We start from the raw sequence: 367,705 nt of genomic DNA on the forward strand, positions 1-367,705 counted from the left end.
CCTGCGTGGGCGAGAACAATCGCGTCAAACTCACCGGCGTTCAGCTTTGCCAATCGTGTTTGGACGTTGCCGCGGATCGGAGAAATTTGCAGGTCAGGACGAAGATACATCAGTTGTGCGAGCCGTCGCGTGCTGCCGGTCCCGATGCGAGCTCCTTGCGGGAGCAGCGGCAGCGGCGATTCAATGATTTCGGAATCTGTGTTTTCGGGCAGCGAACGATCGTCTGGAAAAACCAGCCCATCCAAGACGGATTCGCGAGGTGGAACCGCGGCCAACAAGAAACGATCGTCCGGTTCTGTTGGCAGGTCTTTTAGCGAGTGCACCGCAACGTCCGCCTCACCGTCGACGAGGGCCTGCTGAATTCTTTTGGTGAATAATCCCACCTGACGGGTGGCGTCGATCGGACGCATGTCCGTGTCGCCTTTGCTGACCAGCGGCACAATATCGGTTGAAATCCCGAGCTTTTTCAGGCTTTCGGCGACATGCTCTGCTTGCCACATGGCCAGCGGACTCTCCCGCGTCGCGATTCGCAGGCGGGGTGATTCGTGTGATGAGGAGGATGCCACGGGTGCGGATGATTCAGAGGAAGGGTGGACGGACCGGCCGAAAATGCGAAAATCTTGGCGGAAATTCTCCCGCTGTCTCGTTACGCTAGGGTTGTCGATTTTAGGCGGGAAATGGCGATTCCGGAACCAAGTGGGGCGGGGCTTGGGAGCGGTCTCGGCTAGAAATCACGGTGTCGATGTGTCCGATCGGCGGCTTGGGCCGTTGTTCTCTTGTCCCCATCGATGCATCCGACCCTGGCTCGTCTTGCGAGGGGCGGATGGATCGCATTCCTTTTCCTTCGTCCGCTCTTGTCCAATTCTTCTGACGAATCGAAAGCGATTGGCCAACCCGCCAATCCACCACGAGGTCTCTCCGACGGGTCTTTGGACCGGAGCGGGGATGGCGATAGTTCGTGGGCAGAAGTGTTGGATCCTTCGCTGTCGGAAGTTCGTGGCGATCTGACCCGCGACCATTCTCATGCTGAGGTCGAGTTTGATTTTGACGGCGAGCAACCGTCCATCCCCGAGATTGTCGGCGGTTACAAAGTCGGACGACCCATCGGCCGCGGAGGAATGGGCGAGGTCTTTTTGGCCGAGCACCGATCGATGGGACGCGTGGTGGCACTCAAAATCCTGCCCACACGATGGTTGGACCGCGCGGAATCCGTGAATCGGTTTTACGAGGAAGTCCGTGCGGCGTCGCGATTGATGCATCCCAACATCGTGACCGCATTTGACGCTGGTGAAGCGGACGGGATTCACTTCTTGGCGATGGAATACGTCGAGGGCCGAACGCTTTCACAGTGGGTCAATGAACAAGGCCCCATGTCCATTGGTGACGCCGCGTCGGCGATTCGTCAGGCAGCCTTTGCGTTGCACCATGCTCACGCGGCGGGCATCGTTCACCGGGACGTGAAGCCGGGGAATTTGATGCGAGCCAACGATGGGACGATCAAACTGTTGGATCTGGGGTTGGCCCGTTTCTCGGCGGATTGGTACCCGTCCCCGAAAGAGATCGCACCTCGAGAAGTCGAACTGCGTGACGGACAAGGCTCGCACAGCAATTCCCACTCGACCGAAGCCAAGAACCGACCGCTCCTGGGGACACTGTCGTTCATTTCACCCGAGCAATTGGAGGACGCGAATTCCGCAGATTCGCGAAGTGATCAATACTCGTTGGGAGCGACTTTGTTCTACCTGTTGCTGGGGCATCCGCCGTTCACGGGGGATTTGGTGGAACAGGTTTACGGGCACCGTCATGGTGAAGTACCCGATTTGATGACGCTTCGAAACGACGTCGATTTGAAATTGGCCGACATCGTTCGTCGAATGCTCGCCAAAGATCCGGCCGAACGATACGGGTCGATGGACGAAGTCGCTCGGGCGATGGCACCCTACGACAACGATCGTTCCACGCCCGCTTGGGTGCTGGACTTCGCGCGTCGAGAAACGGGTGAGGACCACACGACGGTCGGCGGCGAAAGCACGCGTCGCGGTCTTCTCAGCGTTGTGGGGATCGAGCTGGGGATGACTCACGCCGCGACCGCCATCACCCAGTCCGACGGAACCATGGTGTCGGGGTGGCCTGGCATCTCTGAGTCTGGACCACGGGCGTTGTGTCGGATCGCCGCTGCCGAAAAGACGGATCGAGAAACAGGTCAATCGGTCGTGTTGTTTGGCGATGCCGCCTATGAACGGCGAGAGCGACATCCGCAGCGGGTCGCACACTGTCAAATGATGTACTTCGGTCGCGAAGACATGATGCGACGGATTGGTGGACGGTTGTGTCCACCTGAGGTGACCATGGGTTTGTGCATGCGTCGATTGCTCGGCAACACGCTGACTCAAATGGACACACCCGATTCCGCGGACGGCGATTCGTCTGCTGCAATGCAGCTGGGGACCAGTTGGCGGCGTCACGAACGTTGGCCTGATGCCGTCGCGATCACGGTGCCGTCCAGCTACGACCAATTGCACCGCCGAGCGATCTATCAATCGGCTCAATTGGCCGGCTTGCCCGCGGTTCGCTTGATTGAACGCAGCATTGCCGTGACACGTTTCGCCATGACCGAGCCACCGCGTACCAGCCACGCGGAGGTGCCGTTGTCGCCGATCGACCCTCAGTCCTCGGCACCAATTTTGTACGTGGGTTTGACAGGGCAGTCGTTGGATGTTTCGATCCTGCAAGTGTACGGGGGCCAGATCCGTCAAATTTCCACGGCCGGGCATTGGTGTCACAGCACGATGGCGTGGGCTCGTCGATTGGTGGAGATGATTTCTAATCGGTTGCCGACGACTCCGCCGCGAATTCAGGGGGTGCCGGCCAATCGAAAGGAACTGATTCATCTGACGCGAATTCAGATGGCCGGTGAGCGAGCGATGAATCAGTTGCTGCTGATGCCCGAGACGAAGGTCGATATTGCACACGAAAACCATGTTGATTCCGTGACGATCAGTCGCGACGAATGGTTAGGCAACTGTGAGGACTTGATCGAGTCCATCGAAGAAAACATTCGATTGGCATGTCAACGAGCCGGCATCCTGCCAACCGATCTGCGTCATTGTTTGGCCATGGGGCCGTTGTTGCGTTTGCCCGTCATTCGTGATCGCGTTCTGATCGGTACCGCTCCCAATGCGGGCGTGGCGTTTTTCGATCAAGTCGACGCGGCTCATGGCGCCGCCGCATGCGTCGCATCGGAATTGCCCGGGCAACTGTGCAGCGAGCCGCCCGCGAAAAGTGTGGCGGGGCACTCAATCGGATTTGTGGTCGCCGACCGAGATGGCAAACGGCGAATTCTTCCTATCATTCCGCGAGGAACTCCAACGCCAGCCCGAACCAACCGTCAACTCAACGGAACCGCGCGCGACAATCGGATGACGTTGTCGTTGGTTGAATCGTCCGGCAAGAACGGTGAGAACTGGCAAACGCTGGGCCGGCACATCATTGAGGTCTCGCCGGATGAAGTGAATCCAATGCGACGCCTGGGTTTCGAATTGGATATCAACGGATTGCTATCCGTTCACCTGGAACGCCCGGATTTGGGACGCACCGTGATGCTGCCGCCGCTGCCGGTGAACGCGATGGAGGAAGCGCAGTGGCAGGATTGGCGAGAATGGATCGAGGCGACCTTGTAGCCTCCGCCACAACAAACGTTGCTGATCATCGTGATGAGAATCGCCGGTGGTTCATGAACCAATTGGAACCAGCCGATTTAGCAATTCGCGGTTCTGTTTGCGAACCTTGTCACAATGATCGATCAAAGCCGCGGGCGATTCGTGCTGAGTCAACCGAGCGAGTTGTTCCAATTCCAGCGTCGCATCGGCATCGTCCAGTTCGTGCGGAAGTTCGTGGCGAGCAACCGTGTTGAGCAACCGCAGTTTGTCTTCGATGACGCGAAGAAAACGATAGTTGTCGATCAACGTTTGGATTGTCTCGGATGGGGATTCCTCGAATTTGCGAAGCTCCTCCAAACACTGAATCGTGTTGGAGTGCGGCTGGAACTCTGCGTCTTTGGCATGTTGCATGATTCCGGATGCGGCCACTAATTCCACATCCAACAAACCACCCGCTCCTCGTTTCAGGTTGCTGGGGCCCGCCGTGGATTCGTTGTTGTCACGCCAGTCTCGGAGGGACGCGAACATGCTCTCACGCCAACTGACACTTTGGATTGCCCGCTGCAACGCCTTGCCAACCATTTCGCGGGCTTCACGCGAACCGGAAATCGGACGTGATTTGCAGAGCGTGACCAATTGCCAAAGAGGAGCCGTGCGTTGGCGGAACGGTTTTAGGAATTGATCGCACGACATGGCGAGGACCGATTCATCCGCACCGCCCGCGAACGGCAGGTCCATTTCGTACAGCCGTCCTTCTGGCGTTTGGTCCATCCGGCGAAGGATGTTTTGTGCAAGTTGGTTGAAGAATTGTCGGTTCGACAACGTTGACCGTGGCCCACCAACACGTCGCTTTGTATCGCCCTCAGAGGTGTAGACAAACGTCAGGTCCAAGTCGCTGTGATAATTCAATTCACCGCCAGCGAATCGTCCCAGCGCCACCGCAACCAATTCGGCCGGGTTTCCTTCGGCATCCATCGGATCGCCATAACGCTGAGCGAGCAACTCTTGTTCACGTTCCATGACCCGCCTCAAGGAGGCTTCCGCCGTGTCGGTCAATGAAAGACTGATGGAGTCGATCGATTCCTTGCCAAGCAAATCGCGAACGCCGATCATGAGATGAGCGCTGGCCTTCACGTGACGCAGGACCTCCACAATCTCTTCGACGCCGTCGCAAAGATGCAACGTCTGCGCGTCCAGACGTTCTTTGGTTGGCAATCGGTCCATGACCAACGAATCAATCAGCTCATCAATCATGCCTGGGTGATCGATCAGGATGTTGGTCAGGTAGGGTGCCAGTGAGCACATTGAAATCGTCAGGCTCAACGTGGCGTCGTTGGTGCGCAAAAGTTCCCACAGCGTTGCTTTGGCACCAATGGAATCCGTGACCGCCACCAATCTGGCCAAAGTGGAATCAGGGTCGGGCGATGCCGAGATTTCTTGCAGAACGCGTGGAGCTACCGCGGCAAAGAAATGCCGACAGCGGCGTGGCGACAAAAACGAAACCGTTTCTTGACTGAGCGCGATCACGTTGGAGATCGCTTGAGGCACATTCGTGAACTGGTAGCGCGCGATCGTTTCTTGGAACACATCCATGTCGGGATCTGGATCCAAGATCAGCTCGGTGATCAGGGCGAAATCTTGCTGTAGTTCGTCTGGTGATTCGCTCGCCTCTTCGCCATCGCTGTCCGACGCTGGGAATTCGCTGGGCGGTTCTTCATCGACCATCAAGTGATTGATGATCTTGCGGTTCACGTCGAAGGTTTCTTGCAGCATCTTTTCGAATTTGGCTGCATCGCCCGTCGATTGGTTGCCCACGGCGTCTTGGTTTTCGGTTCGGACGCCCAATCGCCATGCCAAGCGAGCGCGAACGTCTGGATCGTCAGGCAAGTGCGAGATGCGATGGTCAAAGAGAACCGCCAACAGGTGCTCGAGTCGACAAAGTTTCGCGTGGTTGTTCGACAGAATCGACGCTTCTTGGGAGGTCAAACAACCATGTCGTGAAAGTTCGTTGATGGCGGGCAGCGTGCCAGTCACGCGGACGTCGGGCAGATCGCTGCCGTGTAGCAGTTGCAAGAACTGAATGGTGAATTCAATGTCCCGTCGTCCACCGGGGACATCCGCGATGGGCGTGCTGTCGGAGGCAGCGGTGGCATGAGCACGCTTTTCGAGTTTGCGACGCAGCACTCGGATGTCGGCGATTTCGCTGCGAGTCAGCAAATGATGATAGACCCAAGGTTCAATTCGTTGCAGAAACGTCTTGGAGAGAGACTCGTCGCCGGCGGCATGACGAGCTTTGACAAACGCCAAACGCTGCCAAGTTCGACCGTTTCGTTCGTAGTGGGTGGCCGCTTCGCTGATGCCAAAGAAATCGAGATCTCGCGAAGGTTCGATGGCGGTCCGACGACCCAGTGCTGATTGCTTGCGAGTCGATTGAACGCCCAGTCGTTGGGTGTCAGAAAACGACACTTCGTGACGGGTGGGTTGATGATCGAAACGCAGCGTGAATGGGATGACTTGGCTGCCGTGAGATTGCAGGATCTCGACCAAGTTCACCGCGACTTGGCGATGAAACTCAACGTGGCTGGCGTTCTTGCGATCGATTTGGTCGCAAAGAAGTAGCAAGTCCAGTTGCGATTCGTATCCAATTTCTTGGCCGCCGTAGTTGCCCAGAGCGATGATCGAAAAGGTGGGCTGGCTACCATCGATTCGCTGGGGGATCGGTCGCTTACCGCTGACATGCCCGATCGCGAATCCAAGGGCGGCTTCCAGGATCGCATCGGTGACAAAACTGATCTGCGATTGGACTTTGTCAGGACTGAGTCCTCGGACAAATTCGCCGTAGGCAATTCGCAAAATTTCGCGACTGGCAAATCGGCGGATCGCAAAGGACGCCCGGCGTGGCGATTGGATGGAGGCCATTTCGCCGGTCAATTCATCGACTAAAACGGATCGCTGAGCGGGAGAACCGTCGCTGGCCCGGATGAGGTCGAAGCTTTCCGGATCGTTGATCAACAACTTGGCGATGGCGGGACTGGTGCTCAGAACCTGCAGCAACGCGGGCAACATCATCGGATCTCGCTCGAACAGGGCGAGCAACGCCATCGGGCTCCGCGAAACGCGAATGAATTGGCTCAGCCGATCGATGGATTCGTCGGGCGTGTCCGTCAGATGCAAGTGTTCCGCCAGGGTGGACCAGAGCGTTTGCAGCAGGTCGTCCGAAATGCCGCATTCCACAATCGCGGCCAGCGATCGAGCGACGCGTTCCGGATCGGTGACATGTTCCGGGCTCAGCGGCGCGTAGTCAGCCCAATCACTCATCCAATCCATCCATTCGCATTCGAGATACCTCCACGGAACTTCGCGGCAACGAGTTGCGTCTCAATCAATGGACCGCCTGCGCGATTGAACGCTTCGTTTTGACGCGATTGGCGAGTTTAAACGGTGGGTGGGGATCGTTGTAGCGGACGGTGGGGCACTCCGAGTCACCGAGACAAAGTGGCGTTTGCAAGGTTGGACAGGGCGGGTGGATTGAGTTCCCCGCGAATGTCCGTTTGTGGACCGAATCTCGGAGCAAAATGATGACATGGATTTCTGAATCTTCAGTGCCCACGCTCAGATGTAACCTAGGTTTGGATATGCGAGGCGGGGGAACGTCGTGCATCCAATGACCACGGTGTTGAGGCATGTGGCGGTTTTTCATCGAGTGTTGCGCAAACGCAACATCGGTGTTGTCTGCAACCCACATGTCACGTCGCAAGCTCATCCTCCCCGCGGGCGGTCTGTCCGCCTAAACTCTTCTGCGACAACGGTTTGCTATGATTTATGCGTTGCCTCAACAGGCGACTGGCACCGACGGTGCTTGGTCTCTTTCACCCAATCGTGTTGATGTTGTTTCGGGTGTCGAGGAGACCTTGATGGGAAAGAAGCTCAGCCGCCGTAGCTTGCAGGACGACGCCTTTGATGCGGAAGATTCGGTCAGTCGCCGATCACGCACCATGGGACAAGAATTCTCGGATTCTATCTCCGAGGAGATCGAGGTCGGTGCGACGGGGGATGACGACGCGATTGCACGCCGAGACGAATTCCCCACCGATCCGACCGAAGATCCGGTGCGGATGTATCTGATGCAGATGGGGCAAATCCCACTGCTCTCGCGAGACCAAGAAGTCGCAGCGGCGAAGCAGATCGAAGCGACACGCGATCGATACCGGCACTGCATGATGGCCACCGACTTCATGCTGCAGTCCGCGTTGAAATTGCTGCAACAAGTCCGCGACAAGCAATTGCGTTTGGACCGCACGATCGAAGTCAGCGTGACCAATGCGGCTGAGAAAAAGGCGATCATGAAACGGATCGTTCCAAACACACGCACACTGGATTATCTGCTGCGTCAAAACCGTAGCGATTACATGGTCGCCATCAATTCGTCGATGCCGATGCGTCGTCGTCGTGCGGCGTGGCGAAATCTGGTCATCCGTCGCAACAAAGCGGTTCGTTTGGTCGAGGAGATGAACCTCCGCACCAACAAGCTGCAACCAATTTTCGAAAAGCTGCGTCGCAGTTGCGAACGCATGCAGGAGATCAAAGCGATCTTGGCCGACGAACAACGCGTGACCATGCCAGGCATGCCAACGGTCGACGAGCTGCGATCAGAACTCCGCAGCTTGATGCGTCTGACCTACGAAACACCTCGCACGCTGGCTCGGCGAGTGGAACGTTGCGATACGTTCCGCGATGACTACGACGCGGCGAAACGTGTTCTGTCCGCTGGTAACTTGCGTTTGGTTGTTTCGATTGCCAAAAAGTACCGCAATCGTGGTTTGTCATTCTTGGATTTGATCCAAGAAGGCAATACCGGTTTGATGCGTGCTGTCGACAAATTCGAGCATGCTCGAGGTTACAAGTTCAGCACCTACGCAACATGGTGGATTCGTCAAGCGATCACCCGAGCGATCGCGGATCAAAGCCGAACGATTCGCGTGCCGGTTCACATGATCGACACGATGAACAAGATTCGTCAGATCACTCGCGATTTGGTGCAAGAACACGGACGCGAACCCACCGCAGAAGAAGTTTCCAAACGCAGCGGGTTGTCGCTGGACGACACGCGAGTGATCCTGAAGATGAGCCGTCAGCCGTTGTCGTTGGATCAGCCGGTGGGCGATCACGACGACAGTGCGTTTGGCGAGTTCCTGCAAGATCACCGCGACGATGATCCATTGGTGGAAACCAACCGCGAAGCTCTCAAGCATCAAATCGATTTGGCGATGGAAACGCTGAACTATCGTGAACGAGAGATTTTGCGTCTGCGATACGGTCTGGCCGATGGCTACACCTACACGTTGGAAGAAGTCGGTCGCATCTTCCAGGTGACTCGCGAACGTGTTCGTCAGATCGAAAGCAAAGCCGTTCGAAAGCTTCAGCAACCTTACCGAGCGAAGTCGCTGGTGAGCTTTCTGGACGGTGCCGAAGTTTCGCTGTTTGAAGGCAGCGAAGCGATCTGACTCGGATCAGTTCTTGAATAGTTCAATCGAGTCACCGCAATGGGCGGTGGCTTGATAGGCCAGCACGGCGTTGAGCAATTCAATCGCCATGCGTGATTCCAGCGTGACTCCCGCGCGGACGCCAACGCAGGGATCGTGTCGGCCCTTGGCCAATTCGAACTCGATGTCATCGAGTTGCTTATTGACCGATTGCTGAGGCAAATTGATTGTCGAGGTGGGCTTGAATCCAACGCGAGCAACGAGCGGACTGCCCGTGGTGATTCCACCGATCAAGCCGCCGTGCGTGTTGGATTGATAGCCATCGTGACGGATTGGATCGTTGTTTTCGCTGCCGGTCCGTGGAATGACATCGGTTCCGGAGCCAATCTCGCAGGACTGCACTGCATTGAGTCCGCCGAGGGCGCCCATTAGACGCACCTTCAAACTTTGGTACAGCGGTTGACCCAATAACGGTGGGACTCCGACGGCAACCACTTCGACCGCGGCGCCGAGCGAGTCGCCTCGTTTACGAGTTTCCTTGATCAACTCGGCGGCTTCGTTGGCAAAGTCCGAATCGATGGAAGCGATCTCGGCACTGGCAAGTTGGGTCTCGATCGAATCGATGTTGTCCTGGCTCAGCGTATCGCTCAGTTTTTGCTTGGCTTTGAGCGAACCCACTTGGCAAATCGACGAGACGAATCGCGTCCCAAAGCACTCATGCAGGATCGATCGTGCGACACTGCCCCCAATCACATCGGTGATGGTGGAGCGATAGCTCGAGCGTCCTCCGCCACGAACATCAACGTAGCCCTTGGACTGATGGAATTTCACCAAGTCCGTGTGCCCGGGACGGACTTCACCGGTCGGGCCACTGAACTGTGTGTAGTCGCCCGACTTCTTGCTGGTCGACAGGACGATCGCGGCGACGGGTTCACCGGTGGTGAAGCCGTCCTCGTAGCCCTCGGTTGCGAACGATTGGCCGTCGACGTCCACGGACAAGGTGGATCCCGTCAGCAGGGTTTCCGTATCGTCACGATAAAGACCGGACAGGAACACGACCTTGTCCTTCTCGTTGCGAGGAGTGCCGTGTTTGTTGCCGCCCGGGCGTCGACGATCGAGGTACTGCTGAACCTCGGATCGACGGATGCGATATCCCGGCGGGCAACCATGAATGATGGTTGTGACCGCTGGACCGTGGCTTTCACCCGCACCCGCGACTGCGAAGTGAGGTCCGCCTAGGATTTCCATTGCAAACCGGCTCCGCTCAGCCGCGCGGCGGTTTCGGCCATCAATGCGTCTTCCGCCGCTTCGTCTTCCGCAATGTAGGTCACGCTGAAACGGAGGAACGAACCAGCGTCGTCCCAAGGCACGGTGACGATCCCGAGTTCTTCGATCAGGTAACGAGTTGCGTCTTCGGCGGCAGCGAAAGTTTCGCCACCAGCGGTTCCTGACGGCGACTTGGTGTACAGGAAGTACGTGCCGCCGGGCATCTCGGCTTCGAAGCCGCATTCGCGAAGCACTTTTACCAGCTTCTCCATGCGGCGACGATACTTCGTGCGAATGGCTTCTGGAATGCTGTCGTCGTCCAATGCCGCGGCGGCAGCTTTTTGGGTCGCGATGAACTGGCCGCTGTCACTGTTGTCTTTGACATCCGAGAACGCTTTGACTACCAGAGGATGACCGGCGACGAAGCCCATTCGCCATCCGATCATGTCGTAGCCTTTGCTCATCGAGTGAACTTCGACGCCGACGTCCATGGCACCGGGAACTTCCAGGAAGCTGAAGGGTTTGCCATCGAAGGTCAGCATGATGTGAGCGGCGTCGTTGACAACGACAAACTCTTTTTCCTTCGCCAAGGCGACGACCTTTTCGAAGAACTCCTTGGGAGCCGTTCCGCCGGTCGGCGAATTGGGATAGTTCAAGATCATCAATTTGGTGCGACGATAAATGTCGTCTGGGATCGCATCCAAATCGGGCAAGAAGTTGTTCTCGGCCAACAAGGGCAAGCGATAGACTTCGCCGCCGTAGTAACGCGTGTGAGTTCCCGCGACGGGATAACCCGGCACGGTCATCATCGTGACGTCGCCTGGATTGATGAAGCAGGCGGGCAGCATTGCGTAGGCTGGTTTGCTGCCGATGCAGTGGTTGATCTGCGTTTCGGGATCCAGCGTGACACCGAATTGACGCTGCATGAATCGAGCGGCTGCTTCTTTGTATTCCGCCACGCCGTTGTCCGCGTAGCCGCGATTTTCGACTTGGTTGATTTCGGTTCCCATGACCTCACGAACCGACGCGGGGGCCATCGAATCGTTCTCGCCAATGCCGAAGTCCAACAATTGACGATCGGGGTGATCGGAGAGGGCTTTGCGTTTGGCGCGTTTGATCTTTTCGAACTTGTAGATCTCGGTGCTCTTGCCGTAGTTCGCCCCGCCAATTCGCTCGGCAAATAGCGATTGAATGTACGGGTCGGAGGTCTGAGCGGTTTCGGAAGCGGCGGCAGCGGATGACATGTGCGACCCATCGAGATCGTTCGGGGAATGAAATGAGCGAGCCAAATGTTTTAGCTGCGACGATCCTTTTCGTCGAGGTCGTGGGGCGTCGCGGCATCGGAGTCGTGACCGGGATGAATATTCTGGTGGCACAATCGGCAACGTGCCGAAGGAGCGATACAATCGGCAGCGAAGTCGCTCAATCCAAACCGCCGAATGATTCGTTGATTGAATTCGTCGGCGGTTGAGGCTTCGACCAGCCGCCAGCCGAATTCGTTGACCACCGGCTCCGATCCCTTCCGACACGCACTCCACGATGTCTGAGCATTCATTCTCCAGCCGTGAACAAGCCTTCCCGTCCCCGGATTCCGGTGCGGACTTGGGGGGCGGCCGCGCGAATCGCTCACGAGAGGAGGCTCGGCACGAAGCGGAAATGAGGGAGGTCCGGGGCCAGTACGAAGAATTGGCGGAACTGGCCGGTTCCCTGGCTCACGAAATCAAGAATCCGCTGTCGATCATTCACATGAACATCGATCTGCTCAGCGAAGATTTGATGGAGATCGAGTCACCGTCGAGCCGTCGATGTCAGAACCGAGTCGATATGGTTCGCAATCAGTGCGAACGCATGGAAGGGTTGCTGCGGGACTTTCTGAGATTTGCTCGATTGCGGCACATCGATTTGGTGCCTGGAAGCCTGAATGATCAGGTGCAGCAGGTGCTCAACGCCTATCAGGCACAAGCGGATTCACAGGACGTCGAGCTGCAGCGATATCTGGATCCTGACCTGCCCTCCATTCGGCTGCACAGCGATTCGCTGCAATCCGCGCTGATGAATTTGGTGAAAAACGCGTTGGAGGCCATGCCCGACGGCGGCCAACTTTGGGCCAGAACCTATAGCACCCGAGGCGGTGTGAATTTGGATTTGATCGACACCGGAACCGGCGTCGACGACAACACCGTCCTGCACATGTTCGAACCGTTTTACAGCACCAAGGACGGCGGATCGGGTTTAGGGCTTCCGACCGCTCGGAAAATCATTGAAGCGCACGGTGCACGCATCACGGTCCAAAGCGAAATCGGACGCGGTACGAAATTCAGCCTCCAGTTCCCGGTGCCTGCCCGCCTGGGCTGAGCTAATTTCAGTCTTAGAGAGCCGCTTCAATTTTCAGGTGCAATAAGCGGCGGTCGTTGGGTGCAAACAACCATTGCCGTTGGGGGACGGGCGGCAAGCTGCGGAACGGAGGAGCAGCCAACCCCAATGAAGTCGACCAAGCGGGCCACTCGGCGGATCGGTCCACGCTGAAGGACCGATCGACGCGAAACATTCTTTTCATTTCCTCATCGTGAGACTCTGTGATGTCGGCTCGTTCACTTTGGATGATGACGTTTTGGGTGTTGGCCTTTGGAACTACCGTGGGCCTTCCAGGCGACGTCTCAACCGTCAATGCGGCGGAGGACACGGAAACGCCGGCTCAGCCATACGTCTTGCAAATGATTCGTGATGATTCGGTTCATGCAGAGCTGCAGCTGTCGACGGAACAGGTCGATCAAGTCTACGAGGCATTGGCCGAGGTCGATCCCCGTTGGTGGGTCAATCGGATCGCCCCGCAGCCTCGACAGCAAAACGAAATTCGCGAACTGACGTCGCTGCTGAAACAGCGTTTGTCTGGCATTCTCAACGCGGATCAAATGAAGCGGTTGAATCAACTGGAAAAGCAGGCCGCGGGAACTCGATTCGTAGTTTTGCCCGACGCTGCCGAAACGCTCGGCCTCAGCGAAACTCAAGTGACGCGACTGAAAGAAACCTTCGCAAAAACCGATGAGGAAGTCGCGAAGTTGCAGAAGCAAGTCGCCAGCAAAGAAATTGAAGCCAGCGATGCAGCGAAGGACGTGGCTGCAATTCAGTCGCGTGAGCGTCAAAGTTTGGTGAGCCAACTGTCACGCGACCAACAGGTGAAAGTCGGTTCGATGTTGGGGAAGACCTTTGACTTTTCCAAGGTGAAACGCACCTATCCGCGAGCACCTGAGTTTGTCTTGGAAGGTGCCCAGTGGATCCAGGGCGAGCCGGTGCGGATGGAAGACCTGCGGGGCAAAGTTGTGGCGGTGTACTTCTACGCTTTTCAGTGCATCAATTGCCAACGCAACTTCCCGCACTACGAAGGGTGGCATCAAGATTTGGCCGACGAGGGATTGGTGGTGATCGGAATTCAGACTCCAGAAACCCCGGCGGAACGAAGCTTGGACCGCGTGACAGAAGCCGCCAAGAAGGACGGATTCGAGTACCGCGTTTTGTTTGATGAAAAGTCCGGTAACTGGCGTTCTTGGGGCAACACCATGTGGCCAACGACTTACCTGGTCGACAAAGACGGTTTCATCCGCCGTTGGTGGCAGGGCGAAATGAATTGGCAAGGAACGCCTGGCGAGCAACAGATGCGGGAAACCATTCAGCAATTGCTGGCGGAGTGATCTCAATCCAGTTTTTATTGCTGAGCTGAAAGCTGCCGAAACGTTGGGAGCAATCTGAGTCTGGGCCGCCTGCTGATAGGCGAACGGAACGTTGACGACAGGCGGTTGCACGAAACGCGTGGGCTTATCAATCTGATGTGCCGCGTTCCGATGTCCCGTTTGAGACGCCGTTTCACGGCCCGCAACCTCCCCGCCCATAGCCCTTCAGTGATCCAGCATGGAACAGTCTTTTCTCGCCTACCTTCGCGGACGCACCCGTCAACTTCCGCAAGTGGCCGTGGGCATTGGTGATGACGCGGCGGTCATCGATTGGCCGGAACCGTCCGTTTCTAACGGGCTGCAGCAGATCGCCTGCACGGATCAAATCATTGACGGTGTCGACTTCCGTTCGGATGAACAATCGCTGGTGGACATCGGTTTCAAATCCATGGCGATCAACCTGAGCGACATCGCCGCGATGGGGGCTCGACCCGCTTCGGCTCTCGTCACGTTGGCATTGCCCAGCGACAACGCGACCGAGATTGCTGGTGAAGTTTATGAAGGCATTTTGGAAGCCGCCCAACGCTATCAAGTTGCGGTTGCGGGCGGAGATCTGTCGACCTACGACGGTCCGCTATCGATCAGCATTACGATCCTGGGATGGGCCGAGCAACCTTGGTTGCGCAGCGGAGCTGAGGAAGGTGATGCGTTGTTCGTCACTGGGGCACTCGGGGGAAGTTTGCTTGGCCGCCACTTGCGTCCGGAACCTCGCGTGGAACTCGCGGCAAAACTCAATGAGACAGTGAAGGTGCATGCTGCGATCGATGTCAGTGACGGATTCAGTTTGGACCTGGATCGAATGCTGGCCGCCAGCCGCATGGGAGCGGAGCTCAGTTTGGAGTCGCTACCGATTTCGGACGCTGCTCACGAATTTGCAAAAACGAGCGGACGCACGCCGTTGCAGCACGCATGGAGCGATGGCGAAGACTTTGAGTTGATCTTCTGCGTTTCTTCGGAAGACGCCGAAGTGATTGAAAAGACGGATTGGGGCGTGCCCGTGACCCGCGTCGGCAAAGTTGTCGGACGCACGGGGCTGTGGAAACGGGTCGAAACCAGCAAGTTCGAACGAGTGTTTCCTCAAGGCTTTGTCCACGGTGAAACGGACACGGCCGCCGCAGAGTGAGCGAAGTCAACGCGGGGTGAGCAGAGCCAGCTTGAGCCAAACGATCGGGGAATCATGAACGAAAACGAATCCGCTGCTGAAGACACGTTCCTTTTCGCGATGGGCGAATTTGAGGCGTCTTTTCCGAGGGGCTATCGCTATGCAAAGAACCACATGTGGGCCGCCCCGTCTCCTGATCAATCCGCGGTGGACGATTCAAAAAAATGTGTCTGGAGATTCGGTTTGTCCGCTTACGCGGTGCGGCTGTTGCAGGATGTTTATTTTCTAGACTGGATCGTCGAGCCTGGAACGTTGCTTCAACACCGCAAGACCATCGGATCAATTGAGAGCAAGAAAGCCGAAAGCGATTTGTTCTCACCGATTGAGGGTGAGTTGCTGTGTATCAACGAAGCTGCGATGGATGAGCCGTCCGTGATCAACGCATCGCCGTATCAGGACGGGTGGCTATTTGAGATCCTCGGTGCAACCACCGACGAACATCTGCTCGCGTCGGAGGCGTACGCCGATCATTTGAATGAAGCGTGGGAAGTGGCTCAGCGAACCATCAAGGGCCAAGCCAATCACTGATCAGAACGATTGGTCAAAATTATTGATTTGAACCGCTGATCAAAACCGCAGTTCAGTTCGCTGGACGAACAAAGACTTTCAGCGATTTCGCTTCGTACTGTGACGCGTTGCTGGTGAAGGTCCAATCTTTGTGCTCGCCCGAATGATTGCCGATCCCTAGGTCGGCACCGGTTCCGCTCTTCCAGTTGTTGATTGCGAAAATTGTTTGTTTGGCGTCAACATGGTGTACTTGCATGCATCCGTAGCCTTCCGTCGGCGGCCCGGGTTGATCTCCGAAATCAAACGCGGTTCCCGAGGCACCGGGCACTTTGTCGCCGTTGCTTGGGCTGTAGTTGTTGGGCCAAAACTCAATGCGGCCGGAGGTGAGGTTTTCGCCAGACTTCACGGAGTCGTCACTGCAACGCACATTCATGCCGGAGACGGATTGATGGAAAGCGGCCTCGGAGGTGACCGTTGGGACACCGATTTTCTGAACGTCGTCCGTGAAAGCATCCATGCTGACAAACACGGAACGAGTCTCGCCATTGGGCGATTCCAAAGTGACGAGATAGGCAATTCGGTTGAAGTCACCAACGGACGACGATTGATCGACTTCGTACTGAATGTTGGATGCAAGTTTGCCCAGGTCCAACTCGTAGACCAGATCGTACTGATTCAGTTCGGGGATGGTTTGCGCGAACGAGGGAACCTCTCCCATTCGGAACGCGGAAACGGGCAAGCCCGACTGGCCTTGCAAATTGGGTTCGGCGGTCTTGTCCCACGCGAATCGCATGGCGACGGGATGAGCCACCTTAGGCGACGACAACACGATGTCATTGCCATCGATGACGGCATCCGCTTTTTGAAAACCGCCGGACTCGGGGCCAATCAATTCAAACCAATCCGGCGTGTTGCCATCGCGGGTTTTCAGCGCGCCGCCGGTGTTTCGGAAACTCAGTCGCAGTTTTTCACCCTCGATGTTCATCGCGTCCGCTTCCGGGCTGTTTGCCTCGATGGCTTCGCGTCCGTAATCGTATTTCAAAGCGAGGTTAGCCAACCGAAGACCGACATCTTGTTTGTTTGGCGGGTGAATGTCACCGACCGTCGCGATGTCATTGGTCACGACCATCGCGGTGTTGGGAATCTCCTGAGCCATCGCTTGAGCTTCCCAAAATTTCGCGAGGATCGTGCCTGACTCATTCCCATACTGATAGGGAGCGATCTGCACGAAATAGAACGGGAAGTCACCCTGGTTCCAAAGTTGCCGCCAACCGCCGATCAACGCTTGCATTTTGGTTTTGTAGAGCATGCCTTCGCGATGATTGGCCTCGCCCTGATACCAGATCGCACCTCGGATCGGCATCCGCAACAGAGGATGAATCATGCCGTTGTACAGCGTGGTTGGTTGGCCGCGATCCGTGAACGGAGTGAGTGAATTCGGGTAATTCGGGGCCGGTTCGAGGTGCGACTTGCTGGCGAGAGCTTGTTCGGCTTTGGCGACCCACGCCTTGCTGCGTTGCAGGTACCGAGAAAGGGTTGCTTGGTAGATTTCCGTACCGGGAGTCCGTTCGATGATGGACTTCGAGATGTCGGACAGCTCGGGCAAACCTTCAAACCCAACCGGTGGCGTCCAGGGCTCGATCCGAGTCCCGCCCCATGAGGAATTGACCAATCCGATAGGGACCCCAAGTTCCTTGTGCAGTCGACGAGCCATGAAGTAGCCCGCGGCGGTGAATTGGCCGGCGGTTTCAGGTGAGCACACCTGCCAGGGTGCATCAGCGTCCGATTGAGGTTGGGGAGATGCCGTTCGAGGAACCTTCATGTGACGGATCATCGGGTAATTCGCGGCCGCGATTTCGGCCTCCGCGTTGACGCTGGATAGCACTCGCCATTCCATATTGGATTGCCCCGAGCACAACCACACCTCACCGACCAACACGTCGTTCAAGGTGATTTGATTCTTGCCACGAATGTGGATGGCGAGTGGAGTTTCGCTCGCGTCACGCGAGGGCAGTTCGACAAGCCAGTTACCATTTTTGTCCGCAACGGTCTTGGCTGAGTCATCACCGATTTGGACCTCCACGGCTTCGGCTGGCTCCGCCCAACCCCACATGCGAATGGGTTTCTGCTGCTGGACGACCATGTGATCTGTTAGGAATCCCGGAAGTTTGACATCGGCTTGCAAGGACGGCGCTAGGCTCAAGCTCAAAACCAAACTAACGAGGAAGAAAAGCCTTTGCGGGATGGTTCGGCGTCGTGGACGAGACGGTGAAGATTGAGTGTTCAACATGGTGTATACGTCAGGCAGGAGAGCTGGGACGGAGGGAAATGGGGAAAGAAAATGGGAGGGAGTAGGCGAGTATGATCAGGTTGGGGGCGGATCCGGCTGCTGCCAGGTGCTCATTCCGCCGTCGACCAACAGAGTTTGTCCATGAACGTGTTCCGCAACGTCGCTGATCAGAAAAATCGCGGCTCCGACACAGGCATCCGGGGAAGGCACCTGGCCGTTGGGTGTGTGGGCCTGCATCCAGGATTCGACTTTGCGGTCTTGGTTCACGATGTCGGTGAGCGGAGTGCGAACCAGACCGGGGGCCATCGAGTTCACGCGAATTCCGAGCGGCGCAAGCGAAACGCAGAGTGATCGAACCATCGCCGCGACAGCCCCTTTGGACGTGTCATAGGCGGTGTGATCAGGTTCCGCCAAAAATCCATTGATCGAACCGGTGAACAGCACTCGGCCGGCGTTGGAATCCGCCACCCAACGTTTCGCGAAAGCTTGGGTCAGAAAGTATCCCGCGGAGACGTTCAAGTTCATGGTCTTCTCGTAACGCTCCGCCGTCATTTCCAAGTATGGCACGTCGATGAATGTTCCAGCGTTGTTGATCAACGTGTCGCATCCCGGCAGGACTGCATCGATTTGCCTCATTAAATCGTCGAGCCAAATCGTGGGCGGTTCAGAGAGGTCCGCCAGCAACAGCTCCGCCCGCCGCCCAGTCTGTCGACAGGCGTCCAGGGTGGCTTCTGCCGCGGCATCTCGACGAAGACCAATCAGGACGACATCGGCACCAGCAAGTGTCACGCCTCGCGCGATCGCCGCACCGACGCCCTGCGTCCCCCCGGTGAGCACGATCCGCCTGCCATCCAAACGGAAACCATCGGGACGGAAGGCGAATGGATCCGCTGGGGGCTGAGTTGGGTCCGAAGGCATGGACAACCTGAGGCGAGACGAAACGGGCAAAGAAACAAGCAGCGACGGGGTGACGCTGCAAGACGGGAGATCACGCTTCGCTCAAAACGACGGCTGGGTATCCGCGTAGTCAGCAAAGTGTTGCTCCGACTTTTCGCGATCGAAGCCGCCGTCGTGAAGGACGATTCGGAAATGCAGGTCCATGTGTTCTCCGTCAGCGATCTTCACCCCGTCATACTCAGGCTGGCCAAAGTGGTGACGCCCAAATGGGTTGGCGGCGAACAGACCGTAGGTGCGGACGTGCCAGTAGCATTCCTGCAGTTGGTTCTCGGGATGATAGAAGATCGTGATGCCGGCGTTGGGCCACGTCGAAGGATCATCCGAGTCCGATTGCATGATGGGGCCGCTGTAGTCGACCCAAGAAGAAACTTTGCCCCAGGCCTCGCCGTCTTTAAGTCCTTCCGCGTTTTGTCCCGTGCCGCCAAGCTTGGAGTCGACCTTCATCGTGCCCGCGACTCGAACGCCCAGCGTGCCTTCTTTTGTGTCACCAAAGACGACGTCACCGTCGGTCGCTTTTAAACGCACGTCCAAATCGATGACCGTGTCGCCATGTGATTGCGAGAACGTCCAACGACGTTGGTCGCTGAGAACGCGTTTGCCTTCGGGATGGTTCCAATCGTTCTCGGTGGTGATGACGACTCCATTCTGAGTTTGGCTTTTCGTCATCGAGGTCTGCACGACGTAGCCGGTGTGCGGGGTTGGCTTGTCGAGCCAGAAGTCCAGGTCGTTCACGATCCCGTGTGTGAACCATACCGAACGATGGTGATGGTGGTCATCTTTTTCGTACTTTCCTTTCTCTTGCATCGGGTAGTCGCGGGTGAGCGGCAAGCCGGATGGCGAGAGCAAGGGGTAGAGGCCTGGCGTGCCTTCGAGACTTGCGTGGTGGCGTGCGATCAATTTTCCACCGTGAGATATCTCCACATCCATTTGTTGGGAGGCTTTATCATCGGAGGCGACTTCCCGAGCGTCCCAGGCCGATTGGGTTGCGGCGGCGTTTGGTGAATCAGCTGAAACCGTTTGCAGGCTGATCGTTGCAAACGACAGCGCGGCCATCAGGCAGGCAAGCCCACGCGAACCCACTGAGGTTCGGATTTGTGAATCGGATGAAACGATTGGAAGGAAAGCCTTCAGCGAAGGGCGAAGACGTTGTGGCTCAGATTGAGTGCTGGCGGGGCCAAATGGGTTCATTGTCACGTTGTGTGCGTTTGTTTGGAGTGCGTCGTCGGACTGTAGGGGCATGTTGTACCAACCTTCCCCCGATGTGGTGGCGTTGTTTTCCACGTCGTTGGAAGTCGATGGATTATGATAGAGAGGGACGGGGCCGGATGCCATCTTTTCTGATTTCAGGGTTGTGCGGAGCCAATGTGATGAGCCACCGACGTGGTTGGAATTTGCTAATCGCTTTCATCGGCGTGCTGTGGTTGGGGGCGTCGCCCGCTTTGGCTCAACGAGCCAACAAGCGGAATGTGAAACAAGCGTCCGCCGCAACCAAGATCCGGTTGCCGGAAAGCGTTCGCACCAAACAGCGTGTCGACATGGACGTGGCACCCGTTCGCGAATCGAGTCGTGAGGAGATTCGATACGCGGCGAACGAACTCGACACCCTGATCGAACGTGAGTTGTTGGCCGAAGGCATTGCACCCAAGGAACTGGCGAGCGACGAGGTGTTCCTTCGCCGGGTTTACTTGGACGTGGCAGGCCGAATTCCGACGTTGGAAGAGGCTCAGCAATTTCTCGAGTCGACCTCAAAGACACGCCGCGAGGAATTGATCGATCGGTTGTTGTCCAGTCCTGATTACGTCAGCCATTCTTACAACTGGTGGGCCGACACGTTGCGGTTGGTGGATCGACCACAACCGAACTTGGTCGCGGATCCATACAACGGATACGTCAAACAGAGCATCGCTGAAAACAAACCGTACGACAAATGGGTCTACGAGATGCTGACGGCCAGCGGCAAAGTTTGGGACAACCCCGCGACAGGGTTTCAGTTTCGTGACGACGGCATGCCGCTTCCCTACATCGACAACACGGTGCGAGTCTTCCTGGGCACGCAAATTGGCTGTGCTCAATGTCACGACCATCCATTCGACGAGTGGTCGCAGTATCAGTTTTATCAGCTCGCTGCTTTCACCGCGGGCACCAGCACTCGCATGCGAAAAGGCGACCCCGGTTACGAGAAAACCAATCCGGCCAATGCCCTGATCAATCAAGGCAAGGAACACTTTGACAAAGGACGCGTTCCCGGCGAGTTTCAACGGTTGACGCGGGCCAACACCTACGTGGTCAGTGAGAAGCCTCGCAAGTTGCGTTTGCCCCACGACTATGCCTACCGCAATGCCAAGCCCAAAGACATCGTTGAGCCAGCGGTTTTATGGGGCGAAGTCCCTTCGTCCGCCAAAAACGCGACGCCGCGAGAACAATTTGCCGCGTGGGTCACCAGCCCAGAAAACCCACGGTTCAGCAAAACCATCGTCAACCGAGTTTGGAAACGTTTGATGGGCGTCGGGTTCGTTGAACCGATCGACGATTTTCGCGACGAGAATGTGTGCGTCAATGAAGCGGCCATGGATCACCTTTGCCGAGAATTGGTCCGTCGTGGATTTGATTTGAAAGAGCTGACTCGAATGGTTCTTTACAGCCAAACGTATCAACGTCAGGCGACGGACTATGACATCACCAGCGGCGAGTTTTATTACTTCCCTGGACCAACCGTTCGTCGGATGACCGCGGAACAGGTTTGGGATTCCATTTTGACTTTGGCGGTGAACAACCCTTGGCCGTTCCAACGTCCCACCGCGGAAGAGATGCGTCCGGTAATGGATCTGGATTTTTCCAAGGTAGACTTCGACGAGGTGAAGAAACGTTCGGAGCGATTCAAGGAGACTTACTTCGCTTCGGTTTACAAGCGTGGGCTGAACCAGCACGCCTATCAGCGAAACATTCTTTGCCGTGCCAGTGAGTTGCCATCGCCGCTGCCCAACGATCATTTCCTGCGGCAATTCGGCCAGGGCGACCGCGAGGTCATCAATGGTTCGCAGGACGAGGCGACCGTGCCACAAATTTTGGCAATGTTCAATGGTCCGATCACGCATGTGATGTTGGAACCCGGATCGGCGCTCGTGGACAATGTCTTGAAAGTTAGCAACACCAAGAAACGCATCGACGCGATTTTCCTGAGTGTGTTGACTCGCAAACCATCCGCGGACGATCGAATCATTGCTTCTCGAGAGTTGTCCAGCCGGAATCTCTCCGGTGTTGGGTACGGCAACATCATTTGGGCGCTGCTGAACACTCGCGAATTTTTATTCATTCAATGAGCGAAAGCTTGCACGCAATCCATGTCTCCCGAATTTCCCAAATTTCGCGACTAGCCGATTGCTCGAGCCGCTGGCGATCGCAATCACCAGTTTTTGATTGACCTTCATCATCCACCTCCATTCTTTTCACCCGCGTATCCCCACCGCGAGATCGAATCATGGCCGGAATCGAATTCACTCTGGAAGACCGCCGTCGCTTCATCAGTCGATTGGCAAAGCAAACATTGGGCGTGTCCTTCGCTGGGGGCGTTTTGGGCGGTCCATGGTGGGATGAATTGTCTCCATCGGCGCGGGCCCATGCCGCGTCGGCTTCATCGAAGAAAGCCAAGCACATCATCTATCTGTTCATGGATGGTGCCATGTCTCACCTGGACACCTTTGATCCCAAGGTGGGTGTGGAGGAAGCGGGTGAGACCAAACCGATCGCCACCCGTGTGCCTGGCATTCACTTTGGCGACCGATTTCCAAAGCTCGCCTATCTCGCCGGCGCGATCGCGACCGTACGCTCGTTGTCAACGGAAACCGGTGCGCACGAGCAGGGGCGGTATCTGATGCGAACCGCCTACAAACAAATCAATTCAATTCAGCATCCCGGGATGGGGGCTTGGATGGTTGATCAGCAAGGACGAACGAACCAGGAACTGCCTGGTAATTTCTTGATCGGCAGTGGTAACCGGCATCCGGGAGCCGGATTCTTGCCTCCCGCTTTGTCACCGGTCCCAATCGCCAATGTCAATTCAGGTTTGCAGAACATCAAGTTACCAAAGTACCTCGATGAGAAGTTGTTCTACCGGCGATTGGCGTTGGCAAACCGCTTTGACAAATCGTTCCAATCAAGCCGTAAGAACAACGATGTCGAGGCTTACAACCAACTGTATCTTGAGACGCGAAAGTTGATGGGCAGTGAGCACCTCAAGGTGTTCGATCTGAACGAGGAAGACGGCAAAGTCCGAGACGCGTACGGCAGGAACTCATTCGGACAGGGATGCTTGCTCGCACGTCGATTGGTTGAGTCGGGAGCCCGTTTTGTCGAGGTCAACTTTGGTGGCTGGGACATGCACCAGGACCTCTACAATCGATTGGATGAGAAAGCGAGCCAAGTCGACGATGGGATGGGAGCCCTCCTGCGGGATCTGCATTCCAAAGGACTGCTGGATGAAACCTTGGTTGTTTTGACCACGGAATTCGGTCGCAAACCAAAGCTGAATGCGAACGCGGGACGTGACCATCATCCGGGCGTGTTCTGCAGCTTGTTGGCGGGGGCCGGGATTCGAGGCGGTCAGGTGTTGGGGGCGTCAGACAAACACGGCAGTTATGTCGACGATTACCAAGTGAGTGTTTCTGCATTCAATAAAACCATCGCAGCGGCGGCAGGATTGCCGCTGGATGAGGAGTTCTATGCACCCAACGGGCGTCCCTTTAAGATCGGCGGCGATGACGATCCCATCCCCGAACTGCTCGCCTGAAACCGAACGCTTTGACCGAATCTTCCCATCTGGTTTCGTATCGTCGTGCCGTGATGGCGTTGGTTATCGTCAACGTGTTGTGGGGTTCATCGTTTCCTTTTATCAAGACGTTGAACCTGCTGACGGATCAGCATTTTGGCGTGGACGAAGCGACCGCGTCCGCGTCGCTACGTGGGGCCGCGTCCGCATGGATGATCGGGTTGCGTTTTGCGGTCGCCCTCGTCTTGTTCGCGATGATTCGCCGCGACGTGATCCGGCGTTTGCGAAAACCTGAGCTTCTCGCGGGAACGGTGATCGGTGTTTTCTTCTGCATCGGGATGGTGTTGCAAGTGTCCGGACTGTCAACGATCCCGGCATCTCGGAGCGGGTTTCTGACCAGTCTGGCTGTCGTCTGGACGCCCATTTTAGCAACGGTGTTTGAAAGACAACGACCCCGCGCGGTCGTTCTCTTAGGCGGCGCGATTTCGCTGGTGGGCGTTTCGATTCTGACCGGCTTGCTCGGTTGGTCCGGTGGCGCTCCACGGTTTGCTTCGGACGGATTCAGTCACTGGAAAACGGGCGACACGTTGACGCTATTAGCGGTCTTGTTCTTCAGTGCACAGATCGTCGCGGTGGATTGGTTTGGCAAGCGTTTGGATTCCCTCGCGTTCACGCCGTCCATGTTCGGGACCACCGCGGCATTGTCGTTAATGTTTTTCGTCTTCCTTCAACCGAACATTCCAGAGTTGGGCGAGGCAAGTTCCGCTGGCGAAGGCTGGGTTTCGTTGACGACCCAGTTGCCATTTTGGGGACTGATTCTGCTGCTGTCGATCTTTCCTTCGCTGATCGCGTTCTCACTGATGAATCGGTATCAGCCGAGCGTGACGCCAACGCAGGCTTCTGTGCTCTACACCTTGGAGCCTTTGATGGCTTCCGCGTGGGCGATGTTCGTTCCCGCGTTGCTCAGTCGTTGGTGTGGCGTCGACTATCAGAACGAACACCTCACGCCGCAGTTGTTGTGCGGCGGTGCGGTGCTGCTGCTCGCGAATTTTGTGGCGCTGTGGCCGACAAAAACTTCGCGTTCGACGGGGGAAGCGTCTGCCTAAGAACCAATTAGTTCGGCAGGCAATACCAGTTCATCACCGAGTGATGTTTGCAAAATTTGTAGTTGATCAAACAAGTCCTTCACGATGGCAGCCATGGCGGGGTTCGCAGCGAGGTCGTGTTGTTCGAGTGGGTCATTTAGCATGTCAAAAAGTTGAACGGTCTTGGCTTTGGGAAACACAATCAACTTGTATTGCTCGGTCCGGATGCTCCGTTGCAGATCCAGGTAAGCACCGTAGATCGTTGGGTAAGCCGAACGTGCTCCATTCATCAATGGGAGCACGCTGTGGAAATCGATATGAGCGGGTTTTTCGATCTGTGCAAGCTCCAAAGTGGTCGGCATGACGTCTTGCAAATAAACAGGCTCTTTCACTCGACCGCCTGCCTGCACCCCGGGGCCTTTGACCAGAAACGGCACTCGAACGCTGTGGTCGTATGGGTTTTGCTTTCCAAGTAATCCATGTTGGCCAACCGCCAAGCCATGATCGGCGGTGAAGAAAATCCAGGTGTTGTCGGCTTCGCCTGATTGGTCGACGGCGTCCAGGATTCGTCCAATCATCGCATCCATGTGTGTCAACAAAGCGTAATATTCGCGGCGATGAACACGCACCGCGAATTCCGTGCGTGGAAAGGGCGCGAGTCGCTCGTCTCGCAACGAACGTCCGCAGCCAATTTCTTCGGCATAGGGGTGCAAAGGCTGGTAATTCTGCGGGACCAAGATCTGTTCCGCCGGGTACTTGTCCAGGAATTCCTGAGGAGCTTGGCGAGGATCATGTGTGGCGTTGAATGCGAGATACATGAACGTGGGCTCGTCATGTTCCGCGGCATCAGCGAAGAAATCGTCCGCATGATTCGCGACGACTTCGCTCCAGTGAGTACCGCCTTCCCAAAAACCTCCCCATTTCGGATCCGATGGGGACCATGGATCGGGCTGGCCTTCGATGGGACGGTTGTAACCTTCAGGAAAGTCTTTTGGCATGCCCGGCCGAACGTCACGCACGACGTCAAACGATTTCTGTGCGTTGGCCCGGCAGTGCCATTTGCCGGTCATGTACGTTCGATAGCCGGCGGCCTTCAGCATCTCGCCCCACCAGCGGCCTTCCTCACGTTCTCTTTCTGACTGTTGATAGATCTCTTTCGCCTGCCAGACGAAACGTCCTGAGTTCAGCATGGTGCGACTGGCCAAACAAACCGCACCGCTCCACGAACCCATGTTGTAGGCGTGCGAAAACGAGGTGCCCTCGCGTGCCAAGCGGTCCAGATTTGGCGTTTCCACCTCCTCATTGCCCAATTCTGCGATGGAATCAAAGCACAGGTCATCAGCAAAGATGAAGATGATATTGGGCCGGTCGTCAGCCGTCAGTTGTGGCGAACCGAAGACACAAAAAAGCGTGCCCAAGAAAAGGCACGCTAGCGAACGCAAGGAAGGCATGGGCGTGGGGAGCTAGGTGGGATGTGGGATGGGAAAGTTCCCAGTCTAGCTGAACGCCTTTGCTTTGGGTGGTTCTATGGAGTTCAGCTCGCACCCAATTCCACATCGATTTTGGCATCACGGGCTGCGTCACGAAGCTTGCTCAGTGCTCGAGCCTCAAGCTGCCGCACTCGTTCCTTTGTCACGCCCATTTCCTCACCGACTTCCTTCAGAGTCAGCGGCTCGACGCCACGTTGCAGTCCGAAGCGGGCGCTGATGATCTTTTGCTCCCGCTCGTCCAATCGATCCAGGATTCGTGCCAGCTCACGCTGACGTTGTAGCTGGACCGTTTCCTCCAAGTACGGATCCAAACGCTCGTCTTGGTGGGCGACGAACATCTCGTCCGGAGTCGCTCGGAAGCGATCGCGGTGTTTGAATTCGTTCGGAATGGTCCGAGCGAAGTTTTTCATGATCGCCCACGATGCATACGTGCTGAACTTGTTTCCGCGGGAGTAATCAAACTTCTCCACGGCACGGATCAACGACATGTTGCCGTCACTGATCAGCGAAAAGAAATCTTCCGCCGAAGCCACATGGCGTTTCGCGATCGAGACCACGAGACGCAGGTTGGCCTGGACGATCTTATTCTTGACCTTCACCGCCTCTTCGTAGAGCGATTGGATTTGGTCCATGACACCAGCGTCCATCTTGTCCGCATCGGTCAACGACTGACGCAGCTTGTTGGCTCGGTGCTTCAGGTAATTCATCTTGCGGAACAAATGGCCTTCTTGTTCCCGCGTCAGCAACGGAACGTCGTAGAGCGCGGCCAAGTAGCTGGGGAGTTCCGACGGTGCACGAACTTTGCGAGCGTTTTCCGACGCGGGCATTTCAGCCAGGTATTCGCTTTCACGCGAGGTGTCTTCAAAGTCCTCGTTGTAGATGTACTCCAAAGGCATCTCCAGCAACTGCTGCATTCGAACTTCGTTCAAGATGCGCTGAATGCTAGTGCGAGTGCGTTTGAATCGTTTGCACAGTTGTGGGATGGTCGCGCCGTGAATTTGCAATTGGTGGATGACGCGTTTGTCTTCGTCGCTGAGCGTTTCGCGATGGTGAGGAAATATCGCCAACTGGCGATTTCGCGAATCGAAATTCTTCAGCGTGTACCGAACCGTTTCGGGGGATCGGTGCATGATTGAGGCGATTTGCTGGATCACTTCAGCGAAGGTGGCACCACCTTCCACCAATTGACGGGCACGTTCGACCATCTCGGTCTTTTCGCCGTCGGTCAGTTGGCTGAAGCGTTCGCCGCGACGGACCTTTTCGCGGTTGTTGGCGATGAAGCGGTCGACGCTGCTGTTGAGGAAGCCGACACGTTTCCGTTTGCCGAACAGGAACTTCCGACTGACCAAACCCGCATCGCGCCAACGGCTGATGGTCTTGGTGGAAACGTGAAAATTACGGCTCAAATCGGCCACGGTGTGAACATGCTCACCGGCTTCGTCGGCCCGAATGTCCGCCGCGTCCGAGAGGTCTTCGATCAACAGACGCAGATCATGAGCCAGGTCGGCCGAGGCGATCGTTTGGCGAAGCGAGGATTCGGGGCGGTAATTGGTGATGCGGAACGTAACGTAATCCAAGGAATAATCGCGATCGGGTTGAATCTCCGACAGCAATTTTTCGGCCAACAAGGACTGCTCGATCTTCTTGGCACGGGGGCTGAACCGAGCCAATTGGTCGCGAAGTTCTTTGATAGCAATGTTGCGATAAGACGAATGCATGTTCTTGGTTTCCCAATACAGAACTGTCCGTGCCGTTGTCCTTGCGACCCCGGCGGGTCGTCAGCACGTCAATTCAATTTGCCCGGGGGCCACCTTATCCGTAAGGCGATCAGTCAGATCGGGCAGAGAGATTTCGTTTCCGTGATCAGCCGTGACGCTGGACGAAAATCCTCCTCTTTCTCACCACCCGCTCATCCGACGCGACTCCGTGCCACGTCAGTTGAGGTGCAACGTGCTTCGACGACTCCTGGAAATTCACTCGTCGCTGAAATTCGAGGCACCTCGTGGGCTGCCATGATTAGAGCGTTTGTTCTTGACGAGAGTTCACCAAGACCAACGTGGGACGCGAATTTGACGAGTTTTTTCGTCAGATGCATTCCGCCAAGTTTCCCCCGTCGACCTAAATCAACGAGAGCAACGTGTGCGGTCTGCGTGGCGACCTTGCCCGAATCAGGACAAGGAAGCAGTAGTGAAATTTCCGGACCAAAAAGTCGCCGGGAAAACGAAAAATCAATTTGACTTTGCAAGTGTCTTGCAAAACGCGGTGTTTTTGCTTGCACAAAAATTCGAGACCAACTGGAAGTGTCCTCGTCGCTGCCAAAAATGTGCAAACTTTACAATCACTTTGAAACTTTGGCAGTCTCACATTGAGAATCGAGTCCGCTGGCGTCAAAACCGGTCAACCGGAACAACCGGATGAGCCGAATGAACGAGATGGGACCACTCTCGCCGAGTGATCGCACCATTTCGACTCTGACCATTGCTGGACTGAACATGACGAATTCGACTCCCGATCATGATCTTTCGAATTCCTGTCTCGGAAGCCGCCGCGCTTTCTTCGCTCGAATGCTCGCCACCGGGGCCGCCGTTGCGGCGGGGCCAGTGGCACTGGACAGATCAGTTCACGCCGCGAGGCCGGGACAACAAGACGCGATTCTGCGTCCCAATCTGGATCGGGATTTGTTCCGAGTCCGCATGGAAATGGATGTCAAAGGCAATGTGAACCTGACCAAGGATCCGTTGCTGGCTCAAACGGCCGACAAACCGACCAAGCAGCAGTTGCCGATCACCGCCAAGGTGGCGTTGGACTTCGAAGAACGCTATCTGCGTCCGGAACAAGTCGATCGCGAATCACCCATCATCGCGGTGGAACGACATTACCACACCGCCGAAGGTGTCAGCCGATTGAGTCGCTTGGATCAACGCACTGAGTTGCGTGGTGGCTTGGGGACGATCGTCGCACGTCGCGATCAATTGCCCGAGGCGATTTACGCGACGGATGATTACCTGACGCACGATGAGTTGGACCTGTTGCGAACGCCACTCGCCAGCGTTGTCGTGGACCGATTGGTTCCGACGCAAACGCTTCGTCTGAATGAAAAGGTGGAACTCGACAAGGACGTCCTGGCCTCCGCGTTCAATCTCAGCGGCGTTGCTCAAAGCGACGTGGAGATCAGCTTGGTCTCCAACGATTCGAAGAATGCGAAGTTGCAGTTTCAGGGCAAAATCGACGGCTTTGCCAACGGTGTCCCGACACAACTGCGAGTGCTGGGCAAGCTGACCTATCAACACTCCGAACGTGCGGTGACTTGGGCGGCCGTCGCGATTCACGAGACCCGTGAAATCGGAATGGCAGAGCCTGGGTTTGATGTCACCGCCACGATTCGAATGATCCGCAAACCGCTTCCGTCGGTTCAGTTTCTGTCGAAGAACGCCGTCGCCGTGGATTTCGATGCACCACCGCCGGCTGATCGGCTGCTGATGGCCATCGATTGCGAGAAAATTGGTGTTTCAGCGCTACTGGATCGTCGCTGGAAGATCATGCAGGACGGCGCCGGCCAAGCGGTTTTGCGAATGATTGAAAACGAACAGAGCATTGCGCAGTGCAATCTGCGGTCGCTTCCGAAGTATCCCGCCGGAAACCAATTGTCGCTGGAGGCCTTCGAAGCTGACGTGCAAAGGACGCTGGGCAAGCAGTTTGGCCAGCTCGTTCGATCCGAGGAGCAGCTATCCGATTCCGGTTTGCGCGTTTTGCACGTGAATGCCACTGGTGAGGTGCAGGGAATCCCCATCCAGTGGATCGTGATGCATTTCAGCGACGAGACCGGCCGCCGAATCCAGGCCACACTGACGATGGACAGCGAAAGCGTGAACAAATTGGACGGTTCCGACGTTCAATTGGCAGCCTCGCTGCAGTGGGATCGTCCCGGAGCATTGGATTCCGAAGAAGCCACAGAAAAATTGGGCCGCGAGGGAACGGAAACAGCTTCCTCGGGCAAGCAGCAATTAAGATTAAGTCCGGCTGCATCGTCTGGACCGGGCAACAATGGTCCTGAGCATATCATCTCAGCCAGTGATCTCCCCTCGTCCAAACGTTAACAACGGCTTTTCATGTTGACCTTTGCCACCGCTTCCGCATCCAGCGCCGGTTCCGCCAAACGCTTTCAATGCGTTTGTGGCGCCGAACGAGCCTGGGTTTCCTTGGGTGATCGCGTGCACCGCCGACTTTCCGCCCTCGTTGTGGCATCGATGGTCGTTTGGGGGGCGAGCATTTTCTGCCCCAGCCCTGTTTTCTCGCAAGAATCCGATGCGGATCCCTCGACGCAAGTTCAGACCGAGTTTGCACCGGGAGTGGTGACCGTCATTCCACCCGCTCCCGACCCGAAGGAAACCTTCGACGGACCGCTCACGCTGCAGTCGTTGGCTGACAGTCACCCGGAAATCAGCTGGCAAACCGACGATCATCCCGACGGGGAGCCGCATTTCGATCCTCGTTCAAGAACGCTGGCCGAAATGGCCAAGCAAGTGATTTTGCGTCGCGAAATTTATTGCTTTGAGTTTTCGTTCAAACCTTTGCGTCAAATGTACTTGGACGTTCCTCGTCCTGACGGTCGGATGCAGCGGAAGTTGGTACACTACATGGTGTATCGAGTTCGCTATCGGGGGGGCGATTTACGTCCCGCATTTGATGATCCCAAGAATCCGATTTACCAACGAATCGAATCGGTCAGCTACAGCTCACGCCGATTCTTCCCGATGTTGGTCCTGAAGGATCATGAATCTGACCGCAAATACGTCGATCAGATCCTGCCGATTGCAAAAGAGCGAATCGCGGTCCGTGAGCAAATCACGGCTCCGCTGCACAATTCGGTGGACATCAGCACCGTGAAAATCCCTCGGACCACGGACGAGAACGCTCCGGGAGTCTGGGGCGTGGCGACTTGGGTGGATGTGGAACCCGGTTTGGATTTCTTCTCAATCGACGTGTTCGGATTGACGAATGCATTCCAGCAAGACGGCGAAGGCGACGAGGCTCCGTATCGGCGCAAGGCTCTGACGCTGAATTTCTATCGTCCCGGCGACGCGATGGACCAAACCGAGGACCGAGTACGCTTTGGCGTGCCGGCCTATTCGGATCCGGAAGAACAAAAATACACCCTGGATCAGTATGGGCTGGAACAACGACTTGATTACAAGTGGTCGTTCCGCTAATCTCTCGCCCTCTCAAAAATCCACATACACTTTTCACTGATCAAAACGCAGAACTTCGATGGCACATAAAAAGGGTCAGGGCAGCAGCCGCAACGGTCGTGACAGCAACGCGCAGCGTCGTGGTGTCAAGAAATATGGTGGTGAAGCTGTGGTCGCCGGCAACATCTTGGTTCGTCAGGTTGGAACCAAATTCCATCCCGGCGCCGGTGTCGGCATGGGCAACGACTACACGTTGTTCGCATTGGTCGACGGCAAAGTCCGCTTCGATCGCAAAGGTCGTCGCGTCAACATCGACGTTGCCTGAACTGAAGCTCGGCAGAAAATTCTTCCTTGAGCACATTTGATGTTGCGGGTCTGAACCCGCCACAAGCCGAGGCGGTCCAGACTTTGTCAGGGCCACTGTTGGTGCTCGCGGGTGCTGGCACGGGCAAAACCCGTGTGGTGACATTCCGCATCGCGAACCTGATCAAGCACGGCACCCAGCCCGACCGCATTCTGGCGGTGACGTTTACCAACAAAGCCGCCGGCGAAATGCAGGAGCGGGTCGGTGAACTGCTGGGCCACAAAAAGCAAAAACGTAGACGCGGCGAGAAAGCCCCGCCCAAGCCTGCGATCAGCACGTTCCATGCTCAATGCGTGAGAATCCTGCGTGAACACGCTCCGGCCATTGGGTTTCCCGCCACCTTCGCGATCTACGACCGCAGCGATCAAGAATCACTTGCGCGAGCGGTGCTGCGTGAACTGCGTTTGCCCACCGCGGCTCTCAAGCCCAGCGACATGTTGTCGATCATCAGCGGTTGGAAGAACGCCTCGGTCAAACCGGATCAGGCGCTGAGCATCGCCAGCAGTGACAAAGAGCATTTCGCGGCCTCCGGTTATCGGCGGTATCAAAACGGTTTGCGGGCTCGTGGGGCAATGGATTTCGATGATCTGCTGCTGCACACGGAAACGCTCTTCAACGAACACGCCGACATCCGAGATCGCGAAGCCAGCCGCTACGATCACGTCTTGGTCGATGAATACCAAGACACCAATGGTAGCCAGTACCGCATCACCAAACACCTGACGCAGGCTCACCGAAATTTGTGCGTGGTCGGCGACGATGATCAGTCGATCTACGCTTGGCGTGGGGCCGACGTGACTCACATTTTGAGCTTCAGCCAAGACTGGCCCGACGCGAAAGTGGTTTGGTTGGAGGATAACTATCGCAGTACCGGCGCCATTTTGGAGATGGCAAACACGTTGATCGATTTCAACACGGTACGTCACGACAAAGTTCTGAAGCCGTACCGTCCGGCGGGCAAGCGACCTCGCATTGTTCAGCACAAAGATGAACAGGCCGAGGCGGAGACCGTGGTCCGTGAGATCAAGCACCTGATTGAAAACGAGCACATCCAACCCAAAGACATCTCAATTCTGTTCCGCACGAACGAGCAGCCTCGTTTGTTCGAAACCGAATTGCGGAAGCATGATGTTCCCTATGTGATGTTGGGAAGCCAGTCGTTCTTTGATCGTCGCGAAGTTCGTGACATCGTGGCTTACCTGAAATGGATCAATCAGCCGGACGATGAGATTTCTTTGTTGCGTGTGATCAACACGCCGGCACGTGGATTGAGCAACAAGTCCATTCGCATGCTGATTGATCGCGCCGTCTCCAAGGGCGTTCCGATTTGGCAGGTCATGAACGACCCGGAATCCGTCGCGGATATGACGCCCGCCGCACTTCGGGGCATCGATCAGTTGAAGGAACTGCTCAGCGATGTGCGTCTGCGGATGGAAAACGAAACGTTACGAGAAGGTTTGGAAACGCTGCTGCAGCGGACGGCCTACGCGGACGAGATCGCTCGATTGTATGACCAGCCGGACGAACGCGAATCTCGGATGGCGTCGATCGGCGAAGTCAGCAACGCAATCGCGGCGTACGAAGACAAGCATGAGGAACCGGATTTGTCAGGCTTTCTGTCCGACATTGCGTTGGCCGGGAAAGAGATGGGCAGCGAAAAAGACAAGCTGGCCATGAAGAACGCGGTTTGGTTGTTGACCATGCACGCCGCAAAAGGGTTGGAGTTCCCCGTCGTTTACATGGTCGGAATGGAAGACGGCATTCTGCCTCACAGCCGAACGTTGAAGATGGGCGTCGATGAAGACATCGCGGAAGAACGCCGGTTGTGTTACGTCGGGATCACGCGGGCGCAGGACCAACTGACAATGTCACTGGCGCTGACTCGTCGAAAATGGGGCAAGCCTCGTCCGACCAAACCCAGCATGTTCCTCTACGAGATCACGGGCCAGGCGGACAATCCCAACAAGTATCGCAAACGCAAACATGGGGCTTCGCGGTCGGCTCGCTAACCCGAAGTTGCTTCAGACGCAATCGCATCATTGCTTCGGTTGCCACGGTTGCTTGCCATCTTTCTCACGAAGAAATTTCGCGTCGACATCAACATACCAATCATGCAGACGCGATCGCATCTCGGTGACCCGCTCAGGGTGCTTGGCAGCAAGGTCGTTTCGTTCGCCAATGTCCTGGGCAAGGTTGTAAAGGTGCACTCGCCCGTCTTCGTACCGCTCGACCAATTTCCAGTCGCCTTCACGGATGGCGCCTCCGGGAAAGCCGCCTTGATTGCTGTAGTGAGGGTAGTGCCAGAAAAGCGATTGGCGATCGAGTGGTTGGCCATTCAGAAGCGGCCGGAGCGATTGCCCGTCGACGACTCGGTCGCTCGGCAAGTCTTGACCGCACAGGTCCAGGATCGTCGGGTAGAAATCGATGCTGCAGACGGGCGTGTCGTTGGTGGAACCGGACTCTGTGACACCGGGTGCCCGAATCAAAAAGGCCTCTCGGATTCCACCTTCGTAAACCCATCCTTTGCCACCGCGAAGCGGCAGATTGGAGGTGGGTGACCCTTCCGACGTGCTGAGTCCACCGTTGTCGGAGGTCAGGATGACAATCGTGTTGGACCGTAACTGAAGCGATTCGATTTGGTCCAGGACTTTGCCAACCGCTTGGTCCATGGCTTCGACCATCGCCGCGTACACCGCGTGATTCTGCAGCGTGCGGACTCGTCGCGTGGAAGATTTTGCGGATGGAAAAACCTGCTCTTCTTCGCCAAAGGCTTCTCGATCTGCGATACCAAGTCGCTCAGCTTTGGCTAGATACTTCTTGACTAAGTCCGGTCGTCCCATCAAGGGTGTGTGAACGCTGTAGAAAGACAGGTACGCCAGGAAGGGTTGGTCTTGATGGTCCGCGATGAATGCGGCAGCTTCTGTCGCCAGTCGATCGGGCAGATGCTCGCCTTCCCCATGATCTTCCAAGCGAGGGTTTTTGAACGGCGAGAAGTATCGATTGCCACTGTACGGCCCGCCCGCATTGTGTCCGCCTCGGTTGATGTCGAAGCCTTGGTTCTCGGGCCAGTATTCTTCCGATGGACCGAGGTGCCATTTGCCGGCGAAGAACGTCGCGTAGCCAGCGTCCTTCAATGCTTCGGCGAGTGTGACTTCTTCCAGCGGCATTCGGTTGTTCAGCGGTGCAGGACGAAAACGTCCGGCCCGCGTGCCTGTGAAGAAGTTGGTGGCATCGACCCGAGAGGGGTATTTGCCCGTCAGAATGCTGTATCGCGTCGGGCTGCAAACGGGATTGGCCGCATAGCCGTTGGTGAACCGCATGCCCGATTGGGCGAGTTCGTCAATTCGCGGCGTTTCGTAAAACGTGTCCGGGTTGTTGGCACCGATGTCCATGAAGCCCAAGTCATCAACCAAGAAAAAGACAACGTTGGGTGGACGTCGATCCTCGGCACGAGAGACCTGCGGTAAAAAGGCTGTCGCAATCAAACATGCGATTGAAACGATTGCGGCGAGGTTGGACAGCTTTTGCGAGAGCAGCGGACGATTCATTGCGGCGGGTTGGTTGATGGCAGGATGAGGTGGCCAGAATATTGGCCGGAGGGTTCATCCCAGTCTAGCTCGAGCAACGTCCCGAAGGGGTTGGTCAAAGCTTCTGAAGAGCCAACTGCACCATTTTCTGAGTGTGCCCCGTGAGCTTTGCGTGCCCCGGGCACCAGCCTTCTAGGAAGCGAACGAAGTCCGCCCATGCGAATGGGTAAAGACTTCGCCACTCGGCTTCTAATGAAGTTAGGTGAACCGAGGAACCTTCCCGTCTCGTCATCGCTTGCCGCAGCGACTGAAAGTAGGAATCCAGGTACTCGTCTTCATGGCGTTCGCACTCGTCTTCGCTGATGCAACTGCTGAAGAAGTATGCGACATCCTTCATGCCACATCCGCGACCGACATACTGGAAGTCGACCATCGCGGGAGCAAGGTTCGGTTCGTGGCGGAAACACATGTTCGCCACCTTGGCATCGCCATGAACGAGTGTTTGATAGCGGGCGTTACGGAGTCGTTCATCGATCTCAGACGCGGCAAGCTTCAGGTCACCGTGTGGCATCGCGTCCAACTCGTCCGGTCGCGTGTCCAGATGCCAGTAGGTGCCCACCGGCCACAGTCCCTTCGCAATCGAGCTTGTTGCTTGATCGGCCTCGTGCAAAAAGACTGCGTGAAAAGAAGCCAGCCACGCCAACCCTTGTTTGACTTGATGAGGGTTGAGCCACCGATGGCGAATGGGGAAGCCGCTCGCATCCAGGTCTTCCAGAATCAAAACTTGTTTGGACGCGTCGCTGGCGGTCGCGAGACAACGGGCGACCCGGCAATATTCGTCGCAGCGATCTGCAAACGTGGCGTAGAATGCCTGCTCGACTTCATACGAGCGAAGCTTACGGCGATGCGATAGCGATGTGTTCCAGCCTCGCGGATGTTGACCGTGTTCGCTTGATTGATCTGGAGGAGAAATCTCTTTTACAATCACGCTCGAGTGTCGACAGCCTCGAAGCTGGACTCGCACAATTTGTCCGTAGCCACTCCACAGCGATTGGACGATTTGGGCACTTTCGATCGAAGAAGCACCGAGAGTTGATCGAATCCAATCGCTGAGGTCAGGCGTCAAAATCAAAGCTGTTCCAAGACAGTGGTGGCGGTGGTGCGGCCGCGATGAGTTCGACTGATGTTGACGAAGTCGATCTTGCCATCTTCACCCACGACGATCGTTGTGGGGTAAGCCGTTTCGCGGGGGGCATCCCAGCGGAGCCCGTACGCTTCCGTGAAGGAATAATCCGGGTCCAATAGCATGGTGAATGGCTTGGGAAGCGACGACCCCTGCAGGAAGTCTTTCGCATGAGCGTGCAACTGTGCCGCCGGTCCGGGGTAAATCAGCAACACCTTCGCATTGTGTTCTTGGAACTGTCGTGCATGCTTCACCAAATCTGCGACTTGGCCCACGCACGCCGGGCACTGCTTGCCAGGAAACCCACGCAGAACCGCAATGACCACGGGGCCTTCGCCGGTTAGCTCACCGAGTCGGACCAAGTCGGAACTCTGTCCGGCGACGGCTTCGAGGGTAAAGTCTTTGGCTGGTTGGCCGACCGTGGGTTCTGGCGTCGATCGTGTGGGGCGAGCGTCGTTGGCACCGGTCGGTTGTGGTGAGATCAATGCTGCCAGCAGGAGTGCCGGTACCATTGATACGACAACAAGAGTCTTGAAATTCATGGTGGTTCTCGAATTCGGGGCTGAAATTCAATGGGCGTGAACAAACGTTGCAGTGAGCGTTGCGCAGTTGCCCCGTGAGTCGTCGCCGTCTCGGTTCGAGAATGGGCATCGGTCACGGTCAGGCGTTCAAACAGCGAGCGAATACGACGCCCGCAGCGGTTGGGGGAGTTCGCTTGAGGGCTGCGCGGATTCACTGCATTTGATTTGCTTGAATGTTCATTTTGAGCATCGGTCCGCCGTCTTGGATCGCTTGAGGGCCAATCGTCAATTGTCCGGTGGGTCGCTAGATTGTGGACATGAATACCGATGCTCCCCGACTCAATCGCGAAAACTCTCCCAGTCCCGACCTGTGTCGATCGGCGGTTCGGTGTTTTGACGAGCTTTGGGACGCTGCGCCTCGCATGAATTGCGATCGCGTCACGATCGGTGGGGCTCGCGTGTTGGATGCAGGGGTGAATTGCCTGGGGTCGCTCGAAGCGGGAATTGGATTGGCTCGGCTTTGCATGGGCGACTTCGCCGACATTTCTTACTCAGCGAAAGATTCCAACGATGTGGTCGACCTGAGCGTTTCTGTGCGGACTGACCATCCGGTGAAGGCTTGTTTGGCGGGGCAGTACGCCGGTTGGCCCGTGTCGGTGGATGACTTCTTTGCCATGGCCAGCGGCCCCATGCGGATGTTGCGTGGGAAAGAAGCGATGCTGGAACACCTGGAGCTCGCACGCCCCGCGACGGAGGACGATTTCGCTGTGGGAGTTTTGGAGGCTGATCGGTTGCCGACCGAGGACGTGATTCAAACGATTGCGAATGAATGCGGCGTCACGACCCATCGTTTGTGTTTGGCGATCGCACCCAGCACCAGTTTGGCAGGCAGTGCTCAGGTGGTGGCTCGTAGCGTCGAAACTGCGCTTCATAAGCTGCATGCGTTGGATTTCGATGTGACCGCGGTGGTATCAGCACATGGCAATGCGCCGCTGCCTCCGCCCGCGAAAGATGGCGACACCATCCAAGGCATCGGTCGAACCAACGATGCGATGCTGTATGGCGCTCGCGTCACATTGTGGGTCGATGCGGATGACGATGCGATTGCCGATGTGGCGGCAAAGGTGCCAAGCGAATCTTCTGATGATCACGGCAAACCCTTTGCTCAGATCTTCAAGCAATACGACTACGACTTCTACAAAGTCGACCCCATGCTGTTCAGCCCGGCTGTGGTGACGATGCATTCGCTCCGCAGTGGCAAATCATGGCGTCATGGTCGATTGATGCCTGATGTCTTGCGAGAATCCTTCTCGCTATGAGTCGACCGAGAATATTGGTTCTCGGAGGCAGAGACGCTGCTCGGCAACCGGCAATCAGCCGATCCAATGAAACGTCGTTCAAGCTGGGATGGCATTTGTCTCAGCTGAGCGAAGCCGCGACTCGGCATGACGCGGAAATTTTGTTTGCCGACTACGAGTCCTTGCGTGGTCACATCGCCGCCTCCAATGACCAGGCGAATCATCTGAGCACGGGCCAAGCTGGGCATGCGACGGCTTGGTGTTATCGCGGCGATGGAGAAACGGCAGGCGAAGTCTCCCTCTCGCAATTCGACGCTATCCTGACGCGAACGATGCCGGCTGGATCGTTGGAACAGGTGACGTTTCGATTGGCGGTGCTGCACGATCTGGTGTCGGCGAAAACTGGGCCTCGTGTGATCAATTCTCCGCGAGGTTTGGAACTTGCCATCGACAAATTTGCCACGTTGACACTCGCTCGCCGATTGGAACTGCCGACGCCAAGGACCCAGGTGGTGCAGTCGCGAACGGCGGCGATGGAGGCGTTTGAACAACTAGGGGGCGACGTGGTCGTCAAACCGATCTTCGGTGGCGAAGGGCGGGGTGTGATGCGTCTGCGGGATACCGAGTTGGCTTGGACGGTGTTCTCGACGCTGACTCAGATGGATGCGGTTTGTTATCTGCAGGAGTTTGTTGGGCCCGGCGGAGTGGATCTGCGGGTATTGATCGTCGGTGATCATGCTCATGCCGTTCGTCGCACCAGCGAAAACGATTTCCGGACCAACGTTCGCGGTGGAGGCCAGAGTACAAGAGTGGAGTTGTTGCCGAAGTGGGAGTCCGCGTCGCGTTTGTTGTGTCGCGACATGGGACTGACGTTTGCAGCCGTCGATTGGATCGAGTCGGCGACGGGCGAGTTGCAATTGATCGAAGTCAACGGTATCCCCGGTTGGAAAGGGGCTCAGAAGGTCGTCCCGGTTCGCATCGCGGATCAAATCATTGAGGAATTGGTGAAGCAGTCATGAGTGAAGGTCCCTGCAACCGAGAGTCCACGCGTCTGCGCGCGGAAACCGATCGGGCATCAGGCAATGTCGCTTCGCGGTTGACCGCGGTTGCGAAGATTTTGCCGGGAGCGATCGCCATCGCGGAACCGGCCGGACCGATCAAGCGAGACGGATCCGATCGCGATTATCAACTGGTGACCTTCAAAACGCTCGACGAACGCAGCACTCAAATCGCTCGTGGTCTGCTGGCGAGCGGCATTCAGCCCGGAATGCGTTTGGTGAGCTTGGTCCCGTTTGGAGCTCAGTTCATCGAGTTGGTCTTTGCGATGATGAAAGCCGGCGTGGTCGTGGTGTTGATCGACCCAGGCATGGATCGCAAACACCTGATCGGTTGCCTTCAAGAAGTGAACCCCGATGGTTTCATGGGCATCCCCAAGGCTCAAGCCATTCGGACGATCTTGCGTGGCAAATTTCCAAACGCCAAGCACAACGTGACGGTCGGGCGTCGGTGGTTTTGGGGAGGCAAGACACTGCGGCAGATTCTGGAGCTGGGGGAACGTCACGGCGATCAGGTGCTGCCTGATGTGCAGACCGCTGATCCCGCGGCGGTCATCTTTACCACCGGTAGCACGGGGCCGCCCAAAGGAGTTGCCTACACGCATCAAACGTTCCACGCCCAAATTGACCGCATTCGCGATCGCTATGAAATCCGTCAAGGCTCTCGCGACTTGGCCTGTTTTCCATTGTTTGGATTGTTCGATGCTGTGATGGGAGTGACGACCATCATTCCCGACATGGATCCCACTCGACCCGCCGACGTGGATCCGCGAAAGTTGATTCAGGCTGCACGACAATGGGAGGTGGATCAGGCGTTTGGTTCACCGGCTCTTTGGAAAACCGTCACCCGCTGGTGTGAGGCCAATGCGGTGGGGAGACCGTTTCCAACCCTGCAACGGGTCTTGTCAGCGGGAGCCCCCGTGCCCGCGGCGACGCTGCAATCATTGCGTCAGTTCGTTCACGAAGACGCTCGTGTCGAAACACCTTACGGCGCAACCGAGGCTTTGCCGATTGCTTCGATCGAATCGCGAGTGGTGATCACAGAAACGGGACCGGCGGCTGCCAAAGGCAAAGGCGTCTGCGTGGGATCAAGGTTCGAAGGCGTGGACTGGAAGATCATCGCGATCGAAGATGGCCCCATCGGCGACATGGAGCAAACGCAAGAATTGCCTCGCGGAAAGATTGGCGAGTTGATCGTTCGAGGACCGATGGTGACGCGACAATACGTGACACGAACGGATCAGAATGCGGCGCACAAGATTTTCGATTCAGCGAATGGAGTGGAAAGCTTTTGGCATCGCATGGGCGACGTTGGCTACCTCGATTCGCAAGATCGTTTTTGGTTCTGTGGACGGAAGGCTCACCGGGTGGTCACCTCTGACCGAACGTTTTTCACGATCCCTTGTGAGTCCGTGTTCAATGTTGATGATCAAGTCGAAAAGTGTGCGTTGGTCGGTGTCGGTCCCGCGGGAAATCAGCAGCCCGTCCTGGTCGTGCAGCCGGTGGATCTGACGGTGGCCGACGATGAACAACGGTCGCAGATATTAGAACAGCGTTTACGTGATCGGGCGGCTCGCAATCCACTGACTCAGCGGCTAGACCGGTTTGTCATTCGAAATCGGCCTTTGCCAGTCGATATTCGTCATAACAGTAAGATCTTCCGCGAAAAACTGGCGGCGGAGCTCGAGGCGACCGGTTGAATCGCCGGATTCGCGAAGTAGGCGGAAGTAAACTGTCCAGCCAGTTCCCTCGTCCGTCCTGATCGATTGAGACCTTCAGATGATTCGCAAATTTTTCTTCGCGACCGCTTTGCTCGCTTGTGGCGTCTACAGTGCCGGAACCACTGTTTCAGCCAATGACGAACCCGCAGGCAATGGCAAGTCGACCCCAGCAGAACTGCGTGCCCTGCGAGCCATGGTGGGGGAATGGGACGTGTCGGTTGAAGTCTGGCCCAATGGAAAGGACAAACCGTCGATCCAATTTGCCGGCACCGAGACCAATCGGCCATTTGGCCAGCATTGGATCGCCTCCGATTTGGTCACCACGTATCAAGATCGAGAGGTGCGAGTGCACAGCATCATTGGTTACGACCTCGACCAGAAATCACTGGTGGGAACAATCGTCGACCACGGACCCTACGCTGCGACCATGAAGGGTGAGCTAGATGCCGACACCAAGACCATTCACTGGACGACTCATGCCAAAACGCCCGACGGAAAACCCATATTGCAGAAAACATCGGTGACTCAAATGACCGGGAAACAACGTGTGCTAACCATGATGGTTCCCGGCAAAACCGAAGGCGAAATGACCGAGGTGATGAAGATCGAATACACCAAGAAAGCCGAATGAGGTTCGTCCGTGCGAGCCTCACGTCATTGGTTTCGAATGAAAAGCGTTGCGATGACGAGGGTGAGGTGACCGATCCGCTGTTTACTCAGCCATTCATATCGGCCGCTTGATAAGGGAGTTGTTTCGTCAGTTGCGAGGTTCATCGGAAGTCGTCGCCTGAATTGCACGGAGCATGCCTTGTGCTTTTGTCCATGTTTCGTCCAGCTCATTCTGCGGGTCACTTCGTGAGGTGATTCCGCCACCCACGGGAAAGTGCCATTGGCCTTCTCGTTGAGTGACCGTGCGGATGAGTATGTTGAAGTCTGCGTTGCCGGTCACGCTGATGTAGCCCATGCTGCCGCAGTAGGCTCCGCGGGGTTGTCCTTCCAAACGAGCGATCGTTTTCATCGCTTCGATTTTGGGTGCACCGGTGATGCTGCCGCCGGGGAAGCAGGCCGCCAGCAGTTCGCTGATGGCAACGCCGTTTCGCAGTTGTCCCTCGACGGTCGAGACCAAATGCTGAACACTTTGGTAGCGTTCGAGTTCGCAAAGACCGGTGACGCGAACGCTGGAATCTTCGCAAACAATCGAGAGATCGTTGCGCATCAAGTCAACGATCATGATGTTCTCTGCTCGGTCTTTCGCACTGCCTCCGAGAACCTGAGCCAAACGTTCGTCTTCGATGTCGTCGCCGGTTCGAGGCACGGTGCCTTTGATCGGCCGGGTCACCACTTTCCGGTCGCGAACCTGCAGGAAGCCTTCGGGAGAAGAACTGAGGATCTGCTCGCATCCCAGGTCCAAGAAGCATGCGTAAGGCGCGGGATTGGTCTGGCGTAGTCGCTGATAAAGTTCGGCTGCCGAGCAGGTCGCAGGATGTGTCAAAGCCTGAGACAGATTCACTTGGAATGAGTCACCCGCACGAATTCGAGCGATGATCTCCGCCACGGCATTGCGGTAGCCTTCTTCGGTGAAATTGCTTTTCAGTGTTGGAGAGGGACAGGATTTGCTTGCTTCCTGCGATGGCATCAGCGAGCTTGCTGACGTTAACGATGCTCTTGATCGCGGTTCTTGGTCAGGTTTCTGCTCAAGCCATTGCCGAATGGTATGAGCGCGTTGTTTTGCACGGCCAAGATTCGATTCCAATTTTGCGTTCAAACCGTTGCAGATGAGCAATGTCTGTCCGGTGACGTGATCGACAGCGATCGTCCAGTCGTAGATGCCAATCGCCATGCCGGTGGTGGGATGCTCGGCCGAAAAGTCGGCTGGCATGCGGACGCTCGGTTCCAGCCACCAAGCGGCTTCGTAGCCGATCAGGCCCGCCAGCCCGCCGCAAAACGGCGGGAGTTCGATGGACTGCGTCTGCGCTAATTCAGCATTCGCGACTATTCCGTGGCTGGGCAGACGCGAACACCACCGGTGCAGTTCTGGCCATGAATCGGTTTGGTCGATGGTCTTGTGAAGCCAGCCGACTGGATCCGCGGTGAAAAACGAATAGCGCCCACGATTGTGTTGGCGGTCCGAAACCGAGTCAAACCAAAGTCGATGTTTCATGCCGGCAAGGCGATGAAAGCAATCTTCTAACTCAAGGGTCCGCCCGAGCGATTCAATCCACAAGTCGCACGATGCAGATGTCCGCGGCGCTGATCCGCGTTCGGCTGGTTCATGGGGCGAGGTGGCGGAAGTGTTCGAGTCGGTCACGACGTGGTGCTGGTCTGGTCAGGAAATGGATGGAGTGGACGTGGTGCGCCGGCGGGCTGTTCCGTTGCGACTCCATCGTTTCTCGGTCGATGAAGGTCGCCACAGTATACGCCCGGGCACAAAAAAAGCCTCGGCGAGTGGGACTCGCCGAGGCTCGTTGATTCAATTCTCGGTGGACTAGGATTCGTCCGACTGAGACTTGTCGTCGCCACCGGATGCCGGAACCGTTTCCTCTTCGGACTTCGATTCCGCCCAACCGCGGCTTTCGCCTTCGAAGTTCAGACGTGTGATCTTGCCACTGTCGTCCTTGTGAACGTCGATGACGATGGTGTCTTTGCCCTCGAATGCACCACGCAGCAATTCCTCGCCGAGTGGATCTTCGATGCGTTGCTCGATGGCACGACGCAACGGACGAGCACCGTAGTCCAGGTTGCTTCCCTTTTTGATCAGGAATTCCTTGGCTTCGTCGCTCAGGTCGATGGCCAAACCACGTTCCAACAAGCGTTCGCGAACTTTCGACAGTTCGAAGTCGATCACACCCTTCAAGTCCTTGGTCGTCAGGTGACGGAAGATGATTGTGTCATCCAAACGGTTCAGGAACTCAGGTCGGAAGACGCGTTCGATCTGATCCATCACACGAGACTTCATCGAGTCGTAACTCGCGTCGCCATCGGGTTTCTGGAAACCGAATGCCGATTCGTTCTTGATCGCTTCCGCACCAGCGTTGGTGGTCATGATCAAGATCGTGTTGCGGAAGTCCACGTTGCGACCGAACGAGTCCGTCAAACGTCCTTCTTCCATGACTTGAAGCAGCATGTTGAAGACATCTGGGTGAGCCTTTTCGATTTCGTCGAACAGGACCACCGCGTAAGGACGACGGCGAATCTTTTCGGTCAGCTGACCACCTTCTTCGTAACCCACAAATCCGGGAGGCGCACCGATCAGACGGCTGACGTTGTGCTTCTCCATGTACTCAGACATGTCGATGTGCACCAGTGCATCCGAATCGCCGAACATGTATTCCGCGAGCGCCTTGGCAAGCAACGTTTTACCGACACCAGTTGGGCCAGCGAAGATGAACGATCCGGTTGGACGTTTGGGATCTTTCAGACCCGAACGACTACGACGGACTGCTTTCGCGACGGCCGTGACCGCTTGGTCTTGGCTGACAACGCGTTTGTGCAGTTCTTCTTCCATCTTCAACAGGCGCAGCGAGTCTTCCGTCGACAATCGAGTCAATGGAATGCCGGTCATCTTGCTGACGACTTCCGCGATGATTTCTTCATCGACGACGCCATCGGTTTGCTGACTCTTTTCACGCCATTCTTGGGTGATCTGCTCTTTCTTCTTGCGAAGCTTTTCAGCTTGATCCCGCAGGTTGGCGGCCTTTTCGAAGTCTTGGTTGGCAACCGCGTCTTCTTTGTCCTTGTTCAGCGTTTCGACTTGCTCGTCGATTTCTTTCAAGTCTGGTGGACGAGTCATGGTGCGAAGACGGACACGAGCACCCGCTTCATCAATCACGTCGATCGCCTTGTCTGGCAAGCAACGTGCGGTGATGTAGCGTTCGCTCATCTCGACCGCGGCGACCACAGCATCGTCGGTGAACTGCACGCGGTGGTGTTCTTCGTAGCGTTCTCGCAAACCTTTGAGGATCTCGATCGTTTCTTCTTTGCCGGTCGGTTCGACCATGATCTCCTGGAAACGACGAGCGAGAGCGTTGTCCTTCTCGATGTACTTGCGGTACTCGTCGAGCGTTGTCGCACCGATGCACTGGATCTCACCACGAGCCAAGGCTGGCTTGAGCACGTTGGCCGCGTCGATGGCGCCTTCTGCTCCACCGGCACCGACCAGGGTGTGAAGTTCGTCGATGAAGAGAATGGTGTTCTTCACGCGACGCACTTCCGTCATGACGGCTTTGATGCGTTCTTCGAACTGACCGCGATACTTGGTACCGGCGACCATCATCGCCAAGTCCAGCACGACGATGCGTTTCTCAGCCAGGATCTCCGGCACTTCTCCGCCGATCACACGCTGTGCAAAGCCTTCGATGATGGCGGTTTTCCCGACACCGGCTTCGCCGAGCAATACAGGGTTGTTCTTGGTACGACGGCACAGAATTTGGATAGCACGTTCGATTTCTCGTTCGCGACCGATGACCGGGTCCAACTCGCCTTTCTTGGCCAGTTCTGTCAAATCGCGACCGAAGCTGTCCAAGGCGGGAGTCTTGCTCTTGCCGCTTTTGCTGCTGCCGCTTCCGCCACTGCTGCCTTCCCCGTCGCCGCCGCGTCCACCGCGTTCGCCGACTTCGGCACCTTCCAATCCGTGGCCGAGCAAGTTCAGAACTTCCTCGCGAACGTCTTCCAGCTTCAATCCCAAGTTCATCAGGACCTGAGCCGCGACGCCTTCTTGTTCACGCAGCAATCCGAGCAGGATGTGCTCGGTGCCCACGTAACTGTGGTTCAGGTTGCGTGCTTCTTCCATCGAGTATTCGATGACTTTTTTCGCACGCGGGGTTTGGGGCAGTTTTCCCACGGTCACCATCTCAGGCCCGCTCTGCACCAACTTCTCCACTTCGAGGCGGATTTTTCGCAGATCCACCTCCAGGTTTTTCAACACGTTGGCAGCCACGCCGCTGCCCTCTTTCACCAAACCCAACAAAATGTGCTCGGTGCCGATGTATTCGTGATTGAATCGCTGAGCCTCTTGGTTAGCCAATTGCATGACTTTCCTGGCTCGGTCAGTAAACCGTTCGTACATATTCTCCGTCCCTTAAACCAGACCGACTGTCAAACTGGCGAATCTTTCGACCCGATGTTTCCTTACGCAAACCGTACGCCACAAGTCACCCACAAGACTGCGAAAGGTGACTCTCGCGGCCTCTAAAACCAATCAATTGCAGGGAAAATCGTTTTGCAAGCAAATCGCGAAAACGAGCTTCGACGCACAACCGGCCGGTTCCCCATACCGTGATTTCTTCATCCTACCGTTTTGTTGCATCAACGGGGATAGGACTTCAGTGGTCATCTTGTACGTTGTGACCGCTGCAATGGTTTCAAAACAACGCCTCGGGTGACAGTGCTCGATCTACGCTGTTGTCGTTGCCCGATACTCCCTGTCCGATTGTGTGAATTGAATGACCTATGCCGGACGGTGTATCCGGCGGTCAATCACACCGAGGCTCACTTTGGCACCCCGTGGCTCACTTTGGTGAACGGTTCAGCGATGAGTCGAAGCGACCGGTTCTGCCCGAATCCACCCAGTCGAAAACGCGAAGGAATTCTGAGTGACGAGTTTGCTGCCAATTGTGAATGAAGGCCTACCCACCGGAGTGGTGCCCACGTTTGCTTCTCGAATCGACGGCGGCATGCTGCGACGCAATCGGTTGGATCAGTTGCAGATCAATCTTGGCAAACTTTGCAATCAAACCTGCACGCACTGTCATGTCGACGCAGGCCCGACCAAGAAACGCGAGAACATGGATGCTCATACGGCGGATCGGTTGTTGGAGTTGGTCGAAGGTTGTTCGAACCTGACCACCGTTGATCTGACTGGCGGTGCACCGGAGATGAATCCCAATTTTCGACGCATGGCCAAGACATTTCGCGAATCGGGTTTGCGAGTGATCGATCGTTGCAACCTGACGATCCTGAGTCAGCCTGGATATGAATGGGTAGCTCCGTTCTTGGCGGAACACGAAATGGATGTCGTGGCATCGTTGCCGTGTTACTTGGAAGACAATGTCGACGGGCAGCGAGGCGATGGGGTGTTCGGCCGAAGCATCGAAGGTTTGTTGCGACTGAATCAGCTGGGTTACCGCCAAGGCAGTTCCACGCACCGCTTGGATCTTGTGTACAACCCCACCGGACCGTCTTTGCCACCGGATCAGATGAAACTGGAAGCCGATTACCGACGTGAATTGGCGGCGCGGTATGGCATCGAGTTCGGCAATTTGCTGACGATCACCAACATTCCCATTCGCCGCTATGCTCAGTTCCTACAGAAACGCGGCCTGCTGGACGACTACCTGAAACTTTTGTCTGAAAACTTCAATGCCCGAGCCGCCGCGCAAGTCATGTGTCGCTCGTTGGTGTCGATCAGCTGGGACGGTCAAATCTTTGATTGTGATTTCAATCAGATGATCGAGCTGTCCAATCAACCACGTTCGATCTGGTCGATTGATTCGTTGGACGAACTGCTGGACCAACGCATTGCTCTGGCGGATCATTGTTATGGCTGCACCGCCGGCAGCGGCAGTGGTTGTGGCGGTGCGTTGTTGGATTGATCGTCGAGCTGGCTTCGCGTTCGCTTTCCATCGATGGTCGACGCTGCCGGAACCTTGTTTTGAATCACTTCTCGTTCTTTCTTCACCTTTGATCATTTAGAAACATGTCCTCATTGAACGTCGAAGCCGCTGTCCGCGAGCGTTACGCGCAAGCCGCCCAAGAACGAGAAGCAGAACTGTGTTGCCCGGTCGATTACGACGCGAAATATTTGAAGGTGATTCCTCAGGAAGTGATCGACCGCGACTACGGCTGTGGTGATCCGTCAAAACATGTTCGACCGGGCGAGACTGTGTTGGATTTGGGCAGCGGCGGTGGCAAAATCTGTTTCATTGCATCGCAGGTGGTGGGAGCCGAAGGACGGGTCATCGGCGTCGACATGAACGACGACATGTTGCAATTGGCTCGTGCGTCGCAACCCAAAGTGGCTGAAGCAATCGGCTACGACAACGTTTCGTTCCGCAAAGGCAAAATCCAAGACCTCGCAATCGATCGCGATCAAGTTCAGCGTTACCTCGCCGAGCGTCCGGTCAGTGACGACGCCAGCTTGCGTGCGTTGGAGGCTTACCTTGCCGAGCAACGGCGCGAGTCGCCCATGATCGATGACGAGTCGATCGACGTGGTCGTGAGCAATTGCGTGCTGAACTTGGTCGACGCGGATGAAAAGGAACTGTTGTTCGATGAAATCTTTCGAGTCTTGCGGCCCGGCGGCCGCGCGGTCATCAGCGATATCGTTTGTGACGAGGAAGTGCCGGAAGAAATGCAAGCGGATCCGGAACTCTGGAGCGGTTGTATCTCTGGTGCGTATCAGCAAGCCGCTTTCTTGCAGGCATTTGAATCCGCCGGATTTGAGGACATCCAAATCGCTGCGTTGCAGTTGGAGCCTTGGCGGGTCGTCGAAGGCATCGCGTTTCGTTCGATGACCGTGATCGCAACTCGCCCCGAGGAGGAACTAGTGGAAGGTCAGGATTTGAATGGCGCAGGAACCATCGACGGTTGCCAACGGGTCTATCGTGGGCCGTTCAAATACGTCTGCGATGACGCGGGGCGGATGTACACGCGTGGCGAGGTTTGCACCGATGATTTGGCGGCAGCTGCCTCGCGAGAAACCATCGCCGATCATTTCGCCGTTTACACCAGCGATGCAAACGCAAAGCCCAAAAACTTCGCCCTGCCAACGGCAAGCGACTGTTGCTCCGGCGACAGCTGTTGCTGAGCCATCATTTGCCTAGCAGTATCTAAACTCCTTCCAATCTCAGTTTGGTGGGGGCCTCCTGCCACCCAAGTGCTCGCGTTGGGTTAGACTAGCCTTCGGTTCGCGGGGTGTTGAATGCCGACGTTGAAGACGAATCTTCGACGTCAGTGACAGAACAACACCGCCGCATGGGCACATCGAACGCAGGCGGGATTGTTTGGCATGTCGGAAGTGGAGTTGGTAACAAGCAGCAAGACAAAGAGTCGACTTCTGTTGAAAATCTTGTTGGGCATCTTCTTGCTGTGTGCGGTCGTGGTCGCCGGCATCGGTCTGTTTCTCTATCAAGCGGAGCAGAGCCGACTGGCTGAATCAGCGGCATCGTCAGCCAACATGGTCGAGCGGATGAAACTGCAAGCCGAGCTGATGAAGTATCGGGACAGTACCAAGTTGACTCAGCGCGAGCTGGAGTCGGAAGAAATGGTGGCGTGCTTGGAGCGAGTGCCAATTGATCGAGCGACTCAAAAGACGCGGCTCCGCGATGCGGTGAAGGCTCGTGCCAAAGTTGACCCGCACCTGAAGACGGCGTTGCTCGATGTATTCAACGCGCCGCTCGTTGGTGATCAACCGCCTGTCCAGTACTCGGACTTGGTCGATGAGTTCATGGCGGATGTCGACTTGATGTTGACGCGGTTTTCGAAACGCAACCAACGTCTTGAAGACGTATCGGGCATTCGAGCGGCACTTCGTCAGTGTTTGTCGGACGCGTATCGTTTTGACCCTCCTCCGGAGGATGATCTCGAGAGGGTGAAAGCGGCGGAAGCTGATGGGGATCCAATTGTCTTGTTCACGCTGTTCAAGGCAGATCCCAGCATATCCGAAGAGGATCAGTGGAAACGCGTGACAACCGCGTCGGATCGCATCGCCGAATCGCCTGACTCGTTTGATCCAATCTTCGCCGCATTCGTCCACACCGATGCGTTGCGTTTCCACGCCAAGGACAAAAAATCGGATGGGTACGATGCGGCTGTTCGGCGGTTTCTTTCCTCATGGCCCGCGGCGTGGCAGGAAGCGTCCAAAAGAGAACCGAATACCGGACGTGATCACACCTGTCTGACGTTGTTGTCACTCTCGCTGGAACATTTGAATGCGGCGGCTCAAGTGGATTTGGTCAAGGGATTGGTCAATGCTGATGAGCCGAGCGTTCCCGCGTATGCGGTTCATCTGGTCGTTGGAGACCTGTTTCGTGAAGTCGCGTTTGATCATCGTGGCACGAAGTTCGTCTCAGAGACGGATGCTTCGGCGATGGAGTTGTTTGACAAATTTGCGACCATCGCTTCGTCGCATTTCGTCGAGGCTTATTTGATGCGACCGGAGTTGGCGTTGTTGGCTCGTCGGCCTTTGAATATACAAATGGCGAATGGCAGCACACCGTTGTCGGTGCATCATTGGTTCAGGTTGTCACTGAGTGGGCACATTGATCATCAAAGCGTCTACGGCACTTACAGTTTGGCGCTGATGCCTCGTTGGGGCGGAAGCGAAGAACTGCAAAAACGTTTCGCAATGAAATGTCTGGAGACGAAGACCGAAGACGGGATCGTCGGCATGCAGTCCGGTCGTATCATGGAAGATTATCTCACCAGGCACACAGCGGATGTCACGATGGTGGACGACCCGGCCAATGTGATGTGGGCAAAACGATCCATCGATGCTTGGAGGACACATCTTCAGTGCAACCGAAAGTTTCGATGCGGCATACTGAGTGCCGAGTTTGCCATGCGAATTCTGTGGGAAGCGGGCCAGTTCAAAGAGGTCGCTGAGTTCTTGGAGGTGCTGGGCGATCGCAGCCAAGACATCAATTGGGGAAAACTCAACATGGATGAGGCGGAGGTGCGTTTCATTTGCCAGATGGCCGATGGGCCGGCCTACCTGTTGTGGATGCCGATCCACCTGCAACTGGTCTTCAACAGTGAGCGATTGAATGACAGAAACACTTCGGCCTTGCATGCGAATTTGGATGAACTGCAGACCGTTTGGCTCGACAACTCAGACTTCTTGGCATCGCGATTTCCTGGACTGTCAGACGAAGAACTTGCGTCAAAGCGGGCATACGCCAAACGTGTTTTGGATCATCGACGGACGCAGCTGAATTTGTTGGAACGCTTTCATCGAGGCGAATTGATACATTTTACCACCGAAGAACTGGCCGCCAGCTTCACTCCAATCGGTAAGCCACAAAGCGTCGAACTACGATCCAGTGCGCAGTGCCAACGAGAAGCTGCTCAGCTCGCACTCGACATTGAAGGCGTAGTGCGGAATCAATCAGTCCAAGCCGACACGGTCGATACGCCGATCGATGAGCGAAACGAGTCGTTGGATGACATCGCTAATGTCCCCGGCGGATTTCGCGTGGCGACGGACTGGTTGGATTACACATTTGTTCTTCGGAACCAAATTCGTTACCCATTGCCTGCGCGCTACGAGATCACAGCGACGTTCATTGAAGCACCCAATTCGCCGCATGGGGTCAGCTTGCTGTGTGGTCCGGATGGAAGGAGCGGGCTGTTCAATGAGCTTCGTGGCACGCAGATTCGTTTCTCACCAGGTGGCAAATTTCTGCTGACAGACGAGCTGCCTGAAAAGTGGGGGCAAACTCCTATCTTTCGTCAATGGATTTTGAAGGAGGCCAAGCAACGAACACGGCACCTGCGATTGGACATCGGTCGTCGCGGTTACCGAATTCTTGTTGATGGGGAGCAACTCCACGAGCGGGAAACGCCTCTTCGCACAGAAGGGCTGTTCCAGGTCGGGTGTGCTAGTTCACGCCGCTTTGACCAAACACCAGGCATCCCAATGGTGTTCAATGTCTACGACTTCCGAGTTCAAAGGTTGGAGGAAGCCCCGTTTGAAGAACCATCGTATGACGACTTGGATGGCTTGGATGGCTTGGATGGCGAAGCGGAAACGAACGGTTTCCTTTGATCGATCACGATTCGGAGGATCGACATTTTCAAGCGTTCCGCCGTTTGCTTTGCAGTGTCGCTTCTTTCTCAGCCTGAGGTGCGGCAGGCACCCAACCATTGCTCCATCGAGATATGCTGGGGCGAGGTGTTGTTCGTATCGGGATTGGTGCCTCTGCCTCGATTTGTACGGGAGATTGTTTTGATGGACTGGCATCAATGGTGTACCGTGAAGTCTCGGTCTTTTCTTCACGCGAGCACCCTCTTCGATTTGCTTGCGAGCCAACCCATCACCATTGCAGGATCTTTCGTTGACGGGCGAACTTTCGACTGACGGCGGCCTTGCAAAGGAGCAGATGGGGGGGTCGAGAAACTCACGCCGCCGCTGGGGGATGCGGATCGCGGCGGTGTTTATAGCTTGCTTGCCGGTCTTGATGCTGGAGTTTGGCCTTCGCTTCTTCAGCGAAACGGGCTCTCGAGCCATCGACTACGATCCCTACGTCGGACTGCATCAGCTTCGGCCATTGTTTGTGCTAAACGAAGGTTCCAATCGATGGGAAATACCACCGGAGCGTTACAACTTCTTTCGGCCTGATTCTTTCCCAGCGACGAAAGCCTCCGGAACGCGGCGTGTTTTTGTTTTAGGTGGCTCGACCGTTCAAGGAAAACCTTTCGCGACGGAAACGGCCTTCTCGACTTGGTTGCGATTGAGGTTGCAATCCGCTGATCCGCAGTCGAACTACGAAGTCATCAATTGCGGTGGAACCTCCTACGCCAGTTACCGCGTGTCTAAGATCCTGGATGAAGTCTTGGAGTACGAACCCGATGCAGTTGTGCTGTACACCGGGCACAACGAATTCTTAGAGGACCGCACCTATGCGCACGTTCGCGACATGAACGCGGTCAGTCGCTGGGCGACAGGCATCGGCTCGAAACTGCATTCGGTTCGTTGGGTACAGTCGTTGTTTGAAGCGTCCTACGAACGGACGGAGTTGGCCGCGAGCGTGGAGACAATTTTGGACCAACCTGGTGGATTGAACAGCTATCAGCGTGACCCCCAATGGCAAAGCGGTGTCGAAAAACACTTTGCTAACACGCTGGAAAAGATCGCCGAACAAACGCGAAAGACTGATTTGCCTTTGATCATGTGCGTTCCCGCATCCGATTTGGTCAACACGCCACCCTTCAAGATACAAACGCGATCGGATTGGACCGAGGACGAAGAAAGTCGTTTTCGCACGGCATGGTCCATCGCCAGGGATTCGGATCAGAATCCACCTCGCCGCATCGATGCTCTTCGCGAATGTTTGTCAATGGATCCATTCCATGCGGGAGCGAACTATGCCTTGGGGCGGCTTCTTTATGATCGGGGCGACGTCGTGCAGGCACGGCAATATCTGACCGCAGCTCGTGACCACGATGTTTGCCCATTGCGAGCAACGAGTGCGATCGTTCAGGCGACCAAGGAGATCGCCGCACGCTATCGGATTCCGCTCGTTGAGACGCCAACATTGCTGGACGAACGAGATTTTCGTGGCGTGTTGATTGCCGACCAAGTTCCCGACCCGAGTCGTTTTGTCGATCACGTGCATCCCAGTATTGCGGGACATCAAAAGATCGGTGCCGCGTTGACGCAGCAGTTTGAAAAGCTCGGTTGGGTGGAACTGACCGAGCAAAGCTCGGTGCGATACGAGAACGCCGTCAAAGAACATCTGAGCAAGCTCGACCAGGACTACTACGTTCGTGGCAAACAGCGTTTGGAAGGGTTACGGTTGTGGACGATGGGACGGGCTGGGCAGCTCGCAACGGAGATGGCTGATGACCGATCCAGCCTGCGAGAAGAACTGCAACAACCCTGATTCATCAATTGGCCTATGCAACCACGATCAGTAGCCGGAGCTGCCGGTCGCGGTGATTTCAATCGCAGGCAAGCCAAGTTGCTCCCGTGCCTCGCCCAGCATCTCGGCCGTGCGACTGGCTCCGCAGCGACTCGCCCCGATGGCTCGCACTTCCAGCAAAGTCTTTAGATCGCGAACGCCGCCGGCCGCTTTGACTTGGACGTTTTCACCGGCGTGTTGACGCATCAATCGAAGGTCATCCATGGTGGCACCACCTGTGCCGTAGCCGGTGGAGGTTTTGACCCAGTCCACTTTGAGCTCAGTGCAGATCTCGCAGAGCTTGATTTTGTGTTCGTCTTGCAGGTAGCAGTTCTCAAAAATGACTTTGATCTTCTGGCCGGCCGCGTGAGTCAGTTCCGTTGCGGTGGCGATTTCGTTTTGAACGTAATCCCAGTTGCCGCTGAGGACTTGTGAGATGTTGACCACGTAGTCGAGTTCTTCGCAGCCGTCTTCGATGGCCTTCTCTGCTTCGGCTTTTTTGATTGCGCTGGTATGGCCGCCATGTGGAAAGCCGATTGTGGTGGACGCTTTGACGCCGGTCCCCGCCAACTGTTCGGCACAGCGTTTGAGGTAGTACGGCAGAATGCAGACGCTGGCGACTTCATAGGCAATCGCCAAATCGATTCCGGTTTCCAAGTCTTTCTCGGTCAATGTCGGCGGCAGCAAAGAATGGTCCACCATTTTGGAAACGTCGTGGTATTCGAATTCGGCCATGGTTGTGATTCCGGAGTAAAGTCTCGGTGAGGTGGTGTGCTGGGTGGACAAGCTTAGCGGGAGTCAAGGAAGGTCACAATTGATCCGGCGATGAGTGTCGAAACTGGGTGAACCGGGGGAATATCAAACGCAGCGGGGCTGCTACGATGCATCGTGCTCAGCAACCGGTCGTGAGGTTGTTCTTTGAGCGTCTTTCTACGGTCACTAGGTGAACTCATTCATGCCACTTCATCCCCAAGCTCAGGCCCACGTCGAGATGTTGCGTGAGTTGAACCCGCCTCGCTGGGAAGATTTGGGGGTGCAGAAGGCGCGACGTGGTTTCTCGGCTCTCAAGGAGAGTTTCGGTCCTGGACCAGAAATGCATTCCGTCGAGGACAAACGATTGTGCGGCTTGGATCCTGATGGAGTCTCGTTGGAGGTGCCCGTTCGAATATATCGTCCCACCAACTCCGGTGCTCCACAGCCCGTTGCGATGTTTTTTCACGGTGGCGGATGGGTTCTGGGAGACATCGAGAGTCACGACACAACGTGCCGTCGATTGGCCGCGGCGTCGAATGCCGTGGTGGTGTCGGTGGACTACCGACGCTCGCCCGAAACTCCGTTTCCCGGGCCATTGCATGATTGTTATGTTGCGACGATGGCGGTCGCGAAAGCGGGGGCTGATTTGCGTGTGGATGCCGATCGGATGGTCGTTGTCGGTGACAGTGCGGGTGGCAACTTAGCCGCGTCGGTGGGACTGCTCGCTCAGCATGCTGCGAGCGTGAATTTGAAATACGCGATGTTGTTGTATCCCGTGGTCACGCCGCACTTCGATTCGGCTTCTTACGAAGCGTTTGAATCTGGTTTTGGGTTGACCAAACGGACGATGAAGTGGTTTTGGTCGAATTATCTCGGGCGAGACGTGGAAGAGAAGTCTGAGCACGCGGAGCCGCTGGCGGATCTCTTGCGAGCCGACTTTTCCGGGTTTCCAGCGACGCATGTTTTGGTTGCCGGTTATGACGTCCTACGGGATGAGGGGCTGGCGTTGGCGGATCGAATGGAAGCCGCTGGTGTATCGGTGACTCGTGAAAATGCGGACGACATGTTGCACGGGTATCTGCATTTCGCGGGACAGTTCGAAACGGGGGTGTCCGGTATGCGTGCTTTGGGGCAGCGGATGGCGGAAGCGTTGAGCAGCGTTTGAATTGATACATCTCTTTTTGACGCATAGCGACCTTGCTGCCAGCCGATGACGGAATTTCAGTACGCAGGGCGTCCGGCAGTTGGTCGATCGGAACGTGCGCGGTAGGCTGCGCAGCGTTCGTTCCTAATGCCGCCGGTGACCGATTTGCCGATGGCGACTTTGCGTTTGGAGAATGCAATGATGTTGGCCGCGTCGCTGACGGAGATGCCCACCGCGTCCGCACCCGCTTGGGTCATGATTTTGTTCGCCGCGGTGATGATGGCGACTTATGTGGGGGTTGCAATTGAGCGATTTCACAAAACCGTTGCCGCGTTGTGTGGTGCCGCGGTTCTGGTGATCCTCAGTGTTGCGCTGGGCTTGTTTGAGTACCCGCGAGTCTACAACTTCCTCAAAGAAGACCTGAACATCTTCGGCGTTATCATCGGGACGGGAATTCTGGTGGATGTTGTCGGAAAGAGCGGCCTGTTTCACTTCATCAGCATGTGGATCGTTCGATTGACGGGAGGCCAGGCGACGCGGTTGTTCATGACGTTGTGCGTGGTGACGTTTTTGTTCGTCAGCGTCCTGACGATTGTTCCCGCGATGCTGATCTTGAGTTCCCTGGTGTTGGTGATTTGTCGATCGCTGGGGTACAAGCCGATGCCGTTGTTGCTTTCCGTGGCCATCTGTGCCAACAGCGGTGCGATTGCGACGTTTGCCAGTGGGTTGCCCAACATCATGATCGGGACGGCTGCCGGTATTCCCTACGTCGACTTTTTGCGAGTCTCGTTGCCGTTCGCGGTTGTCAGTCTGCTGGTTGCAATCGCCGGGCTGCGGTGGTTCTTTCGAAATGATTTGCCGTGGAAACAATCTGAGGAAGACAAGGTCGCCTTGAAGCAACAAATCGAAGGCTTTGACCCTTGGGCGTTGGTCGAAGATCGCGGCGTGCTTCTGCGAAGCTCCATCATTCTGCTAAGCACCGTGGTCGGATTTGCCTTGGCTCAGCCGTTGGGCGTGGGCATGGACTTTGTTGCGATGGTTGGTGCGACCGCGGCGTTGCTGTTCTCAGGCAAAGGCGTCGAAGATGCGATCGGCAAGGTGAACTGGACGGTGATCCTGTTTTTCATGGGGCTGTTTGTCATCATCGGCTGCGTGAAGCACACCGGTGCACTGAAGTGGGTGGCACAGCAAGTCGTGGTGGTGTCCGACAATCGAATTGAATTGTTGGTCCCACTGATGGGCAGCTTTTCGGCGGTCGCCAGTTCCATCGTGGACAATATTCCGGTGGCGGCTACGTTGATTCCGATTGTTCAGGACGTCTCGGGTGGTGATACAGGCGTGCCCGCCGAGCCGCTTTGGTGGACGTTGGTGATCTGTTGCAATCTGGGTGGCAACGGCACACCGATCGGATCGATTTCTTGCGTGATCGCGATTTACGCCTTGAAGAAAGAAGCCGGCATTCACGTCGGTTGGGGCACGTTCCTGAAGCTTGGCGGTTCGATCATGTTGTTCCAGGTTGCGGGTGCGATTGCCTATATCATGTGGATGCACCACCAGGGTTTCATCCCGGACATCGCGGCGGTTCCCAGTCTGCCCACGCATTGAATCTTCTCCGGCAAACACTCTTCTCTCGTAAGTGACGATAACCATGGATCAATCACCCGATTTGGATCGTGATGTCGACGATTCGATGCGTATGTTCGAGCGTGCCAAGGTCGGATCGGCAACGCCGCTGACGCCGATTCGCCCCGCTCGGTTGATGTTGGTGTTGGATGGGTCCCCGCAAGACGCCACGTCCATCGCAATGGCGGCATATTTTCGCGAAACCTACAACACCGAAACGTTTGTGCTCGACGCAAGAGATTCGGCTGAGCCCAAAGACACGGGGACCGAAGACGCTATCCAAGCGGCACGTCAGATGAGCGGTGCCAGGGCGATTGCTCGAGGTGAGGGCGAGGCGTTCGAGGCGATCTTGAACGCGCTGAAGACGCATGACGTCAACTTGTTGATTGTGCCCTGCCCTTTCGGTCGATCGTTCGAGCGTGTTGGCACCGACAGCGTCGGGACGGTGATGGACGTTTTACTCTCGCGTTGTCCCGTTCCCATTTTGGTGACTCGTCGAGAGGACCAAGAATTCAGGCAGTGCAGCCAACGTATTCTGTTGATGGCGGGCAGCGAGTGCGATGTCGAAAGTCGTGCCGCGGCGTGGGCATTCGGTTTGGCGGCTCCGGATGCCGTGATTTCGCTGAATTTGGTCGTCGAAAAAGAGCACTTTGAAAACGTGCGAAGCATCCTTGAGTCTTTAAGACCTGAGGAGTCGTTTGATGTTCAGAAGCTCAGCGATGCGTTGGCTCAATCGCACGCTCAGTTGCATTCGGCGATGAACGCCACGGCGCGGGAGATGAAGTTAAGCTATTCGTTGGTGCCGCAGGCGGGCGAGGTGGCGCCTCCCAATCCGTTGTCTGATTCCACCCAGCAATTGTTGGTGCTTCCGTTGGAGGTCGACGATCGGTTCATCCAAGGCTTCGTCCACGACCGCCTGCGCCGCAGTCCGCACCCGCTGCTGATCGTTCCCGGGCATGTTTTGCCGGAGTAGGTTGCGAGTTTGCGGTGTTGGTTGAGACTCTTAAACAAGCGGCTCCTCGCTCAACTATCGTAACTCCCCTCGCTCCGTTTCGGAGAGAGACGCCACTGAAAAAGACGCGAAGACCGAGCTGCTCGCCCCCTCACCCCCGACCCCTCTCCCCCACGAAGCGTTGGGGAGAGGGGAGCCTAGATCTAGCGTTGCTATCGGAGAGAAACTCTCTCGCTAAATGGAAGCTCCATTCACCTCAATCCCCCTGGATCCAGGTACGAGCATCTTCGATGTCAGTGTGGTCGAAGTACTTGACCGTGGCTTTGGTGAAGGGTTTGCAGAACGTCGCCATGCCGGCTTCCCATTTGCTTTCACCGACCAGAGCCAGCTTTTCCAGGTCGTGAAAATGCTTGACGGCAAATTTGGTGTCGGCCCAGAGGGCACCTGCGTCCCATCCGTGAAAGTCTTGCAGCACGACCATCATGCGGACTTTGCCCCAGCGTTCGATTTGCGCGTCAACCACGGGAACAAAATGCTCGTAGGCTTCGGCGGTGAGCTTTCCCGAAAGAATCAGCTCAATGATTTTGCCGTCAGCGACTTCGGTGATTTCGTAGGACACGATGTTTCTCCGCTAGTGAATGGAATTCTGGCGTTCCACTTCATTCTAGCGAAGGCCAGAGATGCACCAGGACATCGCACGTATCTTTGGCAACAGAGTAGAACAGTTTTCCTCAACTGTTTGCGTGCCAGCTTCAGAATCGTCGAGCAGCATGGTACGAACGTCGAGATCTGTGAACGCTTGGGGCTGCTCGGGAGGTTGAGTTGCAAGGCGGAACAATGGAGGACAATTGTTCTGCTCTGGCCAACCCGAAATTGCTCCGCTTCTGAGCGAGCTTGGTGAGTGGTGTCGCGGTCGACGCAGCCGCGCACGAAAAAAGCCTGGAGCGAATGGTTCCGTTCCAGGCTTTCGAATCGAGCGTCGTTCATTTGCGTTCAGATGAGCCAAACGCGAGTTGAATCAGACTGCGGCGCCGAGGGTGGCTCGCAGTTTGGCTCCGTTGCCGGCTTGGCCGAAGGCGGTCATGCGAGCGACGCAGACGTCCTTCATCGCGGCGCGGGCTGGTTTCAGGTAAGCACGTGGGTCGAAGGCGGCTTTGTCTTCGGTTAAGACTTTGCGGATCGCACCGGTGATCGCCATGCGGCAGTCGGTGTCGACGTTGATCTTGCGGACACCGCTCTTGATACCTCGCTGAATCTCTTCCACGGGTACGCCGTAGGTTTGTTTCATCTCACCGCCGTACTGGTTGATGATGTCTTGCAATTCTTGTGGCACGCTGCTGCTGCCGTGCATGACCAAGTGCGTGTTGGGGATCTTGGCGTGGATGGCTTCGATGCGATCCATGGCCAAGACTTCACCGGTTGGCTTGCTGGTGAACTTGTAAGCACCGTGGCTGGTTCCGATGGCAACGGCCAACGCGTCGACGCCGGTTTCTTCCACGAAGCGGAGGGCTTCATCGGGGTCGGTCAACAATTGATCGTGAGTCAGGGTTCCGACCGCGCCATGGCCGTCTTCTTGTTCGCCACCACCATCTTCGAGCGATCCCAAGCACCCCAGTTCGCCTTCCACGCTGACGCCGCGAGCGTGCGCCATTTTGACGACTTCGGCGGTGACCTTCACGTTGTAGTCGTAGTCTGCAGGGGTTTGGCCGTCGGCCTCCAGCGAGCCGTCCATCATGACGCTGGTGAAGCCGTTTTCGATCGCCGACAAGCAAGTGTCAGGGCTGTTGCCGTGATCCTGGTGCATCACGATCGGAATTTGTGGGTACAGTTCTGTTGCGGCGACCATCAGGTGACGCAGGTAAGCGTCTTGGGTGTAGGCACGAGCACCACGCGAAGCTTGGATGATTACCGGGGAATCCGTTTCCTCAGCGGCTTCCATGATCGCCTGGATTTGTTCCATGTTGTTGACGTTGAACGCCGCGACGCCGTAATCGTTTTCGGCGGCGTGATCCAGGACAACGCGAAGGGGGACGAGTGGCATGGCGTTCAGTTCCTAAGAAGGTCGTGTGTCTATGGTGGGAAAGAACGCAATTATCTCGGCGAATCCCCATTTCGCAAGGGCATGAAAAAACCGCTGGCTCGCATGCGAACCAACGGTTTCAAAGTCGATTGAGTTTGATCTGTTGCGGTTACTTGGCAGCCGCAAAACGCTCTGCAACGGCGTCCCAGTTCACAACGTTCCAGAACGCCGCGATGTAGTCAGGGCGACGGTTTTGGTAGTGCAGGTAGTAAGCGTGCTCCCACACGTCCAATCCGAGGATCGGGGTGCCGCCGATTCCGGCAACCGCTTCGCCCATCAACGGGCTGTCTTGATTGGCGGTGCTGCCAACGTGCAGCTTGCCGTCGGCGACGTACAACCAAGCCCAACCGCTACCGAAGCGGGTGGCACCGGCTGCTGCGAATTGTTCTTTGAAAGCGTCGAACGATCCAAAGGCGGAGTCGATCGCCGCGGCCAATTCACCGCTTGGTGCGCCGCCTTTTCCAGGACCCAAAACGGTCCAGAACAGCGAGTGGTTGGCGTGTCCGCCACCGTTGTTGCGGACCGCACCGCGTTTATCTTCGGGAACCGCCGAAAGGTCGGAGATGACCTCTTCGACCGACTTCGATGCCAAGTCCGTGCCAGCCAAAGCGTCGTTGGCTTTGGTCACGTAGGCGTTGTGGTGTTTTGAGTGGTGGATTTCCATCGTCCGCGCGTCGAAGTGCGGCTCGAGGGCGTCGTAAGCGTACGGCAAGTCGGGCAGTGTGAAAGCCATCGTGCTCGTGGGGGTTGGTGTTGCGGATGAAAGTTCGTCGTTGGCGATAGCGTAGCAAGCTGTCGAGGGACGGGCGAGCGGGTCAGCCGGTCGAGGTTTCGGGTTCCAGGACAAATCGATAGCCGGCGTCGCGAACGGTGAGCAAATGCACCGGTTCCGCCGGCGAAGGCTCGATCGCTTTGCGAAGTCGCGCGATGAATTGGTCAACGGCGCGTGTTTGCAGATTGCCCGACATCTCCCACACTTGCGTTAGCAATTCCGAACGGTTGATCACGCGTTCGGGGTTCTCGACGAAGTACCGCAGCAAACGCAATTCTTTGGGCGTCATCTTGATTGGCTCCCCGTCGACGCTGACTTGGTGCGTGCGGAAATCGGCTTCGACTCGGCCGAACGAGATCGCGTCAACTGATTCGGGTTGCGGAGCTGGACGGGGACTGGAGGGACCAGGTGAAGATTGCAACAAGTTCTTTACGCGGCTGATCAGCTCTGACAAATCAAACGGTTTGCTCATGTACTGATTCGCACCAACGTCGAATCCGCGGGCGCGATCTTCGGACAGCGTGCGGGCGGAAAGCATCAGCACGGGAGTTGTCACGCCCGATTCACGCAGTTGCTCACAAACCGTGTAACCGCTCATCCCCGGCAGCATCAGATCCAAGATGATCAAATCGATGGTGCTGCCGGAATGCTCGATCAACTGAAGTGCGGACGGACCATCCTCGACCAACGAGACTCGGTAACCTTCCGCCTCGAGGTTGTACTTGATCCCAACACCCAAGTGCCGTTCATCTTCAACAACTAAAATGTGGGCTCGCATCGAATACCTCCGAAGCGGTGCGGGGATCGGATCCATTTCGACCGTGTCGATCGGGCGCAATCAAACGAACCGGGCCAAACGAACGGTGCCAATCGACAGGGCAAAAAAACGAGCGGGTCAACTCAAACCGGGGCAACTCAAACACAGGGATGTAACAAACGGTCGCGCGGAAACGCGGAGTGTCGTGACGACGAGTGACCGTGTGGACAAAAAGTGTTTGCCGATTGTCTTTCCGAGGCTGTCGTTGCGTGTTCCGCCGTTCTGTTGCAGCCCGGGGCACACAGAACGTCGACTCAGGTCAGCTTCTATTTTTCCCAATCGGACAGGTCTTGGGAACCGGCGAAGCGAATGACGCCCCCGGCTGATTGTCGCTCGGATGACGCAGGGCTACACTACAACAGTCACCCCAAAGGCATCCCTCCCACTCGCATTTTGTATCGATAGATCGCCCATGAGCTCCTCGTCCAGCCTGGAAATTCAACGAGCCGAAACCGTCCGAATGCAAATCGGAGATCGAAATCTCGAACTGCCATTGGTGGAAGGAACCGAACAGGAACAAGCGATCGACATCAGTCGATTGCGTGCCGAGACCGGCGTGATCACGCTCGACGAAGGCTTCGTCAACACCGGCAGCACTCGCAGTGCGATCACGTTCCTAGATGGTGAAAAGGGAATCCTTCGCTATCGCGGATACCCGATCGAACAGCTAGCGAAGACATGTGACTTCGTCGAAGTTGCGTACTTGCTGATCTTTGGTGAATTGCCGACCGCGGACGAGATCAACACGTTCCGATCCGGCATTCGCGAACACACGATGATCCATGAGGACATGCGATCGTTCTACAACGGTTTTCCGCGTGACGCTCACCCAATGGCGATCCTCAGCAGCGTGGTTGGGGCGCTGTCCACGTTCTACCAAGACTCATTGGATCCCAACGATCCACGCCAAGTCGAGATCTCGCTTTATCGATTGATCGCAAAGCTGCCGACCATTGCGGCGTACAGCTACAAAAAGTCGATGGGCCAACCGTTCATGTATCCCAAGAACGAGTTGGAATACTGCGAGAACTTCTTGTACATGATGTTTGCGACGCCCGCGTCGGATTACTTGGTCGATCCCGACTTCGCGGAAGCATTGAATTTGTTGTTCATCGTGCATGCCGATCACGAGCAGAACTGCAGCACCTCCACCGTTCGGATGGTCGGCAGCAGCAACGCGAACTTGTTCGCTTCGATCTCCGCCGGCATCGGAGCCCTTTGGGGGCCACTTCACGGTGGTGCCAACGAGGCTTGCGTGAACATGTTGGAACGCATCGCTGCCGATGGTGGTAACGTCCAGAAGTACGTCGATATGGCGAAGGATAAAACGAACGATTTCCGGATCATGGGCTTTGGACACCGCGTTTATAAAAACTCCGATCCGCGTGCCACGATCATCCGAGCCAGTTGCGACAAGTTGCTCGCCAAACTGAACCTGGACGATCCGTTGTTCGAGGTCGCTCAGAAGTTGGAAGAGGTCGCTCTGAAAGACGAGTACTTCATCGAACGCAAGTTGTATCCCAACGTCGATTTCTACTCGGGCGTGATTTACCGAGCCCTTGGAATCCCCGTGCAGATGTTCACGGTGTTGTTCGCGATCGGGCGTTTGCCAGGCTGGATGGCTCACTGGCGTGAGATGCAATCCAACCCCGCATCGCGGATCAATCGTCCACGTCAGGTTTACACCGGAGCCACCGAACGCGACGTGGTGGCATTGGACCAACGTTGATTCACAGCGTCCGCTGAGCCAACAACGTCGTGATCAGCAGCGACCGTCGGAGACGGTCCAGTGAGCCGCAAGCCATCGTCGCCATTCGCTTCACGACAGCCGCGTAAAATTGACATCCATCGCGGTGTGAAGATCGGTGGTCAGGCGAAGGCGATGTCGCGCGTGTAGAGATCCAGCATTTGCCCCTGCACTTTGACGGCACGAAGCAGCGTCCAGAGCTGGTCAGGTGTGAATTCCACCGGGCCATCGTTCAGCAGCGAATCCAGTTCGCGTGAGACTGCGGTGTGTTGATCCGTGGCTGCGTCAAATCGGAAACTGACGTTCTGCCAAACGGCGTGCAAAGCCTTGGGATCTTCCAACCGCGAAGGGTCTTCTTCTTGGTTGAGAATCATCAAACACAGGCGCGCGACGTCCGTGGGCGACAGTTCAGGTCGCAGCTGGGAGATTTTCTCGGCGAGTTCGTGACACTTCATAATGAAGCCTACGTCACCTGAACAAACGAACCGAAGTTTTTTTCCAGAATTTGCGTGCGATCGAGCTCGTTATGGCCCCCACGCCGCAATCGGCCCGCAGTGGTCCGTTTGGAAACGAACGCTTCAGTCCAACGGTGTGGTATCGGGCTCGATCTTCAAACCTTCCAACACCTCGTTGAGTTTCGCTTCCAACTCGTCCAGTTGGGCGAGCACGTCGTCCTGGCGTCGTTCCAGTTCCTGCAGCAGATTGCCCGGGGCTTCTTCAGTCGATTCGGAGAGCGATACAGGCAACATCAATCACGATCCATGTACGAACGAGCTTCTTGCGAACACTCGCGAGAATGGGGCACGGCCTTCCGCGATCCTTCGCGTGCGTGCTGCTCCCGGCTGTTGGTGATCGATCGGCTGATGGTGGCCCGAATTTCTAGTGTCGCTCCGGTCGTGACGGTCGGTCCGGTGAAGCAAGCGGTGATGGTCCGACGAGGTGTTCCGGATTGGTAAACCTTGCCGCTTGCTGAGTTTTGTTTGAGTCGCTCGCCGCAATGTTGGACGGGCGTGATCGGCGAATGTGTACGGGCGATTCGGAGACGACTTCGCCGCTTTTTTACGCTCTGGCGATGAATCGTTCGTTTTTGATATGCGTCAGAATGGCGCCGGCTTCGTTGGTTGGTGTGGCACAACGTTCTTTCGGATCAAACGCGTGAAACCGCTTTGCTTTCTCCTTGCCGAGCATCGAACAAGATGCAGTCGAAGGAAGCGAGCTCGCGGTCCATCCATTTGGATCCCACTCAATCATTCAGTTCGCGATTGGCTTTCGCTCGGACTGTTGCTGCTGTGTTTCACGACCGTGGGTTCGTCGTTGGGATGTCGTGGCATCGGTCGTTTTGGCGAAAGTCGACAATCGATCGCGGCACGGCGACTGTCACGTCAGGGCGTGAAAGCGATGCGGCAGGGCGATTGGACCGTGGCGGAGACGCTATTCACCGAAGCCCTTGATGTTTCCAACAGCAACGATGCGGCTCATCGCGGCATGGCGGAATCGCTTTGGAAGAAAGGCCAACGCGACGAAGCGATCGAGCATCTCGAAAAGGCGGTTCAGCTATCGGCCGGAGACCCCAAGCACATGCAGCGGCTCGGTCGCATGTACTTGGAAGTTGGCCGAGTCGATGAGGCGTCACGCCAATGCCAGATCGCCTTGGATTCAGATCGTGATTGGGCCGCTCTGTGGGCGTTGTGGGGTGACTGCAAAGCGTCTCGCAATGAAATTGACGAGGCACTGGCGGCCTACCACCGAGCATTATCGTTGCAGCCGGATTACCCATATGTCCAAATGCGGACGGCGGAGATCTATCACCAACAGCAACGATACGACCGTTTGCTCGCGACGCTGGATCGTCTGCGTGAAGACACGGATTTCGTCGGCGATGTGGAAGAGATGATCCGCCCCGGTGCGGCTGATCTGCTCCGTGGAATTGCCATGCGTGAATTGGGACGTACGGAGGAGTCCGTTCAGTTTTTCTTGGCGTCCACAAGAAAGAATCCAGTGGATGCGACCGCTCGATTGCAGTTGGCTTCCATCGCCATGGAAGCAGGACAGCCCGATGTCGCTCAAACTTGGCTCGCCCAGGCCATGCAGTTGGATCCTTCGGCCACTCGTGAAGCGGGATGGAACCTGGATCCAGCGGCGCAAGGCGTGATCGGTTCCGCGGTCCGGTCCGACGGTTTGTCGACGCCAATGATGCCGCCGCAAGTGGCAACGCAACCGCGTGCGTCCACGCCCTGGCGACAGTGATGAATCAATCTTGAGCAGCGAATCAGTCTTGCTGGGCCGCTCGCACCAAGCGATCTTGAATGGCGATCAGCAGGTTGCGGTTGGTGTCCTGCGGCCAACGATCGAGCATCAGCTCATCCACCTCGATCGCATCAAATCCCGCGGCGTCGGCTTCTCTTAAAACGCTGTACAACCTCGCTGCGATCGTGTGCGGGTCCCCTGTTTCGGACAGATCCCACACGGCGGCATAGCCTTCGACGTGATGGTGCAACGTTCGCAGCCGAAGACGCAACACCCGGCCATCGGTGGAAGACCGGTTCGCGGTTTCTTTCACCAATCGCAGTGGCGTCGTTGGTGAGTAGTGTTTGCGAAGCATTCCCGGCGAGGCGAGAGGAGCCGGTGTCGAGCGAGATTTGGCGAGCGTTGCATTAGATCGTGTGGCTACGTCTTTGCTCGATTGCACAGGCTCCTGCAGAGCATCTTGCAAACGCTCGACGGACAGCATGCCCTCCCGAAGAATCCTCGGCGGTGAATGCGGATTCGCGATCGAGAGAACGGTGGATTCCAATCCGACTCGACATGGTCCGCCGTCCAGCACCATTTCGACAGCGGATTCTAAACCTTGGATCACATGTTCCGGACGAGTCGGGCTGATGTAGTTCGAAACATTGGCACTGGGCGCCGCGATGGGAAGCCCGACGGCTTTCAGCAATTCGAGAGCAACAGGATGCTCCGGAACACGAACCGCGACGGTGTCGCCACCGGCGGTGACTTCGTTGATGACCCGCGGGGAACGTGGCAACACCAAGGTCAGCGGTCCCGGCCACAATTGGCTGGCTCGTTCAAGTCGTGTTTGGGTGATCGAATTGTCGAGCTGGACCAGCGGCAAGACCGCGTCGAGTCCATCCACATGCAGGATCAGCGGATTATTCGCAGGCCGATTTTTCGCGGCGAAGATTTTGTTGACGCAAGCAGATTGATCGCCACGAGCCGCCAGACCGTAGACCGTTTCCGTCGGCAGCCCGATCAGCTTGCCATCACGCAGGTGACGACTGGCGAGCTGGATCGCCTCGGGTGAGGCGGGGTGGATTTTCGGATGCGAGGAATTGGGACTCATGGCCAATGAGTCTGATTCATCGCGATGGATTCGCAAGCACCCATGCAAAGGCTCTGCAAGCGATGCCTAACCCTGCCCGGATTCAAACGAGTCCTCGACATCGCGGTAGGTCTTCATCATCTCATCGAGCTGAGTGTGCAAGCGGCTCAAATCACGACTGTTGCTGATCGATTCTTCCAGCAGCGGCCGCATCCATTCTTGCATCAGGTGGAATTGGCCTTTGACCAAATCCGCGAGGACGCGAGGCACCTTGTGCTGCACCAAGATCTTTTGATCCGGCGGCGATGCGGCCTGCTGACGCGAAATGGTTTCTAACTGAGTGGCGGTGGTCTCCAATCGATTCGACATCAACTCGCCCATCGCCAGCAGCGTTTGCCGCAGGTTGTCGACCCGAGAATCCATGCGTTCTTCGGCGGAGTGATCCTCCATGGCGATCGCTTTGGCAATCACTTGGCGAATGGATTCCAGGCCGTCTCGCATGGATGCCAACTGACGCAGCACCTGAGTCGCTTGGTCCTCGCCGTCCATCCCGGCCATGCGGACGCTTTCCACGAACGCGTACTTGATGGCGTCCCAACGTTGTTTTTCCTCCGGAGTCAGGATCCCCATCAGTTCCTTGAACTTCAGGACGTTGGATTCATTGTCGGTGGTCAGTGTTTGAGCGTCTTGCTCGTAGTTGCTGACGATCAATGATTGCAGTTCGGCATCGTTCATCACCGGTGCGACTCGCTCGGCGATGCGGTTCATGTTGCGGTAACTTCCTTGCAGCTTGAACGGAGGCTCTGTGCGATATTCATCCGCCTGAGCGGCAGAGCGAATGTAAGCCCGGTTCACCCGAAGCACGACATCACGAACGCGAAGGAGTTTGCGAGTGACCTCGAACATGTCACGGATCTGGTCCAGACTGAACGAGGCTTCCAGTTCGATGCCTTCGACAGAATCGCGGGTTGCTGCTGCGATGATGGTCCGTGCATCGGCGGGCGAAGCGTTGGCGAGCGGTGCCAGCGTGACATTGCTGGTCAAGCAGTTTTCGAGGTAACTCATCTCGAACGCTTCGGCCGATTCGCCGATGATCTCGCCCAAGTTGTATACGTCGGCCCGGTTGGACAGCATGTCGGGAATCTGGAACCGTTCACCGGATTCCGTGTAGGGGTTCCCCGCCATCACCACGGCGACGCGACGACCGCGAAGATCGTAGGTGCGCGTTTTTCCGTTTCGAACGCCTTCAATTCGGCGGGTGGCATCGCACAAAGAGATGAACTTTTGGAGCAGCTCGGGATGGGTGTGCTGAATGTCATCCAAGTACAGCATGACGTTGTCACCCATTTCGAGTGCCAAATTCAGCCGCATGACTTCTTCGCGAGCGGCTGCGTTGGGCGCTTCCGCCGGATCCAACGATGTCACACCGTGCCCAATCGCCGGACCATTGATCTTCATGAAGACCAACCCAAGCCGGCTGGCGATGTACTCCATCAAAGTGGTTTTGCCGTAACCGGGCGGCGAGATCAGCAACAGCAATCCCATGCGATCGGTTCGTTTGTCTTCGCCGACCGTCCCCATTTGTTTGGCAAGATTGTCACCAATCAGCGGCAAGTAGACTTGGTCGAGCAATTGGTTGCGGACGAAACTGCTCAGCACGCGAGGTTTGAACTCGTCCAAACGCATCGAGTCACGAGCTTCCTGCACGCATTCTGATTTGGCGACGTGCAACGAACGGAAACGAGGCACCACGTTTTCTCGGTAGTGACGCAGACGCGTCACAAAATCGTGATAGTGCAGCGTCATCGTTTCTCGTTCGATGCGCGGATGACTGCCGGCCAGTCCCGTCAGTTCCCGAGTCACTGACGCGGGAATGACTTGCTTTCCTGGCAATCGGTTGGTGCTGGTTTCTTTCGCTTCCAACACCGATTGATAGATCAACCAAGCCAATTCGTCTCGATACCATTTGGGTGAATCGCCCGCGTCCTTTTCCGATTGGTCCTTTCGTTTTTGTAAAAAAGCATCCGCCCAGTTGCGTGCCAGCACAAACGCGTGGGTCGGCGAGGATGTGGTCGGCTTGAGGCCGCCCAGGACCCATCGTTTCTGATCCGATTCGGGCAACGAATCAACAAAGTCTTTGCGCAGGGAATCGGCTTGTTCACTCACCGCGAATTTGGTGGGGGCCGTTACCAATTGTTGGAACAGATATCCCGCGATGCGTTCGGCGGTGATGTCGGTGGAAAATAGCGGCTGCCAATCATCTTGCTGCTGACGAGCCAATTCGGCGAGATGATTGCGGAATTCGATGGCAGGCTCCGCGTCCGGAAACGCAAACGCCAGTTTTGCGAATCCTGCAATCCATTGTTCCATCTGCTTGCGCTGTTTTGCGTCCAGGAAACATCGCCACCAAACTTGCGCGGCCGTTCGCAGTGACGGCGAATGGCGAAGCAGTCCAATGGATCGGTCAAGGTCGACCAGTCCGCGAAGAATGATGGCCGTGTCGTTGTCGTGAACACCTTTGGCGTAGCCCTCATCGAACCGACCCGCCATTTGCTCGGCAACCCAAGCGGGAGTGAGTTGATCCAGCTCTGCGATGGTGTCCATCTGACCGGATTCAAACAGGTCCATCGCCAAGTACTCAGCGCGGTAGACCACGTTGTTTTCGCTGACCAGCGATTGATTCCAAAGGTCTCGCGAAGATTCCAGGCGTTCGTCGCGAATGGGATCGAAATACTGGGTGCCGGTCAGGTGCAGACACAATTCTTCGCCGCGTAGCACCGTTGTCAGGTCCAACGGTTGCGTGTTCACCGCGAATTTGCGTTCGCCCAGCCGGATGACGTCGCCGCCGTCTTCATACAGATCTTGGCGATCTTTCAAACCACGAAGAGCGTCCTCGCGAAGGGTTTTGAGTCGACTTTGCAGATCGCCGACGCGAACGGCGTCACCCAGTTCATCCAGTTCGTCGATCAGGCTGCGGATTTTTCCGACCATCAAATCGCCCGCGAAGTAGGCGGCAATTTGATCGATCGATTCCATGTTCGAAACGCGGTGTTGGATGCCGCTTAAAATCCGGTCGGCGGCAGAACTCAACGCTTCGGCCCGTCGGTTCCGTTTCTCGACCAACGCCACTTTGCGAGATTCAAACGCGGCGTAAACCTCTTCGCGACGAGCCGCCAGTGTTTCGATGAATTCATCGAACTCGGCGAAGCGACCTTCCAGTTCCTCGAGCTGAACCATCACTTTGGTGAGGTACTCATCGCATCGATTTGGCGTGTCGCAGACGTCGAGGTAACCGGTGGTGGTTTGTTCCAATAGCTTCAACTGCGATGCAAATTCAGCTCGTCCTTCGACACCGATCAGCTCTTGTTTGCGGTTCTTTAGCGCACTGCGAACACGATTCACATTCGCGAATACGTCGCCGATCGAATCGATGATGGAGGTTCGTTTGGTCGCGTCGTCGATTTGCAGGTTGCTGACGGTTTCGGTCAGCAATTCCAAGTCCGCCGCGGCTTGGTCGATCTCTTCTTCGAGCTCTTTGGCCTGCGTGACACCCTTGATCTCCGGCACGCGTTGTTGCGTTTTCGCCACGCGGTCTCGGTACGGTTGCAGGGCGTCTTCGCCGAGCAAAAACTCCACGCAACGCCGGCTCAGGCGTTCGGATTGTTCCTCCGTGGTGGCTTCCAACTCTTCAACGATGCTCAGGTCGACAAATCGAAGTTCACGCAGCGCGATCGCTCGGCCTCGCTGAACACGCAATTGAGCCAGTGAGCTGACGAACTGATCAATCGAAGCGAACCGTGAACGCTCGATCTCTTTGAGAACCTGTTGGGTCTCGGTTTGGACCTGGCGAGTTTGTTTGACGGTGGCTTGCCGAACACGAACGACCTTTTCGTATTCCTCGATGGCCGCACCCGCCGCTTCGCGAATTTTGCGAAGGGGGTCGGCGAGGTGATGCGTTTCTTCGTTGTCGATCCAGAAGTAACTGTCGAGAACATCACCAGCTTTCTTTGACAGGTCGACGTACAAGTCGTTGTAGCTGTCGTCCTTGTCGATCAGTTGCAAGATCTCGCTGCACTCGGCCATCCCGCGAACGAGGTCTTTGTTCCCGATTTTGAACAGCAGCGAATCCGGTTGATTGTCCGGCAGGTAGTTTTCACTGGTGAACGGCGTTTGCCAAAGCTGGATCGCATGATGCTTCTGCGGCGTGTCTTGGCCCTTGAAGCAAACCATCTCGCCGGCTTCGAAAAATGTTTGTCCGTGGCACACCAAAGGCGTGTCGACGGATTGGCGAATTTGGTTGTAGCGAAGCTGGATGTACGTTCCGTCTTCCACGTTTGAAAACAGGTACAGGCTGTCTTCACCGTTGGGTGACACGATCGTTCGTTCGTAACGCATGTCGACCAAGCCATGGTCAAAGCGTTTGAACTCACCCGATTGCAGGTAGTACCCTCCGGGAAAGATCAGTCCTTGGTCACCCGGCAACATCACGCAGGCATGTTGAATCTCATCCAAGCGGAGTGCTTGGTTGATCTTGCCGTTGAAGATGATGTATCGGAACTGATTCTCTTGGTACGGTTTGATCTTCAGCAGCACCAAATGGCCGACGATCGCGTAGTGAATCTCGGCGTCGTCTAGTTTTTGGTCTGCGTTGTCGACCGGTTCGGCGTAGATGCCCTCCCCGCTGCTGGTGTTGTTTTCGACCTTGATGGTCAGGTCGCCACCGACCGTTTCGACAAAAACGCGATCATCGATCGAGATATGCGGGTGTTCGCCATAGTGGTGCATGTCCCGCGTGGTGCGAACCCAGCGAAATTCGTGCTGGTCCGGCAACCGCACTTCATGATCGCTTCGGTTGTCGATGTATTGAAGCCCTTGTTCGCTGCGTCGCCATTTGAACGACTTGATGTCGCGAGCGGTTTTGCCGACGCGAAACACCATGTGCAGGATGGGACCACTGACGAAGAACCGCAGGAACGTCGTGTCTTTATAGAACCGATACAGCTCGTGGAAATCGTTCACGAAACGGTCATCTTGGATTCGTTCCAAGGATCGTTCGTGAAATTCTGTGTTTTTGAGTTGATAAACCGAGAACACATCGGGCAATTCGATTTCCGTCTTCAGACCGAATTGGACGTTGTATCCAAAGAGAAATTCATCACCCATCGAGACGATGTCACGCGGCACACAGTTGTGTTCCGTCGTGACACGCTGAGTCGCGATCAGGCGAGTTTCGATGTTCCCAAAGACTTCTCCGCGATCTTCATTCAGCCGCGACAGGCGATCTCGCAGATCGGTTGCCGCGGTTCGAAGACGATTGCGAAGCACCTCGTAGGTGCCGCCGGACAACTGCGCCGCTGCATCTTGCGAGGACTGTGCTTCGGCACCGCGGTCGACGACCGATGGATCGGTCGCCGAATTCGAACGCGAAGCCGCTTCGGAGGAAGCGTCCGCAGCCACGATCAGGCCTTCTTACCGTTGGAAGGAACTTTCTTTCCGGGAACCGTGTCCGGCGAACCGGCCAACAGACGACTGACTTTCTGATCCGCGACGTTTGCCGTGCCAGCCATGCTGAGCAGACTGGTCAGTTGAGTCCGGACATCATCGGTCGAGGTCATGCCCATCAATTTCGCAATCAAAGCGGCAATGGACAGGTCCTTCACCCCATCCGTGTCCAAACCGAACTGAGCGATCAGTTCCTTGATTTGGTCACGGAAGTATTCCGCGTTGCCATCGAAGAATGTGTTCTTGATGTCCGTTGCGACTTGGCTGTTGTAGACAAATCGATCGATCGCTTTGCCGCCTTTGACCGCGGAAGTGATCTGGTCGAAGAATTCTCCATCGCCACCGACAATGTCGATGCGAGCCGCTTGCAAAGCTTCGCCGATCACACCGGCTTGGCTTTCGGCGATGCCGCGTTGAGCATTGATCGCCGCGATTTCGACTTCCTTTTCCTTCTCCAGTTGGAGCTTGAATTCTTCGTGTTCTTTGCCAACACCATCCAGTTTCTTCATCGCTTCGGCCTTCTCGGTGATACCGGTTGCCTCGGCGGTGTATTTTTCGCGTGACACCTTGGCCTCGGCCAAGCCTTCCTTTTCGAGCGAGACCGCTTTGGCTTCCTGCACCTGAGCTTCGGCCAATCCAGCCGCAGCGGCTTGAGCGGCTTCGGCTTCCGCCAGCATCTTGGTCGCAGCGGTTTCTTTCTCGGCTGCGTCGCGTTTGGCTTCGGCTTCGATGCGGATCTTTTCGGCCAGCAATTCGCTGCTCTCTTTTTCCGTCTGAGCCAGCTTGGTTTGGCGAATCAGTTCTTCTTCGGCCTTCATCTGAGCGGCCGTGATTTGCACCGTTTTTTGACGTTCGGCTTTCGCATGTTCTTCGGTGTCTTTGATCCGTTCTTGTTCTTCGACCACCGCACGTTCGACCGCGACACGTTCGCGAATGACTTCTTGGATGTTGCGTTTTTCGACTTCGATTGCTTTCTCTTTTTCAACGTCGGCAACACCCACGACACGCATGCGTTCGGTGGCTTCCAAATCGCGATCTCGATTGACGCGTTCCAGTTCGACCGCATCCGTTTTCTCTTTGTTGCGCATCGCAACCAAGATCTGACGGGCTTTGTTTTCTTCGGCGATCCCGATCTCTTCTTCGGTTTGAATGCGGGCTCGTTCCGACTCCAAGCGTTGTTCTTCTTTGACCTTTGCCGCGGAAGCCTGTTCACGAGACGTGATCTCGGCGATTTCGCGTTGTTGTTTTTCAACGGCTTCGACGCGTTGACGCTCCAGTTCGAGGATCGTTTCCTCGGCCTCGACGTCTTGTTTCTTCAGCGTCTTTTCTTTGTCACGGGTGAACTGGTTTTCCTTGATCTTTTCGGTCGCGGTCAATTCGGTGATCTTCTTGATGCCTTCCGCGTCCAAAATGTTGGTCGGGCTGAGCATCTCGAGCGGTGTTTGTTCGAGGTAGTCGATTGCCGCGTCATCCAGACGGTAACCGTTCAGATCGGTCCCGATGACTTTTAGAATTTCTTCTTTGAACTTGTCGCGTTGGTCATAGAGGTCGACAAAGTCGAACTGCTTCCCGACCGTCTTCAACGCTTCACTGAATTTCGCGTCGAACAATTCGCGAAGCGTTTCAAGTTCGCTACAGCGTTTGGCCCCGATGGATTGTGCGACCTCTTTCATCTCTTCGGGACTCTTATCGACCCGGACGAAGAACGCCACCTTGATGTCCGCTCGGATGTTGTCGCGGCAGATCAGGCCTTCGCTACCCTGTCTCTGGATCTCAAAGCTTTTCAGCGTGAGGTCCATGAACTCGTGTTGTTGGACGAGCGGGATGATCAGCATGCCTTCGCCGGTGACCGCGCGGACGCCGCCCGCACCCGATTTCACGATGGCACGATCGGGGCCGACCTTGATGTAGTAACTCTTGAAGAGGATGGCGACCAACAATCCGACCAGGAACAGGCCTCCAACCAGGATGATCGCCGCATCCTTGCCGACGGAGTCTGTGATAAGTGCAGCCAACATCATGAAGGTTCTTTCGTCTGAGTGACCTTGGGGAAGGATCGTGCGACGTTCCGCGAGCAGATCGTCGTCGTGTTTGCTGGGCCAGCGGGACTGTGAGAGTCTGCCGGTTTTGATTGGACAGGCGTGGTTTGCCGCCTCTTTCAGGGCATTGAATGCCGTCGGAGGGGGCGCGTGGATCTAGATTTTCGGGGGATCATCCGCCCGAACGAGATAAGTCTTGTTGGCTCGATCATAATTCAAGACCACCACGCGTCCTCCTTTGGGGATGATTTCGCCCTCCGTTCGGACGGAAATCAGCAGGGGAGCAGCGTCTGTAGCGAATTTAGCGCGGCCAAAGTCCGAATCAGCTTGGCGGGTTTCGATCACGGCGGTTCCGCCCACCAACGTCGACGCATGAAATTCGGTCGGCGGCACCAGCATCCGGTGCATCGGCCAGGTGAAAATCTTAGTCGCAATGACGCCCAGGACGCCGTTTCGAATTGTCAGCAACGCACTGGTCAGAATGGTGGGCTCATAGCGGCGGATGTCGAACTGAAACCACATCACGAAACTAATGACCCAGAACAGCACGCTGAACACAGACAACCAAACCACCAAGGGAACTCGGTCCAAGTTCATGACCTTCAGCGTGGCCGCGCCGGTTCCACCCAGCCAGTCGCTGTGCATGGGCTCCCCGGTGACTTCGCCCGCCAGATCCGGCGAAAGGTCCGCACCCAAATCAGACGCATCAATCTCCGGCACATCCAAGTCGAGGTCGGCGTCCATCCCAAGGTCCACGACGCCAAGCAAGGCGATGACCACGTAGAACAAAAACAACGCGGCCAGAACCGTTGCCGGCCACATCGGGCCGACAAGTATCGAGTCCAGTCGATCTGTCCAAATGGTCGCCAACATGCATCTGTCTCCAGAAAAATCCTCTCGGGGGATCGCGGGATTCGATCATATCAGTTGGCACAAAGCGAAGTCGGATGGGGCGCATTTTGCCGGTCGGGATTTCTAACAATCGAGCATCTTGCCGGCGTGCAATCCGCCGAAAATCGATCTGTTTTGGTCGGGGTAAAAGCAGTAAAAGCTGACCTGCGGCTCCGTCTCCTATTTTGTCTGGTTGTTGATTTCGATCGCTGTTGAATGAACGTTGTTGACCGTGAACTCGCTGCTGTTTCTCCCGAGAACGCGGGCAAAGCTGACGGACGAAATCTGGCTCGAAGCTTGGGTGATGCTGCTTGTTTTGGCGGAATGGTTGGTTGCGGCGAGACCTACTTTTCCGCGTTTGCTTTAGCCATCGGTTTGGGCGAGACGGCATCTGGGTTGGTGGCCAGTATTCCGTTGTTGGTTGGTGGCGTCATTCAGCTGATATCACCGAAGGCGATCGGTTGGATCGGCGGGTACCGCCGTTGGATTGTGCTGGGTGCGTCGCTGCAAGCGTGCGCGTTTTTGCCACTGGCCTATGCCGCGTGGACGGAACGACTTTCGATCACCGCCTTTTTGTTGATCGCATCGGTTTATTGGACCGCTGGGCTATCGACCGGCCCAGCGTGGAACACTTGGATTGAAGACATCGTTCCCGCGGCGGGACGGGCCAAGTTTTTCTCCAAGCGTTCACGACTACAGCAGGTTTGCACCTTTGCCGCGTTGATGGTCGCGGGCATCGTGTTGCAGTGGACCTCCAGTCAAAACGTTGCTCTGGTCGGTTTCGCGGCGTTGTTCTTCATGGCGGCGTTCTTTCGATTGTTGTCGGCGAACTTCTTGCATCGCACACGCCAGTCCAAGCCAGCCACGAATCATGAAGTGACTCGGTCCATTGAGAGGCCATCCCACACGATGGAACCAAATGATGAGGCGGCGAACACTCAGCCAACACTTTCAAACACCGAAGAGGTGAACTTCCGATCGGCCATCAGCTTGCTCTCGTACTTGGTGGTGATGCAGGTCTTCATCCAGCTCAGCGGTCCCTATTTCGTGCCGTACATGTTGGGGCAGTTGAACATGGGATATCTCACCTATGTCGGTTTGATTGCGTTGGCCTTTCTTAGCAAGGTGATTTCGTTTGCCTACTGGGGACGAGTGGCCGAAGAATCTGGTGCGTCCAAAGTTCTTTGGTTCGGCGGAATTGGTTTGATTCCGCTATCCGCTTTGTGGATCGTATCCACCAACCTGTTGTGGTTGGCCGTCATTCAGGTGCTGAGCGGGATCGCTTGGGCGGCTTACGAACTCGGGTTCTTTCTGATGTTTTTTGAAACGCTTCCCGCGAAACATCGAACCAAACTGCTGACCTACCATAACTTTGCGAACACTCTGGCGATCAGCATAGGAGCATTGGCGGGTGCCGCGGCGTTGGCACATTTCGGAACCGAGTCCACGACCTACTACTATCTCTTTGGTATGTCTTCGATTGGACGCATGCTGTGTTTGGGATTGTTAGTCGGATTGGTGCTGCCCAAACATTCGCTCAAGACGATCGGGATTCGTATCCTCGCCATTCGTCCGGGGGCGGGAAGCGTGACCGCACCGGTGATCGCTAGCGCGGAAGAGTGATTTCTCGCGTCGCTGCGGATCTGAAACGAAAACGGGAGAGCACAGTGGCTCTCCCGCATGAGTTTTCGTTTGGATGGAAGCGTTGGGTATGGCTACTTGGTCGCTGCTTCAAAGGTTCCTTTGGGGGTGACCAAAGTCGCCGACGATCCAAGCTCAAATTCTTCCACTCGCAAGTCGCGATCGCGATAGGTTTTGGAATCGACGAAGCCATAGAACGATGGAACGTACGGGTCGACGTATGAAACGTCCGCTGATTTTGGAACTTCCATGTCGCACAAAAAGTAGCACGCGTTCACGATCATGCGACGCAAGTCTTCGCTGCGGAAATCGACCGCCGCGCCGGCGGTGGTTCCCAAACATTGGCCCTGCTTTCCGGAAGGAGCTTGGTAGGGTTTCAGCCAAGCCAACGGCATCATCGGAGCATTCTTGGCATCGACCGGTGGAGCGGCCGGATCCAAGTGCTGCAGAACCATTCCGCGTAGCAACACGGTGGCGGTGGATTCGTCCAAATTGACGACCCCGTAAATATCCGACGGCGTGTAGATGTCCGCGACATCGTTCAACACAGGATGGTTGGCGTTGTCTTCCACGATCACACCGCGGCCGCCTTCGACCTTGTGTTTGCCGTGGTGCGAGTGCCAGTTTTCACCGACCACGTTGATGCCGAAGTTGGCCCAGTCGTATTCGCCATAGTTGCCGCTCTTGAATGCGTGCGTCGCGGTGCGGTACGCGATGATGGGCTTGCCAGCTTGGATGTGTTTCAGAATCGGATCGAGTTGTTCATCGGGAAGCACGCGCCAGCGTGTTGCGATGACCATCAGGTCCGCATCCAGCAATGCGTCCGTGCCCGGAATGTTGTCGATCTGGTAAGGGTTGATGCCACCGGTTTCGCGATCGATGGCAAACAGAACGGTGCATTTGAATCCATGATGTTGGCTCAGGATTTTGCCGAGCATCGGGCACGATTCTTCCGTCCGATACTCCTCATCGCCAGAGATGAGGACGATGTGCTTGCCGTTGGCGGTTCCTTCTGCGGGCTCGAAGACCAAACGGTCTTTGGCATCGGCGAGGGAGGCGAAACTGAACACGAGACCGAGGGCGAACGCGGACACCGCGGTTCCAAAACAACGTGGCTTCATAGCAGGCTAGACTCAGGGATGGGGCGAGATGGAAACAGGAGGAATCCACATCATATCCCAAGGTCATCTCACCTGGGCAGACAACCGTCACGTCGGCATCACCAAAACCGCGAGAGGACTTTGTCTATAGAAAGCCCGCGTGATCTGACACCGCGGATGTCGGAATCATCGCAGCGCGTGTCGCGGATCGCTGCGTCGCGCCTGTTTGCGATATTCTTCCGCGGCGGCCTCGGGGTAGACCGTGTTGATCATTCCGCCGGAGCTCAATTCGTAACCGGCCAAGCGACCGATTCGGGGAGCCAATTCCAAGCTCCAGTGATGCACTTTGGAGGAACACCGATTCGATGGCGGTGCCGTGTGCAGCATCATGTTGTAGGCCACGCCGGGAATGATGGCTTCGAGCCAACGTACACAACGCAGAACCAACCGAGCGACTTCTTCGTTCATTGCCCCGGACAAATCTTCGAAGCAACCAAGGTGTTGGCGCGAAGTGATGCGAACCAAGTAAGGGAACCGGCTGGCGTGCGGGCAATACGCCACCAACGAATCGGATTGGTGAATGACGCGTTCTTTGTGATCCAGTTCCGCCTGCAGAAGATCGCACTGCAAGCAACGACCAAAGCGATCGTGGTGACGAGCCATCCGGTCATGAATCTCACGAACGGATTGTGGCAGGTGGTTGGAGGCAATCAGCTGGCTATGGCTGTGTTGCAACGAAGCACCAGCATCGCGTCCGACATTCTTGAACAAGCTGATGAACTGAATGCCAGGTTGTTGACGCCAATGACGCATGCGAGCCGCGTAAGCGGAGAAGGCCAATGCGATCTCGGCCAAATTCAGCTCGCTCAAAGAACGCGTGTGGCGAGCGGCTTCGATGATGACCTCGTGGCCACCGCAGGCGACTTCCTCGATGAACAGCGGATTCGCGGTGTTGCCAGCGGTTTGGTTGGAAACACGACAATCCGTGGTCGCCGGTGGCTCATCGTTTTGTCGGGACCGTGAGTTTGGTTTGATGGCTGGAAACAGATTAGGAACGACGCGAACGGTCCAATCGGCTTCCTGTGGAACGGCTTCTTCGTCGTCGGAAAGTTTGGCGGACCAAACGGACGCCGGTGTTTTATGCTCGTTGCCGTGACAGAAGGGGCAATCGAGGGATGAAATCGGAGACGACGATTGCGACTTGAATTGATCCGGTCGGCGTGCTCGTCCGGGAGCAAAAATCGTCCAGTTTCCAGAGATCGGGTCCCGTCGCGATTGGCCCGTTTGGATGTGTGTTTCGTTGGGAAAGTCGACGTGGGCACTGTCGAAACGTGGCTGGTCGAGAATTTCGGCTTCGACCAAACGATCGACCGTTTCTCCGACTCGCTGCGAGGTCGCGTCGCGATTGCTCGATCGTTGAGCGGACTGCAAAGCCTCGTTGGTCGTTCGAAGATCCGACACGCTTTGCGTATCGAGGTGGCTTTGATCCTGAGCCCGCGGATTGACGCGGGTGCGAGAGGTTTCGTTCAAACGAGTGGATGAGCGGTCGACCGGGACTCCTGATGGTTGTGTCTTCATCGGATCGACTCTCGCACGCGGGACGGCAAAGCAGAGAGGGTTCACGATCCCCGCTCTGGTTGCTCTTCCTGCAATGTAGCAGTCCCCACCGTAGATGCACCCCCATTCTGAACGTCGGCCGATGATTTCGACGCGTTCAAATCAGCGAGATGATCGTCTTCGTCGATTTAGGGAAACTGTGCGGGCGTAAAGTTCGATGTACTGGTCAGCACTCTTCCTCCAAGACCAGTCCTGCCGCATTCCGACCCCGACAAGATTTTTCCATTTTTCTGGCGAGTGATATCGCAACTGGAGGGCACGATTGATCGCGTGATCTAACGCACCGGGGCTGTTGTCGTTGAGATGAAAACCAGTCGCTGAACCGGATTCCAAATTTTCAGCCTTGGCGTCGACAATGGTGTCCGCCAGTCCACCGGTTTGCGTTACCACGCAAGGCGTCCCGTAACGCAAGCTGTATAGCTGATTGAGTCCGCAGGGTTCATAGTGACTGGGCATGATGAACATGTCACTGGACGCTTCGATGCGATGCGCCAGGGCGTCGCTGAATCCGATGTAGGCAGCAAGTTGCTCGGGATATTCTTCTGACAGCTCGCGGAGTTGAGCTTCGATTTTGGGATCGCCGCTCCCTAGAACGACCCATTGGGTTGGACGGGACTCGGTCAAGTGCTCACGAAGAACCGGCAAGATCAGGTCCCAACCTTTTTGTTCTGCCAAGCGTCCGATCAGTCCAAGCAATGGAACCTCGGGATCTTGTGGCAATCCAACTTCGGCTTGCAACGCGAGCTTGTTGTCGATCTTGGCTTCGGCCCAGGTATTCGCGTTGTAATTCCGTTTGAGATGTGGATCGGTTTCGGGATTCCAGATGTTCGTATCAATGCCATTGATGATTCCCGCGACCGGTTGCTTGATGCCTTGCAAAATCGCATCCAAGCCGCATCCGTATTCCAGCGTTTGAATCTCCAGTGCATACGTCGGGCTGACGGTCGACACCACGTCCGACGTAATGACACCGGTCTTCAGAAAATTGAGTTGGTTGTAGTACTCAAACGAATCGGGACGGAAGTGGTCCCAGCTCAAACCAGTCCAAGGGAACGCATCGAAACCGAAGTTGCCTTGATACGCCATGTTGTGAATGGAAAGCATGGTCGCCACGGTGGGCAGCTTGGACGAATCGTCTGAACGAGCTTTCAACAAAGCGGGAACTAACGCCGATTGCCAATCGTTGCAGTGAACGAGATCAACGGGCCAACCAAGACGCGACATGGCGATGATGGCGGCGCGGCAATAGAAGATGAATCGTTCGGCGTTGTCGTGATAATCGCCATTGGCGTCACCGTACAACGAAGGCCGGCGGAAGTACTGCGGTTGGTCGATGAAGTAGACCGGTACCTTGGCCGCGTCCTCCGGATCGTTGGGATCCGATGGAAGGTGACTTCGTAGTAGTCGACAGCCGATCAGTTTTTGATCCGACATCGGGACAGCAAAGCTGATGTCGGTGGTCTCGATGGGTTGCGACGAGTGATCGATTGACGAAAAAGCGGGCATGATGACCGCGCACCGATGCCCCTGAGCTGCAACCACCTTGGGCAGTGTGCCGCAAACATCGGCGAGACCGCCTGTTTTGGCGAAGGGAACGGCTTCGGTCGTCAGGTAGACGATATTCAAGGCAACGGTGGGGATCTACAAGGTTGCGGAGTCAGAAAACTGGGGCGAGCATCGAGTTTCGCGAAAAGGAATCCGGTGTCGACGTGCCTGACAGAATAAACTAGGTCAAACTTCCATGTGATGCCGGCAACGCCGGTCTGTGAATACTTCTTCTCGTCGTCATGCCGCTGCAACTTGTTGATTTTTGGAAACGGATGGTCCAAAGCGGGCTGGCCGATACATCGAAACCGCCCGTGTGGGCGGCTGAATATGCGGACGACCATGCTGGAGAACCTCCCGCAGACGTCGGTGAATTGGCGAAATGGCTGGTCCAAACGGGACGAGGCCACAAATACCCCATCACGGAAATCCTGCAGCATTCGTCGTGGGAATCGGAATATCCCTCCACACCGATCCTCCGAATCGCCCCGCTGACGCTAATCGCAGACGATTTGACGTGCCCATTTCCATTTCGAGATTGGCAATCGGTGGAACGAGAGCCCCTTGGCGATCAGGAAGCACCGACCACCGGAGTCCTCCGACAATTGGACCCGTCGAAGCTGAGTGCGGACGCGGCGGCTCGTTTGCGTTCCCACGCAACGGTGTCGGACGAATCGTTGCAGTCACTGGAAATCCTGCCGCTACGAAACGGTCCGTTGGGACAACCCGTTGTCAGCCGCCGAGACTTCGCGGGTGTCTTGAGCGTGCTTCCGCCGGGCAAGGCTTTGTCCTTGAGGTCCAAGCCACGAACGGTCGCGCGAACCGTCGAAATTTTGCGTCCGCTCTGTCGAGCTTTGTCAGCGTTGCATGCGGCGGGTTTGGTTCACGGCGAACTTGGCTTTGACCGCATTTGGATGGATGCGTCCAAACGTTGGACCTTGTTGCGAAACCCATTCGCTGGACTGCCAAGCTTCCTCAGCGAAACAGCAACGCTGAGTGGAACTCGCTGGTTGCAGCAGTCCGACGATGCGCAGCAGTTCTGGTCACCGGAACATCTTCGCGGACGGGAGAAGCATGTGGCCGCGGTCGCCGATGATATCTACGCGATGGGATGTCTTGGCTACGCTCTTCGCTATGGACGCCACGCATTTGAAAGCACTTCGCGTGAACGACTGCCAAGCGAACTGACCGATGCGGTTTCGCAAGGAGCCAGCGGCGATCCGTTATGTCGGGTGTTGGCCGCGGCGTTGGCGAGTGACCCTTCCGCACGATTCGCAACCGTCGAGCAATTGATCAACGCATTGGAGGTTGCATCCAAAGCGACTCCCGTCCAGGCGACACCCGCGATCAAGAGCGATCCTGTCGCGATGCAGAAGAAAGTCATCGCAGAAACGAAGTCAGTAGCCGCGAAGCAGTCCCCCGAATCGGCCGGTGAGAAGAAAACCACGCAACCGACGAAGCAAGCAAGTTCTACTACGCCAGCAACAACGCGTGAATCAGCCAAGCCAAACGCGACAGCGGCCTCCGCGTCGACGTCAGCAGGTTCATCCGGTCCGACGAAGATTGCTGACAAGAAAATTGCTGACAAAAAGGTTGCCAACAAAGCAGCGCTGGCCGGTGAAACTAAGCCCAAATCGGAATCAAATACCGAGCCGAAAGCGAAGCCAGATTCAAGCCGAGTCGAGCAACCCAAACCGGCAAGCCAACCTGTTGCGTTGAATGAAGAGACGACTTCGGACGACGCGAAAAAACTTGGCGGGACCAGCCCACCGACGCCGGAACCCGAACCCACGACGCTCCCATCACCGGTCGAGGACGCATCGGTTAAAGGTGCATCGGTCAAGGATGCTGCAGTCAAAGATGCATCGGTCGAGCCGAGCGCAGTGGAGCCGTCTCCGCAAACGGCCGAACCAGAAACGCCGGAATCCAATGACTCGCCTCGACAGGTTTCTCCGGCGGTTGTTCCCGCTCGTCGAAGACGCAAACGCAAGAATCAAAAAGCGTGGTACGCCATCTACGCGTTGTGTTTGCCCGTCCTGATGCTGGTGATTGCTTTGGCGGTTCGGGACAAGAATCCACCGCCCGTGGCCAAACGCATTCGTCCGCCGGCACCGCAATTCATTCCTCGTGTTTCCAGCGACACCGACAAGCCGAAACCTGTTCAGCCGACGCCCCGGCCGTCTCGTCCTCAACCCACCGGGATCCAAGTGGTCGACAACGACCAAATGCTGTGGGCCCCTCCTGATTTGAGTGGCGGAGACGGGCAAGTCAATCGTGCCACCGCATTGTTGCCTCCTGGACCAGCCGCCGTGGTCACAATCGACTGGACGCAGTTGCAACGGTTGGGATTGATGGAGTTGTTCGAGCCCGAGACCAAAGCATGGCTGGAAACTTTGAACCAATGGTCCGGAGTCGCTGAACAATCCATCTCGCATGTCGCGCTCGCTTGGTTCCCCGGGGCAGAGGGCGTGCCGGAGGTGGCCGCTGCGATCCGATTGAAAGACCCAAAGTCGCTCGAAGAGTTGTTGGAGACTTGGGAAGCGTCTGCTGCGAGAAGCAAAGAAGGGCACACGATCTACGCCGGTGACGATCTCGATGCGTTGGCCTACTTCGCGATGACTCAAGGCCGCGTCGCTACCGCCGCGGATGATATGGTCGACGCGTTTGCGGTGGGTTCCATCGAACGCATCGGTGAAGTTGCGGAGCTGGAAGGGTCCCCGGTGGTGTTGCCGCGTTTGCTAGAAGAGCTTTGGCAATCGGCACGTCCCAACGATGCCATCGCATTCCTGACTCAACCCAATTTCCTGGTCAGCGACGCTCGCAAATGGATGGAAGCGACTTCGCCCACGCTGATTCCTTGGATTCGCCAAAATTTGCTGGCCGACTGCGGCGGCGTTCTTGTCAGGCTGGCGTCCGCGGAACCAGATGCAAATTCGACCGAGACGCCCACCGCCTCGTATGTGGAAGTTCGTTTGGCGGCTGCACCGGGCGTCGACCCGTCTGAGCTGGCGGATCCTTTGCGTGCTCAATTGTCGAATGCTCCACGATGGGCGGAAGACTTCCTGGTCACACGCGACATCGATGCGTCATGGAGATTGCTGGCGGCCCGCTTGCCATCCATGTGGGCGTTCGCAGAGGAAAACGTGCGAACAGGTCGATCGGACCGAAAGATCATTTGGAATGCCTACTTGCCACCACGAGCCCTGCCACAATTGACCTTGGCGACGCTGCTAGCGAGCAACACGACGTCGGTTGAATCGACTGGGACGGCGATGGCGGGTGATCAAACCAAGTTGACGGTGGCTCAAATGTTGGACCGACGAATGTCGGTCAGCTTTGATCAGGAGTCGCTGCAATTTGCCGTCGACACGATCGTCGATGAGTTCAATGGCGATCTACCCGCTGGAAACCAGTTGCCACCGATCACCATCATCGGTGGTGATCTTCAGAAGATGGGCATCACTCAGAACCAGCAGATCCGAGATTTTTCCAAGAGCGATGTTCCTCTGCGTAGGGTGTTGACCGATCTGGTGCTGGGAGCCAACCCGGACCGCACGGCGACCGGTCCCGCGGACCTCAAGCAAGCCTTGGTGTGGGTGGTCCGATCCGATGAATCTGAGATTCTGATCACCACACGGGAAGCTTCCAAAGGCAACTATGAGTTGCCGGAAGAGTTTGTTCCGCAGTCCAGCCCGTGACCGCCGACACGCATCGACGGATGTGTGTTGCTGGAAAATTTTCTTTTTGCCGTAAGGATCTTCGCGTCTGCGTTACCAACAAGAATAGAGGTGTTTCAAAGGCAACCGCAGGCTGAGGGTCTTTCGTGCTGGAAGAGGACGCCAAATCGCTATTCGTTGATTGGTTGGAAAGGCACCAGGCTTCCATCGTGCAGGTCGCTCGCGCCTACACGCTCAGCAGCGATGAAAGCCAGGATCTGGCTCAAGAAATCTTGCTTCAGGCATGGCGTTCCTTGTTGTTTTTTCGTTCGTTGCCCATGCCAATGCCGAAAAGGCTTCTGTGAAGCGAGCGATTGAAGCATCGAACTCATCGAATGTTCCCAAATAGCAACTCACTCTGGCGTCGTTGCTTCTGCAATTCACTCGGGTTGCCATGACTCGTTGAAAAATCCGGCGGAGATCACTTTGCCCGAATCGCGAAAGTTCGCGCCCTCGCGAATGTCGATCAATGCCCAATCGGGCAATTTGGGTGTTTGGCGAGCGTTGTTCAAATAGTCATATTCGCGGAAGGTGAATCCGCTATTGATAACGATGTAGTGTTTGGGGGCTTCAGGATTCGGATAGATCATCGCTGGTACGTGACCGACGCTGCTGACTTCATGTTTGCCAATGCGGATCGTGTCGTTGGTCCATTGCAGTGGCAGTTTGGGTAGCAATCTTGCGATCACCGCATTGCTGGTGGCGTCGCCAAACAAGATCAAGTTTTGGTTCGCCATGGTTTCCGCGTTGACTTCGGTGTCCATGATCGTTCGCACATCGCCTCGGAAGTGCAATCGCCAGTGCTCCATCGCGTGTTTTGATTCTGATTGAATCCATTGCTCCACCGCCGGATCGCCGGAGGTTCCGGTGGGCAGCACGAAGACGAATCGGTCCATGAAGGCATCGTCAATTGGGCCCTGCGAATGTGGACGCTTGCGAAGCGTTTGAGAATCGTCTGAAGCAACTTTCCATGTTCCATCAAGTTGAAATTCGGCTTCCAAGGAGCGATCCGAACGCACCGTTGGACCAATGCGCGTGTTCACGACTGGTTGGCCGTTGATCGTCACCGCGATTTGACCAGACGGCTTGCCAGGCCATTGTCCGGAATCGAAGTGCACTCGAAGTCGAGAAACATTCTCGCACTCAATTGTGATTTGATCGTCAGTCCCGTTCGAATCTGACAAGATGGATGCATTGACGATCGCTGGCGACCAATGTTCTTCCATTCCGGTGACTTCGATCCAGTGCATTCGCGAATAACGCAGCGTCAGTGTTGTCAGATGCACGTTTCTTGGGATGGAAGGCGAGACTTGGCGTTCGATCAGGTCCAGTCGTCGGGCGATCTCCTGCTGGGAATCGGGATGAATCTTGTGTGCAGTCTGGGGACCGATCAGATGCACCAATTCAATGCCTCTTTCGGCCAGAGCGGCTTCCATCACGTCGGCAGCTTGCTTCTGACGATCGATCTCACCGCTGTAGGCAATCGTCGGCAAGTTGCGAAGATTGCTCGCCCAGGGCGGACAGTCATAGAGCTGCCAAAGCGTTTTCTGATAATCAGGGGCGGTCCCAGCAGCGTCTTCGCCTTGAAAGACATCGAGAAACAGAGGTGTCTCTGAGAAGCCTGCACCTGGAGTGGCGGCGAAGAATCGATCGGCATAATGGGTTGCGATTTGCCAGCACCCAGCGCCTCCCATGGAAAAACCACGGATCGCGATGCGATGTTTGTCGATGGCGATCCTGCGTTGCAGGTAGTCGCTGAGTTCGAGAACGTCGACTTCGCCGGCAAACTTGAATGCGTTGCTGTAGCGACCATAGGGATGTGCCACGATGGCGGAGATCGGCGAAGGTTCGTTGCCGGTCCGATAGCGTTTGGGATCACCGCTGTGTTTGTTCAGGAACGCCAGTTCGGAAACCTTCTCGCCTCGGCCGTGCAGCCAAAGGTCCATGCGGATCGGCGACGCATCCATGGCGTTCACGTTGGGCGGAATCACAACCCCATACGGCTGAAACGAATCGTCGATCTTTGATCGGAAGCCACCGGCAATCAGTTGCCGTTCATCGCTTCTGCGAAGCCCCACCACTTCCGCCCATGAAGCACCGTCGGCAATTTTGTCGATGCGATCTTCGGCGATTTGCAACAAACGTTTCGCGTCGGCGACCGCCTTGGGAGAGTAAAAAATGGATTGCTCGATCGTCATTTCCACCGCTCGTGGAAACACCAAGACTTCGGGTTCCAAGTCCTCTAGTCTGGCACTGACCGCGAAGTCCTGATGCTTGGACTTCGTCGTTTGCATCAATTGCTGCCATCGATCACGCACCGAGGCGATCGAGGACCGAAGTGAATCCAACTCTGTTGCTTCGATGTCCACCCCTGGTGGTGGAATCGGACGCACGTTTTCCGCTTGGTTGTCGGCGGGGCCATCGGCTAGCAAAGAAGACACGGATGCGATCGCAATGCATCCGCCAATCGCGAAACCTCGTGTCAACGACAGAATCATGTCAGCCCAGTCCGCCAGTGGTGCAAAATCAGAAGGTTTGTTAGGTCAATCGGCGTCCCAGCATACACGGCGGATCGTTGCAAGAAGGACTCGACGGCGTTCAATCCGATCCGTACTGGTCCATCCACTTTTGCAGTTCGTCCGCGTCGAGCATTGCGTCGAGAGTCGGATCGTTCGGTTGCGATGTGGAATCGACGTCGTCCGCGGCCGTGCTCCCGGGTTGGGAGCGTTTGCGTTTGGCCGTGGCTTTGGGAAGCTTGGCCATTTGAATGTGCCCGTCCAGCAACGCATCCAACCAAGCCTCCGAGTCGATTGGCAACGCCTTTTTGCGTTTCGCGGCAGCGTGCAGGCGATGATCCGAGGATACCACCGTCAACGACTTTGGATTGGGGTGCTGAAAGATCAGCTCTTCGATCAAATCGTCCGCTTCCGGGTACCCCACCGCGAATCGAACGTCCATGTCCGCGAAAAGCATTTGGTCGCGAACACCGTGCGGAGGATTGCGTGCATCAAAGACAACGCAGGTTCGCGAGCGAATGAGGTCCGTCAAATGTTCCGCCAGTCGATTCAGCAGCAACTGGCGTTCGTCATGCAGCCAATTCGTTGAACCACCACGCGAGGGTGGAGCAACCGGTCCAATGACGTTGTATCCATCGATGAGCAACAGTGGAAACATGTGACATCGATGCCTCAGTTCGGATCAGTACGCTTCGGGTTGTTTCCAAACAACGAGCAAGGTTCGAAGCAGAATCTTCAGGTCCAACGCGAAAGACCAGGAACGAATGTATTGGTGGTCGAAATGGACGCGGCGTTCCATCTTGTCCACGGTTTCGGTTTCGCCGCGGCATCCGTTGACCTGGGCCAAACCCGTGATTCCCGGTTTGACTTTGTGCCGCATCATATAGCCACGAATCAATCCGCGGTATTGTTCGTTGTGGGCGGAAGCGTGTGGACGAGGACCGACCAGCGACATCGATCCTTCGATCACGTTGAATAACTGCGGCAACTCATCCAGGCTCGTTTTGCGAAGGATGGCCCCCAGAGGTGTGATGCGTGAATCGTTTTGGGTGGCTTGTTTGACCACCGCGCCGTCGTCGCAGGTTGTCATGGAACGAAATTTCCAAACGCGGATCTCCTGCCCGTCCAATCCGTACCGGCGTTGGCGGAAGAAAACGGGGCCGGGAGATGTGAGCTTCACAGCCGCAGCGATGAGCAACATCGGAATGGAAATCGTCAGAAGACCGGTTGTGGCGAGAACCAAGTCCGCCGCCCGTTTCGCGACACCATCGATCCCGAACATGGGTGTTTCACTGACGCTGACCGCTGGCAATCCGCCTACCTGAGTCCAACGTGCGTGCAGCAACTCGAACACGAAGAAGTCCGGAACGATGTAAACCGAAACGGTCGAGTCACTCAGTTCGTCCAAGATATATCGAATGCGTTTTTCGGCTCGCATGGGAAGGGTCACCAGAACGGTCTCCACTTCGCCATTTCGGGCGGCCTGGATCAAATCGGACAGATCGCCACACACTGGATCGTCACTTTTCGATCCGTCCTCTTGTTGGCTTTCAAGATCCGCTGTGTCTCGGAGTTCCGACCGATCGTCATAAAAGCCAACGAAGTTCAATCCCAGCGACGAGTCGGTGGAGATGTTGTATTGCGTTTGTTGCCCCAGCGTGTTGTGGCCCGCGATCGCGACGCGTCGCACACCGACGCCACGTCGCAACAAGCCAACTTGGACGATCCGCAAACACATTCGCGAAAGGCCGATCATGGCGGGGCTGAGAATGACCCATCCCAAAATCACGGAGCGAGCGAAGTATTGACCGTAACGCGTGGCAAATGCGAGCAAACCCAGGACCAAAATCGTCAGCACCCAAGTCGATAGGACGCGAACAATTTCGCTGTCGGTGCAGCTCCGCCGATCTCCGCGATGCAGACCCGTCAATTGGCTGCTGAGAAAGAACACGATGACGGTGATCAAACCCATCGCGAACGATGCATCGTCCACATGGCCTCGAGCGGCGAATTTGACGACAATCAGTGACGCCAGGATCGACGCCGCGTCCAAGCACGGTTGAACGAATTCATACCAGTGTCGGCTGCCCAAAATGGAAAACGATTGGGCGGAATTCGCAGGTGATGACGATGAGGACGGCATGTCGAGCAACGGTGACGGCATGGTTGGTGAACAAAGAGGAAGCGAATGACCGTTACCAACGGTCCGATGTCCCCAACACTAGCTCGCTCAACCGTCGAACCAATCCATCCCCAGGTCCAACCAAGTGGCTTGGTGAGTCAAAGCTCCACTGCTGATACGGTCCACACCGGTCGCAGCCACTTTGGCGATTGTGTCGATCGTGATGTTTCCCGACGCCTCCAATTCAACGTTCACGCCCAACTCATCACGCCGCGCCACGGCGCTGCGGAGGTCGTCCAACGAAAAGTTGTCCAGCAAGCAGATGTCGATTCCTGTCGTGACAACTTGTTCGAATTGCTGCAACGTGTCGACTTCAATCTCCACCATGCTCGGTGCGACCAACTGATCGACACTGGCGCCGCGCATCTCCACCGCGCGTTTCGCCGCCTCGCCCGCCGTCAACGGATCGCTGCCATTGCCGCCGCGACCCAGGGCCAAGTGGTTGTCCTTGATCAGAAAACCATCGAACAAACCCGTGCGATGGTTGTGACCTCCGCCGCAGCGGACCGCGTACTTTTCCAAACGCCGCCATCCAGGAGTGGTTTTCCGAGTGTCGTAAAGCCGCGCCGAGCCGCCCGCCATCGCGTTGACGTAGCGCTGGGTCAGCGAAGCCACCCCGCACATTCGCGAAAGGATATTGAGCAAGACGCGTTCGCTGGTCAGCAAGTCTCGTGCGGAACCTGACAGTCGCACCACGGGTTTTCCGGGGACCAATGAGGCACCTTCTTCGATCAAGACTTCGACATCCAGATCTGCATCGAACTCATCGACGATCCAAGGTGCCAACGCGATGCCGGCCGCGACCCCATCAACACGCGGGACAATCTGGCATGCCCCACGGCGTTCAGGAGCGATCATGGTGACCGTCGTCCAGTCCACCGCCACGTCCAAGTCTTCTGCGATGGAAAGTCGGACCAATTGGCGAAGATCGTTCTCGAGCGCGTCGTCCAATTCGACGGGTTGGTAATCCATGAGCGATTCGCTTTGGTGTCGCAGGGAGGTTTCACAAATCAGTTTCACGGCATGGGCCGCGAAAGGGCATTGTTTCGGGATCGTCACCAAACAGCAATGCGGCACCCCACCCAGGCGTCGTCGACTGGACGAAGAAGACCGTAAATTCGCGGGTTTCGTTGAAATCGCCGTTGCTAGGTGGTCGAGGCTTTTCCTACAAGCCGAAGTTGTCCGTTTGTTTGCTCGTTGCGATTTGAGGTCACCATGCCTTCGCTTTGCCGATCTGTTCTGCCTTGTTTGCTTGCCATCGTTCTCTTGGCAGGTGGAATGGCGGTTGGCACGTCGAACGTGGCGCATGCGCAAGTCCCAACCCGGGCGGAAGTGGATGCGGCGCAAGCGACGCATCTGCCAACCGATCCTGCCACCGTTTTGGCCGTTGTGGGACGCAACCGAATTCTGCTGGGCGAATTGAGCCCACGTGTGGAGGCGAGCATTGCTCAGGTGCTGAAGAAAACCGAAGAGAAAGTCCCCGAAGATCAACTGCATTTCGTTCGACTTCGTATGACGCGCGGTTTGTTGGCTCAAACCATCCAAAACCGAATGCTGCGGGAAGCGTTCTTGCTGGATCAAGTCGGCACACAGGCTGCTGACAAACGCCGTGAGGCGGAAGCCACGATGAGCGCGAAAGCTCGTCAGATGTTTTACGAAACCGAGCTACCCGAGCTGAAAGAAAAAGCCGGCGTGGACACGGTTGCGGAGCTCGATGAAAAGCTTCGGGAAAAAGGCATGTCGCTGGCGGTTCGTCAACGCGAATTCATGGATCAGATGCTGGGCAGTTTGTACCTGCGAGGCAAAGTCAACAAAGACCCCTCGATTTCGTTGTCTGAAATTGTTCAGTACTACCAGGCTCATCGAACAGAGTACGAACATAAAGCCCGCGCCCGTTGGGAACAGTTGACGGTGATGTTTGACAAGTTCCCAAGTAAGGAGGCGGCACTTGCCGCTATCATGCAAATGGGGAACGAAGCTCTCTACGGGGGTAGTATGACGAGCGTCGCGAAAGCGAAGAGCCAGGAACCGTTTGCAAGTTCCGGTGGGGTGCATGATTGGACCAATCAAGGCGCTTTAGCTTCGACCGTTTTGGATCAACAGATCTTCAGTGTCCCGGTCGGCGAAATGACGGATGTGATCGAAGACACCAACGCCTACCACATCATCCGTGTTTTGGAACGCGAGGATGAGGGCGTGTCGCCGATCAGCGATGTTCAGGACGATATTTCGGACCTGCTGCGACAACAAAAAATTCAGGCCGCCCAAGCGGAAGTCATGGTGGAAGTCCGCCGACGGGTTCCCGTTTGGTCGCTGTACCCAGATGACTTCCCCGGTGCGAAGCCACTGACACAAGTTTCCGCTCGTCCCGCACTGCAAAGGTAGGTGGATGACGGATTCTGGGATCCGAACGCCCATTCGGCGGATCGATCGCTCTCGACAATCGACCATTGGCGGGCTGCACTTCGCCGTGTTGTTCTGTCTGTCGCTCATGAGCGTCGGATGCGGGCAATTGGCCTATCGGCTGGGGACAGATTTTCCGCCTCAGTACGTCCCCAATCCATTGGACCTGCCTCCGGTCCCGGCGGACTTTTTGTGGTTGCAGGTGGTGGATGCAGTCGACGATGTGTTCCGGATCGCTCGGGAGCAACCTGTGGTCAATCAGCCGGGCGCTGTTCTCGAAGGGCGACTGGAAACCAGCTACAAGGTCGGCGGCAGTATTCTGGAACCCTGGCGGAAAGACAGCTCGCCAGGGTTTGAACGATTGCAAAGCACGCTTCAATCCATCCGTCGTCGAGCCATCGTGCACGTGCGTCCGCACGCCAACGGGTATGCGGTCGAAATCATCGTTCAGAAAGACTTGGAAGATACCGACCGGACTCAGTACGCGACGGAAACGACCGCCGGCCAACGTCACGATGGATCCCGGACCAGCCGCGTTGATGATTTCGATGACAACCCACAAACGCTGGGTTGGATCCCATTGGGACGCGACACAACGCTCGAGCAAATCCTGTTGCAGGACATTTTCCGTCGTGTGACCGAAAAGGATTCACCCCGCTTGTTACATCATTGATGTGACGGAGCGGCGTCATCCGCAAACGTAGGCCCGGTGCCAACGGGCGTTGCTATCCTCTGACAAAAGCAACGCAGCAGGATCGATGGATGCGTTTGAGCGAATCACCTGCATGTCGTCCGTTGGAAACAACCGACGCGCACGTGTGATTCTCGCAATTACGCTTTATTGGCGGTGACGAGGGCTTTGTCACTGATGTCTTTGCGGCACCATGCACCTTGCCAACGAATTTCGCGGACGGCTTTGTACGCCTGTAATTTCGCGGCGCTGATCGAATCGCCCATGGCGGTCACGCCCAAAACCCGTCCGCCCGTGTTGACGATTTGCCCGTCACGCTGCTGCGTTCCCGCGTGGAAGACTTTCACGTCCGTCATTTGATCCGCGGCGTCGATGCCGGTGATCGGGTGACCCTTTTCGTAGTCGGCCGGGTAACCTTCACTGGCCATCACAACACAAATCGCGGGACGGTCATCGAACTCAAGTGGTCCTGTTTCTTCCAGCTTGCCGTCCACCACAGCCTGCATGACTTCGACCAAGTCGGTCTTCAGACGCATCAACAATGGTTGGCATTCCGGGTCACCAAAACGCACATTGAACTCGAGCACTTTCGGGCCGGCTGGAGTCAGCATCAACCCCGCGTACAGGATGCCTTTGAACGGTCGTCGTGAACGCTTCATCGCGTGCACGACGGGAACCAAAATGCTTGATTCGACCTTCGCCAACGTTTCCTCGTCCAAAACCGGTGCCGGGCAGTAGGCTCCCATGCCACCGGTGTTCGGGCCGGTGTCACCATCGTGGGCGGGCTTGTGGTCCTGTGCCGGCGGAAGCGTCACGATGGTTTCACCGTCGGTGATCGCGAGAACACTGATCTCGGGGCCCGTCAAACGCTCCTCAATGATCAGTTCTTTGCCTGCCGCGCCAAATTCCTTTCGAGCCGCGATGCGATCGATGGCTTCCAACGCTTCGCTTCGCGTTTCGCAAACCACGACGCCTTTTCCGGCCGCCAAACCGTCGGCTTTGACAACCACGTTGACCGGGTCGGTCGGCTCGCTGAAACGATCCTTGATGTAGCGTGAGGCATCGTCCGCACTGCGGAACGTGCGGTAGTCGGCGGTGGGGATATCCGCTGAACGAAGCAGGTTCTTGCAGAAGACTTTGCTGCCTTCCAATTCCGAGGCCGCTTTGCTCGGGCCAAACGCACGCAGTCCCGCGTCGGTCAGTGCATCGACCAATCCGGCGACCAAGGGAGCTTCCGGTCCAACCACGACCAAGCCCACTTTGTTTTGCTTGGCAAATTCGATGACCGCGTCGTGATCGGCGGGGTCGATGTCCACATTGGTTGCGTCCACACCGGTGCCCGCGTTTCCAGGTGCAACGAAAACCGTTTCCACATGCGGGCTTTGTTGGATCTTCCACGCCAGTGCGTGTTCGCGTCCGCCGGATCCAACAATCAGGACGTTGTATTTACTCATCGAGTGGTTTGACTCGCAGGTTCTTGAAGTAGGCTTTGCTATCAGGGTCGTGGGCTTGCAAGGCAAACGTGCCTTCACCCAACCGGCGTTCGAATCGTTCGGAGAAAGCTTCTTTGTCGCTCGGTTCGGTGTAGTCCACCATGGTTTTTCCGTTGACGATCAGTTGAATGTGATCGCCGCGGACAATGATTTCTTGTGTGTACCATTCGTTGTCACGAATGTTGTTGGCCGCCAGCGTTTCCGCATCGACGTTTTCCACGCCGTACAGGGAACTGGTTTTCTTGGGGTCTTTGTGGCTGACGTTGACCTGGCATTCGTAGCCAAATTTTGGCCAATCGGATTCTTGATACTTCGTGTGGAAGTAAATCCCCGCGTTGCTGCCCGGTTCGACTTTCACGTCCGCCTTGAAATGAAAGCTTTTTAAAGGAGCCAAATCGCCGACGTAGAACAGGTGTGAGCGTGCTCCGTCGCACACCAGCATGCCGTCGACCACTTTCCAACTGTTTGGGTTTTCCGTCGCTTTCTTCCAGCCGTCAAAGGACTGGCCGTCGAAGATGGCGACGAAGCCGTCTTCGTCCGCCGCCGCTTGAGGCGAGGTCAGAAGCGAGTTGGAAACCAGCGAAAAACAGATGCTCAATAGCAGAAAGTGGGGACGATTCATGCTGTGACTCGGAGTCGGTGGGGATGGATGGCGGGTCAGACGCTCGCCAAACGGTCCAGCATCACCGGATCGTTGGGCGACGGCGACATTGGGTCGACGCCCAAGGTGCCTTGCAACGAATCAATATACTCCGGCGACTCCGCCAATTGGCGTTGCTGGTTCGCATATTCCACCTGATCCGACATGTTCAAGCGTTCTGCGGCGTCCGTGTTTCGCGGGTCGTCCAGGAAGGCCTGCAAACGTTCTTGCATCGATTTCCAGTGTTCAATGTCACGTTGTTGTTTGGCTTCGAGTCGTCGTCGATACCAATCACTGTTGACCAATGATTCACGAGAGAACAATTCACGAACGGCCGGATCGTCGATCGTTTTTCCGTTGTGTTCGCCGTGAACCATGATGTCCAAAACGGCTCGCAACGGCGGACAAGCCAATTCGTAACCCGAGTCTTCGAAGTAGTTTTTCGCAACACGAGCTTGTGCTTCCGCAATTTGCAAGACTCCGTCGGCGAAGGAATCGAGGTCCTGATGTTCAGGACGCAAAACAGGATCGGGGAAGACTTTGGCGGGGTTGTCGAACACGCGAGCCAAATACGTGCGGACGAATTTGTCGGTGATGCGGTAACCCAAACGGCTGGCGGGAATTTGCTGGCCGTTGTGTTCGAAGTCTTCGACTTTCTCCAACATGCCCGCCGCCAACATCTGACGCGGATCACGTTCCTCTGCCGTCATGCGGCACCAAACTTCGGGAATCAGCAACGAAATGTCGTGGCCGACTTCCAAATCAGGTCCGATGTGACCGGCGGGAGTGCTGAAGCCACCCAGGTCCGTGAGGATCATCGAGACGATGACCGCATTCAAATCAATTGCTGGGTGAAGCGCGTTGAATGGACCCTTGGTCAATGCACCTTCGCTGCCCGCACCCGTGGTGCTGGGGCTCTTGCCGGTCAGTGAACACACATAATCCATCACCAGTTCAGGAAGTTCCTGATAGTGCAGCGGCGAGTAAACGGCCAGCGAGCGAATGCCTGCTTCGGCTTCTGGTGGATTGTTGCGACGACCGGACAGCACCGCGCCGACGGGCGTCAACACCGCGTCGTTGGTGCCGAGTTTGCGATGCAATTGAATGCCACGCATTGCAACATAGGTTTCTCGCGGAGAAGCCATGTCTGGGCGATCTTGCAGGTAACGTGGATTCTTGGTGGGCTTGCCATCCACGATGCGTGGATTGGCGGTGCTGACGACAAAGCCATCGTCGGACGCGGCCGATTTTTCCAGCAAGTCTTCCATTGGCCCGGTGAACTTATCGAACTCGATCGCGTCACGCATGATGTCGCGAGCGTTTTCGCTGGTCAGCGGTTCGAAGTTGCTGATGAAGTTGCCTGGTGCGGCCAAGTCGGCTTCGGTTTGTTTGTCCAAACCGCGGTGGATTGCGTCGTCAGGACGTTGGAACAAACGATATTCGCAGTTCTCGACAAACTTGTAGCTGGGGGCTTCCGCGACAGCCGATCCGACATCTCCGATGCTTCCCGCGGGCACGACGATGCTGGCGGAAATGTCGTCTTCCTTTTGGACTTTCGCCGATGCGATGAAGTCCTGACGCAATTTGAAGGTCCGCCACTGGGACTTTTCCAAACCGACGCGGAGGTAGGTACCCACCAACGGACGGCTGCCGATTTTCAGTTCGTGACCTGGTGATCCGTTGACGATGTCGACGCCGAAGGATTCACGCCAATCCTGTTCCATGTCAGGAGCCGCGAAACGTTTGATGATCAATGCCAATGCATAAACGTGTTCCGGAATGCTCTTCAGCCAAGCGTTGTAATCGTCGTTGTAATCAGGGCTGGGGGTCAGCAGTTTGATGACGCTGCCCAGCGAACGACCGGGGTCCAAGACTTTACGGCTGGGGCGTTCGGTGTAATCGGTGCGGCCGGTGTAGGTTTCCGACCAACGTGTGCCGTAGTCCTTCGAGAAAATTTCGTCGACCAATTTGAAGTCGACGTCGTGGTCTTTGACGAAGATCGGTCCATACAACATGTAGTCGCGAAGACTCTTGCTGATCTCGCTCTTGCCACCACCGCTGACCGTGCAAGGTTTGTGGCAGAACACACCTTCGCCCACCGTGCCGATCAATCGCCAGCTCGGTGCCGACGGGTGCTTTTGAAGTTGAATCTTGTAGCCGCTCGGTGCGATGTAGATTTCTTCCGGCGAAAGCGGAATGGATTGTTCTTTCCCAGATGCGTCGGTCCAACGAATGCATCGTTCGCGAAGAGTGGCCAGAGCATTTTCAGGGATGTAGACGACGCTCGGGTGAACGCGATCGATCCCGTAGCCTTCGGGTTGGATATCGATGAAGTCCGAATACAGCTTGGCCACGTCGGCAAAGGTTTGGCCGTTGTAGAGGCGGCTGTTGACTTGGAACTCATCTCCCAAGGAATAGGACGCGAAGGCGATGGCACCGCCCGCGTGTTCCTCTTCCGCGTTGCCCATCAAGTTGGCGGCGTAGCTGAGCTGTGTCTTGACTTCTTTCTTGCAGTATCCGTAGTAGTTGTCGGCGATCAGGGTCACCACGACTCCGTCGCTGTTGCGGCAAGTCAGCTTGAACGCGCCGCCATCGTTGTACAGTTCGGATTCATCTTGCCAGCACATACGATCGCGACGCTGTCGCTCGGAGGCATCGTCGTAGTGCGGCAGACCCAATTCTTTCTTCGTGAACTTGGTCAAGTGAGTCGCCAGAATCACACAGCCCGTGTGACCGCTCCAGTGTTTGGCGTCCAACCCAGCATCGCCAGCAGCGATCAACGGGTCGCCCGCATTTCCAAAGATCGATTCGACGAAGTCCAGATTGCTGACATAGTTGCCTGGAACGAAGAACCGCGTTTCCATGCTTTTATGTTCGCTGAAACCGGGGATTCCCGGAGCCACCAACGGACGCAGCATCAGCGACACCCATGACTGCGCGGGATGCGGCGAGTTGTGGGTGTAAGGCAATTCCATGTCTTCCGCCGGTGGCTGCATCGCCGCACGGAAGAGATTTACAAAGACGTTCTTGGGAACGACTCGTTTGTCACCTGGGATGGGCAGTCCACCTTCGACCACGTGGAAGGTGCCCGCGGTCGTCCGACGGTCAGCACGCGGGTTGTTCAGCACGCCATTGAAACAGCGATACGATTTGACTTGGTTGTTTTCGAATTTGTTGCCACCCAAAGGCAGGCTCAATTCGCGAGCCATTCCGTGACGATCGAGGTTCAGCGAACGACGCGGTAGCTTCAGTGGCTCATCGCCGGTTTCCTCGGCGAAGTACTTTGCCAAGTAAGCTTCGATGCGTTGATCGATTGCAGGTTGGTGTTGACGAAGAATCGCATTGCGCTCACGGAAGCTGTCAAGCATCTCGCGCGGGAACGCGGCGTCGGGACGTTCCTGGTCCTCTTCGCCGGGCGGCATCAAGCCAGCCAATGCCAATTGAAACGAGAGGTAGTTCTGCAGACGCTGACGTTGCTCGGGCGCGGCGGCGACCATTCGGTCCCAGCTCAAAGCACGTTGAAGTTCTGTGGGTTCGCGTAGCAGGGCCATCAGGGTCACTCCGGTTCAAGCGGGGGTAGTTTAAGCACGTCCCAAGTCGATGGACTATTTCGTTGCGATCATGATTCTGAAGTGCAAGTCGCACCTTCAGAATCGAGCGGCACGATGCGTGCGTTGATCGCGGAAGCCGGCCTCAAGCTTGGATGGCAGAAGCTTAGCAAAACGTCGTCAAATTTGAATCCGACGCGAAAATCGATCGGGGAGAGCGCGGCCGAGCGTGAATGACGAGGCGCCCAACCAATGAGCGGCTTAGGTGGGGACCGGCGTCGTTGTGTGAGGATGACGGTGCTCGTCGGCACGTAGCCCGTGGTTGGGATCCTCTGCCGTTGGGATTGACGGTCGCACCTGCTGAACGAGCTTTCACCAAGGAAGCGACCGTTGTGGTTGCCGGGATCGTTGAAAACTTGATGAAGCTTCGCGAATCGTTCGCGATTCAATCGCGATTCAGCGTTTCGTGCAGGCACACGTCAACCGACGCTTTCAGATCAGCCAGCGTGCCTTCGTTGCGAAGCACTCGCGTGCTGGCTGCTGCTTTCTCTTTCCATGGCAATTGGCGAGCGGCACGGCGTTGCAGTTCAGAATCGTCCCAACCGCGTTCCGCCAGCAGTCTTTGATGGTGCTCGGCAGAGATCTCCATGCACCAAACTTCATCGCAAATGCTTTGGTAGCCACTCTCGATCAACAACGGAATGTCCAGGATCACGAACGGTCGTTCCTTCCTCGCTGCCTCGGCAATTCGGTCGTGGATTGCCCTACGAGTTCGCGGGTGGACGACGCTTTCCAACACTCGCAATCGGGCGAACGAGTCCGCATCATCGCCGAAGACCAAATCCGCCAAATGCTTCTTCGAGATCGTCCCGTCATCTGTGACGATCGAAGATCCCAAACGTTCGGTCAGTTCTTGGATCACGTCGGGACGATCCAATTGTTGCTTTGCAATCAAGTCCGCATTGATCCACTCGCCACCACGAGATTGTAGGTGTTTCGCGACCGTTGATTTCCCACTGCACGGCGGACCGATGACACCGATGATTGGCGGGCGGGGTTCAGGCAATTCGCCGTCGGTCATGAATCAAGTTCAGGCTTGGTACAGGATCGCATTGCAGTTCGGGCAATGCGTTAATGTGGACAGCATCACCTGGCTCATCACTTGGGTGGTCAGCGTTTGGTAACAACCACCACACGAATCCTGCTCGATCGGAGCCAAGGCTTCGTCACCGCGAGCGTCGACCAAACGGCGGTAATCGGCCCGTGCAGCCGCCGGGATATCGCCTTCCTGCTGTTTGAGTTGCTCGGTGATTCGATCGAGGTCCGCGCGAACCTGTTCCAGCCGAGATTCGATTTGTTCGACTCGTTTGGCTTGGTCTTGCTCCGCTTTGGTGAGCTGCTGTTTCGCGACGGTGACATCGATTTCGCACGAATCGATGCGTTCAAGGACTTCAAGAATTTCGTCGCTTTGAACGCTGTTGGCTTGCTCGTCGGCAGCAATCTGATCCTTCAGCAAGGCGAATTCTTTGTTGGATGCGGCGGTGTTCAGTTTGCCTTGCAAGTTCTTGACATGGGCCTCGCGGGATTGCAGCTGAAGTTGTTTCTCATCCGCGGTCATTCGCGTTTTCTTCAGGGTTTCCTCAGCCGCCGCCACATTGGCCTGTGCCTCGTCCACGATCGCTTGGACCGCTTTGATTTGGATCGGGCCGCGACGAAGCTGTCCCTCCAAATCCGTGCGTTGCTGCAACAGGTTGTGCAGTGTCCGCAGCAAGGGGCCGTTGAATTTGATTGTGGAAGATGCCATCAAGCAATGATCGTGTGCGTGAAATTCGGATGGATGGAAGGAAGGGGCAAAATTGTGAGTCCAAGACGTTTTGGGATCAATCGCCCTTTTCCGGAACCTTCTCAAGAATCTCGAGCAAAACGCGGTCGGTGTCGATTCCCTCGGCCTGAGCTTCGAAGTTCAGCAGCACGCGGTGTCGCATGGCGGGCAAGAACATTCGGCGAATGTCCTCGAAGGAAACATTGAAGCGACCATCCAGCAAGGCTTGAACCTTGGAAGTCAACGCCAAGGTTTGGGCTCCCCGTGGACTGCTGCCCCAACGCACGTATTCATTGGTGATGGGAACGCTGTAGGGGCCATCGGGATGCGTCGCCATTGTGAGTCGCACCAAGTAATCTTGAATGTGCGGAGCCAGAATGACTTCGCGAACCAGGCCTTGCCAACGCTGAATCTCTTCCCCGTCCATCACTTTTTCGACCGTGGGGCGTTCACCCCGAGTCGTGCGGTCAACGATGGTGGCGAGTTCGTCGCGGTTGCTGTAACCGACCACCAACTTGAAAAGGAAACGGTCCATCTGAGCTTCCGGCAACGGGTACGTGCCTTCTTGCTCAATTGGGTTTTGCGTTGCCAACACGAAAAACGGTTTGTCTAACGTGTATCGATGCCCACCGGCGGTCACGGTGCCTTCTTGCATCGTTTCCAACATGGCCGATTGAGTTTTGGGAGTGGCCCGGTTGATCTCATCGGCCAACAGAATCTGGGTGAAGACCGGGCCTTGTTGGAATTCGAACTTGCGACGGCCCGACTCGTCCTCCACCACCATGTTGGTTCCCAAAATGTCGGCCGGCATCAAATCGGGAGTGAACTGGATTCGGTTGAAGTTCAGATCCAGCACTTCGGCCAGGGTGCGGACCAACATGGTCTTTCCCAGACCGGGAACACCTTCCAACAAGCAGTGCCCACCGCACAGCATCGACGTCAGAACGCCGCCGACGATGTCATCGTGACCGACAATCACGCGACCGATCATTTCGCGAATGGCGACGTAACGTTGGCGAAATTTTTCCGCGTCGGCTCGCATCTCGTCGACGGTGGTGCTCATAAAGTTCGATCAGTTGGAAGAAGAGGAACGGGGAGTTGGCATGGTGGCACCCATCCGGTGTTGCCACTGACGAAGAGCGTCTCGCATTTCGCGAAAACGTTCCGGTTGTGATTTGGCAAGATTGTGGGTCTCGCCAATGTCGATCGACAGATCATACAGTTCGGCGGAGTCGGTTTCGTAGAACTCGATCAATTTGTAGTTGCCACTTCGCATCGCTGCACCGGGACGCCACAGCGAGCCATGGTAGTGTGGGTAGTGCCAAAATAGGTCGCGATCAGACGCCGCCTGACCCTGAAGTTGGCCAAGCAAGCTGGACCCGTCGGCGTGCAGTTCTGGTTGTAAAGGCAAACCCACCACTTCAAGGACCGTTGGAAACAGGTCGGTGCTGCACGCGACCGAGTCAATTTTTGGAGGTTGTTCTTTGTTCGACGTGAACGATCGAGGCAATCGAATCAGCAGCGGTTCGCGAATTCCACCTTCATAAAGCCAACCTTTGCCGGCTCGCAGCGGCGTGTTGCACGTGGGGCCCATGCGCCGCAGCGTCGAGAGCCCGCCATTGTCTGAAAAGAAAATCACCAGCGTGTTGTCAGCGACGCCTTGGTCTTTCAGTGATTTCAGAATCCGGCCAACACTGGTGTCGACCGCCGCGACCATCGATGCGTAATCCGGATTGTCTTGTCGACCACGAGTGACGGCATCGCGTTCCTCGATCGTCGGCGTGTCGCCGCTGAGCTCGTTGTTCCCGGAGCGTTTTTGTTCGTAGTGATCGATCGTGCGTTTGTCCGCGGTGATCGGTGAGTGCACGTTGTAGTAGCTCATCATCATGAAAAACGGACGTTGTTTCTCGCTGGCGGATTCCACCAATGAAACCGCCTCGTCCGTTAAACGCGTCGTGAGGTATTCGCCATCGTGTTTGGCTTGCAAGTATGGGTTCTTCCAAGGCGAGTAGTAACCGCCGGGAGGGGAACCTTTGTGGCCGCCGCCGATGTTCACATCAAAACCTTGGTCGGTCGGTAGGAATCCTTCGCCGCCCAGATGCCATTTGCCTAGAAAGAACGTTTGATAGCCAGCTTCCGCTCGGAGTACCTCGGCCAGCGTGGTTTCTTCCAACGCCAAGTTTTCGCGGTCGTCAACATGTTCAAAACGTCGGTCCTTCACACGCGTGGCGTCCATTCCGGGAAGCCAGTCAGTGATGCCCACTCGAACCGGATGACGACCGGTGATGATGCTGGCTCGAGTCGGCGAGCACACGGGGCACGCGGCGTAGGCGTTGCTGAACTGAGTACCCGATTGAGCCAACGCGTCGATGTTGGGGGTCTCGTGAAAAGTGCTGCCGTAACAGCTGAGATCCGCCCAGCCCAAATCGTCCACCAGAAACAACAGCACGTTGGGTCGGGAAGCAGATGGCGTCGTGTCAGCAGCCGCGCAGTGGATCGGATTGGCGCGGATCGCACAGGTAGACGCGAAGAAGATCGCCAGCAGCGCGAGGTTGCCCGGAATTCGAGTCCATGTTGTGGAAGCGGAAGGATGCAACATTCGACGACGCAAGAAGCCAAGCAAAGAAGTGATTGTCTGGGCCGGATCACCGTCCCGTTCGGCGTCATTGTAGCCCAATCCCAGTGAGCTCGGTGGTGACGGTTCAGCTTGCTCTTTGGCACAAACGAAACATGAAACGCCGCTTCGTCGTGGCGGTCGGGATGTCTTGTAGTGGTTCTAACGGATATCGAGGCCGGATGCCTGAGCTATCGACTCCAACGCCGTGAGCCGATATGCAGAGGAACAGAACGCAATGTTCCTTTCCATTTGGCATTTTTGAACGACAACCCAATCTAAATATGGCGGATCGATCGACTGAGACATTGACGGGTTCGCCGGGCCCATCGGAACGCACCGTGCGGTTGCCATCGGGAGAAGTCTGCGAGGTGCCGCCGGGTTGGGAGTTGTTGCCACCGGGCGATGCGGGCGTGACTCGACGCGTCAAAGCGGCAGGTCCCACGTGGACGGTCAAAGAAAAGAAAGGGCGTCGAGAATTTTCACGCGGTGTGTGGGCGGACGCGAATCAGATCGCCAAGGCAAAGTCCTCGATGCAGGCGACTCGTTCCACAGCGGGCTATGCGAAAAAGCAGGCGGCTGCCAAGAAACGTCGCGATGAAAAACAATCGGAGTATGTCGAAGACTTCTCGCAAGCCGTGATGAACTTTCTGAAGTTCGACGAACGGTATCAATCCGTCGCCAAACTGTTCGCTAAGGCTGTCACGGAACATGCAACGCCAGTCGGAAGCGGTACGGTGGCACGAACGGAGCGAATTCCGATTGAACGCCGAGCGGCATCTGCCGTGATCGCATGGATGCGTCACCAAACCACCGCCTACGATCACATGAAGATTGAACGCGTGAAAGGGCGACGACGTGAAGTGCGACGCGAACTTGCCGCTGAATCTCGAAAGTTGTTGCTGAAATATCGCGAGGGGAAAGAGGACGCAATGGTGGGGTGCCCACTGGCCAAAGCGTTGCGGAAATGAACGGCTTTCCGGCGTCATTGCAGTTTCACGTCGTTGTTTCACCACGGCGTTTGGCGGACTGGAACGACGCTGGCAAAAATTGACGTTGTCGTTCAGCGGGATGCCGATCTAAAAGCGAAGTACGAATCGGTGCAACTTTGCATCGGTTTCACGAACTCAACCGTGTTCCCGTTCTTTGCCGCGTCTGAGGTGGCACTTTCATGAACTATCAACCCAAATTTGGCTGTCGCGTTGTTGCTGTTGGTGCCGCCTTGGTTGCCTCTGCACTCTTCACGCCTCAAACCGCTTTCGCACAGGCCAACACGCAGCGCGGAGCGACCTTGGGCGGGATCACGGGTGCCATCGCCGGAGCCATCATCGGCGACAATAATAATGAAGCCGGCGCCGGAGCGGCGATCGGTGGCGCCGTCGGAGCCGTTGCTGGCGGATTGCTGGGCAACGCGAAAGACAAAGAGTTGCAGGCTCAGCAGTATTACTCGCGGCCGAGCCATTACACACAAACCGTTGCCCCCCAACCTTCCGCATCACCTCTGGTGCCCACCGGATCCGTCTCGTTCAACGATGTTGTCGCCATGTGCCGCAGCGGTGTCAGCGAGAGTGTGGTCTTGAATCAAATCGCTTCCCGAGGTGTTCAGCGTCGCCCCGTGGTTTCCGACATCATCTCGCTGCATCAACAAGGCGTCAGCGAAGTTGTGATTTCAGCGATGCAGAACGCTCCGGTCGGTGACCAAGTCGTCGTCTCGCAACCCACGGTGGTCGAAACACCGGTCTATGTGCCCGCACCCCGCGTTCATGTTTACCCAGCCCCTGTGTATCGGTCTCGGCCGGTTTACCACGCTCCGCCACGCTACGGACGCAGCAGTGGTTTTCATTTCCACTACGGTCATTGATTGAACCGTTGCAGGAATCGCCTACTGAAACAAAGCGGTGGCTTCGCCTGTGGAGTCGACCTGCCACGGTGTCCAAAGGATGACCGGGGCACCGATTTTCAGATCGCTTTTGCGAGGCGGGATGGTGATCGTTTCGAGTTCAAGTTTCTCGATGTCGAACTCCTGACCCAATTGGTCGATCTCATGCCGCAGTTCGTCTTCAAGTTCCTGCATGTCGATTTGCAGTTGCTCAAGTGCTGATTCCGCTCGCTTGACGTCGCTGCGTTGTTGAGCCGCTCGAGACGCACCGCGCGCAGCAGTGGAAACCTTCGAAACGTTGGTGCGACTGGCTAATTTGCGGCCCATGAAAGCACTCAGGATCGATGTGCCAATCGACAGGATCGACGACATCCTGGCCGACTCGTATTGAGCTTCTTCCCGAGCGATGCGGTCTTCCGCCGTGCGAATCTTGCCTTCCAACGACTTCATCTTGGAAGCGTACTTGTCACGAAGCTTTTCGGTTTGCAAGTCGCGTTCTTCGCGAGCGGCTTGCTGAAAATGCAAGCGGGCTTCGACTTCATTGACGCCCGGCGGCGCGTAGGCATTCAAAGCCGGGCTCTTGTAAAGCTCCATTGGGTGATGGCGATACAGATAGTCTTTCAGTTGCTTTTGAATGGACTTCAGCTTGCTGGCACCGCGAAGCTCATCGGGCAGGTCGGTGAAGTCGAAACCCTCTTCGGGATCCGCCACCCATTCCGCGTCGGGATCCAACGTTTCACTGGACTCCCAGATATCCTCCGGGACGCCTTGCCCGCAACGCAGAATTCGCCGAGCGTCGATCCATTGATCCACGCCCGCGCTGCTGCGGACGAAGTGCATGGATCCTTCGCCCAGAAGTGCCGCCCGGTAGACTCGTCGTCCTTCGCCGCTGACGTAACGCGACGGAACCAAGAAGGCTTCACCGATTCCGGTTGGCAAGACCGGACGACTCGGGGATGTGTGCTCCTCGGCGACCGATTCTTGTTTGCCTGTTTGAGCTTCCGCCAACTGCTTTTTACGATCTTCCATCAGCGTCGCGATTTGATCGCGTGCCAGCGGTCCGGCCAGGAAGGACATGGCCCAGCGTGTTTGAAACACCGTCGGAGCGTCGTCATGAACATTGTTCATCAGGAACACGCGGCTGCCCAATGACGCCAGCAGTTGTTCCATCTCGGATTTGTTGAAAGGTTTGCCGGATTGTGCGGCGGCACCTTCCAAGCCTTCCAAGACACGAGCCTTGTCACGTTCGGTTTGTAACCGACCCAAGAACCAGGTGCCGATGTTGGACAAGCCTTTGTAGTCCAGGTCGACGGGGTTTTGCGTTGCGAGTGTGACGCCCAATCCGAACGCGCGGGCTTGTTTGAGCAACGTCAACATCGGCGGTTTGGATGGCGGGTTGGCCACGGGAGGGAAGTAGCCGGCGACTTCGTCCATGTACAACATCGCTCGCAATGAACTGGTCCCGCTTTGGGTTCGCATCCACGCCAAGATCTCGTTCAGCAAAATGGTGACGAAGAACATGCGTTCTTGGTCGCCCAAGTGAGCGATGGAAAGGATCGAAAGTTTGGGTTTGCCTTCCGGCGTGTACAGCAAGTTCTTGATGGACAGTGATTCGCCTTCCAGCCAAGACGAAAACGCGGGTGACGCCAACAGGTTGTTGAGTGTCATCGCCAGTTTGGCTCGTTCACTCGGTGGCATGAACGTGTCCAGGTCCAGCACACCGACTCGGGTGATTGGCGGTGACGAGATCAAACCAATCAAATCACCGATGCTCACCCCGCGACCCTCACGCCAGCAATGATCGAGAATCGAACTGATCAGAATGTGTTCGCGCGAAAGCAGCGGATCGGCTTCCATCCCGAGCAAAGTCAGCAATCCAGATGCGGCACCGGTGACCCGTTCTCGCATCGCATCGGTGTCGCTGATCACCTCTTCCGGCGGTGCATCGAAGCTTTTCAGTACCGTCAACGCGATCCCGTTGTTGCTTCCGGGGGTGTAGATCGCGACGTCGGCTGCTTCCTTGAATTTCGCGACTCGATCAGGGGTCTGTCCCCAGGACGCCAATCCGTTTTTCCAGGTTTCCGCCGTCTTCTCCGCGAATTCCGGCAGGGTCATGCCTTTGCGGGTCGCTTCGCCTTGCTCCAGCCAAGGAAGAAAATCCTCCGGCTTCATGTCGGGGAAGCTGAGCATCAAGTTGGCCAAATCGCCTTTGGGATCGATGCAGATCGCCGGGATGCCATCGATGGCGGCTTCTTCCAAAAGCGACAAACAGAGACCTGTTTTCCCGCTGCCCGTCATTCCCACGCACATCGCGTGCGTACACAAATCTTTCGCGTCGTACAGCAACAAATCATCGAGGGCTTTGCCCGCGGCCAGGTCGTATTCGCGGCCGAGATAAAACGTCGCCAGCTTTTCAAAAATTTCTGGCGATGGGGTGGATGACGTCTGGGACGGAGAAGAGGACATGCGACGAATCGGAATGAGAGCAGACGAGTGGATTCAAGCCGGTTCGTAACATACAACGTTCGGCTGTTTCCTTCATCGGTGTCTCTCCAACGCGATTTGATCCATGCTCGATCTGTACGACAAAATTGAAGAAGCCTGCACAGAAATCCGTCGTCATACACGCGACACGCCTCGCGTGGGAATCATTTTGGGCACCGGATTGGGCGGGTTGGTCGAGGAGATCGAAGTCGAAGCCGCATTGGACTATTCGCAGGTGCCTCACTTTTTGGAGTCAACCGCGACCAGTCACGCCGGCCGATTGATCATCGGACGTTTGGCCGGCGTTCCAGTTCTGGCGATGGAGGGACGCTTTCACTTTTATGAAGGTTACGACCTGAAAGACATCACGTTGCCCGTTCGCGTGTTCAAGGCGATGGGAGTCGACTTGCTCGTCGTTAGCAACGCGTGTGGAGGTTTGAATCCTCAATACAACAACGGCGACATCATGGTGATCGAAGACCAGATCAATCTGATGGGCGGGAACCCGTTGATCGGGATCAACGATGATCGATTGGGGCCTCGTTTCCCCGATATGTGCGAGCCGTATGATCAGACTTGGATCGATCGCACCTTGGCCATCGCGCGGCGGAACGAAATCTATCCTCACAAAGGCGTCTTCGTCGCGGTCGCTGGGCCGTGTTTGGAAACGAGAGCGGAATATCGCTATCTGCGAATGATTGGTGCCGATGTCGTCGGGATGAGTACGGTGCCCGAAACGATCGTCGCCGTGCATGCCGGATTGAAAGTGGTCGGGCTAAGCGTGATCACCGACATGTGTTTGCCTGATGCGTTGAAGCCCGTGGATGTGGCGGAGATCATCGCAACCGCCAACGAAGCGGAACCCAAACTGCGAACCATCGTTCGTGGCATCGTGCAGGAGTGCGGCGAAGTACGGATCGCCTGAGCGAGTTGGACGGAGCCAACAGAACCTAGCAAGTCGAACCATGGGTGGTTCGTGGGTGCGAAGGATCGGTACACTTGTGCATCGCTTTTCTTCGCTTCCACAAAATCTTATCCGCAAGTTCTTTTCCACCAGGAATCATTCATTTCTGAATTGCTGGAACAAGTTGGCCGTCAAATGACGCCCGACCGTATCTCTACTTTGAGTCGATCGCTTGGTGCCGACGAAGACTCGGTTCGAAACGCGATCAGCGCCGCTCTGCCAACGTTGTTGGGGGCGGTTGCTCGTCAGGCTGATGATCCCAATCAAACCGCTCAACTGCATCACGCTTTGGAGCGGGATCATGATGGTTCGTTGTTGGATCATCTTGGTGGATTGCTCGGATCAGGCGATGCGACCGAGCATTCGGGTGTGACCTCCAAGACGACGGCTGGTGGAGCGATCTTGGATCACATTCTCGGCAGCAAGAAAGAACGCGTTGAGCACGGCGTCAGTGCAGCCAGCGGTCTATCCACGGGCCAATCGACCAAGCTGATGATGATGTTGGCGCCCGTGTTGATGGGCGTGTTGGGCCAGCAACGAAAGTCGAAAGGATTGAGCCCAGACGGCTTGGGAGAAATGTTGCGTCAAGAAAAAGCGTCGGTGCAGCAATCAGCGGCGGGTGGCAGCATGCTGGGCCGGATCCTGGATCAAGACGGCGATGGCGACTTTGACATGATGGACGTGGTCAAGTTCGGGATGGGACGTTTGTTTGGACGCAAATGACTTCGTCCGTTGACGGTTACTGACCCGCGTCGGAATTTCGCATCGACTCAAATCGTTCGATTTGCAGATGAAGATGCCATTGTCCTGGATCATCCATCAGACTTGCCCGTTCCAATTCAATGGCTTCGTCAACCTCGCCTTGCTGAGCGAGGATTTCCGCCAGCGTGTCCCGGAACACGGCACTGTCGGGTTCCAATGACACCGCCCGGCGTGACAGGGTCAGTGCGTCGTCGAGTCGTGCGTGATTGCGGACGGCGGACCACGCCACATTGTTTGCTGCGGTCGCGTCCATCGGGAACTTGCTCATGTGAGCGAGCCCTGAGTCCACGATACGATTGATCCATTGTTCCGCGTCTTCCACCATTCCCAGATCGCGAATTCGAGGCAGCATCGATTCGGCGGAGTGGATGTCGATGGGTTCAAAACGCAGCAGCGTCTCAAAAATTTCACGGACTTCACGCTGGTCGTCTTGCGAAAGACTTTCGCGAGGCACCTGAAGAATCAATTCCAGCCGATTCCGAAGGATCAACTGCGGAAGGATCACATAGTTGATCTCGCGATAGTCCGATGCCGCCAACGTTCCCGCGAATGCTAGATCGTACCAGCGAACTGCTTCACGTCGCTGCGCGATGATGTCTGGCGGTAGCAATGTCATGGTGGCTTCTGCCGCGTTGACCTCTTCTGCGGCTTCGGTTGTGGTTCGACGCAACATAAACTTGTTGTAGGCACGAGCGATGTCCATCAACGCCAGTGTTTCATCCGATTCGAAAGCGGTCAGCAACAACAGCGATTGGTACAGGTCATCAGCGAGGTCCCACATTCCGGCACTCGCGAGCGCGTCGGCCATCTTTTGTCGCATGTCCGTCGAAGGGGATGCTGCCATCACGCGTAGTTGCGATTCCAAATCCTGGATAAGCTTCTCGTCTCCGTCACGCCGCGCGATCAGCAGTTGTTGAAGCACGACATCAAAAGCAAGCAATCCGTCGTCTCGAAGTCGTCGGCTCAACACGCGTTCGGGTTCTTGAATCAGTTCCCTCCAGATCGCCTCGAAGTCTTCGGGCGAAGGTGGTGTGGGGAGGTCGCGCGCATGGGTGGAAAGCAATCGCAAACGAGCTTGCAGGTCGCCTGCCGTCGATTGTCCTCGCACCAAAGCCCGAACAAGATCCGATCGTTTGTGCCGATCAAAAAGTGTTTCCCACTGCTCGGCGGTTGGGATATCCGCTTCGGAAAGGTTGTAAGCGTCAACTTTATTCTGAACGTCCAAATCGCCGGCGGAGTTGCCCGATTTCAGGTGCTCGCCAAGCAGATCAATCCATTCGCGATGACGCCGAATGTCGTCGTTGTTCGCTCGAGCGATTTCACAGGCGGTAATGAAGCACTGTTGGGCGGACCATTCTGGACGGCGCTGGTAAATGAACCAATTCAAGTAGTACAGTGTCTCTTCGCTGACCGGCTCGACCGCTCTCGCGGCCAAACGAAGCGACAGACGCGAGAGCAGGCTTGGTTTTTCGGGGGCCGCGAGCTCAAACACCCACTGGGTTTTGCTTGTCAACGCAAGCATCGCCATGACGTAGTGCGACGCCAGTAAGACTTCGTGACCGGGACGAGTCTTCACGAACAAGCGCGAATCACTGAGCTGTGTCGCGATGCGATACGCGATGTCGTCGCGTCCAATGTCCAACGCGATCAACATCAGCGACAAGCAATCCATGACTTTGTCGGTTGGCGAACTGCCTTGTCCGGACGAGAGTACTTTGTCCGGAACGCTACGTTGTTGGTGGATCGCCTGGTCGACCCACGTTTCCAAAGAAATGTCCAGCTCCGGTAGGTCGTAACCCAGTAGTTCCAACCCTCGTTCATGACGAGACGTTCGGACCGCGATGGCCGAGGCTTCGCGAGGGGCGGTGTCGGCGAGAAGATCAATCGCCGTGTCGACTTCGCCATGAATCAGCAACGCTCGCCAGCGAAGTGTCTCGTACACGGGAGAAGGCGGTTGCGGGAATGTTCGCGACAGAGCCCGAATGGCTTGATCTCGGAGCGGCTGATTGCCCGATCGTGTTGCTGCGATCAACACATCTGCCCACAGCCGAATGTGTTCGTCTTGCGCCAGCAAGTGTTTCGAATTCGGATGATTCTTCTTGTCCGGTTCCTCGCCAGAAAGTCGCCGCGTGAACGGTTCGGCTTGTCGAGCAGATTCCTGTGCCAAAGCTTCCCACTGCGAGGTCACCATCCGCACGACGCGATTGAGTGAATGGTGCGATTCGGTCGTGGCGTCCGCATCGGATTCGGAGTCGGAAGGTTTCTTCGTTTGCTGATCAAACTCGCGTGCGATTTGTTCAGCCTGTTGCTGCTTTCCGCGACGCAGCAGCATCACACACATTGCTTCGGCGCGTTGTTCGTCGGTCCAGGTTTGTGCAGAAGCGGGCAGCGATGGTTCTTCGTCAAAGCGGCCGATCAGGTCGTCACGGCAAAGGGCCATCTTTTTGTTCGCCGACGCGTAATCCATGAATGCGATCAAATCGGTCACGGACTCGCGCTGCACCGCGAGTCGTGCATAAATCGGAAAGCGAGATTCAAAGATGAGCGAGACGCGGGCGGCGACGGATTCGAATTCGATGGTCGAAAACGATTCTTCCATCGCGATGCGCGCAGCGACAAACTCACCTGCTTCCAACAGGATCTCGATCGCCTCGGCCGGTGACGCATCGGAAAGGTTGTTTTGAAGTGCGGCTGGGGTGTCAGGTAGGATTCCGCGTTGCCATTGCGATTGGACCCAACGGGCGCGTCCCGCAATTTCGGGGTCGATGCTTCGGGCGGCTTCCATCACGACGTCGCGAAACTGGTCGCGATCTCGCCACCAACGCATCGTGGTTTGAGTGCGTTCTTCAAAACGCCTCGCGGCGATCGATTCGCCAGACACCGCGGGGGAGGAGCTGGACGAGTCTGGGTCGGATGGGGTTTGATCCGCGACCGCCGTGGTGGCGATTAGAACGCACAGCAGGGCACACGGGCCCAGTCGGCCAAGGGGGCTCAGTCGGCCGAGCAAACGCAACCTGACAAGGAAGACTCTGTCATACGCCAAAAGACCGACCGATGATGTGATGCGTCGCCGATGCAACCGAGTTTCCATCTCACGCATTCTTCCGAGAAGGTTTGTCACTGATGGGCGGCATCATTGGAGTTCGCTTTCGATCCAGTTTGCAATTTGTTGTGGATCCGCACCCTCGACGGAGTCCAACGACCGAAGCTGATTCACGGCGTCGGTGCGAACTTCTGGAGTGGACTTGGTCGCCACCGATTCGTAAACCGCTTTCGCGGCTTTGCCGGTCTGCGAATCCAGTGGCAGTTGGAACGCAGCCAATGCTTTGGCGACGATGAACGGAACTTCATCGAGTGGGTAGGTGTAGTTGCGAGCGCCGCGACGAGCGATCAATTGATTGGCATCCGCTTCCACCACGAGCAACGACAATGAGTCCGTGATATTGAATTCATTGCCCGCCGTCAGGTTTGCCATTCCTCGAGACACGGCGCCTCGGTAGTACGTCCCTAAATCCGCGATTTGATAGAGCGTTTCTGCTTTGCCCTTCTGTTCCGGCGTGACGGCGGATTGCTCAGCAGCTTCCGCCAAGTCTTTCATTGCGGACCAGTTCGCTTGGCGAATGGCATCCGCCGCTTTGACAATCGCCTGTTCTCCGCTCGCGATCATTTCTGGCGTCGCTTCGGACGGTGCGTCCGGCTCCGGCGGCGTCATCGCGGGTGGAGTGTTGGTCGGTGACATCGTCGTTTCTGACGAATTGTCATCCGTGGTCGGGTCGGCGGTTGGCGTCATGCCAGCCATTCCCGAATTCATGTCGCCTGGACGACTCATGTTTTCGTTGGGAGTGGCCGATGGCGGCGGGTTTTGCATTCCGCCGGCGATCATGGAGGTTGTGTCTGGAGGTTCGGTGTTTTCGGACAGGTAGTTGCCCAGCGAATTGCGAGAATTTCGGTCGCCTGAGGGAACGGTTTTCATGATCCCGTCGCTGGCGGGACGAGTCGCTTGCGGCGTCGGTGCCTGCGTGTTATTTGGAGTGGATGCCGGTTGATTCGCGGCAGAGTCGTCTCGGCGAGTTCGAATCGTCACGCCATCGTTGCTGCGAACGACTTGAACCTCGCCGGGACCCCAAAAGAAAAACGCAGCCAAGCAACCCACCACGACGAAACCCAACAACAAGAAGCCGCCCATCAGCCAGCCGCCTGACTTTTTGCGACGCCGGGCTCTATCGGCCGATGGTGAACGAGTTTGCACGACCAACGGAGCAACCGTCTGATTGGATGCCGCGGCGGCGGACGATGGAATCTCGGGTGTCGTGACCGTTGCTGCTGGCTGGACAGCTTGGTGGTGAGCCGGAGATGGTTGCGGAACCGGTGCGGCGACACCGGACGGCGTCACGACTTCTGCCTCGACAGGTGCCTCTGGTTGCGGTGCGGGTGGGTTCGCAGCGGTCGGGGACGCACTGGGAAGCAACGCCGCCAAAGGGTCCACCGGTGCGTCGGCCTGAGATGGTGGACTCGAGGCAGTTGGATTGGCCGCAGGTGCCTCGGGCGAATCCAAAGCGACAATTCCGAATCGAGCATCCAGCTGTGATTTCTTTCGTGGATCCGTCAGCGTTCGCTGGGCGGTTTGAACAACTTGGGCCGCACGACTCCAAACGTCGGCCGACGTTTCGGACTTGGCTGCTTTCAGTTGATGGATCCGATTCGCGATGGCCTGGTGAATGTTTTCTGGATTGGCTTCACCGGGTTGCAACCCAAAGACCTGGTAGGCATGCGGTGATTTGACGTGTTCAGGCAGTTCCAGCAACTCGTGAATGGTTTTCCCTGACATGCCTGCATCCAAATTTCAGCGACGATAATTCGCGAAAGGTGCGGGATCGAGGTCCTGTCGATCCGGGGTGCCACCGCAACACCGTGTCGCCATTCTAGCTGATCAGCCAGGAAACGCCCAATGACTCCTGCTTCGATGTTTCTGACAGTGGCATTTGTAACGAATCGGGTGATGGCTCCCGGGAACGCGGTGGATTGGTTCTATATTGAAAGCTGCTCAAGCTTCGCCCTCTTCCCTGGATGAAATGTCGTATGAGAAGTCTCACGTGGATTTTGGCCGGACTCTGCTTCGTTGGAATCAGTGGCGTGGCCACGAGTTTGACCGCCGAGGATGAGCCGCAAAGCGAAGAGCGTTCAGCCGAATCCAGGTTGCCCGATGAGGTGTCAGAACGCCTGGCTGAAATGGCGATGCAGGATTCGGACGACGTCAACCGATTGAACGCCTTGCAGATCTGCCAGCGAGTCCTATCCGGGGAAGACTTGAAGCCGGTGGTTTTGCACTGCCTCGAAGATACGAACTTCATGACGGCAAGTGAGGCTTTCAAGTCGATTGCTCAGATCGGTTTGTCAGACAGCGACCAAGTCGACTTGGCGATCGCTCATGCCAGATTGGTTCTCAAGGTTTTTCAATACAAGACCGCAAGCAGTCTCGATGCGGATCCGTGTCGGCCAGTCATGAAAGTGCTCCGCGAACATCCTGAGCTGACTGGTGAAAAGCTGATCGCATTGTTGGAGCAAGACGATCAGCACGCCGAGGTTCATTTGATGCTCTTGCAAGCTTGCCAGGTGAAGCTGACAGAAAAACAGGACTTGTTGTTGCAACTGTCGAAGTCAGAAAGCAAACAGGTTCGCCGGGCAGTCATTGGAGTTTGGGAATCGCAGACCGAGCCTGAGAAGTCTGCGCAACACAGCCTTGAGTCGATCGACAAAGACTCAAAGTTCTATCGTTATGCCGAGCGGATTCTCAAGCGATACGACAAAGACGGATCGGGCTCACTGAATGAGTCGGAGGCGGAGACCATGCTTCTGAAGCCATTTCCCGCCGATGCAAACAAAGACGGAGAGGTGACGGTCTCTGAATATGCCCACTTCATGGAGCAGCGAAGCAAGCGATGAATTGGGCTCGGTTGACTCAACTCGATCGCGACGTTCGTTCATGGATTGTTGATTCGACCGTAGGTTGGCCACTCTTGGCCGACAACCGCAAGTTGAACGGGCAAGCACGTTCATCCTGCGTTCGTTGATTCTTGCTCCCGGCAACCACAAGCCGTTCAAGGAACTTGGAAGAACATCACGGGGTAGTTGCGTTTCGGTGCAGGTGACGAGGGGGGCGTCTGGCGAATGGTTTCGTTGTCGCGAGGCTCATTGTCGCGTGGATCGGATCGATGCGAAACGAGATGAGCGGGAAACTTAAGCGACTTGGTGAGCAGGGTGCGGAAGCTTTGTTCCAACTGTTGCTCCAGGCTGCGTTGGAACTGATCCGCTTCTCGTTGCATCGACCGTTGCAAAGCGGGGAGCGAGTTCAGTTCGCGTGCCAATTCCTCTAGACCTTTGGGAGCTTTGATTTCAACCTTCAGCTCTTTGAGCACCGGTTGAAGCACCTTGTCTGCCAAAGCCTCCAATGGTTTCAGCACGACGCCGAGGATTTTTCCGGGGGCCTCCAAGATCTCTCGAATGCTGAATTGCAGTTTCTTTCGAGAGAACGGAACTTTGATCGTCAGTTCTTTGCCGAGAGTTTTTTCGAGTTTGGCTACGGTTTTTTCGGCGGGTGCCAACTTCTTATCGAAGGAAATCAAAGACTGATCGACTTGCATGTAGACACGAACGGGAGCGTTCAGCTGAGTCAACCCGTTGCCAAAACGGTCGACTTGTTGGCGAACGTTACGCAGACCACTGGCGAAGGTTTGAACGCTGGGCCGAGTCACTCGAGAAACCGATTCGGCTGCGGGCACGCCACCGGGGACGGATCGAGCGCGAGAGACGAGGCCCTGCAAGTCTTGACGTCGCTGTGTGATCGTTCGCGAGTACGCCACTAGCTTCTGTTCGGCACCGAATATCGTTTGCTCCATCGAACGCAGACGATCTCGCATGGGACGCAGGACATCTTCTTCTGCCTTGTCAGTTTTCTTACGCAGCGTGTGCAGTTGCTCCTGGATTCGTTCCAGGTTTTTGCGAAGCGTTCGGGCCAGCGTGCGGACTTTGGGAATGGATGTGTAGGGTTGCAAATCGTCGACGAGGTCTTTGACTTTCTTGTCCATGGATCGAATTGTTTTGGTTGCGTCGATCGCATGCCCCACTCCGTCGCGGGCGGTTTTGACCTGCTGGCGAAGTTGCGTCAGTCGCCCCCGAAGAGCTTCACAGTCCGTTTGAATTTGGGCCAAATCCGAGTCGAGCAATCGTGTGTGCGGCATGTCGCCGGGGATCGATCCCGCGGATGCGGACGAAATCAAGCAAGCCAGCAAACAGGGGATGGCGAGGATTGAGAAGCGTATCATGACTCGGTCCTTGGAAGAGAGGCGATTGGGAGGTCACGGAGTCATGCGTGGAACCGACGGCGATCCCCTCATGCAAAATGAAAAAAATTCCCGCGTGCGGGCGACCGAGCAACGTTTGTCGTGAAAGAGCCACCGTTTGCTTCGTAAACTCCGGCTCAGACGCTGTTTCGACCAACAACCGAGGGGTTTGCTCGAGGAAAAGAACGCTCGCCAGCAGGAAGCTGCGACGACGGCATGGAAGCGAAGACATTGCGACACGCCGTGGGCTGATCGCGTCTTTTTCTTTGCAGCGACGTTGGATTTTTTTGAATTGTGTCGGTCAGCTCCGAGTGAGATATCTGGTTCTTCCGCGCTGTAGCTTCGCATCAGCTAGGATGGATCGTCCCACCTTGCTTCCCTCCCGCCCCAATCCGCCCCAGACAAGGGACTTCTCTCCCATGCGGAATCTGCTGTCCATTCAGTTCAAACGCCGATACAGATGCGCTGGCATCCGCTGCGTTGCTGCCATGTGGATCGCGTTTCTATCGAACGCATGGACGGGCTCGCCTGTTCACGCGGAAGAAGTCGGCACCGACCCGAGCGTTGAGCCAAATCGTGAGTTGTCGATTGCCGCGGTCTTCGAAGAACACTGTGTGATGTGCCATGACCAAGACGATGATCCCGCCGCGGGAGTCAGCCTGAATGGTCTCCGTCACGAAAACATGGGGCAGGATTTAGATCGATTGCAGCGTTTGATCGAGGTCTTGGATCGCAATGAGATGCCGCCCGAAGATGAGCCGCCGTTGCCGCAGGCCACTCGCACCAAGTTGTTGGCGAAACTGACATCGGCGTTGCACGACAAGGTGGCTGAAACACATCCCGTGATTCAGACGCCGATTCGCCGCATGAACCGTTTTCAATACAACAACGCGGTGATGGATCTGTTTGAGTTGAAGTGCATCGTCTTCACTCTGCCCGAACGAATGCTTCGCGAGCATCGCGGTTACTTTCAGCCGCAGAATGGAAAGATGCCTGACGAAGTGTTCGTGGGCAGTCGGCCATTGGGTAAGTCTCAAATGATCGAACCTCGGCTGGCCGGCGTCGCGGCGTTTCCGCAAGACTTGCGTGCCGAACACGGATACGACAACCAGGCGGACCACCTTTCCTTGTCCCCGTTGTTGATGGAATCGTTCTTGAAGTTGGGAACGTCCATCACCGAAAGCCCCGACTTCCATTCCAAGAACGTCGGTGTCTGGAACTGGTTCTTTCGCGAACCGGAGCAGTGGGATCAGTCGACGGGATCAACCATCGAGGCCGAGTTGCGTCCGCGAATGGTGCGGTTTCTTCATCGAGCCTTTCGCGGTCAAGTTACCGACGTCCAGGTGGATCGTTACACGCAGTACGCTGTCAATCGTGTGCAAGCGGAGGATCCCTTTGTCGATATCATGAAGTCGGTCGCGGCCGCGGTGATCTCTTCGCCGCGTTTTCTGTATCTGTACGGTGAAGTCGCTGATGACAACGACAGCGAAGCAAGCGATTTTGAACTTGCTTCGCGGTTGTCGTTTTTTCTGTGGGGAAGTTTGCCGGACTCGGAGTTGCTGCAGCTTGCCGAGGCAGGAACCTTGCACGAACCTGACGTGCTGAATGAACAGTTCGACCGGATGATTCGCGATCGCCGGCTCAAGCGTTTTTGCGACTCGTTTCCAGCCCAGTGGTTACAACTCGATCGAATTGTCTCGTCCGTTCCCGACCGCGAACAATTTCCGCAGTTCTACTTTTTGAAGTATCGCGACAGCATGCACATGATGCTGGAACCGCTGTTGTTGTTTGAGACGGTGTTGATCGAGAACCAACCGATCACCCAGTTGCTCGATTCTGATTTCACGTACCGGTCCGATTTGCTGGAGAACGCCTACGGAGAGCTCGCAACAAACCCCAAACGTCGCGGCCAATCCGTGACGGCAATTCGATTCCGCAGGATGCCGATCAAAGATCGACGCACGGGCGGCGTGATCACGAATGCGGCGGTGATGACCATGACGTCGGGACCGCAGCGGACTCAACCGATCACGCGAGGGGCATGGATGGCCGGCGTGATCTTCAACAACCCGCCGGAACCACCGCCCGCTGACGTGCCTGCTTTGGATGAGAAACCGCCGGAGGGCGAGGAGCACCTAACGCTTCGCGAGCGTTTGGCGATGCACCGGCAGCGATCCGATTGCAAAGGGTGCCACGAAAAGATTGACCCGCTGGGGTTTGCTTTGGAGAACTACAACCCGATCGGCACGTGGCGAGAACAATACGAGAACGGTCGCGAAGTCGACATGGCCGGGACGTTGTTTCGAAAACACTCGTTCGCGGATGTTGTCGAGTTCAAGGATGCGTTGCTCGCCGAAAAGGATCGGTTCACGGAGGCGTTGGCTGGCCACTTGTTGACATTCGCGTTGGCTCGTCCCCTTGGACCCACCGACAAAATCGCGGTCGAGAATATCGCTGCCGCGACGATCGAAGATGAATACCGGATGCAGACGTTGCTGCGGCAGGTGGTGTTGAGCGAGCCCTTTTGTTCGTCATCGCAGTCCCAACGAGAAGAGGAAATTCCATGAGACGAACCACACGCCGTCAGTTTTTACGGGGCATGGGTGGTGCTTCCTTGGCATTGCCTTGGATGCCCAGTTTGGCCACCGCGGGGGAAGCCTCCACGCCGCTGATGCGGATGGCGCATTTCTATGTGCCCATCGGTGTCGTGAGACGCGGGTTTTTTCCGGGCGAAGCGGAGCACATCATTCCGAAGGGAAATCTCGGAAACGTGATGAAGTCCCTGGGAAAGCAAAACCCATTCGCCAGCGACCAACCGTTGGGCGAGTTGACTCCCACGATGCAGCCGCTTGAGCCGATCAAGCACAAGTTGACTTTGATCACCGGAATGGATCGCACGTTTCAACAGGGGACCGACGTGCACGCGCAGTGTGCATCTTGTTACCTGAGCAGTGCGGTGCCTTACACCGTCCAGGGAACGGCTTGGCCACTCGATCGAACGTTGGATCATTTGGTCGCCGATCACATTGGACGCCAAACACCGTTTTCAACGTTGGAGTTCAGTTGCAACAGCCATCGTGACAACAAGGAATCTATCTACTTCGACAACATCTCATGGTATGGAACGGGGCATCTGGCACCGTCCATTCGCGACCCGCGGAAAATGTACCGCCGATTGTTCAGCACGCGAGAGATTGATCGTTATCGGGACGTGACTGATTTGGTTCTCGCGGACGCTCATGAGCTGCAGCACGAACTGGCCTACGACGACCGACACAAATTCGCGGAGTACTTCGAGTCGATCCGAGCGATCGAGCTGCAGATGGATCGGCTCGAGAAAATGAAAGGCGAATTGGCTCGCATTCAAATGGACGAACCGCCGGAGGCCCACCTTCCGCGAGGCGAATACATTCGGTTGATGGGCGATTTGATGGTGGTGGCTTTGCAAACCGGGCTGACGAATGTGGCCACGTTCATGGTCGGGCCTGAACGTTGGGACACACCGTTTCTATTTGAGAGCCTGTTCGATACGCCTCGCAGCCATCACCAGATGTCACACAACCAAACCAAGATGATCGATGACTTGTTGAAAGTGGATTTGTTCCACATGCAGCAGTTTGCGTATTTGGTTCAAAAGATGGACGCCATTGAACAGCCCGATGGTGCGACGCTGCTGGATCACACGCTGTTCACCTACGGTTCCGGTTTGGGGGATGGATCGACGCACCAGTACAACGATTTGCCAATCATCGTTGCGGGTGGTGGGAACCGGGTGAAATCCGGGCGTCACATCAACATGCCCGAAGGAACGCCGCTGGCGAACTTGTGGCTGACACAGGCTCAATTGATGGGCGTCTCAATGCCACGATTCGCGGACAGCACCGGTGTCATTCAGCCCTTCGTGGCGGTCTGAGCCGACGGCATTGATTGAAAGTTGTGATTCAAACAGGCGGACAAGCCGTTTCTGAAACACGCTGGTTGGTTCAATGGCCGGCGGAGGCGACTTGATGATGCAGACCGACGGATTGGCTTGGCAAGCACAGCCAGTCCGTGATCACGACTCGTTGCACCAGCGGTTCGTCCAGGTGTTGCAGAACCACATCCATCAATCGTTCGCGAATTTCTTTTTGGGATGGATCGTTCAACCAAGAAGCATCGACTTGCCGCAGCATTTGTTCGGCGGCTTCCGTGATTGGCATTTGGTTGAGCTTCAATCGTTCCTCGCCGCGAAACCGTCGAGATGGGTCGACGATGGCGTGCAATTGAAATTGGAATGTGCAGTCCGGAACATTTGGGTTTTGAAACCGCAACAGTCCGATCTCGATCGCTGAGCTTTGCATGTTGCTCAACCGAGCCACTCGGCTACGAACGTAGCCAATCACCGCAGCATGGATTGCCACCATGAGCAGGATGATTGCGGGAGCCCAGAAACGACGCAGCAGTTGCACGGGATTGCTCTGTGAGAACTCAGAGGAGTGAAGTCAAAGCGAAATCGGAAACAAAAATTGAGATTGATTGGTTCCGTCGAAGCCTAGGTTGCGGAAATTTGCCGGGCAAATGGACGGCGAAATTTTCTTCTCGCATCCCGTGAATGTCTCGAAATGGCCGAGATCGAACCTTTTCGCGACGAATCGCCGAGATTTGGGCTCTGGTTGGAAGAGCACAAACGGTCAGACGTTCATCAGCCGAACGAATTTGCCGATGCCGCACGGCTGCGATAGGGAGTCCGGCAAAAGCCGGCGACTTCCGCCTAGGCGGTCACGCCGAAATATTGAACACTCTGCATCACTTCTCCACCCACACTTGGTATTCGTCGCGTCGTGTCCAACGAGAAACTCAAACGTCTCATCCGCGAGGTCTGGATTTTCTCCAGTCCCAAGGCTGGCACGGGCGCGGGACGCAACGAGATTTCTCGGCTGATCAAACTGTGTCGTGCGGAGGGGCTGACTTGCTATCACATGGACAGCTTGCCGGAGTTGGCTGAGCGGATTGAGGCGAAGAAATGCGAGTCGGGTGAGTCTCCGATCGACCATGTGGCGGTTGTTGGAGCCGGAGGCGATGGGACACTGGCGTTGTTGGCGGGGCAGTTGCCCAGCGGAATCCCAATTGTCCCGATGCCGATGGGCACGGAGAACTTATTGGCGAGGTACTACGGATACTCTCGGCAAGCTGGTGCCGTGTTTCAAACGATTCGCCGCGGCCATGCGATGACGATTGATGCTGGCCGAGCCAACGGTCGATTGTTCTTGGTCATGGTGACGGCTGGGTTCGACGCCGAGGTCGTTCGCGCGATGCACCTGACACGTCGAGGGCATATCAATCGATTCAGTTACGCCGGTCCGATTTGGCGAGCCATTCGACGTTATGCGTTCCCCGTGATCGAAGCGGAAATGGAATTCGCGACGGCGACCAAGGCAGCGAAAAAAGTCGCGTCATCCGTCAACGCGGGGCCTTCGGAGAATTCGCTGTCCACGTCGTTTGACGCCGAGACTTCCATCCCAACCACGCAAAATATCCGAGCCAGCGGATGTTGGATGATGGCGTTCAATTTGCCTTGCTATGCGGCTTCGTTGCCCATCGAACCGGAAGCCAACGGGCGAGATGGTCGCTTGGATCTAATCAGTCTGACCTATGGTTCTGTGATTGCGGGGCTGCGTTATTTGATGTCGCTGCCCGGCGGGCGGCATTTGAAACGGTCGGACGTGTTTCGCTATCAGGCCACCAAGATCACTTGGAACAGTCTGTCTCGGGTGCCATATCAAGTGGATGGGGACTACGCCGGACGATTGCCGGTCAAGATTGAAGTTCTGCCGAACCACGTGACGTTGTTGAAACCGCAGCAAGCCTAGCTGCCAGCTTTGAAAAAAACGCACGAACGTCGAGCCGGGGGAGTCGTGCGTCCAATTGGCAACGGCACGGTCAGTCGCCAAGATAGATCGGGTCGGCAACTTCGAGAATTGCGTTGTCGGTGTCCGCCTTTTCTACCCGAGCCAGAGCACGGATTCGCGACGTTATGAGTGAGACTTCTGAGATTCAACCGGTGCGGATCGCTGATCACGTGTGTGGTCCCGGCGAGCCTCTCTTGGTGATCGCTGGCCCGTGCGTGTTGCAGTCTCGCGAATTGGCGTTGGAGATCGGCGAGGTCTTGGCTCGAATCAACGAGCGGTCGGATGTTCAGGTTGTCTTCAAAGCTTCCTTTGACAAAGCCAATCGCACGAGTTTGTCGTCTCAACGTGGCCCCGGAATCGATCAGGGGCTGGGATTGTTGGAAGCCGTTCGTGCCAACACCGGACTGCCCGTCACCACGGACATCCATTTGCCTGAGCAAGCCAAGGCGGTCGGCGAAGTCTGTGACTTGTTGCAAATCCCAGCATTCTTGGCTCGCCAAACCGATTTGTTGGTAGCGGCGGCTCAAACGGGGCGACCCGTCAATGTGAAAAAAGGGCAGTTCATGGCTCCCGGTGACATGCGGTACGTGATCGACAAACTGCGGGGGTCCGGGGACGGTGGTGTCATGGCTTGCGAACGTGGGACCTTTTTCGGCTACGGGCGTTTGGTCAACGACATGCAGTCCATCCCGATCATGCGGTCGCTGGGCGTGCCGGTGGTCTTCGATGCGACTCACAGCGTCCAGCAACCGGGGGGACTGGGCGGAGCCACGGGCGGAAATCGGGAAATGGTCGAACCATTGGCTCGCGCGGCCGTAGCCATCGGATGTGATGCTCTCTTTTTTGAGACCCATCCAGATCCACAAACTTCACCAAGCGATGGCCCCAACATGATCCCGTTGGACCAATTCGCGGGAACGCTGGATCGATTGCTTCGTCTGCGGGAGACCGTGGATAGCCTGGCTGATTGACCGCGAATTTGGATCCGTGATTGACCGACTCGCGCGTTGGACGCGGGTGACCCTTTCGAATTTCTATCTCAACTATCCGCAGTGCCCGTGCCCGCCAAGCCCACCATGTTGTTTGCAAAAAAATTCGCGTTGGGGTTGGCTCAGGTTTTGACTGTGACGCTGTTGGCAACTGGGATGGTCGGGTGCACGGATGATTCGGACACCATCCGCCGAATTCAAACTCAGCGTCAGATTGCACTTCAAAAGCAGTCTCAGCAGGATCATTTGGGCGAGACCGTGTCGCTGCTCAGCCAGTTCATGGAGCTGAACGAGGAAAAGGCGAGCCGCCAGATCTCTTATCACCTGAATCAGTGGTCCCAAGCAAACGCGGCGAAAGACGCGGACGGGGGAGTTCCCGATCTGGCATCGACGTTGACGGAGGTTGTTCCCGAGAACGTTGTCCGCGAGGAAATTTTGCGAGGCGAGTTTCGACCGACGGACGTTTCCGTGCTCCGCGATGCGTATCTTTTTCGCCAAGCGGTTCAGTGGATCGATGCTCCCATTCGCGATGATTTGCTGTTGGCGGATTGGCTGAAAGAATTGCCGAAAGAGATCGGAGAGGACCCCGCCCTGCAGTTGCAGACGGCCGCGCGGCTGTTCGATTGGACGATTCGCAATGTGGCGGCTGAACCGCTGGATAGTTCAGAAGGCGTCCCGCCTCAGGTGCCACGGCCGCAGTTTCCTTTCGGGATGAAATTGGAAGGTCCCGGCTATCGGCAGACGTTGTTTCAGTCCATCTGGCGAGGACGCGGGGATGCGTTGCAACGAGCCAACGTCTTCACGGCGTTGTGCCAGCAAGCGGGAGTCTCCGCAGCCGTCTTGGCGACTCAATCAGAAGACGATGGTTCGTTGAATCCATGGGCCGTTGGCGTTTTGGCCGGGGATGAAATCTATCTGTTCGAAACGGAACTGGGACTGCCGATTCCTGGTCCAGATCAAGTCGGGATTGCAACGCTCAGTGAAGCTCGAAAAGAACCGACCGTGATGCGTCGTTTGGACGTGGCGGGTTTCTACGACTACCCGCTTTCGCGAACCGATATCCAGCAGAGCGTGGCGTTGTTGAACACTCGCATGGAAGCCATGTCGCCTCGAATGAAGAAGCTGCAAAGCGGTTTGACGGGTGACCGACGAATGACTCTGTACATGGATGTGGACAAAGTCGCGAAACGTTGGGACGACGTTTCTGGGATCGCTGGCGTGCGAGTGTGGACCATGCCGTTGCTGGCGGACATCTACCAGGCGGAAGCTCGGCGGATGGTGGACCGTGACCCGCTGTTTTCGTTTTGGTTTTTGTCGCGTTGGGCGGTGCTGGAAGGCGAAGACGAAATGGCGAAGAATTTGACGAGCGGACGTTGGCAACATCTGACCGGCCGATTCGCGGATGATGAGATCGAAGGCATCAAGGGCGCTCGAACTCGATACCTGGAACAGCGGGCGCCGGAGTTCGAGATTGAAGATCTGCGGATCAATGTGGACCTGCAAAAACGTTATGGTCTTCGTCGTGGTTTAGGGATTGAAAGCCAGCAGTACGATCAACAGCTTCAGCAGATCCAAATGTTTATGCGATTGGGCAAACGGACCGCTACGCATTGGTTGGCTTTGGTGCAGTACGACGACGGTCGCTTCGAAACATCGGGCAACTGGTTTGGCAAACGTGTGTTGGACGAGGAGCAAATGTCGATGTGGGAAGATTCCGCTCGTTACAGTTTGGCTCGCACCAAAGAGCATTCCGGCAACTGGGAAGAAGCGATTGAGTTGCTGAAAGACGAGCGAACGGTCACGGGGCACGGAAACCGGCTTCGGGCCAGATTGGTGGACAAGTCATTTCAAGAGTGACTCTATGGAGGTGTGATGCTACAATGTGATCCATCGGCTCGTTGAGCGAGACGTTTGTCACATGGCATCCCCTTGGGTGATCGATGGCACGTTTCTGAACCGGGCCGATCCCCGCCTCCACACCCCCTCCCACCGTTCAGCGATTCGACGATGTTCGTCCGCCCCTGCTGCGACGATCGGCCTCGCGCCGATCGTTTCGTTTTTCGAATCTTGCTCGTGACCTGTTTGGTCGGTTGGGCGACCGCCATTCCCTCCCGAATGTTCGCTGATGAGGCCGTCGAGTTTTTCGAGGCCAAGGTGCGGCCGCTGTTGATCGAGCGGTGCTACGAATGTCACTCCGAAGAATCGGGGGAGTCCATGGGGGACTATCGATTGGACACCGCCGCGGCGATGCGGCGAGGCGGTTCGCGTGGCCCATCGATCAAGGCCGGGGATGCGGACTCCAGTGTGTTGGTTCGCGCGATCAGTTACAGCGAACCGGGGCTGGAAATGCCTCCGGACGAAAAGCTCAGTGATGACGAAATCGCAATTCTGAAACATTGGATTCAGTCCGGAGCGGCTGACCCTCGCGAAGGTGACAGCGAAGCGGAGGAGATGGCTTCGCCGCTGTCCCGTGATGTTGATTCGCATTGGGCGTTTGTTCCGCCGCGGCCGGTGACGGCGGACGCGCTGGCGGCGAAGGAAGTGAAGACCCATTCGCAATCTCGCGACATCATTGATGACCTGGCGGCAACTTACGCGGAGCAGATGGGCGTGCCCGTTAATCAAATCGCCGATCGTGACACGTTGCTGAGGCGGCTGCACTTTGATTTGGTGGGACTGCCACCGTCTTTCGAGGAGCTAACCTCCTTTCGCAAAGATAAACGACCCGATGCATTTCAGCGTCGTGTCAATCGATTGCTGGCTGACCCTCGAATGAGTGAGCGAATTGGACGGCATTGGTTGGACGTGGCTCGCTATGCGGACACCATCGGCTACACGACGGCCGGAAAAGAACGAAACATCAAGGGATCGCATCGCTACCGAGATTGGGTGCTGCGTGCATTCGCGGAAGACATGCCCGTTGACCAAATGATCCTGCATCAATTGGCAGGGGATCGTACGGATCCGAACAATGAACGCGGCAACACCGATGCGATGGGCTTCATTACGATTGGACGGAAGTTCTTGTCCAATGATGACACATTGGACGATCGGATCGATGTGATTTCTCGGGGGCTGCTGGGACTGACCGTTTCGTGCGCACGTTGTCACGACCATAAGTTCGATCCCATTCCGACGGTCGACTACTACTCGCTCTACAACATTCTGAACAACAGTGTCTCGCCAGAAGACTTAGATGCGGCGGCGAGCCCATTGATGCTGGTCGATCGTGAAAAGCTGCGTCGTCAAAAGGTTTTCGTGCGGGGGCAGCGAGGCAATCAAGGCGAAGATGCTCCGCGGCAATACCTGACGGCGTTCCGAGCACCGCAAGAAGAGCCGTTCGACTCCGGAAGTGGTCGTTTGGATCTGGCCAACAAGATCATTTCCAACGAGAACCCGTTGACGGCGCGGGTATATGTCAATCGCATCTGGGGACATCTCGTCGGTCGGCCGCTGGTGGATTCGCCGAGCGATTTTGGGTTCCGAACCGAGCCGCCCGCGATCCCTGAAACGCTCGATGATCTGGCGGCAAGGTTTCAGTCCGATTGGAGCACGCAACGACTGATGCGGCGTATCCTGGCGACGCGGATCTATCAACAAGCTTCGATAGCGAGTGCTGAAACACTTCGGAAGGATCCGGACAACCAATCCTTGGCACGAGCGGAACGCCGACGTCGAGATTTTGAGTCGCTGCGGGATTGCATCCTATTGGGCGCGGATCAATTGCAAGAACAGTATGGTGGGGAGTCGGTGGAGATCACCTCCCAAACGATCACTCCCAGACGGACGCTTTACGCGTTGATCAACCGCCAGAATTTGCCGGGGCTGTTTCGAACGTTCGATTTTGCCAGCCCTGACATGCACTCGCCGGAACGTTACCAGACCACCGTGCCGCAGCAGGCGTTGTTCTTGATGAATCATTCGCAACTGGCAACGGCTTCGTTGGAGGCTGCACGTTCGATTCGAGCGGGGAATGCGCTTGATGTCGAGCAACAGGTGATCAAGTTGTTTCGCAATTTGCTTCAACGAGAGCCAAACAACATGGAGTTGCAGCAGGCCGTGGCGTTTGTGAGTTCGGAAGCGTTGGCTCCCGCGGCGTCAGCCGATCCCCGTTCGTTGTGGCGGTATGGAACGGCAACGTGGAAAGAGAACCAGCTGTCGAACTTTCGATCCTTTGAAGTTTTTGACAGCAACAAGTGGCAAGTTGAGTCGGCTTTTCCGAGTCCTGGGCCGATGAGTTACGCTTCGTTGACGAGCGAGGGAGGTCACCCAGGCTTGGGAGACGATGGAGTGGTGGTTCGGCGATGGATCTGCCCCATTGATGGGCGAGTGCAGGTCACCGGGATGGTGGGCCATCGAGCGAAAAAAGGTGACGGCGTCCAGGCGACGATTCGCATCGCCGGTGAAGTTGTCTTTAGCGAAAAACAATTCAGTAGCAATCGCCCGTTGCCAACGATCAAACGACCGGTGAAGCAGGGGGACACGGTCGAGTTCATCGCACACAGTGGTCCCACCCTGACCAACGATTCGTTCTTTTGGCGTTCCAAGATTTCCGCTTCGGGTAATGCCGGGACGGTGGAGGCCAATTCGGTGGATGACTTCAGTGGACCGTTCGAGCAATCGAGCACGCCACAGTTGGACCGCTTGGCTCAGTTGGCCCAGGTTTTGTTTCTTACCAACGAATTCGCCTTCGTGGACTGAATGATGCAATTCAATTTTTCAAGACGAGAAGCACTGAAGCGTTGCGGTCTGGGCATGGGCTCGCTGGCGCTGGCTGACACGATGTGGCGATCGGGAAACGCGATGGGCAGTGAAGCCATCATCACGCCCGGTGATGCCGCCCAGCTTGCCGGATTCAATGGGGAAGTGGTGCCTCATTTTCCTGCGAAGGCCAAGCGAGTGATCCATCTGTTCATGAACGGTGGTCCCAGCCAGGTCGACTCATTTGATCGGAAGCCGGCCTTGGAGGAGTTTGACGGCAAGACGGCTCCGATGGGCAATCTGAAAACGGAACGTCCCACCGGCAACGTGATGCGTTCGCCGTACAAATGGGACCGATACGGCGACTGCGGTTTGGAGGTGAGCGAGCTGTTCGCCAACACGGCCAAGCACGCGGATGATCTGTGCGTGATCAACAGTATGTACGCCGATGTCCCCAATCATGAGCCGTCGCTGTTGTTGATGAATTGCGGTGAGGCTCGATTGATTCGACCGGCGATGGGTTCCTGGTTGACCTACGGATTGGGAACTGACAATGAGAATTTGCCATCGTTCATCGCGATGTGCCCAGGTGGTTATCCGATCAAAGAATCGCAGAACTGGCAAAACGGTTTTCTACCGGGCAAGTATCAAGGCACTTACATCGACAGCAGCTTTGCAACCGTCGAGCGATTGATCGAAAACATTCGCCCGCGGTCCGTGCATCCGGCGAACCAGCGTGAACAGTTGGACTTGTTGGCACGCATGAACCAAGCCCACGCGGAAGCTCGAGGGAACGATCCTCAATTGGAATCTCGGATCGAATCGTTTGAGCTTGCCTATCGAATGCAGAGCGAGGCGTCCGAGGCGTTTGATGTTTCGAGAGAAACGCAAGAGACACTCCAGATGTACGGCGATGGCAATTTCGCTCGCCAAGCATTGATCGCTCGTCGTTTGGTTGAGCGCGGTGTGCGGTTTGTGCAGCTCTACACCGGTGCGGGGCAACCTTGGGACAGCCACGACGATCTGGACAAAGCCCACCGCCGTGTGGCGAAGGGCGTTGATCAAGCCATCGGCGCGTTGCTTGCCGATTTAAAACGCACCGGTTTGTTGGACGAAACCCTTGTGGTTTGGGGCGGAGAATTCGGTCGCACGCCGGTTGTGGAAATGCCCAAAGAGGGCGCCAACCAAGGCAAGATGAATGGTCGCGACCACAACCACTACGGTTTCACCATGTGGATGGCGGGTGGCGGCGTCAACGCAGGAACGCGTGTGGGGGCGACAGACGAACTGGGATTCAAAGCAGTCGAAAACCGTGTGCACGTTCATGACCTGCACGCGACCATCCTGCGATTGATGGGGTATGACCACAAACGTTTGACCTATCGATACGCCGGCCGCGATTTCCGTTTGACGGATGTCCACGGCCGAGTTGTCGACGAGATCATCGCGTAGTTTCGGCTTCCAAGGCTTGCGTGATCCATCCACCGCCGAGGACACGCTCGCCGTCGTATACCACCGCGGCTTGCCCCGGTGCCACGGCGGACTGTGGTTCGTCAAACAGAACCTTCATTCGCGTCGGTGATTCCTCGTTGATCTGGATCTGCCCCAGATGCGGTTGCCCGTTGTAACGTATTTGAACGCCCACTTTTCGCGACGGCGGAATGTCTCGGGGATCGATCAACCAATTGCACTGATCGGCGATCAGTCCGGGCCGTAGGAGTTCCTCGGCCGAACCGATCACGACACGTTTGGTATCGGGCTCGATCCGAATCACGAAGTGTGGTTCGCCAAGTGCTACTCCGAGCTTCTTACGTTGTCCAATCGTAAAGGCCTCGAAGCCTTTGTGTTCACCAACGACTTTTCCCGCGGTGGTCACGATTTGGCCGGCGGTGGCGCCCACCATTTCGGGACGTCGGGCTTTGACGAAGTCGCTGTGATGCCCTTGCGTGACGAAGCAAATTTCCTGGCTGTCTTTTTTGTCTGAGACACCGAGGCCGAGCGAAGTCGCCAAATCGCGAATTTCTGGTTTGGTGTAGTCGCCCACGGGGAGCATCATTCGTGACAAGCGTTCACGGCCAATGCCGAACAACGCGTAGGACTGGTCCTTGTGACCATCCAATCCGCGATGCAGTTCATTGATTTGGGTGTCGTGGTTCCTGACCATGCGCGCGTAGTGGCCCGTGGCCACAAATTCAGCGTCGACTCCGTCGGCGTAGTCAAACAACCGTCCAAATTTGATCCAGTGATTGCATTTGACGCATGGGTTGGGCGTGCGGGCGGACAAGTAATCGTCCACGAAGTAGTCGACGATCCGACGAAAGTCTTCTTGCAGGTCCAGCGAGTAGAACGGGATACCCATCGACATGGCGACGCGTCGGGCATCCGCCGCATCGGTGGCGCTGCAGCAGCCTTGTTTGTGATCGGCCCGTTTGCCGTCCGGGGATCCGGCGAGGACCGGCAAGTTCAGCGGGTTCGCATTTCGCGGTTCGTCCGAGTCAATTCGGCATGCGGCCGCGGAGGCTTCGCCGTGTCGCATGAACACGCCGATCACTTCATGACCAGCTTGTAGCAGCAGGTGGGCCGCCACGCTGGAATCGACGCCGCCACTCATCGCGAGAACCACGCGAGACATGTAGAATCCAATTTCTTCTGAAACAATGAAGGGTCGCCCGCACACGCCGTGCAAGGTCGAGCCGATTCACCATCATATCCGAGAGGACAAATTCGTCATGGACGCTGAATTGACACAACGTAGCCAAGCGATCCGCAGCCGCCTGGTCCAACTGCAGGACTCTCTTTGACCACGCTGGCAAGAACGATGAAATCAAGGCGATTGAGGCTCAAATGGCCGCGCCGGATTTCTGGAACGACAGCGAAGCAGCTCAGAAAGTGGTGATGACTCTCAAGGGTTTGAAGGGGATTGTGACCCCTTTGAACGAGCTTGAAGCCTCGGCGGGAGATTTGGAAGCCCTCTTTGAGATGGCGGAAGAAGACGAGTCCATCGTCGAAGAGGTTCGGGCCGAGATCGATCGACTGGAAGAGGTGTTGGATGAGTTGGAGTTGAAGGCGCTGCTGAACGGGCCCAACGACGGGGCCGGAGCCATTGTGACCATCAACGCTCGCGACGGCGGGACGGATGCCAACGATTGGGCGGACATGCTGCTGCGGATGTACTCCGCATGGGCGGTGGGGCACGAATACAAAATCGAATTGCTCGACCGTCAGGAGAATGAAGAGGCCGGGATCAACCATGCCTCGATTGCCGTTCGCGGGCCCATGGCGTATGGATATCTTAAAGGCGAGGAAGGCATGCACCGCTTGGTTCGGATCAGCCCGTTCAACAGCGAAAGCAAGCGTCAAACCAGTTTCGCGGCGGTCAGTGTCTCACCCGAGATCGATGATTCGATTGAGGTGAACATCGAGAAGAAAGACGTTCGCGAAGACACCTATCGCGCCAGTGGAGCCGGCGGACAGCACGTCAACAAAACGGACAGTGCGATTCGCTTGACGCACATTCCAACCAACACCGTGGTGCAGTGCCAAAACCAACGCAGTCAGCACCAGAACCGGGACACGGCATGGAAGATGTTGCGTGCCAAGTTGGCTCGCGTCGAAGAGGAACGTCGGGAGGCGGAAGAGGCGAAGAAGTACGAAACCCAGGCGAGAACTGGTTTCGGAAGCCAAATTCGCAATTACTTCCTGCACCCTGACCAACGAGTCAAAGACGCTCGGACGGGGCACTACGTTGGAAACTTCAACAGCGTGCTGGATGGTAGCGAGCTGCAAGGTTTCTTCGATGCGTTTCTGCGTCTGAAGGCCGGCAAGACCGAAGCTGTCACTGCGACAGATGACGACTGATTTCATGTCGCGTTGATATCGAAGTCACGAAACGCGACAGCCGAGTGACAACAAAAAATCCCTGCGATCGCCACCGGCCATCGCAGGGATTTTTGTTTTTCAGGCGGAGCGAATTCGCTCAGCTGCCGTAGCTGTTGTCCAAGGTCAAACCGCCTTTGGTTTTCTCGTTGGTTTCCAGTTGGTCCTGGTAAGCCGCGGCGACTCGTTTGACTTCGCCGACCACGTTGGCGGCAGCTCGAATTTCGAATGCCGTGAAGTACGGGATGTTGCCGGTGTACTTGCTTTCTTTGCGATTTTTCGCGGCCAGCTCTTCCCATGACATGTCGTCGGTCAGGTGCCACGTCGCGGCTTGAGCGGTGTTCTGTGCCACCGCGCCGTTACCCAGTGCTTCGCAGAGGGCTGCCACAGCAGGGTCCTTGGAGACTTTCTCGAGCGGGACGATTGCGTATTGCATTTTGGCATTGGGTTCTGGTTTGCCGTGCTCCAGGCAAACGGTGTTCAGGGCCATTTTGGATGTGCGACCAGGAGCGACACGCATGAATCCTCCCATGCCTCCGCCCATGCCACCCATGCCGCCGCCCATTCCTCCCATGCCACCCATGCCGCCGCCCATTCCTCCGCCGCCGCCCATGGCTTGGCCACCGCCACCCATTCCGCCGCCCATACCTCCCATGCCGCCACCCATACCTCCCATACCGCCGCCCATTCCTCCCATGCCACCCATCATTCCTTGGGCGAGAACGGGAACTCCGGCGAAGGCAGCGGGAACGCGAATGTGCAACGGTTTGTCAGTCAAGTTTTTGACCAGCAAGTTGGCTTTCGCAGAAGATTGAGGGATGAATTTGGCTTCGACCGCGCCAGCTTCCATCGCATCGAAAAGACCATCGACCAAGACCTCTTCCCCGCCCGCGTGGGCTTGGTTGGAGGCCAGCGTGCCAGTCGACGCGATTGCGGCGGCGGCCAAGCAGGCGAGGGTCGTTTTCCCGAAGGAGTTGAGCAAAGAGCGGCGTGAGGTGTGGCGATTCACGGTCGACATCCTGAGAATCAGTGTGCTGGGAGAAGGAAAGAACGAGGCTTCGTTACGAGATGGCGATTGGGAGGCGTAAGCCACCACGTGCGGCAGGCTCGTTCCCGACGTGCCCCGATTCAACCTGGAAATGAGGCTGGACCGGTGGCGAGCGGGGTGCGACAAGGCGGTCTCAGTATACTCGCCACGGGCCCAGGTACAAAATTTTTGGCTCGCGCCATCGCGATTTGCTTGCGAACTGTCGATGCGGGCTCGCCGCAGGCCTAAGTGGAGGAGCGGCCGGACGGAACGCCCTCGCCAGCGATCGGAAAATCCGGTGCGACCCGTCTAATCAATACAAAAAATCGATGCGAACTCGACAGCATCGATTTCTTCGGTGGGGCCGTTGGCGAAAGTGGCAAAACAAATCGCCCGACTATGTCCCGCCGAATGACTGATCAACCGTCTTGGCCTCGGACGCTTTGACGGTATTGGCCGGGGGTCATCCCGAGGTCTCGCTTGAAGACGTAGTGCATGTACTCCGGATGATCAAAACCGGCTCGGTAAGCGATCTGCTCGGCCGCCATTTCCGTGGTGACCAGCAATTCGCGAACTCGTTTGAGCTGCACGTTGCGAATTTCCTGCTGCGGTGTGCGTCCTAGATAGCGACGCAGTTGGCGTTCCAACGTGCTGCGACTGACAGCGACGTTTTGCAGGACTTCGTCGACCGTCAGGCCTTCGCACGCGTGTTGGCGGATGTAGGCGAGTGCCGCAGCAACTTCCGGGTGATCGATCGCGACAACATCGGACGACAAACGAGTGGCCACGCCGGTCGGCGCGACGACTTGCTGTGTTTCGTTGTGCGATTCCCCTTTCATCCACCGAGACAAGCGTTCGGCCGCCAGAAAACCAACGGCTTCCGCGTTCGGAATGACGCTGGAAAGTGGGGGCTGACAGAATTGGCAGAGCAATTCGTCATTGTCGACGCCAATCACCGCGACTTCTTCGGGGACGGTCAGTTCCAGTGTCGAGCAGACACCCAGGACATGTTGCCCACGCAGATCGTTGCTGGTGAAGATGCCGCAGGGCTTGGGAAGCGATTGCAGCCAATCCGAGATGGCTTGCTGGTCTTCTTCCCAAGGACGAGCCAGATTCATCCAAGGCGAATTGAACGAGTCGCAGTGGCAGCCTTCTTGCTGAACCATGCGAGCAAAGGCTTCTTCGCGTCGTTGGGACCAAGCTTCGTGTTCAAAACCGCAAAAACCAAAATGTTGGAAGCCACGTTCCATCAAATGCCGAGCGGCCATCTCGCCGATTTGAGCGTCGTCGCTACGGACATGAGCGATGTCGACTTCGCTGCGGTCGTTCAGTTCGACGACGGGGATATTGCGTCGTTTGGCGGCTTCGATCATCTCGTCGGTCGATCCGCGGGAGATGATGCCGTCGCCCTGCCATTCGTTCAGCCAAGACGGCGGAGCGGTTTGCAGGTCGCGCTGTTCCAAAAAGACGGACCAATCTTCTTGCGTTCGCATGAAACGCATGATTCCGGATAGCACTTCACGTCCGTAGACGGTCGCGGTTTCGACCATCAAGGCAACGTGGGGTTTGGAGCGAGTAGGTTTGTTCAACGCTCGTCCTTCGACAGAAAAGTCAGCAATAGAAGAGAAGAGAGACGACCGCTGGTCGTCGAGAAAAGTCTGAGAAGTGTGATTGGGTTATACGGCATCTGCAAATGCGGAAGCCTCGCCCGTGTCGGACGAGGAGTCCGATGAATCTGATTTCCGTTTCTTACGTCCGCTGATTGGCACCGCTAACGGCCCACCAAAAGCGTCATACACGACTAAGAAATTCAGTAGTCCCGCGATCATGGTGTACCAGGTTCCCATTTCGTAACCCGATCCGCGGCGGGCGTACCAAGCTGCCACTTCGTCCGCTTCGGATTCCAAAACGGGGCGATGGGGCGGTGCCATGAACCCGTTCCACAAGGGTTCATAGTCGCTTCGAGTCCGGCCACGCTCATCCGTGGCCAAACGCATGCGATTGCCTTGCACCAAAGCGGGCAATGCTGCGGATCCAACACCAGCCTGCAGGACGTAGTGCCAGCGTTTGTCGCCGGGGTACCACGACGCATACACGACGTGGAATCCGCCCAGAGCGAATCCGAGCATCCAAATGGACAGAACACTGATGACAAACAGCGTGCCTTTGGTATGGCGTCCTTGATAGAAATGCCCCGCGCCCGGAACGAGCCACGCCAGCAGAGCAGCCAGGTATCGATTCCGGAGATCGACCGTGATCCCGTCCACCTCAATCTGAGTGTCCCCGTTGAAAACCTTCGGGTTCACTTGGATTTGTTCGCGATTTCCCTTGCTTGGCTTTTCGTCGGTTGATTTGCCCTCGGATTTGTTGGCCACTGCTGTCTCGGATGCGGGGATGGATGAACTGTCGGGCCAAGCACTCATTGCGATAGGGCCGCCGGTAGTTTCTACCTGCTACCAAACGGAGGGGAGAGGCCCGTTGGGGCCATTTTGCGAAATTCGTGGAGTTGGCGATAGGCATTTGCCAGCGAGGCGCATGGGCAATCGATGGAAATGCCCCGCTTTGTTCGAGTGAATCCTCTAGGCAAAATATCTTAGTTTGTCTTCTGTTGCCGGCAGTTTTTGATCTTCGGGAACTCAGCGGGTAATGTTCGAGGGAGCGATCGGTGCCATCAAGGTGCGTTGAACGGAAGAAAATTCTGCTTGCAGGCTGTGATTGCTCTATTGACGCTGTATGGTATGTCACTTGGCAGAAAACCCTTGCATGATGCAGCCCCCCGAGGACGTCCATGAATACAACCACGTTTGTTTCCTTTCTGTTTTTCACCGGATTGGTGGCGTTTCTGACCTGGTGGAAGACACGCGGGAGCGACGTGGATACGGATGAGGGTTATTTCTTAGCCGGTCGATCGTTGACCGGCGTCTTCATTGCGGGGTCGTTGTTGCTGACCAATCTCTCCACCGAGCAGTTGGTGGGGCTCAACGGAGACTCCTTCCGCGACGGTTTGTCCGTGATGTGTTGGGAGGTGGTGGCGGGCATTTCGCTGGTCGTCCTCGCATTGGTTTTCTTGCCGCGATATCTGAAGTCCGGCATCGCGACGATTCCTCAGTTTCTCGAAGAACGCTACGGTCGCGGTGTTCGAGCGTTGACCGCTGGCATTTTTATCGTCGCCTACATGCTGATTTTGTTGCCGTTCGTCTTGTTTCTAGGTGCGAACGGTCTGAACGGGATGCTGTCATTGAACACGCGGTTCGGCGTGTCGGACTACACGATGATCTGGATTCTGCTCGTGTTCATCGCTTCGCTTGGTGGTGCCTACGCCATCTTCGGTGGTTTGCGAGCCATTGCGGTGTCGGACACCTTTAACGGTGCCGGATTGTTGGTCGGCGGTTTGATGATCACCTACTATTCTCTGCAGGTCATCGCGGGGGCCGACGGCGGATTTGGAGCAGCCCTGCAAAAAATCCATGAAGCGGACCCGGATGCGTTTCATTCGCTGGGCAAGGCGGATGAGTCCACTCACTGGCCGACCTTGTTCACCGGAGTCCTGCTGCTGAACTTTTTCTACTGGACGACCAACCAGCAGATCATTCAACGCACGTTCGGAGCGAAGAACTTGGCCGAAGGACAAAAAGGCGTCCTGTTGGCCGCGTTCTTCAAAATTCTTGCCCCGTTGATTTTGGTGTTGCCTGGCATCGCGGCGGCTTACTTGGTCATCACCGTCCAAGACACGCAAATGGTGGAGTCGGTCGGAAAGACGGCCGAAGGAGAATGGGATTCGAGTCGCGCTTACGGCTCGTTGGTGGCGCGGGTGCTTCCGGAATGGTTGTTGGGTTTCTTTGCAGCCGTCGTGATTGGTTCGATCTTGTCGACATTCAATTCAGTGTTGAATTCCGCGGCCACTTTGTTTTCGCTGGATGTTTACAAGCAATACATCCGGCCGGATGCGACCACGAAGCAAGTTCGTTTCTCGGGGCAGCTTTGCAGTTTCATCGTGGCTGTCTTGGCTGTGATCGCCGCTCCGCTGGTCTTTTATGGTCAAGCCGGAGTGTTCAGCTTCTTCCAGGGGCTCAATGGCGTGTACTTCATCCCTCTCGCTTCGGTGATTCTGTTGGGGTTGTTTCATCGAACCGCAGATGGTCGTTCCGCGATGACGGCGCTCGTCGTGGGGCTCGTGTTGATGGTGATTGGGACGTTCTTCGGCGGAGGAGACGACGGATGGCTCAACTCCACTTTCAAAAACGGTTTCCACTACATGGGGGCGGTGTTTCTGTTCTTGGTGCTGCTTCAGTTGGCGATGGTCGCGATGGGAATTCGTCGGGATGAGCCTTACCAACAACGCGATGCGAAGTTGGTTGATCTGACGCCCTGGAAGCCCGCACCCTACGTCGGTGGTTTTTTAGTCTTGTTGTGCTTGGGCGTTTACGCCTTCTTCGCGGTTTAGCTTCTTGGAGTTTTTGATGACACGTTCTTTCACTCGTTTTGTCGCCGCGGTCGCTTTGGTCGTGATGTGTTTTGGCGGTCCATCACACGGGCAGGACCAAATGCAGGTTGAGGACTTCGATACAATTCAGCTTTACACGCTGGAAAACGCATCGGGCGCGAAGGTAAAGATCACCAACTACGGCGCAATCGTGACCTCGATTGTTGTGCCCGACCGCGATGGGAACTTGGCGGATGTTGCTCTGGGTTACGACTCCGTGGAAAAGTACATCAACGCTGTCGACAAGCCGTACTTTGGTGCGATCGTGGGACGCTACGGAAATCGCATCGCGAAGGGGCAATTTCAGTTGGGCGGCGAAACGTATTCGTTGGCAACCAACAACGGGCCCAACCATTTGCATGGTGGAGTGATTGGATTTGACAAGGTTGTCTGGGAGGCAACGCCAGTCATGGTCGATGGCCATCCGGCCCTGAAACTCGCTTACCTCGCCAAAGACGGAGAGGAGGGTTATCCCGGAAATCTAAACGTCGAGGTGACCTATCAATGGACGGACGCCAATGAATTGATCGTGCGATACGAAGCCACCACCGACAAAGCGACTCCCGTCAACCTGACCCAGCACACCTATTTCAATCTTGCCGGTGAAGGCAGCGGTGACATTCTGGATCATCAGTTGATGTTGAATGCATCGAAATTCACACCGGTGGACGAAACGCTCATTCCGACCGGCGAGTTGCGTCCGGTCGAAGGCACCCCGTTTGACTTTCGATCCGCGAAAGCCATCGGAAAGGACATTGCGGTTGAGAACGAGCAACTGAAGTACGGTTTGGGCTACGACCACAACTTCGTCTTGGAACAACCGGACGAAAACAAAATGGTCGTTGCTGCTCGGGTTTTCGAACCGACGACGGGACGGACGCTTGAGATTCGAACGACCGAGCCGGGCATTCAGTTCTACTGTGGCAACTTTTTGGATGGACGATTGATCGGAAAGTCAGGCCGTCCTTACGTGCATCGCGGTGGATTTTGCCTGGAGACCCAGCACTTCCCCGACAGTCCCAACCAACCGTCGTTTCCATCCGCGATCTTAGAGGCGGATGAGAAGTACGACACGACGACAGTGTTTCAGTTTGGAGCGAAGTGACTCGTTGCACTTCCAGACGAATTGATTGAACGCTCTGTGCAAGTTTTGTGCGGAGCGTTTCTTTTTTGCGTTTGAGGTGAGTCGGGGTGGGTGAACCCAATGGTCATCCCGATGTGAATCGTTTTTAACTGATGCAGATCTCATGAAGAGCGATGGTCCGATTGTGCCATCGATTCAAAAATGCAATGATTCTGGCGGCCATTGCGCATGACTTCCTCCCTTCAGGTACCGCCTTGACTGCTCAAAGCTATCAACGAAACGATTGGGTGATCTATCGGAAGCAGAAGAGCAGTGTCTCTCCTGGTCCGCGAGCCTCGGATGTGCACGCCGCCGGGAAAGGCAACACCTATCGTTACGTTGTCGAAAAGTACTGGGTGGTGGAAGAGGTTGCTTCGGACAACAAGCTGAAGCTGTGTACTCGCCGCGGGAAGCGACATTTGGTCGACGCGGATGATCCGTCGTTGAGGAAAGCGCGTTGGTGGGAGCGAATGCTTTACCGGGGGCGTTTCGAGGCGATCGATTTGAGTTCGCCAGTCGCTCAGGAAGATTGAGCGGTCGTTCTGCAGAACGTTGACGTTTGCAATCGTTGTTGTCCGGTGGAACCGGACCTACGGTCAGCATTTCGCGAGCGTGAGTTCTTGGGCCAAGTCTTTGGAACCCTTCAAATCGAGCTTGCCGGTACCGAGAAGCGGAATTTGTTCCACTTCGTAAAAGCTGTCGGCCGATGGAATGAAGAGATTCGGCAAACCGGCTTCCTTCAAACCTTCGCGAAGTGTTTCGGGGGTTTGCTCGGTTGGCAGATGCAACACGATGATGCGTTCGCCTTTGCGTTCACAAGGCACAGCGGTCACGCAGACTCGAAGTTGATCATCGTCATCACCTTCACTGAGCAATTTGCCCAGTTCTTCCTCAATGCGAACGTGCGGTACCATCTCGCCACCGATCTTTGAGAATCGGCTGAGGCGACCGGTGATATGCAAGAATCCATTATCATCAATGTGAGCGATGTCCCCGGTGCTATACCATCCGTCGATCACTGCTTCGCGAGTTTGTTCTTCGCGGTTTGCATAGCCGCGCATCACGTTGGGACCGGTGACGAGCAACATGCCGTCCTCGCCCGCTTGAAGTTCCGTGCCGTCATCCGGCGACACGATCTTGGCGGAGATGCCTGGTAGCGGTCGACCGACGCTGCCTTCCATTCGATCGGGTTGATGCTTGGCAGCGGAACGCGAGGGAGGAATGTTCACGCTGACCAAGGGACTCATCTCCGTGGTTCCGTAGCCTTCCACCGGGCGGACACCAAAACGTTTTTCGAAGGCATCGAAAAGGTCCGCGGGCATTTTTTCGGCACCCACCACCGCGACATCCAGGGTTTTGAATTGTTCAGGCGTGATGCGGCGCAAGTAGCCTCGCATGAACGTCGGTGTTCCCAGCAACACGGTGGCTTTGTACTTCTCAGCCAGCTTGCCAATCTGTTTGGAATCCAGCGGGTTGAAGTGATAGACACCCGCGGGCCCGAGAGTCTGTGCAGCCCACAAAGTGACCGAGTAACCGAAGGAATGAAAGAATGGCAGGATGCCAATCACAACGTCTTCTGAGTTGAGGCGTATGGCTCGGTTCACCGCGTCGACATTGTGACTGACGTTGGCGTTGGAAAGCTGCACGCCTTTGGGCATGCCGGTGGAACCGCTGGTGAAGATGACTGTCAGCAGGTCATCGCTCTTGACTTTGTGAAGCCCGAGCATCCATTCCAAAATGGATTTGGGGACAACCGTTGCTTGTAAAAAGGCGATTACCTTATCCGCCAAGCTGACTTTTTCTTTGAGCTTATCGAGAGAAACGACTTCCGCATCCAATTCAATGTCCAGTTTCTCCATGAAGCGATCGCTGGTCAGCACGTGCTGAATGCCGAGATCATTGATGCAGTGATTCATCACGTCGCTGCTGACCGTGTAGTTCAGGTTGGCACTCACGCGGCGATCAGCGGCCAGAGCAACATTGACCGCGACCGCACCGACGCTGGGTGGAAGCAAAACGCCGACAAATTGTTCTTCGTTCGAGAACACTTCACGACGCAAGCACCGACGCAACGCGAGCGTTCGGATCAAGAGTGTACGTCCGGAAGCTTCCGTTCCCAGCGTGTCCGCGGCTTGCAAACGTCCGCCACGCCGGCGCCAAGCACGCAGGACTTGGCGTGCCAAGACTGGAAATTCGCGGCGGTGATCGATCTGAGCTTTTGAGCCGAGAGCTTGCACACGACAGCGAACGGTGGAGATCGGCGTGTCGACTGGCAAAGGTTCACCGACATACAAGGTAATGGTGCGGCGAAATTTGTTCGGCCATTTCCAGAAGTATTTGCCGCCGGAGAAACTGAAAACGCTTCCCCACATGCCCTCCAAGTGAACCGGCAAAATTTTTGCGTCGGTGTTTTTCAGCATCTTGCCCATGCCGGGGCGGAAGGCTTGCAACTGACCGGTTCGCGTGATGGTGCCTTCGGGGAATAGCCCAATCACGTCGCCGTTGTTCAGTCCTTCGCGAGCGTCCCGAATGGCTCGGCCAATCGATTTGGGGCCGCCCATCATGAAGATGGTGTCGAAGGCTCTGCCCAGGTAGCCAACGATCTTGCTGGTGAAATTGCCACCATCGACCACGAAGCGAACGTTTCGTGGCAGGGCCCAAAGGATCAAGATTCCATCGATCCAAGACACGTGATTGCTGACCAACAGACAGCCACCTTCCGCGGGAAGGTTCTCCAATCCGACAACACGTTTGCGATACAGTATTGCCAGAACCGGCCGAAATAGACCGCGAACGAAAAGTCGTGGAGCGAAGACCGCCAAGCCAATCGCGACTGTCAGAAGAGCGACGAGGACCAGAAGAATGATTTGAAATGTGTTCACCGTTTGCGGCTCCGCCCACACTAGTTCTTAAACGCAATTTCACATGGGACGTCGCAAATGCCGGCCGACCCAACGCATGATGATACGGTTTAGAGCCCAGCAACGAGAGAGTGACTCGCGGAAAATGAACGTTGCTGCCAAGAAGTCGCGGAAAAGTTACCATGCAACGTTCCCGTCGCCGCGATGAAGCATGGTTTGCGAATTCGTGGCTATCCCCACCGGATCAACCGCTCACATCTGTCTCGCGGTGAATCCCACGTGAATGAATTGGATCGGTCTGCAACAAGAAGGAGATGCAATGAATCAGCCCAATGACGAAAACGAATCCGCCTCCCCACAGCCTTTGTCGGCCATCGCGCGAAGGTGTTTGGGTGTGTTGGTCGAAAAGGCGAAAACCACTCCGGACGGTTATCCGTTGTCACTGGCGGGATTGATTACCGGCTGCAACCAAAAATCGAATCGTTCGCCGCAGATGCAGGTGGATGAATCCGACGCGCTGTCCGCGATCGATGAGTTGCGGTCGGCGGGAGCAGCACGCGAAGTTCAGGGCAACGGCCGGGTCACCAAGTATCGACACGCTGCGTACGAGTGGCTTGGGGTGGACAGTCCCGGCGCGGCGATCATGACCGAATTGATGTTGAGGGGACCTCAAACGGCGGGCGAATTGCGTTCGCGGGCATCGCGCATGCACAAGTTCGATGATTTGGAGACGCTGAAGACAGAGCTGGACGAGTTGATCGAAAAGGGATTGGTTGAATCGTTGACGCCGCCCGGTCGCGGTCAAACCTTTGCCCACTGTTTGTACACGCCACAGGAACGGTTGTACTTGGTGGACAAAATTCAAAAGCAGGATGCGGCGAGCACCGGTTCCAGCCCCGCGAGTTCGTCCGAAACACCCAAGGCCAAGGCGGCCAACGATGACCGCATCGAAAAGATCCAAGATCGATTGGATTCCGTGACCGCGAAGCTCGAGGCGTTGGAAAAGCGGTTGGAGTTTTTGGAGTCCTGACGAACGAGTCGGCTCGGTTGACGTCCTTCGCTATTCGAATGGGTTCTCTTCGATCTCCGTTTCCTGCCATTCTCGGACAAATTCGCGATCTTTGACGCTGAGTTTGTCCAGCGGGACCGAAAGTTCTTTTCCGTCTTCGCGAAGCAATTGAACCTTGCCGTCTTCGACTCCGACCATTTTGGCACGGACCGAGAATTGTCCTTTGGCACTGGTCCAAGTGCGTTCGGCGACGGCAATGCTTTTTGCCGGGCGTTCCGGCGTTGAGGCTGTTGGCTTTTCTCGAACGGAAGGCGTGCTGGTTGGGACGAACGCTTTCGTGCGAGCCGTCAGCACGACGCTGGCGCCGGCGGGACGCATGAACAAGTGAAGTTCGTTGCCAATCGTTTTCGCGAAAGGATGATCCAGCCGGTAACTGCGACTTCGCCAGCGATTGAACAAATCATCGGCCTCACGAAAATCCTGTGGGAATTCGGCTCTTCGTCCGGTGAGTGATTGAACAGTGCCCTTGAGTGCGTGAGCGGTGATCATGTCCCCGTTCAATGCGTAGACCAGTTTCTGAGACACATCGGGAATGACCAGCTCGCCAAGTTCATCGCCGATCGGCATCAGCGGGGTTCCACCGAACACTATGTTCCCGCCCATCCAGTAGCCGCCCGCATTGACCTGGTAAATGAAAGGAGTACTCGACGTGCCACCACCAAACAGCTTGCGGGCGTTGCGACCCGCTTGAAGCAGATTCTGGCCGCTATACACGGAGATGCCTCCGCCGGGACTCAAGTTGAACGACTGCTGCGTGAGCAGAAACTGGCCGTCATGGCTGGCTGTGACCAAAGAGGCTTCCAGGAACTGCTGGAACGCGCCACTGTTCAGGTTCACAACGTAATTGACCGTGTCTTGATAGGATGCTGAACCGCCTTCTCCGTGACAGGTGACAAAGACGAAGTCCCGAAATGCCTTTCCGCGAGGGGCGGACATGTACTTGATGCCCTTCTTGGGTAGCGGAATGACTTTCGTCGCGTTCCACTCAGCCCCTCGCCTCACGAAGACGTGAATGTTGCCCGCCACTTCATTCGCCACCGCAACCGTGTTGCCGCGAGCCAGCACCGATCGCGGCGACGGGGTGTCGATCGTGGATTCAACCTGTCCGGCCGCAACGTCATACACCGAAACCATGTTGTCGCCGGTGTGTGACAGATACAACCAGTCACCCTCGTCCGACATCTCCATCAGAGAAACCGGGTAATCGACGTTCAGTGGAACAAATCTGACCGTTTCGTCCGAGAGAACCGTTTGTTGGCAGAATCCTTGCGTGGCACAAACAAGCAAGAACGTCGCGGTCAATAAGATTGTTTTCAGCACAGCTAGCCGAGTCGAGTGGGATGGGGGCGGTCGTGAGCCAAGTCCCATCTGCGTCACGCGGGCCGGAACACGAAGCCAATAGCAAGCTTCCACGAACCACATGCTGCTCACTGCGACGCGTCACACCGGATGAGAAGACTCCAGAGGGGACGCGATAGTGTAATTCGATTCGACGAGCGGCGTGAATCAAGCCGCGCGGCGAAGTGGTGTCGGCGACTCGGTTTGCGTGCCGGTTTGCGAGTCGGAATGCGAAGTTTGGAACTGAGCCTCCATGTCCGACGATGACAGCGTCGCGACGACGGAACCTTCGGCATTTTGGATCTTCAGTTCGTCTTCTTCGGTGAACCAAATCGCGGAGGCGTTTTCGGTTCGGAATCGGCGTCCTCGATAAAATCCGTCGCAGATGAAGACGGATTCGCTCCACGGTGCCGCATCCGTTTCGGGGCGAATTTGGATCGTTTCACGGATTTCCGTGTCGTTTTCCTGTTTCAACCACGCTTGAAAGCAGTGGCGAGCCCGAGCCAATTTTTGCGAAGGCGTCATGTGTCTATTCGATCCACCGTTGATAAGGCAAAATGGGCGGCCGACGAAGACAGCCCAATCCATTCATTCGGACCTTCCCGGTCCAATCATCGGTGGAGGTTCCCGTCGCCTCATGGGCAACTCGATCGGCAAATACGACCGGGTTTGCCTATCTTTCGGTTTGGGGCTTCGTTGTGATCGGTGGGCATTCTCGTGTGCTTACCCTTTTGGCAACATTCGATTTCTCCCTCTCATTGATTCATTGACCCGCCATGCGAACGCTGATTGACGAATCCCAGCTCGATGACGGAGTTTCAAAGCTCGCCCACGAAATCGATTCTCACTACGGAGAAAAACCGATCACGGTGGTCGCGGTCATGACCGGATCCCTAGTGCTCTTCGCCGACCTGATTCGACGGTTGTCGATGCCTCAGCGAGTCGGTGTGATTCACGCGTCGAGCTACCGAGGCGGGACGCAGGCCGGCAAATTGGAAATCGATTCGAAGATGCTGATTGATGTTCAGCAGCGCGACGTGTTGTTGGTCGACGACATCTACGACACGGGGGCAACGCTGACCAAATTGAGCGAAGCGATCACGGAGATGGGGGCGTCCAGCGTTTCGACAGCGGTCTTGTTGCGAAAGCAGCGTCCTGAGCAAATCGGACCAAGACCGGATTTTGTCGCGTTTGAAATTCCGGATGAATTTGTGGTGGGTTACGGTTTGGACTACCTCGATATGTATCGCAATCTGCCATTCATCGGTGTCTTGGAACCAGATGAGATTGAAGCGACTGCACGCCAGTGACCATGACTCGAGTGATGTTGGTCGCTCGGCACTTTTGGCCGCATTGCTCGGGGCGACATGAATCGGCGGCGGCTGCCATGCAGCTTTCCCAGCAATGGGCGGATTGGGGAATGCAGGTGGAGGTGGTCACGACGCGCCATGGAAACGGGTGGCCAACCGAAATCACGTTGGGCAATGTCAAGGTCCACCGAATCGCGGCGGCACCCCGCGGCGATTGGTCGACGCAGCGATACATCCGCCATCTGGGCAATTGGTTGGTGGAGCAGGCTCCACGCTTGGATGCCATCGTTTGTCATCAAGTCCGTGAGGAGTGTCGGGCGGTTGCGAACGCCATCCATTCGGTCGGGGGCGATGAACATGACGTAGAGACAATTTCCTCCGGTCGAGGATCGTTGGCAGCACGAGTGCCATTGGGCATGGCTATTTGCGGCGGCTGGGGCGAGGACTCTGACGAGCGTTGGTGTCTTGATACGCGTAGCGGACGTCGCGTGCTGCAAGCGTGCAATTCGCTGGATCGCGTCGTGACGGAGCATGCAAAGACAGATCGCTTCTTGGTTTCTCATGGGGTGAAAGCGGATTTGTTGCAACGACGACCGTTTGGATTTGAACGCCCCAAGTCCGTCAGTGACGATCAGCGTTTGTTGGCGAGGCGAAGCTTGCAGGCAATCAATCTGGATCTGGCGACGGATTTTGATTCCAAGGTACTGCTCTGGTGCGGACCCATGACCGGGCGAGCGACCTCCGAAAGCGGCTTGGGAGCATTGGTGCAGAGTGCTCGGTTTCTTGCTGCAAGAGAACCTGATCTTCGCATTTGGATTCTGGGCGATGGCAAGCTTCGCGATTGGGCACATTCTGAACTGAGAGCCGAAGGGGTTCGCAGCGTCGTCGCGTTGCCGGGGTCGTTTTCGGATATGACGGAAGTCTGGCAGGCGAGCGATGCGGTGGTGTTGAACGAAGATTCGCAGCTTCGCTCCGCATTCCCTTCCGCTCTCACGGCGGCGCTGCCGGTCATTGTCGCTCGGCGCTCGGCGTCGGAGGACTACTTGAACGCTTTGTTTGATGAGACAATTTTGCAGTCCTTGGCTTGGTACGATCCGGCTAAACCCAGTACGCTTCGCAAGGCATTTCGTTCCATTTGGGAAGACATGGATGCGGCGAAGCAGCACGCGATGGAGTTGGCAAAGGACTTGGCTGGTCGGCATCCAATGGATCGCGAATTGGCGTTTTGGAGATCTTTGTTTCAGCCTGGAATTGATTCCACCGGCCCCCACTCGAAAGCCTCATGAAGATTGCTTTGGTCATACCCACCATGGATCGTGGTGGAGCTGAAAAACAGGTGGTGCTGCTGGCGATCGGTTTGAAGGAAGCCGGGCATGACGTGCGAGTGATCTTGCTGACGCGCGACGGACCTCGCAGCGAGGGGTTGCGACGTGCCGGCGTGCCAGTGATTTTAATTGGCAAACGATTCAAATTAGATCCGACGGCACTCGCACGTCTGAAAGCAACGCTCACCGAGTTTGCACCCGAGGTTGTGCACACTTGGCTATTCGCCGCCAACAGTTTCGGTCGCGTCGCGGCAAAATGGGCTGGCGTTCCGGTGATCATCGCCAGCGAGCGGTGCGTGGATCCATGGAAAACGGCTTGGCATTTTCGAATCGATCGACGTTTGCAACGTTGGAGCAACGCGATCACGACCAACAGTTCGGGTGTGAAAGACTTCTACGTTGCCAATGGATTGGATCCAGAGAAGTTCGTCGTCATTCCCAACGGAGTGGAGTTGCCACCGGCAGACTCTGTTCAAATTGACCGAGCCGAGGTGTATCAGCGACTCGAAATTCCTGAAGGCCGCAAGCTGATTTTCGCGGTCGGCCGATTGTGGCCGCAGAAACGAATTCGAGATCTGATCTGGGCGGGCGAGTTGCTGGCCACCGCGCGTGGCGACACAACCTTGGTCGTGTTTGGGGATGGACCACAGCGAGATGAGCTGGTCCGCCACCGCGACGCCGTGTCAGCACCGATGCACGTTCGATTTGCGGGCCAGCGAGACGACATTGCGGAGCTACTGTCGCACGCCGATCAATTTTGGAATGCCAGTGAGTACGAAGGGCAAAGCAATGCAGTGATCGAAGCGATGCTGGCAAACGTGCCGGTGATCGCATCGGACATCCCGGGGAACCAAGATTTAGTTTCTGATGGAGAAACGGGATGGTTGTTTCCGGTGGGTGACGAAGCCGCGCTCGTGCGATTGAGCATGGCGGCTTTCAATGACCCCGAAAACGCTGGACGGGTTGCGTCGAGCGCTCGGGATCGTATCCAGTCCGAATTCACTTTACAGAAGATGGTCCAGCGTCACATCGAGCTGTACCAGCGATTGAGTTCGAACGTTTAGTTTCGAAAGCATCGGATCGGATCGGTTAATGCGGTCGCCGAACGATTACCACCAGGGCACGAGCGGATTGCTTGCGCTCATTGCTTCTGGTCGTGCAGGCAATCGGGGTCTCGGGGGGATGGTGTCCCGACCTCGTCGACCGGATGGGTGAACAGATATCGCCAAACCGCTTCGTGTTTGAATTCTCCCGTTTTCGGATCTTTGTAGGCCGAACCACCGGGCTGGACGCTGCTGTGAGCCCGACGAGCATCCCCGTTGACGTCAAAATCCGTGATCAAACGCCGTGTGTTTTTGTAGGGCGGCGAGACCTCGTCGACGTTGACGATGGGGCCAAACTCGTTCAAACCCAACATCTCCCAACTTCGACAGTAATGGTCGTCGACCCAGCCTCCGTCGAGCACATGAGAGAACGCAAAGTAGCGGTTGGCAGGAGTGGCGGATGGAAGCGATTGCCAGCTTTGGTATTGGTCACGAGGACCGCAGAGGGCAACCACCCGAGCCACGCGTTGATGCTTGGCAAATCGGGAGGCTGTGGTGGAACCATGTGAGCTACCGGCCACGATGACTTTGTCCCAATTCAGATCGGTTCCTTCCGCGTTCAGGAATTGTTCCCAGTTTCCGGGCGAGTTCTTCTTTGCAAGCCAACGGACAAATTGAAACGCTCGTTCCGCCATCCCGTCTGGTTTGGCCAGGTCGACCTCGTCACTGAAGTCCTCTCCCGTGGCTGCTTCCAAACGGAGGTCGCCACGACAGGTCGCCGGCACAGGTTTTTGCTGACAACAAATGCTGAACCACTTGTTGGCGTAGTGGACGCGAATGGCGTGCAATCCGTAGTCGCCCAAGCGATCGAACAACCGCGAGTTGTGCCCCATCAACCAAATCACCAATTGGCCTCGGGCTGGCACGTTGGGGTTGAACATTGCTTGTTGTTGATCGGCAGGCTTTCCTTTGGCGTCGTCGATCAAAAAGTTGATCTCGGGATACGCTTTGACACGCGGATCGATTTCGGAGGCCCGTGCGGTGATCTGAAATCGTTCGGCGTTGCCGCCTTTTTCGGCTGATTTCTTGGTTTGAGCGTTGACGATGGAAGGGAAGAGCATCGTCGCCGTCAGAAACGCAATCGTGGGAAGTTGAAAGGCGTATGCCTTCCCATTGGATGGACTGGCGGGTGGCGTGAAGGCAAACAACAGCGACTGGCGGCGGGGTGTGAAACTCGGCATCGAATCTCTTGAGGGGGAAATGAGGTGGGAAGTGGGGAGGGGACGAAAGCCGTCGTCACTACGATAGCTCAATTCGCGTTGGGTTTTCGGATCTCCTGGTGGGGTGGTACCTTTTACCAAATGAAACGTGCGATTTTGGGCGGCTGTCAGATTGACCGTTTGGTCCCGTCGCCGGGGTTCTCAGTGAACCGAAATTGCCACCCATTCGACGTCATCCATTCAGCAGTCGATATGTCCGACCGTGAAACGCATTCCCCGTGGAAGACTCGGCTGTTCGGCTCGCCAACGGTCGGCGTTGCCGCGCGGCGACTTGCCAGCCAAACCGCGGCGCAACGAAATCATTTCTGGGGAATTCTTTGACTTACTTCGGATTCGTACTGAAGGGCCTGATGCGGCGACCGCTGCGCACGGGATTGACGTTGATGGCGTTGGCCACCGCGATCGGTTCGGTGATGGCTCTGTCCGGCGTCGCCGAAGGTTTCACGGAATCGTTTCGCGGCGTTTATGAATCCCACCGAGTGGATGTGGTGGTATCCAGAGAAGGTTCCGCGGACCGGTTGAGCAGTTCTTTGGAAGAGAGCTATGTCGCTCAGGTCACTTCGGTCGAAGGAGTCGCCCATGCGGCCGGGGTTTTGCTGGAGACACTGTCGGCGGAGGAACAACAGGTTTACGGCATCCCCGCGATGGGAATGCGGACCGACTCTTGGTTGTTCACGGACTATGCGATGCCAGATCGGGAGCAGATCGACGTCTCCGCGACGGCAGGCGAACATGATGGAGAAGCGAAACATGCCGGCGAGGTTTTCCTTGGCGAAAATCTTGCGAAACGATTGGATGTCTCGATGGGAGAAACGTTGGCCTTGTTCGATGAACCGTACTTGGTGGCGGGAGTCTTTCAGAGTGGCAGCGTTTGGGAAAACGGGTCGATGATTCTTCCGCTCTCACAACTGCAACAATTGACTGGCCGTGATGGGCAGATCACCTACATCAACGTGTTGGTCAACGAAAGCATCGATGCCTCTCAGGTGCAGTCGGTGGTTCACAGGATCCAACAAGTCGACGCGAAACTGTTGCCGTTGGCGACGGACGAATTTGTACGCTCGGACACGCGGATGCAGTTGGCCGGCGCGATGGCATGGATGACGTCCACCATCGCATTGTTGGTCGGCGCGATCGGCACGTTGAACACGATGATGATGAGCGTTTTGGAACGGACCGGTGAGATCGGCATCCTGCGTGCCATCGGCTGGCCGGCCAAGCGAATCGCGGGAGTAATTCTTTGCGAGTCGGTGATACTCGCTTTGTTGGCCTCGCTGATTGGCGGGATTGGGGCGGCGCTGTTGTTGCAATTGTTGGCGACTAGCGACGCCACAGCAGGAATGTTGCAACCGACCATGGCGGCCAACGTTTGGCTGCGGGGCATCGTGGTTGGTTTGGGGATTGGAATACTCGGAGCGTCGTTGCCAATTTGGCGAGCATCGCAAATGCGACCGACCGACGCGCTTCGCCACCACGGATAGCGGAATCCATTCGCGGTGAGCGGATGACCAAGCAAATGAAACTTTCGAAGATAGGGATTGGCGTGAGAAACGAACCACTTGCCGTCGTCGGCATCGGTTGTCGGTTTCCCGGGGATGCAAATGACCCCACCGCATTTTGGGATTTGTTGGCGTCAGGAACCGATGCCATCTCGCGAACTCCCGCCGACCGATGGAACCTGCAGAAGTTTTATCGGCCCGATATTTCGCTGCCGGGAAAAACTCAGAGCCAGTGGGGCGGGTACGTGTCCGGGATTGATCAGTTCGATCCTGCGCTGTTTGGGATTTCTCCCCGCGAAGCAGCAGCGATGGACCCGCAACAACGGATGCTGTTGGAGGTGGCCTATCGAGCGATGGAAGACAGCGGAACGCCGACTCACGACTTGGCGGGGCGCCCGGTGGCTGTCTTCACCGGAATCAGCAGCATTGACTATGCCGTTGCGAGTTTGAGTTTTGAAGACCGTGGTGAATTGGGGCCGTACACCAATACCGGTTCCTCCAGCAGCATCGCCGCCAATCGCATCTCATACTGTTTTGATTTGCGCGGGCCCAGTGTAGCGGTCGACACGGCGTGTTCGTCGTCGTTGGTTGCGCTGCATATGGCTTGTCAAGCGATCTGGAATGGCGAGGCGGAAGTCGCGTTGGCGGGAGGCGTGAATGCGTTACTCATGCCAGATTACTATGTTGCATTCAGTCAGCTGGGTGTGTTGTCACCCGATGGTCGTTGCAAGACGTTTGATGCGCGAGCCAACGGCTACGCTCGCAGTGAAGGTGCCGGCGCGGTCTTAATCAAACCGCTGTCGGAGGCGCAGCGGTCGGGCGATCGGATTTACTGCGTGATTCGAGCCACCGCTCTGAACCAAGACGGGCGGACTCCCGGATTGACGGTGCCAAGCGGCGAGCAACAGGAACGATTGGTGAGGCGAACCTGTGAACTAGCCGGTGTCGATCCCGGCGAAGTTCAATACTTCGAGGCTCACGGCACCGGGACATCGGTGGGCGACCCGATCGAGGCGGGAGCACTCGCACGCGTGATTGCTTCCGGGACGACACATCGTGACAACCCGTGCCGTGTCGGATCGGTCAAAACCAATATCGGGCACCTCGAAGCCGGGGCTGGGATCGCGAGTTTGATCAAGGTCGCTTTGGCGATGCATCATGAGGCCATCCCACCGCACTTGCATCTGCAAGACGTGAACCCGGAGATCGATCTTGGCGGTTGGAACCTGCACGTGCCGACCGATTTGGAACCTTGGAAAGCAGAGGGCTCCACACGAATCGCGGGAATCAACGGGTTCGGCTACGGCGGTGCCAATGGACACCTGATCGTGGAAGAGGCTCCACGAAAATCATCCAGCCGAACCTGCCAAGGCAATTGCTCCAGCGATGCTTTGCGAAATGGTGAAGGTCATAGTGCTTCGGTCGCGAATGAAACTGATTCGCAGTCAGATTCAATTCGACGAACGCGGCAGTTTGTTTTTCCGATCTCGGCAACCGATCGCAAATCGCTCTCGGAAGTTGCTTCTGCCTGGCAGCATTGGGCGAGCGCGGACGCGGAGTCACAGTGCGACGAGAAGTTGGTGGCTGGTTCAGCGATGGCGATGCATCACCGTACCCACCACGATCTGCGAACCTTGGTTTTCGGAACGGACGCCGCGTCGTTGCAGGATGAGTGGCGTCAGTTGGCTGCCAACCTGAACGACGGAGGCGAACCACATCCAAAACACCGACTACCGGCTGAAACCCGTGACAAAGGCGTGGTGTTCCTTTGTTGTGGCCAGGGGCCGCAGTGGTGGGCGATGGGGCGAGGTTTGTATCGCGACTATGCAGTTTTCGCTGAATGCATTCAAAGGATTGATCGCGAATTTCAACAGCATGCACCGACGTGGTCGCTGATCGAAGAACTGCATCGCGATGCCGAATCCACGCGAATGAATCGCACATCGATTGCTCAGCCGGCATTGTTTGCGATCCAAGTTGCTCAAGCCGCGATGTGGCAGTCCGTCGGCGTGAAGCCGAGTTTGATCATTGGACACAGTGTTGGTGAGATTGCGGCGGCGCATCTGTCCGGCGGATTGTCGTTCGAGGACGCTTGCTGTGTCGCCATTCATCGAGGCCGGACGATGGACCTAGCCACCAGCCGTGGTTCGATGATCGCGGTTGGATTGACGGAGGCGGAAGCCAAGCAACGCATCGCGAATCTCGCCGAAGTCGATGCCGAGATGCCATCGACCGTTGCCATCGCAGCGGTCAACGGTCCCGCGTCGATCACGCTGTCGGGCGATAGCGATGCCGTGGAGCGATTGGCGGTCGCCATTGAAGCGGACGGGATTTTCTGTCGGCGTTTGGCGGTGGAGTACGCATTCCATAGTCCGCAGATGGAACCCGTACGAGAGGAATTGTTGCGTTCATTGCAGCACGTGCAAACTCAACCGTTGCACACGCCAATGGTGTCCACCGTCACCGGCCGAAGGATCGAACAGGGCGAATCACTCGGCGGAGATTACTGGTGGACGAACGTGCGTCAGGGAGTTCGTTTCGCCGACGCGATCATGCATGCGTCGGAGGAAGGATTCGGAATTGGAATCGAGTTGGGGCCGCATCCCGTGCTGGCCTTTGCCACGACGGAATGTTACGGCCACACCGACCAAGATATCCAACTGATTGCCACGGCTCGCAGGGCGAAAGAAGAACCGGCCACGGAATCGGAGTTGTTTGATTCGGATGAATCGCAGTGGTTGGCGGGGCTTCGGGATCTCTATGCCTTCGGTTTGGATTTGGACTGGGAGGGCTTGGTCTCGAAGAACGCACCTCGAACCGATGTTCCGCTGTACCCCATGCAACGCCAAACGCTGTGGGCAGAGTCCGAACAATCCAAGCGATCCAGATTGATGACGACGGTGCATCCGTTGTTGGGTGACATGGATCCATCTGCCGATCCCGTTTTTCGTTCACGAGTTGACGCCGACAATCAAGCGTACTTGCACGACCATCGCGTCCGAAGTGCCGCGATGTTTCCCGCCGCCGCTGGGATTGAAATGGCTTTGTCCGCGAATTGGACGGAAGCGGTACGGGCCAGCGAAACGTCGGGTGATCCAGTGCCGACGCAGCTTCGGTTGCAGCGACTGCAGCTTTTGAATCCGATGATTCTGGACGAGGCGACGGCCTATCGATTGGAAACGTCGATGGCCAGTGACCGGCGAGAAATCGAGATTCGTTTCAGCGAAACGGACAGCGATCATTGGACTCCGTTGGTTGCCAGCACTCACGCAACACCCGCACCGATTGATGATGCAAAGAAACAAACTGCGTTGTCAGACGGACGCTTGCGATGCGACCAAGTCTTTGATTCCGAGGCATGCTATCAGTACTGCCAATCCATTGGATTGAATTACGGTCCGGCGTTTCAAGGAATCCGTGAAGGTGTGCGGCGTGATGGTGAGTCGATCGCGGTTGTTCAATTACCGAGCAACGTTCAAACGCCAGCGTTCAAAGCGGAAGCAGCTTTGCACTTGATACACCCTGCGGTCTTGGACAGTTGTTTTCATGCAATGGTCGTCTGCGACCCACAGTTTGGACGCTCGCCCGGTGGATTGTATCTGCCGCATGAAATTGAAAACGTGCAAATTGATCTCGATGCTCTTTCCACCATCGATTCGGCACTGATTGGATGTAACGTTCCCTTGACGGTGCATGCCAAGATTCGTTTGAAAACAGATCATCGTTTGTTGGCGGACCTGGACCTCTATCTGCAAGACGGCACTCATTTCGCATCGATCATTGGGTTTGAGAGTCGCCGAGTCGGAGCGGAGAGCGAGCAGACCACTCGTGATTTGTTGTATCGCTATCGTTGGGAGGACACGACGGACGAATCCGACTCGATCGCAACTGATGATTTGAATGAGCGACGTGTCGTGTTTGCTCCCGCGGACTTGGCGGATGAACTGGTTCGCGGATGGGAGATGAAGCGAGAAGACTTCGTTTGGGTGCATCCGATCCAGGATCCGGCTCAGCAGGGCGAGCAGTTCGTTGGCGAGCGTTCTTTGGAACAAACCTGTTATTGGGTGGACGCTGATGATCCGGCTTCGTTTGACCGACTTTGGGCCGAACTGGGATTGGAAGCATCGCAGGAGCCATGGCATCTGATTTATCTTTGGGCGATCGACGCCCCCGATCCGTTGACGCTGGAAACGTTGTCACCCGCTGAAGCGAATGCGGCCATTCGCGAGAGCACCTTGCTGACGACGCGAGCGCCACTTCACATGGTTCAAAGTTGGGAGAAGCTGACCGAACGCCCCAAGACGCGAATGACGATGGTCACGTTGGGGGCGCAGTCGGCGAACGAATCCACCGAACCGGTTTCGGCGATTCAGATGCCGTTGATTGGAATCGGGCGAGTGATCGTGAGCGAGATCGGCTCGTTGCAGACTCGTTTGGTGGATTGCGATCCGGATGCCAGTTGGCCTTTGCAAGGGTTGGCGGCGGAGTGGCGACGCAATGATGCGGAAGATGAAGTGATGCTGCGTGCGTCTCGGCGTTATGTGCACCGCTTTGTTCCCGACACACAACGTGAAATGGTTTGGGGGGAGATGACTCGTGGTGACGCTCCGCCGAAGCAATCTACCTACCGTTTAGTAAAGGGGAACGCGTCGGGCGTCGACGAGTTACGGCATCAAGCATTCGGCCGCAGTGAGCCGTCCGAGAATCAAGTTGAGATCGAAGTCGCCGGTGCTGGATTGAACTTCAGCGACGTGATGAAAGTCTTGGACCTATATCCCGGTCTCCCGCCGGGGCCTGTGGCGTTGGGTGCGGAAGTCAGCGGAGTGGTGACCGCCGTCGGATGCAATGTCCACGAATTCGCGGTCGGCGATTCCGTCATCGCGGTCGCGCCGGGAGGATTTGCATCGCACGTCTTGGTTCACGAGGCGTTGGTGGCGAAGTCTCCGTCCAATGTGGATTTGGTGGATGCTTCCGCGATTCCGGTCGCTTGGTTGACCGCGGACCACGCGATGAACACGTGCGCTCGGTTGCGAGAGGGCGAATCGATTTTGGTGCATGCGGCCAGCGGCGGTGTTGGCTTGGCGGCGATCGAGGTGGCTCAAGAATTGAAGGTCGAAGTATTCGCGACGGCGGGCAGCGATCTGAAGCGGGATCATGTTCGGTCGATGGGCGTGAAGCACGTTCATGATTCGCGGTCGCTGAACTTTGTCTCTGAAATTCAACAACTGACGTCGGAACGAGGCGACTCGGGAATCGACGCCATTCTGAACTCATTGCCAGGAGAAGCCATTCCGGCTGGTTTGGGATTGTTGCGAATCGGCGGTCGCTTCCTTGAAATTGGGAAGCGAGACATTTATTCCGATCAATCTCTCGGAATGTATCCACTGCGGAACAACTTGGCTTTGTTTGCAATCGATCTGGATCAATTGTTCCAGCATCACCCGGTGTCCATGGGCGAGCGATTGCGAGAAATCGTGCGTAAGTTCGAGGAGGGAGTTTATCGAGGCCACTCGCCGAAACGGTTTGAAGCCTCCGATGCATCATCCGCGTTCCGCTTCATGCAACAAGCCAAACACATCGGCAAGGTGGTCGTCGATTACAGCCAACCACCCAGACGTGTTCGCGCGCGTGAGGACGCAACCTACGAATTCCGTCAGGACGGCACGTATTGGTTAGCCGGCGGTCTGGGCGGATTTGGTTTGCGTATCGCCGATTGGATGTCGGAATCCGGAGCCGGCACTTTGGTGCTGAGTGGTCGCAGCCAAACCATTCGCGATGCGGCGCTGCCGGTGATCGAGCGAATGAAAGAACGCGGAACCAACATCATTGTGCGGCCGTGCGACATCGCCGAACCTGACGACGTTCAGCGAACGTTGGACTTCATCGATGAGGAGCTTCCGCCACTGCGAGGTGTCTTGCACACCGCAATGGTTTTGGAAGACAAGATGATGGTGGATCTGGATCGCGAAACGTTGGATCGGGTGCTGTGGCCTAAGGTGCTGGGAGGATGGAACCTGCACCAGGCAACTCGCGATCGGGTGCTGGACCAATTCGTGTTGTTCTCGTCACTTTCCAGCGTGTTTGGTCATGCGGGGCAAGCGAACTATTCGGCGGCGAATGCTTTGTTGGATGGTCTGGCTCACCACCGAAGAGCATGTGGTTTGCCAGCGACGGTGATCAACTGGGGGCACCTTGGTGAGGTCGGCTATCTGGCCGAGCGCGAAGAATTGAGCGAGCGTTTGCGGCGTCAGGGAGTGCTCGACTTCTCGGCGTCCGAGGCAACTGAATGCTTGGCGAGAACACTTCATCGTGGAGCGACCCAGTGCAGCGTCCTGCGGATGGATTGGTCCCGGTGGCGCGGGTTGGGATTGACGAAAGATGTCTCGCCGCGGTTCGCCCACCTGATTCGCGGCGGTGGCGAAGCCGAACAAGCCGTGAATGGGGATTCGCTGCGCGAGTTGCCTTCCGCCGAACGAGAGCAATGTTTGTTCGAAGTGGTTTCGGTCAAGCTTGCTTCCTTGCTAGGGGGCAATGTTGCGGAATTGGATGCTGACCGACCCATGTTGGAAATGGGATTGGATTCGTTGATGGCCGTGGAGCTGCGGAACTGGATCGAAGGCCAATTGCGAATGAAGTTGCAGATTGGCGCTTTGATGCGGGGATCGAATTTGCGTTCTCTTGTCGCGACGCTGAATGAAACTTTGGCAGCTGAAGTGGGCGAAAGCGGTGCTTCGTCTGGTGGTGGTTTGTCGATTGCTGAAGAGATTGTGGATGATCCATCGATGCAGGATCGTTCTCGCTATCCCATGTCCGATCAACAAACGGGGTTGTGGTATGCGTTTCGGCGGAATCGCAACGGGACCGCCTTCAATGTGTTCTTGCCAACTCGTCTGCGTTCGCCACTTGATGTTGATGCGTTGCAACGCTGCATCGAAAGCGTGGTGCAACGTCACCCGGCTTTACGCACGACCTTCACCGACGCGGCGGGTGACCTGCAGCAGATCGTGCATGAAACATTAAAACCCGAATTTAAGGTCGAGGATTGGTCCGGCCGCATCGAATCGGGAAATGAAGAGCCGTTGTTGCATGCGGTGATCGCGGAAACTCAACGGCCGTTCGACTTGCAAAATGGACCGATGATGCGGATTCGTGTCTTCCGTTTGGCGGACGACGATTGGGTCGTGGTGGCGACGACGCACCATATCGTGGTGGACTTCTGGTCGCTGATTCTAATTTTGGGTGAGATTCGTCAGGTGTACCCGCAAATGTTGGCGGGCAACGAACTGCAGTTCCTGCCACCGGAGCGAGACTACTTCGATTTGGTGGCTCGTCAACGTCAACTCCTGGTCTCCAAGCGAGGCGAGGATCTGAAGGGATACTGGACCAAGACGTTGGCGGATGTGCCGAAGGTTTTGGAAGTGCCCACCGACCGAATTCGTCCCAGCAACTTCACGCAAGCGGCAAATGTGATGGGGATCGCGTGTGCAGAAAGTGTTGGGGCTGCGATCAATCGAGTTGCGAAGCAGGCACAGGTGACTTCGTCCTCCGTCGTGATGGCGGCATTGCAGGTGATGCTGCACCGGGCCACTGGCCAGGAAAAGTTTGTCATCGGCAGCCCATTCGCGGGACGCACGCATTCGGATTTGGAAGACACCGTCGGCTTTTTCGTCAACATGCTGCCGTTGGTGGCTGATGTTTCGGGCAACCCGAGTTTCTTGGAATTGGTTCAGCGAGCAGGGGATCGGTTGGTCGATTCCATGCAACATGAAGAGTACCCGTTTGCACAAATCGTGCGTGACGTGGATCCGCCTCGCGACACGGGGCGAAGCCCGTTGATCCAAGTTTCATGCACCTTTGAAAAGGCTCATGTGCGTGAAGAAGAAGGCCGCGCGGGGTATCTGTTTCCATCTGCTTCACAGGTCAAGGACATTGGTGGATTGCGTCAGGAAGCGTTCCCCGTTCCGCATCAAACGTGTCATTACGATTTGGAGTTCATCTTCGAGATGACGGGCGATCACCTCGACGGGATGATCGTTTACTGCCGTGATTTGTACGAAGCGGACACGATGCAGGCGATGTCCGAGCAATTCGTTGCCCTGCTTCAACAGCTGGTTTCTTCACCAGAGCAGACCATCGATTCGGTTGTTTGGAACATGGCTTCCGAAGAATCGGTTGCCGACGACCACTCATCCAATGGCTCAGCAGCCGACCGGTTGTCGACGCTGAACGAACTGATCGATCGCGGGGCGAAGCGACGAAAGGAAGGGGATGGAGTGGACGTCGTCCAAGAAGAAGTCGAGGAACGGATTGCTGCAGCAGATCCTCGGCGTCCGTTTAATCGTTTGTTCCGATCACCCAAGCTGAAACCCGCCAGCCCGTCACTCTCAAAATCCAGGCAAAGCTTCGTCGCCGGTACTCCAGCGGCACGTGATCAGATCGCGACGGCCTTGCGAGAAAACCAAGTTGTCCAAGGGGAATTTGTTCCTGTGTTGGCACAGCCTGGTCAACGTGCGATGGATTTGGTGCTGGCCTTGCAAAAGATCGGAGCGGTTCCCGTACCACTGGATGCGACGCGGCCTTCTGTTTTATTGGAACAGGTGTTGAGCCAAACTGCGGCCACACGGGTCTTGGTCGATGGATTGGGAGCGAACAACATTCCAAGTGTAGCGAAGGTTCTGTCATGGGATGATCTGACAGAAACGGATGTTACCTCGGGAACGGTGTCCCGTCGAAACGGGGCGCAAGGCAATGGTGAAATGAATCCAGGCGTGTCGCCGGGCGATCCCGCCTATGTGATCTACACCTCCGGAACGACGGGAACGCCGAAAGGTGTGGTGGTTTCTCACGGAGCGATTGCAAACACGCTCGCCTGGCGAGGCCGGATCACCCCGCTCACAAATTCTGATCGCGTCTTGATGCCTCTGTCGCATCAATTCGACGCAGGATTGGGGATGACGCTGTTTGCCTATTCGCAGGGAGCCGAAGTTGTTTGGCCGGAGGCGGGCACCGTGGCTGACATTGACGCCATGATCGACCTGATCATTCGAGATAAGATCACGGTGCTGGTGGGAGTGCCATCGTGGATTGATTTGGTGGCGTCGCATCGCAAGTTTGCGTCCTGCCATTCGCTTCGACACATTTGGATTGGTGGCGAAGCGATGCCTGAAGGTTTGCCCCGTTTGATCCGTCGCAGCAGCGAGGCCCAAATTTGGAATTGCTATGGCCCAACGGAGGCCGCCGTCGAGGCGACGGCCTTCCGCGTGGACGATGTGAACTCACGCAGGCGGATCCCCGTGGGCAAACCGGCGGATCACACTGACGTGTTGGTGCTGGACGAGGATCTCAAGCCGATGCCTGCCACGTTTGTCGGCGAATTGGCTTTGGTGGGAGCGGGCTTGGCCGATGGATATCTCGGCGACAAAGAGCTGACCGCGAAAAAGTTCGTTACTTTGGTGGATGGTCGACGAGCCTATTTGACGGGAGACCAGGGGCGTCGGCGAGTCGATGGATTGGTGGAAGTGCTTGGACGCATTGACCGGCAAACCAAGATCGGTGGCTACCGCATTGAGCCAACAGAAATCGAAACGGTCCTCCGTGAGCATCCAGTTGTGAAGCAGGCGGCGGTGGTTCCACACGCGATGGTTGAAACCGCCAATCAGCGGTTGGTCGGGTTCGTTCAGATCGATCCTTCACGTGGTGATGTCCAAACGGTTTGGCCGGATGTGTTGCTATCACTGCAGCATCATTTGGCGGCGCACCTGCCTCCGTACAAACGCCCGGCTCATCTGCAATTGGTCGAAGCATTCGCAATGACGGCCAGTGGGAAAGTTGATCTGAATCGGTTGCCCGCCATTGTTCAGGAGGAAGCCAATCTCCGAACACATCAACCGCCGAGAACCGCGTTGGAACAGTATTTGGCGGACCGTTGGACCGAGGTGCTCGGGATCCATTCGATTGGCGTCAACCAAAGCTTCTTCGAATTTGGTGGGAGTTCGCTTCAGGCGGCGATGTTGACCAATCGCTTGAGCGAGGACTTGGGCGTCGATGTACCTTCATCTTTGCTGTTTGATCTGGCAGACATCTCAGCCATGGCGGAGCGATTGGCGACTTTGTATCCGAACGAGATGCAACGACGCTTTGATGAAGCTTCGGTGCGGATGTACGAAAGCGAGTCGGTCGGCAAGCATCAAGGTGCAAGTGCGTTGCTGGCGCCGTTGAAGGTGACTGGTGACCGCACCCCGTTGTTCATGGTTCACCCACCGGGTGGGATCGTTGTTTGCTATCGAGAGCTTGCGGCTAGCCTTCCCGACGATCAGCCTCTGTACGCGATTCGTTCGCGTGGACTGCATGGAAAAGAATTGCTGCCGCAAACGATGCAACATATGGCGGCGGAGTACGTCGAGGCCGTCCGTTCGGTGCAGCCAACCGGGCCTTACATGATTGGCGGATGGTCGGTCGGTGGGGTCATTGCAATGGAATTGGCTCAGCAACTGATCGCTGACGGTGAGCAGGTCGCTAATTTGGTGTTGTTGGATTCATCGATCCCAAGCGGCGCAAGCGATCTGGTTTCGCCGGAGGACCAGTCCAACGTGGGCTTGGAATACGGGATCGATATGGATCTTGAAGAGTTGCTGCAACTGCCAAGCGAAGAGCAATTGCCGTTCTTGTGGCAGCATGCCGAGAAACTCGGCGTCCTGGACAACAACACGCCCGCCGATGTGGCGGCTCGTGCAATTGATGATTTAAAGACGCTGTTCCATCATCATCTGACTTTGACAACGCAGTACAAGATGCAGCCGATTGAGAGCCGAGTTCTGTTGTATCGCCCGACGGACGTTCCTTTCGAAACGGAAGGAAGTGTGGATCGAGGTTGGTCGCGATTGTCGGAACAAACGGAGGTCATCATGACACCGGGGCATCACCACAGCATGGTGCAGGCTCCGCATGTCAAGCAGTTGGCGCAGTCGATCTACGAGCAGTTGAGTCAGAGTTTAGTGACCAGCCGTTCCGGATCTGGCATGGATCAAACGGGTGGATAAATCCTCGGACCCGTCGCATCGTTTGGAACTTCGCATCGGTTTGGTGTGCGCCATCACGGCTCATACCATGTGGGGGCTGTTTCCGATTTATTGGCGACAGATCGACGGTGCGGATTCGATGGAGTTGGTCTCTCATCGCATTGTGTGGTCGTTTGTCACACTCGGTTTGATTTTGCCGGTGTTGTTGGCCCGCGGGTGGTGGGGAGGATTCGCGGCACTGGGATACCAACTGCGACAGGCTGCCGTCTGGAGGACCTATGTAATCGCGGCGTTGATGATTGCCATCAATTGGTTGGCATTCATTTGGGCTGTCAACAACGACCGAGTGCTCGAAGCATCGCTGGGCTATTACATCAACCCGCTGCTGAATGTCCTGCTGGGCGTGTTGGTCTTGGGTGAACGATTGGACCGAGGTCAATGGATCGCGGTGGCTTTGGCAGCCATTGGTGTATCGGTGATGGCGATCGGAAGTGGCGGACTGCCTTGGGTGTCGGTGGCGATGGCCACCTCGTTTGCAATGTACGGTTTGGTGAAGAAGCGAGCCTCTTTGCCCGTGTTGCTAGGGTTGATGTTCGAGGTCACCGTGCTGTTCATTCCCGCAGCGATCTATCTCGGCTATCGAATTTCCCAAGGGGTATCAACGTTGCAGGTGGGGACTCCCACGGAAGCAACGCTAATTTTGGGAGCAGGTGTCATCACCGTTGCTCCGCTCGCGTTTTTCGCCGCCGCCGTTCAGCGCGTTGACTTATCGCTGATGGGGATCTTGCAGTACATCGGACCGACCCTGCAGTTCATCGTGGGGGCGTTTCTGTTTGAGGAAACGCTGGACCCTTCCCGAAAGCTTGGCTTTGTCTTTGTGTGGGCTGGTCTGGCGACGTTTCTGCTAGCGTCGCAACTTCGGCGTCGCCGCGCGAACCTGGTTGCCGAAGCCAGTTGACTCACTCGCGGCAAAGTCATCGCGAGAAGGAACGCAAAACCGTTTGATTCAGTAAATCTGAATGTTGATGACTTCTTCGGCTGATTCGGGCCGATCGATCACGGCGTCTTCAAATGCGGGAGGACCAAACTTACCGCGAGCATCATTGCTGAATCCGTATCTTTCCGAAGGGATGCCGAATTGATTGCGGGTCAGGTCGCCATCGTTGTTGCTGTCGTGAAAGGCCGCGATGGCAAAACGTTTTGGTAATTGCGAAACCGGAATCGTGCAGGACGCGACTCCGTCGGGCTGAACGGGAAGTTGTGCCGCCAGCAAAGCGTTTTCGCGATCATTGAACGACTGTTCCGCGTTGTAAATCGCGAGCCATACCAGTGAGTCGCTGGGAATGGCTCCGATGACGCGAATCATGATTCGTTCAGAGTTGTCCGCCGGTGCGGTTGCAAAGTCGCCCGAAGCCGCCATTTGCAGAACGACCGAATCACGTTCTTCTGGCGGGGTAATCGCGGACGCGTCGGGGAAGGCTGGTGGCCGGAATTGATTTTGGCGATAGGTCAGAATGCCAATGCCGGTGAGGAACACCAGGGTGGCAAAAACCATGAGCACCGACCCGTGGTTTTCTTTCCAGCGTTCCGGAAGTGATTGCCAAGCATTCCAGGTCGTGTCGAGCTCGAGGGACTCGTCCAAGTCCGGTTGAATCTCGTTCTGGAAGTTGTCCTCAGATTCCATTGCATTCATAACCGACTAGATCCAGCCAAAAAGGCTCCCGCGAGATTCGATGACGGCGGACGACTCGGTCCGGGCTCATCGGATCGCCCAGTCGCCGAGGGCTCGCAATTCAAAGGAGACGATTCCTAAGCGTAACCGAAAAGACCGATCGATGCGATGAAGAACACGACATGTCGACAACGTCTGCATCTGCGTTGTTCCGTAGCTCGACCGTGAAAGTTTGGCCGCGAACGGCAAACGGTCGAAGTGTCGGAGGCAGACTTTTCCAATCTCTGGTCGAGATGGGTTTCGCAAATCGAGGGTGTGATTTAAACTGCCCGAGCGATCTGCCCGATGGTGGCGACCCTTGCGACTGTGAGTCGTGAACCTGGTCAGGCCTTAACTGGAGCAGCCATAAGCGGTGTAACTTTGTGTGAGGGTTGCCGCCACCGTGCAGACGCCAATGCCAGCCGATTTCCCAGCTTGTTTCTTTGAATTCACGTGAATCTGTGAGCGACGATCATTCTGCGGACAACGGGTCTTACGTCGTTGTCGCAAGACGCTATCGGCCGCGAGATTTCACGCAGTTGGTTGGCCAAGACCATGTCGCCCGTGCTTTGCAGGGGGCGATTGAGACCTCTCGCGTTGGTCACGCTTATTTGTTCACCGGGGCACGGGGGGTCGGCAAAACGAGCACCGCTCGTATCTTCGCCAAGGCCTTGAACCATCCCGATGGGCCCACCGCGAATCCGGACAACGACAGTGATGTTGCCCAAGCGATTGATTCGGGCGAAGACGTCGATGTGATCGAGATTGACGGTGCGAGCAATCGCGGGATCGACGAAATTCGTTCTTTGCGAGCGAACGTTGGGGTTCGGCCCAGCCGTTCTCGGTACAAGATTTACATCATCGACGAAGTGCACATGCTGACGGGAGCTGCGTTCAACGCGCTTCTGAAAACGCTGGAAGAGCCGCCCGAGCACGTCAAGTTCATCTTCTGCACGACGGACCCGGAAAAGATTCCGATCACGGTTCTGAGTCGTTGTCAGCGTTTCGACTTTGCACCGGTCGAGAGTGACAAGATCGTGGGTCGTCTTCGCGAGATCGTTGAAGCCGAAAACAACACGGTTGATGACGAAGCTTTGGAGCTTTTGGCTCGGCGTGCCGCCGGTTCGATGCGGGACAGCCAATCGTTGCTGGAGCAAGTGCTGAGTTTTAGCGATGGTCACCTCACGGCCGAGCACGTTCATGCGATGCTGGGCACGGCCGACGATCAACGATTGCATCGATTGGCCGAAGCCATGGCCGATCGCGATGCATCGGCTGCGTTGTTGCAAATTGACGAAGCCATCGCGGCTGGTGTCGACGCCGGCCGATTGGCCGAGCAGATGCTGGGATACTTTCGCGATCTCATGGCGGTCGCGGTCGGTTGCGAAGCCAGCTTGATGAGATACGCCGCAGCATCGATGCACGAATCGTTGTCAGCATTGGCCAGTCGTTGGGGACTGCAAACCGTTTTGGCGATCGTCGGGTTGGTCGATGAGACTTTGGTTCGCATTCGGCATAGCGTGCATGCTCGCGTCTTGCTGGAAGCGACCGTGATTCAGGTTTGCCATTTGCCCGATCTGCAGGCGTTGTCTGACTTGACCGCGGCGACGTCGGGTGCCAGTGGCAAGGCTGGCGGCGAAAAAAAAAAGCGAGTAGCGGCTAGTCCCGCTCCAGCTTCAGCTCCCTCGCCCCCGCGGAACGATCCTGCTGAAGTGCCCTCCGGTGATGGTTCGGCGACGGTCAGAGTCGATACCGCATCCAAAGCCGCGGGGAATCACTCGGCGACACCTGCGAGTGCACCGGTTGCTTCCGCGTTAGCGACCGCTGCAACGACGCAAGCCGCTGTCAGTCCATCGTCGACGGCAACCGCCGCTTCGGCAACGGTCGAACAGTCGACGGCTGCGGTGGCTACTGCGGAACGGGCTTCGACGACGTCCATTGAGGGCTATCCGCCGATTTCGAGTGCCGAAGCAAAGTCGTGTTGGCCGCAGGTGATTCAAGAGATGGATCCGATGACGGCGACCTTAGCAAAAGCTGCTGAGCGAGTGGATTCACCCGAACCGGGAGTGCTGAAGATTATCTTTCCAGGCAACTCTGGATTGGCGATGAGTCGGTGCCAGTTGCCTGAACACAAAGAAGAAATCACTCGGACGGTTGCCCGTGTGACAGGCAAGCGTGCTAATTTGCAGTTCGAGGCAACCGAGGTGAAAAAGGTGGCTCCGGTCGCGACCGCGAAACCAAAGAATCGAAATCGCATGCAGCGAATGCGCGAGATTCAAGCCAACCCTTTGGTTCAATCGTGCGTCGAACTGCTCGGTGCAGAAATCGTTCGCGTTGACACGCCTCGCGGTTGACATCGCAGCAAAGTGAGCTGTTCCGGCGGCTTTGTTGATTCCTCGTCGTTCATGACTTTTTTCTCCGGATAGGACCCAACATGTTCAAAGGCCTTGGCAATCTCGGCAACATCGCATCGATGGTTGGAAAGCTGCAAGAAATCCCGCAGAAGATGCAGGAGTTGAACGAGCAGATGAGACAGGAACGCGTCTCGGCCAGTTCGTCATGCAATCACGTGGAAGTCGTGATGAATGGAATCGGCGAAGTGCAATCCGTGACGATCGCACCTGAAATCCTGGGCGTAGGTGGTGGCGAAGTGGTGTCTCCTGAAACGCTGGAGCACGCCGTTCGTGATGCAACCAATGCGGCGGGCGCCGCAGCCAAGCAACTGTATGCCAGTGCGATCAGTCAGCTCGCATCGGACATGGATCTGAACATGCCCGGAGTGGACGGTTTGCTCACAAGTTTGACAGGCGGGAATGGATGAGCGGACATGCCGGCGCCGTATCGGATTTGGTCGATCAGCTCAGCAAGTTGCCGGGCATTGGTCGCAAAAGTGCTGAGCGGCTCGCATTTCATTTGCTTCGCGTCCATGAGGACGAAGCGTTGGCCTTGGCGGCGGCAATCCAAAAGGTGCGGACGGACGTTCGGTACTGCTCCGTATGTTTCAACCTGTCTGAAACCGAGCTGTGCCGGATTTGCTCCGATCCCAAACGCGATGCGACTCGATTGTGCGTGGTCGAGCAACCGCGAGATTTACTGAGCCTGGACGCGTCGGGCGTCTACACCGGGCTTTACCATGTACTTTTGGGAAGGATCGCTCCCCTCGATGGGATCACGCCTGATCAGTTGACCATCGATTCGCTGGTGGAACGTGTTCGGACAGGAAATTTTTCTGAAATCATCATGGCGACCAATCCAACGGTCGAGGGTGACGGGACGTCTTTGTATCTGTCCAACTTATTGCAGGAATTTCCGGTGGAAATCACTCGTCTCGCGCGCGGGATTACCTCCGGAAGTGTGCTGGAATATGCCAACCGCGAAATAATTGCCGATGCGTTGACGGGTAGACAGAGGCTATAATCCGGTAGTCTCTGGCGGATTGGCACCGAATTCGCTCACCCGGTTCCGGCTGTGGTGGCGAACACCCTTTCGATTCGCGTCACGCATTCCAGAAAGATTCTCATGCGGATGTCAGTGGGGCTTCAGGCCCGGCAAACTCAAGTACAAAAACTCGCTCCACGGATGATCCAATCCATGGAGATTCTGCAGATGCCCACCATGGCATTGCAGGAACGTATCGAGCAGGAGATGAACGAAAATCCGTTGCTGGAACAGCAAACGGTCGATCCGCTCAATCCAGATGAGGGTGACGATGATTTGCCCGATCGAGACACCCGCAGCGAGAACGAAAAAGAGCTCGTTGTCGATAACGACCATGACAACAAAGACGACTTTGAGCGTTTGCTAAACATGGACTCGGATCTGCCGAGTACGTTTGATGACTCGTTCCGGCAAAGTGCCAACCGGATGTCCGAAGATGCTGATCGTCGCCATGACATGATGGCGAACGCTCAGTCGCGTCCCGAGTCCCTCAATGACTATCTTTTGCATCAGTTAGCGGAAATGGACATTGATGATGAGGTGGAGCAGATCGCCGAGCGAATCATCAGCACGCTGAATGCATCCGACGGCGGATACCTGCGTATGCCGCTCGCGGATCTCTTGCCATCGAATCATTCCAAAGAAGACTACGCCAAGGCCGAAGAAGCGTTGTCTGTGGTCCAGTCTCTGGAGCCGACCGGTATTGCAGCCCGCGATTTGAGCGAGTGCTTGATTTTGCAACTCGATTCGTCGCACGAGCACTTTGAGGAGTTAACGGTCCTCATCCGCTCTCACCTGAATGACCTCGCAGAAAACCGATTGCCGCAGATCTCGAAAAAGACAGGCTTCTCGATCGAGCTGATCCAGGATTTACGCGAAGACCTCCACTTGCTGAATCCAAAACCTGGCGCGGCATTTTTGGAAACTTACGTTCCGAACGTGACGCCCGACATCATCTTGGAACAGGACGAATCCGGTGAGTATCGAGTTCGTTTGGATGATGACCGCGTGCCAACCTTGTTCATCAGCGAATACTACCGCCGGCGTTTGCAAGCGTCCGACTGCACGGAGGCGGAACGCGAATTCATCAAGCAGAAAATCAATGGTGCGCAGTGGTTGATCGATTCGATCGAGCAGCGTCGCAGCACATTGACGCGTGTGGCCGAGGCGATCGTCGAGCACCAAAAGCGATTCCTTGATGAAGGTCCAGAGGCGATTGAGCCGCTCAAGATGCAACAAATCGCTGACAAGGTCGGCGTGCACGTCACGACGGTCAGTCGTGCTGTGGATGACAAGTGGATTCAAACGCCTCGTGGGATTCTGCCTTTACGTCGATTCTTTGTTGGCGGAACCCAGACCGAAGATGGCGACGATGTGGCTTGGGACACGATTCGATTGAAACTGCAAGAGCTGATCGACAAAGAAGACAAGAGCAAACCCTACAGCGACGAGAATCTGGTCGACGAACTGAAGAAGGCGGGGATGGCCGTCGCTCGCCGAACAGTCACCAAGTACCGAAAGAAAATGGGTATCCCAAGTAGCCGTCAGCGTCGCGATTGGAGCCTGACCGCGTCGTGATTTCATCGTCCACTCGATCCGCAATCGTTGTCCTGGTGATGATGAATGTGGGACTGATGTGCGTTGTTGCTGTCCTTCTCCTTCGCTCACCCGATGCCGAAGGGGAAACATCTGAAAAGCTGGAATCCGTCGCCAGCGATGATTTTCGAACTCGGTCGTTGGAGCGGCCCGTTCCGACCGGTGCCGTGATCGAAACCTCTGGCAGCATGTCTGACGCGCAGTCACCTGCGGATTTAGGCAAGCAGGTGCAGGTGACGTCGCCTTCCTCCGGTGCGGTCAATCTGGCGGATTCGGAAGCTCGGACGATCGAATTGTTCCGGGTGACTTCGCCTTCAGTGGTGCACATCACGACCTCGAAGGTTTCACGTGATTTCTTCAGCATGAATGTTCAAGAGATCCCTCAGGGCAGCGGAACCGGTTTTGTTTGGGACAAATCCGGTCACATTGTGACAAACAACCACGTCATTCAAAACGCGGATGTGGCGATGGTGGCGTTCGATGATCAAACCAGCTTTCCTGCGAAATTGGTTGGAGTTGCCCCGGACAAAGACCTTGCCGTTCTGCGAATCGATGCTCCCGCTGAACGATTGCGACCCATTCCTCGTGGAGTCTCCGCGGACCTGGAAGTCGGAAGAACCGCTTTGGCAATCGGCAACCCTTTTGGTTTGGACCAAACGCTGACGACGGGGGTTATCAGCGCGTTGGGGCGAGAGATCAAATCGGATTCGGGAATCCCGATCAAGGATGTGATTCAAACTGACGCGGCAATCAATCCTGGAAACAGCGGTGGTCCACTGTTGGATCGATCGGGCCAGCTCATCGGTGTTAACACCGCGATCTACAGTCCCTCAGGAGCCTACGCAGGGATTGGGTTTGCGATTCCCGTTGATACTGTACGTTGGGTGGTGCCGGAATTGATCGAGCACGGCCGAATCATTCGGCCGGGCATCGCCATCACGGTCGCAAGCGATTCGATGAGCAAGCGATTCAAGTTGCCGCCCGGTGTGTTAATCCTGGATGTGCCGGAACGGAGTATGGCGGCGAAAGCAGGCCTGTTGCCGACTCGACGGACTCGGTTCGGCGACATCGTTCTCGGCGATATCATCACCAAAGTCGATGCAATGGATGTTTCATCGACGTCGGATCTGACGCTGATCTTTGAGAACTATGAAAGTGGCGACACCGTGAGTGTGACTGTCCTTCGCCAGGGGCGGGAAGTTCAGGTGCCAGTTGAACTCGAAACATTGGATTGAACCGATTCCTGATCGTCATTCAGCCAGTCAACAAGCGTGGTACGAAGTCACCAACGTTGATGAAATTGCCTCCCCTGCACTGCTCCTGTATCCGAAGCGAGTCGAGGCGAATGTGAAGCGGATGGTTGCGTCGGCGGGTTCGCCGGACCGCCTTCGCCCGCATGTGAAGACTCACAAAATGTCGGAGGTGGTCCGTCTAAAATTGGCCGCGGGTGTGACAAAGTTCAAGGCTGCGACAATCGCTGAAGCTGAGATGACGGCGGAAGCGGGGGCTCGCGATATTTTGTTGGCGGTTCAGCCCGTTGGGCCGACAGTCAAACGATTGACGCGCCTGGTCGAAAGCTTTCCGTCCTGCAAATTCGCTTGCCTCGTTGACAACATGGAAACGCTGCATGAGATGACGGATGATTGGAATGGACGCCGATCGCGATTGCCGGTTTGGTTGGATGTCAACGTCGGTATGAACCGAACGGGTGTGGTCCCAGGTCTCGCTGCCACCGAGATTGCCCAGTCATTGCTTGCGAGCGAAAGCTTGGAGCTGGCGGGGTTGCATGTCTATGACGGTCATCTGCATGTGACCGATGTTCAAGAATTGAAGGCGATGTTCGACGCATCGTTGTCGCCATTCTGGGAATGGTACACGTCGCTCGATTCCGAACTTGGCGTTCAGCTGACGATTGCAGCGGGAGGAACACCGACATCCGCGTTGTGGCAAGATGTGTCGTTGCAGCGTGGAGTGGCGGTGGAGACCGGCGCGGGAACGACCGTCTTTTGGGACTCTGGGCAGCCCACGTTTTCGCCACCGATGGACTATGAAACAGCCGCTCTGATCATGGCTCGTGTGATCAGTCGCCCCACGCCGACCAGCGTGTGTTTGGATTTGGGGCACAAAGCCGTTGCATCCGAGATGCGGTGGCCACGCGTTGCTTGGCTGAATCTTCGTAACGACGGCGAGTTAGTAACTCACAACGAAGAACACTTGGTGTTGAATTTTGACCGGTCGATCGATCTGAAATGTGGAGCGGTCATTTATGGAGTGCCCACGCATATCTGTCCGACGGTTGCGCTGCACCAGCATGCCCACTGCGTGCAGGAAGGTCGGGTGACAACGCGTTGGAAGGTAGCGGCTCGTGACCGTGAGCTGAATTGCTAATGGTCTAGTTCAACTGAACCGGGTTGGTTGCTTCCTTGATTTTCTTCCGCATCAACTCGGTCGACGCTTCCTGGCCTGTGAACAGTTTGTACTGATACGCTGCTTGGCGGACGAACATGTCGACACCGGTGATCACCCGGGATTGCTTTTGTTTTGCCTGTTTGATCAGCAAGGTATTCTCCGGATTGTAAACCGTGTCGAAGACGACCATGAACTGGTTGAGCGCCGATTGGTTGTACGGCGTGTTATCGACATCGGGATGCATACCGATGGGAGTGCCGTTAACAAGCAATTGCACTTTTGTGTCGTGACGTTCTTCCCAGTCGACAACGCGGCAGCCAATGTCGGCCGCCAGCATCTCGGCTCGTTCACGGGTTCGCGAAGCAATGGTGACGTCGCACTTGCGTTGGCGAAGTCCCCAAGCGATGGCCCGAGAGACGCCACCCGCACCGAGGATCAACGCCGTTTTTCCTTGCATGGAGTTTTCCGTGCCACGTTGGATCTTGAATGCTTCTTCGATGCAGTCCATTGCCGCGCGGTAGTCTGTGTTGTAGCCCAGACGCTCGTCGCCGTTGAAGATCATGGTGTTGATTGCACCGATCCCCGTGCAGCTGGATTCGGCTTGCGTGCAATACTGAAGGGCAGCTTCTTTGTGCGGAATTGTGATGCTGATTCCTTGGATACCAATGCTGCTGCAGGTGTTCATGAACGATTGCAGATCGTCCTTTGGGATGCGAAGCGGCAAGTATCGGGCGTTCAGGCCTGCGTCCACGAAGGCAGCATTGTGGATCAGCGGACTGTGGCTGTGCGCGACTGGATCAGCGATCACACCGAACAAAGCGGTGTCTTCTTTGATCGTTTCGTAGTGATAGATGCTGTTCATCTCCTTCCAGTTCAGTTGCCCGGGAGCCAGTTTCTTGTCGGTGCTGAACGTGGCATAAGTAAATGGTGATCCGACACGGTTCGCCAAAATTCGCGTCAGCATTCCGATCTCACCCATGCAGATCCCGATGGTTGGGATTTTGGAGTTCTTGCACAGGTTGATCATTCGGATGTTGTCCGAGAAGGAATTGGCCATGCAGGCGATCTTGACGATGTCAGCATCTTCGGCCGCCATGGCTTCGTGCAGTTCTTCCAGGTTCTCCGGCGTGCCGCTGAAATCGTGGTAGCTGATGATCCGTTTGGTGTCACCATAGCGGGGGATTTGGGCCGCGACGTCAGCTTCAATGTCGACGTATTCCACACCGGCGGCGATGGTGCTTCGTAGCAACATCATCCGGTCTTGTTCGGACCGTTCCCAACGTCCGCCGTCTTCTTTCCGTCGAACGGTGGCGACCACGGGCCCCGGACGGTCATTTAAAAGGCGTTTCAAGTCGACGGCTCGCGAGATGTAATCGAGTCTCAATTCGACGAGTTGGGCGCCTTGTTCGACCAAATATTGATGTTCGGCAATCATGCGTTTGTGACGAGCACGGCCGAGACTAACACAAATCATTGGGATTCTGTGGACGGAGAAGGAGTTGGGGAATCGAGGGCCAATTGGATGGGGCGGACATCACCACCCCGCTATAATAGTCGGCAACGCTTTATTGGGCAGTACCGGTCCCGTTTCGATGAGGCGTTTGGCCTTTTGTGACGACGATTTCGAGTGAGTTGATGTTTTTGTTTTTTCATGAACCCAATCGCCGCAAGAGACTCAAACGGTTGAGTCCTCTGTGGTTTTGCTTGGTGCTCTGTTTTGGCGTGCTGGCATGTTCGAACGTGCATGCCGATGACGCCCTTTCGGCTTGGCCGACCGCCCGAGGCGATTTTGCTGCGACGGGCGCCACAGCGACGACTCTAGCGAAGGACCTCCAACTTCTTTGGGAAACCAAAACCGCGGAAGCGATTGAATCAGCTCCCGTCAGTGATGGTGAACGAGTTTACGTGGTGGACGTGATGGGTGGGCTGGAAGCCTTGGCTTTTTCCAACGGGCAATCTGTTTGGAGGCATGAACTCGACACGGGGTTCAGTGCTTCTCCATCTTTGTATCTGCCTTCCTTGATCGGGGAAGAATCCGGGAGGATTCAAACTCTGGATGTGGGGAAAGTCGCAGACGATCCGGTTTTGAACGATTCTTGGGCAACTTGGTTGAAGAGCGAGCGACCCGTGCTCGTATCGGGTGATGTCGAAGGCAATGTGGTCGCCTGGGACCCGGCGACCGGAGATCGTCGATGGGAAGCGTTAACTGATGGAGAGATCAGTGCATCACCTTCTTTCTTTATTCATCGAAGCTTGAGCGACGAGGGGGCGGTCGTCATTCAAGTCCGTGTATTGGTCACCAGCCAAGACGGCAGCCTGTATTGCTTTGCAATGGAAGACGGCAAACTGGTTTGGAAATACGAAACGAATGACCAAATTCGCTGCGGAGCATCCGTCGGAGACGGCCAGACTTTCTTGGGTGGTTGCGACGGCGGTTTGCACGTCGTGGACTTGAGGACGGGACAGGCGATGCGTGAGCCCATTCCTCTCGGTGGGCCCACTGGCAGTACCCCCGCGATCCGTGACGGTCAGTTGTATGTACCGATCATGGACGGCGTGCTGTACGCATTTGCTCATAATTCCGATCCGGAAGAGGAGGTCTCGCCAAAATGGGAGTACCTCGATGACGAGCGAAACCAAGAGTATCGAGGAAGTGCGGCGGTTAACCAAGAATTGGTCGTGGTCGCAAGCCGAAACAAGACGGTGGACGCAATCGAACGGGAAACGGGAAGGCGTCGTTGGAGGATGACTCTGCGAAGGAGAGCGGATGCATCGCCGGTGATTGCGGGGCAGGATGTTTGGGTTGCTTCCACGGACGGTCGTTTAGTCCGGCTGGACATTGCGACCGGTGACGAAAAATGGAACTTCGAAATTCGAGGTGCCTTCATCGGCGAACCGGCCATCGTGGGGGATCGCTTGATCATTGCCGACGATGAAGGCGTCGTCCGATGTTTTGGTACTCGGTGATGACGCCGTTGGTCGAGTTTTGGAATGGGCACACCGGTTCGGTGTTTGCTGCGATTCCGTTATCCTGAATTGAATCTTTCGCATTCCAAAGAGAAATCAATGACGACTGCATCGACCCAAAGTGAGTCTCGCGAGAAAGAGCCTGAAGGCAGCAAAACAGAAGTCGGAAGCTACTTCATCAGCAACTACCCGCCTTACAGTCAGTGGAAATCAGATTCGCTCGACGACGTGAAGCAGCGGATGCAATCAGCGCCGAGCAACGAGAACCCGCTGGGACTGTACCTGCACATTCCCTTTTGTCGGAAGCGTTGCAAGTTTTGCTACTTCAAAGTTTTTACGGATGTGAATGCCGCGGAAGTGCAGCGTTATGTGGATGCACTTTGCAATGAAATTTCGATGGTGAGTCAGCTTCCTGTGATGGGCGACCGTCCCTTCCGGTTCGTCTATTTCGGAGGAGGAACCCCCAGTTTTCTCTCTCCCAAGCAACTGACCAAACTGGCCGACCGCCTTCGAGAGCACATCACTTGGGACGGTGCGGAAGAAGTCACCTTCGAATGTGAACCAGGAACGCTAAGCGAGACTAAGGTGAAAACGCTTCGCGACACGATGGGCGTGACTCGTCTCAGCTTGGGCGTGGAGAACTTCTCGGATAAGTTGCTGGAAGAAAACGGGCGAGCTCACTTGTCCAAGCAAGTCTTTGCTGCTTGGGAATGGATCGAAGCGGCACAATTTCCAAACGTCAACATTGATCTGATTGCTGGGATGGTCGGAGAGACATGGGAGAACTGGCGTGACAACATTCGCCGCACAATTGATATGTCACCGGAGAGCGTGACGATCTATCAGATGGAGTTGCCGTTCAACACGGTCTACAGCGCAGACATCCTGGGCAAGAAGATTGAAAGCCCAGTCGCAGATTGGCAGACCAAGCGAGATTGGGTGAGCTATGCGTTTGATGAGATGACATCCGCGGGCTACAAGGTCAGCAGTGCCTACACGCTGGTGAAGGACACTGGCAAAGTGAACTTCTCGTATCGCGACAATCTTTGGCGTGGTGCAGACTTGCTCGCCACCGGGATCGCCAGTTTCGGTCACGTTGCGGGGGCGCACTATCAAAACCTTCCGCACATGGAGCAGTATCTGAGCACCATCGAGGAAGGCAACTTGCCTTTGGGGCGTGGTTTCGTGCCAACCGAACGGCAAGCATTGATTCGCGAGATGATTTTGCTTTTGAAACGAGGCTATTTAGAACTGGATTACTTTCAAAACAAATTCGGAATCGACATTGTGGAAGAATGGCGATCCGTTTGGGGCGACTACGTTGAGCAGGGCCTAGCCGAGTTGCATTCTGACGAAGTGCGTTTGACACGAGAAGGTTTGTTGCGGGTGGATTCGTTGCTGCCAGCGTTCTTTGAACCTGAGCATCAAAACGTTCGTTACACATGATCGGTCCATCGGTTTGGCAGACGTCCAAACGCCGCTTGCAGATTGGCCGACGTCCGTTGGTTATGGGCATCCTCAATGTGACCCCTGACAGCTTTTCGGATGGCGGACGCTTCGTTCAAGCCACGGATTCTTTGGCAAGTCAGACACACGTTGAAAAGGTAGTGCAGGCCGCTTTGCAAATGCGGGCTGATGGGGCGGACATCATCGACATCGGTGGTGAAAGTACTCGGCCTTACAGTCAGCCTGTTGACGCGGAAACCGAGTCCGCTCGCGTCATTCCCGTGATTGAGCGATTGGTGTCAGAGTGTGATGTCCCGATCAGCATTGATACCAGCAAGGCAAGTGTCGCTAAGCAGGCGATGATCGCCGGCGCGGAGATCATCAACGATGTTACTGGATTGGAGGGTGATCCAGAGATGGCCTACGTCGCGAAAGAGTGTGAGTCGGGTGTATGTGTGATGCACATGCAGGGCACGCCCCAGACCATGCAAGATGACCCTTCGTACGAAGATGTGGTCTCCGACATCCGGCAATATCTCCAGGATCGCCTGCAGAGCTGTCTCGACTTCGAAATTGATCGAGAACGAATTTGTCTGGATCCGGGCATCGGGTTCGGTAAATCACACGACCACAACTTGGAGCTGTTGCGTGCGACTTCACAGTTCGCGTCGCTCGGAGTGCCGATATTGATCGGTCATTCCCGGAAAGGCTTCATCAAAAAAGTGCTGAAGCGAAGTGGACGCATTGACGAGGGAGAGAACGGCGATGCGAACTATGATCCTCTCGCGGGAAGTCTCGGTGTTTCACTCGCTGTCGCAGCGGCAGGAGCCCACGTCATTCGCGTGCATGATGTTGCACAAACTGTTCAGGCGATGGATTTGTTCGAGGCATCGGGCGGTCTGGGGCCGATCTAGAACCCCGTGCCGTCGCGTGGTGACGCGAAACAGCTAGAGAACTTCCTTGCCTTTCAAAAAGTAATCGTTCAAGAAGGCTTGGCGTTCGCTTGCGGAGATACTTGCGAATTGAACCATCGCGTAGAGGCGTTTTTGATCGCGCTGACGTTTCTCGCTCAGCCAATCATTGTCTCGAAACTGTTCTGGTAATTCCCCGATTAGCCGAAAACATTCTGGTTCTCGTGGTCCTGCAACAACACCATGACGGTCCAACATTGCCAGCGCCGTGTCAACTCGGTGATCATGCGGGCTCACGCGTTGTAGTTCCCTTCGTAACCAGTCGATGCCGTAAGCGATGCAGCGGTCGGAGTGGTCTTCCAATGCAAACATCAAGCGGTCATAGAATTCCGCATCGGGGTTGGCCCACTCGATGAACTGCATTTGTGTCATCAGGTCCTCCTGATCGTACAGCCAAAGGCATCTGCTGGGCTGTCCATCACGTCCCGCGCGACCGATTTCTTGATAGTACGATTCAATGGAACCCGGAGTCTCGACGTGTACGACCAAGCGGATGTCTTCTTTGTCGACCCCCATGCCAAAGGCGGGCGTCGCGAGCACCAATGGGATTTGCCCTGACATGAATTGGTTTTGAATGCGTTTTCTTTCACGGCGCGAGAGGTCGCCGTGGTAGCTGACATGTTCGACGCCGTACTCGCGAAGAAGATCGCTGAATCGTGACAGTGTTTTGATGAGGGAAAAGTACAGAATACCTCCGCCCTCAATGGCTTCTGCAGAAGAGAAAGGAGGCGAGGTGAGAGCGTCCAAGATTGCCTGTCGTTTTTCGTCCTCACCCATGACCGGTAGCACATCGATCTGCAAGTTGGGGCGGTCAATGCCTTCGTGAAATAGCTTGATTTGCTTTGGTTGGAGCCCAAGTTGCGTTGTGATGTCCGACCGGCATTCTGGGGTGGCCGTTGCCGTGAGCGCGATGGTGGTTGGATTGCCGAGTCGTTCGCGTATGTCAGCGACTCGACTGTAGTCCGGTCTGAAGTCGTGCCCCCATTGGCTCACGCAATGGGCTTCATCAACGGCGAGCAAGCGGATGTTGCGTCCGTGAATTGCCTCCTCAAATTCGGTTTTACGGAAGCGTTCAGGAGTGACATAGAGCAGTCGGTAGCGGTTGCTTTTCAGATTGTCCTGCCGCCGTAGCCGTTCTTCGCGGTCCAGTGACGAGTTGATGAAGGTCGCATCGATTCCTCGTTCGAGCAGTTGATCGACTTGGTCTTGCATCAGTGCGATCAATGGGGAGAGCACGATTGTCAGATCGGCCCCTTGGCCAAGTAAGGCAGGAATCTGAAAGCAGAGGGACTTGCCACGTCCCGTTGGCATGATGACCATGGCGTGCTCTCCGCCCAGCACATGTTGGATGACCGCGGATTGGCTCGGGCGGAACTGATTATGGCCAAAGACTGTTTGCAAAGTCGACTGTGCGTCGTCGAGGGGATGTACAGTACGTGATAGCGGTGTGGAGTCACCCATCGGCGAGGTTGTTTTAAAGAGGTACACGGTGTGGACGGGGTGAAAGTCATCTACGAAGACAACCATTTGCTCGTGGTGAACAAACCCACCAAGTTAGCGACAATGGGCGCGACGGGGCAGCCGACCTTGCATGGTCTGGCATGTGACTACCTGCGGCGGGTGTACAACAAACCAAACCGCGTGTACCTCGGCGTTGTGAGCCGGTTGGATTCCATGACGTCTGGCGTGATTGTTTTCGCCAGAACGAGCAAGGCCGCGAGTCGGCTGACGCCTCAGTTCGCCAACCATTCCGGGGATGGAGCAAAGAAAACCTACCTGGCCATTGTGGAAGGCCAAGTCCAATCGCAGGAAGGCATCTTAGAGGATGAGATGTACAAGGATGAGGCATCACACCGGATGCGAGTCGCGCCGCATCCACAGCCTGATTCCAAGACAGCAAAGCTAGAATACCGTCAACTCAGATCGCAGCAGAACGCAACCGTCCTGGAAGTGAAGCCTCTCACGGGACGCAAGCATCAAATCCGTTTGCAGTGGTCGGAACAGGGGCATCCAATTCTGGGTGATCGCAAGTATTCCGCGAATGCAAACTGGCCCAGCGGAATCGCGTTGCACAGTTGGAAACTGTCGATTGTGCACCCCACCCTGAAAGAACGAATGCACTTCGAAGCGGAACCGCCGAGGTGTTGGGATCGCTTTTGGCCATGAGTATTTTCTAGCAAAAACGAAAAACGCCACGGCCCAAAAGGGACATGGCGTTCGAATGTTTTGCTTTCTTTCGCTGGACGTGCCAGATCAGTTTCGAAGCAATTCCTGGATGCCGTAGGTGAAGAATGTTCCGAGGCTAAAGTTCAGCAGTTCTTCTTCACACTTGTATTGCAGGATGAGTGTGTCGCCGGGTTGCACCAACGGTCGGCTACGCGGATCGTTGACGGCTCGGGCAAGATCAACCTCGATGGCAACCTGGCCGTTGCATGGTGTTTGGCGAAGGACATAGAGCATCCCTGGAGGAACGCCACCGACCGAGCGTGCTCCGCCGAGTCCTCCAATCCCACCTCCGCCGCCGGCTTGGCCGATTCCGCCTCCGGCAATCGCCATGGCTCCGAGGACGTCCAAGTCGTAGTCACGTGGCAGTGGAAATTCACCACCGGGGAGCAATCCACCGGTATAGAACACTTCGGTCTCACGATTTTCGATGTAAACGATGTCACCGTCTTGCAGTTCAACGTCCTCTGGAGAGATGTTTGGAATCACTCCGGGCGGCAAACGCAATGGAATACGCAGGACGGATGGGTCTTCCGGAAGTTCCGGCGGGCAAACACACGGATCCAGCATCGCATTGCGTTGGGAAGCGTAGAAGTCGCGAACGAACTGAGCTCGTTTTCGCTTGTCCGCTTCGCTGGCTCGCAGCACCCGCACTTCGTTCTTCGCGTTCAATCCGGGTAGGCCGCCGGTCTCAACCAAGGCGTGCAAAATATCGTTTTTGTACGCGGGAAGCTTGACCAAGCCACCGCTTGCCGAATTGTCACGTCCACGGATGAATTCGCTGGACTGAGCTTGCAAATTGCGTTGGTTGTCGCCCAACCCATCTTCGCGAACCACGATAACATCGTAGGTTCGTTCTTTGATGAGCGTCACGATTGGACGAGCTTTCTCCTCGCGAAGAATGTCGTTTTCCAGGTAGGCTTCCCGAATCTTTTCTCGGACTTGATCCAGTGTCAGTCCTTCGACTTTCAATGGAGCGATCAGAGGAAGTGAAAGCGTGCCGTCTTCCTGAACAGCGATTGGATAGCCAATCGAAGGCGGCAACGTGCTGTCTTGTTCGGGGAAGTTCACCGGAGGTGGTTCCGGTGGAGTGTTCGGTGGGTTGAAGGGCAGAACGCCTTCGATGTAGACACCCAAGATGTCGTCCGGGCCGAGTTGATATTCGCGTGGCGGTTCAAGAGCAAGGAGCGCGATGTCGACCGGCACCAAATTGTTTTTGGGGGCCGGGAAGAACTCTGGCGGTAGACGGTGGGCAGGCACTCCGTCAATGGGTTGAGTCAGTGTTGAGCAACCGGTCAACGAAGCGACCAGAGACGCGGCGACGCCGAGGCCTACCGAGTTGCGAATGTGCTTCCACAAACGCGTTTGAAAAAGGTTGGTGTTCATCCTTGAACTCTCGAAATGTGCAATCGGGTGCTTGGTCGCCCGGACTGGTCAATGGTTGAGGTACGATCAGAAAATCAATCAAACAAGAATTGCATCGATTGATTCTTCGCAGGCGTTTCGACTGCTGGTTCCGCGTCGGCCGATTTGTCTGGTCGGCCAAAGATTTCTTCAATCACGGAGTCGATTTCATCTTGGGTCGGTTCCGCGATATTCGTGCTCACCGGCGTTTGCGTCTCTTTCGGGACGAGATCAACAGGCGTCTCGGAGAACTCGGCCGGAAGATCGCTCAATGAAGTGCTCGGACCCGCATCGTCGTTGTCCAGTGGCAGTGTCTTCATCGAGAATGGATCGTCGGTCGCTGGAGCCTGCACTGGGACTGGCGGAACGATCTTTTCAAACGTCTCTTTGGCTGGCTTCGGTGGATCGATCGCGTCTTCGATGGTGACTTTGCCAGGTACCAGCGTTTCTCCCTCACCAAGTTGAATCCCTGGCGGAAGTGCTGTCGGCGTTGTCACCACTGGGGCCGCGGCAGGAGTTGGTGCCATCGATCCGGTCATCGGCGGATGGGCCGGTCGCGTCGGTGTTTGGATGCGAATCTGGTTGTAGAAGGCGATGCCGTCTTCTTCAGCAGCTTTCACGCCGAGAGGGAAACCTTCGAACCAAGCGTTGACGGCGCTCTGGCCGTCACCAGACTGGTGTTTCCAACCCCAGTAGTGCGGAGACACGACCGCCGGCGTACAACCGGAACCTCCCGTGGCAACGTCGATGTAGCCATCGATGAAGCCTTTGCGTAGGTCCTTCATGTGACGGTGATTCTTGTAGCAGTGAGCGTGACGCAACCAAGCTTTGGTAGCCATGACTTTGTTGCGATGCGAGACCATGAAGTCGTCGATGCAGTCACTGCGAGTGAGCTTGGATTGCAGCCCACCCATGATCGTGCATCCAGTCAGTCCACTGGTCAGGACGCCAGCCACAAGGCTCGCAAGAAAGGCTCGTTGAGCCTGTCGTCGAAGGGCCGTACGCCGACACTGTTTCGGGCGGACGGAGTCGTCATGTCGTTTAAGCTGGGTCATATTGCCGGCTCCCCTAGCGGCGGATCTTTCTGGATCGCACGACTCGTACGTGCAACGGTTCCAGTCGCCATCTTGCCCCCCAAAACTGGCTGCAACGGCTTGCGGAATTGGGGTCGTACCGATCGCAGCGATTGTGCTAGCGAGCGATGTCCCCGCACTGTTTATCGCCTGTTCAGTGGTTTCGGTTTAGCCAAATGTGCACGAAATGGGGGTGCTGCTAGTCCGAGCGGTTAGTGAAGCTATTCCGGGGGGCGAGTCTCGGTATCGTTCCTGTTTTCGTTTCAGATGCGGATGTACCGGGGATTCTGGGGCCAAGGCTCCCCCTTTCCGGATGCCTTGAATCTTGAACGATTCGGCGAACAATGCGTTTTGCAACGATTGGCAATCTATTTTTCGTCCGTCGACGGTGAACTTTTCATGAGCGAAGGAATGCTCTGCGGCGCTGATTGCGTAAGATGAGATCGTTCCGATATCGCTGACTAGAATAGCGAGCTAGAGTTTTCGGCACCGTGTCATGTGGGGCGTCCCGGTTCTGTGAAACTCAAAGTCGGGAGTGTTCAATCTGTCGTTGAACAGGTTTTGATTTGCTCTCGCGTCTCTTCTCTGTATTTGAATCGACCAAGATGACAACACTGATCCTCATCACGCTCACCACAGCATTCGCCTCCATGCTGTTGCTCGTCCCTTTGGTACGGGCCGGCGCAATTCGTGTGGGATTGGTCGATAACCCGGATGCAGAACGCAAGTTGCACGCAAGGCCGATCGCCCTCGCAGGAGGTTTGGCCGTGTTCATCGCGACCGGAATCGCTTTTGTTACGGGGGTCGCTTACGAAAGTGGCTGGCAAGAGTTCGAGAAATTGACCCAAATTTCGTCTCGATGGTACGTGCTCTTGGGGGCGTCCACGGCGATCTTGGTGGTGGGATTGATCGACGACAAGTGGGCACTGCGAGGGCGTCAGAAATTGCTCGCTCAGGTCGTGATCTCGATGATTGTCGTTGGCAGCGGCACCGTGATGAATTCGGTTTCACTGTTTGGTTGGGACATCCCGCTGGGAATCTTCGCGATTCCAGTCAGCGTTCTTTGGTTGCTGCTGTCAATCAACGCTTTGAACTTGTTGGACGGCGCCGATGGAATGGCAACAACCGTCGGGGCTTTCGTCTGCGGTGGTTTAGCTTTGCTGAGCGCGTCGAGCGCCCATTCGCCTTCAACCGCGATCGCAGCCACTGCACTGTGCGGTGCTCTCATCGGTTTCCTCGTATTTAACCGACCACCCGCTTCGATCTTTCTTGGAGACGCGGGCAGCATGATGATTGGTTTGATGGTCGGTGTCTTGGCGATGTGGTGTTCGCTCAAGGAGTCTGCCGTATTGGTAGCCGCTCCGGTCGCAATTCTTGTTTTGCCACTGTTTGACTCAACCGCAGCGATTGTTCGTCGCTGGATGACCGGCCGCAGCATGTACGCGACGGATCGAGGACATTTGCACCATTTGCTGAGCGAAAAATTTGGACCAAACGGAATGCTGATGGTGGTGGCTGGGCTGTGTACCTTCAGTTCTGCTATTGCAATCTTGTCGGTCAAGTTTCAGCAGGAATGGCTGGTTCCGATTGGTGCCATCGGTGTACTTGGGTTTCTCGTCCTGACACGAACCTTTGGTCATTCCGAATGCCGGTTGCTACTCGGCCGGGTTTATCACTTTGCACATTCTTTTGCTGTCCGACCACAACAATGCGATTCATCGAAGCAGCTGCGGACGGTGAAGCTTCAAGGCGAAGGATGCTGGGAACCCGTATGGGAGCCGCTGGTCGAATTTGCGAAGGTTCACGATTTTGCGAAAGTGCAGATTGACGCAAACATGGCTTGGTTGCACGAAGGTTATCACGCAACTTGGCAAAGTGTTCGTCTACCTGAGAAAGCGTTCCAGAACGTTGTTCGTATTCCTCTGTATGCAACTCGACCCGGCGATGATGAGGCCGTGCCAATTGGGAAAGTCGAGGTGATCACTAACTCAACGACCGACTCGCTGGTGCATCTCGGATACTTCTTGGAGCATGTGGAGGAGTTGCAGACGCAGGTTCATCATCTGGTAGACAAGCTGAATGTCCTTCGATCTCGAAAAGCCACATCTGATCAAGCTGGCCAATCGACGGATGCTGTCGCTAAACCACTTGCGAACGAAGTTGAAGCAGCGACGACTAGCTGATTGAGGAGTCGGGGATTTTAGGCTGAGGCCGTTGGTTCCGAGTGCTCCAATGAATGATCGCGACTCCGATGGCGACGCAAATTGCTGCAATGGCCAGCCACTGAGGAGGGAGGTGCTTGGATCCATCGGCATCGCTCAGGCCGAGAAACGCTAACTGTTCGTGATAGCGGGCGGCAAGTTCAAGCATCCCGTTGTGAGCGAAGTGCAAGACGATCCCAGGCCAGACGCTGCCGGTCCGATATGCCACCCACCCCAGCAGCACTCCTAGCAACGTGGTTGGAAGAAAACGCTCGACCAGCAACGTGCTTCCTACGAAGACGTGAAAGAGTCCGAAAAGCACGGCGGTGACCGTGATGGTCGTCCAAGGCTTCAGCTTCGACCGAAAGGCGGAAAAGAGATAGCCGCGGAAACACAGTTCTTCGATGATCGCTGGCGTTGCTGCCATCGTGATCAATAGCAGCCATGGTGGGACCGTTTTCCACTTATCGAGTAAGGAACGGGTTTTTTCGATTTGGTCATCAGACAGCAGGGCGAATCCCCACTGGTCTGCCAAAACCAACGCCTCATGAGCAAATGCCCATGCGCCGCCCGCCAGCACAAGGGCACCCAAGTAGGCGAAGGCGGGAGATTTTGCCAAACGATAGGTCGTTTTGTACCGATGCCGCCCAATGAAGGTTGCTGCCAGCGGTATCAGGCCGAACACCAAAATCAGGCTCACTGCATTGAGGATTAGCTGGCTGCTAACAGAAATTTGATCGGAAGCTAGTCGCAGCCACTGCATCAACCCGTTTGAAACAACGAATGACGCGGGAAGCAAGAGAGCGATTGTTAGCGAGGCTTCGTTGATGTTTGGCTGCGGTGTGAAGGAACTCGGCCGCTGCAAGATTGAACCGATCGATTTTTGGCTCGTTCGTTCGACAGCGTCGCTGCCAAAAAGTCTTGCGGCGATCCCAAGTGTCGCGGCGGCGTAGAGAATAGTGCTCACAATTGCGATCAACGCGCCGGTGGAAGCGGCTGTGCCCGACAAAATGTCTCGCGCGAGCAGCACAATGTTCAACAGCGGGGCGACAGCGAGCGGACCGTCCAAACTGATACCCGGCATCAAGGAAAGCATCGCCGGTCCCAGCGAGAGCAACATGACGGGGATTAGATACGCCTGAGCCTCCTTGAACGACTTCGCGAAACTGGTGAGCGAAAGAAGCAACGCTGAGAAGAAACAGCTGAACAACACCAGCAAGCCGAATACTTGGACAATTTGCGCGATTCCAATGCCCGCGTTCTCGCCAGCCAGGATGCTTCCTAAACCGGTGACCTTGATCGTCACAAACATTGCGATGAGGTTGGCCATGGCGGTTAGGAATGCCACGCTCACCACCGCGATGTACTTCGCGAGCAGGAGCCACCAGCGGGGAACCGGAGAAGCCATGAGTGCTTCCATGGTGCCACGTTCCCGCTCGCCAGCCGTCAGGTCGATTGCCGGATAGACTGCCCCTGTGATGGTCATGAGTACCAACACCAATGGGATGACGGTGCCCAAAATCGACCCTGAGTTTGCTTCTCCAATGCTTCGAATACGAAGGTCAATCGAGTGGAAAGTCGGATCGATCCGCTGGATGATTTGGGTGGCTTGTGAGAGCTGCAGCCAATGGAGGCGTTCGGTCAAAATGCGTTGAGCGTTCTGGCTCGCTTGGTCGCCGTTGTAAGAAATGATCTCCAAAGCTGACGGGGATTCATCGCTTTGCTGAAACATGACCGCCAGATCGAGCAGATTGTTCGATAGAGCTTCCTCCGCCGACATGTTTTCTGGAACCACGACTTCAAATTTCGCCAAGCGACCACCGTTGACTTCTAAGATCGCATCGGGAGGCGTGCTGCGCGGATCATTCAGAAGTGATTGAAGGACCTGCTGCTCTTCGAAGTCAGAAACGCCGACCATGAAAGGTTTCTCGGCCGGCATTCCCGAGGAAAGCAAAAAGCGATTGAGTGCCATGCTCAATAACGGATACACGAGCAAAGGCATCATTACCAAGGTTAGCATGGTGCGACGGTCGCGAAGCGTTTCTCGCAACTCTTTCAACGCCAGCCGTCCCAGTCGGGACCAAGTCAAAATCACGCGAGGTCCTCAGTTCCAGCAGTTGTTTCTTGTTGCATCAGGTCGACAAACATGTCCACCAAGTGTTCTCGCCCTGTTTGTGACCGCAGGTCCGAGAGAGAACCGCGGTAGCGGATTCTACCTTGATGAAGCAGGCCGAATTGGTCGCAAAGGCGTTCGGCTTCGTCCAGTCGGTGAGTGCACACGACCACCGCTTTTCCGGCGGATCGAAGATGTTCGATGTATTCGAAGATCGTTTGCACACCCACCACGTCCAGCCCACGAGTGGGTTCGTCCAGCAGCATGACTGGAGGATCATGGATCAATCCGCGGACAAGTGTGACTCGTTGACGTTGGCCGGTGCTCAATCCGCCTGAACGTCGATCCAGTAGAGGTTGAATCTGCATGACCTCTGCGAGTTCCTGCAGACGCGTCGCTGCCAGTGACGGATCGACGCCATAAAGGTCGGCAAAATAAAGCAGCATCTCGCGAACGGTCAGCCATGGGTAAACGCCGTCGCTCGCTGAGACAAATCCAAGTTTGGACTTGGCTAAGAATGGATCCGAAGAAGTGCGGATCCCGGCGACCTCGGCAAATCCTTCGTCCGGTTCTAGCAAACCCAGCACCATCCGGAGCGTGGTCGTCTTGCCAGCGCCGTTGGGACCCAGCAGTCCAAATACTTCGCCGGGCGAAACCTTCAAGGAAAGACCGTCCACCGCCAGGACCGTTCCGCTCTCGATCGAAAAACGTTTCGTAAGCGAATCGATCTGGAGCATCAGTACGAATCCATTTCGGAATCGGCGAACAAGTGGCGGAGAGCAGACACGGTTACGCACGTGCAACCCGTTTGGGTCTGCGTTCTTCTGCTCAAAATCACGACAAAGCGGAAGTGTGTCCGGTGACCAAACGATCCGGCAGATGCTTCACACTGTTCAGAGATGTCAATTTCCAGCCTTCCGCGGACCATTGTAGGGTCGTGATCGACGTGTTTGGGATTGGACCGATCTCATCGGTTTCCACATGGTCCACGAAGATTTGCGAAAGCATTTCGCGCAGAAAGTCCGCATGCGCCACCAACGCGACTTGGTTGGCTGGCCGTTCCACGTCTGCCTCCAATGGAGAAGGTGGGAATGTCTGCTCCAAGCGATGGATAACATCCGTCGCCCTGGTCTGCATTTCGGGTAGGGTTTCGCGGTCGCGTCCCCACCAACCTTCCGGAACGATCTCGCGATCGATGTCTACGGGATGAAGTGTTTCGCCAGGGATGTTTTCGTTCAATGCATCAAAGAACGATTCGATCTGGTTGCGGCCAAAGCCAGGAGCACCCGAAAAGTTGCCTTCGTGGTGACCGTTGTAACAGCCGCCGTTTTCGAACACGTTGTGCCAAACGGCGATCGGGAAGCGGGACGCTGAATCCGAACGGTGTTTGAGGATTGATTCCGTCGTCTGGAGCGTGCGACGGAATGGGCTGGTGATCAGATGCCCAATCTCCCATTCGGACATCCATTTCCCAAGATGCTCAGCTTGGATTCGTCCGCGAGCGGTGATCGATGGGTCGCACACCCGAGCGTGGGCAGGCTTCGCATTGTTTTCGCTTTCCGCGTGACGAATCAAAAGCAGTTGCATCGGATCGGGCTCAACCGTTGCGGCTCTGACGCCGGCGGTCGGATTCCTTCAACAAGATCTTTCGCAAGCGGATTGACTCGGGGGTCACTTCGACCAGCTCATCGTCCTCGATGTATTCCAATGCGGCTTCCAATGACATGTCGCGTGGCGGCTTCAAGATCACATTTTCATCGCTTCCGCTGGCTCGCATGTTGGTCAGCTTCTTTTCACGGCATGGGTTGACCGTCATGTCGTTCTCACGAGCGTTTTCGCCGACGATCATTCCCTCGTAGACCTCGGTACCGGGCGGGACGAGCAACTCGGCACGGTCCTGCAAAGCGAACAGAGCAAATGGCATCGTCTTGCCACCAACCATTGAAATCAGAACACCATTGGCACGACGAGGAACCTCGCCTTCGACCATTCGGTAGCTTTCGAATGTGTGGTGAATGATCGCGGTGCCTCGAGTTGCATTGAGCAACCGCGTTCGCAATCCAATCAATCCCCGCGACGGGACGATGAACTTCAACAGGCTGTATTCGCCACGTTGTTTCATCTCTTCCAATTGGCCGCGGCGCAGTCCGACCAATTCCATGACTGGTCCCATGGCGTCGGTCGGGACTTCAACACGCAGCGTTTCGAACGGCTCGTGCTTCTTTCCGTCGATTTCTTTGAAGACAACACGCGGTTTCCCCACGCTCAGCTCATAACCCTCGCGTCGCATCGTTTCAATCAGCACGGCCAAGTGCAAAACGCCGCGACCGGCCACCGCGTAGGCTTCGGTTCCTTCAATCATCGAAACCCGAAGGGCAACGTTGCGTTCCAGCTCTTTTTCGAGTCGAGCTTTGATTTGGCGCGTCGTGACGTATTTGCCTTCGCGACCTGCGAGCGGCGACGAATTAACGCTGAACACCATTTCTAGCGTGGGCTCGTCGACTTTCAATCGAGGAAGAGCTTGTCCGCTATCTGATGCGGTGATCGTGTCGCCGATTTCGACATCTTCCAAGCCTTCCAGGGCGATGATGTCGCCAGCACCCGCGGTTTCGGCAGGTGCTCGACCGAGCTTGTCGAAGACATACAAACCGGAAGCTTTCACTTTTCGAACAATCGGGTTGCCGGCCGCGTCAACGGTGTGAACATCCAAGGATTGGCCCGAGCGGATGGTTCCCGCGTTGACTCGACCAACCGCGATTCGCCCAACGTATTCGCTCCAATCCAAAGTGGTGACCATCATCTGAAAGTCAGACTCGGTGTCTACCGTTGGGCCCGGAAGATGGTCGACCAGCAAGTCCAGCAGAGGACGCATGTCTTGCGTTGGCTTCTCAGGATCTTCGGTCGCGTAACCTTCCTTGGCACTGGCGAAAACGTAGGCTGCACTGTCCAGTTGCTCTTCTCCGCCCAAGTCTGCGAGCAGCTCAAGAGCTTCGTCGAGGGCCTCCGGCGGACGACCATCGGGACGGTCAACTTTATTGACAACGACGATCGGCTTCACACCCGCTTGGAGAGCCTTTTCCAATACGAATCGTGTTTGCGGCATTGGGCCTTCGGCGGCGTCGACCAACACCAGCGCCCCGTCGGCCATTCGGACGACTCGTTCGACTTCGCCACCAAAGTCCGCGTGGCCCGGAGTGTCGATCAAGTTGATCTTCACCCCACGGTAGTGAACCGCAATGTTTTTGGAGAGAATCGTGATTCCACGTTCCTTTTCCAAGTCATTGGAATCCAGGATCCGTTCGCCCTTGAGCTCCGCGTCGCGAAATTCACCGCTCTGACGCAGCAAGCAGTCCACCAGCGTGGTTTTGCCATGGTCGACGTGGGCAATGATGACGACGTTTCGAATCTCGTCCCGCACAGCGGTATTGCTGGAGGTGGCGGTGCCGGCGTCAGATGAGGGAGAGGCGGTGGAAGTCAAAGGACAACTTTCAATGGATAAATGTTCTATCGGAAGCCCACGTTCTAACGATCGATCCCAAAATCAACTAGTCAAAATGCGGTTTGTGCGCCGATCCGGCACGCTAGGTGCGTTTAATTGGGTGCATTTTCTCGCCAGGAGTTTTTATGTTCATCGCGGTGACAGGAGCCACAGGTTTTTTGGGGCGAGAATTGATCTCGCAGCTCGTGGAAAAAGGGCATCAAGTCCGAGCAATGTCCCGCCAGCCGGATCCGCCCGAGATCGGACCAGAGTCTGATCTAGTGAGTTGGATTCAAGGCGAGCTAGACGATTGGGATTCCTTGGAGCGTCTCGTTGATGGAGCGGACGCGGTGGTCCACACCGCATTGGCACGTGAAGGTGAAAGCTTCATGACAACGCCTGATGATCCATTGCAGTACGCACAAACAAATCTGATGGGATCGATGGCGTTGCTTGAGAAAGCCGCGATTGGCACACCAACGAAATTTGTCTTTGTCTCATCCGGTGCCGTTCACCAGCATGTGGTCGATGGGCTGACGTTAGACGAGCAGCATCCACTTCGTCCGGGGGCACTTTATGGTGCCTGCAAGGCGAGCATGGAAACCATGGTTCACGCTTACGGACTTTCGGGACGCATCAATGCGTGCACCGTTCGACCGGTCTCAATCTACGGCGCCGAGGAACCCATCGAGCATTCGAAGTGGTTCCAATTGGTGATGGACGTGGCCGCGGGGAAAGAAGTCTCAGCGGACGGAGGCGGCAAAGTGGTTCATGTGAAGGATGTTGCTCGAGCGATCCGGCATCTGCTCGCGGAGTCGGATTCGGTTGCGGGAGAAACCTTCAACTGCTGCGACCGGTTCATTTCGGAGCACGAGGTTGCTCAGCGTGTGATGGAAATCACCGGCTCGAACGCGAACTTGACTGGGCAACCAAAAGAAAGCGGTCGAGAGATGTCGACCGCGAAGCTCGAGAAGCGAGGCTTCCGTTTCGGTGGCCTCGCCTTGTTGGATGAAACTATTCGGCAATACGTGCGGGCTGCATCGCAAGCTTAGTTCGAAGAGCTGATTGCTCTCGGTTAGCGACCAAGGCGAAGACGCCGAAGAACAGACCGCTGTAAAGCAGATCGCCGGCGAGCGTGTATTGGAAAAATGGGATGGCTGCGGTGAAGCAAGCTGCTAAACCAGTCATGGTGCTCGGGTAAACGGCGATCCAGACCGCGAAATTGGTGACCAAAAAGAAGCTCACACTTCCAAGCAGCGATCCGCTAACGACTCGCAACGCGCCTGCGTTCTGCCCCACCAGCTTTTGTCCGATGACGAAGTTGGCCAGTAGTGCCGCATAAACGGCCGGCATCAAACCATGGAAGCCGATCACTGCATCGCTGATCAACATCGCGACGACCACCGCGGCCGCGATCAATCGCGGGGTAACGGTCACCGCACCAGCGAACAAGCACATCGCCGCGAGCGGTGTGAAGTTCGGCGGATGAGGAAGCAGACGGGATGCGACTGCGATGGCGATCATTGCCAGGACGACGGCATAGCGTTGAATGGATTGGTTCAAGTTCACGAGTGCACTCAATCAAGTAGTTAAAGTTGAAATGGGATGGGCGAGCAAAGAATGCTCGTCACGACAATGAATCAGGGGCGGAACTCAGTGACGACTGAGTCTTGCCGCCTGGGCTAAGTTGGTTGCCGGTCGGGGCCATTCCGGTGGTTGCGTTCGCACGTCTGGATTGCACCAACTCAAGAATGGAGCGTTTTTCGTCAGAAGATGCAATCGACCAGCGGCCAATCTCTTCCAAGGAGCGGTGACAACCGACACAGATTTGACGGTCATTCACCTGGCACACACCAACGCATGGTGAAGCAGGAGGATCAGGTGAGGTTGGCGTGTTCATGTTGCCTCGCTGAGCAAGCGGATGGACGATTCAAGCTCGGAGTCGGAAGCGGAGTCGATCTTTTCGGTTCGCGTCGATTCTGCCATGACCTGATCCACCGCCGTCGCGAAGAATGGTGTGCTCGGGGCATCCTTGATCGCTCCGTCATCTGTGCCGCTCGCAACTTTTTGATCCATGTCGATCGAATCGATGAAGGACGCCGGGCGACCTGTCAACGTTTGACCCGCTGCATCAGAGAAGCTTTGTGGCGGAAGTGATGAACTGGTCCCCAACGGTTCGCCTGCGGAAGATTCTGCGTTCGAGTGTTGGTTCAAATAGTTGATGACCTTCAACGCATCGAGCGCGGAGACTTTCCCGTCGCCGGAAACGTCGTAGAACTTGCCGATCAGCTCGTTTGGGTCGTTCGGAGTTGCCAAGTCAGGTGATCCGTCCGCGTTCAAACGGTTGATGACCATCAGGGCATCCAACGCCGTCACTTCACCATTCGCGTTCACATCCTCGCTTCGTATCGCATTTTGCCAAGGAGTGCTGGTGATCACTTGCACTTCGATTTGATCCGACACCAAACGTTGGCGGACGAGGCCATCGGACACGATTGGCACACCCAATTGCCAGGTGCCCGTGAGTTGCAGATTTTGGCTTCCGATGCTGGTGATGGTCGGGGCGTTCGCACCCAAAAGTGCATTGAGGCGTACCGAGTCGAGTTCGTAGTGAAGAGGTTCAGACAGATCAGCTCCACCAAGGACAAGCTCTTCGATATTGACCACGCGATTTTGGAGCCACGCTGCGAGGTCGATGGGAGTTTCTTCCCCTTCGCCATGGTCAGCCGGCTGGATGATCATCCGGTCAAAGCCGTCTCCGCCATCGATGGACGTGAACCAAGTTGTATTGAGTAGGATTTGGTCATCGCCACCTGCCATTGCAATGGTGACCAAGCCGCTGGTTTGGTTCAGCGAATCTACCGTGAGCGTTTCTGCTTGATCCGTCATTGTCAGGTGAAGCGATTCGCTCACCAATGTCGAAGCCCAAATGGCTTGGTCGAGTTCGTCTCTGACTACCAATCGGTCGTCTTCGATCGCCAAGTGCAGTTCGGTCGGTTGATAGTCGAGCAATTCAAACGACGCCGATTGTTCGTCAGCGGTTGCGTATCCAGGGTCACTCTCGTCTGTTCGGACCGAAGCCTTCAGTGAAACCGTTTGCGTTGGTTCGATCTGTTGATCTTTGATCCCAGACACCGAGATCGATTGTGGCTGATCCCAGTTTTCGGTCGTGAAAGACAGCCGATCGATACCCAATTCGACTTGTTCCGACGCGTCGATCCCGTCCAGTATGGCTTGTACTCCAACAACAACGTTGCCAGCCGGTTGCTCGGTTAAGCGAACGCTGAAAAGAGTTTCCGTGCTGCCTTCCTGAACTGACGAAGCATCACCGACCGCGACCAATTCAATGCCGGGAACCTCGTCATCCACGATGGAAACGACCGTTTGGCCACTCGTATAACCTTCCGCGAGGAAGGTCCACGTGGCCGAGTCAGACGAATTGACCATGCGGTCATTCAAAATCGAAATTGGAACGCGAATTGAATCGGAGCCGGCCGGGATTTCGAGTCCAGGAATGTGCTCGAACCGCGAATCGTCCGTTGCGAATTCGATGGGGAGTGCTTGGCTGAGGTCAGCGTCATTGTGGTGGATGATGACGGATCCAGGTGCACCCGGGACTTGGTCGATCAGCAGGTTGTCCAGGGCGAAGTAGGCAGGTGTATTCATGCCGTATTGCCCAACGTCCGATGACGAAAATTCGAAGCGAAGTTCGCTGGATCCTTCGAGCGAAGTCAGGTCGATGGTCGTCCACTCATCAACGATGTAGTCCAGCGAATTGTTCTCGAAACGATAGTCGGCCAAATAGAAGTCAATCTCGCCAACCTCTGCCCCGGACGAATCCACGCCGACAATTGTCAGCAGAAAATAATCCGCGTCGTCACCGGATTCACCACCGAACTTCTTCGCAAAGGCATCACCATTTTGCATCGATAACGCGGCGTAGGTGGTATTGGTGATCGATAGCGATGCGAAACGCCCGCTCGCCAACTCCGCGGGCATCGATACCGTCGGAGCCGACGATCCGCTGCCAGTTCCAACGAGATAGGTATCCGAGCCATCACCGCCTCCCGGAACATCCGCATCTAGATTCGAGAACGCGGAGTATTGATTGCCGTAACCTTCGGTCGTCACGTCGGTCATGTTCGATGCCGACCAACCGCTCCATGAGCCATACTCGCTGTTGTAGGAGTTTGCGAATTCGAGCGGACCGGTGCTGATGAACCCAGACTCGTCGGAGCCATTTTGAAACGACTCTTCCTGCAAGTTGCTTCCGATATCTTCCACATCGATGGTGATGGGAGTCGATTCATGAAGCGGTGATTGACCTTCGTAGGTCACTGTCAAAGTGGACGTGTCGTCGTCCTGCAGCGTCAATTGGATCGCTTGATTGGAGAAGCCCACTGCGGCGGCGGTGACTGTGATCTGGCGATCGCCATCGACATGCAGGTTGTCGAAGACACGAATCGGAACCGTGATCGTGTCTTGGCCCGCTGGGATGATCACCATTGCCGGCAATTCGACATCGCTGCTGTCAGTTGACAACGCGACCTCAAGTGCCTGCGAGTTGTCGAGTGTGTTCCGCTGCAGCGAGAAATTCGGCAGCGTGTTCTCGACAGCCGCGAGCTTGACATCGTCGATGGCAAAGTAACCCGGCGTGTTCATCCCGTATTGGCCAACGTCCGTGGAGGACAATTGGAAATGAAGTTCCGTTGCCTCGCCAATGGCGGTCAAGTCGACGGTGGTCCATTCGTCGATGACGTAGTCGAGTGAGTTGTCTTCGAAACGATAGTCGGCAAGATAAAAGTCCACTGTGCCGATGCTTTCGCCCGTTGCGGATTTACCTTCGATGGTCAAGATAAATGTGTCGGGGTCATCGCCCGTTGCACCGCCGAATTGTTTGGCGAAAGCGTCGCCTTGCAGCATCGACAATGCAGCATAGGTGGTGTTCGTGATAGCGATGGATTCAAACGGTTGCGAACCTTGTTCGCGACGAATGACGGCGTCGGATCCGTTGAAGCCAACGCCGTAGGTGCCGGAGTCTCGGGCCCCGTCTCCGGTAACCGCGGAGTACTGGTTGAAGTATCCGGGAGTGGTTGTGTCGGTTGCTCGGCTGATGGCAAATCCCGACCAACTATCAAAACCAAACGCGTTGCTGAACGAGTTTCCAAAGCTCAGGTTGCCTTGTTGGAACGCACCGGACGGTCCAGCGTTGTTCGCGTAGCTGCCCGAAAGCACGCCGCGTCCGAGAACTTCAAAATCGCCAATCAGTTCGGCATTGCTTTCGCTCAAATCCGACGCCGGGCCAGTCAACGAGAGGCTGGGGCTTTCGAGATCCAAAATGAGGCTTTGGAGTGTTTGTGTTTCAAACCCCAGGGCACTTGCCTGAATGCTCCAGGCTTGGTCCCCCGTCAACGACGTGTCGTGCTGGATCAACCAAGTCACTTCCGCTGATCCGGTGTTTGCAGGAATGGTGATCGATGTCGGCCCCGACACACGGTCATTAAGCGATTGAGACAGTGTCACCGCCAGTTCGTTCGATACGTCATTGGTTTGACGCGTGATTTGAACTCGCACTTCGGTGCCCTCGGTCACCGACGAAAGTTCGTTGTCGTCCCCATCCAAGAGCTTCAACGCGAAGGTTGGTTGTTCATCGTCGATGACTTCCACCGCGAATTCCGCATCGGTGGCGGATGGGTGCGAGGCGGTCACCGTGAAAACACTGGCGTTATTCAACAAGGAGTTGTCAATCACTCCCACCTGAAACGTGGCGGACGCGGCGCCCACGGGAACCGTGACAGTGCTAGGAAGGTCAAGGAGCCCTGTCGCTGGGTTCGTGAGATTGACCGTCAGCGGCGAGTCCAGAATGAAGTCGTTGCGGGCGACGGTAACAGAAACCGTTTGTCCCGGATTGCCTTCGCTCAAAGGACTCGTCGGTTCGGTTACCGACAATTCACGAACATCGTTGTCGACGATTTCAACGTCCAGCACCGCATTCTCATGTCCGTCGGCTGATGCGGTCAGTTGCAATGATTGATCAAAGGAAAACCGATCATCGTCAAACAAGTTGACTTGGAAGGATGTCTCGCGTTGTCCCGCGACAAAGGTCACGTTGGTTGGGAATCCCAAACGCGTTGATTCGCTCGATTGTAGAGTGACTGAAAGTTCGCTTAAAACATCGGCTGCATTACGGCGGAGTGTGACTGTGGCGGCGGACTGACCTTCTGTCTGTTGCAGCGATTCGACCGTGTACGCCAATGCTAGAACATCGTCATCCAAAACGCTCAACGTGCGAATTCGCGGCGCCTGCAGTTCGGCAGTTGCCGTGAAGTTGACGAATGTGTCTGGCCCCACCAAATCATCGTCGGCTGGTGTGAACGAGAATTCGGTGTAGTCCGATCCAGCCGGAATGGTGATGGTGGTTGGACCGGAGACCAATGAAGGATCGGAGTTCGAAATCGACACCGTGAACGGCGACGTGTTGTCCAACGATGGACGCGAAACGCGAGCTTGGACGGCCTCCGATTCGGGAGTCGCGGCGGAGGCGAGGTCGAGTGAAACTTGAGGACGCTTGATCGTCACATCATCAATCGCGAAATACGTCGGCGTGTTGATCCCGTAGTCGCCCACGTCCGATGAACGTACTTGGAACTGAATCGACTGAGCCCCTACCAAGGAAGACAAATCGACTTGAATCCACTCGTCAACGATGAAGTCATCCTCTGCGTTTTCGAATCGATAGTCGGCCAGAACGGTTGTCACGGTTCCAATGTTCTGGCCGTTGGCATCCAAGCCGTGGATGTCGACTTCGAAGAAATCAGGGTCGTTGCCTGTCGGCCCCCCAAACTGTTTGGCAAAGGAGTCTCCCTGCTGCATCGACAATGCTGCATACGTGGTGTTCGTGATCCAAAGCGAGTCGAATGACGATCCTACAGAAGGATCTAGCTGGATCGTGGGACGGTCCGAGGCCTCGGCATATTCTGAGTAGAACCCAACGGCATACGTGTCGGATGCTTGGTGTCCTTCGCCCGTGAACGCACTGTACTGGTTCATGAAACCAGCCGTGGTGTTATCGGTTGCTTTTGAAATGGCAAAAGCCTGCCAGCTTCCATACAGCGGATCGAAGTCGTTGTTGAGCAACAGTTCGTCTTCCGCGAAACCGTTGTCGTTGCGATTCGAGAAATCACCGGACAGTTGTGCGCCGATCGTTTCAAAGCCAACCGTTGCCAACCCCGTCTCTTTCGCGTGCAGCACGGCGACGCCATCAACGTCCAATCCCGCACTGCCGACTGTCGGTGTCGGGTCATAGATCGGATCGCCCTGCCCATCTGTGACAGTGCCGTCGCCAAAAATATCAACTAACCGAACATGCGTGATGGCGGTGACATCCAAGCCGGCACTGCCGCGCAGTTCTTCCAGGTCGAAGGGAGTTCCGAAACCACCGCGGTATTTGCCCGCCAAGTTGTTTAGGTTCGTCGCGTCCAAGGAGCCAAAGGCACCGACCGCAGCATCGGTTCGCGAATCGCTTTCGAATCGTACAAAATTTGTGCCGTCCGAAGAAACCTCCACAAAGCCCAGTTCAAGAAAGGTATCCGAGAAGGAGTTTTCAAACACAGCAAAGTCGAAGCCCAGGCCGTCTCGAATGGGCTCGTCGAATGTGAGTGTCAACGTTCCGTTTCGACCCAACGATACAATGCTTCCCGAAAGTCCCTCCGCGGGACCGAGAGCCTGTGAGCTGTCTTGCCAAGTGTCGCTGACTTCGGCTCCGGGCGAGTAGTCCGAAACGCCTGTCGCCCAGCCCACGATTGCCGGTGATTCACGATCAATCGCGGTCGATCCTTCTTGTCCGGCGGCGGGAGCGTACGGACCTGCCGCGAGGAGACGACGGTTTTCCAGCGATTCCAACGCCAGGCGAAGTTGTTGGCGTCGGGCGGTGCGGGTGAAGTTTCGAAAAAACACGGGAGTTCTCAAGGGTGGTGAATCGTTGGGTGTGTCTTACAGATTGGCGTTGTCGTGGCCCGCACGGGTGCAAAGAGCAGCCAGGATTTCCAAGTCAAGTTGCTCGGTCAAAAACGAGACAGATCCATCCACTTTCAAAACCATCACTCCGCCAACATGGAAACTACGCATGTCGTTCTCAAATGCGGGGGCTTGGTTGATGCTAAAAGCTTGGTCGAAAAGATTGCGACCGTTGATCCATTGCCCATCGGGAAAGGCGGCGTCTTCTGACACAATCACTGTGTGCGAACTGCCATCCAACACATCCCGAAAGGCCAATGCTCGATCGTGAAGCATCATGCCGTTGGGCGGATCGTTGCGACCGGTGATCCGTTGGCCATAGATGCCGCCGTAGTCCGAAGCACCCCTTCCCTGAATCGTGCCCTCGGAACGTGGAGTGGTTGGGCAGAGAAAACCAGGAAGCACGGTCGAGGCTGCCTCCTCGTTTTCGGGGGCATCGAATGGCAGACCAAAATCGATCTGTTCGGCAAGGGATGCTTGCTCCAAGAAAGGCAACACGAACGCCGACCAAGCATGCTGTTTCCCATTGGGAAATTGCGGTCGGACCTCAATTGCGCCCGGTGGAAAGTGTCGATAGGCCGAGTGGTAGTTCTGCAGTGCCAATCCGATTTGGTGCAAGTTGTTTTGGCAACTGGCTCGTCGCATGGCTTCACGGGCGGCTTGCACCGCTGGCAACAACAAACCGACCAATACGCCAATGATGGCGATCACAACCAACAGCTCCACCAAGGTGAAACCTGTTTGCGCAGTTCGAGCGGGGTTTTGTTGGAACGCGGGAAGGAGCACGATGCCATGCAGTCGATGCGGTCTGCTCGCCCGACGATGTTGATGCTATCAACCTCGTTGAACAATCCAAACCGAAGTGGATGAAAATGGCAAAGCGAAAGTCCGTTTCGCTTCGACGCCGACCTCGCCCAAGAAGGTCACTTAGCGTCCGTTGCGTGGTAGGTCTTCTGACTCCCGACAAAAACTGCAACCTTCGCCTTCTCGTCCGTCACGGAAAACTCCGATCAATGACAATGGCACAAGAGGAAGGATAGCTGCTGAAGTTGAATCAACTTCATGTCGGATACAGCGGCCGGGCCGTCTCGGAATCGCACCGAAGTTCCCTGTTTCCAGACTGTCAGCTTCGACAGACTGGCACCACGTAACGTTGGCGGTAGTATTCCCAGCCGCCTTCGGGTTGTCAATCCAATTCCTTCGACCCGAAAAATTGGAACTGCGGAAATGCAAGCGTTTCATGATGCCAAAAGACCGGCCGGGGACTTTGGGCGATTCGTTCACCGCTGGTAAATCGGTAGGTAGTGATAGCGAACGCTGAGACTCAAAATCGACAGAGCGGTCGCGTACGCCAAGCCGACGTTTCTTTCCTCGCCCTGATGGCTGGCCCAAGATCCGTTGTCGGATTGCAGACGCAGCAGCAGTTCGGGAACCAATTTCGCCGCCGTTTCAGCGGCCTCGCCACCGACCTGGTGCATCCCCTGGGCGTAGTAGTACATGCCATAGAAGAAGAAGCGTTCGTTGGTGCGAGGCGGATGTTCCAGCAACCACGCCGCCGCCCCCGCAACCAATGGCGAGTCGTACCGTCCGCAGGTTTGCATGGCGAGCAGACCAGCGGCGGTCATGGTGAAGGCTGGATGATGCGTGCCGGGTGTGTAGGCAAAACCGCTGACCTTTTCTCGCGGTTGCCCGTTCTCATCAAGAGGCGATGTGTAGGACTCTTCCAGGTATTCCACCGCAAATTCAATGGCCTCGGCGGGAACATCCAGTCCGTCATTCTTAGCCGATCGCAATGCCATGACTTGCCAAACCGAGACCGACAAATCTGAATCACGGGAATCGGGTTTGTAACGCCACCCGCCTTGCAGACGTTGCGGTTTGCGAACCGCTTGAGACTTCAGAATGACCTGAATCGCTTGAACCAGTGCTTGATGAATTCGTTCGTTTTGATCAATTGTGGCTCCCATGCCAAGGATCTCGGTCAGCATGAGCGTGGTGATGCCATGCCCATACATTCGGGATCCATCATGGTGTCCAAAATAACCCTTCGTTTGATTCCTGGGTTGCAACACAAATTCGATGGCCCTGCTCATGGCTCGGCCTTCAGCGGTCCTGGGCTCTGGGATTGTGCCGATGGAGGCCAGAGCCATGATGACCAAAGACGTCATGGCGGTTGAGTTTCCGCGGTCTGCGATCGAGCCGTCGGCCTTTTGCAACCGAAGAAGAAACTGCACGCCCCGGCGCACGGATTGGTCAATCGAGTCGTCCACGTACAGGTCACGTGGGTCTTCGGCTGCCCGCGTTGTTGTGCCATTCATCGTGGTCAGTGAGCCAAGCATCATTGGACCGACAGATGATGCAAGCAGTCTCGCCAAACACTGGCGGCGAGTCTCGATAGCATGATCATTCCGACTCATTGTCAGCCTCCTTGTCCCGGGGCGCTGACGACTTCGATTTGCTGGATTCGGCCGAGACTGCTTCGAAATAGGCCTGCACCGCGCGTCGATAGGTCAGCGGGATCCGCACTTTTCGGTCTTGGATTACTTCTTCGGTTTGCTGTTCTCGAAGCGATCCCCAATCACCATCGACGATGTTCCACTGACTCGCATCGATCAGCGAATTGTCGCGGTTCTGTCCCTCTCCCAACGCTGGATTATTGGCTTGGTCCGCCATCTTCTCCGCGGATGCTTGCTCGCCATTGGTCGTTGGCATTCCGGCCTGAGCAATCTGCTGCACTTGTTGTCGCCGTTGCTGTGCCAGGTTGCGAATGGCTTGTTCCGCAGCTTCCGCGAGCGTGGACGATGCCTGGCCGGACGACATCTGGGTGCTTTGGATGGATTGCGATTGTGAGTCACCACCCGACTGACTTTCACCTTCGGCTGACGGTTGACCGCTTTCGCCTTCCGATTGCCCAGACTGAGAAGTATCCGTTTGGTCTTGTGAATCAGCGGATTGAGAGTCACCTTCGGGCGACTGTTGGTTGCTCGAGCTTCCCTCCTGCATTTCTGGCGGAGGGGCATTGATCGCGCGATCCAATTCGTCGAGTGTTTTGGCAAGTTTTTGACTCGGACCTTCCGAGGATGCTGCCTGAGAAGAAGACGATTCGGATGAGTCCGAAGACGACTGTTGCTGACTTTGCCGAGCCAATGCATCAGCACGTTGTCGCAGTTGGTCGGCCGCCTGAGCCAATTGCTCGTTGGCCTGACTGGCTCGGCCCGATCGAAGTGAATCGCGAGACCTGTTCATCGATTCTTGGTTGATTTCCTCGAGGTCGTCTGCGATCTCGGACAGCTCGGTTGAGGAGGTGTCGTTGCCCAGACGCTGTTCATGTCGCGCGGCGCGGCGAAGTTCTTCCGCTGCCATCGCGACTGAATCTTGCAAGCGTTCCTGTCGAGTTGTGAAAGGCTCTTTGGATGAATCGGGTGGTGAGAGTGTGTCAGCCATCGCCAATGATTTTTGGTTGCTTTGCAACGACTCTGCGATGGACTGAAGCTCTTCGGCGGCTTGCTGGGTCGCTCGAGCAAGCAATTCAGCAGCGGGATTGGCAGCGTCCAAGTTGGCGACCGCTCGGTTGCGAGCATCCTCGTATCTCGCCTTCGACTTCTCCTCCGCTGCACGTGCAACATCGCGAGTTTGCTTGGCCGCTTCGGCAGCCATTTTGGCTTCGTCGACTTGGGTTTGCCGATTGGCAACGTCTTGCTTCGCCCACGCTTCATCCGGATGCTTTTTGAGCTGGCTCTCCGCCCGGTTCAATTGATTGCGTGCGTTACGTTCTTGGTTCTGAGCCTGCTGGATACGCCGCCCAGCTTCGTCGGCACTGCGTCGCCACGCCTGGGTTTCGCGTTGCAGTGATTGCAAGTATTCGTTCTTGTTGCGGCGCTGCATGGACTCCAATTGTCGAGCAGCTTTGGCTCGTGAGTTCTCGCTGTTGTGGAGCGAGTTCTGCTGCATACGTCGTGCACGTGCCTCGAGCTTTGCTGTCTGCTCCGCGGAAGCTTGCACGGCTTCGCGAAGTGTTTCGTTGGCCGTTTGAAGGTCGTCGAGTAAAGCTTGTTCGTTTTGCGATTGTGCGGCGGCCCGCGTCGCATTGTCCAGTTGCGAACGCACGTCTTGGATTTCTTTCCGAGTCGCTGGTTCGTTGGCCCAACCGCTCGCAGATTCCGCGACGTCCAGGAGATGATTTTGGACCGCGTTGGCCCGGTCCATTAACGATCGAAGCTCGTCACGAGCCACTCGTTTGCGTTCGGAGAACTCAGCGTCCGAACGTTCCAGATTGCGACGCAAGTCGGTTTCTTCATTGGCAGCTTCCCGGATCATTTGCTCAGCAGCCTGAACCGTTTGCTCCGTGATGTTTTGCAACGACTCTTGCATTGTGTCGTCGGTGGGAAGCTTCTTTTCCAGTTGTTTGAGTAATTGTTCGGGCGTCATTTGATTGGCCTGAGCCACCGACTCCGCCGCATCAAACGAGCTGTTCATCGCGGCATCAGGCATTTCCAACTTGGCTAACTGGTCGAGTGCATCTCGCGTCTGCGCGGCGTCCTCCCCCGAATCGACCGCCTCGAAATGATCCGCAACCGCCTCCAACGTTTGGGCCAGATCCTGCAGGCTTTCCGAGGCTTGGTCCGGTGCATTTTCGCTGAGTTCTTTGGCAATCGCTTCCGATTGTTGTTGCATTGCGGCGATCGCGGTGTCCGCGTCTTTGGCAATTTGTGACTCCTCCGCGGAAGAGTAGTCCGCATTGTTAGCTCGGTTCGCAAGTTGTTCAGCGATGTCGGTCACTTGAGCCTTGAGCGTTTCGAATTCTTCCTCCGCTGCCTCGGCAACTTCCGCTGGAGCGTCGGGATTCTCGGATTGGTCCTCTTGAATCGCTTGACTTTGTTGTTGAGCTTCCACGGCCGCTTCTCGAGCTTGGTCAGCAAGTGAAGGTGCGATGCTCTTCAGAAACAGTCTCGCCTCCTCCATCAAAGTATCCACTTCGCTGGAGGTGGACTGGTAAACGGCGACCAGTGATTCGATGGGGATGGCGGCAGAAACCGGGATTTCATTTGCCCAGCGTCGACGGTTCAAGCGGTCACGTGCTTGGCTGGCGTTTGCATCCCAGCGAGTCGCCTGCAAACGATCGGCAGTTTTCGGTTCCATGCCAATGTGCCGGATTTGCGCCATCGGCACTTCGTTGGCGGTTTGAATGTGTTCCATCCGGATTGGTTGTTGAATGACCGTGTCCGCTTCACCACGTGCGTACCTTTCACGATCCGCAACATACTGAAGTTGTCTAGAGGAACGTTGGATGAGGTTGCCCGCATCGAGCGTCATGATCGCTTTCGTTAAACGATCAAAGAAAACGTTTTGGTCAACCTGCAAAGAATCTGGAACTCTGAAGCCCTCGGAGGTGACCTCTCGCAGCGATCGCAAAATCAGATCGAGGTCCGAAACGATCGTGACTTTGGAGTCAGCACGTTGTTCTTCCGCAAACTTCAGTGTTTCCAGTCTCTGTAGCATCGACGTCGTCAACGTTTCGTAGTGCTCGCCGTAGACGTTCTCGAAAGACTTCGCCTCGGCCAGTTCGTTGGAATCACCTCGCTCCGTCAGTTGTTCGATCCTGCGTTTGGCGTCAGTTTGTTGTTTGTCGACTCGAGCGAGACGTCGCATCAGTCCGGTCCACGCAAGCGGTTCGGCCGCAGTTTCTTTGGTCATGGTGAGGACCTGTCGAAAAGCCTCTCCGTGCAGCAACGCATGAATGCGAAGAGACTGGATCTCGGCAGCAATTTGACGCATGGTTTCGCGGAACGGTTTTTCCGCGTTTCCGTCTTGTGAGGTGCGAAGCTGGTCTCGGGCGTCGTTGATCAGTTGGGTTTTCTGATCGACAAAGCGATGGATTTGTTCGTGATGTCGGCTGACTTGTTCGGGAACATCATTCTCGAACTCTTTCAGCAGACCGCTGACTTGTCGCAGTTGCTGCACCAGCAATTCGCTTTGACCCGGAAGCCGAATCAGCGGGATGCCCGCGGAAGGATCCGCTAACAACTCCGAGGTGGACTGGATGGTTTGCAGATCTTTCGAGAGACCGACGGCCAACTCGATGGCGAGCATCGCCTGGACCGCATCGCTCGTTTGTTTGGTGAGACGAGACAGGTTCTTTGGTTGCGCGCCGAACGTGCTCCAGACACGTTTTCGCTGGTTGGCTGCATCGCTTGTTGAAGACAATTTGGATAGAGACTGCCAGGCGGATACGTTGGCTTGCGATTGTGCAAAGGCATGGTTGGCCGCTGAGATCACTCGAGCCCACTGGTCGATGGTGATCGGATCAGAAACCTCCGCAAGAATCTGACGAATACTTGTCGCGCCGTCAGTCGCAGCGATCTCATCACCGGATTCGTCCCATCCCGAGATGCTTTCCCAACGGCTAGCAAGTTCCTGCAACTGTCTCTCGGTTTCATCGTCCAGGCCAGCGGAGTTTGCATCCGGTGTTTGCAGACCTTTGTCAATGTTGATTCGTATTTCTTCGTTCAGTTGAAGCAACTCGTCGAGCCAAGGAACGATCTGTTGCGTCAGAGATTGTTGTTTCTTGAGTGATTGATGTCGGGCCGGATCAAAATTTGATTGGGCGATATAGACGTCAATCCAATCCGATTGGCCACGATGTCCGGATCGGTCAACCGCGATCAAACGGGTTCGCAAGCGACTGCCGGAGGGGAGTTTCGCATCAGAAGACTTCCTGCCGTCAAACCGTGCCAAATCCCACTGCACATCAATCGGCGCGGAGCTCAACGCAGGTGAAATCGCGAGTCGGTTTTCGACGATGCCCTCGCCTTCCAGCACGATCTGCTGAATGGCATAGTCCATCGGCATATCGTCTTCGACTTCTCCTGAGAGAGAGATTACCGCCGCGGGGGAAGCGATCTGGCGTCGAGGCGACGAATCATTCCAGCTCGCGATGGGGCTGCGATCCACAATTGGATCGATCGTGTAACGAGGTGAAAACGGGTTGTTCAGGCCCGACTCTTTCGCGATTGCGTCGACTCGAAAGCTGCCCGGCGTCGAGATTGGCAAAGAGATCTGAAACTCTTGGTTGTCGGACGAAACCGGTTGAAGATCCATCCCGGAACCACGCGTCGTGAACAGCACTTTGGCATCTCGAACGGGCTGGTCGAACGTGACCGTCATCAAAGCTTTGGTTCCGACAAATGCGTTCAGGTCACCGTGCGTTTCCGTCACGGTTCGGTTGGGAAGCTTCGTGTGAGCCGGGAATTGATACTCCTTTTCAAATTTGATCGCCCGTGGCCTCGGCCGCGGTGTCAACGTGTTCCAAAGAGTTTCCGCGTCGCCCGCGACGATTCGATAATCAACTGGCGTTTGCTCAATCGCCAAATTCGCTGCGTAGTTCGCTCGTTGCTTCGAGTCTGATTCGCCAGCGGGGGCGACATCATCCATCAGGTCATCGTCAATGCGGTGAACCATCCTTTGGCGGTTGAAGCCAAATTCGCCCCGAGTTTCCAGCCATACTTCTGATTTCCCCAGACGTTCGACTTGGACCATCACCCCTACCAAGTCGCCTTCGGCAACCATCCCGGTGGCGGGATCGGGTTGCAGCAAATGGATCTTCGCCAGCGATGCACGTTGGATCGGAGCGACGGGCACAAAGACTCGCGCGAGTCGACGTGCCATCTGCAAATTGGGGATCAGGCTCAATAGGCCGACGACCAAAAACAAACCACATGCGATCGCAATGGTTTGGCCAATCATTTTCCAGGGCAGCAAGCGGCGGACTTCCACGCCGACCATCTGCGATGCGACATTGGTTTGGAGCCGACATCGGAAATCGGGTGAACCGTTGAGGTGTTCGACTTCAGCCAACTCCACGGCGGACAAGACTTGTCCTCGCATTTGCTGCTGTGCCAATTCGAAGCTGTTGGCGACGTCGGCGTCATTGCTGTTCAGTGCGGATGCGATTCCGGATCGATATGCAAACCAGCCTGCACCCGCATAGGCGACAAGACTGAGCAGTGCGCGAATGATGTTGCCCGGGCGAATGAAATGATCGATCGCGGCGAGGAGTAGCATTGCGATGACCAGCACCGTGAGGCCCATCGCAATGCCACGACAAACCTGAAGCCAAGCTCGGCGTCTCGCGAACGAGCGAAGCACGCTTCGCGTCGTTGGCAGCAGTTCGCTGGGGGCGGTGGGAGCCTTCAACTGAATGGGGCTCGACATTCCATAGGGCACTTCGCTCATATCAGTCCCGACCTCTTTCGCATCCACCATTCCGCCGCCAACAGCAGCAGAACGACAACGAATAGCCACCATGATTCCCACAACAGCGTGTCTGTTTCTATGATCTGGCCACGGGAAAGTGGAATCAACTGGTTCAACATTTCCTCGGCGGATGATTCGTGGACATATGTGCCGGCTCCCGCGGAAGCGATCTCTTTCAGTCTCGATTCGTCCACCGCGACACGATCCAATTCGCCTTTTCCGGCTGATTCCACCCAGATCGGTGCCGAGGCCTTCAAAGCCGAGGCGTCATAGCCGCTGGCTCGAATACGGACACGGTACGCACCGGGCGGCAGCGGTGGAGTTTGACCGAGGTACGTCTTTCGAGCGGCGTTGTCCAAGTTCAATGGAATCGTCGCGAAAATTTGGTCATCGCGAATCAGGATCGCGTCGACTGTTGCCGTCGATGGATTGGAAGCGTCTGTCTCCAATGCATCCGTGTCCAACAGCCTTGCCCGAATCAACGCTTTTTGACCGGACGAATAGTCGATCTGATCCGTGCCAATGGCAACATAGTCGTCTCGCACGGCGTACGGTGGCGGCATGACGGCGGTGAGCAGTTGATTCCAAAATCGCCCATGCAATTGGCTCTCGACCTTGTAACGCCAACGCCAGGTTTGATCTGTGGCGAGATAGAACACTCGGCCGGCACCAAACAACCGCGTGACCAACCAGGGAACACGATCGTTTTGACCGTCCGGAGTTGGTTCAACGATGGCGTCCGCCCAAACTTCTGCGTCGGCACGAGCGGTGATGGGCGGAATGGAGTTCGGCGTCGGCATTGCGCGCCACAACTCTTCATTGTTGTCGGTGCCAGCCGCCAGCAACATCACGGGCTGTGAACGACCTGCCGTCGACGGACCGATTGATTTCACCAACGGTTGGTTTTTTTGGTAGCGAAGCAGTGCCGTGTTGTCGGAAATTGTGGGAGCTTGTTCGAAATTGACTGGAATCAAGTCGCTCAAAGATTCAATTCGCGAAAGGCGGTTGTATCGACCGTCTAAAAGGATCAATCCGCCGCCGCGTTTGACAAAACCTTTCAAGCCTTCCGAATCCGAATCCGTCCATTGTTCCGGCGGGACTTCGCCAAAAACAATCGCATCGTAGCGGCCCCAATCGGTCTCGGTCTGAGGGACTTCGTCGTTCTGGTCGCCACGTTGGATGTTTGGCATGTCCGTGCCGGCACCGATCAGAACTGTGTCGACTTCCCACGCTGGGTCACGGGCGAACAAGTTCCTCAGGTAGCGAGTCTCCCAGCGTGAGGAACCGTCCAAGATCAACAACCGGCGGTCACGATTGGCCGCGGCGACGCGAAAATCCCAGCGGTCGTTGTCGGATTGTCCGAGGTCGAAGGATGACGCGAGTTGATTGCCATCGGTGCGGGGCGATTCTTTGGATGCAGAGACGGAAGCGTTCTCCCGCGAAATGGTCGCCGTGAATGGCAGTACCAAACTGTCGTGATCCACCCCTCGGCTTTCGTTGTCCAATAATCGCTGACTGAGTGTTTCCACCGGAAACTCAAAATCAACTTCCGTTTGGCCGTCTTCCGTTGCCACGATTGACTCGCTCCAGACGACTTGGTCGCCGGATCGAAGGTTGATACGGAGTGTTTCATTCAAAACACCAAAGTGTTTCGCAACGATCGTTCCCGTCAGTCGTCCATCCGAGGCAATCCGCTCTGGGTGCAGCACATTGATGATTCCGATGTCCGCCGGTTCATCGATGCTGCCCATTCCAATCGTGTGAATCTGCCATCCAGTTTGCGACAATTGCCAAGCAAGATCGGATGCGTCTGCGACGTTGGCGGAGTCTCGCCCATCCGAAAGCATGACCAGAGCCAGCGGTGTTCCCGTCTCGAGTTGCTCAGTCGGAATCGCGTCGTCCGACGTATCGGCGTCCGTGGTGGGAACCAAAGGTCTCAAGGCCGCGGATAGATTTGTGCTGACACCGGTGGCTTCTCCGAGGACCGAATGCGACGACTCCAGTGTCTGATCATCGTCAACATCGTATGACTTCCATCGTGTCTGAGCTGTCGAGTCGAAGCTGACCACGTCGATCAAATGAGTTTGCTTCAATTGTTCGATCCAACCTGATTGCTCACCACGACCGAACAGTAATTCAGCCGCTCGTTTCAAGCGGTCCGGTGACAGCCCATCGGACGAGTCGCGTTCACTCATGCTGAGCGATTGGTCCACTGCGAAGATCAGGCGAGCAGGTTGTCCAATGGTTTGACGGTGATGCCAAATGGGACCGGCCAGCAACAACACGATCAGAATGATCGCGGTGCCACGAAGAGCCGGCAACGTCCAAGCGGCGGCACCATCAAGTGTTCTGGTCTCTCGTGAATAGAGCCAAACTGTGGCGCCTCCCAACAGAACGGCGATCATCACGATCAGCCAAGTCGGCAGGTCCCAAGCGAATCTCAGACTGGCAAGAGCAACCTTTGTGAATGGGGCCATCATGATCGCCCCTGTGTCGAGACAATCGGGCGAGTCCAAGTGCGAATGGACGACTTAGGTCTTCCGGCAAATTGTTGCCAAAGCAACTCGGCAATCAGCACCAGCAGCACCAAAGCCATCAAAGGACGCCAGACTTCTTGCCCAAAACGGTCCGACGCGGTCGCTTCGACCAACGCATCCGGTGTCGCAAAAAGGCGAGCATCGATGCGTTCGGCAAAGGTTTCGATCTGATCTGATTCGAGGCCACGCAGATTGGATTCTTCCGCGGGAATTTCGGCAACACGAATGAGTGAGGTGTCTGGTGTGGCTTGCTCGCCGTCAGATTCGGCAGATTGAAATTGGTAGATGCCGGGAGCGTCTGTTGAAGCAAATTGGCTGAATGAACGATTGGGTTCGGGATCGTCTGCGGTCGGCAAGTCGCTCGGGGTGGCGACGTCGGCTTGAGTCCCGTCGGGCAGTGTGACTTTCCATGCGGACGGCATTCGCGGTAGCAACATCGGGTCTCCCGCGGTGACGTTCAGCGATTCTTGATCGCCAACCAGGCTCAGAAACAGTTGCTGCATCATCGGAAGGTAAATCGCTCGCAACGGGAACGTCGACCACTCCGCGTCGCACCCGATTGCAAATTGGATCACCGGTCCTCGACCAACGACCAAGGGAGCCTGGTCAGCGGTTCGCAGAAGAATACTGGTGGTTTCCGCTGTGGTTGGATCCAGTTGCAAACGGCGGTAGCGACCCACACGGACCTCTTCCCAAATGGCGTCTCCGGCATCTTGCAGACTGCCCCAAACGCTCTGGCGGCCTCGAGGTGGCAAAATCGAGAAGCCGAGATCAAGTTGCTCATCCGCCGTGACTTCGACGGTGTCATCCAAGACTTGCTGGACATCGGACGACGTGATCAATCGATCCAGTTTCGCCGGAAGCCAGTCCATCTGATTCCAAGACTCCGCGGAGACTTGCTCGCCGTCAAAGAAAACGACTTGTCCGTCGGAGGCAAAGAAACTCTGTAGTAAGTCTCGGTCGTCGGACCGATCCATGGTGCTCTTCTGCAAATTGGCAAACACAATCACATCTGGACGAGACGCCGTGTCCCGGTGCTTTCTTAGTTCTCGTTTCCAATTGGATGGACTGAGAACTCGGCTGCTGACTAAGTCGGCTCGCTCGTGTTGATCCACGGTTGCGAATGCGAATGGGCTGAGAGCAAGACGTAGGAAATCGGTTTCGCTCTCAAGCGGTTCGTTCGATGGGGCACCGTCAACCAGCCAAACCTGAATTTGCTCCAACGCGTTCCATGCCAAGCGACGACGATTGTCCGCCGCAATCGCGTCGGTATGTTCCACTGCGAAAGCAAGTGAATGGTTTCCGGATTGGTCCGGAACATGGGTGAACGCGACTCGGGCGGTGCTGCGTGGAGCAAGGTCGATGGAATCCGTCTGCACCGATTGCCCGTTGAGCAACCAACGTCCGCTAATTCGCGAGATCGCGCGGTCGGAGTCATTGCGGACACTGGCAATGAACTGAACGGAGCGATCTTTCAAAACTGCTGGCGAAGCGGTCTCGATCGATTCGACTAGCAAGTTGTCGAGTGCATCGTCGGCACCGGACACGTTCAGCAGATCGACTCGCGGTGAGGGTGTCATGCGGTCCAGTTGGCCGCGAATTTCGTCAATGTAGTCCAGCCAACGATTGCTGCTCGGCAAGCAGTTCGTTTGAAAATCGCCGCAGAGTACGATCCGGCGGTTGGGGTGGGACGCTTCCTGACAAGCGTCCAAGCCAACACGCAGCGTTGTCGTGTAGTCGCTGGGCGGGCCGTTGAACGTGCACTCGGAAAGCTTTGCCAACGCGTCTCGTGGGGAAGAACGTTCGAAGACCTCCTCCAGCCGACTGGTGGTGGCCAGGATCACCTCGTCGCGGCGTGAGAGATTTTCAATCAAACCGGAGGCTGCTTGGAACGCACGGTCATGCCGTCCCGCGGCTTGCATGGAACGACTGTCGTCCAACAGCAGAACCAAAGTCAGTGGTTCGGATCCGGGAAGGGCTCGCGCGGAAGATAGCAGAGGACGAGCCATTGCCAACGCAAGCAGGATGGGGATTGCACAGCGGAGTGCCAGCAAAATCCATTGATGCCATTGCATGCGGCGTCGGTTTTGAGCCACCACATCCTTTAACAAGAACATGGCACCCCAATCGAGCGATCGATATCGACTGCGAAACAGCAAATGGATCGCCAGCGGAACGATGAACGCCAAAGCGCCGGCGAGCATTCCTAGATTGAGGAAGTTCATCGCTTGTTCGACGCTCCTGCGAGGGAGCTTAGTCGATCCAGCGTCCCGCTGACTCCGCCACCACGACGAAGCGTGACAAAGCGAGCCAGGGACTCAACCACAGGTGTGTCCGTGGTGAGCAGGGCATGGTCGACTCGGTTGCGACGACAGGCGGCTTCGATGGTCGCGTTATGACGTTTCAGAGACTCGAGGTATCGCTCGCGAATTTGTCGCGAATCGATGACTTCTTTTTGATCCGCATTTTCTAGATCACGAAATTCGATTCGATCACTGAAGGGGAAGTCGACTTCATCAGGATCCAAGACTTGCAGGAAGACCACTTCTTGTCGTTGGGCACGCAAGGATGCGAGTGAACGGCCAAGCGATTCGGCATCACCTAGTCCGTCCGAAATCAGCACCACCAAGGAGCGGCGGGGAAGTTTCGACATGGCCTGGCGGATCACCGTGCCAAGATCCGTTTCACCGCCACGGGATGAGCCAGCCAAGACTTTCAGCATGGCTTGCAAATGAGAGGGCATGGTTCGTGGTGGCAGACTTTCATCGATGTGATCATCGAACGTCATCAAACCCACCGCGTCTTGGCTCGAGAGCATCATGTACGCGATGGCTGCGGCGACCGATGTGGCGTAATCCTGTTTGCGATTGCCAATGGAACTGCCGGCGGAGTTGCCTGTCGATGCGCCGGAGCCATTCAATTGCAACGCACGACTACCGGCGTATCGCATGCTTCCACTGCGGTCGACCAGCAGCGTGCAGCGAAGATTCGTCTCTTCCTCAAACTCACGAATGTAGAGTCGGTCGCTCTTGCCAAAGGCGCGCCAGTCGATGTTTCTGAGTTCGTCACCGGGGACGTAAGGGCGATGCTCCTTGAACTCGACGCTGGATCCTTTGTGCGGCGACCGATGGCGACCTGCGGTCAGGCCTTCCACCGCCTGTTTTGCAATCCACTGCAACGCGGCGGTGCGCGATGCGTCTCGGGAGGAGAACAGGTCGGGGAAACGCATGGAATGTCGAGGCGGGCGGGCGACGGAAGGGGCGGGGAAGCAGCCATTAGTTTAGTGCAATCCGCAGCAAAAGTCGCTGAGCAAACCGAGCCTTGGGAATGGAACGGCATTGAGACGCATTGGTTCGCGGCAGACCGAATTGCAGAGCCGTTTCGCTACCACCCGAAAGCGATCCGTTGGCAGTTATGCAGCACCCGCTTCGGTCGCTCGCCAGAGAGAAGCGAAACGGGACATCTCGATGACTATGACGAAGTCGCCGCGAAAGCCTGTTCGAGGTCCGACCGCAGATCGGCGAAAGATTCCAGCCCGACCGACAGTCGAATCAACGAATCGGTGATGCCGTGTTCCGCGCGGGCTTCGGGTGCGTAAGACGCATGCGACATGGTCGCGGGCTGTTCGATCAATGATTCCACCGCCCCAAGACTGACCGCTAGACGGAACAGTTTGGTTGATTGGCACACCTGACGGACTTGGTCCAGGCTCGCGTCCAATTCGAACGTGATCATTGCACCAACGTGCGTTTCCTTCGATCCATTCTGGTGCTGACCAAACAGCTGCATCGCCAACTCGTGTTGGGAATGCGATGCCAGGCCTGGGTACAACACCGAACGAACTTTCGCGTGTGATTCCAACCACTCCGCCAGTCGAAGTGCGGTGCGAGATTGTTCGCGAATGCGAAGGTCCAAAGTCTTCAAGCCACGAGCAATCAGAAAACTACTCATGGGATCCAATACCGCTCCCGTTGCGTTCTGCACGAAGTAGAGTTGGTCAAAAAGTTCCTTGTCTGCGACCGCGAGCGTACCACCCAAGCAGTCACTGTGACCGCCGAGGTACTTCGTTGCGGAATGCATGACGATGTCGATGCCATATTCCAGCGGACGCAACAACGCGGGCGTGCCGAACGTGTTGTCTACGCCGGTCAGGATGCCTCGACGTTTGCCAAGTTTCGCGATGGCAGGAAGGTCGGAGATCGTCATCCGAGGATTGCCGATCGATTCCGTCCAAATCAGTCGAGTTCGGTCTGTGATTGCATTTTCAATTGCCTGCAGGTCGGTCACGTCCACCAGTGTGACCTCGATGCCACTGCGGTTGCAGATTTGGTGCAGCAGTCGGTAGGCACCGCCGTAGATGTCCGTGCCGGCGACCACGTGATCACCGCTCTCCAGCAACATCGTCACCGCATGGATGGCGGCCATGCCGGAGGAAAACGCGAGCGAACCGCAGCCGTTCTCGAGCGAAGCGAGCGTTGTCTGCAACCCGGAGCGAGTTGGGTTGCCGCTGCGTGAGTAATCGTATTGCCCCCATTCGCCCGCACCCGGCTGTTGAAAGGTGCTGGCAAAGTGGATGGGAGGAACCACCGCACCGGTGGAAGGATCCACTTCGTTGCCGACATGAATGGCCCGCGTGCGGAATTCGGTTTCGTCTTTAAGGTCGCTCATGTCAAACGGCTGCCAACGCTTGATCCAGATCGGCGATCAGGTCTGCGGAGTCTTCGATGCCACATGAAAATCGGATCATGTTGTCTGCAATGCCAAACCGCTCGCGTTCTTCGGGCGAGTACTTGAAGTAACTCATCACCAGCGGTTGTTCGATCAGCGATTCTGTGCCGCCGAGGCTGGGGGCGATACGAGCGATGCGAGCCGCGTCGACGACTCGGGAGGTCGTCTTCCAATCGGCGTCTTTGACGGTGAACGTGATCAATCCACCGAAGCCCACCATTTGCTCTTTGGCAATGTCGTGCGACGGATGGTTGGTTAGTCCTGGGTAGTAGACTCGGTCAACCTTTGGGTGCTGATCCAAGAACTCAGCGACCGCCAAACCGTTTTCGTTGTGACGTTGCATCCGCAAAGAGAATGTCTTCAGACCTCGTTCCAGCAGATACATGCTGTGAGCCGAGTTGACGCTGCCCAGGCAACCACGGAGGGCTCGGATCGGATCGAGCAATTCTTTTCGGCCGGAGATGACTCCCGCCAACAAGTCGTTGTGACCGCCCAAATACTTTGTCGCGGAATGCCAAACGTAATCCACGCCGTAATCCAAGGGGCGAAGGTTCAGCGGGGTCGCCAAGGTGGCGTCGATCAGTGTTTCGATTTCGTGCGCTTTGCCGAGTGCGACGAATTGTTCCAAGTCCACACAAGTCAGGTGCGGGTTGGTGGGCGATTCGCTGACCAGCATTTTGGTGCGTGGCGTGATGGCGGCTTCCATCGCGGCGAAGTCACCGGTGGGAACTTGCCGAGTGACGACACCAAACTTCGCCAAGTGCTTGCCACAAAATTCGCGGCTGCGATGGTAACACTGGTCGAAGAAAATGATCTCATCGCCCGAAGACAGGCGACTCATCAGTAGACCGACGATCGCCGCCATGCCGCTGGAGTAGACGACGGCGTCTTCCGCGTTGTCCAGGGCGGCCAATTTCTTTTCGACCAGCCGTTCGTTGGGGTTGCCGTATCGACCGTATTCCTCGCGATCTTCCCGACCCTCCACGAAATCCAATAAACGATCGGTGGATTCGAAGGTAAAGGTCGAGGCCGTGTAGATGGGAGCCGTGATGGCTCCTTCGGCCTGCTGCCGGGAGGTCGCGTCTGACGACAAGTCGCCATGGACGCAGCGGGTCGATAGGCCCGTGGAAGAAGGTCCCGCTGCGCGAGACGGTACGCCGGTCGATTCGACCGGATCAATTGCGATCGGTTTCATGTGTTGGCTTTTTAGCAGTGAGGCTGCAAGCGGCCGCAAATCCCTAAACAAACGCCATAGTGGAGGGGATGCGATTTCTCCACGACGTTCTGTCAGCCTAGCCACGACCTGGCGTTTGGGCAACCGAATTTTTACATGGCGTGGCTTGGTCGGTCTTGTTGCTGGTTCCATTGCAACGATGCTGCTGTTTGGCGAAGGTAGCTGGTACACTTCGGAGAGGTCATTCAACGCGATTCGCGAAGAAATGACGGATTGAATGTCGGGGCTGGATGGGCTGTTTGGTTGCACGCTGTTGTTGGGAAAAGTTGGGATGACTCTTCGATTTTGCTGCCTGGGAAAAGACGGGGCGGCCCCCCTTCTAGTGATCCTGTGTCTGGCAATTTTGTCCGGGAATCCGGCCATTGGTCAGTCTCCGCCCAGGGCGGACGGGGTGGGCGAAAAGGTTCGGTCATTTCGAAAGCCACCGTTGGAACCCGAAAACATCGCGGATGTCTTTCGCGAACAGTCGGAATTGGGCCAGCAACCGGGGCCGATCGATGGCGACTTGTTCAAGGAAGATCTCAGCGAGTCAGGCAAAGACGGCGGTTCTGATAATGCCGAGCCGCAAACCGTTGAAGCAGCCAAGCAGGCCGCCGAAATTGCGAGTTTGATCACGCAGTTGGGAGCACCAGAGTTTGCCAATCGTGAACGGGCGACCGCCGGGCTTCGGAAACTAGGCAGCGATGCACTGCCGGCCCTTCGCGTCGCGGCGGAGAACCATTCCGATTTGGAGGTTCGGTTGCGGGCGGAGGACGTCGCGACGGGAATCGTGAACAGCTCCGTTGCCGGACGCATTGATTCGTTTTTGGAGGGCCAGCCCGGATCATTCGACGGGTGGGAGGTGTATCGAAAAATTTTGGGCGATGGCCCGCGTCTCCGCGAGGTTTTCATTGAGATGATGTTGCGGCACGAAGATTTGGCACAGGCATTGGAGGTCAGCACGGACGCGCGAGCTCGAGCCTTGGAAACGACCATCGCCAGGGTGCAGCAACGACAACTCATTCAATCGCAGCTTCCTTCCGCCGCGGATGTGTTTGGCATTCTGTTGTGTTTCAACGACCCTGATTTGAATCTCACCAACGTCCGCGAAGGTTCATTGCTGCGGATGTTGCGGATGAGTGTCACGGGAGAGGTGCTGAAGGACGACCAGTTGAACGAGCCGTTTCGCGCGGCGCTCGCGGGATGGATTCAGCGGAGCCAACGTTCCAACTGGCCGGAGATTTTTTGGATGTCGATGCAGCACAACATGGATCGCACTCTGTCGCTGGCACAACAGGCGTTGGCTTTAAAGGATGCCTCGATCGACGAGATCGGATTGTCCTTGCAACTGATCAGCCGGTTTGGTGAGGCTGGTGATGTCAGCTCCGTCGAGCCTTTCTTGAGCGACGATCGCGTCGCCGTGCAGCAAGGATTCGTTAACGGCGAAGAAGTCCAGGGGCAAATTCGTGACCTCGCCGCGGCCACGATCGTAATTTTGCTGGACAAACCGTTGGAAGAAGTGGGGCTGAATCCGAATGCCGCGCACCCCAAGATTGGATTCTCGGTGACTGAAATTGGCTTCACGGAAAAAGAATCCGACAAACGCATCGCGATGTTGGAAGCGGTGAAGAAGCTGATCGCGGATGCCAAAGCACAAGAGCCGCCCAAAGCGGAAGACTGATCCAATGCCGCTGCGGCGGCGGGCGACATCGACCGTGAGTCGGCCGTGACAGCGTTCGTATTTTCGCCAGCCTTTTCGAGACTTCAACGCAGCCGAGTTTTTGGTCGGGGGGTGATCTCCCGAACTCGTCGGATTTGGTTAAGTTGAGTGACTGTGACTATGGACCATCTAAGAACAAATTTTTCTTTGCTTGACTGACTTATGCGAGTGCTTTCGGGAATCCAACCGACTGGTCGTCCTCACTGGGGGAACTACTTTGGTGCGATTCGCCAATACATTGATCTGCAAGAGGACAATGAGGGCTTCTATTTCATTGCCGATCTGCACGCCTTGACCACGGTCCGCGATCCTGAGGTGCTGCGAGAAAACGTGCTCAACGCCGCGTTGGATTTGCTGGCGTTGGGACTGGATCCCAGCAAGGCCAGCTTGTTCGTTCAGTCAGATATTCCCGAGGTGGCCGAGCTGACTTGGTTGCTGATGACCGGGGCGCCGATGGGATTGCTGGAACGCTGTCACGCTTACAAAGAAAAGAAAGCCAAAGGGCTGCCCGCCGATGCCGGGCTCTTCACCTATCCCGTGCTGATGGCGGCGGACATTCTTGCCTACGATTCACAGATCGTTCCTGTCGGTGTGGACCAGGTTCAGCACATCGAAGTTTGTCGCGATTTGGCGGGTTCGTTCCATCATGCATTCGGCGAAACGTTTGTGTTGCCGAAGGCGAAGACGTTGGACGTGGGAGCCAAGGTCCCCGGTACCGACGGTCAGAAAATGAGCAAGAGTTACGACAACACGTTGCCCCTGTTTGGCGAGGTGAAAAAGATCCGCAAGCAAATCATGCGGATCGTGACCGATAGTCGGCCGATGGAAGATCCGAAGGAACCAGACGACGACCATCTGTTCCAGTTGTACCAGCTGTTTGCCGGGCCCGAGGACGTGGCGGCGATGGCGGCGAAGTATCGCGCCGGCGGTTTTGGCTATGGCGAGATCAAGAAAGCCGTCGCGGATGTCAGTGAAGAGTACTTCGCCCCCGCGCGCGCCAAGCGTGAAGAGTTGGAAGCCGATTTGGATTCCGTCCGAGATGTTTTGGCGGAAGGTGCAAAGCGTGCACGCGAAGTCGCCGCGAGTGTGCTGGAGCGTGCTCGTAGAAATTGTGGGCTGAGATAGTTCATGGCCATCGTCGCTGTCGGAACGGAGATTGTTCAGTGTGCTCGGATCGCACAAATGATCCAACAGCATGGCGAGCAATTTTTAGAACGCGTTTTCACCGCAGCCGAGATTGACCACTGTGCTCAGCGGCCCGATGCGACCGGGCATTTCTCTCGTCGATGGGCCGCCAAACAAGCTGTTTTCAAAGCGTTGCGTTGCCACCGTCGAGGCGTGAGCTGGACGGAGATCGAAATCGCAACGCATCCCAACGAAGGGCCATCGATTCAGCTACATGGAATCGCAGCCTCGCTGGCAGAAGAGGCTGAGATTGATGTGATTCATCTCAGTCTCGGGGGCTGTCGAACGCAGGCCATCGCATACGTCGTGCTATGCGATTGACCAGCAGGTGGAGCTTCGCAGAACAGCAGTCGAGGTTGCCCACCTCGCGTGGTTCAATCGCGTACCGGCGAGCAATCAGCCAGCTAAGCGACGCTTGACTCTTGGCCTCTATCAGCGTTGAGTTGTGGGCAATTACTTGGGCTAAGACGAAACAAGCCGCAGCGGGTTGCTGCGGCTTGTTGATTCAATCGTCGAAGTTCGCGAGTACGTCTTTACTGGACGATGGCTCGAGCGAGGTGATCACTCACCATCGCCACCGCGAGGACCACGACCACCGCGTCCGCCTTCACCGCCGCGGCCACCACGCCCTGCGGGGCCACCGCGTGCACCTCCACGGTTACCACCGCGAAGCGCTTCCAGGTCGAAGGGTTTGCCCTTCATTTCTTCAAACTTCTTTTTCTGATCGCTGGTCAAAACGCCCAGGACTTCTTTTTCCATGTCTTCGCGCATCGTTTCCATGGCGGTCCGCATTTGTTCGCGGTCGCGGCTTTGCATGATTTCACGCATTTTGTCACGAATTTTGGTTTCCATGCCCGAGCGAATTTCGGCAAGCTTTTCTTTTTGCTCCGAAGTCATCGCCAGCTTCTCTTGGACTTCTTCGGTTCCCAAAGCCATCACGCCTTGGACCTGGATCGAGATCTCATCCAAACGCTCCATTTGCTCGAGCGTCAACACGGTCTCGAGTTGCATGCGAATTTCTTCTTGCTGTTCTTCGCGTTGCTTTTGCATCTTTTGGAAGAATTCCTGACGCTCTTCGTCCGACGCGTTTCGGAAATCAAAGTCAGGTCGGTCTTGTTGACGCGACTGCTCTTCCAGTTTTTTCAGGGCTTCGGTTTGGGTTTCGTCGACACCCAATTCTTCGCGAACTTTTTCAGCTCGCAGCAGGCCAAGCACGGAACCACCAGCACCGCGGCCGCCCATCATCATTCCGCCACCGCGAGGTCCACCACCACCGGGGCCTCCGCCGAAACCACCACGACCACCTCGGCCGCGACCTTCTTGAGCGCTCGCGATGGATTGAAGCGACAACCCTGCCACCACGGCCGCCATGGCCAGGAAACGCATCGATGGGCCAAGTTGCAAACGGGACAAACGGTTCATTGTTGAGTAACCCTGTGAAGTGGTTAGATGAGAGGTGGCCAATTGTCCGCGGCGTGTGTTGAGCTGGCGTACAAATTGAAACCAAGTGTTGTTACTGGAGATCTAACACTCGGTTCGCACGCAGGTTTCGCGAGTTTTTGAAATCTTGGCCCGCGAAAGCGGGCGTCTGCCCTTGCTTTTTCAAAAAAAATGTCTGGGCTCGCTTGTCCTGGCTGTACAGTCCAGCGATTCGAGAATCAGCCACGCAAGCGAGGGTTCACGATCATCGGCCAATGATCGAAGAGACCTGTTGAAAGCTTGTTCACCAAACCCAGTTCCGATCTCACGATCGAAAGCACAAGGATCTCCCTAATGAAGAAATTGATGTTGGCTGCTCTGGCCCTGTTCGTTTTGCCCGCCACCGTTCAAGCGGATCACCACAAGGAAACCGCTAAGAAAAACATCGTTGAAACCGCTGTGGCAGCGAAGTTCAACACTTTGGTCGCCGCTGTCGAAGCCGGCGGGTTGGTGGAAACCTTAAGCGGCGAAGGCCCATTCACAGTGTTCGCCCCGACCGATGAAGCCTTTGGCAAATTGCCAAAAGGAACGCTGGAAACCTTGCTGAAACCCGAGAATAAAGATCAGCTCGTTCAAATTCTCAAGTACCACGTCGTGGCAGCAAAGGTTCCCGCTGCAAAGGTGGTTGAGCTGAAGAAGGCAGACACCTTGGCCGGCGAAGTGACCATCGAGGTCAAAGACGGAACCGTGATGCTCAACGACAAAGTGAAGGTCGTCAAAACCGATGTCATGGCAACCAACGGTGTGATCCACGTGATCGACACTGTCCTGTTGCCACCAAGCAAGTAATCCTTGCTTCCTCTGAATGATTCAAAATAGCCCGTCGGCAACGGCGGGCTATTTTAGTTTTCGAATCCCTGCAGCGGGATTGATGGTGCGGATCGCACGTTTGACCGTCTCCTTCATGGGGACTCGCTTGAGAGCCTGAACCATGGTGGCTTCGGCGTGAAAGGCAAAGCGATGCCAGCAGGAATCGGTGATGGTTCCATGGGCAACCGTGGTCGTTGTCGCCGTCTGTTTTTGCTTGTACGGTTGCTCGCCGTATCCCATGTCGACGCAGTGAATGCCATGCGACGACGCGTTGCGGATGATCTCGGTAAAGAGTGCCGTTCCCGGGGAATATTTCGAGAACGATGGATCGTACGTTGGGAACCAGTAGTGCAGCCTTCCTCGTTCGATCGTCCCAATGTGCGTTGCGACCGGTCGGTCACCTGCCCAAAGAACGGAGCAGATGCCGCGCAGTGAGTCGTTGGCGAAGTGTTCGCTCAGTGGCGAATTCTCCGGAATGCCATCGAGCGAGAGTTCGTTTTCGTAGAGTGTCTGAATCAGCTCGCGGGTCCAGTCAGGTAAGAACAGATCCAGGATGTGTGTTCGCTGGTACTGGTCTCTTTTCCACTGAATGGTTTGCTTCAGGATGTCAGGGCAACGGCAGTCGAGTTCCAGTCGGATAGGACCCACCTCGCGAGCGAGTTTGCGTGTCTTCTGCCCTTGTTTGGCGATCGTCCGGTGTTCCTTTTGCAAGTTACGCAGATAGGACTCTGAATCGTTGCCGAGGTCCGCGCGAAAGGCTTTGGTCGTTTGCAAGTGATAGCGATCTGTCCACTCCGGGGCGCCCCCAACGATCGCGTGCAAATCAAATGCGCGTACTTGAGCGGCCTTTGCTAGTTCCGACCAATCGACGGAAAGTTCTCGAGCGGCGACCACGTTCTGGGCATCGTTGAGGAAACGTCCGACTGGCAGACCGATGCCACGGATCCGATGAAATGGAAAGAACCCGATTGGGTCGTTGTTGCTGGATCGAAAAACCGCGACCCAGACATCACCCCGGACGGAGTTGACGGCGGCGGCGAACCGCGAAGCAAAAAACGGCGGCGCGAATTCGTCTCTCGTGCTGCGGATTTGTTCCCAACGTTCCAATTCCGCCGGGCCGAGATCAGCCAGCGGTAGGACAGAGATATGATCGGCGGTGGTGTCCAGGGAGCCAAGCCTGTGTGGGGAAGGTTGAGTGCTCAGCCTTCCCGGTTGGCTGTCGTGGCGTGCTGAGCCGATTGGAGTGGTTTCCAAGTCGGTGAGTTCAGCGGCGAATGATTCCGGCTTCAATCCCGATGGAGTTGACTCAGCAGTGAACCCAGCCCGTTGGTTACTTGGACCTGAAGGGTCACTGGGCTCAGAGGGCGGCGGAGTCAGGGGAGAAGCGGGGGAGGACAATGCCGGGCTCATCGAAAACGGTGCCGATTTTCATCCCGCCTTCGATGAGACGGGCTGTTTAGCGTCGGGCTTTCTTAACCTTAGCACCGCCTTGGCGGACCTTGAACTTTGGATTGCTCTTGCAAATCACGTAAATACGTCCACGGCGTTTGACCACCTGGCAGTCCGGGTGGCGGTACTTCAACGCTCCAATGCTACTAACGACCTTCATCCGATGCTACTCGCGGGTTAAATGTTGATGCCAAAAACCAACTTTGTTCGTCGGCAAACGGCAGAGAATAGCGAAAAATTAGCGCTCGACAACTCCAATCGTCAAGCTCATGCCATTTTGGCAAAGGATTCTCGTAGGAAATCCAGCGGAAACAAACAGAACGATAATTCACGGCTGCAGAGGATCCGTTCCGTCGCGGCGTCCTGCTCCAGGTGGAGCCGTTGAGCCCGTGTTTCCTTGCGTTTGGCAGTCAGCTCCGCCGAAATCTGAGTGTTCAGACGAGTGACCTGATGGTGCCAGGTTGCTCGGCTACCTGAGGTCGGCATTTGTTCTAGCAGGGCGATCTTCTGGTCGCGGAGTGCCTTCTGATGAGGGTTCTCGGGATCCAACCAGTTTTCCCCTTGGAATTGCAACTCACGTTCTTTGCGAAGCAACTGTTGCCGCTTGTCTTCGCGGGTCGGATCCGGAGATTGGCCGGGGAGGCGGATGGTGCCGGAAACGACTTGCAACGCGGGCGGCGTGATGCGGAAGAACTGCGAAAGGATGCGGTCGGCTAGCTGGTCGTACTTTCCGCCTCCAATGCCATGCAGAAACAGATCGCTCAGGACCAGACGCGAAAACATGGTCGTGACCAGCGCACGGGGGCGGATCTTCAGTTCCGGTGACGCGGCCTCGGCGATTTGCTCAGCGGCCGAGTCTCGGTCCGTCGCGGAAACCAACAGCGAAACGTTGGACGCTGAAGTTGCACCAACGTTGGGAGCATCGCTAATTCGATACTGATCGCCTTCGCGACGCACCCAGACTCCGCGGCGTTGAGGATGGCTGTTGCCGTAGACCCACAGCGGCATCTCGAACCAATCATCGCTGCGAGCGAGGTTGGGGACTGGATGAGCCGAGCTGCGGATGCCGTGCCAGGCTCGATAGTGTTCGGCGGAGCTGTTGTAGACGTCTTGGAATCGTTCGATTTCGTCGATGATTTCCATGACGAATCGAGCGAAGGGGACTCCCCGGACGGCGACACCCAACGGAAGTTCGAGGGTTTGCCAACCCATCTCGGCTTCCAAAGCGTGACGAGCCTGTGCCAACGCACAGCCGGCGATGTTGCAGCGTGCAATCGCTTCGCGAGCGTGTTTCCAAAGTTCGGTGACGCATGGATCACCTACCAGCGGAGCAATCGAACGGCGAACGCCCGAGTCAAAGTGCTGAAACAGTTCGACGTCGCGAATGGCAGCTTGTTCGTAAGGCAGGCTTTCCCCGCCCGCATCGTAGGCGACCGTTTCCCACGTGCCACGACGGCGATTCGATTCATCGCCGGTGCCAGCCATCAGGTTTTCAAGGCGTGGAACGCGAATCGATCTTGCGGAGGCCGCGTCATTGTCGATCACCAAGTTGATAGGCAACGCACCGCAATTGCCGGCAATTTTCTGCAGAGTGTGGTTCTTGAACCAAACACCCGGGTGGAACAGTGTGGGTTGATGGCCGGCCATGACGATCGGCCGACAACTGGCCGAATTCGGGGCACAGGCACCCAGGCCGACGGACGAGACGTCACGGTAAGCCGATGTGTACCGGCGGGCGTCGGCAACGATTTGACGGCGGGCGTCTTTGCGGAGCGAATCCCAGAGAGAGCCCGCGGGCAATTCACGTTGGGCGGTGGCGAGGTTGTTTTTGAGAGCCAGTTCCGCATCGCAAAGCGGAGGCTCGATCAGCGTGCCGAAGGACGATTTTGGGGCACGCAGTTCTCGATAGGGATTGCCGGACGAAGTGTCGGAGCCGGCCTGAATGTTATCCGCCAAATCGGCTCCGGTGGAACAAGAGACCTGGGGTGACGATTCCGACGCGTTGGTGTTCGGATCTGCCAAAGACGGCGTCGATTGGAATTCAGTAGATCGCAAGGGAAGCTTTCGTGGGTCAATGGCTTGGGTGTCCCGCCATCAGCCCGATGAAATGCTTCAGGGCCACTGCGGGTCGGTGATTTTTCGATTCAGGGTCGCCAGGCGTGCTTGCACGTCGAGCAGACGCTGCCAGGCAGCCTGTTGCAGCAGGACTTGTTCCGTTTCTTCCTGGGTCGTCGCGGAATCGATCAATCTTTCCAGACGAGATTGTAGGTAATCCAGGATTTCGCACAGTTGTGCTTTCTGGCCAGGAGTCAAATCGTCGGGAATTGCAGGCAGATCTTCCACATGCAACGCATCGACCGGAATGGGGGATTTTGGGTCTTGGCGAAAATCGACACCCACCGATTCATCCGAGGATTTCACGTCTCGTTGAATGGCTCCCTTGCTTCCACCACCGATTGCCTGCAACCGAGCGGCGATTTGTTCTTCTGAACCCAGCAACAACAAACTGCGTCCAACGGCGACAAGATCGCCGTGACGAAGGATCTTCAGCTGGCACTCGGCACCGTTGACTTTGGTTCCGTTGGTACTGTCCAAATCGGTCAACACCAAACGTTCGTTGTCGCGTTGAATCTTCAGATGACAGCGGCTGACACGTTCGTCATTGAGTTGAATGTCGTTTCCTTCTTCCCGTCCGATGGTCAAAGGAGGCTCGATTCCCTCGAAGACCTTGCCACGGTCGGCGCCGTGCAGGACTTTGATCGTTACGCTTGACACCGCGGGCCTCGATCTGGAGTGTTGCTGACGTTTGTTAGGCGTCGATGAGCGACAACGCGAACGCCGAAATGAAAAGCTGACTTCCAAGCCGTCACAAGTACACGTCCTTTATAGTTCAAAAGCGCATTCGGCGATCCCGCCCCGCAGGAAATTTCAGCAAGAATCAATCGGAAATGTTGCCGATCGGCAATGCGATTACATCACCTGAACAACGATGCACTTCAAGTAGTCGCTTTCTGGACAAGAGATCGCGAAAACATGGTCCGGGGAGGGACCGCGACTTTCCAGAACAACCAAGTCTCGTCGTCGTTTTCGACCGACATCAACCAACATGTTCAGAAAGTCGGACCGAGAAACCCGTCCGGAACAACTGCAGGTGACCAGCATTCCCCCCGGAGGGAGCAGGTCCACCGCGGACGCATTGAGCCGAGTGTAGGCTCGTAGGGCGGCTTCGGTCTGTTTGCGCGATCCCGCAAAGCGTGGCGGGTCGAGGATGATCGCGTCAAACTGCTCGCCCCTTTGATGACGCTCTTTCAAATCGTGAAAGCAGTCGCCTTGTTCGAACCGAACGTTGGTCAGTTGATTCCGCTCCGCATTTCGCTGGGCAATTGCCAAGGCTCGTTCGCTGCTATCCACGGCCACGACTTCCGACGCACCTGCCCGAGCCGCGGCCAAGGCGAACCCGCCGGTGTAGGTGCAGATATCCAGGACCCGCCGACCTTTCATGTAAGCCGCTGCAGCCGCATGGTTGTTTTGTTGGTCGAGATAGCCGCCTGTCTTTTGACCGTCTTGCAGATCAATCGCCATCTCCAATCCGTTGTGCTGATACCAAACGGTTGAGTCCGTTTCTTCGATGGACGTCAGTGATTCCAACTGGCGAAGGTCATCCTCGCTGACCTTTTCGTGCTTGACCGTTGCCTCATCCATTCGCACCAAAACCTTGGTGCATGGGGTGCCGTGCTTGGCCGCAGCCGACTGGACTTCTTGGACCAAGTGTTTGGCAAATGGTAGCAGCACGGCGCCCGTGAATTGAACGCTCAGGCAATCCGCGTAGCGATCGACAATCAATCCACTCAACAAGTCTGACTCGCTGAAAATCAAACGCTCGCCGCCTTCGGGATTGGCAGTGCCCATCAAACGCCGGCGGGCAACGGCTTGATCGATCCGGCTGGACCAAAGTTGCGAATCAATCGCCAACTCTTTCGCGAAAACGTACAGACGGATCCGCAACCGACTTTCGGGATTGATCAACCCACGCGCGATCCAATTGCCATCGTGATCCAACAGATCGACGACATCACCGCATTTGGGTTGAGGAGCCGTCGGTTGGGCGGAGTCGTTCGCAGAAGCTTGCGGTGCTTGGTCGCTTGCGTCATTTCTGAGAATAGGTCTCAGGGTGTCGTGAGCCAGCGTGCTCGCCAACACCCAAGGATGTCGCGAAAGAAACGGGAAGTGGCGATTGGGACGCGTGCGAATTTGCCAATGGGACGCATCGGTGGAGGCGGAGTTGGGTTGCATCAGGTTGAAAGTCACCAAATTGTCGATGGAGGTGGGTTTGCCGGGGACGGCGGAAGTGGCAAAATAGGCGAACTGCGAGGATAGTCGCTCAAGACTGCTTTGTTTTGACCGAAGTGAGGGCCTTGCACGAACCGATATAGTGCGAGAGCGGTCTTATCAGGTCGTTCCGAATACTCAAATCAAACTGGAAGGTTAAACCATGCACGTCGTTGCTGAACCCTGCTCCGGATGCAAATACACCGATTGCGTCGTCGTGTGCCCCGTCGAATGTTTCTACGAGGGTGAGCAGATGTTGTATATCCACCCTGAAGAGTGCATCGACTGCGAAGCTTGCGTTCCCGAATGTCCCGTCGAGGCGATCTTTCACGAAGACAACCTGCCCGAAGAATGGCAGAGCTACATCGAGCTGAACGCTGAGAAGGCTGAGGAATGCGAAGTCATTACCGAAAAGAAAGAGCCTCTCGCGGACAACTGATTTGACAAGGTCTCGGGCTAGCATCGAAGAGTTGATCTTCCCAACCCGAGTCGACCACGTCCGGGCCATCTCGTTCATGAACGGTTTCTCGTTCCGGCCCGTTGAATCAAACGCCGAGTTCATGGTCCATGCCCGATCCAGTCGAGTTTGATCCGCGGGAATCGAAGCCCGCGCGGTCCAAAGTCGGCTGGGTTCGCTGGGCCAAACGCGTGATCGCGTTGCTGGTGATGGTGGCTTTGGTGCTGGCCGCGAAAGACGCGGTGCAGCGTTGGCAGATGGAGGTGGCGGCTGTTCGATCCGAAGTCGATCTTCTGGACCAGCAACTGTCGCCAAAGCACGTCGGTGGCGAGGTCTCGGCAGAATTGCCGGGGCATGAACGCACTCAACTGATTGAGCAACGCGAACGTTTGTTGAAATCGCTTCCGACGTGGAGCAACGTATCGGTGGGTGCTCTGTCGCTGGCCGCGGCTTTTTATGCGTTGGGATTGCTGCCGCCCGCATTGGTTCTGCATGCGGCACTGCGTGGGTTCGGTGTGCGGTGCTCGTTGCTTCGAACAACGGCGGCACAATTGCTCGGGCATCTGGGCAAGTATGTTCCCGGCAAAGCGGTCGTGGTGGTGTTGAGGGTTTCAGCCATCGTCGCCGGTGGCGAGCTGATTCCGCGCGGCGAACTCGTTCCGCGAGAAACACTTGTTTCATCCGAAATGACTTCTGCCTCACCGGAGTCCAAACGAAGCTTGATTGGCAGAGCGACCTCGTGCGTCTTTTTCGAAACCCTGTTGATGATGTCCGTCGGTGGTGCTTTGGCCGGTGTCCTGATGTGGTCGACGCCGCTTCCCCAGTGGGTGAAATGGGCTGCTTCGTTGATGGCAATTGCCGCTTCGATTCCAACCTTGCCGCCCGTCATGCGACGGGTGATCGCCATCGTCAGTCGACGCCGGGCCAATGCCAAAAACGCCGGACTCGATTCACCCGAAACCGCCGCACCGCCCAAAGAGGATCTGTCGACGGCAATCACTTGGCCACGGTTGATGCTCGGATGGTTCTGGTCCCTGTGTTCTTGGTGCTTGATCGGTTTGTCGTTCGCTTGTGTGATGAAATCGATTCCTGCCTACAACGGTTTGCCAATAGCCGGTCATCTCTTGGTGGTAGCGACCGCCGCAATCAGTCTCGGCATGGTCCTTGGGTTCGCGTCGCTGCTTCCCGGGGGCGCGGGAGTGCGTGAGTGGGTGACGTTGATCGTGTTGGGGACGGTGACGGATCCAACCCACGCATTGCTTTGTGTGATCACCGCACGCATCTTGTTCATCGTGGTCGAAAGCGCGATGGCGTTGGTCAGTCATTTCGCCTTGCGTGCGATGTCGCCGGCGTCGGCATGATCGAATCAAACGTGATGGCTCGTTCTTTCGGCGCGTGAGTGCCATGCTGGTTTCTCTTTCCGTCTTCCGTCCGACGCGTTTTCTGTCGCTGCGGTCTAATCCTTTTTCATCAATGCCCCTCGTGGATTCGATAGTTGCATGGACCCCAATGGATCTCCCACCTTGCTCGGTTTTTTGCCTTGCTACAAACCACCGGGGGCGACGTCGCGTGATTTGGTCAATCGTGCACAGCGTCGGCTGCGAGGGGAACTTCGAATTCGGAAACTGAAAGTCGGGCACACCGGGACGCTCGACCCTTTGGCCGAAGGTCTTGTGCTGCTCGCGATCGGGTCCGCGACGCGACTCACGCCGTGGGTCTTGCAACACGGCAAACGCTACACCGCAGACTTTCGTTTGGGGGTCAGCAGCGAGTCCGGTGACCTGGAGTCGCCCTTGAAAGAGCAGAAAGATGTGAGCTATCCGGCGGAACAGGAACTCCGCGCTGCACTCGAACCTTTTCACGGGGTGGTTGAGCAGGTTCCGCCTGCGCACTCGGCCATCAAGGTCGACGGCCAAAGAGCTCACCAAAGAGCACGCCGTGGTGAAAGCGTCGAGATGCCGACGCGACGGATCCTGATCGATGCGGTGAAACTGCTTTCCTACGAACCGCCGATGATGCGACTGGATGTGCGTTGTGGTTCGGGCACGTATTTGCGGACTTTGGGAATGGACATCGCCAAGGCGTGTGGATGCGATGCCGTGATGACAAAGCTGGTGCGAACCGAAGTCGGGCGTTTCACTCTTCAGGACACGCTGGATTGCGAGTTCATGTTTGACGAGAACGACCGCGAAAAACCTCCGGCTCGGCCCATGCAAACCTATTTGAGAACGTCGATGGAGGGCCTGACCCATCTGCCGATGATGCCATTGAATGCCGACGAGGTCAGACGTGTTCGCGATGGCCTTTTGATCAGTGGGAATCCGGAGTCACCGCCTGAACCGCTTCCAAAGGAATGGCAGGAAAGCATGGATCTTGTCGACACCTTCGATCGCAACACCGACGGGCGGGATTGCGTCGCGGTGGATCGATCGGTGGGGGCTCCGTTGGGCGAACTGGTGGCCATTCTTCGACCCCAAGGAAAATTGTGGCACCCGCTACGAGTGTTTCCGAGCGTGGAATCAATTACGCTACGGGGCTGAGAATTCACGTTTCTGACGGATTGATGATCGGAAACGTCCCCGCCCTCCCATTGACCCACCTCACTATGAACAAAATGCGTCTTGCCGTGCTGGCTTTTTCGGCCGTTGCCGTTTTCGGTCTCGCAGGTTGGAAACTCGCCGCGTCACCCGCCGAAGAAATGCAAACCTTCGCCACGGCGTTCTTGGACTCGCTGTCTGACGAGCAAAAAGCGGTTGTCGTGATGCCCTACGACTCACCCAAACGAGTCGGATGGCACTTCATTCCCAAGAAAGAACGCAAGGGTTTGATGTTGGAACAGATGAGCGATTCACAACGCACCGCGGCGTTGCGATTGCTGCGTGCGGCGTTGAGCGAGGCGGGCTACAGCAAAGCCAATCGCATCATGTTGCTCGAAGAAGTTCTCAATGAAATGGAAGCCGGCAAGGGCACATGGGAACGCAATCCACAGCGTTATTACGTCACCCTGTTTGGCGACGTTGCGAAGGCTCAATCGGACAACGAAACGCCATGGGGTTTGTCGTTCGAAGGACACCATCTGTCGTTGAATTTCGTATGCCGCGGTGGCAAGTTGGTCGACTCAACGCCCCAATTCATGGCCACCAACCCCGCAATCGTCAAAAACGAAACCAGCGTGACGTTGGGCAAAGGCACCGCCGTGTTGAACCAAGAGGAACAGCTTGCGTTCAAACTGGTCAACGCTTTGGACGGCAAGCAATTGAAAGTGGCCCGCATCAGCAAAGAGGCACCCGCTGAAATCCGATTCGCGGGCGAACCGCAGCCGAAGGTTGGTGAGCCAGAGGGCATCGCCTACGCCGGACTGAACCCCGATCAACAAGCCCTGCTTCGTGACGTGATTGCCCAGTATGTGAACGTGGCACCAGAGGAAGTCGCCAAAGAACGCACCGAGCAGATTCAAGCGGATGGCTGGGAAAACGTTCACTTCGCCTGGGCGGGTGCCTTGGAACCCGGCATCGGTCACTACTACCGAATTCGCGGCAAGCGTTTCTTGATTGAATTCGTCAACACGCAAGCTGACCCAGCAGGAACCCCCGCGAATCACATCCACTGCGTCTACCGCGACCTATCGGGCGACTTCGATTTGCCCGTCGCTCCGTAAAGCGGGCAATCAGCATTCACTCACGGGCCGACAGTTTCTCGGCCCGTTTTTCATGCGCAAATGACGAACGCAAACCAACGCCAACAAAATGCCCAGGGCGGGACTCGAACCCGCACAGCCTTAACGGCCGGGGGATTTTAAGTCCCCTGTGTCTGCCAATTCCACCACCTGGGCTTGGTTGGTGTCTGGGCAGAAGTGTATCGCCTGGAAACGCTCTCGGGAACTTGGGGCGGGATGGTTTGTCCCGCATCAAGTTCTCCGCAGATCTTTGGGGACTATCGATGACAGTTTGCTTTGTCGCTGCCGCCTCCTTGCGTCCACGAGTTGGCTAGGCCGGTGATGATGGAGCGTCGGAGTTGACCGGAAGTAAATCCGGAGTGCAGTTGTGGGGTCTGGGGACGGCGTTGAAGCGTTGAAGCGGTAGGTGCTCCGGACGCAGGCCGGCTTGCGCAACCAGACGCGTGAGCTGTGCAATCGAAGAGACACCTAATTTGTGACCGATCTCGGTCTTGTGCCGCTCGATGGTTCGAGGACTGCGGAACAGCAGACGGGAAACTTCGGGGACGCTATTGCCCTGACCCAACAACACCAGCACCTCGAGTTCGCGAGGGCTGAGTACCGAAAGCGGACCAAGGTCGATGTACTGGCTCTGGGTGTCTTTAATGTCACCGTCTGGCAGGATGCCATCGAGTCGCGTCAGCACGATTGCGAAGTTCCGCTGCTCGTGACGGTGCGGATAAAACGAGGACACCAACATTCGGCCACAATAAATATGCGTGGCCCGCAGGGGGCGGTTGTTGTCCAATACGTCGCGAACCCAGGTCATGCGTTCCTGGACGTATTCTTCGCTGAAGACATCGTTCAGGTTTCGATTCGCAAGCCCGTCGTCCTCCACTCCGAAGAGTTTCAGGGCGGCTTGGTTGAAATGGATGATTTGGCCGTTGTCTTCGATCACTGTCATCCCAACGTCGGGTTCGAGATCGAAAAGTTTTAGCCAGTCGATGGATTGCAGCTCTTCGCGCATGACTTCCTCTGCTGATTTTAGATAAGGCGGCAAACGCGGCGGTCGTCTTGTGTCTGCTCGCGGGATTCACTGGAATTGCCGGGGCCACTTGGTTCTTTTCGAGGCCACCGGTTTCAACTTGAGCAACTCGTGCGCCAATTGGGGGCATTCGCCCATGAAGTCAAAGCGATGTCGCGTCGATATCAGTAACGGGGCGAGGCCGCTCCGGGCGACCATGAACCGTCAGGCAATTGGTCTCCGGAGCGGCCCATGCTATTTGCCCGTGCTATCTGATGGCCACTGCTGAACTGCCGCTGCATTTGCAAAGATCAAATGCACATCGCGCAGCGGCACCCGTCTCGCAAATCGGCGATTTGTGGGACCGAGTGTGGGCCAGGAAGCGACGCTGCTTTTCGTTAGAGCGCCTGCGCGAGTGAGGTCGAGCGGACGGGCAACGCCGCATCCGCGACTCATTTTGCAAAGCAGTTGAATTGGTCGAGAATTGACCAAGCTTCGTCGGAGGATCAGGTATCAATCAAGTCGTCTGGTGAGAGCAAAGGAACTTGGTTTTCTTCCGTGTCCTGTTTCTCTCGCCAGGGTTTTTCCGACTTGTAGGAGTCGAGTTCTTCCTGAAGCTGATTGATTTGGACCGACTCTTCATCGGCACCTTCTTCGATCTCTTTCTTCGCCGCTTCGACCGCTTTTTCGCTCCACTTTCTGGCGTTTTCGAAATCACCGGTTTCCGCGTATCCCGCAGCCAAGGTGCTGAGGATGTGAGCCTCTTCTTCTTTCGTCAGCTCGACGGCTCGCAGTCCCAATTCCAACGAGCGGGCTCCGTTGCGAACGTCGTCTTTGGGGGAAGTTGCCAAGACCCAAGCTAAGTTGTTCAGAACGCTGGGCAGGATGATCGCGTCGCCCTCATTGTCTTCGTCCAGGTTCGTCAACGCTTTTTCATAGTCGGCGATGGCTTCCGCATGGTCGCCCACCGCGAGGTAAGCGTCGCCGCGCGAACGCAGGACCGATGCGTTGTTGGGATCACGATCGAGAACGCCACTGAGCATGTCGATGGCTTGGCGAGGGCGATCGTCTTGCAGGTACAAGTTGGCCAATTGCAGTTGACGATAAACGTCATCGGGGCTGCGGTCGATCAACAGCTTCATGTCATTGATGGCATCGGCCATGCGTCCTTCTTCGACGGCGATGAAGCAACGAACGACGATCGCTTGATCCAATTGTTCCACCTGCGGAGCCAAGTCAATCGCAGCGTCCAAATCTCGTTTCGCGTCTTTGACGTCATCGCGACGCAGGGCAATTTCGGCACGCTGCAGCAACGCGATTGGATCCTTCGGCTGCATGGCGAGTGCTTTATTCAAATCCGCCAGGGCTTCTTCTTCCCGGTCCATGTTGGTGAACAACAACGCACGCAAGCGATAAAGACCTTCGCTGGGTTGAGCCTGGATGGTTTTACTGAGCAGTTCGATGGCGTCGTCGGCTCGGCCCATCTCTACCAGTTGTTGAACCGTCGCGGCGGCGATTTGTTCGTTGGTTGGATCCAGCTCCAAAACCTTTTGCAAGTCTTCGACCGCTTCGTCGAATTTGCCTTCTTGCAAACGCAAACCGGCACGTTGGCGAACCGCTTCGGCGTTGGTCGGATCCAGCTCGATTGCTTGGGACAAATCCGCCAGTTGGTCTGCAATCTTGTCTTGAGTCACCGCTCGCAGCAGATACGCGGTGCTTCGTTCTTTCGGATCGTCTTCCAACAACTCGATTGCGGCCGACGTTGCTTCCGCGATCCGGTCCTTGTCCCCGTCCGGCAGTAGATTCAGCCGAGCGATCATCATGTGGGCTTCGGCCAGGGCGGGATCATTGATGATCGCTTGTTCCAAAACGCGGATCGCTTCATCACGCAGTTGCAGCGCGCGGCGACCACGCATGCGAGTCATCGCGGCGGCCAGTCCTTGCCCTCGTTGCAGTTGGATGCTGCCCAGCATCTTCTTCGCGAACGATTGGTTCTCTTCGTCCAGTCCCTTGGCCAATGCCGATTCGATCAAGGAAGCAACGGCTTCGAGGTCTTCGTTGGATTCCGCGTCGATGCGTTTGAGAACGGCTTCATCCAGGTCTGCTTGGCCGGGGTTGTTGGTGTCTTTCATCTCCGTCGGTAACAGCGGCGGCGCGCCGGGGGGCAACGGCGTCGTCGGCGGAGCAGGCGGAGTGGCTTCGGCCGGGGCCGTTTCCGTTCCGGTGTCTTGCCCGTGAACTGAAACGACGGACAACGATGAACAGCACATCAACGTGACAGTTGCCAAAACGCGAGGTTGGCCAATCAAGTCGGCGATCAGACGGTTTCTTTTCATGGGAATATCTTGGCCGCTACGTCGATGATTCATCCTGAAGTCTCGTCGGAGGGTAGGTTGTTTCGGAATGGAAAGTGATTGCGATGGCTCCGATCCAGTGCTGGAACCCTGTGTTTCGCGAGTGGGCTCCATCGTATCATTTTTGACAAACGAAAAGCCCTGGAATCGGAGCAGGGATGCATTATGCCGCTTTCGGCGAACGCAGCGAAGGGTAATCGAGCTGATGACGCAACGAGTTTTAGTAACAAGAGAAATTCCCGGCGAATCGCTGGATCGGCTGAGATCGGCTTGCGAAGTGGACGTTTGGCCGGAAGCAACGCCGCCGAGCGCCGAAACGCTGCGAGAGAAAGTGGTCGGTTGTGCAGGATTGTTGACCATGCTCAGTGACGCCATCACCGGCGAGCTGATGGACGTCGCGGGCGAGCAATTGAAAGTGGTCAGCAACTACGCGGTCGGATTCAACAACATCGATGTGGACGCGGCGAAATCGCGAGGAATCTCAGTCGGCAACACTCCGGATGTGCTGACCGATGCGACCGCGGACACGGCCGTCGCACTCCTGTTTGCCGCGTCACGCCATGTGGTACCGGCAGCAAAGCAGGTCCAAGCCGGTGAGTGGAAAACGTGGGAGCCGACTGGATGGTTGGGCGTCGAACCCGGTGGGAAAACGCTGGGCATCATTGGCATGGGACGGATTGGCAAAGCGACAGCGGAACGTTTGGTTCGCGGTTGGGGGATGAAGTTGCTTTACACCTCGCGCCGCGATCAAAGCGATGTGGACAATGAACTGGGGGGCCAGCGTGTCGACCTCGACACTTTGTTGTCCCAAAGCGACTTTGTTTCGGTCCATGTGGCACTGAATGAGCAAACTCGAAATTTATTGGATGCCGAGGCGATCGGTCGGATGCCGTCCCACGCGGTCTTGGTGAACACCGCGCGAGGCGAAATCATCGACCAAGATGCTCTGGTCGACGCTTTGGAACGGCGAGCCATTTTCGCAGCCGGTTTGGACGTGACGGCTCCGGAGCCGCTGCCGGGAGATCATCCGCTGGTCAAGTCGCCTCACTGTGTGATCTTGCCTCACATTGGAAGTGCAACCGATCAATCACGTCACGCGATGGCGGAGATCGCCGTGGACAATGTGCTGGCCGGACTTTCGGGCAAGCCGCTCCGCTGCAGTGTGACCTAGCTGCAGTGTGACCTAGCTGCAGTGTGACCTAGCATGGTGTGTTGGAAGCAATGACCCGTCGGCTTGTTCGTCTGACGCAATCCCCCGGCACAATTGTTCGACGCCATCGTCCTGACGCATCGCTTTGATTGAGGAACCTGCCCGTGAGGCATTGGTGGAACTACATCGTCGAAACCATTGAAAGTCCGCGAGGCGAATTGTCTCGCCGGCAACATCAATTGCGAACGGCATGGGACTTGGTGATTCATTGCAGCGAGCAATTGCATCGTCACCGCGCCGAGGGCATGGCGGCGGAGTTGACTTACCGAACGATCTTTTCGCTGATCCCGGTCGTGGTGCTCGGATTGGTGATGTTTCGTGTCTTTGGCGGTTTGGACGATGTCCAGCTTCGCGTCGAGAATCAGTTGTACTCGTTCTTTGGCGTGCCGGAGATCCCGGCGGAGTACATGCCGGTCACCGAACCCGATGACGCGGGCGAGGGCTTGAACGATGAAGATCAATCGGTCGTGTTCGTCACACCCGATTCCTCCTCGTCCGACACGACCCGTTCCACGGCGGGCGGGGATGCTGCTGTCGGTGAGGATCAATCCAACGAAAACAATTCATCGAAGGCCCCGACCAATGAAGGGCTCGGAGGTTTAGCAACTGCGGCGGCGACGCAAACAGCTTCGGCGAACAACTCTGCCAATGAATCTGCTAACGATGATGAGTCGCTGGTTCCCATCGAAAGCTATCCACCGACCCCGGAGGACGCAGCGGGCGAAGTCGTGGATGCGGACGAGTTAAAGGGCAAAGTCGACGCAGACGATCAAGCTCGAGAGATCATCCGTAAAACGTTGCATGACGCGACCACCAAGATCGCTTCGTTGGACTTCGCATCGATCGGCGTGTTTGGATTGCTGCTGTTCATCTATGCCGCGGTGGCATTGGCGGATTCGACGGAGCATTTGTTCAACCGGATTTTTGACGCTCCGAGGCAACGGCCGATTCATCTGCGAGTCGCGGTGCATTGGTCAATCATCACTTTGGGGAGCGGTTTGTTGGCGTTGAGCCTGTACATGTCGTCGCAAGTGATCGATTGGTTCGGCAACATGGGGGCGGGTTCAGGGCCCGTGTGGTTGTTGCAGCACGCGTTGTCGCTGCTGGCGGCGTGGGTGTTGTTGTTCTTGCTCTATGCGTTGATGCCCAACACGCATGTTTCATTGCGAGCCGCAGTGGTCGGGGCCGCGGTCAGTTCCGTGTTGTGGGAGTTGGCGAAGTATGGGTTTCAGATCTATGTCACCACCGCCGTTCCGTATTTAGAACTGTATGGTTCGCTGGGTGTCATCCCTTTGTTCCTGCTGTGGATCTATCTGACTTGGTTGATCGTCTTGTTTGGATTGATTCTGACTTACACCCTGCAAACGGTTCGCGGGAAAGAGTTTCGACGTCGTAGTGAACGGCAGGAAGAGTTGCCCGCGGGCGATCCGGATTGGATGTTGCCGATCATGACCGAGGTTGCGATGGCGTTTGGATTGGGCGAAGCCGTGGGCCGGCAGGATCTGTCAGATCGGTTGGGATTGTCCAGTCGCGTGGTTCACGAGATGGAAAACAAGCTGATCGACGCGAATTTGTTGCGGCGTGTGGTGACGGGGGCCGGACAAGAGAACCAACTGACCTTGGCTCGCCCAGCCGACAAAATATTGGTCGCCGAAATCATGCGTTTGGCCCATCGTTATCGACCGTCGAGTGATCACCCGGCTTGGAAAACGTTGGCTCAATTGAAAGAGGCGGAATGCGTCGCGGCGGGCGACCGCTCGTTGGCGAAGTGGGTGGAGGATTCACCGAAAACACCCGATCGCGAATCGCAGGATGATTGATGGAGCGTTGATTGGGCCTGAGTTCCATTTGGGGCTGAGTTCCATTTGGGGCTGAGTTCCGTTTTAATCGCTTCGAAACGTGAACTGTCGCCGCTGATTCGTTCGCCGCCGAACCATTCGTTGTTCATGGCAACCGCGAAGCCTGTGCTTGCTTGACAGTGGAGTTTGGCGGCGGGACGATAAAGGCAGTTCATTTGCCGCTGGGAAAGACGCTGCGGCGTGTGGTTTCTTTCTCTCGGAAGGAACCTTCTGTTGCGAAGTTAGAAGACGACCGGTTGGCGATTTGCCACTTGGTACCATGGAGTGAGCGAACGTTAGCGGCGAAGATGAGTTGTTGCCGTAAGAACGCTTGGACTCCCTTTTCAATCTGTATTCTCCCTCGAGTTGCTCCATGACCGCATTGTTGTTGGACACACTGCCGGTGGCTGCGTTGCCCAAAGTCACCACCGCTTTGCTGATCGGAGCGTTGGTGATTTTCGCGATCATTGTGGTCGTGCTTTTTGTCTTCACCAGCTATTTCGGATTGTGGATTCAATCTGTCTTAACGGGATCCAAGGTCACGTTTGGCAACCTGATCGGGATGACGTTCCGAAAGGTCAACACTCGGGCGATCGTTCGCAGCAAAATCATGGCCACTCAAGCCGGGTTGGATGAGCCCGATTTGACGGTGGAGGCGTTGGAGGCGCACTACTTGGCGGGAGGCAACGTCCAGCAAGTCATTCGCGCTTTAATCGCGGCAAAGAAAGCCAAGACGATTTCGTTGACCTTTCGAGAAGCGACCGCGATTGACCTGGCCGGACGGGATGTCTTGGAATCAGTCCAAACGAGCGTCTACCCAAAAGTGATTGATTGCCCGCCTCGCGGTGCCGCCAAACCGTCGTTGGACGCGGTTGCCAAGGACGGCATTCAATTGAAGGTGAAGGCTCGTGTGACGGTTCGTGCCAACTTGCAACAGTTGATCGGCGGTGCGACCGAAGAAACCATCATCGCTCGGGTTGGCGAAGGGATCGTCAGTGCGATCGGTTCCGCGGCGGATCACAAGGCGGTGCTGGAAAATCCAGACGTGATCAGCAAAGCGGTGTTGGCGAAAAAATTGGATTCCCAAACCGCGTTTGAGATTGTTTCCATCGACATCGCAGACATCGATGTTGGAGCCAACGTGGGAGCGAGGCTGCAAGCGGATCAGGCGGAAGCTGACACGGCCGTGGCTCGTGCGAATGCGGAAGGCAAGCGTGCTGCCGCCGTCGCTGAAGAGCAAGAGATGCAGGCGTTGATCGCCAAGAGCCAAGCGGAGGTCGTTGAGGCACAAGCCGACGTGCCGCGGGCGATGGCCAGTGCTTTCCGCTCGGGCAAATTGATGGTGATGGACTACTACCGTTTGCAAAACGTCAACGCGGACACGGAGATGCGTCGGGCGCTAGCAGGCTATTCGCAGGAATCGGATCCGACGGAAGAGAACTGAGATGGCTCGCGACGACGAACCCAATGAGTTGGAAGCGTTCCTTCGACGCTCCGCCGAAATCCGCCAGCGAAATGCGGTGGAGTTCCAGGCGATGGAAGACGAGCGTCGCCGTCAGCGATCAGGGAGTCGACCTCGGGCCTATTCCGATCGCCGGCGGGAGCGGATCACGGAACAATTGATCGAGGCCATGGATGTCACCGTGGAGGATGATCACGGCGGTCACGATGTGGTCCTGGGCGAGGTGATCGAGGAGTCCGATGCCGGTGCGGACTTGCGGGGTGATACGCTTCGCCAACAGGCGGCAATCAAACCACGCTCGAAAAAGGGATCATCTTCGGCGGGACAAGGCGGTCGGCAAGTTTCTGCTGGCCAGGGGGCGACACCCGTCGAAAATCTGCGACGATTGCTGACCCAACGAGGAGGCGCTCAGCAAGCATTCTTGATGAGCGAGATTCTGAAACGTCGCCAATTTTAGTGTGGATTGATTGCCAGCATGGGGCTGAACGAACGCGATTACAGTCGCTCTGAGCGAACGCCATGGGATCGAATTGAAAACCCGCTCTCGATGATCAAGGTGCTGATCGGCATCAACGTCGCGGTTTTTCTGGTCGACCTGGTGATGGATGACCAGTTGAGCACCTGGTTCGCGGTCGGCGGTGATTCGCTGACTCGGCCGTGGATGTGGTTTCGCACCTTGACCTATGGATTTCTGCACAACACCCACGTTGTGCTGCACATCCTGTTCAACATGTTCTTGTTGTTCATCTTTGGCCGGCCCGTGGAACAGCGACTCGGAGGGCCAGAGTTTCTGCGGTTTTATCTGTTGGCGATCATTGCCGGTGGATTCGTCGCCATGATCTATCCTTGGGCGGTTTCATTGCTGACGACCGGCCAGATCGTCCCGGAAATGATCGGCATCCCCACGATAGGGGCCAGCGGCGCGGTCGTGGCCGTGACCATCTTGTTCGCGTGCTATTTCCCGCAGCAAGAGATCCTGTTCATGTTCGTCTTGCCCATGAAAGCTTGGGTGCTGGCGGTCCTGTTGGTCGTCGGCGACCTGATGGGGGCCCTGGGATTCTTTGGGGGCAGTGATCCGACCGCCTTCGAAGTCCACCTGGCGGGAGCGGTGTTTGGGTTCCTGTATGCCCAACTTGGTTGGTCCTTTGGGTGGCTGGATTTCACGCGTTGGGCGGACCTGCCCAGCCGATTGCGTCAAAAATCGCGTCGGGCGAGGCTGAAATTGCACGATCCGGACAAAAAAATCCGGTCGGAAGCACAGGAAGCGGATCGAATTCTAGCTAAAATCCATGAGTCAGGAGAATCAAGCCTGACCTCCTCGGAACGGAAAACGCTGGAGAGATACAGCCGCCGCCAGCGTCAAAAACGCGACTGGGATTGATCGCTCGATCTCGTCGACATCGGTAGCGACGAGATCGGTAGCGAATTCGTCCAATGGCTTGGCCGCTGAAGCTGCTTGGCAGGTGGAGCCGCTTATCCGCGGGTTCCGCTCGATCATTCCCGTTGTCTCCAATCCCTAATTTGGCACCTTTTCCTATTCGGTCCCAATGAAGACTCCAAATATCCATCGCCGAACGGCATTGCAACTGACCGCGACATCGGCCATGGCCGCATGGCTCGCCCGACCCCTGAGCTTGCTGGCGGACGAATCAGAAAAAGCCGCTGAAGCCAGCGGTCAGCCTCTGCCCTACATGGAACGCATCGGCTTGCAGTTGTACACGTTGCGCGATGCGATGAACGCCGATGCGGAGGGAACCTTGAAAGCGGTGGCGGATGCCGGATATCGCCAAGTCGAGTTGATGAACATCGACGATGATGCGGTGCGTTTGGCCGCCATCGCCCGTGACCATGGACTGATCGTGCACAGCGCGTTCATGGACTTCAACGTGATTGCCGAGCCAAATAAAGAGGGTGTGGCGTCCGTCGAACAAACATTGGAACTCGCAGAGCGCATTGGTTTGAGGCACGTGGTGTTTGGCTACATTGCCAAACATCAACGCGATACCGCGGACAAGTGCAAAGCCATCGCGGATCGAGCCAACAAAGCCGCCGATCAAACACGCAATGCTGGAATGCGAATGTGCTACCACAACCATTCCTTCGAATTCGGGGCTTTTCCCGGTGCTGCTCCGGCAACCGCACAGGAAGGTGGCGAAGAGGCGAACGGCGAAGCCAAGCCAACCACGGCCTTTGACATCTTTGTCGAGCGTTTTGATCCGCACAAAATGGAATTCGAGCTCGATGTGTTTTGGGCAAAGATCGGCGGTCGAGATCCATTCGAAATGATGCGTCGATTGGCGGGCCGAATTAGCCAAGTCCATTTGAAGGATCTGAAGAAGGACACGCCGGTCATCACCGATGAAGGCCAGGTGCCACACGAAGCCTTCAAAGAGCTGGGCAACGGAATCATCGACATTCCCGCCGTGATGAAATTGGCTCGTGAGATCGGTGTGGATCAGTGCCACGTCGAACAGGATCAGTCGCCAGCGCCGCTGGACAGCGTCCGAGAGAGCATTCAGTTTCTGCAAAAACGCGTCTGATCCCACGACGCCGATTTCGCGTGTTCACCGCCGACCTTTCGGCGGCTGTTGTTGGCCAGCCTTGTCTTTTCTTCTCTAGTTGAACGGCCTGTTTCGTGAAGTGTTCTTTGAGTCTCGCAACGATCGCGAGTGTGTTGTTGCTTGGTTGGTCGGTTGTCACTGGGCCGACAGCCGTGGCACAGGAGAAACCGAAAGAAACCGAGGCGAAGAAGCCCGCCTATCAGCCCAGCGAAGAGGTGAAGCAGGTACTCACACCGCTCTTTTCGCGAATTTTGAAAGCGGATGTGTCCAGGGCGACGGTCGCACTGTCCGCCGAAACCGTGATGGGGGGCGAGGTTGTCGAGACCGTCGAATCCACTTACCAAATCGCGTCCAAGTACCCGGACCGATACACGGTCTATTTCAAATCCGATGAGGATCGAAAACGGCTGTATTCCGACGGGAAAGAAGGCGTCGTCGCGCTAACGCCTGAAGCGTTTTATCGATTGCCGCGTCTGGTTTCGTGCCAGGAATTGGCGACCCGCCCTGAGATCAACTTGGGGCCTTACCCCGAGGTTGTGTTGGCATTGACGTTGGCGGGCGTTGATCCAGCGGTGACGTTTTTGGGTGGAATGAAGTCGGTGGAAATCGTCAGTCGTTCCAAGTACCGAGGCAGTATCCAAGCCGTTCAGCTTCGCGGGCAGCAAAAGGACGGCGTCAGTTGGAATCTTTGGATCACTGACGATGATCGTCCACGGCCGTTGCGATTGCTCGTGGATTTGACACCGATGTTGGTGGCGACCGGTCAGGTCGCGGTGCCGCAGGGATATGCGTACTCATTGCGATACGATTTCAAATCTTGGCGAGTCAGCGGCGAAGTCGACGACAAACTGTTCCAATTCGCGGCAAGTGAGAACGCCGTTGAATATGAATCGTTGGAAGACTACCGGCAGAAGAAGGCAGCCCAGTTGGAAGTGCATCCGCTGCTTGGCAAAAAGATCCCATCCTTCGATCTTCAGTTGCTAGATGGCGATGCGGTTTCGATTGGTTCCGCGACGGACAAAGTGATCGTCCTCGATTTTTGGGCGACCTGGTGTGGTCCCTGCATGAAAGCCATGCCCGTCATTGAGTCGATGTCCCAGCAGTACGCTGACAAGGGCGTCGAGTTCTACGCGGTGAACGTTGGTGAAAGCTCCGCGCTCGTCAAAGGGTTTGTGGGCGAACAAGGATGGGATCTTTCAATCGCAACGGATCCCAACGGTGAGACCATCGAAGCGTTCTCTGCGAAATCAATTCCGTTGACGTTGCTGATTGCACCCACGGGAATTGTGGAAGCTGTGCACCAAGGCTTCCCAGGACCTGACGAGCTGAATAAGCAGTTTCGAGACGAATTGGATGTGCTGATCAAAGGCGGCCGCATCGCCTCGTCGGATGCCGCCGACAATTGATCCCAAGTGATTATTCCTGGCGGGTGTAGACCGCCGGGTAAACGAACTCGGGTTCTCGGGGCGGTAGCAAGTAGGCAAAAGTCTCTGTAACCGGTTGGTCTTCGCTGTAGAGTTGAAGCGTCAAGTCGACGGGTTGATTCTCCTCAGCCTCTGGATCGACTGATACGAGAAATTGCAAAATCCAGTCGCCTTCATCTGTACGCTCCAGCGATTGATCGTGCATCTTCCCCGCCACCGCGTTGCAGCGGATCGTGGGGGGATGATCCGCGGGCAAGCCTCGAAGCAGGGGCCCTGCGAATCGGATCTCGAGTTCAATCGGGTCGCTGTCTTTCTCCGGCCGGCGGACGTCGAGGTTGGTCGCTCGTCCAAGAACGTTGTGTGCAGCCGGATCGCCCGCGAAAAAACTGACGGTGTAAGAGAGATCGAGATCCGGTGATCGACGTGAGGCCGGATCAATGATGGCTTGTTCAACGCTGGCCTCTTCACCAACGGTTGTTTCCGCGCCAGCTTGCTCGTTCGCTGGTTCGCTCGTCTGCGTTGAAAGCGAGTCCGACTCGGTTGGCGTATCGGCAGCGGCTGAATCGTCCTCCGATGGAAGCCAGTAGGCGGCAAGGTTGTCCACGCCCTCATGGGCACCCGGTAGCTCCAGGAGTTCGATGCGTCCATTGGGCCAAGGTTGATCGGGAGTGACCCAGACGCTTGGACGCAAATCGTAGCGAGCGTTGTGGTCGTCGTAGTGATAGAAGGCTCGGTTGCGTTGGATCAGCCCAAAGCCGTGCAAATGTTCCACTTGTTTGGACGAGACGGATGGGTAGCTTTGACGAGCGAAGGCACGCCATGTCCATTCGTCCGCGCCCGATTGGATCAGCAGACCGTCACTGTCGTGGACGGCGGGGCGTTTATCTTTGGGAGGTCCCTGCAACCCGTCGCCCCAGATCCACATGCTCGTCAAAGGTGCCAAGGCAATCTTCTCTGGTTCGTCGCGATAAAATATTTGTGCCTGGACCTTGATGCGTGTGGAGGCCTCGCCAGGTTGCAGTTGAAATCGATAGGCTCCGGTCACACTCGGGCTATCAAGAAATGCCAGCACCGAGACTTGCTCGGATTCCTGCGATGGCATTTGGATCCAAAATGCGCGGAAGTCGGGGAACTCTTCCGGCTCCATCATTGCGATGTTGATCGCCAGTCCGCGAGCGGATGCTCCGTAGACCGTGTCTGCACTTCGTGAACGAAAGTAGCTCGAGCCGAGAAAGCTCAGAATCTCCTGAGCATCAGATCGGTTTGGGAATCGACCGATGACCCGAAATCCCGCGTGACCCGCCGGTGGGATGTTGCCTGCATCAAGCGATTCACCATAAACAAAGTCATTTTGATTAAATGCGATCCGTTGGCAGATCGGTTCTCCATTGGGAGACGGATTCAGCGTGAACAACTCGACCAAGTCGGTTTGAACAAAACCACGGTGGAATGTCTCCAGCCAAAATGGCAAGCCCTGTTTGTACCAAGTGGCTCGGTCAGGACGATAACGCACTTGGATGTAGTCGTCGTATTGCCATGACGCGAGTGGCTCGGGCAAGGGAGGCGAGGGCTTGTATTCGCCTTCCGCTTTGCTGGCTGCAAATTGGCAAAGTGACTCAAAGTCACGAACGTCGGTGTAGACGGTTGCCCAGCACTTGATTGGGATCGCAACGACGACTGCGATGATAAAGACAGCGAAGCCGACTAGACGCCGGCATCTCGCAAAACATGACGAGGACGGATTGCCTCGTTGCGGATCTCCACCGTTAACAGGCAACTCAATGGACTGACTCATTCGACTTTTCCGCCTCTGGACGCGTGACTGTTCGACTGACGGGACGATGTTTTCCCGTGCAGTTTAGCTGCGTCGAAGCAGTCGGCGTGCCGTGACCTACGGTGACGAGTCGAGGAGATTCGTCGAAAGCCGTTCTACGCGGGCAAGGGGCGGAAACCTGCCAATCGCAAGGCTCGCTGAGCGGCTGGGTGCGACATAAACGGCTTCCAAACGCCTTCCTCCAGCAAGTTGGATGCAGACAGCAATGTGATGCCTGTATCAATGCCGATCACGTCGGTTCCGATCCAACCATTGCGTGGGTTGAAGGCGTTTACAAAGCCGTATCTTCCATAGACCGCATCGCCAAAGGTCCGCTTTTGATGCTGCAGCGTCCTCATCGTGGATTCGGGTGCAACGGCCAATCCACCGCCGGCGGCACTGGGGACAACCGTTCCGTCGATGCCTCGATCCGGTTCCACAACACCGTCCTGGTAAGGGCCACCCCAATCACGATAACCCGTTTCCGAATCGCTGCTGGTTAGTCCCCACAATTGATCGCCGTAATGGCCAAAACGTCGAGGGTATTTCTCTGCAAGTTCCGCCTGAAACTGAACCTGAGCAGCGTGTGCCAATTGAGAATTGCGCCAATAGTTCCGTCCGTCCGATGACACTTGGCCACGGAAGTCAAAGAACGCATGCGGGTATTGGTGAACAAACAAAGGTGGATAACTAACAAACGATTCACCGTTGTGATGCAGTTCGGTTTCTCGTCGCCATGCATTCCAACAGTCCGCTGGAATCGGATTTTGGGGGGCTCCGATCGCGAGCAGCACCAAGATTGTCAACTCACTGAAACGGTCCCATTGGTGTGGGAGTCGTCCGGTTTCCGGTTGCCACCCCATGTGCAGGCAACCGTTTTCACCCAGCATCCAACGCCAATCGACTCGGCCATAAAGTTCATCCGCCAACTCGACAATCGCGCGGTCGTCATGGAAGGTTTGGCTGGCGTGCATCGCACCCGCGATCAGCAACGCGGTATCGATCGTGGATGCTTCGCAGTCGAGGGACCGTTCGCCGGTCAATCGATCGACGAAGTGATAGATCAGCCCACGTTCGTGAGCGGCACGGTGAACCAAGAATTCGAGCATGGTTCTTGCGCGTTCGGCACCTTGCTCGCGAGAGATCCAACCGTTTTCGGCGGCGATGCCATGGGCCGCCAAACCGAAGCCGCACGCAGCCGAGCTGGCGTAGTCGCTGAACGAAGACCCGTCCGCATGGCCGCGGTCGGCGATCAGGCCGGTTTCGGGGTCCGCTGAATCTTCGAAGTACGTGTAGCACCGCCGACGGAGATCATCCAAAAACGGATAGGCGGTGTCGTCTTGCATCAATGCGTCCATGTGATCGGGAGTTGCCGAAGTGATCGACGGAAATTCTCCGTCGCCACGTAGACGATGCGCAGCGAGCAAGGGCGTCGCGGCGATGGCCGATAAGAGAGCACGTCGCTTCATGCTGACGAATCCAATACGGTGGGGAGGGTGGAGGGCGGCCGATCCGCCGTTGCCGTACGCTCAAACGCAAACAACGAAGACGGCGATCTGTGGGACGGATGGCATGCATCCGTGAGTGAAGGCGGGACCGTGAATTCATTACGGAAATCATCTGTCCGTGGTTCTCGGCCAAGGGAGCTTGAATTTGCCTTGCAGTCACGGCAAGTTCAAGTTTCGTTTTTCAGCCCTGCCCGGCCGCCATGAAATTCAAATTGGCGGCATGCCGACGGAAGTACGAGCTGCAAATTTTTTTGGCAGATAATCGGCCAGTCCGCGCGAATCTGAGCTACGTGGAGATTTCGCAAAAACACATCACAAATTCCAGGGGACTTCTCGATCCCAGGAGGGTGTCCGATGAATGCTTTGAGCGTTCGGTGAGTGGTTCCAATTTCCCTTACTGGCGGAAGATTGCATTTTGACGGGAGCCCACATTTTTCTGGCGCGGGATTTGATCAAACGTTGAGCCGGTGAGCGTCGATGCATTGACCGTTTGGTTGAGCATCTCACGAAGTTCCAGTTGTCTCTTTTCTGACTGGCACCCTTATCTATTAGGCTTTTCGATGAACACTCTCAACGACCAATCCCTGTCTGTCGTGGCTGGGTATCTGCACCGATGCGGACACCACCATCCCGACAACGTTCGCGACCGATCGCACCACTTTGTCGGTTTGGCAAAGCAGCGTCTGCAATCTCAAGCCGAGCAGGCGGAGGCTGCCGAGAACGAGCAAGAGCAATTGCCTCGCGTGACCTTGGAAGTGGCGATGGAAGAGTTGTTCTTTCATCCGGCGGCTGAGTTCCCCCTGCAAGGCAAGCGTCGTCGCCAAGTCATTCCTCAGTCGGGACTCCGTGTGTTGCGGCCGAACGAGACTCCGGCATTGATCGGACCATTGCGACCACAGTGGTGGGTTCAGATGGCAGCACGGCATATTCAGCAGCCCATTTGGAACTTGATGGGTTGGGTCGATGCCGGCACCGCTCCGCAACCAGAGGCGATGACCGATGGCCAGTGATCCATGTCTGCAAGGAAGCGTCGCGGAAGAAACGCGGCGCATCCGTTGGTTCATCGCCGTAGCAGTGCTTTGCGTCGGAATTGTCGGAACCTTTCTCTTTGCGGTTTCCCTTTCACCGCGAGGGATCAATTGGTTGGAGTGGTTGGCGATTCCACTGTTTTCCATCTTGTTTGGATGGATTGGGTTTTCGTTTGTTGTCGCGACGATGGGACTGTTTCGTTTGCTTCGTGCGCGAACGCCGAAACCGGATGCCGTTGTAGGCCAGGCGGAAGAAAAGCCCACGGCGGTTTTGGTGCCGGTCTACAACGAGTCGCCCGCGGATGTGTTTGCTCGCGTGGAAGCGATGGTGGGAGGTCTCGGACGTGATCAGGCCTTCGACTTCTTCGTCTTGAGTGACACCAACGACTCCGAAGTTTGGTTGGCAGAAGAGTTGGCTTGGTCGCAGTTGATGGACCGCTTGGAAGAGCTTGGTGATTCCAAATGCAACGTCTATTACCGACATCGACGCGAGAATATTTCTCGCAAAGCGGGGAACATTGCTGACTTCTGTCGACGTTGGTCGGACCCCTACGATTTCATGATCGTCTTGGACGCCGACAGTCTGTTGGAACCGGAAACGATGACTGAAATGGTTCGTCGAATGCGGGATGACGAGCGACTGGGAATTCTGCAAGTTCCGCCAACCCCGATCGGTCGGGAATCGTTGTTTGCTCGGCTACAGCAATTCGCCGCGGCGGCTTACGGACCGGTCTTTTGCGAAGGCTTTGACGCTTGGGCGGGCGAGCAAGGCAACTACTGGGGCCACAACGCCATCATTCGTGTCGAAGCGTTCTGTGATTGCTGTGACTTGCCGGTTTTGCCCGGGCAAGCACCGCTGGGTGGCGAAATTCTGTCGCACGATTTTGTGGAAGCTTCGTTGCTGGTTCGTAGCGGTTGGAAAGTCAAATTGGCCAACGACCTCGGTGGCAGCTACGAGGAATGTCCCACCACGCTGACCGACTATGCGATGCGAGATCAACGTTGGTGTCAGGGGAACATGCAACACAGTCGGTTGCTTCTCAGTGAAGGGTTTCACCCAACCAGTCGCTTGCACTTTCTCAGCGGTGTGCTGGCGTACGCGAGTTCGCCACTATGGATCGTTTTCACCTGTTTATGCATCGGTGGCTGGTTCTGGGAGCAGGCGTTCGAAACCGAAGGCGTGAGCGTGGTCTCACGCCTAGGAGTTTCCGCATCGGCCATTCAGTTGGGGTTGTTCGCAACCGCGATGGCGATGTTGTTGATCCCAAAATTTTATGGCTACTTGGCGACCGTGGCTCGCGGTCGAGCATGGCGTTTTGGCGGTGCCTTCTCAATGCTTGGCAGTGTCTTGTTTGAAATCGTTATGTCGGTCCTGTTGTCCCCCATCATGGCGATCCTGCACACGCGGTTTGTGGTTTCGACACTGCGTGGACGCAAGGTGCGATGGGCGTCACAACAGCGTGGCGAGCATGGTGTGACTCTGGGCCAAGCGTTTCGTGACTACGGCGTTCTGTCGATGTTGGGAATCGGGATCACCGCCGCCGCATTTGCTTGGGCACCCAGTTGGGCAGTGTGGTTTTTGCCCGTCACGGTCGGGTTGATACTTGCAGTGCCATTGGCAATGGCACTGGCGAGTCGATCCATTGGCAAAATGCTCGCACGTGTTCACATGCTTGTGATTCCCCAAGAGGTCGATGTTCCCGACGTCTACCAGATTTACGCTCAGTCGTTGCTGGATCAACAAAAGTATTGGTCGTCGCTCCCGAAGACTTCAATGCTCGAACAAATGATCGAGGATCCAAACTACTTTCACATTCACCATGGCGTGGTGACGGCAAGCGAGTCGCAATACGCAATGACCGATTCGCAACGGATGCGGATTCGTGAGTCCAGCCGGAAGCGGAGCGGTGCAAACCCAATATCGTTCTCATTCGACTTTTCAGAAGTCCCGGATGAGCTCCGTCGATCGTTGCTCAGCGATGTGGATTTCCTGCGAGAAATGCATGTTGGCAAACACGCCCAGCCAAAACGTGTTGCCGTTGCCGCAGGGTGATGCGGTGATCAACGTGTTGTTGCGTTTAACGTAAAACCACAAACGCAAGCGCACTGACCAGCAGGGCGAGCACCAAACCCAACGTCACGGTTGCCGCGATGCGTTTGCGGGAACGCTTGGACTTGCTGGAGTCCAACGGTCCACTGCGTGGAAGGATTTCGGCTCCTTCCCGAGCTTGCGGACTGTCGACCAAGCTTGGGTCGACCAGATGAGCGTTGCCTGGCGCGGTCAGATCAACTTGCTGAGGCCGATGGACACCATCGCCTCCGCCGCGCATCCCAATGGAACGGAGAATTTCGCCCGCAGGTTTCCAGTCCGGCCAGCCGTCACGCCACAGCATGGCTGCGTCTGCGATTCGTCCTTCGGTGATCCACTGCTGCATGGTGGGTCCGTCCGCCGGCCCGTACTGTCCTCCACTCGGCGGACGCACGTACCAAATCGCAGTCGAGTCACCCAGAACGCTCTCAACGGTCTGTTCTTGGGGAGACTCATGGGCCGTTTCGGCACCGGCGTTCGTCGATGCATTCGCGGACGCACGACTTGTTTTTACGCGGGGACGTTCGATGGTGGCGGGCCCGCCTGCCGAGGCAACATGCGATTGAGCGCGAACGGTCTGGTCATCGGATTCGTGATGAGGTTCGTGATTCGCATCTGAAAGTGACGTTTGCCCGAACTCGCTGTTGACCGCGTGAGCGCCGGACGAGTCTTCTTCAATCGGGTTGGAAAACTCTTGGTCGACGGTGGGAATGCGAAAACGAACCGAGCATTCCGGGCAAACGCCCCGCCGGCCAGCCAGTTCCGCTTTGATGTTCAATCGCTTCCCACATGCATGGCAAGCAAAACGAACGCCCATATCACCGAGACCCAGTAAGAAGAGAAGGATAAAGTGCCGCTCGTGTCTGTCCGACAGCAGGCGGATCTGGTTCAACACGAATCGGTTCTGGTCCCAATATAATTCAAACCGAATAGCTCGTGCGAATTCCCCCAGGTGGTGGCTCGCGATCCGAAAGCGGACGAGTGATCAATTCAGCGGAAGATCGGTGATCACTGCGAAAGTTTTCTTGCCGTTTCGACCGATCCACATGGCGACGGGCTCGTCCCCGCACTGACGGAGTTTCTTTTGAAGCTTCGCCGGGTCCATGTCGACGCCGCGAATTTTGATGATCTCGGGATAGCTGTTTTGTTTTCGGAAGTACCGACGAAGGGCTCGGTCGTCACAAGATATCTGATCACGAATTTTCGCGACGACCGCCAGAGTGTTGGATTGCGAAGTCGAGGCATCCACGTCAGACACCGCCGAGAGTGGTGAATCCGAAGTCAGGAAGCCAGACGGTTTCCCTAGCACGGCGGCCTCGTGAGCTACGGCAAAGGCGTCCGTCAGCCCCGCGGCACGGACGGCTGCGTCGGGATCGATCATCCATTGTTGGGGTTTCGAAGCAACCTCAGCTCGAACATCCAATTGATCTGCCGAACCGGAAAACACATTCGGCTCGCCGGATTTCAAAACCACCGCGGAACGTCCTCCCAACCAATGGTCGGAGCGTACGTCTTCCACGGAAGATTGAAACGAAAGAGGAATGCACGGAAGCTGACCCCAGATCGCCGTTTGTTCGCGAACGCTGCCCGACGACGAAATCCACATTCGATGGCACTCGGATGCAACTGCGTCGTCCAAATCCGTTGCGGGGGCCATCTTCACCAACGCGCCTTTGGATTGGTTGAGCAGCGTGAACGTTTTGTCCCACGTCGGCATCCATTCTTCAGGACGAACGTGACGCTGACTGCCCGATCGTCGGTCGGGATCGATGTGCAGGTAGTCCGCTCCATCCAACAAGGTATCGGCGGGAGTGTTTTGTGCATCCAACCAACGTAGTTCGGCAGAAACGTTTGCGGTGTGCAGGTTGGCTCGCGTGAACGACAACACGGAAGTGTCATAGTCGACGCCAATGGTTTTTCCCCGACGTGCGAGTGCGATGAGATCACCACCGATACCACAGCAGATGTCGGCAACCGTTTCCTCACCGAACCAAGCAGCCTTGAAATTCGCGACATCGTGAGTTGTTGCTTGTTGAATCGCACGGCGAGTGATCCACCACACCTCGTGTTCGACCATAGGTTTGCCGAGCGTGGCTTCCGCTCTTGCTTGCAACGACGCGATGTCTTTCAAGATCGCTTTGGTACCGGAGGAGAGTTGTTGCATCGCTGGTGAATGCAGTTTGCCCGCCATGCAATCTTTCATCGCGTCGTTCAACAACGGCGTGACTTCCAACTCCACGGAGGAATCATGATTGACCGAGGACGAACTCACGCAGCTTCCTCCATCAACAAACCTTGAAGAAGACGTTTCGCAAACGAGATTGACTGCGAAGGTGAATCCAACGGAAGTCGAGTGAGTTGATTGATCCAGTGAAGCTGCCGCTCGGTCATCGGGACGGGTTGATCGGATGGCGGTAGTGAAGCTTTCAGGATCGTCCCCATTCGGTTCATCAATTCGGTGATGCCCGATCCTTGCTCTTCCGATGTTGCAATCGTTCGGACATCAACGTTGGATGTCGTTTCAGCGTTTCCGTCCAAGTCGGCTTTGTTCAACACTCGTAGGACGTTCGTCTGATTGGAAATACTGAGTGATTGTTGGAATTCGTCCAGTTGCTGTTGATTGGACGGTTCGCAAACGATCAGCAAGATATCAGCGGATTGGACCGCCAACGCTGCTCGGCGGATTCCTTCCCGCTCGATGGACGCCGCGGCATCGCTCAGATGATCGGTTTGGCGTATTCCCGCGGTGTCGCTCAAACGTACAGGGACTCCCGCGATGACTGTGTCGCACTGCAATACATCTCGCGTTGTTCCCGCGGAGTCGTGTGTGATGCTGCGTCGATAGCCGACGATTTGATTCATCAGGCTGCTCTTTCCGACGTTGGGCGGTCCCGCCAGAACGATTTGACGAGGCTGAGTCAGCAAAATTCCTTGTGCACTACGTTCGAAAATCGCCGCGGCTTCCTGTTTCAGCTCGATAGCAAGCCCCTGCAGATTCGCGATTGAGTTTGGCTGCGCATCCTCTTGGTTGAGATCCGAGTTCGTGATCTCGTCGATCCATTTCCGACTCCATGACTCCAAACCGCTGCGACGTTGTTGCAACACGATGGATGCTTGTTGATTGGTCACGCAGTGCTGAAGGATTGAATCCGCCTCGGTTTGAATGACGGAACGATCGTTGTGCCACTTTGCGGGAGTGACTTCCTGCACACCTCGATCGGTAAGCGAACGCAAGATCGCATGAACGGCGGCATCACCTCCGTGGCCATGGATTTCAAAGCAATCGTCACTGATCGGCGTTAACACAATGGATTCACCCGGTGAGCTTTTGGAGCCACGCCAGACTCCGTAACGCACGTCACCGGGTTGGCTTGTGACGTTGGACCGAAACGCGGGAATGAAACAATCTTGCACGCATGAGGCCGCGTTTTTGCCTCGCAGTCCGATCACCGCAACCGCTGAGCGACCTGATCCAGTCATCCGAGTGGCGATCGTTTGCTGGTCGGTAATCATGTCGCAAAATTGGTGGTGGTCTCGTGGGAGGAGGATTCGATCGAAACTTGATGCGGCCAAACCAAGAGCGCGCGTTTCACCAAATTCAGATCGGTCCAACGACGGACGAACAGGCGAGCACTCAATCGTTGAAGCAGTGCGAGTTCGGCATCGGACCATTCTCCCGCTGCGATGTAAAGGCGATGGGGCGCGAGGCTGTTTGGTAGAGCGAGCCAATCGATCAATGGTTGCGGCGAGTGATGGTCACCGGCCCAAAGGATCCATTCGGGGACCACCGGGTTGGCGGTCCGGTTGCGGTAGCTCCGCATCGGAAGGTCCGACCAATCGTCGAACGACTGGCAAACGAACGAATCGGAGAGAAACGTCGCGACCGCGTCGGACCATCTGTCTCGCTCGGGACCAGTGATCCAAATCGAAGGAAGCTGCGAACTCATGATTCCAACTTCCGCAATAAGCGAGCACGGCTGATCCCCAATCGGCGAGCCGCTTCGGCTTTGTTGCCTCCCGACGCATTCATGGCCTTCTCGATCAATTCACGTTCGTACTTCTGAACGGCTTCGTCAAGCGAGCTAATGCGAAACTGATGGTCGATATTGTCGCCGTCCGTCGTTGGCTTGCTCGCCTTCTCAAGTGAATTGGGAAGCTGGTAAGAACGGATCGCCAGAGGCAGATGTTCCTTTCCAATGCGGTCACCCACGACGCGCGCTAAAGCCGATTCCATCGCTTCGGCGAGTTCTTCAAAATTGTCGGGCCACGGATACAGAAGCAAAGCATCCGCCGCGTCACGTCCAATCCGAGGCAAGTCAGCGGTCTCGAACCGTCGTCGTTTCGCCGGGCGGTTCCGGTGTGCTTCGCGGAGCAACGCCAATGCCATCGCGGGGATATCCTCACGACGTTCCTTCAGTGCCGGCAACAAGATCGGCATGGTCCGCATCGCGTTGAGAACAGGTTTGGCGATGCCGGTGGTTGCTTGCGGCATGCGAGTCAATTCGGCGATTTGCGCGTCGAGTGGATCGTGATCGGAGGACGCTGATGACGAATGAATTTTGCTGGCCGGATCTAACAATCCGATCAGTCGCAAACGATCTCCAAACACTTCCATCCACTGGGTCAGTTTTAGCTGCGCCTCGTCTGGCATTTCATCCAAACGTTCAACGAGCAACGTGGCTCGAGCACGATCGGGTTCACCGTGGTTGAGTGCGTGAATGGCCGGAGCCGCGTAGGCCTCCAACAATTCAGCATCCATCAGTGCACCGTCGACAATGGTCAGTGTCTCGTCAGCGGCGGAGGCGTCGTGCAGGTGCAACGCCAGTTCCCGACTGCTATGAGTCGTCGGTGCGAACAAGCCGAGATGACATCGGACGGAACTGGCGGCTGCGATTCGGCGACGAAGCAATTCAGCCGCGGATGATTCTCCGGTCAGCAAAATTTCAACGGTCCGCCCGACTGCCATTCGATGTTTGTGGAGTTGTTCTTCCAACAACGATTGCTGACGCAAACCGGAATCGCCGATCCAGTCAGAAAAAGGAACTTCGGCGTCTCGAAGAAATTTGCCCACACAGCCGAGCGTGAATCCAGTGGTACCAAGTCGCACCCAGTGTGCGATCTCAACTGGGTCGAGATTGGCGACCGAGGGATGCGAATTTGCTGGGCCGCTCGTGGGCTGAATCCTGCGATCCGATGACTTCGCGGAAGAGGATCGCACCGGAAACCACCGGCGCGTCGCATAGCCGCGGGCGTCAATCATTGGATCGGGAAGCAATGCTTCGATCCAAGTCTCAGCGATCTGTTCTAAATCAAGGACTTCGTTTTCATCGGAGCCCGTACCGCCGCGGTCGGACGACAACGTTTGCAACCACTCCGCCATCGTAGGCGAAACATGAACCAGCTCACCCTCAGCGTCGATGATCCACACGCGAGCGGTGGATGCATCGAGCTGCTTGATGAGCGATCGGTTGCGGGGTGATCGATTAGAACGTGTCAAGAATGAAGTGGTGGCCTTTGTGGAAGCGGCGATTGCTTGGGTAGTAGTTGTGCCACTGCTTATTGTAGACAGGAATTCGCATTTCCGTCGGGTAGCGGTGGTACAGGCTGTCGCTGCTTTTGTAGTAATCCTGGCCCCAGAAGTTTTGGGGGTAGTAAACGTAGGGGTAGTGATACATCCGGTTCCAATCGGTGTTGGCGGCGGACGAACCCCACGATTGGCCATAGGCACGTGGTTGTTGGTATCCCATTTGCCCTGCTGCGTTGGGAAGCGTGCCGGCTCCCATGGCAACGGGAGCAGCGTAGCCTTGTGCGGAAGCTTCGGGTGCGTTGCCGGCCAAGCCGACGATGAAGACGCCCGCCATGGCGGCCAAAAGAGTTGCGCGTTGATACATTCCGACATTCCCCCCCCGGGTATGAATCGCTTTGAGGCGATGTTTTGATCGCTGGTAGTCCAACGTGGTGCTGTCCACGCTGGTTTCATCGGAGTTATCGGCACAACCCGTTGATTGGGATGAGTTGTTTCGTTTCCGTTTATTGATTCAGGTGATAGAATTCCTGAAAACGATGCCGCAGCGTCGTCGTAGTCGGCCTGAGCAACTGTCCTGCCACGGGCGACGACGTACATCCCAAATGGCGTTTGAACCGCCAGCATCTGTTTTCGCGTCTTCGAACGCTCCCGCCCCGATCTCACACCTCAACGTCGAAAAATCATGGTCTCTTTGAAAACGCGTGTTCTCGTCGGCCTGATGTTGCTCGGAACGTTTCTGTCCGGAGCCTGGGCCGTCGCCTGCCCGTTTTGCAGTGCAATTTCGCAAACGCTCCGGCAGGAAATGGAGGTGATGGACGCCGTCGTGGTCGCCACCGCTTTGCAGAGTGACCAGACCCGCAACGCCGACACCGGCGAAATCAAAATGCGAATCGAAACTGTCCTCAAAGGCGGCGAGCATGTCGAAGCCGGTCAAACCGTGACCGCGGTCTATTTCGGGGATGTTGCGAAAGGTCGGCGATTCATGCTCAGTGGCGTCGACCCTCGTGATATGCAGTGGTCGTGCTTGCCGCTGACGCCTCGTAGCGAGAAGTACTTGGAAAACGTGACCCGTTTGGCGGATGAGGAACCATCCAAGCGTTTGCTCTTCTACTATCAATACCTGCAAGATGAAGACTCGATGTTGTCTCGCGACGCATACGACGAGTTCGCTGTGGCCCCGTATGACGTCGTCAAAAAGATCGAAGACGCCTTGGAGCACGACACGTTGGTCAGTTGGATCCAAGACCCTGAAATGTCGCCGGATCGCAAACGTTTGTACCTGACGTTGTTGGGCATCTGCGGTGGCGAGGACGACCTGCCGATGCTGGAGTCCAAACTGCGGAGCACCAAAAAGAGTGATCGTTCCGGATTGGACGCTTTGATCGCGTGCTATCTGACGCTGGCGGGCGAGGAAGGTTTGCCGCTGATCGATGAGTTGTTCTTGGAAAACAAACAAGCCTCCTACGCGGACACCTACGCCGCGATCATGGCGATTCGGTTTCACGGAAGCGAAGGTGGTGTGGTCGCACGAAGTGCTCTGGTCCAGTCGCTGCATCACATCCTGGAACGACCTGATTTGGCTGATTTGGTGATTCCCGATTTGGCTCGCTGGCAAGATTGGAGCCAAGTCGATCGGATCAAACAACTGTTCTTGAACGCGGATGCGGACAACAACTGGGTACGTGTTCCAGCGGTCAACTACTTGCGAGCCTGTCCGAAACCGGAAGCCGCGGAAGCGATCAAGGAACTCGAAAAAGTTGACCCGGACAGCGTTCGTCGAGCCAACACCTTTTTCGCCGTTCCGAAACCCTCGGTGGACGTTCAGCCCGTCAAACAGTGAAACCCGTCAAACAGTGAAGCCCAACGGACTGTGAAACAGCCAAGCTGTGAAGCGGTGCGGCAAGGCCGTCGTCGTCGGGTCATGCCGCCCGGCGTTTGGTTTCCCGACGTGGGACTTCTTGGTGCCCGGGTTGGGTGAGGTGGCGAGCGGGTTCGGTCACGCTTGATTCTGCATCGAAGTGGCCTTCGGCGAGGAATCGTAACGTCAACTCGATAGCCGTTGGATGCTGCACCAAACGCTGGTGAGACGTCGCCAAGGTCGTGTGTGCCGATTGACCGTCGAGATGCGTGGCCGGTTCCGAGACGATCCAGTCTTGAGCAGCGGCTAAAACACCAACCTCGTAGACATGGGGGCGAGGGAGTTGGTTGACGAAGCTTCGTTCGTGCTCACCCATTTCCGCCAGTTGCGGGAACCAGCCGCGGAAAGGTCCAAGCGGCATCCGTGTGAGCCAAGACCCTTTATTGGGTGGCGCCATCATCAGCAAACGTCCGCAGCGTTCCGCCGCGAATGTCTCAATGTGTGAGGTTGAAATCGCAGCCCGCGCGATGATGCCGCCCATGCTGTGAGCGACAAAGTGAATTTGGCGAATTTCTGGCCGAACCATCGATTCACGGATGACACGCACCAATCGGCTGGCATGCGACAGCACCGAACCCCGCAGGCTGGGATATTCCCACACCAAAGTCTCGTATCCGGCATCGCTAAGTTGATCCGCAATTGGATCCATGCTGCGACCGTTCGACAAAAAACCATGCGTCACGATCACAAGATCATGGGCATCTTGTTCAGGCGGCGGAACGAGTTTGAGTTGGTGTCCAGTCATACCGGTCTTATCGACCAATCTGGCGTTTGGCTCGCTCAAATTTCAGTCGTTGCGAGACTGGGAAGCTTGGGTGTTTTCGGTAGTTGTGCGGTCGTCTGTCGTTGACGGCGGACGCGGATCGTCATCAATCAACATTCGAACCGCGGGCGTTTCCAAGTCTTCGTATTGACCCCCGCGAATGCACATCACGCATGCGATCAGTCCGCCAGCACCAAGCAACAACGCCAACGGCAATGCGATGAATAGAACGCTCATGGTTTAATCTTCGGAAAGACGGGCCAAGCCAATGTCAGTGCCAGCACCGTGACGGAACTGATGGGCATCAAAATGGCCGCCGTCAGAGGGCTGATGTGTCCCGTCATGGCCAGAATGACCGCGATCACATTGTAGCTCAGCGAGGCAGCGAACGTCGTGTGAATCAACCGTTGAGTGCGGCCGGACGCGTGCATCAGGTTTTCGATGGCATTCATTTCATCCGTGGCGACATAGATGGGCGCGGCTTGCAAACTCACTTCTGCACCTCCGCGCACGGCAATTCCAACATCGGCTGCCGCCAGTGCCGCGGCATCGTTCGCCCCATCACCCACCATCACGACGCTTGGGGACGAACGCCCGTCCGCGACGCTTTGGTCCGCTTGGATCTGTCGCAGTTTGTCCTCCGGAGTCAGTCCTCCTAGTGCCGACGTCTTGGCGATCCCGAGTTGCGAAGCCACGCCTTCCACGATCTTGACGTGATCACCCGATAAAATTCCGACGTCCCAACCTTGCTGGCGAAGCGAGTCGATAAAACGAGCAACCTTGGGCTTCAAAGGATCGCGAACCGCCAATACGCAAGTAGCGATGCCGTCGACTGCGATGATGTTTGGGCTGGCGCCTTGCTCAGTACAGCGATCACAAGCGTCGATGATCGCTGTCGGTAGATGCACTCCCTCCATTTTCATGAACGAAATGTTGCCGACGAGGACCGTCGAGCCTTCGCACCTGCCGGAAACACCGCCCGCGTGCACCTGTTGCAACGAAGCCTCGGTGGGTTGCGAGACGCCCAATCGTTCCGCCTCCTTCGCGATGGCTTTCGCAATGGGATGCTGGCATTCTCGCTCAATAGCTGCGGCAAAGCCAATGGCCTGTTGATTGCCATGGACGTGTTCCGCCCGGGGCCGTCCTTCGGTCAGGGTCCCGGTTTTGTCGAACCAGATCTTTCCGGTGGTGGCCAGGGACTGCAAAGAAGAGCCATCACGAATCAGAATCTTTCGCTTCGCGGCTCTTCCGAGTGCGACAGCAATGGCGAGTGGCGTTGCCAAAGCGAGCGCACAGGGGCAGGCGACGATCAGCAAAGAAGTCGCCCGGGATGCCGCGGTACCCAGGCCTTCGGAAAACCAGCTTGCAAACGTCAAGCAAGCAAGAAGCGTGACAATCACGACGAAGTAGCCACCGATTCGATCCGCAAGCTGAACGATTGGAATCTTCTTCGAAGTGGCGTCTTCGACGGTCTGCATCACCTGCCCAATGCGACTGTCTCGTCCGATTGACTCAACGCGGATGTCCAGTGGACTTTGCAGGTTCACCGTTCCCGCCGAGACTGGACTGTCGGTCTTCACCGGCACCGGGAGGCTCTCACCCGTGAGCAACGATTGGTCAACTGATGAGGCACCGGATAGAACGACGCCATCAACTGGGACGCTTTGACCGGCCATCACTCGAACGTGGTCGCCGACTCGTAGATTGTCGACCAGCACGAGTTCGGTTTGACCATCGATTTGAATGCGATTCGCGTGACGAGGCGTGATGCGGAGCAGCAAATCAACCGCCTTCGCCGCGCGATGTTGTTGGCGAAACTGAATCCACCGTCCGATCAACAGCAGGAATACCAGCACCGCCAAGGAATCAAAATAGGATTCGCCTCGCCCACTGATCGCTGCCACCACTCCCGCGATTGTCCCGACCGCCAAACCCAGAGCCACGGGCAGGTCCATGTGCGGTGTGCGGGTTTTGATGGACGCTAAAGCTCCCTGAAAAAAGGTTCGGCCCGGGAACGCGATGGCCGCAAGTCCCAGCCCCGTGCCGACCCAACGCAAAAACGACCAATGTGATTCTTCGACGTCGGAAGCTTCGCCCGCGTACAACGCAATCGCAATCCACATCGCGTTGGCGGCACAGAAACCGGCAAAAGCGATTTGAATCAGCAGACGCTGATTCTCCTGCCGAAAGTGATCTTCGCGGTGTTCGGGCAGCGGAGATAGTTCGTAACCAAGGCGATCCAGCGGCTGAGCAATGCGGCTGAGCGAGATGGTTTTGGGATCGAAAACCACACGCATGGTGTGTTCACTCATTTTCACGCGAGCGTCCAGCCAACCCGGCGTTCGCGTGGCCACGTTTTCAATCAACCAGGCACATGCTGCGCAGTGCAGTCCGTGAACCGCCAATTCGCAAACCATTGTTCCGTCGGATTGTTCTTTGGGATCGGAACGCCCCAAGTATTCCGCTCGGTCAAAGACGGCATAACGCTCGGCGAGAGAAGCCTCGGAAACGGGTTGGCCATGCCGATCCACCGGCTGCGAGGCTCCTGATAATTGGTCTCGCAACCCGTAGTAGTTTTCGAGTCCCCAGCCATGGATCAACTCATACGCACCGCGACATCCGTTGCAGCAGAAGACCACCTGCGGATCCGTGTCCATTGCGACTTCGGTTGGTTCACCGCAGTGGATGCAGGGAAGCGTTTGAATGTCGTTGTCGGCTGAGCTATTTGGATTGATCGACCCGAGTGGTGAACTCATCAGGTGCCATCACTCCTCAGCCGTTTCGCAAGGAATTCCCTCGGCACAGCAACATGGTAACGGTGTGCTGGTGAGGTCCTGCATCGTCTCAGCCGGGTTGTTCGAATTGCCTGTGATGTCAACGCTCGCTTTGATATCGCTCAGCGAACTCAGGTCGGCGAAGCCACGTCCCGATGCTGTGTAACCGCCGGTAAGGATCAAAGTCGCAGCCGTTGCAGCAGGAATCAAACGGGTGAATCTTTTCGACAAGGATTGAGTCCCGGCGATCAACGCGGTCAACGCAGGAACCGTACCCAACCAAAACGCGGCCATCACCACGCCACCGTGAAGGGTTTGACCCGTCCCGGCCGCCACCAATGCGAAAAGGTACAACCAACCGCAAGGCAGCAATGTCGTGAGCATTCCCACCGCCAGGGCTCGTCCAGAGGCGGGAAGACGAAAGATCGCTGGTCGTAAGCGAACCAACAAACCGCCCATCCGCGATGGAGTCACCCCGATTATCTGGCGACGGTGAGCCGTCATGATTTGATAGAGCTTCCACAGCCCCAGCCCCATCATGATCGTGCCGACCAATCGAGCCGCGGCCAGTTGAACGCCAAGTGTTTGACCGCCAATTTCAACGAGGCTGCCGATGGTACCCGCGATCAAACCGGCCATCACATAGGTCGTCAAACGACCCAGATGATAGAGCGAAGTGGACATCGCGACGCGAGATTTGGAATGCTTCTCTCCTGCTCCGCTGGCCCAAATCGCCAATGGCCCACACATGCCAACGCAGTGCATGCTGCCGAGCAAACTTGCCGTCAAAACGGCTCCGGCCAACATCCACATGTCAGTGCTCCAGGTCCAAAGTTCGCGAAAGGGTCATTGGTTCGCCGGCACCTTCGATGGAAAATTCGATCTGCCAAACGCCCGATTGAGGCATTTCGGCCATCGTCAGGTAGCGACCGCCTTCGGTGTGCGGCAATTCAATCGATTCGTGACTGCCCGCGTCCGCATGACGATAAACCGTCGCGGCAATTGATAGCCTTTCCAAGGCTATGTTTTTTTCGTCCTTTGCTTCAACCGAGATGGCGCGTCGGCCGGTCGCATCGGGATATTCCGAAACAGCAACTTGCACTTGCCAGCCAAGACGCTCAGGGGCCTTGGACGCCCGCTGAGTTTCGTCCCAATTCAAGGCGGCTTGGTGATAGTCGGGAACAACTGCCAAGGCGGGATCACCGATTGCCAACTTCAAAGCAATTCCGCCGATCGTGAACTGAATGGCGAAGAGCAACAAAACGAGTGAGATGTAGAATCGCTTGGCTTTGCGTTCGGCGCGTTGTTGATCATTCATGAGTGACTTTGTTTTCGTGGAGGGATCAGCGACGCGGACCCAAAACTTTGATGGAAAGGGTGCGTTCGTTATCACTTTGGTCGCTGACCTGAAGTTCAATCGACTCGTTGCCGTCGTTGAGTGTCAGATACGATGGGAAATTCAGACGAATCGGAAGCAGCGTCGATTCCCCGGGGGGAAGTGTTAGCTTGTCTTCATCGATGATCTCCACTTCGACTTCGTCGTGGAGTGAAGCGAGGTGGTAGGTCTGTTCTTCGCCGGTTCGATTGACCAAACGCACGTTGAACGCATTGGATACTTCTTTGGCTCCCATCAACGTGAAGGGAGCTCCACGGCCGCGAAGAATGCGTGCGTCGAATCCGCTCTTGCTCGAGATGGCCATTGCCAAACCGGAAAAGACGCCGACCAAGATGATCGGGTAGATGATGGTTCGCGCCCTTAGCAATTTCTTCGGTTTGCGTGCGATGGCATCCTGCGAACTGTATCGAATCAGTCCTAGTGGCTTGCCGACTTTTTTCATCACATCATCGCAGGCATCGATGCACTGGGTGCAGTTGATGCATTCCATCTGCAATCCATCACGAATGTCGATGCCGGTTGGGCAAACCACCACGCACTGATGGCAATCCACACAGTCACCGGCAGGTTTGCCGCGAACGGTGTCTTGCCCGGATTGATCGTCGCGCGTTCGCTTGCCCTTGATGCGAGGCTCACCTCGCACAGGATCGTACGCCACGATTTTGGATTGCTCGTCCAGCATCACCGATTGGAACCGGCCATAAGGGCACGCAATCAAGCAAAGTTGTTCGCGGAAGAACAGAAAATCAAACAGCATCAAACCGGTCGTGCCGGCCATGACCAGGAACGCGGATGGATGCTCGATGGGTGACGTGCGAACCCATTGCGCGAGACGCTCGGTTCCGACGAAGTAAGCCAAAAACGTGTGCGCCAGGAACATGCATAACAGCAAATAAACGCCAAACCGGGCAATTTGCCAAAGCGGGCTGACTCCTTGAGCGGGTTTGCCGCCTTTGCCCTTGGTGCCCTCAAAGAAACGGTCGATGGGCCGGAACAGGAATTCCATGTAAACCGTTTGAGGGCAAGCCCATCCGCACCACGCCCGTCCCGTGATCGCGGTGATGAGGACGATTGAAACAAAGACGCTGAGCATGAACAAAGCCAGCACCAACGTGTCGGTCGGATAGAAGGTCTTGCCCAAGATAGTGAATTCGCGGGCCGCGATATCCAGCAGGATCAGCGGCTTGCCATTCACCCGCAAATGAGGAATGGCAACGAAAACCACCATCAAGACATAGGCGACAACACGCCGGCGTTTCCACCATTCGCCCATCGACAACTTGGGGTGGAGCCAACGGCGACTGCCATCGGCTTCCAGTGTGCTGAGCACGTGTTCCTCTGGTTCAAGCAGTGCTTCGCTGGCACCACTGGACGCGGATTCGCCCGCGTTCCCGTCACGATCCGCTGCGTAGCACACCTTGCAATGAGTCGGTGAGACTTGTGGCAACGAAATTCGCCTGGACATTGTGTTGGCTTTATTCTTCGGGGGTTTCTTCGTCTTCTTCAATGGGTTCGGGCCACGGAGGGATTTTGCCTCCCTCTGGACCGCGGCTGCTCTCGATGTTTTGGCCACGCAGGCTTGCCACGTATGCCGAAACCAAGACCACTTCGTTGGGGTGCAATCGATCCGACCATTTGGGCATCGCTCCACCACCGGCACCGTTGTTGACCACTTTCGCGATGTCTTCGATCGACTTCACGTTCTTGAAGTACTCATCGGTCAGGTTCGGGCCGACTTGGCCCTCGCCTTCACGACCGTGGCACGAGATGCAATTGGCTTTGAAGACAGATTGTCCAACGCGAACCCAGTTGGGTTTGTGCATGTAAGCGACCAGCGTTGGCTCAGTCGGTTTCAAGTCGCCAATCTCGGCGAATTGAAGTCGGGTATTCTCAGCCAAGGCGATGCCATAGGTATCCTCCACTGAACGGCCGGATGCACCGCTGTGGTAGTAAAGGTAATAAAACGGGCTGAAGAAGATGGTTGCAATGAACAGCCATTTCCACCAACCCGGCAGTGGATTGTCGAATTCTTCAATCCCGTCGTAGGCGTGGTCGGTCTTCGGTGCGTTGTCGTAGTCGGTCAGTTGACTCATTTTCGTGGGTCCTCCACTTCGTCGCTCAGTGGAATCGAAGCGAACCGATCGGATGCGTTTTTGGATAATCGAAGCGTGCCGTAAACCATCGCGCCGAATGCGGCGACGAAGAAGGCGAGTGCCAATTCAGCGAACGACGAATAGTCGAGTGCACTGACAAGATCTCGAATCATGGTTTTCTGCGTTGGTAAGGTGACCGAGGAATCTACTCAAACTTAACGAGCATCACGGGTGCGATGTCTCGTTCATTGCCAAGGCGTCCGACTGAGGCACGTCAGAATCCGTCGCGACCTCTTCATCTGATTCCGTCGCTTCCGCTTCGCCTTCGGTGGCTTCTGCAGAGTCTTCGGCGGGTTCCTCCGTGGCAAACAAGTCGACGCCCACCCGTTGCAAGTAAGCAATCAATGCGATGGCTTGCTTCTCGTAGGCTTTGGCGGGACCACCCTGAGCGACGATGTCAGCAGCGAGGTACTCGGCTTGTTTGTAGGCCACTTCGGCAGTGTTGTTCAATTCTTCGTCGGTGTACTCGGCACCAAGGAACGCGGCGGCCTTCACATGAGGTGCAATCGCGTCGTAGTTCATGTCCTCGGTCAGCAAGTGGCCGTAGGCGGGCATCACGCTTCCGGGCGAAACGTTTTCTGGATTCTCAAAGTGGGTCCAGTGCCAGAAACTGCTTTGCTTGCCACCTTCGCGAGCCAAGTCAGGCCCGATACGACGGCTGCCCCATTGGAAAGGCCGGTCGTAAACAAACTCGCCCGGTTTGCTGTATTCGCCATAGCGTTTGGTTTCGGAAACGATGGGGCGAATCATCTGCGAGTGGCAGTTGTAACAGCCTTCCGACACGAAAATGTGTCGCCCGGCAAGTTCCAGCGGAGTGTACGGTTTGACCGTGGCAATCGTTGGAACGTTGGAGCGGATCAAGAAGGTTGGAATCACCTCAAACAGGGTCGCAACGACCACGGCAATGGTGGTGAACACGGTGAAGCGAACGGGCAATCGTTCCCATCGCCGGTGCCAACCCATTTGACTCCAAATGCTGACCTTTTTGCCTAGCTCGAGGACGGGTGCCTCTTCGATGGGGCTGGTGGCGGCTGGTGTGTGATCGGTGTACTGCTTGGTCAATCGCGGAGCGGTGTGCACCGGATTTTCATACTCGGCAGGACGTGTCATCCAGGTTTGCAACGCATTCCAGCCCAGCATCAGCATGCCGCTGACATAAAGCAGGCCGCCGACAACTCGCAACCACCATAGTGGAACGATGTTCTGGGTGGTCTCGATGAAATCGGGATACATCAGGTGTCCCGTGTCATCCATGGCTCGCCACATCCAACCTTGCATCAGACCGGCGGCATAGATCGGAATGATGTACAGCAAAATGCCGATCGTTCCGGTCCAAAAGTGCAGACTGACCAATTTGTCGCTCCACATTTTGGTTTGGAACAAACGTGGCAGCAGCCAGTAAAGCATCCCAAACGTCATGAAGCCGTTCCAGCCCAACGCTCCGGAGTGCACGTGAGCGATGGTCCAGTCCGTGTAGTGCGTGAAAGCATTGATCGATTTGATCGACAGCATCGGTCCTTCGAAGGTGCTCATCCCGTAGAAGGTCACACCCACGACAAAGAACTTCAAAACCGGGTCGGCCGCGACTTTGTGCCAGGCACCACGCAGGGTCAAAAGACCATTGATCATTCCGCCCCAACTGGGCATCCATAGCATCAGGCTGAAGAGCATCCCCAGCGTGCTGGCCCATTCAGGCAGAGCGGTGTAGTGAAGGTGGTGAGGACCGGCCCAGATGTAAATGAACACCAAGGACCAAAAGTGAATGATGCTGAGCTTGTAGCTGAAAACGGGACGCTCGGCTGCTTTGGGAAGGAAGTAATACATCAGTCCCAGGAACGGCGTGGTCAAGAAAAACGCCACCGCGTTGTGGCCGTACCACCACTGCATGAACGCGTCCTGCACGCCAGCGTAAACGCTGTATCCCTTGAACCATCCGGCAGGAATCACCAGGTTGTTGAACACGTGTAGCAAAGCCACCGTGACGATCGTTGCGATGTAAAACCACAGCGCGACATACATGTGTCGTTCACGACGCTTGATCAGCGTCATCAGGAAGTTGCCGCCGAAGATGAACAACCAAACCACGGCGATCAGAATGTCGATTGGCCATTCCAATTCGGCGTATTCGCGGCTTTGCGTGATGCCCAAAGGCAACGTGACCGCCGCGAGCACGATGACGAGTTGCCATCCCCAAAAGTGGAGGCGACTCAGGACGTCGCTCCACATGCGAGCTTTGCAAAGACGTTGGGTGCTGTAGTACACCGCCGCGAAAATGCCGTTGCCGGCGAAGGCAAAGATGGCGGCATTGGTGTGCAACGGACGCAGTCGAGCGAAGGAAAACCAAGGCAGTCCGCCGGTGACCCATGGGATGACCAAAATCACCGCGACGATCAGTCCGACGAGCGTTGCCACAATGCCCCAAAAGATGGTGGCTGTGGCGAACAGACGCACGATTCCGTCGTCATATTGAAACTGTTCCAGACGGACTTCTTCTGTGCCGGAGTCCGATGACATGGCCGAGTCGCCATGACTGTTGGTCGACGTCGCAGTCGCCATTTTTTTCCTCAAATTTCCGTAGTTGAACAGCATTCAAACACGAACGCGACGATCCAGTAAACGAACAGATCGCTGCAGGTTCAGGTGATCTTCGAAGGCCACAGTGAATAGGGCATCTCACCTGCCTTCATTAAAAACTCACTCGTCTCAAAAACCCATACCAGCACCTGTAGAATTCGTTCAAAGCGACATTACGCCACGGATTCTGACTTCGCAGTGGTGTCGATGGAATGACTGGATGAGATGAGTGAACGGCGGCATGCCGCCGCGGGTTTTGTAACACAAATTGTTTGTCCAAACTTGAGCGGAAGCCCATGTTCAGATTTGAATCAAACAAAAAAGCCTTCGGCAAATCTGTCGACTGATCGACGATTCGCCAAAGGCCGTTGAAATTTCACCGCGCCTGCTTTTCGCGAGCGAGGTCGGCTTGTTAAGCGGCGGGTTTCAGGTAAGACGAAAGGCGTTCCGCGCGAGAAGGGCTTTGCATTTTCGCAACCGCCTTGGCCTCGATCTGACGAACGCGTTCCCGAGTCACTTTGAAGATGCGGCCGCACTCCTCCAACGTGTAGCTGTAGCCATCAACCAGACCGTATCGCAAACGAATGATTTCACGTTCGCGGAAGGTCAGCGTTTTCAGCAGTTCGTCAATCTTGTTGCGAAGCATTCCGCTGGCAGCGATCCGCACGGGGTTGTCGGTTTCGCTGTCCTGCACGAATTCACCAAAGCTGCTGTCTTCTCCTTCGCCGACCGGACGGTCCAAGCTGACAGGGTGACGACCAATGTCCATCACGCGACGGACTTCTTCCAACGGCACGCCCGTCGCTTCTGAGATGTCTTCGTAGGTGGGTTCTCGGCGAAGCGTTTGCGTCAAACGTTTTTGTGCTTGGCGAAGTTTGCTGAGCACATCGATCATGTGAACGGGGATGCGGATCGTGCGAGCTTGGTCCGCGATGGCTCGCGTGATCGCTTGACGAATCCACCAGGTTGCGTAGGTGCTGAATTTAAAACCGCGGCGATATTCGTACTTGTCGACGGCTCGCATCAAGCCTGTGTTGCCTTCTTGGATCAGATCCAAGAACGACAAGCCACGGTTGCGATACTTTTTCGCGATCGAAACGACCAAACGCAGGTTGCCCGCACTGAGTTCTCGCTTGGTGGCTTCGTACTGATCGAAGTGACGGCGAACCTTGGTCATGCGGTTTCGCAAACTGGTTGGGCTTTCCTGAGTGACCAACATCAACTCGCGAAGTTCTTGGCGAAGGTCGGCTGCTTCGTCGCGGCTCATCGCGTCATTGCCCAGTTCGGCCAATCGTTCGCGGATGAAGGTCATGCGGCCGGAGATCTTTTCCAGTTGATGCAGCAACGGCGTCACGCGGCGGCTTCGCAATGACAATTCTTCGACCAATTCCAAGCACTTGCGACGGCGACGCAGGAACTGCTTGCGGACTTCGGCTTTCAAGCGAGGCGAAGCACTGCGACGAACCAGGATGTCGAAGTCCGCTTTGTTTTTCGCGATCAGGTCATTCAGCGTTCGCAAGTTGTGCGGCATGCGCTGCGAGATTTGTTCCTTGGTCAATTGTTCGGTCAAGGAGACTTTGATCGTGCGGTCAAATGGCAGCTCGCCGGAGTGCACGCGGTGCAGTGTGTCGACCGTGGCTCGCAGGGCGTAGTCGGTTTCTAACAACGCGCGACGATATTGCTTGCGGGTGATTTCGATTTTCTTCGCCAGGGCGATCTCTTCCTCGCGTGACAGCAAAGGAATCTCGGCCATTTGGCTGAGGTACATGCGAATGGGGTCTTCGCTGGCTTTGGGAAGATCGGCCGACAGGCTTTGCGAAGCGGCTTCGTTCGCCAAGGCTTGTTCAGGAGTTTCTTCGTCGACGCCGATGGTGTCGGCTGCCATCTCGAGAGAACGCAATCCGCGAACGTTGGGTGATGGGCGGCGGGCGGCTGCATCGCGGGCCTTCTTTTCAGAGGCTTCGATCAGCTGGATGCCGCGGTTCTCAAGAGCCAAGAGAAGGGAGTTGAGCTTCTCTGGGTTGACGTCTTCGTCGGGCAGGTATGCGTTGACTTCATCGTAAGTGAGGAAACCGTCCTTGGTTCCGCGGGCGATGAGTTGCGAAAGATCTTGGTCCATCAATTGCATCGGAAAAACCTCCTGTTATGGGTCGCGTTCCTTCATGGAACGGTCAGCCAAACTGATGTTTGCGGGAACCTGAATCACGTGATTCAGTTCAGCTTGGCTGTGGGTGTTGTGTTTGAACTCGTTTCAAATGCGATCCGTCCTGGATCGCGTCACATCGGGTTGCTCGGTGGCAAAATGCTCGGCAGCAATGGCTCCTATGTCGATTCCCTAACGGGGCGTTTGACGAATGCGTTCGGCGGCAAAAAGTTGTTCCAGCATCGCGAGCTCTTCGTCTTCGGGCAAGGATGCGGATTGAAGTTTTTGGATTTGACGTGACTTCTCGGCGTCAAATTCTCGTTCACGAAATCGTGTCAGGATCGCGGTGTATCGTACGTGTGGCGGTTCCAAAACGTGGCCAGCGCGGCGCTCGATGCGTTCCTGCAGATTGATGATTTGATTTTTCAAAAAATCGTTTTCGAGCAGGACAAGCACGGAAGCGGCATCCAGGTCGCGTCCGTCGAGATCCAGATCTTGGTAGGCGGACAACAACATCTTGGCAGTGTTGGATTGCAGCCACGACGCGTCGATGGACTCAACCGCCATCGCGGCCACTTCGGGTGATTCGATCAGGATCTCGAACAGCTCGCGTTCCACACCGCTCAGCCCGTTGCCTTGAGGTTGTTCGTCGCGTGCGTTGCCGCCTGCTCCCTGCCGCCCTGGGCTGGCAACGTGCGGAGCCGGGCTATCAAATCCAGACACATCCGGTGCGAAGCCATCGTCGATGCCGAACATGGATGCGTCTTCCATCGCGGCCTGGCTGAACGGATCGAAGTCATCCGATGGTGCGAGTGCCTGCGGTGAGGAGGGTGCAGCGGGGCGGCCGGAAGGTGATGCTGGCGAGGCGGGTTTGGATTGACGATAGCGAGCCTGTTTGCGTTCGCGTTCGGCCTGTTCCTGACGCAGTGTTTCGAGGTGACGTTGCAAACGCTCGGTGGGAAGTTCGAACGTGTGGCTCATGCGAACCAGCAACTGGTCGATCTTCAGGCTCGCCTTGTCGCTTTTGGGTGGGGTCTTGGCCAATACGCCAAGCATGGAATTGATCGCGGTTGTGACGCGGTGCGTGTCGCGGGTGACGTCGACGCCCTCGGTCAAGCGATTGAGTTTGTGGTCCATCGCGTCGGGAGCCTGCCTTGCCATGTCCAACAGCTCGCCAGCGGAGTGGGCCGACAGGAAGTCCGCCGGGTCCAGCCCATCCGGGAGCGTCAGAATCCGCAAGTCGGCGTCCGCCGTGACGAACAGTTCCAGGACTTCTTCGGCTCGACGTTTTCCAGCTTCATCGCCGTCCAGCACCAACACGACGCGGTTCACGAATCGTTTGAGGACTCGGACGTGCGAGGCGGTCAGGGCGGTGCCCAGGACAGCGACGCTGTTTTCGATTCCGGCCATCCGGGTTGCAACAACGTCGGTGTAGCCTTCCATCACCAACGCTTCGTCGGCGTGGCGCATGGCATCGCGTGCCAGGTGCAATCCGTACAGCTCGTTGGATTTGCGAAACAGAAGGGTCTCTGGACCATTGATGTATTTGGCACCGCCTTTGGATCCGTCACCTTTGGCGGCGGCGATGCGATCCGCGATGGCGGGAATGATTCGTCCGCCCAACGAGATCGGTTGGCCTTGAGCGTTGTCGATGGGGAACATTAGCCGGCCACGGTAGCGGTCATAGCAACCCGATTTGCCTTCACGGCCGATCGCGACTCCCGCGGCTTGTGCGACTGCTTCGGAAAAGTGGTTGCGGCGAAGCAAGTTGACCGCGAAGTCCCACGAGTCGGGGGCAAATCCAATGCGGAATCGTTCTCGGTTGGCGTCGTCCACGCCACGGCTGGCCAAATAGTCGCGAGCCAATTTCGCGTCGTCGGATTTGCCTTCCGCCAACTCGTCAAAGTACGCCTTGGCGACCAGTTCGATCGCCTTCATCAGCGTGGTTTTGTCGTCGGGGCTGCCCGGTTGTGTTTTTGGGCCGCGGTTGAATTCAGGAATCTCGATGCCAGCGCGTTCGGCCAAGCTTCTGAGGGCGGTCGGGAAATCAACGCCTTCTCGCTGCATCACAAAGCTGAAGATGTCTCCCCCGATGTCGCAAACCCAGCATTTCCAAGATTGGCGTTCTTGGTTGACCGTCATCGACGGACGCGTATCGTTGTGGAATGGGCAGCGGGCAACGAAGTGACGGCCCTGCGGACGCAATTCCAGATCGTGCCCGATGACATCCACGATGTCGGTCGCAGCTCGAACTCGCTCTTTGACGTCGAAGTCCGTCGAAGGGGACAAACGAACGCTCCTGTCAAAAACGCTGTATGGACGGTCTTGCAACCATTCACCAGCACGAACGCGGGGGACATCCTTTTCAGAAACGACATGCGGCGGGCAAGTCGAGCAAGATTTTCCTTGCTGGCTTGTCAACGGCTGCCGATCCAAATCGGATGCGGTCAGTGGATCGGTCAACCCGGCTCCGCGACTGCGAAGTGATCGTCACTCTTCCTGAGCGACCGGTCGGCTCATCGATTTGCCTGGGTGCATGGCGAGAAGTCGCACTGAACTCGAGCAAAGCGGAGCAAACCGAGGCAAATTTCGATCCGGTTTACATCCCTGTAGCGTAGTGTGTCAGCCGCGTTGGGTGGATTTCCCGAGTGGCAGGCTGCCCGCTCCGTTACAAGCATGTGAGAAGTTTGCTGCGGTTTCACGGTCACGTCAATAGCAATCCTGTTTGAAAATGGATGGCCGGAAAAAGTGCGGAAAGCCTCTGAATGTTGGGGATTTGATTGCCGCAAAAAGGGGCATCGGAAGATGGGAGGCTCTCCGCTACCTTGGCCCGGTATTCAAAATTGGCCCAGTATTCAATCTTGGCACCATGTTGAATTCGCTTCAGCACCAAACGATCTTGATGCACGCGCGGCGGAGCAATCCGATGACACCGCATTGGTTTGTTGTTGATCGTTTTCAGTCGCTCGCTGAGTTCGTTCCTCTTCGCTAGACACCTCTTTCGACCGGAGCATTTCGGTTCATCTTTCATGGCCACCGCAACACCTTCCGTCGACCCCTCCGACATGCATCACGCGGTCGAGCAAACCTGGGGCGGTCGTGTCCGTGTCTGGCGAAAGATCTTCAGCACGGCTCTTTCAGAGCGACTGGTCTACCGCGGCGATTTCGCTCTGGGGACCCTGATGAGGTTCCTGCCGATCGTGACCCAGATTTTCCTGTGGTGGGCGATCTACGATTCTATCGCCGCCAGCGAAGCGGCCGAGTCCACCGGGAGTTTGACTGCGGATTCGTCAGCATTGCCACAAGCGGCAAACGAAAACCGAGCGGACGCGGTACAGATTGGTGGCTTTGGTTTTCGTGACATGGTCGCGTACTACTTGTTAACCATGTTGGCTCGAGCGTTTTCGAGTATGCCAGGTTTGGCGTCCGGAATCGCTCAGCAAATTCGCGAAGGCGAGATCAAGCGTTACCTCATTCAACCCATCGACTTGATCAGTTTCTTGCTGATCAATCGTGTCGCTCATAAAGTCGCCTACTATGCGATCGCGATCGCGCCCTTCGGGTTGGTGTTCTTTCTGTGTCGAGATTACTTTGTCGCCGGATTTCCCCCGCCCCATCTTTTCATCGCATTCCTTGGATCCCTGGTGATGGGATTCCTGATTGGTTTTTTCTTGGAAGCCGCCATCGGGATGATTGGGTTCTGGTTCTTGGAAGTGTCTTCGCTGTTGTTCCTTTACATGCTGTTCAGCTTCTTCTTGTCGGGGCACATGTTTCCGATTTCGTTGCTGCCTGACGGAATCGAATGGGTGGTGAATTTGCTGCCGCTGAAGTACCTCGCCTATTTCCCGGCGGCAGTCTTTCTGGGCAAGATTCCTGACGAGGACCTGCCGATGGAAATGGCGATTGAGGCGGCTTGGTTGGTGTTCTTCATCGTGATTTGTCGCTGGTCATATTCTCGCGGGGTGGCTCGCTACAGTGGCTACGGAGGCTGAACCAGTGGAGGTGAAACCAATGGAACCAGGTCGTACGGCAAGTTCACCGTGTGATGGCGGCGACGGGGCGACGATGCAGGGTGCTGAGTACCAGGGTGCCGAATGGATGCGATACGTTCGCGTCTTCGGCACGTTTGCACGAAACAGTTTGGTCCGAGACATGACGTTCCGTGCGAACTTCGTGATCGAATGCTTGAGCAGCTTGGGATGGACGCTGATGAATGTCGGGTTTTACCTGATCATTTTTCAGTTCACGGGGTCGATCGGTGAGGACACGGGTTGGGACCGCGAACGTTTTTTTCTTTTTCTGGCGACGACTTGGTTCATCAATTCAATCGTCCAGGCTTTCTTCATGCCCAATGCGGAAGAGTTCAGCGAGTTGATTCGAACCGGCGGTTTGGACTTTGCCTTGCTGAAGCCGATCGATACGCAGTTCTTGATCTCATTTCGGCGTGTGAGCTGGTCTTCGCTGGCGAACTTCTTGGCGGGAATGGTGATCGCCGGCGTGGCCCTGACTCGTTTGGCAACTCGCGAGGTGGACCCTCACATTCCAACACTGGCATCGTCCATTCTTTACGTGCTGTTTTGCATGTGCGGAATCGCGATCATGTACAGCTTGATGATTTGTCTGTCGGCCACCAGCATTTGGTTGGGACGCAACCAAACGCTCTACAATTTTTGGTTTTACATCACCAACTTCAGCCGTTACCCGATGGAGATCTACAACCGAGGCTGGGGGACACCACTGTACGGCTTCTTCACGTTCATCGTGCCTGTGTTGGTGGTCGTGAACGTGCCCGCTCGTTTGCTTGCTAAACCGATTGATCCGCGAACCAGCGAGGAATGGATGTTGGTCGGATGGGCATTGGTCGCAACCCTGATGAGCGTTCTCTTCAGCCGCTGGGTCTTCCGCCGAGCTCTCGGCAGCTACCGTAGTGCCAGTTCTTAGCGGCTCGCCAGATTGCTAGCCGCTTGCCCGACCTCGGCTGATCTCAGTCAGCGTCGCAGCTCATTACCGAAGTGCTTGAGTCACAACTGCCGCAACGTGTTCGCCGAGGAGTTTGGAGCCTTCTGCGGTGTAGTGCACGTTAGCTTTACGTTGCGTCTTGGCGTGCTGAAGGGCAAAGTCGTAGAACGGGTCGGTTTGGATGTCGCCGAGTGATGCCATGACCTCTGCCGCTGCTTGGTTATAGCGTGGGCCATCTTCGGGGAGTCGACCTTTGGCGCCTTCGGGGACTGGCGTTGTTTCTCTCCAGATGAGCGTCGCACCGGTTTCTTTCAGCCGGGACGCGATTTTGCGAAGGTTCTCTTTGTATTCGGGCAAAGGGACTTGGCGTTTGCTGGTTGGCGATTCAGGGTCGGCCAAATTCTGGCCGTTGGGGCCCATGAACTTCAAATCATGCAGGCCAAAGTTGAAGTGGATGACGTCCCATTGGCGGTCTCCCAACCACGAATCCAGTTGTTCCAATCCGCGAGTGGTGGGGCCGCAGTTGGTTGCCGGGCGAAACACGTTGGCTTTTCCTTCCATCGCCTTGCGGGCGTCTAGCATGTAGCCAATGGAGATCGAGTCACCAATCAACAAGACGTTGGGCAGGTTTGGATCGACCTTGGGGGCCGCGAATGGATCGTTCTTGCGTGGTTGACGTTGGGCGGACTTTCCGGTCGGTTGATCTGTCATTCCCAATGTTGGCAGCGACGCGAAAATGATGGAAAGCGAAGCGGCGAAGAAAGCGATGATGCTGGGGTGCCGGCGAAATGGCATGGTGGGGCTCGATCAGATTGGGAGGGAATTTGGTGGGAAGGATGCCGACGACTTTGGAATCAGTGAAACATGACGAACAATGAGTCTCGCACCGTCCTGCGAATCTTAGACGCGAATTTCAATCGCGCGGGTGAAGGGCTGAGGACATTGGAGGAATCGGCGCGGTTCATCTTAGACGATCCATCGCTCTCGGATGCACTGAAAACACACCGCCATGACCTGTCCGAGGCGATGAAATGCTGGGACCGGTTGCAGTTGATCTCGGCACGCGACACGCCGGGTGACGTGGGAACGGAATTGCAAACGGCCAGCGAACAGACTCGAGTCAATCTACATTCGGTGGTTTCCGCGGCAGCCGTGCGCACTCAGCAGGCTCTGCGATGTTTGGAAGAATATGGCAAGACCATCGATGCGGCATTCGCAAACAAGATAGAAACGCTTCGCTACCGGTGTTACGCGACGTTTCAAAGTCTCGAATTGCGGATTGCGAATCAGAGACACCGTGCGATCCGAATTCGGGCCTCGCGTTTGTACGCGTTGATCGATTGCGAGCAGAGTGTTGAACGATTCGAAAGTCGAATTCGCGAATTGGCGAGCGTCGGAGTGGATGTGCTGCAGCTTCGCGATCGCAGCGTCGACGACCGGACACTCTTCGAACGTGCCGAAGTGGGGACAAAGCTTACCGAAGAGCTGGGGCTGCTTTGGATCATCAACGACCGTGCTGACATTGCAATGGCCGCTCGCGCCGATGGGGTTCATGTTGGACAGGAGGAGTTACCAGTCGATGCTGCTCGGCAAGTAGTTGGGCCGGACCGCTTGATCGGATTGTCGACCCATGACATGGAACAGGTGCGTGAAGCGTCGCAAACGACGGCGGACTACATCGGGTGCGGACCGACCTTTCCCGGGCGAACAAAAAACTTCGACCATTTCCCCGGATGCGAGTTTCTGAGTCAGGTTCATCAGGCAACACGGTCAGGCGAGATCAATCTGCCCGCGTTCGCGATCGGCGGGATCTCCGCGTCGAACATTCGCGAGGTGGCAGCCACCGGAATCGCGCGAGTTGCCGTCACGGGAGCATTGGCATCAGGAGAGCAACTGCCCGACGCGGCATCGAAAATGCGAGCGGCATTGGAAGCCAATCCGTTGACAATCGATGTCGGTGAGAAGGGTGTGCGCGAGCCATGAAACAGATTGCTCCAGTTAAACGATTGATACGCCCCGTCGTGATCTTTCTTTGCTTGTGGGTGACTTGGTCTCTACTTTCAAAGGCCGAGGAAGACACTGCTGTCGTGGTGCATCTGCAAGATTCCGAATTGACGGAAAGCAGTGGGCTCGTGTTCTCAAAGAAGGACCCAAGTTGTGTTTGGTCGCACAATGATTCCGGAGACAGAGCGAGGCTATTCGCTTTTGACCATAGGACCGGGCAGCGTACCGGTGTCTGGGAGCTAGAGGGTGTGGATGCCATCGATTGGGAAGACTTGGCGATCGTGCACCAGGATACGGACGACGATACTGTCCCATCGAAGTTGGTGGTGGCAGATTGTGGTGACAATTTGGGGCGACGCGACGATGTCCAGCTTTGGTGGATGGATGAGATGGACCCTCGCAACTCGGGGACCGTGTCGAGGCAGCAATTGCATTCGATCCGAGTGACTTATCCGGATGGGGCTCACGATTGCGAAGCAATTTGGTATGACCCGTCTTCTCGCAGCCTGATGTTGCTCTGCAAGCGGTCGATCCCTTGGGTTGGTCTTTACCGAGTGCCGATTGATTTGGATGCTGGGCCGCCGAGCAGCAAAGTAGAAGCTGAGTTGTTGGCGCGCGTGCCGATCGCCATGGCGACCGCAGCGGACCGTGATTCAAGTACGGGTGACGTTTGGGTCTGCACCTATTGGCAAGCGTTCCGCTTCCCCAGCAAAGACGGGATGGACTTGGTCGGTCAAATGTCACAAATGCCATCCGCGATTGAGCTTCGTTCCTTGCGGCAAGTGGAGGCTCTCGCGGTGTGCTCGGATTCGAGTGTTTGGGTGAGCAGCGAAGGTGAGCCGGCTCCGCTGGTGAAGATCACGTCGGCAAAATGAAAGGGCTTGCCGAATGAAAGTCGTGATGCAAGGCAACTGCTCGATCCGTCGTTCGGTACGGTCCAGGAACAATCACCCAGGAACAATGAAGTCAGGAGAGCAGTGAATGTTTGAAGTGGAATTGAAGTTTCGTGTGGATGACGAAGCCGTCTTGCGAGCCCGTTTGGACGTCGAAGACGCTAAGAGTGTTTCTGAGAATGAAAACAAGGACACCTATTTCAATCACCCCTGCCGCGACTTCGCCGCATCGGGAGAGGCTCTGCGGATTCGGCGAATCGATGGCGAGCCGTTGATCACCTACAAGGGGCCCAAGCTACCGGGCGTAGTGAAGGCTCGCGAAGAACTGGAGTGGGCTCTGAATCCAGGCGACGCCAAAGGTGAATTGACCGAAACCCTGTTGTTGCGGTTGGGCTTCCGTGAAGTCGCGACGGTGACGAAGCGACGTGAGACATTTTCCATCGGCAGCACGCGGCCGATGACGGTCACGATTGACCGCGTTGAAGGCTTAGGCGTTTACGCTGAGATTGAGCGAGTGTTGGCGGAAACCAAGCCGGACGACAACGCCATTCAAAACGCCCGTGCTGAAGTTGAAGCATTGGCGACGAAGCTTGGCCTGAGCAACCCTGAGCCGCGGAGTTATTTGCGGATGCAATTGGAGCGGGCTGACGCCTCAGCGGGTGGCTGATTTGATGGAACTGAGTCCGCCATCCACCGCGATGTCTTGTCCCGTGATCCAAGCGTTTTCAGGTTGGAGCAACCATGCGATCAGCGAGGCGATGTCATCGGGCTGACCGAGTCGGCCCATTGGATGCATCGCTCGACTAGCGTCGGCTGAACGCTCGTTCTGCCAGACACGCGAGGTCAATTCGGTCTGGACCAAACCCGGAGCCACCGTGTTGATGCGAACGTTGCCGGCGGCATAGGTAGCGGCCGCGGCACGTGCCATGGCGGCGACACCGGCTTTGGCTGCGGCAATTGCTTCATGGCTGGTCAATCCAATCGCCGCGCCACCACTGGACATCAGCACGATCGATCCCCCACCCAGCTTTTTAAGTTTGGGGGCAACGGCCCGCACCAAACCGAACGCTGTGATGAGGTTGGCGTTCAGGACAGCTTGCAAGTCATCCTTGCTGGTCAGGTGGGCAGGTTTAAGAAGGATGGAACCCGCTAGGTTTACCGCGCCAGCGAAGTTCTCGAATTGGTCCGCCGTGGAGTCGACCACGCTGGAAAGTTGGTCCCAATCGGTGGCGTCGCATGCGAGGTACGGTTGTCCGAGTTCTTGCGACAGCGTTTGCAGACGTGATTCGTCCCGTCCCGACAGCATGACCTGATGACCCGCCGCGACTAAATGACGACAAAGCGCAGTGCCGATGCCACCACCGGCACCGACGACGAGATAGGAAGATGAACTCATGGTGACATTGCATGGGATTGGTTGAGAATCGTTTGCTGAATCGTAGGGTGCAGGCAAATCCAGTTCAGGCAAATCCAAAGGCGGAATCTTGTGCGAGCAAGATTGTTTGTTTGGAAGATGCCGGTCGCGAGGGTCGCGGGTCTTTCAACACCGATATCGAGTGCGCGTGCGGTTGCGATGGTTTTGCTGTGCAAGGGCGTGGTTGCCGATGAATGGTTCATGGCACCGATGAGTTCATCACTGCGGCGGTATCCTCCCGATCCACTGCTGCCATCGGATTGATTTGCACTCACCTCTCCAAGGGAAGATTCCGCCATGTCGAAGAAAGACACTTATCGCGTTGTTGCTCGTGGCAGTGATGGTTCTCTGCAAATTCGCGACTACACAACGTTGGATCCGCTGACGGAGCACTACGAGCAAGTTGGAATCGACGACTGCAGCACGGATTTGGCGCTTCGAGGAATGCCCGTCTTTCGAGGCTTGATCGGTCCGATGCCAGAAGGCAAAAACATCGTGCGTTACGAAACCCCGGAGGTCTTCGAGATGCTGACCAAAGAATGGGGAATCACGAAGCCGAAAAAACGTCGTCGTCGCGCTGCGGAGAAGAAGGCGACCGAAACGACATCGGATTCGGCCGAACTGGTTTCGTAATTTCGCGATGCGGTCTCTCCCCCCAGTCATTCGAATGCGGCTCGGGGGAGTGCGAATATGCGCAGTGCATTGCGAAATTAACATCCGTTACCGTTGGCTAGCGTTCTGCTAGCCTTCTCTCTGAAGACATCCGTCGCCACCGAAGCGCGTTGGCGAGTCATGTGATAGCGGCGTCCTTGGATCGACGCCGTCTGTTCAGAGAGGTTCCGAAGATGATTGATGCCGCCGTTGAAACCACGCACGTTTATGTGTTGGGACGTGAGGGACGGTTGGACGATCGACCCGGCGGTGACCAAGATTGGTTGGAGTCGATCGCCGGCCGGGATGTGGTCGCGGTTGCGAGCTGCGATCAGATGCTGGAATTAGTCGCAAAAGGCCAGGTGCGCCGGCCAGGATGCTTGCTCGTCGACTACGAATTGGTCGGTGATGGGTTTCAGCGTATTCAAGCGGCATTGCTCCAGGCCAAATGCAGCTTGCCAATGATCTTGGTCGCAAAACAGATCGGCATTGAGGCGGTCGTTCACGCTTTCGAACATGGCGCATGGACAGTCATGGTTCAGCCGCAACGCCCCGGTGCGGAAAGCAAGGATTCGCTAGGCGATCATGTTCAGCAAGCCATCGAGTGGGATCGTTTTCAAGTCGAGGTGGAGTCGGAGCACACCAGACGGAGTGCAATCCTGAAGGGGCTGACGGAACGCCAGCGAAAGGTGTTGGATTGCGTGATGGACGGGATGCCGACCAAAGCCATCGCCGCTTCGCACAAGGTCTCAAAACGTTTGATTGAGTTTGAACGCAGTCACCTGCTGTCTGCCTTTGGCGTGGCTGGCACGGCCGAGTTGACCGCCGTGGTGGGTGAGCATCGAACGGTCGAGCGATTCTTAGACAGCCAATCGCGGGCCGAAATGCCCGTGGAAGGGCGTGCTTTTCGACGTCCATCCTTGTTGCGCGGGCACGTATCAAGCGCCGCGGCATGCTTGGACGATTAGCAAACTAACCAACCAATACTCGCCCAATGAACTCCGGGGCAGACTCATTCATCACGGCTTTGACGTGACAGATGGGTCGGGGGAACATTGGGCGAGTCATTGTTTGGTCTTTCGCGAACGTGCAATCCTCATCAGCCGAACGATGCTTTTAAGGTCGCACGAAGTTCTTTTGGTCAGCGACGGTCTGGAAGCTTCGCACTTTTTTTGCAACCGTCGATGGCGGCAACCGGCCGTCTGCGTGAATCAACGATTGACGTTGGTTCCGTCCGCTGTTGTCGCACGCACCATTCCGGGGAACCAGTCTTCCATGGTTTGCGTGATGCCACTCAATGATCGTCGGCGGATCGTCGGGGCCTCGATCGGACCATCGACTTCGATGGTCCACAGCGTGTAGCGGTTGTCGCGCAGAGGACTGATGACTTTGCTGAAAAGGTTCTGTGGGCTCACGCGTGTGTTGAACGACAGGTCCAAATGCTCACGACGGCTAAGCGTGCCTCCGCCTTCCAGTGCCACCAAGTCACCCCAAAGAACCAAGCGATTGAAGTTCAGGTCTTCGCCGAAGATTGAGAACTCTGTCTCGCCATTGGTGAAAGCCACGTCTTCGGTCGCTTTGATTCGCAGCAAATTGAGAACCTGAACCAGATACGGAAGCTGATACAGATTGGCGCCGCTGATGCTGCCGCGTCCACTGCCTTTCAGCAAATCGAGATCGCCAAGGCGACCTTCCAGATGGGAGTCGCCGTCAAAACGTCCTGTGATACCGGTGCGGCTTTGTCCCACCTCCGCCAAGCAGGTTGCGATTTGGGCGTTGCCCAGTGCCGTGTCAATTTCGAAGTCACCCGTCGACAACAAAACTCCTCCACTGAGGCTGAGTTTGCCACCGAACAGAGCTCCGACAATTGGGACGCCGCTGCCGTCGGCGTCTTGGATGTAGCTGTCTGGCGAGTTGGATGGCGGTAGCTTCGCGTTTTCTCCAAGTAGTAACTGTTCGTTGGTGATTGAAAACGGGCCTCGTACAGAGGTGATTTGCAAACCGTAGGCATGCATGGAATCGAGGGCCATGTTGCCGTATGCCTGAAGCACTTCCGCGTCCCGCACACCTTGGACCTGAATTTCTCCACGCAATGAATGAACGGGACCGACATCCGCGATTCGGTTGCCTTCCAATTGCAAAAGAACGTCCCAGTCCATGATGGGTGTGGTCGAATCGTCGTCGGCCAACAGCAGATTGGTTTTGCCGCGAAGGCTGATTGGGCCGCGAAGGTCCAGGGCTCTGAGAGCTCGTCCAACTTGCTCGGGTAACGATGCGACAAACTCTTCATCCGGTACCAAGCGACATCCACTATGCAGATCCATCGACAACAGCCAACGACCCGATGGATGCTGGACGCACTTTCCATCGGCAACAAGCCGAGACGCATCGTGACGTCCGATGAGATTGCTAATCAAGACTTGATGGTCTCGGTATTCGACATGACCGCCGATGATATCCATGCGGTAAGGAACAGCCGTTGGACGCAAACTCAGTGAGTCGGGCGTGACCTGCTCTGTTTCGTTTTGGTCCGCCACCAACGTCAGATCCAAGGGCTGTGTTCCGGATTGATGAATGTGGACGTCCAGGCGGTCCAATGTGCCACCCGGTGCCAGTGAATCCCAAATGTGCCGAGTCGATTCCGGCAGGGAGCCTCGCAGCGATTGGTCCATCGCCAGATCAACGAGCTGAAACCGTAGATGAAGATCAGATTCCTGAGGTGAAGCAGTGGTCGGTTTGTCGGGATCTGGTGTGACAGGAATCTGGTAGAGCCCGTTACAATCCACCTTGGCCGAACCCGCATTGTTCGCCGTGAAGCCGATGAGTCGGACCAAGTTGTCTTTGATTTGGACGCGGCCTTCGACGTTGTAGAGTGGGTAAGGGAACTTGTCGTAGCGAAGCGTGCCACCGGACACCCGGAAATCAAACTGACGAGTTGACTTTCCACTCGCGTCCGTTTGCAGGGTTGCGGTTGCCCACTCGACGGCACCTCTCGGGCGAAGTGAACGAACGAACCGCTCGACTTTCGAAACGGATCGTGTGCTGGTTTCGGCAAATGACGAGGGTTCGCTTTCTTCTCTTGGTGTCAACGCGGTGATCAACGCGTCATCAATGAGCACCGCACCCTCGGTTTGAACGGTGATTTGTTTCGTGTGGACCTTGGGGGCGTCAGGGTTGAGATGCACCGGCACTCGGAACGCGCAGTTCAAACGCTGACCTCCGGCGCGTCCCGTCAACCGTTCGGTCGTTGCAAATCCGTCTGCGATGTGAATGGTGCCCACCAGTTGCTGAACTGGATATGGAAACCTGTCGAATTGAACATCGACACCACGGATATCGACTTCTGATTCGAGGGCCCATGCTTTGGAGGTTAGGGGCGCGGGGTTGGTGGCGTGCGCCCGAAGGTTGAGTCGACCGCGGGCTTGATAGCGTTGCCAAAGACGGTGGACCTTTTCGGGCATCGCTTCTGCAAATGCTCGGTCAAGTGTCAGCCCTTCGCCCGTGAGCTGCAGATCGGTCAATCCAAGATCGAATTTCGTCGCTGCAAGCCGGCGAAGCTGCGTGGTTCCTCTGATGGTGCAATGGGCATCGCCGAAGAGAGCTTGGGTGGGATAAAGTTTGATCTGCTGAGGTGAAATGAGAAGTCGACCTCGAGCGTTGCTGATACTCGCGGGCAGGCGTTTATCAGCGAGGTTGCCCTGGTGAACCACGAGGTCGATCTCGAAGTCATCGGTTTCGCCAACGCGGTTGTACTCTGCCGACAGGTCACCCCGCAGGCTCACCCGAGAATCGTCGGGGAACCACTGGGAGATTCGAGGGCGAATCTTTGAAACCACCGTTTCGTCGAGTTGAAAAGCTTGAATGGTCGTTTTGATTCGCAGCGGATCTTCGGCACCGCTAGCCTGATGTTCCAGCGCGAATTCGATGGGGCCGCTGAAGCTACTCTCGCCTTTCGCGAACAGTAGCTTGTGCACGGGGGCAGGTTGTTCGCGATTGGCCGCGACGCCGGTTTCGGTCGAGATGGCAATACTCGACCACCTCAGTTGCAGCGGTTGACCTGAGGGTGAAGTACTGCCGGGGCCGTTCGTTGGAACGACATGTCTCGCGGCGTTTGGTCTAGCACGTGCTGTTTCGAAGTTGACGTTGGTGATGACGTTGTGCAAATCGATCCGCGGGCAAGCGGGGCCCATTTGCGGCAACGGCAGAAGCGAAGCCAACGAAAGCGAGTTGTCGAGCCCAACATCAAGGTTGGCCACCACGCCTTCGACCGCCATCCGCCGGGTGTTCAGCGGGCTTTCGCCATTCATCCATTTCTGAGGATCCAAGTCCGCGAAAACGGTGAGTCGGTCGATGGAGACAGCCGGGTGTTCCGCCCACCAGCCGTTCATCAGTCGAGGCGAATTTGATTTGGGGCGAATTTCGATCTGTTCGAATACCAAGCCGGTACCCGCCAAGAACGTCCCGCGATGGACGGAGACATCCCAGTCCGCGTAGTGCTCGTCGAGCTTTTTCTCGAGAAAGCGACGGGCTTGTTCGCCGACGGTTTGTGGAAGCAGAGACTTCAGCAAAAGGCCTGTCGTCAGGCATACCACCAGCAGCACCAGCGCCGTCTTGAAACGGCTGGTTCGACGCGGCGGCGGCAATTCCTGACCCGAAGCGGCCAAAGCTTGTCTCCTCCTTGAGACAACGTTGTGCTAGCCGGTCGATCCTACCGCGTCATTTCGTTGCCCAACCACCCCAAAAAGCTCGCAAAACGGTAGATCCATGGGCTCTGCCAGGGGGATGACAGGCTGGTTGCAACCGAGAAGGCACTGGCCCCGAGCAAGACGAGCGTGAAACATCGTCCGTGAAACTTCTCGCTCAAGGAGCTGACTTCGGGGACCAAGCAATACAGCCAAAGCGGGGCGAACCAAAGCATCCAGCGAAAACAGACGCTGACGCCGCCGTAGTTGCGATCGATCTCCGGACGAGCAATGTAGAAAACCAGACAGACCACACTGGCCAGAGCGATCGCCGCGGTCAGCCGCCGCATGTAACCCGGGCCGTGGCGTAGGCCCGCGATCATTCCCACGGGAACCAAGATCCAAATGGGAGTCAGCGAAAAGATTCCGTAGTAACCCAAGGTTGCGTGAAAGAGGTAAGCAACACGGCTGGGTTCACCAAGGTCGACCCCTCGTCGTTTGCCCGAACGCCAGTAGCTTCCAGGATAATCGTACCAGTCGTCCCAAACGCTCAGTGTCCATGCGGCACCGCTCGGACGCAGCTCGTACAGTGTTTGAACCACTTCGTTTGCTGGGCTAAATCGTTCCGCCAAAACTTCGTAGCCGCCATCATGAAGCTCGCGTAGTGTGACCTTTTCCGCGGCCATGAGCGTTTGCGAATGTTCCAAAGCCGTTTGAATTTGAACTTTCGATGGATCCGACGGCATGGGGATGGATTCCAAGTCCTCGCCTACGCCGCGATGTGCGTATGGTGTGCGGAGACTGCCATGGGCCCATTGGTTGGTTCCCACGATCCCGACCAAGACCAAGATGGCACCGGTCAAAAAACCCGGCATCGACTTGGGATTCAACCAAGCGAACAAGACGGTCCAGAGTGCCAACATCGAAAGGGCCGGCAGTTCACAAGCAACGGCGAACGCGGCGGAGGCTCCCGCCACAAACCAGGGCGCAAACTTGGGGTGGTAAGTCATGCCGGAGAACGAATCCGTCATCTTGTCCGCGGCTCGAAGGTAGAGCCACAGAGTCAAGGACGTGGCGGCAGCGGCGAAAAGGTGATTGTTCAACGAGATCGTAAACGGCAGCATCATCGTGCCGAAACAAGCAGCGGCGACACCCATTCTGCGCGCATAGTCCGACGCGCCGATCACCTCAACAATCAATGCAATCGTGACCAGGAACAACGCCAGTACTGGCAAGTTGATTAACAGCAATAGCAGTCGTGGGACGTAAATCGGGTTCTCTGTGAGAGTCAAACCCGTTGTGTGGTGAACGACTCCGTAAACCCCCGCGACCATCGTCACCAGCAACGTGGGTTTGCTGCTGTAGTGGTGCAGTTGTCCATCCACGCCGACGTGACGAACTTTATCGATCGTGTCCCAAGGACGTCGCTTGCCGTCGTCCGATCGGATGGAGATGGGGCGATCGATCGCGAAGGTCCCGTCTTCGACGAGTGCTGCCACCGTGCACCACCGACTGCGATCGTTGGCGCTTAGGAAAGCCGTGTCGCCTTCGCGGCTGGTGACAACCGAGATTCGCCCGGCGGCAAGAGCCAACGCTGCGACAATCATGATCGCGTAGGTGTTGCGACGATGTTGTCGCGGGATTTCATGTTTACGCATCGAGTGGCTGCTCCGGCGACTCGAAACCCGCCCACTCCGAAATGCTATAACCCGATGCGTTGGCGATCGGTCGACTGCAGCTTAATTGACTGCCGCTTTGTTGAGCTTCGACGCCGTGTGACCCTTCATTTCGCATCAACGTTTCGCGATGGTCTCTGGCCGCGGCAACGGAGACAATCAGCTCCGCCAGTAATCCCGCGAGGACGCACTGAGCACCCAGCAAGACGGCCAAGATGCAGTAGTAAAAGATCGCGGTGGAGTGCAGGTGCAGTGGTTCGCCCTCACCCATCCGGGACCATACCCAACGGAAGCTGAGGTAAGTCATTCCTAGCGAACCGATGGCAAAACAAAGCAAGCCTGCTGAACCAATTAGGTGCAGCGGGCGGCGGCCGTAACCAGTCACCAGATGGATGCTGAGCAGGTCGAGGAAACCTTTGATCAGACGCGAGACGCCGTACTTTGAGACTCCGTGCTGGCGTGCATGATGTTGGACGGTGATCTCGCCGACCTTGTAGCCACGTGCGGACGCAAGAACCGGAATGAAACGATGGCGTTCGCCGTACAGATCCACTTCGGCGAGCACTTCTTGCCGATAGGCTTTGAAACCACAGTTGTGATCGTGCAGCTTGACTCCGGTCAGTGAACTTACCAGGGCGTTGAAGACTCGACTCGGCAGAACTTTGTGCCAGGGATCGTGACGTGTTTGCTTCCAACCGCTGACGACATCCAATCCGCCGCGAATCTTTTCCATGAAGCGTGGGATCTCGATGGGATCGTCTTGGAGATCGGCATCCATCGTGAAAACAATGGAACCGCGTGCGGCAGCGAATCCGGCACTCAGGGCAGCGGCTTTTCCGAAATTACGCCGCAGACGAATCGCGAATGTCGATCGCATCGCGTCGTCTGATGTCCCACAAAGTTCCACCATCTTGGACCAGGTTTCGTCCGTGGATCCGTCATCCACGAAGATAATTTGCACACGCAGGTCATGCTCTCGGCAAACGTCACCGATGCGTTGTTGCAATTCGCCCAAGGTGACTTCTTCGTTCATCGCCGGGATGACCACCGAAATCTCGTCGATGTGGTCACCCGGGGATGCGGCCGGTTGCAATTCCGGTTGGGTTCCGGACAGCTCGGAGGGACGTGCTGACACAATCGGCGTTGAAACGCTGGTGTGTGAAGATGTCATGGGCGGAGGGGCTTCGGTGTTCATGCGGACATATTACTCAAGTTGAGCGGCGTTTCTACCTTGTGGGGGGATGGCTTTCCGTTTTTATGGGGAGCCACCCGCCAAGGACACCGCCTTCCCTCACAAGTCCGAATTTGCTTCAACACAATGTTTCATTGCTGGCATTCATTGCTCGTTCAATGAAAACCGCATCGGTAGTGCGATGGGGGATTCATGATCCAGTATTTCCAAACACCGATGGTAAGGAATCTGATGTCCAATCACGAAGTTTTGCTGCGTGGTAGTCGTTTTGACGTCGTTGCGATCGACTTGCCCGGACGAGATGGGAAGTCGCATCGCCGCGAATTCATCCAGCATCCGGGAGCTGTGGTGTTGCTGCCGCTCATTGATCAAGACACGGTGGTGATGATCGAAAACGAGCGGCCGGCTGTGGGAGAAACGTTGCTCGAGTTGCCTGCAGGGACTCGCGATCCCGGTGAGGAGGTCTTGGAAACCGCGGCGCGGGAGCTGACCGAGGAAACGGGCTATCGATCAGCCAGTCTTTCCATCGCGTGCGAGTTCTACTCCGCGCCGGGGCTCGGCAACGAATTGATGCATCTCGTGGTCGCTCGTGATTTGACCGAAGGAGAGCAGCAGCTTGAAACAACCGAACGCATTGAAGTCAAACGCATGCACCGTCGCGAAGTGACGGAATTGGTCCAAACCGGGAAAATCCGCGACGCAAAAACGTTGATTGGGCTACAAGCGTTCTTGTTCCAGGACGTTTGAGCAGCCGATCGCTTTGTCACCAAGCGAGAGTTTGTCACCAAGCGAGAAAACGTTTGATCAATTCGATCCCGGGTTCCGTCAGAAAACTCTCGGGGTGGAACTGCCAACCTTCAAGACGATGTTGTTGGTGGCGAACTCCCATGATCTGTCGGTTTCCGCCGGTGTCCGTCCACGCCCCGACAATCAATTCGTCTGGGACCGTGTTCGGGTCAATGACCAACGAGTGATATCGAGTTGCGGTGAAGGGATTCTGGAGTCCCGCAAACAGACCCCCGTCGTCGTGATGGATGCCGTCCGTCTTCCCGTGCATCAATTCGGGAGCACGAATGATCGTTGCACCGAACGCTTCTCCGATCGATTGGTGTCCCAAGCAAACGCCCAGGATTGGAAACTTTCCCGCGAAACGCCGCACGCAATCCACGCTGACACCCGCCTCGGTTGGCGTGCACGGGCCGGGGGAAATGAGCAGGCGTTCCGGTTTCAGGTCTTCGATTTCTTCCAGTGAGAGGTCATCGTTGCGATGCACCTGGATGTCAGCCGACGAATCAATCTCGCCCATCCGCTGAACCAGGTTGTAGGTAAACGAATCGTAGTTATCGATGACCAAAATCATGTGAGCGAATTCCAGGCGGGCTGCTTCCGGAGGGCGATGATGTCCAAACGCGGCGCGAATTGAGAGGTGGAGCGAGACTCGGGAGAGCAGACGCTGTCAAGATGAATTCGCGACAATCAAACGGAAAGGATATTCTTGGCGAGTCAAGACGTAAACGCTCTTTAGAAGGTTCATCGGGACAGCGTATAATGGGGGACTGACCGCGACGCGAGACGTGAAGGATGCGTTTCGTAGCGAGATCGAATACGAACCTCTTCTTTGGACTCATCATCGTGCTTTCGGTTCGCCCCAAAGTTGCTGAATTGGCGTTTCATCTGTTCAGCCGATCGCTGCACCCTGAATTGCTGGTGGTGCATCAATCGCGAAAAATTGAACGCGACGGATACGACGCTAAGATCGAAGTCACCAATTGTGGGCACGTGGTCACCTTCAACTCGTCGCCCACCTGCGGATCGCCAGCGACGACTCTTTGCGAAGTTGCCACCAGCGCCCACCAACCGCTCCCTTCGCGACGGTGCTTGATTCGGCAATCGTTGAAGGGCAGTCGAACCGAAGAGGCGACTTGCCGATCCGGGCTTTCGTACCGCTCGCATTTTCAGCTTGAAACGGTTGACCCCAAAATGTTTTGGATGGTTGGTCAACAACTGGGCAATGGTCCAACAGAAGGCTTGCTGCACCGATTTGACTCCAGCGGACGAATGGCATTTGGTGCCATTAGCTACGTCAATATTGAGACTCGACGACGGTCGATGTTGATCCAAGCCATTCACACCTTCCCAGACGACTACGCGATTGTGAAAGTCGAGTCGTTGTTCACATTACCGGAAACCGATTCGGCTACTGCGTGAGACACGCGTCGTGCAACGCACTCGGTGAACAACGATGAGTTCGTTTGCCGGTTTGGACTCAACGCGTGATCGATGGCGGGGCGTCTCGAGCCATTTGATCGGTGTGTTGGATCTGATGGACGGAAAAGCCGTCCGCGGAATCGCCGGGCAACGCCATCGGTATCAACCACATGCCGGTTCTCTATGCGATCCCTGTGAGCTAATTCGTTGGTACCGGACGATTGGGCTGTGTCAATTCTATGTTGCCGATTTGGATTCGCTGACCGGCGCAGGGCAGCAGCGAGCGTCATTGCGGTCGATCATTGACAGCCTGCGTCCTGGTGAGACGCTTTGGATTGATGCTGGTTGGACGAACTGTCCTACGCGTGAAGAAAGCAAGTGGCTGCAGCAAGTGAATCGGGCCGGTGCAGTTGATTCCATGACTCGGTGGATCATTGCCACGGAGTCTGCCCAAGGGCTGCACGTCATTGACGAGTTGTCGAGCGTGGTCGATCCAGCGGATCTGTGTTTGAGCCTAGATTTCCGCGAAGGAGAGTTTGTTCAGGGCACTCAACGTACGCGAGAAATTCAATTTCAACGGGAGCAGGCGGGCGGACCCGACGGTTGGATCGACCGAGCTTGGGAGCGAGGCATTCGGGAAGTCATTGTCTTAGACGTGGCGCAGGTCGGCTCCTCGGCCGGCGTGGCTTCCTGTTTACCGCTTCGAAAATACCATGCATCACACCCAGGGGGGCGATGGATCACGGGCGGAGGCATCCGAGAGCCAGTGGATGTTCAGCAGTGTCTTGACGAAGGCTACAGCCGTTTGCTCGTCGCGTCGGCGTTGTTGCCGAAGTTGAACGACGTCTCCTACTGAGCGGTATCGTCGTCTTGGACTCTCGTCGCTGACGGTCTCTTCGCCCGTCGGTTCACAAACTGCTATCATGCAACGACACACGCTTTTCGAATCGGCATCGAACTTTGACTGGCAAAAAACCACATGTCACCGCATCACTACACTGATATCTCATCCATGCTCGCGTTGATTCCGCAAGAACCCGGTGCAGGAATGAACTCCAGTTCGCTGCTGTTGCTGGTCGGCGTTTTTTTGGCATTATTCTTTGCTGCAGTGCTCGGGTTCTTTTTCCTGCGGTACGGGAAGCTTTGGTTCCAAGCATTCATGTCGGATGCGGATGTGCAGTTGCTGAACTTGATTCGCATGCACTTCACCAAGGTCAATCCAAACGTCATCGTTCAAGCCAAGGTGATGGCCGCCCAAGCGGGATTGAACATCAGTCGCCGTGACGGAATCAGCACGCATCGATTGGAAGCTCACTACTTGGCCGGCGGAAACGTCATGAATGTGATTCATGCGATCATCGCGGCACATCGAGCCCAGATTCCTTTGGAGTTTGACCAAGCGGCCGCGATTGATTTGGCGGGACGCGACGTTTTGGATGCTGTGCAAACCAGCGTGTATCCGAAGGTCATTGATTGCCCCGACCCGAAACGAAGCGGCAAGACGACTTTGAGTGCAATCACCAAGAATGGGGTGGAATTGCGAGTTCGAACGCGGGTCACGGTGCGAACCAATTTGGAACAACTGATTGGTGGTGCGACGGAAGACACCGTGATCGCTCGCGTCGGCGAAGCCATCATCAGTTCGATTGGTTCAGCGGACACTCATTTCAAAGTGCTCGAAAACCCAGACATGATCACTCGTGTGGTGTTGTCGCGAGGATTGGATGCGCAAACCGCATTTGAAATCGTGTCGATTGATATCGCGGACATCGATGTCGGGGAAAACATTGGAGCTCGATTGCAGAGCGATCAAGCCGAGGCCGACACGCGAGTGGCTCGTGCACAGGCCGAACGTCGTCGCGCCGAAGCCATCGCGGCGGAGCAGCAAATGAAGGCTCGCGTGTCCGAAAACCGATCGCGATTGGTCTTGGCGGAAGCCGAAGTGCCACGTGCGATGGCGGAGGCTTTCCAAGCCGGCCGAATCGGTGAGGTGGCCAATGGAGTAGCAACGGAAGGCTCGGCGTGAGTGTCGGATCACCCGGTTCCTCGGAAGAACCTGTCTTGGGCTCTTACGAGCGACACTCGTATCGCGTGCGGTTTGCAGGCGGCAATGGTTTTGAACTAGCAGGAATCGTCGATCGTCCACGAGATTTGGAAACAGGTGAGACGCTATCCAATGTGCCAGTTGCCGTGTTCAGTCATTGCTTCACCTGCAATAAAGACCTGAAGGCGATCGCTCGAATTTCGCGCCGGTTGGCTGAGTGGGGAATCGCGGTTCTTCGTTATGACATGACCGGGCTCGGCGGCAGCGATGGTGACTTCTCACAAACGCATTTCACATCCAACCAAGCGGACTTGGTCTCGGCAATTCGTTTCGCGTCCGATGAGTTGGGGAGCGTCACCGGGCTGATTGGTCACAGTTTTGGTGGCGCGGCGTCGCTTGCGATTGCTGCGGATGAGCATCGCCGACCAGAGTCACTCCAAGCGATTGTTGCCATCGCTGCTCCCAGCGACACTGTGCATTTGGCGAATTTGCTGGAGCGAATGAATCCAGCAATTGCACAGGAAGGGGTCGGCGAGGTCACGATCGGTGGGCGGCGCTGGAACATTCGTCGAGAAATGTTGGAGGACTTCCGCCAACATGCTTTGGCTGACCAGCTACCGAAGATCGCCGCGCAGGTCATGACGTTTCATTCGCCCGTCGACGAGACGGTTGGGTACGATCATGCACTTCGCATTGCGAGTTTGGTCGGCGGAGAGTCCGGCGAGGCAGCGTGCAGTTTGGTCACGCTTGCCGGTGCCGACCATTTGATGGTGCGGAATCCCGGCGATGCCATTTGGGTCGCCGACACGGCTGCCGCGTTCTTGAAACGCCACCGCTAGAAGACGAAAACGAATTCGTTCCAGTTCAGGACGCTGAGTGCATACAAAGCGTCCGCACGCTGGGGTGACATCTCGAATTTGTTCCGTAGTTCGTCAATCAGCTCAACGCCTTCTTGAACTTCCGCGTCCAACGCCGGCCGCATCAGTACTTGCTGAATCACCGCCTGCACGAAGCTGGCGGACGAGGCGTCCGGTGGCAGCTGACCGCGTACGGATTGAGCAAGTTTGTCCGATTCTTCGTGGATGAACTCGCTGTTCAGCAGCGACATCGCTTGTCCTGGTTGCAGCGTTGCGAAACGGGCTTCACAGGTCGTGTCGGGTTCCGGGAAGTCGAACGCCGACAGCAGGGGCGTGAGCAGCGAACGTTTTACGTGAATGTAAACACTGCGTCGGTTGCGTTCCGCTTCGTCGGAGTTGCCCCAGCCCTGCCCGGGCCGAGATTGTCCGGCGAGAACTTCGGCGGATAGGTTCGGGTAGAAGCTCGGTCCGTATGTGTTGCGATTCAGCGATTGATTCACCGCCAGGATCGAATCGCGAACTTCTTCGGCGCTCAGCCGTCGCGAATCAAAACGCCAAAACAGATCGTTGGCAGGATCCAGCTCGACCGACTTGTCAGTGACTTCCGAGGACATTTGATACGCCTGGCTGGAACAGATCAGCCGGTGCATGTCTTTCAACTTCCAGCCGCCATCAACCAAGCGGTTGGCGAGGTAGTCCAGCAATTCCGGATGAGTTGGCGGCACGCCCAGACCGCCAAAGTTATTGGGCGAACGAACAATGCCGCGACCAAAGTGGTGCTGCCAAATTCGGTTCGCCATCACTCGCGACGACAGGCGATTGTTTTCGTCCGTGACCCATTCCGCGAAAACGCGACGCCGTTGTTCCGCGGTCATCTCGGGCGGTGTATCCCCGAAGATTTCTGGAAAGCGTGGGCTGACTTCATCCGTTGGCGAATGAGGGTTGCCGCGAAAAAGTACGAAGGTCTGTTCGATTGGCCGCAACTTGCCAAGGCCGAGAACTTGTTGGCGATCGGGCAGTTCATCGCGGCGTTTCGCGACTTCGGCCAGTTCCGCTTTCAAATCGTCGTACCGCTGACGTTGTTCCTTGGTCAGCAACGGGCGAAGCTTCTTCTTGAGAACTTTTTCGCGTTGGCGTTTGGGACCTTCTGTTGCGCGTTGATCAGGGGCCGACATCTTGGTGATGCCGTCTTGTTCAATCGCGTGAAGCTCTTCTTCGATGGTCCGTCGTTGCTCATCCGCTTTTGCATAGGCTGCGTTGAGTTCCGGTCCCGAAATATCGATTTGGTTGTTGGTTTGTTGATCGCCACGTGTTCCGTAACGGCTGATGTCCGCGAAGAACGCCAGCATTCCGTAGTAGTCAGTTTGCGGAATCGGATCGATTTTGTGGTCGTGGCATCGCGCGCAGTTGATGGTGAGACCCAAGAACGTTTGTCCGGTCACGGTCACCAAGTCGTCGAGTTCGTCGTAGCGAGCTTGAAGCGGGTCGGCGGGTTCATCGTCCCAAATACCGAGTCGGTAGAAGCCCGTCGCGGTCAGCGTTTCGGTGGTCACATCGTCCAGCAAGTCGCCGGCCAATTGTTCCCGCACAAACTCGTCGTAGGGTTTGTCTTCATTGAATGACCGGATCACGTAGTCGCGGTACTTCCATGCGTTAGGCTTGGGATTGTCTCGCTCAAACGAGTTGGTTTCCGCGTAGCGAACCAGGTCCAGCCAGTGCCGTCCCCAACGCTCGCCGTAGTGAGGGGATTCCAGAAGTCGATCGACCAGCTTTTCGTAAGCGTCGGGATCGGAGTCATGGACGAACTCCGCGACTTCCTGCGGAGTCGGCGGAAGACCAGTCAAGTCATAGGTCACTCGGCGAATCAACGTGTGGCGGTCCGCCGCGCCGTTGGGCTGCAATCCGGCCGCCAGCAATGAGTCCAAGATGAACGCGTCGACAGGATGGTTGTTGGCCTTCCATGTTTGCAGCGTCGTCGAAATCTCAGCGTCCGATTCCGTGGATTTCGAAATGTGTTTTTGAAGATTGGCTGAGATGTCCGGCGGAGAAACGTCCTGGACCGGTTCGTACGCCCAGTGTTTGGTGAACACAGCTCCTTCTTCGATCCAGCGACGAATCAGATCCACTTCCGATTCCGTCAGCGGCTCACCTTCGGGTGGCATCAATTCGTAGTCATCGTTGGCAACGATTCGTTCCAAGAGGTGGCTGGCGTCGGGATCGCCCGGCACGATCAATTGCTCACCCGAGTCCCCTTCGATGATCGACGATTCGGCTTGATGCAGACCCAAGCTGCTTTCGGCTTGGTCCGGGCCGTGGCACGAGTAGCAGCGTTTGGCCAACAGCGGTTTGACTTCGTTGGCGTAATCGACCTCTGCGGTTACAGTTGAAAGATCCGCGGCGAGAAAGCCAAAGGTGCAGAGTCCGATCGTGATCGCGGACCGCAGGTTGGCTTGGCGGAGGAGGTGGGAACGTCGAGGCATCGAATTTGATTGTGGCATGAGGGTGGGATCGCAGCTTGCGTTCATGCGTTTCTCGGTGAATCGAGATAGGCGGGATTCGTGTTGACGTTATTTCTTAGAGAGTGTTGCGTCAATTGCAAGTCAGTATAGCCGCATTCGACTGATTTGCGAAAGGAAAGATCTGTTTTTCGTTCTCCAACTGGGGATGGCAAAATTTCCAGTTCGTTTATACTTTCCGCGCTCAATGAATCAGCCGGCCGGGCGTTCTCTCGGCCACCCCATTGTTCGGCGTTGCGTGCGGCGGATTGTGGACCAGCAGGAGTCCCTGTGATCGGTCCCCAACCCCTCTGACGCCCGTCGTGCGGGGTTATTCGCGTTGATTCAGTTTTCACAACAGAGAGAGAACCCAGGTGTCTCAAGCAGAAACGACACGATTGCCCTACAAGGTCAAAGACATTTCGCTGGCCGACTACGGTCGCAAAGAAATCGAATTGGCAGAAAACGAAATGCCCGGTTTGATGGCACTTCGTGAGAAGTACGGAGCGGAAAAGCCACTGAAAGGTGCCCGCATCGCTGGTTGCCTTCACATGACCATTCAAACCGCGGTTTTGATCGAGACCTTGGTAGAGCTTGGTGCGGAAGTGACTTGGAGTAGCTGCAACATCTTCAGCACTCAAGATCACGCGGCCGCTGCAATCGCCGCAGCCGGCATCCCCGTCTACGCTTGGAAAGGCATGACGGAAGAAGAATTCGATTGGTGCATCGAGCAAACGTTGGAATTCCCGTCTGGCGAAAAACTCAACATGATCCTGGACGACGGCGGTGACTTGACCGCGATGGTCCACGATCGCTTCCCCGAGTTGCTGGATAACATTCACGGGATCAGCGAAGAAACGACCGCTGGCGTGCACCGTTTGGAAGTGTTGAACAAGACCGGCAAGCTCCGTGTTCCTGCGATCAACATCAACGACTCGGCAACCAAGAGTAAGTTCGACAACCTCTACGGTTGCCGCGAATCGCTGGCTGATGGTGTGAAACGAGCCACCGACGTGATGCTCGCAGGGAAGGTCGCCGTGGTTTGTGGCTATGGCGACGTTGGAAAAGGCTGTGCTCACAGCCTCAAAAGCTACGGCTGCCGCGTCTTGGTCACCGAAATCGATCCAATCAACGCTTTGCAAGCTGCGATGGAAGGTTTCGAAGTCACCACCATGGAAAACGCTTGCAAAGAAGGTCGCTTGTTCGTCACCACGACGGGGAACAAGGACATCATCTTGGGCGAGCACATGAAGGAAATGCCCAACGACGCAATCCTTTGCAACATCGGGCACTTCGATACCGAAATCGACGTCGCGTGGGCGGAGCAACAAGTCGCCGACGGCAAGGCAACGATCAGCGAAATCAAGCCATCGGACGTGGGTGCAGTGGACCGCTACACCTTCAAGGACACCGGCCGAAGCATCATCATTTTGGCCAAGGGGCGTTTGGTGAACTTGGGCTGTGCAACCGGGCACCCAAGCTTTGTCATGAGCAGTTCCTTCACCAACCAAGTGTTGGCACAAATGGAATTGTTCGAAAATCGCGACAACGACAAGTACGAGGTGAAGGTGTACTTGTTGCCCAAGCAACTGGACGAAGAAGTCGCTCGCCTGCACCTGGAAGCAATCGGCGTGAAGCTGACTCAGTTGACGCAGGAACAAGCCGACTACATCGGTGTTCCAGTGGAAGGCCCTTACAAGCCCGACCACTACCGCTATTGATCCGTCGCCGGGGCTGAAGTCGTCAACAACTTATGCGTGACGAAGTGAGCCTGGTGTATGAATTACAGCGATGAATAACAAACAGCCGGCAAGGAATTCCTTGCCGGCTGTTTGCGTATTGCATTGATGGACCGCTCAGTAGTGCAGCGGTCATTCTTGGGGCGACCCCGGTTGCGGCTACAACTCTGCCGCTTGGATGGCCAACTTGACGTCTTCGTTGCCGTAGATGATCGAAAGGAAAGCTGGCATGTACCGATCGATCATAGCGCCCCCAACGTACAAGACATGATCCATGACGCTGTCGTCTGGGAATTCATCGCCCAGTGGGACAGAGGTTTGGTAACGCAGTTCTCCGTCGGCCATATCCAATTCGAATTTGCCGACTTTCAAACCGTAGTTGGCTCGACAAACCGCCTCCGCGATTGCCGAGCGGTTTTCTTCAGGGACCTTGTTGGCGGGGTGGGCGAAGACTTGTACCAACGAGTCTTCGACCACAATCAAGACACGAATGTCCCCGTGTTTGCCTTCAAAAAGCATGCGGAAGAAGCTGGTTTCGAAGTCTTGTTCGTACTTGATTCCGCCTCGGTCCAAGTAGGCGGAAACTTGATCGACTTGAGGTGACATCCCGGTGGCTCCTCGGTGATGGTGAATCGGTCGGGAAAACGAGTGCGCGGCGACGGCTACTGTTTGGACGAGTAAGCCAGGTTGCTGGTTCACTTGATTGATTCAAACCTTGCTGTTGGCTTCGGTCGGCGATCCGTACAGCGGTTTGTTCATCATGACGATGAGCACGGTCGCAGTCGACCCACTGAGACAGGCATCAAAACAGCAAAAACGGGGCACTGACGGCCCCAGAAAGTCGCTGGACACTACAATTCGCGGGCCGTAATTCCCCGGACTGTTTTGTTTGATTGGAACCATTTGCCCAGGTTGAACGTCGAAAAGCTGATCGAAAATCACCCCTTCGGTGGGCGTTCAAAACTGGCTCACGCGAGCATTGGCGGCCGTTTCAGGCCTCAAAAGCCGAACAACCGTCGAAAGGGGGATGAGATTTTGCCGAAGACCCGGCATCAGGTTTGGAATGGAGTGACATTTCGGCGAATCTAGATCCCCTTTGGAATTTGTAGCGGCTCGCGAAACTGAGCCGGTGCGTTAATCCGTAGCGATTAGCAAGACCGACGCGGCTATGCCGGAAAAGCTTGTCACAACGAATGGCCGTCGTCGAATGAGAACCGATATCCCCCGGATTTCGTGCCCGATAGCGATCGGGACGCCCTCGAGATCTGGATTTCCTTCAGCTGAAGAAAACTTCGCCGATGAATTTCGACAATTCTTCTCGCCGTCCCTCCGAATCCCAATCGTCTTTTCCTGGTCAGGTTCGGCGTCGGCTGCTCTCGTGGATTCAAGGGGCTCCTAGCTCGGCCGCAGAGAACGTTCAGCGTGGGCGTTTGCAGTTGGAGTCGTTGGAAAAGCGGCAAATGATGGCTGGGGACGTGGAATTGTTTTCCACGGACGGCTTCTTTGGTTCTGCCGGTCAATCGAATGTCGCGGCCGAGAGCTCGACTTCTGATCGTGGCACTTCGGACCGTGCGGCCGAGGGCGAACCAGGACAGGATCTCGTCCAATTCGCGAAAGATTTGGATGCGGCGGGAGTCACGTTCTACGGGGCGCACTGGTGCCCAGCCTGTACCCAACAGAAACAACTGTTTGAGGACGGCGGAGACGATTTGCCGTTTGTCGAGGTCACTTTGCCGGATCGGACTCAGGATCCTCAGTTCTCTTCATTGAACATCAGCGAATATCCAACGTGGATTTTCCCAGACGGTTCGCGGCTGACGGGAGTCCAGTCGTTGCAGACGCTGAGCACTCGCAGCGGCGTCGCAATTCCGACGTCTGGTAACGAAGCACCATCGTTTGAAGCCATCGGTTCCCAAACCGTCGAGCTGGGGTCGCCTTTGCATATCCCAATCGACGGTTACGACGCCGAGGGTGGCCCGCTGACCGTGACGGTTTCCGTCGCGAATCCGCAGTTGGTGGAGGCCACCGTGCTTTCCGGCAACCGTTCGCTGCGATTGGACATGGATGGCTTCGGCGACATGGTGTTTGAGTTGTTCGAACAACGAGCACCACGTGCCACCGAACGAGTGATCGATTTGGCCGACAGCGGGTTCTACGACGGCATCATTTTCCACCGAGTGGTCAATGGATTCGTGATCCAAGGTGGCGATCCGACCGGGACCGGCACTGGTGGTTCGAATTTGGGTGATTTTGACGATCAATTCCACCCCGATCTGCAGCACAATCGGACGGGGGTTTTGTCGTTCGCGAAGTCATCCGATGACACCAACGATTCGCAGTTCTTCATCACCGAAGTCGAGACGGACTTCCTCGATTTCAATCACTCGGTGTTTGGTCAGTTGGTCGAAGGGGAGGACGTGCGGGAAGCGATCAGCAACATGCAGGTCAACAACAGCACGCAGAACAAGCCGACGACCGACATCGTCATCAACAATGCCACCGTTTTTAATGACACCGAAAACTCGGTCATCATGCTGAAAGGATTGGGCGGCACGGGAACCACCAGTGTCACCGTGACGATCACTGATTCAGATGGAAACTCGTACGACGAAGTTATCTCGGTGTCGGTGGTGGATCCGCCGAACGATCGACGCAACGCTCAGCCATATCTGGAAGACATCAACGTCCCCGCGACGTCGCCGAAATCGACGCCTGCCCAGATTCAGTTGGAAAGCTTTGACCTGGAAGGCGACGCCGTTCAGTATTTCATCAGTGGCGGAGTGACGGGTGGAACGGCGACGGTGAACTCGGCCACTGGATTGTTGGAAGTCGCTCCTACCTCGGGCGTTACCGGCACCCAAACGGTTTCGCTCACGGTGGGCGTGGCGGCAGCGTCCGGTGCAGGTTCGAACTCTGACTTGCAGAGTTTGGTGTTCACGTTCTCGGAAGACAGCAACCAAACCCCGTCGGCTCCGTCGTCGTTGGATCTGCGTGCGTCTTCGGACACGGGCAGCAACAGCAGTGACAACTTGACCAATGCGTCGTCGATGACCTTTGACGTGACCGGCGTCACCACGGGCGCCACGGTTCAGATCATCAACACGGCTGACAACACCGTGGTTGGCGTTGGCACCGCGACCGGCGGAAGCGTCGCGATCACCACCAGTAATCTCGCGGCAATTGGCGATGGCACCTACAGCTTGGCAGCCCGGCAAATTGTCAACGGATTGACGAGTGCGAACTCGACGTCGCTGTCCGTCACGCTGGATCGCACCGCTCCGACCTTCACGTTGCCAGCGAACGCCAACACGGGCAATGTCGGTGCACCATACGAAGCCAACTTGGTGAGTCCCGATGAAGGCAGCGGTGTGACCTACAGTTTGACCGTGTTCCCATCGGGGGCAACCATCGGTTCGTCCAATGGGATCATCAACTGGACACCGACCGCGGCTCAATTGGGCGACAACGATTTCACGGTTGAGCTTCGTGACTTGGCCGGAAACACCACCACCGAATCCTACGTTGTGACGGTTGCCGAAGAAGCCTTGGCTCGAATCGAAGTTCGATTGACGGATTTGAACGGAAACGAAATCGACTCGATCGATGTTGGTCAAGAATTTCTGCTGCAATTGATTGGCGTGGACGCTCGCCAATTGTCTGAACGAGGCGGGATCTACTCGGCTTACGCAGACATTGAATTTGATGGAACCTTGGCTGAAGTCGTGCCAGGAACATCGATCGAATACGACAGCGATTTCAATTTCCTGCCTCGCGGAACGCTGAGCAGCGGATTGTTCGACGAGATCGGATCAGCCAGCAGTCGTTTCTCGCCGACGAACCTTCAGGAATCGGTCATGGCGACCGTTCGTATGCGAGCCATCGCTGACGGATCGCTGACCTTCACCACCAATCCGGCCGACGTCAGCGCGAACGAAACCTTGTTGTTCTTCAACAACGATCGTTTGCCAACCAATTCGATCAACTACGGCAGTGCGACGTTGGCTGTCGGTGATGTCACCACCAACAATCCGCCGGTCGGTGTGGATGACACGTTCACGGTGGTCTCCGGTTCCGGCCAAAACACTTTGGATGTATTGGCTAATGAGGCGTCGACGGCCGACCCCGGCGAGACATTGACGATCACCGGTGTTGGAACCGCGTCCAATGGTGGCACGGTAACCGTGGCTTCCGATGGGTTGTCAATTCTGTATACGCCCGCAGCGAACTTCATTGGCACGGACACGTTCCAGTACACGCTCAGTGATGGAACCAGCACCGACACGGTGCAAGTCACCGTGAACATCCAGAGTGACGACAATGCACCGGTAGCCAACAACGATGCGTTCCCAGCATCGGGAACCATTTTGGAGGATTCCAACACGGCCACTTATGATGTTCTGGCGAACGACACCACCGATTCTGACAACGAGTCCTTCACAATCACCGGTGTGGGGAGCGCGTCCAATGGTGGAACGGTCGCGATCGTGAACAACGGATCGGCGATCTCTTACAAGCCCGCCGCGAACTTCAACGGCACGGAAACCGTGACCTACACGATTCGTGATACCGGTGGTGGTTTGTCGACGGCGACGGTGACATTCACGGTTACGGGAGTCAATGATGCACCCGTTGCTGAGTCGGTCACGGTGCCGACCGTCCAGGGCGTGACCAACCTTCCCGTCATGACTCGCGACGATCTGCCGACCAATGTCGATTCAGGCGAAGTTCTGCAGTTCGTCAACCTGAGTACTCCATCGGCTGGCGGAACGGTGACGGTCAGTTCGGACGGGGCGAGCATTCTTTACACCCCACCCAGTGACACTTTCACCGGAACCGACACCTTCACCTATCAGGTGCAGGATCCAGGCGGACTGAGCAGCTCGACCGCGACGATCACCGTGGACATCGCCGACTATCTCGCGCGAACATTCAACATCTCGCTCGATAGCTTCGGATCGCTGACTTCGAGTTTCTACGACAACGCTTTGTTGACGGGTACGAACGCTCGCGGGGAAACGGTGTCTTTGGCTTTGTCGGATTCGTCGGTTGTCTTCGCGGACGGAACGATCAGCGTGCCGAACATGTTGCCGGGGACGTACAAGCTCAGCATTCCTGCCGTGCCGTTCTTCCAAGGTGGTGAAGAGGCTCAAGAGATCGAGATTCAAAGCGATGCCGATGACACGGACGAAAACATCTCGTTGAACTTCGGACGTTTGTTGCCTCAATACATTCGAGTGAACGACTGGTTCGGCAGCGCACCGGCGCGTCGAGTGGTCGCTGCGATCCAGCCTGGCAGCAACGCGTTGTACATGCAGACCAGTGATGCCGCGTCATCGGATTTGAGTGATCTTGAATTGGAGCTGAACTCGGCTGGAACCAGCATCACCGTCAATGCGACTCAATCCACCACCGCTGACGGTGCGACCACCACCGCTTCGGTCAGCGGCACGACAGACTTGAGCAACGGACGTGCGTTGGAAGTTCGTGGCCAAGTGGGTGACGTTCGATTGGTGATTCTGAATTTGGATGATTCCGGTTTGGAATTGGAAGAAGCTTCGTCCAGCTCAGCGCAGAGTTCGACTCAGGCGGCTGGCGAACCACTCGCCGCTGCGGTGACCGTTGCTGATGCGACCGTGCCCGCAACCGAGTTGGGAACGTCTCGCGCTCAAAGCAGTTCGGAGCCTGCTGGCGAACCCATCCAGATCCTATCGGGCGACGCTGACAAGGTGGTTGGTTCTGATTCCGCCGCGAGCCAAATTGACGCGGCGATGCCCGATGTCAGCGACGATTTGACTCGGATTTCGGATGCGGAAGACGCCGTCGCGAGCGGTGTGACCGGCCAACCGTTGCTGTTGGGTGAAGCCGTCGATGAGGTCTTGACAGGCTCGTCGGACGTAAACTGAGCCTGTTTCGGGCCTCGAAATCAGAAAAAGGCTGAAAAACACGGTGTTTTCGGCCTTTGGATGGGTTGCGGACCGACCGCGCGGGACATAACACTTGTGCCGCATCGGAGGGGAATCCCAACGTTCTAACTCCTACTCACTATTTAGTTCTCCCATTTTTGCAGGTGCCGCTCATGGCCAAAGTACCGCCCAAACCACCGACGAAGACTCAAATCATCGCCAACATCGCAGAAGAAACCGAACTGACCAAAAAGGACGTTGCGGCTGTTCTCGATTCGTTGGCTGGCGAGATCGAAAAGTCGTTGCAAAAGGGTGGCCCAGGACAATTCGCGATCCCAGGTCTTTGCAAGATTGTTTTGAAGGACGTTCCCGCCAAGCCAAAACGCAAAGGTCGCAACCCTGCCAACGGCGAAGAAATCTGGTTGGCTCCCAAACCAGCTAGTAAGAAGCTGACCATTCGCCCATTGAAGGGCTTGAAGGAAATGATCTGATCCATCGATCAAATCGATTCCATTTGGAATTCACTGCCCCGCCGTGCGAATTCGCGTTGCGGGGCAGTTTTCGTTTGTCGGCCAAGTTTCGCGTGGGGGCCATTCTACGTTTGGGGATCAGTTCTCCGGCGACCTTATGCGTCCTAGCCGAATGAGTGTTCGGGATGCCAGCGAGTTGCATTGTCGCTATACTTCATCCACTTTTCATCCGTGATCTTCTCTCGGCGACAACATGATTGAGACGTCCCCGAATGCCACCGACGTGGCTACCAAATCGGTCAACGAAGCTTCTGCTGTGCAATCAACTGAGCAACCAAACGCGAACGCACCACAAACAGAAGTGACGACTCGTGGGCGAATGGGAAAGTCGCAAGGGGTCCGGATCGCTGGCACGGGATCCTATGTTCCCGACCGCATCGTGACCAATGAAGATCTCGCCGCGTTGGGCTGCGATAGCGATTGGATTGTTCGTCGCACGGGGATCTTGCAGCGTCGTCACGCCGATGCCGATCAGGCCACCAGTGATCTGTGTTACGAAGCCGCCATTCGTTGCCTGGACAACGCCAATGTGACGGTGGATCAAGTCGACTTGATCCTTATTGCCACGATCACACCTGATCATCCGACGCCCTCGACTGCGTGTCATTTGCAACGTCGGTTAGGAGCCTTGGCACCGGCGATGGACATCGGGGCAGCTTGCGCTGGTTTCATGTATGCGTTGGTGACCGGAGCTCAGTTTGTGGCCAGCGGCAATGCTCGCAACGTGCTGGTGATCGGTGCGGATCTGATGAGTCGAACAGTCGATCCGGAGGATAAGAAAACCTACCCGCTCTTCGGCGACGCGGCCGGGGCAGCCTTGTTGACCGTCGCTTCCGGTTCATCAGATTGTCAATCCAAGAGCTGTTCAGGATCGAATGCCGAGTCAAACGGGTTGTTGGCCTATCAGTTAGGCAGTGAAGGGTGTGGCGGCGAAATGTTGTGCATCCCCGCCGGTGGAACGCGTTTGGCCATCACGCCTGAATCGCAAGCCGAAGGCAAGCAGTACCTCACGATGGACGGTCGTGGCGTTTTCAAATGGGCCGTAAGAGTCTTCGACGAAAGTGCCAAAGACGTTTTGAAGGCCGCGAATGTTTCGCCGGATGACTTGGCATTGGTTGTTTTGCATCAAGCCAACCAGCGGATCATTGATTCGGCGGTGTCCGATTTGAATGTTCCCGCCGAGAAGGTGTTCGTGAATCTCGATAAGTATGGCAATACCTCGGGAGCAAGCATTCCACTCGCACTGGATGAAGCCGCCCGCGAAGGTCGATTGAAACAGGGCGACTTGGTATTGCTGTGCGGCTTCGGAGCCGGACTTGCTTGGGGAACGGCGCTGCTTCGTTGGTAGCGCCTGTGCGGCTGAGTTGATCTAGGCACGCGGGTGAAAGTCGCGATGGACCTTCTGCAGGCGAGAGTGTTCCACGTGGGTGTAGATCTGGGTCGTTTGGATGCTGGCGTGTCCCAGCATTTCTTGAACCTGGCGTAAGTCGGCACCGCCGGCGAGCAAGTGAGTCGCGAAACTGTGACGCAAACTGTGTGGGCTGATCTCGTCCGCGATCCCAGCCCGTTTCGCGTATCGTTTGACCAGTCGCCAAAGTTGGATTCGATCCAACGGTTTGCCGCCTCGCGAAAGAAACAGCTCGTCCACCTGGCCCGGGTTGCGGTCCGATAAAATTTGCCGGCTTTCTTCCAGGTAAAGCTGGATCGCCTGGATCGCTCGTCCACCGATCGGGACCAAACGCTGCTTGTCGCCTTTGCCGTGGCAACGCAGGGTGCGGTCATCGAATGCGAGGTCGCGAATTCTCAGCGTGCAAACCTCTGTGGCTCGGCATCCAGTGGCGTACAGGACTTCGAGCAAGGCACGATCACGTTGCCAGAACGTGTCGGATTTCTTCACCGCAGAAAGAAACAGATCCACCTCGGTGGGCGACAGCACACCGGGCATCCGTTGCCACGCTTTTTGTGTGGCGAGCAACTCCGCAGGGTTGTCGACGGCGATGCCTTCGAGTTGCAGGTACTTGAAGAACGTTCGCACGGCGACGATGGCTCGAGAAATGGAGGTGGGGGCCAATCCTTCGCCGTGCAGCGAGGCCACGAAATCAGAAAGGTCCGAAATCGTCAGCGTTGCGGGGCGCCGACCGTCCATCCAACCAACGAAGCGTTTCATGTCGCGTCCGTAGGCGGCCACTGTGTTGTCAGCCAGATGGCACTCCCGTTTCAGATAAACCAAAAATTCATCACAAACCGCTTGACCGGCCGAAGGGGCGGCTGATTCTGGCTGTCCGGCCTGCAATTGCTGCAATTTGGTGATTCGTTTAGCCACTCTGGTGCTGCTCTCCGCGTGTCCGTTGCCGATTTGTGTTTGAGTCCCCGAGTCCGTCCAAAACCGAAACGGGCAAAACCGACGCGGGATTTCAGAAGCTCCTGAATTCGTTATCGTCCTAGCGGCCGCTGGCCGCCAACCTCAATTTTGCCTTCAAATTCTCTGTTCGAAATTTGCTATGAAAGTCTTCGTCGTCGGCGGTGCCGGATACATCGGGTCTCACGCGGTCGCCTTGCTTCTGGATGCGGGGCACGAGGTCGTGGTCTACGACAATCTTTCACGAGGACATGCGAAATCGGTGCCAGCGGGATTGCTGATCGAGGGCGATCTGCATGACACCGGCAAAATCACCGCATTATTGAAAGAGCATGCGATTGATGCGGTCATGCACTTCGCTGCCTTTGCTGAAGTCGGCGAGTCTGTTCGTGACCCGTCGATCTATTACCAGAACAATGTGGTTGCGACACTGTCGTTGTTGGAGGCCATGCGAGCGGCGGACGTCAAGAAGATCGTCTTCAGCAGCACCACCGCGACTTACGGCCAACCTGATACCGTGCCGATTCCCGAGACCACGCCGCAGAATCCGATCAATCCCTACGGATTTTCCAAGTTGGTGATTGAAAAGGCCTTGGCTGATTACGCTCACGCCTACGGTTTTGCCTACGCGGCATTGCGGTACTTCAATGCGGCGGGGGCAAGACCAGACGGCAGCATTGGTGAGCATCATGATCCGGAATCACACCTGATTCCGATCGTACTGCAAGTCGCGTTGGGCCAGCGGGATTCCATCACGATCTTTGGCGACGATTACCCGACCGCTGATGGCACCTGCATTCGCGATTACATCCATGTGGATGATCTCGGTGACGCACACCTTCGAGCACTCGATCGATTGAAGCCGGGCGAAGGCATCCAAGTCAATCTTGGCACCGGACGCGGCACCAGCGTTCGCGAAATTGTGGAGGCTTGCCGCACGGTGACTGGTCATGCGATTCCCGAGGTGATGGGAGAACGTCGTCCCGGTGATCCAGCCGAGTTGATTGCCGATGCAAAATTGGCCGGCGAAGTGCTCGGGTGGAAACCTCGCTACACGAAGATTCAAGAGATTGTTCAGACGGCTTGGAATTGGCATCAATCGCATCCTCAAGGGTACGACACGGTGTGATTCAGGAATTCACGCCCCCGATGTCTCGCCTTTGAGCCTTCAGAGGCTGGCAAGAATCGAGCCGACGGCGTCACCAATCCGGGGATGCCTCAATGCCTAGGTTCGACACTGGTTGTCGGTGTCGGACGGAATCACGATGATGGAGGTTCCGGCGAACTCGACACGCCATCTTCATTTTTACCGCTAAGACGTTGGCGTAGTTTCGTTCATGTTTCCTTTGCGACGCTCCACAAAAGACTCGTCGGTGGATTGGCCGGCTCTCTTGTCGTTGTTGGAAGACGATGACCGCCGCGCGGCAGTGGCACGGATCGCACCGAACGAAGGTCGCGAAAGCTACCTCACCGCGTTGCGACGGATCGATACCACGTTGTCGCAATCGACATTGGCATCGGGACGTCGTTTGCACACCGCATCCAAATTGATCGATCGTCCAACGATCGCGGTTTCCGGGATGCTGAACAGTGGCAAAACCAGTCTGGTCAGTTCGTTTCTTTCGCCCGCGGGTCGACGTCGTACCCTGCGCGGGACGAGCAACAAAGATGGCACGCATCGGTTCGTGCTTTGGCTGCCGCAAAGTTGGCGAGCCGATGTGGAACTTTGGAGTTTGTTGATCACTCGCATTGGCGACTCGTTGGGCAACTCACCCGAGGAGTTGTCGTTGGACCCTGAAATCGCGGCGACTCAGTACAACAATCGCGATGGTGATGAAACCTTGTTGTCGGTCCCGTTGCTTGCCACGGATCCTGGATTGGACGAAGTGGGCGTTGGGTTGTTGGATTGTCCCGATATCGTTTCGGATGCCGAATTCGGATTGGGATCACCGGAAGAACGTCGCGAGCTGTTGGGACGAGCGGCCACCCTGTGTTCCGCTTTTCTGATCGTCACCGGCGCCGAATCATCACGCGACACAACGTTGGCCGACTTGCTTCGCATCGCATCGGATTTGATGCCCGGCGTTCCGCGAATGTTGGCGGTCAACAAGGTTCGCCCTCGTCAGACACCGGACCAAGTTCACGAGACCTTTGACCCTTTGGTGCAGAAGTACGGCGTTGGAACACTTTATGCCGCGTATGATTTTGACGTCCCGGCCAGTCGTCCATTCATCCCACGCGGCGAAGACGAGACCGACACACGCGATGTGATTGCGTCGTCCGAAGCGGATGCGTTGGATGAGCCTCAAGCGGATCCTTTGCCGGTTTTCTTTTCTGTCAGCGAAGACCCGGATGCGAATCCGCCCGCGGCGATCGAGGAGGATCGTTTGTTGCGTGCGTTGCCGACGAAGCTGGATCGCGGAGCTTTGTTCTCGCAGTTGCATCAAGCTCTGCGAATCAACCTGGAAGACGCGGTTTGGAATCAGGGGTTGGATGCGATCCAGATCAATGCGGATGAGTCGTTCGAAAAGACGCGACGCTGCCAACAGTTGCTTCTGGACTCCGCTCTGGAGTATTTCGCTCATCGCAAAATTGGCGGAGAAGTCATCGAGTTGCGGTTGCATCAAAGCGAACGCATCATCCGTCAACTCACGGAGTCGTTTGCGGCCACCGCTCCTTGGTACGCTCGGTGGGGCGTTCGTTTGAATGCGACCTTGCGTCGAGTGATGGGAGGTGCCGGTGATTTCATCCGCAGTCTGACTCCCACCGCCGTTTCACGTCGTGCGGCGGATGACATCAAAGGACGGTTTCGAAGTGGGGAGTATGGCGGCTTGATCGAGCCCACCGGATTGATCAACGAGATCGAACGCCATGGTGGAACGGCAATCCTGACACACTTGAAGCGTGACGCGGGTGAGGCGGCACAGAACGCGTCCGCTTCGGACCAGGATTCAGACACCAACGCACCATCACCATTTCGTGAACCCGTTGAACGGGCGGTCTTGCGGTTCGAGCAAGATGACTTCACCACGCTGGATCCAAGAAGATTGGATGCGGCGATTCGGCAAATGTGGTCGGAGGTGCCGGTGCATCGAAAAATCGCCACAGGGCTGACTCCTTTGGCGGCTTTGTTTGCGACCTTCGGGGCGGTGCTGATGATCCCCGTGGACTTCGGGGCAAACATGTTCTTGGCAGCGTCGATTCCCGAATTATTGGCGGCTGCTGGCCTGACGACTTTGTCGGCCATGTGGGCGGCAAACCGTGGGACGCAAGACGTTGGGCAGCAGGCCGCTCGTCAGCAGCTCGCCGATTTCTTGGCGGTGCTTTGCGATGAACTCGGTGTCGCTCGGCCGGACCCGCCGATGGACGTTCGAGTCAGCAAGACGACGATCACCTTGCCGCCGTCGCGAATTCCCGGCGGTGAACCTCCGGAACAGATGATGCCGCTGCTGAAAGTACGCGACGAATTTGTGAGTGAACTGAAGCGATTGCTGCCACGTCCGAGTGGCAAGGGCAAACGTGGAGCGACGAAATCTTCCGAAGCAGGAGTCACGCGATGAGCCCCATGGCGATGGATGATTCAGGCGATCGGTTTTTGCAGCGAGTGCATCGTGCGGCGGATCGTGTGCTTGGGAACAGTCAGGCTGGACGCGAGATCGGCGAGTTGTGTCGCGACCATTCGGAAGCCCGCCAATCGATCATGACGGATCGTGCTTCCGATGCTTTGGTGGTGGCCGTGGTGGGAGCGACCGGGCAAGGCAAATCGTGGTTGGTTCGCCAAATGATTCGTGGTGGTCCGGTGGATGCCATTCGCAGTGGGAATTCGTTGGAAGAGGCAACGGAGAAGCTGACCTGGATCGGCCCCAAGCCTCCCGCCGATCTGGACGTTCGGCACGAACGATTCGTGGCTTGCGATTCTGGAAAGATGCGGTCGATTGGCTCACCTTATTTGCTGGTGGATGCACCGGGGGCAACCGATGATCGACGCGCGATCGCCAGTGTGGCGGAACGGGCGCTCGCGACAGCATCGGTGTTGATCATGGTGATTCGCCGAGACCAATTGCGGAGCCAGCGAGTGACCGGTTTGGCGGCCGCTTCGGAAGGCACGGTGGTCATCCCCGTGGTGAACATGGCGGATCGTGACGATGAGTCGTTGGATACCGATGTGGAGGCTTTGATTGCGCGATTGCGTCAGACGGCACCGCAAAGCCAGATCGCTCCCGCGGTGATCGTGAGTGACTTCGAAATCGATCCACGTGGCGAAGACGAAATTGGAATCGAACTTGCCGAGACGCTGGGACGTCGAATCGAAGAGGCCGTTTGCGAGTCGGGAGGCGGGGATCAACGACGAAGCACACGCCTGTCTGCTTTGGACGCCCGATTCTCCGCCGCGGTGGCGTCGGTGTTGCAAACGGAACTGCCCGAATTGACCGGAGCAGTTGACCGATTGAACGCGGAGGCGACACGTTTGCCAACGGAAGTGGCGGGAACTTTGTTGGGTGGTGCAACGCCGCTGAGAGCGGCGATCCGAAGTCGACTTCGGCTGTTCTTGTTAGCCGATACCGCTGCGATTTGGTTTCCTTATCGCACCATTCTGTCGTTGCTTAATCTGACGCATGGTGCCTGGGATCGTGTCCTGTTGTCGTTGTCCGGGAGCTTGCCGTCGTTGATCGGCGCGGTCTACGCCGGAGCACGCAATGTCAGCGATCAGCGCAACGCGGACATGGATTTACGAAACGGACTGCGTCAAAGAACAGCGGCTTCCGTGGCGGAGCGATTGGAACCGATGGCTCGGCGATTCCGCGCTGAGTTGAACAAGTTTCGGCACGGATCGATTGAGATTGCACCCGACGTTTCTCAGGATGTGCCTGTGGCGTCGCTGTCGGGAATTGAATCGTTGCAAGAAGCTTCGCAAAACTCATTCGATCGGGCGATTGAACGTGGTGCTCCGTCGGTGTGGTTCGCCAACATGGTGGGGGTGCTGGGAACGCTGCTGTTTTGGCTATTGATGACGGGGCCTTTGGTGGCTCTGTATCGCGGTTACTTTGATGCCAGCTATTCCACCATGCGAGATGTCTTGGCGGTTGAAGGCGTGGCGGGCGACCTGGAAAAATTCCCTCGTCCGGATGCATCCATGTTGTTCACGAGTTTGATGTTGTCGTTGTTACCGACCGCGATTTTTTCGATGTTGGTTTTGTCATGGGTGCAAGCCAAACGGCGAGTGGACGGAATCGAGTTGACTCTCAGAAGTGAACACGACCAGTTGGTGGAAGGTTTGCAAAAAAAGGGTGTGTTGCGGTTGGCTTGGAGCGACCCGTTGCTGGCTGATGCTGAGTTTCTGTTGTCCGTGGGGCGATCCGGAAGAGAGAGACGATGATGCTGGCGATTGAAATCAGTGAGCTGGGCTCGCATTGGGAGCCGATCGGGCATCACCAATTGCTGTCATTGGCACAGGCGGAAACTCCCGCCGGTGAACCGGATTCGTTATGGTCGATCGTAACGAGCGGCGGCGCGCCGGGGCTCGCGATTTTGTTCGTGCTGGTTGCCTTCAGTGTCACGGCCGTTTACTTGGTCGTGGATCAGTCGCTTGCTTTGCGCCGAAAGGATGTTGTTCCTGAGAAACTCAGTGAGGGCGTTGCGGCGGCTCTGAATTCTTCACGTTTGTCGGAAGCGGAAATGCTGTTGCGGCAACACCCCAGTGTCTTGGCCGGAGTGGTTGCGGTCGGACTGAACCATCGCGAGTACGGTTGGCCGGAGGTGGAGAAATCTGTCGAGGACGCGCTAGTCGATCAGTCGGCTCGCATGCTGCGGCGTATCGATTATTTGTCGATGATCGCGAATTTGGCTCCGATGGTTGGGTTGCTTGGCACCGTGACCGGGATGATTTTCGCGTTTCGTCAGGTGGCGGCTTCGCAGGGAGCGGCCGGAGCGGGGGACTTGGCCGAGGGCATTTACCAAGCCTTGGTGACGACCGTCGGTGGTTTGCTGGTCGCCATCCCGGCACTTGCCGCGTCAGGGGTGCTTCGCAATCGAGTGGATGCGTTGCTATCCGAAGTCACGTTGCAGGCGGACCGAGCTTTGGCCCCGCTTCGGCGTCGAGCAGCGGCCAGTTCGCGAATGGTCAGTGCTTCCACGCCGGGAGGCGGGCGAATTGTGGCCGTGCCGCCCGCTCAAATGCCTAGTCGTAAGTCTGCTCCACCAGAACAGGATGGGAATCGATGAACCGTTGGATGGAACCGTGTTTCGGCAGCTTGATCCTATGTGCTGCGTTCTGTTTCGCGAGTCTTGCGTCAGCTACTCCGCCGCCGAATCAAAATGCGGCGTCGGCCAAGAAAGACGATCACGCGAACGGCGTTGAGGAGTCGGTTCAGAACGAAGTTGCGAAGGAATTGCCAAAAGCCAAACTGCCAGTGATCGAAAAAGGAGACGCGTCCGCCAGGATCAAGAGTGCTCTTGATGGATCTGAGGTCTCGCCAACCGGCGATGGCATGTTGGATGACGTGTTGGATGTGATCCGAAAACGCGGCAGCGTGTTGGATGGATCGGTGCTAGACAGCGAACTGCCGTCTGTTCTTCCTGCGACGGGCAAAGGTGAGAGCAAGGAACAAGAGGATTCGGAGTCAGACGCGGACCAAGCCAGAGCATCCTCGGAGTTGTTCGAATTGGCCGAACAATTGCTGCGAACCGCACGAAGACTAGAGAAGGTTGGCATGTCGGCGGCTCTCAAACGCCAGTCCCAGGGACCAAGAGGTGCACACGCTGTCCCATCGGAACTGATGTCGATCGACCAAATGGTTTATCAGATGCGGCTGCGTGCGGTTGAGCTGATGCGCCGTGGTCTGAAAGTGTCCGTCGAGTAGAATAGCGGCCCCGCCTTCATCCCCACACCATTCTTCGGTCTCCATGCTCTCTACCCTGCGAAATCAGCTCAGACGGCCGTTGGTGTTGGTCGGGCTCGGGGTGGTGCTGCTGATTTCAGGTGCCGTTGCAGCCGACTATTTCACCGGTTTGCCGAAGGACGCCGTCGCGACGTTTGTGGGACGGGAATCGTGTGTCGAGTGCCACAAGGACGAGTCGCATTCATTCGCTGGCTCGCACCACGATCTGGCGATGGACATCGCGACCGACGACACGGTCTTGGGCGACTTCAACGATGTGGTGTTCGAACACGACGGGCTGCAGAACCGACTGTTCCGAGACGGTGAGCGGTTCATGATTCACACCGAGGGGCCTGATGGAAAGATGCAGGACTTCGAAGTGAAGTACGTATTCGGCGTGGATCCGCTGCAGCAGTACATGGTCGAGTTTGATCGGGATCCGGATGCGAATGAAAACGAGATCGGGCGGTTGCAAGTTCTGCGAATCAGTTGGGACACGCATCGAAAAGAATGGTTTTATCTGAGACCACCGGATGTGCCGGAGAAGCTAGAACCTGATGATCCGCTGCACTGGACCGGAGTCGCGCAGCGTTGGCAAACCATGTGTGCGGATTGTCACTCGACCAATCTTAAAACGAACCACGATGTCAAAACGTTGACTTATCACACAACGTTTTCCGAAATTGACGTCAGTTGTGAAGCATGCCATGGTCCCGCCAGCTTGCATGTTGAAATGGCGCGAGGAAATTCACTCTTTTGGGATCGCCACCACGGGTATGGATTGGCGAAGCTAAAAGGAAGCGATCCGACCGGGCAATTGGAAGCGTGTGCTCCTTGTCACAGCCGCCGTAGCGTTTTGGATCCCGACTATCAGGCAGGCGATGCGTTTTGCAGTCACTTCAACTTGGAATTGTTGCGTGGCGATACGTATCACGACGATGGACAAATTAAAGACGAGGTGTATGTCTTTGGGTCGTTTGTGCAAAGCAAGATGTATCACAAGGGAATCCGTTGTACGGATTGCCATGATCCTCACTCGTTGGAACTGAAGCACCCGGGCAACGAGACTTGCACGTCTTGCCATCAGCACTCCGCGGGGAAATACGATGTGCCATCACACCACCATCATGCGGTGGGTTCCGAAGGGGCGAAGTGTGTGAACTGCCATATGCCACACACGACGTACATGGATGTGGATCCGCGGCGTGATCACAGTCTGCGGGTTCCTCGGCCGGATTTATCTGTGTCGATCGGAACGCCGAACGCGTGCAGTGGTTGTCATGTGAAAGACCAATTGGAAAGCCTTCCAGCAGAGAAACGTGATTCTCTGACGCTGTATCAGGATTGGTTGTTGGCTGCTTCGCAGGGCGACGAAGAGGTTGCCGAGGCCATCGCGAAAACAGACCAATGGTGCAATGAAGCTTGCGATCGTTGGTACGGTGCGAATCGTCAAACGCCAGCGCACTACGGCGAGATTTTGTCCGGGTTACGGAGTGGCGACTCAAAAGCAATTTCGCGTGCTCTGCGGTACGTAACCCAGCCGCCCGAGATCGCACCAGTGCTCGCGAGAGCCACGGCCCTGGACGAATTGATGCGATCGGGGCGTGCCCGAGAGGCAATTTCCGCAGCCAAGACCGTTCTCAAAGACGCAAATGAGCATCCGATTTTGCGATCGACCGCTGCACGAGTTTTGGGGAACACGAATCCGTCGGATGCGGTGAAGGTCTTGTTGCCTCTGCTGGATGATCCTTCGCGGTTGGTGCAGAGCGAAGCGATCAAAGCGTTGGTCTCCTCCGGTGGTTATCAAACGCTATCGGGGACGCGGAGAAAGAAGGCTGACTTGGCGATCGATGAGATCGAAAAGGAACTGATGGTGGCTTCGGACCGCGCTGGAGCTCACATGGCTTGGGCGTCATTGAGCGAGCAACGTGGGGACTTTGTTGAAGCCGCGAAGGCTTATGAGAACGCCATGCGAGTCCAGCCCGAGATGTCTGGGCCTCGAACCAACTTTGCCGCCATGTTGGATCAACTGGTCAATGCCGCGTCTCAGTCAGGAGATGCCCGATCGGCGATCGTGAAGCTGTTTGGTGACACCGGAACGCTAACCGAGGTGGCGACGCGTGCCAGTGAGAAAGCCAAGAAGTTGCGTCGAGACGAATTACCGCTGCTTGGACGCGACGCGAAGCTGGCCGCAGACAATGCCGAAGTGCAATACCGTTACGGGTTAGCGCTGTATTTATCCGGTGATTTGCCAGCTGCCGAAAAGCAACTACAACGTGCAGCTGAATTGGCTCCCGACGTGGAGATCTTTTCAACAGCACTTCAGTTGTTGAGAGATCGAATGAAATCGTCTGAGCTGTGACTTCTCACGACTTCTCTTCTGAATTGATTCAAAACACGGAACAGCAGCATGCTTCACGCAATCATCATGGCTGGCGGTAGTGGCACTCGATTTTGGCCGGCTTCTCGCAAGGCGAAGCCAAAACAACTGTTGTCGTTGGCGGGTGACCGCACCATGATTCAGGCAACCCGTGATCGGTTGAATGCGGTGATCCCTGCGGAACGCACGCACGTGTTGACGTCGGTCGCTTTGGTCGATCCGATTGCGGAGCAGCTTCCTGAGTTGCGACCTGAGACGATCGTGGGGGAACCCTGTCGGCGAGACACCGCTCCTTGCGTGGGACTGGCTGCGGCTCTGGTCGCTCACGAAGACCCCGACGCGGTCATGCTGGTCTGTCCCTCCGATCATGTGATCCTGGAGCATGAAAAATTTGCCGAAGGCGTTCAGCGAGGTGAAGCCATTTTGAAGGAGCATCCAGGAGCAATCGTGACGTTCGGGATCAAGCCTTCTTATCCCGCCGAATCGTTTGGCTACATCCAACGCGGTGAGCAACTCGAAGGGCACGAGGCCTACGAGGTCAAAACGTTCCGCGAAAAACCAGATGCGGAAACGGCCAAGAGGTACTTGGAAGAGGGGACGTTCTCCTGGAACAGCGGCATCTTCTTGTGGAAGGCTCAGACGATCCTGGATGCGTTGAAGCAACACGAGCCAGAAATGCATGCTCATATCCAGGCCATCGCCGATGCGATTGGGACGCCGGAATACGACGCGGTGCTCCAAAAAGAATTCGCGGCAATCGAAGGCAAATCGATCGACTATGCGGTGATGGAACGTCACTCGCCGGTGGTCGTGATCGAAGCACCATTCGATTGGGATGATGTCGGCAGTTGGCAAGCCGTGTCGAGATTGCATCCTGCGGACGAGGCAGGCAATGCGGTCGTCGGGACGCACGTGGGCGTTGATTCAACCGGTTGCATCGTGCACGGCGAACCGGGCCACACGATCGCGACCATCGATGTTCATGATTTGATCGTCGTTCAGACGCCCGATGCGACGTTGGTGGCCCCAAAATCGTCTGAGGAACGGGTTCGGGAAATTGTCGCGGCGCTTCAGGCCAGCGGAGCCGAAGACCGAATCTGAGGTTTTTGAACGACGACATGTAGCAACCGGCGATTGAGCGGAAGGGAGATTCAGTTGCTGCACCGCGTCCGGATCGTCCGAGGTCGGGCTCGTTCGATGGAAAGGGCGAATTCGTGGTTTAAAACGATTGATCTTGCTTTGGGCGGTGGTTTCTGGCTATCGGTCGGTGTGATGTGCTGTTTTTCAGCGCATCGCCGTTCTCGCGGATTGGTCTGCGGGCGGCACCTTCCGGTTTCCCGCGTCATTGCAGTGTTTTGATGTCCCAACGCACCGCCTCCCGAATCAGTTGCCAATTGCCACGGTCACTTGGATCGCTATCGATCTTCGTTGCCACCATGGTCAGTTTGACGCTTGAGGGGCTCCCCGTCTCCGGCCAGGAATCTGGTGGAGCGGTGAGTCAACCGTATCTAGTGTTTGTCTCGGACGAAGCTGTTCACCTGCGCTGTGGACCTTCCGGCGAATATTACAAGACCGATCCCGTGCGTCACGGGCAGGAGTTGGAGGTCTACGTCGAAACAGCGGACGGTTGGTTGGGAGTCCGTCCCGTCGATCAGAGCTTTTGCTGGATTGCGGCCGACGCGGTGAAACTCAACGCCGATGCAGCGAAATCCAATCAGTCATCCAAAGACGTTTTGGGAAAAGCGTCGGTGACCGAAGACAAAACGGTGGCTTGGATTGGAACCAACCTCGGGCGAGCCCGCCGCTATCGCTGGCAAGTGCAGTTGGCGGAAGGCGAAGAAGTCACGATCGTTGGCAGTAGCGAACGCGAAGGGCCAGACGGGCCTCAATTGTGGTACCGGATCGTTCCGCCGTCCGGTGAATTTCGTTGGATCCATCGTGACCAAACCGTCTCGACCGCCGAGCAATTGGTGGCCAGCCTGAAGAAGCCCGAACCCGCATCGCACATGTTTTTACCTGATGCCGATTTGCGGCCCACGCCGGCACGCGAGGTCGCATCCGCCAACGCTGAACCCAAATCGGCAGACAGTGGCCAGCAACCACGAGTCGTGATGTCCCAATTCGAAGCGGATGTTGCTGACGAGAATTGGGACCTGGATACCGATTCACATCGTCACGAAGAGAAGTCGCATCCACGTCGCGAATTGGCTGACCGCGTTGCTCAGCTTCGTGGTGAAGAGGAGCAATTGCATCCCGGGCGTAAGATCGAATCCCACGATGACCATCGTCCTCGTAGTCTTTCAGACCGAATCGCTCGCGGATTGGAATCCTTGATAGGCGGAGCAAAGGATACGGAGGACTTGGAGCCAATCACCAGTTCCAGTCGGCGTGTTCCTGACTTGGTACCGATCGACGATTACCAAATCGCGCAGGCTCGGCCGTTCAATGTCGCACCGACCGCAGCGGGAGCATCCGAGCTTCCGGCTTCGACGGCTATGGCAGCGACCGCCACACCGATGAACCACCCGGCAGCGGCCAGTTCATCCATGGCTGACTCGATTGTCGGAAGTGGTGTCGCTCCCACGGCGGTTCCATCCACCGCCATGACCGCTGCATCCAACCCGGTCTCCATGCCGCGAGAATCGATCATGACGATCACGTCACGTCCGCGCATGGTGGACGGCGGTCCGATTGCATCTGTCGGTGCAGTTCCAGGCGTATCGCCTCAGCCGTCTATCGCTCAGGTCTCCGCGAATTTCGCGATGACACCTGCTAAGAAACGCGTTATTTCCTCCTCGCAGATGGAGCAGGTTCAACGCGAGGTTGCCAGTGCCGACGCGACAACATTGCCGGTGCTGTTCTCACGTTTGATGGCACGTGGAGCTTCAGCACCAGAAGTGAGTTTGGTTGGCGAAGCTGCTGAGCGTTTGCAGATGCACGCCTTGGCAACCCGATGCCGCGAATATCAAGTGGTGGCACAACGTCGCGATGGAGAGACCGTTGTTCAGACAACCACTTTGCCAACGCCATCGGTGATGGCTTCCCCGATTCAACAGCCCGTTGCGGGCACCGCGGTGGCGATCCCCAGCGTGGCTCCTGCGGTGGATGCGATCGCTCCGGCCGCTCATGCTGTCGTTCAAATGCCGGCCGCTGGATTGCCCGCCGCTGAATCGCCCACTGTCCAATTACCCGTCCACGAGGGAACTCTGGTCGAGGTTTACTCGGCAGATCCCACGCGGCCTCCTTACGCGATCACTGATCGGGGCGGACGCACTTTGGCTTACGTGACACCGGCTCCGGGCGTCGACGTTCACTCGCACCTCGGGACACGAATCCGAGTGACCGGAGAGAGTGGCTATCTGAAAGGCGTCGAGACGCCTCACGTGATGGCGACATCGGCGACTCGAATCGCACGCTGATTGATTCGGCAGAACGCTGATGACGAACGCAGGCCGCGATCGAGTTTGAAACAAAAAAACGTCATCCGAGCGATGCCCGGATGACGTCGTGAAGCGAGGGCCGCTTTCTATCGAGTGAGTCTTGCTCTAAGCGGGGCTTTCTATGAGCTGGGCTCTAGCTCAACCAGCTTGGCAATTCGCCAGCAGCGGGCATGTCGATGATTTGGCAATCGATGACCGCGTCGATCGCACGCAACGCATCCATCGCGGCGGCTGGCACTTCGCCATCGAGGCTGAGAACACCGATCGCCGCTCCGCCGGGAGCGTTGCCTTCGCGACCGACAGCCATCTGAGCGATGTTCACGCCGTGGCTGCCGAAGGTCGTGCCGACTTGACCGATGATGCCCGGGACATCTTTGTGGGCGAAGACCAGCAACTTGCCGTCCAGGAAGGATTCCAGACGATAGCCATTCACAACGATCAAACGAGGCATGTCGTGGCCAAGGATGGCGGCACCCGCTTGAACCGTTTTTCCGTTGCCGCTGACTTCCGCCATGATGCTGCTTGTGAAAGCACCTTTGTCGCCGGAGGTCTCGCAGGTCAATTCAATTCCGCGTTCGCGAAGAAGCATCTCGGAATTGATCACGTTGGCATCTTCGACGACGCGTTCCAGCAATCCGGCACAGAATGCGTTGTGCAAGACTCGGGTGTCTTTCCCGGAGACTTCTCCACGGAATGTCAGGCGAGCTTGGTCGATTCCGCCGCCGTGCAGTTGGCTGAGGAACAAGCCCAGGCGATGTGCGACGTTTAGGTGACCACGCAGTTCTGCCAACGTCTTTGGATCAAGGGAGGCGACGTTGACGCTGTGGCGGATTTCACCCGTTCGCAGGTAGTTCAACAGCAGATGTATGCCTTCCACCGCAACCTGGGTTTGAGCTTCCTCGGTGCTGGCTCCCAAGTGAGGCGTGCAAACAACACCGGGCATTCCGAACAGCGGGCTGTCCGTGCAAGGTTCGTTCTCATAAACGTCCAGAGCAACGCCGCCCAGCTTGCCCGTTTTCAGGCCTTCCACCATGGCTTCGGCGTCATAGATGCCACCGCGAGCAACATTGATGATCCGCAGACCCGGCTTGACCTTTTCTAATTGCGACATGCCAATCAAGCCTTTGGTTTCAGGCGTCAACGGCGTGTGGACGGTCAGGTAGTCAATTTGTGGCAGCATGTCATCGACCGTGGCGACACGCCGAACCTTCAGCGATTCCGCTTGATCGTCGGTCAGGAATGGATCGTAGGCGACCACTTCCATGTCGAAGGCTTGAGCACGCGAAGCGACTTCGCGACCGATGCGTCCCATGCCAACGATGCCGAGGGTTTTTCCGGCGACCTGCGTACCCATGAATTTTTTGCGGTCCCAACGGCCTTCGATCAGGCTTTGGTTGGCAACGGCGATGTTGCGGCTCATGGCGAGCAGCATGGCAAACGTGTGTTCCGCGGTGCTGACCGTGTTGCCCGCGGGCGTGTTCATCACGACAATCCCGCGTCGCGTGGCGGCAGGTTTGTCGATGTTGTCCGTTCCGACACCGGCACGCACCAAGGCGCGAAGACGAGTGTTGCCTTCCAGCGATTCTGGGGTGATAGTCACACCACTGCGAAGGATCGCCGCGTCGAATTCGTTGAGTGATTGACGGAGTTCTTCACCTTTGAGTTTGGTGCGAACTTCGTATTCGATGCCTTCGGTGGCATCCAGCAAATCGAGGCCTTCTTGGGCGATGTCATCCAGGACGAGAATGCGATGCATGTTGGGGACTGCGTTGTTTAGTCGGGGGACAGATGAATGATCGTGCCGATGTGAACCTCTGAGAGGATCCTTTGATCGGCGAGTGTCAGGTCAGTGGCCGATGCGTCACTGACCATTCAACGAAAGCATGGGGTAGGAGGCGCCGCCGATGCCTAGCTGTTCTTGCTGGCGAAGTCAGTCATGAACGATGCCAGTGCGTCAACTCCTTCGCGGGGCATTGCGTTGTAGATGCTGGCGCGAATACCGCCGACGCTGCGGTGCCCTTTGAGTGCCGACAGTTTGTGGTCAGCCGCTTCTGAGATGAACTTGGCGGTCAGTTCGTCACTTGGCAGATTGAAGGTCACATTCATCAAGCTGCGGCAATCGGGTTGAGCGTGGCCGCGATAGAAACCGTTGCTGGTGTCGATGACCGAATACAACTGCTGAGACTTCTCGCGGTTGATGGCTTCCATCTTTTCCAAGCCACCCATGTCGTCACGCAACCAACGAGCCACCTTGCCCAGTGCATAAATCGCGAAGGTGGGCGGCGTGTTCCATTCGGAATCGTTGTCGTGGTGGTTTTTAAAGTGAAGGTATCCGGGGATGTTTGGATCTGCTTTTTCGATCAGATCTTTTCGCATGATCACGACCGACACGCCGGCTGGTCCCGCATTCTTCTGAGCACAGGCGTAGAGCAATCCGTACTTGTTGATGTCCAATGGGCGACACAAGAAATCGCTGGAAGCATCGCTGACCAATGGAACCGAATCAGGGCAGCTTGGTTCGTCTTGGAATTGAACGCCCTGAATGGTTTCGTTACTGCAGTAATACATGTAGGCCGCATCGGCGGGGCATGCGAGCTCAGCGGGCAAGCGGTCGTAATTTGTTTCGGCAGCGTCAAAGAGGACATCCACGTCGCCCTCTTTTTTGGCTTCCTTGATGGCTTTCTTTCCCCAAGAACCGGTCAGGACGTATTGGGCTCGTTTGCCACTGCCACGAAGCAGGTTGGCGGGGATCGCGGAGAATTGCAGCGTCGCACCGCCTTGCATGAACATCACCGAATAGTCGTCATTGACGTTCAGCAACTGACGAATGGTTGCTTCCGCATCGTGCAGGACATCGACGAACAATTTGTCGCGGTGGCTGATTTCCATGATCGATGCCCCCGCACCGGGGTAGCACAGCATTTCGTCCTGGATTTCACGCAGGACCGACACTGGCATCGTCGCGGGGCCGGCCGAGAAATTGAACACGCGGTCGGGGTGGCCTGCGGCGGAATCGGTGGTGGATTGGTTTTGCACACCTTGGGCTGATGCGGTCATTCGAGGCGGCTCGGTCGCGTGGGTGATGAATGGGGGATGTGAGATCGGCGGTGAAAAAGCCACCGACCTCGAGTTTTCGCGAATTCTAAACGTCGTCGAGCAGATGCGGAAGGCAACCCGTTCCACGGTTTTGGATCGCTTTTTCCGCGGTCCTAGGTCTTTTGCAAGGACACCGAACGGGTTTGGTACCAGTTGTGAGGAATAGGGAATCGCGAACGATTCGCGAGGTAACACTTGCGGCTGCCATTTTTGATCGGCCCGATTAAGCTTGAGAGCGGTACACGCTTGCATCTTTTCCTTCGAGCCAACCCTCCATGCTTCCGCTTTCCGCACAAATTCGACGGGCCTTGAGCGAATCGTCGACGCTGGCGAGCCTGACTTGGTGCTTGGTTGTTCTGTCGGTCTTTTTTGGGCCGCTGGACATCTCATCCGATGCCGAAACGATGACGGTGGGTTTGGACGGGCAAGTCGCCTGCAAGCTATTGGTCGCCGGGATGGCAGCAATGGTGGGAGCCTATGGATTTCTGACGTCTCCCAGCGTTCGGCAAACCCTGACCACTCTGCCGCCGCTGGTGGTGATGTCGATTTTGGCTTTGGCGGGGCTCGCAACGCCGATTGCGATCAGTTCGGCTTCGTTGCCGACGACTCTGATCAACATCACGTTTGTGGTGTTCATGGTGGTTGCCTTGTTCTTGCTGGGGCTGCGAGGTTTGGTCACTGCGGTTTTGGCCGGTGTCACCGTGACCATGTGTCTTGCGTTGTTCTTCTATTTCTTTGTTCCGAAGTACGGATTGTTCCCCGAATTGCTTGCGGATGGCTTGGTGGTCAATCGGATGTCGGGGACGGCTCACCCCAACGCCGTTGGTCGAGCGATGGTGTTGGGAGGGATCTCGACATTGTATTTGTTCCGCGCTGGGACGCTGCGGCTGAACGTCGCGCTGCCGTTGTTTGTGTGCTTTGGTTTTGCCGCGTATTTGGCGTGGAGTCGCACCGCGTTGTTGGCAGGAACCTTTGGTATGGCGATCTTGTTCCTCGATCAATTGACGACTCGCGCCGGGGTCGCGGCGGCCGCCGCTTTGGCTTTGGTCGGTGTGATGGGACTTGCTTCGGTTTACGTCAGTGGGCAAGAAGACCATGTTGTTGGGAAGGTTCTGGCGAAAGTTTCCAAGTCGGGTGACGCCGAGGAAATCACCAGTGGCACGGGACGGTCGGAGATTTGGGCCAAAGCGATCAGTTTGATTTCGGACAGGCCATTGATTGGCCACGGCTTCAACGCCGCACCGATCCTGATGCTGGAGTATTCGCAAGCGACCCACAATGCTGTGCTGCACGCGACCTTGGCAGGAGGCTTGTTGGCGGGTGTGTTGATGTTGGGGCTGCTGTTTTGGAATGTGTTTTTGGTCTTCGGAAGTGAACACTTGCTGATCCGTGCCTTCTCGGCATTTACCGTGCTTTCATGCTTGACCGAGGACACCATTTTGGAAACCTTTCCCGGGCCCTGCACCATCGTGTGGCTGTTGTGCATTTTCTACCCGGTGATGGTGGATGCTCGGCAGGTTGACGCGATCGAAGCTCGCAAGTCACTTCAGAGCGACCGCTTTCCGGACAACGTCGGCGAGGCTCAAAACCCCGGTTTGGCATGACGGTTGAAGGGTCCGCGTCGAACGCGACGGTTGTTTATCTGCTGAACTTCTTGGCGCCGGATGTGATCGCGATCACTCAGGCTTGGAATCAGAAAGTCGGCAAGTTGATCGTGTTGATCTCGGTTTCGATGGAAGGCAATCGGTCTTGGGTACCGGACGATGGTGGGTTGAATGTTCGCGAGCAGCGCACATGGACTCGCACACGAATCGATCGTCATCCCGGTGGATATGAGGACGTGAATTACGTTCATTTTCCATTGGACACGATGAGCCAACTTCGTCGCGCCCAACCCGAGGTGGTGGTTTCCGCTGAATTGGGAATGCGGTCAATGTTGTCCGCCGTTCATTGTGGGCTCTCGGGTTGGTTTGGACTGCGACCTCGGCGATGCAAATTGGTGTTAGCCGTCAGCACTTCGCCGTGGATTGAATCAAGTCGCTCAGGCTGGCTGCGGCGAACTCAACGACGATGGCTGTTGAGGTGTGCCGATCGCGTGACCTATCACGGTCCCGAGTGCCAACAATGGTTGCTTGATTTTGGAGTGCCTGCGGATCGCCTGGCTCCGTTTCAATATGCCGCAGATCCGACCAAGATCTATCGCGATGAGTTGCAAGCACACGCGAGTGATCAAGTGCGTGTCGTCACTGTCGGTCAGTTGATCGATCGCAAAGGAGTTCGTGAAGGATTGCGGCAGATGATCGAGGTGGCTTCGTCGAATCCAACGCTGCGTTTGCAATGGACGCTCGTGGGTGGTGGTCCCTTATTGGATGAAATTCAGTCCGCTGCGACACCCGCGAATTTGACGGTGCGATGTCTTGGCAACTGCACGACGGAGCAGATTCGCGATGCCTATCGAGACCACGAAGTGATGTTCTTTCCGACCCGTGGCGACGAATGGGGATTGGTGGTCGACGAGGCTTTGCATAGCGGTTTGGTTGTCATCGGCAATCCGCGGGCTCAAGCCGTCAGCACGTTGGTGAAGGATGGTGTGAACGGTTGGGTCTGCCCAATCGACGACACGGCTTCCCTCGGTTCTGCGTTGACGACATTCTCGGCAATGTCAGGCGACGAACGCATGATGATGCGTGAGCAGGCTCGCAGTTCGGTTTCGGATCGAACGCCGGAGCATGCGGCTGACCAAATCACGGCGGTCATTGATCAGTTGATCGAACATCAAAGCGGCGATTCCAGCCGCCATTGACATTCAGATTTTGTCCGGTCACGAAACTGTTGCTGGGCTGGGTTAGGTAGGCGACCGCTTCGGCGATGTCTTCCGGGCGGCCCCAACGATTCATCAGCGATTGCCCGGTCGCGCGCTGATCCCAATAGCCATGCGTGCTTTCGCCCCAGGCTGTTTGGATCCAGCCCGGCGATACGGTGTTCACACGAACGTGTGGTGCCAGCGTTTGTGCCAGTGATGCCGAGAAAGCCATGACCGCAGCTTTGACGGGTCCGAACATCAATCCCGCGTCGCCTTCCATTCCCAAGGGAGCCTGGTCCCAACCGATGAACACCATCACCGGCGGCAGGATCTGACTGGAATGTTGTGTCTGAGCTTGTTGAAGCAGTCGGTCGCCCACGGACCGAGACAATCGAATGGTGCCTTGTACATCGACGGCGAGTAGCTTCTGCAGTTTCTCCTCGAACGACCAATTGGCTGCATCCCCCGTCAACACATCCACGCCCGCGTTGTTGACCCAGGTTTGAATCGTTCCGAGTCGGTCAAACGCCACGTCGGCCAAATGGTCGACTTCTGCGGGTTTTGCCAAGTCAGCTGAGACGGTTTCCACGTGGTGCCCCAATTCGCGAATCGATTCTGCGGTCGACTCCGCACCGGCACGGTTGTTGCGGAAATGGACGAGAAAACGTCCGCGCAGACCAGCGGCGTGTTCTGATTTCGCCAGCTGGATCGCGATCGCCCGGCCGATGCCGCTGGAGGCACCGGTCACGACGATGCCATGAGAAGATCGTTGGTTCGGCGAGTCGTTTCGTGGGCGGGACATGACGGCTCAGGTTGCGGCGACGTGGATGGTGGAGCGGCTTGCCAACGCAGCTTACCAAGGCGAATCGGACGCGAAAGTCGTGGCGGATGGAAGGGTGCTTGGAACGCAGTTTGGTCGCGTCGTTGGTGGCTGATGTTTCGGGCGGTTCCACATTCGGTCAGTCCTGTATGATGTTCCGCATTCGGTTTGGATTCCTTCTCGCTCGATCTGTCTTTTCATGCTTCTGCTGATCTATCTCGTCGCCGCCATCGGCTTTTCGTTTTATTGCAGTGTGGCGGAAGCGGTGTTGCTTTCCATCACGCCATCGTTCATCGCCACGTTGGAAAAGACCAAACCCGTTGCTGCCCAGCGGTTGGCCCGGTTGAAGGCAAACATCGACCGGCCATTAGCGGCAATTTTGAGTTTGAACACCGTCGCTCACACGATCGGTGCGGCGGGCGTGGGTGCCGAGGCGGCTCGGTTGTATGGCAATCAAGCCGTCGGGATCGCCAGTGCGGTGATGACGTTGCTGGTTCTGGTTTTCAGCGAGATCATTCCCAAAACCATCGGCGCGTTGTACTGGCGTGCGTTGGGACCGGCGATCGCTTCGTCGGTTCGCTATCTGATTTTTTTGATGTACCCGCTGGTTTGGATGAGCGAGTTGCTGACCAAGTTGCTTTCGGGAGGCAAGAGCCATCACACACTGACACGCGATGAATTGTCTGCGATGGCTGAGATTGGGGCGCAGCAGGGTGTGCTGGACGATCACGAGTCTCGCGTGTTCCAGTCTTTGATGCGTCTACCAGACCTGACGGCCCAAGACATCATGACGCCTCGAGTGGTCATCATTGCTTATCCCGAGACGATGACCATTGGCGAGCTGCTGCATAAAACGATGCCCGATCCATCGGATGAAACCAATACCGAACAAAGTCCAGGCAGAGTCGAGGACGTCGTTGATCTGCCTGTTTCTCGGATTCCGATCTACGACCAACAGCTCGATCGGATCACCGGGTTTGTGCTGAAGGTGGATTTGCTGCTCGCTCACACACGCGGGCAATCAGATCGTGCTCTAAAAGAGTTTTCTCGGCCGATCGCAATCGTTCGGCACAATCGTCCGCTGCCCAAATTGTTGGAAATTTTGCTCGAGGGACGTCACCATCTTGCGATGGTCAGTGACGACTATGGCAGCATCGTGGGGCTGGTCACGCTGGAGGATTTAGTCGAGACGCTGTTGGGGCTTGAGATCGTTGACGAATCCGACACGCAAGTGGATCTTCAGCAGTACGCTCGCAAGCGTTGGGAAGAACGTGCCGCCAAGATCGGCATTCAACCCTTGGACGGACCGCCCTCCAGTTCATCCGAAACGAATCACGAGGAAGGCAAGTCCAACGAGACGGATTCCGCCCACTGATCGGCTTGTTCTACCAGCCACGGGCGTAGTTCGGCCGCTAAAAAGAACGATCCGCAGATCACCAGCACCTCGTCGGAACTCAGACCATCAATCGCGGTCGCGCAGGCTTGCAATGGACGTTCGATCACGCGAATGGCATCGGCGGATAGACCCGACTCCAACGCGAATGTTTGCAGTTGGTCCACCGGGACATAGCGTGGATTGCCTTCGTATCGAGTCAGGATCCAACGGTCGAAGTGAGGCTGCATCCGCTCCAGCATCGCCGGCACGTTTTTGTCGGCACTGGTGCCAAACAGACAATGCAGTTTTCGACCCTGCATTCTGTCGTGCAGGACGTTTAGCATCGCGTCGATGGAATCCGCATTGTGAGCCGTGTCCAACAGCAAAACTCGATTGCCTGGTAGATCAAAGCGTTCCAAACGAGCTTGCATCTGCAATGACGCGAGGCATTCGTGAATGCGGTCTTCCGGTCTCAACTTTTCACGGATGCTAGGAATGGAATCAACCAACGCTAGCGCTATCGCCGCGTTGTGGACTTGGTGTTTGCCTTCCAGCTTGAGCTGAATGTCGGTTTGTTCCGGCATCCATTCACCGAGCCCGCGAATGCGGAATTGGCTGCCCCATGTTGGTTGGGCGATGCAGGTCGATGTGCCTGCATCGGTGACCTCGTTTGATTTGGCAAGGATCTGAATGTCGTCGCCGAGGTGCCGAATGGGGACGTCCACGTTTTTTGCGATCTGCACGATGACATCGCGGACGGTGCCATGGGGGACACCGTTGATCGCCGGCGTATGCGGTTTCAAAATGCCAGCCTTTTCTGCCGCGATCAGTTCGGGTGTGTTGCCCAGCACATGTTGGTGGTCCAAACCGATAGTGGTGATCGCCGTCGCGTGGCTTTGAAAAACGTTGGTGCTGTCCAACCTTCCTCCCAGTCCGGTTTCCAAAACCCACACGTCGCAATGATGGCGATGGAAGTGTTCGATTGCCATCGCCGTGGTGAGTTCGAAAAACGAAGGTCCACCGATGGGAGCGTCGGTCATTGCCTGGACGATTGGCCGCATGGAATCGATCAATGCGACCATCTCCGCAGGAGTCGCCATTTGGCCATCGACTCGGAATCGTTCCTCCAGGTGAACCAGGTGCGGCGACGTGTACAGGCCGACTCGATAACCGGCAGCACGGAGCAGAGCCGCGACCATGGTGGCCGCGCTGCCTTTTCCTTTGGTGCCCGCCAAGTGAATGATTCGAACGGAATCATTGATCGGATTGATTGGTGGCGTGGAGGCTGAGCCGGCGCTGTTTGATTCGGGGCTAGTCGGGGGGGCGGTGAGGGACTGATCGGTCGCAGGCGGATCACCGGCTGAATCAGACAACTGGACCAAATGCTGGCCATGCCCCAGTCGCTCCATGAGGTCTCGCATTCGATCCAAAGTGAATCGGTATCGCGAACCGGAGCTGGCGAGTTTTTCGTAGTCAATTCGGTTGACCAACCAGCTGATCGCTGATTGATAGGCGTCATGGTCTCGCGAGATCACGTTGGATCTGCTTTCGATCGTTGAATCATCGAGTTGGGGGTGCAAATGTCAGCGACGCCGGAAAGCGATCGACCCGCACGGCATCGAGCGAGCGGGAATCGCACTGCCGCAGTGATAAAAATAGAAACCATGGCTGACAACCCCGAACCGTCCGTGTCGATGCCTCGTAGCGTAGGGGACTTCTCGGTAGGCTCCCTGAATATCGAGCCTGTTTTCATCCAATTTATTCGCTTTTCTCTCTGAGTCGGGATCCTTCATCCGTGAGTAATGAACCCAACGCGGCCGTGGCTGACGCGCCGCAAACCGCGACACCGGATTCTGCCGACGCCTCCAGCTCGGTCGTCATCGAGACCCGCAACCTGAGCAAGATTTACCGTGACTTTTGGGGCCGGAAAAAGGTTCACGCTCTGAAGTCCTTGGACATCGAAGTTCGTCCGGGGGAAATCTTCGGTTTGTTGGGGCCTAACGGAAGCGGCAAATCCACCACCATCAAGTTGATCCTCGGTTTGCTGTTCCCAACCAGCGGCCGCGTTCTGGTTTTTGATCAGGACGCCAGCGAGACTCGCAAGAACGAGCGAATCGGCTACCTGCCCGAAGAATCGTACCTGTACAAGTTTTTGACGGCCGACGAGACGCTGGATTTCTATGGTCGATTGTTTGACTTGTCCGCCTCGGAACGTCGCGACCGTGTTTCTCAACTGATCGAAATGGTCGGTCTGCAAGGTGCCAAGCACCGCCAATTGAAGGAATACAGTAAGGGGATGACCCGCCGTGTGGGTCTGGCTCAGGCGTTGATCAATGACCCCGATTTGATCTTGTTGGACGAGCCAACCACCGGTTTGGACCCCATCGGTACTCGCGAAATGAAGGATTTGATCCTCGGGCTTCGCGACCAAGGGAAAACGGTTTTGTTGTGCAGCCACCAACTCGCCGACGTTCAAGACGTTTGCGACCGAGTTGCGATTCTGCACCAAGGCGAACTGAAAGAACTTGGACGCGTCAGCGATTTGCTGAAGGTTCAAGACGTGACCGAAGTTCACGCGTCGGGATTGTCCGATGCGGCGAAGTCTGAAATCGCGGAAGTCATCGCTCGTCACGGCGGAACCGTTCAGTCGATCGACAACCCCACCGCCACGATGGAAGATTTGTTCCTCAACATTGTTCGTGAAAGCGAAGCTCGTCCCGGTGCTCGTCGCGTGTCTCAATCCCCCGAAGCGGCTTCCGCCAATGATGGCAGCAGCGACAGCGACGGAGGACAGGCATGAACCTGCAACCGGAGGATTTCTGGTCGTACTCACAATGGTTTTTGAGAGACGGGGCGTTCCTGGAAAGCGCCGCTTTAAAAGGCATTGTGCTGTTCGTCCTGGCGGTGGTCCTTGGGCTGATCGCCGGTTACGTGATCTCGTCATCTCGCTACGGATCCGGCGAAGGTTTCTTCGCGGTGGCCCGTGCCGTTCGTGATTTCTTCAAGTTCGATCTGCCGGGTACGAGCATTCGTCGCATTCTTGCGCTGGCTCGCCTGTCGTTCAAAGAAGCCTTGCGTCGCAAGGTGCTCTACATCGTTGGTTTGTTTGTCGTCTTGCTGTTGCTGGCCGGTTGGTATCTGAACCCGCAAAGTGATGACCCGGCTCGTTTGTATGTCAGCTTTGTTTTGACGGCGACCAACTATTTGGTGTTGGCACTCGCTTTGTTCATCAGCGCGTTTTCGTTGCCCGAGGACATCAAGAACAAAACGATCTACACGATCGTCACCAAGCCCGTCCGAGCGACGGAGATCATCGCCGGTCGCATGCTTGGTTTCGTCGGTGTTGGAACGATGATCTTGGTGCCAATGGGACTTCTCAGTTACCTCTTTGTGGTTCGCGGATTGGATCACACGCACTTGGAAGTGGTGGAAGTCCGCGAACTTCCTGGCGGTGGGTACGAAGGTGAAACGGACTACGTCCAATTTCACTCGCACACGTTTCAGTTGAACGAAGACGGCGAAGGCGTGACGAACATCGTCCGTGGCCACCGTCACGTGGTTCGACGCAACGACGATGGGACGTTCTCCATCGGTCCGCCACAGGGGGCGCTGCGAGCTCGCATTCCATCCTACGGTTCGATCCGGTTCCGCGATCGTTCTGGGAACTTGCAAGAAGAGGGCATCGACGTCGGGAACGAACGTCTGGCTGGTGGTTACAGCTCCGCCGGAATTTCGCGTTTGATCGGCGTGTCCAAAGGCTCACGCAAAATTGAACACGGCTACGTCGAAGGCGGGTCATTGGGAACCGCGGAGTTCACGTTCGACAACGTGACCAAGGAACGCTATCCCGATGGCATCCCCGTCGACCTCTCGCTTCGAGCTTACCGTTCTTACAAAGGTGACATCGAAACCGGTATTCGCGGTTCGGTCACTTTGAAGCATCCCGACAAAGCAATTGAGACGAATCCGGTTGCATTCATCGTCGACGAGTACGAAGTGGACGAAAAGGTGTTGAGCCTGGATATGGAGGGCACCGACGGCAACGAGACTCGGATGCTGAACGTTTTTGACGACTTGGTCAACGAAGACGGTCAGCTAATGGTCATCATTCGTTGCTTGGACCGTGCTCAGTACCTGGGTGTCACCAAGAGTGGCGTGTATCTGCACCCGGCGGACAATACATTCGGTTGGAACCTGACCAAGGCCTACGGTTCGATCTGGTTGCAGATGACCATGGTGATTGCCTTTGGTGTGATGTTCAGTACGTTCTTGACGGGGCCGGTCGCCATGATCGCGACGTTCGTTTGCGTGCTGCTCGGATTTTCCGCCGAACAAGTCTTTGATACCCGGCACTACATCGACAGTGGCATCGAGCGTGGAGGTGGACCAATTGAGTCGATGGTTCGTTTGCTACGGCAAGACGCGATGACCACTCAGTTGGACGTCGATACGGTCGCGGCAAAGGTGATCAAGACGGTGGATGCGGCAATCGTTTACGGTTTGGACGCGATTGCAACCGCTCTGCCCAACTTGCCGAAGATGGTGGAAACCGCCGAGTACGCCGCGTCCGGCTTTGATATTTTTGGTGCTTTGCTCGCGAGGCACGCTACGGCTACGTTTGGATATGTCCTGCTTGCCTTTGTCGTCAGTTATTTCATCCTGAAGTCACGAGAGATCGCAGCATGAATCGCACTACTGTTCTGCGACGTAAATTGATTTACCTGATGATCCTCGTGGTCATGCTGATTCCGTTGTACCTGTTGGGCCAGCCCAGCGGCGGTGGTGGTGAAGGCGGCGGCCAATTGGCTCAGTTGCGTGGCAAGTATGACATTGCCGAGAGTGATCTCGGTGAAATCAGTCCTGCCAGCGAAACCATGAAGTTGGCATCGCTCGGTTTGCGTGGCGTCGCTGCATCGTTGCTTTGGAAAAAGTCGCACGATTACCGCGTGATGCACGAATGGGATCGTTTGAAGGCAACGCTCAACAACATTGCCCTGCTACAGCCTCACTTTGACAAGGTCTGGGAGTTCCAGGCTCACAACCTGGCGTACAACGTGTCGACTGAGTTCGACGATTATCGCCAGCGTTACGAGATGGTCCGTGAGGGCACGGAGTTCCTGACCAAGGGCGTGAACCAAAACCGCAAGGCACCTCGTTTGGTGTGGTACACGGGTTGGTTCTACGGCCAAAAGATGGGCATGTCGGATGAGAAAAAGCAGTTCCGACGCTTGTTCTCCGAAGACGAGAAGCTGCACGAAGATCTACTCAACGAAGACATCGCCGTCGACAGCCCTGAAGCTCGCGGGCCGATGAACAAACCTGATAACTGGTTGGTCGGCCGATTGTGGCTGTATCGCGGTTATGACTTGGTTGAATCCGGAGTGCAGATTCGCCGTCAAACGCCTTTGAACTTTTATGAAACGGGGCCGAAGTGGCGACTCAAGCACGCGGAGGCAATCGAAGACGAAGGCGTGCTGGATGAACGTGCCCAGAATGCTTGGCAGTTGGCTTCGGCGGATTGGAAGTCGTTCGGGAATCGTTCGGTGCCAACCACGGCGGCGTTCACGATCAAGCTTGGGCAACTCGATGAGCTGATTCGCCAACGCGAGGACAAAATTGAAAAGCTGAGAGAAGTGACTGGCGATGCCTACGTGGAAGCGGAAGCAAAGGCGATCGAAAAGTTGGATCCTGTTCAGCGCGATGCCTTGTCGACTCCACGCGAGGAACGATCCAAATCGCAGCAATCGATCGCTGAGAAGGCTCGTCAGTTCATCAGCGTCGACTATGACGCCGTGGCCCGTGCCGCAGACCCATCCAAGCAACTCGAAGCCCTGCAGTTGGTTGAGGATGTCAAAGATTTGGATGAGCGGATCTTGAAAACCGAAGGGTATCGAAAACAGATCAACTATCCCTACTGGGACACGTTGGCGATGGCGGAGCAAGAAGAACGAACGGTTCGAGCTCGTCGTTTGATCTACGAAGCCGAAAAAGCGAATGCAGACGCGGAGCTCGAAAAAGCGATTTCGTTGTACGAAGAGGCGTTCGAAGTTTGGGCGGAAATTTTTGACGACTATCCGATCCTGGTGATTGATGACACCGCCGAAGACCTTTACGACTCGTTGCGTCGCTACCGCATCGCGATCGATTCGGATGAGATTCCAGACGACTTCCCATTGAAGACGTTCATCGAGTTGATGGGTGAGTATGGGCAAGTTGATCAGGACATGTACGAACAGGTCCGTCAAACTCAGAAAGAGTTGGCTGCTCAGCGTCAAGTTGAACTGGAAGAGGAAGAACGACGACTTGAGGAAGCGGCTGCGAAAGAAGCTGCGGAAGCCGAGAATTCCGAAGCCGATTCGGAAATGAAAGCTGACGAAGCCGACAAAACCGAGGCGGCCGATGAATCAGAGGCTGATGAACCTGAGTCTGCCGAATCGTCGTCGGAGGAGGAGGTCGCCGAGATGAAGGAGGAAGCCGAGACTTCCGAAGAGCAAACCGATGGTGAGCCGGCGAAGGAAGACGAATCGACTTCTGATGGCTCGGACGAGCCGAAGCCTGAGCCTCAACCTGAGCCGGGGCAACCGGAGGTGGATTCTCCCGGGGACGCTGCAGTGGAATCGGACGAATCGGGAAGCTGATCTCTTCCATCTTTTGAAGATCATTTGCGTGAGCCCGCGGTGCTGATTGAGTGCCGTGGGCTTCGCTTGTTACTGGTCTGTGATGGACAGAAGCTTCTATGTCGGTGGATCGCAAATCTAGCTAAACTGCGGGCCTGCTTGCCGATTTTGGCAGACCAACGTCTCAGCCCTTCGCTCGCCAGTTGCCATGATCGACCTTCTGAAACCCCTGCCTTTGGGCCTGGCAGATGCCACCACCGTTGCGGCGGAGGTGCATTCCCAGGCGGGAGCTTCTGACTTGGTGCACATCGCAACGACGCTGGGGTTGTTGTTGATGGCCAGTCTGCTTGCGGGATTGGCGAGTGAGTTTTTGCGGCTCCCAAAAGTCACGGCCTACCTGCTGGCGGGATTGTTTCTCGGCCCGAGTTTTGGGGATGTGATTCCTCATGAGCACCATGCGGTGCTGGAACCGCTGACAAAGCTGGCAATGGCTTTGGTGCTGTTTTATCTCGGGACTTTGTTTCCGTTTGATCAGATTCGCCGGATCTCACGACGAGCGATTCCGCTGTCCGTGGGCGAGCTGACCTTCACTGTGATCTTGGTCACGGTCGGGACGTTCGTGTTGGGGATGACTGCCGCGCAAGCCGCATTGCTCGGAACATTGGCGATCGCGACGGCTCCCGCGACCACCATGTTCGTGCTTCGCGAAACGAATGCCGAAGGCCCGGTGACCAGTTTGACGGGCACTCTGGTCACGCTAAACAACCTGATTGCGGTGGTCGCGTTCGAATTGGTTTGGTTGGGCATCGAGGTTGCCGGAGGCGACGCGTCGGGATCGATGAGCGAAACCGTTCTGTTGCTGGTTCGCTCGCTCGGCGGTGCGTTTCTGTTGGGGCTGATCGGTGGTTTGGTGATCAGCTACGCGTGCGAGATTATGCACACGCGGCGATGGTTGGTGTTGCTTGTGGGCGCGTCGGCGCTGATGTTGGGGCTTAGCGAGACATGGGAACTGCCCTACATGCTGGTGTTTTTGGTGGTGGGGGTGGTGGTTGTCAATTCGTCGAGCGGAACTCAGAAGATCACGGCCCAACTCGATTCCATCGGCGGATTGCTGACGGTCGTATTCTTTTCGGTCCACGGTAGCGAATTGGATTTGAATTTGTTGTGGAACGTGGGGCTGATCGGCGCGGGATATGTGGTCCTGCGAAGCCTCGGAAAGGTGGCCGGGATCTGGTTCATGGCGTCGCGGACGGGGGCGCCCGTTGAGGTTCGCACCTGGCTCGGTCCCGCAATGCTGGCTCAGGCGGGAGTCGCGATTTCACTGGCGGCCACCGCACATTCGCGAAATCCGACGATGGTGGGTGAGGTGCAAACGATCATATTGGGGACCGTGGTGATCTTTGAAATCTTTGGTCCACTGCTGACGCGAGCGGCGGTTTTGCGTAGCGGTGAAATGCCGATCGCCAATTCGATTCACCATACATTTGGCACACCTCTAGGAGCATTGCGAAACGTTTTCACTCGGTTGGCCGGTTCGGCGGGACTTTTGAGTAAGAAGCAAGCGTTGTCGGAACGGATGCGAGTGGAGCAAGTCATGCGACGAAGCACGGAAGGCATTGCTGAAAGCGCGGACTTCAACGAAGTGGTGCACTATGTCGAGCACTCGCACGACAACACTTTCCCGGTGTTAGACGAAGACCGTTGCGTGGTGGGGTTAATTCGATTCGATTTGCTCAACCAAGCTTTCTTTGATCCGCATTCGGATCATTTGGTTCGCGCTGGTGATTTGGCAACGCCGCCCGAGGTGTTACTGCATCCGGCGCAACCGGTTCGAGACGCCGTTGAGTTGTTCCGTCACACCACGGACGACTGCGTTCCCGTGGTCACCGATGAGGCACCGCATCGTTTGGTGGCGACGGTTCGCCGAAGTGATCTGACGTCGTTGTTGATTCGCGATCGCAAAGCCGGTTTGTCGTGAACGAAATGATCGAGCAGATTCGCCAAACTGCTCTGTCAGAAGGCTTCGCCGCGATGGGAATCGCTCCCGCGGTTACCAGTGCAGGCTTTCATCAGTTGGTCGACTGGATCGAATCCGGCTACGCGGGAACGATGGATTACATCGACCGTCGACGCGAAGCGTACCGTCACCCTTCGGGCGTGTTGCCGGGGGCTAAGTCGATCATTGTTTTGGCGATGAATTATGACTCCGCCGATCCAAAAGCACTTACCGAATTGCGGTCCGATCGTCGTAACGATCCATCGCATACTTCGTACGGCCGAGTGGCTCGCTACACCTGGTCGGGTGAAGACTACCACGACGTCATTCATCCCAAACTGAAACGTATCATTCGCGAGATCCGTGCGAGCATCCCTGGTGCAAACGCCAGAGGAATCGTGGACACGGCGCCGTTGATGGAGCGCGAGGTCGCGGTCTTGGCGGGACTTGGCTGGCGCGGAAAGAACACGTTGTTGCTGAACAAGCAGCTCGGAAGCTATTTCTTTTTGTCCTGCATCTTGGTGGACGTTGTGCTGCCTACCGATCAGCCGCACGAGGGACATCACTGCGGCACGTGCACGGCGTGCTTGGATGCTTGTCCAACCGATGCTTTTCCTGAGCCCGGTGTGATGGATGCACGGCGATGCATCAGCTATCTCACCATCGAGCAATCGGAATTGCCGGAGGAAAGTCTGCGTTCGGGAATTGGTGATTGGCTGTTTGGGTGTGACATTTGCCAAGAGGTGTGCCCTTGGAACCGACGCCCGGCGAAGCGTTCGCAAGAAATGACCGGATTGAGACAGCATCGCCGTGAGGGTTGGGGAAAGCAATCATCTGACGGTTGGTTCGAGCTGGAATCGCTTTTCTTGATGGATGACGACGAGTTTCGCCATCGTTTTCGAAAAACGCCGTTTTGGCGTTCACGGCGTCGAGGAATGTTGCGTAACGCAATCATCGTGATGGGGAATCAGCCTCGTCCGGAACACTTGGGACGTCTGTTCGGCGTCTTGGATGAGGACGACCCGATTCTTCGTGCTGCGGCCGTTTGGGCCATCCTTCAGCATGAGGATGAAGCGGCCAAGGAACGATTGGTCTCATACCGCCATCGAGAGACCGATCCGCTTGTCGTCGCTGAATTCGAGAAAAAGTAGTCACCGGGGTCCCATGAATGGGTGGTGGCTCCTAAGGAGGTGCAGGCCACCTTGAGGTCCACGTGCGGCCGCGATCGAGGCTCAAGTTCGGTTTGTATCGTTTGGTGAAGCGAAATGTTTGGTTTGGGTGGATTTTATCGGATAAAACAGTGAAGTCACTGTGAACGAAACCCTCCGAGACTGCTTATTTTAACGTAGTCTTGAAACTCCCTCCTCATTTCGAACGACCATTGGAAGCATTGGGTATGAATCGAACCTGCCGTTTTTTGGCAACCCTCGTCGCCGTTGTGGCGAGCGTGGGAAGTGCGTCGACCAGCTTCGCCGCGGATCTGCCACCGTTCTCGAAAGTCTCTGAAGGCTACAAGCAACTTCCTGTTTCCGACCAAGCGGCTACCAAGGGCTTGTTCAATGTTTGGAAGCACGAGAAGGAATCATCTGTTATCGCCGAGCTGCCCAAGAATTTCGCGGGCAAGAAATACTTCGTCGCATTGACGCTCAGCAGTGGTGACAAGTACGCAGGACTCCAGTCGGGCGACTGGGTGGTTCAGTGGCGTCGCTACAACAATCGCTTGGCGTTGATCGCTCCCAACTTGGATATTCGCGCCACGGGAGATGCGGAATCCAAAGCGTCCGTGAAGCGGCTGTTCACTGACCGCGTGCTTCTGGACGTGCCAATCCTCGCGATGGGGCCCAGCGGTGGTCCGGTGATCGACTTGGATAGCATGTTGATTGGCAACGCCACGACCTTCTTCGGTTCGTCGGTGCGTTTGGCCAACAGTCGTCTGTTCGAGGTCGAGGCCGCGAAGGTTTTTCCTGAAAACGTTGAGCTGGCTTTTGAGGTTGTTGGAAGCGGCGGACGTCTGCAAACGCTTCACTATTCTTTCAGCGAAGTGCCAAGTAGCTCGAGTGGTTACAAGCCACGTGAAGCGGATGAACGGGTTGGCTTCTTCGTGACGTCCTTTTCTGATTTGAGCAAGTATCAAGACGACGAGACCCGCGTTCGCTACATCAATCGTTGGCATCTGGAAAAACGCGATCCGAAGTTGAAGCTGAGTCCTCCGAAAGAGCCGATTCGTTTCTACGTGGAACACACGGCTCCCGTCCGCTATCGACGTTGGATCAAGCAAGGCGTGGATTATTGGAACAAGGCTTTTGAAAAGGTCGGAATCGTTGACGCGATTGTCATCGAGTATCAAGACGCGGTTAGCAAAGCCCACATGGAGAAGGATCCCGAGGATGTTCGGTACAACTTCATTCGTTGGTTGAACAACGACGTCGGCACCGCGATTGGACCCAGTCGCGTTCATCCGGAAACGGGTCAGATTTTGGACGCTGACATTATCCTCACCGATGGTTGGATTCGTCACTTCAATTTCAACTACAACGACTTGATGCCCAAGTTAGCAATGGAAGGCGTGAGCGCTGAAACGCTGGCTTGGTTGGGCAATCATCCCAATTGGGACCCTCGCATCCGAATGGGCGCCAAAGAATCAGTCAATGCGTTGCGAAACAAGTACGCTCGCCAAGCTCAAGAACCCATGGCCGGTTTCGCGATGTCTCAAGCGGATCCCTCGTTGCTGGGTGACGATGAGTACGACGGGCTGATCGGCCAAGTCAGCCAAAAGAATGGCCTTTGCATGGCCGCCGCTGGACGGAGCATGGATTTGGCGTTCGCTCGCATGAATTGGGGATTGGCCCTGATGGCTGACGAGGAAGCCAAGAAGAAAAAGGAAGAAGACGAAAAGAAAGCGGCGGAAGAGAAGGCTGAGAAGGACGACGAAACCTCTGACGAAACCGCCGAAGCCGGCAAAGAAGAGTCGAAAGAAGAATCCGACGAAGAAAAGGATTCGGAAGAAGACAAAACGGCAGAGAAGAAGGACGAACCGAAAGAAGAGGATGAGCTTCTCGACGGAATTCCGGAGTGGTTTGTCGGTCCTTTGCTGGCCGATTTGGTGGCCCACGAAGTCGGGCACACGCTGGGTCTTCGCCACAACTTCAAAGCTTCGGCGTTGTACACCATCGGTGAAATCAACAGCGAAGACGTGAAGGGAAAGAAGCCATTCACCGCTTCGGTCATGGACTATGTGCCGATCAACTATCGCTATGAGGCCGGTGAGGTCCAGGGCGATTACGGCATGATCGACATCGGTCCGTATGATTACTGGGCCATCGAGTACGGCTACACGTTCAGTGATTCCAAGTTGAAAGACATTCTGAAGCGATGCTCTGAACCAGAATTGCAATACGCAACGGACGAGGACACTAGCGGTCCCGACCCCTACGCTCGACGTTACGACTTCGGCAAGGACCCGTTGACGTATGGAGAAGAGCAAATGCGTTTGGCTCAGCTCTATCGTGAACGTCTGCTAGAAAAATTCGTCAAAGATGGCGATAGCTGGTCGAAAGCTCGACGGGGTTACGAACTGACTCTCGGTCTGCAAACCAAAGCGGTCAGCATGATGTCCAATTGGATTGGCGGAGCCTTCGTCAATCGTGACAAGAAAGGCGATCCCGGAAACCGGGTTCCTGTCGAAGTCGTTCCCGCTGAAGATCAGCGTGCGGCATTGCAGTTTGTGATCAACACCAGTTTCCGTGACGAGTCTTATGGGCTGAGCACAGAGATTTTGGAGCGGTTGGGCATCGACAAATGGTTGGACAGTGGCCGTGGTATTTCAAACGAAGCCACATGGCCTATCCATGATCGAATTCTTGGAATGCAGGCCACGACCCTGACCTTGTTGATGAACCCAACCACACTGCGACGTGTCTATGACAACGAACTGCGGCTGCCATCCGATGCGGATGCGTTGACGTTGCCTGAGTTGTTAGACACCGTCAGCGACGCTGTCTGGGAAGAGCTCGATGAGGAGTGCCCAGACGACCGAAATGATCGCAAGCCGATGATCAGCTCGTTGCGTCGCAACTTGCAACGCGAACACATCCAGCGATTGGTGGACCTGATTCTGGAGGAAGGCCAAGACACCGCGGCGTATCATCCGATCAGCAATTTGGCTCGGATGCAGCTTCGGACGTTGGCCAGCCGAATGGGGTCTTCGATCGAAAAGTGTGGCAAGAAGATGGACGCTTACAGCATGGCTCACCTGACCGAATGCAAGGAGCGTGTCCAGCGTGCTTTGGACGCAGGCTACACCTATGGCGGAGGAAACGCCAAGGGGCCGACCATCATGATGATGATGGGAAGCGAAACCGGAGACGTTTCGAACTAAGCCGCATCTGCCAAACGAGTGATGTTACAACAGCCTTCTCACCATCCGGTGAGGAGGCTGTTTTTTGGTTTGAACAAATGTTTGAACGCGCAAGCAAGTTGCAACTCGACGACTTGTGCGTGCGGTCCAATGGAAACGAGAGTCAGTGTCCCAAATGCTGGATGCGCAAGCGTTCCGCGATGGGACGATCGAAACTTCCAAGCGAACTTCCTTCGGCGATGGTGCTCATCAAAGCCGCAAATCGTTCGATCTTGGGCAATAGGAAATCGGCCAATATCGGACCGATCGCATTGTTCAATTGGCTCTCAGGATCACCCGAGTAAACCGATGGTTCCGGGACATTGTCCAACGCTTCGTAAACGTCACACATCCACGGATCGATGGCGATGGCGGAAACGCCCAGCGAGATTAGCTTGATGCAATCGTCCACGTTGGCATGTTGTTCAGTGCCCCATCGCGGCGGCGACAACCAAATCGGTGGCGTGGTGGGAGACTCGAACAATCGACCCAGCAATTCGGCGAACTGAATCCCGTCCATGCAAAGTTGTCCGGCCCGGATCAGCAACGCATCGGCCGGGATTGCCAGGATGGTATCCAGGTTTCGCCACAGCCACTCCGGGGTCACGCTAACCAGCACCGCTGCTTGCGGAGCCAATCGCCGCAACTGATGAATTTTGGTCGCCGTTTGTTCCAAACCGGGAATGTCTGGTGGCAAGGAAAAAGCCGAAACCCATCCACCGCCCGACAAGGGTTCGTCCTCCGGTGTGGACTCCCATCGCCGAATCTGTTCGGCGCTGTAAGCGAATCGTCCCGACGCGTCTCGCAGTGGTGACAAACGCAGGTCAACAAGTGTCGCGGAGTCGAAATCGGCCGGATTCAAGCCGTAACGTTCGCCGCGGTAGGGCAGCATCTGCAGCGTCGGCCGGACGAAGCCTTCCTCGGCCGAGTCCTCCGGCTGATCTGCTGCATACCCGAGTTCACTCAGCAGAAACGACGTGGCGATTCCGTGAGATTGCAAATGCGACGCCAGCGTTTGCGAGAGTTTCGCTGACCAGCGGTGCCACGGCGCATTGTCGAGAAACAAACGCGAGGGCAAACGCAGCGAATCGGATTGGTGGCGGCGAACGATGAACTCGGGCGGGTTCGGTGACAGTCCGCGTCGACCCTCGCCAAATTGCGGTGGAAGCAAGCACAACGCATCGAGCGAACTGTCGAACATGATGACCCGGAGAAGAGAAGGAGACGACGCACCGGTCAAAGAGCATCCATCGGTTCAACAAAAACTTGCGTGCCGCAAAATTGCGGCAGACCAAGTTCCGTTACCGAGAATTGTAGCCCGTACTGAATCCGTTGTCGCTCACTTCAAGCGATCAACGCTCTTCCATTTCTTGGATGTAAAGCCGCAACCGGGACAACTCGTCGGTGGTGCCCTTCAGCTTGAGCATGTTCTCGACACGCTTCGTCAACTCGATTCGGTTGACCGGTTTGCTGAGGAAATCATCGGTGCCTGCTTGGACGCCACGTTCGATGTCACCTAACTCGCTGAGCGCCGTGACCATCAACACCATGATGTTGTTGGTTTTCGGATCTTCTTTGATCTGCTTGCAGACCTCAAATCCGCTCAGCTTTGGCATCATCACATCCAGCAGGATCAAATCCGGCTTGAAAGATTCGACTTTCGCCAGCGTGTCTTCTCCGTCCACCGCGGTTTCCAACTCGCAATCGATGTTGACCAGATAGGCCTCCAACAATTCGCGGTTGGCCGTGTTGTCGTCAGCGATCAGGATCCGATGCATCCGTGGGAGCTTTCAATGGAATGAAGGAGAAGAATTGTGCAAACGATGAACAACGAGGCGGACGAAATCAGCCGACGCTGGCGGGGGCCTGAGCCGCAGCGGGAACAGGGAAGTTCTGAGCCATTTCACGGATGTCACTGCGAATGGATTCGTGCAGCGAAGTGTTGTCCGCGTCCGACAACGCATCGTAGATCCACTGGCCAATCCGTTTCATCTCGTCTTGCCCCATGCCACGAGTGGTCAAGGCCGGCGTTCCGATGCGAATGCCAGATGGGTCCATTGGTTTTCGCTCGTCGAACGGGATCATATTCATGTTGACGGTGATGCCGCAAGCATCCAGAACCGCCTCGGCCTTCTTGCCGCCCAAGTCAACCGCGGTCACATCGACCAACATCAAGTGATTGTCCGTTCCGCCGCTGACCAGTCGCAACCCGCAACCCAGCAATGTCTCAGCCAGCGCGCGAGCATTGTCGACGACCGATTGGCCGTAGGCGGCGTACTCTTCGGTCATTGCCTCCGCGAAGCAGATCGCTTTTCCTGCAACCACGTGCATCAAAGGACCACCCTGGGTTCCCGGGAACACGTTTCGGTTCACCAGTTTCAGATGTTCCTCTTTGCACATGATCAAACCACTGCGAGGACCACGAAGGGTCTTGTGCGTCGTGGTGGTCACATAGTCGGCAAACGGCACGGGGCTGTTGTGAATCTTGGCCGCGACCAGACCGGCATAGTGAGCCATGTCGACCATCAATTTCGCACCGACTTCGTCCGCGATCTCTTTGAACTTGTCGTGCGGGATTTCGCGAGGGTAGGCGCTGGCGCCTGCGACGATCAATTTGGGTTTGTGTTCCCGAGCCAGCTTGGCGATTTGATCAAAGTCCAGGCGATGATTGACCTTGTCGACGCCGTAGTTGACGAAGTTGTAAAGGCGTCCACTGATGTTCAGCTTCATGCCGTGCGTCAGGTGACCACCCTGAGCCAGATCCAATCCCAGAACGGTGTCGCCCACTTCGAGGCAGCTCAGGTAGACGGCGGCGTTGGCTTGCGAGCCACTGTGAGGCTGGACGTTGGCAGCTTCTGCGCCGAACAGTTCCTTGGCACGGTCAATCGCAATGGTTTCGACAACATCGACGTGCTCACAACCGCCGTAGTAGCGGCGACCTGGATACCCCTCCGCGTACTTGTTTGTCAAAACGCTACCCACGGCTTCCATGATCGCTGGGCTGGTGTAATTCTCGCTCGCGATCATCTCCAACCCGTCCTGCTGACGCGTCGTTTCGGCTTGGATCGCATCCCAGATGGCGGGGTCTTGTGATTGAATGAAGCTCATAGCAGGTCAATTCGAAGCGGGTGGGGGTAATGTGATCGGAAGAGCATTGTCGATTCCCATTAAAAAACCGTCAATGACTGAAAAAAATCACTCGCACGCGGCGAATTGACCTGCAGCCGCTATCGAAACGCCACCGAAGGCATCGGCTCCGGGGCGAGCCCAAATCGAATCGCTGGGGCTGCTAAATTGAGTCGTTCAGCGTCACCTCGTCAAAAACGGACGTCAGCTCGTCTGACGAGACCAAGAAAAGATCACTCCATCAGCCGCATCCATTCAATGAAGAACGGCCGTCCAGAAAGAACGACCCGAGGCTCAATGTTGGTGGCCCGCGCCGTGTTGCTTGGCATGCTGGGAATCGGCATGCTGGCGATCTGCACGACCATCGGATGCCGAAAAGAAAGTTCTTCGCAATCGACCGAAACACCCGCCGCGGGAATCGCGGAAACCCAGCCATCCAGTCCGCCCGCATCATCAAATCCCGCCGAGGCAGATGATTCCAATGGGAATGGCTCCGATGTCAATGTGGTCATGGCGACCAAACCGGGCGTCGAGATGATTTCGAATGCCGTGGGAACTCAAGCTTGCGTCGCTTGCCATCCCAATCGTGCCTCTTCGTTCTTCGAAACCGCTCATGCCAATTCGCTGCGGGAAGTGAGTGCCGAAAGTGAATCCGAGTTGAATTCGTTCTTGCATCCCGCCAGCTCTCAACGCATGCGAGTGACGAAACAGGCAGAACAAGTCGTCCACGAAGCGTGGCAGGAATTGCCTCAAACCCGTTTTGAGCTTCCGATCGCCAGTGAGCCGATGGAATTGGTCATGGGAAGTGGAACCTTCGCGAAGTCGTATCTGTTTCGCGACGTGGACTCACTCATGCAGGCTCCGCTTACCCACTACACCAAGCGAGACCAATACGACATGTCGCCCGGCTATGACTCGGCGAACCATCTTGGTTTCTCACGACAAGTCACTGATGACTGCTTGTTCTGTCACGCGGGTTCGCTGTCGCGATTGAAAGGCAACCGCAATCATTCGGTGTTGAATGAACTCGCCATTGGTTGTGAACGGTGTCACGGCGGTGGAGCTCAACATGTTGCCGTCGCAAAGGAACAAGCTGAGCAGAAAGACTCGCTGACCAACGACGCTCACTCCGATGTGGATTGGTCCATCGTTCATCCTGCTCAATTGCCACGCGATCAACTGGAATCGATCTGTGCCCAGTGTCATCTGCAAGGCGATGTCCAGATGTTCACGAATCAAAAAGACAGTTGGTCGTTTGAACCAGGAAACGATTTGGCGAAGACAAGACTCGTTTACAACGTTGGCCCTGCGAATCAGGTTGCTGATTCAACGACGTTCGTCGGGCATTTTGGACAGATGCATGCAAGCAAGTGTTATTTGGAATCGGACGAGTTGACCTGTGTGACCTGTCACGATCCTCATCATGCAATCGACGAAGCGAATCGTGTGCAGGTCCATCGTGATCATTGCCTGAACTGCCATGACAATTTGGATTGCGGGGAGGAGATGACGGTTCGTCAAGACGCCAATCAGAACTCGTGTCATGTCTGTCACATGCCGCGGGCTGGCACAGAGGTCCCTCACGTATCGATCACCAATCACCTCATTGCGATTCCAACCGCGGACAGGCAGCAGGAAAGCTCTGAGGCCCGATCGTCAAAGGTCGCTCGCACGGAGCTGCCCAATGCAATCGCTTTGCTGGATCGATCACCCGAAGGCAGTTGGCAACGCGAACTCAACGAGTCGACGGCGATCGCACAGTGGTTGTGGATGGGGGCCGACGGCAGTTACGACACGCAGGAAGTCTTTCAGAAAGCCATTCAGAGACTACGGTCAGCGATTCAGGTTGCAGAAGAAAATGAGAATGCGTCCGAGCATGTTCATGTGTCTCTGATCGAAGCAAGAACACGTTTGGGGAGCCTGGTCGATCGCCTGCTGCGTCTTCCCGGCACTCGTGTTTCCGATGAAGAGCGAGCTGAATTGGCGAACGAAAGTCAGGAACTGATGCAGACGGTACTGGACCTGGAATCGGACCCAACCCCGGAGGTGCAGGTTGCATTAGAAAGTCTGGCGGGCTGGGCGGCTGAAGAAGAACGTCACCGCGAGGCCTACAACCTGTACAAGCGGTTGGTGAAGCTTCGTCGGAATCCGGCGGATCACTACAACCTTGGTCTGGCCTGTGGGAAGCTGCGGCGGTTTGGTGAAGCGGAACAAGCCTTGTTGGAAGCCCTTCGCATCCAACCAACCTACTCTTTGCCGTATGCATCGCTCGCCAGGTTGTATCAATCCATCGATCCTGCCACCGCGTCGAATTACATGCAATTGGCGCAAAGACTTCAGTTGGTGCAGCAAGGTGATTCGGTCAGCCAGGATTCTGAACCTTCGAAGTAGGCATGCATCACTTACACGCGGGAAGACGCTCCACACGCAGTTGATCCTTCATGTGTGAGAGTGCCCCACATGCCGAATCGACAATTCCCTCATCGATCCAATCGTCTAGCTGACCGTCGACCGGAACTTCGCACGACTTCAAAAGCACGACCTCATCCGCTTGGCAGCACATGGCGACCCACATGGCAATCGAGTCGGTGGTGGTTGACCAGTTCTCTGGCAACGGTGCATCGCAACCGCGGTGATAAACCAGGCCGGGAACTAAGAACGCAAGTGATGAACCCTTCGACGATGCTGGAACGACGGGGTTGGTTTGGTAATGATGCCATTGCGAGTCCGTTTCCAACAACGACACGTCGGCAAACCGGTCATCTTCCAGAAAAGCGTTCGCAAGGTGTCGCACCGAGTGTTTGAGCATCTCGACGCACATCCAGTGAACCTCACGCTGATCAACCCGACGCAGTTGGTCCCACTGTCGCACGGCGTCGATCATTCGGCCACCACCGACAATCACACAGGTGTCTGCTGCAGTCTGCGCAGTCAGCCAAGCATGCACGTCGTCGAGTAAACCTGGACGCGTGAGCAGGCTGCCACCGAGCTTGATGACTCGACGAGTCGTTGGGTGAAAAGTCAAAGGGCGGCGAATCATTGGCTTGAACAACGCAATGCGATCCACTGCTTGGCAACCGCAACGGCCGGAGCAGCTCGCGAAGCTTCCGCACCGATCATTTCACGCAAATCCAATTTTGGGAGCGATGAATTTTGGAGCGATGCAAACCTGTCCGCCACCAACTCTTGGCCGTGCCCACTGAGCACCAGCGTGAAGTCTTCGTGCAAAGGCTGCTGTCGCTCAAGCCAACCCGTGACGCTGCTCGTGATCCGCTCGCGTGCTGCGTGCAGGACTTGTTTCGCGGCGTTGGATGCGGACGCGTCTGACATCTCGTTGGGGTCGAGACCGATCATCTTTGCCAATCTGCGGTGTGCCGATTCTCGATCACGAGGCCGGCCATCGGCTGAGTCACAATCATCGGGGGCCGCCGGCTGTGTTCCTAAAATCAGTCGAGCATCGTCCACGGTAGCAAACAATTCGTTCATCACCGGAATTCGCTTTCCTTCGAACACCAACGAATCAACCAAGCTGCAAACGGGCGTTCGTCGACAACCGACATAGACCAACGAACCATCTCGTAGCCGTTCGTTGTCCGTCTTTGACGGGGTGATTACCTCGCCGTTTTGAAGCGGAATGATGTCGGTGGTGGTCGAGCCGATATCGATCAACAGCCCGTTGGGCGAGATGCACGAGCCAATCCAGGTGGCCAATGCATGCCAGTTGGAGGCAGCCAGACCGTCGACGTGGTGCTCGGCCTCCTGCGCCGAAACGAAGCTGCCCGCGGTGGAGTAAAAGCCAAGCGAGGTTCCAGGCAAAACATTAGAAACCGCACGCCGAACATGATCGACGATGTGAGTCACGCCGTGCCGGCGGTTTTTAAAGCAATCTGCAAGCTCACCGGTCATCGTCACAGCGACGGCATCCACACTGCCGCAGGTTCGTCGACCAAGCAACGTTTCCCAGTCGGCTTTCAATTGATCGGCGAGTTGATCCGGTTGTCGCCACATGGGAAAAAACGAATCACATGAGAGTATTGGAGTCGATTCTTCACCAATCAACACGGACTTGAGATTCGCTCCGCCAACGTCGACCCCGAGAACTTGCGATGGGGCAGTACGAGGTTGGCGATCGATTGCGACGCCACCTTCGTTCACGGGATATTCCAGCGATACGCGGTGAGTGAGTTCAACGCACGAACCAAGATCATGGGCGAATCATCGACGGTAACAACGGCCAAGTGAGCCCAACTGTCTTCAGCGACGTCTTTTTCGTCGATCACGTTGTACTCTTCGGGTGAAGCCGCAATCAAACGAAGCTTGCCGTCGGCACTGAGCGACAGGAGTCGGTCTTTGTTTTGAACCATCGACCAGTACTTGCCGACGGGAGACGACGTCCATTGGATGCTCCCGTCTTCAACCGATAGGCATGTAAAACGTTCGTTCTTCAAATGCAAGTAGATATGATCGCCGACCAATACGGGTGACGACATGTAGCCCTGCGTTTTCTGGTTCCATCGTTCGTCGACCGTCCAGGAATCGCCATCGCGGCCAAGGTCGAACAACTGGCTTTTGCCGCTGTGCGCCGCGGTAAAGATCGCATCTTTCACCGGCAATGGCGTCAAAATGTTCATGCCTCGGAACGCTTCGATGGGTTCTTTCCAAAGCACGCCGCCGTCCTGCAGCGAAACGCCACACAGCTCTTCTCGCGTTTGAACGAGCAACTGCTCAAGGCCAGCGATCGTGGCGATAGTGGGACTGCTGAAGGCTCCTTTGGAACTCATGTCGGCACCGCCGCCCAAGACTTTCCACTGAACCTGCCCGGTTTCCAACGACAGCTTCGCCAATCCCGCCCCAACCTGGACGTAGACCGATCCATTATGAATCAACGGCGAACTCGCGGCTCCAAACGGTTGCAATTCAGAGCCATGTTCCGCCGGAAAATCGACCCGCCAACGTTCCTCACCCGTGTCGGTGTTCAAACACACCAAAACGTCTCGCATGCCCAGCACAACCAGATAGCCAGAAACGCACGCTGGGGTGGACCGAATCCAATCGCCGTTGGCCGCCGCGAAGAAAGGCACCGACATGGATCCTTCCCATTGTCGTTCCCAAGTTTGCTCGCCGGTTCGTAAATCGTAGGCGGACACTCGCTCGAATTGCTTGTCGATCGTTTCGGTGGTGAAGACCATGCCATCCACCGTGACTGGACCGCTGTAACTGGGTTGCAGCGAGACTTTCCACGCTACTTGGAGCGAACCGTTCAGCCTTGCGGGCCAGGCGGCTTCTCCGTTGATCGTTCCATCGCGGTTCGGGCCTCGCCATTGGTTCCACGAACTCGGTTCCACCGCCGCCGCGACGGAGCAGATCGAGATCAGCAGTAGTGACAGACAAACGGCGAGCGGCAAACGCGGGGACACAGAAGTCATTTCAGTTTCCGAAAGAGGGAGTGGGAATTAGCCAATCCATAATGCCGCGCGGGCAAGTTGCAGCCAGGCTTTGCCCGAAGGATCGGACATATCGTAATCCTTGATGGGGATGTACGCCTTCTCGTGATCCACAACCCGAATGGGGATCGACGAGTTTTTCGCGAGTTGATTCATGCGTGAGCGATTGGAGTATTCCATCACGATGAATCGGTCATTGCTGGTCAGTGACACCAATCCCCATGACGCCGCGTCCAAGCGAAGCTCGCAGATTTCGAGCATGCGGAGGGCTGGCGTCGGCGGTTTGCCAAACCGGTCCTCGAGCTCTGCCCGCAGAGCCGCCACGTCGGACGATTTTTCGATCCTGGTCATGCGGCGATACAAGTCGATCTTGTGACGCAGATCAGGAACGTAGTCATCTGGCAAATAGGCTTCGATCGGCAGATCAACATCCACGTCGGCTGACAACTTGGGCGGCAGCTTCTGAGCTTGGCGAACAGCGTCCTCCAGCAATTGGCAATACATCTCGTAGCCCACCGCCGCGATGTGGCCGGATTGTTGACTGCCGAGAAGATTGCCTGCACCGCGAATTTCTAGGTCACGCATCGAGATCGCGAAACCGGCCCCCATTTGTGAGTACTCTTCGATCGCACGCAGACGCTTGCTGGCTTCTGGGGTCAGCCGTTTGTTCGGGGAGACGAGCAAATAGCAGTAGGCTTGGTGTTTGTAACGACCCACACGTCCGCGCAATTGGTGCAGATCGCTCAATCCGTATCGGTTGCCATCATCGATGAACATGGTATTCGCGTTAGGAATGTCCAGTCCACTTTCGATGATCGTGGTGGCCAACAACATGTCGAACTTGTGGTCGATGAAGTCCACCATGACTTGTTCGAGGGCACCTTCTTCCATTTGCCCGTGACCGATTCCGATTCGCAGTTCCGGCACCACATTTTTGATCTTCGCGGCCAAGTCATCCATGTCACCGATGCGGTTGTGGACGAAGTACATCTGTCCGCCGCGATTCAATTCGCGAACAATCGCCGAACGCAGCAATTTGTCGTCCCATCGGGTGACTTTGGTTTCCACCGCCATGCGTTCAGCGGGTGGTGTTTCCAAGTTGCTGATGTCGCGAACGCCGACGAGCGCCATGTGCAGCGTTCGTGGAATAGGGGTCGCGGAAAGCGTCAGCACATCAACGTTGCTGTGCCGGGTCTTCAAACGCTCTTTGACCGCCACGCCGAAACGTTGTTCTTCATCGATGATCACCAACCCGAGGTTGTTGAACTCGACGTCTTTGCTGGCGACGCGGTGAGTGCCGACGACGATGTCGACTTTGCCACGTCGGATTTCCTTCGTCGTTTCGCGTTGCTCGGCGGCGGTGCAGAACCGGCTGAGCTTTCGGATCTCAACGGGAAACTCGGCCATTCGTTGTCGAAAGGAATGGTAGTGTTGTTCGGCGAGCACCGTCGTCGGCACCAACACAGCGACCTGGTAGCCCGATGACACCGCCTTGAACGCGGCCCGCATTGCCACTTCGGTCTTGCCAAATCCGACGTCGCCACAAATCAGCCGGTCCATCGGACGCGGTGATTCCATGTCCTGTTTCAGCGCTTCGATCGCGGAAAGTTGATCGGGCGTTTCTAAATATGGAAAGCTGGCGTCGAATTGCTGTTGCCATTCGTTGTCGGGCGCCATGGGGATCCCGCGACGCGTGGCTCGTTTGGCCTGCAATTCAAGCAGTTCATCCGCCATGTCCGTAACGGCGGCTTCGGCTGCTTTGCGTTGATTGGTCCAACTGATCCCACCGATTTTGGCGAGCCGCGGCCGGTTCTTGGTACCGCCGACATATCGCTGAACCAATTGAATCCGGGAAGCGGGTACATGGATCTTGGTGCCACCGTCGAACTCGATCGTCAGGTGCTCAAGATGCTGACCGTTCTTTTCGATCGAATTCAGACCACGGTACAGACCGATGCCGTGCGACAGGTGCACGACCAAATCGCCTGGTGTGAGCTGAGTGAACGAATCGATGGGCTTGCCACGCGTTCGCGTCTTGGCACGACGAACGGGGCTGCGGTGAAACAGTTCGGCACCGGTGAGCACCAAAATTTCCGCATCGGTCAATCGGAAACCGCCGCTGAGATCCGCGACGGTCATGTGCAGCCGGCCTTGTTTGGCCGCTTCAGTGTCTTCCAGCAATTCTGTCAATCGCTGGCCGTCGGCGGGCGTGTCGCCAACCACAATGACTTCGTGACCCGCCGCGACGGAGTCGACTTTGGACTTCGTTTCATCCAGCGAAGTCGCAAAGCTATCGGCACTGCTGGTGTGCACGTCGATGACGTCCGCCGGATCCCCTTCGGCGAGCGACGTTCCGGTCACTACGCGATGCCCGTCCAACTCCGCGAGCAACTCGTTCATCGAAACGAATCGTTCGGACTTGGCAACACGCGCTAGCAGAGCGTTGGATGATTGGTGGCAATCCGACGGATCGATGACCAGCACGATCGTGTCTTCGGGCAAGTAATCCACAATGGTGGATTCGGCTCCGACCGTGTCATCCACGACCAAATCGAGTGGCTCGTCGTTGTTCTCTTCTTTCGCAAACGGGCTTTTGACCGGTTGGGTTCCAATCGCCGCGAGTTCGACCGCGGTCAGCGTCTCACTGCTCCGCTGGGTGGCCGCATCAAATCGCCGGATGGACTCGATCTCGTCGTCGAACCACTCGATCCGAATGGGCGCGGGTTGGTCGGGCGAGTAAACGTCGAGCAAACCACCACGGCTGGCGAATTCGCCCGGGATCTGGACGGCGGTCACGGATGCGAATCCGGCTTCCGCCAACCACCGCCGAATCTCCTCTGGGTCCACGATGTCGCCAACGGAAAGTTTGCGAGTCGCTTTCTCCAGCCCTTCGACGGACGGCACCTTTTGAATGGCCGCACCGATGTAGGACGTCACCACCAACGGCTTTTCTGAATTGCGATCCCGAGCCCGAAGTTTCTGCAGCACCTGCAACCGAGCGGCATAGTCCGCGTCTCGGATCGAGCTGCCCGTCCCGTCGCCGGCTGACAACGGCAACGCGACGACTTCGTCGACGCCGTAGGACGAAACATCTCCGGCGACAATGTCCGCATCAACGGCTTGCGGGAGCAACACCAACACGTGTGGATGGTGTCGTGTCAGCGTCGCCGCGAGCAAACCGCGGATGCCTCCCCAAACACCGGAAAACGCGATGGGGGTGTTGCCTTTCGCTTTGGTTCGAGCGGGTTTGCCCAACCGTTTATCCAACTCCAATTTCGCGTCCAAAATCGCTGGGACGTCGCGAAGGGAGCGAAGCTTCAGGGGCGAAACGGAACGGGAAGCGGTGGGCACGGCGGAGGCAACCTGCGGCAAATCGGGGTGCAAGACAGCCTCCGGTGACGAAGGCGGCTTAGAAAACGTATCTTGATCGTAGAAATTCGCCTACCTCAGCGATCCCCACTCGTTTCCTTGCAGAAGAAAAGACAAACAACATGAGCATCGGTATTGGCATCGTCGGCGCTGGAATGATCTCCAATTTTCATGCCAAAGCCATCGCGGATTCCACCAATGGGCATCTGGTGGGTTGCTACAACCGAAACACCGAGCGAGCCGAAGAATTCGTGGCGAAGCACGGCGGCAAGGTTTTCAAGACGTTGGAAGACATGCTGGCGGATCCCGAAATCGGTGCTGTTTCCGTTTGCACGCCCAGCGGTGCTCACGCGGAACCCGCGATCCAGGCCGCCGAGGCCGGCAAACACGTGATGATCGAAAAACCGCTCGAAGTGACCCAGGAACGCTGCGACCAAATCATCGAAGCCTGCAAAAAAGCCGGCGTGCAGCTCGGCGTTACCTTTCAAAGTCGTTTTCACGAATCGTCACGATTGATGAAGAAAGCGGTCGAGGAAGGTCGCTTCGGAAAAATCACGATGGGGGATGCCTACGTGAAGTGGTATCGAAGCCAAGAGTATTACGACAGCGGTGCATGGCGCGGGACTTGGAAACTGGATGGTGGCGGGGCTTTGATGAACCAAGCCATCCACTCCGTTGACTTGCTGTTGTGGTTGATGGGAGACGTTGTGGAAGTCTCCGCCATGGCGTCGACGATGACCCACGAACGAATCGAAGTGGAAGACATCGTGGTGGCAACACTGAAATTCAAAAACGGTGCGTTGGGCGTGATCGAAGCCACGACCACCACCTATCCCGGTGCACTGAAGCGAATCGAAATCGGCGGCAGCGAGGGCAGTGCCATCTTGGAGGAGGAAGACCTGACGCAGTGGCAGTTCGCCAACGAGACCGACGAAGACGAAGCCATCCGCAAACGCATGGCCGGAATGACCGAAACCGGTGGCGGTGCGGCCGATCCCGCCGCGATTGGGCACCATGGTCATACCGCCGTTTTCAACGATTTCTTGGATGCGATCACTGAGGGACGTGCGCCACAGATCAATGGTGACGAGGGACGTCGCAGCGTCGCCCTGATCAACGCGATTTACGAAAGCGCACGCACGGGCAAGACGGTGCAGCTATAAAGGAGGGCGGAGCGAATCAATGCTTTAGGACGGCTAAAGCGTGAAGGACGTCTGTCCTTCCACCGCCGCCCATGTCGGACATTGGTTCGCTTGATCCCCGCCTCTCCCTCCCCTGCCCCAACCCGCCATGATCTTGCGAATCGTTTGCGGCGCCGTGTTGTTCACGGCGCTGGCCACTCCCCATCTGTCCGCCCAAACAACGGATGACGCCGCGTCGAGGTCGAGTGAATCAAACGATTCGCGTCCCAACGTGTTGATGATTTGCATCGATGATTTGAACGACTGGGTGGAACCGCTGGGCGGGCACCCGCAAGTTCAAACCCCGGCGATGAAGTCTTTGGCCGCACGAGGCGTGACATTCACCAACGCACATTGTCAATCGCCACTGTGCAACCCTTCGCGAACCAGTCTGATGCTTTCGTTGCGTCCTTCGACGACGGGGGTGTATGGTTTGTCGCCGTGGTTCCGCAATCTGCCGAAGTGGCAAGATCGAGTCTCGTTGCCGCAGCACTTTCAGGCTCACGGCTATCGCACGTACTCAGCCGGGAAGGTGTACCATGGCGGTTACGGTCGTAACGACAAAGAGTTTGACGAGATTGGGCCGCCCGGAGTCGCGGGCGTGAAGCCGCCCCAAAAATTGATCCCGTCCACACCGCAAGGCAACCATCCGCTGATGGACTGGGGAGTCTTTGACCACAAGGACGAGGACAAAGGCGACCACAAGGTGGCCGATTGGGTAACCAGCAAGCTCTCCGCGATGCCAGAGAACGAACCATTCTTCATGAGTTGCGGATTCTTTCTGCCTCATGTTCCTTGCCACGTCACGCAGAAGTGGTGGGACTTATACGACGATGCGACACTGCAACTGCCAGCCTTCCGACGCGATGACCGGCTGGACTGCTCGCCGTTCAGTTGGTACCTGCACTGGAAACTACCGGAACCACGCCTGAGTTGGTTGGATCATCACGACCAACACAAAAATCTCGTGCATTCGTATCTGGCTTGCATCAGCTTTGTGGATCACCAAGTCGGTCGAGTTTTGGCTGCGTTGGAAGATTCACCGCATCGCGACAACACGATCATCTGTTTGTGGAGCGACCATGGTTGGCATTTGGGTGAAAAGAATCTGACGGGGAAAAACACATTGTGGGAACGTTCCACTCATGTGCCGTTGATTTTCGCCGGGCCGAACATCGCACCCGGAAAAACCGGTTCACCGGCAGAACTGCTCGACATCTACCCAACGTTGTCGGAATTGGCTGGTCTCAATTCGCGAAATGATTTGGAAGGCATCAGTTTGGTGCCGCAAATTCGCGACCTCGACGCGATTCGCGAGCGACCAGCCATCACGGATCACAATCCCGGCAACCAGGGCATTCGCGGGGAACGCTATCGTTTGATTCGTTACGCCGATGGCAGCGAAGAGCTCTACGATGTTCTGAGCGACCCGAACGAATACGACAACTTGATCGAAGACCCTCAACACGCCGTGGCGGCGGATCGATTGCGTCGTTACGTGAACTCGGATCCAGCTCCGCTGGCGCCCAATAGTCAGCATCGAGTGTTGGAAAAGAAGGCCGGTGGATGGTACTGGGAGCATCAAAAAATCGATCCGTCTCGGCCGCCAATGAGCATCGCGCCGAATCAACCTGAGGATCTGCTTTCCATCACCGATTCGAAGTGAGGACGCTGAGACGCGTTCAGACTCCAACTGTTTGGTCATCCCCCAACGCACCACAGAGCTGTTTTGCATCCATGAATTTCAACCTAAGAAGCATCATGAAAACCCTTTGCCCGGTTCTTGTTTCACTCGCTTGCCTCTTTACGGCGACCGAAATCTTAGCGGACGACGCAAAGCTGCCGCCGATGCCCGCTTTCGATCGTGCGGCGTATGAAGCGAAGCCCGACGACCCCGAGTTTGAAAAGTTCTTTCCGGCCAAAGCACCCGCGATTGGCAACATGTTGCTGGAAAAGGGAGACCGCTTGGTCATCATCGGTGACTCCATCACCGAGCAAAAAATGTATTCGCGGATGATCGAGACCTACCTCACCGCATGCATGCCGCATTTGGAAATCAAAACGCGGCAACTGGGGTGGAGCGGTGAAACGGCGGCTGGGTTCCTGCGCCGCATGGATTCGGACTGCCTCCGGTTCGAACCCACCATTGCCACGCTGTGTTACGGGATGAATGACGCGAGGTATCGCCCGTTCGACTTGACCAACGGGCGTTGGTACCAAAGCCACTACCAACACATCGTCAAACGACTGAAGGAAGCCAACGCGAAGGTCGTCTTGGGTTCGCCTGGATGTGCTGGCAAAATCGCGACTTGGGTGAAGGCTCCCAAGTGCACGTTGGACGAACACAATCTGAACCTGTGCAGTCTGCGTGATCTTGCCATTGAGATCGCTGAAGAAGAGAACGTGGCATTCGCCGATCTGTTTTGGCCAATGTATGTGGCGCAAGTCCAAGCCGCAAAGAAGTACGGCACCGAGGAGAAACCGTATCAAGTCACCGGAAACGACGGCATCCATCCGCCTTGGGCGGGCCAAGTGATCATGGCACACGGATTTCTCACAGCGATGGGGATCAAAGAACCCATCGCAGATCTGAAAATCAATTGGACCGATGGAACCGCAAGCGGTGATCAGCACCACCAAGTCACCAAGAACGAAGGCAGCGTGGATGGTCGTGAAGTGACCTACATGAGTTCACGCTATCCCTTCTGTGCGGCTGGGCCCACGGACAGTGAAAACAGTATCCGGTCTGGCATGACTTTGGTGCCATTCAACGAAACTCTGAATCAGTTTTTGCTGACAGTTGACAGCGTTCCTTCGGCGAAGATGGAGATTCGCTGGGGCGACCAAGCTCACGTGTTCACGAAAGACGACCTTGAGAAAGGCGTGAACCTTGCGGAGCATTTTCAGGTGAACCCATTCAGCGATGCGTTCAAACAGATTGATCAGGCGGTGGCGGAGAAGCAGGCCTACGAAACCGTCCAAATCAAAAAGATCTTCCACGGAAAAGAAGGCAAGCAAGACCTTGATGCGGCGGTGAAGCGAACGGAAGCCGAACGCGACGTGTTGGTTCAAAAGATTCAGGACTGCATCGTCCCGGTGAGCCACACTCTGGTGCTGACGCCGCTCAACTGAAGCAGCGGCTTCGCTTCATGGTTGCGTGAATGTCAGTTCGATGCGGCATTTCTCGTTCGAAGAGACCTTGGTTCGATGGGAATCAATTTGATGAGGCGTCGAGGATCAAATCAAAACGGTCGACGTTTAGGAATGCGAGATCCCGTCGTGTTCGCGATTCTCGCGATGGCGGCAGTTCCCACGTTCCTGGTGTCCTCGCTCGTCGCTCAATCACCGGTTGGCTCGGTGGAGATGGAACGCAGGATCGAACGGGGGATCAAAGAAGGCAACGGACCTGCCAACGCTGGGCCGGCGGGAAACGCTGGGCCAGCGGGAAACGAAGATGTCGCTCGCGTGATGCGAGAGTTCGAAGGCCGTGGCGATCTGGGCGACGGCTCACCACCAGCCTCACCGGTCGAAACCGTTTCCCGTCTGCGTGTTCCTGACGATCTGCGAATCGAGTTGGTTGCCGGTGAACCGGATCTCGCACAGCCAATCGATATCAGCTTTGATTTCAAAGGCCGCATGTGGGTGGTCGAGTATCGACAGTACCCGTTTCCGGCTGGTTTGAAAGTCGTCCGTTACGACCAACACTTGCGAGCGGTTTTTGATTCCTTTCCCAAACCTCCACCGCACCATGTTCCGGGCGCGGATCGCGTGAGCGTTTGGGAAGACACCAACGGTGACGGGACCTACGACTCCCGCCGTGTGGTGATCGACGGATTGAACATCGCGACCAGCGTGGCGGTCACGACATCAGGAATCTGGGTGTTGAACGCACCGTATTTATTGTTCTATCCCGATGCTGACCATGACGCTGTCATCGATGATGAGCCAATCGTGCATCTCAGCGGCTTCGGTTTGGAAGACACTCACGCGGTCGCGAACAGTTTGCGGTTGGGGCCGGACGGTTGGATCTACGGTGCCAACGGAAGCACGACGACCGCCCGCGTTCGAGCCCCTTTATCCGAAAGCCCTGAACAAACAACCGACTTCGAAGGCCAATGCGTCTGGCGATATCAACCTGAGGAACATCGTTTTGAGATCTTTGCCGAAGGCGGTGGCAACACGTTCGGTTTGGAGATTGATCGGGACGGGTTCGTGTTCTCAGGCACCAACAACGGCAAGACACGCGGCATGTTCTATCCTCAGGGCAGCTACGGCCGAAAGAACTGGGGCAAACACGGTCCGCTGACCAATCCACATGCGTATGGTTTCTTTGAACACATGCGTTTTGAGGGAGACAGCCGAAGGTTCACGCAAGCGTTGGTTCGCTATCAAGACAACCTGTTGCCCACGCGATACCAAAATCAATTCATCGCTATCAATCCGCTGCAGCGATGCGTGATCACCAGTCGCGTGTTGGATGACGCGTCGTCGTTTCGAACAGAGGACATCGAGAACACGATCGAAACCGATGATCGTTGGTTTCGCCCTGTTGCAATCACGGTGGGGCCTGACGGTGCGGTCTATTTCGCGGATTGGTATGACACGCGTTTGACTCACGTGGATCCGCGGGACAATTGGCACAAGACCAGCGGCCGTGTATACCGACTCGTCTCCGCGAAAGCCCCTCCCGTCGAGACCAACACTAGATACGAACGGCTTCTGCCATCACGAACCAAGTTGGATTTGACGGCCATGTCAGACAGGGAGTTGACCGAATTGCTCGCTCACCCGAGCCGCACGCTGCAGCGTTTGGCGGTGGAAGTATTGGCAAATCACAAGCGTCCGTCGTTGGCCGCCATCGCCACGCTCCGGGACTTGCTTGGGGCGGAGAGCGATTCTCGTAGCCTGCCCGCACTTTGGATTCTGAGTCGTCGGGGTGAGATGACCGAAGAAGACTGGTCGCTGGCGATGGACAGTTCCAACGAACACGTCCGTCGGTGGTCGATTCGGTTGATCGGCGATCGCGGCATTGCCACAGAATCGCAAGCAGCAAAACTGCGCCGAATGGCTGCGGAAGAAAACAATCCGCGAGTCAGGTCGCAATTGGCGTCCACCGCCGCACGGTTGTCGTCGACGACGGCGTTGTCAATGCTTCGCGAACTGATGCTGCGACAGAAAGACCAGTCGGATTTGCATCTACCACTGCTGATTTGGTGGGCGGTCGAATCCCACTGCGCATCATCCGGTGAGCCATTGTTGAAGCTGTTGGAAGAGCCGCGTCTTTGGGGAAGCGAGTTGGTTCAGCAAACGATTTTGTCGCGACTGATGCGTCGCTTCGCGGCGGAGGATTCTTCACGCGGTTATCAACTCTGTGCGAGACTGCTTGAACTGGCTCCGACAGTGGATGCGAAGGCGGAGTTGATGCGTGGGTTCGAGGAAGCCACCGTGGGTCGTAAAAACGCGACGTACCCTGAATCGCTGACCGACCAATTCGCGATCTATCGGAAAGAACGGCCCGGTTCTGATTTGCTGATCCGGTTGCGACAAGGCGATCCGCAGGCCACGCAAACAGCATTGCGATCAGTGGAAGATGGCGAGACGCCGATCCAAACAAAGGTGAGGTTGATTGAAGCCTTCGGTGATCTCCGCACGCCGGCGGCGGTCCCCATGCTGCGTCGGCGTCTGGTGTCGGATCCGTCCGACGCGGTCAAGCAAGCTGCACTGTTGTCGTTGGCCCAATTCTCGTCTGCCGAAATCGGTACGTGGATCGCGTCGGCTTACCAAACCGCGATGGACGGCCGCGGCAATTTGCGAGAGGTGGCGATTCGCGTGTTGGCCAGCCGCGATGCCTGGGCGATGGTTTTGATGGACCAGATTGACGCCGCGAAGATCCCGGTCGAACGGGTACCAATGGATGTCGTCGTGCAGATGCGGTCGCTGGAAAATTCGGCGTTGCAAGACCGACTCCAACGGCACTGGGGATTGGTGCGTGCGACGCCGCAGCAGAAACAAGCTCGCATCCGAGAGGTAAAGGATCTGGTTCAAGCGGCCTCCACGTTTGACGAACATCGAGGGAAAGATCTGTTTGCCAAGCATTGCGGCAATTGCCATCGATTGTTTGGCGAGGGAGGAATGGTTGGTCCCGAGTTGACCGGATATGAACGATCGAACCTGGATTTTCTGTTGCTCGCGGTCATCGATCCTTCGGCGGGGATCCGTGAGGAGTTCACGAATTATCGATTGCTCACCAACGACGGACGCGTGATCAGTGGGTTGCTGGAAGACCAAACCCCGCAGTGGGTCACGATTCGGACCGCGGAAGGCAACGCGATCCGCATCTCACGAGACGAGATCGAGTCGCTGCAAGCATCCGCGGTGTCGCTGATGCCAGAGAATCTTCTCACGCCGCTATCCGCTGCCGAAATTCGCGACCTGATGGGCTACCTGCAAATGCCAACCGCGGTTCGTTGAAGGAGACGCCTTCTGACGACTCAAAGTGCCACGCCAACGCAGGTTGTTACGTGCCACACGATGGCTGTGCATCGAACAACATAGAAAAGACGCACGGGGAAAGTCACACGGGCATGTTCAGCACGGCGACACAACCGATGCACTTACCCAAATGCACACACATTCAAATGCGTACACATACAAGAGCTTTGGTAGCATCGATTCGTGTCTGCCGTGCATGGATGGGGCCAGCGTTGCCTTGATCCTACGGGCCGACCGCGCGCTCACTCCGGTGGTGTGAACTTAGGTGCCGAGGGCTCGTTGGGTTCCTCGTCCTCGTCGTCATACGAGTTGGACGGAGGCGTGTCCATCGACACGGCTCGGCTGGCTTCGTCTTGCACTTGTCGGAACTGTTGCTGAACGTCCTGCAGACTGCGCCGAAACTGGCTGTAGGTGGAGCCAAATTTTCGGGCGACTTCCGGCAAGTTGCCACCGAACAGGACGACCGCAATCACACCGATCACGGCCAGTTCAAACGGACTGAGACCAAACATCTCAGGCGTTCTCGTCCTTGCGTTCCGCTGCTTCGTCTTCGTCGTCCACGGTTTCCGCCATGCCGCGTTTGAACTCGTTGGCGCTGCGTCCCAGGTTTCTCATCAACGAAGGCAGTTTGGCACCGCCAAAGAGAACCAAGCAGATCACCAAGACAATCATCAACTCGGGCAAACCTGGCATTCCAAACGCCAAGAACAATCCGGCGGCCATCGAACTCATCGTCATCAACATTCCATCAATCCCGCTAAACAAAGTGGTGTGCGAAACATGCCAACGCGACATGCATCGAGGCCGATCAGTTCATCGCGTCATTGCCGCGTCGCAGCAAGGAAACTGCCAGACATTCAAGGTCCGGACAAGGGAGTTTCCTAGGTCGCATACGCTCAACCACCCGGAACTCGTTCGCGGGTGGAGCAATTTCAACGGATGAAACGATCATTCGGCGTCGGCGAAAGCGGGTAGGTCATTCGCGAGCGTCATGCAAACCGGGAAAAACTCCCCGGTACTCATAGGCTCGTTCGAATACCTCCGGACCGAAGCAATGGACGTCGTTTCCAAGTCCATTGCAACATTCTATCCGCAGGCTTCCGAATGTCAAAGTGGGATCGCACTCAACCAGCACGGCGAAATTCACACAGGAAAATCTCTTGAAAGCCCCGTGCGGCATGCTGCCAGCATGTCCGCTTGATTACCCCGGTCCACTCTGGTGGTGTTGGTTGGAGTGTATTGTGCGTGTGCTCGAAATGCTGCCGTTTGCCGCTTCGAAAATTCGGCGATTTGAAAATTCAGCGATCGCGGGTTCGAACTGAGGTGCCCGGTTGAATTGCCACCATTTGTGATCGATTCAGCAACAAAACTTGGCTCGGAAAGCCGCTCCACCATTCGTTCTTCCGAAAAGACGCCGGATCGGGATGAATTCGCATTGTTTGTCACGCTCGACTCGCTGAACGTTTTGCCAAACGTGTCTTCGCTTTGTCCGTTGGAGCAGCCCATGTCTCGTCTCGTCGCAACCGATGCACCGCGTCTCTATTCCAATGGCCAACCTTGGCGAAACGCTCGTGGCCGCGACGCGCCGCGGCAAGCCGTGGAGACCGAGTTCAAAGCCGAACACGCGGTCGTGAATCTTTCGACTCAGCCGCCCATTCCTTTGGTTGTCAAACGTCTGGTTCGTGAATTGCGGATCCGCTTTTACGCCGTCAAGACAGTCAAGAACTATCGCTCAGCTTGGGTTCGCTTCTTTCGGTGGTATCGTGGGCCATTGGACCAAATCGACCAAGAAGACATTCGGGAATATTTGGAGTTGCTCGTCAACGGTGGAGCGTCGTCGTCTGAGGTGAGCGTCACGCTGTCGGCCCTGAGGACCGGTCTGGACAAGCTTTGTTTGTTGCGTTGCACGGTCGGACTTGTATCCCCGCGAAAGTCAAATCGATTGCCAGTCGTGATGTCCAAGAAAGAGATCCAGCGAATGATGGAAGCGGCTCGCACGTTGAGAGACAAGCTGTTGCTCAGTGTGTTGTATGCGACCGGTTTGCGAGTCTCGGAAGTCGCCCGCTTGCAGTGGACGGATTTTGATTTCGATCGCCAGCAAATTCGAGTTCAGCTTGGCAAAGGCAAAAAAGATCGCTACGTCATGTTGGCCGATGATTTGTTGCCGCTGATGAGGCAGTTGTGGCAACACACCAAAGGAATCGGGTACCTCTTTCCATCCGAAGACGGGCGAAGCGGACGGCATCTTTCTCCGCGAACGATCCAGCGTGCGGTCAAACGGGCTCGGGTTCTGGCGGGAATCAACAAGGCGATCACGCCACACAGTTTCCGACACAGTTTTGCAACGCACCTCATCGAATCCGGTACGGACATTCGTTTCATCCAAAAGCTGCTCGGGCACACCAACCTCGAGACCACATCGCTGTACACGAAGGTCGCGCAGATGAAATCGACTGCGGTCGCCAGTCCATTGGATCACTTGGGAAGTGAATCGGCGGCGTCGGTGCAGTCGTCTGCTCGGAAGCCACCGTCCCCGCCTTCCGTCGGCCGGATGCGTCTCGAAGTGGATCCAAATCCCAATTCGAATGGCTCGCATGCGGTGAATTTGGGCATTTGGCGAGACGGTGAATTGCTCCCGTTGCCGGGAGTGCTGGCAACGATGCCCCGACCTGACTGGGTGTCTTTGCAAATCCCGCTGCAAGACACCTGGGAACCGACCTTGCGAAGACTACCCGCCATGCAGCGAGAGCGATTGGAGTCGCCGCAGTTTTTCAGTTTGGTGCAGCAAGAGGTTGCCAAGCGACTGGTGCGAATCAGAGGCTCGGCACCGTCGCACTCAAAGAAGCCGCAGTGAGTTCACGTAGAAGAACTTTATTCTCCTCCGCAAGGCATCGCACTTGTCTGTCAGCGGAGACGCTGTTTGAAGGTCCAATCTCCAGCGTCATGAAACACCGTTAAACTCGCGTTTCGGACGAAGCAACGAAAGTAAAGTCAGGTAAACGCGACCAGACCCAAGCAAAAAAATGCAAACTGATCCCCAGTCAGCTAAGATCGTCCACCCAATCCCTCCCATTCCCAAGCATGGACGACACCCTGTCGTCCAGAAACCCGTTAGCGGACACGAGCGTATTGGCCGATCAACGTTACCTTCTGACTTACATTGCGCCGCATCCCATCCCGCAATGGAAACGTTCACCTTCCGAGGTCGATCGCTTCCGCGATTTGCTATCTGCGTTCAACGATTCACCACTCTTTGACGAACCGCCGCCAGATTTTGATTTTGCGGCTCTGTCCGCACATGCCGAGGCGTTCGAGACTACAGTGATGTCGACTCTCGCTGAGGTCGGTTCGTATTCACCCGGAAATCGGCCGCTTTACGAACTCGCTCGATGTTGCTCTGAACTCAAACGTCGGTTGGCCCGTACTGGTGCCATTGACTCTCAGATACTCGTCGCATTGGGTGAATATCGTGGACTCGTATCCAAAAATATCGTCGAACTTGATGCCGTCTACCTTCGCCAGCATCAACCGTAGTTCACGTGTCCGCTAACATGGTTTTTACGCTAGGCCTTCGGCACACCTTCGCTCTTTGGCAACGCTCGCTGGCTTTGGTACAATCTTCTTAGTTCAAACATCGCTCGCTTCGTTCAGGGCGGTGTCGTAAAAACCTTCCGTTGTGCGGACGAGATTTTCACAAATGGCACACCCAGATATGGACGCCCTGCTCGACGAAGGTCTTCAGGTCGCAATTCACTTCCTCGAAAAGAACGGCGAATTCTTCCCGTTCGGCGTCACCATGGCTCCGGACGGCAGTATCGCGCATACACAGGGCTACACTGGCGACGAGCATCCACCATCACAAGAGGTGATCGACCTGCTTCTTCGCGGCTTTCAATCTGGCGCGACCGCTGGCGACTACAAATCCACTGCACTGATCTCAGATGTTCGCGTTTCGCTCGATGGCACCACGAAAACCGACGCCATTAGCGTCACGGTCGAGCATCACGAGGACCAACCGGTCACTTGTCTTCTGCCATACACCAAGACTGATGCTGGCTACGAGTTTGGCGAACTTATTGCGCAACGCGCCGATAGCAACGTTTTCCCACACTAACGCCGCACAACATGGTTTTTACGCTGCGGCCTTCGGCACACCTTGGCTCTTTGGCAACGGGCCATACCCTTGGTACAATTTCACGTAGTTCAGGCATCGTTCGCTTCGTTTAGGGCGGTGTCGTAAAAACCTTCCGTTGTACGGCCCAGATCACTCAGATGGACACCGAACTGGTAACCGCGACTCGCGTGTTTGAACTCGCCGAAGGGCGTGTCGTGGTTGCCGACGAGTTCTTCCACGATTTCGCTGGCCGCTCCGCCCCATTCGATCTCGACGTCGTGGTGGTGTCGCCGTCTGGCGATCGCGTCCCCATGACCGCGTGCATTTCACATCCGCTGATCCATGCTCGGCCGCCTCGTGCACCGGGATTCGTCTGCACATTCGATGGCACAACCAAATCCGCCATCCCTGCTGGTTCACGGATCGTGCTCCCCAACGCGTAGGGCCGTACAACATGGTTTTTACGCTAGGCCTTCGGCACACCTTCCAACTTTGTCAACGCGGGCTGGCCTTGGTACAATCTTCGTAGTTCAGACATCGTTCGCTTCGTTTAGGGCGGTGTCGTAAAAACCTTCCGTTGTGTGACGCAGGCTCTCATGAATGCTGACGATTTCGCACGCCTCTGTCGCGCCGACAAGGACGCCATGGTCGCCGCATTCTTCGATCCCGCCGCTGAAACTGCCGTCGGCGAGCTGATTGCCTCGCTCGACCTTGATGACGCCCAGCTCGCAACCTTGCGCCAGATTCTCGACGGTGCGCTCACTGACGCCATGTACAACTTGCTCGTTGGGCTTGACGGCGGTGCTTCGATTGGCGACGTCCAACAATCGTACGATCTTCGCGATGAATCTGGGGCAGCGATCACCGGCGATGGTGACCTTGAATCTGCTGCATTTGCGGCCTTTCACGAATCGTGACCTTTACGGTGCTTCAGCGTCACACAACATGGTTTTTACGCTAGGCCTTCGGCACACCTTGGCTCTTTGGCAACGGGCCCTGGCCTTGGTACAATTCTTGTAGTTCAGGCATCGTACGCTTCGTTTAGGGCGGTGTCGTAAAAACCTCCCGTTAGCCGCCAGAGACCAATGAAGGTTCATCGCGAAAACGATGTCTACTCAACGCTTCATATCACTGGTCCGACTTACGTCTCGCTGAAACTGACACTGGCTTCTGCCCCTGTGGACGACTTTCCAGTCGATCACGTCGAATCACAACTCCGTACCCCTCCGACCGCCGACGTTGTTCGCATCGCGACCACTGCGGGCGCTGCTCGCGCCAACGCGAAATATGACGTTACGTTTTTTCCGGCTCACGTACGATGCGACGTAGACCACTATCGACCCGAGTCTATTCTCGACCATCTCACGTTCAAGATCGTTGAATATGCTGCGATTTCACGGTTCGCAGCACGCGTCCAACAGCACATCTCCGATTCACCGCTCACGTACAACAAACTCGCCGCCGAATGTGGCGTGGCTAAATCAGTGCTATACACTATTGCAAAATCCGGCGCTTTCACCGGTGTTGAACAAAAGGATGCCGTAACTCTGATTGAGCACTTCCACTTGCACACTGGCGGCTAACATGGTTTTTACGCTAGGCCTTCGGCACACCGCTGTCGTTTGTTCAGGCCGCCCTCTGATGGTAGAATCTCTCATGGTTCATACATCGTTCGCTTCGTTTAGGGCGGTGTCGTAAAAACCTTCCGTTGTGTGCCACTAGCGTATGAAACTGTCGCGAACCGAATTGCATGATCTTCGCGACCGCTGGGACGGCGCGACGCTTGACACCATCCGAGCAACGTTGTGCAAATGGGCGTTCAAACGCCCTAATCAACGGGTTGATCTGGACGCAATATCGCTTGCCAACTCAATCGACATCGACGGCAATTCTTACGCTGACCTTCGTGGTATATCTCTCGTCGCACAACTGAACTACTACGCTGTCTCCCGTGTTTGCTTTGACGCCGCAACGTTTGAGGGTTTCGGCCAATTCGGCGGTTACTCCACCTTCGACGACTGCCTTTTCCGCCAGACCAAATTCAATACCAACCTTCACTCGCAATTCACAAATTGTTCGTTCGCTAGCTCCAACCTACGTGACGCCAAACTTGGTGGCCCGTTCATCGATGTTGATTTCTCGTTTTGCAATCTCAACAACGCTGCGGCGGATCAATCCGTATTCACAAACTGCGACTTCACCGGTTGCAATCTCAAATCCGCACACCTTACCAACTGCACGTTCACGGACTGCAAATTCGGTGACAACTCCTTTGGTCGCGGATCGCTCTATCGCTCAAAATTCATGGGCGATTCCCCAGATCGTGACGGTTTGGCCGATACGATAGTGGATGCCGTTTCGTGGTGACCCGTGGCACACAACATGGTTTTTACGCTGAGGCCTTCGGCACACCTTCGATCTTTGGCAACGCTCGTTGGCTTTGGTACAATTTCCGTAGTTCAGACATCGTTCGCTTCGTTCAGGGCGGTGTCGTAAAAACCTTCCGTTGTGTGCCACTAGCGAATCATGGGTTACGACCTTCACATCACTCGCGCCGAAGAATGGTTCGACGGCGATGACACGCCGATCACGCTTGAGGAATGGCTCGCGTTCATTGAATCGGACGCCGAGATGCGTCTCGATGGCCACGCCGAAGCCAAGGTCGACGGTGAGGCGGTTCTCCGTTATGAAAACGACGGGTTGGCAGTCTGGACCGCCTACTCCCAATTGCCGGATGACGACTGTGGTGCGTGGTTCGACTTTCGCGGCGGCAATGTCGTCGTCAAGAATCCCGACGACGAGATCATCGCCAAAATGAAACAGATCGCTGAGCATTTCGGGGCGCGTGTTGTGGGCGACGAGGGCGAGGAGTACTAACCGCGTCCCCTATGGTCCGTGGCACACAACATGGTTTTTACGCTAGGCCTTCGGCACACCTTCGTCCTTTGGTAACGGGCGTTGGCCTTGGTACAATTTCTGTAGATCAGGCATCGCTCGCTTCGTTCAGGGCGGTGTCGTAAAAACCTTCCGTTATGTGACCTATGTCTATCCGTGGAATCACTGACGCAAACCTTCCTAGTTGGATTACCGCGAACGCCGGTGCCACGGATGACGACATTAACGCGTTAACGACTGCATCGCCGCATCAACTTGCGAACACCTACCTTTCGCTGCTGCGAACCGCCAACGGTGGCGAGGCCGAGATCGCCGCGGACGGCAACAGCGACGAATCATATCTCGTGCTTTGGGCCTCATTTGAGGTGATTCCGTTCAACGCTGACTACGAACTTCGCGAATACGCGCCGGCGTTCCTCGCGTTTGGCTCGAATGGTGGTGGCGAGCTTTTTGCGTTCGACACACGCATTTCTGGCGACTCCGTGTTCTTGCTTCCAGCAATTGGCATGTCTAATGATGACGGTATGCTGTTCGCCGATTCAATGGACGCGTTTGCCCGACGCATAGCGGCAGCATAGCTCACCGGTCACATAACATGGTTTTTACGCTGGGGCCTTCGGCACACCTTCGTCCTTTGGCAACGGTCGCTGGCCTTGGTACAATCTTCCGTAGTTCAGGCATCGCTCGCTTCGTTTAGGGCGGTGTCGTAAAAACCTTCCGTTATGTGCCCCTGATCGAATGGCTCCTCGGCAATATCAATACGTTGGGCCAGCCGATATTCGCGATTCCGCGATTGCCTCTTCGCCCGTTGGCACACCGATCCGTTGCGTTGTTGATCTTTCGGCATGGATCGCGTCTCGTTCATCGGACGCCGAACCGGACGGTTCACTGATTGCGACGTTTACCGTGAATGTTGGCGGCACGCTTTTGCTTGCGCCGCGCCGCTCCGAACATGTCGCCTGTGCTGCTGGTGGCCCTGTGCTTTCCGCTGGTGAAATCACGTTTTCCGATGGCGACGTTTCCGAGATCACCAACCAATCTACTGGATTTTGCCCCGAACCTGAATCGTGGCCGACTGTTGCTGCAGCGCTGGACGCTATTCCGGTGGATCGACCTGATGATTTCACGACACGTGTTGTGTTTCGCCTTTGTCCGGCCTGCAACGAACGGAACATCGTCAAGGATGGCTGGTTCGTCTGTGATCTTTGCGGGGCCGATCTTCCAGAGAATTGGAACTTTCCCGTAGCGCGACGGGGCACATAACATGGTTTTTACGCTAGGCCTTCGGCACACCTTCCAACTTTGTCAACGCGGGCTGGCCTTGGTACAATTTATCGTAGTTCAGGCATCGTTCGCTTCGTTTAGGGCGGTGTCGTAAAAACCTTCCGTTATGTGACCTATGTCTATCGGTGACATCATCGCTGCCAACCTCTCCCGGTGGGTTTTCGCCAACACTGGGGCATCCGACGACGACATCCGTGCGCTCACCGACGCCACATCGTTCCCCCTTCCGTCCGCATACCTCGACCTGCTTCGCGCCGCCAACGGCGGCGAGGCCGACATCCCTGATTTGAACGGCGACGATGGCAGTTACCTCGACCTATGGGAGGCGGCTGACGTTGTGCAATTCAACGCGGATTACATGCTGCCCCGATTCGCCCCTTCATTCTTCGCGTTCGGATCAAACGGCGGTGGCGAGCTTTTCGCATTCGATTCTCGCCGTGACGACGACGCCGTACTCATGGTTCCCACAATTGGCATGTCCGACGACACTTCGCTGCCCTTCGCGGATTCGGTTGACGCTTTCGCCCAGCGCATAGCGGCTCCGTAGTTCACCGGTCACATAACATGGTTTTTACGCTAGGCCTTCGGCACACCTTCGTCCTTTGGCAACGCTCGCTGGCTTTGGTACAATTTCTCGTTGTTCAGCATCGCTCGCTTCGTTTAGGGCGGTGTCGTAAAAACCTTCCGTTGTCAGACCCTAGCTTTCCATGAATCTCTCTGAACTGCTGGCTAGCCTCAACCGGTTTGACGACGAACACACCATTTACATTTCCGCGGATCGCGAACCGTGCGCCGACTCGGCGGTCGATGTCGCGGAGCCGCCCGACGATGACAGCGTTCCCTTTGATGGGATGCGTGAACTCATGGACGTCTGGCATGCTCGCGAGACCTTCGATGGTTGCCGATCATTACTCGCATCTGCTGGTTCCGTGACCGATCACGCTTCATGCGTCCAACGGTTCCTTGAATACCTCACGAATGACGCCTGATGCGCGGACGGCTTGCAAGCTTCACCGAATGGTTAGCTTTCTGGTAGTTCGCGGGTCTGACAACATGGTTTTTACGCTAGGCCTTCGGCACACCTTCGCTCTTTCGCAAAGCGGGCTGGCATTGGTACAATTTCCGTAGTTGAAACATCGTTCTCTTCGTTCAGGGCGGTGTCGTAAAAACCTTCCGTTGTCCGCCTCAGGTTTTCGATGAAACGCCACATCCAACGCCGCGGATTCGGTGGCGAGGTCGAATTCCTGCTATTGATCGCGTTCATTGGATGCGCCGTCGGATTGGCGATACCTTGGTGCAAGTCCCTTGTTGCTCACGGGCACAGCCGGTGGTGCTTTCTCTGGGTTTTCCCAGCATCACTTGCTTCCGTAGTCGCGTACTTTGTTGGTCTCCCGCTACTGGCCGCATTCTGCTTTACCCGCGCAAGCCAGTGGATAATTCCAGAGGACGAACCCACAGGACAATCATCACGGTTCGGGACTGTCTACTCGATTTGTTTCTCCATTGCGTTCTTCAGCCCGATCGTAGTTATCGTTGCGACAACACTCTGGCACTAGCTGGCCTAACACCACTTCAGAGGCGGACAACATGGTTTTTACGCTGAGGCCCTTCGGGCACACCTTGGCTCTTTGGCAACGGGCCATGGCCTTGGTACAATTCTCGTAGTTCAGGCATCGTTCGCTTCGTTTAGGGCGGTGTCGTAGAAACCTTCCGTTGTGCGGACTAATCTCTCACTTGATGGCCGACCTGACCCCGACTCAATCTGAACAGCTGTCGCGCCGTCGTGCCCAGTTCGACGCATTCCATGCGGAACGACTCCCCGTGCTTGTTGACTTTTGCACGTCGCTGGAACTTCCTGACCCTCACCTCGTGCTCAACGATCCAACGCCTTTTGTTCCGCCAATCAACCAATGGGTTGCCGCACAGAACGCCGCCGAACTTTCTCGTGACGACCATGTTTGGCTCGCCACCCGTGTTGGATACCTGATTGGCGAATACTTCGTTTGCCGTTACTCAGGCTGCTGGTTCGTTGACGACAACCCTGACTCCAGCTGGTTCGCCCATTTTGTCGTTGGGCAATTTCCCCGTCATGGTTCGGCACGGATCGCCCCCATGCAGATGGCGACTGAATTGGTTGAATCGTCTGGTGACCTTGAGGCGTATTTGGGCGACGCGTCTGCTGCGATTGAACGTCAATCGTAGCGCAGCCGCACAACATGGTTTTTACGCTAGGCCTTCGGCACACCTTCCGCGTTTGGCCACGCGGGCTGGCCTTGGTACAATGTTCCGTAGTTCAGGCATTGTTCGCTTCGTTCAGGGCGGTGTCGTAAAAACCTTCCGTTAGGTGACCCTAGATGAATGTGGTGGTGACCGTTGGCGACGTCCTCGATGCTTCGGCTGACGTCCTGATCTCCACCGCTAACCCGTGGCTCAATATGTCCGGCGGCGTTAACGGTGCTATACGCGCACGTGAACCTGACATTCAATCCGAACTTCGCGCACACCTCGAATCCATCAGTGAATCCGCGATTCCCGCCACATCGGTTGTTCGCACTTCCGCCGGTGCTTTGCCGTTTTCCCACATCATCCACGCGGTTGCAATCGACCCGTTCTACGATTCATCGCACCAGATCGTCGCTGACACCCTTGTGGCTGCTTTCGGTCTCGCGGTTTCTATCGGCGCAACATCCGTTGCCATGCCGACGCTCGCGACTGGCTACGGCCCAATGACGATTGACGCTTTCGCCCGTGCATTCGCGGATTCCGTATTGTGCCGATTCCCGATTGAGACCGTCACGATTGTGGTTCGCTCTGACGAGAATGCAGGGATCATCAACTCTGTGCTTGCAGCCGAAACGTAGTGCATCGGGGCACCTAACATGGTTTTTACGCTAGGCCTTCGGCACACCGCTGTCGTTTGTTCAAGCCTCCCTCTGCTGGTAGAGTCATCCATAGTTCAAGCATCGCTCGCTTCGTTTAGGGCGGTGTCGTAAAAACCTTCTGTTAGACGCCGCTAGTCATCTGTAGTTCATGACCGAATCACCAAAACCGACAGCCTTGCTTATCGCTACGTCGGTACTGGTTATCGCTTTCTCGCTTTTCCTCGTCTCCGCTGCTCTCGCGGCATTTACCGTCACGTGGGACCCATGCTCGCTGATCGGTGGTGCGATTATTCTTCCGCTCCCGGCGGCACTTGCGGTCCAGCAGTATCGTGCGACCTTCCGTGGCGTGGCCGCTGCTGCACTCACGGCCGCCATACTCTTATTCATCGTCGGAGGTTTCGCAGCGTTCGCTTTTGCAACAACCTTTGGCGAAATCGCGATGGGCAGCGGCGAGCTACCTTGGTTCGGCCTGCTACTGCCAATGTTGGGGGTTGCCACTGTTGGCCTTTTCGGCGGATGGCTTAATTTGCGCTGGCGCAACAATTTGCCACCAACTACGACGGACGCTGCATGGCGATTTTCTCTGCAGGAGGCTCTCACTGCGGTTGCCGCCATCTCTGTGCTGACCGGCTTGACCGCATCGTTTATCCGGTCTACTCCACCGCGGTACGCGGAGAACGTCTCTGTCGCCGACGCTCCTTTTGGCCTTCCTGCCAGCGCCACCAATGTTTCATTCTGCCAAGGATTTCGTGTACGATCGCCTATGAATTCACCGTTGACGAAACCTCATTTCGTAAATGGGTGGCTGACGGCATCGGTTCCATTGAATCGGATGCGTCAAATACGAAACTCGAACCAATCATCACTCCGGTTTCGATCACTCGATACAACGCCTATTCTTCCGAGCTTAGCGGGCCGGATTCGATCACGGTGAACAAAGGCCTCCATTACTCTTGGTCGTTCGAGGATCGCGGCGTCTATGCTGTATTTGACTCGACAACAAACCGTGCATACTACTACGCACATTTCCACTGATGGTCCGCGGCGTCTAACATGGTTTTTACGCTAGGCCTTCGGCACACCTTCGATGTTTGGCAACGCTCGCTGGCCTTGGTAGAATTTCCAGTAGTTCGGGCATCGTTCGCTTCGTTCAGGGCGGTGTCGTAAAAACCTTCCGTTGTCCGCCAGAAAACTGCCGCGCTGATGAAAACATTGCGAGCTTTCTTAATCTTCTCGACAGTCTTGATCTATGGCATGACCGTCTTGGCCTTGCTGAAACAGGGTATCAACTGGCCAGCCGTCGCGATCCACGATTTGGTGGCGCTAAACTGGCGGTCGCAGTTCGACACCGACTTCTTGGTTTACCTATTTCTTGGCGCAACTTGGATTTCATGGCGGGAAGGTTTCACTGCAAAGGGACATCTCTTTGCGTTTCTCAGCGTTTTCCTTGGCGGGATGTTCACGTTTCCCTATGTCTTGATCGCCACCTATCGTGCCAGCGGCGATCCATTTCAGATTCTGCTGGGCATCCATCACCAGTCGGCATGTACCCATTCATGAACCGGGATCGCTCGGCCTAAACTGGCGGACAACATGGTTTTATGCTAGGCCTTCGGCACACCTTCCAACTTTGTCAACGCGGGCTGGCATTGGTACAATTTCTCGCAGTTCAGGCATCGTTCGCTTCGTTCAGGGCGGTGTCGTAAAAACCTTCCGTTGTCAGACCCTAGCTTTCCATGAATCTCTCTGAACTGCTGGCTAGCCTCAACCGGTTTGACGACGAACACACCATTTA

264 protein-coding genes, 1 tRNA gene, 1 other RNA gene and 1 riboswitch (1 of these 267 cut by a window edge) are annotated in these 367,705 nt (G+C 56.2%); of the genes, 140 read left to right on the top strand and 126 right to left on the bottom strand.

Translation table 11 applies throughout. From position 1 onward, the window contains the following. On the bottom strand, positions 1-533 hold the 5' portion of the coding sequence (gene hemC / locus LOC70_RS17980) for a hydroxymethylbilane synthase (protein ID WP_255716430.1). Its footprint begins 469 nt before the window's first position; 533 of the gene's 1,002 nt are visible here — the first part of the coding sequence; the start codon lies at positions 531-533; its stop codon lies off the left edge, out of view. A 321-nt stretch (positions 534-854) separates the two neighbouring features. Here hemC and LOC70_RS17985 point away from each other — a divergent pair, with 321 nt between their 5' ends. Then, on the top strand, positions 855-3,680 hold the full coding sequence (locus tag LOC70_RS17985; protein WP_230255369.1) for a protein kinase domain-containing protein: 2,826 nt from the start codon (positions 855-857) through the stop codon (positions 3,678-3,680). A gap of 51 nt (positions 3,681-3,731) precedes the next feature. On the opposite strand, the gene LOC70_RS17990 is transcribed toward LOC70_RS17985, so the two are convergent. Then, positions 3,732-6,977 carry a [protein-PII] uridylyltransferase family protein gene (locus LOC70_RS17990; protein WP_230255370.1) on the bottom strand — a complete coding sequence of 1,082 codons (3,246 nt, stop codon included), beginning with the start codon at positions 6,975-6,977 and terminating at the stop codon, positions 3,732-3,734. A gap of 497 nt (positions 6,978-7,474) precedes the next feature. Here LOC70_RS17990 and LOC70_RS17995 point away from each other — a divergent pair, with 497 nt between their 5' ends. After that, on the top strand, positions 7,475-9,163 hold the full coding sequence (locus LOC70_RS17995; protein ID WP_230255371.1) for an RNA polymerase sigma factor RpoD/SigA: 1,689 nt from the start codon (positions 7,475-7,477) through the stop codon (positions 9,161-9,163). 6 nt (positions 9,164-9,169) lie between these two features. Here the strand turns inward: LOC70_RS17995 and LOC70_RS18000 are convergent, their stop codons facing one another. Both LOC70_RS18000 and LOC70_RS18005 read right to left on the bottom strand, forming a co-directional pair. Then, entirely contained in the window at positions 9,170-10,390 is a 1,221-nt protein-coding gene (locus tag LOC70_RS18000) for a chorismate synthase (RefSeq protein ID WP_230255372.1), read from the bottom strand. Next, positions 10,378-11,652, bottom strand: coding sequence for an LL-diaminopimelate aminotransferase (locus LOC70_RS18005; RefSeq protein ID WP_230255373.1), 1,275 nt, complete (start codon positions 11,650-11,652; stop codon positions 10,378-10,380). Before LOC70_RS18005 ends, LOC70_RS18000 begins: the two co-directional genes overlap by 13 nt. 32 nt (positions 11,653-11,684) lie before the next feature. Between LOC70_RS18005 and LOC70_RS18010 the strand changes: the two genes are divergently transcribed. Beyond that, entirely contained in the window at positions 11,685-11,879 is a 195-nt protein-coding gene (locus tag LOC70_RS18010; protein ID WP_230255374.1) for a hypothetical protein, read from the top strand. Positions 11,880-11,947: 68 nt separating this feature from the next. After that, positions 11,948-12,763, top strand: coding sequence for a sensor histidine kinase (locus LOC70_RS18015; protein WP_230255375.1), 816 nt, complete (start codon positions 11,948-11,950; stop codon positions 12,761-12,763). Positions 12,764-12,776: 13 nt separating this feature from the next. Here LOC70_RS18015 and LOC70_RS18020 read toward each other — a convergent pair whose 3' ends face one another. Further along, positions 12,777-12,956, bottom strand: coding sequence for a hypothetical protein (locus tag LOC70_RS18020; RefSeq protein ID WP_230255376.1), 180 nt, complete (start codon positions 12,954-12,956; stop codon positions 12,777-12,779). A gap of 31 nt (positions 12,957-12,987) precedes the next feature. Here LOC70_RS18020 and LOC70_RS18025 point away from each other — a divergent pair, with 31 nt between their 5' ends. The 3 genes from LOC70_RS18025 to LOC70_RS18035 all read left to right on the top strand — a co-directional run bounded on the left by LOC70_RS18025 (position 12,988) and on the right by LOC70_RS18035 (position 15,826). Continuing rightward, positions 12,988-14,097 carry a redoxin domain-containing protein gene (locus LOC70_RS18025; protein WP_230255377.1) on the top strand — a complete coding sequence of 370 codons (1,110 nt, stop codon included), beginning with the start codon at positions 12,988-12,990 and terminating at the stop codon, positions 14,095-14,097. Positions 14,098-14,314: 217 nt separating this feature from the next. Then, a complete protein-coding gene (locus LOC70_RS18030; protein WP_230255378.1) occupies positions 14,315-15,259 on the top strand; it encodes a thiamine-phosphate kinase in 945 nt (314 codons plus the stop codon). Between the two features lie 54 nt (positions 15,260-15,313). Then, a complete protein-coding gene (locus LOC70_RS18035; RefSeq protein ID WP_230255379.1) occupies positions 15,314-15,826 on the top strand; it encodes a glycine cleavage system protein H in 513 nt (170 codons plus the stop codon). Positions 15,827-15,878: 52 nt separating this feature from the next. Here the strand turns inward: LOC70_RS18035 and LOC70_RS18040 are convergent, their stop codons facing one another. The 3 genes from LOC70_RS18040 to LOC70_RS18050 form a co-directional block, all read right to left on the bottom strand. Next, positions 15,879-18,095: a sialate O-acetylesterase gene (locus LOC70_RS18040; protein ID WP_230255380.1), complete on the bottom strand. Its 2,217-nt coding sequence runs from the start codon at positions 18,093-18,095 to the stop codon at positions 15,879-15,881. Positions 18,096-18,170: 75 nt separating this feature from the next. Beyond that, entirely contained in the window at positions 18,171-19,013 is an 843-nt protein-coding gene (locus tag LOC70_RS18045; RefSeq protein ID WP_230255381.1) for an SDR family NAD(P)-dependent oxidoreductase, read from the bottom strand. 81 nt (positions 19,014-19,094) lie between these two features. Further along, positions 19,095-20,384 (bottom strand): DUF6807 domain-containing protein, encoded by a 1,290-nt coding sequence (locus tag LOC70_RS18050; protein WP_230255382.1) that lies wholly within the window; start codon positions 20,382-20,384, stop codon positions 19,095-19,097. On the opposite strand from LOC70_RS18050, the gene LOC70_RS18055 reads away from it, so the two are divergent. The 3 genes from LOC70_RS18055 to LOC70_RS18065 all read left to right on the top strand — a co-directional run bounded on the left by LOC70_RS18055 (position 20,378) and on the right by LOC70_RS18065 (position 24,923). Next, positions 20,378-22,372, top strand: coding sequence for a DUF1549 and DUF1553 domain-containing protein (locus LOC70_RS18055; RefSeq protein WP_230255383.1), 1,995 nt, complete (start codon positions 20,378-20,380; stop codon positions 22,370-22,372). The genes LOC70_RS18050 and LOC70_RS18055 overlap by 7 nt on opposite strands. A gap of 158 nt (positions 22,373-22,530) precedes the next feature. Further along, the gene (locus tag LOC70_RS18060) at positions 22,531-23,838 is read left to right on the top strand and encodes a DUF1501 domain-containing protein (RefSeq protein WP_230255384.1); all 1,308 of its coding nucleotides are present in this window, start codon (positions 22,531-22,533) and stop codon (positions 23,836-23,838) included. Positions 23,839-23,849: 11 nt separating this feature from the next. Then, on the top strand, positions 23,850-24,923 hold the full coding sequence (locus LOC70_RS18065; RefSeq protein WP_230255385.1) for a DMT family transporter: 1,074 nt from the start codon (positions 23,850-23,852) through the stop codon (positions 24,921-24,923). On the opposite strand, the gene LOC70_RS18070 is transcribed toward LOC70_RS18065, so the two are convergent. Then, positions 24,920-26,353 carry a sulfatase-like hydrolase/transferase gene (locus LOC70_RS18070; RefSeq protein ID WP_230255386.1) on the bottom strand — a complete coding sequence of 478 codons (1,434 nt, stop codon included), beginning with the start codon at positions 26,351-26,353 and terminating at the stop codon, positions 24,920-24,922. The two genes, LOC70_RS18065 and LOC70_RS18070, sit on opposite strands and share 4 nt — an antisense overlap. A gap of 83 nt (positions 26,354-26,436) precedes the next feature. Beyond that, complete coding sequence (locus LOC70_RS18075; protein ID WP_230255387.1) at positions 26,437-28,110, bottom strand: sigma-70 family RNA polymerase sigma factor; 1,674 nt, start codon at positions 28,108-28,110, stop codon at positions 26,437-26,439. A gap of 696 nt (positions 28,111-28,806) precedes the next feature. Here LOC70_RS18075 and LOC70_RS18080 point away from each other — a divergent pair. From LOC70_RS18080 to LOC70_RS18095, 4 genes are read left to right on the top strand one after another with little or no spacing between them, the layout of a single operon-like run. Further along, entirely contained in the window at positions 28,807-30,489 is a 1,683-nt protein-coding gene (locus LOC70_RS18080; protein WP_230255388.1) for a hypothetical protein, read from the top strand. Between the two features lie 12 nt (positions 30,490-30,501). Further along, the gene (locus tag LOC70_RS18085; RefSeq protein ID WP_230255389.1) at positions 30,502-31,602 is read left to right on the top strand and encodes a hypothetical protein; all 1,101 of its coding nucleotides are present in this window, start codon (positions 30,502-30,504) and stop codon (positions 31,600-31,602) included. Positions 31,603-31,660: 58 nt separating this feature from the next. After that, entirely contained in the window at positions 31,661-31,906 is a 246-nt protein-coding gene (rpmA, locus tag LOC70_RS18090; protein WP_230255390.1) for a 50S ribosomal protein L27, read from the top strand. 26 nt (positions 31,907-31,932) lie between these two features. Then, positions 31,933-33,954 (top strand): ATP-dependent helicase, encoded by a 2,022-nt coding sequence (locus tag LOC70_RS18095; protein WP_230255391.1) that lies wholly within the window; start codon positions 31,933-31,935, stop codon positions 33,952-33,954. 27 nt (positions 33,955-33,981) lie between these two features. On the opposite strand, the gene LOC70_RS18100 is transcribed toward LOC70_RS18095, so the two are convergent. The 3 genes from LOC70_RS18100 to LOC70_RS18110 form a co-directional block, all read right to left on the bottom strand. Further along, positions 33,982-35,493, bottom strand: a complete 1,512-nt coding sequence (locus LOC70_RS18100) for a sulfatase (RefSeq protein WP_230255392.1) — start codon at positions 35,491-35,493, stop codon at positions 33,982-33,984. Positions 35,494-35,587: 94 nt separating this feature from the next. Continuing rightward, on the bottom strand, positions 35,588-36,604 hold the full coding sequence (locus tag LOC70_RS18105) for an ecdysteroid 22-kinase family protein (RefSeq protein WP_230255393.1): 1,017 nt from the start codon (positions 36,602-36,604) through the stop codon (positions 35,588-35,590). Further along, positions 36,601-37,197, bottom strand: coding sequence for a peroxiredoxin family protein (locus tag LOC70_RS18110; protein ID WP_230255394.1), 597 nt, complete (start codon positions 37,195-37,197; stop codon positions 36,601-36,603). The genes LOC70_RS18105 and LOC70_RS18110 overlap by 4 nt, the downstream gene beginning before the upstream one ends. 296 nt (positions 37,198-37,493) lie before the next feature. Between LOC70_RS18110 and mch the strand changes: the two genes are divergently transcribed. From mch to LOC70_RS18130, 4 genes are all read left to right on the top strand, one after another. Further along, a complete protein-coding gene (gene mch, locus LOC70_RS18115) occupies positions 37,494-38,495 on the top strand; it encodes a methenyltetrahydromethanopterin cyclohydrolase (protein ID WP_230255395.1) in 1,002 nt (333 codons plus the stop codon). Next, a complete protein-coding gene (locus LOC70_RS18120; RefSeq protein ID WP_230255396.1) occupies positions 38,492-39,493 on the top strand; it encodes an ATP-grasp domain-containing protein in 1,002 nt (333 codons plus the stop codon). Before mch ends, LOC70_RS18120 begins: the two co-directional genes overlap by 4 nt. Beyond that, positions 39,490-41,229, top strand: a complete 1,740-nt coding sequence (locus tag LOC70_RS18125; protein WP_230255397.1) for a fatty acid CoA ligase family protein — start codon at positions 39,490-39,492, stop codon at positions 41,227-41,229. The genes LOC70_RS18120 and LOC70_RS18125 overlap by 4 nt, the downstream gene beginning before the upstream one ends. A gap of 79 nt (positions 41,230-41,308) precedes the next feature. Continuing rightward, positions 41,309-41,881, top strand: a complete 573-nt coding sequence (locus LOC70_RS18130) for a DUF1579 family protein (protein WP_230255398.1) — start codon at positions 41,309-41,311, stop codon at positions 41,879-41,881. Positions 41,882-42,007: 126 nt separating this feature from the next. Here LOC70_RS18130 and LOC70_RS18135 read toward each other — a convergent pair whose 3' ends face one another. Continuing rightward, positions 42,008-43,474 carry an anthranilate synthase component I family protein gene (locus tag LOC70_RS18135; protein ID WP_255716431.1) on the bottom strand — a complete coding sequence of 489 codons (1,467 nt, stop codon included), beginning with the start codon at positions 43,472-43,474 and terminating at the stop codon, positions 42,008-42,010. 261 nt (positions 43,475-43,735) lie between these two features. Then, positions 43,736-46,315, bottom strand: a complete 2,580-nt coding sequence (locus LOC70_RS18140; protein WP_230255400.1) for an ATP-dependent Clp protease ATP-binding subunit — start codon at positions 46,313-46,315, stop codon at positions 43,736-43,738. Between the two features lie 526 nt (positions 46,316-46,841). On the opposite strand from LOC70_RS18140, the gene arsS reads away from it, so the two are divergent. From arsS to LOC70_RS18160, 4 genes are all read left to right on the top strand, one after another. Beyond that, positions 46,842-47,840 (top strand): arsenosugar biosynthesis radical SAM (seleno)protein ArsS, encoded by a 999-nt coding sequence (gene arsS / locus LOC70_RS18145; RefSeq protein ID WP_230255401.1) that lies wholly within the window; start codon positions 46,842-46,844, stop codon positions 47,838-47,840. A 113-nt stretch (positions 47,841-47,953) separates the two neighbouring features. Then, positions 47,954-49,054, top strand: coding sequence for a methyltransferase domain-containing protein (locus tag LOC70_RS18150; RefSeq protein WP_315857312.1), 1,101 nt, complete (start codon positions 47,954-47,956; stop codon positions 49,052-49,054). A 201-nt stretch (positions 49,055-49,255) separates the two neighbouring features. Further along, entirely contained in the window at positions 49,256-52,012 is a 2,757-nt protein-coding gene (locus LOC70_RS18155) for a hypothetical protein (protein ID WP_390889054.1), read from the top strand. A 334-nt stretch (positions 52,013-52,346) separates the two neighbouring features. Then, the gene (locus LOC70_RS18160) at positions 52,347-53,849 is read left to right on the top strand and encodes a GDSL-type esterase/lipase family protein (RefSeq protein ID WP_315857277.1); all 1,503 of its coding nucleotides are present in this window, start codon (positions 52,347-52,349) and stop codon (positions 53,847-53,849) included. Positions 53,850-53,876: 27 nt separating this feature from the next. Here the strand turns inward: LOC70_RS18160 and deoC are convergent, their stop codons facing one another. Next, positions 53,877-54,602, bottom strand: coding sequence for a deoxyribose-phosphate aldolase (gene deoC / locus LOC70_RS18165; protein ID WP_230255405.1), 726 nt, complete (start codon positions 54,600-54,602; stop codon positions 53,877-53,879). A 220-nt stretch (positions 54,603-54,822) separates the two neighbouring features. Here deoC and LOC70_RS18170 point away from each other — a divergent pair, with 220 nt between their 5' ends. The 3 genes from LOC70_RS18170 (at position 54,823) to LOC70_RS18180 (ending at position 58,360) form a co-directional block, all read left to right on the top strand. Continuing rightward, positions 54,823-55,785 carry an alpha/beta hydrolase gene (locus LOC70_RS18170; protein WP_230255406.1) on the top strand — a complete coding sequence of 321 codons (963 nt, stop codon included), beginning with the start codon at positions 54,823-54,825 and terminating at the stop codon, positions 55,783-55,785. Between the two features lie 177 nt (positions 55,786-55,962). Continuing rightward, positions 55,963-57,369 (top strand): ArsB/NhaD family transporter, encoded by a 1,407-nt coding sequence (locus LOC70_RS18175; protein WP_315857313.1) that lies wholly within the window; start codon positions 55,963-55,965, stop codon positions 57,367-57,369. A 43-nt stretch (positions 57,370-57,412) separates the two neighbouring features. Then, entirely contained in the window at positions 57,413-58,360 is a 948-nt protein-coding gene (locus LOC70_RS18180; RefSeq protein WP_230255408.1) for a universal stress protein, read from the top strand. 235 nt (positions 58,361-58,595) lie between these two features. Here the strand turns inward: LOC70_RS18180 and LOC70_RS18185 are convergent, their stop codons facing one another. The 4 genes from LOC70_RS18185 to LOC70_RS18200 form a co-directional block, all read right to left on the bottom strand. Then, positions 58,596-58,958 (bottom strand): SpoIIAA family protein, encoded by a 363-nt coding sequence (locus LOC70_RS18185; RefSeq protein WP_230255409.1) that lies wholly within the window; start codon positions 58,956-58,958, stop codon positions 58,596-58,598. A 399-nt stretch (positions 58,959-59,357) separates the two neighbouring features. After that, positions 59,358-60,380 carry a class II fructose-bisphosphate aldolase gene (fba, locus tag LOC70_RS18190; protein ID WP_230255410.1) on the bottom strand — a complete coding sequence of 341 codons (1,023 nt, stop codon included), beginning with the start codon at positions 60,378-60,380 and terminating at the stop codon, positions 59,358-59,360. A gap of 148 nt (positions 60,381-60,528) precedes the next feature. Beyond that, entirely contained in the window at positions 60,529-61,152 is a 624-nt protein-coding gene (locus tag LOC70_RS18195; protein WP_230255411.1) for a superoxide dismutase, read from the bottom strand. 82 nt (positions 61,153-61,234) lie between these two features. Then, the gene (locus LOC70_RS18200; RefSeq protein WP_230255412.1) at positions 61,235-61,969 is read right to left on the bottom strand and encodes a response regulator transcription factor; all 735 of its coding nucleotides are present in this window, start codon (positions 61,967-61,969) and stop codon (positions 61,235-61,237) included. A 451-nt stretch (positions 61,970-62,420) separates the two neighbouring features. On the opposite strand from LOC70_RS18200, the gene LOC70_RS18205 reads away from it, so the two are divergent. After that, entirely contained in the window at positions 62,421-63,737 is a 1,317-nt protein-coding gene (locus LOC70_RS18205) for a citrate synthase (RefSeq protein WP_230255413.1), read from the top strand. A gap of 140 nt (positions 63,738-63,877) precedes the next feature. Here the strand turns inward: LOC70_RS18205 and LOC70_RS18210 are convergent, their stop codons facing one another. Both LOC70_RS18210 and LOC70_RS18215 read right to left on the bottom strand, forming a co-directional pair. Further along, positions 63,878-64,129 (bottom strand): hypothetical protein, encoded by a 252-nt coding sequence (locus tag LOC70_RS18210; RefSeq protein ID WP_230255414.1) that lies wholly within the window; start codon positions 64,127-64,129, stop codon positions 63,878-63,880. 204 nt (positions 64,130-64,333) lie between these two features. Beyond that, positions 64,334-64,504 carry a hypothetical protein gene (locus LOC70_RS18215; RefSeq protein WP_230255415.1) on the bottom strand — a complete coding sequence of 57 codons (171 nt, stop codon included), beginning with the start codon at positions 64,502-64,504 and terminating at the stop codon, positions 64,334-64,336. Between the two features lie 406 nt (positions 64,505-64,910). Here LOC70_RS18215 and LOC70_RS18220 point away from each other — a divergent pair, with 406 nt between their 5' ends. Continuing rightward, entirely contained in the window at positions 64,911-66,002 is a 1,092-nt protein-coding gene (locus LOC70_RS18220; RefSeq protein WP_390889055.1) for a tetratricopeptide repeat protein, read from the top strand. 22 nt (positions 66,003-66,024) lie between these two features. Here LOC70_RS18220 and LOC70_RS18225 read toward each other — a convergent pair whose 3' ends face one another. The 4 genes from LOC70_RS18225 to LOC70_RS18240 all read right to left on the bottom strand — a co-directional run bounded on the left by LOC70_RS18225 (position 66,025) and on the right by LOC70_RS18240 (position 75,491). Then, complete coding sequence (locus LOC70_RS18225) at positions 66,025-67,098, bottom strand: L-threonylcarbamoyladenylate synthase (protein ID WP_230255416.1); 1,074 nt, start codon at positions 67,096-67,098, stop codon at positions 66,025-66,027. A gap of 66 nt (positions 67,099-67,164) precedes the next feature. Next, complete coding sequence (locus LOC70_RS18230) at positions 67,165-72,534, bottom strand: DNA repair ATPase (RefSeq protein ID WP_230255417.1); 5,370 nt, start codon at positions 72,532-72,534, stop codon at positions 67,165-67,167. Between the two features lie 2 nt (positions 72,535-72,536). After that, positions 72,537-74,597: a flotillin family protein gene (locus LOC70_RS18235; protein WP_315857314.1), complete on the bottom strand. Its 2,061-nt coding sequence runs from the start codon at positions 74,595-74,597 to the stop codon at positions 72,537-72,539. Positions 74,598-74,774: 177 nt separating this feature from the next. After that, on the bottom strand, positions 74,775-75,491 hold the full coding sequence (locus LOC70_RS18240) for an OB-fold-containig protein (RefSeq protein WP_230255419.1): 717 nt from the start codon (positions 75,489-75,491) through the stop codon (positions 74,775-74,777). Between the two features lie 234 nt (positions 75,492-75,725). Here LOC70_RS18240 and LOC70_RS18245 point away from each other — a divergent pair, with 234 nt between their 5' ends. After that, positions 75,726-77,132, top strand: coding sequence for an MFS transporter (locus LOC70_RS18245; RefSeq protein ID WP_230255420.1), 1,407 nt, complete (start codon positions 75,726-75,728; stop codon positions 77,130-77,132). A gap of 92 nt (positions 77,133-77,224) precedes the next feature. On the opposite strand, the gene LOC70_RS18250 is transcribed toward LOC70_RS18245, so the two are convergent. From LOC70_RS18250 to glgA, 3 genes are all read right to left on the bottom strand, one after another. Further along, positions 77,225-78,271: a ThuA domain-containing protein gene (locus tag LOC70_RS18250; protein ID WP_230255421.1), complete on the bottom strand. Its 1,047-nt coding sequence runs from the start codon at positions 78,269-78,271 to the stop codon at positions 77,225-77,227. 165 nt (positions 78,272-78,436) lie between these two features. After that, complete coding sequence (locus LOC70_RS18255; protein ID WP_230255422.1) at positions 78,437-79,828, bottom strand: DUF4921 family protein; 1,392 nt, start codon at positions 79,826-79,828, stop codon at positions 78,437-78,439. A 141-nt stretch (positions 79,829-79,969) separates the two neighbouring features. Next, the gene (glgA, locus tag LOC70_RS18260; RefSeq protein ID WP_230255423.1) at positions 79,970-81,493 is read right to left on the bottom strand and encodes a glycogen synthase GlgA; all 1,524 of its coding nucleotides are present in this window, start codon (positions 81,491-81,493) and stop codon (positions 79,970-79,972) included. Positions 81,494-81,654: 161 nt separating this feature from the next. Between glgA and LOC70_RS18265 the strand changes: the two genes are divergently transcribed. Together LOC70_RS18265 and LOC70_RS18270 are read left to right on the top strand one after the other, a co-directional pair. Then, positions 81,655-85,110 carry a serine/threonine protein kinase gene (locus LOC70_RS18265; protein WP_230255424.1) on the top strand — a complete coding sequence of 1,152 codons (3,456 nt, stop codon included), beginning with the start codon at positions 81,655-81,657 and terminating at the stop codon, positions 85,108-85,110. A 125-nt stretch (positions 85,111-85,235) separates the two neighbouring features. Continuing rightward, entirely contained in the window at positions 85,236-85,433 is a 198-nt protein-coding gene (locus LOC70_RS18270; RefSeq protein WP_315857278.1) for a sigma factor, read from the top strand. Positions 85,434-85,508: 75 nt separating this feature from the next. On the opposite strand, the gene LOC70_RS18275 is transcribed toward LOC70_RS18270, so the two are convergent. From LOC70_RS18275 to nadC, 4 genes are all read right to left on the bottom strand, one after another. Beyond that, entirely contained in the window at positions 85,509-87,626 is a 2,118-nt protein-coding gene (locus tag LOC70_RS18275) for a prolyl oligopeptidase family serine peptidase (protein ID WP_230255425.1), read from the bottom strand. A 100-nt stretch (positions 87,627-87,726) separates the two neighbouring features. After that, on the bottom strand, positions 87,727-88,302 hold the full coding sequence (locus LOC70_RS18280) for an NYN domain-containing protein (protein WP_230255426.1): 576 nt from the start codon (positions 88,300-88,302) through the stop codon (positions 87,727-87,729). Positions 88,303-88,326: 24 nt separating this feature from the next. Then, on the bottom strand, positions 88,327-89,787 hold the full coding sequence (locus LOC70_RS18285; RefSeq protein ID WP_230255427.1) for an undecaprenyl-phosphate glucose phosphotransferase: 1,461 nt from the start codon (positions 89,785-89,787) through the stop codon (positions 88,327-88,329). A gap of 87 nt (positions 89,788-89,874) precedes the next feature. Further along, complete coding sequence (gene nadC / locus LOC70_RS18290; RefSeq protein WP_230255428.1) at positions 89,875-90,798, bottom strand: carboxylating nicotinate-nucleotide diphosphorylase; 924 nt, start codon at positions 90,796-90,798, stop codon at positions 89,875-89,877. Between the two features lie 243 nt (positions 90,799-91,041). Here nadC and LOC70_RS18295 point away from each other — a divergent pair, with 243 nt between their 5' ends. Together LOC70_RS18295 and LOC70_RS18300 are read left to right on the top strand one after the other, a co-directional pair. Further along, positions 91,042-92,211 carry a peptidylprolyl isomerase gene (locus LOC70_RS18295; protein WP_230255429.1) on the top strand — a complete coding sequence of 390 codons (1,170 nt, stop codon included), beginning with the start codon at positions 91,042-91,044 and terminating at the stop codon, positions 92,209-92,211. A gap of 106 nt (positions 92,212-92,317) precedes the next feature. Next, complete coding sequence (locus LOC70_RS18300; protein ID WP_390889086.1) at positions 92,318-92,902, top strand: hypothetical protein; 585 nt, start codon at positions 92,318-92,320, stop codon at positions 92,900-92,902. A gap of 158 nt (positions 92,903-93,060) precedes the next feature. Here the strand turns inward: LOC70_RS18300 and purD are convergent, their stop codons facing one another. From purD to LOC70_RS18335, 7 genes are all read right to left on the bottom strand, one after another. Beyond that, positions 93,061-94,374 carry a phosphoribosylamine--glycine ligase gene (gene purD / locus LOC70_RS18305; RefSeq protein ID WP_230255431.1) on the bottom strand — a complete coding sequence of 438 codons (1,314 nt, stop codon included), beginning with the start codon at positions 94,372-94,374 and terminating at the stop codon, positions 93,061-93,063. Then, positions 94,367-95,035 (bottom strand): 3-keto-disaccharide hydrolase, encoded by a 669-nt coding sequence (locus LOC70_RS18310; protein ID WP_230255432.1) that lies wholly within the window; start codon positions 95,033-95,035, stop codon positions 94,367-94,369. Before LOC70_RS18310 ends, purD begins: the two co-directional genes overlap by 8 nt. 35 nt (positions 95,036-95,070) lie before the next feature. After that, positions 95,071-98,604 carry a hypothetical protein gene (locus LOC70_RS18315; RefSeq protein ID WP_230255433.1) on the bottom strand — a complete coding sequence of 1,178 codons (3,534 nt, stop codon included), beginning with the start codon at positions 98,602-98,604 and terminating at the stop codon, positions 95,071-95,073. Positions 98,605-99,046: 442 nt separating this feature from the next. Further along, positions 99,047-99,682, bottom strand: a complete 636-nt coding sequence (gene coaE, locus LOC70_RS18320) for a dephospho-CoA kinase (protein WP_230255434.1) — start codon at positions 99,680-99,682, stop codon at positions 99,047-99,049. A 9-nt stretch (positions 99,683-99,691) separates the two neighbouring features. Further along, a complete protein-coding gene (locus tag LOC70_RS18325; RefSeq protein WP_230255435.1) occupies positions 99,692-100,405 on the bottom strand; it encodes a zinc ribbon domain-containing protein in 714 nt (237 codons plus the stop codon). A 76-nt stretch (positions 100,406-100,481) separates the two neighbouring features. After that, entirely contained in the window at positions 100,482-101,486 is a 1,005-nt protein-coding gene (locus LOC70_RS18330) for an AAA family ATPase (RefSeq protein ID WP_230255436.1), read from the bottom strand. 9 nt (positions 101,487-101,495) lie between these two features. Next, a complete protein-coding gene (locus tag LOC70_RS18335) occupies positions 101,496-103,022 on the bottom strand; it encodes a sulfatase (RefSeq protein ID WP_230255437.1) in 1,527 nt (508 codons plus the stop codon). Between the two features lie 299 nt (positions 103,023-103,321). On the opposite strand from LOC70_RS18335, the gene LOC70_RS18340 reads away from it, so the two are divergent. Together LOC70_RS18340 and LOC70_RS18345 are read left to right on the top strand one after the other, a co-directional pair. Continuing rightward, on the top strand, positions 103,322-104,008 hold the full coding sequence (locus LOC70_RS18340; protein WP_230255438.1) for a DUF2293 domain-containing protein: 687 nt from the start codon (positions 103,322-103,324) through the stop codon (positions 104,006-104,008). Positions 104,009-104,208: 200 nt separating this feature from the next. Beyond that, the gene (locus tag LOC70_RS18345) at positions 104,209-104,898 is read left to right on the top strand and encodes a glycine zipper domain-containing protein (protein WP_230255439.1); all 690 of its coding nucleotides are present in this window, start codon (positions 104,209-104,211) and stop codon (positions 104,896-104,898) included. Between the two features lie 21 nt (positions 104,899-104,919). Here LOC70_RS18345 and LOC70_RS18350 read toward each other — a convergent pair whose 3' ends face one another. Beyond that, a complete protein-coding gene (locus LOC70_RS18350; RefSeq protein WP_230255440.1) occupies positions 104,920-107,382 on the bottom strand; it encodes an ATP-binding protein in 2,463 nt (820 codons plus the stop codon). A gap of 103 nt (positions 107,383-107,485) precedes the next feature. Here LOC70_RS18350 and LOC70_RS18355 point away from each other — a divergent pair, with 103 nt between their 5' ends. Both LOC70_RS18355 and LOC70_RS18360 read left to right on the top strand, forming a co-directional pair. Next, complete coding sequence (locus LOC70_RS18355; RefSeq protein WP_230255441.1) at positions 107,486-108,325, top strand: purine-nucleoside phosphorylase; 840 nt, start codon at positions 107,486-107,488, stop codon at positions 108,323-108,325. A 150-nt stretch (positions 108,326-108,475) separates the two neighbouring features. Further along, positions 108,476-109,087 carry a DUF937 domain-containing protein gene (locus LOC70_RS18360; RefSeq protein WP_255716230.1) on the top strand — a complete coding sequence of 204 codons (612 nt, stop codon included), beginning with the start codon at positions 108,476-108,478 and terminating at the stop codon, positions 109,085-109,087. A gap of 16 nt (positions 109,088-109,103) precedes the next feature. Here the strand turns inward: LOC70_RS18360 and LOC70_RS18365 are convergent, their stop codons facing one another. Beyond that, on the bottom strand, positions 109,104-112,217 hold the full coding sequence (locus LOC70_RS18365) for a GlcNAc transferase (protein ID WP_230255443.1): 3,114 nt from the start codon (positions 112,215-112,217) through the stop codon (positions 109,104-109,106). Between the two features lie 42 nt (positions 112,218-112,259). Further along, on the bottom strand, positions 112,260-113,954 hold the full coding sequence (locus LOC70_RS18370) for a hypothetical protein (RefSeq protein WP_230255444.1): 1,695 nt from the start codon (positions 113,952-113,954) through the stop codon (positions 112,260-112,262). A 251-nt stretch (positions 113,955-114,205) separates the two neighbouring features. On the opposite strand from LOC70_RS18370, the gene LOC70_RS18375 reads away from it, so the two are divergent. Beyond that, positions 114,206-115,069 (top strand): hypothetical protein, encoded by an 864-nt coding sequence (locus LOC70_RS18375; RefSeq protein WP_230255445.1) that lies wholly within the window; start codon positions 114,206-114,208, stop codon positions 115,067-115,069. Positions 115,070-115,224: 155 nt separating this feature from the next. Here the strand turns inward: LOC70_RS18375 and LOC70_RS18380 are convergent, their stop codons facing one another. Continuing rightward, the gene (locus LOC70_RS18380) at positions 115,225-116,448 is read right to left on the bottom strand and encodes a hypothetical protein (protein ID WP_230255446.1); all 1,224 of its coding nucleotides are present in this window, start codon (positions 116,446-116,448) and stop codon (positions 115,225-115,227) included. Positions 116,449-116,885: 437 nt separating this feature from the next. Between LOC70_RS18380 and LOC70_RS18385 the strand changes: the two genes are divergently transcribed. Further along, positions 116,886-119,033: a DUF1592 domain-containing protein gene (locus tag LOC70_RS18385; RefSeq protein WP_230255447.1), complete on the top strand. Its 2,148-nt coding sequence runs from the start codon at positions 116,886-116,888 to the stop codon at positions 119,031-119,033. Continuing rightward, positions 119,030-120,379 carry a DUF1552 domain-containing protein gene (locus tag LOC70_RS18390; protein ID WP_230255448.1) on the top strand — a complete coding sequence of 450 codons (1,350 nt, stop codon included), beginning with the start codon at positions 119,030-119,032 and terminating at the stop codon, positions 120,377-120,379. The genes LOC70_RS18385 and LOC70_RS18390 overlap by 4 nt, the downstream gene beginning before the upstream one ends. A 70-nt stretch (positions 120,380-120,449) precedes the next feature. Here the strand turns inward: LOC70_RS18390 and LOC70_RS18395 are convergent, their stop codons facing one another. Further along, positions 120,450-120,869, bottom strand: coding sequence for a hypothetical protein (locus LOC70_RS18395; RefSeq protein WP_255716443.1), 420 nt, complete (start codon positions 120,867-120,869; stop codon positions 120,450-120,452). A 417-nt stretch (positions 120,870-121,286) separates the two neighbouring features. Between LOC70_RS18395 and LOC70_RS24520 the strand changes: the two genes are divergently transcribed. From LOC70_RS24520 to LOC70_RS18420, 5 genes are all read left to right on the top strand, one after another. Then, complete coding sequence (locus LOC70_RS24520; protein ID WP_230255450.1) at positions 121,287-122,315, top strand: diacylglycerol/lipid kinase family protein; 1,029 nt, start codon at positions 121,287-121,289, stop codon at positions 122,313-122,315. A 164-nt stretch (positions 122,316-122,479) separates the two neighbouring features. Continuing rightward, positions 122,480-123,325, top strand: coding sequence for a 3-deoxy-8-phosphooctulonate synthase (kdsA, locus tag LOC70_RS18405; protein WP_230255451.1), 846 nt, complete (start codon positions 122,480-122,482; stop codon positions 123,323-123,325). A gap of 105 nt (positions 123,326-123,430) precedes the next feature. Next, a complete protein-coding gene (locus LOC70_RS18410; protein WP_230255452.1) occupies positions 123,431-125,200 on the top strand; it encodes a hypothetical protein in 1,770 nt (589 codons plus the stop codon). Between the two features lie 258 nt (positions 125,201-125,458). Next, on the top strand, positions 125,459-128,044 hold the full coding sequence (locus tag LOC70_RS18415) for a PSD1 and planctomycete cytochrome C domain-containing protein (protein WP_255716447.1): 2,586 nt from the start codon (positions 125,459-125,461) through the stop codon (positions 128,042-128,044). Between the two features lie 102 nt (positions 128,045-128,146). Then, positions 128,147-129,496 carry a DUF1501 domain-containing protein gene (locus tag LOC70_RS18420; RefSeq protein WP_390889087.1) on the top strand — a complete coding sequence of 450 codons (1,350 nt, stop codon included), beginning with the start codon at positions 128,147-128,149 and terminating at the stop codon, positions 129,494-129,496. Here LOC70_RS18420 and mnmA read toward each other — a convergent pair. Beyond that, positions 129,486-130,676 (bottom strand): tRNA 2-thiouridine(34) synthase MnmA, encoded by a 1,191-nt coding sequence (mnmA, locus tag LOC70_RS18425; RefSeq protein WP_230255455.1) that lies wholly within the window; start codon positions 130,674-130,676, stop codon positions 129,486-129,488. The two genes, LOC70_RS18420 and mnmA, sit on opposite strands and share 11 nt — an antisense overlap. Before the next feature lie 97 nt (positions 130,677-130,773). Between mnmA and prfB the strand changes: the two genes are divergently transcribed. Continuing rightward, a protein-coding gene (gene prfB / locus LOC70_RS18430) for a peptide chain release factor 2 (protein WP_368861035.1) occupies positions 130,774-131,902 on the top strand; the annotation gives its coding sequence in 2 pieces (ribosomal slippage) (positions 130,774-130,842 and positions 130,844-131,902; 1,128 coding nt in all). Positions 131,903-132,020: 118 nt separating this feature from the next. Here prfB and LOC70_RS18435 read toward each other — a convergent pair. The 3 genes from LOC70_RS18435 to LOC70_RS18445 all read right to left on the bottom strand — a co-directional run bounded on the left by LOC70_RS18435 (position 132,021) and on the right by LOC70_RS18445 (position 135,370). Then, positions 132,021-132,938 carry a hypothetical protein gene (locus tag LOC70_RS18435; RefSeq protein WP_230255456.1) on the bottom strand — a complete coding sequence of 306 codons (918 nt, stop codon included), beginning with the start codon at positions 132,936-132,938 and terminating at the stop codon, positions 132,021-132,023. A gap of 428 nt (positions 132,939-133,366) precedes the next feature. After that, positions 133,367-134,536, bottom strand: a complete 1,170-nt coding sequence (locus LOC70_RS18440; protein WP_306796791.1) for a XylR family transcriptional regulator — start codon at positions 134,534-134,536, stop codon at positions 133,367-133,369. A gap of 87 nt (positions 134,537-134,623) precedes the next feature. Next, complete coding sequence (locus LOC70_RS18445; RefSeq protein ID WP_230255457.1) at positions 134,624-135,370, bottom strand: DUF6677 family protein; 747 nt, start codon at positions 135,368-135,370, stop codon at positions 134,624-134,626. Between the two features lie 365 nt (positions 135,371-135,735). Here LOC70_RS18445 and LOC70_RS18450 point away from each other — a divergent pair, with 365 nt between their 5' ends. The 3 genes from LOC70_RS18450 (at position 135,736) to LOC70_RS18460 (ending at position 139,086) form a co-directional block, all read left to right on the top strand. Continuing rightward, positions 135,736-137,391, top strand: coding sequence for a solute:sodium symporter family transporter (locus LOC70_RS18450; protein WP_230255458.1), 1,656 nt, complete (start codon positions 135,736-135,738; stop codon positions 137,389-137,391). Between the two features lie 64 nt (positions 137,392-137,455). Further along, entirely contained in the window at positions 137,456-138,535 is a 1,080-nt protein-coding gene (locus tag LOC70_RS18455) for an aldose epimerase family protein (RefSeq protein WP_230256194.1), read from the top strand. Positions 138,536-138,720: 185 nt separating this feature from the next. Continuing rightward, positions 138,721-139,086, top strand: coding sequence for a hypothetical protein (locus LOC70_RS18460; RefSeq protein WP_390889056.1), 366 nt, complete (start codon positions 138,721-138,723; stop codon positions 139,084-139,086). A gap of 63 nt (positions 139,087-139,149) precedes the next feature. On the opposite strand, the gene LOC70_RS18465 is transcribed toward LOC70_RS18460, so the two are convergent. After that, positions 139,150-141,435 carry an AMP-binding protein gene (locus LOC70_RS18465; RefSeq protein ID WP_230255460.1) on the bottom strand — a complete coding sequence of 762 codons (2,286 nt, stop codon included), beginning with the start codon at positions 141,433-141,435 and terminating at the stop codon, positions 139,150-139,152. Between the two features lie 262 nt (positions 141,436-141,697). On the opposite strand from LOC70_RS18465, the gene LOC70_RS18470 reads away from it, so the two are divergent. Continuing rightward, positions 141,698-142,444 carry a YceH family protein gene (locus LOC70_RS18470; RefSeq protein WP_230255461.1) on the top strand — a complete coding sequence of 249 codons (747 nt, stop codon included), beginning with the start codon at positions 141,698-141,700 and terminating at the stop codon, positions 142,442-142,444. Between the two features lie 30 nt (positions 142,445-142,474). Here LOC70_RS18470 and LOC70_RS18475 read toward each other — a convergent pair whose 3' ends face one another. Continuing rightward, a complete protein-coding gene (locus LOC70_RS18475; RefSeq protein WP_230255462.1) occupies positions 142,475-143,803 on the bottom strand; it encodes an SHD1 domain-containing protein in 1,329 nt (442 codons plus the stop codon). Positions 143,804-143,989: 186 nt separating this feature from the next. After that, positions 143,990-144,346 carry a hypothetical protein gene (locus tag LOC70_RS18480; RefSeq protein ID WP_230255463.1) on the bottom strand — a complete coding sequence of 119 codons (357 nt, stop codon included), beginning with the start codon at positions 144,344-144,346 and terminating at the stop codon, positions 143,990-143,992. Positions 144,347-144,597: 251 nt separating this feature from the next. On the opposite strand from LOC70_RS18480, the gene hpt reads away from it, so the two are divergent. The 3 genes from hpt to LOC70_RS18495 are packed head-to-tail and all read left to right on the top strand — an operon-like array spanning position 144,598 to position 147,520. Further along, the gene (hpt, locus tag LOC70_RS18485) at positions 144,598-145,131 is read left to right on the top strand and encodes a hypoxanthine phosphoribosyltransferase (protein WP_230255464.1); all 534 of its coding nucleotides are present in this window, start codon (positions 144,598-144,600) and stop codon (positions 145,129-145,131) included. Between the two features lie 2 nt (positions 145,132-145,133). Continuing rightward, on the top strand, positions 145,134-146,417 hold the full coding sequence (locus LOC70_RS18490; protein WP_230255465.1) for a glycosyltransferase: 1,284 nt from the start codon (positions 145,134-145,136) through the stop codon (positions 146,415-146,417). Next, positions 146,414-147,520: a glycosyltransferase family 4 protein gene (locus tag LOC70_RS18495; protein ID WP_230255466.1), complete on the top strand. Its 1,107-nt coding sequence runs from the start codon at positions 146,414-146,416 to the stop codon at positions 147,518-147,520. The genes LOC70_RS18490 and LOC70_RS18495 overlap by 4 nt, the downstream gene beginning before the upstream one ends. A gap of 77 nt (positions 147,521-147,597) precedes the next feature. On the opposite strand, the gene LOC70_RS18500 is transcribed toward LOC70_RS18495, so the two are convergent. Then, complete coding sequence (locus LOC70_RS18500) at positions 147,598-148,620, bottom strand: alpha/beta fold hydrolase (protein WP_315857317.1); 1,023 nt, start codon at positions 148,618-148,620, stop codon at positions 147,598-147,600. Positions 148,621-149,096: 476 nt separating this feature from the next. Between LOC70_RS18500 and LOC70_RS18505 the strand changes: the two genes are divergently transcribed. From LOC70_RS18505 to rarD, 3 genes are read left to right on the top strand one after another with little or no spacing between them, the layout of a single operon-like run. Beyond that, the gene (locus LOC70_RS18505) at positions 149,097-150,260 is read left to right on the top strand and encodes an ABC transporter permease (RefSeq protein WP_315857318.1); all 1,164 of its coding nucleotides are present in this window, start codon (positions 149,097-149,099) and stop codon (positions 150,258-150,260) included. Between the two features lie 35 nt (positions 150,261-150,295). After that, positions 150,296-161,317, top strand: a complete 11,022-nt coding sequence (locus LOC70_RS18510; protein ID WP_230255469.1) for a non-ribosomal peptide synthetase/type I polyketide synthase — start codon at positions 150,296-150,298, stop codon at positions 161,315-161,317. Further along, positions 161,310-162,254, top strand: coding sequence for an EamA family transporter RarD (rarD, locus tag LOC70_RS18515; RefSeq protein ID WP_230255470.1), 945 nt, complete (start codon positions 161,310-161,312; stop codon positions 162,252-162,254). The genes LOC70_RS18510 and rarD overlap by 8 nt, the downstream gene beginning before the upstream one ends. Before the next feature lie 48 nt (positions 162,255-162,302). Here the strand turns inward: rarD and LOC70_RS18520 are convergent, their stop codons facing one another. Then, entirely contained in the window at positions 162,303-162,989 is a 687-nt protein-coding gene (locus tag LOC70_RS18520) for a DUF2141 domain-containing protein (RefSeq protein WP_230255471.1), read from the bottom strand. Positions 162,990-163,315: 326 nt separating this feature from the next. Here LOC70_RS18520 and ffs point away from each other — a divergent pair. The 7 genes from ffs to LOC70_RS18555 all read left to right on the top strand — a co-directional run bounded on the left by ffs (position 163,316) and on the right by LOC70_RS18555 (position 170,429). Then, positions 163,316-163,410, top strand: an RNA gene (gene ffs / locus LOC70_RS18525) — signal recognition particle sRNA small type. A gap of 58 nt (positions 163,411-163,468) precedes the next feature. Beyond that, a complete protein-coding gene (dnaX, locus tag LOC70_RS18530) occupies positions 163,469-165,361 on the top strand; it encodes a DNA polymerase III subunit gamma/tau (RefSeq protein ID WP_230255472.1) in 1,893 nt (630 codons plus the stop codon). Between the two features lie 80 nt (positions 165,362-165,441). Further along, positions 165,442-165,828, top strand: coding sequence for a YbaB/EbfC family nucleoid-associated protein (locus LOC70_RS18535; RefSeq protein ID WP_230255473.1), 387 nt, complete (start codon positions 165,442-165,444; stop codon positions 165,826-165,828). Further along, on the top strand, positions 165,825-166,424 hold the full coding sequence (recR, locus tag LOC70_RS18540) for a recombination mediator RecR (protein ID WP_230255474.1): 600 nt from the start codon (positions 165,825-165,827) through the stop codon (positions 166,422-166,424). The genes LOC70_RS18535 and recR overlap by 4 nt, the downstream gene beginning before the upstream one ends. 108 nt (positions 166,425-166,532) lie before the next feature. Beyond that, entirely contained in the window at positions 166,533-168,023 is a 1,491-nt protein-coding gene (gene rpoN, locus LOC70_RS18545) for an RNA polymerase factor sigma-54 (RefSeq protein ID WP_449314298.1), read from the top strand. Then, positions 168,023-169,276 (top strand): S1C family serine protease, encoded by a 1,254-nt coding sequence (locus tag LOC70_RS18550; protein ID WP_390889088.1) that lies wholly within the window; start codon positions 168,023-168,025, stop codon positions 169,274-169,276. The genes rpoN and LOC70_RS18550 overlap by 1 nt, the downstream gene beginning before the upstream one ends. Further along, positions 169,254-170,429 carry a D-TA family PLP-dependent enzyme gene (locus LOC70_RS18555; protein ID WP_230255477.1) on the top strand — a complete coding sequence of 392 codons (1,176 nt, stop codon included), beginning with the start codon at positions 169,254-169,256 and terminating at the stop codon, positions 170,427-170,429. Before LOC70_RS18550 ends, LOC70_RS18555 begins: the two co-directional genes overlap by 23 nt. A gap of 4 nt (positions 170,430-170,433) precedes the next feature. Here LOC70_RS18555 and aroE read toward each other — a convergent pair whose 3' ends face one another. Further along, positions 170,434-171,924: a shikimate dehydrogenase gene (gene aroE / locus LOC70_RS18560; RefSeq protein WP_230255478.1), complete on the bottom strand. Its 1,491-nt coding sequence runs from the start codon at positions 171,922-171,924 to the stop codon at positions 170,434-170,436. A gap of 161 nt (positions 171,925-172,085) precedes the next feature. Here aroE and LOC70_RS18565 point away from each other — a divergent pair, with 161 nt between their 5' ends. The 3 genes from LOC70_RS18565 (at position 172,086) to folP (ending at position 175,777) form a co-directional block, all read left to right on the top strand. Then, positions 172,086-173,417: an outer membrane protein assembly factor BamB family protein gene (locus tag LOC70_RS18565; protein ID WP_230255479.1), complete on the top strand. Its 1,332-nt coding sequence runs from the start codon at positions 172,086-172,088 to the stop codon at positions 173,415-173,417. A 99-nt stretch (positions 173,418-173,516) separates the two neighbouring features. Further along, on the top strand, positions 173,517-174,863 hold the full coding sequence (locus LOC70_RS18570; RefSeq protein WP_230255480.1) for a coproporphyrinogen-III oxidase family protein: 1,347 nt from the start codon (positions 173,517-173,519) through the stop codon (positions 174,861-174,863). Further along, positions 174,860-175,777, top strand: a complete 918-nt coding sequence (gene folP / locus LOC70_RS18575) for a dihydropteroate synthase (RefSeq protein WP_230255481.1) — start codon at positions 174,860-174,862, stop codon at positions 175,775-175,777. Before LOC70_RS18570 ends, folP begins: the two co-directional genes overlap by 4 nt. A gap of 33 nt (positions 175,778-175,810) precedes the next feature. On the opposite strand, the gene LOC70_RS18580 is transcribed toward folP, so the two are convergent. Beyond that, a complete protein-coding gene (locus tag LOC70_RS18580) occupies positions 175,811-177,295 on the bottom strand; it encodes a RecQ family ATP-dependent DNA helicase (RefSeq protein ID WP_230255482.1) in 1,485 nt (494 codons plus the stop codon). Between the two features lie 30 nt (positions 177,296-177,325). Between LOC70_RS18580 and LOC70_RS18585 the strand changes: the two genes are divergently transcribed. Further along, positions 177,326-178,000, top strand: a complete 675-nt coding sequence (locus LOC70_RS18585) for an RluA family pseudouridine synthase (protein ID WP_315857279.1) — start codon at positions 177,326-177,328, stop codon at positions 177,998-178,000. Between the two features lie 87 nt (positions 178,001-178,087). On the opposite strand, the gene LOC70_RS18590 is transcribed toward LOC70_RS18585, so the two are convergent. Continuing rightward, positions 178,088-179,443 carry a polysaccharide biosynthesis/export family protein gene (locus LOC70_RS18590; protein ID WP_230255484.1) on the bottom strand — a complete coding sequence of 452 codons (1,356 nt, stop codon included), beginning with the start codon at positions 179,441-179,443 and terminating at the stop codon, positions 178,088-178,090. 74 nt (positions 179,444-179,517) lie between these two features. Further along, entirely contained in the window at positions 179,518-180,516 is a 999-nt protein-coding gene (locus tag LOC70_RS18595; protein WP_230255485.1) for a hypothetical protein, read from the bottom strand. 623 nt (positions 180,517-181,139) lie between these two features. Between LOC70_RS18595 and LOC70_RS18600 the strand changes: the two genes are divergently transcribed. Further along, a complete protein-coding gene (locus LOC70_RS18600; protein ID WP_230255486.1) occupies positions 181,140-182,717 on the top strand; it encodes an MraY family glycosyltransferase in 1,578 nt (525 codons plus the stop codon). Here the strand turns inward: LOC70_RS18600 and LOC70_RS18605 are convergent. The 4 genes from LOC70_RS18605 to typA form a co-directional block, all read right to left on the bottom strand. After that, positions 182,710-184,830: an ABC transporter permease subunit/CPBP intramembrane protease gene (locus LOC70_RS18605; protein WP_230255487.1), complete on the bottom strand. Its 2,121-nt coding sequence runs from the start codon at positions 184,828-184,830 to the stop codon at positions 182,710-182,712. The two genes, LOC70_RS18600 and LOC70_RS18605, sit on opposite strands and share 8 nt — an antisense overlap. Continuing rightward, positions 184,827-185,585: an ATP-binding cassette domain-containing protein gene (locus LOC70_RS18610; RefSeq protein WP_230255488.1), complete on the bottom strand. Its 759-nt coding sequence runs from the start codon at positions 185,583-185,585 to the stop codon at positions 184,827-184,829. Before LOC70_RS18610 ends, LOC70_RS18605 begins: the two co-directional genes overlap by 4 nt. A gap of 97 nt (positions 185,586-185,682) precedes the next feature. Next, on the bottom strand, positions 185,683-186,435 hold the full coding sequence (locus LOC70_RS18615; protein ID WP_230255489.1) for a histidine phosphatase family protein: 753 nt from the start codon (positions 186,433-186,435) through the stop codon (positions 185,683-185,685). A 10-nt stretch (positions 186,436-186,445) separates the two neighbouring features. Continuing rightward, entirely contained in the window at positions 186,446-188,326 is a 1,881-nt protein-coding gene (typA, locus tag LOC70_RS18620) for a translational GTPase TypA (protein ID WP_230255490.1), read from the bottom strand. 146 nt (positions 188,327-188,472) lie between these two features. Between typA and LOC70_RS18625 the strand changes: the two genes are divergently transcribed. Further along, complete coding sequence (locus LOC70_RS18625) at positions 188,473-189,378, top strand: NAD-dependent epimerase/dehydratase family protein (RefSeq protein WP_230255491.1); 906 nt, start codon at positions 188,473-188,475, stop codon at positions 189,376-189,378. Here the strand turns inward: LOC70_RS18625 and LOC70_RS18630 are convergent. The 11 genes from LOC70_RS18630 to LOC70_RS18680 form a co-directional block, all read right to left on the bottom strand. Beyond that, positions 189,341-189,895 carry a DUF6580 family putative transport protein gene (locus tag LOC70_RS18630; RefSeq protein WP_230255492.1) on the bottom strand — a complete coding sequence of 185 codons (555 nt, stop codon included), beginning with the start codon at positions 189,893-189,895 and terminating at the stop codon, positions 189,341-189,343. The genes LOC70_RS18625 and LOC70_RS18630 overlap by 38 nt on opposite strands. A 58-nt stretch (positions 189,896-189,953) precedes the next feature. After that, a complete protein-coding gene (locus LOC70_RS18635; protein WP_230255493.1) occupies positions 189,954-190,226 on the bottom strand; it encodes a DUF1289 domain-containing protein in 273 nt (90 codons plus the stop codon). Continuing rightward, positions 190,223-196,282 (bottom strand): DUF4465 domain-containing protein, encoded by a 6,060-nt coding sequence (locus LOC70_RS18640; RefSeq protein WP_230255494.1) that lies wholly within the window; start codon positions 196,280-196,282, stop codon positions 190,223-190,225. Before LOC70_RS18640 ends, LOC70_RS18635 begins: the two co-directional genes overlap by 4 nt. 36 nt (positions 196,283-196,318) lie before the next feature. Further along, a complete protein-coding gene (locus LOC70_RS18645) occupies positions 196,319-197,128 on the bottom strand; it encodes a DUF1559 family PulG-like putative transporter (RefSeq protein ID WP_230255495.1) in 810 nt (269 codons plus the stop codon). A gap of 140 nt (positions 197,129-197,268) precedes the next feature. After that, a riboswitch (cobalamin riboswitch) is annotated at positions 197,269-197,505 on the bottom strand. 117 nt (positions 197,506-197,622) lie between these two features. Next, positions 197,623-198,684, bottom strand: coding sequence for a prenyltransferase/squalene oxidase repeat-containing protein (locus LOC70_RS18650; protein WP_390889089.1), 1,062 nt, complete (start codon positions 198,682-198,684; stop codon positions 197,623-197,625). Positions 198,685-198,745: 61 nt separating this feature from the next. After that, complete coding sequence (locus LOC70_RS18655) at positions 198,746-204,553, bottom strand: peptidase (RefSeq protein WP_230255497.1); 5,808 nt, start codon at positions 204,551-204,553, stop codon at positions 198,746-198,748. 17 nt (positions 204,554-204,570) lie between these two features. Further along, a complete protein-coding gene (locus tag LOC70_RS18660) occupies positions 204,571-207,075 on the bottom strand; it encodes a vWA domain-containing protein (RefSeq protein ID WP_230255498.1) in 2,505 nt (834 codons plus the stop codon). Further along, positions 207,072-209,357, bottom strand: coding sequence for a BatA domain-containing protein (locus LOC70_RS18665; protein ID WP_230255499.1), 2,286 nt, complete (start codon positions 209,355-209,357; stop codon positions 207,072-207,074). Before LOC70_RS18665 ends, LOC70_RS18660 begins: the two co-directional genes overlap by 4 nt. Beyond that, positions 209,354-210,361: a DUF58 domain-containing protein gene (locus LOC70_RS18670; RefSeq protein ID WP_230255500.1), complete on the bottom strand. Its 1,008-nt coding sequence runs from the start codon at positions 210,359-210,361 to the stop codon at positions 209,354-209,356. The genes LOC70_RS18665 and LOC70_RS18670 overlap by 4 nt, the downstream gene beginning before the upstream one ends. Before the next feature lie 242 nt (positions 210,362-210,603). Continuing rightward, positions 210,604-211,800: a trans-sulfuration enzyme family protein gene (locus LOC70_RS18675; protein ID WP_230255501.1), complete on the bottom strand. Its 1,197-nt coding sequence runs from the start codon at positions 211,798-211,800 to the stop codon at positions 210,604-210,606. A 1-nt stretch (position 211,801) separates the two neighbouring features. Continuing rightward, positions 211,802-213,055, bottom strand: coding sequence for a trans-sulfuration enzyme family protein (locus LOC70_RS18680; protein ID WP_230255502.1), 1,254 nt, complete (start codon positions 213,053-213,055; stop codon positions 211,802-211,804). 310 nt (positions 213,056-213,365) lie between these two features. On the opposite strand from LOC70_RS18680, the gene LOC70_RS18685 reads away from it, so the two are divergent. The 3 genes from LOC70_RS18685 to acpS all read left to right on the top strand — a co-directional run bounded on the left by LOC70_RS18685 (position 213,366) and on the right by acpS (position 216,299). Continuing rightward, positions 213,366-214,754, top strand: coding sequence for a hypothetical protein (locus LOC70_RS18685; RefSeq protein ID WP_230255503.1), 1,389 nt, complete (start codon positions 213,366-213,368; stop codon positions 214,752-214,754). A gap of 201 nt (positions 214,755-214,955) precedes the next feature. Continuing rightward, positions 214,956-215,918, top strand: a complete 963-nt coding sequence (trpS, locus tag LOC70_RS18690) for a tryptophan--tRNA ligase (protein ID WP_230255504.1) — start codon at positions 214,956-214,958, stop codon at positions 215,916-215,918. A 3-nt stretch (positions 215,919-215,921) separates the two neighbouring features. Continuing rightward, complete coding sequence (gene acpS / locus LOC70_RS18695; protein WP_230255505.1) at positions 215,922-216,299, top strand: holo-ACP synthase; 378 nt, start codon at positions 215,922-215,924, stop codon at positions 216,297-216,299. Positions 216,300-216,539: 240 nt separating this feature from the next. On the opposite strand, the gene LOC70_RS18700 is transcribed toward acpS, so the two are convergent. After that, positions 216,540-217,400: a hypothetical protein gene (locus LOC70_RS18700; RefSeq protein WP_230255506.1), complete on the bottom strand. Its 861-nt coding sequence runs from the start codon at positions 217,398-217,400 to the stop codon at positions 216,540-216,542. 351 nt (positions 217,401-217,751) lie between these two features. Here LOC70_RS18700 and LOC70_RS18705 point away from each other — a divergent pair, with 351 nt between their 5' ends. Next, complete coding sequence (locus tag LOC70_RS18705; RefSeq protein ID WP_230255507.1) at positions 217,752-218,246, top strand: fasciclin domain-containing protein; 495 nt, start codon at positions 217,752-217,754, stop codon at positions 218,244-218,246. A 48-nt stretch (positions 218,247-218,294) separates the two neighbouring features. Here LOC70_RS18705 and LOC70_RS18710 read toward each other — a convergent pair whose 3' ends face one another. The 5 genes from LOC70_RS18710 to LOC70_RS18730 form a co-directional block, all read right to left on the bottom strand. Next, complete coding sequence (locus LOC70_RS18710; RefSeq protein WP_230255508.1) at positions 218,295-219,557, bottom strand: GNAT family N-acetyltransferase; 1,263 nt, start codon at positions 219,555-219,557, stop codon at positions 218,295-218,297. 166 nt (positions 219,558-219,723) lie between these two features. Further along, entirely contained in the window at positions 219,724-219,876 is a 153-nt protein-coding gene (gene ykgO / locus LOC70_RS18715; protein ID WP_040763550.1) for a type B 50S ribosomal protein L36, read from the bottom strand. Positions 219,877-219,983: 107 nt separating this feature from the next. Continuing rightward, entirely contained in the window at positions 219,984-221,771 is a 1,788-nt protein-coding gene (locus tag LOC70_RS18720) for a hypothetical protein (RefSeq protein WP_230255509.1), read from the bottom strand. Positions 221,772-221,828: 57 nt separating this feature from the next. After that, positions 221,829-222,491, bottom strand: coding sequence for an FHA domain-containing protein (locus tag LOC70_RS18725; protein WP_230255510.1), 663 nt, complete (start codon positions 222,489-222,491; stop codon positions 221,829-221,831). A gap of 195 nt (positions 222,492-222,686) precedes the next feature. After that, complete coding sequence (locus tag LOC70_RS18730) at positions 222,687-224,027, bottom strand: class I SAM-dependent rRNA methyltransferase (RefSeq protein ID WP_230255511.1); 1,341 nt, start codon at positions 224,025-224,027, stop codon at positions 222,687-222,689. A 181-nt stretch (positions 224,028-224,208) separates the two neighbouring features. Here LOC70_RS18730 and LOC70_RS18735 point away from each other — a divergent pair, with 181 nt between their 5' ends. The 4 genes from LOC70_RS18735 (at position 224,209) to LOC70_RS18750 (ending at position 228,160) form a co-directional block, all read left to right on the top strand. After that, positions 224,209-224,484: a ferredoxin family protein gene (locus tag LOC70_RS18735; protein WP_230255512.1), complete on the top strand. Its 276-nt coding sequence runs from the start codon at positions 224,209-224,211 to the stop codon at positions 224,482-224,484. Positions 224,485-224,711: 227 nt separating this feature from the next. Continuing rightward, complete coding sequence (locus tag LOC70_RS18740) at positions 224,712-225,863, top strand: lysylphosphatidylglycerol synthase domain-containing protein (RefSeq protein WP_390889090.1); 1,152 nt, start codon at positions 224,712-224,714, stop codon at positions 225,861-225,863. Between the two features lie 138 nt (positions 225,864-226,001). Further along, complete coding sequence (gene truB, locus LOC70_RS18745; protein WP_230255514.1) at positions 226,002-227,042, top strand: tRNA pseudouridine(55) synthase TruB; 1,041 nt, start codon at positions 226,002-226,004, stop codon at positions 227,040-227,042. Positions 227,043-227,107: 65 nt separating this feature from the next. After that, complete coding sequence (locus tag LOC70_RS18750) at positions 227,108-228,160, top strand: DUF3500 domain-containing protein (RefSeq protein ID WP_230255515.1); 1,053 nt, start codon at positions 227,108-227,110, stop codon at positions 228,158-228,160. Positions 228,161-228,249: 89 nt separating this feature from the next. Here the strand turns inward: LOC70_RS18750 and LOC70_RS18755 are convergent. The 3 genes from LOC70_RS18755 to LOC70_RS18765 form a co-directional block, all read right to left on the bottom strand. Further along, positions 228,250-228,334 (bottom strand) — tRNA-Leu (locus tag LOC70_RS18755). A gap of 154 nt (positions 228,335-228,488) precedes the next feature. Beyond that, positions 228,489-229,184, bottom strand: a complete 696-nt coding sequence (locus tag LOC70_RS18760) for a PAS and helix-turn-helix domain-containing protein (protein ID WP_230255516.1) — start codon at positions 229,182-229,184, stop codon at positions 228,489-228,491. A gap of 503 nt (positions 229,185-229,687) precedes the next feature. Further along, positions 229,688-231,550, bottom strand: a complete 1,863-nt coding sequence (locus tag LOC70_RS18765; protein ID WP_315857280.1) for a tetratricopeptide repeat protein — start codon at positions 231,548-231,550, stop codon at positions 229,688-229,690. Between the two features lie 190 nt (positions 231,551-231,740). Here LOC70_RS18765 and LOC70_RS18770 point away from each other — a divergent pair, with 190 nt between their 5' ends. The 7 genes from LOC70_RS18770 (at position 231,741) to LOC70_RS18800 (ending at position 240,012) form a co-directional block, all read left to right on the top strand. After that, positions 231,741-232,706 carry a 2-hydroxyacid dehydrogenase gene (locus LOC70_RS18770; protein WP_230255518.1) on the top strand — a complete coding sequence of 322 codons (966 nt, stop codon included), beginning with the start codon at positions 231,741-231,743 and terminating at the stop codon, positions 232,704-232,706. 143 nt (positions 232,707-232,849) lie between these two features. After that, entirely contained in the window at positions 232,850-234,565 is a 1,716-nt protein-coding gene (locus tag LOC70_RS18775) for a YihY/virulence factor BrkB family protein (RefSeq protein WP_230255519.1), read from the top strand. A gap of 391 nt (positions 234,566-234,956) precedes the next feature. Continuing rightward, positions 234,957-236,027 (top strand): flotillin-like protein FloA, encoded by a 1,071-nt coding sequence (floA, locus tag LOC70_RS18780; protein ID WP_230255520.1) that lies wholly within the window; start codon positions 234,957-234,959, stop codon positions 236,025-236,027. Between the two features lies 1 nt (position 236,028). Then, positions 236,029-236,502 (top strand): hypothetical protein, encoded by a 474-nt coding sequence (locus LOC70_RS18785; protein ID WP_230255521.1) that lies wholly within the window; start codon positions 236,029-236,031, stop codon positions 236,500-236,502. An 18-nt stretch (positions 236,503-236,520) separates the two neighbouring features. After that, entirely contained in the window at positions 236,521-237,426 is a 906-nt protein-coding gene (locus LOC70_RS18790; protein ID WP_230255522.1) for a rhomboid family intramembrane serine protease, read from the top strand. 166 nt (positions 237,427-237,592) lie between these two features. Next, the gene (locus tag LOC70_RS18795) at positions 237,593-238,585 is read left to right on the top strand and encodes a sugar phosphate isomerase/epimerase family protein (protein ID WP_230255523.1); all 993 of its coding nucleotides are present in this window, start codon (positions 237,593-237,595) and stop codon (positions 238,583-238,585) included. A gap of 173 nt (positions 238,586-238,758) precedes the next feature. Then, positions 238,759-240,012: a redoxin family protein gene (locus tag LOC70_RS18800; protein ID WP_230256195.1), complete on the top strand. Its 1,254-nt coding sequence runs from the start codon at positions 238,759-238,761 to the stop codon at positions 240,010-240,012. A gap of 10 nt (positions 240,013-240,022) precedes the next feature. Here LOC70_RS18800 and LOC70_RS18805 read toward each other — a convergent pair whose 3' ends face one another. Both LOC70_RS18805 and LOC70_RS18810 read right to left on the bottom strand, forming a co-directional pair. Continuing rightward, positions 240,023-241,825, bottom strand: a complete 1,803-nt coding sequence (locus LOC70_RS18805) for a glucan biosynthesis protein (RefSeq protein WP_230255524.1) — start codon at positions 241,823-241,825, stop codon at positions 240,023-240,025. A 134-nt stretch (positions 241,826-241,959) separates the two neighbouring features. Beyond that, positions 241,960-243,312, bottom strand: a complete 1,353-nt coding sequence (locus LOC70_RS18810) for a glucoamylase family protein (RefSeq protein ID WP_230255525.1) — start codon at positions 243,310-243,312, stop codon at positions 241,960-241,962. Positions 243,313-243,911: 599 nt separating this feature from the next. On the opposite strand from LOC70_RS18810, the gene LOC70_RS18815 reads away from it, so the two are divergent. Both LOC70_RS18815 and mdoH read left to right on the top strand, forming a co-directional pair. Continuing rightward, positions 243,912-244,361, top strand: a complete 450-nt coding sequence (locus tag LOC70_RS18815) for a hypothetical protein (protein ID WP_230255526.1) — start codon at positions 243,912-243,914, stop codon at positions 244,359-244,361. Beyond that, entirely contained in the window at positions 244,351-246,432 is a 2,082-nt protein-coding gene (mdoH, locus tag LOC70_RS18820; protein WP_230255527.1) for a glucans biosynthesis glucosyltransferase MdoH, read from the top strand. Before LOC70_RS18815 ends, mdoH begins: the two co-directional genes overlap by 11 nt. A gap of 25 nt (positions 246,433-246,457) precedes the next feature. Here the strand turns inward: mdoH and LOC70_RS18825 are convergent, their stop codons facing one another. The 6 genes from LOC70_RS18825 to LOC70_RS18850 form a co-directional block, all read right to left on the bottom strand. Then, complete coding sequence (locus LOC70_RS18825) at positions 246,458-247,363, bottom strand: DUF4339 domain-containing protein (RefSeq protein ID WP_230255528.1); 906 nt, start codon at positions 247,361-247,363, stop codon at positions 246,458-246,460. Positions 247,364-247,453: 90 nt separating this feature from the next. Continuing rightward, the gene (locus tag LOC70_RS18830) at positions 247,454-248,740 is read right to left on the bottom strand and encodes a class I SAM-dependent methyltransferase (protein ID WP_230255529.1); all 1,287 of its coding nucleotides are present in this window, start codon (positions 248,738-248,740) and stop codon (positions 247,454-247,456) included. Then, positions 248,737-249,981, bottom strand: coding sequence for a GTPase (locus LOC70_RS18835; RefSeq protein ID WP_230255530.1), 1,245 nt, complete (start codon positions 249,979-249,981; stop codon positions 248,737-248,739). Before LOC70_RS18835 ends, LOC70_RS18830 begins: the two co-directional genes overlap by 4 nt. Then, positions 249,978-250,415 carry a hypothetical protein gene (locus LOC70_RS18840; RefSeq protein WP_230255531.1) on the bottom strand — a complete coding sequence of 146 codons (438 nt, stop codon included), beginning with the start codon at positions 250,413-250,415 and terminating at the stop codon, positions 249,978-249,980. Before LOC70_RS18840 ends, LOC70_RS18835 begins: the two co-directional genes overlap by 4 nt. Further along, complete coding sequence (locus tag LOC70_RS18845; protein WP_230255532.1) at positions 250,412-251,965, bottom strand: helix-turn-helix domain-containing protein; 1,554 nt, start codon at positions 251,963-251,965, stop codon at positions 250,412-250,414. The genes LOC70_RS18840 and LOC70_RS18845 overlap by 4 nt, the downstream gene beginning before the upstream one ends. Further along, a complete protein-coding gene (locus tag LOC70_RS18850) occupies positions 251,952-252,359 on the bottom strand; it encodes a calmodulin-binding protein (RefSeq protein WP_230255533.1) in 408 nt (135 codons plus the stop codon). The genes LOC70_RS18845 and LOC70_RS18850 overlap by 14 nt, the downstream gene beginning before the upstream one ends. Positions 252,360-252,677: 318 nt before the next feature. Between LOC70_RS18850 and LOC70_RS18855 the strand changes: the two genes are divergently transcribed. Then, positions 252,678-253,835, top strand: coding sequence for a hypothetical protein (locus tag LOC70_RS18855; RefSeq protein WP_230255534.1), 1,158 nt, complete (start codon positions 252,678-252,680; stop codon positions 253,833-253,835). 79 nt (positions 253,836-253,914) lie between these two features. On the opposite strand, the gene LOC70_RS18860 is transcribed toward LOC70_RS18855, so the two are convergent. From LOC70_RS18860 to dnaG, 11 genes are all read right to left on the bottom strand, one after another. Beyond that, complete coding sequence (locus LOC70_RS18860; protein ID WP_230255535.1) at positions 253,915-254,658, bottom strand: esterase/lipase family protein; 744 nt, start codon at positions 254,656-254,658, stop codon at positions 253,915-253,917. 42 nt (positions 254,659-254,700) lie between these two features. Further along, positions 254,701-254,913, bottom strand: a complete 213-nt coding sequence (gene ccoS, locus LOC70_RS18865; RefSeq protein WP_230255536.1) for a cbb3-type cytochrome oxidase assembly protein CcoS — start codon at positions 254,911-254,913, stop codon at positions 254,701-254,703. Beyond that, positions 254,910-257,432: a heavy metal translocating P-type ATPase gene (locus LOC70_RS18870; RefSeq protein ID WP_230255537.1), complete on the bottom strand. Its 2,523-nt coding sequence runs from the start codon at positions 257,430-257,432 to the stop codon at positions 254,910-254,912. Before LOC70_RS18870 ends, ccoS begins: the two co-directional genes overlap by 4 nt. Before the next feature lie 9 nt (positions 257,433-257,441). Next, positions 257,442-258,263 carry a sulfite exporter TauE/SafE family protein gene (locus tag LOC70_RS18875; RefSeq protein ID WP_230255538.1) on the bottom strand — a complete coding sequence of 274 codons (822 nt, stop codon included), beginning with the start codon at positions 258,261-258,263 and terminating at the stop codon, positions 257,442-257,444. A 1-nt stretch (position 258,264) separates the two neighbouring features. Beyond that, positions 258,265-258,768 (bottom strand): FixH family protein, encoded by a 504-nt coding sequence (locus LOC70_RS18880; protein WP_230255539.1) that lies wholly within the window; start codon positions 258,766-258,768, stop codon positions 258,265-258,267. Between the two features lie 25 nt (positions 258,769-258,793). Beyond that, complete coding sequence (gene ccoG, locus LOC70_RS18885; RefSeq protein WP_230255540.1) at positions 258,794-260,311, bottom strand: cytochrome c oxidase accessory protein CcoG; 1,518 nt, start codon at positions 260,309-260,311, stop codon at positions 258,794-258,796. A 10-nt stretch (positions 260,312-260,321) separates the two neighbouring features. Next, positions 260,322-260,939, bottom strand: coding sequence for a cbb3-type cytochrome c oxidase N-terminal domain-containing protein (locus LOC70_RS18890; protein WP_230255541.1), 618 nt, complete (start codon positions 260,937-260,939; stop codon positions 260,322-260,324). Next, the gene (locus LOC70_RS18895) at positions 260,936-261,112 is read right to left on the bottom strand and encodes a hypothetical protein (RefSeq protein WP_230255542.1); all 177 of its coding nucleotides are present in this window, start codon (positions 261,110-261,112) and stop codon (positions 260,936-260,938) included. Before LOC70_RS18895 ends, LOC70_RS18890 begins: the two co-directional genes overlap by 4 nt. Before the next feature lie 52 nt (positions 261,113-261,164). Beyond that, entirely contained in the window at positions 261,165-263,555 is a 2,391-nt protein-coding gene (ccoN, locus tag LOC70_RS18900; protein ID WP_230255543.1) for a cytochrome-c oxidase, cbb3-type subunit I, read from the bottom strand. 430 nt (positions 263,556-263,985) lie between these two features. After that, positions 263,986-265,701, bottom strand: coding sequence for a sigma-70 family RNA polymerase sigma factor (locus LOC70_RS18905; RefSeq protein WP_230255544.1), 1,716 nt, complete (start codon positions 265,699-265,701; stop codon positions 263,986-263,988). Positions 265,702-265,908: 207 nt separating this feature from the next. Next, entirely contained in the window at positions 265,909-268,005 is a 2,097-nt protein-coding gene (gene dnaG / locus LOC70_RS18910; RefSeq protein WP_230255545.1) for a DNA primase, read from the bottom strand. A 740-nt stretch (positions 268,006-268,745) separates the two neighbouring features. Between dnaG and LOC70_RS18915 the strand changes: the two genes are divergently transcribed. Together LOC70_RS18915 and LOC70_RS18920 are read left to right on the top strand one after the other, a co-directional pair. Next, on the top strand, positions 268,746-269,708 hold the full coding sequence (locus tag LOC70_RS18915) for an ABC transporter permease (protein ID WP_230255546.1): 963 nt from the start codon (positions 268,746-268,748) through the stop codon (positions 269,706-269,708). A 73-nt stretch (positions 269,709-269,781) separates the two neighbouring features. Continuing rightward, positions 269,782-270,657, top strand: coding sequence for an ABC transporter permease (locus tag LOC70_RS18920; RefSeq protein ID WP_230256196.1), 876 nt, complete (start codon positions 269,782-269,784; stop codon positions 270,655-270,657). A gap of 63 nt (positions 270,658-270,720) precedes the next feature. Here LOC70_RS18920 and LOC70_RS18925 read toward each other — a convergent pair whose 3' ends face one another. Next, complete coding sequence (locus LOC70_RS18925; protein ID WP_230255547.1) at positions 270,721-271,470, bottom strand: SGNH/GDSL hydrolase family protein; 750 nt, start codon at positions 271,468-271,470, stop codon at positions 270,721-270,723. Positions 271,471-271,539: 69 nt separating this feature from the next. Between LOC70_RS18925 and LOC70_RS18930 the strand changes: the two genes are divergently transcribed. The 3 genes from LOC70_RS18930 to cyaB all read left to right on the top strand — a co-directional run bounded on the left by LOC70_RS18930 (position 271,540) and on the right by cyaB (position 274,239). Further along, a complete protein-coding gene (locus tag LOC70_RS18930; protein ID WP_230255548.1) occupies positions 271,540-272,658 on the top strand; it encodes a thiamine phosphate synthase in 1,119 nt (372 codons plus the stop codon). After that, entirely contained in the window at positions 272,655-273,554 is a 900-nt protein-coding gene (locus tag LOC70_RS18935) for a hypothetical protein (protein WP_230255549.1), read from the top strand. Before LOC70_RS18930 ends, LOC70_RS18935 begins: the two co-directional genes overlap by 4 nt. A gap of 106 nt (positions 273,555-273,660) precedes the next feature. Next, complete coding sequence (gene cyaB / locus LOC70_RS18940; RefSeq protein WP_230255550.1) at positions 273,661-274,239, top strand: class IV adenylate cyclase; 579 nt, start codon at positions 273,661-273,663, stop codon at positions 274,237-274,239. Here the strand turns inward: cyaB and LOC70_RS18945 are convergent. Further along, positions 274,225-274,968, bottom strand: a complete 744-nt coding sequence (locus tag LOC70_RS18945) for an SDR family NAD(P)-dependent oxidoreductase (protein WP_230255551.1) — start codon at positions 274,966-274,968, stop codon at positions 274,225-274,227. The genes cyaB and LOC70_RS18945 overlap by 15 nt on opposite strands. Positions 274,969-275,283: 315 nt before the next feature. Here LOC70_RS18945 and LOC70_RS18950 point away from each other — a divergent pair, with 315 nt between their 5' ends. Beyond that, a complete protein-coding gene (locus LOC70_RS18950; protein ID WP_230255552.1) occupies positions 275,284-275,619 on the top strand; it encodes a hypothetical protein in 336 nt (111 codons plus the stop codon). A 212-nt stretch (positions 275,620-275,831) separates the two neighbouring features. Then, positions 275,832-276,605, top strand: coding sequence for a response regulator transcription factor (locus LOC70_RS18955; RefSeq protein ID WP_230255553.1), 774 nt, complete (start codon positions 275,832-275,834; stop codon positions 276,603-276,605). Positions 276,606-276,848: 243 nt separating this feature from the next. Here LOC70_RS18955 and LOC70_RS18960 read toward each other — a convergent pair whose 3' ends face one another. The 3 genes from LOC70_RS18960 to LOC70_RS18970 are packed head-to-tail and all read right to left on the bottom strand — an operon-like array spanning position 276,849 to position 283,166. After that, complete coding sequence (locus LOC70_RS18960) at positions 276,849-280,301, bottom strand: hypothetical protein (RefSeq protein ID WP_230255554.1); 3,453 nt, start codon at positions 280,299-280,301, stop codon at positions 276,849-276,851. 44 nt (positions 280,302-280,345) lie between these two features. Then, on the bottom strand, positions 280,346-281,977 hold the full coding sequence (locus LOC70_RS18965) for a hypothetical protein (RefSeq protein ID WP_230255555.1): 1,632 nt from the start codon (positions 281,975-281,977) through the stop codon (positions 280,346-280,348). Next, complete coding sequence (locus LOC70_RS18970) at positions 281,970-283,166, bottom strand: glycosyltransferase family 2 protein (RefSeq protein ID WP_230255556.1); 1,197 nt, start codon at positions 283,164-283,166, stop codon at positions 281,970-281,972. The genes LOC70_RS18965 and LOC70_RS18970 overlap by 8 nt, the downstream gene beginning before the upstream one ends. 252 nt (positions 283,167-283,418) lie before the next feature. Between LOC70_RS18970 and LOC70_RS18975 the strand changes: the two genes are divergently transcribed. Then, positions 283,419-283,934 carry an NUDIX hydrolase gene (locus LOC70_RS18975; protein ID WP_230255557.1) on the top strand — a complete coding sequence of 172 codons (516 nt, stop codon included), beginning with the start codon at positions 283,419-283,421 and terminating at the stop codon, positions 283,932-283,934. 34 nt (positions 283,935-283,968) lie between these two features. Here LOC70_RS18975 and LOC70_RS18980 read toward each other — a convergent pair whose 3' ends face one another. Beyond that, entirely contained in the window at positions 283,969-284,547 is a 579-nt protein-coding gene (locus LOC70_RS18980) for an anthranilate synthase component II (protein ID WP_230255558.1), read from the bottom strand. 221 nt (positions 284,548-284,768) lie between these two features. Between LOC70_RS18980 and LOC70_RS18985 the strand changes: the two genes are divergently transcribed. From LOC70_RS18985 to LOC70_RS19000, 4 genes are all read left to right on the top strand, one after another. Then, positions 284,769-285,395: a DUF2617 family protein gene (locus tag LOC70_RS18985; protein WP_390889057.1), complete on the top strand. Its 627-nt coding sequence runs from the start codon at positions 284,769-284,771 to the stop codon at positions 285,393-285,395. Between the two features lie 34 nt (positions 285,396-285,429). Then, on the top strand, positions 285,430-286,251 hold the full coding sequence (locus tag LOC70_RS18990; RefSeq protein WP_230255560.1) for a HisA/HisF-related TIM barrel protein: 822 nt from the start codon (positions 285,430-285,432) through the stop codon (positions 286,249-286,251). A gap of 192 nt (positions 286,252-286,443) precedes the next feature. Beyond that, positions 286,444-287,421, top strand: coding sequence for a flotillin-like protein FloA (gene floA, locus LOC70_RS18995; protein WP_390889091.1), 978 nt, complete (start codon positions 286,444-286,446; stop codon positions 287,419-287,421). Continuing rightward, positions 287,418-288,278: an alpha/beta hydrolase family protein gene (locus tag LOC70_RS19000; protein ID WP_230255561.1), complete on the top strand. Its 861-nt coding sequence runs from the start codon at positions 287,418-287,420 to the stop codon at positions 288,276-288,278. Before floA (LOC70_RS18995) ends, LOC70_RS19000 begins: the two co-directional genes overlap by 4 nt. Here the strand turns inward: LOC70_RS19000 and LOC70_RS19005 are convergent. After that, positions 288,275-290,776 carry a PSD1 and planctomycete cytochrome C domain-containing protein gene (locus LOC70_RS19005; RefSeq protein WP_230255562.1) on the bottom strand — a complete coding sequence of 834 codons (2,502 nt, stop codon included), beginning with the start codon at positions 290,774-290,776 and terminating at the stop codon, positions 288,275-288,277. The two genes, LOC70_RS19000 and LOC70_RS19005, sit on opposite strands and share 4 nt — an antisense overlap. 389 nt (positions 290,777-291,165) lie before the next feature. On the opposite strand from LOC70_RS19005, the gene ahcY reads away from it, so the two are divergent. After that, positions 291,166-292,512 (top strand): adenosylhomocysteinase, encoded by a 1,347-nt coding sequence (gene ahcY / locus LOC70_RS19010; RefSeq protein WP_230255563.1) that lies wholly within the window; start codon positions 291,166-291,168, stop codon positions 292,510-292,512. A gap of 177 nt (positions 292,513-292,689) precedes the next feature. On the opposite strand, the gene LOC70_RS19015 is transcribed toward ahcY, so the two are convergent. Further along, positions 292,690-293,136 carry a YbjN domain-containing protein gene (locus LOC70_RS19015; protein ID WP_230255564.1) on the bottom strand — a complete coding sequence of 149 codons (447 nt, stop codon included), beginning with the start codon at positions 293,134-293,136 and terminating at the stop codon, positions 292,690-292,692. 692 nt (positions 293,137-293,828) lie between these two features. Between LOC70_RS19015 and LOC70_RS19020 the strand changes: the two genes are divergently transcribed. The 3 genes from LOC70_RS19020 to LOC70_RS19030 all read left to right on the top strand — a co-directional run bounded on the left by LOC70_RS19020 (position 293,829) and on the right by LOC70_RS19030 (position 300,311). Beyond that, entirely contained in the window at positions 293,829-298,433 is a 4,605-nt protein-coding gene (locus tag LOC70_RS19020) for an Ig-like domain-containing protein (RefSeq protein WP_230255565.1), read from the top strand. A 173-nt stretch (positions 298,434-298,606) separates the two neighbouring features. Further along, positions 298,607-298,924 (top strand): HU family DNA-binding protein, encoded by a 318-nt coding sequence (locus tag LOC70_RS19025; RefSeq protein ID WP_047813421.1) that lies wholly within the window; start codon positions 298,607-298,609, stop codon positions 298,922-298,924. Positions 298,925-299,156: 232 nt separating this feature from the next. Continuing rightward, a complete protein-coding gene (locus LOC70_RS19030) occupies positions 299,157-300,311 on the top strand; it encodes a beta-ketoacyl-ACP synthase III (protein WP_390889058.1) in 1,155 nt (384 codons plus the stop codon). A gap of 21 nt (positions 300,312-300,332) precedes the next feature. Here the strand turns inward: LOC70_RS19030 and xerD are convergent, their stop codons facing one another. Continuing rightward, entirely contained in the window at positions 300,333-301,286 is a 954-nt protein-coding gene (xerD, locus tag LOC70_RS19035; RefSeq protein ID WP_230255567.1) for a site-specific tyrosine recombinase XerD, read from the bottom strand. 178 nt (positions 301,287-301,464) lie between these two features. On the opposite strand from xerD, the gene galE reads away from it, so the two are divergent. From galE to LOC70_RS19075, 8 genes are all read left to right on the top strand, one after another. Continuing rightward, complete coding sequence (gene galE / locus LOC70_RS19040) at positions 301,465-302,451, top strand: UDP-glucose 4-epimerase GalE (RefSeq protein ID WP_230255568.1); 987 nt, start codon at positions 301,465-301,467, stop codon at positions 302,449-302,451. A 208-nt stretch (positions 302,452-302,659) separates the two neighbouring features. Then, entirely contained in the window at positions 302,660-304,882 is a 2,223-nt protein-coding gene (locus LOC70_RS19045; protein WP_230255569.1) for a hypothetical protein, read from the top strand. Then, on the top strand, positions 304,879-306,699 hold the full coding sequence (locus LOC70_RS19050; protein ID WP_230255570.1) for a hypothetical protein: 1,821 nt from the start codon (positions 304,879-304,881) through the stop codon (positions 306,697-306,699). Before LOC70_RS19045 ends, LOC70_RS19050 begins: the two co-directional genes overlap by 4 nt. After that, positions 306,696-307,544 carry a MotA/TolQ/ExbB proton channel family protein gene (locus LOC70_RS19055; RefSeq protein WP_230255571.1) on the top strand — a complete coding sequence of 283 codons (849 nt, stop codon included), beginning with the start codon at positions 306,696-306,698 and terminating at the stop codon, positions 307,542-307,544. Before LOC70_RS19050 ends, LOC70_RS19055 begins: the two co-directional genes overlap by 4 nt. After that, positions 307,541-308,182 (top strand): hypothetical protein, encoded by a 642-nt coding sequence (locus LOC70_RS19060; protein WP_230255572.1) that lies wholly within the window; start codon positions 307,541-307,543, stop codon positions 308,180-308,182. Before LOC70_RS19055 ends, LOC70_RS19060 begins: the two co-directional genes overlap by 4 nt. A 43-nt stretch (positions 308,183-308,225) precedes the next feature. Beyond that, on the top strand, positions 308,226-310,562 hold the full coding sequence (locus LOC70_RS19065) for a HEAT repeat domain-containing protein (protein WP_230255573.1): 2,337 nt from the start codon (positions 308,226-308,228) through the stop codon (positions 310,560-310,562). A 48-nt stretch (positions 310,563-310,610) separates the two neighbouring features. Beyond that, positions 310,611-311,681 (top strand): mannose-1-phosphate guanylyltransferase, encoded by a 1,071-nt coding sequence (locus LOC70_RS19070; protein ID WP_230255574.1) that lies wholly within the window; start codon positions 310,611-310,613, stop codon positions 311,679-311,681. Positions 311,682-311,938: 257 nt separating this feature from the next. After that, positions 311,939-313,999, top strand: coding sequence for a hypothetical protein (locus tag LOC70_RS19075; RefSeq protein WP_230255575.1), 2,061 nt, complete (start codon positions 311,939-311,941; stop codon positions 313,997-313,999). A gap of 154 nt (positions 314,000-314,153) precedes the next feature. On the opposite strand, the gene serA is transcribed toward LOC70_RS19075, so the two are convergent. Both serA and serC read right to left on the bottom strand, forming a co-directional pair. Beyond that, positions 314,154-315,776 carry a phosphoglycerate dehydrogenase gene (gene serA, locus LOC70_RS19080; protein WP_230255576.1) on the bottom strand — a complete coding sequence of 541 codons (1,623 nt, stop codon included), beginning with the start codon at positions 315,774-315,776 and terminating at the stop codon, positions 314,154-314,156. A 152-nt stretch (positions 315,777-315,928) separates the two neighbouring features. Continuing rightward, on the bottom strand, positions 315,929-317,077 hold the full coding sequence (gene serC, locus LOC70_RS19085; RefSeq protein ID WP_255716240.1) for a 3-phosphoserine/phosphohydroxythreonine transaminase: 1,149 nt from the start codon (positions 317,075-317,077) through the stop codon (positions 315,929-315,931). A gap of 314 nt (positions 317,078-317,391) precedes the next feature. Between serC and LOC70_RS19090 the strand changes: the two genes are divergently transcribed. Together LOC70_RS19090 and LOC70_RS19095 are read left to right on the top strand one after the other, a co-directional pair. Continuing rightward, a complete protein-coding gene (locus tag LOC70_RS19090) occupies positions 317,392-318,720 on the top strand; it encodes an O-antigen ligase family protein (protein ID WP_230255577.1) in 1,329 nt (442 codons plus the stop codon). Next, positions 318,717-319,919 carry a glycosyltransferase family 4 protein gene (locus LOC70_RS19095; protein WP_230255578.1) on the top strand — a complete coding sequence of 401 codons (1,203 nt, stop codon included), beginning with the start codon at positions 318,717-318,719 and terminating at the stop codon, positions 319,917-319,919. The genes LOC70_RS19090 and LOC70_RS19095 overlap by 4 nt, the downstream gene beginning before the upstream one ends. On the opposite strand, the gene LOC70_RS19100 is transcribed toward LOC70_RS19095, so the two are convergent. Next, entirely contained in the window at positions 319,870-320,721 is an 852-nt protein-coding gene (locus tag LOC70_RS19100) for an SDR family NAD(P)-dependent oxidoreductase (RefSeq protein ID WP_230255579.1), read from the bottom strand. The two genes, LOC70_RS19095 and LOC70_RS19100, sit on opposite strands and share 50 nt — an antisense overlap. Here LOC70_RS19100 and LOC70_RS24355 point away from each other — a divergent pair. Together LOC70_RS24355 and LOC70_RS19105 are read left to right on the top strand one after the other, a co-directional pair. Next, the gene (locus LOC70_RS24355) at positions 320,720-320,854 is read left to right on the top strand and encodes a hypothetical protein (RefSeq protein ID WP_255716241.1); all 135 of its coding nucleotides are present in this window, start codon (positions 320,720-320,722) and stop codon (positions 320,852-320,854) included. The genes LOC70_RS19100 and LOC70_RS24355 overlap by 2 nt on opposite strands. Positions 320,855-320,938: 84 nt before the next feature. Then, positions 320,939-322,114: a CNNM domain-containing protein gene (locus LOC70_RS19105; protein ID WP_230255580.1), complete on the top strand. Its 1,176-nt coding sequence runs from the start codon at positions 320,939-320,941 to the stop codon at positions 322,112-322,114. Here LOC70_RS19105 and LOC70_RS19110 read toward each other — a convergent pair. After that, entirely contained in the window at positions 322,072-323,649 is a 1,578-nt protein-coding gene (locus LOC70_RS19110) for a bifunctional folylpolyglutamate synthase/dihydrofolate synthase (RefSeq protein ID WP_230255581.1), read from the bottom strand. The genes LOC70_RS19105 and LOC70_RS19110 overlap by 43 nt on opposite strands. Positions 323,650-323,909: 260 nt before the next feature. On the opposite strand from LOC70_RS19110, the gene LOC70_RS19115 reads away from it, so the two are divergent. From LOC70_RS19115 to LOC70_RS19140, 6 genes are all read left to right on the top strand, one after another. After that, complete coding sequence (locus tag LOC70_RS19115) at positions 323,910-324,914, top strand: ABC transporter ATP-binding protein (protein ID WP_230255582.1); 1,005 nt, start codon at positions 323,910-323,912, stop codon at positions 324,912-324,914. After that, the gene (locus tag LOC70_RS19120) at positions 324,911-326,800 is read left to right on the top strand and encodes an ABC transporter permease (RefSeq protein ID WP_230255583.1); all 1,890 of its coding nucleotides are present in this window, start codon (positions 324,911-324,913) and stop codon (positions 326,798-326,800) included. The genes LOC70_RS19115 and LOC70_RS19120 overlap by 4 nt, the downstream gene beginning before the upstream one ends. Beyond that, positions 326,797-328,752 carry an IRE (iron responsive element) gene (locus LOC70_RS19125; RefSeq protein WP_230255584.1) on the top strand — a complete coding sequence of 652 codons (1,956 nt, stop codon included), beginning with the start codon at positions 326,797-326,799 and terminating at the stop codon, positions 328,750-328,752. Before LOC70_RS19120 ends, LOC70_RS19125 begins: the two co-directional genes overlap by 4 nt. 187 nt (positions 328,753-328,939) lie before the next feature. Next, positions 328,940-330,709, top strand: coding sequence for a cation:proton antiporter domain-containing protein (locus LOC70_RS19130; protein ID WP_230255585.1), 1,770 nt, complete (start codon positions 328,940-328,942; stop codon positions 330,707-330,709). 5 nt (positions 330,710-330,714) lie between these two features. Continuing rightward, positions 330,715-331,878 carry a tRNA epoxyqueuosine(34) reductase QueG gene (gene queG / locus LOC70_RS19135; protein WP_230256199.1) on the top strand — a complete coding sequence of 388 codons (1,164 nt, stop codon included), beginning with the start codon at positions 330,715-330,717 and terminating at the stop codon, positions 331,876-331,878. A gap of 245 nt (positions 331,879-332,123) precedes the next feature. Beyond that, the gene (locus tag LOC70_RS19140) at positions 332,124-335,105 is read left to right on the top strand and encodes a zinc-dependent metalloprotease (protein WP_230255586.1); all 2,982 of its coding nucleotides are present in this window, start codon (positions 332,124-332,126) and stop codon (positions 335,103-335,105) included. 142 nt (positions 335,106-335,247) lie between these two features. Here the strand turns inward: LOC70_RS19140 and LOC70_RS19145 are convergent, their stop codons facing one another. The 4 genes from LOC70_RS19145 to LOC70_RS19160 all read right to left on the bottom strand — a co-directional run bounded on the left by LOC70_RS19145 (position 335,248) and on the right by LOC70_RS19160 (position 338,761). Continuing rightward, the gene (locus LOC70_RS19145) at positions 335,248-336,324 is read right to left on the bottom strand and encodes a hypothetical protein (RefSeq protein WP_230255587.1); all 1,077 of its coding nucleotides are present in this window, start codon (positions 336,322-336,324) and stop codon (positions 335,248-335,250) included. Positions 336,325-336,475: 151 nt separating this feature from the next. Further along, complete coding sequence (locus LOC70_RS19150; protein ID WP_230255588.1) at positions 336,476-336,901, bottom strand: response regulator; 426 nt, start codon at positions 336,899-336,901, stop codon at positions 336,476-336,478. 67 nt (positions 336,902-336,968) lie between these two features. Continuing rightward, positions 336,969-338,231, bottom strand: coding sequence for a serine hydroxymethyltransferase (locus LOC70_RS19155; RefSeq protein ID WP_230255589.1), 1,263 nt, complete (start codon positions 338,229-338,231; stop codon positions 336,969-336,971). 251 nt (positions 338,232-338,482) lie between these two features. Next, positions 338,483-338,761 (bottom strand): hypothetical protein, encoded by a 279-nt coding sequence (locus LOC70_RS19160; protein WP_230255590.1) that lies wholly within the window; start codon positions 338,759-338,761, stop codon positions 338,483-338,485. Between LOC70_RS19160 and LOC70_RS19165 the strand changes: the two genes are divergently transcribed. Next, positions 338,760-340,640, top strand: coding sequence for a tetratricopeptide repeat protein (locus LOC70_RS19165; RefSeq protein ID WP_230255591.1), 1,881 nt, complete (start codon positions 338,760-338,762; stop codon positions 340,638-340,640). The genes LOC70_RS19160 and LOC70_RS19165 overlap by 2 nt on opposite strands. A 7-nt stretch (positions 340,641-340,647) precedes the next feature. On the opposite strand, the gene LOC70_RS19170 is transcribed toward LOC70_RS19165, so the two are convergent. From LOC70_RS19170 to mfd, 4 genes are read right to left on the bottom strand one after another with little or no spacing between them, the layout of a single operon-like run. Next, positions 340,648-341,274 carry an amino acid kinase family protein gene (locus LOC70_RS19170; protein ID WP_230255592.1) on the bottom strand — a complete coding sequence of 209 codons (627 nt, stop codon included), beginning with the start codon at positions 341,272-341,274 and terminating at the stop codon, positions 340,648-340,650. 11 nt (positions 341,275-341,285) lie between these two features. Then, positions 341,286-342,404, bottom strand: coding sequence for a hydantoinase/oxoprolinase family protein (locus LOC70_RS19175; RefSeq protein WP_230255593.1), 1,119 nt, complete (start codon positions 342,402-342,404; stop codon positions 341,286-341,288). After that, positions 342,401-343,675 carry a PQQ-binding-like beta-propeller repeat protein gene (locus LOC70_RS19180; RefSeq protein ID WP_230255594.1) on the bottom strand — a complete coding sequence of 425 codons (1,275 nt, stop codon included), beginning with the start codon at positions 343,673-343,675 and terminating at the stop codon, positions 342,401-342,403. Before LOC70_RS19180 ends, LOC70_RS19175 begins: the two co-directional genes overlap by 4 nt. 27 nt (positions 343,676-343,702) lie before the next feature. Further along, positions 343,703-347,044: a transcription-repair coupling factor gene (gene mfd / locus LOC70_RS19185; RefSeq protein ID WP_230255595.1), complete on the bottom strand. Its 3,342-nt coding sequence runs from the start codon at positions 347,042-347,044 to the stop codon at positions 343,703-343,705. 140 nt (positions 347,045-347,184) lie between these two features. Here mfd and LOC70_RS24525 point away from each other — a divergent pair, with 140 nt between their 5' ends. The 4 genes from LOC70_RS24525 (at position 347,185) to LOC70_RS19205 (ending at position 354,714) form a co-directional block, all read left to right on the top strand. Then, positions 347,185-348,225: a Gfo/Idh/MocA family protein gene (locus LOC70_RS24525; RefSeq protein WP_315857282.1), complete on the top strand. Its 1,041-nt coding sequence runs from the start codon at positions 347,185-347,187 to the stop codon at positions 348,223-348,225. Positions 348,226-348,352: 127 nt separating this feature from the next. After that, entirely contained in the window at positions 348,353-349,909 is a 1,557-nt protein-coding gene (locus LOC70_RS19195) for a sulfatase (protein WP_230255596.1), read from the top strand. 95 nt (positions 349,910-350,004) lie between these two features. Then, positions 350,005-351,375 carry an SGNH/GDSL hydrolase family protein gene (locus LOC70_RS19200; protein ID WP_230255597.1) on the top strand — a complete coding sequence of 457 codons (1,371 nt, stop codon included), beginning with the start codon at positions 350,005-350,007 and terminating at the stop codon, positions 351,373-351,375. Positions 351,376-351,465: 90 nt separating this feature from the next. After that, a complete protein-coding gene (locus tag LOC70_RS19205; protein ID WP_230255598.1) occupies positions 351,466-354,714 on the top strand; it encodes a PVC-type heme-binding CxxCH protein in 3,249 nt (1,082 codons plus the stop codon). 263 nt (positions 354,715-354,977) lie between these two features. Here LOC70_RS19205 and LOC70_RS19210 read toward each other — a convergent pair whose 3' ends face one another. Further along, complete coding sequence (locus LOC70_RS19210) at positions 354,978-355,247, bottom strand: Sec-independent protein translocase subunit TatA/TatB (protein WP_230255599.1); 270 nt, start codon at positions 355,245-355,247, stop codon at positions 354,978-354,980. Position 355,248: 1 nt separating this feature from the next. After that, entirely contained in the window at positions 355,249-355,530 is a 282-nt protein-coding gene (locus LOC70_RS19215; RefSeq protein WP_315857283.1) for a Sec-independent protein translocase subunit TatA/TatB, read from the bottom strand. A 709-nt stretch (positions 355,531-356,239) separates the two neighbouring features. Here LOC70_RS19215 and LOC70_RS19220 point away from each other — a divergent pair. From LOC70_RS19220 to LOC70_RS19235, 4 genes are all read left to right on the top strand, one after another. Further along, positions 356,240-357,589, top strand: a complete 1,350-nt coding sequence (locus LOC70_RS19220; protein WP_230255600.1) for a tyrosine-type recombinase/integrase — start codon at positions 356,240-356,242, stop codon at positions 357,587-357,589. A 227-nt stretch (positions 357,590-357,816) separates the two neighbouring features. Further along, complete coding sequence (locus LOC70_RS19225) at positions 357,817-358,269, top strand: hypothetical protein (protein WP_230255601.1); 453 nt, start codon at positions 357,817-357,819, stop codon at positions 358,267-358,269. A gap of 163 nt (positions 358,270-358,432) precedes the next feature. Next, complete coding sequence (locus LOC70_RS19230) at positions 358,433-358,849, top strand: hypothetical protein (protein ID WP_230255602.1); 417 nt, start codon at positions 358,433-358,435, stop codon at positions 358,847-358,849. 158 nt (positions 358,850-359,007) lie between these two features. After that, positions 359,008-359,292, top strand: a complete 285-nt coding sequence (locus LOC70_RS19235; protein WP_230255603.1) for a hypothetical protein — start codon at positions 359,008-359,010, stop codon at positions 359,290-359,292. Between the two features lie 87 nt (positions 359,293-359,379). On the opposite strand, the gene LOC70_RS19240 is transcribed toward LOC70_RS19235, so the two are convergent. Beyond that, positions 359,380-359,676: a hypothetical protein gene (locus LOC70_RS19240; RefSeq protein ID WP_230255604.1), complete on the bottom strand. Its 297-nt coding sequence runs from the start codon at positions 359,674-359,676 to the stop codon at positions 359,380-359,382. Positions 359,677-359,934: 258 nt separating this feature from the next. Here LOC70_RS19240 and LOC70_RS19245 point away from each other — a divergent pair, with 258 nt between their 5' ends. The 4 genes from LOC70_RS19245 (at position 359,935) to LOC70_RS19260 (ending at position 362,322) form a co-directional block, all read left to right on the top strand. Further along, the gene (locus LOC70_RS19245) at positions 359,935-360,432 is read left to right on the top strand and encodes a hypothetical protein (protein ID WP_230255605.1); all 498 of its coding nucleotides are present in this window, start codon (positions 359,935-359,937) and stop codon (positions 360,430-360,432) included. Positions 360,433-360,574: 142 nt separating this feature from the next. Beyond that, positions 360,575-361,216, top strand: a complete 642-nt coding sequence (locus tag LOC70_RS19250; protein ID WP_230255606.1) for a pentapeptide repeat-containing protein — start codon at positions 360,575-360,577, stop codon at positions 361,214-361,216. Between the two features lie 159 nt (positions 361,217-361,375). Then, on the top strand, positions 361,376-361,726 hold the full coding sequence (locus LOC70_RS19255; RefSeq protein ID WP_230255607.1) for a hypothetical protein: 351 nt from the start codon (positions 361,376-361,378) through the stop codon (positions 361,724-361,726). Positions 361,727-361,890: 164 nt separating this feature from the next. Beyond that, positions 361,891-362,322: an SMI1/KNR4 family protein gene (locus tag LOC70_RS19260; protein ID WP_230255608.1), complete on the top strand. Its 432-nt coding sequence runs from the start codon at positions 361,891-361,893 to the stop codon at positions 362,320-362,322. Between the two features lie 95 nt (positions 362,323-362,417). Here the strand turns inward: LOC70_RS19260 and LOC70_RS19265 are convergent, their stop codons facing one another. Beyond that, positions 362,418-362,591 (bottom strand): hypothetical protein, encoded by a 174-nt coding sequence (locus tag LOC70_RS19265; protein ID WP_230255609.1) that lies wholly within the window; start codon positions 362,589-362,591, stop codon positions 362,418-362,420. Between the two features lie 59 nt (positions 362,592-362,650). On the opposite strand from LOC70_RS19265, the gene LOC70_RS19270 reads away from it, so the two are divergent. From LOC70_RS19270 to LOC70_RS19300, 7 genes are all read left to right on the top strand, one after another. Then, complete coding sequence (locus LOC70_RS19270; protein WP_230255610.1) at positions 362,651-363,007, top strand: hypothetical protein; 357 nt, start codon at positions 362,651-362,653, stop codon at positions 363,005-363,007. Between the two features lie 136 nt (positions 363,008-363,143). Then, positions 363,144-363,575, top strand: coding sequence for an SMI1/KNR4 family protein (locus LOC70_RS19275; protein WP_230255611.1), 432 nt, complete (start codon positions 363,144-363,146; stop codon positions 363,573-363,575). A 160-nt stretch (positions 363,576-363,735) separates the two neighbouring features. Then, positions 363,736-364,017, top strand: a complete 282-nt coding sequence (locus LOC70_RS19280; RefSeq protein WP_230255612.1) for a hypothetical protein — start codon at positions 363,736-363,738, stop codon at positions 364,015-364,017. 832 nt (positions 364,018-364,849) lie between these two features. Next, positions 364,850-365,230 carry a hypothetical protein gene (locus tag LOC70_RS19285; protein ID WP_230255613.1) on the top strand — a complete coding sequence of 127 codons (381 nt, stop codon included), beginning with the start codon at positions 364,850-364,852 and terminating at the stop codon, positions 365,228-365,230. Positions 365,231-365,394: 164 nt separating this feature from the next. Then, positions 365,395-365,889: a macro domain-containing protein gene (locus LOC70_RS19290; protein ID WP_230255614.1), complete on the top strand. Its 495-nt coding sequence runs from the start codon at positions 365,395-365,397 to the stop codon at positions 365,887-365,889. Between the two features lie 169 nt (positions 365,890-366,058). Next, complete coding sequence (locus LOC70_RS19295) at positions 366,059-366,844, top strand: hypothetical protein (RefSeq protein WP_230255615.1); 786 nt, start codon at positions 366,059-366,061, stop codon at positions 366,842-366,844. A gap of 269 nt (positions 366,845-367,113) precedes the next feature. Continuing rightward, the gene (locus tag LOC70_RS19300) at positions 367,114-367,470 is read left to right on the top strand and encodes a hypothetical protein (RefSeq protein WP_230255616.1); all 357 of its coding nucleotides are present in this window, start codon (positions 367,114-367,116) and stop codon (positions 367,468-367,470) included. The last annotated feature ends 235 nt before the right edge of the window (positions 367,471-367,705 follow it).

The sequence above is a fragment of the Rhodopirellula halodulae genome, from assembly GCF_020966775.1.
GTDB classification, from domain to species: Bacteria; Planctomycetota; Planctomycetia; order Pirellulales; family Pirellulaceae; genus Rhodopirellula; species Rhodopirellula halodulae.

Coding starts and splice junctions, on each gene's coding strand:
- LOC70_RS18410 (WP_230255452.1), top strand. CDS start 123,431: ATGTTGTTTGCAAAAAAATTCGCGTTGGGGTTGGCTCAGGTTTTGACT.
- LOC70_RS18450 (WP_230255458.1), top strand. CDS start 135,736: ATGAATACAACCACGTTTGTTTCCTTTCTGTTTTTCACCGGATTGGTG.
- LOC70_RS18915 (WP_230255546.1), top strand. CDS start 268,746: ATGGCCACCGCAACACCTTCCGTCGACCCCTCCGACATGCATCACGCG.
- LOC70_RS18890 (WP_230255541.1), bottom strand. CDS start 260,939: ATGAGTCAACTGACCGACTACGACAACGCACCGAAGACCGACCACGCC.
- LOC70_RS19155 (WP_230255589.1), bottom strand. CDS start 338,231: ATGAGCTTCATTCAATCACAAGACCCCGCCATCTGGGATGCGATCCAA.
- LOC70_RS18015 (WP_230255375.1), top strand. CDS start 11,948: ATGTCTGAGCATTCATTCTCCAGCCGTGAACAAGCCTTCCCGTCCCCG.
- LOC70_RS18480 (WP_230255463.1), bottom strand. CDS start 144,346: ATGACGCCTTCGCAAAAATTGGCTCGGGCTCGCCACTGCTTTCAAGCG.
- LOC70_RS18945 (WP_230255551.1), bottom strand. CDS start 274,968: ATGAGTTCATCTTCCTATCTCGTCGTCGGTGCCGGTGGTGGCATCGGC.
- LOC70_RS18010 (WP_230255374.1), top strand. CDS start 11,685: ATGAGCGAGCCAAATGTTTTAGCTGCGACGATCCTTTTCGTCGAGGTC.
- ccoS (WP_230255536.1), bottom strand. CDS start 254,913: ATGAGCGTTCTATTCATCGCATTGCCGTTGGCGTTGTTGCTTGGTGCT.
- LOC70_RS19055 (WP_230255571.1), top strand. CDS start 306,696: ATGATGCTGGCGATTGAAATCAGTGAGCTGGGCTCGCATTGGGAGCCG.
- rpoN (WP_449314298.1), top strand. CDS start 166,533: ATGTCAGTGGGGCTTCAGGCCCGGCAAACTCAAGTACAAAAACTCGCT.
- ccoN (WP_230255543.1), bottom strand. CDS start 263,555: ATGGCGACTGCGACGTCGACCAACAGTCATGGCGACTCGGCCATGTCA.
- queG (WP_230256199.1), top strand. CDS start 330,715: ATGATCGAGCAGATTCGCCAAACTGCTCTGTCAGAAGGCTTCGCCGCG.
- LOC70_RS19045 (WP_230255569.1), top strand. CDS start 302,660: ATGTTTCCTTTGCGACGCTCCACAAAAGACTCGTCGGTGGATTGGCCG.
- LOC70_RS18520 (WP_230255471.1), bottom strand. CDS start 162,989: ATGAATGCAATGGAATCTGAGGACAACTTCCAGAACGAGATTCAACCG.
- LOC70_RS19210 (WP_230255599.1), bottom strand. CDS start 355,247: ATGTTTGGTCTCAGTCCGTTTGAACTGGCCGTGATCGGTGTGATTGCG.
- LOC70_RS18660 (WP_230255498.1), bottom strand. CDS start 207,075: ATGATGGCCCCATTCACAAAGGTTGCTCTTGCCAGTCTGAGATTCGCT.
- LOC70_RS18795 (WP_230255523.1), top strand. CDS start 237,593: ATGAAGACTCCAAATATCCATCGCCGAACGGCATTGCAACTGACCGCG.
- LOC70_RS18225 (WP_230255416.1), bottom strand. CDS start 67,098: ATGAGTCCCAATTCCTCGCATCCGAAAATCCACCCCGCCTCACCCGAG.
- LOC70_RS18040 (WP_230255380.1), bottom strand. CDS start 18,095: ATGTTGAACACTCAATCTTCACCGTCTCGTCCACGACGCCGAACCATC.
- LOC70_RS18175 (WP_315857313.1), top strand. CDS start 55,963: ATGATGTTGGCCGCGTCGCTGACGGAGATGCCCACCGCGTCCGCACCC.
- LOC70_RS18635 (WP_230255493.1), bottom strand. CDS start 190,226: ATGAACACGCCAACCTCACCTGATCCTCCTGCTTCACCATGCGTTGGT.
- LOC70_RS19130 (WP_230255585.1), top strand. CDS start 328,940: ATGATCGACCTTCTGAAACCCCTGCCTTTGGGCCTGGCAGATGCCACC.
- LOC70_RS19015 (WP_230255564.1), bottom strand. CDS start 293,136: ATGTCACCTCAAGTCGATCAAGTTTCCGCCTACTTGGACCGAGGCGGA.
- LOC70_RS18045 (WP_230255381.1), bottom strand. CDS start 19,013: ATGCCTTCGGACCCAACTCAGCCCCCAGCGGATCCATTCGCCTTCCGT.
- LOC70_RS24525 (WP_315857282.1), top strand. CDS start 347,185: ATGAGCATCGGTATTGGCATCGTCGGCGCTGGAATGATCTCCAATTTT.
- galE (WP_230255568.1), top strand. CDS start 301,465: ATGAAAGTCTTCGTCGTCGGCGGTGCCGGATACATCGGGTCTCACGCG.
- LOC70_RS18215 (WP_230255415.1), bottom strand. CDS start 64,504: ATGTTGCCTGTATCGCTCTCCGAATCGACTGAAGAAGCCCCGGGCAAT.
- LOC70_RS18970 (WP_230255556.1), bottom strand. CDS start 283,166: ATGACATCTTCACACACCAGCGTTTCAACGCCGATTGTGTCAGCACGT.
- LOC70_RS19280 (WP_230255612.1), top strand. CDS start 363,736: ATGAATCTCTCTGAACTGCTGGCTAGCCTCAACCGGTTTGACGACGAA.
- LOC70_RS18365 (WP_230255443.1), bottom strand. CDS start 112,217: ATGGAAACTCGGTTGCATCGGCGACGCATCACATCATCGGTCGGTCTT.
- LOC70_RS17990 (WP_230255370.1), bottom strand. CDS start 6,977: ATGAGTGATTGGGCTGACTACGCGCCGCTGAGCCCGGAACATGTCACC.
- LOC70_RS18950 (WP_230255552.1), top strand. CDS start 275,284: ATGTCGAAGAAAGACACTTATCGCGTTGTTGCTCGTGGCAGTGATGGT.
- LOC70_RS19030 (WP_390889058.1), top strand. CDS start 299,157: ATGATTGAGACGTCCCCGAATGCCACCGACGTGGCTACCAAATCGGTC.
- LOC70_RS18125 (WP_230255397.1), top strand. CDS start 39,490: ATGAGTGAAGGTCCCTGCAACCGAGAGTCCACGCGTCTGCGCGCGGAA.
- LOC70_RS18895 (WP_230255542.1), bottom strand. CDS start 261,112: ATGATTCGAGATCTTGTCAGTGCACTCGACTATTCGTCGTTCGCTGAA.
- LOC70_RS18590 (WP_230255484.1), bottom strand. CDS start 179,443: ATGAACACCAACCTTTTTCAAACGCGTTTGTGGAAGCACATTCGCAAC.
- LOC70_RS18160 (WP_315857277.1), top strand. CDS start 52,347: ATGGGGGGGTCGAGAAACTCACGCCGCCGCTGGGGGATGCGGATCGCG.
- ccoG (WP_230255540.1), bottom strand. CDS start 260,311: ATGTCCAGGCGAATTTCGTTGCCACAAGTCTCACCGACTCATTGCAAG.
- LOC70_RS18670 (WP_230255500.1), bottom strand. CDS start 210,361: ATGCGTTTCCCCGACCTGTTCTCCTCCCGAGACGCATCGCGCACCGCC.
- LOC70_RS18035 (WP_230255379.1), top strand. CDS start 15,314: ATGAACGAAAACGAATCCGCTGCTGAAGACACGTTCCTTTTCGCGATG.
- LOC70_RS19095 (WP_230255578.1), top strand. CDS start 318,717: ATGACGGTTGAAGGGTCCGCGTCGAACGCGACGGTTGTTTATCTGCTG.
- LOC70_RS18880 (WP_230255539.1), bottom strand. CDS start 258,768: ATGAATGATCAACAACGCGCCGAACGCAAAGCCAAGCGATTCTACATC.
- LOC70_RS19150 (WP_230255588.1), bottom strand. CDS start 336,901: ATGCATCGGATCCTGATCGCTGACGACAACACGGCCAACCGCGAATTG.
- ykgO (WP_040763550.1), bottom strand. CDS start 219,876: ATGAAGGTCGTTAGTAGCATTGGAGCGTTGAAGTACCGCCACCCGGAC.
- LOC70_RS18595 (WP_230255485.1), bottom strand. CDS start 180,516: ATGACCCAGCTTAAACGACATGACGACTCCGTCCGCCCGAAACAGTGT.
- LOC70_RS19255 (WP_230255607.1), top strand. CDS start 361,376: ATGGGTTACGACCTTCACATCACTCGCGCCGAAGAATGGTTCGACGGC.
- LOC70_RS18085 (WP_230255389.1), top strand. CDS start 30,502: ATGTTGACCTTTGCCACCGCTTCCGCATCCAGCGCCGGTTCCGCCAAA.
- LOC70_RS18615 (WP_230255489.1), bottom strand. CDS start 186,435: ATGCAACTGCTTTTGATTCGTCACGCGGAAAGCGAAAACAATGCGAAG.
- nadC (WP_230255428.1), bottom strand. CDS start 90,798: ATGGATTACCAACCCGTCGAATTGGACGACGCGCTCGAGAACGATCTT.
- LOC70_RS19195 (WP_230255596.1), top strand. CDS start 348,353: ATGATCTTGCGAATCGTTTGCGGCGCCGTGTTGTTCACGGCGCTGGCC.
- LOC70_RS18840 (WP_230255531.1), bottom strand. CDS start 250,415: ATGAGTTCGCAGCTTCCTTCGATTTGGATCACTGGTCCCGAGCGAGAC.
- LOC70_RS19025 (WP_047813421.1), top strand. CDS start 298,607: ATGGCCAAAGTACCGCCCAAACCACCGACGAAGACTCAAATCATCGCC.
- LOC70_RS18925 (WP_230255547.1), bottom strand. CDS start 271,470: ATGCCATTTCGCCGGCACCCCAGCATCATCGCTTTCTTCGCCGCTTCG.
- LOC70_RS19020 (WP_230255565.1), top strand. CDS start 293,829: ATGAATTTCGACAATTCTTCTCGCCGTCCCTCCGAATCCCAATCGTCT.
- LOC70_RS18510 (WP_230255469.1), top strand. CDS start 150,296: ATGAAACTTTCGAAGATAGGGATTGGCGTGAGAAACGAACCACTTGCC.
- LOC70_RS18990 (WP_230255560.1), top strand. CDS start 285,430: ATGAGTTCGTTTGCCGGTTTGGACTCAACGCGTGATCGATGGCGGGGC.
- LOC70_RS18790 (WP_230255522.1), top strand. CDS start 236,521: ATGGGGCTGAACGAACGCGATTACAGTCGCTCTGAGCGAACGCCATGG.
- LOC70_RS18340 (WP_230255438.1), top strand. CDS start 103,322: ATGGCGGATCGATCGACTGAGACATTGACGGGTTCGCCGGGCCCATCG.
- LOC70_RS18835 (WP_230255530.1), bottom strand. CDS start 249,981: ATGATTACCGACCAGCAAACGATCGCCACTCGGATGACTGGATCAGGT.
- LOC70_RS18470 (WP_230255461.1), top strand. CDS start 141,698: ATGAATTGGATCGGTCTGCAACAAGAAGGAGATGCAATGAATCAGCCC.
- LOC70_RS19050 (WP_230255570.1), top strand. CDS start 304,879: ATGAGCCCCATGGCGATGGATGATTCAGGCGATCGGTTTTTGCAGCGA.
- LOC70_RS19100 (WP_230255579.1), bottom strand. CDS start 320,721: ATGTCCCGCCCACGAAACGACTCGCCGAACCAACGATCTTCTCATGGC.
- LOC70_RS19295 (WP_230255615.1), top strand. CDS start 366,059: ATGACCGAATCACCAAAACCGACAGCCTTGCTTATCGCTACGTCGGTA.
- LOC70_RS18965 (WP_230255555.1), bottom strand. CDS start 281,977: ATGCGTAAACATGAAATCCCGCGACAACATCGTCGCAACACCTACGCG.
- LOC70_RS19260 (WP_230255608.1), top strand. CDS start 361,891: ATGTCTATCCGTGGAATCACTGACGCAAACCTTCCTAGTTGGATTACC.
- floA (WP_390889091.1), top strand. CDS start 286,444: ATGAACTCCAGTTCGCTGCTGTTGCTGGTCGGCGTTTTTTTGGCATTA.
- LOC70_RS18390 (WP_230255448.1), top strand. CDS start 119,030: ATGAGACGAACCACACGCCGTCAGTTTTTACGGGGCATGGGTGGTGCT.
- LOC70_RS18210 (WP_230255414.1), bottom strand. CDS start 64,129: ATGATTCTCAACCAAGAAGAAGACCCTTCGCGGTTGGAAGATCCCAAG.
- LOC70_RS18805 (WP_230255524.1), bottom strand. CDS start 241,825: ATGAGTCAGTCCATTGAGTTGCCTGTTAACGGTGGAGATCCGCAACGA.
- LOC70_RS19160 (WP_230255590.1), bottom strand. CDS start 338,761: ATGACCACATTGACATCGGAGCCATTCCCATTGGAATCATCTGCCTCG.
- LOC70_RS18760 (WP_230255516.1), bottom strand. CDS start 229,184: ATGCGCGAAGAGCTGCAATCCATCGACTGGCTAAAACTTTTCGATCTC.
- truB (WP_230255514.1), top strand. CDS start 226,002: ATGGACCCCAATGGATCTCCCACCTTGCTCGGTTTTTTGCCTTGCTAC.
- LOC70_RS18180 (WP_230255408.1), top strand. CDS start 57,413: ATGGATCAATCACCCGATTTGGATCGTGATGTCGACGATTCGATGCGT.
- LOC70_RS19065 (WP_230255573.1), top strand. CDS start 308,226: ATGCTCTCTACCCTGCGAAATCAGCTCAGACGGCCGTTGGTGTTGGTC.
- LOC70_RS18285 (WP_230255427.1), bottom strand. CDS start 89,787: ATGCCGTCCTCATCGTCATCACCTGCGAATTCCGCCCAATCGTTTTCC.
- LOC70_RS19275 (WP_230255611.1), top strand. CDS start 363,144: ATGTCTATCGGTGACATCATCGCTGCCAACCTCTCCCGGTGGGTTTTC.
- folP (WP_230255481.1), top strand. CDS start 174,860: ATGATCGGTCCATCGGTTTGGCAGACGTCCAAACGCCGCTTGCAGATT.
- LOC70_RS18415 (WP_255716447.1), top strand. CDS start 125,459: ATGTTCGCTGATGAGGCCGTCGAGTTTTTCGAGGCCAAGGTGCGGCCG.
- LOC70_RS19125 (WP_230255584.1), top strand. CDS start 326,797: ATGAATCGCACTACTGTTCTGCGACGTAAATTGATTTACCTGATGATC.
- LOC70_RS18420 (WP_390889087.1), top strand. CDS start 128,147: ATGGGCAGTGAAGCCATCATCACGCCCGGTGATGCCGCCCAGCTTGCC.
- LOC70_RS18140 (WP_230255400.1), bottom strand. CDS start 46,315: ATGTACGAACGGTTTACTGACCGAGCCAGGAAAGTCATGCAATTGGCT.
- hpt (WP_230255464.1), top strand. CDS start 144,598: ATGCGAACGCTGATTGACGAATCCCAGCTCGATGACGGAGTTTCAAAG.
- LOC70_RS18070 (WP_230255386.1), bottom strand. CDS start 26,353: ATGCCTTCCTTGCGTTCGCTAGCGTGCCTTTTCTTGGGCACGCTTTTT.
- LOC70_RS18250 (WP_230255421.1), bottom strand. CDS start 78,271: ATGAAGCCACGTTGTTTTGGAACCGCGGTGTCCGCGTTCGCCCTCGGT.
- LOC70_RS19215 (WP_315857283.1), bottom strand. CDS start 355,530: ATGTCGCGTTGGCATGTTTCGCACACCACTTTGTTTAGCGGGATTGAT.
- LOC70_RS18130 (WP_230255398.1), top strand. CDS start 41,309: ATGATTCGCAAATTTTTCTTCGCGACCGCTTTGCTCGCTTGTGGCGTC.
- LOC70_RS18000 (WP_230255372.1), bottom strand. CDS start 10,390: ATGGAAATCCTAGGCGGACCTCACTTCGCAGTCGCGGGTGCGGGTGAA.
- LOC70_RS18395 (WP_255716443.1), bottom strand. CDS start 120,869: ATGGTGGCAATCCATGCTGCGGTGATTGGCTACGTTCGTAGCCGAGTG.
- LOC70_RS18310 (WP_230255432.1), bottom strand. CDS start 95,035: ATGAATCGTCCCCACTTTCTGCTATTGAGCATCTGTTTTTCGCTGGTT.
- LOC70_RS19180 (WP_230255594.1), bottom strand. CDS start 343,675: ATGACTTCTGTGTCCCCGCGTTTGCCGCTCGCCGTTTGTCTGTCACTA.
- trpS (WP_230255504.1), top strand. CDS start 214,956: ATGCGAGTGCTTTCGGGAATCCAACCGACTGGTCGTCCTCACTGGGGG.
- LOC70_RS18680 (WP_230255502.1), bottom strand. CDS start 213,055: ATGAAACCGATCGCAATTGATCCGGTCGAATCGACCGGCGTACCGTCT.
- LOC70_RS18005 (WP_230255373.1), bottom strand. CDS start 11,652: ATGTCATCCGCTGCCGCCGCTTCCGAAACCGCTCAGACCTCCGACCCG.
- LOC70_RS18245 (WP_230255420.1), top strand. CDS start 75,726: ATGAACGTTGTTGACCGTGAACTCGCTGCTGTTTCTCCCGAGAACGCG.
- LOC70_RS18315 (WP_230255433.1), bottom strand. CDS start 98,604: ATGGCCCTGCTACGCGAACCCACAGAACTTCAACGTGCTTTGAGCTGG.
- LOC70_RS18120 (WP_230255396.1), top strand. CDS start 38,492: ATGAGTCGACCGAGAATATTGGTTCTCGGAGGCAGAGACGCTGCTCGG.
- LOC70_RS19105 (WP_230255580.1), top strand. CDS start 320,939: ATGCTTCTGCTGATCTATCTCGTCGCCGCCATCGGCTTTTCGTTTTAT.
- LOC70_RS18060 (WP_230255384.1), top strand. CDS start 22,531: ATGGCCGGAATCGAATTCACTCTGGAAGACCGCCGTCGCTTCATCAGT.
- LOC70_RS18025 (WP_230255377.1), top strand. CDS start 12,988: ATGTCGGCTCGTTCACTTTGGATGATGACGTTTTGGGTGTTGGCCTTT.
- LOC70_RS18740 (WP_390889090.1), top strand. CDS start 224,712: ATGGTGGCTTTGGTGCTGGCCGCGAAAGACGCGGTGCAGCGTTGGCAG.
- coaE (WP_230255434.1), bottom strand. CDS start 99,682: ATGACCGACGGCGAATTGCCTGAACCCCGCCCGCCAATCATCGGTGTC.
- LOC70_RS18765 (WP_315857280.1), bottom strand. CDS start 231,550: ATGAATCATCGACGTAGCGGCCAAGATATTCCCATGAAAAGAAACCGT.
- LOC70_RS18920 (WP_230256196.1), top strand. CDS start 269,782: ATGCAGGGTGCTGAGTACCAGGGTGCCGAATGGATGCGATACGTTCGC.
- LOC70_RS19075 (WP_230255575.1), top strand. CDS start 311,939: ATGTCCCAACGCACCGCCTCCCGAATCAGTTGCCAATTGCCACGGTCA.
- LOC70_RS24355 (WP_255716241.1), top strand. CDS start 320,720: ATGACGGCTCAGGTTGCGGCGACGTGGATGGTGGAGCGGCTTGCCAAC.
- LOC70_RS18155 (WP_390889054.1), top strand. CDS start 49,256: ATGTCGGAAGTGGAGTTGGTAACAAGCAGCAAGACAAAGAGTCGACTT.
- LOC70_RS18815 (WP_230255526.1), top strand. CDS start 243,912: ATGAACACTCTCAACGACCAATCCCTGTCTGTCGTGGCTGGGTATCTG.
- mch (WP_230255395.1), top strand. CDS start 37,494: ATGAATACCGATGCTCCCCGACTCAATCGCGAAAACTCTCCCAGTCCC.
- LOC70_RS18380 (WP_230255446.1), bottom strand. CDS start 116,448: ATGATACGCTTCTCAATCCTCGCCATCCCCTGTTTGCTGGCTTGCTTG.
- LOC70_RS18850 (WP_230255533.1), bottom strand. CDS start 252,359: ATGTATCAACGCGCAACTCTTTTGGCCGCCATGGCGGGCGTCTTCATC.
- LOC70_RS19220 (WP_230255600.1), top strand. CDS start 356,240: ATGTCTCGTCTCGTCGCAACCGATGCACCGCGTCTCTATTCCAATGGC.
- serA (WP_230255576.1), bottom strand. CDS start 315,776: ATGCATCGCATTCTCGTCCTGGATGACATCGCCCAAGAAGGCCTCGAT.
- LOC70_RS18870 (WP_230255537.1), bottom strand. CDS start 257,432: ATGAGTTCACCACTCGGGTCGATCAATCCAAATAGCTCAGCCGACAAC.
- LOC70_RS18955 (WP_230255553.1), top strand. CDS start 275,832: ATGATTGATGCCGCCGTTGAAACCACGCACGTTTATGTGTTGGGACGT.
- LOC70_RS18455 (WP_230256194.1), top strand. CDS start 137,456: ATGTGTTTTGGCGGTCCATCACACGGGCAGGACCAAATGCAGGTTGAG.
- cyaB (WP_230255550.1), top strand. CDS start 273,661: ATGTTTGAAGTGGAATTGAAGTTTCGTGTGGATGACGAAGCCGTCTTG.
- fba (WP_230255410.1), bottom strand. CDS start 60,380: ATGCCACTCGTCCCCCTTCGCGTTGTCCTGGATCACGCCGCCGAAAAC.
- LOC70_RS18020 (WP_230255376.1), bottom strand. CDS start 12,956: ATGTTTCGCGTCGATCGGTCCTTCAGCGTGGACCGATCCGCCGAGTGG.
- LOC70_RS19200 (WP_230255597.1), top strand. CDS start 350,005: ATGAAAACCCTTTGCCCGGTTCTTGTTTCACTCGCTTGCCTCTTTACG.
- LOC70_RS18280 (WP_230255426.1), bottom strand. CDS start 88,302: ATGTTTCCACTGTTGCTCATCGATGGATACAACGTCATTGGACCGGTT.
- deoC (WP_230255405.1), bottom strand. CDS start 54,602: ATGGCCGAATTCGAATACCACGACGTTTCCAAAATGGTGGACCATTCT.
- LOC70_RS18675 (WP_230255501.1), bottom strand. CDS start 211,800: ATGAGCGACCTTAAAGACGAAACCGAATTCCGCACGCGGGCCATTCAT.
- LOC70_RS18075 (WP_230255387.1), bottom strand. CDS start 28,110: ATGCATTCGTCTTATCGCAACATTGCTATCAAAGAACTTCGCGACCAA.
- LOC70_RS18665 (WP_230255499.1), bottom strand. CDS start 209,357: ATGAACTTCCTCAATCTAGGAATGCTCGCCGGCGCTTTGGCGTTCATC.
- LOC70_RS18785 (WP_230255521.1), top strand. CDS start 236,029: ATGGCTCGCGACGACGAACCCAATGAGTTGGAAGCGTTCCTTCGACGC.
- kdsA (WP_230255451.1), top strand. CDS start 122,480: ATGAGTGAGACTTCTGAGATTCAACCGGTGCGGATCGCTGATCACGTG.
- rpmA (WP_230255390.1), top strand. CDS start 31,661: ATGGCACATAAAAAGGGTCAGGGCAGCAGCCGCAACGGTCGTGACAGC.
- LOC70_RS18375 (WP_230255445.1), top strand. CDS start 114,206: ATGAGAAGTCTCACGTGGATTTTGGCCGGACTCTGCTTCGTTGGAATC.
- LOC70_RS19120 (WP_230255583.1), top strand. CDS start 324,911: ATGAACCTGCAACCGGAGGATTTCTGGTCGTACTCACAATGGTTTTTG.
- LOC70_RS18610 (WP_230255488.1), bottom strand. CDS start 185,585: ATGCTCCAGATCGATTCGCTTACGAAACGTTTTTCGATCGAGAGCGGA.
- LOC70_RS18255 (WP_230255422.1), bottom strand. CDS start 79,828: ATGAAGACACAACCATCAGGAGTCCCGGTCGACCGCTCATCCACTCGT.
- LOC70_RS18195 (WP_230255411.1), bottom strand. CDS start 61,152: ATGGCTTTCACACTGCCCGACTTGCCGTACGCTTACGACGCCCTCGAG.
- LOC70_RS19205 (WP_230255598.1), top strand. CDS start 351,466: ATGAGGCGTCGAGGATCAAATCAAAACGGTCGACGTTTAGGAATGCGA.
- LOC70_RS18265 (WP_230255424.1), top strand. CDS start 81,655: ATGCCGCTGCAACTTGTTGATTTTTGGAAACGGATGGTCCAAAGCGGG.
- serC (WP_255716240.1), bottom strand. CDS start 317,077: ATGACCGCATCAGCCCAAGGTGTGCAAAACCAATCCACCACCGATTCC.
- LOC70_RS18655 (WP_230255497.1), bottom strand. CDS start 204,553: ATGTCGAGCCCCATTCAGTTGAAGGCTCCCACCGCCCCCAGCGAACTG.
- LOC70_RS18100 (WP_230255392.1), bottom strand. CDS start 35,493: ATGAATCGTCCGCTGCTCTCGCAAAAGCTGTCCAACCTCGCCGCAATC.
- LOC70_RS18535 (WP_230255473.1), top strand. CDS start 165,442: ATGTTCAAAGGCCTTGGCAATCTCGGCAACATCGCATCGATGGTTGGA.
- LOC70_RS18625 (WP_230255491.1), top strand. CDS start 188,473: ATGTTCATCGCGGTGACAGGAGCCACAGGTTTTTTGGGGCGAGAATTG.
- LOC70_RS18500 (WP_315857317.1), bottom strand. CDS start 148,620: ATGCTCTTCCCTTCCATCGTCAACGCTCAAACCAAGAAATCAGCCGAA.
- LOC70_RS18750 (WP_230255515.1), top strand. CDS start 227,108: ATGAACAAAATGCGTCTTGCCGTGCTGGCTTTTTCGGCCGTTGCCGTT.
- LOC70_RS18600 (WP_230255486.1), top strand. CDS start 181,140: ATGACAACACTGATCCTCATCACGCTCACCACAGCATTCGCCTCCATG.
- LOC70_RS19250 (WP_230255606.1), top strand. CDS start 360,575: ATGAAACTGTCGCGAACCGAATTGCATGATCTTCGCGACCGCTGGGAC.
- LOC70_RS18030 (WP_230255378.1), top strand. CDS start 14,315: ATGGAACAGTCTTTTCTCGCCTACCTTCGCGGACGCACCCGTCAACTT.
- LOC70_RS19245 (WP_230255605.1), top strand. CDS start 359,935: ATGAAGGTTCATCGCGAAAACGATGTCTACTCAACGCTTCATATCACT.
- LOC70_RS18855 (WP_230255534.1), top strand. CDS start 252,678: ATGGTCTCTTTGAAAACGCGTGTTCTCGTCGGCCTGATGTTGCTCGGA.
- LOC70_RS19230 (WP_230255602.1), top strand. CDS start 358,433: ATGGCACACCCAGATATGGACGCCCTGCTCGACGAAGGTCTTCAGGTC.
- LOC70_RS18170 (WP_230255406.1), top strand. CDS start 54,823: ATGCCACTTCATCCCCAAGCTCAGGCCCACGTCGAGATGTTGCGTGAG.
- LOC70_RS17995 (WP_230255371.1), top strand. CDS start 7,475: ATGATTTATGCGTTGCCTCAACAGGCGACTGGCACCGACGGTGCTTGG.
- LOC70_RS18370 (WP_230255444.1), bottom strand. CDS start 113,954: ATGTCAGGGAAAACCATTCACGAGTTGCTGGAACTGCCTGAACACGTC.
- LOC70_RS18435 (WP_230255456.1), bottom strand. CDS start 132,938: ATGTCGACCGTGAATCGCCACACCTCACGCCGCTCTTTGCTCAACTCC.
- LOC70_RS18935 (WP_230255549.1), top strand. CDS start 272,655: ATGAAACAGATTGCTCCAGTTAAACGATTGATACGCCCCGTCGTGATC.
- LOC70_RS18240 (WP_230255419.1), bottom strand. CDS start 75,491: ATGTTGGCGACCATTTGGACAGATCGACTGGACTCGATACTTGTCGGC.
- LOC70_RS18445 (WP_230255457.1), bottom strand. CDS start 135,370: ATGAGTGCTTGGCCCGACAGTTCATCCATCCCCGCATCCGAGACAGCA.
- LOC70_RS18385 (WP_230255447.1), top strand. CDS start 116,886: ATGCGGAATCTGCTGTCCATTCAGTTCAAACGCCGATACAGATGCGCT.
- LOC70_RS18770 (WP_230255518.1), top strand. CDS start 231,741: ATGACGCAACGAGTTTTAGTAACAAGAGAAATTCCCGGCGAATCGCTG.
- LOC70_RS18330 (WP_230255436.1), bottom strand. CDS start 101,486: ATGAGCACCACCGTCGACGAGATGCGAGCCGACGCGGAAAAATTTCGC.
- LOC70_RS18460 (WP_390889056.1), top strand. CDS start 138,721: ATGATTCTGGCGGCCATTGCGCATGACTTCCTCCCTTCAGGTACCGCC.
- recR (WP_230255474.1), top strand. CDS start 165,825: ATGAGCGGACATGCCGGCGCCGTATCGGATTTGGTCGATCAGCTCAGC.
- LOC70_RS18875 (WP_230255538.1), bottom strand. CDS start 258,263: ATGTGGATGTTGGCCGGAGCCGTTTTGACGGCAAGTTTGCTCGGCAGC.
- LOC70_RS18570 (WP_230255480.1), top strand. CDS start 173,517: ATGACGACTGCATCGACCCAAAGTGAGTCTCGCGAGAAAGAGCCTGAA.
- LOC70_RS19165 (WP_230255591.1), top strand. CDS start 338,760: ATGGCGACCAAACCGGGCGTCGAGATGATTTCGAATGCCGTGGGAACT.
- floA (WP_230255520.1), top strand. CDS start 234,957: ATGACCGCATTGTTGTTGGACACACTGCCGGTGGCTGCGTTGCCCAAA.
- LOC70_RS18295 (WP_230255429.1), top strand. CDS start 91,042: ATGCCTTCGCTTTGCCGATCTGTTCTGCCTTGTTTGCTTGCCATCGTT.
- LOC70_RS18495 (WP_230255466.1), top strand. CDS start 146,414: ATGAAGATTGCTTTGGTCATACCCACCATGGATCGTGGTGGAGCTGAA.
- LOC70_RS19005 (WP_230255562.1), bottom strand. CDS start 290,776: ATGCCTCGACGTTCCCACCTCCTCCGCCAAGCCAACCTGCGGTCCGCG.
- LOC70_RS18345 (WP_230255439.1), top strand. CDS start 104,209: ATGAACTATCAACCCAAATTTGGCTGTCGCGTTGTTGCTGTTGGTGCC.
- LOC70_RS19060 (WP_230255572.1), top strand. CDS start 307,541: ATGAACCGTTGGATGGAACCGTGTTTCGGCAGCTTGATCCTATGTGCT.
- LOC70_RS18335 (WP_230255437.1), bottom strand. CDS start 103,022: ATGTTGCATCCTTCCGCTTCCACAACATGGACTCGAATTCCGGGCAAC.
- LOC70_RS18275 (WP_230255425.1), bottom strand. CDS start 87,626: ATGATTCTGTCGTTGACACGAGGTTTCGCGATTGGCGGATGCATTGCG.
- LOC70_RS18700 (WP_230255506.1), bottom strand. CDS start 217,400: ATGAACCGTTTGTCCCGTTTGCAACTTGGCCCATCGATGCGTTTCCTG.
- LOC70_RS18300 (WP_390889086.1), top strand. CDS start 92,318: ATGAGCGTCGGATGCGGGCAATTGGCCTATCGGCTGGGGACAGATTTT.
- LOC70_RS19235 (WP_230255603.1), top strand. CDS start 359,008: ATGGACACCGAACTGGTAACCGCGACTCGCGTGTTTGAACTCGCCGAA.
- LOC70_RS18975 (WP_230255557.1), top strand. CDS start 283,419: ATGTCCAATCACGAAGTTTTGCTGCGTGGTAGTCGTTTTGACGTCGTT.
- LOC70_RS19090 (WP_230255577.1), top strand. CDS start 317,392: ATGCTTCCGCTTTCCGCACAAATTCGACGGGCCTTGAGCGAATCGTCG.
- LOC70_RS18810 (WP_230255525.1), bottom strand. CDS start 243,312: ATGAAGCGACGTGCTCTCTTATCGGCCATCGCCGCGACGCCCTTGCTC.
- LOC70_RS18735 (WP_230255512.1), top strand. CDS start 224,209: ATGCACGTCGTTGCTGAACCCTGCTCCGGATGCAAATACACCGATTGC.
- LOC70_RS19265 (WP_230255609.1), bottom strand. CDS start 362,591: ATGCCGAAAGATCAACAACGCAACGGATCGGTGTGCCAACGGGCGAAG.
- LOC70_RS18580 (WP_230255482.1), bottom strand. CDS start 177,295: ATGGGTGACTCCACACCGCTATCACGTACTGTACATCCCCTCGACGAC.
- LOC70_RS18350 (WP_230255440.1), bottom strand. CDS start 107,382: ATGTCCTCTTCTCCGTCCCAGACGTCATCCACCCCATCGCCAGAAATT.
- purD (WP_230255431.1), bottom strand. CDS start 94,374: ATGAGTAAATACAACGTCCTGATTGTTGGATCCGGCGGACGCGAACAC.
- mdoH (WP_230255527.1), top strand. CDS start 244,351: ATGGCCAGTGATCCATGTCTGCAAGGAAGCGTCGCGGAAGAAACGCGG.
- LOC70_RS18650 (WP_390889089.1), bottom strand. CDS start 198,684: ATGATGCTTGGCTCACTGACCACGATGAATGGCACAACAACGCGGGCA.
- LOC70_RS18930 (WP_230255548.1), top strand. CDS start 271,540: ATGACGAACAATGAGTCTCGCACCGTCCTGCGAATCTTAGACGCGAAT.
- mnmA (WP_230255455.1), bottom strand. CDS start 130,676: ATGTCTCGCGTGGTTCTCGCGATGAGTGGCGGCGTCGATTCCAGCGTG.
- LOC70_RS19140 (WP_230255586.1), top strand. CDS start 332,124: ATGAATCGAACCTGCCGTTTTTTGGCAACCCTCGTCGCCGTTGTGGCG.
- LOC70_RS18050 (WP_230255382.1), bottom strand. CDS start 20,384: ATGGCATCCGGCCCCGTCCCTCTCTATCATAATCCATCGACTTCCAAC.
- LOC70_RS18355 (WP_230255441.1), top strand. CDS start 107,486: ATGCTCGATCTGTACGACAAAATTGAAGAAGCCTGCACAGAAATCCGT.
- LOC70_RS18705 (WP_230255507.1), top strand. CDS start 217,752: ATGAAGAAATTGATGTTGGCTGCTCTGGCCCTGTTCGTTTTGCCCGCC.
- LOC70_RS19070 (WP_230255574.1), top strand. CDS start 310,611: ATGCTTCACGCAATCATCATGGCTGGCGGTAGTGGCACTCGATTTTGG.
- LOC70_RS19300 (WP_230255616.1), top strand. CDS start 367,114: ATGAAAACATTGCGAGCTTTCTTAATCTTCTCGACAGTCTTGATCTAT.
- acpS (WP_230255505.1), top strand. CDS start 215,922: ATGGCCATCGTCGCTGTCGGAACGGAGATTGTTCAGTGTGCTCGGATC.
- aroE (WP_230255478.1), bottom strand. CDS start 171,924: ATGATTTGTGTTAGTCTCGGCCGTGCTCGTCACAAACGCATGATTGCC.
- LOC70_RS19225 (WP_230255601.1), top strand. CDS start 357,817: ATGGACGACACCCTGTCGTCCAGAAACCCGTTAGCGGACACGAGCGTA.
- LOC70_RS18235 (WP_315857314.1), bottom strand. CDS start 74,597: ATGTTGGCTGCACTTATCACAGACTCCGTCGGCAAGGATGCGGCGATC.
- LOC70_RS18980 (WP_230255558.1), bottom strand. CDS start 284,547: ATGATTTTGGTCATCGATAACTACGATTCGTTTACCTACAACCTGGTT.
- LOC70_RS18200 (WP_230255412.1), bottom strand. CDS start 61,969: ATGCGAGCCCACATTTTAGTTGTTGAAGATGAACGGCACTTGGGTGTT.
- LOC70_RS18080 (WP_230255388.1), top strand. CDS start 28,807: ATGAGCCGAATGAACGAGATGGGACCACTCTCGCCGAGTGATCGCACC.
- LOC70_RS18055 (WP_230255383.1), top strand. CDS start 20,378: ATGCCATCTTTTCTGATTTCAGGGTTGTGCGGAGCCAATGTGATGAGC.
- LOC70_RS18685 (WP_230255503.1), top strand. CDS start 213,366: ATGACTCTTCGATTTTGCTGCCTGGGAAAAGACGGGGCGGCCCCCCTT.
- LOC70_RS18905 (WP_230255544.1), bottom strand. CDS start 265,701: ATGCAATTGATGGACCAAGATCTTTCGCAACTCATCGCCCGCGGAACC.
- LOC70_RS18205 (WP_230255413.1), top strand. CDS start 62,421: ATGAGCTCCTCGTCCAGCCTGGAAATTCAACGAGCCGAAACCGTCCGA.
- LOC70_RS19145 (WP_230255587.1), bottom strand. CDS start 336,324: ATGTTCGACAGTTCGCTCGATGCGTTGTGCTTGCTTCCACCGCAATTT.
- LOC70_RS18985 (WP_390889057.1), top strand. CDS start 284,769: ATGCGTTTCGTAGCGAGATCGAATACGAACCTCTTCTTTGGACTCATC.
- LOC70_RS18490 (WP_230255465.1), top strand. CDS start 145,134: ATGACTCGAGTGATGTTGGTCGCTCGGCACTTTTGGCCGCATTGCTCG.
- LOC70_RS18860 (WP_230255535.1), bottom strand. CDS start 254,658: ATGACTGGACACCAACTCAAACTCGTTCCGCCGCCTGAACAAGATGCC.
- LOC70_RS18565 (WP_230255479.1), top strand. CDS start 172,086: ATGTTTTTGTTTTTTCATGAACCCAATCGCCGCAAGAGACTCAAACGG.
- LOC70_RS18325 (WP_230255435.1), bottom strand. CDS start 100,405: ATGGCATCTTCCACAATCAAATTCAACGGCCCCTTGCTGCGGACACTG.
- LOC70_RS18110 (WP_230255394.1), bottom strand. CDS start 37,197: ATGAATTTCAAGACTCTTGTTGTCGTATCAATGGTACCGGCACTCCTG.